The sequence below is a fragment of the Pseudomonas simiae genome (assembly GCF_900111895.1).
Taxonomy (GTDB): Bacteria; Pseudomonadota; Gammaproteobacteria; order Pseudomonadales; family Pseudomonadaceae; genus Aquipseudomonas; species Aquipseudomonas simiae.
Window position 1 is genome coordinate 113,979 of sequence record NZ_FOKB01000001.1, and the last position, 461,373, is coordinate 575,351.

398 protein-coding genes, 2 tRNA genes, 1 other RNA gene, 6 pseudogenes and 1 riboswitch (2 of these 408 running past the window's edge) are annotated in these 461,373 nt (G+C 59.9%); of the genes and pseudogenes, 229 read left to right on the top strand and 178 right to left on the bottom strand.

Annotated elements, in window-relative coordinates; genetic code table 11:
- On the top strand, nucleotides 1-342 hold the 3' end of the coding sequence (locus tag BMZ57_RS00550; protein ID WP_010208438.1) for an amidotransferase. The gene continues 384 nt to the left of window position 1, outside the view; 342 of the gene's 726 nt are visible here — the last part of the coding sequence; the start codon falls outside the window, past its left edge; the stop codon is at nucleotides 340-342.
- On the opposite strand, the gene BMZ57_RS00555 is transcribed toward BMZ57_RS00550, so the two are convergent.
- The 3 genes from BMZ57_RS00555 to BMZ57_RS00565 form a co-directional block, all read right to left on the bottom strand.
- Nucleotides 339-1,310 carry a magnesium and cobalt transport protein CorA gene (locus BMZ57_RS00555; RefSeq protein WP_010208441.1) on the bottom strand — a complete coding sequence of 324 codons (972 nt, stop codon included), beginning with the start codon at nucleotides 1,308-1,310 and terminating at the stop codon, nucleotides 339-341. The genes BMZ57_RS00550 and BMZ57_RS00555 overlap by 4 nt on opposite strands.
- Before the next feature lie 138 nt (nucleotides 1,311-1,448).
- Nucleotides 1,449-2,177: a 1-acylglycerol-3-phosphate O-acyltransferase gene (locus BMZ57_RS00560; protein ID WP_038453656.1), complete on the bottom strand. Its 729-nt coding sequence runs from the start codon at nucleotides 2,175-2,177 to the stop codon at nucleotides 1,449-1,451.
- 212 nt (nucleotides 2,178-2,389) lie between these two features.
- Nucleotides 2,390-3,082 (bottom strand): crotonase/enoyl-CoA hydratase family protein, encoded by a 693-nt coding sequence (locus BMZ57_RS00565; RefSeq protein ID WP_010208444.1) that lies wholly within the window; start codon nucleotides 3,080-3,082, stop codon nucleotides 2,390-2,392.
- Nucleotides 3,083-3,418: 336 nt separating this feature from the next.
- Here BMZ57_RS00565 and BMZ57_RS00570 point away from each other — a divergent pair.
- Nucleotides 3,419-3,508 (top strand) — tRNA-Ser (locus BMZ57_RS00570).
- Between the two features lie 571 nt (nucleotides 3,509-4,079).
- On the opposite strand, the gene BMZ57_RS00575 is transcribed toward BMZ57_RS00570, so the two are convergent.
- From BMZ57_RS00575 to BMZ57_RS00595, 5 genes are all read right to left on the bottom strand, one after another.
- A complete protein-coding gene (locus BMZ57_RS00575) occupies nucleotides 4,080-5,312 on the bottom strand; it encodes a DUF4238 domain-containing protein (protein ID WP_074900374.1) in 1,233 nt (410 codons plus the stop codon).
- Between the two features lie 424 nt (nucleotides 5,313-5,736).
- Complete coding sequence (locus BMZ57_RS00580; protein WP_010208447.1) at nucleotides 5,737-6,006, bottom strand: hypothetical protein; 270 nt, start codon at nucleotides 6,004-6,006, stop codon at nucleotides 5,737-5,739.
- Between the two features lie 389 nt (nucleotides 6,007-6,395).
- Nucleotides 6,396-7,028 carry a hypothetical protein gene (locus BMZ57_RS00585; protein ID WP_010208448.1) on the bottom strand — a complete coding sequence of 211 codons (633 nt, stop codon included), beginning with the start codon at nucleotides 7,026-7,028 and terminating at the stop codon, nucleotides 6,396-6,398.
- A gap of 119 nt (nucleotides 7,029-7,147) precedes the next feature.
- Nucleotides 7,148-7,726, bottom strand: coding sequence for a DUF4337 domain-containing protein (locus BMZ57_RS00590; RefSeq protein ID WP_042571965.1), 579 nt, complete (start codon nucleotides 7,724-7,726; stop codon nucleotides 7,148-7,150).
- Nucleotides 7,727-7,780: 54 nt separating this feature from the next.
- Nucleotides 7,781-8,665: a LysR family transcriptional regulator gene (locus BMZ57_RS00595; protein WP_045791732.1), complete on the bottom strand. Its 885-nt coding sequence runs from the start codon at nucleotides 8,663-8,665 to the stop codon at nucleotides 7,781-7,783.
- A 93-nt stretch (nucleotides 8,666-8,758) separates the two neighbouring features.
- On the opposite strand from BMZ57_RS00595, the gene BMZ57_RS00600 reads away from it, so the two are divergent.
- Complete coding sequence (locus BMZ57_RS00600) at nucleotides 8,759-9,727, top strand: NAD-dependent epimerase/dehydratase family protein (RefSeq protein ID WP_044287684.1); 969 nt, start codon at nucleotides 8,759-8,761, stop codon at nucleotides 9,725-9,727.
- On the opposite strand, the gene BMZ57_RS00605 is transcribed toward BMZ57_RS00600, so the two are convergent.
- Entirely contained in the window at nucleotides 9,687-10,070 is a 384-nt protein-coding gene (locus BMZ57_RS00605; RefSeq protein WP_021491507.1) for a DUF2784 domain-containing protein, read from the bottom strand. The two genes, BMZ57_RS00600 and BMZ57_RS00605, sit on opposite strands and share 41 nt — an antisense overlap.
- A 107-nt stretch (nucleotides 10,071-10,177) precedes the next feature.
- On the opposite strand from BMZ57_RS00605, the gene BMZ57_RS00610 reads away from it, so the two are divergent.
- Nucleotides 10,178-10,867 (top strand): HAD-IA family hydrolase, encoded by a 690-nt coding sequence (locus BMZ57_RS00610; protein ID WP_010208454.1) that lies wholly within the window; start codon nucleotides 10,178-10,180, stop codon nucleotides 10,865-10,867.
- A 133-nt stretch (nucleotides 10,868-11,000) separates the two neighbouring features.
- Here BMZ57_RS00610 and BMZ57_RS00615 read toward each other — a convergent pair whose 3' ends face one another.
- Nucleotides 11,001-11,747 (bottom strand): 3-oxoacyl-ACP reductase family protein, encoded by a 747-nt coding sequence (locus BMZ57_RS00615; RefSeq protein ID WP_069673242.1) that lies wholly within the window; start codon nucleotides 11,745-11,747, stop codon nucleotides 11,001-11,003.
- A gap of 126 nt (nucleotides 11,748-11,873) precedes the next feature.
- Between BMZ57_RS00615 and BMZ57_RS00620 the strand changes: the two genes are divergently transcribed.
- On the top strand, nucleotides 11,874-12,803 hold the full coding sequence (locus BMZ57_RS00620; RefSeq protein ID WP_044287679.1) for a LysR family transcriptional regulator: 930 nt from the start codon (nucleotides 11,874-11,876) through the stop codon (nucleotides 12,801-12,803).
- On the opposite strand, the gene BMZ57_RS00625 is transcribed toward BMZ57_RS00620, so the two are convergent.
- The 3 genes from BMZ57_RS00625 to BMZ57_RS00635 form a co-directional block, all read right to left on the bottom strand.
- Nucleotides 12,784-13,500 (bottom strand): aspartate/glutamate racemase family protein, encoded by a 717-nt coding sequence (locus tag BMZ57_RS00625; RefSeq protein WP_021491510.1) that lies wholly within the window; start codon nucleotides 13,498-13,500, stop codon nucleotides 12,784-12,786. The genes BMZ57_RS00620 and BMZ57_RS00625 overlap by 20 nt on opposite strands.
- Before the next feature lie 13 nt (nucleotides 13,501-13,513).
- Complete coding sequence (locus BMZ57_RS00630; protein WP_042571961.1) at nucleotides 13,514-15,043, bottom strand: NCS1 family nucleobase:cation symporter-1; 1,530 nt, start codon at nucleotides 15,041-15,043, stop codon at nucleotides 13,514-13,516.
- Between the two features lie 473 nt (nucleotides 15,044-15,516).
- Nucleotides 15,517-16,251 carry a phosphoadenylyl-sulfate reductase gene (locus BMZ57_RS00635; RefSeq protein ID WP_010208461.1) on the bottom strand — a complete coding sequence of 245 codons (735 nt, stop codon included), beginning with the start codon at nucleotides 16,249-16,251 and terminating at the stop codon, nucleotides 15,517-15,519.
- Nucleotides 16,252-16,403: 152 nt separating this feature from the next.
- Between BMZ57_RS00635 and thrH the strand changes: the two genes are divergently transcribed.
- Nucleotides 16,404-17,021: a bifunctional phosphoserine phosphatase/homoserine phosphotransferase ThrH gene (gene thrH / locus BMZ57_RS00640; RefSeq protein WP_010208462.1), complete on the top strand. Its 618-nt coding sequence runs from the start codon at nucleotides 16,404-16,406 to the stop codon at nucleotides 17,019-17,021.
- A 122-nt stretch (nucleotides 17,022-17,143) separates the two neighbouring features.
- Here thrH and BMZ57_RS00645 read toward each other — a convergent pair whose 3' ends face one another.
- From BMZ57_RS00645 to rloA, 6 genes are all read right to left on the bottom strand, one after another.
- Nucleotides 17,144-17,500 carry a helix-turn-helix domain-containing protein gene (locus BMZ57_RS00645; RefSeq protein ID WP_010208463.1) on the bottom strand — a complete coding sequence of 119 codons (357 nt, stop codon included), beginning with the start codon at nucleotides 17,498-17,500 and terminating at the stop codon, nucleotides 17,144-17,146.
- On the bottom strand, nucleotides 17,500-17,802 hold the full coding sequence (locus BMZ57_RS00650) for a type II toxin-antitoxin system HigB family toxin (protein WP_010208464.1): 303 nt from the start codon (nucleotides 17,800-17,802) through the stop codon (nucleotides 17,500-17,502). The genes BMZ57_RS00645 and BMZ57_RS00650 overlap by 1 nt, the downstream gene beginning before the upstream one ends.
- Before the next feature lie 229 nt (nucleotides 17,803-18,031).
- Entirely contained in the window at nucleotides 18,032-19,375 is a 1,344-nt protein-coding gene (pabB, locus tag BMZ57_RS00655) for an aminodeoxychorismate synthase component I (RefSeq protein ID WP_069673241.1), read from the bottom strand.
- 99 nt (nucleotides 19,376-19,474) lie between these two features.
- Entirely contained in the window at nucleotides 19,475-20,461 is a 987-nt protein-coding gene (locus BMZ57_RS00660) for an alpha-L-glutamate ligase-like protein (protein WP_010208468.1), read from the bottom strand.
- On the bottom strand, nucleotides 20,461-21,993 hold the full coding sequence (gene rloB, locus BMZ57_RS00665) for an osmotic stress tolerance membrane protein RloB (protein ID WP_021491514.1): 1,533 nt from the start codon (nucleotides 21,991-21,993) through the stop codon (nucleotides 20,461-20,463). The genes BMZ57_RS00660 and rloB overlap by 1 nt, the downstream gene beginning before the upstream one ends.
- 5 nt (nucleotides 21,994-21,998) lie before the next feature.
- Nucleotides 21,999-22,535: a retropepsin-like aspartic peptidase RloA gene (rloA, locus tag BMZ57_RS00670; RefSeq protein WP_021491515.1), complete on the bottom strand. Its 537-nt coding sequence runs from the start codon at nucleotides 22,533-22,535 to the stop codon at nucleotides 21,999-22,001.
- A gap of 272 nt (nucleotides 22,536-22,807) precedes the next feature.
- On the opposite strand from rloA, the gene BMZ57_RS00675 reads away from it, so the two are divergent.
- From BMZ57_RS00675 to prpD, 6 genes are all read left to right on the top strand, one after another.
- Nucleotides 22,808-23,518, top strand: coding sequence for a GntR family transcriptional regulator (locus tag BMZ57_RS00675; protein ID WP_021491516.1), 711 nt, complete (start codon nucleotides 22,808-22,810; stop codon nucleotides 23,516-23,518).
- Nucleotides 23,518-24,411 (top strand): methylisocitrate lyase, encoded by an 894-nt coding sequence (gene prpB, locus BMZ57_RS00680; RefSeq protein WP_021491517.1) that lies wholly within the window; start codon nucleotides 23,518-23,520, stop codon nucleotides 24,409-24,411. The genes BMZ57_RS00675 and prpB overlap by 1 nt, the downstream gene beginning before the upstream one ends.
- Before the next feature lie 40 nt (nucleotides 24,412-24,451).
- Nucleotides 24,452-25,579, top strand: a complete 1,128-nt coding sequence (gene prpC, locus BMZ57_RS00685; protein WP_010208473.1) for a bifunctional 2-methylcitrate synthase/citrate synthase — start codon at nucleotides 24,452-24,454, stop codon at nucleotides 25,577-25,579.
- Nucleotides 25,580-25,776: 197 nt separating this feature from the next.
- A complete protein-coding gene (acnD, locus tag BMZ57_RS00690; protein WP_010208475.1) occupies nucleotides 25,777-28,371 on the top strand; it encodes a Fe/S-dependent 2-methylisocitrate dehydratase AcnD in 2,595 nt (864 codons plus the stop codon).
- A gap of 9 nt (nucleotides 28,372-28,380) precedes the next feature.
- On the top strand, nucleotides 28,381-29,571 hold the full coding sequence (gene prpF, locus BMZ57_RS00695) for a 2-methylaconitate cis-trans isomerase PrpF (protein WP_069673240.1): 1,191 nt from the start codon (nucleotides 28,381-28,383) through the stop codon (nucleotides 29,569-29,571).
- 119 nt (nucleotides 29,572-29,690) lie between these two features.
- Nucleotides 29,691-31,175: a 2-methylcitrate dehydratase gene (gene prpD, locus BMZ57_RS00700; protein ID WP_021491519.1), complete on the top strand. Its 1,485-nt coding sequence runs from the start codon at nucleotides 29,691-29,693 to the stop codon at nucleotides 31,173-31,175.
- A gap of 136 nt (nucleotides 31,176-31,311) precedes the next feature.
- Here prpD and BMZ57_RS00705 read toward each other — a convergent pair whose 3' ends face one another.
- From BMZ57_RS00705 to BMZ57_RS00725, 5 genes are read right to left on the bottom strand one after another with little or no spacing between them, the layout of a single operon-like run.
- Entirely contained in the window at nucleotides 31,312-32,040 is a 729-nt protein-coding gene (locus BMZ57_RS00705) for an alanyl-tRNA editing protein (RefSeq protein ID WP_010208482.1), read from the bottom strand.
- A 2-nt stretch (nucleotides 32,041-32,042) separates the two neighbouring features.
- On the bottom strand, nucleotides 32,043-33,035 hold the full coding sequence (locus tag BMZ57_RS00710; RefSeq protein ID WP_010208483.1) for a serine O-acetyltransferase: 993 nt from the start codon (nucleotides 33,033-33,035) through the stop codon (nucleotides 32,043-32,045).
- A gap of 37 nt (nucleotides 33,036-33,072) precedes the next feature.
- Nucleotides 33,073-33,987: a PLP-dependent cysteine synthase family protein gene (locus BMZ57_RS00715; protein ID WP_029529061.1), complete on the bottom strand. Its 915-nt coding sequence runs from the start codon at nucleotides 33,985-33,987 to the stop codon at nucleotides 33,073-33,075.
- A 15-nt stretch (nucleotides 33,988-34,002) separates the two neighbouring features.
- Nucleotides 34,003-35,865, bottom strand: a complete 1,863-nt coding sequence (moeB, locus tag BMZ57_RS00720) for a molybdopterin-synthase adenylyltransferase MoeB (RefSeq protein ID WP_069673239.1) — start codon at nucleotides 35,863-35,865, stop codon at nucleotides 34,003-34,005.
- Nucleotides 35,866-35,891: 26 nt separating this feature from the next.
- A complete protein-coding gene (locus BMZ57_RS00725; protein WP_162098521.1) occupies nucleotides 35,892-36,785 on the bottom strand; it encodes a DMT family transporter in 894 nt (297 codons plus the stop codon).
- 160 nt (nucleotides 36,786-36,945) lie between these two features.
- Here BMZ57_RS00725 and BMZ57_RS00730 point away from each other — a divergent pair, with 160 nt between their 5' ends.
- A complete protein-coding gene (locus BMZ57_RS00730) occupies nucleotides 36,946-38,370 on the top strand; it encodes an aminotransferase-like domain-containing protein (protein WP_021491523.1) in 1,425 nt (474 codons plus the stop codon).
- Nucleotides 38,371-38,484: 114 nt separating this feature from the next.
- Here the strand turns inward: BMZ57_RS00730 and ppsR are convergent, their stop codons facing one another.
- The gene (gene ppsR, locus BMZ57_RS00735) at nucleotides 38,485-39,303 is read right to left on the bottom strand and encodes a posphoenolpyruvate synthetase regulatory kinase/phosphorylase PpsR (RefSeq protein WP_003193298.1); all 819 of its coding nucleotides are present in this window, start codon (nucleotides 39,301-39,303) and stop codon (nucleotides 38,485-38,487) included.
- Nucleotides 39,304-39,481: 178 nt separating this feature from the next.
- On the opposite strand from ppsR, the gene ppsA reads away from it, so the two are divergent.
- The 8 genes from ppsA (at nucleotide 39,482) to BMZ57_RS00775 (ending at nucleotide 47,567) form a co-directional block, all read left to right on the top strand.
- On the top strand, nucleotides 39,482-41,857 hold the full coding sequence (gene ppsA, locus BMZ57_RS00740) for a phosphoenolpyruvate synthase (RefSeq protein ID WP_010208488.1): 2,376 nt from the start codon (nucleotides 39,482-39,484) through the stop codon (nucleotides 41,855-41,857).
- 106 nt (nucleotides 41,858-41,963) lie between these two features.
- Nucleotides 41,964-42,953 carry an alpha/beta fold hydrolase gene (locus BMZ57_RS00745; RefSeq protein ID WP_069673238.1) on the top strand — a complete coding sequence of 330 codons (990 nt, stop codon included), beginning with the start codon at nucleotides 41,964-41,966 and terminating at the stop codon, nucleotides 42,951-42,953.
- Nucleotides 42,954-43,141: 188 nt separating this feature from the next.
- A complete protein-coding gene (rraA, locus tag BMZ57_RS00750; RefSeq protein WP_010208490.1) occupies nucleotides 43,142-43,633 on the top strand; it encodes a ribonuclease E activity regulator RraA in 492 nt (163 codons plus the stop codon).
- Nucleotides 43,634-43,646: 13 nt separating this feature from the next.
- A complete protein-coding gene (gene cmaX, locus BMZ57_RS00755) occupies nucleotides 43,647-44,642 on the top strand; it encodes a divalent cation transporter CmaX (protein ID WP_010208492.1) in 996 nt (331 codons plus the stop codon).
- An 86-nt stretch (nucleotides 44,643-44,728) separates the two neighbouring features.
- On the top strand, nucleotides 44,729-44,974 hold the full coding sequence (locus tag BMZ57_RS00760; protein ID WP_010208493.1) for a hypothetical protein: 246 nt from the start codon (nucleotides 44,729-44,731) through the stop codon (nucleotides 44,972-44,974).
- Nucleotides 44,975-44,976: 2 nt separating this feature from the next.
- On the top strand, nucleotides 44,977-45,801 hold the full coding sequence (locus BMZ57_RS00765) for a mechanosensitive ion channel family protein (protein ID WP_003175519.1): 825 nt from the start codon (nucleotides 44,977-44,979) through the stop codon (nucleotides 45,799-45,801).
- A gap of 87 nt (nucleotides 45,802-45,888) precedes the next feature.
- Nucleotides 45,889-46,479: an RNA polymerase sigma factor SigX gene (gene sigX / locus BMZ57_RS00770; protein ID WP_010208495.1), complete on the top strand. Its 591-nt coding sequence runs from the start codon at nucleotides 45,889-45,891 to the stop codon at nucleotides 46,477-46,479.
- A 107-nt stretch (nucleotides 46,480-46,586) separates the two neighbouring features.
- Nucleotides 46,587-47,567: an OmpA family protein gene (locus tag BMZ57_RS00775; protein ID WP_010208496.1), complete on the top strand. Its 981-nt coding sequence runs from the start codon at nucleotides 46,587-46,589 to the stop codon at nucleotides 47,565-47,567.
- A gap of 60 nt (nucleotides 47,568-47,627) precedes the next feature.
- On the opposite strand, the gene cobA is transcribed toward BMZ57_RS00775, so the two are convergent.
- From cobA to BMZ57_RS00800, 5 genes are all read right to left on the bottom strand, one after another.
- Nucleotides 47,628-48,371, bottom strand: a complete 744-nt coding sequence (gene cobA, locus BMZ57_RS00780) for a uroporphyrinogen-III C-methyltransferase (protein WP_010208497.1) — start codon at nucleotides 48,369-48,371, stop codon at nucleotides 47,628-47,630.
- A gap of 26 nt (nucleotides 48,372-48,397) precedes the next feature.
- Complete coding sequence (locus tag BMZ57_RS00785) at nucleotides 48,398-50,068, bottom strand: bifunctional protein-serine/threonine kinase/phosphatase (protein WP_069673237.1); 1,671 nt, start codon at nucleotides 50,066-50,068, stop codon at nucleotides 48,398-48,400.
- Nucleotides 50,068-51,279 carry a nitrate/nitrite transporter gene (locus tag BMZ57_RS00790; RefSeq protein WP_010208500.1) on the bottom strand — a complete coding sequence of 404 codons (1,212 nt, stop codon included), beginning with the start codon at nucleotides 51,277-51,279 and terminating at the stop codon, nucleotides 50,068-50,070. Before BMZ57_RS00790 ends, BMZ57_RS00785 begins: the two co-directional genes overlap by 1 nt.
- Nucleotides 51,280-51,436: 157 nt before the next feature.
- A complete protein-coding gene (locus BMZ57_RS00795) occupies nucleotides 51,437-52,012 on the bottom strand; it encodes an ANTAR domain-containing response regulator (RefSeq protein ID WP_010208501.1) in 576 nt (191 codons plus the stop codon).
- Nucleotides 52,013-52,025: 13 nt separating this feature from the next.
- The gene (locus BMZ57_RS00800; RefSeq protein WP_044287670.1) at nucleotides 52,026-53,252 is read right to left on the bottom strand and encodes a CmpA/NrtA family ABC transporter substrate-binding protein; all 1,227 of its coding nucleotides are present in this window, start codon (nucleotides 53,250-53,252) and stop codon (nucleotides 52,026-52,028) included.
- A 251-nt stretch (nucleotides 53,253-53,503) separates the two neighbouring features.
- Here BMZ57_RS00800 and sctC point away from each other — a divergent pair, with 251 nt between their 5' ends.
- The 5 genes from sctC to BMZ57_RS00825 all read left to right on the top strand — a co-directional run bounded on the left by sctC (nucleotide 53,504) and on the right by BMZ57_RS00825 (nucleotide 57,304).
- Nucleotides 53,504-54,955: a type III secretion system outer membrane ring subunit SctC gene (gene sctC / locus BMZ57_RS00805; protein WP_021491528.1), complete on the top strand. Its 1,452-nt coding sequence runs from the start codon at nucleotides 53,504-53,506 to the stop codon at nucleotides 54,953-54,955.
- 15 nt (nucleotides 54,956-54,970) lie between these two features.
- A complete protein-coding gene (locus BMZ57_RS00810; RefSeq protein ID WP_010208506.1) occupies nucleotides 54,971-55,195 on the top strand; it encodes a FliM/FliN family flagellar motor switch protein in 225 nt (74 codons plus the stop codon).
- Nucleotides 55,196-55,350: 155 nt separating this feature from the next.
- Complete coding sequence (locus BMZ57_RS00815; protein WP_010208507.1) at nucleotides 55,351-55,746, top strand: winged helix-turn-helix domain-containing protein; 396 nt, start codon at nucleotides 55,351-55,353, stop codon at nucleotides 55,744-55,746.
- Nucleotides 55,739-56,200: a transglycosylase SLT domain-containing protein gene (locus BMZ57_RS00820; RefSeq protein ID WP_021491530.1), complete on the top strand. Its 462-nt coding sequence runs from the start codon at nucleotides 55,739-55,741 to the stop codon at nucleotides 56,198-56,200. Before BMZ57_RS00815 ends, BMZ57_RS00820 begins: the two co-directional genes overlap by 8 nt.
- Nucleotides 56,201-56,284: 84 nt before the next feature.
- Nucleotides 56,285-57,304, top strand: coding sequence for a quinone-dependent dihydroorotate dehydrogenase (locus tag BMZ57_RS00825; protein ID WP_010208511.1), 1,020 nt, complete (start codon nucleotides 56,285-56,287; stop codon nucleotides 57,302-57,304).
- Nucleotides 57,305-57,531: 227 nt separating this feature from the next.
- Here BMZ57_RS00825 and rmf read toward each other — a convergent pair whose 3' ends face one another.
- Nucleotides 57,532-57,747 (bottom strand): ribosome modulation factor, encoded by a 216-nt coding sequence (rmf, locus tag BMZ57_RS00830; RefSeq protein ID WP_002553055.1) that lies wholly within the window; start codon nucleotides 57,745-57,747, stop codon nucleotides 57,532-57,534.
- Between the two features lie 533 nt (nucleotides 57,748-58,280).
- Between rmf and rlmKL the strand changes: the two genes are divergently transcribed.
- Both rlmKL and BMZ57_RS00840 read left to right on the top strand, forming a co-directional pair.
- Nucleotides 58,281-60,545, top strand: coding sequence for a bifunctional 23S rRNA (guanine(2069)-N(7))-methyltransferase RlmK/23S rRNA (guanine(2445)-N(2))-methyltransferase RlmL (rlmKL, locus tag BMZ57_RS00835; RefSeq protein WP_042571954.1), 2,265 nt, complete (start codon nucleotides 58,281-58,283; stop codon nucleotides 60,543-60,545).
- Nucleotides 60,546-60,744: 199 nt separating this feature from the next.
- Entirely contained in the window at nucleotides 60,745-63,144 is a 2,400-nt protein-coding gene (locus tag BMZ57_RS00840; protein WP_021491533.1) for a sensor domain-containing diguanylate cyclase, read from the top strand.
- A 125-nt stretch (nucleotides 63,145-63,269) separates the two neighbouring features.
- Here the strand turns inward: BMZ57_RS00840 and dacB are convergent, their stop codons facing one another.
- Entirely contained in the window at nucleotides 63,270-64,730 is a 1,461-nt protein-coding gene (dacB, locus tag BMZ57_RS00845; RefSeq protein ID WP_010208514.1) for a D-alanyl-D-alanine carboxypeptidase/D-alanyl-D-alanine endopeptidase, read from the bottom strand.
- 238 nt (nucleotides 64,731-64,968) lie between these two features.
- On the opposite strand from dacB, the gene BMZ57_RS00850 reads away from it, so the two are divergent.
- Complete coding sequence (locus BMZ57_RS00850; protein WP_010208515.1) at nucleotides 64,969-65,313, top strand: YggL family protein; 345 nt, start codon at nucleotides 64,969-64,971, stop codon at nucleotides 65,311-65,313.
- A gap of 37 nt (nucleotides 65,314-65,350) precedes the next feature.
- Here BMZ57_RS00850 and BMZ57_RS00855 read toward each other — a convergent pair whose 3' ends face one another.
- Nucleotides 65,351-66,541, bottom strand: a complete 1,191-nt coding sequence (locus BMZ57_RS00855; RefSeq protein ID WP_010208517.1) for a benzoate/H(+) symporter BenE family transporter — start codon at nucleotides 66,539-66,541, stop codon at nucleotides 65,351-65,353.
- A 226-nt stretch (nucleotides 66,542-66,767) separates the two neighbouring features.
- On the opposite strand from BMZ57_RS00855, the gene BMZ57_RS00860 reads away from it, so the two are divergent.
- Nucleotides 66,768-67,532 (top strand): GntR family transcriptional regulator, encoded by a 765-nt coding sequence (locus BMZ57_RS00860; protein WP_003175499.1) that lies wholly within the window; start codon nucleotides 66,768-66,770, stop codon nucleotides 67,530-67,532.
- Between the two features lie 139 nt (nucleotides 67,533-67,671).
- On the opposite strand, the gene guaD is transcribed toward BMZ57_RS00860, so the two are convergent.
- The 4 genes from guaD to xdhA form a co-directional block, all read right to left on the bottom strand.
- Nucleotides 67,672-68,976, bottom strand: a complete 1,305-nt coding sequence (gene guaD, locus BMZ57_RS00865; protein WP_010208518.1) for a guanine deaminase — start codon at nucleotides 68,974-68,976, stop codon at nucleotides 67,672-67,674.
- Between the two features lie 12 nt (nucleotides 68,977-68,988).
- The gene (xdhC, locus tag BMZ57_RS00870) at nucleotides 68,989-69,828 is read right to left on the bottom strand and encodes a xanthine dehydrogenase accessory protein XdhC (RefSeq protein WP_010208519.1); all 840 of its coding nucleotides are present in this window, start codon (nucleotides 69,826-69,828) and stop codon (nucleotides 68,989-68,991) included.
- Nucleotides 69,829-69,951: 123 nt separating this feature from the next.
- Nucleotides 69,952-72,351, bottom strand: coding sequence for a xanthine dehydrogenase molybdopterin binding subunit (xdhB, locus tag BMZ57_RS00875; RefSeq protein ID WP_010208520.1), 2,400 nt, complete (start codon nucleotides 72,349-72,351; stop codon nucleotides 69,952-69,954).
- Nucleotides 72,344-73,792: a xanthine dehydrogenase small subunit gene (xdhA, locus tag BMZ57_RS00880; protein WP_010208521.1), complete on the bottom strand. Its 1,449-nt coding sequence runs from the start codon at nucleotides 73,790-73,792 to the stop codon at nucleotides 72,344-72,346. The genes xdhB and xdhA overlap by 8 nt, the downstream gene beginning before the upstream one ends.
- Nucleotides 73,793-74,072: 280 nt before the next feature.
- On the opposite strand from xdhA, the gene BMZ57_RS00885 reads away from it, so the two are divergent.
- From BMZ57_RS00885 to BMZ57_RS00930, 11 genes and pseudogenes are all read left to right on the top strand, one after another.
- Nucleotides 74,073-74,732: a GntR family transcriptional regulator gene (locus tag BMZ57_RS00885; protein WP_010208523.1), complete on the top strand. Its 660-nt coding sequence runs from the start codon at nucleotides 74,073-74,075 to the stop codon at nucleotides 74,730-74,732.
- Between the two features lie 2 nt (nucleotides 74,733-74,734).
- Complete coding sequence (smc, locus tag BMZ57_RS00890; RefSeq protein WP_010208525.1) at nucleotides 74,735-78,223, top strand: chromosome segregation protein SMC; 3,489 nt, start codon at nucleotides 74,735-74,737, stop codon at nucleotides 78,221-78,223.
- 259 nt (nucleotides 78,224-78,482) lie between these two features.
- The gene (gene zipA / locus BMZ57_RS00895) at nucleotides 78,483-79,346 is read left to right on the top strand and encodes a cell division protein ZipA (RefSeq protein ID WP_010208526.1); all 864 of its coding nucleotides are present in this window, start codon (nucleotides 78,483-78,485) and stop codon (nucleotides 79,344-79,346) included.
- Nucleotides 79,347-79,433: 87 nt separating this feature from the next.
- Nucleotides 79,434-81,791 carry an NAD-dependent DNA ligase LigA gene (gene ligA, locus BMZ57_RS00900; RefSeq protein WP_069673236.1) on the top strand — a complete coding sequence of 786 codons (2,358 nt, stop codon included), beginning with the start codon at nucleotides 79,434-79,436 and terminating at the stop codon, nucleotides 81,789-81,791.
- A gap of 176 nt (nucleotides 81,792-81,967) precedes the next feature.
- A complete protein-coding gene (locus BMZ57_RS00905; RefSeq protein ID WP_010208528.1) occupies nucleotides 81,968-83,131 on the top strand; it encodes a zinc-binding metallopeptidase family protein in 1,164 nt (387 codons plus the stop codon).
- Between the two features lie 8 nt (nucleotides 83,132-83,139).
- Nucleotides 83,140-83,226: pseudogene (locus tag BMZ57_RS29670) on the top strand (outer membrane lipoprotein carrier protein LolA); the annotation flags it as partial.
- Nucleotides 83,227-83,360: 134 nt separating this feature from the next.
- Nucleotides 83,361-83,457: signal recognition particle sRNA small type (ffs, locus tag BMZ57_RS00910), an RNA gene on the top strand.
- 127 nt (nucleotides 83,458-83,584) lie between these two features.
- Complete coding sequence (locus BMZ57_RS00915; protein ID WP_069673235.1) at nucleotides 83,585-84,016, top strand: hypothetical protein; 432 nt, start codon at nucleotides 83,585-83,587, stop codon at nucleotides 84,014-84,016.
- Nucleotides 84,017-84,036: 20 nt separating this feature from the next.
- The gene (locus BMZ57_RS00920; RefSeq protein ID WP_069673234.1) at nucleotides 84,037-85,998 is read left to right on the top strand and encodes a DEAD/DEAH box helicase; all 1,962 of its coding nucleotides are present in this window, start codon (nucleotides 84,037-84,039) and stop codon (nucleotides 85,996-85,998) included.
- 157 nt (nucleotides 85,999-86,155) lie between these two features.
- A complete protein-coding gene (locus BMZ57_RS00925) occupies nucleotides 86,156-87,202 on the top strand; it encodes an N-acetylmuramidase family protein (protein ID WP_010208531.1) in 1,047 nt (348 codons plus the stop codon).
- A 1-nt stretch (nucleotide 87,203) separates the two neighbouring features.
- Complete coding sequence (locus tag BMZ57_RS00930) at nucleotides 87,204-87,794, top strand: hypothetical protein (protein WP_045791745.1); 591 nt, start codon at nucleotides 87,204-87,206, stop codon at nucleotides 87,792-87,794.
- A gap of 56 nt (nucleotides 87,795-87,850) precedes the next feature.
- On the opposite strand, the gene BMZ57_RS00935 is transcribed toward BMZ57_RS00930, so the two are convergent.
- Entirely contained in the window at nucleotides 87,851-88,714 is an 864-nt protein-coding gene (locus tag BMZ57_RS00935; RefSeq protein WP_069673233.1) for a LysR family transcriptional regulator, read from the bottom strand.
- 102 nt (nucleotides 88,715-88,816) lie between these two features.
- Here BMZ57_RS00935 and BMZ57_RS00940 point away from each other — a divergent pair, with 102 nt between their 5' ends.
- The gene (locus tag BMZ57_RS00940) at nucleotides 88,817-89,776 is read left to right on the top strand and encodes a DMT family transporter (RefSeq protein ID WP_069673232.1); all 960 of its coding nucleotides are present in this window, start codon (nucleotides 88,817-88,819) and stop codon (nucleotides 89,774-89,776) included.
- Here BMZ57_RS00940 and BMZ57_RS00945 read toward each other — a convergent pair.
- A complete protein-coding gene (locus tag BMZ57_RS00945) occupies nucleotides 89,690-90,061 on the bottom strand; it encodes a VOC family protein (protein WP_021490924.1) in 372 nt (123 codons plus the stop codon). The genes BMZ57_RS00940 and BMZ57_RS00945 overlap by 87 nt on opposite strands.
- Nucleotides 90,062-90,115: 54 nt before the next feature.
- Nucleotides 90,116-90,202, bottom strand: a pseudogene (locus BMZ57_RS30085) (amino acid ABC transporter substrate-binding protein); the annotation flags it as partial.
- A 196-nt stretch (nucleotides 90,203-90,398) separates the two neighbouring features.
- Here BMZ57_RS30085 and dnaX point away from each other — a divergent pair.
- From dnaX to BMZ57_RS00970, 5 genes are all read left to right on the top strand, one after another.
- The gene (dnaX, locus tag BMZ57_RS00950; protein ID WP_069673231.1) at nucleotides 90,399-92,447 is read left to right on the top strand and encodes a DNA polymerase III subunit gamma/tau; all 2,049 of its coding nucleotides are present in this window, start codon (nucleotides 90,399-90,401) and stop codon (nucleotides 92,445-92,447) included.
- Nucleotides 92,448-92,490: 43 nt separating this feature from the next.
- Nucleotides 92,491-92,829: a YbaB/EbfC family nucleoid-associated protein gene (locus tag BMZ57_RS00955; RefSeq protein WP_003175481.1), complete on the top strand. Its 339-nt coding sequence runs from the start codon at nucleotides 92,491-92,493 to the stop codon at nucleotides 92,827-92,829.
- A gap of 134 nt (nucleotides 92,830-92,963) precedes the next feature.
- On the top strand, nucleotides 92,964-93,989 hold the full coding sequence (gene curA, locus BMZ57_RS00960; RefSeq protein ID WP_010208538.1) for an NADPH-dependent curcumin/dihydrocurcumin reductase: 1,026 nt from the start codon (nucleotides 92,964-92,966) through the stop codon (nucleotides 93,987-93,989).
- A 58-nt stretch (nucleotides 93,990-94,047) separates the two neighbouring features.
- Nucleotides 94,048-94,650: a recombination mediator RecR gene (gene recR, locus BMZ57_RS00965; RefSeq protein WP_010208540.1), complete on the top strand. Its 603-nt coding sequence runs from the start codon at nucleotides 94,048-94,050 to the stop codon at nucleotides 94,648-94,650.
- Between the two features lie 132 nt (nucleotides 94,651-94,782).
- Nucleotides 94,783-95,931 carry an acyl-CoA dehydrogenase family protein gene (locus BMZ57_RS00970; protein WP_069673230.1) on the top strand — a complete coding sequence of 383 codons (1,149 nt, stop codon included), beginning with the start codon at nucleotides 94,783-94,785 and terminating at the stop codon, nucleotides 95,929-95,931.
- Between the two features lie 134 nt (nucleotides 95,932-96,065).
- On the opposite strand, the gene BMZ57_RS00975 is transcribed toward BMZ57_RS00970, so the two are convergent.
- Together BMZ57_RS00975 and fnr are read right to left on the bottom strand one after the other, a co-directional pair.
- Nucleotides 96,066-96,614, bottom strand: a complete 549-nt coding sequence (locus BMZ57_RS00975; protein WP_010208542.1) for an adenine phosphoribosyltransferase — start codon at nucleotides 96,612-96,614, stop codon at nucleotides 96,066-96,068.
- Nucleotides 96,615-96,694: 80 nt separating this feature from the next.
- A complete protein-coding gene (gene fnr / locus BMZ57_RS00980; protein WP_010208544.1) occupies nucleotides 96,695-97,429 on the bottom strand; it encodes a fumarate/nitrate reduction transcriptional regulator Fnr in 735 nt (244 codons plus the stop codon).
- 152 nt (nucleotides 97,430-97,581) lie between these two features.
- Here fnr and BMZ57_RS00985 point away from each other — a divergent pair, with 152 nt between their 5' ends.
- Entirely contained in the window at nucleotides 97,582-98,049 is a 468-nt protein-coding gene (locus BMZ57_RS00985; protein WP_010208545.1) for a FlxA-like family protein, read from the top strand.
- A gap of 1 nt (nucleotide 98,050) precedes the next feature.
- Here BMZ57_RS00985 and hemN read toward each other — a convergent pair whose 3' ends face one another.
- The 16 genes from hemN to ccoN (BMZ57_RS01065) all read right to left on the bottom strand — a co-directional run bounded on the left by hemN (nucleotide 98,051) and on the right by ccoN (BMZ57_RS01065) (nucleotide 112,800).
- Nucleotides 98,051-99,433 (bottom strand): oxygen-independent coproporphyrinogen III oxidase, encoded by a 1,383-nt coding sequence (gene hemN / locus BMZ57_RS00990; RefSeq protein ID WP_010208547.1) that lies wholly within the window; start codon nucleotides 99,431-99,433, stop codon nucleotides 98,051-98,053.
- A gap of 103 nt (nucleotides 99,434-99,536) precedes the next feature.
- Nucleotides 99,537-100,220 (bottom strand): sulfite exporter TauE/SafE family protein, encoded by a 684-nt coding sequence (locus BMZ57_RS00995; RefSeq protein ID WP_010208548.1) that lies wholly within the window; start codon nucleotides 100,218-100,220, stop codon nucleotides 99,537-99,539.
- On the bottom strand, nucleotides 100,213-100,425 hold the full coding sequence (gene ccoS / locus BMZ57_RS01000; protein WP_010208549.1) for a cbb3-type cytochrome oxidase assembly protein CcoS: 213 nt from the start codon (nucleotides 100,423-100,425) through the stop codon (nucleotides 100,213-100,215). The genes BMZ57_RS00995 and ccoS overlap by 8 nt, the downstream gene beginning before the upstream one ends.
- A 22-nt stretch (nucleotides 100,426-100,447) precedes the next feature.
- A complete protein-coding gene (locus tag BMZ57_RS01005) occupies nucleotides 100,448-102,898 on the bottom strand; it encodes a heavy metal translocating P-type ATPase (RefSeq protein ID WP_044287662.1) in 2,451 nt (816 codons plus the stop codon).
- A gap of 115 nt (nucleotides 102,899-103,013) precedes the next feature.
- Entirely contained in the window at nucleotides 103,014-103,553 is a 540-nt protein-coding gene (locus BMZ57_RS01010) for a FixH family protein (protein WP_010208551.1), read from the bottom strand.
- A 16-nt stretch (nucleotides 103,554-103,569) separates the two neighbouring features.
- Nucleotides 103,570-104,997 carry a cytochrome c oxidase accessory protein CcoG gene (ccoG, locus tag BMZ57_RS01015; protein WP_010208552.1) on the bottom strand — a complete coding sequence of 476 codons (1,428 nt, stop codon included), beginning with the start codon at nucleotides 104,995-104,997 and terminating at the stop codon, nucleotides 103,570-103,572.
- Nucleotides 104,998-105,204: 207 nt separating this feature from the next.
- Nucleotides 105,205-105,615, bottom strand: coding sequence for a type II toxin-antitoxin system VapC family toxin (locus tag BMZ57_RS01020; protein WP_044287660.1), 411 nt, complete (start codon nucleotides 105,613-105,615; stop codon nucleotides 105,205-105,207).
- Nucleotides 105,615-105,869, bottom strand: coding sequence for a type II toxin-antitoxin system Phd/YefM family antitoxin (locus BMZ57_RS01025; protein WP_010208555.1), 255 nt, complete (start codon nucleotides 105,867-105,869; stop codon nucleotides 105,615-105,617). Before BMZ57_RS01025 ends, BMZ57_RS01020 begins: the two co-directional genes overlap by 1 nt.
- A gap of 172 nt (nucleotides 105,870-106,041) precedes the next feature.
- On the bottom strand, nucleotides 106,042-107,019 hold the full coding sequence (ccoP, locus tag BMZ57_RS01030; protein WP_010208556.1) for a cytochrome-c oxidase, cbb3-type subunit III: 978 nt from the start codon (nucleotides 107,017-107,019) through the stop codon (nucleotides 106,042-106,044).
- The gene (locus BMZ57_RS01035; RefSeq protein ID WP_003175465.1) at nucleotides 107,016-107,201 is read right to left on the bottom strand and encodes a CcoQ/FixQ family Cbb3-type cytochrome c oxidase assembly chaperone; all 186 of its coding nucleotides are present in this window, start codon (nucleotides 107,199-107,201) and stop codon (nucleotides 107,016-107,018) included. Before BMZ57_RS01035 ends, ccoP (BMZ57_RS01030) begins: the two co-directional genes overlap by 4 nt.
- A 6-nt stretch (nucleotides 107,202-107,207) precedes the next feature.
- Nucleotides 107,208-107,816, bottom strand: coding sequence for a cytochrome-c oxidase, cbb3-type subunit II (ccoO, locus tag BMZ57_RS01040; protein ID WP_003193167.1), 609 nt, complete (start codon nucleotides 107,814-107,816; stop codon nucleotides 107,208-107,210).
- Nucleotides 107,816-109,258, bottom strand: a complete 1,443-nt coding sequence (gene ccoN, locus BMZ57_RS01045) for a cytochrome-c oxidase, cbb3-type subunit I (RefSeq protein WP_021490916.1) — start codon at nucleotides 109,256-109,258, stop codon at nucleotides 107,816-107,818. The genes ccoO (BMZ57_RS01040) and ccoN (BMZ57_RS01045) overlap by 1 nt, the downstream gene beginning before the upstream one ends.
- Nucleotides 109,259-109,608: 350 nt before the next feature.
- Nucleotides 109,609-110,556 carry a cytochrome-c oxidase, cbb3-type subunit III gene (gene ccoP, locus BMZ57_RS01050; RefSeq protein WP_021490915.1) on the bottom strand — a complete coding sequence of 316 codons (948 nt, stop codon included), beginning with the start codon at nucleotides 110,554-110,556 and terminating at the stop codon, nucleotides 109,609-109,611.
- Complete coding sequence (locus tag BMZ57_RS01055) at nucleotides 110,553-110,753, bottom strand: cbb3-type cytochrome oxidase subunit 3 (RefSeq protein WP_010208563.1); 201 nt, start codon at nucleotides 110,751-110,753, stop codon at nucleotides 110,553-110,555. Before BMZ57_RS01055 ends, ccoP (BMZ57_RS01050) begins: the two co-directional genes overlap by 4 nt.
- A gap of 3 nt (nucleotides 110,754-110,756) precedes the next feature.
- Nucleotides 110,757-111,365 carry a cytochrome-c oxidase, cbb3-type subunit II gene (ccoO, locus tag BMZ57_RS01060; protein WP_010208565.1) on the bottom strand — a complete coding sequence of 203 codons (609 nt, stop codon included), beginning with the start codon at nucleotides 111,363-111,365 and terminating at the stop codon, nucleotides 110,757-110,759.
- Between the two features lie 10 nt (nucleotides 111,366-111,375).
- Complete coding sequence (gene ccoN / locus BMZ57_RS01065; protein ID WP_021490914.1) at nucleotides 111,376-112,800, bottom strand: cytochrome-c oxidase, cbb3-type subunit I; 1,425 nt, start codon at nucleotides 112,798-112,800, stop codon at nucleotides 111,376-111,378.
- A gap of 79 nt (nucleotides 112,801-112,879) precedes the next feature.
- Here ccoN (BMZ57_RS01065) and BMZ57_RS01070 point away from each other — a divergent pair, with 79 nt between their 5' ends.
- Complete coding sequence (locus tag BMZ57_RS01070; protein ID WP_042571899.1) at nucleotides 112,880-113,572, top strand: alpha/beta family hydrolase; 693 nt, start codon at nucleotides 112,880-112,882, stop codon at nucleotides 113,570-113,572.
- 84 nt (nucleotides 113,573-113,656) lie between these two features.
- Here BMZ57_RS01070 and BMZ57_RS01075 read toward each other — a convergent pair whose 3' ends face one another.
- Both BMZ57_RS01075 and BMZ57_RS01080 read right to left on the bottom strand, forming a co-directional pair.
- On the bottom strand, nucleotides 113,657-115,222 hold the full coding sequence (locus BMZ57_RS01075; RefSeq protein WP_010208570.1) for a methyl-accepting chemotaxis protein: 1,566 nt from the start codon (nucleotides 115,220-115,222) through the stop codon (nucleotides 113,657-113,659).
- A 73-nt stretch (nucleotides 115,223-115,295) separates the two neighbouring features.
- Nucleotides 115,296-116,087 carry a CPBP family intramembrane glutamic endopeptidase gene (locus BMZ57_RS01080; RefSeq protein ID WP_069673229.1) on the bottom strand — a complete coding sequence of 264 codons (792 nt, stop codon included), beginning with the start codon at nucleotides 116,085-116,087 and terminating at the stop codon, nucleotides 115,296-115,298.
- A 405-nt stretch (nucleotides 116,088-116,492) separates the two neighbouring features.
- Between BMZ57_RS01080 and BMZ57_RS01085 the strand changes: the two genes are divergently transcribed.
- Nucleotides 116,493-117,353, top strand: a complete 861-nt coding sequence (locus BMZ57_RS01085) for a DMT family transporter (RefSeq protein WP_042571897.1) — start codon at nucleotides 116,493-116,495, stop codon at nucleotides 117,351-117,353.
- Between the two features lie 53 nt (nucleotides 117,354-117,406).
- Here the strand turns inward: BMZ57_RS01085 and BMZ57_RS01090 are convergent, their stop codons facing one another.
- Nucleotides 117,407-118,795, bottom strand: a complete 1,389-nt coding sequence (locus BMZ57_RS01090; protein ID WP_010208576.1) for an FAD/NAD(P)-binding protein — start codon at nucleotides 118,793-118,795, stop codon at nucleotides 117,407-117,409.
- A 593-nt stretch (nucleotides 118,796-119,388) separates the two neighbouring features.
- Here BMZ57_RS01090 and BMZ57_RS01095 point away from each other — a divergent pair.
- The 8 genes from BMZ57_RS01095 (at nucleotide 119,389) to cysC (ending at nucleotide 129,793) form a co-directional block, all read left to right on the top strand.
- Nucleotides 119,389-120,360 carry a glycosyltransferase family 2 protein gene (locus tag BMZ57_RS01095; RefSeq protein WP_029529069.1) on the top strand — a complete coding sequence of 324 codons (972 nt, stop codon included), beginning with the start codon at nucleotides 119,389-119,391 and terminating at the stop codon, nucleotides 120,358-120,360.
- 185 nt (nucleotides 120,361-120,545) lie between these two features.
- On the top strand, nucleotides 120,546-122,249 hold the full coding sequence (locus BMZ57_RS01100) for a sulfotransferase family protein (RefSeq protein ID WP_010208578.1): 1,704 nt from the start codon (nucleotides 120,546-120,548) through the stop codon (nucleotides 122,247-122,249).
- Nucleotides 122,250-122,310: 61 nt separating this feature from the next.
- The gene (locus BMZ57_RS29425; protein ID WP_175439676.1) at nucleotides 122,311-123,960 is read left to right on the top strand and encodes a glycosyltransferase; all 1,650 of its coding nucleotides are present in this window, start codon (nucleotides 122,311-122,313) and stop codon (nucleotides 123,958-123,960) included.
- Complete coding sequence (locus BMZ57_RS01110) at nucleotides 123,957-125,225, top strand: glycosyl transferase (protein ID WP_069673228.1); 1,269 nt, start codon at nucleotides 123,957-123,959, stop codon at nucleotides 125,223-125,225. The genes BMZ57_RS29425 and BMZ57_RS01110 overlap by 4 nt, the downstream gene beginning before the upstream one ends.
- Before the next feature lie 28 nt (nucleotides 125,226-125,253).
- Nucleotides 125,254-126,705, top strand: a complete 1,452-nt coding sequence (locus BMZ57_RS01115) for a hypothetical protein (protein WP_069673227.1) — start codon at nucleotides 125,254-125,256, stop codon at nucleotides 126,703-126,705.
- 265 nt (nucleotides 126,706-126,970) lie between these two features.
- The gene (locus BMZ57_RS01120; RefSeq protein ID WP_038453610.1) at nucleotides 126,971-127,810 is read left to right on the top strand and encodes an ABC transporter permease; all 840 of its coding nucleotides are present in this window, start codon (nucleotides 126,971-126,973) and stop codon (nucleotides 127,808-127,810) included.
- Nucleotides 127,800-129,164 (top strand): ABC transporter ATP-binding protein, encoded by a 1,365-nt coding sequence (locus tag BMZ57_RS01125; RefSeq protein ID WP_175439675.1) that lies wholly within the window; start codon nucleotides 127,800-127,802, stop codon nucleotides 129,162-129,164. The genes BMZ57_RS01120 and BMZ57_RS01125 overlap by 11 nt, the downstream gene beginning before the upstream one ends.
- A 35-nt stretch (nucleotides 129,165-129,199) precedes the next feature.
- Nucleotides 129,200-129,793 carry an adenylyl-sulfate kinase gene (gene cysC / locus BMZ57_RS01130; protein ID WP_010208590.1) on the top strand — a complete coding sequence of 198 codons (594 nt, stop codon included), beginning with the start codon at nucleotides 129,200-129,202 and terminating at the stop codon, nucleotides 129,791-129,793.
- Nucleotides 129,794-129,809: 16 nt separating this feature from the next.
- On the opposite strand, the gene BMZ57_RS01135 is transcribed toward cysC, so the two are convergent.
- From BMZ57_RS01135 to BMZ57_RS01145, 3 genes are all read right to left on the bottom strand, one after another.
- Entirely contained in the window at nucleotides 129,810-130,148 is a 339-nt protein-coding gene (locus tag BMZ57_RS01135) for an EamA family transporter (RefSeq protein ID WP_010208592.1), read from the bottom strand.
- Entirely contained in the window at nucleotides 130,145-131,143 is a 999-nt protein-coding gene (locus BMZ57_RS01140; protein WP_045791755.1) for a glycosyltransferase family 2 protein, read from the bottom strand. Before BMZ57_RS01140 ends, BMZ57_RS01135 begins: the two co-directional genes overlap by 4 nt.
- A 410-nt stretch (nucleotides 131,144-131,553) precedes the next feature.
- Nucleotides 131,554-132,704 (bottom strand): IS3 family transposase gene (locus BMZ57_RS01145; protein ID WP_139136479.1). Its coding sequence is split into 2 segments (ribosomal slippage): nucleotides 131,554-132,470 and nucleotides 132,470-132,704, totalling 1,152 coding nucleotides; the frame shifts between segments, so codons are not numbered across the junction.
- 357 nt (nucleotides 132,705-133,061) lie between these two features.
- Between BMZ57_RS01145 and BMZ57_RS01155 the strand changes: the two genes are divergently transcribed.
- The gene (locus BMZ57_RS01155; RefSeq protein ID WP_139136478.1) at nucleotides 133,062-134,552 is read left to right on the top strand and encodes an MBOAT family O-acyltransferase; all 1,491 of its coding nucleotides are present in this window, start codon (nucleotides 133,062-133,064) and stop codon (nucleotides 134,550-134,552) included.
- 9 nt (nucleotides 134,553-134,561) lie between these two features.
- Nucleotides 134,562-135,734, top strand: coding sequence for an alginate O-acetyltransferase AlgX-related protein (locus BMZ57_RS01160; RefSeq protein ID WP_010208598.1), 1,173 nt, complete (start codon nucleotides 134,562-134,564; stop codon nucleotides 135,732-135,734).
- Between the two features lie 141 nt (nucleotides 135,735-135,875).
- On the opposite strand, the gene BMZ57_RS01165 is transcribed toward BMZ57_RS01160, so the two are convergent.
- The 3 genes from BMZ57_RS01165 to BMZ57_RS01175 all read right to left on the bottom strand — a co-directional run bounded on the left by BMZ57_RS01165 (nucleotide 135,876) and on the right by BMZ57_RS01175 (nucleotide 139,353).
- Entirely contained in the window at nucleotides 135,876-136,622 is a 747-nt protein-coding gene (locus BMZ57_RS01165; RefSeq protein ID WP_010208599.1) for a class I SAM-dependent methyltransferase, read from the bottom strand.
- Nucleotides 136,623-136,778: 156 nt separating this feature from the next.
- Nucleotides 136,779-137,675 carry a DMT family transporter gene (locus BMZ57_RS01170; protein WP_045791758.1) on the bottom strand — a complete coding sequence of 299 codons (897 nt, stop codon included), beginning with the start codon at nucleotides 137,673-137,675 and terminating at the stop codon, nucleotides 136,779-136,781.
- 52 nt (nucleotides 137,676-137,727) lie between these two features.
- Nucleotides 137,728-139,353, bottom strand: coding sequence for a methyl-accepting chemotaxis protein (locus BMZ57_RS01175; RefSeq protein ID WP_069673225.1), 1,626 nt, complete (start codon nucleotides 139,351-139,353; stop codon nucleotides 137,728-137,730).
- A 390-nt stretch (nucleotides 139,354-139,743) separates the two neighbouring features.
- Here BMZ57_RS01175 and aceK point away from each other — a divergent pair, with 390 nt between their 5' ends.
- The 5 genes from aceK to BMZ57_RS01200 all read left to right on the top strand — a co-directional run bounded on the left by aceK (nucleotide 139,744) and on the right by BMZ57_RS01200 (nucleotide 147,785).
- The gene (gene aceK / locus BMZ57_RS01180) at nucleotides 139,744-141,459 is read left to right on the top strand and encodes a bifunctional isocitrate dehydrogenase kinase/phosphatase (protein WP_021490891.1); all 1,716 of its coding nucleotides are present in this window, start codon (nucleotides 139,744-139,746) and stop codon (nucleotides 141,457-141,459) included.
- Between the two features lie 70 nt (nucleotides 141,460-141,529).
- Nucleotides 141,530-145,441, top strand: a complete 3,912-nt coding sequence (hrpA, locus tag BMZ57_RS01185) for an ATP-dependent RNA helicase HrpA (RefSeq protein ID WP_042571890.1) — start codon at nucleotides 141,530-141,532, stop codon at nucleotides 145,439-145,441.
- Between the two features lie 351 nt (nucleotides 145,442-145,792).
- Nucleotides 145,793-146,914, top strand: coding sequence for a beta-ketoacyl-ACP synthase III (locus BMZ57_RS01190; RefSeq protein WP_010208605.1), 1,122 nt, complete (start codon nucleotides 145,793-145,795; stop codon nucleotides 146,912-146,914).
- Between the two features lie 17 nt (nucleotides 146,915-146,931).
- On the top strand, nucleotides 146,932-147,546 hold the full coding sequence (locus BMZ57_RS01195; protein WP_010208606.1) for an RNA polymerase sigma factor: 615 nt from the start codon (nucleotides 146,932-146,934) through the stop codon (nucleotides 147,544-147,546).
- The gene (locus BMZ57_RS01200; protein ID WP_010208608.1) at nucleotides 147,540-147,785 is read left to right on the top strand and encodes an anti-sigma factor family protein; all 246 of its coding nucleotides are present in this window, start codon (nucleotides 147,540-147,542) and stop codon (nucleotides 147,783-147,785) included. The genes BMZ57_RS01195 and BMZ57_RS01200 overlap by 7 nt, the downstream gene beginning before the upstream one ends.
- Nucleotides 147,786-147,892: 107 nt before the next feature.
- Here BMZ57_RS01200 and BMZ57_RS01205 read toward each other — a convergent pair whose 3' ends face one another.
- Complete coding sequence (locus BMZ57_RS01205) at nucleotides 147,893-149,215, bottom strand: putative porin (RefSeq protein WP_069673224.1); 1,323 nt, start codon at nucleotides 149,213-149,215, stop codon at nucleotides 147,893-147,895.
- A gap of 283 nt (nucleotides 149,216-149,498) precedes the next feature.
- Between BMZ57_RS01205 and BMZ57_RS01210 the strand changes: the two genes are divergently transcribed.
- Nucleotides 149,499-150,623 carry a GNAT family N-acetyltransferase gene (locus BMZ57_RS01210; RefSeq protein ID WP_010208611.1) on the top strand — a complete coding sequence of 375 codons (1,125 nt, stop codon included), beginning with the start codon at nucleotides 149,499-149,501 and terminating at the stop codon, nucleotides 150,621-150,623.
- Between the two features lie 120 nt (nucleotides 150,624-150,743).
- Here the strand turns inward: BMZ57_RS01210 and aqpZ are convergent, their stop codons facing one another.
- From aqpZ to BMZ57_RS01235, 5 genes are all read right to left on the bottom strand, one after another.
- The gene (gene aqpZ, locus BMZ57_RS01215; protein ID WP_044287636.1) at nucleotides 150,744-151,445 is read right to left on the bottom strand and encodes an aquaporin Z; all 702 of its coding nucleotides are present in this window, start codon (nucleotides 151,443-151,445) and stop codon (nucleotides 150,744-150,746) included.
- 292 nt (nucleotides 151,446-151,737) lie between these two features.
- Nucleotides 151,738-153,570, bottom strand: a complete 1,833-nt coding sequence (locus BMZ57_RS01220; protein ID WP_044287635.1) for an ABC transporter ATP-binding protein — start codon at nucleotides 153,568-153,570, stop codon at nucleotides 151,738-151,740.
- Between the two features lie 79 nt (nucleotides 153,571-153,649).
- Nucleotides 153,650-154,213 (bottom strand): peptidylprolyl isomerase A, encoded by a 564-nt coding sequence (locus BMZ57_RS01225; protein WP_010208614.1) that lies wholly within the window; start codon nucleotides 154,211-154,213, stop codon nucleotides 153,650-153,652.
- 3 nt (nucleotides 154,214-154,216) lie between these two features.
- On the bottom strand, nucleotides 154,217-155,020 hold the full coding sequence (locus tag BMZ57_RS01230) for an alpha/beta fold hydrolase (RefSeq protein WP_069673223.1): 804 nt from the start codon (nucleotides 155,018-155,020) through the stop codon (nucleotides 154,217-154,219).
- A 14-nt stretch (nucleotides 155,021-155,034) separates the two neighbouring features.
- Nucleotides 155,035-155,958, bottom strand: coding sequence for a PA3225 family LysR-type transcriptional regulator (locus tag BMZ57_RS01235; protein ID WP_010208617.1), 924 nt, complete (start codon nucleotides 155,956-155,958; stop codon nucleotides 155,035-155,037).
- 49 nt (nucleotides 155,959-156,007) lie between these two features.
- Here BMZ57_RS01235 and BMZ57_RS01240 point away from each other — a divergent pair, with 49 nt between their 5' ends.
- The 3 genes from BMZ57_RS01240 to BMZ57_RS01250 all read left to right on the top strand — a co-directional run bounded on the left by BMZ57_RS01240 (nucleotide 156,008) and on the right by BMZ57_RS01250 (nucleotide 158,131).
- Entirely contained in the window at nucleotides 156,008-156,322 is a 315-nt protein-coding gene (locus BMZ57_RS01240; RefSeq protein ID WP_031290415.1) for a hypothetical protein, read from the top strand.
- Nucleotides 156,323-156,461: 139 nt separating this feature from the next.
- Nucleotides 156,462-157,061 carry an FMN-dependent NADH-azoreductase gene (locus BMZ57_RS01245; RefSeq protein ID WP_069673222.1) on the top strand — a complete coding sequence of 200 codons (600 nt, stop codon included), beginning with the start codon at nucleotides 156,462-156,464 and terminating at the stop codon, nucleotides 157,059-157,061.
- Nucleotides 157,062-157,264: 203 nt separating this feature from the next.
- Nucleotides 157,265-158,131: a carboxylate/amino acid/amine transporter gene (locus BMZ57_RS01250; RefSeq protein WP_010208622.1), complete on the top strand. Its 867-nt coding sequence runs from the start codon at nucleotides 157,265-157,267 to the stop codon at nucleotides 158,129-158,131.
- 31 nt (nucleotides 158,132-158,162) lie between these two features.
- Here the strand turns inward: BMZ57_RS01250 and BMZ57_RS01255 are convergent, their stop codons facing one another.
- Nucleotides 158,163-159,461, bottom strand: coding sequence for a mechanosensitive ion channel family protein (locus tag BMZ57_RS01255; RefSeq protein WP_021490884.1), 1,299 nt, complete (start codon nucleotides 159,459-159,461; stop codon nucleotides 158,163-158,165).
- A gap of 192 nt (nucleotides 159,462-159,653) precedes the next feature.
- Between BMZ57_RS01255 and BMZ57_RS01260 the strand changes: the two genes are divergently transcribed.
- Complete coding sequence (locus tag BMZ57_RS01260; RefSeq protein ID WP_069673221.1) at nucleotides 159,654-161,000, top strand: DEAD/DEAH box helicase; 1,347 nt, start codon at nucleotides 159,654-159,656, stop codon at nucleotides 160,998-161,000.
- A gap of 50 nt (nucleotides 161,001-161,050) precedes the next feature.
- Here BMZ57_RS01260 and BMZ57_RS01265 read toward each other — a convergent pair whose 3' ends face one another.
- The gene (locus BMZ57_RS01265; protein ID WP_010208625.1) at nucleotides 161,051-161,326 is read right to left on the bottom strand and encodes a hypothetical protein; all 276 of its coding nucleotides are present in this window, start codon (nucleotides 161,324-161,326) and stop codon (nucleotides 161,051-161,053) included.
- 153 nt (nucleotides 161,327-161,479) lie between these two features.
- Here BMZ57_RS01265 and BMZ57_RS01270 point away from each other — a divergent pair, with 153 nt between their 5' ends.
- The 5 genes from BMZ57_RS01270 to copD all read left to right on the top strand — a co-directional run bounded on the left by BMZ57_RS01270 (nucleotide 161,480) and on the right by copD (nucleotide 165,817).
- The gene (locus tag BMZ57_RS01270) at nucleotides 161,480-161,869 is read left to right on the top strand and encodes a transcriptional regulator (RefSeq protein ID WP_069673220.1); all 390 of its coding nucleotides are present in this window, start codon (nucleotides 161,480-161,482) and stop codon (nucleotides 161,867-161,869) included.
- A 127-nt stretch (nucleotides 161,870-161,996) separates the two neighbouring features.
- Nucleotides 161,997-163,703 (top strand): copper resistance system multicopper oxidase, encoded by a 1,707-nt coding sequence (locus BMZ57_RS01275; RefSeq protein WP_069673219.1) that lies wholly within the window; start codon nucleotides 161,997-161,999, stop codon nucleotides 163,701-163,703.
- A 10-nt stretch (nucleotides 163,704-163,713) separates the two neighbouring features.
- Entirely contained in the window at nucleotides 163,714-164,529 is an 816-nt protein-coding gene (locus BMZ57_RS01280) for a copper resistance protein B (protein ID WP_010208628.1), read from the top strand.
- A gap of 50 nt (nucleotides 164,530-164,579) precedes the next feature.
- The gene (copC, locus tag BMZ57_RS01285) at nucleotides 164,580-164,966 is read left to right on the top strand and encodes a copper homeostasis periplasmic binding protein CopC (RefSeq protein ID WP_010208629.1); all 387 of its coding nucleotides are present in this window, start codon (nucleotides 164,580-164,582) and stop codon (nucleotides 164,964-164,966) included.
- On the top strand, nucleotides 164,963-165,817 hold the full coding sequence (gene copD / locus BMZ57_RS01290) for a copper homeostasis membrane protein CopD (protein ID WP_069673218.1): 855 nt from the start codon (nucleotides 164,963-164,965) through the stop codon (nucleotides 165,815-165,817). The genes copC and copD overlap by 4 nt, the downstream gene beginning before the upstream one ends.
- Here copD and BMZ57_RS01295 read toward each other — a convergent pair.
- The 3 genes from BMZ57_RS01295 to BMZ57_RS01305 form a co-directional block, all read right to left on the bottom strand.
- Nucleotides 165,814-166,680, bottom strand: a complete 867-nt coding sequence (locus BMZ57_RS01295) for a DUF6279 family lipoprotein (protein ID WP_010208631.1) — start codon at nucleotides 166,678-166,680, stop codon at nucleotides 165,814-165,816. The two genes, copD and BMZ57_RS01295, sit on opposite strands and share 4 nt — an antisense overlap.
- A gap of 65 nt (nucleotides 166,681-166,745) precedes the next feature.
- On the bottom strand, nucleotides 166,746-167,468 hold the full coding sequence (locus BMZ57_RS01300) for a TorF family putative porin (RefSeq protein ID WP_042571885.1): 723 nt from the start codon (nucleotides 167,466-167,468) through the stop codon (nucleotides 166,746-166,748).
- 207 nt (nucleotides 167,469-167,675) lie between these two features.
- Nucleotides 167,676-167,855 (bottom strand): PFL_1563 family small protein, encoded by a 180-nt coding sequence (locus tag BMZ57_RS01305; RefSeq protein WP_003193095.1) that lies wholly within the window; start codon nucleotides 167,853-167,855, stop codon nucleotides 167,676-167,678.
- A gap of 322 nt (nucleotides 167,856-168,177) precedes the next feature.
- On the opposite strand from BMZ57_RS01305, the gene BMZ57_RS01310 reads away from it, so the two are divergent.
- From BMZ57_RS01310 to BMZ57_RS01320, 3 genes are all read left to right on the top strand, one after another.
- On the top strand, nucleotides 168,178-169,014 hold the full coding sequence (locus BMZ57_RS01310; RefSeq protein ID WP_010208634.1) for a CvfB family protein: 837 nt from the start codon (nucleotides 168,178-168,180) through the stop codon (nucleotides 169,012-169,014).
- 125 nt (nucleotides 169,015-169,139) lie between these two features.
- On the top strand, nucleotides 169,140-169,538 hold the full coding sequence (locus BMZ57_RS01315; protein WP_021490878.1) for a DUF2177 family protein: 399 nt from the start codon (nucleotides 169,140-169,142) through the stop codon (nucleotides 169,536-169,538).
- A 198-nt stretch (nucleotides 169,539-169,736) separates the two neighbouring features.
- Entirely contained in the window at nucleotides 169,737-171,179 is a 1,443-nt protein-coding gene (locus tag BMZ57_RS01320) for an NCS1 family nucleobase:cation symporter-1 (protein ID WP_010208638.1), read from the top strand.
- Here the strand turns inward: BMZ57_RS01320 and BMZ57_RS01325 are convergent.
- Nucleotides 171,091-172,299 (bottom strand): MFS transporter, encoded by a 1,209-nt coding sequence (locus BMZ57_RS01325; protein WP_069673217.1) that lies wholly within the window; start codon nucleotides 172,297-172,299, stop codon nucleotides 171,091-171,093. The genes BMZ57_RS01320 and BMZ57_RS01325 overlap by 89 nt on opposite strands.
- A 103-nt stretch (nucleotides 172,300-172,402) precedes the next feature.
- Here BMZ57_RS01325 and ptrR point away from each other — a divergent pair, with 103 nt between their 5' ends.
- Nucleotides 172,403-173,296 carry a putrescine utilization regulator PtrR gene (gene ptrR, locus BMZ57_RS01330; RefSeq protein WP_021490876.1) on the top strand — a complete coding sequence of 298 codons (894 nt, stop codon included), beginning with the start codon at nucleotides 172,403-172,405 and terminating at the stop codon, nucleotides 173,294-173,296.
- A gap of 142 nt (nucleotides 173,297-173,438) precedes the next feature.
- Nucleotides 173,439-173,561, top strand: coding sequence for a PA1414 family protein (locus BMZ57_RS29955; protein ID WP_003193089.1), 123 nt, complete (start codon nucleotides 173,439-173,441; stop codon nucleotides 173,559-173,561).
- 278 nt (nucleotides 173,562-173,839) lie between these two features.
- On the opposite strand, the gene BMZ57_RS01335 is transcribed toward BMZ57_RS29955, so the two are convergent.
- Genes BMZ57_RS01335 through speB form a run of 4 tightly spaced genes read right to left on the bottom strand, consistent with a single transcriptional unit; the run spans nucleotide 173,840 to nucleotide 178,162 of the window.
- Nucleotides 173,840-175,222: a sodium:solute symporter family protein gene (locus BMZ57_RS01335; RefSeq protein WP_047540374.1), complete on the bottom strand. Its 1,383-nt coding sequence runs from the start codon at nucleotides 175,220-175,222 to the stop codon at nucleotides 173,840-173,842.
- A 34-nt stretch (nucleotides 175,223-175,256) separates the two neighbouring features.
- The gene (locus tag BMZ57_RS01340; RefSeq protein ID WP_021490874.1) at nucleotides 175,257-176,768 is read right to left on the bottom strand and encodes a purine-cytosine permease family protein; all 1,512 of its coding nucleotides are present in this window, start codon (nucleotides 176,766-176,768) and stop codon (nucleotides 175,257-175,259) included.
- Nucleotides 176,769-176,789: 21 nt separating this feature from the next.
- Nucleotides 176,790-177,212, bottom strand: coding sequence for a YybH family protein (locus BMZ57_RS01345; protein ID WP_042571882.1), 423 nt, complete (start codon nucleotides 177,210-177,212; stop codon nucleotides 176,790-176,792).
- Nucleotides 177,212-178,162 carry an agmatinase gene (gene speB / locus BMZ57_RS01350; RefSeq protein WP_021490873.1) on the bottom strand — a complete coding sequence of 317 codons (951 nt, stop codon included), beginning with the start codon at nucleotides 178,160-178,162 and terminating at the stop codon, nucleotides 177,212-177,214. Before speB ends, BMZ57_RS01345 begins: the two co-directional genes overlap by 1 nt.
- Nucleotides 178,163-178,311: 149 nt before the next feature.
- On the opposite strand from speB, the gene BMZ57_RS01355 reads away from it, so the two are divergent.
- From BMZ57_RS01355 to BMZ57_RS01390, 8 genes are all read left to right on the top strand, one after another.
- Entirely contained in the window at nucleotides 178,312-179,205 is an 894-nt protein-coding gene (locus BMZ57_RS01355; protein WP_021490872.1) for a LysR family transcriptional regulator, read from the top strand.
- A gap of 7 nt (nucleotides 179,206-179,212) precedes the next feature.
- Nucleotides 179,213-179,803: a tRNA-uridine aminocarboxypropyltransferase gene (locus BMZ57_RS01360; RefSeq protein WP_021490871.1), complete on the top strand. Its 591-nt coding sequence runs from the start codon at nucleotides 179,213-179,215 to the stop codon at nucleotides 179,801-179,803.
- 73 nt (nucleotides 179,804-179,876) lie between these two features.
- Entirely contained in the window at nucleotides 179,877-185,771 is a 5,895-nt protein-coding gene (locus BMZ57_RS01365; protein WP_069673216.1) for an NEL-type E3 ubiquitin ligase domain-containing protein, read from the top strand.
- A gap of 107 nt (nucleotides 185,772-185,878) precedes the next feature.
- Nucleotides 185,879-186,781: a cysteine synthase CysM gene (cysM, locus tag BMZ57_RS01370; RefSeq protein ID WP_021490869.1), complete on the top strand. Its 903-nt coding sequence runs from the start codon at nucleotides 185,879-185,881 to the stop codon at nucleotides 186,779-186,781.
- A complete protein-coding gene (gene rlmD / locus BMZ57_RS01375; protein ID WP_045791769.1) occupies nucleotides 186,781-188,133 on the top strand; it encodes a 23S rRNA (uracil(1939)-C(5))-methyltransferase RlmD in 1,353 nt (450 codons plus the stop codon). The genes cysM and rlmD overlap by 1 nt, the downstream gene beginning before the upstream one ends.
- 119 nt (nucleotides 188,134-188,252) lie before the next feature.
- Entirely contained in the window at nucleotides 188,253-190,496 is a 2,244-nt protein-coding gene (gene relA, locus BMZ57_RS01380) for a GTP diphosphokinase (protein WP_021490867.1), read from the top strand.
- A 152-nt stretch (nucleotides 190,497-190,648) separates the two neighbouring features.
- Nucleotides 190,649-191,482, top strand: coding sequence for a nucleoside triphosphate pyrophosphohydrolase (gene mazG / locus BMZ57_RS01385; RefSeq protein ID WP_042571879.1), 834 nt, complete (start codon nucleotides 190,649-190,651; stop codon nucleotides 191,480-191,482).
- Between the two features lie 25 nt (nucleotides 191,483-191,507).
- Nucleotides 191,508-192,053 (top strand): DUF2058 domain-containing protein, encoded by a 546-nt coding sequence (locus tag BMZ57_RS01390; protein WP_021490865.1) that lies wholly within the window; start codon nucleotides 191,508-191,510, stop codon nucleotides 192,051-192,053.
- A gap of 141 nt (nucleotides 192,054-192,194) precedes the next feature.
- Here the strand turns inward: BMZ57_RS01390 and BMZ57_RS01395 are convergent, their stop codons facing one another.
- The 4 genes from BMZ57_RS01395 to purM form a co-directional block, all read right to left on the bottom strand.
- On the bottom strand, nucleotides 192,195-192,383 hold the full coding sequence (locus BMZ57_RS01395) for a hypothetical protein (protein ID WP_010208657.1): 189 nt from the start codon (nucleotides 192,381-192,383) through the stop codon (nucleotides 192,195-192,197).
- Nucleotides 192,384-192,760: 377 nt separating this feature from the next.
- A complete protein-coding gene (locus tag BMZ57_RS01400; RefSeq protein WP_010208658.1) occupies nucleotides 192,761-193,474 on the bottom strand; it encodes a DUF3108 domain-containing protein in 714 nt (237 codons plus the stop codon).
- 8 nt (nucleotides 193,475-193,482) lie between these two features.
- The gene (gene purN, locus BMZ57_RS01405) at nucleotides 193,483-194,133 is read right to left on the bottom strand and encodes a phosphoribosylglycinamide formyltransferase (protein WP_042571878.1); all 651 of its coding nucleotides are present in this window, start codon (nucleotides 194,131-194,133) and stop codon (nucleotides 193,483-193,485) included.
- Nucleotides 194,133-195,191, bottom strand: coding sequence for a phosphoribosylformylglycinamidine cyclo-ligase (gene purM, locus BMZ57_RS01410; protein WP_010208661.1), 1,059 nt, complete (start codon nucleotides 195,189-195,191; stop codon nucleotides 194,133-194,135). Before purM ends, purN begins: the two co-directional genes overlap by 1 nt.
- Nucleotides 195,192-195,545: 354 nt before the next feature.
- On the opposite strand from purM, the gene BMZ57_RS01415 reads away from it, so the two are divergent.
- A complete protein-coding gene (locus tag BMZ57_RS01415) occupies nucleotides 195,546-196,586 on the top strand; it encodes a DUF2066 domain-containing protein (protein ID WP_045791771.1) in 1,041 nt (346 codons plus the stop codon).
- Nucleotides 196,587-196,617: 31 nt separating this feature from the next.
- Complete coding sequence (locus tag BMZ57_RS01420) at nucleotides 196,618-197,691, top strand: AI-2E family transporter (protein WP_010208663.1); 1,074 nt, start codon at nucleotides 196,618-196,620, stop codon at nucleotides 197,689-197,691.
- A gap of 105 nt (nucleotides 197,692-197,796) precedes the next feature.
- Here BMZ57_RS01420 and BMZ57_RS01425 read toward each other — a convergent pair whose 3' ends face one another.
- The 4 genes from BMZ57_RS01425 to BMZ57_RS01440 are packed head-to-tail and all read right to left on the bottom strand — an operon-like array spanning nucleotide 197,797 to nucleotide 205,302.
- Nucleotides 197,797-202,134 carry a glycosyltransferase gene (locus tag BMZ57_RS01425; protein WP_074900381.1) on the bottom strand — a complete coding sequence of 1,446 codons (4,338 nt, stop codon included), beginning with the start codon at nucleotides 202,132-202,134 and terminating at the stop codon, nucleotides 197,797-197,799.
- A 2-nt stretch (nucleotides 202,135-202,136) separates the two neighbouring features.
- Complete coding sequence (locus BMZ57_RS01430; RefSeq protein ID WP_010208665.1) at nucleotides 202,137-202,928, bottom strand: class I SAM-dependent methyltransferase; 792 nt, start codon at nucleotides 202,926-202,928, stop codon at nucleotides 202,137-202,139.
- Nucleotides 202,925-204,070, bottom strand: coding sequence for an ATP-grasp domain-containing protein (locus BMZ57_RS01435; protein ID WP_010208667.1), 1,146 nt, complete (start codon nucleotides 204,068-204,070; stop codon nucleotides 202,925-202,927). Before BMZ57_RS01435 ends, BMZ57_RS01430 begins: the two co-directional genes overlap by 4 nt.
- On the bottom strand, nucleotides 204,067-205,302 hold the full coding sequence (locus BMZ57_RS01440) for a DegT/DnrJ/EryC1/StrS family aminotransferase (RefSeq protein WP_010208668.1): 1,236 nt from the start codon (nucleotides 205,300-205,302) through the stop codon (nucleotides 204,067-204,069). Before BMZ57_RS01440 ends, BMZ57_RS01435 begins: the two co-directional genes overlap by 4 nt.
- A gap of 147 nt (nucleotides 205,303-205,449) precedes the next feature.
- Between BMZ57_RS01440 and hda the strand changes: the two genes are divergently transcribed.
- From hda to BMZ57_RS01520, 16 genes are all read left to right on the top strand, one after another.
- Nucleotides 205,450-206,154 carry a DnaA regulatory inactivator Hda gene (gene hda, locus BMZ57_RS01445; RefSeq protein WP_010208669.1) on the top strand — a complete coding sequence of 235 codons (705 nt, stop codon included), beginning with the start codon at nucleotides 205,450-205,452 and terminating at the stop codon, nucleotides 206,152-206,154.
- Nucleotides 206,155-206,367: 213 nt separating this feature from the next.
- The gene (locus BMZ57_RS01450) at nucleotides 206,368-206,997 is read left to right on the top strand and encodes a C40 family peptidase (protein ID WP_069673215.1); all 630 of its coding nucleotides are present in this window, start codon (nucleotides 206,368-206,370) and stop codon (nucleotides 206,995-206,997) included.
- A gap of 144 nt (nucleotides 206,998-207,141) precedes the next feature.
- Nucleotides 207,142-207,681, top strand: a complete 540-nt coding sequence (locus BMZ57_RS01455; RefSeq protein ID WP_010208673.1) for a C40 family peptidase — start codon at nucleotides 207,142-207,144, stop codon at nucleotides 207,679-207,681.
- Between the two features lie 97 nt (nucleotides 207,682-207,778).
- Nucleotides 207,779-208,029: riboswitch (cobalamin riboswitch) on the top strand.
- A gap of 79 nt (nucleotides 208,030-208,108) precedes the next feature.
- Entirely contained in the window at nucleotides 208,109-208,720 is a 612-nt protein-coding gene (cobO, locus tag BMZ57_RS01460) for a cob(I)yrinic acid a,c-diamide adenosyltransferase (RefSeq protein ID WP_010208674.1), read from the top strand.
- On the top strand, nucleotides 208,717-210,048 hold the full coding sequence (locus BMZ57_RS01465; protein WP_021490864.1) for a cobyrinic acid a,c-diamide synthase CobB: 1,332 nt from the start codon (nucleotides 208,717-208,719) through the stop codon (nucleotides 210,046-210,048). The genes cobO and BMZ57_RS01465 overlap by 4 nt, the downstream gene beginning before the upstream one ends.
- Entirely contained in the window at nucleotides 210,045-210,695 is a 651-nt protein-coding gene (bluB, locus tag BMZ57_RS01470; protein WP_044287618.1) for a 5,6-dimethylbenzimidazole synthase, read from the top strand. Before BMZ57_RS01465 ends, bluB begins: the two co-directional genes overlap by 4 nt.
- On the top strand, nucleotides 210,692-211,600 hold the full coding sequence (gene cbiB / locus BMZ57_RS01475; RefSeq protein WP_021490863.1) for an adenosylcobinamide-phosphate synthase CbiB: 909 nt from the start codon (nucleotides 210,692-210,694) through the stop codon (nucleotides 211,598-211,600). The genes bluB and cbiB overlap by 4 nt, the downstream gene beginning before the upstream one ends.
- Nucleotides 211,593-212,582, top strand: a complete 990-nt coding sequence (cobD, locus tag BMZ57_RS01480) for a threonine-phosphate decarboxylase CobD (RefSeq protein WP_069673214.1) — start codon at nucleotides 211,593-211,595, stop codon at nucleotides 212,580-212,582. Before cbiB ends, cobD begins: the two co-directional genes overlap by 8 nt.
- Nucleotides 212,579-214,030 (top strand): cobyric acid synthase, encoded by a 1,452-nt coding sequence (locus BMZ57_RS01485; RefSeq protein WP_045791772.1) that lies wholly within the window; start codon nucleotides 212,579-212,581, stop codon nucleotides 214,028-214,030. Before cobD ends, BMZ57_RS01485 begins: the two co-directional genes overlap by 4 nt.
- A gap of 91 nt (nucleotides 214,031-214,121) precedes the next feature.
- A complete protein-coding gene (gene cobU / locus BMZ57_RS01490) occupies nucleotides 214,122-214,643 on the top strand; it encodes a bifunctional adenosylcobinamide kinase/adenosylcobinamide-phosphate guanylyltransferase (protein ID WP_010208684.1) in 522 nt (173 codons plus the stop codon).
- Complete coding sequence (gene cobT / locus BMZ57_RS01495; RefSeq protein WP_045791773.1) at nucleotides 214,640-215,695, top strand: nicotinate-nucleotide--dimethylbenzimidazole phosphoribosyltransferase; 1,056 nt, start codon at nucleotides 214,640-214,642, stop codon at nucleotides 215,693-215,695. Before cobU ends, cobT begins: the two co-directional genes overlap by 4 nt.
- Nucleotides 215,692-216,267, top strand: a complete 576-nt coding sequence (gene cobC, locus BMZ57_RS01500; RefSeq protein ID WP_021490858.1) for an alpha-ribazole phosphatase family protein — start codon at nucleotides 215,692-215,694, stop codon at nucleotides 216,265-216,267. The genes cobT and cobC overlap by 4 nt, the downstream gene beginning before the upstream one ends.
- A 2-nt stretch (nucleotides 216,268-216,269) precedes the next feature.
- The gene (locus BMZ57_RS01505; RefSeq protein WP_042571873.1) at nucleotides 216,270-216,998 is read left to right on the top strand and encodes an adenosylcobinamide-GDP ribazoletransferase; all 729 of its coding nucleotides are present in this window, start codon (nucleotides 216,270-216,272) and stop codon (nucleotides 216,996-216,998) included.
- Nucleotides 216,999-217,040: 42 nt separating this feature from the next.
- Nucleotides 217,041-217,445: a MarR family winged helix-turn-helix transcriptional regulator gene (locus tag BMZ57_RS01510; protein ID WP_010208689.1), complete on the top strand. Its 405-nt coding sequence runs from the start codon at nucleotides 217,041-217,043 to the stop codon at nucleotides 217,443-217,445.
- Nucleotides 217,446-217,509: 64 nt separating this feature from the next.
- Nucleotides 217,510-218,709, top strand: coding sequence for an MFS transporter (locus BMZ57_RS01515; RefSeq protein WP_162098522.1), 1,200 nt, complete (start codon nucleotides 217,510-217,512; stop codon nucleotides 218,707-218,709).
- A gap of 165 nt (nucleotides 218,710-218,874) precedes the next feature.
- Nucleotides 218,875-219,426, top strand: coding sequence for a glutathione peroxidase (locus BMZ57_RS01520; protein ID WP_010208695.1), 552 nt, complete (start codon nucleotides 218,875-218,877; stop codon nucleotides 219,424-219,426).
- A gap of 65 nt (nucleotides 219,427-219,491) precedes the next feature.
- Here BMZ57_RS01520 and BMZ57_RS01525 read toward each other — a convergent pair whose 3' ends face one another.
- The 4 genes from BMZ57_RS01525 to BMZ57_RS01545 all read right to left on the bottom strand — a co-directional run bounded on the left by BMZ57_RS01525 (nucleotide 219,492) and on the right by BMZ57_RS01545 (nucleotide 222,662).
- Nucleotides 219,492-220,781: an OmpP1/FadL family transporter gene (locus BMZ57_RS01525; RefSeq protein WP_010208696.1), complete on the bottom strand. Its 1,290-nt coding sequence runs from the start codon at nucleotides 220,779-220,781 to the stop codon at nucleotides 219,492-219,494.
- 146 nt (nucleotides 220,782-220,927) lie between these two features.
- A complete protein-coding gene (locus tag BMZ57_RS01530) occupies nucleotides 220,928-221,410 on the bottom strand; it encodes a hypothetical protein (protein WP_010208697.1) in 483 nt (160 codons plus the stop codon).
- Between the two features lie 277 nt (nucleotides 221,411-221,687).
- Nucleotides 221,688-221,912 carry a hypothetical protein gene (locus BMZ57_RS01535; protein ID WP_010208698.1) on the bottom strand — a complete coding sequence of 75 codons (225 nt, stop codon included), beginning with the start codon at nucleotides 221,910-221,912 and terminating at the stop codon, nucleotides 221,688-221,690.
- A 444-nt stretch (nucleotides 221,913-222,356) separates the two neighbouring features.
- The gene (locus BMZ57_RS01545; RefSeq protein WP_010208700.1) at nucleotides 222,357-222,662 is read right to left on the bottom strand and encodes a hypothetical protein; all 306 of its coding nucleotides are present in this window, start codon (nucleotides 222,660-222,662) and stop codon (nucleotides 222,357-222,359) included.
- Between the two features lie 457 nt (nucleotides 222,663-223,119).
- Here BMZ57_RS01545 and BMZ57_RS01550 point away from each other — a divergent pair, with 457 nt between their 5' ends.
- On the top strand, nucleotides 223,120-223,443 hold the full coding sequence (locus tag BMZ57_RS01550) for an SEL1-like repeat protein (RefSeq protein ID WP_029529074.1): 324 nt from the start codon (nucleotides 223,120-223,122) through the stop codon (nucleotides 223,441-223,443).
- 175 nt (nucleotides 223,444-223,618) lie between these two features.
- Nucleotides 223,619-224,983: a DNA recombination protein RmuC gene (locus tag BMZ57_RS01555; protein WP_175439678.1), complete on the top strand. Its 1,365-nt coding sequence runs from the start codon at nucleotides 223,619-223,621 to the stop codon at nucleotides 224,981-224,983.
- Nucleotides 224,984-225,029: 46 nt separating this feature from the next.
- Here BMZ57_RS01555 and BMZ57_RS01560 read toward each other — a convergent pair whose 3' ends face one another.
- The 3 genes from BMZ57_RS01560 to BMZ57_RS01570 form a co-directional block, all read right to left on the bottom strand.
- Nucleotides 225,030-228,500, bottom strand: coding sequence for a hybrid sensor histidine kinase/response regulator (locus tag BMZ57_RS01560; RefSeq protein WP_044287611.1), 3,471 nt, complete (start codon nucleotides 228,498-228,500; stop codon nucleotides 225,030-225,032).
- Between the two features lie 114 nt (nucleotides 228,501-228,614).
- The gene (locus BMZ57_RS01565) at nucleotides 228,615-228,998 is read right to left on the bottom strand and encodes a YbaN family protein (RefSeq protein ID WP_010208705.1); all 384 of its coding nucleotides are present in this window, start codon (nucleotides 228,996-228,998) and stop codon (nucleotides 228,615-228,617) included.
- A gap of 20 nt (nucleotides 228,999-229,018) precedes the next feature.
- Complete coding sequence (locus BMZ57_RS01570; RefSeq protein ID WP_010208706.1) at nucleotides 229,019-229,606, bottom strand: UPF0149 family protein; 588 nt, start codon at nucleotides 229,604-229,606, stop codon at nucleotides 229,019-229,021.
- A gap of 266 nt (nucleotides 229,607-229,872) precedes the next feature.
- Between BMZ57_RS01570 and recQ the strand changes: the two genes are divergently transcribed.
- A complete protein-coding gene (recQ, locus tag BMZ57_RS01575) occupies nucleotides 229,873-231,999 on the top strand; it encodes a DNA helicase RecQ (RefSeq protein WP_021490852.1) in 2,127 nt (708 codons plus the stop codon).
- 121 nt (nucleotides 232,000-232,120) lie between these two features.
- Nucleotides 232,121-232,555: a MarR family transcriptional regulator gene (locus tag BMZ57_RS01580; RefSeq protein WP_010208708.1), complete on the top strand. Its 435-nt coding sequence runs from the start codon at nucleotides 232,121-232,123 to the stop codon at nucleotides 232,553-232,555.
- A gap of 61 nt (nucleotides 232,556-232,616) precedes the next feature.
- On the opposite strand, the gene BMZ57_RS01585 is transcribed toward BMZ57_RS01580, so the two are convergent.
- Nucleotides 232,617-234,806, bottom strand: coding sequence for a patatin-like phospholipase family protein (locus tag BMZ57_RS01585; protein WP_010208711.1), 2,190 nt, complete (start codon nucleotides 234,804-234,806; stop codon nucleotides 232,617-232,619).
- Nucleotides 234,807-234,890: 84 nt separating this feature from the next.
- Between BMZ57_RS01585 and BMZ57_RS01590 the strand changes: the two genes are divergently transcribed.
- Complete coding sequence (locus BMZ57_RS01590; RefSeq protein WP_021490851.1) at nucleotides 234,891-235,178, top strand: Rdx family protein; 288 nt, start codon at nucleotides 234,891-234,893, stop codon at nucleotides 235,176-235,178.
- A gap of 41 nt (nucleotides 235,179-235,219) precedes the next feature.
- On the opposite strand, the gene BMZ57_RS01595 is transcribed toward BMZ57_RS01590, so the two are convergent.
- The 3 genes from BMZ57_RS01595 to BMZ57_RS01605 all read right to left on the bottom strand — a co-directional run bounded on the left by BMZ57_RS01595 (nucleotide 235,220) and on the right by BMZ57_RS01605 (nucleotide 237,367).
- On the bottom strand, nucleotides 235,220-235,501 hold the full coding sequence (locus tag BMZ57_RS01595) for a hypothetical protein (RefSeq protein WP_010208716.1): 282 nt from the start codon (nucleotides 235,499-235,501) through the stop codon (nucleotides 235,220-235,222).
- A gap of 132 nt (nucleotides 235,502-235,633) precedes the next feature.
- A complete protein-coding gene (locus tag BMZ57_RS01600; RefSeq protein ID WP_021490850.1) occupies nucleotides 235,634-236,518 on the bottom strand; it encodes a DMT family transporter in 885 nt (294 codons plus the stop codon).
- Between the two features lie 99 nt (nucleotides 236,519-236,617).
- Nucleotides 236,618-237,367, bottom strand: coding sequence for an AraC family transcriptional regulator (locus BMZ57_RS01605; RefSeq protein WP_044287607.1), 750 nt, complete (start codon nucleotides 237,365-237,367; stop codon nucleotides 236,618-236,620).
- A 137-nt stretch (nucleotides 237,368-237,504) separates the two neighbouring features.
- On the opposite strand from BMZ57_RS01605, the gene BMZ57_RS01610 reads away from it, so the two are divergent.
- Entirely contained in the window at nucleotides 237,505-238,314 is an 810-nt protein-coding gene (locus tag BMZ57_RS01610) for a UDP-2,3-diacylglucosamine diphosphatase (protein ID WP_069673213.1), read from the top strand.
- 64 nt (nucleotides 238,315-238,378) lie between these two features.
- Here the strand turns inward: BMZ57_RS01610 and BMZ57_RS01615 are convergent, their stop codons facing one another.
- The 3 genes from BMZ57_RS01615 to phhA all read right to left on the bottom strand — a co-directional run bounded on the left by BMZ57_RS01615 (nucleotide 238,379) and on the right by phhA (nucleotide 240,817).
- The gene (locus tag BMZ57_RS01615) at nucleotides 238,379-239,572 is read right to left on the bottom strand and encodes an amino acid aminotransferase (protein WP_010208720.1); all 1,194 of its coding nucleotides are present in this window, start codon (nucleotides 239,570-239,572) and stop codon (nucleotides 238,379-238,381) included.
- Nucleotides 239,572-239,928: a 4a-hydroxytetrahydrobiopterin dehydratase gene (locus BMZ57_RS01620; protein WP_010208721.1), complete on the bottom strand. Its 357-nt coding sequence runs from the start codon at nucleotides 239,926-239,928 to the stop codon at nucleotides 239,572-239,574. Before BMZ57_RS01620 ends, BMZ57_RS01615 begins: the two co-directional genes overlap by 1 nt.
- Nucleotides 239,929-240,025: 97 nt before the next feature.
- Nucleotides 240,026-240,817 carry a phenylalanine 4-monooxygenase gene (gene phhA / locus BMZ57_RS01625; protein ID WP_010208722.1) on the bottom strand — a complete coding sequence of 264 codons (792 nt, stop codon included), beginning with the start codon at nucleotides 240,815-240,817 and terminating at the stop codon, nucleotides 240,026-240,028.
- Nucleotides 240,818-241,074: 257 nt separating this feature from the next.
- On the opposite strand from phhA, the gene BMZ57_RS01630 reads away from it, so the two are divergent.
- The 51 genes from BMZ57_RS01630 (at nucleotide 241,075) to yegS (ending at nucleotide 293,269) form a co-directional block, all read left to right on the top strand.
- Nucleotides 241,075-242,637, top strand: a complete 1,563-nt coding sequence (locus BMZ57_RS01630; protein ID WP_010208723.1) for a sigma-54-dependent phenylalanine hydroxylase transcriptional regulator PhhR — start codon at nucleotides 241,075-241,077, stop codon at nucleotides 242,635-242,637.
- Between the two features lie 242 nt (nucleotides 242,638-242,879).
- The gene (locus BMZ57_RS01635) at nucleotides 242,880-243,620 is read left to right on the top strand and encodes a flagellar basal body rod protein FlgF (RefSeq protein WP_010208724.1); all 741 of its coding nucleotides are present in this window, start codon (nucleotides 242,880-242,882) and stop codon (nucleotides 243,618-243,620) included.
- A 71-nt stretch (nucleotides 243,621-243,691) separates the two neighbouring features.
- Entirely contained in the window at nucleotides 243,692-244,477 is a 786-nt protein-coding gene (flgG, locus tag BMZ57_RS01640; protein ID WP_005790105.1) for a flagellar basal-body rod protein FlgG, read from the top strand.
- A 53-nt stretch (nucleotides 244,478-244,530) separates the two neighbouring features.
- Nucleotides 244,531-245,226, top strand: a complete 696-nt coding sequence (gene flgH / locus BMZ57_RS01645) for a flagellar basal body L-ring protein FlgH (protein ID WP_010208725.1) — start codon at nucleotides 244,531-244,533, stop codon at nucleotides 245,224-245,226.
- 27 nt (nucleotides 245,227-245,253) lie between these two features.
- Complete coding sequence (locus BMZ57_RS01650) at nucleotides 245,254-246,342, top strand: flagellar basal body P-ring protein FlgI (RefSeq protein WP_033901075.1); 1,089 nt, start codon at nucleotides 245,254-245,256, stop codon at nucleotides 246,340-246,342.
- Between the two features lie 4 nt (nucleotides 246,343-246,346).
- Complete coding sequence (gene flgJ, locus BMZ57_RS01655) at nucleotides 246,347-247,618, top strand: flagellar assembly peptidoglycan hydrolase FlgJ (protein WP_042571869.1); 1,272 nt, start codon at nucleotides 246,347-246,349, stop codon at nucleotides 247,616-247,618.
- A gap of 10 nt (nucleotides 247,619-247,628) precedes the next feature.
- On the top strand, nucleotides 247,629-249,674 hold the full coding sequence (gene flgK / locus BMZ57_RS01660) for a flagellar hook-associated protein FlgK (protein WP_029529075.1): 2,046 nt from the start codon (nucleotides 247,629-247,631) through the stop codon (nucleotides 249,672-249,674).
- A gap of 14 nt (nucleotides 249,675-249,688) precedes the next feature.
- Nucleotides 249,689-251,293, top strand: a complete 1,605-nt coding sequence (locus tag BMZ57_RS01665; RefSeq protein ID WP_042571868.1) for a flagellar hook-associated protein 3 — start codon at nucleotides 249,689-249,691, stop codon at nucleotides 251,291-251,293.
- A gap of 276 nt (nucleotides 251,294-251,569) precedes the next feature.
- Nucleotides 251,570-252,499: a ketoacyl-ACP synthase III gene (locus BMZ57_RS01670; RefSeq protein ID WP_010208730.1), complete on the top strand. Its 930-nt coding sequence runs from the start codon at nucleotides 251,570-251,572 to the stop codon at nucleotides 252,497-252,499.
- Between the two features lie 265 nt (nucleotides 252,500-252,764).
- Nucleotides 252,765-254,186 (top strand): flagellin N-terminal helical domain-containing protein, encoded by a 1,422-nt coding sequence (locus BMZ57_RS01675; protein WP_029529076.1) that lies wholly within the window; start codon nucleotides 252,765-252,767, stop codon nucleotides 254,184-254,186.
- A gap of 75 nt (nucleotides 254,187-254,261) precedes the next feature.
- Complete coding sequence (locus tag BMZ57_RS01680; protein ID WP_010208733.1) at nucleotides 254,262-254,612, top strand: flagellar protein FlaG; 351 nt, start codon at nucleotides 254,262-254,264, stop codon at nucleotides 254,610-254,612.
- 81 nt (nucleotides 254,613-254,693) lie between these two features.
- Nucleotides 254,694-256,082, top strand: coding sequence for a flagellar filament capping protein FliD (gene fliD / locus BMZ57_RS01685; RefSeq protein WP_010208734.1), 1,389 nt, complete (start codon nucleotides 254,694-254,696; stop codon nucleotides 256,080-256,082).
- A gap of 140 nt (nucleotides 256,083-256,222) precedes the next feature.
- Entirely contained in the window at nucleotides 256,223-256,627 is a 405-nt protein-coding gene (fliS, locus tag BMZ57_RS01690) for a flagellar export chaperone FliS (RefSeq protein WP_010208735.1), read from the top strand.
- 25 nt (nucleotides 256,628-256,652) lie between these two features.
- Nucleotides 256,653-256,949 carry a flagellar protein FliT gene (fliT, locus tag BMZ57_RS01695; protein ID WP_010208736.1) on the top strand — a complete coding sequence of 99 codons (297 nt, stop codon included), beginning with the start codon at nucleotides 256,653-256,655 and terminating at the stop codon, nucleotides 256,947-256,949.
- 170 nt (nucleotides 256,950-257,119) lie between these two features.
- Entirely contained in the window at nucleotides 257,120-258,595 is a 1,476-nt protein-coding gene (locus BMZ57_RS01700) for a sigma-54 dependent transcriptional regulator (RefSeq protein ID WP_010208737.1), read from the top strand.
- 110 nt (nucleotides 258,596-258,705) lie between these two features.
- The gene (locus BMZ57_RS01705) at nucleotides 258,706-259,917 is read left to right on the top strand and encodes a sensor histidine kinase (protein WP_047540986.1); all 1,212 of its coding nucleotides are present in this window, start codon (nucleotides 258,706-258,708) and stop codon (nucleotides 259,915-259,917) included.
- A gap of 7 nt (nucleotides 259,918-259,924) precedes the next feature.
- Nucleotides 259,925-261,301: a sigma-54-dependent transcriptional regulator gene (locus tag BMZ57_RS01710; protein ID WP_021490840.1), complete on the top strand. Its 1,377-nt coding sequence runs from the start codon at nucleotides 259,925-259,927 to the stop codon at nucleotides 261,299-261,301.
- A 131-nt stretch (nucleotides 261,302-261,432) separates the two neighbouring features.
- On the top strand, nucleotides 261,433-261,762 hold the full coding sequence (gene fliE, locus BMZ57_RS01715) for a flagellar hook-basal body complex protein FliE (RefSeq protein WP_010208741.1): 330 nt from the start codon (nucleotides 261,433-261,435) through the stop codon (nucleotides 261,760-261,762).
- Nucleotides 261,763-261,778: 16 nt separating this feature from the next.
- Complete coding sequence (gene fliF, locus BMZ57_RS01720; protein ID WP_069673212.1) at nucleotides 261,779-263,557, top strand: flagellar basal-body MS-ring/collar protein FliF; 1,779 nt, start codon at nucleotides 261,779-261,781, stop codon at nucleotides 263,555-263,557.
- Entirely contained in the window at nucleotides 263,550-264,569 is a 1,020-nt protein-coding gene (gene fliG / locus BMZ57_RS01725; protein WP_010208743.1) for a flagellar motor switch protein FliG, read from the top strand. The genes fliF and fliG overlap by 8 nt, the downstream gene beginning before the upstream one ends.
- Nucleotides 264,570-264,579: 10 nt before the next feature.
- Nucleotides 264,580-265,344: a flagellar assembly protein FliH gene (gene fliH / locus BMZ57_RS01730; protein ID WP_010208744.1), complete on the top strand. Its 765-nt coding sequence runs from the start codon at nucleotides 264,580-264,582 to the stop codon at nucleotides 265,342-265,344.
- Nucleotides 265,334-266,692 (top strand): flagellar protein export ATPase FliI, encoded by a 1,359-nt coding sequence (fliI, locus tag BMZ57_RS01735; protein WP_010208746.1) that lies wholly within the window; start codon nucleotides 265,334-265,336, stop codon nucleotides 266,690-266,692. Before fliH ends, fliI begins: the two co-directional genes overlap by 11 nt.
- 3 nt (nucleotides 266,693-266,695) lie before the next feature.
- Nucleotides 266,696-267,145, top strand: coding sequence for a flagellar export protein FliJ (fliJ, locus tag BMZ57_RS01740; protein WP_010208747.1), 450 nt, complete (start codon nucleotides 266,696-266,698; stop codon nucleotides 267,143-267,145).
- 65 nt (nucleotides 267,146-267,210) lie between these two features.
- Nucleotides 267,211-267,516 carry an STAS domain-containing protein gene (locus tag BMZ57_RS01745; protein WP_010208748.1) on the top strand — a complete coding sequence of 102 codons (306 nt, stop codon included), beginning with the start codon at nucleotides 267,211-267,213 and terminating at the stop codon, nucleotides 267,514-267,516.
- Nucleotides 267,513-269,231, top strand: coding sequence for an ATP-binding SpoIIE family protein phosphatase (locus BMZ57_RS01750; RefSeq protein WP_044287602.1), 1,719 nt, complete (start codon nucleotides 267,513-267,515; stop codon nucleotides 269,229-269,231). Before BMZ57_RS01745 ends, BMZ57_RS01750 begins: the two co-directional genes overlap by 4 nt.
- 30 nt (nucleotides 269,232-269,261) lie before the next feature.
- On the top strand, nucleotides 269,262-269,606 hold the full coding sequence (locus BMZ57_RS01755; protein ID WP_010208750.1) for an Hpt domain-containing protein: 345 nt from the start codon (nucleotides 269,262-269,264) through the stop codon (nucleotides 269,604-269,606).
- A gap of 139 nt (nucleotides 269,607-269,745) precedes the next feature.
- Nucleotides 269,746-271,083, top strand: a complete 1,338-nt coding sequence (locus BMZ57_RS01760; RefSeq protein WP_021490836.1) for a flagellar hook-length control protein FliK — start codon at nucleotides 269,746-269,748, stop codon at nucleotides 271,081-271,083.
- Between the two features lie 235 nt (nucleotides 271,084-271,318).
- A complete protein-coding gene (gene fliL / locus BMZ57_RS01765; RefSeq protein WP_010208753.1) occupies nucleotides 271,319-271,819 on the top strand; it encodes a flagellar basal body-associated protein FliL in 501 nt (166 codons plus the stop codon).
- Between the two features lie 9 nt (nucleotides 271,820-271,828).
- A complete protein-coding gene (fliM, locus tag BMZ57_RS01770) occupies nucleotides 271,829-272,797 on the top strand; it encodes a flagellar motor switch protein FliM (protein ID WP_010208755.1) in 969 nt (322 codons plus the stop codon).
- 46 nt (nucleotides 272,798-272,843) lie between these two features.
- The gene (fliN, locus tag BMZ57_RS01775) at nucleotides 272,844-273,311 is read left to right on the top strand and encodes a flagellar motor switch protein FliN (protein WP_010208756.1); all 468 of its coding nucleotides are present in this window, start codon (nucleotides 272,844-272,846) and stop codon (nucleotides 273,309-273,311) included.
- 1 nt (nucleotide 273,312) lies between these two features.
- Nucleotides 273,313-273,756: a flagellar biosynthetic protein FliO gene (fliO, locus tag BMZ57_RS01780; RefSeq protein ID WP_010208758.1), complete on the top strand. Its 444-nt coding sequence runs from the start codon at nucleotides 273,313-273,315 to the stop codon at nucleotides 273,754-273,756.
- Entirely contained in the window at nucleotides 273,756-274,499 is a 744-nt protein-coding gene (gene fliP / locus BMZ57_RS01785) for a flagellar type III secretion system pore protein FliP (protein ID WP_010208759.1), read from the top strand. The genes fliO and fliP overlap by 1 nt, the downstream gene beginning before the upstream one ends.
- 4 nt (nucleotides 274,500-274,503) lie before the next feature.
- Nucleotides 274,504-274,773 carry a flagellar biosynthesis protein FliQ gene (gene fliQ, locus BMZ57_RS01790; RefSeq protein WP_010208761.1) on the top strand — a complete coding sequence of 90 codons (270 nt, stop codon included), beginning with the start codon at nucleotides 274,504-274,506 and terminating at the stop codon, nucleotides 274,771-274,773.
- Between the two features lie 4 nt (nucleotides 274,774-274,777).
- The gene (gene fliR, locus BMZ57_RS01795) at nucleotides 274,778-275,563 is read left to right on the top strand and encodes a flagellar biosynthetic protein FliR (protein ID WP_021490834.1); all 786 of its coding nucleotides are present in this window, start codon (nucleotides 274,778-274,780) and stop codon (nucleotides 275,561-275,563) included.
- Nucleotides 275,564-275,566: 3 nt separating this feature from the next.
- The gene (flhB, locus tag BMZ57_RS01800; RefSeq protein ID WP_010208764.1) at nucleotides 275,567-276,703 is read left to right on the top strand and encodes a flagellar biosynthesis protein FlhB; all 1,137 of its coding nucleotides are present in this window, start codon (nucleotides 275,567-275,569) and stop codon (nucleotides 276,701-276,703) included.
- Between the two features lie 366 nt (nucleotides 276,704-277,069).
- Nucleotides 277,070-277,273, top strand: coding sequence for a transcription antiterminator/RNA stability regulator CspE (cspE, locus tag BMZ57_RS01810; protein ID WP_069673211.1), 204 nt, complete (start codon nucleotides 277,070-277,072; stop codon nucleotides 277,271-277,273).
- A gap of 416 nt (nucleotides 277,274-277,689) precedes the next feature.
- Nucleotides 277,690-279,804 (top strand): flagellar biosynthesis protein FlhA, encoded by a 2,115-nt coding sequence (gene flhA, locus BMZ57_RS01815; protein WP_197999020.1) that lies wholly within the window; start codon nucleotides 277,690-277,692, stop codon nucleotides 279,802-279,804.
- A gap of 12 nt (nucleotides 279,805-279,816) precedes the next feature.
- A complete protein-coding gene (flhF, locus tag BMZ57_RS01820; RefSeq protein WP_010208769.1) occupies nucleotides 279,817-281,133 on the top strand; it encodes a flagellar biosynthesis GTPase FlhF in 1,317 nt (438 codons plus the stop codon).
- Nucleotides 281,134-281,239: 106 nt separating this feature from the next.
- Nucleotides 281,240-282,073, top strand: coding sequence for a flagellar synthesis regulator FleN (fleN, locus tag BMZ57_RS01825; RefSeq protein WP_003192912.1), 834 nt, complete (start codon nucleotides 281,240-281,242; stop codon nucleotides 282,071-282,073).
- On the top strand, nucleotides 282,070-282,810 hold the full coding sequence (gene fliA, locus BMZ57_RS01830; RefSeq protein ID WP_010208770.1) for an RNA polymerase sigma factor FliA: 741 nt from the start codon (nucleotides 282,070-282,072) through the stop codon (nucleotides 282,808-282,810). The genes fleN and fliA overlap by 4 nt, the downstream gene beginning before the upstream one ends.
- 168 nt (nucleotides 282,811-282,978) lie before the next feature.
- Nucleotides 282,979-283,353, top strand: coding sequence for a chemotaxis response regulator CheY (locus BMZ57_RS01835; protein WP_162098512.1), 375 nt, complete (start codon nucleotides 282,979-282,981; stop codon nucleotides 283,351-283,353).
- Nucleotides 283,354-283,371: 18 nt separating this feature from the next.
- Nucleotides 283,372-284,160, top strand: a complete 789-nt coding sequence (locus tag BMZ57_RS01840; protein ID WP_010208772.1) for a protein phosphatase CheZ — start codon at nucleotides 283,372-283,374, stop codon at nucleotides 284,158-284,160.
- 11 nt (nucleotides 284,161-284,171) lie between these two features.
- A complete protein-coding gene (locus BMZ57_RS01845) occupies nucleotides 284,172-286,379 on the top strand; it encodes a chemotaxis protein CheA (protein WP_010208773.1) in 2,208 nt (735 codons plus the stop codon).
- Nucleotides 286,380-286,427: 48 nt separating this feature from the next.
- Entirely contained in the window at nucleotides 286,428-287,555 is a 1,128-nt protein-coding gene (locus BMZ57_RS01850) for a protein-glutamate methylesterase/protein-glutamine glutaminase (RefSeq protein ID WP_042571863.1), read from the top strand.
- Nucleotides 287,555-288,295, top strand: coding sequence for a flagellar motor protein (locus tag BMZ57_RS01855; RefSeq protein ID WP_010208778.1), 741 nt, complete (start codon nucleotides 287,555-287,557; stop codon nucleotides 288,293-288,295). Before BMZ57_RS01850 ends, BMZ57_RS01855 begins: the two co-directional genes overlap by 1 nt.
- Nucleotides 288,296-288,310: 15 nt before the next feature.
- Entirely contained in the window at nucleotides 288,311-289,198 is an 888-nt protein-coding gene (gene motD / locus BMZ57_RS01860; RefSeq protein WP_010208779.1) for a flagellar motor protein MotD, read from the top strand.
- Nucleotides 289,199-289,249: 51 nt separating this feature from the next.
- A complete protein-coding gene (locus tag BMZ57_RS01865) occupies nucleotides 289,250-290,038 on the top strand; it encodes a ParA family protein (RefSeq protein ID WP_010208781.1) in 789 nt (262 codons plus the stop codon).
- Nucleotides 290,038-290,826, top strand: a complete 789-nt coding sequence (locus BMZ57_RS01870) for a CheW domain-containing protein (RefSeq protein ID WP_010208784.1) — start codon at nucleotides 290,038-290,040, stop codon at nucleotides 290,824-290,826. Before BMZ57_RS01865 ends, BMZ57_RS01870 begins: the two co-directional genes overlap by 1 nt.
- A gap of 81 nt (nucleotides 290,827-290,907) precedes the next feature.
- Complete coding sequence (locus BMZ57_RS01875) at nucleotides 290,908-291,390, top strand: chemotaxis protein CheW (protein WP_010208785.1); 483 nt, start codon at nucleotides 290,908-290,910, stop codon at nucleotides 291,388-291,390.
- Nucleotides 291,391-291,783, top strand: coding sequence for a DUF2802 domain-containing protein (locus BMZ57_RS01880; protein ID WP_010208786.1), 393 nt, complete (start codon nucleotides 291,391-291,393; stop codon nucleotides 291,781-291,783).
- 565 nt (nucleotides 291,784-292,348) lie between these two features.
- Nucleotides 292,349-293,269 carry a lipid kinase YegS gene (yegS, locus tag BMZ57_RS01885; protein ID WP_010208787.1) on the top strand — a complete coding sequence of 307 codons (921 nt, stop codon included), beginning with the start codon at nucleotides 292,349-292,351 and terminating at the stop codon, nucleotides 293,267-293,269.
- On the opposite strand, the gene BMZ57_RS01890 is transcribed toward yegS, so the two are convergent.
- The 3 genes from BMZ57_RS01890 to BMZ57_RS01900 form a co-directional block, all read right to left on the bottom strand.
- Nucleotides 293,228-293,887, bottom strand: a complete 660-nt coding sequence (locus BMZ57_RS01890; protein ID WP_010208790.1) for a response regulator transcription factor — start codon at nucleotides 293,885-293,887, stop codon at nucleotides 293,228-293,230. The genes yegS and BMZ57_RS01890 overlap by 42 nt on opposite strands.
- The gene (locus BMZ57_RS01895) at nucleotides 293,884-294,774 is read right to left on the bottom strand and encodes a sensor histidine kinase (protein WP_069673210.1); all 891 of its coding nucleotides are present in this window, start codon (nucleotides 294,772-294,774) and stop codon (nucleotides 293,884-293,886) included. Before BMZ57_RS01895 ends, BMZ57_RS01890 begins: the two co-directional genes overlap by 4 nt.
- A gap of 369 nt (nucleotides 294,775-295,143) precedes the next feature.
- A complete protein-coding gene (locus BMZ57_RS01900) occupies nucleotides 295,144-295,593 on the bottom strand; it encodes a hypothetical protein (RefSeq protein ID WP_021490826.1) in 450 nt (149 codons plus the stop codon).
- Between the two features lie 539 nt (nucleotides 295,594-296,132).
- Between BMZ57_RS01900 and BMZ57_RS01905 the strand changes: the two genes are divergently transcribed.
- On the top strand, nucleotides 296,133-297,068 hold the full coding sequence (locus tag BMZ57_RS01905) for a chemotaxis protein CheV (protein WP_010208794.1): 936 nt from the start codon (nucleotides 296,133-296,135) through the stop codon (nucleotides 297,066-297,068).
- 39 nt (nucleotides 297,069-297,107) lie between these two features.
- Nucleotides 297,108-297,914: an MOSC domain-containing protein gene (locus BMZ57_RS01910; protein WP_010208795.1), complete on the top strand. Its 807-nt coding sequence runs from the start codon at nucleotides 297,108-297,110 to the stop codon at nucleotides 297,912-297,914.
- Nucleotides 297,915-297,980: 66 nt separating this feature from the next.
- On the opposite strand, the gene ppnP is transcribed toward BMZ57_RS01910, so the two are convergent.
- From ppnP to BMZ57_RS01950, 9 genes and pseudogenes are all read right to left on the bottom strand, one after another.
- Nucleotides 297,981-298,265, bottom strand: a complete 285-nt coding sequence (gene ppnP, locus BMZ57_RS01915) for a pyrimidine/purine nucleoside phosphorylase (protein ID WP_010208796.1) — start codon at nucleotides 298,263-298,265, stop codon at nucleotides 297,981-297,983.
- A 32-nt stretch (nucleotides 298,266-298,297) separates the two neighbouring features.
- Nucleotides 298,298-298,387: pseudogene (locus tag BMZ57_RS30090) on the bottom strand (outer membrane lipoprotein carrier protein LolA); the annotation flags it as partial.
- A gap of 65 nt (nucleotides 298,388-298,452) precedes the next feature.
- Entirely contained in the window at nucleotides 298,453-298,995 is a 543-nt protein-coding gene (locus BMZ57_RS01920; protein WP_010208797.1) for a 3'-5' exonuclease, read from the bottom strand.
- A gap of 73 nt (nucleotides 298,996-299,068) precedes the next feature.
- Nucleotides 299,069-300,952, bottom strand: coding sequence for an acetyl-CoA carboxylase biotin carboxylase subunit (locus BMZ57_RS01925; protein ID WP_042571860.1), 1,884 nt, complete (start codon nucleotides 300,950-300,952; stop codon nucleotides 299,069-299,071).
- Between the two features lie 117 nt (nucleotides 300,953-301,069).
- Nucleotides 301,070-301,831: an enoyl-CoA hydratase/isomerase family protein gene (locus tag BMZ57_RS01930; protein ID WP_044287598.1), complete on the bottom strand. Its 762-nt coding sequence runs from the start codon at nucleotides 301,829-301,831 to the stop codon at nucleotides 301,070-301,072.
- Nucleotides 301,828-302,985 (bottom strand): citronellyl-CoA dehydrogenase, encoded by a 1,158-nt coding sequence (atuD, locus tag BMZ57_RS01935; protein ID WP_010208800.1) that lies wholly within the window; start codon nucleotides 302,983-302,985, stop codon nucleotides 301,828-301,830. The genes BMZ57_RS01930 and atuD overlap by 4 nt, the downstream gene beginning before the upstream one ends.
- A 13-nt stretch (nucleotides 302,986-302,998) precedes the next feature.
- Nucleotides 302,999-304,615, bottom strand: a complete 1,617-nt coding sequence (atuC, locus tag BMZ57_RS01940; protein ID WP_042571859.1) for a geranyl-CoA carboxylase subunit beta — start codon at nucleotides 304,613-304,615, stop codon at nucleotides 302,999-303,001.
- 3 nt (nucleotides 304,616-304,618) lie between these two features.
- On the bottom strand, nucleotides 304,619-305,491 hold the full coding sequence (locus BMZ57_RS01945) for an SDR family oxidoreductase (protein ID WP_010208802.1): 873 nt from the start codon (nucleotides 305,489-305,491) through the stop codon (nucleotides 304,619-304,621).
- A gap of 13 nt (nucleotides 305,492-305,504) precedes the next feature.
- On the bottom strand, nucleotides 305,505-307,283 hold the full coding sequence (locus BMZ57_RS01950) for an acyclic terpene utilization AtuA family protein (protein ID WP_010208804.1): 1,779 nt from the start codon (nucleotides 307,281-307,283) through the stop codon (nucleotides 305,505-305,507).
- 153 nt (nucleotides 307,284-307,436) lie between these two features.
- On the opposite strand from BMZ57_RS01950, the gene BMZ57_RS01955 reads away from it, so the two are divergent.
- Both BMZ57_RS01955 and BMZ57_RS01960 read left to right on the top strand, forming a co-directional pair.
- Nucleotides 307,437-308,060 carry a TetR/AcrR family transcriptional regulator gene (locus BMZ57_RS01955; protein WP_010208805.1) on the top strand — a complete coding sequence of 208 codons (624 nt, stop codon included), beginning with the start codon at nucleotides 307,437-307,439 and terminating at the stop codon, nucleotides 308,058-308,060.
- A 94-nt stretch (nucleotides 308,061-308,154) separates the two neighbouring features.
- Entirely contained in the window at nucleotides 308,155-308,943 is a 789-nt protein-coding gene (locus tag BMZ57_RS01960) for a substrate-binding periplasmic protein (protein ID WP_010208806.1), read from the top strand.
- A gap of 42 nt (nucleotides 308,944-308,985) precedes the next feature.
- Here the strand turns inward: BMZ57_RS01960 and BMZ57_RS01965 are convergent, their stop codons facing one another.
- Nucleotides 308,986-309,537, bottom strand: a complete 552-nt coding sequence (locus BMZ57_RS01965) for an RNA polymerase factor sigma-70 (protein WP_005789991.1) — start codon at nucleotides 309,535-309,537, stop codon at nucleotides 308,986-308,988.
- A 302-nt stretch (nucleotides 309,538-309,839) separates the two neighbouring features.
- On the opposite strand from BMZ57_RS01965, the gene BMZ57_RS01970 reads away from it, so the two are divergent.
- The 3 genes from BMZ57_RS01970 (at nucleotide 309,840) to BMZ57_RS01980 (ending at nucleotide 326,390) form a co-directional block, all read left to right on the top strand.
- On the top strand, nucleotides 309,840-310,592 hold the full coding sequence (locus BMZ57_RS01970; RefSeq protein ID WP_069673209.1) for a thioesterase II family protein: 753 nt from the start codon (nucleotides 309,840-309,842) through the stop codon (nucleotides 310,590-310,592).
- A 55-nt stretch (nucleotides 310,593-310,647) separates the two neighbouring features.
- Nucleotides 310,648-323,529 carry a non-ribosomal peptide synthetase gene (locus BMZ57_RS01975; RefSeq protein ID WP_074900384.1) on the top strand — a complete coding sequence of 4,294 codons (12,882 nt, stop codon included), beginning with the start codon at nucleotides 310,648-310,650 and terminating at the stop codon, nucleotides 323,527-323,529.
- 149 nt (nucleotides 323,530-323,678) lie between these two features.
- Nucleotides 323,679-326,390: a hypothetical protein gene (locus BMZ57_RS01980; protein WP_010208809.1), complete on the top strand. Its 2,712-nt coding sequence runs from the start codon at nucleotides 323,679-323,681 to the stop codon at nucleotides 326,388-326,390.
- 71 nt (nucleotides 326,391-326,461) lie between these two features.
- On the opposite strand, the gene dsbG is transcribed toward BMZ57_RS01980, so the two are convergent.
- From dsbG to dsbD, 3 genes are read right to left on the bottom strand one after another with little or no spacing between them, the layout of a single operon-like run.
- Nucleotides 326,462-327,223, bottom strand: coding sequence for a thiol:disulfide interchange protein DsbG (dsbG, locus tag BMZ57_RS01985; RefSeq protein ID WP_047540454.1), 762 nt, complete (start codon nucleotides 327,221-327,223; stop codon nucleotides 326,462-326,464).
- Nucleotides 327,199-328,050 carry a TlpA disulfide reductase family protein gene (locus BMZ57_RS01990; protein WP_010208811.1) on the bottom strand — a complete coding sequence of 284 codons (852 nt, stop codon included), beginning with the start codon at nucleotides 328,048-328,050 and terminating at the stop codon, nucleotides 327,199-327,201. Before BMZ57_RS01990 ends, dsbG begins: the two co-directional genes overlap by 25 nt.
- Complete coding sequence (gene dsbD / locus BMZ57_RS01995; protein WP_042571853.1) at nucleotides 328,051-329,778, bottom strand: protein-disulfide reductase DsbD; 1,728 nt, start codon at nucleotides 329,776-329,778, stop codon at nucleotides 328,051-328,053.
- A 161-nt stretch (nucleotides 329,779-329,939) separates the two neighbouring features.
- On the opposite strand from dsbD, the gene BMZ57_RS02000 reads away from it, so the two are divergent.
- From BMZ57_RS02000 to BMZ57_RS02020, 5 genes are all read left to right on the top strand, one after another.
- Nucleotides 329,940-330,620: a response regulator gene (locus BMZ57_RS02000; RefSeq protein ID WP_010208813.1), complete on the top strand. Its 681-nt coding sequence runs from the start codon at nucleotides 329,940-329,942 to the stop codon at nucleotides 330,618-330,620.
- A complete protein-coding gene (locus BMZ57_RS02005) occupies nucleotides 330,617-331,939 on the top strand; it encodes an ATP-binding protein (protein ID WP_010208814.1) in 1,323 nt (440 codons plus the stop codon). Before BMZ57_RS02000 ends, BMZ57_RS02005 begins: the two co-directional genes overlap by 4 nt.
- A 124-nt stretch (nucleotides 331,940-332,063) precedes the next feature.
- The gene (locus tag BMZ57_RS02010; RefSeq protein ID WP_010208815.1) at nucleotides 332,064-332,837 is read left to right on the top strand and encodes an N-acetylmuramoyl-L-alanine amidase; all 774 of its coding nucleotides are present in this window, start codon (nucleotides 332,064-332,066) and stop codon (nucleotides 332,835-332,837) included.
- A 141-nt stretch (nucleotides 332,838-332,978) separates the two neighbouring features.
- Nucleotides 332,979-334,373, top strand: a complete 1,395-nt coding sequence (locus tag BMZ57_RS02015; protein WP_010208816.1) for an aspartate aminotransferase family protein — start codon at nucleotides 332,979-332,981, stop codon at nucleotides 334,371-334,373.
- Between the two features lie 82 nt (nucleotides 334,374-334,455).
- Complete coding sequence (locus BMZ57_RS02020; protein ID WP_010208817.1) at nucleotides 334,456-334,680, top strand: MbtH family protein; 225 nt, start codon at nucleotides 334,456-334,458, stop codon at nucleotides 334,678-334,680.
- Between the two features lie 125 nt (nucleotides 334,681-334,805).
- On the opposite strand, the gene BMZ57_RS02025 is transcribed toward BMZ57_RS02020, so the two are convergent.
- From BMZ57_RS02025 to minC, 8 genes are all read right to left on the bottom strand, one after another.
- Nucleotides 334,806-336,152: an amidohydrolase gene (locus BMZ57_RS02025; RefSeq protein ID WP_010208818.1), complete on the bottom strand. Its 1,347-nt coding sequence runs from the start codon at nucleotides 336,150-336,152 to the stop codon at nucleotides 334,806-334,808.
- Nucleotides 336,153-336,169: 17 nt separating this feature from the next.
- Nucleotides 336,170-338,335, bottom strand: coding sequence for a mechanosensitive ion channel family protein (locus BMZ57_RS02030; protein WP_069672402.1), 2,166 nt, complete (start codon nucleotides 338,333-338,335; stop codon nucleotides 336,170-336,172).
- 52 nt (nucleotides 338,336-338,387) lie between these two features.
- On the bottom strand, nucleotides 338,388-338,564 hold the full coding sequence (locus BMZ57_RS29430) for a hypothetical protein (RefSeq protein WP_010208820.1): 177 nt from the start codon (nucleotides 338,562-338,564) through the stop codon (nucleotides 338,388-338,390).
- A gap of 184 nt (nucleotides 338,565-338,748) precedes the next feature.
- Nucleotides 338,749-340,038, bottom strand: a complete 1,290-nt coding sequence (locus tag BMZ57_RS02035) for a M18 family aminopeptidase (protein ID WP_010208821.1) — start codon at nucleotides 340,036-340,038, stop codon at nucleotides 338,749-338,751.
- Nucleotides 340,039-340,209: 171 nt separating this feature from the next.
- Nucleotides 340,210-340,845 carry an RluA family pseudouridine synthase gene (locus BMZ57_RS02040; RefSeq protein WP_010208822.1) on the bottom strand — a complete coding sequence of 212 codons (636 nt, stop codon included), beginning with the start codon at nucleotides 340,843-340,845 and terminating at the stop codon, nucleotides 340,210-340,212.
- 96 nt (nucleotides 340,846-340,941) lie between these two features.
- Nucleotides 340,942-341,196 carry a cell division topological specificity factor MinE gene (minE, locus tag BMZ57_RS02045; RefSeq protein ID WP_010208824.1) on the bottom strand — a complete coding sequence of 85 codons (255 nt, stop codon included), beginning with the start codon at nucleotides 341,194-341,196 and terminating at the stop codon, nucleotides 340,942-340,944.
- Nucleotides 341,197-341,199: 3 nt separating this feature from the next.
- Nucleotides 341,200-342,012: a septum site-determining protein MinD gene (gene minD / locus BMZ57_RS02050; protein ID WP_003175251.1), complete on the bottom strand. Its 813-nt coding sequence runs from the start codon at nucleotides 342,010-342,012 to the stop codon at nucleotides 341,200-341,202.
- 166 nt (nucleotides 342,013-342,178) lie between these two features.
- On the bottom strand, nucleotides 342,179-342,916 hold the full coding sequence (gene minC, locus BMZ57_RS02055) for a septum site-determining protein MinC (protein ID WP_010208827.1): 738 nt from the start codon (nucleotides 342,914-342,916) through the stop codon (nucleotides 342,179-342,181).
- Between the two features lie 119 nt (nucleotides 342,917-343,035).
- On the opposite strand from minC, the gene BMZ57_RS02060 reads away from it, so the two are divergent.
- Together BMZ57_RS02060 and BMZ57_RS02065 are read left to right on the top strand one after the other, a co-directional pair.
- Entirely contained in the window at nucleotides 343,036-343,971 is a 936-nt protein-coding gene (locus tag BMZ57_RS02060; protein ID WP_010208829.1) for a lipid A biosynthesis lauroyl acyltransferase, read from the top strand.
- Between the two features lie 30 nt (nucleotides 343,972-344,001).
- A complete protein-coding gene (locus tag BMZ57_RS02065) occupies nucleotides 344,002-345,135 on the top strand; it encodes a patatin-like phospholipase family protein (RefSeq protein WP_021490810.1) in 1,134 nt (377 codons plus the stop codon).
- A 31-nt stretch (nucleotides 345,136-345,166) separates the two neighbouring features.
- On the opposite strand, the gene BMZ57_RS02070 is transcribed toward BMZ57_RS02065, so the two are convergent.
- The 8 genes from BMZ57_RS02070 to puuE all read right to left on the bottom strand — a co-directional run bounded on the left by BMZ57_RS02070 (nucleotide 345,167) and on the right by puuE (nucleotide 352,365).
- Nucleotides 345,167-345,952 (bottom strand): outer membrane protein OmpK, encoded by a 786-nt coding sequence (locus BMZ57_RS02070; protein ID WP_010208831.1) that lies wholly within the window; start codon nucleotides 345,950-345,952, stop codon nucleotides 345,167-345,169.
- A 23-nt stretch (nucleotides 345,953-345,975) separates the two neighbouring features.
- A complete protein-coding gene (locus BMZ57_RS29030) occupies nucleotides 345,976-346,344 on the bottom strand; it encodes a hypothetical protein (protein WP_139136431.1) in 369 nt (122 codons plus the stop codon).
- A gap of 44 nt (nucleotides 346,345-346,388) precedes the next feature.
- Complete coding sequence (locus BMZ57_RS02075) at nucleotides 346,389-347,735, bottom strand: nucleobase:cation symporter-2 family protein (RefSeq protein ID WP_010208832.1); 1,347 nt, start codon at nucleotides 347,733-347,735, stop codon at nucleotides 346,389-346,391.
- 182 nt (nucleotides 347,736-347,917) lie between these two features.
- Nucleotides 347,918-349,210, bottom strand: a complete 1,293-nt coding sequence (locus tag BMZ57_RS02080) for a urate hydroxylase PuuD (RefSeq protein ID WP_044287594.1) — start codon at nucleotides 349,208-349,210, stop codon at nucleotides 347,918-347,920.
- Between the two features lie 51 nt (nucleotides 349,211-349,261).
- Nucleotides 349,262-349,765 carry an ureidoglycolate lyase gene (locus tag BMZ57_RS02085; protein ID WP_010208834.1) on the bottom strand — a complete coding sequence of 168 codons (504 nt, stop codon included), beginning with the start codon at nucleotides 349,763-349,765 and terminating at the stop codon, nucleotides 349,262-349,264.
- 124 nt (nucleotides 349,766-349,889) lie between these two features.
- On the bottom strand, nucleotides 349,890-350,885 hold the full coding sequence (gene alc, locus BMZ57_RS02090) for an allantoicase (RefSeq protein WP_010208835.1): 996 nt from the start codon (nucleotides 350,883-350,885) through the stop codon (nucleotides 349,890-349,892).
- 41 nt (nucleotides 350,886-350,926) lie between these two features.
- Nucleotides 350,927-351,442, bottom strand: coding sequence for a 2-oxo-4-hydroxy-4-carboxy-5-ureidoimidazoline decarboxylase (uraD, locus tag BMZ57_RS02095; protein WP_010208836.1), 516 nt, complete (start codon nucleotides 351,440-351,442; stop codon nucleotides 350,927-350,929).
- Nucleotides 351,439-352,365, bottom strand: a complete 927-nt coding sequence (gene puuE, locus BMZ57_RS02100) for an allantoinase PuuE (protein WP_010208837.1) — start codon at nucleotides 352,363-352,365, stop codon at nucleotides 351,439-351,441. Before puuE ends, uraD begins: the two co-directional genes overlap by 4 nt.
- Nucleotides 352,366-352,761: 396 nt before the next feature.
- On the opposite strand from puuE, the gene uraH reads away from it, so the two are divergent.
- On the top strand, nucleotides 352,762-353,115 hold the full coding sequence (gene uraH / locus BMZ57_RS02105) for a hydroxyisourate hydrolase (RefSeq protein WP_010208838.1): 354 nt from the start codon (nucleotides 352,762-352,764) through the stop codon (nucleotides 353,113-353,115).
- Nucleotides 353,116-353,269: 154 nt separating this feature from the next.
- The gene (locus tag BMZ57_RS02110) at nucleotides 353,270-358,504 is read left to right on the top strand and encodes a dermonecrotic toxin domain-containing protein (protein ID WP_069672403.1); all 5,235 of its coding nucleotides are present in this window, start codon (nucleotides 353,270-353,272) and stop codon (nucleotides 358,502-358,504) included.
- Here the strand turns inward: BMZ57_RS02110 and BMZ57_RS02115 are convergent.
- The 3 genes from BMZ57_RS02115 to BMZ57_RS02125 all read right to left on the bottom strand — a co-directional run bounded on the left by BMZ57_RS02115 (nucleotide 358,491) and on the right by BMZ57_RS02125 (nucleotide 361,093).
- Nucleotides 358,491-359,126 carry a LysE family translocator gene (locus BMZ57_RS02115; RefSeq protein WP_010208841.1) on the bottom strand — a complete coding sequence of 212 codons (636 nt, stop codon included), beginning with the start codon at nucleotides 359,124-359,126 and terminating at the stop codon, nucleotides 358,491-358,493. The two genes, BMZ57_RS02110 and BMZ57_RS02115, sit on opposite strands and share 14 nt — an antisense overlap.
- 13 nt (nucleotides 359,127-359,139) lie before the next feature.
- The gene (locus tag BMZ57_RS02120) at nucleotides 359,140-360,486 is read right to left on the bottom strand and encodes an NCS2 family permease (protein ID WP_021490805.1); all 1,347 of its coding nucleotides are present in this window, start codon (nucleotides 360,484-360,486) and stop codon (nucleotides 359,140-359,142) included.
- A gap of 175 nt (nucleotides 360,487-360,661) precedes the next feature.
- Nucleotides 360,662-361,093, bottom strand: a complete 432-nt coding sequence (locus BMZ57_RS02125) for a MarR family winged helix-turn-helix transcriptional regulator (RefSeq protein WP_010208844.1) — start codon at nucleotides 361,091-361,093, stop codon at nucleotides 360,662-360,664.
- 81 nt (nucleotides 361,094-361,174) lie between these two features.
- On the opposite strand from BMZ57_RS02125, the gene BMZ57_RS02130 reads away from it, so the two are divergent.
- Nucleotides 361,175-362,341: an aminotransferase-like domain-containing protein gene (locus BMZ57_RS02130; protein WP_069672404.1), complete on the top strand. Its 1,167-nt coding sequence runs from the start codon at nucleotides 361,175-361,177 to the stop codon at nucleotides 362,339-362,341.
- A 10-nt stretch (nucleotides 362,342-362,351) separates the two neighbouring features.
- Nucleotides 362,352-362,954, top strand: coding sequence for a glutathione S-transferase family protein (locus tag BMZ57_RS02135; RefSeq protein WP_021490803.1), 603 nt, complete (start codon nucleotides 362,352-362,354; stop codon nucleotides 362,952-362,954).
- A 104-nt stretch (nucleotides 362,955-363,058) separates the two neighbouring features.
- Here the strand turns inward: BMZ57_RS02135 and BMZ57_RS02140 are convergent, their stop codons facing one another.
- The gene (locus BMZ57_RS02140; protein WP_069672405.1) at nucleotides 363,059-363,955 is read right to left on the bottom strand and encodes a LysR family transcriptional regulator; all 897 of its coding nucleotides are present in this window, start codon (nucleotides 363,953-363,955) and stop codon (nucleotides 363,059-363,061) included.
- A 111-nt stretch (nucleotides 363,956-364,066) separates the two neighbouring features.
- Between BMZ57_RS02140 and BMZ57_RS02145 the strand changes: the two genes are divergently transcribed.
- Genes BMZ57_RS02145 through BMZ57_RS02155 form a run of 3 tightly spaced genes read left to right on the top strand, consistent with a single transcriptional unit; the run spans nucleotide 364,067 to nucleotide 367,003 of the window.
- Nucleotides 364,067-365,359, top strand: coding sequence for a CitMHS family transporter (locus tag BMZ57_RS02145; RefSeq protein ID WP_016976366.1), 1,293 nt, complete (start codon nucleotides 364,067-364,069; stop codon nucleotides 365,357-365,359).
- A gap of 1 nt (nucleotide 365,360) precedes the next feature.
- Complete coding sequence (locus BMZ57_RS02150) at nucleotides 365,361-366,686, top strand: acyclic terpene utilization AtuA family protein (protein ID WP_021490802.1); 1,326 nt, start codon at nucleotides 365,361-365,363, stop codon at nucleotides 366,684-366,686.
- Entirely contained in the window at nucleotides 366,683-367,003 is a 321-nt protein-coding gene (locus BMZ57_RS02155) for an AtuA-related protein (RefSeq protein ID WP_010208852.1), read from the top strand. The genes BMZ57_RS02150 and BMZ57_RS02155 overlap by 4 nt, the downstream gene beginning before the upstream one ends.
- Nucleotides 367,004-367,025: 22 nt before the next feature.
- Here BMZ57_RS02155 and BMZ57_RS02160 read toward each other — a convergent pair whose 3' ends face one another.
- The 5 genes from BMZ57_RS02160 to BMZ57_RS02180 all read right to left on the bottom strand — a co-directional run bounded on the left by BMZ57_RS02160 (nucleotide 367,026) and on the right by BMZ57_RS02180 (nucleotide 369,809).
- Nucleotides 367,026-367,397 carry a glutathione S-transferase N-terminal domain-containing protein gene (locus BMZ57_RS02160; protein WP_010208853.1) on the bottom strand — a complete coding sequence of 124 codons (372 nt, stop codon included), beginning with the start codon at nucleotides 367,395-367,397 and terminating at the stop codon, nucleotides 367,026-367,028.
- Between the two features lie 101 nt (nucleotides 367,398-367,498).
- Nucleotides 367,499-368,044: a GTP cyclohydrolase I FolE gene (gene folE, locus BMZ57_RS02165; RefSeq protein ID WP_003236739.1), complete on the bottom strand. Its 546-nt coding sequence runs from the start codon at nucleotides 368,042-368,044 to the stop codon at nucleotides 367,499-367,501.
- Between the two features lie 78 nt (nucleotides 368,045-368,122).
- Entirely contained in the window at nucleotides 368,123-368,680 is a 558-nt protein-coding gene (locus BMZ57_RS02170; RefSeq protein ID WP_042571845.1) for a Smr/MutS family protein, read from the bottom strand.
- Between the two features lie 75 nt (nucleotides 368,681-368,755).
- Nucleotides 368,756-369,076, bottom strand: a complete 321-nt coding sequence (locus BMZ57_RS02175; RefSeq protein ID WP_010208859.1) for a hypothetical protein — start codon at nucleotides 369,074-369,076, stop codon at nucleotides 368,756-368,758.
- 142 nt (nucleotides 369,077-369,218) lie between these two features.
- Nucleotides 369,219-369,809, bottom strand: coding sequence for a cysteine hydrolase family protein (locus BMZ57_RS02180; RefSeq protein WP_010208860.1), 591 nt, complete (start codon nucleotides 369,807-369,809; stop codon nucleotides 369,219-369,221).
- Nucleotides 369,810-370,048: 239 nt separating this feature from the next.
- Between BMZ57_RS02180 and prmB the strand changes: the two genes are divergently transcribed.
- Nucleotides 370,049-370,960 carry a 50S ribosomal protein L3 N(5)-glutamine methyltransferase gene (gene prmB, locus BMZ57_RS02185; protein WP_069672406.1) on the top strand — a complete coding sequence of 304 codons (912 nt, stop codon included), beginning with the start codon at nucleotides 370,049-370,051 and terminating at the stop codon, nucleotides 370,958-370,960.
- Between the two features lie 127 nt (nucleotides 370,961-371,087).
- On the opposite strand, the gene BMZ57_RS02190 is transcribed toward prmB, so the two are convergent.
- Nucleotides 371,088-371,894, bottom strand: coding sequence for a hypothetical protein (locus BMZ57_RS02190; RefSeq protein WP_069672407.1), 807 nt, complete (start codon nucleotides 371,892-371,894; stop codon nucleotides 371,088-371,090).
- Between the two features lie 99 nt (nucleotides 371,895-371,993).
- Nucleotides 371,994-372,956, bottom strand: a complete 963-nt coding sequence (locus BMZ57_RS02195) for an alpha/beta hydrolase (protein WP_069672408.1) — start codon at nucleotides 372,954-372,956, stop codon at nucleotides 371,994-371,996.
- A gap of 143 nt (nucleotides 372,957-373,099) precedes the next feature.
- Between BMZ57_RS02195 and aroC the strand changes: the two genes are divergently transcribed.
- The 4 genes from aroC to BMZ57_RS02215 all read left to right on the top strand — a co-directional run bounded on the left by aroC (nucleotide 373,100) and on the right by BMZ57_RS02215 (nucleotide 376,437).
- Nucleotides 373,100-374,191, top strand: a complete 1,092-nt coding sequence (gene aroC / locus BMZ57_RS02200; RefSeq protein ID WP_010208866.1) for a chorismate synthase — start codon at nucleotides 373,100-373,102, stop codon at nucleotides 374,189-374,191.
- A gap of 73 nt (nucleotides 374,192-374,264) precedes the next feature.
- Nucleotides 374,265-375,428, top strand: a complete 1,164-nt coding sequence (locus BMZ57_RS02205; protein ID WP_010208867.1) for an MFS transporter — start codon at nucleotides 374,265-374,267, stop codon at nucleotides 375,426-375,428.
- On the top strand, nucleotides 375,425-375,955 hold the full coding sequence (locus tag BMZ57_RS02210) for an acireductone dioxygenase (RefSeq protein ID WP_069672409.1): 531 nt from the start codon (nucleotides 375,425-375,427) through the stop codon (nucleotides 375,953-375,955). The genes BMZ57_RS02205 and BMZ57_RS02210 overlap by 4 nt, the downstream gene beginning before the upstream one ends.
- 212 nt (nucleotides 375,956-376,167) lie before the next feature.
- Nucleotides 376,168-376,437: a response regulator transcription factor gene (locus BMZ57_RS02215; RefSeq protein ID WP_010208869.1), complete on the top strand. Its 270-nt coding sequence runs from the start codon at nucleotides 376,168-376,170 to the stop codon at nucleotides 376,435-376,437.
- 60 nt (nucleotides 376,438-376,497) lie between these two features.
- Here BMZ57_RS02215 and BMZ57_RS02220 read toward each other — a convergent pair whose 3' ends face one another.
- Nucleotides 376,498-376,776, bottom strand: a complete 279-nt coding sequence (locus tag BMZ57_RS02220) for a DUF3509 domain-containing protein (RefSeq protein ID WP_010208870.1) — start codon at nucleotides 376,774-376,776, stop codon at nucleotides 376,498-376,500.
- Between the two features lie 352 nt (nucleotides 376,777-377,128).
- Between BMZ57_RS02220 and BMZ57_RS02225 the strand changes: the two genes are divergently transcribed.
- Nucleotides 377,129-378,955: a long-chain-acyl-CoA synthetase gene (locus tag BMZ57_RS02225; protein WP_069672410.1), complete on the top strand. Its 1,827-nt coding sequence runs from the start codon at nucleotides 377,129-377,131 to the stop codon at nucleotides 378,953-378,955.
- A gap of 109 nt (nucleotides 378,956-379,064) precedes the next feature.
- Nucleotides 379,065-379,580, top strand: a complete 516-nt coding sequence (locus BMZ57_RS02230) for an ankyrin repeat domain-containing protein (RefSeq protein ID WP_021490800.1) — start codon at nucleotides 379,065-379,067, stop codon at nucleotides 379,578-379,580.
- Nucleotides 379,581-379,602: 22 nt separating this feature from the next.
- Here BMZ57_RS02230 and BMZ57_RS02235 read toward each other — a convergent pair whose 3' ends face one another.
- Entirely contained in the window at nucleotides 379,603-379,803 is a 201-nt protein-coding gene (locus tag BMZ57_RS02235) for a hypothetical protein (RefSeq protein WP_069672411.1), read from the bottom strand.
- Between the two features lie 472 nt (nucleotides 379,804-380,275).
- Between BMZ57_RS02235 and BMZ57_RS02240 the strand changes: the two genes are divergently transcribed.
- From BMZ57_RS02240 to BMZ57_RS02250, 3 genes are all read left to right on the top strand, one after another.
- Nucleotides 380,276-380,806 carry a hypothetical protein gene (locus BMZ57_RS02240; protein WP_010208874.1) on the top strand — a complete coding sequence of 177 codons (531 nt, stop codon included), beginning with the start codon at nucleotides 380,276-380,278 and terminating at the stop codon, nucleotides 380,804-380,806.
- Between the two features lie 68 nt (nucleotides 380,807-380,874).
- Nucleotides 380,875-381,066, top strand: a complete 192-nt coding sequence (locus tag BMZ57_RS02245) for a PLDc N-terminal domain-containing protein (protein WP_003172956.1) — start codon at nucleotides 380,875-380,877, stop codon at nucleotides 381,064-381,066.
- Nucleotides 381,067-381,361: 295 nt separating this feature from the next.
- On the top strand, nucleotides 381,362-383,449 hold the full coding sequence (locus BMZ57_RS02250; protein WP_047540494.1) for an LTA synthase family protein: 2,088 nt from the start codon (nucleotides 381,362-381,364) through the stop codon (nucleotides 383,447-383,449).
- 54 nt (nucleotides 383,450-383,503) lie between these two features.
- On the opposite strand, the gene BMZ57_RS02255 is transcribed toward BMZ57_RS02250, so the two are convergent.
- On the bottom strand, nucleotides 383,504-383,656 hold the full coding sequence (locus tag BMZ57_RS02255; RefSeq protein WP_010208879.1) for a DUF3309 family protein: 153 nt from the start codon (nucleotides 383,654-383,656) through the stop codon (nucleotides 383,504-383,506).
- 338 nt (nucleotides 383,657-383,994) lie between these two features.
- Here BMZ57_RS02255 and BMZ57_RS02260 point away from each other — a divergent pair, with 338 nt between their 5' ends.
- Nucleotides 383,995-384,810: an SDR family oxidoreductase gene (locus tag BMZ57_RS02260; RefSeq protein ID WP_010208880.1), complete on the top strand. Its 816-nt coding sequence runs from the start codon at nucleotides 383,995-383,997 to the stop codon at nucleotides 384,808-384,810.
- 129 nt (nucleotides 384,811-384,939) lie between these two features.
- Nucleotides 384,940-385,143: a carbon storage regulator CsrA gene (gene csrA / locus BMZ57_RS02265; RefSeq protein WP_010208881.1), complete on the top strand. Its 204-nt coding sequence runs from the start codon at nucleotides 384,940-384,942 to the stop codon at nucleotides 385,141-385,143.
- An 8-nt stretch (nucleotides 385,144-385,151) separates the two neighbouring features.
- Here the strand turns inward: csrA and BMZ57_RS02270 are convergent, their stop codons facing one another.
- The 5 genes from BMZ57_RS02270 to mnmC all read right to left on the bottom strand — a co-directional run bounded on the left by BMZ57_RS02270 (nucleotide 385,152) and on the right by mnmC (nucleotide 392,292).
- Nucleotides 385,152-385,379: a YheU family protein gene (locus BMZ57_RS02270; protein WP_003192759.1), complete on the bottom strand. Its 228-nt coding sequence runs from the start codon at nucleotides 385,377-385,379 to the stop codon at nucleotides 385,152-385,154.
- Between the two features lie 59 nt (nucleotides 385,380-385,438).
- A complete protein-coding gene (locus tag BMZ57_RS02275) occupies nucleotides 385,439-386,623 on the bottom strand; it encodes an osmoprotectant NAGGN system M42 family peptidase (RefSeq protein ID WP_010208883.1) in 1,185 nt (394 codons plus the stop codon).
- Between the two features lie 24 nt (nucleotides 386,624-386,647).
- Nucleotides 386,648-388,381, bottom strand: a complete 1,734-nt coding sequence (gene ngg / locus BMZ57_RS02280) for an N-acetylglutaminylglutamine synthetase (RefSeq protein ID WP_069672412.1) — start codon at nucleotides 388,379-388,381, stop codon at nucleotides 386,648-386,650.
- 3 nt (nucleotides 388,382-388,384) lie between these two features.
- Nucleotides 388,385-390,157 carry an N-acetylglutaminylglutamine amidotransferase gene (locus tag BMZ57_RS02285; RefSeq protein ID WP_069672413.1) on the bottom strand — a complete coding sequence of 591 codons (1,773 nt, stop codon included), beginning with the start codon at nucleotides 390,155-390,157 and terminating at the stop codon, nucleotides 388,385-388,387.
- A 134-nt stretch (nucleotides 390,158-390,291) separates the two neighbouring features.
- Nucleotides 390,292-392,292 carry a bifunctional tRNA (5-methylaminomethyl-2-thiouridine)(34)-methyltransferase MnmC2/FAD-dependent 5-carboxymethylaminomethyl-2-thiouridine(34) oxidoreductase MnmC1 gene (mnmC, locus tag BMZ57_RS02290; RefSeq protein ID WP_069672414.1) on the bottom strand — a complete coding sequence of 667 codons (2,001 nt, stop codon included), beginning with the start codon at nucleotides 392,290-392,292 and terminating at the stop codon, nucleotides 390,292-390,294.
- 212 nt (nucleotides 392,293-392,504) lie between these two features.
- Here mnmC and BMZ57_RS02295 point away from each other — a divergent pair, with 212 nt between their 5' ends.
- The 4 genes from BMZ57_RS02295 (at nucleotide 392,505) to BMZ57_RS02310 (ending at nucleotide 401,344) form a co-directional block, all read left to right on the top strand.
- Entirely contained in the window at nucleotides 392,505-397,352 is a 4,848-nt protein-coding gene (locus tag BMZ57_RS02295) for an NEL-type E3 ubiquitin ligase domain-containing protein (RefSeq protein WP_069672415.1), read from the top strand.
- A gap of 102 nt (nucleotides 397,353-397,454) precedes the next feature.
- Entirely contained in the window at nucleotides 397,455-398,981 is a 1,527-nt protein-coding gene (gene pap / locus BMZ57_RS02300; protein WP_010208889.1) for a polyphosphate:AMP phosphotransferase, read from the top strand.
- Between the two features lie 91 nt (nucleotides 398,982-399,072).
- The gene (locus tag BMZ57_RS02305; protein ID WP_010208890.1) at nucleotides 399,073-400,257 is read left to right on the top strand and encodes a thiolase family protein; all 1,185 of its coding nucleotides are present in this window, start codon (nucleotides 399,073-399,075) and stop codon (nucleotides 400,255-400,257) included.
- A 130-nt stretch (nucleotides 400,258-400,387) separates the two neighbouring features.
- Entirely contained in the window at nucleotides 400,388-401,344 is a 957-nt protein-coding gene (locus tag BMZ57_RS02310) for a DMT family transporter (protein WP_010208891.1), read from the top strand.
- Here BMZ57_RS02310 and BMZ57_RS02315 read toward each other — a convergent pair.
- Nucleotides 401,341-402,723 carry a class II fumarate hydratase gene (locus BMZ57_RS02315; RefSeq protein ID WP_042571834.1) on the bottom strand — a complete coding sequence of 461 codons (1,383 nt, stop codon included), beginning with the start codon at nucleotides 402,721-402,723 and terminating at the stop codon, nucleotides 401,341-401,343. The genes BMZ57_RS02310 and BMZ57_RS02315 overlap by 4 nt on opposite strands.
- 193 nt (nucleotides 402,724-402,916) lie before the next feature.
- On the opposite strand from BMZ57_RS02315, the gene BMZ57_RS02320 reads away from it, so the two are divergent.
- The 4 genes from BMZ57_RS02320 (at nucleotide 402,917) to BMZ57_RS02335 (ending at nucleotide 409,716) form a co-directional block, all read left to right on the top strand.
- Nucleotides 402,917-403,438, top strand: a complete 522-nt coding sequence (locus BMZ57_RS02320; protein ID WP_010208895.1) for a DUF2059 domain-containing protein — start codon at nucleotides 402,917-402,919, stop codon at nucleotides 403,436-403,438.
- Between the two features lie 12 nt (nucleotides 403,439-403,450).
- A complete protein-coding gene (locus tag BMZ57_RS02325) occupies nucleotides 403,451-403,744 on the top strand; it encodes a BolA family protein (protein ID WP_010208898.1) in 294 nt (97 codons plus the stop codon).
- 231 nt (nucleotides 403,745-403,975) lie between these two features.
- A complete protein-coding gene (locus BMZ57_RS02330; protein ID WP_083266224.1) occupies nucleotides 403,976-406,858 on the top strand; it encodes an RHS repeat-associated core domain-containing protein in 2,883 nt (960 codons plus the stop codon).
- Nucleotides 406,859-406,983: 125 nt separating this feature from the next.
- On the top strand, nucleotides 406,984-409,716 hold the full coding sequence (locus BMZ57_RS02335) for an RHS repeat-associated core domain-containing protein (RefSeq protein WP_254668474.1): 2,733 nt from the start codon (nucleotides 406,984-406,986) through the stop codon (nucleotides 409,714-409,716).
- A 57-nt stretch (nucleotides 409,717-409,773) separates the two neighbouring features.
- On the opposite strand, the gene BMZ57_RS02340 is transcribed toward BMZ57_RS02335, so the two are convergent.
- The 3 genes from BMZ57_RS02340 to BMZ57_RS02350 are packed head-to-tail and all read right to left on the bottom strand — an operon-like array spanning nucleotide 409,774 to nucleotide 421,709.
- On the bottom strand, nucleotides 409,774-414,372 hold the full coding sequence (locus tag BMZ57_RS02340) for a SpvB/TcaC N-terminal domain-containing protein (RefSeq protein ID WP_069672418.1): 4,599 nt from the start codon (nucleotides 414,370-414,372) through the stop codon (nucleotides 409,774-409,776).
- Nucleotides 414,369-419,243 (bottom strand): Tc toxin subunit A-related protein, encoded by a 4,875-nt coding sequence (locus BMZ57_RS02345; RefSeq protein WP_069672419.1) that lies wholly within the window; start codon nucleotides 419,241-419,243, stop codon nucleotides 414,369-414,371. Before BMZ57_RS02345 ends, BMZ57_RS02340 begins: the two co-directional genes overlap by 4 nt.
- Nucleotides 419,244-419,279: 36 nt before the next feature.
- Nucleotides 419,280-421,709 carry a Tc toxin subunit A gene (locus BMZ57_RS02350; RefSeq protein WP_045791813.1) on the bottom strand — a complete coding sequence of 810 codons (2,430 nt, stop codon included), beginning with the start codon at nucleotides 421,707-421,709 and terminating at the stop codon, nucleotides 419,280-419,282.
- Between the two features lie 235 nt (nucleotides 421,710-421,944).
- On the opposite strand from BMZ57_RS02350, the gene trhO reads away from it, so the two are divergent.
- From trhO to BMZ57_RS02375, 5 genes are all read left to right on the top strand, one after another.
- A complete protein-coding gene (gene trhO / locus BMZ57_RS02355; protein ID WP_010208911.1) occupies nucleotides 421,945-422,886 on the top strand; it encodes an oxygen-dependent tRNA uridine(34) hydroxylase TrhO in 942 nt (313 codons plus the stop codon).
- A 36-nt stretch (nucleotides 422,887-422,922) separates the two neighbouring features.
- Nucleotides 422,923-423,525: a DsbA family protein gene (locus BMZ57_RS02360; protein ID WP_175439633.1), complete on the top strand. Its 603-nt coding sequence runs from the start codon at nucleotides 422,923-422,925 to the stop codon at nucleotides 423,523-423,525.
- Nucleotides 423,518-425,320, top strand: a complete 1,803-nt coding sequence (locus BMZ57_RS02365) for an ABC transporter ATP-binding protein (protein WP_069672420.1) — start codon at nucleotides 423,518-423,520, stop codon at nucleotides 425,318-425,320. The genes BMZ57_RS02360 and BMZ57_RS02365 overlap by 8 nt, the downstream gene beginning before the upstream one ends.
- A gap of 71 nt (nucleotides 425,321-425,391) precedes the next feature.
- Entirely contained in the window at nucleotides 425,392-427,854 is a 2,463-nt protein-coding gene (locus BMZ57_RS02370; RefSeq protein WP_021490788.1) for an EAL domain-containing protein, read from the top strand.
- A gap of 79 nt (nucleotides 427,855-427,933) precedes the next feature.
- A complete protein-coding gene (locus BMZ57_RS02375; RefSeq protein ID WP_197999029.1) occupies nucleotides 427,934-428,701 on the top strand; it encodes an iron-containing redox enzyme family protein in 768 nt (255 codons plus the stop codon).
- Between the two features lie 21 nt (nucleotides 428,702-428,722).
- Here the strand turns inward: BMZ57_RS02375 and BMZ57_RS02380 are convergent, their stop codons facing one another.
- Both BMZ57_RS02380 and lldD read right to left on the bottom strand, forming a co-directional pair.
- Entirely contained in the window at nucleotides 428,723-429,649 is a 927-nt protein-coding gene (locus BMZ57_RS02380) for a GGDEF domain-containing protein (RefSeq protein WP_010208916.1), read from the bottom strand.
- A 484-nt stretch (nucleotides 429,650-430,133) separates the two neighbouring features.
- Entirely contained in the window at nucleotides 430,134-431,264 is a 1,131-nt protein-coding gene (gene lldD / locus BMZ57_RS02385; RefSeq protein WP_010208917.1) for an FMN-dependent L-lactate dehydrogenase LldD, read from the bottom strand.
- Between the two features lie 101 nt (nucleotides 431,265-431,365).
- Here lldD and BMZ57_RS02390 point away from each other — a divergent pair, with 101 nt between their 5' ends.
- From BMZ57_RS02390 to BMZ57_RS02400, 3 genes and pseudogenes are all read left to right on the top strand, one after another.
- Entirely contained in the window at nucleotides 431,366-432,262 is an 897-nt protein-coding gene (locus tag BMZ57_RS02390; RefSeq protein WP_021490785.1) for a LysR family transcriptional regulator, read from the top strand.
- A 60-nt stretch (nucleotides 432,263-432,322) separates the two neighbouring features.
- A tRNA-Asn gene (locus tag BMZ57_RS02395) sits at nucleotides 432,323-432,398 on the top strand.
- A 93-nt stretch (nucleotides 432,399-432,491) separates the two neighbouring features.
- Nucleotides 432,492-432,740 (top strand): annotated as a pseudogene (locus BMZ57_RS02400) (DUF4113 domain-containing protein); the annotation flags it as partial.
- Between the two features lie 90 nt (nucleotides 432,741-432,830).
- Here BMZ57_RS02400 and BMZ57_RS02405 read toward each other — a convergent pair.
- The gene (locus tag BMZ57_RS02405) at nucleotides 432,831-433,145 is read right to left on the bottom strand and encodes a hypothetical protein (RefSeq protein ID WP_021490784.1); all 315 of its coding nucleotides are present in this window, start codon (nucleotides 433,143-433,145) and stop codon (nucleotides 432,831-432,833) included.
- A gap of 25 nt (nucleotides 433,146-433,170) precedes the next feature.
- Here BMZ57_RS02405 and BMZ57_RS02410 point away from each other — a divergent pair.
- The 5 genes and pseudogenes from BMZ57_RS02410 to BMZ57_RS02445 all read left to right on the top strand — a co-directional run.
- Nucleotides 433,171-433,677, top strand: a pseudogene (locus BMZ57_RS02410) (transposase); the annotation flags it as partial.
- 44 nt (nucleotides 433,678-433,721) lie between these two features.
- Nucleotides 433,722-433,976, top strand: a pseudogene (locus tag BMZ57_RS30095) (hypothetical protein); the annotation flags it as partial.
- Nucleotides 433,952-434,218, top strand: a complete 267-nt coding sequence (locus BMZ57_RS29435) for a hypothetical protein (RefSeq protein WP_010208925.1) — start codon at nucleotides 433,952-433,954, stop codon at nucleotides 434,216-434,218. The pseudogene BMZ57_RS30095 and the gene BMZ57_RS29435, both read left to right, overlap by 25 nt.
- A gap of 1,045 nt (nucleotides 434,219-435,263) precedes the next feature.
- Nucleotides 435,264-436,595 (top strand): ABC transporter ATP-binding protein, encoded by a 1,332-nt coding sequence (locus BMZ57_RS02440; RefSeq protein WP_010208927.1) that lies wholly within the window; start codon nucleotides 435,264-435,266, stop codon nucleotides 436,593-436,595.
- 4 nt (nucleotides 436,596-436,599) lie between these two features.
- Nucleotides 436,600-437,328 (top strand): sulfotransferase family protein, encoded by a 729-nt coding sequence (locus tag BMZ57_RS02445; RefSeq protein ID WP_010208928.1) that lies wholly within the window; start codon nucleotides 436,600-436,602, stop codon nucleotides 437,326-437,328.
- Here the strand turns inward: BMZ57_RS02445 and BMZ57_RS02450 are convergent.
- The 4 genes from BMZ57_RS02450 to BMZ57_RS02465 form a co-directional block, all read right to left on the bottom strand.
- Nucleotides 437,317-437,655 (bottom strand): antibiotic biosynthesis monooxygenase family protein, encoded by a 339-nt coding sequence (locus BMZ57_RS02450; RefSeq protein WP_010208929.1) that lies wholly within the window; start codon nucleotides 437,653-437,655, stop codon nucleotides 437,317-437,319. The genes BMZ57_RS02445 and BMZ57_RS02450 overlap by 12 nt on opposite strands.
- Nucleotides 437,652-438,632 carry a zinc-dependent alcohol dehydrogenase family protein gene (locus tag BMZ57_RS02455; protein ID WP_010208931.1) on the bottom strand — a complete coding sequence of 327 codons (981 nt, stop codon included), beginning with the start codon at nucleotides 438,630-438,632 and terminating at the stop codon, nucleotides 437,652-437,654. Before BMZ57_RS02455 ends, BMZ57_RS02450 begins: the two co-directional genes overlap by 4 nt.
- A gap of 61 nt (nucleotides 438,633-438,693) precedes the next feature.
- Nucleotides 438,694-438,996 (bottom strand): ArsR/SmtB family transcription factor, encoded by a 303-nt coding sequence (locus tag BMZ57_RS02460; RefSeq protein WP_010208932.1) that lies wholly within the window; start codon nucleotides 438,994-438,996, stop codon nucleotides 438,694-438,696.
- Nucleotides 438,997-439,064: 68 nt separating this feature from the next.
- Nucleotides 439,065-439,976, bottom strand: a complete 912-nt coding sequence (locus BMZ57_RS02465) for a LysR substrate-binding domain-containing protein (RefSeq protein WP_021490775.1) — start codon at nucleotides 439,974-439,976, stop codon at nucleotides 439,065-439,067.
- Between the two features lie 173 nt (nucleotides 439,977-440,149).
- Between BMZ57_RS02465 and BMZ57_RS02470 the strand changes: the two genes are divergently transcribed.
- From BMZ57_RS02470 to BMZ57_RS02480, 3 genes are all read left to right on the top strand, one after another.
- Nucleotides 440,150-441,412, top strand: a complete 1,263-nt coding sequence (locus BMZ57_RS02470; protein ID WP_010208934.1) for a dicarboxylate/amino acid:cation symporter — start codon at nucleotides 440,150-440,152, stop codon at nucleotides 441,410-441,412.
- Complete coding sequence (cuyB, locus tag BMZ57_RS02475; protein ID WP_010208935.1) at nucleotides 441,409-442,860, top strand: cysteate racemase; 1,452 nt, start codon at nucleotides 441,409-441,411, stop codon at nucleotides 442,858-442,860. Before BMZ57_RS02470 ends, cuyB begins: the two co-directional genes overlap by 4 nt.
- A 115-nt stretch (nucleotides 442,861-442,975) precedes the next feature.
- Nucleotides 442,976-443,434 carry an Hsp20 family protein gene (locus BMZ57_RS02480; protein ID WP_010208936.1) on the top strand — a complete coding sequence of 153 codons (459 nt, stop codon included), beginning with the start codon at nucleotides 442,976-442,978 and terminating at the stop codon, nucleotides 443,432-443,434.
- A 52-nt stretch (nucleotides 443,435-443,486) separates the two neighbouring features.
- Here the strand turns inward: BMZ57_RS02480 and BMZ57_RS02485 are convergent, their stop codons facing one another.
- The 3 genes from BMZ57_RS02485 to BMZ57_RS02495 all read right to left on the bottom strand — a co-directional run bounded on the left by BMZ57_RS02485 (nucleotide 443,487) and on the right by BMZ57_RS02495 (nucleotide 446,727).
- Nucleotides 443,487-444,764 carry a cation:dicarboxylate symporter family transporter gene (locus BMZ57_RS02485; RefSeq protein ID WP_069672421.1) on the bottom strand — a complete coding sequence of 426 codons (1,278 nt, stop codon included), beginning with the start codon at nucleotides 444,762-444,764 and terminating at the stop codon, nucleotides 443,487-443,489.
- Between the two features lie 95 nt (nucleotides 444,765-444,859).
- Nucleotides 444,860-446,065 carry a pyridoxal phosphate-dependent aminotransferase gene (locus tag BMZ57_RS02490; protein WP_010208938.1) on the bottom strand — a complete coding sequence of 402 codons (1,206 nt, stop codon included), beginning with the start codon at nucleotides 446,063-446,065 and terminating at the stop codon, nucleotides 444,860-444,862.
- A complete protein-coding gene (locus BMZ57_RS02495; protein WP_069672422.1) occupies nucleotides 446,062-446,727 on the bottom strand; it encodes an RraA family protein in 666 nt (221 codons plus the stop codon). Before BMZ57_RS02495 ends, BMZ57_RS02490 begins: the two co-directional genes overlap by 4 nt.
- A 123-nt stretch (nucleotides 446,728-446,850) precedes the next feature.
- Here BMZ57_RS02495 and BMZ57_RS02500 point away from each other — a divergent pair, with 123 nt between their 5' ends.
- Nucleotides 446,851-447,747 (top strand): LysR family transcriptional regulator, encoded by an 897-nt coding sequence (locus BMZ57_RS02500; RefSeq protein WP_021490774.1) that lies wholly within the window; start codon nucleotides 446,851-446,853, stop codon nucleotides 447,745-447,747.
- 9 nt (nucleotides 447,748-447,756) lie between these two features.
- A complete protein-coding gene (locus BMZ57_RS02505; protein WP_021490773.1) occupies nucleotides 447,757-448,680 on the top strand; it encodes a LysR family transcriptional regulator in 924 nt (307 codons plus the stop codon).
- On the opposite strand, the gene BMZ57_RS02510 is transcribed toward BMZ57_RS02505, so the two are convergent.
- Nucleotides 448,583-449,287: a TetR/AcrR family transcriptional regulator gene (locus tag BMZ57_RS02510; RefSeq protein WP_021490772.1), complete on the bottom strand. Its 705-nt coding sequence runs from the start codon at nucleotides 449,285-449,287 to the stop codon at nucleotides 448,583-448,585. The two genes, BMZ57_RS02505 and BMZ57_RS02510, sit on opposite strands and share 98 nt — an antisense overlap.
- A 121-nt stretch (nucleotides 449,288-449,408) precedes the next feature.
- On the opposite strand from BMZ57_RS02510, the gene BMZ57_RS02515 reads away from it, so the two are divergent.
- The 5 genes from BMZ57_RS02515 to BMZ57_RS02535 all read left to right on the top strand — a co-directional run bounded on the left by BMZ57_RS02515 (nucleotide 449,409) and on the right by BMZ57_RS02535 (nucleotide 454,631).
- Nucleotides 449,409-450,626 carry an MFS transporter gene (locus BMZ57_RS02515; protein WP_069672423.1) on the top strand — a complete coding sequence of 406 codons (1,218 nt, stop codon included), beginning with the start codon at nucleotides 449,409-449,411 and terminating at the stop codon, nucleotides 450,624-450,626.
- A gap of 94 nt (nucleotides 450,627-450,720) precedes the next feature.
- Complete coding sequence (locus BMZ57_RS02520) at nucleotides 450,721-451,515, top strand: DNA/RNA non-specific endonuclease (protein ID WP_042571824.1); 795 nt, start codon at nucleotides 450,721-450,723, stop codon at nucleotides 451,513-451,515.
- Between the two features lie 254 nt (nucleotides 451,516-451,769).
- Complete coding sequence (locus tag BMZ57_RS02525; protein ID WP_069672424.1) at nucleotides 451,770-452,252, top strand: hypothetical protein; 483 nt, start codon at nucleotides 451,770-451,772, stop codon at nucleotides 452,250-452,252.
- Nucleotides 452,253-452,327: 75 nt separating this feature from the next.
- Nucleotides 452,328-453,287: a hypothetical protein gene (locus tag BMZ57_RS02530; protein ID WP_042571822.1), complete on the top strand. Its 960-nt coding sequence runs from the start codon at nucleotides 452,328-452,330 to the stop codon at nucleotides 453,285-453,287.
- 132 nt (nucleotides 453,288-453,419) lie between these two features.
- Complete coding sequence (locus tag BMZ57_RS02535; RefSeq protein WP_069672425.1) at nucleotides 453,420-454,631, top strand: YeeE/YedE family protein; 1,212 nt, start codon at nucleotides 453,420-453,422, stop codon at nucleotides 454,629-454,631.
- A gap of 1 nt (nucleotide 454,632) precedes the next feature.
- Here the strand turns inward: BMZ57_RS02535 and BMZ57_RS02540 are convergent, their stop codons facing one another.
- The gene (locus BMZ57_RS02540) at nucleotides 454,633-454,794 is read right to left on the bottom strand and encodes a DUF2986 domain-containing protein (protein WP_010208953.1); all 162 of its coding nucleotides are present in this window, start codon (nucleotides 454,792-454,794) and stop codon (nucleotides 454,633-454,635) included.
- Nucleotides 454,795-454,932: 138 nt separating this feature from the next.
- Here BMZ57_RS02540 and panB point away from each other — a divergent pair, with 138 nt between their 5' ends.
- Complete coding sequence (gene panB / locus BMZ57_RS02545; RefSeq protein ID WP_010208954.1) at nucleotides 454,933-455,748, top strand: 3-methyl-2-oxobutanoate hydroxymethyltransferase; 816 nt, start codon at nucleotides 454,933-454,935, stop codon at nucleotides 455,746-455,748.
- On the opposite strand, the gene BMZ57_RS02550 is transcribed toward panB, so the two are convergent.
- The 3 genes from BMZ57_RS02550 to BMZ57_RS02560 are packed head-to-tail and all read right to left on the bottom strand — an operon-like array spanning nucleotide 455,736 to nucleotide 458,720.
- Entirely contained in the window at nucleotides 455,736-457,130 is a 1,395-nt protein-coding gene (locus BMZ57_RS02550) for an aminotransferase-like domain-containing protein (protein WP_010208955.1), read from the bottom strand. The two genes, panB and BMZ57_RS02550, sit on opposite strands and share 13 nt — an antisense overlap.
- A gap of 6 nt (nucleotides 457,131-457,136) precedes the next feature.
- Nucleotides 457,137-457,655 (bottom strand): DUF2569 domain-containing protein, encoded by a 519-nt coding sequence (locus BMZ57_RS02555; RefSeq protein WP_010208957.1) that lies wholly within the window; start codon nucleotides 457,653-457,655, stop codon nucleotides 457,137-457,139.
- Nucleotides 457,656-457,682: 27 nt separating this feature from the next.
- A complete protein-coding gene (locus BMZ57_RS02560) occupies nucleotides 457,683-458,720 on the bottom strand; it encodes an alpha/beta hydrolase family protein (protein ID WP_069672426.1) in 1,038 nt (345 codons plus the stop codon).
- A 130-nt stretch (nucleotides 458,721-458,850) separates the two neighbouring features.
- Between BMZ57_RS02560 and msrA the strand changes: the two genes are divergently transcribed.
- Nucleotides 458,851-459,357, top strand: coding sequence for a peptide-methionine (S)-S-oxide reductase MsrA (msrA, locus tag BMZ57_RS02565; RefSeq protein WP_047540541.1), 507 nt, complete (start codon nucleotides 458,851-458,853; stop codon nucleotides 459,355-459,357).
- Nucleotides 459,358-459,430: 73 nt separating this feature from the next.
- On the opposite strand, the gene BMZ57_RS02570 is transcribed toward msrA, so the two are convergent.
- The 3 genes in view from BMZ57_RS02570 to BMZ57_RS02580 are tightly spaced (at most 20 nt apart) and all read right to left on the bottom strand, a layout consistent with a single transcriptional unit that may run on beyond the window.
- Nucleotides 459,431-460,681: a flavin-containing monooxygenase gene (locus tag BMZ57_RS02570; protein ID WP_069672427.1), complete on the bottom strand. Its 1,251-nt coding sequence runs from the start codon at nucleotides 460,679-460,681 to the stop codon at nucleotides 459,431-459,433.
- A gap of 20 nt (nucleotides 460,682-460,701) precedes the next feature.
- Nucleotides 460,702-461,148 (bottom strand): type II 3-dehydroquinate dehydratase, encoded by a 447-nt coding sequence (locus BMZ57_RS02575; RefSeq protein ID WP_010208963.1) that lies wholly within the window; start codon nucleotides 461,146-461,148, stop codon nucleotides 460,702-460,704.
- A gap of 17 nt (nucleotides 461,149-461,165) precedes the next feature.
- Nucleotides 461,166-461,373 carry the 3' portion of a RidA family protein gene (locus BMZ57_RS02580; RefSeq protein ID WP_010208964.1) on the bottom strand. Its footprint extends 215 nt past the window's final position, so 208 of the gene's 423 nt are visible here — the last part of the coding sequence; its start codon lies beyond the right edge, outside the window; the stop codon is at nucleotides 461,166-461,168.

Genomic DNA, 461,373 nt, shown 5'->3' on the forward strand with positions numbered 1-461,373 from the left:
GATGCCAAGACACCGTGGATGAGCCCTGAAGTGGAGGAGCTGACGCTACTGATCAGCCACCAGGACCAGGTCACCACGCTGCCGGACAATGCCACGGTCATCGCCTCCAGCGCCTTTTGCCCGTTTGCCGCGTACCACATCGGCGACCAGGTCCTGTGCTTCCAAGGTCACCCGGAGTTTGTCCACGACTATTCCCGCGAGTTGCTGGAGATTCTGCAGACCACATTGGGCGAAAAGGTCTACACGAACGGCGTGGCCAGCCTGGAGCGCGACCACCACGGCGCAACCGTGGCGGAATGGATGATGCGTTTCGTGGCGCACAAGCCCGAGGCCCAGGTTTAAAGCCAGCCCGAACGCTTGAAACTGGCCCACAGGCTGGTGCAACCCACCGCGATAAACCCGAGCACCGCAAAATAGCCGTAGTGCCATTGCAGCTCGGGCATGTTCTGGAAGTTCATCCCGTAGATCCCTGCCACCGCGGTGGGGAACGCGAGAATCGCCGCCCATGCAGCAAACTTGCGCTGCACCACACTCTGGCGCGACGCCTCCAGCAGTACACCGATCTCGATGGTCTGGCTGGCGATATCGCGCAGGGTGGTGAGATCTTCCATCTGCCGTGTCACGTGGATCTGCACATCACGGAAATACGGGCGCATGTTTTTGTCGATGAACGGGAAGTTGAGTTTCTGCAGCTCCTGGCTGATCTCCACCATCGGCGCCACATAGCGCTTGAGCCGCAACACATCGCGACGCAGGCCGTGAATCTTCTGGATATCCCGCTCGCTCAGCGAACTGCACAGCACATTGCGCTCCAGCTCATCGATCTCGGCATGGATCGCCTCGCTCACCGGTTGGTAGTTCTCGGTGACGAAATCCAGCAGCGCATAGAGTACGAAATCTTCCCCATGCTCCAGCAACAGAGGCCGTGCCTCACAACGCTGGCGCACAAAACCGTAGGACGCCGAGTGCCCGTTGCGTGCGGTGATGATATAGCCGTTGCCGGCAAAGATATGGGTCTCGATAAACTCCAGCTTGCCGTTTTCGCGCACCGGTGAGTAGGTGACGATAAACAGCGCATCGCCGAAGGTTTCCAGCTTCGGGCGGCTGTGTTTTTCCAGGGCGTCTTCGATGGCCAATTCATGCAGGTTGAACTGGCGTTGCAGGTTGGAGAGCTCCTGAGCGTCAGGCTCTTCCAGACCGATCCATACAAAGTGGTTGGGTTTGGCGGCCCAGGCCGCCCCTTCATCGAGGGTGATATCCGTGACTTTCTTACCGGCACTGTAGACAGCGGCCGCAACAACTCTACCCATGGTGCTGATCGCTTCTTATTGGGAGGACAGGTGTTGGGCAGCTTAGCCTGAATGGCGTTCCGTTGTAGCTACCGTTGCGGCAAGCTTTTTTGTGGTGAACGAGCTTGCTCGTGCTGGGGGGCGAATCGCTCCAAAGCGTTAAAGAGGGCCCGGTGCCAATTCGCGATCCATCTCCTCTATGCACGCCTCCATCTGCGCATGACACGCCTGCATCAACGCGGGGATGTCATCCGGAGTCATCCCAATGGTAGGAATCGGCGGCAACGACCGTATGAGCACATCCCCACTGTTCCAGCGATTGAGCTGCATATGTGTCACGTAATTGCTGACACACACCTGCACGATCGGCACACCGGCCGCAATCGCCATATGGAACGCGCCTTTCTTGAACGGCAGCAACCCCTTGCCCAAATTGCGCGTGCCCTCCGGGAACACCCAGATCGACGTGTCCTCATGTTGCAACGTGTGAGTGGTGGTGAGCATCGCACGGCGAGCCTTGTACGCATTGCCCCGGTCGATCAGCACGTTACCCGCCAGCCAGAACAACTGACCGAACAGCGGCACCCATTTCAGGCTTTTCTTGGCGATACACACGGTGCGGTAAGGCACCACGTTACCGAACACAAACAGGTCATAGTTGGACTGATGGTTGGCGATAACCACGCAGGTGCCGGGCTTGTGGCGCAGCGAGTCCACATCGGCCTTTACGTTCAGCCCCAGAATCCACATGGCCGGCAGCGCGTAGAGGCGAGCACACAGGCGACTGTTGTCCGGGTTGAACGGTCGACACAGACCGACCAACACGCCCAGCACACCGGCGAGCATAAAGTGCAGGCCCATCAACAACATACGCAGCAGAAAAAGCATCGACACAGCCTATCCGGACAAAAGGTGGCGCAGTGTACGGATGTGCACTGTATTCGGCAATTAGCCCTGTAGAGGTAGGAGATAAGCGATGTTTAAGAGCATGTTTCAGCATCTACCGACACGGGCAGGCTAGAGCGGCTCAGTAGGATTCGGATTAGTTTGTAAGAAAAAGCCCGACTCAAGGTCGGGCTCTGGCGTATCAAGGGTAGGACTTAGCTCAGGATATGCCCCTGGTCCTGGATGATTGCATCGTCCAGGGCTTCCAGCAGCGCTTTGCGCACCTTCAACTTGGTGTGTTTGTGAGCATTCATGTTCAATTTCTTCAACTGACGCGCCGCTTCCAGGGCTGCCGCATGCAATTCTTCCGGTGCCACCACCTTGTCGAGGAAACCGGCTTGCAACGCGCCCTGTGGGTCAAACATCTCGGCATTGATCACCGAACGATGGAACGCCGACTTACGCAGACGATCCCGCGCCAGCTCGATACCGGCGTGATGCATGGTCATGCCGATCGCCACTTCATTCAGGCCAATGCTGAACGGGCCTTCCACGCCAATCCGATAGTCTGCTGACAACAGCAGGAACGCACCCTTGGCCACCGCATGCCCAGGGCACGCCACAATCACCGGGAACGGGTGCGACAACAGACGGCGTGCCAAGGTCGAACCGGACGTCACCAGGCCGATCGCCTCTTTAGGGCCGGCGGTCATCACCTTCAAATCATAACCACCCGACAGAATCCCCGGCGTGCCGGTGATCACCACCACCGCCCGGTCCTTCTCCGCCTGATCCAGCGCTTCATTAAACGCACTGACCACCGCCGGAGAAATGGCATTCACCTTGCCGTTGCTCAAGGTCAGGGTCGCGATACCGTCTTCGAGGTGGTAGGCAATCAACTCACTCATGACGCGGTTCCTTGTAGGATTTTTTATAGAAGGCTAGTTAATAGACGTGCATGCGCAGACGTTACCCACCACGCCCGCCCCGGTAAAGCGCTGTGACTGACTGCCCAGTCAGACTTTTCCCGCATATAGGCGTTTGAAAAGCCGGGGGCAGGGCGCAATCACCGCCCCAGACCCATCCTGCCGATGCCTGAGAATGGCACAATCACCGCCCCTTGCCGGGCGTGGATCGGCATAACCGGCTAACCGCATGAAAATTCTGAAAAAAACCTTTGCCATCAGAAAGGCTTTCGACTACATTAGCGCGCCTCGACAGACTGAACTGGTTTGCCGAGATACGGTGAAGTGTCCGAGTGGCTTAAGGAGCACGCCTGGAAAGTGTGTATACAAGAAATTGTATCGAGAGTTCGAATCTCTCCTTCACCGCCACATTAAGTAAACACAAACCCCTGACTTTCCTAGAGAAAGTCGGGGGTTTGTGGTTTTTGGCGTCCAAAAAATAGCCCCATGTGACCACCATGGGACTGGCGCGTCTTTTTGGTTCGTTTTTTTTACTCGCGAGACGGGTGCACTTCGTTCCGTTATGAACTTAGTGTTAGACCCACTACTCCTTAGAGAAGGGCGCAGATTCGTAAGCGTGTCTTCAATCGTTTGAGAACCAGGTAGGAAGTCATGTCTGTTGCCAAGAGCGATATTCATCCCGCGAGTAGCGTGTCGGCTCATTTCCTCGCTGGGATTGCTTGCTCACCCACCGCACTTGAAGCACGGAGGCGTGAGGCTTGAACCCATGACCTGATTTTTAAGCTTCACATTGAAGAGACCATTTCAAAGCTCGATGCAGACAATCTACGAATCTTGTTCAGAGGAGCACTTGAGAGGCGCCTCCGTGAAATTTTGAGCGAATAAAGTTAAGGAATCATATAAGTCGATATAACGCGCTCTATTGTGGAGTCTGTTCTTGATCGCCACATTATTTAAACGCTAACCCCTGACCTCGTTTTTAACGTTTTCTGTGTGTTCTCTCTAAACCCAGATGGTACGCATGATAGTCATCAGAGTCCTCTTCGTTTGAAATTCTATTCAATTCGAATGATCGACCGCGCCGTTTCGGGCCAAATCGTCTAGCGTATTCACCTTGAAAAGCTAAGAAACTGTTCCAGTCTTTTCTATTATTGCTCTCACCGCTATAACCTTTCTGTCCAGGTCGTCTACCGTATTCATCCATTGTCTCTGATCGACCATTTTCATAACCAACCATCGTAGAGGTAGAATATGTTACGGATCGCGGGTCAGGCATTAATAAATAACTATCCCCTAGTTGTGGCCATAGAGAAGGTGTCACCTTTTTTTCAGGATATAGCCATTCCTTTTCTCGTGCCGCAACGTACCGCTCAGCTCGAATTTTTGTTATGTAGTTAATTTGGAGTACTTCTAACTCTGTGAGTTCTCTATGAGTTTGAATGCTCGTGAAGTTAAACATTGCCGTTCGAAATAGCTTTGGGTTTGGCCGCTCTTTCATAGGATTTCCGTACGGACATCTGACCCAAGACAGGTTAGTTAGAATCAGGACGCGTTCTTCCGACAACGGAAAGTATGTGTGAGTGCCGTTCAGCCAAACCTCAGGATCACCTACCTTTTTCGCCAATGCAGATTGAGGGAAACAACCTTTGTTGTATACGGTAACGGGGTGATCTGACAGGATTAGTTTTGTATCCGTACTCTTGCAGTCAGCCAATTGCCAAACACATTCAGTCCATAACGCACAAAAATAACTCTGTAGTCTCTGTAGCATAAATAATAATTCATTTTTGTCACGTGACTGTGTTTTAGATGCCAAATACTTCAAACCCTTCGGAGTTCTGAGTTTTTGAGTGCTCATGTAAAGTAGTAGATTGTGAAAAGACTGAGGATCTACATCAGGATGCTGGAATTTAGAAAAGTACTCAACAGCTTTGTGCCCTTCAGTATCAATTTGTCCAAAAAATTTTTCTTCGATTTCTGTTGATTCGAAGTTGCCTAGTTTTGTTGTATAAAGATCTTCTATTTTGAAACAGCTATCGGGGCCCCAGCGCATCATGTCCTTGCGCTTATATCGTGTGCCATTTGCTGTAGTAATTGTTTCTGGCTTTAAGTCAAGGTAATAAAATTTAGCCTCGCCGCCGTCTGCGGATAAGAACTTTTTCTGATACCACTCAGGAACGTAATGATTGTTACGATATTCTTTAATTGCCACGATGCCCCCTTGAAAGCCTGCAGCATAGTAAGTTCTCCCTACTCACACTATAGACTTAGTTTTTACGCATCGAAAAATTTTTCTTTTGCATCGTAAAGAGTGAATTTCTCAAAATGACATTTTCGGACAGCAGCAACAAACACTATCCGGGGCAGCGTACGGAGAATTAAGGTTCGGCAGCCTGCGTTTGGCCGTTTGCAGGCCATCTTGGCAGCTAATCGGCAAGAAGACGTTCAAGTTGCCACGCACAAGAGTGTTGTGTAGCGTCGATATACCTATATCGCCGCTTATGTAAAAAAGCCCCCACACTTAGACTTGGTGTGGCGGCCTTTTTGTGTGCCCTCGTAAACCAGAACCCCCTGGATTGCTATTCCGAAGCCAGGTGAATTGGTCGCTAAAGCTCTAAAGCGACCTGCAGTATTTTCTAGGGTAGCGGAACATCCATTCGCCGGCCTATGACATCCAGCAAGTCACACCCGTCGCGCATTGGAATTGAGCACAGCAAGGCAAAGTCGCTGAGTACCACCGCATCGCTGCCTATCTCACTACGTAGCGCAAGATTCTCAAGCACCTGCGTCACCGAGCGGATTCGATAGTTCGCGGCATCAAGAAGGATTTCCAACGGGACGGTTGTGTCGACGAAAAGGGCGGGTGTGGCGCTGTCGTTGCTGGTGAGTGCTATGTATTGGTTCATGCCTTAAGTCCGTTCACTTAGAGGATGTGAGCCACGCATTTGTCGCCAAACAAAAGGTGGCAGCTGTACGCAGGTTGGCGAACCGGGACAAGAACGGACAAAGACCGGCAGACCCGAAGGTCTCCCACGCACAGCTACCATGAAGCAGCTTATTGCGTGCAGGGGCATCCCGCAAATCTGCCGGGAAGCTTTTGCCATCTTGTAGTCGAGTCGCCAAACCCGGTCGCCCTGTGAGCGACCGTTGGACTATAGGCGGGGTGAATTTGAAGTGGGAGAGTGGCGCTTCTGAATAGGCCGTAGGAAATTGCCCAAATCAATTGTCAGGGCCAGTACAGCCGATTCAGTGGATATACACCCGGCCTATTTTCTTCACGCTCAACCGTCGCAGGTTAAGGTGTCTCTTCCGTATTCAATAACGGCCCAACCGACCCAAATGGATAGCTGCCCATTCCGATGCGCAACGGCGCTATCGGGTTCGCTGCGGCGCCTATCAGCAGTACATTGTCGATGACAATGGTTTCCCCTGGCGCACGGTTATCCGCTGCGACGATAAGGTAGTAGGTTCCGCTGTTTTTCACCGTGCCTTTCAAGACCTGGCTGATGACCCCCACGATGCCAGACGCCTTGCCAAAGCCTTCAGCCTGCACATTGCCTTGGGCGTCCATCAGGATCAAATAAGGGTTCAGGGCGTATTTGCTGAATCCCAGGCACGCGTTGACGCACCAAGAGTTAACGTCGATATGGAAGGGTTTATCTTTTATTAAGGCTACGCTGAATAATCGGTAGTTCGACGGGATCCCGTTGATCAGGATGCGCGGTTCTTCGGCCGTGATCTTCCACTGGGGCGGCCGCCACCCTGGGTCGATCGGCATGGGCACCGCTTGAGTGTTACGCATGGCCTCAGAGGGGGTTCGCGCTAACGGCGTGCTGCTGTTTTTGACTTGTTCTTCAAACAGTGTTGTCGGATTGCTTGAACAGGCGGTGATTAACAAACAGCACAGCAATAGAAACAGACTCCGCATTCGTACTTCCCTGTCATTGTCGTTTTCGAGAGGGCAAGACTACCACCCCGCGCGTCAGGCTTGTACGTACACCCAAGCCCTCAACCCCACAGCCACCCCCACCTTTTGACTGCACCGCGTCAGATATGCAGCCACGCCAGGCTGCCCAATACCACTGCCACACCCGCTGCCGCATACGACAGGCGCTTCAACCATTCCCGCCTCGTCAACAACGTAATCGCCGCCAACGAGATCGCGATCTGAATCGCGGTCATTGCCTGGGCCCAGCGGTGATGCTGGTGCAGCGCCTGTTCCGATTTTTCATCCCATTCCTTTGAGGTGGCTTCAAGCGTTTCGGCTTGTTTGCGCACGTCTTCCTTCTGGCGCTTGTAGCGTTCGATCTCGTCCTTGTAATGCGCTGCATCTACGCCGGGAATGTGAGTGGCCAGTTCCGCAAGGTTCTGCCGGCTGGATTTGGCCTGGTAGTAGTTCCACTGGTTCGCGGCTTCGGTCTTGATGATGGCAGCGTTGTTTTTGTCCATGGCCGCTTCACTTTCGGTGGAGCCGGCCTGGTAGCTGAGCATGGCGCCGAGAGTCGCCATGAGGGCGGTCATCACGGCGATGCGGCTGGCGAAATTGTCACCTCGCCCGTGGGCATGTTCGGTGGTGTGCTCGAGGTGTTTTTCGTGGGGGCTGGGGACTTCGAAGGCTTCGGACATGGTGGCGTCTGTGAAGGGACTGAGGGAGTCTGATTCTTCACCAGTGAAGCTGTCTCAATCCTGTACGTAACGCTGCAAACCTTCCACCAGGGCGTCGAACATTACGCGGCAGCGCGGGCTGTTGCGCAGGTCTTCGTGCATCGTCACCCAGGTGTCCAGCCTGAGTGCAAAGCCTTCCGGCAGGACTCGGCGCAGGCGTGGGTCGCGCTTGGCCAGTTGGACCTGGCAGCCGCCGATGCCGGCGCCGGCGCGGATCAGGGCCAGTTGCGCCAGGTCGCTGTCGCTGCTGCAGGCGAAGGTGTTGCGTTCGAAGCCCTTGATGGCCAGGCTGCGGATAAACGCATTTTCCTGATCGAAGCCGATCACTGAGTGGCTGGCCAGGTCTTGCATGTGCAGGGGCGTGCCGTGTTTTAGCAGGTAATCATCGCGGGCATGCAGGCCGATTTCGATCAGGCCAATGCGTCGCGCCAGCAGTTGTTCCTGGCTGGGACGGACCATGCGCACGGCGATATCGGCTTCCAGTTGCAGCAGGTCGCTCAGGCGGTTGGTCAGGACCAGTTCGACCCTGAGGTGCGGGTGAGTCTGGCGCAATTGCGTGAGGATCGGCGGCAGCACTTCTACGCCGACCACTTCACTGGCGGACACGCGCACCACGCCGCGCACTTCTTCGCCTTGAGAAGAGGCCGCACGTTCAAGCGCCGCTGCCGTGCGCTCCATGGTTTCGGCGTGGGCGCGCAGGGTGCGGGCCAGTGCTGTGGGCAACAAACCGTTCGGTGAACGGGTAAACAGCACCACGCCCAGCGCCGTTTCCAGCGCGGCAATGTGCCGTCCGACCGTGGGCTGTGTAATGCCGAGCTGCCGTGCGGCCCCCGACAGCGATCCCTCCCTGAATACACCGAGGAACGATCGGTAAAGCTCCCAACCAATAGTCGATGCCATGCATAAATGTATAGCGACTGCATTGTGTTCGGCAATTTATCTATAGCGAGACTGCACACAAAATGGCCACATCAACCTCTGTGGGAGAAGGCCATGAAAAAGGTTCTGGTACTGGGTGCAACCGGCGGGATAGGCGGTGAAGTGGCGCGACAGCTGAGTGCTGCAAGCTGGGAAGTGTGTGCGTTGACCCGTGATGTCGACAGAGCCCGCAGCCAGAACGCAGCGTTTACGTGGGTTGAAGGCGATGCGCTCAATCGTGATGCGGTACTGGCGGCTGCCCGTGGCTGCGCGGTCATCGTGCACGGGGTCAACCCACCCGGTTATCGCAATTGGGCGGAGCAGGTGCTGCCGATGATCGGCAACACCATCGCAGCAGCCCTCGTCGAAGGCGCCACTATCGTATTACCCGGCACGGTCTATAACTACGGGCCGGATGCATTCCCGGTGTTGCACGAGGATTCACCTCAGCACCCGCAAACCCGCAAAGGCGCAATCCGCGTGCAATTGGAGCAGCGCTTGCTGGACGCCTCCCGTCAGGGGGCGCGGGCGCTGATCGTGCGCGCCGGGGACTTTTTCGGCGCGCGGGTGGCTAACAACTGGTTTGCCCAGGGTTTGGTCAAGCCCGGAAAGCCGGTGCAGGTCGTCAGCTACCCAGGTGCCCCGGGTGTGATGCATCAATGGGCGTATCTGCCCGATGTAGCGCGCACGATGGTCGAGCTGATTGAGCGTCGAGCAACCCTCGACGCCTTCGCCTGCTTCCACATGGCCGGGCACGTGGATGCGGATGGCACGCAGATGGTCCAAGCGATTCAGCGCGTAATGCTGCGTAGGACGGGGCATCAACCGCGCGTCAATCGTTTCCCGTGGTGGTTGCTGAAAGTGGCGGCACCCTTTGTCGTCACCCTGCGCGAGATGCAAGAGATGCGCTACCTGTGGCAAACCCCCTTGCGCATGGATAACCAACGCCTGTTGGTGGCCCTGGGCCATGAGCCGCATACGCCGCTCGAAGCCGCGGTGGAAGCTACGTTGGCCAACCTTGGTTGCTTGCCTGCGCACGCCTGATCAAGCACGCATACACCGCGATATTGATCAGCAGCACCACCGTCCCGAGCGCCAATTGAATCCCAGGGGTCAGCCCCGCCGGGTAGATCAGCGTGAGGATGTAATGCTCGACAAAACCACCGCCGTAACCGTCTTGTCCGGCGAGGTGACGAAGCAGGTTTTCCCACCGGGTCAACGGGCAGGGCAGGTGCAGCACTTCCACCGCCACGCCCCAGGCGGCCGCCGGCAAATGCAGCCAGATTACCCGGCGCCATTTGAGCGCGAGCAAGCCGCCAAACAGCACGAACAGGATAAAGGTGAGGTGAAACAGCACCAGGCTGTCGGCAGCGAGACGGAAGAGCATTGCGGGTACTTCGAAAGGAGGGGGCTACAGTCTAAAGGGTTGCTTGCCGGCAAGTGTGGCCGTTATTGTGCTGAATCCTTTTAGTCCTCTCCCAAGGTTCTGTTGCGATGAATGCACCGCGTACCGCAGTCGGTCCAATCAAGGCCGTGATTTTCGATATGGACGGGTTGTTGCTGGATACCGAAGGCATCTACACCGAAGTTACGCAGATCATCGCCGAACGCTACGGCCGTACCTACGATTGGGGCATCAAGCAGCACATCATCGGGCGCGGTGCCCAGGACTTGGCTGACTACGTGGTGAAGGCGCTGGATTTGCCGATCACACCGGCGCAGTTCCTGGAAATACGCGAGCCGCTGATGAGCGAGCGCTTCCCCAAGGCATTGGGCATGCCTGGCGCTGAAGCTTTGGTGCGGCACTTGAAAGCGCACAATATCCCGATTGCGGTGGGCACCAGTTCGTCGCGCAATTCGTTCGGCCACAAGACCACGCTGCACCGCGAATGGTTTGGCCTGTTCGATACCATCGTCACCGCTGACGACCCGGAAGTCGGTGCCGCCAAGCCTGCGCCGGACATCTTCCTCACCGCCGCCCGCCGCCTGGGCGTTGCGCCCGAGGACTGCCTGGTGTTCGAAGACTCGCCGTTTGGCGTCACCGCCGCCAAGGCCGCGCACATGACCGCCATCGCCGTGCCGGATGAAGCCATGGCCGACAGCAAGTACCACCATGCCGACCAGATCATCCGCAAGCTCGCGGACTTTGACCTAGCGGCCTATGGCTTGCCGCCCCGTCCCTGAATCAAACACAGGTCAACCCTGTGGGAGCGGTCTTGCTCGCGAAAGCGGTGTATCAGTCGATGTATTAAGTGACCGATACTCAGCCTTCGCGAGCAAGCCCGCTCCCACAGGGTTTTGCAGTGTTTAAGAAGTACTAGGCGCTGAAGCCACCATCGATGGTCAAACTGGCACCTGTGATGTAACCCGCTTCCGGCCCTGCGAGGTAAGCCACAAAGCTGGCGATCTCTTCCACATGCCCGTAACGCCCCACCGCCATCAGCCCGATCAAGCTTTCGGCAAAATCGCTGTTCGCCGGGTTCATATCGGTGTCCACCGGCCCAGGCTGCACGTTGTTGATGGTGATGCCGCGTGGCCCCAGATCTCGCGCCAGGCCCTTGGTCAACCCCACCAGCGCCGCCTTGCTCATGGCGTACGGGCCGCCACCGCCAAACGGCATGCGCTCGGCATTGGTGCTACCAATGTTGATCACCCGACCGCCGTCACCCATATGCTTGGCCGCTTCCTGGGTCGCGATAAACACGCTGCGTACGTTGATCGCCAACGTCTGGTCAAAATCTTCCAGCCTGAAATCTTCCAGCGGCGCAATGGCCAGCACACCGGCGTTGTTCACCAGAATGTCCAGGCGACCAAAGGCTTCGACGGTGGCGTTGACGGCGTTGCGGATCGCCCCGGCATCGGCGCTGTCGGCGTGGATCGCCAGTGCTTTGCCGCCTTCGCTGATCACGCTGTTCTGCAGTTCTTCAGCCTTGGCGACCGAGCTGACGTAAGTAAAGGCGACTGCTGCACCCTGCGCCGCGAGGCGCTTGACGATGGCGGCGCCGATGCCGCGAGAACCGCCTTGGATCAAGGCGACTTTGCCGCTGAGGTTCTGTGTGGTCATGTCGATCTCCTAGCTGTTCAAGGCGGGATGCCTTGTTGTTGGGGCCGAGTATCGACCTCGCCAGTTCCTCCCGGTAGACCGTGATTGCTATAGTCTGTGTAAACCAAAAGTTTAGAGTGAGTCGATATGGAGAGCTTTGGCAGTATCGAATGCTTCGTGCGCAGCGCTGAAGGCGGCAGCTTTGCGGAGGCTGCCCGGCACCTGAGCCTGACCCCGGCAGCCGTCGGCAAAAGTGTCGCCAAGCTGGAGGCGCGCCTGGGGGTGAGATTGTTCCAGCGCAGCACTCGGCGTCTCACCCTGACCGAAGCCGGAAAACTGTTTCTGGAAGAGGTCAGCGGTAGCCTCACCACCATCCAGAACGCCATGGCCAACCTGGCGAGCGCTGAAGGGCGGCCGGTAGGGACGCTCAAGGTCAGCATGGGCACCGTGTTTGGCAATCGCTATGTGGTGCCACTGCTGGGGGAGTTCATGCAGCGCTTTCCAGACATCAGCCCGGATTGGCATTTCGATAACCGTCAGGTGGACCTGATCGGCCAAGGTTTCGATGCGGCCATCGGCGGCGGTTTTGAACTGCCCCAGGGGGTCGTGGCGCGTAAACTCACACCGGCACATCGGGTATTGGTGGCGTCGCCGGATTACCTGGCGCGACGCGCGCCGGTATTGACCCCAGAGGACTTGGCGCGCTGCACGGGGATTCTCATCCGCTCCCCCCAAACCGGCCGCGTACGCTCCTGGCAGTTGACCAGCACCGAGCGTGAACACCGCCCGCTGGTGCTTAAGTCGAGAATGACCATGAGCGACTCTGAAGCTGCCTGCTGCGCCAGCGCGCAGGGCCTGGGCATCGCCCTAGTGAGCATGCCCATGGCCGTGCCGTTTCTGGACAGCGGCGCGGTGGTGCGGGTGCTGCCCGACTGGTATGTCGACGACGGCAACATCTCCATTTACTACGCCGAACATAAACTGCTACCCGGCAAGACCCGCGCGTTTGTGGATTTCATCATCGAGCAGTTTGCCGAACAGCAGTTGAGCCAGCGTTTTAACGCGGCCAGCCGATGATTTTTTTCGGCCTTGGCGTCGCATAAGTCCTGATCTTCGACGTCGACAACCCCAACCGCACCAGCGATTCGGCGATGGTCACTGCGGCGGTTACGCCGTCCACCACTGGCACGCCGGTGCGCTGGCGGATCTGCTCGTCCAGCCCGGCCATGCCGCCGCAGCCCAGGCAGATCACTTCAGCCTTGTCTTCGCTGATGGCCAGTTCCGCCTGGCGCACGATGGCTTCCATCGCCGCCCGCGGGTTTTCTTCCAACTCCAGCACTGCCATGCCGCTGGCCCGTACCGAGGCACAGCGTTGATACAAGCCGGCCAGTTTCAGGCGGTCTTCGATCAGCGGCACGGTGCGGTCCAGCGTGGTCACCACCGAATAGGCATGGCCCAGAAACATCGCGGTACTGGCGGCCGCTTCGGTGATGTCCACCACCGGCACGTTGAGCAACTCCTGCAAGCCTTCGCGGCCGTGCTCACCGTAACCGGCCTGGATCACCGCGTCGAACGGCTGGTCGTAGGCCATCACGCGGTCCATCACGGCGATGGCCGCCAGGTAGCTTTCAAAGTTGCCTTCCACCGACTCCGCGCCGAAGTAGGGCGTGAGCCCGACAATCTCAGTGCCCGGCGCAGCCACAGCCCGTGCCTGCTGGGCGATGGTTTCAGTGATGGATTCGGTGGTGTTGACGTTGACCACGAGGATACGCATGGAGTGTCCTTGATTAATGACTGACGTTATCGACTGCAATGCTTTCGCCGCTGACATCGGCGTAGAACGGCTGACGCTTGGCGATCAGCAGGTAGAGCAACCCTGCAATACCAGCGCCAAACATCCAGGAAAACGGTGAAACACTGGCGAAACCGGGCAGCAGCGCCAGGAGAATGGCGATCACGGCTGCGGGAATGAATGCTGCCACCGCGCGTAAATTGACCCCACGGCTGTAGTAATAAACGCCATTTGGGTCTTCGCTATACAGCTGCAACACGTCCACCCGGCTTTTACGGATCAGCCAGTAATCAACCATGATCACCCCATACAACGGCCCCAGCAGGGCACCCAGGCCGGAGAGGAAATACACAATCACCAACGGGCTGTTGTAGAGGTTCCACGGCAGGATCAGCACCGCCACGGTGGCACTGATCAACCCCGCGCGGCGGAAGTTCAGGTACTTGGGCGCCAGGTTGCTCAGCACAAAGGCTGGTGCGACGAAGTTGGCCATGATGTTCACTGCCACGGTAACGATCAGGAACGCCAGGCAACCGAGCACCAGGAAAAAGGTGCTGGGAATGGCCGCGATGATTTCAGTGGGGCTTTCGATCACCCGGCCGTTAAGCTGGAATTGCCCGCCGCACAGCAGCACGGTGATCGCGGCAAACACCAGGATATTCACCGGCAGGCCCCAGAAATTGCCGACCTGGATGGTCTTGCGGCACGGCGAAGAGCGGGCGAAGTCGCAGAAATTGAGGATCAGCGTGCCGTAGATCGCCAGCCACAGCGCGCCACCGGCAAAGATATTGCGCCACATCTCGCCGCCGCTCAGCGGGTCGCGGATCGACCAGGCGATGTTCCCGCCCGTCTGGAAGTACATCCAGCCGGCCAGTGACGCTACCGTCAGCAGAATCACCGGTCCGGCGAAGCCTTCGTAGCGGCGCACCATCTCCATGCCGTAAGCCAGGATCACCAGCTGCACCAGCCAGATCGCCACAAAACAGGCCCAGCCGAGGGACGACAGGCCCAGGATCGAGTTGTGGTCATAGTCGGCAAAACCTGGATGAATTGCCGTCAGCAACACGCGGAAAACCACCGAGGCCAGGTAGGTCTGGATACCGAACCAGGCAATCGCAATCACTGCGCGGATCAACGCCGGAATCTGCGCGCCATGGATGCCGAAGCTGATTCGACTCATCACTGGGAACGGCACACCGGTCTTCTGCCCCATATAACCCGATAGGTTCATGAAGAAGTACACCAACGCCGCGCCGATACCCAGGGACAACAGAATTTGCCAACCGCCCAGACCCAAGGCATACAAGCTAATGGCGAAGGAATAGTTGGCGATGTTGTGCACGTCGTTGGTCCACAGTGCAAAGATGCTGTAGCGCCCCCAGCGTCGGCCTTCGACCTTGGTCGGGGCCAGGTCTTTGTTGTGCAGCCGTGGGCTCAGCACCAGGGGGCCGGGGCTTGTCGCTTCGGGGTTGAGGGGCGAGGAGGGCAGATCCAGTGCGATATTGTTCGAGAGGCTTGGACGCATTCCGGCAGGCTCCAGCGCATCGGCAGCCAGGCCGCAGATGGCAAAGTGTATGTATGTTTTGTATTTATTGTATACAAAGCGCATTTCACCTTAAGCCACTTACGTGCCAGTTTTTGATCTATGAAAGCTGGAGGTAATTTCCTTTTTGCATGTTCTTGAAATAACTATCTGAATTACAAACGATATAAATTGACCGTTTGAACAGCTATTTATTTTGCTGTGGGAAGCGTGCGATGCACGGTGGGAAACTGCGGGCGGATAGAGGTGTTACGTTAGGGTGCGGATCACAGAAAATTGCACACATAAATGCCACCTATGGTTACATCTGTGTGTACACCTTCAGTGTTAAACACATAACAAATGTGGGAGCGGGCTTGCCCGCGATGACGGAAAATCAGTCACGCAAATAGCGACTGATCCACCGCGATCGCGGGCAAGCCCGCTCCCACATTGATTATTTGATCGCGAAGCCCTTAGGCCTTGCTGATGATGTTCCCGGCATGCAGACCGCATTCCTTCTGCGTGGCTTCTTCCCACCACCAGCGACCTTCGCGTTCATGCTGGTTCGGCAGCACCGGCCGGGTGCAGGGCTCGCAGCCGATGCTGATAAAGCCGCGCTCATGCAGGCTGTTGTACGGCAGCTCCAGCATGCGGATGTAACCCCAGACTTCCTCACTGGTCATCTGCGCCAGCGGGTTGAACTTGTACAGCGTGCGTTCCGGGGTGGAGAAGGCTGTGTCAATTTCCAGCGCCGCCACTTGGCTGCGGGTACCGGGACTCTGGTCACGGCGCTGGCCGGTGGCCCAGGCATTCACGCCTGCGAGTTTGCGGCGCAGCGGCTCGATCTTGCGCACGCCGCAGCATTCGCCATGGCCGTCCTTATAGAAGCTGAACAGGCCCTTCTCTTTGACGAAGGGTTCCAGCTTGCTCTGGTCCGGCGAGATCAACTCGATGTCGATTTTGTAGAACTCGCGTACCTGCTCGATGAACCGGTAGGTCTCCGGGTGCAGGCGGCCGGTGTCGAGGCTGAATACCTTGACGTTCTTGTTCAGCTTCCAGGCCATGTCGACCAGCACCACGTCCTCGGCACCGCTGAAGGAAATCCACAGGTCATCACCGAACTGGCTGAACGCCAGCTTGAGAATATCCTGGGCGGATTTGTTGGCGTAAGTCGCGGCGAGTTCAGCGACGTCGAAGGCTTGGTTCATCAGGACGGTTCCTACAGGTCAGTGGCGCTGAGCGCTCTATAGGGGAGCGATGGTATCAAAATCCGCTCTGCGTTGCGGCGGTGAGCTTGAATCGCTAGAGTTCGGCAGTCCTTTTGCTCGCTCAACCAACAAACTACAAATGGGAGTGTCTTGTGGAAATTGCCTGTCTCGACCTGGAAGGGGTGCTGGTTCCGGAAATCTGGATCGCCTTCGCCGAAAAAACCGGTATTGAATCCCTGCGGGCGACTACCCGGGACATTCCCGACTATGACGTGCTGATGAAGCAACGCCTGCGCATCCTCGACGAACACGGGCTCAAGCTCGCCGACATCCAGGCAGTGATCGCCACTCTCAAGCCGTTGGACGGCGCCATCGAATTCGTCAACTGGCTGCGCGAGCGCTTCCAGGTGGTGATCCTGTCCGACACCTTCTATGAATTTTCCCAACCCCTGATGCGCCAACTGGGTTTCCCGACCCTGCTGTGCCATCGGCTGATTACCGACGACACCGATCGCGTGGTCAGTTACCAACTGCGCCAGAAAGATCCGAAGCGCCAATCCGTGCTGGCCTTCAAGAGTCTGTACTACCGGGTGATCGCCGCCGGCGACTCTTACAACGACACCACCATGCTGGGCGAAGCCGACTGTGGGATTCTGTTCCATGCGCCGGAGAACGTGATCCGCGAATTCCCGCAATTCCCGGCGGTGCATACGTTCGAGGATCTGAAGCAGGCGTTCATCAAGGCGTCGAATCGGCCGTTGAGCCTGTAGGTTTTCGCCAAGGCTGGTGGCCCCTTCACAGGCAAGCCAGCGCCCACACGTGAACGGGTTTACACGTCAAAATGTGGGAGCCGGGCTTGCCCGCAATGAGGTCCTTACAAACACCGTAAATCTCAGACGCCAGCCAGCAAGCGCTCATAAGGAATACTTAAGCCTTCATGCAGGCGCTTGATCATCGACAAGCTCAGCTTGCGCTTGTGATTCAATACTTCGGACACACGTCCGCTTGTCCCGATGAAAGGCTCAAGATCCCGAGCGGTCATGCCCAACTGCTCCATGCGAAATTTAATCGCTTCCACTGGATCCGAAGGTGGCATTGGATAATGTTCTGCCTCGTATTTTTCTATGAGGACTGCAAGAATTTCGAGCTCGTCACCTTCCGGTGAGCCGACTTCGGCTCCCCATAGCTGCTCGACGCGCGTGAGTGCCGCGGTCAGGTCTTCCTGGGAATGTATAGGTTTGATGTTCATCACACGGTCTCCGCGTTGATCTGGTCGTACTGCGCATGCGTCCCCACGAAACGTATGAACCCAAGCTGGCGCTGATAATCGATCGCCATGATCACTCGATATTTGTTGCCGCCCACGTTGAAGGCAACCCTGCCACCTTTCAGGATACTTGCCGCTCTAAGCTCTGCTTTGAGTGCTTGCGGCGTTGGGTAAGTGGCTTTCTCCAAATGACGGTACAGTTCGACCAGCGGTGTTTTGGCGTCGGAATAAGCTGAGTGGCTTTCCCAGAATATTCGTAGGGTTGAGAGAGCGATTATGCGCATCGCTTCATCCTCCCAATTTGGGAGAATATAGGCGCGGTTGGATCGAGATGCAATCTCGGAAACAATTTCTTAAGAGTAAGCAGTCGGTTCATGTGATCCCTCACAGACGGCTAGTGGACGGTCCGAGCCGGACGCTATCGTCCAGCTCGAATGTCGTCCATAGACGTTCTGATTCAGGTTTTTTCCTGCCGGGCGGCTTTGCGTCCGAGAGCCAGGAGGGGCTTGGCGACTACAGGCTTTCCAAAGTGTGTAACAACACCTTCACCTTGGTCAGCGACTCCTGGTACTCCGCTTCCCACTGCGAGTCCGCGACAATCCCGCCGCCCCCCCAGCAACATACCTGCCCATCCTTGACCAGCAGGCTGCGGATGGCGATGGAGCTGTCCATCTCGCCACGCACGTCCAGGTACACCAGCGAACCGCAGTACAACCCGCGTCGCGTCGGCTCCAGCTCGTCGATGATCTGCATCGCGCGGATCTTCGGCGCGCCGGTGATGGAGCCGCCGGGAAAGCTGCCGGCGATGAGGTCGAGGGCGTCTTTGCCGTCGGCCAATTCGCCGATAACGCTGCTCACCAGGTGGTGCACGTTGGGGTAGCTTTCCAGGTTGAACAGTTCCGGCACGCTCACCGAGCCGGTGCGGCAGGTGCGGCCGAGGTCGTTGCGCAGCAGGTCGACGATCATCAGGTTTTCGGCGCGGTCTTTGGGACTGGCCAGCAGTTCGGCGGCGTTGGCGGCGTCCTCTTCGGGCGTCAGACCGCGTGGGCGAGTGCCTTTGATGGGGCGGGTCTCGACGCGGCGCTCGCTGACATGCACGAAACGCTCGGGCGACAGGCTCAGCACCGCGCCGTTGTCCGGCAGGCTCTGGAACCCAGAGAACGGCGTCGGGCAGGCTTCGCGCAGGGCGCAGTAGGCGACCCAGGGATCGCCGACACACGACGCACGGAAGCGCTGGGCAAAGTTGACCTGGTAGCAGTCGCCGGCCTGGATGTAGTCCTGGATGCGCACGATTGCCTGGCGGTAGGCCTCACCGGTGAGGTCCGGGGCCATGGGGCCGTTAAGTTTGAAGGTCGCTGTGTTGTCGGCTACCGGCCGACCGAACAGGGTGATCAAGCGTTGCCGCTCTGTCTCCGCCAGTGCGGGATGAAACACAAGCTGGCTGGTCCGGGCCTGATGATCACTGATCAGCGCCCAGGCATACAGCCCGAAACGCGCATCCGGCAGGTGCAGATCGTCCACGGCAAGGTGTGGCATTTGCTCAAGGTGCCGGCCGAAGTCATAGCTCAAATAGCCGATCAGGCCACCGGCAAACGGCAGTTCACACCCGGTGGGCAGGTCTGCTTTCCCCAACTGGGTAAGGTTTTTCCGCAAGCGTTGCAGGAAATCACTACCACTTTCGTCAGGTGAAACCGTCAAGGTTGCACGTGGCCAGGCACTCAGCACGTCATACCGCCCACGCTCGGCTGCCGGTCGCCCGCTATCCAGCAGCACCGCGCCAGGCGCGTGGCGAATCGCCGCAAAATACTCGGCGGGGTTAGCCCGATAGGGCAGCGTATATACGGAGCAGGTCGACATGCGGGGTGGATCAGCTAATGGCGCGGGGGAGGGGATTGTAGTCCCCTGTAGGATTTGCTCCTAGAGGGGATGTCGGGGATAAGGCGATGAAAAGTCGCGTTAACCTTCTACGGGCGGAATATGCCCAAACATTTCCTGCGCAAACTTCACCCGCTCCTCCGGCGTTTCCGTCACGCCAGCGGCGTTCAGCTCTTCCAGCCGCGCCTCTACTGCATGAGTTCGCAGGGTCAAACCGCAGTCGTTGGCGATCTGGATATTCAGCCCCGGCCGCGCATTCAGCTCAAGAATCAGCGGACCTTTTTCCTGGTCCAGCACCATGTCCACCCCGATGTACCCCAGCCCGCACAACTCATAGCAACCCGCCGCAAGCTTCATGAACCCGTCCCAGTTGGGCAGTTGCACGCCATCCACCGCGTTGGTGGTGTCGGGGTGTTTGGTGATGATGTTGTTGAGCCAGGTGCCGCGCAGGGTCAGGCCCGTGGCGAGGTCCACACCCACGCCGATGGCGCCTTGGTGCAGGTTGGCCTTGCCGCCCGATTGACGGGTCGGCAAGCGCAGCATGGCCATCACCGGGTAGCCCATCAGCACGATAATGCGGATGTCCGGCACGCCTTCATAGCTGATGCTCTTGAAGATCTGGTCAGGCACCACGCGGTACTCAATCAACGCGCGGTCGCGGTGGCCGCCGAGTGAATACAGGCCGGTGAGGATGCTGGATATCTGATGTTCGATCTCTTCGTGGCTGATGATCTTGCCGGACACCGTTCGATAGCGCCCTTCAAAGCGGTCCGCCACCACCAGGATGCCGTCACCGCCGGCACCTTGCGCTGGTTTGATCACGAAATCGCTGCGCCCGCCGATGATCTCGTCGAGCTTGTCGATTTCCTTCTCGGTGGAAATCACCCCGTACATTTCCGGCACATGGATGCCGGCGGCCAGTGCGCGTTCCTTGGTGATGATCTTGTCATCCACGATGGGGTACAGGCTGCGCTTGTTGTACTTGAGCACGTAGTCGGCATTACGCCGGTTGATGCCCATGATTCCCCGCGCTTCCAGCGCCTTCCAGGTCTTCCAGAAACCGAACATTACTGGTCAGCCTTCAAGAAGGCCTTGAAACGCACCAGCTCGGTCAAGCGGTAGCCGCGATAACGACCCATGGCCAGCATGAAGCCCACCAAAATCAGCAGGATGGCCGGGAAGGTGAATACAAAGTAGATCAGCTCCGGCACGCTCATGATCAGGTGCGCCAGGGACGCGGCGAACAGCGTGCCAATCGCCACCTTCAGCGCATGGTTGGCGCCACGCTCTTCCCAGGTGATCGACAGGCGTTCGATGGTCATGGTCAAGATCACCATCGGGAACAGCGCCACCGACAGCCCGCGCTCCAGCCCCAGTTTATGGCTGAACAGGCTGATGGCCGCGATCAGCACTACCACGAACGTCAGCACCACCGACAGCCTTGGCAGCATCTGCAGCTTCAAGTGTTCCAGGTACGACCTGAGGGACAGCCCCAGCGCCGTGATAATCGTAAACAGCACAATCCCGAAGCCCAGTTGCGTCTCCCGGAACGCCAGGGCGATCAGCACCGGCGTGAACGTGCCCAGGGTCTGCAAGCCGATCAGGTTGCGCAGGACCAGGATCACCAGCACGCCGATCGGGATCATCACCATGATCATGAAGGTCTGCTGGGTTTGCAGCGGCAGGCCATACAGCGAGTATTCGAGGAAGTTGGCGTCGGTGTTCTCGTCGGTCAGCTTGGCCAGGCGAATGGCGTTCATCTCGCTGTTGTTCAGGCTGAAGGTTACCGTGGCTTTCTTGCCGCCATCGACGGTGATCAGGTTTTCATCGCCGGTCCACCACAGCAGGCGGTCGGCGGGCAGGCCTTGTTCGCCGGTTTCCGGGTTGAAGTACAGCCAGTCATTGCCGTTGAAGCTGCGCAGCCACAGTTCCGGGGTTTGCGGCTGGTCGGCGACCAGGCGGATGGTGTGGACCTTTTCCACCGGCACGTGGGCGATGGACAGCAGCAACTCGACGATCTTGGCCTTGTGCGGCGTAGACGGATCGCCCGCCAGCAACAGCTTCACGTTGTCATCGTTGAGGTTGTTGGTGCGCTTGATGGCTTCGCTGATAAACGTCTCGACGTCGGCCGAGTGCTGGCGGATCGGCGCCAGCAGGGCTTCGGCAGCGATCTTTTCCGGGCCTTCCACGGCAATGCTGTCGCGGAAGGTCGGGCCCTTGATCTTGACCTTTTCACCGCTGTAACGCTTGGTGAGGACCAGGCGGTAATACAGGGTCTGGTTGCCCTTGGCGCGGCGGGCCGACCAGGTCACCTTGCGGTTGCCATCGGTGCGGTTGACGCTCACGCCGTAGTTGTTCGAGATGAAGCTCTCGTTGAGGCTGACGAAGTCGCGGCTCAGGGGCGGCACGAACATCTGGATCTTCACCGGGTCTTTCGGGCTGGCGACGAACTCGACCTTGGCGTCGATGTTCCACAAGTCGTCGGTGGCGTCCTCGGTGACGGGGATCCCCAGCACGAAGATCTGGTAAGCGGTGACCGAAATACCCAGCACCACCAGGATGGCGATCAGGATTTTCAGGTGCAGGGTCAGAGAGCGCATTCGGTTTACTCGGCGGTATGAGCGTCGGCGGCGCAGGCGGGTTTGCCTGCTGCGTATTTAAGACTGGGGTCGACCAGCGCATCAAAGCGTTTCAGCGCTTCGGAGCCGATCAGCAGCGGGTATTGGAAAGCGCTGCGGTCAGTCAAGTTCACTTCGATGCTGCGTAAAGCAGTGCCCATGCAGATATCCAGGGCAATCACCGGACGGGCGGTGTAGTTCTTGTCCTCATCGGGGTCGTAGTCACCGGCGCGGCGCTTGATCTTGCTGACGCGGGCCAGGGGGCGTTCGATGGGGTGGGAATGGGCGGTGTCGATGGCCAGGTAGAAGCGCACCCAGGATTCGCCGTTGCGCTTGAAGCGCTTGATATCACGGGCACTGAGGGAGGCGGTCTTGGCACCGGTGTCCAGTTTGGCGGCGACTTCCAGGTCGATCCCGGCCAGTTGGGCATATTCGTTGAGGCCATACACGGTCTTCTCGGCGGCAACGCCAAGGCCCGGTGCGGTCAGGAGGCAAGTCAATAAAAGGAAGGGCTTGAGTCTCATAAATCCCGAGGCGGTGCAGTGCGATGTTCAATTCAAGGCGACTGGCATTACTGCGCAAGCTCCCTCGTGCGCCGTTTCATCTCGCGATGTCAGGCAAAAGTGGCGTGCATTCTAACATGATGCTTTTTTGGCGCCAGCGCTGGCAGGCGGCCATGCTCTGGAAGAGTGCAACAGCGGTTATTAGACGATTGTCGACAATGTGCATTTATTCTTTGACTATCCAGGGCTGATTGGCTAGTTTTTGCGGCATTGCTTTTAAAGGTGTCGACAATATGCTGGATCAGCTGGAATCCCCAGTGGTGGCGCAAGACGATTCCCAGACCATGTCCGAGAACGTCTTCCGGCGTATCCAGGCCGCCATCGTCAAGGGTGAGATCGCGCCCGGCAGCAAGATTTCCGAGCCGGAACTGGCGCGCACCTACGGCATCAGCCGTGGGCCGCTGCGCGAGGCGATTCACCGCCTGGAAGGCCAGCGCCTGCTGGTGCGCGTGCCGCATGTCGGCGCGCGCGTGGTTTCGTTAAGCCATGCCGAGCTGGTCGAACTCTATGAAATCCGCGAATCCCTCGAAGGCATGGCCTGTCGCCTGGCCGCCGAGCGCATGACCGACGCGGAAATCGAAGAGCTGCGCCAGGTGCTGCACACCCACGAACGCGACGAAGCCTTCCAGGCCGGCCTCGGTTATTACCAGCAGGAAGGTGACTTCGACTTTCATTACCGGATCATTCAAGGCGCCGGTAACCGTACTCTGACCCAAATGCTCTGCGGCGAGCTGTACCAATTGGTGCGCATGTACCGCATCCAGTTTTCCGCCACCCCCAATCGTCCACGCCAGGCCTTTGCCGAGCACCACCGCATTCTTGACGCGATTGCCGATCGCGACGGTGAACTGGCCGAACTGTTGATGCGCCGGCATATCGGCGCGTCAAAACGCAACATTGCCCGTCACTTCCCGGACGGTACTGCCCAATCACGAGGTGAATGATGAGTTCCAATAATAAGACGACTCCAGGCCAGCGTTTTCGTGACGCGGTCGCCAGCGAGCATCCTTTGCAGGTGGTCGGTGCGATCAACGCCAACCACGCTCTGCTGGCCAAACGCGCCGGGTTCAAGGCGATCTACCTGTCGGGTGGCGGCGTAGCTGCCGGTTCCCTCGGCGTGCCGGACCTGGGCATTACCGGCCTGGATGACGTGCTGACCGACGTACGCCGCATCACCGACGTGTGCGACCTGCCGCTGCTGGTGGACGTCGACACCGGCTTCGGCTCCTCGGCGTTCAACGTGGCGCGCACCGTCAAGTCGATGATCAAGTTCGGCGCGGCTGCGATCCATATCGAAGATCAGGTGGGCGCCAAGCGCTGCGGTCACCGTCCGAACAAGGAAATCGTGTCCCAGCAGGAAATGGTCGACCGCATCAAGGCCGCCGTGGATGCGCGCACCGATGACAGCTTCGTGATCATGGCGCGCACCGATGCCCTGGCCGTCGAAGGTTTGGAATCAGCCCTGGAGCGCGCCGCCGCCTGCATCGAGGCCGGCGCCGACATGGTATTCCCGGAAGCCATCACTGAACTTGAGATGTACAAGCTGTTCGCGTCCCGTGTGAAAGCGCCAATCCTGGCCAACATCACCGAGTTCGGCGCCACGCCGCTGTACACCACCGAACAGTTGAAATCTGCCGATGTTTCCATCGTGCTGTACCCGCTCTCGGCCTTCCGCGCCATGAACAAGGCCGCCGAAAACGTCTACACCGCGATCCGTCGCGACGGCACCCAACAGAATGTGATCGACACCATGCAAACCCGCATGGAGCTTTACGATCGCATCGATTACCACACCTTCGAGCAAAAGCTCGACGCGCTGTTTGCAGCCAAGAAGTAACAAACAGCCTCCCTAATAAATTCAAGATTGGAGAACCGACATGGCTGAAGCAAAAGTATTGAGTGGGGCCGGCCTGCGCGGCCAGGTGGCCGGGCAGACCGCATTGTCCACCGTGGGCCAGGCCGGTGCCGGCCTGACCTATCGCGGCTATGACGTGCGCGAACTGGCCGCCGATGCGCAGTTTGAGGAAGTCGCCTACTTGCTGCTGTACGGCGAATTGCCGACCCAGACCGAACTGGCCGCCTACAGCGCCAAGCTGAGCAAGCTGCGCGACCTGCCGCAAGCGCTGAAGGAAGTCCTGGAACGCATCCCCGCCGACGCCCACCCGATGGACGTGATGCGCACCGGTTGTTCGTTCCTGGGCAACATCGAACCTGAGAAAGACTTCAGTGTGCAGCGCGACGTCACCGACCGCCTGCTGGCCGCTTTCCCGGCGATCATGTGCTACTGGTACCGCTTCAGCCACGACGGCAAACGCATCGACTGCGTGACCGACGAGCCTTCCATCGGCGGCCACTTCCTGCACCTGCTGCACGGCAAGAAGCCGAGCGAGTTGCACGTCAAGGTCATGAACGTATCGTTGATCCTCTACGCGGAACACGAATTCAACGCCTCGACCTTTACCGCGCGGGTGTGTGCTTCGACCCTGTCCGACCTGTATTCCTGCGTCACTGCCGCTATCGGCTCCCTGCGTGGCCCGCTGCACGGCGGCGCCAACGAAGCGGCGATGGAGATGATCGAGCGCTTCTCATCCGCTGAAGAAGCGGTCGAAGGCACTCTCGGCATGCTGGCGCGCAAGGACAAGATCATGGGCTTCGGCCACGCGATCTACAAAGACAGCGACCCGCGTAATGAAGTGATCAAAGGCTGGTCGAAAAAACTCGCTGACGAGGTGGGTGACAAGGTGCTGTTCCCGGTCTCTGAAGCCATCGACAAGACCATGTGGGAACAGAAAAAACTGTTCCCCAATGCCGACTTCTACCATGCCTCGGCATACCACTTCATGGGTATCCCGACCAAGCTGTTCACCCCGATCTTCGTCTGCTCACGCCTCACCGGCTGGGCCGCGCATGTATTCGAACAGCGCGCCAACAATCGCATCATCCGTCCAAGCGCCGAATACACCGGCGTAGAGCAGCGCAAGTTCGTGCCAATCGAACGTCGCTGAATGGAGAAACCGCTGATCCCGGGGTGAAACCGGATCAAAAATGTGGGAGCGGGCTTGCTCGCGAAAGCGGTGTGTCATTCAACACACATGGCGACTGTTAAACCGCTTTCGCGAGCAAGCCCGCTCCCACCTTTTGATCGCATTCCCTCCCAGGATCCGTGGGCTCCTTTTGCAACCACCGTGACCGAGTCCTGACGATGAACACTGAATTCCGCAAACCGCTTCCCGGCAGCCGCCTGGATTACTTCGACGCCCGCGCGGCAGTTGATGCAATCAGTCCCGGCGCCTACGCCACGTTGCCTTACACCTCCCGCGTGCTCGCGGAAAACCTGGTGCGTCGCTGCGACCCGGCCACCCTCAACGCGTCCCTGAGCCAACTGATCGAGCGCAAGCGCGACCTCGACTTCCCGTGGTTCCCGGCGCGTGTGGTGTGCCACGACATCCTCGGCCAGACCGCCCTGGTCGACCTCGCCGGTCTGCGCGATGCCATTGCCCTGCAAGGCGGTGACCCGGCGCAGGTGAACCCGGTGGTGCCAACCCAACTGATCGTCGACCACTCCCTGGCCGTCGAAGCCGGTGGTTTTGACCCGGACGCGTTCGAAAAAAACCGCGCCATTGAAGACCGTCGCAACGAAGACCGTTTCCACTTTATCGAGTGGACCAAGAAGGCGTTCAAGAACGTCGACGTGATCCCGCCCGGCAACGGCATCATGCACCAGATCAACCTGGAGAAAATGTCCCCGGTGATCCAGGTTCGCGACGGCGTGGCGTTCCCGGACACCTGCGTCGGCACTGACAGCCACACGCCTCACGTAGACGCGCTGGGCGTGATCGCCATTGGCGTCGGCGGCCTGGAAGCGGAAAGTGTGATGCTCGGCCGCGCCTCATGGATGCGCCTGCCGGAAAGCGTTGGTGTGGAGCTCACCGGCAAGCTGTTGCCGGGGATCACCGCTACTGACATGGTGCTGGCGCTGACTGAGTTCTTGCGTAAACAGAAAGTGGTCGGTGCCTGGTTGGAGTTCTTCGGCGAAGGTGCTTCGGCACTGACCCTGGGCGACCGCGCAACCATTTCCAACATGGCCCCGGAGTACGGCGCCACTGCGGCGATGTTCTACATCGACCAGCAAACCATCGCCTACCTCAAGCTCACCGGCCGTGAAGACGAACAAGTCACCTTGGTGGAGCAATACGCTCGCCACACTGGCCTGTGGGCCGATGATCTGAAAGGTGCGCAATACGAGCGCGGCCTCACTTTCGACCTGTCCAGCGTCGTGCGCAACATGGCCGGTCCAAGCAACCCGCATGCCCGCGTTGCCACCAGCGACCTGGCGTCCAAGGGCATTTCCGGTCAGTGGGATGAAGTGCCGGGCCAAATGCCCGACGGCGCGGTGATCATCGCAGCCATCACCAGTTGCACCAACACCAGCAACCCACGCAACGTGATTGCCGCCGGCCTGCTGGCGCGCAATGCCAACAAGCTGGGGCTGACGCGCAAGCCGTGGGTCAAATCGTCTCTGGCACCCGGCTCGAAAACCGTGGCCATGTACCTGGAAGAAGCGGGCCTGGGTCATGAGCTGGAAAAACTCGGTTTCGGTGTCGTCGCATTTGCCTGCACCACCTGCAACGGCATGTCCGGTGCGCTCGACCCCGTGATCCAGCAGGAAATCATCGACCGCGACCTGTACGCCACCGCCGTGCTTTCGGGTAACCGCAACTTCGACGGGCGTATCCACCCCTATGCCAAGCAAGCCTTTCTCGCCTCGCCGCCGCTGGTAGTGGCCTATGCGATTGCCGGCACTATCCGTTTCGACATCGAAAAAGACGTGCTCGGCCTCGACGCCAACGGCAAGGAAATCCGCCTGCAGGATATCTGGCCGAGCGACGAAGAGATCGACGCGGTGGTCAAGGCCTCGGTCAAGCCGGAGCAGTTCCGCGCGGTGTATATCCCGATGTTTGCCATCCACGAAGACACCGGCCCGAAAGTCGCGCCGCTGTATGACTGGCGCCCGCAAAGCACCTACATCCGTCGCCCGCCTTACTGGGAAGGCGCGCTGGCCGGTGCCCGTCCGCTCAAGGGCATGCGCCCGCTGGCGGTGCTGCCGGACAACATCACCACTGACCATCTGTCGCCGTCGAATGCGATCATGCTCGACAGCGCCGCCGGCGAATACCTGGCGAAAATGGGCCTGCCGGAAGTCGACTTCAACTCTTACGCGACGCACCGTGGCGACCATTTGACCGCGCAGCGCGCGACCTTCGCCAACCCGAAACTGTTCAACGAAATGGTGGTTGAGAACGGCAAGGTCAAGCAGGGTTCCCTGGCGCGGATCGAGCCGGAAGGCCAGGTCACGCGGATGTGGGAAGCCATCGAAACCTACATGGAGCGCAAGCAGCCACTGATCATCATCGCCGGCGCCGACTACGGCCAAGGCTCGTCCCGTGACTGGGCGGCCAAGGGCGTGCGCCTGGCCGGTGTGGAAGCGATTGCCGCCGAAGGTTTCGAGCGCATCCACCGCACCAACCTGGTGGGCATGGGCGTGCTGCCGCTGGAGTTCCTGCCAGGCACGGATCGCCACACCCTGAAGATCGACGGCAGCGAAACCTATGACGTGGTGGGGGCACGCACTCCGCGTGCGCAGTTGACCCTGGTAATCAACCGCAAGAATGGCGAACGTGTCGAAGTGCCGGTGACCTGCCGCCTGGACACCGCCGAAGAAGTGTCGATCTACGAAGCGGGCGGCGTGTTGCAACGTTTTGCCCAGGACTTCCTGGAATCGGCGGCGACGGCCTGAGAGGACACCATGGCACACGTAGCGCAAATCAAGATACCCGCCACCTACATGCGTGGTGGCACCAGCAAGGGCGTGTTTTTCAGCCTCCAGGACCTGCCCGAATCGGCGCAGGTGCCGGGTGCTGCGCGCGACGCCTTGCTGTTGCGGGTGATCGGCAGCCCCGATCCCTACGACAAACAGATCGACGGCATGGGCGGCGCGACATCGAGCACCAGCAAGACGGTGATCCTGGCCAAAAGTACCCGCACCGATCATGACGTGGACTACCTGTTCGGCCAGGTCTCCATCGACAAGCCCTTCGTGGACTGGAGCGGCAACTGCGGCAACTTGTCGGCGGCGGTCGGTTCCTTTGCCATCAGCGCCGGCCTGGTCGACCCGGCCCGCGTCCCCCACAACGGCGTGGCGGTGGTGCGGGTGTGGCAGGCCAATATCGGCAAGACCATCATCGCCCACGTGCCAATCACCGACGGCGCGGTGCAGGAAACCGGTGATTTCGAACTGGACGGCGTGACCTTCCCGGCCGCCGAAGTGCAGTTGGAGTTCATGGACCCGGCGGCGGAAGAAGAGGGCGGCGGTGGTTCGATGTTCCCCACCGGCAATCTGATCGACGACCTGGAAGTGCCCGGCGTCGGCACCTTCAAGGCCACGCTGATCAACGCTGGTATCCCGACGATCTTCATCAACGCCGAAGACCTCGGCTACACCGGCACCGAGCTGCAAGGCGCGATCAACAGCGACCCGAAAGCCCTGGCCATGTTTGAAACCGTGCGGGCGTATGGCGCCTTGCGCATGGGCCTGATCAAACACCTGGACGAAGCCGCCCAGCGTCAGCACACCCCCAAGGTGGCGTTCGTGGCCAAGCCTGCGGACTACGTGGCGTCCAGTGGCAAGGCAATCAATGCCGGGGATGTCGACCTGCTGGTGCGCGCACTGTCCATGGGCAAGCTGCACCACGCGATGATGGGCACGGCGGCGGTGGCGATTGGCACAGCGGCGGCGATTTCCGGGACTTTGGTCAACCTGGCTGCCGGAGGTGTGGAGCGCAACGCGGTGCGGTTCGGGCATCCGTCCGGCACCTTGCGCGTGGGCGCTGAAGCCACTCAGGTCAACGGCGAATGGGTGGTGAAGAAAGCCATCATGAGCCGCAGCGCGCGCGTATTGATGGAAGGTTTCGTCCGCGTTCCCGGCGACGCTTTCTAAGGTTCGATACTGCTCCCACAGTGGGGGCTTCTATCCCAAGGCTGGCGATCAGACCGGCCATGACCCCATCAACCGTTAGCCCGAGGACTGTCACCCCACCTACCTTTTGGAGAACTGCCATGAGCGCCAACGTCGACCAGAACAACCGCCCGGACTACGACCAGGTTCTGCAGGATATTGCTGACTATGTCCTCAACTACCGCATCGACTCCCGGGATGCGCTGGACACCGCCCGCAACTGCTTGATGGACACCCTGGGCTGTGGCCTGTTGGCCCTGCGCTTTCCCGAGTGCACCAAGCACCTGGGGCCCATCGTCGAGGGCACGGTGGTGCCGTTTGGCGCGCGGGTGCCGGGCACGTCGTTTCGGTTGGATCCGGTCAAGGCCGCGTGGGACATCGGCTGCATCGTGCGTTGGCTTGACTACAACGACACCTGGCTCGCTGCCGAATGGGGTCACCCCTCGGACAACCTCGGCGGCATCCTCGCTGTGGCTGATCATCTGTCGCAAAAGCGCGTGGCCAATGGCGACGTGCCGTTGACCGTGCGCGCGGTGCTGGAAGCGATGATCATGGCTCACGAAATCCAGGGCGTAATTGCCCTGGAAAACTCTTTTAACCGCGTAGGCCTCGACCATGTACTTCTGGTGAAAGTCGCCTCCACGGCTGTCACCGCCAAGCTGATGGGCGCCAACCGTGAGCAATTGCTGGCAGCCTTGTCCCATGCGTTTGTCGATGGGCAGGCATTGCGAACTTACCGGCATGCGCCGAATGCCGGCTCGCGAAAATCCTGGGCGGCGGGGGATGCGTCGAGCCGCGGCGTACGTCTGGCGGATATCGCCATGCGTGGCGAGATGGGGATTCCTGGCGTACTGAGCGCGCCGCAGTGGGGGTTCTACGACGTGCTGTTCAGCCACACCAACAAGGACCTGGCACTCAAGCCGGAGGATAGACGCGCGTTCAGCCTGTCCCAGCCTTACGGCACTTATGTGATGGAAAACGTACTGTTCAAAATCAGCTTCCCCGCCGAATTCCATGCGCAAACGGCCTGCGAAGCAGCGGTGACATTGCATCCATGGGTGAAAGATCGTCTGCATGAAATCGACCGCATCGTGATTACCACCCATGAATCGGCGATTCGCATCATCTCCAAGGTCGGCCAACTGGCCAACGCCGCTGACCGCGATCATTGCCTGCAATACATGACCGCCGTGCCGTTGGCGTTCGGCAACCTGGTGGCCGAGCAGTACGAAGACGAATTCCACGCCGCCCATCCGATCATCGATCAGTTGCGCGACAAGATGGTCATCGTCGAAGACCCACGCTACAGCCGCGAATACCTGGAGGCCGACAAGCGTTCCATCGCCAATGCGGTGCAGGTGTTTTTCAAGGACGGTAGCTGCACGGAACAGGTGGCGGTGGAATATCCGATTGGCCATCGCCGTCGTCGGGTGGAGGGCATTCCGTTGCTGGAAGACAAGTTCAAGGCCAACCTGGCGACGCGGTTCACCGGGCAGCGCAGTGCCGAGATTTTTGCACTGTGCAAGGACCAGGCACGGCTTGAAGCAACGCCAGTGAACCGCTTCGTGGACCTGTTCGTGATCTAGCAGACACCCCGTATTCATCTGTGTAAACCCTATGAATGTGGGAGGGGGCCTGCCCCCGATAGCAGTGGGGCAGTGCCCGCTGCCTCAACTGACAGACTGCAATCGGGGGCAAGCCCCCTCCCACAGTTGACCGTGTTCACTCGAATCGCAGGATTACCCGGCGGTTATGCTTGCTCTTCTTCTCGATCTTCTCGCAGAACACCCGGCCGATTTCTTCGGTGTTGATCACATGGGTGCCCCCACACGGCTGGATATCAATGCCGGCGATTTCAATCACCCTTACCGACCCCTGAATCACCGGCGGGGCCACGGCCTGTGTGCGGGTGATCTGTAGCAGAGTCGAGTATTCGGAAGCCGGCATCGACAGGGTTTTCACCGGGTGGGCCTGTTCGATCAGCGCATTGAGGTCGCGGGTGATGCTGTCTTTATCGAGGGTCATTTCCGGCAGGTCGAAATCCAGTCGGCCCTTGTCCGCACTGATGCTGCAGCCGGTGACCGGTGCGTCGATGATCGAGCACAGCAGGTGCAGGCAGGTGTGCATCTTCATGTGCTGGTAGCGCCGGTCCCAATCGAGGCCGGCATCTACTTGTACGCCTGCAGTCAACTGCGTGGGGCAGTGTTCCACCTGGTGCCAGATGATCGAGCGCAGTACCGGATCGCGCACAGTGCCGGTGACCTCGACTCGCGTACCGTCCGCCAGTGTGAAATGGCCCGTGTCGCCTGGCTGTCCGCCGCCAGTGGGGTAGAACAACGTGTGCTCCAGGGCGATGCCGTGTTCGCTGACGGCAATCACCCGGGCGCTGAAGGCATTCTGGTAGGGCGCGCTGTCGAACAGCGCCAGGGTTTCCATGGTGTGCACGGACATGTTCAACCTCCGACAATCAGTGGGCTGGCTTGCAGCAGGGAGCGCACCATTGCACTCAAGCCAGGGGGGGAGAGCAGGGTAATTTCAAATTCCGGGCCGCAGACTTTCAGGTTCAGCGGCAAGCGCGGTAAATGGCTGCCCGACTCGACGCGATGCAAGCGAAATTGCAGGTGGTGGCGCTCCTTTACCGTGGGCTCCAGCATCAGCCCCGGCAAAGGGTGGAAGTCGGCGTCCAGCACTGTCACCTTATGGCTGGCGTTGATCTCGCCCACCACATGCAATCGCTCTTCCAGGGCGAAGGCTCCGAGGTAGTTGCTGTGGTCCGATTCATCGTTTTTTTGCAGCTGGATCTGGTTCACCACCTTCACCTTGGTGCCGGCGGGGACGTCCTGGGTGATCACGCAGGACGGGCTGATAAACACGTTATCGCCGATCAGCACATAGCCCAGCACGCGGGCACCGGAGCCTACCTCGACGTTGTTGCCCAGGCGTGGGTGGCGCTTGCCGTCGGGGTTGTTGGCGATGCCTCGGGCGCCCAGGGTCACGCCGCAGAGGATGTAGCAGTCGTTGCCGATCTCGCAGGTTTCGCCGATCACCGTGCCGTAGCCGTGGTCCAGCACGAAGCGTCGGCCGATGCGTGCCGCTGGGTGAATCTCGGCACCGGAAAGCACCTTGCCCTGGTTGCTCAGCTTGAGGGCAATGCGCGAAAACACACTATTGGTCTGGTTCGGGAAATGCCACACCAGGTGCGCCAGACGATAATACAGTACCGCCTTGAACGAGGCGTAGGACTCCAGGATTAAATCGCCGCGGCCGCGTGAGGCCGGATCACGGTAGGCATAGGCGATCAGGTCCTCAGCCACCGCCTGGGCGGCGTTCTGGATCAGCGGGGCCAGGTGCGGTTCCAGTTGTTTCATTTGGGCGGGTGTGAGGGTCTTGATGAGGTGGGTAAGCAACTCATCGTGCAGCTGTTGCATGTCGATAAAACCGCCCATGGGGGCACCCCCGCATTCTGGTTGGCTGGACACCCGTTTATTCGAAACCGGGCAGGTAGCTGTCGGCATTGTCGTAGACCATGGTCAGCACCACCGTTTCGGGTGGAAGTTCGGGGGCGAGCCTGGCGATGGCCACCATGTTGGCGGCGGACGACAGGCCCAGGCTGATGGCGTCGGTGCGCATGATGCGTTTCATCATGTCGATGCAGTCCTGGCGCGAGACCTTGAGCATGCCGTCGATCACGTCCAGGTTGAGGATGCTCGGGATCAAACCGATCGACAGGCCCTGGATGTGATGCGGCGCGTGCTGGTTTTTCAGCAGGTCGCACTCTTCCGGTTCCACGCCCATGACGCGCAGCTCCGGCCAGGCGGTTTTCAGGGTTTCGCCGATGCCGGTGATATGCCCCCCAGTGCCGATGCCGCAGACAAAGTAGTCGGCGCGTTTCTCGCCAAAGGCACGCAGGATTTCCGGTGCGGTGGTGTCGCGATGGGTCTGTGGGTTTGCGCCATTGCGTTGCTGGTTGAGCATCACGTAGCTGGGGTTTTCCAGCTGCAGTTCCATGCACTTTTCGCCATGGGAATTGTTACCCAGGCGACTGTCCGACAGCACCACCTTGGCCCCATATAAACGCAGCAGCTTCTGCTTTTCGGGGCTGTAGTTATCGGGGATCACCAACACCACTTTGTAGCCCAGTACATTGCCGGCCATCACCAGGCCGATGCCGGTGTTGCCACCACTGGGTTCGATGATGGTCTGCCCGGAATCGCGGATCAGCACGCCCCGGCGCTCTGCGTCGAGGATCATGCCCAGGGCGATGCGCGCCTTGTGGCTGCCACCGGGGTTAAGGGACTCAAGCTTGGCGTAGACCTCGATGCCGAGGTCTTCGGAAAACTGCGCCAGGCGCACGATCGGGGTTTGGCCGATCACGTCGAGAATGGAGTTATGCAACATCATTCAGCCCTCGCCTCAATACAACGGCATGTCGGGTTCGACATCGCGAACCCAGTGCTTCATGCCGCCCTGCAGGACTTTGGTATTGGCGAAACCGGCTGCCAGCAAGGTACTTGCGGCTTGCTCCGCGCGGGTGCCGGCGTAGCAAATCAGGTAGTGGGTGTTGTCCCGGCTGAGGCGGTCCAGGTGGCCGTCCAGCTCGGCCAACGGGATATGCACCACGCCCGGCAATTTGCACACTTCCAGTTCGCTGGCGTCGCGCACATCCAACAGCACATCGGCGCTGCTGTGATGTTCGAGTACTTGTTTGAGTACCTGCGGCTTGATATAGCGCTCTTCGGCCAGCGACGGTGGGCTGGGCATGGCATCTGCGCAGGCGGCCGGTGCCCGGGTCTGGCTGTGGCGCAGCTCTGAGCAGCACGGGCAGTCGGCGCGGCGCTTGAAGCGGATTTCACTGAATTTCATCGCCAGCGCGTCGAAGCGCATCAGACGGCCGGATAACGGTTCACCAATACCGATCAGTAGCTTGATGGACTCGGTGGCCTGGATCATCCCGACCACACCGGGCAGCACGCCGATCACCCCACCGGCACTGCAATTGGGCGCGAGTTCTGCAGGCGGTGCGCTGGGGAACAGGCAGCGGTAGCACGGCCCGCCTTTGTAGTTGAGCACGCTGATCTGCCCGTCGAAGCGGTAGATCGCGCCGTACACCAAGGGCTTACCCAGTTGCACGCATGCGTCGTTGACCAAGTAGCGGGTATCGAAATTGTCGGTGCCGTCGATCACCAGGTCGTAGGCGCCCACCAGCTCCAGCGCGTTGTCGGCGTTCAGGGCGGTGTCGTGGGCGTTGATCTGAATATGGCGGTTCAGGTCCTGCAAGCGCTGCCTGGCGGATTCCACCTTGGGCATGCCGAGGGTGCTGTTGCCGTGGACGATCTGGCGTTGCAGGTTGCTGCTTTCGACCACATCGAAGTCCACCAGTCCCAGGGTGCCTACGCCGGCAGCCGCAAGGTAAAGGCTGATGGGCGAACCCAGACCGCCGGTGCCGATGATCAGCACCTTGGCTTTCTTGAGGTTCAACTGACCTTCGCGACCCACGCCTGGCAGGGTGATGTGGCGCACATAGCGTTGTACTTCTTCATTACTCAGCGCGTCGACGTCCATGCCGCCGGACGTGGCCAGGAGCACTTCGATTTTGGCTTTTTCCGGCAGTGGGTCATCAGCACCGATCAATGCTTCCTCGGCAGTGAACAGGAAGTGCTCCTTGAGCTGGTGGTTTTTTTCGTGAAACAGGTGGGGGCGCAGCTGCGGGTGACTGCTGCAGAGGTTTTCAATGACTTCGCGCAATGTCGATCCGGAGCCCTCAAGGGTCGATTCCGGCAGCTTGGCCACGCGAACCAGAATGTCGGGGAAAGAGACAGCGTTCATGGACAACTCCGTGTGCAGGTCGTTGAAAGGTTGAAGAGCGAAATGCTTGCCATCCCAGGCAAACAGCTTGGAGCCCAGCGCCTGGCCCCGGCGAACGTCGACCACCAGGTAGCTGACGGGGTAGATCGGCTCACCCATGAACAGCGCCTTGTCTTGGTCTTCGTCGCTGAAATAGGCACCCACATCCGGGTGCGAGTGGTAGATCACCACCACTGGGTTGTCGCTGCGAAACGCCTTGTTCATCAGCAGGGTGTCGGCCACCGAAAACGTGTAGCCGTTGGCCGCGCTGCGCGGGTACATCTCGGGGTGCTTGCGGTGCAGCTCATTCTGGATATTGCTGCCCAGGTACACGCTGCCGTCGGCGAAGACGAAGCCACAGCATTCTTCGGGGTAGCTGCGGCTGGCGTGGGCGTAGATCTGTTCCAGGGCTTTTGGGCGGAGGACGTCCATGTTTCTCTCGCAGGGTTGTAGAAGGGTCAATTTTTCTTGGCCAGGAGTTTTTCTACCGGCAATTTGGTGATCGCAAAACCGGCCAGCAGGATGGCCGAATACAGCATCAGGTCGCGGGAAATCGATACGCCTTCGTACCAGGCGCCGATGATGACCGCGAACACCGGAAAGATGATGAACACAAACGACAGGATGATCGGGCTCAAGCGCTTGAGCAGCATGAAGTAAACGATGAAGCCGCCCACCGAAGCCACCAGGCCCAGGTAGAACAGCGCGCCCCAGGAACGGAGAGTGATGGCTTCGAAGGTCGGCGTTTCAAACCACAGTCCGGCGACGAACAGCATCAGCCCGGCAATGCCGATGGGCAGGGTGTTGTAGGTGATCACACTGATCGCGCTGCCTTTCTGCTTGGTAATCACGTAGCACAGGGCATGCATGATCGCGGCGGTGAGGATTGCCAGTACGCCGAAGAACTCCGCATGGTCCAGGTGCAGGCCCTGGCTCTTGATGATCATGTAGAGGCTGCCGAAACCGATGCCGATGCCAACCACCTGGGAAAGGTAGATGCGCTCGCGCAGGAACAATGCGGAGAAGATCAGGATGAACACCGGCATGCAGCTGAACAGCAGCGCCGTAAGGCCGGACGACACGTGCATCTCGCCATAATTGAGCAGGTAGTAGGGCACGCTGAAGTAGGACAGGGTCACGAACACGAAGAACCAGCGGCTTTCACGGGGGAACAGGATCGGCTCGCGACGCACCATGGCAAAACACAGGAACAACGGGAAGGCGATCAGGAAGCGCAGACCGGCGGACGTCAGTGGCGGCACGCTCTCCACCGCGATCTTGATCCCCAGCCACGTGGTGCCCCAACTCAGGCACACGATCAGGAACATCACGCTGGTGATCAGCCCGGCCAACCACTGTTTTTGGGTTTTGGTCTTGGCGGTGTTTTCGAGAACGGCGGACATTGGCATCGTTTATTGCTTCCCTGAGCCAGAATTGAACTCTATATTGAGCTTGTAATGAGTTGTAAAATTCGGCGATTGAACCCGTAAAAGCACACTATTAGGGCGAAAGATGGCTGTCAAAACAAATATTGACATGGTGTCAATTATGCGTGAGGGGTTGTCCAACGGTCAGGGCGTGAAGTACAAGCGCCTGTCCGATGTCATGGAACGGGGCATCCTTGAAGGCTTGATTGAACCAGGACGAAAACTGCCTCCCCATCGGGTGCTGTCCGACAACCTGGGTGTGACGATCGGCACCATCAGCCGAGCCTACGGCGAACTGGAACGCCTGGGGCTGGTTGTGGCGCGCGTCGGTGACGGCACCTTCGTGCGCAAGCGTGGAATGGAGCGCCAGCGCGACGAAGGCTTTCGCAATTTCAGCGAAGAGCCGCGCCAGTACTTCGACATGAGCCGCAATATGCACATTCCGGGTCAAGAGACCGTTTTCCTGGCCCAGAGCTTCCAGACCCTGTCGACCAACACCAAATTCCTCCAGGACATCAGTGCCTACACCCCGGATGCCGGCCTGCCGCGCTACCGTGAAGCGGGCGCGCAATGGCTGGTGCAGCGTGATTTTCACCCGATCCCCGAACAAGTTATTTGCGTCAATGGCGGCCAGCACGGCTTGCTGTGCTCGATGATGGCGCTGTTGCGGGCCGGCGATACGGTGGTCACCGAGCAACTGACGTATCCGGGCCTGATCACCGCTGCGCGGATGCTGGGTATCCGGTTGATCGGCCTGGAGATGGACGAAGAAGGCGTGCTGCCGAGTGCGCTGGACGAAGTCTGTCGAAATCACCGGGTTTCAGCGCTGTACTGCACCCCGACTATTCAGAACCCCACCACGGCGGTACTTTCGGTGGCGCGCCGCGAAGCATTGGTCAAAGTGTGTCGCGAGCACAATCTGCTGATTCTTGAAGACGAAGCCCACGGTGTACTGGTCGAAGACCGGCCGCCGCCCCTCAGTCATTTCGCCCCGGAACGGACGATTTTGATCAGCAGCCTCAGCAAAGCCGTGTCAGCCGGGCTGCGTGTGGGCTATGTGCATGCGCCACCGGCGTTGGTCAGCCGTATTTCGGCGGCGCTGCGTTCGACTTGCTGGATGGCCACGCCCGTCACCCTGGAACTGGCTACCCAGTGGATCGAAAACGGCACGGCGGAATACCTGTTGCGCCAACAAATCAACGAGATCAGCCGACGCAAAGCCTTGGTGCGCGACTTGCTGACCGGGCTGGAATACCGCACCCACCTCAACAGCCCACATTTCTGGATTGAAGTGCCGGAGCCGTGGCGAGCGTCGGAAATTGAGGCGGAGCTCAAGCAGAATAATTACCTGATCGCCACCGCCGAGGCGTTTGCCGTGGGACAGACGGCGGTGCCGCAGTTCATTCGGGCGAGTATCTGCAATACGTCGGGGGATGATCAGTTGCTGAGGGCGGGGTTTGATGCGCTGGCGACCGCGTTGGGGCAGGGCGGTGGAAGGTTTCACCTATAACTGCGTGATCGTTCTTCGCGAGCAAGCCCGCCCACATTTGACTGCGTTGTAGGCTTGAGCACGGTCAAATGTGGGAGCTGGCTTGCCTGCGAAGGGCCAGTCCGGACGACACAACTATTTGAATCTACGCTCCACGCCTTTCTCCACCAGAATCTTCGCGGAAATCTCTTCCACCGAAAAATGCGTGGAATTGATATGTGCAATATTCTCGCGGCGGAACAGGTTTTCTACTTCGCGGACTTCGAACTCGCACTGTGCGTAGCTGGAATACCGGCTGTTGGGCTTGCGCTCATTGCGGATCGCCGTCAGCCGGTCCGGGTCGATGGTCAGCCCAAACAGCTTATGCGAATGCGCACGCAGGGCGGCCGGCAGCGTCAAATGCTCCATGTCGTCTTCGGTCAGCGGGTAGTTAGCCGCGCGGATGCCGAATTGCATGGCCATGTACAGACAGGTGGGCGTTTTGCCGCAGCGGGACACGCCCACCAGGATCAGGTCGGCCTTGTCGTAGTAGTGGGTGCGGGCGCCGTCGTCGTTGTCGAGGGCGAAGTTCACCGCCTCTATACGCTCCATATAGTTGGAGTTGTGCCCAATGGAATGGGACTTTCCTACCGAGTACGACGAATGCTCACTCAGCTCTTGTTCCAGTGGCGCCAGGAATGTCGAGAAAATGTCGATCATGAAACCATTCGACGTTGCGAGAATCTCACGAATGTCTTGATTGACGATGGTGTCGAAAATGATCGGACGAAAACCGTCTTTTTCAGCCGCCAGATTGATTTGTTGTACCATGGCCCGCGCTTTATCCACGCTGTCGATGTACGGCCGCGTAAATTTGGCGAAGGTAATGTTTTCGAACTGCGCGAGCAGGCTTTGACCCAATGTTTCGGCTGTGATGCCCGTGCCGTCGGAGATAAAGAAAGCAGATCGTTTCATTTGAGCCCTGGGCCTTAAGCTGATGGCGAATCTTGGATATGATAGGCGCGATTTTGCCGTCCCGCAGTGGGCCGCATTCTCACTTATTTTCCAGGTCCAGGCCACAAGCGCTGGTACTCGCTCCTACTGAGCAGCCGGCGTCCTGAGCTTTTCCAACACAGTTAGTGGAGAGATCACCTTGGTAGAGTACGTAGTTTCCCTCGATAAGCTCGGCGTCCATGATGTAGAGCACGTGGGGGGCAAGAACGCATCCCTCGGCGAGATGATCAGTAATCTTGCAGGCGCTGGTGTGTCGGTGCCCGGTGGTTTCGCCACCACGGCCCAGGCTTACCGCGATTTCCTCGAACTGAGCGGCCTCAATGCTCAGATCCACGCCGCGCTGGACGCCCTGGACGTCGATGACGTCAATGCCCTGGCCAAGACCGGTGCCCAGATCCGCCAATGGATCATGGAAGCCGAGTTCCCAGAGAAGCTCAACGAAGAAATTCGCACCGCCTTCGCCACGCTGTCGGCCGGTAACCCGGACGTCGCCGTTGCCGTGCGCTCCTCGGCCACCGCCGAAGACTTGCCGGACGCCTCCTTCGCCGGCCAGCAAGAAACTTTCCTGAACATCCGCGGCGTGGAAAACGTGATCCGCGCGGCCAAGGAAGTATTCGCTTCGCTGTTCAACGATCGCGCCATTTCCTATCGCGTACACCAGGGTTTCGACCACAAGCTGGTGGCCCTGTCTGCCGGTGTGCAGCGCATGGTGCGTTCGGAAACCGGCACCGCCGGCGTGATGTTCACCCTCGATACCGAATCGGGCTTCCGTGATGTGGTGTTCATCACCGGCGCCTACGGCCTGGGCGAAACCGTCGTACAAGGCGCGGTCAACCCCGACGAATTCTACGTACACAAGGGCACCCTCGAAGCGGGCCGCCCGGCCATCCTGCGCCGCAACCTGGGCAGCAAGGCCATCAAAATGATCTACGGCGACGAGGCCAAGGCCGGTCGCTCGGTGAAAACCGTTGAAGTCGACAAGGCTGAACGCGCGCGTTTCTGCCTGACCGACGCTGAAGTCAGCGAATTGGCCAAACAAGCGATGATCATCGAAAAGCACTACAAGTGCCCGATGGACATCGAGTGGGCCAAAGACGGTGACGACGGCAAGCTGTACATCGTGCAGGCCCGTCCGGAAACCGTGAAAAGCCGTACCTCGGCCAATGTCATGGAGCGCTACCTGCTCAAAGAAACCGGCACTGTGCTGGTGGAAGGCCGTGCCATCGGCCAGCGTATCGGTGCCGGCAAGGTGCGGATCATCAAGGACGTGTCCGAGATGGACAAAGTCCAGCCAGGCGACGTACTGGTCTCCGACATGACCGACCCGGACTGGGAACCGGTGATGAAGCGCGCCAGCGCCATCGTCACCAACCGTGGCGGGCGTACCTGCCATGCGGCGATCATCGCCCGTGAACTTGGGATTCCTGCGGTCGTGGGCTGCGGCAACGCGACCCAACTGCTCAAAGATGGCCAGGGCGTCACCGTTTCCTGTGCCGAAGGCGACACCGGTTTCATCTTCGAAGGCGAGCTGGGCTTCGATATCAAGCAAAACTCCATCGACGCCATGCCGGACCTGCCGTTCAAAATCATGATGAACGTCGGCAACCCGGACCGCGCCTTTGACTTCGCGCAGTTGCCGAACGCCGGTGTGGGCCTGGCCCGCCTGGAGTTCATCATCAATCGCATGATCGGCGTGCACCCCAAGGCCCTGTTGAACTACGACGGCCTGCCGCTGGACATCAAGGAAAGCGTCGACAAGCGCATCGCCGGCTACAACGACCCGGTAGGTTTCTACGTCGAGAAACTGGTGGAAGGCATCAGCACCCTCGCGGCGGCGTTCTACCCGAAAAAGGTCATCGTGCGCCTGTCGGACTTCAAGTCCAACGAATACGCCAACCTGATCGGCGGCAAGCTCTATGAGCCGGAAGAAGAAAACCCGATGCTGGGTTTCCGTGGCGCCTCGCGTTACATCAGCGAAGCGTTCCGCGACTGCTTCGAACTGGAATGCCGCGCCCTCAAGCGTGTGCGCAACGAGATGGGCCTGACCAACGTCGAGATCATGGTGCCGTTCGTGCGTACCCTTGGCGAGGCGAGCCAAGTGGTCGACTTGCTGGCTGAAAACGGCCTGTCCCGTGGCGAAAACGGCCTGCGCGTAATCATGATGTGTGAACTGCCGTCCAACGCCATCCTGGCCGAGGAGTTCCTGGAATTCTTCGACGGTTTCTCCATCGGCTCCAACGACCTGACCCAGCTCACCCTGGGCCTGGACCGTGACTCCGGGATCATTGCGCACCTGTTCGACGAGCGAAATCCTGCGGTCAAGAAGCTGCTGGCCAATGCCATCCAGGCCTGCAACAAGGCCGGCAAGTACATCGGTATCTGCGGCCAAGGCCCTTCCGATCACCCTGACCTGGCCAAATGGTTGATGGAGCAGGGCATCGAAAGCGTTTCGCTGAACCCCGATTCCGTGCTGGAAACCTGGTTCTTCCTGGCGGAAGGCCAAGCGTCCGTCTAAGACCGTCACGTCAAAAGTGCCGGTCACCCGTTGTGGGTGACCGGCATTCTTATCTGTGCAGGGCGGAATTCCTTCCGGACGCCGCCCTTTTTTGTGCAAGAGCATTATGCAAAGCAGCAGCAACCTGTTTCCCGTCGCCCTGATCAGCGCTGAACGTCGTGGCGACCTGAGTGAAGACGTGTACCGGCTCAAACCCGGTAACAGTCCCGACGGTACCGTCGAGCTGGCGGTTACCCGTTTGGGCCTGGCCGATGTCCCGGAAAACCGGGGCATCCCGGTCATTTTGTTGCATGGCAGTTTTTCCAATCGGCGTTTCTGGTACTCGCCCAAGGGTATCGGCCTGGGCGCTTACTTGGCGCGCGAGGGGTTTGATGTCTGGATCCCGGAAATGCGCGGCCATGGCCTGTCCAAGCGCAATCATGACTACGCGCGCAACCGCGTCGCTGACTATGCGCGTTACGATTTGCCGGCCATCGGCGCATTCGTGCGTGAGCAAAGCGGGCAGATTCCCCATTGGATCGGCCATTCGCTGGGCGGTACCAGCTTGGCGGCCGCTCTTGGCGGGCAGCACCTTGGTGCGCCGGCAGTGGCGTCGGTGGCGCTGTTTGGCTGCCAGGTCAGTCGCACTCATTGGCAGTTGAAACTGCCACCGGTTGAGTGGACGGGCCGCTTGCTGTTGAAACGCTTCGGCGAGGTCTCTGGCTCGCGCCTGAAGCGGGGCCCCGAGGACGAACCGGCGGGCGTGATGATCGAAGCTATGCGCTGGAATGGCCTGTTTGGCCGCTTTGGCGAAGGCAAGAATGATTGGTGGAAAGGCTTGGCTGAGGTTGATGTGCCGCTGTTGGCCGTCAGCGCAGCCGGGGATCATCAAGACCCCGACTGGGCCTGTCGCAAGCTGTTCGAGCAAATGGGCTCCGAGCACCGTCAGTACCTGTGCCTGGGCCGACAACAAGGCTTTACCGGGGATTTCGGGCATGTGGAGATGCTCGTCAGCAAAGCTGCCCAGTCCGAAGTGTGGCCGTTGGTGGCGCAGTGGCTGAAAGATCCGCTCACACCGCTGTCAGGCGCACAGGCCGAGGTGCGGGCCGCGGTTTGAGGCGGTGCTCTGCCAAGGGCGTTTCGCTTGTGTGTGGTTGCGGCTAAGATATGACGCGTTAAACGCTTCTGGTCATATTCAGTCGCGCAGTGGCTATTGCGTTGCGGCGAGGCGGATGGGATGTTTCGCACCTGCTTGGGCTGGCGCTTCTTTCGAAAGACACTTCTTTGACAGAAAGGAATTTTTCAATGAACCATTACGTGACCCCCGACCTGTGCGACGCCTACCCAGACCTGGTGCAGGTGCTCGAACCGATGTTCAGCAACTTCGGCGGCCGGGACTCCTTCGGCGGCGAGATCGTCACCATCAAGTGTTTCGAAGATAACTCCCTGGTCAAGGAACAAGCCGATCAGCCGGGTGCCGGCAAGGTGCTGGTGGTCGACGGCGGTGGTTCCCTGCGTCGCGCGCTGCTGGGCGATATGATCGCCGAGAAAGCGGCGAAGAACGGCTGGGAAGGGCTGGTGATCTACGGTTGCATCCGTGATGTTGACGTCATTGCCCAGACAGATCTGGGCGTACAGGCCCTCGCCAGCCATCCGATGAAGACTGACAAGCGCGGTATTGGCGACCTGAACGTGGTCGTCACGTTCGCAGGTGTGACCTTTCGTCCGGGTGAATACATCTACGCCGATAACAATGGCGTGATCGTTTCCCCCAGCCCGCTGAAAATGCCTGAATAAGACAGGAGTAAGGATGTTCGAGGAAGAAAACGCGCAATGGGGCCTGGTGCATGCCCTGGTGCTGGACGGTAAAGGCGGTGCGCGTTCGATTGCCCGGACTGAGCTCGACGAATTGCAACTGCAGCCCCAGGAAAGCCTGTGGCTGCATTGGGATCGCAGTCACCCGCAAACCCAGACCTGGCTGCGCAAATCCAGCGGCTTGAGCGAATTTGCCTGTGACTTGTTGCTGGAGGAGAACACCCGCCCGCGCCTGTTGGCGCTGCCGGACTCCGAATTGCTGCTGTTCCTGCGCGGGGTCAACCTCAACCCCGGTGCAGAGCCGGAAGACATGGTCTCGGTGCGCATCTTTGCTGCCGCCAGCCGCGTTATTTCCCTGCGCCTGCGGCCGTTGCGCGCCACTGACGAGCTGTTGGTGCAATTGGCGGACGGCAAGGGGCCTAAGACCGCGTCGGAACTCATCCTTTATATGGCGCAGTACCTGACCAATAAAGTGCAGGATTTGGTCTCCGACCTGTCTGAAATCGTCGACGCAGAGGAAGAAAAACTCGATACCGACGAACGGTATACCCCGGAACATGGCAGCGTTCTGCAGATCCGTCGACGAGCCGCAGGGCTGAAGCGATTTTTGGCGCCGCAACGGGATATTTTTGCCCAGCTCACGCGGATCAAATTGCCGTGGTTCTGTGACGACGATGCCGACTACTGGAACGAATTGAACAACAGCCTGACCCGCTATCTGGAAGAGCTCGAATTGACCCGAGAGCGCGTGGGGCTTGTGCTGGAGGCTGAAGACCGGCGTTTGAGCGTGCGCATGAATCGCACCATGTACCGCTTCGGGATCATCACCGGGATCTTTCTGCCGATGAGTTTTTTGACCGGTCTGCTGGGGATCAATGTGGGGGGGATTCCGTTCTCCTCCAGCCCCTATGGATTCATGGTTGCGTGCCTGTTAATGGTCTCGGTGGCGCTCGGACAATGGTGGCTTTTTCGACGACTGCGCTGGGTTTGAGCTGAATATGACCTGAACGTAGGAAGGGGCGTATGTGACCCCAATAATTTTACCCTCGTCTTTTAAAACACTTGCGAGAGGTTTTTATGCACGATCCGTTCGAACAGTCTTTGCGTGACATGCTCAATGCCTCGCCGTCCAACCGCGACGACGATGCTTGCCTGGGCCGCGTGTTGAAAACCGCCAACCGTCAGGTGGGGGCGGGTGACCTGTTCGGTCTGCTCGGCCGTTGGGTGCCGGCGCTGATGATGGCCCTGAACAATGGTTCGGCCCATGTATCGCCCGTGTCCCGTCGTAAATCTCTTGCTCGCACTGCTGATAAGGCTGATTGAATATGGAACTTGATCTCTGGACCCAGAGCCTGGTCACCGCGATGACCGCATTGTGGACCAAGGTGGCGAATTTCATTCCCAACCTGTTTGGTGCCCTGGTGCTGGTGTTGCTGGGCTTTGTCGTGGCCAAGTTGCTCGACACCCTGCTGTCCAAATTGCTCGCAAAACTGGGCCTGGATCGCTTGATGGCAGGCACCGGCCTGACCAAGCTGCTGGGTCGCGCAGGGTTGCAGGTGCCGATCTCCACCTTGATCGGCAAGATCGTTTATTGGTTTGTTTTGCTGATTTTTCTGGTTTCTGCGGCTCAATCGCTTGGACTTGAGCGAGTTTCAGCTACGCTCGACATGCTGGCGCTGTATTTGCCGAAGGTTTTCGGCGGCGCGCTGGTATTGCTGGTAGGTGTTTTGCTGGCGCAACTGGCCAATGGGCTGGTGCGCGGCGCTGCCGAAGGCGTGGGTTTGGATTATGCTGCCGGCCTGGGACGAATCGCCCAGGGACTGGTGATCATCATCAGTATTTCGGTCGCGATCAGCCAGTTGGAGGTCAAGACTGACCTGCTCAACCATGTGATTGTGATCGTTTTGATTACCGTTGGTCTGGCCGTTGCGCTGGCCATGGGCTTGGGAAGCCGGGAAATTGCCGGTCAGATTCTTGCGGGAATCTATGTGCGTGAGTTATATCAGGTTGGGCAACAGGTGCGTGTGGGCGAGGTCGAAGGGCAAATTGAGGAGATCGGTACGGTCAAGACGACGGTGCTGACCGATGACGGAGACCTGGTGTCGCTGTCCAATCGGATTCTCCTGGAGCAGCAGGTCAGTAGCCGCTAAACCGGCAAACCCTGCTAATGTACGCCGCCGCTGGCCCGGCTGACCGGGTTGTGGCGGACATTGACCTGACTGTCGGCACGACTTGTTTTGAATAAAGCCCAAACGTTGTCCACGCGCTATGACCCCCGTGAGCTCTCTGATGAGGAGTTGGTCGCGCGCTCGCACACGGAGCTGTTTCACGTAACTCGCGCGTACGAAGAATTGATGCGCAGATATCAACGCACTTTGTTCAACGTTTGTTCAAGGTATTTAGGGAACGATAGAGATGCGGATGATGTCTGTCAGGAAGTGATGCTCAAGGTGCTGTACGGCCTGAAGAACTTCGAGGGCAAATCGAAGTTCAAGACATGGCTATACAGCATCACGTACAACGAGTGCATCACGCAGTATCGGAAGGAACGGCGAAAGCGTCGCTTGATGGACGCGTTGAGTCTTGACCCCCTTGAGGAGGCGTCTGAAGAAAAGGCGCCGGCACCCGAGGAGAAGGGTGGACTTGATCGCTGGTTGGTGTATGTGAACCCGATTGACCGGGAAATTCTGGTGCTACGATTTGTCGCAGAGCTAGAATTCCAGGAAATCGCTGACATCATGCACATGGGTTTGAGTGCTACAAAAATGCGTTACAAACGTGCTCTTGATAAATTACGTGAGAAATTTGCGGGCGAGACTGAAACTTAGTGCGTGGCAAATATCTCTTACGTGTAGGCAAGTTCTGTTAGACTTGTCGCCGAGTTGTCCCCCGGTTTGTGGGACTGCTTTACAATCACCAGATGGGGATTTAACGGATGAAACTGAAAAACACCTTGGGCTTGGCCATTGGTTCTCTTATTGCCGCTACTTCTTTCGGCGTTCTGGCACAAGGCCAAGGCGCAGTTGAAGGCGAGCTGTTCTACAAGAAGCAGTACAACGATAGCGTCAAGCACATCGAAGACGGCTTCAATCCTGGCGCTCGCATCGGTTACTTCCTGACCGACGACCTGTCCTTGAACCTGTCCTACGACAAGACCAACCACACCCGTTCGAACGACGGTACTGGTAACCAGAAGATCAAAGGCGATACCGGCAGCCTGGTTGCCCAGTATCACTTCGGTCAAGCTGGCGTAGACAGCCTGCGTCCATACGTAGAGGGCGGTTTCGGCCACCAGAGCCGTACCAACGTTCAAGCTGACGGCCACAGCGGTCGCGACCAGACTACCTTCGCTACCGTTGGTACTGGCGTGAAGTACTACTTCACCAACAACCTGTACGCTCGTGCCGGTGTTGAAGCTGACTACGGTCTGGACAACGGCAAGTGGGACTACTCCGCACTGGTCGGCCTGGGCGTGAACTTCGGCGGTAACGCTGGCGCAGTTGCTCCAGCTCCTACCCCAGCACCAGCTCCAGAGCCAACTCCAGAGCCAGAAGCTCCAGTTGCTCAGGTTGTTCGTGTTGAGCTGGACGTCAAGTTCGACTTCGACAAATCCGTTGTTAAGCCTAACAGCTACGGCGACGTGAAAAACCTGGCCGACTTCATGGCTCAGTACCCAGCTACCAACGTAGAAGTTGCTGGTCACACTGACTCCGTAGGTCCAGACGCTTACAACCAGAAGCTGTCCCAGCGTCGTGCTGACGCTGTTAAGCAAGTCCTGGTTAAAGACGGCGTTGCTCCTAGCCGTATCACCGCAGTAGGTTACGGTGAGTCCCGCCCAGTTGCTGACAACGCAACTGAAGCTGGTCGCGCTGTTAACCGTCGCGTAGAAGCGTCGGTTGAAGCTCAAGCTCAGTAATTACTGAGTGGTAGAAAAAAGCCCGGCTTAGGCCGGGCTTTTTTTCGCCTGTGATTTGCCTCAGGCGCTCACGGCCTGAGCGAGGCAAGCGGCCTGGCCTGGGGCTGCAACACGGCCAATCACCAGGATGGCCGGGCTTTTCAAGGCAAATGCCTGTGCATCTTCGTGCATACGCCACAGCGCGCTGCGACATTCCCTTTGCTGGGGCAGCGATGCGTTCTCGATCATCGCCACTGGCATATCCGCCGCCATCCCGCCGTCCAGCAGTTGCTGGCAAATTTCCTCCAGCTTCGCCACGCCCATGTACACCACCAGGGTTGTCCCACCTTCTGCCAGCGCACGCCAATTCAGGCTGCTGTCGTCCTGGGTATGCGCCGTGACCAGCGTCACGCCCCGACTCACGCCGCGCAAGGTCAGTGGCACCGCGCAATTCGTCGCGCCTGCCAACCCTGCGGTAATGCCGTTGACCAACTCCACCTCGACGCCCCGTTCACGCAACCACATCGCCTCTTCACCGCCGCGTCCGAAAATGCACGGGTCGCCGCCTTTGAGGCGTACCACGCACTTGCCCTGGCGCGTATAGCGCAGCATCAGCCGGTGGATGAAATCTTGCGGGGTCGACCGGCAGCCACCGCGTTTCCCCACGGTGACCACCCGCGCGTTCGTGCAATGTTCCAGCACGGCCGGGTTGACCAAGTCATCGATCAGCACCACATCGGCCTCACGCAGGGCGCGTACCGCCTTGAGGGTCAGCAACTCCGGGTCACCCGGACCCGCGCCCACCAGCCAGACTTTTGCATTCATAGGGTGTTCCTCGTCCAGGGATGACATCAGCGGTGAAAGAGTGAGTACAACAGCACCAGATTGATCAACAGCGAAAGCAGCGCCAGCGTGCGCCAGACCTTCAAGGGTTCACGCTCCAGCAATGGCTTGGGGCGGACACTCAGTTCCTGCCGGTCAGCCTGTTCCAGCACGCGCAACCACTCTTCGGCGGTTTCATAGCGATGGGCTGGATGGGCGGCCACGGCCCGTTCCAGGCTGAGGGGAAGCCAATCCGGCAGGTCGGGGCGGTAGCGGCTGGCGCTGACAGGCTGAGTGAACCGGGGCCGTTGGAAGGCCTCGATTTCGCCGTAGGGGTAATGTCCGGTCAGCAGGTAATACAAGGTTACGCCTACGCTGTATAAGTCCTGTTGAGTCGTAGGGCGCTCGCCGTTGAAGGCTTCAGGTGCAATAAAGCTAGGCGTGCCCGGCAGCGCATGGACGTGGTCTTCAGACAGGCCTGGGCAATACGCCAGGCCGAAATCCAACACACGTAATTCGCCGTCTTCCCCCAGCAGCAGGTTTTCGGGCTTGAGGTCGCGATGCAGGATCTGCCGACGGTGCAAAATGCCCACGGCCCGCAGCAGACGTTCGGCTATTGCCTGCCATTGTGCCAAGGGCAGTGGGCCTTGACGCTGGAACAGTTCGGCCAGGGTCTGGCCCGAATACTCACGCATCACATAATACAAATGCTGACGCGCGCTACCGGCATGGACCTCAGGGAACGCCCGCCCCGCAACCCGCCGCAGAAACCATTCCTCCGACAGTAAGGCCTGGCCGGCGTCGTGATCATCGTCGCGGCTCAAGGGCAGGGTTTTCAGCAGCCAGGGTTGCTGCTGGGCATCGCGCACCCGGTAGAGCAATGACTGCCGGCTTTGCGCCAATACGCTTTCCACCTGCCAGCCTTCAAAGTGTTGCCCGGCTTTCAACAAGGGCGGCAGTGGCCATTGCTGCAACTGCACCAGCGCATCGCCGAGGGTGGCTGCGCCGAGGGCGTCGATACGCACGAGCAGCGCGCTGGCATTGTCCTGGCTGCCTGCCAGGTGCGCGGCATTCACCAGGGTGTTGACCGCCAATTCCATGTCTGTTTGTTCGCGCAAAATCGTCTGGATACTGGGATCACCCAGGGTTGCCCACACGCCATCACTGACCAACAGGAAACATTCGCCTTCACGCAGCTGACCGTCGAGAAAATCCACCACCAGATGCTGATCCAGGCCAAGGGCGCGCTTGAGCACGTGCTGCATGCCCGGTTGCTCCCACACGTGATCCTCGGTGATGCGCTGTAATTGGCCAGCGAACCAACGATACGCCCGACAATCGCCGACATGCGCCAGGGTAAAACGCTGGCCGCGAAACACCAGCGCACTCAGGGTGGTCAACAGAGGCTGGCCACCGCCATTGGCTTGCAGCCAGCGATTCTGTGCCAGTAGCAACCGCTCCAGGGCCTGGGCCACGCCCCAGGTTTGCGGCGTGGCGTAGTAGTCCAGGGCCAGCGCCTGCAAGGTCGAGCGCGCAGCCAGGCCGCCGTCGGCGCACTGGCTCACCCCATCGGCGATGGCACATAAGTAGCCTTTGCTCGCCGCCAGTTCGGCCACAGGCGTGACCACCCGCAGCGCGTCCTGATTTTCCGTCCGTGGGCCGATGACACTGGCCTGGGCGACGCTCAGTTGCAGGCTCATCAGACCCGCGCAGCCGTGACGGCAGCCGAGCCCCAGGTGGTTCTCCAGCGACGCTTCACGCCGTGCAGGCCGAACCAGGCCAGCACGCCCAGGCTGGCGAACAACCACAACGCCAGCTGATAGCTGCCGGTGCTTTGCTTGATTGCACCCATGCCCGCCGCCAAGGCAAAGCCGCCGATACCGCCGGCCATGCCGATCAGGCCGGTCATCACGCCGATTTCACGGCGGAAACGCTGCGGTACGAGTTGGAACACTGCGCCGTTTCCTGCGCCGAGACCCAGCATGGTGCAGACGAAGAGCGCGAGCGCAGCAACGGGACTCGGTAGGTTGAAACCCACCGCTGCGATACAGATCGCCGCCACGCTGTACATGCCCAGCAGCGTACGGATCCCGCCGAAGCGGTCCGCCAGCGCGCCGCCCAGTGGGCGCATCAGGCTACCGCCAAACACACAGGCGGCGGTGTAGTAACCAGCGGTCACCGGGCTCAGGCCGTATTGGTCGTTGAAATAACCGGGCAGGGCGCTGGCCAGGCCGATAAAGCCCCCAAAGGTAACGCTGTAGAAAAACATGAACCACCAGCTGTCACGGTCGCCCAGGGCCTTGAAGTAGTCGGCCATGGACTTCGCCTTCGGCCGTTCTGGTGCATTGCGCGCCAGCCAGGCAAAGACAATCAGGGTCAGCACCAAGGGGATCAGCGCGAAGCCGAACACGTTGCTCCAGCCAAAGGCGGCCGCCAATACCGGTGCCAGCAACGCGGCGAACACCGTGCCGGAGTTGCCCGCGCCCGCGATGCCCATGGCTTTGCCCTGGTGTTCCGCTGGATACCATTGGGAGGCCAGCGGCAGTGCGACCGCAAACGATGCACCGGCCATGCCGAGAAACAAGCCCAGCAACAGCGCTTGTTCGTAGCTGTGGATCCCAAGTTTCCAGGCGCCGAACAGGGCGCAGATGACAATCACCTGGCCAATCAGGCCGGCCGTCTTCGGCGACAGCTTATCCGCCAGCATGCCCATCAGAAAGCGCAACACCGCGCCCGCGAGAATCGGTGTAGCGACCACCAGGCCGCGTTGTTGAGTGGTCAGGTGCAGGTCGGCGGCAATCTGCACGGCCAGTGGGCCCAGCAGGTACCAGACCATAAAGCTCAGGTCGAAATACAGGAACGCGGCAAACAGGGTCGGGGTGTGCCCGGATTTCCAGAAGCTTGATTTCATCACGCACCTCAACGGTTGGGAGTCTTGTAAGAAGGCCAAAACGAAAAAACGCCGCCACCGGGTTCGCGTGAGCAAACCGGGTGTGCGACGTCTTTGTCGTGGAGGGGCAACCGCCGTTGGCTACCTGTGATCAATCCTTAGCAAGAGCTGCGCCACATCAGCCAAGCAGCTCACTCATGGCGATAATCTGCTCTGCCACCTGAATCAGTTTCTGCTGGCGGCTCATGGCTTGGCGGCGCATCAGGGTGTAGGCCTCTTCCTCATTGCAGTCCTTCATTTTCATCAGCATGCCCTTGGCCAACTCGATGCGCTTGCGCTCGGCCAACTGTTGGTCCCGCGCCTGGAGCTGCGCGCGCAAGGCCTGATCGCTTTCGAATCGGGCCATGGCCACGTCAAGGATCGGCTGCAGGCGCTGGGCCTGGATGCCTTCGACGATATAGGCGCTGACGCCGGACTTGATCGCCTGGCGCATCACGTTCGGGTCGTGTTCGTCGGTGAACATCACGATAGGCCGGGGTTGGTCACGACTGACCAGCACCACTTGCTCCATTACATCGCGGCCCGGTGACTCGGTATCGATCAGGATCACATCCGGGCGCACCGTTTCGACGCGCGCGGGCAGGTCGATGGTCAGGCCCGACTCATCGATGACGTCAAAACCGGCTTCGATCAGCGCAGTCCTGAGTCGGCCTACTTTGCGCGGCGTGTCGTTGATCAGCAGGATTCGCAGCATGGACGTCCTCCTGTCAGCGCAAGGCTTGGCGGTGGGTGGTATCGGCCAGGGCGTGCAGGCGGAAGCTGCGGGCATAGCCGGCGGGGTCGGAGCCGTCCCAGACTTTGCCGTCGATCAATTGGCTGCTGCGCATGTCCGGGTGTTTTGTGGCGATACCCAGCGCAGCGGCGGCCTGGCGATACAGCGGCAGTTGCTGCACCTGGCGCGCAACGCCGAGGTAGTCGGGGTCTTCGCGCAACAGACCCCACCGCCGGAACTGGGTCATGAACCACATGCCATCAGAGAGGTAGGGCAGGTTCACTTCACCGTCGGCAAAAAATCGCAGCGCGTGGGGATCCTGCCAGTGATTGCCCAGGCCGTCGTCATAGGTCCCCAGCAGGCGCGGCTCGATGCAGTCAAGCGGGGCGTCGAGGTATTCGCGGCCACTGAGCAATTGCGCGGTGGAGCGGCGGTTTTCGCTGCTTTCTTCGATAAAGCGGCTGGCCTCCAGGATCGCCATCACCAGCACGCGTGCAGTGTTGGGATACTGGTCCACGAAAGCCTGAGTGCAGCCGAGCACCTTTTCCGGATGATCCGGCCAGATCGCCTGGGTCGTCGCCAGGGTAAACCCTTGGTTCTGCTTTACCGCGCTGGCGCACCAGGGCTCGCCGACACAAAAACCATCGATGCGTCCGGCTTGCAGGTGCGCAACCATTTGCGGCGGCGGGACCACCACGCTGTCCACGTCCTGCAACGGGTGAATGCCCTGGCTCGCCAGCCAGTAATACAACCACATGGCGTGGGTGCCTGTGGGAAACGTCTGGGCGAAGGTCAGTTTTGTTCGGCTTTGGTGCACGTGGCGATCCAGTGCCTCAGGAGTGATCACCCCTTGTTGCTGCAAGCCGCGGGACAGGTTGATGCTCTGGCCGTTCTGGTTGAGCCCCATCAGCACGGCCATGTCGGTGGGGGCGACACCGCCGATGCCCAAGTGCACGGCGTAGATCAGCCCGTACAGGCTGTGGGCGGCGTCCAGCTCGCCGCTGACCAGTTTGTCGCGCAGGTTGGCCCAGGACGTTTGGCGCTTGAGGTTCAAGGTCAGGCCGTAGGGTTGAGCGAAGCCCTGGGTGGCTGCCACCACCATTGAGGCGCAGTCGCTCAAGGCCATGAAGCCCAGGTCGAGACTGCTTTTTTCCGGTGCATCACTGCCGTTGACCCAGGCCAGCGGGTCATTCATCGGGCTGTTGCCATCCGAATCGTTCATCAACACCTACCTTTTCTTTCAAAAAAAAGCGTCGTTCCCTCAGATGGCGGTGTAAGCCAATGCGGGTAACGACGCCTTTGTCCGTAAGCTCGCTCCGCCATTGGCGCGTGCTCTGATACAGAGTTCATAGCAAGGCACATGCCACGGGTGAGTGGGCCTGGAAAGTCATCAACTTTTCATCAAGATTGAAAGCGGGCGGGCTCTCAGTATGGCCACACCTTCAATGCCCGATCACCCAGGAACTCCCCACGGTGCACGCCGACTTTCTCGCGACGATTTCCTTCCGCCGGTACTGCCGTTGGATGCTGTTTTCTGCGCTGTTGCTGGGAAGTGCGCTGGCCTGGGGCACGCTTTACCAGGCTCAGGACGAAAGTCTGTACACGGTGCTCACCGCACTCTCGGAGCCACTGGGGTTACCCATCGTCGTCAGTCGCGAAGTCGCACGCAAACGTCTCAGCGCCGCCCTGGATTTCAATGCGCCACAACAGACCCTGGAGGCGCTTGCACTTCAACAAGGGTTGATCTGGTACAGCGACGGGCAGGCGCTGTACGTCTATGACGCGGGCGAAGCCAAAAACTCTGCGGTCACCTTGCGACACATTTCCGTCGACAGGCTGCGTAGCCTCATGCGCCGCTCGGGCCTCGATGAGTCACGCTATCCCTTGCGGGAAAGCGGAGCGCGCACGTTCTATGTGTCCGGTCCACCGAATTACATCGATCAGGTGCTGCGTCTGGCCCAGTTGATGGACCGGCAAAGAGCGGAGTTGCGGGTAGGCGCTCAGTCCTTTGCCGTCGTCCAGGTGCTCAATACCGATGTGGCAGACCGGCAGTACGGTACGCGCGCTAACCCGGTCACCGTGCCGGGGATGGCGTCGATGATCGAAACCTTCCTGGCCGGCGAACACAAGGGGTTGCTCTCGGACAAGAGCCTCGGCGTGATCGCTTACCCGGATAGCAACAGCTTGTTGATCAAGGGCAAGCCGGCCCAGGTGAGCTTCATCCAGAAACTGGTGGCGGAACTCGACATCCCCAAGCGAGCGATCGAGGTCTCGCTGTGGCTGGTGGATGTTGAGCGCGAAGAATTGAAGAAGCTGGGCCTGGCCTGGGACGAAGAAACGAAGGCGTCGACCACGCGAGTCCTGGCTCCTTTGGACGATAGCCACCTTATGGCAAAGGTCGGTGCATTGGAGCGCCGTCGACGAGCGAAGGTAACGACATTGCCGGTGATCCTCACTCAGGAGAATGTGCCGGCGGTGTTCCAGGACAACCATACGTTTTACCTGCCACCCCGCGGAGATGATCGCGCTGACTGGAAACCGCTGCGTTATGGCACCCAGGTCAGCGTACTGCCGCGTTTTGTCGAGGCTAACCAGATCGAGATGCGTCTTGAGGTGGAAGAAGGGCGCCTGATGAGTGAGGCGAGCCAGCGTGAGAAAAACGCGGCGGTGAGGCAAGTCGGCATCAACAGCGTGGTCCGAGTGCCTCAGGCCAGGCGCCTGTGGCTGGGGGCGTTTCAACGGGAATCAGAAGGGCGGGGGGCTGGTCGTCCGGCCCAGGCGCGCCTGTTTGTGATCCAGGCCACGGCGGTGGGTAGTGAGTCGAAGGGGCTGGAAGAGGCGGGAGGACCACCGCCCATGACTGCGGCGCAATATGAGCGTGTCCAGCGTGCGTTTGTAAGGCCGCAGCGCGATGTCTCACCGTAAACAAGGTGTTAACCCATGCATCTGGAAATTCTTCTACAGGAACAACTGATCAGCCGCAGGCGCCTGGCAGCCTTTGCGCCCGGAAAGGTGTTGCCGTTGATGCCAGAGATCATCCACTGCGTGGAGGTTCGGGTGAATGGGCAATTGCTGGCGTTGGGCGAGTTGGTGCAGTTAGAGGACCGGCTAGGGGTTGAACTGCATGAGGTGTATCAGACGTGGCTGCCTGGAGGAGCAGGGTAGCGAAACCTCCTACAGTGCTTTTTCAAACGCCGCCTGATGTATGGGTTTTTTCCTAGGGCGAGCCATGAGGCAGGTTTTTACAGTGGTGACATGGGCACATGGGCCAGTGATTGGAATGAGGACGTCAATGTCATTAGTCGGAAGTCGGGGTAGCAATGGCTGTCAAGGATGATGGAGGGACGACGACTACCCTGGTTTTTGCGCGTTGGAAGCTGCATGACCACGGTCGCCTGACGGGCGAGGGGTCGGATGTGCAGTTACCCCCTAAGGAATGGCAGGTGTTGCGGCTATTGTTGGTGTCTGGTGGTGCCTTGATGACCAAGGATCGCTTGCTGGAACTGGGCTGGCCGCAGGGGGAGGTTGCCGAGGAATCGTTGACGCGCTGCATTTATTCGCTGCGCAAGTACCTCGGTGCCGACAAGGGGTTTATCAAGACGATCTACGGCCGGGGGTATCGCTTTATCTGTCCGGTGAGCACAGTGTCGGGTTGTGCGGAACAAGTGTGTTCGGCCTGCGGCCACGTCAGCCAGGGTGTGTTGAAACGTGGCTAGGTTCTGGAGGAAGGGCTTGTTGCTGGGCGCTGTGATAGTCAGTAATCAGGCGTTGGCCTACTGCTGGGAGGAGGCCGCCAGCCACTACCAAATCGAGCCGGAGTTGCTGCAAGCAATCGCCGTCGTGGAGTCGGGTAATCGTGCGCAAGCGATGAATCATGCCAACCGTAATGGCACCCGGGACATCGGGCTGATGCAGATCAACAGCATTCATCTGCCACGTCTGCTCAAGCAAGGTATTACCGAGGACCGCTTGATCAATGAGCCATGCTTGTCGGTTGAGGTGGGGGCTTCGATCCTGGCCGAGTTCATTCAGCGTTTTGGTTACAACTGGACAGCTGTGGGTTCCTATAACGTGGGAACAGGCGCCGGGCCCGAGCGTGAGGCGCTGCGCCTGCAATATGCACAGAAAATCTGGGCGTATTACGAGCAGTTGGTCGCGCACCGTTACTGACATTGAGGTTCACGCCTCGCGCGTGCCCTGTCACCCCGGCTATAATCGCCGCCACCTTTCGCCGCCTTCGAGTCTAGCCCACCCATGTATACCCTGGCCCGCCAGCTGTTGTTCAAACTCTCCCCGGAAACTTCCCACGATCTGTCCCTGGACCTGATCGGTGCCGGTGGACGCCTGGGGCTCAATGGCCTGGTATGCAAGGCACCGGCGAAAATGCCGGTCTCGGTGATGGGGCTCGATTTCCCCAACCCGGTCGGGTTGGCGGCTGGCCTGGATAAAAACGGCGCGGCCATCGATGGCTTTGCACAGCTGGGTTTCGGTTTCGTCGAAATCGGCACCGTGACCCCGCGACCGCAGCCGGGCAACCCCAAGCCGCGCATTTTCCGCCTGCCGGAAGCCGAGGCGATCATCAACCGCATGGGCTTCAACAACCTGGGCGTTGATCATCTGCTGTCGCGGGTTCAGGCGGCGAAGTACAAGGGCATCCTCGGTATCAATATCGGCAAGAACTTCGATACGCCGGTCGAGCGTGCCGTCGACGATTACCTGATCTGCCTGGACAAAGTCTACGCCCACGCCAGCTACGTCACGGTCAACGTCAGCTCGCCCAACACCCCGGGCCTGCGCAGCCTGCAGTTCGGGGACTCGCTCAAGCAACTGCTCGAAGCCCTGCGTCAGCGCCAGGAAGACCTGGCCGTGCGCCATGGCAAGCGCGTGCCGCTGGCCATCAAGATTGCCCCGGACATGAGCGACGAAGAAACCGTATTGGTCGCCCAGGCCCTGGTGGATTCGGGCATGGACGCGGTGATTGCGACCAACACCACCCTCAGCCGCGTAGGTGTCGAAGGCCTGGCCCATGGTGACGAGGCGGGCGGTCTGTCGGGTGCTCCGGTGCGCGAGCAAAGCACTCATATCGTCAAGGTGCTCGCCGCCGAACTGGCTGGACGCTTGCCTATCATCGCCGCCGGTGGCATCACCGAAGGTAGGCACGCGGCCGAGAAGATCGCCGCGGGTGCCAGCCTGGTGCAGTTGTACTCCGGTTTCATTTACAAAGGGCCGGCCCTGATCCGCCAGTCGGTGGATGCGATTGCCGCCCTGCGCTGATGCTTCTCATGTCGGAGTGGTCGTGTTCGCGAAAGCGGTGATTCAGTAACAGATAGGCTGGCTGACCCACCGCTTTCGTGAGCCCGCTCCCACACAGATTATTCTCCAGCCAATAAAAAGGGCTCCATTAAGGAGCCCCCTGGGCCGAAGCCCGCCGCCCGGATGGGGCGTGCATGGTAAGTCGTTACATATTCAGAAATGGTGATGTCGGAATTAATTGCCCTTGATTAGCCGACGGCGTGAAGTTCGTTGAGTCTGTGGATGCCCGCAGTGCCAGTCATACCGTCCCAGTTGTCGCCGCGTCCTTCTCGCCAGCCGTTGATCCAGGCTTGGCGTACCGACGGTAGAGTAAATGGGCAAAGCTCACGGGATTTGCCATGAACGCCATATTGATATCCGCGTAAAAATGCTCTTTCCAACGGATCACGCTTAAGTCTTCTCATAGGGTGTTTCCCTCACTTGTTGACTGTCTTGATATCCTTCGGCCTCGTCTGAGGCCGGGCAGAGTTTTTCTGCCGTTGGTGGGCTCGCTGCCGGCGTGGCGAGCCTGAGTGTCGGCGTCGTTACGGCGCCAACCTGTGTTGAGTTCTAACCAATAGGTCACATGGATTCAATGATCGTTTTGTCATAAGCACGTAACGATAACGATGCTATAGCCATAAGCTGGGATGGCTTTTCGCCCCATTTGTTGGGCAAAGCCAGCTATGATGCACCCTGCATAGAGGATGGGTTTAATCCTTTAGTGAGAATACCCGCCCGTTGCAGTCGGTTATTATTCGACGAAGGGTCGGAATATTTCTTTTTGTTACGGCTAATTGTTTATCTGCCCCGTCAATAAAGGCCCAAGCGCCTGTTGGAAAGGGGTGGGACGGCACATTCGTGCCACGCGAGCACTCTTCAAGAAAAGTGCTTGATTGAAAACCGAGCCGGCGATGCGTCGCCCGTTCATTTATTGCTGAAAAGCCTGGAATGCCCCATGTCGGACCGTTTTGAACTCTTCCTCACCTGCCCCAAGGGCCTCGAAGGCCTGCTGATCGAGGAAGCCGTCGGGCTTGGCCTTGAGGAAGCCCGTGAGCACACCTCGGCCGTGCGCGGCATGGCCGACATGGAAACCGCCTACCGCCTGTGCCTCTGGTCGCGCCTTGCCAACCGCGTGCTGCTGGTACTCAAGCGCTTCCCGATGAAGGACGCCGAAGACCTCTACCACGGCGTCCTGGACATCGAGTGGGCCGACCATATGGTGCCGGACGGTACCCTGGCGGTTGAATTCAGCGGCCACGGCTCGGGCATCGACAACACCCACTTCGGCGCGCTGAAGGTCAAGGATGCGATCGTCGACAAGCTGCGTACGCCGACCGGCGAACGCCCGTCCATCGACAAGATCAACCCGGACCTGCGCATCCACCTGCGCCTGGACCGTGGCGAAGCGATCCTGTCCCTCGACCTGTCCGGCCACAGCCTGCACCAGCGTGGTTATCGTTTGCAGCAGGGTGCTGCACCGTTGAAGGAAAACCTGGCGGCCGCGATCCTGATCCGTGCCGGCTGGCCGCGCATTGCTGCTGAAGGCGGCGCGCTGAGCGACCCGATGTGCGGCGTGGGCACCTTCCTGGTGGAAGGCGCAATGATCGCCGCCGACATGGCGCCCAACCTGAATCGTGAACTGTGGGGCTTCACCACTTGGCTTGGGCACGTCCCGGCGCTGTGGAAGAAACTGCACGCGGAGGCGGCTGAACGCGCCGCCGTCGGCATGAACAAGCCGCCGCTGTGGATCCGTGGCTACGAAGCCGACCCACGGCTGATCCAACCTGCGCGCAACAACATCGAGCGCGCAGGCTTAAGCCATTGGATCAAGGTGTACCAGGGCGAAGTCGGCACCTTCGAGCCACGCCCGGACCAGAACCAGAAAGGCCTGGTCATCTGTAACCCGCCTTATGGCGAGCGTCTGGGTGACGAAGCCAGCCTGTTGTACCTCTACCAGAACCTCGGCGAGCGTCTGCGCCAGGCGTGCATGGGCTGGGAGGCGGCGGTGTTCACTGGCGCGCCGGACCTGGGCAAGCGCATGGGCATCCGCAGCCACAAACAGTATTCGTTCTGGAACGGCGCGTTGCCGTGCAAGCTGCTGCTGATCAAGGTCAATCCGGACCAATTCGTCACCGGCGAGCGTCGCACCCCGGAGCAGCGCCAGGCTGAGCGTGAGCAAGCCGCTTACGATCAAGCCCCGGCTGAGCCGCAGGAGCGCCAGTACAACAAGAACGGCAACCCGATCAAACCCGCACCGGCCCCTGTCGTCGAGCAGGCGCGCCTGAGCGAGGGCGGGCAGATGTTTGCCAACCGCCTGCAAAAAAATCTGAAGCTGCTAGGCAAGTGGGCCAAGCGCGAAGGTGTGGATTGCTACCGTGTGTACGACGCCGACATGCCGGAATACTCCATGGCGATCGACCTGTATCACGATTGGGTGCACGTGCAGGAATACGCGGCGCCGAAATCCATCGATCCGGAAAAAGCCTCCGCACGCATGTTCGATGCCTTGGCGGCGATTCCCCAAGCGCTGAACATCGACAAGAGCCGCGTGGTGGTCAAGCGTCGCGAGCGTCAGAGCGGTACCAAGCAGTACGAGCGTCAGAGTGCGCAGGGCAAGTTCACTGAAGTCAGCGAAGGCGGCGTGAAGTTGCTGGTCAACCTCACCGACTACCTGGACACCGGCCTGTTCCTCGACCACCGTCCGATGCGCCTGCGCATCCAGAAAGAAGCGGCCGGCAAGCGTTTCCTCAACCTGTACTGCTACACCGCGACCGCCAGTGTGCACGCGGCCAAGGGCGGTGCACGCAGCACCACCAGTGTCGACCTGTCCAAGACCTACCTGGACTGGGCGCGTCGCAACTTCTCTCTCAACGGTTTCTCCGACAAGAACCGCCTGGAGCAGGGTGACGTGATGGCGTGGCTGGAGGCCAGCCGCGATGAGTTCGACCTGATCTTCATCGACCCGCCGACCTTCTCCAACTCCAAGCGCATGGAAGGCATCTTCGACGTGCAACGAGACCACGTGCAGTTGCTCGACCTGGCCATGGCCCGCCTGGCACCGGGCGGCGTGCTGTATTTCTCGAACAACTTCCGCAAGTTCGCGCTGGAGGACAACCTCAGCGAACGTTATGCGGTCGAGGAAATCAGCGACAAGACCATCGACCCGGATTTTGCGCGCAATGCGAAGATCCATCGGGCATGGAAAATCACCGCACGCTGATCGCTCCCTGTAGGAGCGAGCTTGCTCGCGAAAAACTCACTGTCGACGCGTTTTCATGAATAAACGCGGCGTCTTCAAGTTATTCGCGAGCAAGCTCGCTCCTACAGTTCTTTTGGCTGGTCAAATACGGGGCTGATGGCTATAACTTAAGGTCCAGCCAAAGTGACACCCCCGCACGCTGGCGTTGTGAGTGTTGCCTATGCCGTTGCAAGCCGTCCGCCCGAAAATCCTAGGCTTTATCAGTGAGCAGGCGTCGGCTTGGCTGGTGGCAATAGTGGTGTTACTGGCAGGGTTTACCTTGACGGCGATTGTCGCCTGGGCAGCTTCCGACCTCTATCAGCAGCAGGTGCGCCAGCGCTTTCAGTTGCTGGTCAATGAGCGCTACACCCGCCTGCAGGAACGTTTCGAAGACCAGGAGCAACGGCTGAACAGCCTGCGGCGCTTCTTCGTCAACTCCGACACTGTGTCCCGCGAAGAATTCGACGGGTTTGCCCAGCCCCTGTTGCTGCGTGCCCGCGCTTACTCCTGGGCGCCACGGGTGTATCGCGAACAGCGCAGCCAGTTCGAGCAAGACGTATCCAGCCAGCTCGGCACACCCTTTGTCATCCGTGAGTTGAATTCGGCCGGTGAGCTGGCCCCAGCGCCCGAGCGCGACGAATACGTACCGGTGTTGTACAGCCAGACTCAAAGCTTGTTGGGCGCGCCCTTCGGCTTTGATCTTCTGGCCCAGCCCCTGCGGCGTTCAACCCTTGAGCGTGCACAAAAGACCGGCAGGCTGGCGGTGTCCCAGCCCATGCAATTGGTGGGGGTGGAGCCGGTCTATGCCACTGGGGTTTTACTGGTGGCGCCGGTCAGCCACCTGGGCACTTCTGATCAGTCCCAGCACGAGCCCTTTGGTTATGTGATGGCCGTGATCAGCATACGCCAGCTGGTGGCCGACGGTTTGCCCAAGCCGGACCGGGACAACCTGGTGATGCAGATCATCGACACGTCCGACCTGCAGAAGCGCGTGCTCTTCGAGTCCAGCAATGTGGTGGGCGACAGCGACCTTGTCGGCGCACGTCGTCTGACGCTGGGTGACCACGTGTATGCCTTGAATCTGCGCCCGAGCCAGGTATTCGACCATGCCAACCACTCCTCGCTGAACACGATCCTGTTCATGGGCGGCCTGCTGAGCCTGCTCCTCAGTGCTTTGCTCTATGTGCTGGTGAGCCAGCGTCAGCGCGCATTGAAGCTGGTGGAGCAGCGCACTGCCCAGTTGCGCCTGCGCGAGCAGGAGTTGCGCGGCGCCCATGGCCAATTGCGCAGCGTGCTGAATGCCGCGACCCAGGTGGCGATCATTGCCACCGACCTGCGCGGCGTCATCAATACCTTCAACGCCGGTGCCGAGCAGATGCTGGGCTTCAAGGCCGAGCAAGTGGTGGGCACGCACACCCTGGAAAGCCTGCACGTGGCGGCGGAGCTGGAAGCGCGCTCGGCGAGCCTGAGTATGGCGTTGGGCAAGCGCATCCCGGCGAGCCAAGCCATGCTGGTGGAAAGCCCTGACAACCTGCATGAAGCCCACGAGTGGACCCTGATCCGCGAAGATGGCAGCCAGTTGACCGTCAATATGCTGGCCACGGTGTTGCTGGACGACCATGGTTTATGGATCGGCCACCTGGCGATTTACCTGGACATCACCGAACAGAAACGTGCCTACGAGGCATTGGCGGCCCGCGACCGCCTGCTCAAAAAACTCAGCGCCCATGTGCCCGGAGGGATCTTCCAGTTCACCCTGGAACCCCAGGACAACTGGAAATTCATCTATGCCAGCGACGGCATGCGCGACATCTATGAAATCGAACCCAATATATTGCAGCAGGATGCGAAGCGGGTCTTCGAGCGTATCCACCCGTTGGATGCGGAGCGGGTGCGTGCTTCGATTCGCTTGTCAGCGTTGCAGTTGAGCCATTGGCGCGAGGAATACCGCGTGGTGTTGCCGCAACGGGGCCTGCGTTGGATTCGGGGTGAAGCGACTCCGGAAGAGTTACCAGCAGGCGGTACGTTGTGGCATGGGTACGTGTCGGATATTTCCGATCTTAAGCGGGTGGAAGAAGAACTGCGTGCGCTCTCCATCACCGACTCCCTGACCGGAATCCATAACCGACGCTATTTCCAGGATCGTCTCAAGGCGGAGATGGTGAGGCTCAACCGCACTTCGGGAAACTTGTCGGTGATCATGCTTGATATCGATCACTTCAAACGCATCAACGACCAGCACGGGCACGCCGTCGGCGATGGCGTATTGCAGGAACTGTGCAGGCGCATCAGCCAGCGCCTGCGCCGCACCGACGTGTTCTGTCGCCTGGGCGGCGAGGAATTCATGGTGCTGTGCCCGCACACCGATGGCGAACAGGCCTACAGCCTGGCCATGGAATTATGGGCGTCGCTGCGCGGTGCGCCGATGGACCCAGTCGGTATCGTCACTGCCAGCTTTGGCGTGGCCAGTTGGCGGGTCGATGAAGGCATCGACGGGCTGCTGTTGCGCGCCGACTCGGCCGTGTACGTGGCCAAGCAGGCGGGCAGGGACCGGGTGGAAGCCGAGCGCTTGCGTGCTTGAGACCGCCGCAGGCCAATGTGGGAGCGGGCTTGCTCGCGAATGCGGTAGACCAGCCACTCCATTTGGCGACTGATACGCCGCATTCGCGAGCAAGCCCGCTCCCACAGGGGGACTGCGTTACCGTCTTAAAGGACGGGAGCGGCCGCCACTGCCTTAGGCTGGCGATACAAATCCAGCAGCACCTGATCCAGCACCGACGAAGCGCCCCATGGCTTTGGATCGTTGAGGATCGCCACCACGGCCCAGGTATTGCCATTGTTGTCACGGCTGAACCCGGCGATGGCACGTACGGTGTTCAACGTACCTGTTTTGACGTGGGCTTCGCCGCGCATGGCGGTGGTTTTCAGGCGTTTGCGCATGGTGCCGTCGGTGCCGGTGATCGGCATCGAGCTGATGTATTCCGCGGCGTAAGGGCTTTTCCACGCGGCTTGCAGCATGGTCGCCATTTCGCGGGCGCTGACGCGTTCGGCACGGGACAGGCCGGAACCGTTCTCCATCACCAGGTGCGGCGCGGTGATGCCTTTCTTCGCCAGCCACTGGCGCACGACGCGTTGTGCAGCCTTGGCGTCGTCGCCATCGGCATCGTTGCGGAACTGCGCACCCAGGCTCAGGAACAACTGCTGGGCCATGGTGTTGTTACTGTATTTATTGATGTCGCGGATGATTTCAGCCAGGTCCGGCGAGAACGCCCGGGCCAGCACCTTGGCATCCTTGGGCACTGGCGCCTGGATATCCCGGCCCTGGATGGTGCCGCCCAGTTCCTTCCAGATCGCGCGCACGGCGCCAGCGGTGTAGGTGGCGTGGTCCAGCAACGACAGGTAGGTCTGCGAACTGCAGCCATCGGCCAATTGGCCGCTGACCGTGACCGTCACGCTGCCATCGGCGGCGGTGACCGGGTTGTAGCGCACGTCGCCGGTGCACTGCTTGGCGTTGGAGACCTTGACCTGGTTGTCGATGCGGATGCTGGCAATCGGCGGCTCGACCGACACCAGCACCCGGCCGGAATCATTGCGGGTCACAAAACGCAGGGCTTTGAGGTTGACCAGCAGCGCGTCCGGCTTGACCAGGAACGGTTTGTTCTCATCGTTGCCGTCGTCATTGAATTCCGGCAACAGCGGCTGGTTGAAGAAACTGCGGTCCAGCACCAGGTCGCCGGTAACTTGCTGCACGCCGTTGGCGCGCAGGTCGCGCATCAGCAGCCAGAGTTTTTCCATGTTCAGCTTGGGGTCGCCGCCGCCCTTGAGGTACAGGTTGCCGTGCAGCACGCCACCGCTGAGGGTGCCGTCGGTATAGAACTCGGTTTTCCACTGGTGGTTGGGGCCGAGCATTTCCAGGGCCGCGTAGGTGGTGACCAGCTTCATGGTAGAGGCGGGGTTCACCGAGACGTCGGCATTGAAGACGGTAGGCGTACCCGGGCCGTTCAGGGGGATCATCACCAGGGACAGCGCTGTGTTTTGCATTTTGGCTTTGGTCAGCGCCTGTTGAACACTCGGCGGCAGGGTGGTGTTGACGGGGGCAGCGGAGACGGAAAAGGCCACTGGCAGAATAAGGCCGGCAAAAAAGATTGAACGCAACGATTTGATCATAAGAAGTAAAACCCTACTGCTGAGGAGGGTGAAAAAGTTGAGGGGGAAATAAGAAAAATCCCTCAATGGTCATGAAAGTGTCGGCATTATGCCCCAAGGTAGAGTCACTTGTAGCTGAACCATAGCGGGTATTCGGCGTTTTTTTTACAGGCATTGTGCCGCCTGTCCCAGAGAGTCGGGCAATCGTCGCCTTAAACTGCTAAAGTGCCGCCCGTTATTACTTATGAGGATTGTTCCAATGGCGACTAACCGTTCCCAGCGTCTGCGCAAAAAACTGTGCGTTGATGAATTTCAAGAGCTGGGTTTCGAACTGAACCTGGACTTCAAAGAAGGCCTGAGTGAAGAAGCTATCGACGCTTTCCTCGAAGCATTCATCAAAGAAGCCATGGAAGCCAACGGCCTGGGCTATGTTGGCGGTGATGACTACGGTCTGGTCTGCCTGCAGAAGCGTGGCTCGGTCTCCGAAGAGCAACGTGCTGCTGTTGAAGCCTGGCTGAAAACCCGTTCCGAGCTGACCAAGGCTGAAGTCAGCCCGCTGCTGGACGTGTGGTATCCGGAAAAGCCGATCAACGCGGCTAAGTGATACTAAATAAAACGGCGACCTGAGGGTCGCCGTTTTTTTATGCCTTGCGCCAATTCAGAATCAGCAGCGTCAACACCCCCGCCACAATCCCCCAGAACGCCGACCCGATGGAAAACAGTGTCAAGCCAGACGCCGTGACCATAAAGGTGATCAGCGCCGCTTCCCGTTCCTTCGGCTCATTCATGGCGATGCTCAGCCCATTGATGATCGAGCCAAACAACGCCAGGGCCGCAATCGACAGCACCAGCTCCTTGGGCAAGGCTGCGAACAACGCCGCCAAGGTCGCGCCGAACACCCCGGCAATCCCGTAGAACACCCCACACCACACCGCTGCTGTGTAGCGCTTGTTACGGTCTTCATGGGCATGCGGCCCGGTGCAGATGGCCGCACTGATCGCTGCCAGGTTGATGCCGTGGGAGCCGAACGGCGCCAGCACCAGGGACGCCAGGCCGGTGGCGGTGATCAAGGGGGAGGCGGGCACGTTGTAACCGTCGGCCCTGAGCACGGCGACGCCGGGCATGTTCTGCGAGGTCATCGCGACCACGAACAGCGGAATGCCGATGCTGATGGTCGCCGCCAACGAGAAGTGCGGCGTTGTCCACACGGGCGTTGCGACTTCCAGGTGAAAACCGCTGAAGTCCAGCAGCCCCATCAACCCCGACAATGCGGTGCCGATCAGCAGCGCGGCCAGCACCGCATAACGCGGCGACAGGCGCTTGATCACCAGGTACGTGAAGAACATCCCCAGCACCAGCCCGGTTCGATGCTGCGCGGCGACGAAGATTTCGCTGCCGATCTTGAACAGAATCCCTGCCAGCAAGGCGGCCGCCAACGATGCCGGGATGCGCTTGACCAATTTTTCAAAGCTGCCGGTCATCCCGCAAATCGTCACCAGTACGGCGCAGGTGATATAGGCACCGATGGCCTCGCCATAACTCACACCGCCCAGGCTGGTGATCAGCAGCGCGGCACCCGGTGTCGACCAGGCAATGGTGATAGGGGTGCGATAGCGTAGCGACAGGCCGATGCTGCACACTGCCATGCCGATGGAAATCGCCCAGATCCATGACGAAATCTGCGCCGTGGTCAAACCGGCGGCTTGCCCGGCCTGGAACATCAGGACCAGGGAGCTGGTGTAGCCGGTCATCATGGCGATGAAGCCAGCGACAACGGCCGACGCAGACGTGTCGGCCAGCGGGCGCAAAGGCGCTTGGGTGGCGTCGTTCATGAAGAGGTGTTCCTTTTACCTGGGTTTTAGCCGGTGACGGCGCGGATTCAAGCCTAAACTCAAACGTAATGACTCATTGCAATACAGCCGACGGCGCAAACAGCCGTACAGTGTGTTGGCGCACTGGGTTGTGTACAATGTGCCCTGTTTTTAGGTGATACTTGCCAGCGACCCGCTGTTGCCGTATTACCGTTAATTCGCCGCCGTTCTCCAAACCCGAGTGCCCATGAACGAACAGTTGCAACCTCTCAAGAAACAACCGCGAGCCGGCAAGGCCGGTCGCAGCGGAACCCAGGACGATATCGTCTACGCGCATATCTTCGAAGCGATCCTCGAACAACGCCTGGCACCCGGTACCAAATTGAGTGAAGAGGCACTGGGCGAAATCTTCGGCGTCAGCCGCACCATCATCCGCCGCGCCCTGTCGCGCCTGGCCCATGAAGGTGTGGTGCTGCTGCGGCCCAATCGCGGCGCGGTCGTGGCCAGCCCGAGCGTCGAGGAAGCACGCCAGGTATTTCTCGCGCGGCGTCTGGTGGAGCGGGCAATTACCGAGTTGGCAGTCCAGCACGCCACGGCCGAACAATTGGCCGAGTTGCGTCAGATGGTCAACGACGAGCGCGACAGCTTTTCCCGTGGCGACCGCGGCGCGGGTATCCGCCTCTCCGGTGAATTCCACCTCAAGCTGGCCGAAGCGGCGAAGAACGCGCCGCTGATCAGTTTCCAGCGTAGCCTGGTGTCCCAGACTTCATTGATCATCGCCCAGTACGAAAGCGGCAACCGCTCGCACTGTTCCTACGATGAGCACACCCAGTTGATCGACGCGATCGAAGCACGGGACGCGGCGTTGGCGGTGAACTTGATGATGCATCACATGGATCATATCGACAGCAAGCTCAACCTCGACGAAGAGAGCGCGTCGGATGATCTGCATGCGGTGTTCTCGCACCTGTTGCAGACCAAGAAGCCGGGGCGCTCCTCGGTAAAACTGTAGTTACCCTGGTTCACCTGGGACTAAAAATGTGGGAGCGGGCTTGCTCGCGAATGCTGAGTGTCAGTCACCCGATGTATTGACTGATCCAGCGCATTCGCGAGCAAGCCCGCTCCCACATTTGGTTCCGGCGTGCTTCAGATCAGCGCTGATGCACCAACTGGCCGGCCGCATAGGTCTGCAACACCGTCCGATCATCCCCCAGCGTCATCAGCACGAACAACGTCTCGGCGATGGTCTTCGCCTGCTTCAAGCGATAGCTCAGCAGCGGTGTCGCGTTGTAATCCAGCACTAGGAAGTCCGCATCGGTGCCCGGTTGCAGCGTGCCGATCTTGTCTTCCAACCGCAGCGCCCGCGCACCGCCCAGGGTGGCCAGGTACAGCGACTTGAACGGGCTCAAGCGCGCACCCTGCAGTTGCATGACCTTGTAGGCTTCGTTCAGGGTCTGCAGCAGCGAGAAGCTGGTGCCGCCGCCCACGTCGGTGCCCAGGCCCACATTCAGTTTGTGCTTCTCGGCCATCGGCAGGTTGAACAAGCCGCTGCCGAGGAAGAAGTTCGAGGTCGGGCAGAATGCGACCGCCGAGCCGGTCTCCGCCAACCGCGCGCACTCGTCATCGCACAGGTGCACGCCATGGGCAAACACCGAGCGTTCGCCGAGCAATTTGTAATGGTCATACACATCCAGGTAGCCGTTGCGCTCCGGGAACAGTTCCTTCACCCATTCCACTTCCTGCTTGTTCTCGCTGATGTGCGTCTGCATGTACAGGTCTGGGTATTCGCCCAGCAGTTGCCCGGCCAGTGCCAGTTGTTCCGGCGTGCTGGTCGGCGCAAAGCGCGGCGTCACCGCGTAATGCAGGCGGCCCTTGCCGTGCCAACGCTCGATCAGCGCCTTGCTTTCCTGGTAGCCGGATTCGGCGGTGTCGGTCAGGTAGTCCGGCGCGTTGCGATCCATCATCACCTTGCCGGCGATCATGCGCAGATCGAGTTTCTCAGCGGCTTCAAAGAACGCGTTCACCGATTGCGGATGCACGCTGCCAAACACCAGCGCGGTGGTGGTGCCGTTGCGCAGCAGTTCCTTGATGAAAATATCCGCGACTTCTTCGGCGTGGGCCTTGTCGGCGAACTGGCTTTCGCACGGGAAGGTGTAGGTGTTGAGCCAATCCAGCAACTGCTCGCCATAGGCGCCGACCATGCCGGTTTGCGGCAGGTGGATATGGGTGTCGATCAGGCCGGGGGTGATCAGCGCGTCCTGGTAGTGGGTGATGTCGATATCGGCAGGCAGGGTCGGCAGCAAGTCGCTGGCATGGCCGACAGCGCTGATCTGGCCGTTTTCGATCACCAGCAGGCCGTCTTCGAAATACTCATAGGAGGCTTCGATCCCCACTTCAGCAGGGTCGGCGATGCTGTGCAGGAGGGCGGCACGGTAGGCTTTACGCGTTAAAGGCATGGCGATCTCAATTCAAATGGCTTGGCTGCGGCGTGAAGCCGGCAGCAGTTTGGCAATAGGTTCGGCGCTGGCGGTGTGCTGGCCGAAATTGGCGTTATAGGTGGCGATGATTTCGCCGGCGATGGAGATGGCGATTTCCACCGGCAACTTGCCCTTCACCTCGGTGAGGCCCATGGGGCAGCGCATGCGTTGCAAGTGCGCGGTGTCGAAGCCGCGATCTCGCAGGCGGTGTTCGAACTTGACGCGTTTGGTCTTCGAACCGATCAGGCCAAAGTAGGCAAAGTCATTGCGTTTGAGCAGGGCGGCGGTGAGTTCCAAGTCCAGCGCATGATTGTGGGTCATGACGATGCAGTAACTGCCCACTGGCAGGTCAGCAATTTCGTCGACCGGCTCTTCGCTGACGATTTTACGCACGCCCTGGGGTATATGTGCCGGAAACTCCTGGTCACGGGAATCGATCCAGCGCACCCGGCACGGCAGGCTGGCCAGCAACGGCACCAGTGCACGGCCGACATGGCCAGCGCCAAATACCGCGATCTGCGCCTGCACCTGGCCCATGGGTTCGAAGAGCAGCACGGTCACGCCACCGCAGCACTGACCCAGGCTGGCGCCCAGGCTGAAGCGCTCCAGATGAGTGTTCTGCTGACCGCGTACGAGCATGTCGCGGGCGATCTGCATTGCCTTGTATTCCAAGTGCCCGCCACCGATGGTGTCGAAACTCTGCGCGGCGCTGATCACCATTTTGGAACCGGCATTGCGTGGCGTGGAGCCGAGCTCTTCGATGATGGTTACCAGGACGCAGGGTTCGCCCCTGTTTTGCAGGTCGGCGAGGGCGCTGATCCAGTTGTTCATGTCTACCTCAACCTTTCTGTTGTCAGTTCGGCCGTCTTCGCAGGCACGCCAGCTCCCACATTTTATGGGGTTCACACATCAAAATGTGGGCGCCGGGCTTGCCCGCGATGGCAGCGCCTCGGTCTAGAGCGAAGCCATCTCGGTTTCAATCTCAACGGCCCTGGCCGCATTCAACTGCCGCATCTGCTCACACCCCCACAACACCCGCTCCGGTGTCGCCGGCGCATCGATCTTGGGCTGATGGCGATAGTCACCCAGGCTCGCCACCGCATCCTTGATCGCGCACCACGACGCGATGCCGAGCATGAACGGCGGTTCGCCCACGGCCTTGGAATGGAACACCGTGTCTTCCGGGTTCTTGCGGTTTTCCACCAGCTTCACCCGCAGGTCCAGCGGCATGTCGGCCACGGCCGGGATCTTGTAGCTGGCCGGGCCGTTGGTCACCAGCTTGCCTTTGTCGTTCCACACCAGTTCTTCCATGGTTAGCCACCCCATGCCCTGGATAAAGCCGCCCTCCACCTGGCCGATGTCGATGGCCGGGTTCAGCGAGGCGCCGACGTCGTGCAGGATGTCGGTGCGCAGCATCTTGTATTCGCCGGTCAGGGTGTCGACGATCACTTCGCAGCACGCCGCGCCGAACGCGAAGTAGTAGAACGGCCGACCGCGCGACTGGCTGCGGTCGTAGTAGATTTTCGGGGTCTTGTAGAAGCCGGTGCTCGACAGCGAGACCTGGGCGAAATACGCCTGCTGGATCAACGCCTCGAAGGTGAGGATCTGATCGCGCACGCGCACATGACCGTTGTGGAACGCCACATCCGCTTCGCTCACGTCGTATTTGCGTGCGGCGAACTCCACCAGGCGCTGCTTGATGGTTTCGGCGGCATTCTGCGCAGCCTTGCCGTTCAAGTCGGCACCGCTGGAAGCGGCGGTCGGCGAGGTGTTGGGTACCTTGTCGGTGTTGGTGGCGGTGATTTGAACGCGGTCGATTTCCACTTGGAACACTTCGGCCACAACCTGCGCGACCTTGGTGTTCAAGCCCTGGCCCATCTCGGTGCCGCCGTGGTTCAGGTGGATGCTGCCGTCGGTGTAGATATGGATCAGCGCACCGGCCTGGTTGAGAAAGCTGGCCGTAAACGAAATACCGAATTTCACCGGGGTCAGCGCCAAGCCTTTTTTCAGGATCGGGCTGTGGGCGTTGTACAGGCGGATCGCTTCGCGACGCTCGGCGTATTGGCTGCTGGCTTCAAGCTCGGCGGTCATCTCTTCGAGCATGTTGTGCTCGACGGTCTGGTAGTAGTGCGTGACGTTGCGCTCGTTCTTGCCGTAGTAATTGATCTTGCGCACCGCCAGCGGATCGAGGCCCAGATGGCGGGCGATGGCGTCCATCACTTCCTCGATGGCGACCATGCCTTGCGGGCCGCCGAAACCGCGATAGGCGGTGTTGGACGCCGTGTTGGTCTTGCAGCGATGGCCGTTGACCGTGGCATCGCCCAGGTAATACGAGTTGTCGGAGTGGAACATCGCGCGGTCGACAATCGAGTTGGACAGGTCCGGTGAGCAGCCGCAGTTGCCCGCCAATTCCAGGTTGATTCCGTGCAGGCGGCCCGTGTCGTCGAAGCCCACGTCGTATTCGATGTAGAAGGGGTGGCGCTTGCCGGTCATCAACATGTCTTCGACACGCGGCAGGCGCATCTTGGTCGGCTGGCCGGTGAGGCGCGCGACCACCGCGCACAGGCACGCCGGGCTTGCGGCCTGGGTTTCCTTGCCGCCGAAACCACCCCCCATGCGACGCATGTCCACGACGATTTTGTTCATCGACACGTCCAGCACTTCGGCCACCAGTTTCTGCACTTCGGTGGGGTTCTGCGTGGAGCAATAGACGATCATGCCGCCGTCTTCGGTGGGCATTACCGAAGAAATCTGGGTTTCCAGGTAGAAGTGTTCCTGGCCGCCGATGTGCAGGGTGCCTTGGATGCGGTTTTTCGCGGTCGCCAGTGCGCCTGCCGAATCACCGCGCTGATGGGTGTGGCTGTCGAGCACGAAATGCTTCTTGCGAAACGCCTCGACCACGTCCAGCACGGGTTCCAGGTCTTCGTATTCGATCACGGCGGCCATCGCGGCTTTACGCGCGGTTTCCAGATCGCGGGCGGCTACCGCCAGCACGACCTGGCCGACGAACTGCACCGTATCGATCGCCAACAATGGATCGCCCGGCATCAATGGGCCGATGTCCTTCAGGCCCGGCACGTCTTCATGGGTGATGACAATCCGCACGCCTTCAAAGGCGTAGCAGGGCGCGGTGTCGATGCTGATGATCCGGGCATGGGCACGGTCGGACATGCGCGCATACAGGTGCAATTGGTTGGGGAATTCCAGGCGGTCATCGATGTACTGCGCTTCGCCGCACACATGTTTGGCGGCGCTGTCGTGCTTGACGCTGCGGCCCACGCCAGAGGTGAGGTCCTGTGCGAACAGCTCGGCGAGTTCGGCCTGGGTTTTAACGACGGCGTGATGGTTAGACATAAGCGGTCACCCGAGTCTCGATGTGCGGCGTTTGCAGTTCGATGAAGTATTTGCGCAGCAGGTTCTGGGCGCTGAGCAGTCGGTATTCCTTGCTGGCGCGGAAGTCCGACAGCGGGGTGAAATCCTCGGCGAGGGCGGCACAGGCCTTTTCCACGGTGGCGCAGTTCCAGGTGGCGCCGACCAACGCCGCCTCGCAGTTCTTGGCGCGTTTTGGCGTGGCGGCCATGCCGCCGAACGCGACGCGAGCCTCGCCGATCACACCGTTATCGATCTTCAGGTTGAACGCGGCGCAGACGGCGGAAATATCATCGTCCAGGCGCTTGGAGACCTTGTAGGCACGGAACAAGGCGTGGCCCTTGGGAACGATGATCTTCTCGATGAACTCGCTGTCCTGGCGCGCCGTGACGCGGTAGTCGATGAAGTAATCCTCCAGCGCCAAGGTGCGGCGGGTTTCGCCCTTGCACAGTACGATCTGCGCGCCGAGGGCAATCAGCAGCGGCGGCGAGTCACCGATCGGCGAGGCGTTGCCGATGTTGCCGCCCAGGGTGCCCTGGTTGCGGATCTGCAGGGAAGCGAAACGGTGCAGCAGTTCACCGAAGTCCGGGTATGCGTGGTGCAGCGCGGTGTAGCAATCGGAGAGGGCGGCGGCAGCGCCGATTTCCAGGCGGTCGTCGAAGTCGTCGATACGCTTCATTTCTTCAATATTGCCGACGTAGATCATCACCGGCAGCGTGCGGTGAAACTGAGTGACTTCCAGCGCCAGGTCGGTGCCGCCGGCCAGCAGCCGGGCTTGCGGGTAGGCGTCGTAGAGATCGGCGAGGTCGGCGACGGTCAGCGGCACCAGGCAGCGCTTGTCGCCGCTGTTGAGTTCACCGGTTTGCGTCGGCGCAATGGCCTTGAGGCGGGCGATGGTCTCGGCTTGGCGGCTGTCGAACTGATCCTGGGGTTTGTTGCAGCAGGCCTGTTCGGCGGCGGCGAGAATCGGGCGATAACCGGTGCAGCGGCACAGGTTGCCCGCCAGGGCTTCATGGGCCTTTTGGTTGTCGGGGGCGTCGCTGTTCTTTTGCAGGGCGAACAACGACATCACGAAACCGGGGGTGCAAAAGCCGCACTGCGAACCGTGGCATTCGACCATGGCCTTCTGGACGCTGTGCAGTTGACCCTGGTGCTTGAGGTCTTCGACGCTGATCAGTTGCTTGCCGTGCAACGACGACACAAAGGTCAGGCACGAATTTAGACTGCGATAACGAATCTGCTCGGCGCCGGTGTCATCCGTGTGCAGCTCGCCCACCACCACAGTGCAGGCACCGCAATCGCCGCTGGCGCAGCCTTCCTTGGTACCGGATTTGCCCAGGTGCTCACGCAAATAGTTGAGCACAGTCAGGTTGGGGTCCAGGGCGTGCTCGCTACGGAGTTCCTGGTTAAGTAAAAACTGGATCACGGAAGGCCTCGCAGACTCATTATTGTTGTTAACCGCTTTGCGCCGAATCTAGTCATGTCTGACTTTTCGGTCAACGATTTTCTGACCAGAAGGTCAAGAAAATGCGGTCGCATCACTTTCAATTATGGTCCAGTCTTCTGGAACCGGCGTTTTTAGGGGCTTCTGGGTGTTCATCTGTGCTTATTCCGTGCCAAATTCTGAAAGGTGGGCGTAGCGCCATCAGCCAGCCAATGCGCTACACTGCCGCGCTTGTACCGATAGAAGATTTTGAAGGTAAAACATGACGTTCAAGGCGCCGGACAGTCTCGCCGAGCAAATTGCTCACCACCTCGCCGAACGCATCATTCGCGGCGATCTCAAGCCTGGAGAGCGGATCCAGGAGCAAAAGGTCACGCTGGCGCTCAATGTCAGCCGTGGCTCCGTGCGCGAAGCCTTGCTGATTCTCGAACGCCGCCACCTGATCGCGATCCTGCCGCGCCGTGGCGCCCACGTCACAGAGCTCACTGCGCACAAGGTGCAGAGCCTGTGCACCTTGATGGGCGAGCTGTACATCCTGCTCGGCAATGCGGTTGCCCAAGGCTGGCAGACGCAGGCCGACATGGCGCCGTTCGTGCAGATCCAGCAGCGCCTGGTCACCAATTTCGAGCGTCAGGACATCCGCGCCTTCGTTGAAGAAAGCTTCAATGTAATGCGCGCCGCCTATCCTTTCGCTAACAACCCGTACCTGCAGGAAACCGTCGAGAACCTGCAACCGGCGATGAACCGCGCCTATTACCTGGCGCTGGATCAGCGCAAGGCGTCCATGAGCGAGTACCTGGCGCTGTTCGAGCAACTGCTCGCCGCGGTACTGGCCCGTGACCTGCCGCACATTCGTCAAGTGCTGTCGACCTACGGCGAGCGCAGTTGCGCGCTGGTCATCGCTGCGTTGGCGGACGCCTAAGCGTGCGGCTCAAGTGCATCAAACTGGCGGGGTTCAAATCCTTCGTCGACCCGACCACGGTGAACTTCCCCAGTAACATGGCGGCGGTGGTCGGGCCCAACGGTTGCGGCAAGTCGAACATCATCGACGCCGTCCGCTGGGTGATGGGCGAGAGCTCGGCCAAAAACCTGCGTGGCGAGTCGATGACCGACGTCATCTTCAATGGCTCCACCAGCCGCAAGCCGGTGAGCCAGGCCAGTATCGAACTGGTGTTCGACAACTCCGACGGCACCTTGATCGGCGAGTACGCGGCCTACGCGGAAATCTCGATCCGCCGCAAAGTGACCCGCGACAGCCAGAACAGCTACTTCCTCAACGGCACCAAGTGCCGACGCCGCGACATCACGGATATTTTCCTCGGCACCGGCCTCGGCCCGCGCAGCTACTCGATCATCGAGCAGGGCATGATCTCCAAGCTGATCGAAGCCAAGCCCGAAGACCTGCGTAACTTTATCGAGGAGGCGGCCGGCATCTCCAAGTACAAGGAGCGCCGCCGCGAGACCGAAAACCGTATCCGCCGCACCCATGAGAACCTCGCTCGCCTGACCGACCTGCGCGAAGAGCTGGAGCGCCAGTTGGAGCGCCTGCACCGCCAGGCCCAGGCTGCCGAGAAGTACCAGGAGTACAAGGGCGAGGAGCGCCAGCTCAAGGCGCAATTGTCGGCTTTGCGTTGGCAGGCGTTGAATGACCAGGTGGGGCAGCGCGAAGCGATCATCGGCACCCAGGAAATCAGCTTTGAAGCCCTGGTGGCCGAGCAGCGCAACGCCGACGCCAGCATCGAACGCTTGCGTGACGGCCACCATGACCTGTCCGAACGCTTCAATCTGGTGCAGGGTCGCTTCTATTCGGTGGGCGGCGACATTGCCCGCGTCGAGCAAAGCATCCAGCACGGCCAGCAGCGCCTGCGTCAGTTGCAGGATGACTTGAAGGAAGCCGAACGCGCGCGGCTGGAAACTGAATCGCACCTGGGCCACGACCGCACCTTGCTGCTGACCCTCGGTGAAGAGCTGGACATGCTCACCCCCGAACAGGAAATCACCAGCGCCGCCGCCGAAGAAGCCGCTGCCGCGCTGGAAGAATCCGAAACCACCATGCACGGCTGGCAGGAGCAGTGGGACACCTTCAACCTGAAGTCTGCCGAACCACGGCGCCAGGCCGAGGTGCAGCAGTCGCGTATCCAGCAGCTGGAAACCAGTATGGAGCGCCTGGCCGAGCGCCAGCGTCGTCTGCAGGAAGAGCGTGTGTTGCTTGCCGCCGACCCGGAAGACGCGGCGATCATGGAATTGAGCGAGCAGCTGGCTGAAAGCGAAATGACGCTGGAAGAGCTGGAAGCCAGTGAAGAGCAACAAGTGGAGCGCCTGGAGCAATTGCGTCAGCAACTGCAACAGGCGACCCAGGCACAGCAACAGGCCCAGGGTGATTTGCAGCGGCTCAATGGCCGCCTGGCGTCCCTGGAAGCCTTGCAGCAAGCCGCCTTGGACCCCGGCACCGGCACCGCTGAATGGCTGCGTGACCAGCATTTGGCCGAGCGCCCGCGCCTGGCGGAAGGCTTGAAGGTCGAGGCGGGTTGGGAGTTGGCGGTTGAAACTGTCCTCGGTGCCGATCTCCAAGCCGTCTTGGTGGATGATTTTGGCGGCTTCGACCTGGCCGGTTTTGCCCAGGGCGATTTGCGTTTGCTCAGCCCTGCGGCGGATGGCACGCGGGTGCCGGGCAGTTTGCTGGATAAGGTTGAGGCGGCGATTGATCTGTCGCCGTGGCTGGGCCAGGTCAAACCGGTTGAATCACTTGAGCAGGCCCTGGCCCAGCGCGGCCAACTGGCGGCCGGCGAAAGCCTGATCAGCCGCGACGGCTACTGGGTCGGCCGCCATTTCCTGCGCGTACGCCGCGCCAGTGAAGCCGAAAGTGGCGTCCTGGCCCGTGGCCAGGAAATCGTCAATCTGATCGCCGAACGCGAAGAGCGCGAAGCCACCCTCGAAAGCCTGGAAACCGAACTGCAAACCCTGCGCGCCACCCAGCGTCAGCAAGAGACCGGCCGCGAACACCTGCGCCGCCTGTTGCAGGACGAAGCGCGCCAGCAAGGCGAATTGAAAGCCCAACTCTCCGCGAGCAAAGCCAAGGTCGAGCAATTGACCTTGCGCCGCACCCGCCTCGACGAAGAAGTCGCCGAGATGGGCGAGCAGCGCGCCCTGGAACACGAACAGATCGGCGAAGCGCGTCTGCACCTGCAGGAAGCCCTCGACAGCATGGCGCTCGACACCGAGCAGCGTGAATTGCTGCTGGCCCAGCGCGACAGCCTGCGCGAACGCCTCGACCGCGTGCGCCAGGAAGCCCGTCAGCACAAGGATCATGCCCACCAGTTGGCGGTGCGCCTGGGTTCGCTCAAGGCCCAGCACGCGTCCACGGCCCAGGCCCTTGAACGCCTGGAGATGCAGTCCGAACGCCTCACTGAAAAGCGCGAGCAACTGAGCCTCAACCTGGAAGAGGGCGAAGCGCCGCTGGAGGAGTTGCGCCTCAAGCTGGAAGAATTGCTCGACAAGCGCATGACCGTCGACGAAGAACTCAAGACCGCGCAAATCGCTCTGGAAGACGCCGACCGCGAATTACGCGACGCCGAAAAACGTCGAACCCAGGCCGAGCAGCAATCCCAGCTGATCCGCGGTCAGCTCGAACAACAGCGCATGGAATGGCAAGCCCTGACCGTGCGCCGCAAGACCCTGCAAGACCAATTGCTGGAAGACGGCTACGACTTGCACGGCGTGCTCAATACCCTGACCGCCCAGGCCAACGAGAAAGAAGCCGAAGAAGAGCTTGAGCGGATTGCTGCACGTATCCAACGCCTCGGCGCGATCAACTTGGCGGCCATCGACGAATACCAGCAACAATCCGAGCGTAAACGTTATCTGGATGCCCAGGACGCTGATTTGGTCGAAGCCCTGGACACCCTGGAAAACGTGATCCGCAAGATCGACAAGGAAACCCGAAACCGCTTCAAAGATACCTTTGATCAGATTAATAGCGGTTTACAGGCGTTATTCCCAAAAGTTTTCGGCGGTGGCAGCGCTTACTTGGAACTGACGGGCGAAGATCTACTCGATACAGGGGTGACGATCATGGCGCGGCCTCCGGGCAAGAAGAACAGCACCATCCATTTGTTGTCCGGCGGCGAGAAAGCCCTGACCGCATTGGCTCTGGTATTTGCCATCTTCAAGTTGAACCCGGCGCCGTTCTGCATGCTCGACGAAGTTGACGCCCCGTTGGATGACGCTAACGTTGGACGGTATGCGCGGTTGGTCAAAGAGATGTCCCAGACCGTGCAGTTCATCTATATCACCCACAACAAGATCGCCATGGAGATGGCTGACCAATTGATGGGGGTAACGATGCACGAGCCGGGCTGTTCGCGTTTGGTCGCGGTGGATGTGGAAGAAGCGATGGCGATGGTGGAGTCTTGATCCTTGTTGGGACAGAATTTTTATAGCGCGCGGTAAGACGCTTTACCGGTCTGGCGAAAGTGGCAAATGGACATATTTGTTCAAGGCTTTTTGACAGACGGTGTAAAGTTATCTTTGGTCGTGCTAGTTTAATGTCAAATTTTCGTATGCGTGGGCAAAACGTCAGTCAGAACATAGAGTTGGCGCCACGTTTTAAAGCGGTTTGCACGTTGCTAAACCCCTTATTTTTCAGCATTTTTTATTAGAGGCACGGGATTACATGGAAATCGGTCTGCGCGAGTGGCTGATCGTCATCGGCATTATTGTCATTGCCGGTATTCTTTTTGATGGCTGGCGCCGCATGCGCGGTGGCAAGGGCAAGCTCAAATTCCGTCTGGACCGCAACCTGTCCAACTTGCCTGACGACGACGGCAGCGCCGAGCTGCTGGGGCCGCCCCGTGTGCTGGATACCCATAAAGAACCGCAGTTGGACGAGCACGACTTGCCGTCCATGAGCGCGCCGGTGCGAGAAGCGCGCGAGCCGTCTTCCAAACGTGGCAAGCGCGCCGCGCCGGTGGTGGCAGAGTCACGTCAGGCTGATTTGGACCTGGACGTCGATGACGGCCCGAGTTTCAGCAGCCGCGACGATGATTTCCCGGACGAAAACGCTGGCAAGAACGCCCCGCGCCAATCCGTGAACGACCAGCCTGCCGCCGAAGAAGTGTTGGTGATCAGCGTGATCTGCCGCGACGCCGCCGGCTTCAAGGGCCCGGCTTTGTTGCAAAATATTCTGGAAAGCGGCCTGCGCTTCGGCGAGATGGATATTTTCCACCGTCACGAAAGCATGGCGGGTAACGGCGAAGTGCTGTTCTCCATGGCCAACGCGGTCAAGCCAGGCACCTTCGATCTGGACGATATCGACCTGTTCAGCACCCCGGCGGTGAGCTTCTTCCTCGGCCTGCCAGGTCCGCGTCACCCGAAACAGGCTTTCGACGTGATGGTGGCCGCAGCCCGCAAGCTGTCCCAGGAACTGAACGGCGAACTCAAGGACGACCAACGCAGCGTCCTCACCGCCCAGACCATCGAGCATTACCGTCAGCGCATCGTCGAGTTCGAGCGTCGCGCCCTGACACAGAAACGCTGAGGTTCGATCTTAAGCGTTGTCTGTAGAATCCGTGCACTAACATATTGAGCAGCTTCGGCTGCTCTTTTGCTTTATGAGAGAACACCCATGACCGCCGCCCACACCCGCATCCTCGAACTGCGCGCTGAACTGGATCAGCACAACTACCGTTACCACGTCCTCGACGAGCCGAGCATTCCGGACGCCGAGTACGACCGTCTGTTCCATGAGCTCAAGGCCCTGGAAGCCGAGCATCCGGACCTGGTCACGCGCGATTCTCCGACGCAGCGGGTCGGCAGTGCGGCGTTGTCGGCGTTCACCCAGGTCAAGCATGAGATCCCCATGCTCAGCCTCGGCAACGCCTTTGACGAAACCACCATGCTGGAATTCGATCGCCGGGTCACCGAAGGCCTCGACCTGCCGGCCGGTGATCTGTTTGGCAGTGGCGCGGCGGTGGAGTACAGCTGCGAACCGAAGCTGGATGGCCTGGCGGTCAGCCTGCTGTATCAGGACGGCGAACTGGTTCGCGGCGCCACCCGTGGCGACGGCACCACCGGCGAAGACATCAGCGTCAACGTGCGCACCGTGCGCAATATTCCGTTGAAGCTGCACGGCAGTGGTTGGCCGGCGACCCTGGAAGTGCGCGGTGAAGTGTTCATGTCCAAGGCCGGTTTCGAACGGCTCAACGCCTCGCAGCTGGAAGTCGGCGGCAAGACCTTCGCCAACCCGCGCAACGCCGCTGCCGGTAGTTTGCGTCAGCTGGATTCGAAGATCACCGCCAGCCGTCCGCTGGAATTCTGCTGCTACGGTGTGACCACTGATATCAGCGACACCCATATCGGCAACCTGCAACAGTTGCAGAAATGGGGCATGCCCATCAGCCGTGAGTTGAAGTTGGCAAAGGGTATCCAGGATTGCCTGGAGTACTACCGCGATATCGGCGAGCGGCGTAACAGCCTGCCGTATGAGATCGACGGCGTGGTGTTCAAGGTCAACAGCATCGCTTCCCAGCGAGAACTGGGCTTCCGCGCCCGTGAACCGCGCTGGGCCATCGCGCATAAATTCCCGGCCATGGAGGAGCTGACTGAGCTGCTAGACGTGGAATTCCAGGTTGGTCGTACTGGCGCCGTCACGCCGGTGGCACGCCTCAAGCCGGTCAAGGTCGCGGGTGTCACCGTGTCCAACGCGACCCTGCACAACATGGATGAAGTGGCGCGCCTGGGCGTGATGATCGGCGATACCGTGATCATCCGCCGCGCCGGGGATGTGATCCCGCAGGTGGTCTCGGTGGTGCTTGAGCGTCGTCCGGAAAACGCCCGTGCGGTGCCGATCCCGCAGAGCTGCCCGGTGTGTGGTTCCCACGTGGAGCGTACGCAACTGGTCAAACGCAGCAAGGGCAAGGAAACCGTCAGCGAGGGCGCGGTGTACCGTTGCGTCGGGCGTCTGGCCTGTGGCGCGCAGCTCAAGCAGGCGATTATCCATTTCGTCTCACGCCGCGCCATGGACATTGACGGCCTGGGCGACAAAACCATCGAACAACTGGTGGATGAAAACCTCATCGGCTCGCCGGCCGACCTCTACAAACTCAAGTACGAACACATCATCGACCTGGAAGGCTTTGCCGACATTTCCAGCAAGAAGCTGATCACCGCCATCGAAAACAGCAAATCCCCGACCCTGGCGCGCTTTATCTATGCGCTGGGCATTCCTGATGTAGGCGAGGAGACCGCCAAGGTGCTGGCGCGCTCCCTGGCCTCCCTGGAGCGCGTGCAGAAGGCCTTGCCCGAAGTGCTGACGTACTTGCCGGACGTGGGCCTGGAAGTGGCGCATGAGATCCACAGTTTCTTTGAAGACAGCCATAACCAGGACGTGATCGGCGCGCTGCTGTCGCCGGAAGAGTGCGGCCTGCAATTGCAGGATCAGGGTGACCTGAGTGCCGAATTCGCCGCCAGCACCACCTTGGGCGGGTTGCTCGACAAGCTGCACGTCCCGAGCGTCGGCCCGGGCGCCGCGCAAAAGCTGGCGGACAAGTTCGTCACCCTCGAAGGCGTAATCAAGGCCGACTGGCTGGACATGCGCCAGGCCCTGCCGGAGAAACAGGCCAAGGCCGTGCGCGAGTTCTTCGATAATGCCGACAACGCCCACCGCGCCCTGGCCATCGAGCAGCAGCTCAAAGACTTCGGTATGCATTGGGACAGCGAGAAGAAGGTGGTCGAAGGCTTGCCCGAAGCCGGGCACACCTGGGTACTCACCGGTTCGCTGGAGTTGATGAGCCGCGACGTGGCCAAGGAGAAGCTCGAAAGCCTGGGCGCCAAGGTGGCGGGGTCCGTGTCGGCGAAGACCCACTGCGTGGTGGCTGGGCCGGGCGCCGGTTCCAAGCTGGCCAAGGCCAGCGAATTGGGCTTGAAGGTGCTGGATGAAGAAGCTTTCGTCACCTTCCTCGCCAGGAACAACATCAAGGTCTGAACCGATCCCACTGTAGGAGCGAGCTTGCTCGCGAAAAACTTGAGAGCGTCTCGATAAACCAGGAACGCTGCGTCATCGTTGACGTTCTTCGCGAGCAAGCTCGCTCCCACAGAAGCCATGTTGAACGATCGGTAGCGGGAAATGATCTAGTCTCAGTCACCCAGGGAGAGATCGCCATGTTCCGCTACTTCGAGCAACTCAGTTCGCGCATCGCTGCACCGTTCGTAGCCGGCACATCCCGCGACAGCAAAGTGTGGCAGTGCCGTTGCGGCCAATCGCTGTTCTTTCGCAACAGTCAATGCCTGGCCTGCCAGGCGCTGCTCGGCTACCAAGCCCAACAAAGTCGTCTCGCCTCCCTGCAACCCGGCCCCGTCGAAGGCACCTGGCTGCAGGACGGCAACCTCGACGCCGGTGCCTTCCGCCGCTGCGCCAACCTCGATACACCGGCCGCTTGCAACTGGCTGATCCCGGCCCACAGCACCGCGCCGCTGTGCGTGGCGTGCAGCCTGAACCGCACCATTCCTGACTTGTCGATCGCGCAAAACCACGAACGCTGGCGCAAAGTCGAAACCGCCAAGCGCCGCCTGGTAGCACAGCTCATTAGTCTGGGTTTACAAGTGGTTCCCAAAAGCGTCGACGAAGACACGGGCCTGGCCTTCGACTTCGTCGGCATCGACCTGGAAGGCAACGCGCCCATGACCGGCCACGCCAACGGCCTGATCACCCTGGACATCAAGGAGGCCGACGACGCCCACCGCGAGAAAGTCCGCGTACAAATGCGCGAACCCTACCGAACGTTGCTCGGGCACTTTCGCCATGAGGTCGGCCACTACTACTGGGATCGCCTGATCGCCAATACCCACTGGCTTGAACCGTTTCGCCACCTGTTCGGCGACGAACGCGCCAGTTACGCTGACGCCCTCGACCAGCATTACCAAAACGGCCCACGCCCAGACTGGCAGCAAACCTGCGTCAGCGCCTACGCCACCATGCACCCATGGGAAGACTGGGCCGAAACCTGGGCGCACTACCTGCACATGATGGACGCCGTCGACACCGCCCTTGGCTTTGGCATGAGCGCCCGTGAGATGGACCTGGATTACCAGCCATTCCCGCTCACCACCCTGTACGACCCCGAACACCCCGGCGGCGTGGCCTTCCTGTCGTTCGTCAACGCCTGGATCGAACTGGCCGGCATGCTCAATGAACTGTCACGCAGCATGGGCCAACCGGACTTCTATCCCTTCGTGCTGCCACCGGCGGTGATTGCCAAACTGCACTTTATTCACTTGGTCATTCAGGAAGAAGGCGGCAGGGCCGACGAAGCCGTTCTTTTGTAGGCGCGAGCTTGCTCGCGAAGAGCGTCAACGATGACGCAGTGTTCCTGGTTTATCGAGGCGCTCTCAAGTTTTTCGCGAGCAAGCTCGCTCCTACAGAGAATTATGTGAATCCACCAGTCAAGTGCTTGAACCATCGAATATTTTTAATCCGCCGCCAACGGTTGTAACTTCCGATGAGATCGGTACAATGGCCCCGCTTGCCGAGAGGCAGGCGTCGTTATGGTGACCCCATCGGTCCCCCCGCAACGATTACCCGTGAACCTGGTCAGAGCCGGAAGGCAGCAGCCACAGCGGGAACATTGTGTGCCGGGGTGTGGCTGGTGGGGTTGCCTCCATAACGCTCTTCCTTGCAACATCTCCTCAAATTCAATTCAAAAAAATGCTTTCAAGCCATCTGCCATCGGGCAGTCCATGGCGGCATACTCCAGTGCCTGGCATCCGGAGACAACACACGTGGAAAAAGTCGACGACCTCACTCGCGAAAAACTGCGGGAGTGGCAGATGCGGCGCCTGGAGATCAAGGACCGCATTCAATCGCATCCTGAACAGACCCTGGAATTGTCGAGGGTGCTGGACCTCATGGACGACGAGCACGCGGAAATCCTCAGCCAGGCGGAAATGATCCGGTCTGCGGACGCGGCCCACGAGCCCGCACCGCCCGCCGAGGCCGTGCCGCCGCCCCTCACGGGCGCCTACACGCTGCAGTTGAATGTGGCCGCGCAAAGTGCCGAGGACCTGCGCCGGTTGCTGGATATGGCGGTCTTCGAACTCCAGCAGCAGGTCAATACGATGGCCGCTAAGGCTGACGCGGGTCCCCATTGCGGCGGTATGTCAGGCTCCCTGGGGGAGTATCGGTTTGAACTGGGCGGTCAGGGCAATGCCTGATTCCCTGGCGGCGAGGCACTATGCAACCGGAACATTTTGATTTATCCAGTCCTGTCTTCCTGCCCGTCACGGATGAAACCTGCACAGGCCTGCTCGGGGCGGACGGCGCCAAGACGCTGATGAGCCTGACAGACCCTGAGCTGGCTGCCGTGCTGGTCATCCAGAACCTGGCCCAGGCGGCGGAAAAAGACCTGACCTGCGCTGGCGCCGAGCGCATTTTGGCCAAGCTGCTCGACTGGGCGGTGGACAACCGGGCAGAGGGCGCCGCGACGTTGTTGTCCGAAGCCCAGCGGTTGTTCGATCCCCGCAAGCTGTACTTCGGTTTCAACGCCCTTAAAACGGTCAATCTGCGCCTGCTCTCGCCTGAAGAAGTCGCAGCGCGGGATTACCTGCTGCCCACCGGCAAATGGGATATTGGCTACAAGGTCCGTCATCTGCGCAGCAACGATCCGTTCAGCCAGCAGATGGTCACGCCCCGGCACCGCGAGCGCTGGCTCAGCCCGGCCCAGGACAAGCTGGTGCGGACCTTCCGCGCCAACCTCAACGAAGACCTGCATGTCCAAGGTTACGCCGGCATCGGTAAGAGCCACCTGCTGGGCGCCTTGATGGAGTGCCTGCGGCCCGCCCAGACCTTGATACTGGCGCGTACCGGGGCAAAGCTCGCCACCCTGCGTGAACGCATGGGTTTGGCCAGGGACAGCAAGACCGGCTCGACCTTTGCCGCCTTCGCCAAAGCGCTGTTACAGGGGCAACGACCCTCCGTGCAGGCCTCACCGGCCCGGTTGCCCGGCAAACACGAAGTGTCGCAGACCCTCAATATCCATGGCTGGCGCGGTCACGATGGCGCGGCGACGCTCGATATCTGCCTGAAGGTGCTCGACAGCTATTGCCATTCCAATCATCACAGCCTGTCGGCCCGGCACTTGCCGCATTTCAAGCAACCCTTGTCCAACGTGGATGCCCAGGCGTTGCTGGAGTACTCCAGCCGGTTGTGGACGTATCTGGACGCTAACCCGCAATGGGCCGGTCAGACGGCCTTCGCAGCGCTGTTGCTGATCAAGCGCGCGAGCCTCGATGGCTGCGAGGTGCCGCCCCGGTACACCCATGTGCTGATCGATGAAGCCCAGGACATTCCACCTTCGTTGTTGCAGATCATCGAACGCGGCCGCCAGGTGCTGATCACCCTCGGCGATGAGTACCAGCTGGCCAGCGGTGTGATGGTCAGGCGCAAGCGCGAAGTCCGGCACACCGACATCAATTACTCCGTGCGCTCGGGCCGCAACGTCGAGCGCCTGGTCAACCCGTTGATCAGCGTGCACTCGCAGAAGGGCAAGACGCCCTTCGAAGGCGCGCGGGATGCCGACGTTGGCATTGAGCATTACCCTCAGGGCTTCGTACCGCCGGAAGGCTGCGCGGTATTGACCGCGTCCCACTGGGACACCATGAAATGGGCGATTCAATTGCAGCAGGCCAACTGCCCGTTCGGTTTCTTCGACAGTGCAGCGCAGCAGGATCTCCAGCGCTTCATGATCAGCGTGATCGCGCTGTTCAAGCCGGAGTTCTACAGCAACGAGCACAACGACAATGGCGCCCATGCTTACTTCAGTGACATGGACGATTGGCAACAGGTGCGCGATGCCAGCCAGTACGACGAGTCGTTCCTGTGGGTCGAGAGCGAGCTGGAAAAAGGCTTCAACGTCGCCGATATCACGCGTTTGAACCGCCTGAGCGGCGTCCCTGGCAAACGCTGCCTGCTGATGCTGGCGGAGGAGGCGGGCGGCATGGAGTTCGACCGTGTACTGCTGACGCCCGAACTGCTGACCAACGTGAAATTCAAGGACGCCTACGCGTTCGACCAGCGGCTGTGTGCGGTATACATCGCCATTTCCCGGGCGCGGATGCAGCTTTACCTGCCTTACGATGTGGTCGAGTGGATTGATTTCCACACCTATCAGAAAACCCGTGAATTCCACGGTTACTGATTTAATTAATTCGGCTGTTTCACAACTTTCGGCGGTCGCTCTGGACAACCTAAAACCACCTTGTTAGTTTCCGCCAGCCACTTGTTTCAGAGTGTGACAAGGGTGCGGAGTTGATATTGAAGTGCCATTACTTCTTTAACTAACAAGGATGTCTGTGATGAAAAGCCTGCAAGGGTTGCCCCGTCTTATCAGTGCTTCGGTAGGCGCGCCCGGTAAAGCCCGCAACTTGCCCGCCGATGTGCAGTGCATTCAGTATTTATTCAATCTGATCATTCCCAAACTGGGCTTCCCACTGGCTGAAAACGGTAAGTGCGACGGTCAGTTGGTGCAGTGCATCAGCCAGTATCAGTTCCGTCACCTCAAATATGCGCACCCCGATGGTGTGATCGACCCGACCGGTAAAACCTTCAACAGCCTCATCGAAGAAGCGGTGAAGGTACCGGTGAAGGCGTTCCCGAGCATGCGTATCCCGACCTTCCTGAATGTGTTCGGCAATAACCAGGCAGATGCGGTGCAGGCCACGGTCAATGTGTACCTGGACCGCATGCGCGCGATGATCGAGGCCGAGAAACGCAACCGCCAATTGATGCTCCAGGCCACGTGTGACGGGGGGATGACCCTCAGCGAGACCGACTTCCAGAACGCCGCCACGCAGTTGGGTGGCGGTATTTCGGTGAACATCATCAAGGCCTTCGCCACCGTGGAGTCCGGCGGACGTTCGGGGTTCGGTCCGGCCAAATTGCCGGTGATCGCGTTTGAAGGGCACCTGTTTCGCAAGTACACCAAGCACATCTACGACCAGGCGCACCCGCTGCTGTCCTACCCCTACAAGAAAAAGGCCGGGCCGCAGTGGCAGACCAATAACAAGGACCAGGCCAAGGCCTGGGAAACCATGGCCACTGCCTTTGCGCTGGATCAGGAAGCCGCGTTGATGTCGGCGTCCTGGGGCATGTTTCAGATCATGGGCTTCAATTACGCCTCATGTGGTTACAAGACAGTGTTTGAATTCTCGGCGGCATTAAAAGTGAATGCCGGCAACCAACTAAAGGCGTTCCTTGGTTTTTGCAGCAAGAGCCCGGCGTTGATGAAGGCCATGAAAAGCAAAGATTTCACCAGCATGGCACGTAACTATAACGGCGAGGACTACGGCAACTATGACGTCCTTATGCAGAAAGCCTACGAGAAACTGGAAGGGAAAAAGTAAAATGATGCGTTATCTAGCAGTGGGTGTGTTGTCGTTGTGCGCCGTAGCCCCCGTCTTCGCCGGCTCGCCTGCATTGCATTCCGGCAAGTACGAAGGGCTGATGCTCGCGGTGACGCCCGAGCACCAGGTGGAAGGTTACTACTCGGAAGAAATGGGCGAGGGCGTGACCCGCAGCTGCAGTTTCTACCTGCAAGGCAAGCCCGCCGCGCTGACCACTTGGCTCGATGACGCTTATCCCGGCAGCGTGGCGCCTTCCTCCGACGGCGTGACCCTGACCGTGGCGCAAGGCCGCCAGCATCCCGGTTGCCTCAACGTGCTGATGCCGGAGATTGCCACCGGCCTGGACCTGACCCAGACCGCAAGCAAAAAATGGATTGGCTTGGTGAAGGTCTCCGCCGACAAGGCTTACCTGCTGAAAAACCCAAATGCCAAGCCTGCTAAACGCCCGTACATCGTCAAGAACGACGTGGTCGGTGTCCTGGCATTCAAGGATGGCTGGGCCCAGGTCGAGTTCATCAATGCCGATGATCGCTCGTTTACGGGGTGGATCAGCCAGGATCAGTACGCGCGGTTAGCGGCCCCCCAGAGCTGATCTCGACAACGATAACAATCTAAGTGTGGGGGTAGTCCCCACATGTTGGATCTTCATTAACCTAATGTTTCGCGCAGTAATCCGGCAAACGCATCCCGTGCCAGGTGCCGCTGCGTGTCCTTGTGCCAGAACAGCAGGTTTTCCACCGCCTGCAGTTCCTCGAACCGGTACGACGCCAGCTGGTTGGCCTGCTCATAGCGGGCCAGGATGCCTTCCGGTGCCAGCGCCACACCAATCCCTGCACTCACACAACCAATGATCGTGCCCCAACTGGCGTAGCTGGCGATGGCCGGTTTGAAGGCGTGGGGCTTGACCCAGTTTTCCAGCGCCGCCCGATAGGGACAGCCGGGTGGCCACACCAGGAGGGTGCGCCCGGCCAGGTCTTCGGCGCTGCGGATCGGCTCGCTGGAGGCGCTGGCGATCAGTACCAGGCGTTCGCTGTAGACCACGCTGTGTTCGAGCTTTGCGCGTTTGTTGCCGGCGGCCACCAGCGCCACATCCAGGCGATGGTGCTGCAGGTCATCGAGCAGCTCGCCCCAGGCACCGGTCACCAGTTCCAGGCTGACATCCGGGTAGCGCCGGTGATACTCCGCCAGCAGCGGCGGCAGGCGGCCACTGGCGCTGGACTCCACTGCGCCGATGCGCAGGGTGCCACGAGGAATGGCATTGGCGTCCACGGCGCGTTTGGATTCGTCCACCAGGGCCAGGATACGCTCGCAGTACTCCAGGAAAATCTCACCCGCCGCACTGATCGCCAACCCGCGCCCGGCACGGATGAACAGTGGCGTGCCCAACTCGCTCTCCAGCTGCTTGATCCGCGTGGTGATGTTGGACGGCACGCAGTGCAATTGCACGGCGGCTTGGGCCACGCTGCCGGTTTGCGCCACGGCTCGCACCATTTTCAGTTGGGCCAGTTCCATTGCTCAGTTCCAGTGATTTCAGAAGTCAGAAACGGTTAATTGTCCTACGCGTTGCTCGGGCCAAGACTGACAGCATTCCTTCTCAATATTCGGATGCCGTCGATGAACACCCCGTCCCCCCTGAAGCTTACGCTAGTCATCGCCAGCGTCATCCTTTGTTGGGCCTATTCGCCGATTGGCGTACACATGGGGCTGCACAGCTACGGCCCTGGTCAGCTGGCGCTGTTGCGGTTCTTGATCGCTTCGGTGTTCATGGCCGGTGTGGCGCTGGTGATGGGCATCGGTCGGCCACGCCTGTGGGATCTACCGTGGCTGCTGGTGTTGAGTTTTTTCGGGGTATTCCTGCACCACACCAGCCTCAATTACGGACAGCAATTCGTGACGGCGGGGGCGTCCAGCGTGCTCGCGCAATCGGCGCCGCTGTTCAGTGTGTTGATTGCGTTTTTCTGCTTGAAGGAACGGGTCAGCCTCTGGCGCTGGAGCTGTGTGCTGCTGGGGTTGCTCGGTGTGCTGGTGGTGATCTGGGGCGATCACGGGGTGGGGAATATCGACCCGCGCGGCTTGCTGCTGCTGTTGGCGGCGGTGTCGTGGAGCCTGTACTTCGCCATCCAGAAGCACTACGCCCACCGCTACAGCCCGCTGACGATGGCGTGCTACATGGTCTGGGGCGGCACCCTGATGCTTTGCGTGAACCTGCCGGGCCTGTCGTCTGCCGTGGTGCAAGCGCCGTTGCCGGAAAACCTTGCGGTGCTGGTGCTTGGGATTTTCCCCAGCGCCTTGGCGTACCTGGCCTGGGGTTATGTGTTGAAACATGTCGAGGTCAGCCGTGCCTCGGTGGCGATGTACCTGATCCCGCCCGTGGCCATGATGATGGCGGCGACGCTGTTGGGTGAACACATCACCCTGCAAGTGGTGCAGGGCGGTGTGATCGTGTTGGCCAGCGTGGCCGCCATCAGCCTGGAAGGGCGCTGGCGCTCAGTCGCTCAGGCAAAACGCGCGCAGCCGGTGGCCGTCGAGGTCCTGGGCGACGAAGGTGTAGCCGAAATCCAGGGTGGTCGGTGACTGGATGATCGTCGCGCCGCGCGCTACCCACTGGTCATGCAACGCGTCCACAGCGGCCTTGTCGGCCAGAGACAGGCCCACTTCACCCCCGCCGCCCGTGAGCTGCGCCGCCGGCTGCACGGTATGACGTGACCACAATCCCAGCTTCACGCCATTGTCGAGCATGAACAGGGCGAAGGTCGGGTTGAGTTCCACGGGCGGCTTGTCCAACAGGCGGCTATAGAAGTTGGCGCTGGTGGCCGGACTGTCGACGTACAGCAAAAAGTAATGGGCGACGGTGTGCATGTTGGCTCCTTGGAAGCGCGTGTTGTGAGGGGCCGAGTCTATAAGGCGGTGCTGTCAGTTCCTGTCAGGAGTCTCACCGGTGTGGAGCTGGATGATTTGCTCGATCTCGCCCGACATCTTCATCCGCAACAAGGTGCGCAGCGGTGGGGGCGCTGCAAGGCTGCCCGTGGCCATCATCCATAAAACGCCCAGGAGTGTGCGCCTAAGCTCTCCGGGTTCAGGCCTTTTTGGGGCCAGTCAGAAGGGCTTAGTCAGAATAGGCAAGCGTGCCGGATGCAATTTCCCCCTTGCTCCGCTAGCATTACCGGCTTCTGTTTCCCAGTTGCGACGGTTTTCGATGAGTTATCAGGTTCTTGCACGTAAATGGCGTCCGCGCTCGTTCCGCGAAATGGTCGGCCAGACCCATGTGCTCAAGGCTCTGATCAATGCCTTGGACAGCCAACGGCTGCACCACGCGTACCTGTTCACCGGTACGCGGGGGGTGGGCAAGACCACCATTGCGCGCATCATCGCCAAATGCCTGAACTGTGAAACCGGGATCACGTCGACGCCCTGCGGCACTTGTTCGGTGTGCAAGGAAATCGACGAAGGACGTTTTGTCGACCTGATCGAAATCGACGCCGCGAGCCGCACCAAAGTCGAAGACACCCGCGAGCTGCTCGACAACGTGCAGTACGCGCCGAGCCGTGGCCGCTTCAAGGTTTACCTGATCGACGAAGTGCACATGCTCTCCAGCCACTCCTTCAATGCTCTGTTGAAAACCCTGGAAGAGCCGCCGCCCTACGTCAAATTCATCCTGGCCACCACCGACCCGCAGAAACTTCCTGCAACGATTCTGTCGCGGTGCCTGCAGTTCTCCCTGAAAAACATGACCCCCGAGCGCGTGGTGGAGCATTTGACCCACGTGCTGGGTGTCGAGAACGTACCGTTCGAAGACGACGCATTGTGGCTGCTCGGCCGCGCCGCCGATGGCTCGATGCGTGACGCCATGAGCCTCACCGACCAGGCCATCGCCTTTGGTGAAGGCAAGGTCATGGCCGCCGACGTGCGCGCCATGCTCGGCACCCTCGACCACGGCCAGGTTTTCGACGTGCTGCACGCGCTGATCGAAGGCGACGCCAAGGCGCTGCTCGAAGCCGTGCGCCATCTGTCGGAACAAGGCCCTGACTGGAACGGTGTGCTTTCGGAAATCCTCAATGTGCTGCACCGCGTCGCCATCGCCCAGGCCCTGCCTGAGGGTGTCGACAACGGCCATGGCGACCGCGATCGCGTGTTGGCCCTGGCCCAGGCGTTGCCGGCCGAAGACGTGCAGTTCTATTACCAGATGGGTTTGATCGGCCGCCGCGACCTGCCCCTGGCACCCGACCCGCGTGGTGGCTTTGAAATGGTGCTGCTGCGGATGCTGGCGTTCCGGCCCGCCGATTCGGCCGATGCGCCGAGACAGCCGCTAAAGCCAGTGGGGATCAGCCAGGCCACAGTTGATTCCGCCAAACCAGTGGCTGGCGCGGCGGTGGTAGTGCCAGTGGTTGCTGCGCCTGCGCCCGTAGCACCTGTGCCAGAGCCTGTGGTCGCTGCACCCGTGGTCGAGCCGGAACCGGTTGTCGAGCCTGAGCCTGTCGTCGACCTGCCCTGGAATGATCCGGTTGACGCTGAAGTCGAAGCTGAGCAAGTGCCCGCCGTGGAGCCCGTGCTGGATACCACCGGCGAGCAGCCCGAGTTGACTCCGATGCCTACGCCGACCCCGGACAGCGTGGTGCCGGATGCCCCTGAATGGGTCAGCGCGCCGGTTCCCGAGCCGACCGTGGCCCAGGTGGAGGCGGCGACGCCGGGTATCGACCTCGACGACGAGCCGCCGCTGGACGAAGACTACATCGAGCCGGACATGGATTCGGCCTACAGCTACCTGGACGACCTGGCCAGCGAACACACCGCCGAGCCGGCCCCCGAGCCCGAGGCGGAACCCGCTGCCGCACCGGCGACCGGCCTGGCCCTGCAATGGCTGGAATTGTTTCCGAAACTGCCGATTTCCGGCATGACCGGCAGCATCGCCGCCAACTGCACCCTGATTTCCATCGACGGCGATCACTGGTTGTTGCACCTGGACCCGGCCCACAGCGCCCTGTTCAATGCGACCCAGCAACGCCGCTTGAATGACGCGCTGAACCAGTACCATGAGCGCACGCTGAGCATTACCATCGAGCTGATCAAGCCCGAGCAGGAAACCCCGGCCCAGGCCGCGACCCGCCGGCGCATCAACCGTCAGCGTGAGGCCGAGGACTCGATCCATGGTGATCCGCTTATCCAGCAAATGATGCAACAGTTCGGTGCGGTCGTCCGTCACGATACTATTGAACCTGTCGAAGCTCCGGTGCCTCAGGCGTCCTGATACCGGGCTACTAATTTGATCCACGTACTTTGAGGTGATTCCCATGATGAAAGGTGGCATGGCCGGCCTGATGAAGCAGGCGCAGCAGATGCAGGAAAAGATGGCCAAGATGCAGGAAGAACTGGCCAACGCCGAAGTCACCGGTAAAGCCGGTGGCGATATGGTCAGTGTGGTGATGACCGGTCGTCACGACATCAAACGTGTGAGCATCGACCCAAGCGTGCTGCCAGGCGTCGGCGAAGATGATCTGGAAATGCTTGAGGCCTTGTTCGCTGCGGCCGTCAACGACGCCGTGCGCAAAATCGAAGCCAACAGCCAGGAAAAAATGGGCGGCGTGACCGCTGGCATGCAATTGCCTCCGGGCATGAAGCTGCCGTTCTGATCCTGTCGCTTTAGCTAGACTACAATGCCAGGCCTCGTGCCTGGCATTTTTGTTTGTGCCAAATCTGATCGAACCCTGGCACAGCACGCATGGTCTGCACCCTATACCGATGGATTCGATAAAGGAGCCCTTTCATGCCTCAAGAACCGACCCTCAACCAGCGCATTGTCCTGGTCTCACGCCCGCAGGGCGCACCGACCCCGGAAAACTTCCGTTTGGAACGCGTGAATCTGCCGGAGTTGGCGGACGGCCAAGTCCTGCTGAAAACGTTGTACCTGTCCCTGGACCCCTACATGCGCGGGCGCATGAGTGACGCGCCGTCCTACGCAGCACCGGTGGAAATCGACGAAGTAATGACCGGTGGGGCTGTCAGCCGTATCGAACAATCGCGTAATCCGAAATTCGAAGTGGGCGATCTGGTGGTGGGTGCCACGGGGTGGCAGAGCCACTGCATCTCCGATGGCCGTAACCTGATGCCAGTGCCCAAGGGACTGGCCAGCCCGTCCATGGCCTTGGGTGTGCTGGGCATGCCGGGCATGACCGCCTACATGGGCTTGATGGACATCGGCCAGCCCAAGGCCGGGGAAACCCTGGTAGTCGCCGCAGCGTCTGGCGCGGTGGGTTCGGTGGTGGGGCAGGTGGCCAAGCTCAAGGGCTTGCGCGTGGTCGGGATCGCTGGGGGCGCAGACAAGTGCCGCTACGTGGTAGATGAGTTGGGCTTTGATGTCTGCGTCGATCACAAGAGCGCGACCTTTGCCAATGACCTGGCCCTGGCGTGCTTCAAGGGCGTTGATATCTATTTTGAAAACGTCGGAGGCAAGGTGTTCGATGCCGTGGTGCCGCTGCTCAATCCCAAGGCGCGCATCCCACTGTGCGGGTTGATCGCCGGTTACAACGCCCATGAAGCCCCCAGTGGTCCTGATCGCCTGCCAGCCTTGCAGCGAACGCTGCTGACCAAGCGGGTGCGCATCCAGGGCTTTATCGTGTTCGATGACTACGGCGATCGCCAGCCCGAGTTCCTGAGCGCCATGGCGCCGTGGGTGCGAGACGGCAAGATCAAGTTCCGCGAGGATGTGGTCGAGGGCCTGGAGCAGGCGCCGGAGGCCTTTATCGGTCTACTGGAAGGACGCAACTTCGGCAAGTTGGTCGTGCGCATTTGACGCTAATCCGGGGCGCGGGTATAAACCGCGTCTCGTTGTTTTGTCGGACCCTTCGCCCATGAGCTTCAGCCCCCTGATTCGCCAACTGATCGACGCCCTGCGCACTTTGCCAGGTGTCGGCCAGAAAACCGCCCAGCGTATGGCGCTGCAACTGCTGGAGCGTGATCGTAGCGGCGGCACCCGGTTGGCCCAGGCCCTGAGCCAGGCCATGACCGGTGTGGGTCACTGCCGCCAGTGCCGCACGCTGACCGAAGAAGAACTCTGTCCGCAATGCGCCGACCCGCGCCGCGACGACACGCTGCTGTGCGTGGTGGAAGGGCCGATGGATGTGTACGCGGTGGAGCAGACCGGCTACCGCGGCCGCTACTTCGTGCTCAAGGGCCATCTGTCGCCGCTGGACGGCCTGGGCCCGGAAGCCATCGGCATTCCGCAATTGGTGGCGCGCATCGAAGCACAGGGCACTTTTACCGAAGTGATCCTGGCCACCAACCCGACGGTGGAAGGCGAGGCGACCGCACACTACATTGCCCAACTGCTGACCAACAAAGGCCTGATCACCTCGCGCATCGCCCATGGCGTGCCGCTGGGGGGCGAGTTGGAGTTGGTGGATGGCGGCACGCTGGCGCATTCCTTCGCTGGCCGCAAACCCATCGCACTCTAAAGAACACCGCCCCACAAATGGGGGAGCAAACCAGCTCCCACTGTATTTTGTGGGGTTGTTCAGTGTTTTGTCTTGCTTGATAACCAAGCAAGCGCTTGGTAAGTTCGCTCCATCTCGCCATGGAGCTTGCCGATGTCTGCCTATCAGGACTACTTCGACCCCAGCCACCAATTGGTCCGCGACAGCGTGCTTCGCTTCGTCGAGCGCGAGCTGTTGCCGGGCATCGAGCAGTGGGAGGAGGCGGAAAGCTTCCCCCGTGAGCTGTACCTCAAGGCCGGCGCGGCGGGAATCCTTGGCATCGGTTACCCCGAAGCGCTGGGCGGCAGCCACGAGGGCGATCTGTTCGCCAAGGTGGCAGCCAGCGAAGCACTGATGCGTTGCGGCTCCGGTGGCGTCGTGGCGGGGTTGGGGTCGTTGGATATCGGCTTGCCGCCCGTCGTCAAATGGGCGCGGCCTGAAGTGCGCGAGCGTGTGGTGCCGCAGGTGCTGTCGGGTGAAAAGATCATCTCCCTGGCGATCACCGAACCGGGCGGCGGCTCCGATGTGGCCAGCCTGCAGACTCGCGCCATTCGCGACGGCGAGCATTACCGCGTCAGCGGCAGCAAGACGTTCATCACCAGCGGCATCCGGGCCGATTTCTATACCGTTGCCGTGCGCACCGGCGCGCCGGGTTTTGCCGGCATCAGCCTGCTGCTGATCGAAAAAGGCACCCCCGGTTTTACTGTCGGCCAGCCCCTGAAGAAAATGGGCTGGTGGGCGTCGGATACGGCTGAATTGTTTTTCGATGATTGCCGAGTACCCGTAGGCAATTTGATTGGCGCCGAGAACATGGGCTTTGCCTGCATCATGGGCAACTTCCAGAGCGAGCGCCTGGCCCTGGCCTTGATGGCCAACATGACGGCGCAGATGGCGTTGGAGGAAAGCCTCAAATGGGCTGCTCAGCGCGAAGCCTTCGGCAAACCCATCGGCAGATTCCAGGTGATCAAGCATCGCCTGGCGGAGATGGCCACCGCCGTAGAGGTTTCACGGGAATTCACCTACCGCCAGGCGGCCAAAATGGCCGTGGGCATCAGCGTGATCAAAGAGATCTCGATGGCCAAGAACCTCGCCACCGACACCGCCGACCGCGTCACCTACGACGCCGTGCAGATCCTCGGGGGCCAGGGTTACATGCGCGGTAGCCTGGTGGAACGGCTGTATCGCGACAACCGTATCCTGTCCATCGGTGGTGGCACCCGCGAAGTGATGAATGAAATCATCAGCAAGCAGATGGGGTTGTGATCTGCGCTGTTCTTGCGGGCCTCATCGCGGGCAAGCCCGGCTCCCACATCTGATAGCGTTCACAGATATGAATGTGTGAACCCAATCAAATGTGGGAGCCGGGCTTGCCCGCGATGAGGCCGGCCCTGGCAACCTTAACGTTCAGTCAATGCAAACTGCGTCAAACAAAACGTCGGAATCCCCATGTCTTCCAGGCGTTGCGACCCGCCCAGCTCCGGCAGATCAATGATCGCCGCCGCTTCGAAGATCGTCGCCCCCATGCGTCGTACCAGGTTCGCCGCCGCGATCAGGGTGCCGCCGGTGGCGATCAGGTCATCGAACATCAACACTGAATCGCCCTCGCACAGGCTGTCGGCATGCACTTCCAGGAACGCTTCGCCGTACTCGGTTTGATAACCCTCGGCCAAAACGTCTGCGGGCAGCTTGCCCTGCTTGCGGAACAGGATCAGCGGCTTGTTCAACTGGTAGGCGATGATCGAACCGATCAGGAAACCCCGGGCATCCATCGCGCCAATATGGGTGAAATCGGCTTCGACATAACGCTGGGCAAAGCTGTCCGCGACCAGGCGCAGCGCGCGCGGCGATTGGAACAGGGGCGTAATGTCACGGAAGATCACCCCAGGCTTGGGGAAGTCGATGACGGGGCGGATCAGGGATTTGATGTCGAACGAATCGAAGGTCATCGTCGAAGAGTCCTGGGGCTGGAAACGGACTCGAAGTATACCTGCGGCCTCGCCGGTTGGCGCGGCCGCAAGTGTCTGGATCAACCCTCCAGCGAACCACCCGCCAGCGCACACAGCTGGATCGGGTCGAGGATATGCACTTCCTTGCCTTCGGCGGCCAGCAGTGAGTTCTGCTGAAAGCGCGTAAACACACGGGACACGGTTTCCACCGCGAGGCCCAGGTAGTTGCCGATTTCGTTGCGCGACATGCTCAGTCGGAACTGGTTGGCCGAGAAACCACGGGCACGGAAACGCGCCGACAGGTTGACCAGGAAGGTGGCGATGCGCTCGTCGGCAGTTTTCTTGGACAACAGCAGCATCATTTGCTGGTCGTCGCGAATCTCGCGGCTCATCACGCGCATCAACTGGCGACGCAGTTGCGGCAATTGCAGGGCCAGTTCATCCAAGCGTTCGAAGGGGATTTCGCACACCGATGTGGTCTCAAGGGCCTGGGCCGACACCGGGTGAATCTCGGTGTCCATGCCCGACAAGCCGACCAGTTCGCTGGGCAGGTGGAAGCCGGTGATCTGCTCTTCGCCGCTGTCGCTCAGGCTGAACGTCTTCAATGCACCCGAACGTACTGCATAAACGGAATCGAACTTGTCGCCCTGGCGAAACAAAAACTCGCCTTTCTTCAACGGGCGGCCACGTTTAACGATGTCGTCCAGCGCATCCATGTCTTCCAAATTCAACGAAAGTGGCAAGCAGAGGGGGGCCAGGCTGCAATCCTTGCAGTGGGCCTGGCCGTGAGCGCGCAGTTTAACTGGCTCGGACATTTCTTAAATCCTTGTGGGAAAACACACATAAGACGTAAGGGTAACGCACTGGGGGCCAATCAGGCCAGCGTGTACAAAAAACCGCCAGCGGTATAAAGCTTTTTGTATCGGGGCCGATACAACAGGCATACCTATTCGTCGGAGCTCGGATCATGTCTGTTATTGCGGCCTACAACCCTGCCATTCGTATCCCGACTGTGCCGGACGCAAAGCCGATTACCGAGACCAAGGCAACAACACCGGTCATTGAAGCTGCCACTGAAACCAAAGTGGTTGAAGGTGTGACCGTGACTATTTCCGCCGATGCATTCAAGGCCGCAGGTGCGGCCAAGAGTTCCAATGCGGATATCGATGACAGTGGCCTGGACGACAACGTCAAGCAGGTGCTGAAAATGATCCGTCAGTTGAAACAACAGATTGCCGAAAAACAGGCCGAGCTGGCGGCCGTTGCAGCGGCCAATAACCTCTCCCCCGAAGAGGCCCGAGCCAAGACCAGTGCTTTGCAGAGCGAGATAAGTTCTCTGCAGGCGGGCCTGATGTCAGCTCAGGCTTCGTTGGCCAAGGCGATGAAAGGCATGAGTGCCGAGGACTCGATGAAAGCCGCCTCGCTGTCGATGTAAATCAGATCACCCGTGAAAATCGTTGCCTGTTCTGGTGTTCCAGATAGGCATCGAACACCATGCACACCGAGCGCACCAACAAGCGCCCCGCCGGCAGTACGCGAATGCCCTGGGCGTCGAGTTCGATCAGGCCATCCTCGGCCATCGTCTCCAGCTGCGGCCATAGTTCGTCGAAATACCCGCGAAAATCAATATTGAAGGCCTGCTCGATCGCTTCGAATGCCAGGCTGAAATTGCAGATCAACTGCTGAATTACCTCCCGCCGCAATCGATCATCCGTGGTGCACACCAGCCCACGGCTGGTAGCCAGCTGTGCGCCGGCCAATGCGTTCTGGTAGCCGTTGAGGTCGCTGCTGTTCTGGCAGTACAGGTTGCCGATCTGGCTGATCGCCGACACCCCGAGCCCGATCAAGTCGCAGTGCCCGTGGGTGGTGTAGCCCTGGAAGTTGCGTTGCAGGGTGCCTTCTTCCTGAGCGATGGCCAGCTCGTCGTCGGGCAGCGCGAAATGGTCCATGCCGATGTAACGGTAACCGGCCTGGGTCAGTTGCTCGATAGTGGTTTGCAGCATCAAGAGCTTTGAGGCCGGGGAGGGCAGGTCCTCGGTGTTGATGCGCCGCTGGGGCATGAAACGCTCCGGCAGGTGCGCGTAGTTGAACACCGACAACCGGTCGGGTTGCAGCTTGATGACTTCTTCCACGGTACGCGCAAAATTGATCGGCGTTTGCTTGGGCAGGCCGTAGATCAGGTCGATATTGATCGAGCGAAATTGCAGCGTGCGCGCCGCATCGATCACCGCGCGGGTTTCTTCCAGGCTTTGCAGGCGATTGACCGCCCGTTGCACCTCGGGATCGAGGTCTTGCAGGCCGATACTCACGCGGTTGAAACCCAGCTCACGCAGCAGGCCCATGGTGGCCCAGTCGGCTTCGCGAGGGTCGATTTCGATGCCGTAGTCGCCCGAGTCGTCATCCAGCAGATTGAAGTGCTGGCGCAGGCAGCCCATGACCTGGCGCAGTTCGTCGTGACTGAGAAAGGTCGGGGTGCCGCCGCCGAAGTGCAGTTGCTCAACCCGCTGTTTCGGGTCGAGGTGGCAGGCCATCAGCTGGATTTCCTGCTCCAGGCGTTGCAGGTAGGCCTGGGCGCGACCCCGGTCCTTGGTGATGACCTTGTTGCAGGCGCAGTAGTAGCAGATGTTCGCGCAGAATGGCACATGCACATACAACGACAACGGCCGCGCGGCCTTGCGGCTGTCGCGCAGGGCGTGGAGCAGGTCGAAGGTGCCGACCTGGCTGTCGAATTGTACGGCGGTGGGGTAGGACGTGTAGCGCGGTCCCGCCAAGTCGTAGCGGTGAATCAGATTGGCGTCCCAACGAATGGCGTCGAGCATGCGGGCGTTCCCCCGGATAGGCTAGTGGGCCGAGTCTAGGGGCGTGGCGGGGATGGCATCTTGACTTGCATCAACGGGGAGCGGCGCTATGCCACATGGCGATTTAATGGCCCATTAGCCAGTGCTGGTGTGGGCCGGGTAATGTCCAGATACCGAAGAGCATGACCAGCAAACCACCCGCCATCCGCACGCTGCGCTTTCGCAATAACGCCGTCACCCGTTCAGCGGCCAACCCCGTCGCCAGCAAGACCGGCCAGGTGCCCAGGCCAAATGCGAGCATCAGCAGCCCGCTGTCCCAGGCATTGCCTTGGCTCGCCGCCCACAGCAGGGTGCTGTAGACCAACCCACACGGCAACCAACCCCACAGCGCGCCCAACAGCAATGCGCGCGGCACGCTGGACACGGGCAGCAAACGGTTGGCGACGGGCTGTATGTAGCGCCACAGGCCGCGTCCGAGGCTTTCGATACGGGTGAGGCCACTCCACCAGCCGGCCAGGTACAAGCCCATGCAGATCAACAACAACCCGGCCAGTACACGCATGAACAGGGCGGCCGGGCTGTTGGCGACTGCCCAACCCGCCAGGCCGATCAACACCCCGGCCGCGGCATAGCTGAAGATGCGCCCCAGATTGTAGGCCAGCAGCAGTTGAAACCTGCGACCGCGCTGTTCCTTGGGGATCGCCAGGGTCAGCGCACCCATCAGCCCGCCGCACATGCCCAGGCAATGGCCGCCGCCCAGCAGGCCGAGGATCAGTGCGGAGACCAGCAGGGGCGCCAGTTCAAGCATGGGGCGGGTCTTTAGGCGGTTGCTCGGGGTGGTTGGCTTCTTCGACGCCGGCCAGGTGGTTCGGGTCCTGATCGTCGAACAGCACGCTATGGGCGGGGCCGTCGAGGTCGTCGTACTGGCCGCTGTCCACCGCCCAGAAGAAGATGTAGATGGCCACGCCCACTAACAGCAGCGCCGCCGGAATCATCACGTATAAAGCTGGCATCTGCACTCCATGTCCCTGCGGCTCACACCGGCAGCGGGCGGGTTACTGAGGGGGCTCGGGTCGCCGGCGCGCTCGGCAGGCGAGTCAGGCGCAGGGCGTTGAGCACCACGGTCAACGAACTGAGGGACATGCCCACGGCCGCCCAGATCGGGGTGATCCAACCCAGGGCGGCAAACGGCAGCATAAGGCCATTGTACAGCCCGGCCCACAGCAGGTTTTCAATGATCACCCTACGGGTGCGCCGCGCCAGGGTAAAGGCTTGTACCAAGGCGTCCAGGCGGTTGGACAGCAGCACGGCATCGGCGCTGGTCTTGGCCAGGTCGGTGGCCGTGCCCATTGCCACGCTGATGTCGGCGGCGGCAAGCACCGGTACATCGTTGACCCCATCGCCGAGCATCAGCACCTTGCGGCCTTCCTTGTGCAGTTGTTGCAGGACTTGCAGCTTGTCATCGGGGCGCAGGCCGCCGTGGGCCTCATCGATACCCAGCTCAGCAGCGACACTGGCGACCATCGGCGAGCTGTCTCCGGACAACAACAGTGTGCGCCAGCCGCGCGCCTTGCACGCGGCCAGCAATGCAGGGGCGTCGCTGCGCAGGCGGTCGTCGAGCACGAACCAGGCCAGGGCGCCTTCGCGGTCGCCCAGCAGTAGCCACTGGCCCGACACTTGCGGTTCGGCAGGAATCGGGCAACCACTGAGTTCACACACAAAACCGGGTTGGCCAATGCGCAATACGCGCTCGCCGACGCGCCCTTCCAGGCCCAGCCCTGGCGAACTGATGACCTCATCAGCGGCCAGTGGCGCTCGCCCAAAGGCGCGGGCAATCGGGTGTTCGGAACGGTTTTCCAGGGCGGCGGCGAGGCTCAGGCACAGGTCGGTGCTCAGGGGGCCGAGGGGCCGGATGGCCCTTAATGCCAGGCGCCCTTCGGTCAGGGTGCCGGTCTTGTCGAAAATCACCGTGTCGATCTGGTTCAACCCTTCCAGCACATGGCCTCGGGTCAACAGCAGGCCGAGTTTGTGCAAGGTGCCGGTGGCGGCGGTGAGGGCGGTGGGGGTGGCCAGGGACAGTGCGCAAGGGCAGGTCGCCACCAGCATTGCCAGCACAATCCAGAACGCCCGCGACGCGTCCAGCTCCCACCACAGCAGGCCGATCAGCGCGGCGGCCATCAGCGAACACAACAGGAACCACTGCGCGGCGCGGTCGGCGATTTGCGCCAGGCGCGGTTTCTCCGCCTGGGCCCGTTCCAGCAGGCGCACGATGGCGGACAGGCGGGTGTCGTGGCCCAAGGCGCGCACTTCGACGGTCAGCGCGCCTTCGACATTGAGCGTGCCTGCCGTGACCGCGTCGCCAGCCTGGCGGGGTTGCGGCAGGTACTCGCCGGTTAGTAGGGATTCATCAATGCTCGATTGGCCTTCCAGAATCACGCCATCCGCTGGCAGCACGGCGCCCGGATGCACCAACACACGATCGCCCAGCGCCAGTTCGGGCAGCAAGATGCGTTCGCTCTGGCCGTCGGCCTTGAGCCGCAGGCACGACGCGGGCAGCAAGTTGACCAACTGCGCGGTGGCCGCGGCCGTGCGTTCACGGGCGCGGCGCTCAAGGTAGCGACCGGCCAGCAGAAACAGCGCGAACATGCCCACCGCGTCGAAGTACAACTCACCCACGCCGGTGATCGCGGTCCAGATCCCCGCCAAATAAGCACCGCCGATGGCCAGTGACACCGAAACGTCCATGGTCAGGTGGCGGGTGCGCAAGTCGCGCATAGCCCCCTTGAAAAACGGTGCGCAGCTGTAGAACACGATGGGTGTTGTAAGAAACATCGCCACCCAGCGCAGGATCACGTGCAGCTCCGGGCTGAGGTCTATATTGAATTCCGGCCAGGTGGCCATGGTTGCCATCATCGCCTGGAACCACAGCAGACCCGCCACGCCCAATTGGCGCAAGGCCAGGCGGTTTTCGCTGGCCAGTTGCTCGGCGGCGCGGTCCGGCTGATAGGGGTGGGCAGCGTAGCCGATATGGCGCAATTCGCTGAGCAGCTGGCTCAGCGGCAGTTGCCCGTCGGCCCAGCGCACCTGCAGTCGATGGTTGGACAGGTTCAACCGCGCCTCGGCCACAGCGGGCAGGCTGCGCAGGTGTTTTTCGATCAGCCAGCCGCAGGCCGCGCAGCTGATGCCTTCCATCAACAAGGTGGCTTCGGCCAGTTCGCCTTCGTGGCGCACGAAAGGTTTTTGCACATCGGCGCGGTCATACAGCGCCAGCTCGTCCACCAGTTGCACCGGCAATGCCTCAGGGTTGGCCGAGGCTTCGCTACGGTGCTGGTAGTAGCTTTCCAGGCCGCCGGCGACAATCGCTTCGGCCACTGCCTGGCAGCCGGGGCAGCAGAGTTCGCGGCGTTCGCCGAGGATCACTGCGGTGAAGCGGCTGCCGGGCGGGACGGGCAGGGCGCAGTGGTAGCAGGGGATCGGGCTGGTCATGGTTATGGATCTTAGTCGGCTGTGAGGGCCTCATCGCGGGCAAGCCCGGCGCCCACAGGGGACCGCGATCCAATGTGGGAGCGGGCTTGCCCGCGATGCGCGAAGCGCAGGTTCGTTACTTCTTCAGGTCTTCGGCACCCTGCAACGGTTCATCGCCCAACAGCAAGTCCTTGTCGTGGCTGACCTGTTCTTCTTCGAACATGCGCCAGGTGCGGTCGCCTTCCACGCCGAGCAACTCGACGAAGCGACGGCCTTCGACCTTGTCGGTGACTTGGCCGATGTAGCGGCCAGGCTCGCTGGCGCTGCGGGCCAGGTTGATCTTGCGATCCTTCTCCGGCTGGGTCGGAGAAATCAGGTTCAATTCCAGGGTAGTCGGGTTGCTGTTGCCGGTGAGGTTCACCTCGACTTCACCGGTCAGCTCATCCAGGTGCACCTTGGCGCGCAGTTGCAGGGTCTGGGCCAGCAGTTCGCGGTCCAGGGAGCGGTTGATGCCTTTGCCGGCCTCGTAGTAGTTGTCGTTGACCAGGTTGTCCGGGTTATTCACTGCGATAGTCACCATGGACAGGGTCAGCGTCACCGAGCAGGCCAGGATGGCAATGATGATCCAGGGCCAGAGGTGCTTGTACCAGGGGCTTGCGGCAGTTGCTACGGACATTGTTCGGTTCTCTTGATTAACGAACTTGCGGGCCGATGAATCGGCTCTTGGCTTCAATGTGGACGCTGGCGTCATCGGCATCGGTGAGGATGAATTTCACCTCGTTGGTGCTCGACGGCAATTGTTCCGGCGCACTCGACAGCTCGACCGGCATGCTGACGATATCACCGGCAGCCACCTTGATTTCGCGGCGGCCTTGCAGCTTGAGGTCCGGCAGGCCGGCGGCGTCGAGCACGTAGGTGTGGTCGCGCTGATCCTTGTTCATGATCTTCAGGCTGTAGACGTTTTCGATGCGGCCTTCGGCGTTTTCGCGATACAGCACACGGTCCTTGCTCACGTCGAAACCCACCAAAGAGCGCATGAAGAACGCCGCCACCAACAGGCTGATCATCGCCAGCAGCACCAGCGCATAACCGATCAGGCGCGGGCGCAGCTTGTGGGTTTTTTGCCCCGACAGGTTGTGTTCGGTGGTGTAGCTGATCAGGCCGCGCGGGTACTCCATCTTATCCATGATGTTGTCGCAGGCGTCGATACACGCGGCGCAGCCGATGCACTCGATCTGCAGCCCGTCGCGAATGTCGATGCCGGTGGGGCACACCTGCACGCACATCGTGCAATCGATGCAATCGCCGAGGCCCTGGGCCTTGTAGTCGACGCCTTTTTTGCGCGGGCCACGCAGTTCGCCACGGCGTGGATCGTAGGAAACGATCAGGGTGTCCTTGTCGAACATCACGCTCTGGAAGCGTGCATACGGGCACATGTAGATGCACACCTGTTCGCGCAGCCAGCCGGCGTTGCCATAGGTGGCGAGGGTGAAGAACCCCACCCAGAAATACGACCAGCCATCGGCCTGGCCGGTAAAGAAGTCGAACACCAGTTCGCGGATCGGCGAGAAATAGCCGACAAAGGTCATGCCGGTGACAAAACCGATCAGCAGCCACAGCGTGTGTTTGCTGAACTTGCGCAGGAATTTGTTGGCACCCATCGGTGCTTTATCGAGCTTGATGCGCTGGTTGCGGTCGCCTTCGGTGACCTTTTCACACCACATGAAGATCCACGTCCACACGCTTTGCGGACAGGTGTAGCCGCACCACACACGACCGGCATACACCGTGATAAAGAACAGGCCAAACGCCGCGACGATAAGAATGCCCGAGAGCAGGATGAAGTCCTGGGGCCAGAAGGTCGCGCCAAAAATAAAGAACTTACGCTCCGGCAGGTTCCACCACACGGCCTGGTGGCCACCCCAGTTCAGCCACACGGTGCCGAAGTAGAGCAGGAAAAGACCGGCACCACCGAGCATGCGCAGATTGCGGAACAGGCCGGTGAAGGCACGGGTGTAGATTTTCTCTCGCGAGGCGTAGAGGTCGACGGTTTTACTGTCGGAACCGTTTGTGTGTTTGGCAGGCGGGGTAACGTCATGTACCGGTATCTGGTTGCTCATCATTGCATCCCACGGCGGTGGAGATTTGCCTCGGCCAGTACGTGCCAACCGGGGTCAAATTAAGGGTGTTGCAGTGGCCTGATGATACGCCCCTGAGGGTATGCCAGGGGTGCGACCTTTGGTCGCGTTGGGGAAAATCAATTGATGGTGTACGTGATCTGGATCAATTGACTTGGCAAGTATGGACGGTTTTTGCGGGTAAGGCGGTCATTCGTCCCATGGGTTAATCAGTGAAACGCCGCTGGATTTGAAATCACTGACATTGCGCGTAACGACGGTTAACCCATGTACCAGAGCAGTAGCGGCGATCAGTGCATCGCTTTCATTGGCCCGGTCAGGAACATGCAGATGTGCACAGCGCAGTGCAACCGCAGCATCCACCGACAGAATCCTGGCATCAAAAGCGGGCATTACATGGCGCTTGAGCCAGGTTCTCAGCACCTTCCCTTGTGCCGGGTTTCGGCGCTCAACACGCAAGACCCCGGTTTCCAATTCTTTCAGCGTAATCGCTGAAATAAACATGCGTGGAGCGATCACACTTTTGGCCCAGGCGACCACCTTTGCATCGGCGTGGGGTTTACGCAGTTCGGAGATAACGTTGGTGTCGAGCAGATACATCAAGAGAGGTCCACGGGTCGATGAGTGATCACGGCACGTTCGGTTTCGAAGTCGATATCGGCCGCTTCCGGCATCACTAGCAGATCAACGATATCGGCATTGAGCCCTGTCAGTTTCTGGTAGTCCTCAATACTTAGCAGTACATGGGCAGGCTTGCCGCGATCGGTGATAAAAACCGGCCCCTGGCGGGCGGCTTTTTTGGCACCACTTGTGTCTTGGTTGAATTCGCGGCTGGAAATGGTTGTGATGGTCATGAGGTGGCCCCCTCCGTCAGACTTCATGTAGTTACGTTACTACTTGGAAGTCGACGGCGGCAAGTCGGAGGCTACAAACGGTCATGTGCTCCAATTTGAACAGCTTCTGGGAGCCAGAAAGACCAAAGCCCCGCCAGCTTGCGCTGCACGGGGCTCTGGTCTTTTCGAGTGGTTACTGCTCTTCAGCCTTCTTATCCCCATGGGACAAGCTGTACACATACGCTGCCAGCAAGTGCACTTTGTCGTTGCCTTGCAGTTGCTCCTGAGCAGGCATCTGGCCCTGGCGGCCCCAGCGGATGGTCTGTTGCAGTTGAGCAAAGCTCGAACCGTAGATGAACGCGCCCGGATGGGTCAGGTCGGGCGCGCCCATGGCAGGGGTGCCTTTGCCGGCAGGACCGTGGCAGGCCACGCAGTTGGCGGCGAAGAGTTTCTCGCCGTTGGCCACATCGGCTTTCACGCCTTCGGGCAGCTTGCGGCCGTCAAGGTTGGTGACGACGAACGCCGCCACATCACTGACGCCTTGCTCCTTGAGGATATCCAGCCAGGCCGGCATCACCGCATGGCGGCCTTTCATGATGGTTTCCTTGATGGTGGCCGGCTCGCCACCCCAGCGCCAGTCGGCATCGGTCAGGTTGGGGAAGCCATAGGCACCCTTGGCGTCGGAACCGTGGCACACCGAGCAGTTGGAGGCGAACAGGCGGCCGCCCATCTTCAAGGCTTGTGGGTCCTTGGCGACTTCTTCAATCGGCATCGACGCGAATTTGGCGAAGATCGGGCCGAACTTGGCGTCCGACTTGGCCATTTCCTTTTCCCATTCGTGCACGCCGGTCCAGCCGGTCTGGCCGTTGGCGAAGGGGGTTTGCTTGTCGTTGTCGAGGTAGCTGTAGCCCGGCAGCAGGCCCTTCCAGTTACCCAGGCCGGGGTACAGCGCCAGGTAGCCGAGGGCGAAGATGATGGTGCCGACGAACAGCATGAACCACCACTTGGGCAGGGGGTTGTCGTACTCCTCGATGCCGTCGAACGAGTGGCCGACGGTCTCGTCGGTTTGCTCGGCGCGCTGGCCCTTGCGGGTCGACAGCAGCAGCCAGGTCAGGGCGAAGATGGTACCCAGGCTGAGGACTGTGACGTACAGACTCCAGAACGTAGTCATTCTTTGTTACTCCTAGAAGCTTGCTCGACGTGCTTGATGGCTTCGGGATCATCCGCAAAGGGCAGCAAGGTCGCGTCTTCAAACTCCGACTTGCGCTTGGGGCTGAACACCCACAACGCCAGGCCGATAAAGGCCACCATCACCACAACGGTGCCCAGGCCACGAATCATCCCGATATCCATGAAGAATCACCGTTTGCTTTTGATGATGGTGCCCAGGCCTTGCAGGTAGGCCACCAGTGCGTCCATTTCGGTCTTGCCCTTTACGGCTGCGGCTGCACCGGCGATGTCTTCGTCGGTGTAGGGCACGCCCAGGGTGCGCAAGACTTCCATCTTCTTCGCGGTGTCCTTGCCGTCGAGCTTGTTTTCCACGAGGAACGGGTACGCCGGCATTTTCGATTCAGGCACCACGTTGCGCGGGTTGTACAAGTGCGCGCGCTGCCAGTCATCGGAGTAACGCCCGCCGACACGGGCCAGGTCCGGGCCGGTGCGCTTGGAACCCCACAGGAACGGGTGGTCCCACACGCTTTCGCCGGCAACCGAGTAGTGGCCGTAGCGTTCGGTTTCGGCGCGGAACGGGCGGATCATCTGCGAGTGGCAGCCGACACACCCGTTGGCGATGTAGACGTCGCGGCCTTCCAGTTCAAGGGCGGTGCGCGGCTTCATGCCTTCGACCGGCTTGTTGGTCACATCCTGGAAGAACAGCGGAACGATCTGGGTCAGGCCGCCGATACTCACGGCGATGACCATGAAGAAGGCCAGCAGGCCGATATTCTTCTCGACTACTTCATGCTTCATCAGTGAGCTCCCACAACGGCGATCTTGGCGGCGGCTTCGGCTTCTGCCGGGTCGGAGGCACGCACGGTGCGCCAGACGTTGTAGGCCATGAACAGCATGCCGGCGGCAAAGAACGCACCGCCCAGGGCGCGGACGATGTAGCCCGGGTGGCTGGCTTGCAGCGCTTCGACGAAGGAGTAGGTGAGGGTGCCGTCATCGTTGATCGCACGCCACATCAGGCCTTGGGTGATCCCGTTGACCCACATCGAGGCGATATAGAGCACGGTGCCGATGGTGGCCAGCCAGAAGTGGGTGTTGATCAGCGCGACGCTGTGCATCTGCACGCGGCCGAACAGTCTGGGGATCATGTGGTAGATCGCACCGATGGAGATCATCGCCACCCAGCCGAGAGCGCCGGCGTGTACGTGGCCGATGGTCCAGTCGGTGTAGTGGGACAGTGAGTTGACGGTCTTGATCGCCATCATCGGCCCTTCGAAGGTCGACATGCCGTAGAAGGCCAGCGATACCACGAGGAAGCGCAGGATCGGGTCGGTGCGCAATTTATGCCACGCGCCCGACAGGGTCATCATGCCGTTGATCATGCCGCCCCAGCTCGGGGCCAGCAGGATGATCGACATCGCCATGCCTAGCGACTGCGCCCAATCCGGCAGCGCGGTGTAGTGCAAGTGGTGCGGACCGGCCCAGATGTACAGGGTGATCAGCGCCCAGAAGTGCACGATGGACAAGCGATACGAGTAAATAGGACGTTCGGCCTGTTTCGGCACGAAGTAGTACATCATCCCCAGGAAACCGGTGGTGAGGAAGAAACCTACGGCGTTGTGGCCGTACCACCACTGGATCATCGCATCCGTGGCCCCGGCGTAGGCCGAGTAGGACTTGAACAGGCTGACCGGCAACGACGCGTGGTTGACGATGTGCAGCATCGCCGTCACCAGGATGAACGCGCCGTAGAACCAGTTGCCCACATAAATGTGCTTGGTCTTGCGCTTGACGATGGTGCCGAAGAACACCACGGCATAGGTCACCCACACGATGGCGAGCAAAATGGCGATGGGCCATTCCAGCTCGGCGTATTCCTTGGTGGTGGTGTACCCCAGCGGCAGGGTGACGATGGCGCCGACGATGACCGCTTGCCAACCCCAGAAGGTGAAGGCCGCGAGGCTGTCGGAGATCAGTCGCGTCTGGCAGGTTCGCTGCACGACATAGTAGGAGGTGGCAAACAATGCACATCCGCCGAAGGCGAAGATCACCAGGTTGGTGTGCAGCGGGCGCAGGCGGCCAAAGGTTGTCCATGGCAAACCGAAATTCAATTCCGGCCAAACCAGTTGCGAGGCGATGAACACCCCGAGCCCCATGCCAAGGATCCCCCAGACCACCGTCATGATGGCGAACTGGCGGACTACCTTATAGTTATAAGCAGTCGGACTGATTGCTGTGCTCATTCTAAGGTTCCACGGTTTAGGTTTTTTTATAGGTAAAATCGGCCGCAAGTATGTAGAAAGCGAGGGGCCATTGCAACGCAATGGCTGACCTGTATCAATGCGTTCCACGCCAGATTCTGCGCCCTTTCCATGTTTGGCGTAAGGACAAAATTCGAAATCAAAAGCTGATCGAGTGGACAGGAAAATTTTGGGGTCGCAACGAATGCCGTCGCGTACGCCAGGATTGGTCCGCTTTGGGAACAAGCGTAGACCCGAAAGTGAGGGGGGGAAAGGTGGGCTTTGGAAGGGTGTGACACTTGGTCGCGTGCGAAGTCGAGCTGCCGCCCCATTGTGGGGCGGCAGTTCAGGGGTTACTCGGGCTGGCTTTCTGGCGTTGCGCCATCAGCGTTGTGGGATAGGCTGTAAACGTAGGCGGCCAACAGGTGCACCTTGTCATTGCCTTGCAGCACTTCCTGCGCCGGCATCTGGCCTTGGCGGCCGTGACGGATGGTCTGCTGCAACTGCGCGAGGCTGGTGCCATAGATGTAGCCGGCCGGTTTGGTCAGGTCGGGCGCACCCATGGCTTCCATGCCGTGGCCTTCCGGACCGTGGCAGGCAACACAGGTGGTGTTGAACGCCGTTTGGCCAGCCGCCAGGTCGGCAGTGCTGTCAGCCGGCAGGGGCAGCTTGGCCACGTCGTGACGCACATAGGCGGCGACGTTTTTCACACCTTCATCGCCGAGCATGTCACCCCAGGCCGGCATCGCGGCATGACGGCCGTTCAGGATGGTGGTCTTGATTGCCTCGGCCGAACCGCCCCAGCGCCAGATGTTGTCCGCCAGGTTCGGGAAACCAAACGCGCCCTTGGCGTCCGAGCCGTGGCACACCGCGCAGTTGGAGGCAAACAGGCGACCGCCCATTTTCAGCGCTTGCGGGTCTTTGGCGACTTCTTCCACGGGCATGGCCGAGAACTTGGCGAAGATCGGCCCGAACTTGGCGTCGGCCTTGGCCATTTCCTTGTCCCATTCCTTGGTCTGGGTCCAGCCGTCTTGATAGCCTGGCAACACGCCTTTCCAGTTGCCCAGGCCCGGGTAGAGGATCAGGTAGCCGACCGCAAACACCAGGGTGCCGGCGAACAGCATGAACCACCACTGGGGCAGCGGGTTGTCGTATTCCTCGATACCGTCGAAGGCGTGGCCCATGGTCTGGTCGACGCTGCCCTTGGTCTCGCCCTTGCGGGTGCCGACCAAAAGCCAGGTCAGGCCGATCAGGCTGCCGAGGGTCAGTACGCAGATCCATGTACTCCAGAATAGGGTCATGGCCGAGTGCTCCTTATTGCAGGCTCTTCTTGAGCGTCGGATGGAGAAGGTTCATCGGCGAAGGGCAGCAGGCGCGCCTGCTCGAATTCCGCATTGCGCCGGTTGTTGAACACCCACAACGACAGGCCGATAAAGGCGATAGCAACCACCAGCGTGCCGAGGCCGCGGATGGTGCCCGCATCGAATTCAAATCCCATGGCTCACCTCTTGCTCTTGATGGCAGTGCCGAGCACTTGCAGGTACGAGACCAGTGCGTCCATCTCAGTCTTGCCCTTGAGGCTGGCCACGGCACCATTGATGTCGTCGTCGGTGTACGGCACGCCGAGGGTGCGCATCACGTTCAACTTGGTCTCGGTGTGGCTGCTGTCGACGGCGGCGGTGACCAGCCACGGGTAGGCCGGCATTTTCGACTCGGGCACCACGTTGCGCGGGTTGTACAAGTGCGCGCGGTGCCAGTCGTCCGAGTAGCGGGCGCCGACGCGTGCCAGGTCCGGGCCGGTGCGCTTGGAGCCCCACAGGAACGGGTGGTCCCACACGCTTTCGCCCGCCACCGAGTAGTGGCCATAGCGTTCGGTCTCGGCGCGGAACGGGCGGATCATCTGCGAGTGGCACTGTACGCAGCCTTCGCGGATGTAGATGTCACGGCCTTCCAATTGCAGCGCGGTGTAGGGCTTCATGCCTTCCACCGGTTTATTGGTGACGTCCTGGAAGAACAGCGGGACGATCTGGGTCAGGCCGCCGATGCTCACGGCCAGCACCATGAGCAGCATCAGCAGGCCGACGTTCTTTTCAATCGTTTCGTGTTTCATCACAGACTCCTCAGGCCAGCTGCGCAGTGGTGGTGGCTTCGACGGGCTGCGCCGAACGCACGGTGCGCCAGGTGTTGTAAGCCATCAGAAACATGCCGCAGAGGAACACCGCACCGCCCACCAGCCGCACGATGAAACCAGGGTGGCTGGCCACCAGGGTTTCGACGAAGGAGTAGGTCAAGGTGCCGTCTTCGTTGATTGCACGCCACATCAGGCCCTGGGCGATGCCGTTGACCCACATCGAGGCGATGTAGAGCACGGTGCCGATGGTGGCCAGCCAGAAGTGCGCGTTGATCAGGCCTAGGCTGTACATCTGCTCGCGGCCGAAGACTTTCGGGATCATGTGGTACAGCGCGCCGATGGAAATCATCGCCACCCAACCGAGGGCGCCAGCGTGTACGTGGCCGATGGTCCAGTCGGTGTAGTGGGAGAGGGCGTTGACGGTCTTGATCGCCATCATCGGGCCTTCGAACGTCGACATGCCGTAGAAGGCCAGGGAGACGACGAGGAAGCGCAGAATCGGGTCACTGCGCAATTTATGCCAGGCACCCGACAAGGTCATCATGCCGTTGATCATGCCGCCCCAGCTCGGTGCCAGCAGCACCAGCGACATCACCATGCCCAGGGACTGTGCCCAGTCAGGCAGCGCGGTGTAGTGCAAGTGGTGTGGGCCGGCCCAGATGTACAGGGTGATCAGCGCCCAGAAGTGCACAATGGACAAGCGATAGGAATACACCGGACGCTCGGCCTGCTTGGGCACGAAGTAATACATCATGCCGAGGAAGCCGGCGGTGAGGAAAAAGCCTACCGCGTTATGCCCGTACCACCACTGCACCATGGCATCCGTCGCACCGCCGTAGAGGGAGTAGGACTTGGTCAGGCTGACCGGGATTTCCAGGTTGTTGACGATATGCAGGATCGCCACGGTGATGATGAACGCACCGAAGAACCAGTTGCCGACGTAGATGTGCTTAGTGTTGCGCTTCATCACCGTGCCGAAGAACACGATGGCGTAGGCCACCCAGACGATGGTGATGAGGATGTCGATCGGCCATTCCAGCTCGGCGTATTCCTTGGAACTGGTGTAGCCCAGCGGCAAGCTGATCGCGGCCAACAGGATGACCAACTGCCAGCCCCAGAAGCAGAACGCGGCGATCTTCGGCGCGAACAGCCGGGTTTGGCAGGTGCGTTGTACCGAGTAGAAAGAGCTGGCGAATAGCGCGCAGCCGCCGAAGGCGAAGATCACCGCGTTGGTGTGCAACGGGCGCAGGCGGCCGAAGCTGGTCCAAGGCAAGTCGAAGTTGAGTGCAGGCCAGACCAATTGGGCGGCGAGAAAAACCCCGAGCCCCATGCCGACGATGCCCCACACCACCGTCATAATGGCGAATTGGCGGACCACCTTGTAGTTATAGGCGGTACTTAAAGTAGTGTTCATGGTTCCCCATCCACGGTTCAACCCAAGCAAGTGCGGCACTTGGGCTGGAGTTATAGGCAGACTGAATAGCGAGGCAAGCATGGGCAAAGAGCACAAGGCCAGTATTGACGGGGATCAATGGGCGCAGTGTGTGCGGGAACACGGCTGGTTGTGGGATGTCGCGTCGACGGTTGCGGGACGTGAACCTGTGACGCTGATCCTGGCCCACGGCGCTGGTGCACCGATGGACTCATCCTTCATGAACGACATGGCTGCACGCCTTGCCGGGCATGGGGTCAGCGTGTTGCGCTTCGAGTTTCCCTACATGGCTCAACGCCGTGTCGACGGCGGCAAGCGCCCGCCGAACCCGGCACCGAAACTGCTGGAAGCCTGGCGCGAGGTGGCGGCCGAGGTGCGACGTCATGTCGCTGGGACACTGGCCATTGGCGGCAAGTCCATGGGCGGGCGCATGGCCAGTTTGTTGGCTGATGAAGTGGGCGCCGATGGGTTGGTGTGCCTGGGGTATCCGTTCTATGCGCCGGGTAAACCGGAGAAGCCACGCACTGAGCATCTGGCTGGGTTGAAGACGCCGACCTTGATTGTGCAGGGCGAGCGCGATGCCCTGGGGAATCGGGCGACGGTGGAGGGGTATGTGTTATCGCCGAGCATCGAGGTGATGTGGTTGGTGGCGGGGGATCATGATTTGAAGCCGTTGAAGGCGTCGGGGTTTACGCATGAGCAGCATTTGGCGGCTGCGGCGGTGAAGGTCGCTGAGTTTCTCGGCGCCTGTTAGGGACCCTTCGCGAGCAAGCCCGCTCCCACATTTGAATGCATTCACACATCAACATGTGGGAGCGGGCTTGCTCGCGAAAGCGATCTACCGGTTAAACCGCTCTACCAGCGAATACTGGGTATTCGCCGTATGGGTCAGCTCTTCACTCAACTGCGCCGAGTTCATCGCCTGTTCCGACGTCTGGTCCGCCAACAGCGCAATCGTACTGATATTACGGCTGATCTCTTCTGCCACCGAGCTTTGTTCTTCGGTCGCTGCCGCGATCTGGGTAGTCATGTCGGTGATATGCGCCACCGCTTCACTGATGCCCACCAACGCCTGATCGGCCTCCATCACCCGCGCCACGCCTTCTTCGGCCTGGCGATGCCCGGCGTCCATGGTTTGCACGGCGGCGGCAGCGGTCTGCTGCAGCTTGGCGATCAAGGCATGGATCTGCCCGGTTGATTCAGCGGTGCGCTGTGCCAGTTGACGGACTTCGTCGGCGACGACCGCAAAACCACGGCCCATCTCGCCGGCACGGGCCGCTTCGATGGCGGCGTTGAGTGCCAGCAGGTTGGTCTGGTCGGCAATGCCTTTGATCACATCGACCACGCCGCCGATTTCATCGCTGTCCTTGGCCAGTTGGGTGACGGTCACACCGGTCTCGCCCACGGCCACTGACAGACGCTGGATCGCCTCGCGGGTTTCCCCGGCGATATCGCGGCCGCGACCGGTCAGGCGGTTAGCCTCCTGGGTCGCATCGGCGGTACGCTGCACGTGGCTGGCGACTTCCTGCGTGGTGGCTGCCATCTGATTGACTGCGGTCGCCACCTGTTCGGTCTCGACGCGCTGGCGTTCCAGGCCACTGGAGCTGTTATGCGCCAGGGTGTTGGACTGCGCGGCTTGGTCGTTGAGGTGTTCGGCGGTGTCCTGCAAGCGCGTCAGGCAAGTCTTCAGACGTGCCTCCTGGCTGAGGATCGACATTTCCAGACGCGCCTGGGCGCCACGGCTGTCGGTGTACATCTGCGCGATCAACGGGTCGGACGTGGTCTGCTCAGCCAGGCGCAGCAAGCGTTTGAGGCCGCGCTGTTGCCAACTCAGGCCCAGCAGGCCCAACGGCACCGACAACCCCGCCGCCAGGGCAAAGCCCCAGTGGGAGTTCAGCGACGCACCAATCATGAAGCTCAATTGGCTCACCAGGATAAACGGCAGCCAGTCCTGCAACACCGGCAGCCACTTGTCCCGTTGGGGGATCGCCGACTTGCCCTGGTTGATGCGGTGGTAGAGCGCTTCGGCACGGCGGATCTGCTCGGCGGTGGGCTTGATGCGCACCGATTCGTAGCCGACCACCTGATTGCCTTCGAAAACGGGCGTCACGTAGGCGTTAACCCAGTAATGATCACCGGTCTTGCAGCGGTTCTTGACGATGCCCATCCATGGCAAGCCTTGTTTGAGCGTGGACCACATGTGCGCGAACACCGCCGGCGGCACATCCGGGTGACGCACCAGGTTGTGCGGGGCACGCACCAGTTCGTCGCGGGAGAACCCACTGATCTCGACGAAAGCGTCGTTGCAGTAGGTGATCACGCCTTTGGCATCTGTGGTGGAGATCAACCGTTGCTGAGCGGGGAAGGTACGTTCGCGCTGGGTAACGGGTTGGTTATTACGCATGATTGTTCAATCCGCAAGGCTTTCAAGGGTTGTCGGCCGCAGCGGGCTTTTATTTAGCTTAATTTTGTAATAATCAGCTGGCCAGCATCGGGTAGGTAAACAACCCGAAGTGAAGCAGATTCAGGCCAAAGTGCGTGGCAATGGCTGCACCCAGTCCGCCAAAGCGATAAGCGAGGCCATAACCGACGCCTGCAATGCTCGCCAGCAGTACCCAATGCCAGCCTGCCCCAAGGTGCACCAGGCCAAATAGCAGGGATGCCAGCAGCAACGCGAGGTTTTCTCCATAGGGCAGGTGCTTGAAGCGCCTGCTCAAGCCGCCCTGGACATAACCACGAAACAGCGCTTCTTCGACAAGAGTCACCAGCAGCAAATTATTCAGCACCCATAACCAGGCCTGTTCCGGCCATTTCGGCGCCCAGGTGATCATCCCCAGCAAGGCGGCGCCGCCCAAGGCTGCGATGGCGGTGAGCGTCAAGGCGAGGGCGGCCACGCAGATCGATAAGCGCAGCGAACGCCGCGCCACAATCCACGGGCAGGCCAGCAGCAGCCAGAAGCCAATCAGCGGTTTGTCCTGGTTCAGGTACATCGAGAAGGGCACTGCATCGTCGGTGAAACGTTGCGGAGCAATACCACGTCCGTTGTAGAAACCCGGCAACCAGTGCATCGCCAGGCCCAGGGCCAATACGATAAACAGCCCGTGACCCAGGTAGCGCGCCCACGGCGTGCGTTGCTGGCGTACGGCGTAGCCGGCGATCAGCAGCAGGGCGACGGACACGCCCGCCAGCGCCCCCAGTTGCCCGTAGATCAAGGCCAGCAGATAGCCGATGGAAAGAAGCGCCAGGTACAGCCAGGGCAATGCGATCATGGGGAGTCCTTGGAAAAATCTGGGCGGCATTATAGCGAGCCATCTCGCAGGGCCCACATGAAAACTCCGCCATTCAGGGTGATTGCAAAACCTATCAACGGCTGGTTATAGTCCGAGTCTCTTCATCCCTTCACACAAGATCAGCCATGCCAGCTCTCCAGCGCACAGCAGTAATCGATTCAGCGGTCAACGCTGCAGTCGAGCCGTGCGGAGAAAAGCAGCCTGTGCAGATCAGTCACTACCCCCCACCTGCCAGCAGCACGCCGGTGTACGCAGTCGTATCACCGCCGGGTGTTGGTATTTCGGGCTGATCAGCTGATTGCTGTTCCCGTCTGCCCGCCTGAAAAAACCTTGAACTTCAGCTTTTGCTGAGTCGGCTTTTTTGCCTGATTACAGGTGGTAACCATGTCTGTTCTTTCGAAACAATCCGTGGCCGCGGCGGCCTCGACGAGCCTGTTTGTCCTGCTGTGGAGCAGCGGGGCGATCTTCTCCAAATGGGGCCTGGCCCACGCGTCCCCCTTCGCGTTTCTGCTCATCCGCTTTGCCATCGCTCTCGCGGGCCTGGTGGTGCTGATACCGATCCTCAAGCTGAAACTGCCGCGCCCCGGCAAGCCGCTGTTGTACGCAGCGGCGACGGGGTTGGTGTTATTGGGGGCCTACCAGATTTTCTATCTGTTGGCCCTGGACCTGAGCGTCACCCCCGGCGTGATGGCAACCATCATGGGCGTACAGCCGATCCTCACCGTGGTGCTGATGGAACGCCAGCGTTCGCTGCGCCGCGTGTTCGGGCTGGGCCTCGGGTTGGCGGGGCTGATCATGGTGGTGTATCAAGGCATCGGTCTGTCCGGCATGTCCCTGGCAGGCATGCTGTTCGGGCTGTTGGCCCTGGCCAGCATGACCTTCGGCTCGATCATGCAGAAGCGCATCACCGACAACCCCTTGGGCACGCTGCCGGTGCAGTACCTGGCGGGGCTCCTGCTGTGTTCGGTATTTGTGCCCTTTCAGCCGTTCCACTTTGAATACAGCAGCAGCTTTTACCTGCCGGTGCTGTGGATGGGGCTGGTGGTATCGTTGCTGGCAACGCTACTGCTGTACCGCCTGATCGCCCGAGGCAACCTGGTGAACGTCACCAGTCTGTTTTACCTGGTACCGGCGGTGACGGCGGTGATGGACTACCTGATCTTTGGCAACAGGCTCGCGATGCTGAGCGTGTTGGGGATGGGGTTGATCATTGTTGGGTTGGTGTTTGTGTTTCGCAAAGGTTAGGGACGCGTGCCCTCCTGCGTCGTTGTGGGCGCAGGAGGGCCAGGCCGGAGGGGCTACTGGCTCAGTGTCTCGGCCAGGGATTTCACGTATTCGCGTAATTCCGGTACAGCCGTCGCTTCCCAGTCACGTGCCTGGAGGAAGGGGCCGACGTAATACAGCCAGCTTGATTCTGTCCCGTCACACCCTACCAGGGCGCCGGAAGGGGCGATGGCCATGCTTGTTCCAAGTGCGTCCGGAATCAGCAGGCCGCCGATTCGCAGTGATTCCAGTAAGGGGTCGTCCAATTCTCGAAGGTCAAATGCCGGTGTCGTACAGTTGATCACTGCGCCGACTTCAATGCTGTCCTGGATGCAGGTGCCCCGGCGTTGAAAACTTACACTGACATGATCTTCATTGGGGGTGTAGCCGGTTACCCGTCCCGCAAAAAGTTTGAGTTTGCCGCTGGCGATCTCGGCCTGCAGGCGTGCTCCTGGCTGTGGGGCGCAACGGTGGCGATGAGTATCCCAGTACGGGCGCACATGACGCAAAAAGCGCTGTCGCTCGATAATGGGCAGTGCATGCCATAGTTGAGCCGTGGTTGACCTGAGCCCGCCGATGACGTCCCTCCAGTCCCCCCCGGTACGCGCTTGGTGCATGATTGCGTCACGGACTGTGCGCAGATAGTGACGGATCGTGCAGTTGTCTAACATTCGTCGGGACAGGTGTTCATCATAAGAAGGGCGTGCGTTCAGCACCCGATGAGGTTGTGGGGCGAGGCCTCGACGAGATACGGCATAAATCATTCCCTGATGCCCACGGTCACGCAGGTCAAGCACGACGTCCAGCATCGTCAGTCCGCTACCGATGAGAAAAATGGGGGCGTCCGAGCCGACATTGCTGAGTGCGTCGGCTTTCCAGGGGTCATGTATGTAGCGCGGGTTTGCGTAAAACAGTTGGTGCCCTGCTGCGCTGGACGGTTTTTGGCGGGCGCAGCTGCCGATACTCAAGACGACCTTGTCGACCTCCAAATGATCGCCGTTGTTCATGATTAAGCGCGCCCCATCACGCTCTGCGTTGGGTATCACCTCAACAACCTCGCCGATGACATTGTGCAGTTCGCAACCTTTAGCTGCGTTTTGCGAGGCGTTGCTCAACAATGACTCCAAATAGTCACCGTAAAGGCGTCTTTGCACAAAGGATCCGGACGTGATGTTGGAATCATGGTTCTTGGCGAACGCATAGAAACTGTCTTCATCGTCACTCAGGGCGTTCATTCTGCCCGCGGGGACGTTGAGTAGATGCGCGTAAGAGCGGGTTCCATAGGCAATGCCACGCGCAATTGCGCCAGGCCGGCTAATCAACAGGATTTTCTGTCGCGCGCCGGTTGGATTACGCAGTAAACGCACTGCTAGCGTCGAGCCGCAAAAGCCTGCACCAATAATTGCGATGGTCTGGGTCTTCATCCTTGCTCCAGTGTGGATGGGGGGGCTCACCTGACAACGTGAGACGTCCAATTTTTTTTGAGGGCGGGTGGTCCTGCAAGCGATGAGCGCATAGTGACGCGGATGGCGGCACCATTCCAGTGCTCAACGGGTAGGCTCGAGCGTTTATTGATAGGGCTCAATGGGCGTGCGGCTATATAGGGAATTAAAACTCAGAAGCTTGAATGATGTTAATGAGCCATATCGATCAAAAGTTAAGTACGTGCTTGGCTATAATTAGTGAACTTTCTTACAGGCCATGCTGTCACTGTTCCTTGGCGCCAAGTTAGTCATATAGCCCATAGCACAAAAATTATTTCACGAGTAACGTCTTAGTAATAACCCGATGGATATTTCTGGGTGGGTTAAGCCGGCGATTTTCACCTTTCAGGCGCTCTAGCTTCAAGGTGTGTGCCATGCAGCCTTCCGGGCCGTGCCAGGCCTGACTATTACGCCCGACCATTGGTTGTGATACAAGATTGTACGTTCTGAATATAACTGCAATAATTCCAGCTTTCTTAGGGCACATACCGCAGATTCCTACAGGCGAGTAAGTGCGTTGCAGCGGGATATTTGTGTCTATTACTACATTGCATAGTCCTTCTCGTCTTCAACCAAGCGATGTTTGCGAAGCAAAAGTTGTCGTATTGATGTGTACGTACAACGGCCAGGCATTCCTTGCAGAGCAGCTTGACTCGTTTGAACGGCAGACCCATTCCAACTGGACGTTGATGGTGTCGGACGACGGTTCTCAGGATGGAACCCTTTCGCTGTTGGAAGACTACGGTCGCCGCTGGGGTCATGCTCGCCTGGGAATAATGATGGGGCCTAAGAGAGGATACGCTGCCAATTTCCTCTCGTTGACCTATCGAGTGGATGATGCAGATTTCTTTGCCTGGTCCGATCAAGACGACATCTGGAGCGAGGACAAGCTGGAGGTGGCGCTGGCGTGGTTGCGAACCGTGCCAACCCATGTGCCTGCGCTTTATTGCGGTCGTACTCAGTTGATCAGCGAAACGGGCGTGCATCTCGGCTATTCGCCGCGTTTTCGACTCGCTCCCGGTTTTGGCAATGCACTGGTTCAGAGTATTGCGGGGGGGAACACGATGGTTTTCAACAAAGCCGCTCGTGCGCTGTTGTGCGAGGCGGGCTACGACCTGAGTGTGCCTGCTCACGACTGGTGGCTTTATCAGTTGATCTCGGGGGCAGGCGGACGTGTTCACTATGATCCGCAGCCTAAGATGAAATATCGTCAGCATGCTGAGAATGTGATTGGTAGTAATGCTGGTTGGGCGGCACGATTAGTTCGATTGCGGATGGTTTTTCAAGGGCGTTTCCATGAATGGAATGACCAGAACATCCGGGCCCTCGATGCCATGCAACACCGTTTGTGCAAGCAAAATCAAGGGACGCTTGAGTGCTTCAAGCAAGCACGGACGCAGACCGTCTTTCGCAGAATCTCTGGCGTCTGGTTGGCGGGACTTTACCGGCAAACCCTGCTGGGGAATTTGGGGCTTCTGCTGGCAACTATAATGAAGAAGCTCTGAATTCTCTCGAGCGTAAATCCGCACATTCAGCGGATGAGCTTTGGTCAGCACGTCGTTGGCGACGGCCAATTTTCGGTGATTTTCGAGGGCGCTACGCTCTGCTTTTGCGATCATAGATAGGCACTTGAGTGCTAGAACTGTCCCGGTCCCTGTTTTCAAGTTAGCCAATATTAGAGTGTTCGATAATGCATCCAGTTGACGCGAATAAAAATGTAGTGATCGTTCTGGGGATGCATCGCAGTGGCACCAGCGCTATCGCTGCGGGGCTTGAGCAGCTCGGCCTGAGCATGGGAAGTTCTTTGTATCAAGGCGACGAATGGAATCCCAAGGGGTATTTCGAAGAGCGCCAGGTTGTCGAGTTCAATAACAGGCTGCTTGCCTTGCAGAACTGCCGCTGGGACTCCCCCTTGCCTCCAGTGTTGGGGAGTGGAGGGCAATGGGAGGCATATGTCGGTGAAGCTGTCGAGCTGGTCCGAGGTTTGTTTGGCGACGCGCCTGCCTGGGGATTCAAAGACCCACGGATGTGTCAGTTGGCCCCTTTTTGGGGGAGAGTGTTCTCGCAGTTGGAGGTCAAGCCGCAGCTGATGTTAGTGGTGCGTCATCCAGCCGAGGTAGTGCATTCGCTGGCTCGACGTGATGGCATTTCCGTTGAGCGTGGGGCCTGGCTGTGGATGACACATTTGCTTGGGGCCTTGGAATACTTAGATAACGCTGAAGACATGCGATTTTTCGCATTCGATCATTTGCTTTTGCAACCGGCCGACTTTCTTTCAGACGTCGCGAGCTGGCTTAAGTTGACACCCGCCCAAGACACCGTTGAGCGCTTCGCCGGCGACTTCATTGCACCAACATTATCCCATGGCTCGGACGCCCGACATCTGAGCCTCCCGGGGCTAGTTCTGAGAGCTTATGAGGCTGTGCATGGTGCTATCGAGGAGGGCATGACCCCCAGGGCCTTTCGAGAGAGTGCTCAGTGGATTCGTATAACATCTGAATTTCAGCGTGATATCATCCCGAAACTTTTGTCAGTACAAGCGTTTTACAAGGATGATCGGCAGCTTTCGACCTTAGAGTCCCGAATTGTTGCTTTGAGTGAGGGATTGGCAATGGCTGAAAAATTGGCAGTCGAACGTCTGGATGAGATGCAGAGACTCGATACTCAGCTTATTCAGACCAGTGATGCTCTGGCCCGCGCTGAACTGATTGTGTTGGAACAGCGGTCGACGCTTGAGTGTGCAAACGAGCAGCTCGGTAGCGAGCCTGTCGACCAGGCCACGGGCGCGCACTCGCCGTTGGCTGAATCTCAATTTCAGCGAGAAGCATCAGCGCAAATAGAAGCGCTTGATTGCCGTCTTCGCGACGCCGAAACACTTGCGGTTGAGCGTTTGGAGCACATAAATAGGCTTGATGCCCAATTGAGTCAAACCAGTGCCGCGCTTGACCGTGCTGAGCACATCGTGTCGGATCAACAGGCTGCGCTCGAGCGTCAAAACGACGCCTATACTCTGTTCCGTGGGGCTGAGTTGATCGCGATTGAACGTTTGGAACATATACAAAAGCTCGATGCTCAGTTGATCGAAATGAGTGCCGCGCTTTCCCGCGCCGAAGGCATCGTCGTTGAGCAACAGCAGGCATTCCAGCAAAGAGATGCGATGCAAGCAGGCTTACTGGAAGCAGAGAGACTTGCTTTTGAGCGTTTGGCAGAGATGCAGAAACTCAATGCTCAGCTTATCCAAACCTCGGATGCTCTGGCTCACGCTGAACGAATCGTACAGGAGCAACAGGACGCGTTGGAACGCGCATATTTACTGGTATCGCGTAGAGAGATGACGCCAGTAGGTGTAGCGGAGTCATTGCAAAACGCGACGCTGGACCCTCAAATTAAGTAGGTGGCTTTGGCTTATGTCAAAGAACCGTTGTGGTAGTGAGTTGATAGTGGAACCGATATACATGGATGTAGTTGATCCCAGCCTGCAGTATGGCAGCACCCAAGAAGTACTATCGACAACGTTAATCTGTCAGACAGACCATCTCGTACGCCATCCCCATGGCCTGTTCGGATTCGGATGGGCTCTGGATCATGAACATGTAATTGTTCAGGCCTACCTTCATATGCATTTTGCGGGGGGGCGGCTTGAGCGCGTTGCAGTATCTTTGGGCCGGTCGCGGGAAGACGTTGCCGCAGCGTTCCCTGGTAACGCCCAGGCGGCCAACTCTGGTTATATGGTAATCGCCGGGTGGGGAGCTGAGGCGCCCGAAAGGTGTGAACTCGTTTTTGAAATGCGCGCTGGCGTGATAGCTCGTCATGAGCTTGCTTTGCCAGCACACGACGCAGTGCAAAGTACTGAAGTGTCGCAGAGTCTGTATCTCGCTAAGCGAGCCTGGGCCTATCTGCGTCGAGGAAGTATCAAGACGCTGGTCAGAAAGTGCCTTCGATATCGTGGGCGAAACCCTACGCTGGTGAACTCTGACGAGACTGCTCTCGCGGCACGTCTGAAAAACCGCCCATGCCGCCTGGTGATCGATCATTCGATGGGAGGCGGAGCCAATCTGTTTCGCGAGCGCGTGGTTACTGATTGGCGATCCTCGGGCGATACCGTGATATTGCTTAGTTTTCGCGTTTCTTCCATGCAGACTTTTGTGGAAGTACGAGACCGCAGCGGAACCTATTCATGCCAATTGCCCAGCTTGGACAGCTTTGTCGAGTTGCTGGTGCGCATGGATCTTAAGCAAGTGTTTTTCAACTGCGCCGTATCTTTTCCGCATCCGCAAAGCCTTAGAACGTTCATGCTGGCGTTGAAGCAACGGACCAATGCCAGCCTGATCGTGGCCATACATGAGTACTTCCTTGTTTGCCCTTCGCATTTCCTGCTCGACGATGGTGGGCAATATTGCGGCATACCGTCTGTGTCGCGCTGCAATGCCTGTTTGAGCAATCATCCGGACGGATTCGTCTCCCTAACGGGGGAGCGCTCGATCGTACGTTGGCGTGAAATGTGGGGAGAGCTGCTGGATGCGGCCGACGAAATTCGCTGCTTTTCACAATCTTCTTGTACGTTACTTGAGCGTGCCTACCCGGGGATCGGGGGACGCGCGAAGCTCTTTCCTCATTATGTGGAGCCCCTTCGCGAAGTTAGCGTCCCCGCACCGCCGCGAAAGTATCTGACGATTGGAGTAATAGGTTCGATCTCCCACCACAAGGGCGCAGGCATCCTGCAAGATCTGGCGGCGGCGATTCATCAAGTGGGCGCGCCGGTGCGAATCGTCGTCGTGGGAAGTGTCGACGCGCCATGCCACCCGGAAGTGGTGAAAGAAACAGGCCCCTATGCACAAGACGATTTACCCAAAATCGTTGAAAAGCATGGCATCAGCATGGCTTTTCTGCCTTCAATTTGCCCTGAAACATTCTCATTTGTCGCGCATGAAATACTGTCGATGAAGCTACCGCTGATCTGCCTGGACCTGGGGGCTCAAGCTGACCTGGTTCGCAGTCTTGAAACCGGCTATATCGCGACGCGGCAGGATGGCCCAAGCTTGCTTGAGGATATCCTGGCTTTTGAGCGTTCTCTTCACCCTTTAAGTATTAAGGTCATTTCTTGAAAAAAATACACGTTTACACCAGTGCCGCCTGTAACTACATTCCGAAAGTTCGAGCATTGGTAGAGTCGATCAAAAAATTCCATCCTGATTGGGTCGTGCATTTGGCTCTGTCGGATGAAGTGCCCGCCGGTCTGGATCTTTCCGCAGAGCCGTTTGATGAAATTCACCCGATCAGCAGCCTGGATATTCCGAATGCAAATGGCTGGGCGTTTTGTCACACGATCGTAGAGTTGTCGACAGCCATCAAGCCGTTCCTCCTGGCACGACTGCTTGATCGTCCAGATTGTGCCGGGGTCATCTACCTTGATCCAGATACTGTACTTTTTTCACCTCTGCATGATGTGCTGGAAGCTATCCAGCATTCAAATATCGCTCTGACGCCTCACCAGGTCACTCCAGAGCCAACGTTAGCCGCCATCATGGATAACGAGATCTCCAGCCTGAAACACGGCATTTATAACCTGGGCTTCCTTGCCGTTGCGCCAACGGAAATAGGTAAACAGTTCGCGAGATGGTGGTCAGACCGTCTTTATTATTTCTGCCGCGCTGAAATTCACAACGGCTTGTTTACTGATCAGCGTTGGATCGATCTGGTACCGGCTTTTTTCGAGGGTGTATGCATCCTGCGAACTTCGCGTCTGAACGTCGCCCCGTGGAACATTACAACTCGACAAATTACAGGTGAATTACCGGATAACGTCATGGTGGATGGACAGCCTCTCGGCTTCTATCACTTCACAGGGTTTGACAGTGGTGCGCATCGGACCATGGCGTGGAAAAACGCAGCTAACCAGCCAACGGCGCATGCGTTGATCAAATGGTATACGGAGACTATTGCTGACCTGGGCAAGGATCCTTTAAGCCAAGTGCCGTGGGCGTTCTCTCGTTTTGCAGACGGTACTGCTATTCCCAAGGCTGCACGCCTCATTTATCGAGAGCGACTGGACCTGCAGCAAACCTTTCCTGATCCTTTTGCAACCGAAGGCGGCGGTTACCTCGCGTGGTGGGAATCCCAGGGGCGTGTGGAGTTCCCGGCACTTTTTGATCCAGCCACTTCTGCAGCGGAGATGCTTCGGGTGACGTCTGCGTTGACGCCGGGTTATCAAGCAGGTGGGGTACCGGTTGTCTTCAGTTCCAGCCGTGTGCGTGAGCATTTGGGCCAAGTACTGGACGACCCTCGTCACGGAGTGTTGTTGGCCAAGCGTGCGTGGGAAGTGCTTCGCACGGAAGGTGTTCCAGGATTCATGAAGCGTATTTCCCGATGATTCTGCCCGCTGAACAGGACTGGACGCAATGTCAATTATAGATGTTAACCAACGGCGCGCCGTGACAAGTCAAAGCAAGTTGTCTGCGCTGGTGACTGTCAATTCGAGCCCTGTGAGCCGCCTCGTTGTTTTGCTCACCTTCGTTCTTGCATGCGCTGCCATTGCGATACATGCCCCGGGGCAGATGTCGATGGACACGAGCATCCAACTTTACGAAGCCAGCCTAGGGCAGTCCGTAAGTTGGGGGCCGCCGTTCATGTCGGCCCTGCTCAGGTGGATGGGGGGTGGGGAGCTTTCGGCTGCGTTGTTTGTGATGATCAATTCGGTTCTTCTTTATGGGGCCTTTGCCGTTGTCACCTTAACAATGCTGCAAGTGCGCGCTGCTCAAGGCCTTAATACTATCCCTACATGGCGGGTCGTTATTGCGTTCTTGCTGATCATAAATCCGATTGTTTTCATTTATGTGGGAATTGTCTGGAAAGATGTGCTTTTCGCGTCATTGTTAACAGCGGCGTGTGCATTTGCGATCGCGGCAACCGTAGGTTCGCCTCTGCGTCGTTATTGCTGTATCGGCTTGTCGATAGTCTTGCTAGCTGCCGGATACCAGGCTCGTCAGCAAGGGGTTTTCATGGCACCGATCCTCTTACTGTCACTTATGGTCGCCGTTTATTCCTTCAGGCCGACTAAGAAAGTTCTGGCTTCGTCAGTGATCATTGTTTTATTCGTGAGTGTTGTTCTGGGCATTCAGCACCAGGTCGCATCGTCGGTGAAAGGCGCCGGTGATCGCGCCAGTTCTGTGGGCTTTCGCAGCATCATACAGTTTGATCTTGCCGGCATTGTCAGTAACTCAAAGCTTCCCCCTGCCGAGATGGCACTCCCTGTGACGCAAGAGCAGCTTTCTGCAATCAAGTCCGCCTACGACCCGGCCAGGATTGACTTTCTTGATCTGAATCCGGTTGTTCGTGCTTGGTTCGCTTCCATACCCAGCGAAACGCTCCGGCATGAATGGTGGGTGATGGTGAAGCAAAATCCGGGCGCCTATTTGGAGCACCGTGTAACGACCTACGCGACTTTGCTGGGGCTACGAGGACTAAATGGCACTCTGCCGGTCTTTGTCGGAGTTGAAGGCAATCCTGAGTACCTGACTGCAGTCCATGTGAGGCCAGGAACCACGTCAAGAGCTCAAGTAGTTTATGACATGGCCGTGTCTTTTTTCAGTTGGCCGATTTACCGTCACGCTTTCTGGATGTTGTCGCTTATAGTGATTGTGGCTGTGGGCGCGCTCAAGATTTCTCCGGGGCCAGTTAAAGCGATTGGTGGCGTGATTGCACTGGCCACAGTCTTGATGTACGGGTCCTTTCTACCGACGAGCATTGCTTCGGATTTCAGGTATTTATTTGCGACGATACCGTTAGTCATGATGTTGGGCTTGATCCTGTTGTTCGGTGCCGGTGAAAAGAGAGTCGCGGAGGGTGAATGACAAACCGATGGCAACGCACTGTGCATTCAAACGTCCAAGTCTGCCTAAGATGAATATCAATTCGGTTTCTCATTGCTGAGCAGCCCGCCCAGCGGTTTCGTCAAATCACTGGGTCTTTTAATCTCGGCCATAGGCTGTCTTATACGTGTGACCCCAAGACGGCCTATCCAAGCTCCGCTCGGAAAGGTTAAACGTCAGGTTTGAGGAGAGCCATTATCAATACCTATATGGAATACGATCTGCAGGGCGACGTGAGAGGTAGGCCATGAATCCTCATGCCCCCCAACCGATTACGATTGGATCACTGCTACGTAGTTTGTGGGTGAATCGCCAGCTTATTGCTCAAATGACAAGGCGAGAGGTGATCGGTCGCTATAAGGGATCATTCCTTGGTTTGGGGTGGTCGTTTCTCAATCCCTTACTAATGCTCGCGGTGTACACCTTTGTCTTTTCTGTTGTATTTCGTTCACGCTGGGGGATAGCGGAGAGTGGCGGCGAGGAAAGCAAGGCGATGTTCGCCGTTGTGCTATTTGTCGGTATGATCGTGTATGGCTTGTTTGCTGAGATACTTAATCGCGCACCCAGCTTGATTGTCGGTAATGTCAATTATGTGAAAAAAGTAGTTTTTCCTCTTGAGATCTTGCCCGTCGTTGCCGCCTGTGCAGCGCTTTTTCATGCACTGGTTAGCCTGACGGTCTGGCTAATGGCATACACATTACTTATTGGTGTGCCTCACTGGCACGTGCTGTTTCTTCCTCTTGTACTATTTCCGTTATTGGTCCTTGCGTTAGGACTTGCATGGTTTCTTGCAGCCCTTGGCGTTTTCTTGCGGGATGTCGGGCAAACAGTGGCCATTATCACCACCATGATGATGTTTTTGGCGCCGGTGTTCTTTCCCGTCAAAAACCTCCCGCCGGAATTTCAACCGCTTATCATGGCGAACCCCCTGACATTTATTATTGAACAATCTCGCGATGTTTTAATCTGGGGGAAAATGCCGGATTTCATGGGGTTGCTTAATTACTTTATTGTCGCGCTGGTGATGTTCTGGGCAGGGTATATCTGGTTCCAGAAAATGCGAAAAGGATTTTCTGATGTGCTCTGATATTGCGATAAAGGTAAATGCTGTTAGTAAGTGCTTTCACATTTATGACAATCCGCGTGATCGCTTTCTGCAAATGTTTAATGGTCGACGAAAACAATATTTCAGAGAGTTCTGGGCGCTGCGTGATATTTCTTTTGTTGTAAGAAAAGGTGAGACCGTTGGCATCATTGGTCGCAATGGCAGTGGTAAGTCTACCTTGTTGCAAATTATTTGCGGAACGCTAACGCCGACCGCTGGAGATGTTCAGACTTCTGGGCGAGTAGCTGCATTACTTGAGTTAGGTTCAGGGTTCAATCCAGACTTCAGTGGGCGCGAAAATGTCTATATGAATGCCGCAGTGCTTGGCTTGTCGCGGGAGGAAACAGACGCTCGATTTTCCCAAATCGAGGCATTCGCAGAAATAGGCAATTTTATTGATCAGCCGGTCAAGAGCTATTCCAGCGGCATGATGGTGCGCCTTGCTTTTGCGGTGGCGATTAATGTTGATCCGCAAATTCTCATCGTTGACGAAGCATTGTCAGTGGGCGATGAGCTGTTTCAACGTAAGTGTTTTGCTCGAATTGAAGCGATTAAAGCCAACGGTGCGACAATCCTCTTTGTATCGCATTCCGGCAGTGCCGTTGTTGAGCTGTGTGATCGCGCTATTCTTTTGGACAATGGTGACAAGCTTACGGAAGGTGCTCCCAAGAATGTAATCGGGAAATATCAAAAGTTGCTTTATGCTCCTGCCGAGAAGGTTGAGGGTATTCGTGCAGCGGTGAGCGCTGAAGGGGATGTATCGCTGTCGACGTTGAATTCAATCGCAGGGGCGAATGCACACGCCTCCTCGAAGAATACTACGGATGACGTTGAGGAATTTTACGACCCCCATTTGAAATCCCAAAGTGAACTCGCCTATGAATCCCATGGTGCAGTCATTAATTTGCCGCAGATTGTTAATCTGGCAGGCGAGCCGGTTAATTGCCTGGCGCGAGGGAGAACCTATCGCTATACCTATAAAACTGATTTTTCCGTTGCGGCAACCGGTGTGCGTTTTGGCATGATGATTAAAACACTGGCTGGCGTCGAGTTGGGGGGCGCGGCCACCGCGACCAGTCCTCAAGACGCGGTCAGCTATGTATCGCCCGGAACCATCATTCAGGTTGAGTTTGCCTTTGAGTGTAATCTGAACCCAGGGACGTATTTTGTGAACGCAGGCGTGTTGGGATCAGTCAACGGAGAGGAAACATACCTCCATCGGCTACTGGATGCATGCTTGTTCCGAGTGCTGCCAGTGACTGAGCAGTTAGCAACAGGCGTCATAGATTTTAAATGTGTTTCTGATGTACTAATCTCCAGCAGTGAAAGCGTTTAGCACATGAATAATCAACTTTTAATGAGTCCTTTTTAATGGTTAATAATTTGGTGTTTCAAGCGTCTAGCGTCAGTGCCGACGCCAGAGCCACGATGAAAGGGCAGAAGCCCTTAGTATTGTGGTTAACCGGCCTGAGTGGCGCGGGGAAAACTACCGTTGCCAACGCAATTGAAATTGCTTTGGTTGAACGAGGTCGACACACTTTCTTGATCGACGGCGACAATGTTCGCCTAGGGTTATGTCGGGATCTAGGCTTCAGCGACGCTGATCGTGAAGAAAATATCCGGCGTGTTGCGGAAGTGTCACGGTTGTTCGTCGATGCAGGACTGATTGTGATTACCTCGTTTATCTCGCCATTCGAGCGGGATAGAGCGCTTGCGCGCGAAGTTATCGGTGCGGATGCATTTATGGAAATATTCATTGATGCGCCGCTTTCCGAGTGCGAACGCCGTGACCCGAAGGGGCTTTATGTAAAAGCCCGTAAGGGATTGATCAAGAAATTTACCGGTATCGACTCTATCTACGAAGCGCCTCTCGCGCCAGATATACACCTCAACACGTTGAACGATGATGTAGCAACGGTGGTTTCTACGGTGATGACTTATCTGGATGAGCGCGCGTTGGCGTAGATAATGTGGCGCGGGCTCAGGACTTCACGATTACAGTAATGCCTAGCATAATAATTGCTACGCCGACGAAATACTGTGGTTGAAAGCGTTCTCCAAATACAAAGTGACTGCCTATGGGGACCAAGACGAATGCCAGCGCCATCAACGGGTATGCCTTGCCTAAATCAATTTTTTGCAATACCCATATCCAGGCTATTGTAGTGATTCCGTACAGTGCAAAAGCTGAAAACAAGGTGATCAATGTTTTGGTATCAAACCAACTGCCACTTTGATGAACGGAAAGGGCACTAAGTTTAAATAGGATTTGTCCGGTCGCAATGCCGATGACACAGGCAAACGCTATCAGGTAAATCATGAGCGTTGGTCCCTTTTAGGCAGTATGTGTTTCTTGCGTAACACGTGGAAGGCTCGCCGTGGCGAAGAAGAAATATCATGGCCTATGAAGGCCAGTAGAAGCTGGAAGCCGATTATAACAGGCAGTGCAGACAGCATGACCGTGCCGGCAGGGGTCGGGACATTTTGCTGCAACGACTCTATCCAGTGGCTAATTCCAAACGTTGAGCCGGTGGTCAGCAAGATAAGACCGAAAGGCAACTCTATCGATGCCAGCGACATGCCGCGGAGATAGTAGTTGTAGAAGATACGTTTTCCAAAGTTTCGAATATGCTTAAGTAAAAACTCTCCAATCACCTTAGACACTTTAAGGTTGCTGACTTCATCTTCATACTTTGCGTCCATAGGGATGTCGATCACCACAGCGCCCAATGTGTTAAGACGGAATAGCATGTCGGTTTCAAAGAAGTAGCGCTGGCTAATCTTGTCAAGCGGAAGGTGTTTGGCTACTTCGCTATGTATAGCCGTGTAACCATTTGTCGGGTCAAACAGTTCCCAATAGCCGGAGGACAGTTTTGTCATAAATGACAGTACAGCGTTTCCGAAAAGCCGAATTTTCGGCATTTCGGATATTTTTTCCAAATTGAAAAAACGATTGCCTTTGGTGTAATCGGCGTTGCCTGCGATGATAGGGGATACAAAGTCACTGATCAGGCTTGGGTCCATTTGGCCATCACCGTCAATTTTGACGATGATATCAATTCCATCTGCGATAGCGGCCCGGTAGCCCGTCATGACTGCACCGCCAACGCCCAAGTTGACAGGGTTACGCAACACGATTACCCGTTCGTCTGTGCAGTGTTGAATGACGAAGTCGCCTGATCCATCCGGGCAGCAGTCGTCAACGACGTAGATCTTACAAACTTCCGGCCCGATCAACCGAATAACTTCTAAGATGTGGCTCTTTACTTTATAGCTGGGAATCAGAACCGCTATTTTCGTCGTTTGATCTGACACGCGAGTGCTCCATCTCTCATGTAAAAAATAAAAGTGAGACTAGCATACTCACTTGTGATGAAGAACCGTTGGGTGTGATTAAATTGGTTGTCGTCTGATACAACGCTTGATTGAACGAGAATAGGGTCTACTCATTTGTAAATGGCAGCGGGCGTCAGAGTGCTTGATCATTTGGTCGAGAGGAAGGTGTGGTTGTGACGGAGCGCTGGTCTGTTGAAAATTGACACCTTGCAGGCGTTGGAAGGGATTTTACGAGGAGATCTCTCGTAAGGGATAATCGAGTCGCTGGTTCATGAAGGAGCAGTGAATTTTGCAGGCTTGGACGACGGTGCAGGGGCTGCATTTTTATCGAGGTTGCCAATCCGGGACGGGTAAGCAACCTGATAAACAGGTGAATCGCCCCGGATTCTTTAGACACCTTGCAAACTCATTGCGTAACGTTTTTCAAACTCTACCGGTGACAGCTGATTGTTGAAACCATGGCGGCGTTTTGCGTTGTAGAACATCTCGATGTAATCGAACACATCACTCCGAGCATCTTCCCGCGTGATGTAGATTTTTCGCTTGATCCGTTCCCGTTTCAGAAGCTGGAAAAAGCTCTCGGCCACGGCGTTTTCATGACAATTGCCTCGGCGGCTCATGCTGGCGACCAAATTGTTTGCCTTCAAAAAGCTGCGCCAATCGGAGCTGCTGTACTGGCTGCCCTGGTCAGAGTGAACCATCACCTCCTGTTTCGGTTTTCGCCTCCAAACCGCCATCAATAACGCATCAATGGCCAAATCACTGGTCATCTGCGACTTCATTGACCAGCCAACGACCTGACGGGAAAACAGATCCAGCACCACCGCCAAATACAGCCAGCCTTCATACGTACGAATATAGGTGATGTCGGTGACCCAAACCTTGTTGGGTTCCCCGACATCGAACTGGCGCTTCAGCAAATTGGGTGAGGCGACCGCTGGCTTACCGCCGTACTTTCCAGGGCGACGTCGATACCCTGTCTGAGAGCGTAGACCTTCAAGACGCATCAACCTCGCCACACGATGCCGACCACAATCTTCACCGACCTCGCGCAGGTCGTCATGGATTTTGCGATAGCCATAAACTCCGCCGCTCTCCAGCCACGAGTGCTTGATCAAACCCAGCAATCGCTGGTCGTCTTTAGCGCGTGCAGATTGCGGCTCAGACAACCAAGCGTAATAACCACTGGGATGGACTTTCAGCGTCAGGCAAAGCCGTCGAATGGAATAGTCGCCCGCGCGCTGCTTGATAAAGGCGTACTTCAGCCGCACTCCTTGGCAAAGTACGCGGCGGCCTTTTTTAAGATGTCTCGCTCTTCAGTGACCCGCTTGAGTTCCGCTCGCAGACGACGCAGTTCAGCGTGCTGATCATCGTCTTGCTGCCGTTCTGCCTGAGGTTTGCTGTAGCGCTTTATCCAGGCATAGAGGCTATGCGTCGACACGCCAAGACGCGCCGCTACGTCAGCGACGGGAAGCTTCTTTTCGGTCACTTGATTGACCGCTTGGATTTTGAATTCTTCGGGATAACGTGGGTTGCTCATGGCACCTCCTGATTGGCCTCAGTTTAAGGCATGGAGGTGTCTACGAAACCCGGGGCGATTCACATAGCCAGTAGGCGAGTCACGAACGGGAAATTGTAAAGGGTTGGAAGAAAACCTACAAACCGTTTGATCGGGTCAGTCGGTCATCGCGGTAGGGAGATCTGCATGCTGTTCTGTCGCAAAATTCAGCAGCATTTTAACCTGAGCCGACTCGGTACCAAGTGAAGCGCTAAGCACAGCGCAAACCGCCTGAGTACGGCGATGAAACGGCCTGCTTGGTGATTGTGAGAAAACGGATGGCCACCCACTTGGCTACGTGGTGATAAATCTTGGTCTGGCAGTGCGGATTTTGTTCAGTTGTCGCTGTTTTATGGTAGATTTCCGCAAAAATTTACTATGGACGGAAAAGAAATGGTTTTCAGCTCGGTCGTATTTATTTTTTACTTTTTACCCGTTTTTTTATTGATTTATTATTTGACAGGCGTTAGGAACGCCGTGCTGCTGACGGCGAGCGCAGTATTTTATGTGTGGGGGGAGGGGCTTTATTTACTATTGCTAATAGCATTGTTGGCCCTTAACTACAGTGCAGGAAAAATAATAGGCGCAGCAGCTGGGCAGCGCCGCAAGTGGACGTTGGGTGTATTTATTTTTATAAACCTCATGGTGTTGGGGGTCTTTAAGTATAGCCAGTTTTTTGTAGATATTATATCGGGTCTTATGGGGAGCGAGCCTCCCCACCTCAATATGCACTTACCTTTGGGGATTTCCTTTTTTATTTTTCAGTTGGTATCTTATCTGGTAGAGGTTTACCGTCAAACGATCAAGCCAGAGAACAGCATTATACGGCTGTCTACATACGTAATGATGTTTCCACATCTGGTGGCGGGTCCGATTGTTCGTTATACCGATATCAACGACGAGCTGCATCATCGGACAGTCGGTATTGAGAAGTTTGGGTTGGGTGTTCAGTATTTTATCGTAGGCCTGTGTCAGAAAGTGATGATTGCCAACTCGGTCGCGCCGGCGGCTGATCACTTGTTTAGTCTTGATCCGACAGGCGTCACATCCGCCGTCGCTTGGATCGGTGCAACAGCTTATACAGTGCAGATCTATTTTGATTTTTGTGGTTACTCCAATATGGCTATTGGTCTTGCCTTTATGTTGGGGTTCAGGTTCCCCAAGAACTTTGACTATCCATACTCATCCAAGTCGATCACTGAGTTCTGGCGGCGCTGGCATATGTCTCTCTCGTTCTGGTTTAGGGACTATGTGTATATACCGTTAGGCGGGAGCCACGGAGGAGAGATTTCGACCATTCGAAATCTGTTGATTGTATTTTTTGTGACGGGCCTCTGGCACGGTGCGGCATGGACCTTCATTTTCTGGGGCCTGTTTCACGGCGTATTCGTTGTATTGGAACGTGTGTTTTTAAAACGTGCGCTTGAAGCGGCCCCTGATTTTTTGGCACGCCTCTACACATTGCTTGTCGTCATGGTGGGATGGGTCTATTTCAGAGCCGATAGCTTTGATCAGGCCTGGGTTATTCTAAAAGCGATGGCTGGGTTTGATAGTGCGCTGCAGGAATGGCAGCCCATGATGGTGTGGATGACGCCTGAAACAGTGGTTGCCTTGATTGCCGGAGTAGTTCTTTCATTTCCGGTTATTCCATGGGTATGTGCGCGGCTAAATTTCACAAGCGTCAATGGATCTACTGAGCCGGGCAGGCATGGTCGTGATGCAGCGGATGTTCATGCGCTGCCTGCGTTTCTGTTGGTAGGCGGTCTGGTCTGTAGTGTGGTTTTGCTGGCCAGCAGTTCGCTTAATCCCTTTTTATATTTTCGATTCTGAGGCGCGTAAATGAGCTATGCTTCTGAAAGTAGTGAGCGGTCTACTGCGACTAAGCGCACCTATCACTGGTGGTCGTTGATAGGAGGGGTAGTGGCAGTAGTTGTCGTCGTTCATCTGTTTCCCCTGTTCAACATTCCTGAGCCTGGGCTGGCTGAAAATAGGGTGCTTGCAAGTGCTCCTTCAGTGCCAAAAAGCCTGTCTGACTGGGCAGTATTGCCAGCAAAGTTGGACGCGTTTGCGATCGACCAGTTTCCACTGCGCACACACATGATTTCGACGTTGAATTTGATTCGGTACACACTCGGATATTCAGGTTCGAAGCGGATTATTGTGGGTCAGAATGGTTGGCTGTTTTATGATGATGGCAGTCACTTGGTGCAGATGTCAGGCGCGTTAATCCTGGATAAACCTAATATTGATGCCTGGGTCAGCGGCTTTCGCCAGCGTGTGGAATACCTGAGCAAGAGGGACGCAAAGTTTTATTTCATGGTGGCGCCTGTAAAGGAAGATATCTACCCCGAAAATCGACCTTATTGGATGCCTGAACAAAGAGTCAATACAGAGGTCGATGAGATCATTAAGGCTTCCAAAGAAGCGGGGATCGATCAGATCGTGGATCCGCGTGTAGCGATCTTCCAGGAGCGCCATAATCAAAAGCTTTATGATGAGTACGATACACACTGGACAGGGTTGGGTGCTTACATTGCCTACAACCAGCTAATGACCAGAATGTCTGTAGACTTTACCGATATGCAGCCATTGCCTCTGGCCGCCTTTACACCGGTAGTACTACCAATGGTGGGGACCGCTAGAGATTTGTCCTTAATGCTTGGGATTGCAGGTTCTGTTCCGCACGATCGAGTTTCGTTTGCCGAGATGTTGACCCATCCCCTCGAAAAGACGACATTTTTGAGTGATAACCATAGTTGGGTTGGGCCACAAGTTCTTCATACCGATGCCAAAACGGGAAAAACACTGCTTCTGTTGAGGGATTCTTTTTCAACTGAACTGCTCCCATTCCTCAAGGAGCATTTTGATAAGATTGTTACAGCGCATGTTCAAGACGGTTTTTTTCGAACGGATCTCATTGAACAGTTCAAGCCAGACGCCGTTGCGGTTGTCATTATCGAGACCGGAGCGCGGCATACAATGGGAATGATGCCCGCCCTAGAGTCTCAATGAATAGCTGGTTTATAACTGCGTGTTTCTGAATATTTAGCGTCATGCCGAAGACGGTGACCGAGGTAGTCGTCAAAGCCGTCGGGTTCTTATCTGGCTGAAGATGCGCCCCACCGTGAAGCTGGTGGGGTTTAGGGGGGAGGCTTATTTTGAGCAGTAAAACGTATCTCTCCAGCCTTCGCTGTAATCGACCAGTGCACCTTTGACTTCAGGCTTTTCTGAAATGTATTCATCCCAGTCGAAGGTCTTTGTGGTGTACCCGAAGTGTTTGGCGATGAAGCGTACAGCGCTTCTTGATGGGCGCCCTACAAGGGTCTGTCCATGCCGAGTCAGTGAATCGGAATAGGCCATCTGTTGGTCATCTACCGGGTCAAGCAAGAGCTGGACACCGTAGGGGTTGCCAAACACTACACGAGGGTCACTGGTTTCACCTTCCGGAAACTCATCCACAGTCGGAGTGACCTCGGTGTCGATCACTACCAGTTTAGCCCCTGTACGTTCGATCAAGTCAAATAACTCGGCATGTCGAATAGTGTGGTAATAAAACCCAAGGCAGAAAACAACGTCAAATTCTTTATTGCTGAGGTGGTCGAAGACATCACCGCATAAAAACTCAAAACGCGAAGGGTCGATGCTGTACTCGTTAAATGTCTCTATGGCGTTGTTTATTAGCTCTTGCCTGGGCTCAATACCCGTTACATGAGCTGCACCTGCCTGCAGCGCTGCAAATGACCAACGTCCATCATGGCTTGCTATATCAAGGACACGCTTACCCTTTATAAACTCTATATTTCTTTCCATTATCGCGGTGTGCCGCGAATTCAGGCGGTCTGGAAAAGGGCTGGTTTGGCTGGTTTTATAAAACCTTGGGAAATTATCAAAAAAACCCATATGGCTCCCATACACGCAACTCGGTGAGAGTTGACGTTGAAATGAATAAGGTTCCGATAATACACGACGTACCTGTTGGCGGGAGACCGTAGTCGGATTTATTCGTCTTAAGCAGATGTCCGGATGTGCGGCCTTTATCACCGAGAGTCAAAACACTCAAACAGCTCGCTCACGATTTTTCGGCCTCAACACCAACCACAACGCCCCCCCAATCAACACCCCCCCATACACATGCGCCATCGACAACGGCTCCCCCAGCAACAACGCCCCCCACAACACCCCAAACGGCGGAATCATAAACGTCACTGTCATCGACTTAACCGGTCCAATCGAGGTCAGCAGCCTGAAGTATAGGATGTAGGCAAACGCCGTACACACCAGCCCCAGCCCCAGCAACGACCCCCACACCTGCCATCCACCCCAGCTCGCCGGCGGTTGGCTGATGGCGCTGTAGGTAAAGAACGGCAGCAGGAAGAGGGTGGCGCCAAGCATGCTGCCCAGGGCTGATAGGCGGCTGTCCAGGCCACCGCGCTGATCCAGCCAGCGCCGCGCCAGGAACCCGGCAAAGCCGTAACAGGTGGTCGCGAGCAAACAGGCCAGTGCACCCGTCAGCAATTCCAGGTCAAACGCCACCGGCCCGGCGCGGGTCAGCACGCCCACACCGAACAGTCCCAGACATACTCCTGCGATTTTCGACGGTGTGAGACGTTCGCTGAAGAACAGCCCGCCAATCAACACGCCCATCAACGGTGTGGTGGCGTTGAAGATCGCCGAGTAACCCGCCGGCAGCACCTGGGCCGCCACCGAATACATGGTCGCCGGGATGCCGGAGTTGATCACTCCCAATAGCAACACAGTCCTGAACTTGCCTTGAAAATCCCAGCTTACCCGCATCATCGCCAAAATCACTAGCAACCCGGCGGCGGCGATCGATACGCGGAAAAACGCCGTCGGCACCGTGCCGATCTCCGGCGCAATGATGCGCATAAACAGGAAACTCGCGCCCCAGATGGCGGCGAGCCCCAGCAAGTACAAGGTGTCGACAGGTCTCACGGAATACTCCTACATCAATAAGGCGGCGAGTGTTACACGCCCCCTTTACTGATTACAGGACAAACCGCGCCACCAGCCCATTCAGGTCCACTGCCAGGCGCGACAGTTCCTGGCTGGCCGCTGACGTCTGGGTGGCGCCGGCAGCGGTCTGGGTGGACAGGTCGCGAATGTTCACCAGGCTGCGGTCCACGTCGCGTGCTACCAGTGCTTGCTGCTCGGCGGCGCTGGCGATCACCAGGTTGCGCTGGCTGATCTGCGAGATGGCCGCGGTGATTTTCTCCAAGGCGCTGCCTGCGCTGTTGGCGCGTTGAAGGGTGTGGCCGGCATGGTCGGCGCTGCTGTTCAGGGCTTCGACGGTGTCTTGGGTACCGCGCTGGATACCGGTAATCATCTGCTCGATTTCTTCGGTGGAGTCCTGGGTGCGCTGCGCCAGGGAGCGCACTTCGTCGGCCACCACGGCAAAACCACGCCCGGCCTCGCCCGCGCGGGCCGCTTCAATGGCGGCGTTGAGCGCCAGCAGGTTGGTCTGCCCGGCGATGCCACGGATCACCTCCAGCACCTTGCTGATGTCCTGGGCCTGTACGGCCAGGCCTTCGGCCTTGTTCGACGCGCCGAGCACCTCGTCCACCAAGTTCTGGATCGAGCTGATGGTTTCGCTGATCTGGTAGTGGCCGTGCTTGCTGTCCTCGTCGGAGGCCTGGGAAGCTTCGGCGCTGGACACCGCATTGCCCGCTACTTCATCCACCGCCGCGCTCATTTCGGTCACGGCGGTGGCAGCCTGTTCGATCTCGTCGTTCTGCGCTTGCAGGTCACGGGTGCTTTGTTCCATCACCGAACTCATCTCTTCGGCAGCGCAACCCAGTTGCTGCGCCGACTCACTGATGCCGCGGAGGGTGCCTTGCAACTGCGCCTGCATGGTGGCCAAGGCTGTGAGCAATTGGGCGGGCTCGTCCTTGCCACTGACGGCGATCGGCTGGCTCAAGTCGCCGCTGGCAATGGTGCGTGCCACAATCAGCGCCTGGCCGAGGGGGGCGGTGATGCTGCGGGTCAGCAGCCACGCCAGCAGTAAGGTGGCGGTCAGCGCGAGCACAATGATCGAGCCGACGATCCACTGCGCGCTGGAATAGGTCTGTGCGGCTGAATCCACAGCGGTTTGCACACCGCTCTGGTTGAAGGTAATCATGTCCGTCAGGCTTTTGTTGAGGATCACACCCTGTGGCGCGAGGCGGCTGTTGAGCAGGTCGATGGCGTCTTGTTGCTGGTCCTTGTCTACCAGGGCAACGATTTGTCTGACAAGGCTCAGGTAAGCGTTCGCATTACCTTCGAGCTGCGTGAGCATTTCGCGCTCTTCATCGCCGCTGAGCAGGGTTTTGTGATGGTCGAGCAGGGTTTGCAGCTCGGTGTGCTGGCGGGTGATCAGGGCTTTGCTGTTGTCGCGGATCCGCGATTCGTCGGTGGTCGCCAGGCGCAATGCCTCCAGGCGGATGCTGGCGACAATGGCCGCGCTGTCGTGGATGTTCTCGATGCTGGGCATCCACGATGCTTCAATGACCAGCGCGCTTTGCCGCAACTTGGCCATCTGACCAAGGCCAAACATTCCTACAATCACCAGCAAGCTGGCCAAAACCCCAAAACTCAGACTGGCACGCAGACCGATCCTCATGTTCCTCAATGACATCTCAATGCTCCTTGGGCGATTAGAACCTGTTCCCGGATCGGTCTTCGGACCTTGTTAGGGTGGGAGAGGGTGCGCTATATATCAAAGTGCTATCACTGTGGTAATCAGGGTTTCCCTTAGTTGGATCCACAGCGCTGCGCGGTAATCGCGCCCGGCGTTGCGCGCGGTTTTCCAGTATCAACCTGCCAGATCCCGCCATTGCAGGGGTGTGAGTAAAACGCGAAGAGACTTCGGGGTGCGTTTATTGACCGAATGGTCTGCTTAAGAAAATTGCAAATAAATGTACGAAATGAACGAAGTTGTACAAGACAGTGCAAGAAATGACTCTTCTCCTGTTCTCGTACACTGGCTAAGCTCAGGGCATCCAGATGCCCGTTCGAGGTTTCCCGCATGTCGCAATCCGCCCTCGCTGTCGCCCAGATGATCCTCGATGGCTTCGACGATTACCGTGAGCACTTCCGCCAGATCACCGATGGCGCTCGTGAGCGTTTTGAGAGGGCTCAGTGGCAGCAGGGGCAGGCGGCGTCGGCGGCACGGATCAACCTCTATGAAGAAAAGGTCAGTGAAGTGACTGCGCGCCTGCGCGAACACTTCGATGACGGCACACTGCTTGATATCGACACGTGGCCCGTGGTGAAAAGCGCCTACATCGGGCTGATCGACCTGCGTTTCGACGATGAGCTGTCCGAGACCTGGTACAACTCGATTTTCTGCGGGCTGTTCAGTCATGACCTGATCAGTGACGGCTGCATGTTCATCCACACCACCCGGCCCAGCCTGCGCCGGGCACGGGCCGCGCAGACGCGCACGTACACGCCCGCCGGGAACATCCCGCAAATGCTCGCGCAGATCTTTGCCGACTACCGTTTCAGTGAACCTTACGCGGACCTGGCAAGCGACCTGCACCGCCTCGAAACCCAACTGCGGGAAAACCTGCCGGACTGGGTGTGCAAGGACCCGGACCTCAAGGTCGAGCTGTTTTCCTCGGTGCTCTACCGCAACAAGGGCGCCTACCTTGTAGGACGCATCTATACCCGCGACGAACAATGGCCGCTGGTGATTCCCCTGTTGCACCGTGAAGGGCAAGGCATCCAGATCGACGCGTTGATCACCGACGAAGCAGAGGTGTCGATCATCTTTTCGTTCACCCGCTCCTACTTCATGGTGGATGTACCGGTGCCGGCGGAATTCGTCGGCTTTCTCAAGCGTATCCTGCCGGGCAAGCACATCGCCGAGCTGTACACTTCCATCGGCTTCTACAAGCACGGCAAGTCGGAGTTTTACCGCGCGCTGATCAACCACCTGGCGACCACCGATGATCAATTCATCATGGCCCCCGGCGTGCGTGGCATGGTCATGAGCGTATTTACCCTGCCGGGCTTCAACACGGTGTTCAAGATCATCAAGGACCGCTTTTCGCCGTCGAAAAACGTTAACCGCGCCACGGTGATCGAGAAGTACCGCCTGGTTAAGAGCGTCGACCGGGTCGGGCGCATGGCCGATACCCAGGAGTTCGCCGACTTCCGTTTCCCCTTGAGTAAATTCGAGCCCGAATGCCTGGCCGAACTGCTGGAAGTCGCCGCCGGTACCGTCGAAGTGGAAGGCGACACCGTGTTGATCCGCCACTGCTGGACTGAACGACGCATGACCCCGCTCAACCTCTATCTCGACAACGCCAACCCCGCCCAGGTGCGTGAAGCCCTGGAAGACTACGGCCTGGCGATCAAGCAACTGGCGGCGGCGAATATCTTCCCCGGCGACATGCTTTTGAAGAACTTCGGTGTCACCCGCCACGGCCGTGTGGTGTTCTACGACTACGACGAAATCTGCTTTCTCACCGAGGCCAACTTCCGCCACATCCCCGCGCCGCGCACCCCCGAGGATGAAATGGCTTCGGAACCCTGGTATTCCATTGGCCCGCTGGATGTATTCCCCGAGGAGTTCCCGCCGTTCCTGTTCGCCGATGCTGGCCAGCGCAAGCTGTTTGATGAGCTGCATGGCGAGCTGTACAACGCCGATTACTGGAAAGGGCTGCAGGAGGCGATTCGTGCCGGTAAGGTCATCGACGTGTTCCCGTACAGGCGCAAAGACCGCGATAACGAATGAGGGGCGCGCGCTTTGGCGGTTTTCTGCGACAATCCGCCCCCTGCATAAATAGACGACCTATACGTACCTGATGACTGATCAAGCGCCCGCTATCGACCAATTGCTGAACAACCTCGACCACGCCATGCTCGCCGACCGCCACCGCTTGCGGCGGCAGCTGCTTGAGTTGCGCAAGAAGCCCGACGAGGAAAAGTTGGCGCAATGGGTTGCGCGCATGCAGGCGTCCTGCGCCCAGGTCACGGCGCGGCGTGCCAGCCTGCCGGTGATCCGTTATGACGACAGCTTGCCGATCGCGGCCAAGCGCGATGAAATCAAAGAGGCGCTGAACAAGCACCAGGTGCTGATCATTGCTGGCGAGACCGGTTCGGGTAAAACCACCCAGTTACCGAAGATCTGCCTGGAAATCGGGCGTGGCCAGTTCGGCCTGATCGGTCACACCCAGCCACGCCGGATTGCCGCGCGTAGCGTGGCCAGCCGCGTCGCCGAAGAGCTGGCCACGCCCTTGGGCGCGCTGGTCGGCTATCAGGTGCGCTTCGAAGACCAGAGTGACTCCAACACCCTGATCAAGCTGATGACCGACGGCATCCTGCTGGCGGAAACCCAGAACGATCGCTACCTGGAACGCTACGACACGATCATCGTCGACGAAGCCCACGAACGCAGCCTGAACATCGACTTCTTGCTGGGCTACCTGAAAACCCTGCTGCCGCGTCGTCCGGACCTGAAGGTCATCATCACCTCGGCGACCATCGACCTGGAGCGCTTCTCCAAGCATTTCGACGATGCGCCGATTGTCGAGGTGTCGGGCCGTACTTTCCCGGTAGACACCTGGTATCGCCCGCTGACCCTGGAACAGGATGAAGAAGGCAACCGCGTCGAGGACGACTTGACCGTTGACCAGGCGATCCTCGCCACCCTGGATGAAATCGCCGCCTATGAGCGCAGCGAACGGCGCAGCCCCGGCGATGTGCTGGTGTTCCTGCCGGGAGAGCGTGAGATTCGTGACGCTGCCGAGATGCTGCGCAAGGCCCAGCTCAAGCACACCGAAATCCTGCCGTTGTATGCGCGCCTGTCGCCAGCCGAACAGCAGCGCATCTTCCAATCCCACCCGGGGCGTCGCGTGGTGCTGGCGACCAACGTTGCGGAAACCTCGCTGACCGTGCCGGGCATTCGTTATGTGATTGACAGCGGCACCGCGCGCATCAGCCGTTACAGCTACCGCGCCAAGGTGCAGCGTCTGCCGATCGAGGCGATCTCCCAGGCCAGCGCCAACCAGCGTAAAGGCCGTTGCGGCCGGGTCGAGCCGGGCATTTGCGTGCGCCTGTACAGCGAAGAGGATTTTATCGGGCGTCCGGAGTTTACCGATCCCGAAATCCTGCGCACCAACCTCGCCGCAGTGATCCTGCAGATGCTGCACCTGCGCCTCGGCGAGATCACCGATTTCCCGTTTATCGAACCGCCGGACGGCAAGGCCATCAGCGATGGCTTCAACCTGCTGCAAGAGCTGTCGGCGGTGGACCGCAACAGCCAGCTCACGCCACTGGGTCGCCAATTGGCACGCCTGCCGGTGGACCCGCGCATGGGCCGCATGCTGCTGGAAGCCGCCAAGCTCGGCAGCTTGCAGGAAGTACTGATCGTCGCCAGCGCCATGTCGATCCAGGACCCGCGCGAGCGTCCGCCGGAACGCCAGCAAGCCGCGGATCAGGCTCACGCACAGTGGAAAGATCCGGATTCGGACTTTGCCGGGCTGGTCAATCTATGGCGCGGCTTTGAAGAGCAGCGCCAGGAACTCACCGCCAGCCCTCTGCGCAACTGGTGTCGCAAGAACTTCCTCAACTACCTGCGCTTACGCGAGTGGCGCGATTCCCATCGTCAGTTGAGCCTGATCTGCCGCGACATGCAGCTGACGGTCAACAAAGAACCGGCGGACTTCCCGAAACTGCACAAGGCGGTGTTGTCCGGGCTGCTCAGCCAGATCGGCCAGAAAACCGAAGACGGCGATTACCTCGGCGCGCGTCAGCGCCGCTTCTGGATTCACCCGTCGTCGGGCATCGGCAAAAAGCGCCCGCAATGGCTGATGACCGCCGAACTGGTGGAAACCACCAAGCTGTATGCGCGCATGGTCGCCAAGATCGACGCCGACTGGATCGAGCCGCTGGCTGGTCACCTGATCAAGAAAAACCACTTCGAACCCCATTGGGAGAAGAAGCGTGGGCAGGTCGTGGCCTTTGAGCAGATCACGCTGTTCGGGCTGATTGTGGTCGGGCGTCGCCCGGTGCATTACGGTCCGATTGACCCGGTGGTGTCCCGCGAGCTGTTTATCCGCGAGGGCCTGGTGCGTGGCGAGATCCAGTCGCGGGCCAAGTGCCTCACGGCCAACCAGCAACTGCTGGAACAGCTCGACGAGTTGGAAGCCAAGGCGCGCCGTCGTGACATTCTGGCGGATGAAGAAACCCTGTATGCCTTCTACGACGCGCGGTTGCCGGCGGAGATCCACCAGACTGCGACCTTCGACAGCTGGTACAAAATCAACAGCCAGAAAGACCCCCAACTGCTGATCATGCGCGAAGAGGACGTGCTGGCCCGCGAAGCCAGTGAAGTCACCGCCGCGCATTATCCGGACACCCTGCACCTGGGTGACCTCGAACTGGCGTTGAGTTACCACTTCGAGCCCAACCACCCGCGTGATGGCGTGACCTTGCGCGTGCCGGCACCGTTGCTGCCGGCCTTGCCACCCGAGCGTCTGGAGTGGCTGGTGCCGGGGGTGATCGAAGCCAAGTGCATTGCCCTGGTGCGCAACCTGCCCAAGGCCCTGCGCAAAAACTTCGTGCCGGTGCCGGACTTCGTCAAGGCCGCGCTGCAACGCATCGAGTTCGGCCAGGGTTCGTTGCCCCAGGCGCTGGGGCGCGAGTTGCTGCGCATGACGGGTGCGCGGGTCAGCGATGAAGCCTGGGCCGAAGCCGCGCAGCAGGTGGAAAGCCACCTGAAGATGAACCTGGAAGTGGTCGACGGCCAGGGCAAGTTCCTGGGTGAAGGCCGCGACCTGGCCGAACTGACCGCGCGCTTTGCCGAGGCCAGCCAGGCCGCGCTGGCAGTGCCGCAAACCGCGAAAAGCCAACAGCCGGTTGAAGCCAAGGTGTTTGCGGCGGTGGCGGAAAAGACCCAGCAGAAGATCGCCGGGCTGTCGATGACGGTGTATCCGGCGTTGGTGGAAGAAGGCGGCACGGTCAAAGAGGGGCGCTTCTCCACCGCTGCCGAAGCTGAATTCCAACATCGCCGCGCCTTGCAACGCCTGCTGATGCAGCAGTTGGCAGAACCGGCAAAATTCCTGCGCGGCAAATTGCCGGGCTTGACTGAGCTGGGCCTGATGTACCGCGAGCTGGGCCGCATCGATGCGTTGGTAGAAGACATCCTGCTGGCCAGCCTCGACACCTGCGTACTCGAAGGCGAAACCAACCTGCCGCGTGATGGTGCCGGTCTGGCTGCCTTGGCCGAGCGCAAGCGCGGCAGTTGGACCGAACACGCCGAGCGCCTGGCGCGCTTGACCCTGGATGTGCTGAAACTGTGGCACGGCCTGCAAAAACGCTTCAAAGGCAAGATCGACCTCGCCCAAGCCGTGGCGCTGAACGACATCAAGCAGCAACTGAGCCACCTGGTGTACCCAGGTTTCGTGCGGGAAACCCCGGCGCACTGGTTCAAGGAGTTGCCGCGTTACCTCAAGGCCATCGAGTTGCGCCTGGAGAAACTGCCGAGCCAGGTGCAAAAGGACCGGGTGTGGAGCGGCGAACTGGCCGGCTTGTGGACGCACTACGAAAACCGTCTGAAAAAGCATGCCCAGGAAGGCAAGCGCGATCCTCAGCTGGAGCTCTATCGCTGGTGGTTGGAGGAATACCGGGTGTCGTTGTTTGCTCAGCAACTGGGCACCAAAGTGCCGATTTCCGACAAGCGCCTGAGTAAACAGTGGAGTTTGGTGGAGGCCTGAGATCGTTCCCGGTCTCAAGGACGACGCAGGTCCAATGTGGGAGTGGGCTTGCTCGCGAAGGCGGTGTGTCAGCCATACATGTAGCGACTGACACACCGCCTTCGCGAGCAAGCTCGCCCCCACACTCGATTTAGGGTGCTCCGGTGAATGCAGTGTTTATTGGGGATATGGCGCCAAAACCCTGGGTTTGTGGCAAACTTCGCGGTTATAAATGCCGGGATCGTCGTGAAGGGCTGCGACGCGATGGAATAAAGCGATGCCAGTTTGATGTCCGCTGGGCGGGATCGAACTACTTATAGTTTGGTACGACGGTACCAATATCTTCTGCCTGACAGATTTAGAGGAACGACCGTGCATAACGTCGTCATCAGCGGCACTGGCCTGTACACCCCGGCCAACAGCATCTCCAACGAAGAGCTGGTGCAGTCTTTCAATGCCTACGTGCATCAGTTCAACAGCGACAACGCCGCCGCCATCGAGCGCGGTGACGTGCAGCCGCTGACTGAATCCAGCGCAGCCTTCATCGAAAAAGCCTCGGGCATCAAGAGCCGCTTTGTGATGGACAAGGACGGCATTCTCGACCCGCAGCGCATGGCCCCACGCCTTCCCGAGCGCAGCAACGACGAATGGTCGGTGCTCTGCCAGATGGCCGTCGGCGCCGCCGAACAAGCCCTGCAACGCGCGGGCAAGACCGCCGCCGACATCGACGGGGTGATCGTCGCCTGCTCCAACTTGCAACGTGCCTACCCGGCCATCGCCATTGAAGTCCAGGAGGCCCTGGGTATCGAAGGTTTTGGTTTTGACATGAACGTGGCGTGTTCCTCGGCCACCTTCGGCATCCAGAACGCGGCCAACAGCATCCAGCTGGGCCAGGCGCGGGCGATCTTGATGGTCAACCCGGAAGTCTGCACCGGCCACCTGAATTTCCGCGACCGCGACAGCCACTTCATCTTTGGTGACGCGGCAACGGCCGTGGTGCTGGAGCGCGCCGACCTGGCGACTTCCGAGCATCAGTTCGACGTGGTGAGCACCAAGCTGCTGACCAAGTTCTCCAATAACATCCGCAACAACTTCGGCTTCCTCAACCGCGCCGCGGAAGAAGGCATCGGCGCGCCGGACAAGCTGTTCGTGCAGGAAGGCCGCAAGGTGTTCCGCGACGTGTGCCCGATGGTGGCCGAGCTGATCGGTGTGCATTTGGAAGAAAACCAGCTGAACGTGGCCGATGTGAAGCGCTTCTGGCTGCACCAGGCCAACCTGAGCATGAACCACCTGATCGTGAAGAAACTGCTGGGCCGCGAAGCCTCGGTGGAAGAAGCGCCGGTGATCCTCGATACTTACGCCAATACCAGTTCGGCGGGCTCGGTGATCGCCTTCCACACCTATCAGGATGATTTGCCCAAGGGCTCCGTGGCGGTGCTCAGCTCGTTTGGCGCGGGCTATTCGATCGGTAGCGTGATCCTGCGCAAACGCTAAGACAATCGAGGTCTTGAATGGCAGCAGCGGACGATGCGCACCTGCTTGAACGGCTGCTCAAGGGTGAGCAGCGGGCCTACAAGGAACTGGTCACCACCTACCAAAGCGCCATGCGGGCGGTGGCCTACGCCATCGTCGGCCAGCGTCACGCCGACGAAGTCGTGCAGGACGCCTGGCTGTCGGTGGTGCGCAACCTGGCCAAGTTCGAAGGGCGTTCCAGCCTCAAGACCTGGCTGCTGACCATCACCGCCAACGCCGCCAAGGGGCGCTACAAGCAGAATCGTCGCGAAGTGTTGCTCGACGACCTGCCTTCGCCCCACGGTACCCTTGGTGATGACCGTTTCTCCCCCGATGATGGTCACTGGGCCGTTGCCCCCTACGCCTGGCACCAGGACACCCCGGAAGCCCTGCTGACCGAGGATGAACTGCGCAAATGCCTGGAGCATACGTTGCTGAGCTTGTCTGAGTTGCAAAGCAGCGTGCTGGTGTTGCGTGAGCGCCAGGGGCTGGAGTTGGAAGAGATTTGTAATCTTCTGACGCTGTCGCTCTCCAATGTCCGTGTGCTGTTGCATCGAGCGCGGCTTAAAGTCTTCGCCACGGTGGAGCATTTTGAGGAAACGGGCGAATGTTGACCTGTAAAGAACAAGTGGCACGTTCCAGTGACTATCTCGATGGGCAATTGACCTTTCGCGAGCGTCTGCTGGTGCGTCATCACTTGATGTTCTGCCCGAACTGTCGCCGGTTTATCCGCCAGATGCGCCTGATGCAGGCGACGCTGAAGATCATGCCGGATGAGCCGGTAGAGGGTGTGGAGGCCTTGGCGCAGCGTCTGGCTGACGAGCGGCTCAAGCATCACAAAGACGGGGAATAAGCAGGCTCGCGTGGGTAGAGCGAACGGATGATGGGGAGCGATCCACCCACGCAAGACGGGTTCTGCCACCTCGGGCCGTCCTGGCCCAAGGTTTTCAACACTGAGCGTTAGAACTTGGCTTCTGCATCGAGCTGCAGGGTGTTGGTGTTCGCATCACGCTGGGTGCGGCTGGCGTAGTCGGCCTTGGTCAGGAAGTAGGTGGCACCGAGAGCGAAGTTCTTGTCGATGTCGTAGCTGACCTTCATCTTATGCCCGCGCGAACCGGTGGTGCCGTTGGCGAAGTCCGAGTCGGTGAAGGCACCCACCACGGCATTACGTTGAATGTCGCGGTAGTTGTAATCCAGGTTGAACCCGAACACCTTGGACTTGGCGCCGATCAGCCAGGCGGTGTCCTGGTCGGTCACGGCATCGTTGTTTTTTACGTACTGGCCGTAGAACGCCAGCGGTACTGCCAGGCCGCCGATGTCGGCTTGGGCAAAACCTTCATACAAACGGAACTGGTTGTCGGCCGAGTTACCGTTGACCGCCAGTGCGCAAGGCGTGGTGGTGGTTGTGCAACGGCTGTCCTTGTCGTTCTGGTAGGCGTAGACGCTGCCGCCCAGGGTCATTTTTAGGTTGTCGGTGACCGAAAAGCGCGTCCCCAACTGGCCTGAGGTCAGGCGCAGGTCGTGGCGGAATTGCACGCCGTCGCCGTCGACGTTGTCCTTGAGGTTGTAGTTACCGAGGCTGCCGAACAGCTCGGCACTGCTGCCCAGTGGGTATTTGTAAGTCAGGGCCAGGCCTTCAGGGTTGATGTCGCTATCCCAGATGACGTCGCCCATGCTCACCCACGGTTGCAGCATTTTGCCGCCGATCACGTGCAGGTTCTTGATCTGGTCCGGGTGATAGTCGATGTAGCCGAGGTCCAGCCAGATCGACTTCTTGTCGAAGTAGTTGTCCTGGTCCTGGTTGGTCGAACGAGCATCGTCGCTGCTGCCGGTGGCAATGCGGATGCCCGTGTCGACTTGCGAGTTGATCTCGGTGTAGGCGCCCAGGCGGGCACGGATGCGCTGACGGTCCTTGTCGCGGCCGCCATTGTTGGATTCGCCCTGGATCTTCACGGTTTCCTGGCGGAAACGTACGTCACCCTTGAACTGAGTCTTAGCCGCCCAGGCCAGCTTCTGGTCGAAGCTGCTCAGCTCGTTGGTTTTCTTCGCGGTGGCCGCGATCTGTTCGTTGGTCTCTTGTTGAGCTTGCCGTGCGATCTGCTGTTCTTTCTGGTCTTTGGCCAGTTCGCTTTGCAGTTCGGTGTACTGCGCTGCGGTGATCTGGCCGTTGGCCTTGAGCATGTCGAGCAATTTAGCGTCGACTGCAGCGTTGGCTGGAACGCTCAGGGCCAGTAACAGGCCGCCGCACAGAACCGCCGCAGTTTTAGTGGAAGCAAGACGCATATCAATCTCCGAAAGTGAGGAGGGATGGCTAACCATCCAGGACACAACCGACCGATGACGGACGGAAAAGTAGCCGCCGGGTAGAACCAGGCGCTCTAAAAACAGGCGTCAGTATCACGATCGTTTATGACGGAGCAGTGGCGAAGTGATGTCATCTAGATGACAAATTTTTCATGTTTGGAACTATTGGTTTAGTGCCTTGTCGCGCGAAACGGGGGTGTGCCAAGGCCGGCAATCAGCGATACTCGCCAGGCTTTCACGCCCCAAACCAGTGAGGATGCCGATGCCGTTGCAACGCCTGGACAGCCTGTCCGAAATCGCCCCGCAAACCTGGGACGCACTGGTGCCACAGGCCCAGCCGTTCGTGCGGCACGCGTTCCTGAGCGCATTGGAAGACAGCGCCAGCCTGGGCCCGCAATCGGGTTGGCAGCCGGAGCATTTGTTGCATTGGGAGGGCGATCGGCTGGTGGCGGCGCTGCCCAGTTACCGCAAGTGGCATTCCTACGGCGAATATGTGTTTGATCACGGTTGGGCGGATGCCTGCGAGCGGGCTGGCATTGAGTACTACCCTAAGTTGCTGACTGCCGTGCCTTTCAGTCCGGTCAGTGGGCCACGCCTGCTGGCGGCGAGTGCAGACGAGGGTTTCGAACTGCTGAAAAGCCTGCCGGGTTACCTGGAAATTGAAGGCCTCTCCAGTGCTCACATCAACTTCACTGACGAGCTGGCCGACGCCGCGCTGGCCCAACATCCGGGCTGGCTGCAGCGCCTGGGTTGTCAGTTTCACTGGCAGAACCGGGGTTACCGCGACTTCCAGGACTTTCTCGATGCGCTGAGTTCGCGCAAGCGCAAACAGATGCGCAAAGAGCGCGAACAAGTGGCGGGGCAGGGCATCGACTTCGAGTGGCTGCGCGGCCACGAACTGAGCGAGGCGCAGTGGGATTTTGTCTACGCCTGCTACGCCAACACCTACGCTATCCGCCGGCAATCGCCCTACCTGACTCGCGCGTTCTTCAGCCTGCTGGCCGAGCGCATGCCCGAAGCGATCCGCGTGGTACTGGCCAAACAAGGCGCACGCCCGGTGGCCATGGCCTTCAGCCTGATCGGCGGCGACAGTTTCTACGGTCGCTACTGGGGCTGCCTGGCGGAGTTCGACCGCCTGCATTTCGAAACCTGTTTCTATCAAGGTATGGACTACGCCATTGCCCACGGCCTGCAACGCTTCGACGCGGGGGCCCAGGGTGAGCACAAGTTGATTCGCGGGTTTGAGCCGGTGATTACACGGTCATGGCACTACCTGCGCCATCCGGGTTTGAAGAATGCCGTGGAGGATTTCCTCGAGCGCGAGCGGGTGGGGATCGTGGCGTATGCCGAGGAGGCGAGGACGGCCCTGCCTTATCGGCAGGTGTAACGCTCGGGGCCCCGCTGTAGGAGCGTGCTTGCTCGCGAAGAACCAAGACCCCACGTAAAACCAGACCGCCCGCGTTATCCTTGACGTTTTTCGTGAGCACGCTCGCTCCTGCAGAGTGGGCTAGGTCGGTTCCTCCTTGCCCAGCCAGCGGTAGGTGACACCACCGATTACCGCGCCCAGGATCGGCGCGAGCCAGAACATCCACAATTGCTGGATCGCCCACCCGCCGACGATCAGGGCCGGACCGGTACTGCGGGCCGGGTTGACCGAGGTGTTGGTCACGGGAATGGAGATCAAGTGGATGAGTGTCAGCGCCAGGCCGATGGCGATGGGCGCAAGGCCCGGCGGTGCACGGCGGTCGGTGGCGCCGAGGATGATCACCACGAACATGGCGGTCATTACCAGCTCACAGACAAACCCCGCCACCATCGAATAACCGCCGGGCGAGTGCTCGCCATAGCCGTTGGACGCCAGGCCCGACGCCAGTTCAAACCCCGGTTTACCACTGGCAATGAAATACAGCAGCGCAGCGGCGATCGTACCGCCGACCACCTGCGCCACGATGTACGCCGGCAGTTCCCTGGCCGGAAACCGTCCGCCCACGACCAGCCCTACCGACACCGCCGGGTTGAGGTGACAACCGCTGATATGCCCGATGGCGAACGCCATGGTCAGCACCGTGAGCCCGAATGCCAGGGACACGCCCAACAACCCGATCCCGACTGCAGGAAACGCTGCGGCCAACACCGCACTCCCGCAACCGCCCAACACCAACCAAAACGTACCTAACCCCTCTGTGATTGAACGCTTGAACAAAGACATGCAACCCGTCCTTGATAGATTGTTCTACCGGATCTGTAAATCAGTGATGCTCCCTGCAGATTTACTTCAGCGCCCGTCTGGGCACTGCACTGATTACAGCACGGTTGCGGCACAAATCCAGGGCATGAAAAAGCGCCAGGGTCCGATGAGTTCGCAAGCCTGGCGCTGAGCGAATGTGGGAGCGGGCTTGCTCGCGAATGCGGAGTGTCAGTCACTGGATGTCTTGACTGATCCAACGCATTCGCGAGCAAGCCCGCTCCCACATTTTTGATTGTGTATAAGCTCGGAATTGTCAGTCGATACCGACAAACCCACCCGTCTGATGCTGCCACAACCGCGCATACAGCCCGCCATGGGCGAGCAATTCGGCGTGGCTGCCGCTCTCGGCAATCTGGCCTTTCTCCAGCACCACCAGGCGATCCATTCGCGCAATGGTCGACAACCGGTGTGCGATTGCGATCACCGTCTTGCCCTGCATCAGGGTTTCCAGACTCTCCTGAATGGCGGCTTCCACTTCCGAGTCCAGCGCGGAGGTGGCTTCGTCCATGATCAGGATGGGCGCGTCCTTGAGCAGCACGCGGGCAATGGCGATACGTTGGCGTTGGCCGCCGGAGAGTTTTACCCCGCGCTCACCGACATGCGCGTCCAGTCCGGTGCGGCCCTCGGAGTCCGACAGCAGCGGGATGAACTCATCGGCGCGCGCCTTGTGCACGGCGGCCCAGAGTTCTTCATCGGTGGCGTCCGGTTTGCCGTACAGCAAGTTGTCGCGGATCGAGCGGTGCAGCAGCGACGTGTCCTGGGTGATCATGCCGATCTGTTCGCGCAAACTTTCCTGGGCGACATCGGCGATGTTCTGGCCGTCGATCAGGATGCGCCCACCTTGCAGGTCGTAGAGGCGCAGCAGCAGGTTGACCAGGGTCGACTTGCCCGCACCGGACGGGCCGATCAGGCCGATCTTTTCACCGGCCTTGATCTCAAGGTTGAGGCCGCCAATGATCCCGCTCTTCTTGCCATAGTGGAAATCCACCTGCTCGAAGCGCACTTCGCCATGGGGCACGCTCAGGCGCGGGGCATTGTCGCGGTCGATCACGGCCAGCGGTTGGGCGATGGTCTTCAGGCCGTCCTGCACTTGGCCGATGTTTTCGAAAATGCCGTTGACCACCCACATGATCCAGCCGGACATGTTGACGATACGGATCACCAAACCGGTGGCCAGTGCAATCGCGCCCACCGAGATCAGCGACTGCGTCCACAACCATAGCGCCAGGCCGGTGGTGGTGACGATCAGCAGGCCGTTCATGGTGGTGATCACGATGTCCATGCTGGTCACCACGCGGCTGGCCAGCTGGGTTTTTTCGGTCTGCTCGATGATCGCTTCCTTGGCGTATTCCTGCTCATAACGGGTATGGGCGAATAACTTCAAGGTGGTGATGTTGGTGTAGCCGTCGACGATGCGGCCCATCAATTTGGAGCGCGCTTCGGAAGAAATCACCGAGCGCTCCTTCACCCGTGGCACGAAGTAGCGCAGCGCCAGGCCGTAGCAAATGATCCAGGTCACCAGCGGGATCATCAGACGCCAGTCGGCTTCGGCAAACAGCACCAGGGAACTGATGGCGTAGATCACTACGTGCCAGATCGCATCCACCGCCGCCACCGCAGAGTCGCGCAGGGAGTTGCCGGTTTGCATGATGCGCTGGGCAATACGCCCGGCGAAATCGTTCTGGAAAAAATTCAGGCTCTGCTTGAGCACGTAACTGTGGTTCTGCCAGCGGATCAGGCTGGTCATGCCGGGGCTGATGGTCTGGTGCACCAGCAGGTCATGCAGGGCGCCGAAGATCGGGCGCAGCAGCAAGGCGACCACGGCCATCCAGATCAGCTCGGTGCTGTGAACCTGGAAGAAGTCTGCGGGCGGCGTGCCCTGGGCCAGGTCGATGATGCGACTCAGGTAGCTGAACAGCGCGACTTCGATCAGTGCACCGATCAGGCCCACCACCAGCAAGGCGGCGAAGTGCGGCCACACCTGGCGCAGGTAGTAGAGGTAGAAAGGCAGGACTTTGTCGGGCGGGGCGGCGCTGGGGGCGTCGCGGAAAATATCGATCAGTTGTTCAAAACGACGATAGAGCATTAGGTATGACCCGCGTGGCGGGCTCTCCTTTCAAATGCGCGCGCGGCCTTGTGGGCTGCGCGCGGAACTACCTGATACCTCAGTCGATGCGCTTGGCCGACTTGATGTACACAGGATCGATTGGCACGTTCTGCATGCCCTGCTTGGTAGTGGTCTGCGAATTGACGATCACATCAACCACGTCCATGCCCTTGACCACCTTGGCGAATACGGCGTAACCGGCATCACGGCCCGGGTCGAGAAAGGCATTGTCGGCGACGTTGATGAAGAATTGGCTGGTGGCCGAGTTCGGGTCATTGGTGCGCGCCATGGACAGGGTGCCACGTACGTTATGCAGGCCGTTGCTGGCTTCGTTCTTGATCGGGTCCTTGGTTGGCTTTTGGGTCATTGCCTGGGTGAAACCACCGCCCTGGACCATGAAACCTGGGATTACGCGGTGGAAGATCGTGTTGGTGTAGAAGCCGCTGTCGACATAGGCCAGGAAGTTCTTGGTGCTGATCGGCGCTTTGACCGGGTCCAGTTCGATCTCGATGTCGCCATTGGTGGTGGTGATCAATACGTGGGGCGCCTTGGCTGGCTCGGCGGCCATCAGGTTGGCGGCGAACAGAACAGAACCGGCAAAGAAGGCGATTTTTTTCAGCATGGGTCAGTGATCCTGGGTAGTGGTTTCGACTGTCTTTAGAAAATCGAGCAAGGTTGCGTTAAAGACTTCGGGTTGGTCCAAAGGCGTGGCATGGCGGGAATCCTCGATCACCACCAGTCGCGCATTGGGTAGCAGTTTTACATAGTTTTCTTTCTGCGCCACAGGGGTGTAGTCATGGTCGGCGCTGATGACCAGGGTTGGACAGGTGATTCTGGAAAGTCGTTCCTGCACGCCCCAGCCCACGATTGCATCGAAGCTGGCGAGATAAGCACGTTTGTCGTTTTTTGCCCAGCGTTCGGCCATCTTGCGGCGCAGGTCGGCCTGCTGCGGCTTGGGAAACAAGCGGTCGCCCAGCGCCTTACCAATGGTGGCCAGGCTGAGTACACGTGCCAGGCTCCAACGTTTAGCCCATTGCCAGTAGTCATCGGCACTGCGCACCTTCACCTCCGGTGCGCTGTTGACGATGCACAGGCTCTTGACCTGTGCGGGTTCATCCACCGCCAGTTGGAATGCGATCATGCCGCCCATGGACAAGCCCACCACGTGGGCGGCTGGCAGGTCCAAGTATTCGATCAGCGCCAGCAAATCCAAGGTGAAGCCCTGAATGCTGTAGCGTTCTCGCGGTTTGTCCGAGCGTCCGTGACCCCGTACATCCACCACGATCAGGCGGTAATGCCTGGCCAACACCGGAATCTGCAGCTCCCAATCCTGGCTGCTGGAGCCCAGGCCGTGGATCAGGATCAGCGGCGTACCGTGGCCGTATTCCTCATAGTGCAGGCTGCATCCTTCGTGGTCGAACCAGGCCATGCATGAACTCCGTTTCAGGCTTGCTGAGGGGCGGCGAAAGGCGCGTCCAGCGGGGCGGTGTCAAAGGTGCGCAGCAGTTCCACAAGGATCTGCGTGGCGGGCCCCAGGGGTTTGTCCTTGTTTGAGTACAGGAAAAACGTGGGGTGACGGCTGCCGCCCTGTTCCAAGGGGAGTTGCTTGAGCACGCCTTCGGCGAGTTCGCGTTCGATCATGTGTCGGGGCAGCCACGCAAAACCCAGGCCGCTGCCCACGAAGGCGGCGGCGGTGGCCAGGCTGCCGACGGTCCAGCGTTGCTCGGCGCCGAGCCAACCCACATCCCGGGGTTGCTGACGGCCGGAATCGCGGATCACCACTTGCATCTGGCTTTCCAGGTCCTGAAAGCTCAGCTCGCGATTCAAACGGTGCAAGGAATGCTCGGGGTGTGCCACGGCGACAAATTCCACATCGCTCATTTCCGTGCCCAGGTAACCCGGGATGCTGAAACCGGAAATCGCCAGGTCGGCTACGCCTTCCATCAGCAACTCTTCGACCCCCGACAGCACCTCTTCACGCAGGCGCACACGGCAACCCCGGCTCTGCGGCATGAACGCGGTGAGCGCGCGCACCAGGCGTGCGTTCGGATAGGCCGCATCCACCACCAGCCGCACCTCGGCTTCCCAACCTTGTTCCATATGGTGCGCGAGGTCTTCCAACTGGCTGGCGTTTTTCACCAGTTGCCGGGAACGGCGCAACAGCACTTCACCGGCGTCGGTGAGTACCGCTTTGCGCCCGTCGATGCGCAGCAGCGGCACGCCCAGTTGGTCTTGCATGCGGGCCACGGTGTAGCTCACCGAAGACTGCGAACGGTGCAGCGCTTCAGCCGCCTGGGCGAAGCCGCCATGGTCGACCACGGCTTGCAGCGTACGCCATTGATCGAGGGTAACGCGGGGCGCTTTCAAGATGGGTTCCTCTTGTCCTAAGCTGACAGTCCTTATTGGAGACTGCCGAATGAGAAAATTCTGTTGTGTGTTGCTGGCACTGCTGCCGCTGAGCGCATTTGCCTACCCCATCGACGTGACCAAAAAGATCGACGGCGTCAGCATCGATTACACCGCCTCCGACGTGGACGGCGATATCAGTTCGATTCAACTCAATAACTACGGCAAGCAAGACGCGGTCTGCTCGGTAATCTTCACCAACGGCCCGGAATCGCCGCGTCGCCGTACGGTCACGGTGCCGGCGGGCAAAAGCACCAACACCACGGTCAAGTTCAACCGCGCCATTATCAAGATGCGGATCGCCCTGTCGTGTGCGCCGAAGTAACCGAGCAGCGGAGCATGCTCCGCTTATAAACAAATTTATAGATGGGTTATAGCAGTTTTTTGCGCTTTTTAATCGAATTGGCTATGTTTAATCTTCACTCCATCGCCTTACAGCAACTTCTGATGGAGCCCACAACGCCATGTCCAATGTTCTGATCATCGAAAGCAGCGCCCGCCAGCAGGATTCGATTTCCCGCCAACTGACCCAGCAATTCATCAGCCTATGGCAGGCCGCCCATCCGGCTGATCAGATCACTGTGCGTGACGTGGCCCTCAACCCGGTTCCACACTTGGACGCCAACCTGCTCGGCGGCTGGATGAAGCCCGCGGATCAACGCAACGACAGCGAGCAGGCGTCCCTGGACCGCTCCGATGAGTTGACCCGCGAACTGCTGGCCGCCGACGTTCTGGTGATGGCCGCACCGATGTACAACTTCGCCATCCCCAGCACCCTTAAAGCATGGCTGGATCACGTGCTGCGCGCAGGTGTGACCTTCAAATACACCGCCACCGGGCCACAGGGTCTGCTGACCGGCAAACGTGCCATCGTGCTCACGGCGCGCGGCGGCATCCATACCGGTGCCAGCTCTGATCACCAGGAACCTTACCTGCGCCAGGTCATGGCCTTTATCGGGATTCACGACGTCACCTTCATCCACGCCGAAGGGGTGAACCTCAGTGGTGACTTCCAGGAGAAGGGCATCAACCACGCCAAAGCGCTGCTGGCCCAGGTCGCCTGATCCGTTAATCGTCAGATAATCCCGCGATGGTTATCTAGTGCCACGCAAACCCTTCAAGTACGCGTAACAGACCTCCCTTTGCACTTTCTGCTCCTGAGTGCTCCTGCCCGACTGCCGCTTTAGCGAGGTCGGGTTTTTTTTGCCCCGAGTTTCTTCAACCGCCGAAAACCTTTAATGTCCCGCCCATTCGAAACGAGGCGCGCATGGGCTACTTACTGGTTGTCACCCTGATTCAGGCATTTTCCTTCAGCTTGATCGGCGAATACCTCGCCGGTCACGTCGACAGCTACTTCGCCGTGCTGGTGCGCGTGGTGCTGGCTGGGTTGATCTTCATCCCGCTGACCCGCTGGCGCTCGGTGGAGCCGGCCTTCATGCGTGGCATGCTGGTGATTGGCGCGCTGCAGTTCGGGGTGACCTACGTGTGCCTGTACCTGAGCTTTCGCGTGCTCACGGTGCCGGAGGTGCTGCTGTTCACCATCCTCACGCCGTTGCACGTGACCCTGATCGAAGACGCCCTCAACCGTCGCTTTAACCCTTGGGCACTGATCGCCGCGTTGGTGGCAGTGGCGGGCGCAGCGGTGATCCGCTTCGACCAGATCACCCCGCACTTTCTCGGCGGCTTCCTGCTGCTGCAATTGGCCAACTTCACCTACGCCGCCGGGCAGGTGATGTACAAGCACTTGGTGGCGCGCTATCCGAGCGATCTGCCGCATTACCGGCGCTTTGGCTACTTCTACCTGGGTGCATTGTTGGTGGTATTGCCGGCGTTCCTGCTGTTCGGCAAGGCCAACTTCCTGCCCGATGCGCCGCTGCAATGGGGCGTGCTGGTGTTCCTTGGGTTGGTCAGTACTGCGCTGGGCATGTACTGGTGGAATAAGGGCGCCTGCCTGGTGCAGGGCGGCACCCTGGCGGTTATGAACAACTTACATGTGCCGGTCGGCTTGCTGCTCAACTTGCTGATCTGGAACCAGCACGAACCGCTAGGGCGGTTGGCCTTGGGCGGGTTGGTGATTTTGGCGGCGGTGTGGATGAGTCGGTTGGGTGTGCGCAAGGCGCCAGCGCCACGCTGACGCCCTTGCAGGAGCAAGCCGGTAAGCACTGTTAACTTGAATGCTGTTCGATGGCCGGCAAATGACTGGCCCCCAACACCGCCGGCAACACCCCCGCACGCAAATCATTCCCACTCGGCTGCTGATACAGGCTCAAGCCAAACTCCGGCAATACCGCCAGCAGGTAGTCAAAAATATCCCCCTGGATACGCTCGTAATCCGCCCACGCCGTGGTGCGGGTAAAGCAGTAGATCTCCAGCGGCACGCCTTGGGCGGTGGTTTGCATCTGGCGCACCATGCAGGTCATGTTCGGCTGGATGTCCGGGTGGCTCTTCAAGTACGCCAGGGCGTAGGCGCGGAAGGTGCCGAGGTTGGTCATGCGCCGGCGGTTGGCCGACAGTTGCGCGCTGTGGCCCTGGGCTTCGTTCCAGGCCTTGAGCTCGGCCTGCTTGCGCCCGATGTAGTCAGTCAGCAGGTGCACCTGGGTCATGCGCAGCTCTTCGTCGTCGCGCAAAAAGCGCACGCCACTGGCGTCGATGAACAGGCTGCGTTTGATCCGTCGTCCGCCGGAAGCCTGCATGCCGCGCCAGTTCTTGAACGACTCGGACATCAGGCGCCAGGTGGGGATGGAGACGATGGTCTTGTCGAAGTTCTGCACCTTGACCGTGTGCAGGGTGATGTCTACCACGTCGCCATCGGCGCCGACCTGGGGCATTTCGATCCAGTCGCCGACCCGCAGCATGTCGTTGCTGGTCAGTTGCACGCTGGCGACAAACGACAACAGCGTGTCCTTGTACACCAACAGGATCACCGCCGACATGGCGCCAAGGCCCGAGAGCAGCAACAGTGGCGAGCGATCGATCAGGGTGGCAACGATGATGATCGCGCCAAACACGAACAGCACCATCTTCGCCAACTGCACGTAGCCCTTGATCGAGCGGGTGCGCGCGTGTTCGGTGCGAGCGTAGATATCCAGCAGGGCATTGAGCAGGGCGCTGGTGGCCAGCACCAGGAACAGGATGGTGATTGCCAGGGCCACGTTGCCGATGAACAGGATGGCGGTCTTGCTCAGGTCGGGCACCAGGTAAAGGCCGAATTGAATCACCAAGGACGGCGTCATCTGCGCCAGGCGATGGAAGACCTTGTTGTGCCGCAGGTCGTTGAGCCAGTGCAGCGCCGGTTGCCGGCCGAGCAGTTTGACGGCGTGGAGGATGAGGTAACGTGCCACTCGTCCGAGCAACAGGGCCACTACCAGCAACACCAGCAAGCCGAGGCTGGCATGCAGCAGCGGGTGTTCGTCGAGGGCGCCCCAGAGGTCTTGGACGTTGAGCCAGAGCTGTTTGATATCCATGGGTGAAACCGATTCTTCTATAAGACAACACGGGGCGATTAGAGCATTTAAGTGCAACAAAGTTGATGACATGGACAAATGCCCTGACAAAAAAGCGGCTGATTAGCACTGTTCGCGTAAAGAAACTCGGTTTGGACGCCCGAAACCGGTAACCTATGCAGCTGATTTTTGTATTTCTTCGAGGTAGCACCCGTGTTTTCCCAATTCGCCCTGCACGAACGCCTGCTCAAAGCCGTGGCCGAGCTTAAATTTGTCGAGCCTACGCCGGTGCAAGCAGCGGCCATCCCGCTCGCGCTCGAAGGGCGTGACCTGCGGGTGACAGCTCAAACCGGTAGCGGCAAGACCGCCGCTTTCGTCCTGCCTGTGCTGAACCGCCTGATCGGCCCGGCCAAGGTTCGTGTGAGCATCAAGACCCTGATCCTGCTGCCGACCCGCGAGCTGGCTCAGCAGACCCTGAAGGAAGTCGAGCGCTTCTCGCAGTTCACCTTCATCAAGTCCGGCATCATCACCGGCGGTGAAGACTTCAAGGTCCAGGCCGCCATGCTGCGCAAGGTGCCGGACATCCTGATCGGCACCCCGGGCCGCATGATCGAGCAACTCAACGCCGGCAACCTCGACCTCAAGGAAGTCGAAGTGCTGGTGCTGGACGAAGCCGACCGCATGCTCGACATGGGCTTTGCCGACGACGTCCAGCGTCTGGTGAGCGAGTGCGTCAATCGCCAGCAGACCATGCTGTTCTCCGCCACCACCGGCGGTTCGACCCTGCGTGAGATGGTCGCCAAGGTGCTGAACAACCCTGAGCACCTGCAGGTCAACAACGTCAGCGACCTGAACGCCACCACGCGCCAGCAGATCGTCACCGCCGATCACAATGTGCACAAAGAGCAGATCCTCAACTGGCTGCTGGCCAATGAGACCTATCAGAAAGCCATCGTGTTCACCAACACCCGCGCCGCCGCCGACCGCATCTACGGCCGCCTGGTGGCCCAGGAATACAAGGCATTCGTGCTGCACGGCGAGAAAGACCAGAAGGACCGCAAACTGGCCATTGACCGCCTCAAGGCTGGCGGCGTGAAGATCCTGGTAGCCACCGACGTGGCCGCCCGCGGCCTGGACGTCGACGGCCTGGACCTGGTGATCAACTTCGACATGCCCCGCAGCGGTGACGAATACGTACACCGTATCGGCCGTACCGGGCGTGCCGGCAACGATGGCCTGGCCATCTCGCTGATCTGCCACGGCGACTGGAACCTGATGTCGAGCATCGAGCGTTACCTCAAGCAGTCGTTCGAGCGCCGCACCATCAAGGAAGTCAAAGGCACCTACACCGGGCCGAAGAAGGTCAAGGCGTCGGGCAAGGCCGTGGGCGTAAAGAAGAAAAAGACCGACGCCAAGGGCGACAAGAAGAAAACCGGCGCCAAGTCGCCGACCAAGCGCAAGATCGCCAACCGGCCGAAGACCGACAGCCTGTCGCTCGTCAGCAAGGACGGCATGGCGCCTCTCAAGCGCCGCAAGCCGGAAGCCCCGGCTGCCGAATAAGGCTCGAGTGAGGTGAAAAAACCGGACAATTGTCCGGTTTTTTTATGCCTTCAGTTTTTGGCCTTGGCCGCTGCTTCCTTGAGTTCCTTCAGACGAGCGTCGATCAACTGGCACTTGTCCGGGAACTCCGCACTTTCAGTGTCCAGGTCCATCTTCTGCAGTTCATCGTTCATTTCCTTGGCCTTGGTCGGGTTCTGCTCGGTCAACTTGGCCACTTCCTGGGCCAGTTGCTCGCGCTTGGCCGTGGCCTCGTCCGGCGTACAGGCCCAGGCGGGCAGGGCGGCCAACAACGTGGCCGCGAGCGTCAGGTTCATCAGGGTTTTCATGGGTGGACCTCCTTGGCAGGGATATTCAGTGGAGGTCGCCGATACCCGGAAAGTTCACGGGAATGACGCTCGTCTCCTGGGCTGAACGGCCAGTGATGCGGCGGGTCACACCTTTAACGGGCTACCTTCCATCCGCCCGCAGGAGGAATCAGGATGACGACTTACAACTGGGATCTGATCGAACGTCTGCTGCACGAAGTGCAGAACGGCGAGGGCAGTTTCGCTCCGCGCAAATACGCCGAGCAGGAAGCGGCCGAGAAGGCCACGGCGGGCGAGTCCACCGGCAATCTGGACGCGCTCAAGAAGACGGCTGCGGATTATGAAGCGCTGCTGTTCAAGCGCGGTTTTATCGAGTCGCGCCCTGAAGGCGAGGGCGGCAATGGCGAGAATTTCATCCTGACCCCGCTCGGCGCGCAGTTGCTGGCGCTGATCGACAGTTCGATCCCGGGCAATGACCACCCGCGGCAGGTGCTGGATGAGCAGCCCGATGCGCTGGACCCGGCGACCTTTGCCGAGGTGGCTTCCAAGGCTCAGATCGCCTGATCGACGTCACGCCCTGGCACAGTCGCAACGTCGGGGCGAAACTGTCAGATCGGTAATCTGTCGCTAAGCTGGCTGACAGCCAGCCCTGCCTACTCTGCTGCCATTCAACTCATGGAATTGAATCGGCATGCACTCCAACACTACCCGACGTACCTTCGTCAAAGGCCTGGCTGCCGGTGGCTTGCTGGGCGGGCTCGGCCTTTGGCGCAGCCCGGTTTGGGCCGTGACCAGTCCGGGCGAACCCACGGTGCTGGCAGGCACCGAGTTTGATCTGTTCATCGACCAAACCCGCGTCAACCTCACCGGTCGCCACCGCACTGCGCTGACGATCAACGGCAGCCTGCCCGGCCCGCTGCTGCGCTGGCGCGAAGGTGACACCGTGACCTTGCGCGTGAAAAACCGCTTGGCCGAACCGACGTCGATCCACTGGCACGGCATTCTCCTGCCGTCGAATATGGACGGCGTACCGGGCTTGAGCTTCAAGGGTATCGAGCCGGGGGGCGTGTTTGTCTACCAATTCACGGTCAAGCAGCACGGCACTTACTGGTACCACAGCCATTCCGGGTTCCAGGAACAGCAGGGCGTGTATGGCCCACTGGTGATCGACCCGAGAGAGCCCGAGCCCTACACCTACCAGCGCGACTACGTGGTGATGCTGTCGGACTGGACCGACGAAGACCCTGTCGCCTTGATGAAAACCCTTAAGAAACAGTCCGACTACTACAACCTGCACAAGCCCACCATGGGCGACTTCGTGCGGGATGTGGGCAAGCAAGGCTGGTCGGCCACGATTGCCGATCGCCTGATGTGGGCGCAGATGAAGATGAACCCCACGGACCTGGCCGATGTCAGCGGCGAGACCTACACCTACCTGCTTAACGGCCAGCCGCCGGAGCGCAACTGGACGGGTGTGTTTCAGGCGGGCGAGACAATCCGTTTGCGCTTTATCAACGGCTCGGCAATGAGCTACTTCGATGTGCGCATTCCGGGGCTGAAGATGACCGTGATAGCCGCCGATGGCCAGCCCGTGCAGCCGGTGGGTGTCGACGAGTTCCGTATCGCCGTGGCGGAGACCTTCGATGTATTAGTCGAGCCGACGGCCGAGGCCTACACGCTGTTCGCCCAGTCAATGGACCGCAGTGGTTATGCCCGCGGCACGCTTGCCAGACAAACCGGGGCGACGGCCCCCGTACCGGCACTGGATCCGCGACCCTGGATCACCATGGACGACATGGGCATGGGCGGCATGGACCACGGTGCCATGGCGGACATGCCGGATATGGCGGGCATGGATCACAGTGCCATGTCGATGCAGGCCCACCCTGCCAGCGAGCAAGACAACCCGCTGGTGGATATGCAGGCCATGAGCCCGGTGCCCAAGCTCGACGACCCCGGCATCGGCCTGCGCAACAACGGCCGGCGCGTCCTGACTTATGCCGACCTGCGCAGCACCTTTGAGGACCCTGACGGGCGCGATCCCAGTCGCACGATTGAACTGCATCTCACCGGTCATATGGAGAAATTCGCCTGGTCCTTCAATGGCGTGAAGTTCTCCGATGCCGAGCCGTTGCAACTGGCCTATGGAGAGCGGGTCAGGCTGGTGCTGGTTAACGACACGATGATGAGTCACCCCATTCACTTGCACGGTCTGTGGAGTGATCTGGAAGATGAAAACGGCCAGTTCCAGGTGCGCAAGCACACCATCGATATGCCCCCGGGCTCACGGCGCAGCTACCGAGTGACTGCCGACGCGCTGGGGCGTTGGGCCTACCACTGCCATCTGCTGTACCACATGGAAATGGGCATGTTCCGTGAGGTGCGCGTGCATGAATGAGGACGCAAGCATGAGCCGTCGAATTTCACCTGTTTTGCTTGCGCTGGCGTTTGCTCCGCTGGCGCAGGCCGACGAGTTCCAAGGCATGAGCCCAGCGACACCGGCGCTCACCGAAAGTCGCACACCGATTCCCGTGTTGACTGACGCTGATCGTGCTGCGGTCTACAACGCGCCCGGTGGGCACCGTGTCCACGACCATGGCATCAACTCGCTGCTGCTGATCAATCAGTTGGAATGGCAGGGCGGCGAGGGCGACGGCGCGCTGAACTGGGATATTAAGGGGTGGGTCGGTGGTGATATCGATCGCCTATGGCTACGCAGTGAAGGCGAGCGCAGTGCCGGTCGCACCGAAAGCGCCGAAGCCCAGGCGTTGTGGGGGCATGCCATCAGTCCCTGGTGGGACGTGGTCGGCGGCGTGCGCCAGGACTTCAAACCAGGGGACGGCCAGACCTGGGCGGCGTTCGGCGCCCAGGGCATGGCTCTTTACAACTTTGAAGCCGAAGCCACGGTATTTGTCGGTGAGTCTGGGCGTACCGCTGCGCGGTTGGAGGGCGATTACGACTTCCTGCTGACTAATCGGCTGATCCTGCAGCCCACCGCCGAACTCAACTTCTATGGACGCAATGATCCGCAGCGCGGCGTCGGTTCGGGCCTGTCGGACAGTGAGTTAGGCCTGAGACTGCGTTACGAAGTACGCCGCGAATTTGCGCCGTATGTGGGCGTGACATGGCATCGCAGCTACGGCCAAACCGCGCAATACGCCCGAGATGACGGCGAAGACACGAACCAGGTGCGCTGGGTCGTGGGTATGCGCTTGTGGTTCTGACGTTTTTATTTTTCCTATAACTCGCCGCCATGAGCGGCCTGGAGCCTTGCATGTCGATGTTTAAAACCGCCCTGGCGGGCGTTGTGCTGTCGGCCGGTGTGATCATCAGCCTGGGGGCCTCGGCCCATCCGAAGTTGTTGTCGTCCACGCCAGACTCCGGTGCCCAGGGCGCGGCACCGGCAGTGATTGAATTGCGTTTCTCAGAAAACCTGTTGACGCAGTTCTCCGGCGCCAAGCTGATCATGACCGATATGCCCGGCATGCCCCATTCTCCGATGCCGGTAAAGGCCAGTGTCGCGGCCAGTAGCGATCCTAAGGTGATGTTGATCAAACCGGCCTCCACACTGACGACCGGGACCTATCGGGTTGATTGGCGCGCCGTATCGTCCGACACGCACCCGATCCTTGGCAACGTGGTGTTCAGCGTCCAGCCATGAGTGAACTGGTCGCGGTGTTACTGCGTTTCGCGCTGTATCTGGACTTGATGCTGGTGTTTGGCCTGGGGCTGTTTGGCCTGTATGCAGACAGCAGGTTGCTGAATCTGAAGCCGTTGCTGCGGAGGTTGGTGGGGCTGGGGGTGCTGCTGTCGTTGGCGTCGCTGCTGTCCATGACCCAGGCCATGAGTGGCGCCGAGGATTGGCCAACACTGTGGATGCACCTGCAGATGATGCTCTGGCAGACCGAGCTGGGCTGGACTTGGTGGTCGCGCATTGCGGCGCTGGTGCTGGTTGTGCTCAGTACCCGATTGGCCACTTTGTTCGGCGGTGTCGCGTTGGTGACGCTGGCGTGGGCTGGGCATGGCGTGATGCATGAGGGCTCGTTGGGGGGGTGGCATTTGCTAAGCGACAGTGCGCATCTGCTCGCTGCGGCGGGCTGGGTCGGGGCATTGGCGGCGTTCGGGCTGATGCTAGCGAGTGCGTCTGAGCAGGCGGTGCCGGTGTTGGCACACGCATTGACGGGCTTCGAGCGTGTTGGTGTGGTCTTCGTTGCGGTACTGATGGGTACGGGCGTGGCGAATTATCTGTTTGTGGTCGGGCCGAACCTGGATGGCATCACCGGCGGTGTCTACGCAATCCTGTTGTGCTTGAAGTTGGGGGCTTTCGGCTTGATGTTGGGGCTGGCGGCGCTCAATCGCTCGCACTTGACGCCCCTGCTTCAGCGCTCCCTCGCGGCGGGTGACCACCGAGCGGCACGTCAAGCCTTGCGTCGCAGCATCACCCTGGAGTTTGGGGCGGCGGTTTTGATCCTGGGGCTGGTAGCCTGGCTGGGGACCTTGGCTCCCCGCTAGGGCTGCACGCTCTTCAGGCACTTAAGCGCCTGGAAATCGCTGCGCACCTTGTCGATTTTCTGGGTGAGCTTCTGTCGTTGTTGCACGGTGCTTTCGGCCATCACGTCGACAATCAGGCTGCGGGCCGCGGCTTCCGTCTGAGCATAGGCGGTGCGGTATTGCGGGGTCCAAAGGCTTTCGCGGTCCACCAGCAACTGCTGCATTTTCTGCGGGAAATCGGCGTTTTTGCGCTGTTGCACGGCATCGATAAATTGCGCCTGCCAGCGGGCGCGGTTGCCGATCCATTCCTGGTTCTGCTCGCCCAGTGCGATGGACCAGGCCGTCACACGGTTCTGCTGGCTGGCGCTGAGCGGGCCGATCCAGGCGTCCAGGCGCTTGTTCATGCGCTCGGCGCGCTCCTTGATCTGCTGGGCCAGGGGCGGCTTGAGGTATTCGTCCTGGCGCTTGCGCAAGTCCTTGGCCAGGGCCGCGCTCATGTCCTGGACCTGCTGATCGTCCAGGCCTTGGAGCAGTTCGATGGCCGACGGCGTGATCTCACGGGCGACTTCGTCGATGGCCAGTTTGGCTTCGGTGGTACGGGCTTGTAGCGCGGCGTCGGTGACCTGATTGTCGTCGGCCATCCGTTGCAGGCGATCCAGCCAGTCCAGATAGCCTGGCAATTGCGTGGTGCAGTGCCAGGCCAGGTGTTCCTTGAGTGTGTCGTTGAACCAGCTCTTCTGCCCGGCGTTCATGTCCAGGTAGTCATTGAGGGTCCAGGGAATGATCACGTCCAGGTTACGATAGGCGAGGCCTACGCGATTGCAACCGGCGAGCACCAGGCTCAGGGTCAGTAATACCACCAGTAATTTGAGCCGACGCAGCATGGGCGGGTCCTTCGCAGAGTGGGTTATCACATGTGAACCCGCGTCGGGTGCGACAGTTCAGCCCATCAATAAAACGACCGCGCGGCCTTCAGCGTCAACAGGCCATCGCATTGCGAATTGTGTCCGGAATAGGCCGAGCAATCTCCGCCGCTGAGGCTGGAATCGCTGTAGATCAGGTTCAAGTCCACGCCCATCCACTGCCGGGAGAATTGCACCGACCAGTCGCTGAAGGTATGAATGGAGCCTCCATCGACCGAAACCGGGGTGCCCAATTGATGAGTGGTGTATTTCATGCTGACGCCGATGCCAAACGGTTGGGTGCCGCCGAGGTCGGCAAACAGGGTGCTGTCCTGGCGGTCCGGATCGTTACTGAAGGACGCACCGAAGCGGTTGCCCAATAGATTCAGGCCGCCGTAGAACTCCTGGCTGTCGAGGGGGCTGAGCTTGGGGTAGCTGTAGTGGATCAGGCCCACTTCGTAGCCCAGGGTTTGGTCGAAGGGGTGCTTGAAGCCCATGTAGGAATCGACTTCGAGGTTGCTGGACGAGGACAGGCCCATGTTTGGGGAGAACTGCCCGAAGTACAAGCCGCTGTCGTGGCTCAGGTCCAGCCCACCATGGAACGAATCGCTGCCGGGAGACGTCGGCTTGACGAGTCCTTGGGCCATGCTGCGGCTGGGTGTGGTGCCCAGTTTCAAGTCGAAATCACCCAGTTCACGCTGAAAGATCTGCGCTTCGGCGAGAGGGCTGGCGACCAGGGCACCGACCAGGAATATGCAGGATTTGAACATGCTTCACTCCATGAAAAGCGAGGAGCAGTGACGGAGAAAATCGGGCAGATGCCCGTGCTAGACGTGTGCAAGCATACCGGCGAATGCGTGGCGGTGAGGCCCGTTCGTCGATTGGTGCGGTTACGAAGAGAGTGCAGGGAGCATTTCGGGCTCTAGTCCTAGCGCCTTGAAGGCAAGACGCTTAGGGACCAGGTGTGTTGCGCGGTATTACTTCTTACCCAGGCTGATCTGCTTGGATGGGCCGAAAGTCTGGCCGCTCACGCCCTTGGCAATCTGCTGGATTTCGCCGCCGGACTTGAGAAATGCAGCAATCTGGCTGTTGATCGATTCGCTGGTTTCAACGGCGGGAGCTGGCTTTGCTTTGCTGTTGGATGCTTTTACGCGCATGGCGGCCACTAACCTGTAGAAAATTAACTTGGCCAGGCATCGTACAGGAAATACTTGACAATTGCTTGGTAAATATCCCTCAGGAATAACAGGGGCCATGGGAAATAGCCGAAGTTCATCTTTGAAATAAACCCCTAACTTACTGTTTTAACTCGAAACCATGGATCTATCGGTGCATGGCCGGCTGGGAAAAATTGGCTGATTGATCGGACGAGCGGGGCGATGCCACTGCAATGCCACGTCAGCCCGCGATTTTTCGGGCACGCGCGCGTGGCGGGCGCAAGTCGGGTAGAATGCCGCCCACGTAATGAGGGTATTGAAAATGGCTTTGGTCGGGCGCTACAACAGCTTGCAAGTGGTTAAACATACTAACTTTGGTTTGTACCTGGACGGTGCGCAAGATGGCGAAATCCTCTTGCCTAATCGGTATATCCCCAAAGATATTCCCAGTGAAGATGAAGACTGGCTTAACGTTTTCATTTATCTGGACAGCGATGACAAACTTATCGCCACGACTGAAAAACCCAAAGTTCAAGTGGGTGAGTTCGCCAGTTTAAAAGTGGTGGAAGTCAACAGTATTGGCGTGTTCCTCGACTGGGGTTTGCCCAAGGACCTGCTGCTGCCGTATTCGGAAGAAAAACGCCAGTTGAGCGCCGGTGAATACTGCGTGGTGCACGTCTACCTCGACAAACACACCAAGCGCATCACCGCCACCGCACGGCTGGACCGTTACTTGGACAAGACGCCGGCTAACTACCAGGTGGGTCAGGAAGTCGACCTGCTGGTGGCCGAAGCCACTGATATGGGCTTCAAGGCGATCATCAACAACAAGCACTGGGGCCTGATTCACAAGAACGAAGTGTTCAAGTTCCTGCGCCCAGGTAAAGAAGAAAAAGGCTTTATCAAAGAGATCCGTGCCGATGGCAACATCAGCCTGAGCCTGCAACCGGTCGGTCAGGAAGCGGCCTCCAGTCTCAACTCGAAGATCCTTGCCAAGTTGCGTGAAAACAACGGCAGCCTGCCGGTCAGCGACAAGAGTGATCCGGCAGTGATCAGCAACTTGTTCGGCGTGAGCAAGGGCAACTTCAAGAAGGCCATTGGTGCGTTGTACAAGCAGGGCCAGATCGTGATTCACGCGGATCGCATTGAACTAAGCTGACCCCGTTTCGTTCTTCTGTAGGAGCGAGGGGGACCCCTGGTCCTTGCTCGCGAAGGTACATCCGACACCGTGATGCGCCAGGAATATTTTCGCGAGCAAGCTCGCTCCTACAAAGGGCTGCACCCATGTCGAAAAAGACGCTGTTCGCCTACCTCGGCACGTTGCTCGCGTTCCTGATCCTGGACGGCCTCTGGTTAGGTGTCCTCATGGGCCCCACCTATAAGTCCCTGCTGGGGCCGCTGATGCTGGATCAGCCTCGCCTGTTGCCCGCAACACTCTTCTATCTCCTCTATGTGCTCGGTTGTGTCGTGTTTGTGGTCTTGCCCAGCGCAAGCTGGCAACGCGCCGCACGCTTGGGCGCCTTGCTGGGCCTGGTCGCCTACGGCACCTATGACCTGAGCAATTGGGCCACGCTGCAAGGGTGGTCTGCGCAGTTGGCGGTGATGGACATGGCCTGGGGCACCTTCCTGACCGCAGCCTGCTGCACGGCGGGTTATCTGTGTGCACATCGAGTGCAGCGCTGATTGTGTACAGGATTTCTGTGCACCGTTGCTGAGCGCATTACCCATCGCTAAGCCTGTATCAGCCCCTTTGGGACGCCGTTCCAGAGGGATTGGGTTCAATTGGCACGCATTCTGCTGACTATCTCGTATACAAACCATGCCGCCTCCCGTATGCACCCTGCAACGGAAGCGCAGGCCGGTATTTCGAGGAGCCCAGCGATGACCGAACAATTGCCCAAAGGCTACAGCCCGCGCCTATACAACCAGGACCTGGGCCCGCTGCCGCAAAAGTGGAACTGGTACAACATCTTCGCCTTCTGGATGAGTGACGTGCACAGCGTCGGCGGTTATGTGTTTGCGGCCAGCCTGTTCGCCCTGGGCCTGGCCAGTTGGCAGGTGCTGATCGCCTTGCTCGCTGGTATCTGCATCGTGCAGTTGATCGCCAACTTGGTGGCCAAGCCGAGTCAGCAAGCCGCTGTGCCTTATCCCGTGATCTGTCGCCTGTCGTTTGGTGTATTTGGTGCGAACATTCCTGCGGTGATACGCGGCTTGATCGCCGTGGCCTGGTACGGGATTCAGACGTACCTGGCGTCGAGCGCCTTGATCATCGTGGTGCTGCGTTTCTTCCCACAGATGGCGGTGTATGCAGAGCCGCATTTCGCAGGCTTGTCCTACCTTGGCTGGTTTGGTTTCCTCAGTCTGTGGTTACTGCAAGCGGCGGTATTCTGGGCCGGTATGGAATCCATCCGCCGTTTTATCGATTGGGCCGGGCCGGTGGTCTACGCGGTGATGTTCGCCCTGGCGGGTTGGATCGTGTGGAAGGCGGGCTGGTCGAACATCAGCTTCACGCTGGCAGAGAAATCCCTGTCGGGCTGGCAGGCATTCGGCCAAGTGATCGTGGCGACGGCGTTGGTGGTGTCATACTTCTCCGGGCCGACCCTGAACTTTGGCGACTTCAGCCGCTACTGCCGCAGTATGCAAGACGTGCGACGCGGCAACTTCTGGGGGCTGCCGGTGAATTTCCTGGCATTTTCGCTGGTGACCGTGGTGATCGTCTCGGGCACCTTGCCGGTGTTTGGCGAAATGCTGCATGACCCGATCGCTACGGTTTCGCGGATTGATAACAGCATGGCGGTGTTGCTGGGGGCCTTTGCCTTTGTCACCGCAACCATCGGTATCAATATCGTCGCCAATTTCGTGTCCCCGGCGTTTGACTTCGCCAACGTCGCGCCGAGCAAGATCAGTTGGCGCGCGGGCGGGATGATCGCCGCCGTGGCGTCGATTTTCATCACGCCGTGGAACCTGTTCAATAACCCGCTGATGATCCATTACACCCTGGATATTCTCGCGGCCTTCATCGGACCACTGTTCGGCATCCTGCTGGTGGATTTCTACCTGATCAAAAAACAGAAGATTGACGTGGATGCGCTGTTTGACGACAGCCCGAGCGGGCGTTATTACTTCGATGGCGGGGTGAACTGGACGGCAGTCAAGGCGCTGGTGCCCGCGACGCTGGTGGGCGTCGCGATCACATTCACGCCAGCGCTGCAGGGCATGGCCAACTTCGCCTGGTTTACCGGCTGCTTCCTGGGTGGGCTATTTTTCCTGGTGTTGACGCGGCGTGAACAGGTGCGTGTGCCTGCGCCGCTGGTTGCCGGCTGATCAATATCGAGCCCGCCACCAGCAAACCGGCACCGGCGACCACCAGTGCCGGTTGCAGCCCACCACTCAGGTGGCTGCTGACCGAGGCCAGCAACGGGCCACTCAATTGGCCGATGGCGAAACTGGCGGTCAGCATCCCGGTGTTGCGCTGGTAGCCGTGGGGCGCGACGTCCCGCAGGCGTGCCATCACCAATTGCATACAGGCCAGGAACGGCCCGCCGCATAGCAACACCCCCAGCGCCAGGCCCCAGCTGTTGCCGAGCAAACAGGCGAACACCCCGGCCGCTTGCAGCCACAATGTGGTCATCAGCCAGCGGCGAGTGGTGTCTGGATCCTTGCGGCGCAGGGTCGCCACCACCACGCCGATCGCGGCGGCCAGGCCAAAGCACGGCCAGAACAGGTCGGCTTGCCAGGCGCCCTCGAACTGCGCGCTGGCCATCTGCGACAGGAATGTCGCCGGAATGATGTAGCCAAGGCCATACAACACATAGATCCAGCACAAATGCGCGATGCTGGCATTGCGGCCTGCGTCGACGTGGCCGGCCACGGGCGTGCTGGTGGCGGAAGGTTTGGGCAGGAAGGGCAGGATGGCCAGCAACATCACCAGCGCCACCCCGCCATACACCAGCCACAACGTGGCCGAGTTTTGCCCCATCAGGTTGGAGCCGAGTGCCAGCAAGCCGGTCAACAAAATCCCCAGTCCCGGCCCGGCGAAGACCAAGGCGCCCAGGCGCGGACGCCCGGCGGCAATCGCCAGCGGCTGGCTCAGGCTGGTGATCATTACCAGGGCCCAGGCACTCGCGACACCGGTGCCAAAGCGCAACAACAGATGCGGCCAGAACCCGTGGGCCCCATACGACGCCAGGGTCAGCAGTACACACAACCACAACCCGCCATAGAGACGTCCGCGCACGTGATGATGGCTGCGCGCAAAGATCGAATCCACTGCGCCGACGAAGTAGCCCAGGTAGTTGGCGGCGGCGATCAGGCCGGCGCCGGTCAGGTCGATCTGCCCTTCACTGAGCAGATGGGGCATTTGTGGGGTGAGGGCAAAGCGGCCAATGCCCATCGCCATCATCAGGGCGACAAAGCTGGCGAGTAAGCGGACTAAAGGAGACATGGTCGGTGTTCCTGCGGGTAAAGGAATACCCTCAGGCTAAAGCGGATTGACTTTCTGCAAAAATGAATAATAGTGAGTAACTTTTTCAGTTTTGGAGAAAGGTATGGAGTTCAGTCAATTGCGCATTTTTCAGGCGGTGGCGGAAGAGGGCTCCATTACGCGCGCGGCGGACCGCTTGCATCGGGTGCCATCGAACCTGTCGACGCGGCTCAAGCAAATGGAGGAGCAGCTCGGCGTAGAGTTGTTTGTGCGTGAGCGTCAGCGCTTGCAGCTTTCTCCTGCCGGCAAGGTGTTGCTGGACTACAGCACTCGACTGCTGGCCCTGCACGACGAAGCCCACGGCGCGGTGCAAGGTGGCCAACCGGCCGGCGATTTTGTTTTAGGCAGCATGTACAGCACCGCGGCGGTGCATTTGCCGAAGCTGCTGGCGCGCTACCACAAGGCTTATCCGATGGTGAACCTTCAGGTGCAATCGGCGCCCAGCGGTGAATTGCTCGAAGGCCTGATTACCGGCCGCCTGGATGCGGCATTTGTGGATGGCCCCATCACGATCGCCTCCCTGGACGGTGTTGCCCTGTGTGAAGAGCGCCTGGTGCTGATCTGCGAGGCCGACCATCCGCCGGTACAGGGTCCGCAGGATGTGGCGGGACGATCTGTCTTCACGTTCCGTCGCAGTTGCGCCTATCGCACCCGTCTGGAAACCTGGTTTTCCCATGAGCGCGTGGCCATGGGCCGGGCGATTGAGATCGAGTCGTATCAAGGCATGCTGGCGTGCGTGATCGCCGGGTCCGGAGTGGCGTTGATGTCCGAATCCATGCTTGAGAGCCTGCCAGGCAAGGACAGCGTGTCCGTTCATCCGCTGAAAGGGCCTTTTGCCACTGCGACCACCTGGCTGATGTGGCGAAAGGGTATGCTCGGCGCTAACCTCAATGCATGGATCGACCTGCAGCAAGCCGGCAAGACTGCGGTCCTGCAAGACACGCGCGCCATTGCTTGAGCGATCCGTCAGGATTTTGATGAATTCGGTAATAGTTCGTTGTGGTTTCGTTCAAGCATTACGTAGGACTTAGGGCTACTATCAGTGTAGGAAAAGGCGAAAGAACTTGCGCCTACCAGCATTACCCTCAAAGGGGGCAACCATGAAAGAGAAAATTCAAAACTGGCTCCATGATCTGGGTGTTGCACTGGGCTTGATCGAGCCTCCGCTGCAGCCCGTGCCGATTCGCACCGATGACGAGCAACGTCGTCCACGTCGCAGGTAAGTCCTGTAAGCGCTCACGCAATTGCGATGGGCGCACGCTGCATGACGAGTACGACTGGGCGTCTTGTTACCTTGAAGGCACGCTGAACGATCATGGCAAGGCGTGTACTTGGCGGGAGTAACAGGGGAGGTCCTGTGCCCGACAACCGAGCAGTATTTTGGCTGCAAGGCGTGCGGTGATTTGTTTGAAGCGTCCAGCCGGAATGCTGAATAAAAAAAACGGGCACGACATCCGACGTCGCACCCGCTGAAGAAACCGCTTTAACTCCCGGTTTTATCTCAAACTGCGCTGGCCGCCACGCCCGCTGGGCGGCGCGACAGCAAACTCACCACCACAAAACTTACCAACCCCACCGCCAGGCTGTAGTAGATCGGCGTGTTCGCATCCAGCCCATCCTTGATCATGAACACCAGCGCAGTGACAAAGCCCAGCGTCATGGAGGTAATCGCGCCGGATGTGGTTGCGCGTTTCCAGAAAATCGCCCCGATCAACGGGATCAACATGCCGCCCACCAACAGGTTGTAAGCCAAGGTCAGGGCGCTGATCACATCGTTCACCACCAGTGCGATACCCAGCACGGCAATACCGGTCAGCAGGGTGAACAGGCGGTTGACGCCCAGGCTCGACTGTTTGCCGCCCCGCAGGCGCGGCAGCAGGTCTTCGGTCAGTACGGTGGAGGCGGCGAGCAGGCCAGCGCTGGCGGTGGACATCATCGCGGCCAGTGCTGCGGCAATCACCAGGCCACGGATCCCGTCCGGCAGCGACATTTTGACGATGGCGGCAAAGGCGTTGTTGACGTTGTCCAAGTCCGGGATCAGCACATGCGCCGCCATACCGATCAGTGCACAGGCCAGGCCGTAGAGGATGCAGTAGAAGCCGGCGAAAGTGCCTGCGTACTTGGCGACTTTTTCGTTACGGGCGGTGAACACCCGTTGCCAGATGTCCTGTCCGATCAGGATGCCGAAGAAGTAGATCATGAAGTAGGTGATGATCGTGTCCCAGCCGATGGCGGTGAAGCTGAAGCTCGACGCTGGCAGCTTGGCAACCAGTTCGTCCCAGCCGCCGACGCGGTACAGGCAGATTGGCAGCAGGATGAACATCAGGCCGACGGTCTTGATCACGAATTGCACGATGTCGGTGAGGGTCAGCGACCACATGCCGCCGATGGTCGAGTACACCACCACCACGCCGCCGCCGAGCAGTACCGAGATCCAGAATGGCAGGCCGAACAGCACTTGCAGCACGGTGCCGATGGCCAGGATCGAGGTCACGCCAATCATCAGGGCGTAGGCCAGCATGATCACGGCGCTGGCCTGGCGGGCCATGGGGTTGTAGCGTTTTTCCAGCACCTGGGTCACGGTGAAGATCTTCAACTGCAACAGCGGCTTGGCCAAAAACAGGTTCAGCGCAATGATGCCCGCGCCCAGCGCGGCACACAGCCAGAAACCGGAGATGCCATGTACATAGCCCAGGCGCACGGTGCCGACGGTGGATGCACCGCCCAATACCGTGGCGGCCATGGTGCCCATGTACAGCGACGGGCCCAGGTTGCGACCGGCCACCAGGTAGTCTTCATGGGTCTTGGCACGGCGCATGCCGTAGTAGCCGAGCACGAGCATGCCAGCGGCGTAGATGAGTACGACGAATAAATCCAAAGCCATGACGGCGGTTCTCCGATTATCTTTTTTATGAGGGTCAGGCGGCCTGTTGCAGCGCCGGTTTAACGCGCGCATCCGTGCGCTTGCTGCGGGAGTCGGTCGGCCCGTAGACAGCCGCCGGTTCCGGGAACACGCGAAGCAAGGTCAAGTACATCAGCGAGGCCAGTCCCAACGTCACCGGCAGGCTTATATCGATGCCCTCGGCGAGGTTGCCCAGTGGCCCGACAAACTGCCCCGGCAGGTTGACGAAGCACAGCCCCACCAGCGCACTCGGAATCCACGCCCCCAGCCCGCGCCAGTTCCAGCCGTGGCTGAACCAGTAGCGCCCGCCGGTTTCACCCCGGGTGAACACCTGCAGGTCATCCGGGCAATAGAAGCCGCGACGCACGATCAGGCCGATGATCATCATCACCATCCACGGCGTGGTGCAGGTGATGATCAGTACGGCGAAGGTCGACACGCTTTGCACCAGGTTGGCGGCGAAACGGCCGATAAAAATGAAGGCAATCGACATCACCCCGATCAGCAACGTGGCCTTGACCCGCGACAGCAGGCGCGGAAACACGCTGGACATGTCCAACCCGGTGCCATACAGCGACGTAGTCCCGGTGGACATGCCGCCGATCACTGCGATCAGGCACACCGGCAGGAAGAACCAGCTCGGCGCCACCGCCAGCAAACCGCCGACATAGTTGTTGGCCGCGATGTAGTCCGGTGCCTTGATTGCCACGATGGTCGCGGTGGCCAGGCCGAACAGGAACGGGATCAAGGTCGCGATTTGCGCCAGAACCACTGCCAGCATGATGCGTATTTTTGGCGTTTCACGCGGGATGTAGCGCGACCAGTCGCCGAGGAACGCACCGAAGGAAATCGGGTTGCTCATGGCCACCAGCGCCGCGCCGATGAAGGCGGCCCAGAAGCCGGTCTGGCCCAGCGCGACAGTGCCGGCGAAGTGGCTGTCGAACGCGGGGGCAAACGCGAAGATCCCCAGCAGGAACAGCAGGCTCGCCGCCCACACTGCAATGCGATTGACCCACAGCATGAAGCGAAAGCCGTAGATGCACACGGTCAGCACCAGGATCGCAAACACGCCGTAAGCCAGGCCCAAGGTCAGGTCAGTTTCCGGCAAGCCGATCAGACGTTTCGCACCGCCCACCAGAGCATCACCTGAACTCCACACTGACAGTGAGAAGAAGGCGATCGCCGTCAGCAGCGAGAGAAATGAACCGACAATCCGCCCGTGAACACCAAAGTGCGCACCGGAAGACACGGCGTTGTTGGTGCCATTGATCGGCCCGAACAGGCCCATGGGCGCCAGGATCAGCGCACCCACCAGTACGCCCAGCACAATCGCCCAGACACCGGCCTGGAATGACAGGCCGAACAGCACGGGGAAGGAACCCAGCACGGCGGTGGCAAAGGTATTGGCACCGCCGAAGATCAGTCGGAACAGATCCTTGGGGCCGGCGGTACGTTCGTGGTCCGGGATCTGCTCGACCCCATTGGTTTCTATCTTGCGAATACTTTTATGGTTGTTTTTATTATTCATGATCTGCTCCGATCACATTGGCTAAGGGGGCGGCAGCCCTTCCGGCATAGCGGACAAATGTTCGTGACAGGCCAGCCACAGGCCTTGTTTTTGTTCTGTGCGGGATCCTTGTCGTTTGAAGACAATGGTCTCGCGTTCCTGGCTAAAAAATTGCTCCCCGTTCATGCGCAGCTCAGTGGTCACGTCATGCATGAAAATCGCCACGTCGCCCTGCAGGCTGACAACGGCGTTGCTCGAGGCGCAGGACAGCACCTCGAATCCCTCGTCCCGACGCCATTGATCCCACAACGCCTGGTAGGCATCGCGACTGAGCAGCGGCTGGGGCAGGGTGTAGAACACGAAGCTGGCATCCGCCGTGAACGCGCCGAAGTAGGCGGTGCGGTCATTGCGGGCGAAGGCCGCCACCAGGTCGGCAGCGGCTTGCAGCACTTCGTGGGTGCTCATCAGCGATGCGCCACACCCGGCAGCACGCAGAGCATCTCGTACAGCAGGTTGGCGCCCAGCAGCGAAGTGTTGCCGGTGGTGTCATAGGGCGGGGAAACCTCTACCAGATCGCAACCAATCAGGTCGAGTCCCTGGCAGCCACGGATGATTTCGATGGCCTGGATGGTGGTCAGCCCACCGATTTCCGGGGTGCCGGTGCCCGGAGCCCAGGCCGGGTCGATGCCGTCGATGTCAAAGCTCAGGTACACCGGGCCGCCGCCGACTTTTTCCCGGACTTCGGCCATCAATGGCGCGAGGGAGTGGTGCCAGCATTCTTCGGCCTGGACCACACGGAAGCCCTGTTTGCGGCTCCAGTTGAAGTCTTCGGCGGTGTAGCCCTGGGCGCGAAGGCCGATCTGCACCACACGGTCGCAATCGAGCAAGCCTTCTTCTACCGCGCGGCGGAACGTGGTGCCGTGGGCGATTTTCTCGCCGAACATATGGTCGTTGACGTCGGCGTGGGCGTCGATGTGCACCAGCCCGACCTTGCCATGTTTCTTGTGGATCGCCCGCAGGATCGGCAGCGTGATGGTGTGGTCGCCGCCCAGCGTCAGCGGGATCACGTCATGTTCGAGGATCTCATCGTAGGCTTCTTCGATGATGCGCACGGCGTCGAGCAGGTTGAAGGTATTGATCGCCACGTCGCCAATGTCGGCCACCGACAGCGAATCGAACGGTGCGGCACCGGTGGCCATGTTGTACGGACGGATCATCACGGATTCGGCGCGGATTTCACGCGGCCCGAAACGGGTGCCAGCACGCAGCGAGGTGCCGATGTCCAGTGGCACGCCGATAAAGGCGGCGTCCAGGCCCTTGGCCGTTTGCAGGTGGGGAAGACGCATCATGGTGGCGATGCCGGCGAAGCGCGGCATTTCGTTGCCGCCCAGTGGTTGGTGAAAAATCTTGTCCACAGGAGTGCCTCATCGTTGTTTTGTTTGTTAGGGGCCGATTCTGCGAAATGTGTCGATACGAAAGAATCGGCAGGGGCAAATACTTAGTTCAGGTTTTTCTAAACTAATGCAGGCAGGTAGACTGCAGGCATCCACACCTGGAGCCGACCATGGCCAGCGCCTTGCCCGACCTGAAACTCCTGCGCATCTTCGTCAGCGTTGTGCGGCACCAGGGGTTCGCCAATGCCCAGCACGAACTCAATCTGTCCACCTCGGCCATCAGCACGTACATGAGCCAGCTGGAATCGGCGTTGGGCTTGGTGCTGTGCCATCGTGGGCGGGGCGGGTTCAGCCTCACCAGCAAGGGTGAGTTGTTCCATCAGGAAACCCTGCGCTTATTGGGCGAGCTTGAAGGCTTCGAGCAATACGCCGCCGCGCTCAAAGGCGAGCTGCGCGGTACCCTCAAACTGGGCGTGCTTGATTCCACCGTCAGCGACAAGGCCTTGCCGTTCGCCGAAGTGATCGGCGCCTACAGCCTGGAACACCCGGCGGTACACCTGCATCTGTCGGTGATGAGCCCCTACGAACTGCAACTCGGTGTGCAGGACAATCGCCTGGACCTGGCCATCGGTGCCTTTTCCAACCGGATGAGCGGGCTGATCTACATGCCGCTGTACCGCGAACAACACTGGCTGTATTGCAGCACCCGGCACCCGCTGTTCAACGAGCGACGCATCCCCGAACAAGTGATCACCCAGCAACGCATGGTCGGTCGCGGCTACTGGAGCCAGGCTGAACTGGCGCGCCACGGCTTCAAACACAGCGCCGCCACCGTGGAAAGTATGGAGGCACAACTGATCCTCGTGCTGTCCGGTGCCTATATCGGTTACTTGCCGGAACACTACGCCCAGGCCTGGGCCGACAAGGGCGACCTGCGCGTATTGCTGCCGGCGACCTTTGGCTATCAGGCACCGTTCTCGATGATCATGCGGCGTGGCCGCAGCCGTGAGCCGCTGATCCAGACCTTTCGCGACTTGCTCAAGACTCAGCTCAACCAGGCCTGATAAAACCATGTCCAGACCCCAATGTTCACGTTGCCTCAGGCCTGCCACCCACTGCCTGTGCGCGCTGATCCCCAGCCTCGACAGCCGCACCCGTGTGTTGCTGTTGCAGCACCCGAGCGAGGTCAACCATGCGTTGAATACTGCACGGTTGGCGGCGTTGGGGTTGAGCAATGCGCAATTGGTGGTGGGGGAGATATTTGAGGATCTACCGACCCTGTTGAACCCGCCCGGTTATCAGGCGCGGCTGTTGTTTCCGGCTGAGGATGCCCAACCACTGCAGGCCTACGCGCCCGGCAGTCAGCCATTGCTACTGGTGGTCCCCGATGGCACGTGGCGCAAGGCGCGCAAACTGCTGCACCTCAACCCCTTGCTGGCGGCATTACCCCGAGTGGCATTGGCCGAAGGCGCCGCGTCCCGCTATCGATTGCGCAAGGCGCCCGGACCGGGTGCGCTGTCGACAGTGGAAGCGATTGTGCAGGCTTTACAGGTATTGGAAGCCCCCACCTCGTTCGAACCGTTACTGCAACCCTTCAACGCGTTGATCGATGGGCAAATTGCGGCCATGGGGCAGGCCGTGTACCAGAAGAACCACACATGAGCCTGCGTATTACATAGCTACCCAACGCGCGCGCGGCAACTGAGTAGGCTGGTCATTTTTCAAGGATAGAAAAATGGCTGAGCCTCTAGCCCATACACCCTCATTGGCTGCCTTCACGGTCGAACAAACAGCTTCGGGACCGTTTCTGACCAGGAACGAATGGTCTTCACTGCAAGCCCTGGACGCTGTGCGAAGCAAATTCGACGGGTTTCTTGACGGGCTCGACGATGAAGAAAAACGTGAATATGTACGCCTGCAAAAGGCTTGGGTTCAGGCCCGGAAAGCCGTTGAAGACGGTGTCCCCCGGCTTATCGAGCGTTTTGAACAGCAGTCCCTGGCGTCCCTGCGCGATGCTTTAAAAACACTGACGGGTTCAGACGTCGACCCGAAAACCGCAAGGATTTACACCCGCTACCTGGCGCCTGCTCGCCGCGTTCGTCGTGAGGCCCAGGGTGATCAGGTGAAGGTTGCCAGCCTGACCTTATGGGAAGCGGCATGCATGAATTACGACGGCGTGACCGGCTGGAGTTTTCCTGGGAATACGGGGATAGCGGACGCCAGCTATATGGACTCGTCCATCAATGCCAGTGCGGCAGCATTCATTGCCTTGGTACGCGAGCTCAATATTGGCGAGACACTCAGAACGTCTCTTGCCCAGGCATTACGCGCGTCCTCCTCCCTGGGCGATGCAATCATGAGGCAGGCAAGCGCCGAATTTGAGTTCGCGTTGATCAATGCCCTCAAGGACCGCGCGACCAGCCGCGTGGACAAAGCCAAATACCACCAGCTGAAGCGTGCGCTCGTCGGTGAAGTGCGTTGGGGCCAGATTGAAGAAATGCATCTGTTTATCCCCCACGGTATCGACAACATCAGCTGGGTCCCTCAACACATTGGCTTGACGGGCCAGTATGTAGGGTCACCGCCTGGAGACAGTGTGAAGATTCCTCATATCGTCTTTTCAGTGAGCGGCTGCAAAGGTGCCTTCAGTTATTTCCCCCATCGACCGTCGGGGGCCCTGCTTCACTACGACAGCCACCGGGAAGCATGCACGGAGTTTTACATGGCCTTTCAGGCCTCCTATGGCAACGGTGACGTGTCGTGGCTGTACCCGTTGATGACCTTGCGTGACAGTGTCCGGCTCAAGCAGATAGCGACATCTCAGCCTCGCCCCGAGCAGCTTTCCCCACAGGCCGAAGTGCTTTATGACCTCGTTGAGTGGTTGCCGAAGATCACGCTTGTGAAGCGCGTCGGATACGTCCGGCAGTCGGTCGAAAAGACCCCAATGGTCTGCTTGCATGATTTTTACACCGCACGTTGTCGCACCAACCTGCAGGAACTGGCAGCCGAAACACCCGGCTGGATGGTGACGATCAGCCGTGTTTTTCAAACGGTGCTCGGCGAGACGCTTGATCTGTTGCTGATTCCGGCACCGGGCCCGCTCAAAGGCCTGGGACGGCTCAGGGCCGTTGCGATGTTTGCCGTCCTCACGCAGTCCTTGATCGAGGGGGGAGCCATGGCGGTGCAGGGGGACTCGGTTGAGTTGCTCCAAACCTTGGTCGACCTGGCTGATTTGCTGATCAGCAGCCGCTTGCATACTCGCCTGGCACGCAGCGTGATGCGTCGCCACCAAGCGCTGTACCGCCAGTTGTCCCCACCAGGCAGCGTTGCCGGTGAGCGGGTCGATACCGCGCTGTTGGAGAGAATGCTCGGCGCCTCGCAGGCGCCGGTCAAGTCGTTGAACGCAGTGCTTGAGGCGAGCAATACGCCTCGACAACTCCTCGACAAGGTCTGGGAGGGCGAGCGACCGTCGGCTTCCCTGGTGGAGGCTTCGCAGCGCTTTAATGTCGATCGTCTGATCGATTGGGCGTCAAGCCCGTCGCCACCCAGTCATCCACCGCCGACTCAGGCGTTCGAAGTGCTGGGGCCGTTGGTCACTCAATTGGCGCAATGGCCGGTTGATACTGCCTTGAGCGTCGAGAACCCGCAGGGCCTGGAGTTGCGACGTTACACGCAGCAGGCGGGCCGTCCCGCTTCTCGGGTGGTCACGGTGACCCGTCAGGAGAACTTCCAGTTCGCCTACTCATCCCCGCGTCGTTTTACTGCGAATTTTCTTCAGGCTGTGGTGGACTTGTTGCCTGCCGTGTTTTCGGCCGGAGAACCGCCGTTGCGCCAGCAGTTGGCGCTGCGGGCCCGCACCGTGAGGCTTGAGCTGTTCGAGGCACTTACACGCTTTGCCCAGGCCGATCGCGCAACGGCCTCTGGCGCGCCGACGGCGATCAAGAACCTGTTGCCTGAGCGCGTGGGGTCTGATCAGCCCGAACCCGCGGTCATCAGTACCCTACGGGCGTTGCACCCCGAAGTCAGTCTGCCCCGCTTGTTGGAGGTGCTGGATCAGCAGCCTCTTTCTTCCCACCAGCAGACCCAACTGTTGGCGTCAAAACTGCAACCCGAGGCGCTCTATACCGCCTTGCGCAGTGCACGGCGGGCAGCCCGCCGAGAGGCGATGATCGACGGGATTTTCCATGGGCGCCGGTACGACGCGCAGACCCTGCGCTGGGCAGGCGAATTTGCCGGCGCAGTATTAAAAAGCGTCACTGGCCAAGCCTTGGTCATCAGTCGCGCCGATCAGCCGGTGCACTATATGTCGAAAGGTGCCAAAGACCGGACTGTGGTGGTGCTGGACCATGGCCGGGGGCGCTTTGCGCCGTTTGATCATCGCACCTCCCTTGCGGGCGCGAGGCTCGGTACTCCCGACGGTTTTTACCAGGCCATCCTGAACCAGTTAACCCATAACGAACGCGTCCGGCTCGGGCTTGAAGGCCCCCAGGCGGTCACCGATTTCCGTCACCGGATTGCCCGCGCCATGCTCGACCATCGTACGGTCGAGGGGCAGTTTTACCCTCACCAGCGCGACATCGCGCAGTATTCCAGTGCTGCGGATACCATGGGCCTGACCCCTGACGCACTCGGTCTCTTTCGCCAGGGCGCGGACTGCTTTCTGTATATGGACGGCTTGTGTTTCAACGTCTCCCAGGCTGGCCCGACCCTGCCATGGCGCATTCCACACCCCACATTGCACGATGCTTACGCCCCGGTGTTGACGCATAACGGCGCAGGTGCCTGGCGCCATGAATGGGAAACGCCGCTGACCTGGGATGGCCACAAACCGTTTTATCGCCTCGGGCCCGCCGTTGGAGCATGGTCGCCGGATGCCATCAACCAGATTCAACAGGTCAGCGGCGTGACCCCGGCGATGCTGCGTCGCGTGCACCTGCGTAACGAGCGCCCACCTGCGATTTTGATGGAGACCATCGAGCGATTCACGTTGCATCGACGGGTCAAGGCGGGCGTGGAGACGGGGTGGGATTTTTTTGACGAGTTACTGGGTGAAATAGGGCCTGAAAGCGCCGATGTGTTGGTGGGCAGTGCGGGCTTGAGCCGCGTTGATCAGGTCAGGCGGCTCGAAACCTTTGTTGCGCAGGACAAGCCAGGTATGGCGCGGCTTTTTTTCAAGGCGTTGCTTCATAAAAGCGCGTTGTCTTCGGAGCCCCTGGCACAGGTGCTGCAGCGTGACTTCCCCAGTTTGACAGCGCAAATCGCCGAAGACCTGGTGCGCAATCTCACCCCGGTTGAGCGTCGAAGCCTGGAGGCCGGCCGTGTCCCGTTGACCAAAACCAAAGCCATCCGCTGGTGGATAGAGTACCTGCGCAAGACCAGGGCGATGGAGGGTGTGCACCTGGGAGGTGCGGCAAGTGCGGACAGCTCAAAGCTGATCCTTCATACAGTGGCCGAGATGGACGGCTGGTCTGTTCAAACACGGGTTGAAGTACGTGAGCGCGGGCGGCTCATTGACCGTGTCGGCCCTGCTGAAGGGCGGCCCAAGCGGGTGCTGGAGGCGCTTGATGGCCGCTATCAGGCCTTTGCTCCCCAATCGAACGGCACGTTGCAACCGCTCGGAAACCCGGGCGATTTTCTCACGGTCTTACTCGACGCGTTGCCTCCCCCTGAGCGCCAAGCCGTTGGATATACCCATGCGGGGGGCGTTGAAGAGTTGACCCAGGAGATCGGTTATCGCTTGGAGCGTCACTGGGAGTTTGCCGAAACCCTGCTCGAAATAGGGCGTCGCCCTTGGTACAACCCGCCGCGTCGCGTGGCGGATGGGCGGATTGGTTATCCGTTGAGTGGCGGCAATGAGCTGGGGGCAGTGGACCGTGACCAAGTCGCACGGTTGCGGCAGTTATTTCCGACGAAAACCGATGAACAGGCGTTTGAGATCCTTGAGAATCTGAGTGACTCCGTTCAGGAGCGTGAGGACGCGATCAACACCCTGTTCCGAGAACGCGACGCCTTGAATGACAGCCTTGAACGCTGGTGCTTGCTGGGGAAACCCGAGCAACTCAAGGCACAAGTCGAGGCCTCCGCGCGAATTCGACGTTGCTGGAGCAAAGAGGACTCCCCGCGCGGGGTGATGTTTGAGCTCTATCTGGATGACCTGGCCCTGGAAGACTTGCCACAGGTGACGGCGCATTTCGGTCATGTCATGCAACTGAGCCTGCGGAACAATCAGTTACAAGCGCTGCCGATGAAGTTCCTCGGGCGCTTCCCGGCGCTGCGGACGCTGTTTCTCGACGGCAACCGCTTGGACCATGTGCCTCAGGGCTTGTCTGCGCTTCAACACTTGAAACAACTCAGCCTGGCGAACAATCGCATTCAGCCTGAATCAGCGGATATCAGACGGTTGCAGGGCCTGACGCGCTTGACCACGTTGAATCTGTCCAACAATCCCCTGGGCAGAGGGAAACGCTTGAATGTGTATGCGCTGACAGCGCTGGAGGTCCTCAAGCTCAGGAATACTCAACTCGATCTTTTGCCTCTGTGGGTGGTGATGCTGCCAAGACTTCGCACGTTGGATCTGCGAGACAATCGTTTCAAAGTGTTGACCCACTCTGATCTTCACCTCAATGAAACCGTGTACCGCGCCATGAATCTTCACGGTAACGCGCTTTCCCAGGCGACCTTGCGGCTGCTCAGCCAATACCGGAGACGGCCGGGTTATCAAACGATCGATTTTGGCCTGTGGCACGACGGGGCATTTCCGTTGCCCTCGGTTGAACGCTGGCTATTGCCGGTGCCGCTGAATGAAGTGCCGCAACGGCGGGCTGAATGGGCGCTGTTGGCCGGAGCGCAAATGGCGGACGGTTTCTTTAACCTGCTGTGGAACGTGTCTTCCTATCCGCCGTTGATTGCCCCGGAGCATCACGCCTTGCGCCAGGACATTACGCGGCGCGTCTGGCAGTTGATTGACGGGGCCAATCACAACGGGGGCCTGCAACAAATCCTTTTCCAGGCACCTTTGCGGTACATGAGCGGGGGGATCGACGGGTGGCTGTTGTGCCTCAATGAGATCGAACTGGCTATGTTGCCGGTACAGATGCTCGCCGGAAACGTGGATGCCGCAGGCCCGGATTTTGTGAATTATTACCGAGCCCTTCGCCGGCTGGGCGCCATCGACCACCACCTGTTGAGGGCGTTTCCGCAGCAGTCTGCGCAGGAAGCCTGCGTGCGTTTCCTGGCCTATCGAATCGCATTGGCGTCGAGTCTGGACTTGCCTCTTGCATTGCCGGGCCGGTTCGACGCCGCCACTGCGGTGCCGGATGCGCCTTCGGTGATCCGAATACTCCAACGGATCAAAAATGAGGAGTTGAATCTGAATTGGCCCAGTCGGCTTGAAAACGAGGAGTACTGGGTCGAGTTCCTGGAGCGCAAGTACCCGCAACGATTTGAGGCTGCGCTGGCGCACTACCAGCGTGAGCTGGAACGGGCCACCGACAAAGTCACGAATGGCGACATAAACGAGGGAGCCTACAAACACGCGCTCGAAAGCCTTGCTGTACAGATGCGCCAAGCCAAGGCCGATCTGGTCCGCGTGTTGACCCTTCAGGAGTGGACGGAATTTGTAATTGCCTGAGCCAATACTTATGCCTTTAAGGAATAGGCACCACACTTTGCGTGATATGGCCCGCCGGCCTTTCCCGGTATGATGTTCGCCCCCGCAGTCTGGATTGCGAATACGCCATGACCTTGCAGTACCCTACAATCGCCGATTGCGTCGGCAACACGCCCCTGGTCCGCTTGCAACGCATGGCGGGAGACACCAGCAACACCCTGCTGCTCAAGCTCGAAGGGAACAACCCGGCCGGTTCAGTGAAGGACCGCCCGGCGCTGTCGATGATCACCCGTGCGGAGCTGCGCGGGCAGATTAAACCCGGCGACACCTTGATCGAAGCCACCTCGGGTAACACGGGCATCGCCCTGGCCATGGCCGCCGCGATCAAGGGTTACAAGATGATCCTGATCATGCCCGACAACGGCAGCGCCGAACGCAAAGCGGCGATGACCGCCTACGGTGCCCAACTGATCCTGGTCACCCAGGAAGACGGCATGGAAGGTGCGCGCGATCTGGCTGAACGCATGGCTGCCGAAGGCCGCGGCCTGGTGCTGGACCAGTTCGCCAACGGTGACAACCCCGAGGCGCACTACACCAGCACCGGCCCGGAAATTTGGCGCCAGACCCAGGGCACCATCACTCATTTCGTCAGCTCCATGGGCACCACCGGCACCATCATGGGCAACTCGCGCTACCTCAAGGAGCAGAACCCGGCCATCCAGATCGTCGGCCTGCAACCGATGGAAGGCTCGGCCATCCCAGGTATCCGTCGTTGGCCCGAAGAGTATCTGCCGAAGATCTACAACTCGAGCCGCGTCGACCGCATCATCGATATGGCGCAGCGCGAGGCCGAAGACACCACCCGCCGCCTGGCCCGTGAAGAAGGCATCTTCTGCGGCGTGTCTTCCGGTGGCGCGGTGGCGGGTATGTTGCGCTTGTCCAAAGAGGTGGAAAACGCGGTGATCGTCGCGATCATCTGTGACCGAGGCGACCGTTACCTGTCGACCGGCATCTTCGACGAACCCAACTGATGGCCAAGCACGAGAGAGGCCTGCGCTTCCAACCGACGGGCGGCAGCCGCGCCCCGCAGATCCCTGTGGGCAAGAAACAGCGCCTGACCATCGAGCGCCTGGCCAACGACGGCCGAGGCATCGTGTTCTTTGAAGGTCGCACCTGGTTCGTGAACGGCGCGCTGGCGGGCGAAGAAGTCGAAGCACGGGTGCTGGGCACCCATGGCAAGATCGTCGAGGCGCGCACCGAGCGGGTGTTCAGTGCCAGCGAATTACGCCGTCCGGCGCCGTGCGCGCATTTCGGCCGCTGCGGCGGTTGCAGCGTGCAGCACTTGCCCCACGGCGAACAACTTGCCCTGAAACAGCGCATGCTTGCCGAGCAACTGTCCCGCGTGGCGGGTGTCGAACCGCAGGAGTGGGCCGCGCCGTTGAGCGGGGCGGAATTCGGTTACCGTCGCCGCGCCCGCGTGGCCGTGCGCTGGGACGCCAAGGCGAAACAGCTGGAAGTGGGTTTCCGCGCGGTGGCTAGTCAGGACATCGTCGCCATCGACGAATGCCCGGTGCTGGTACAGGCCTTGCAGCCGATCATGCAGCGCCTGCCCAACATGCTGCGTCGCTTGAGCAAACCTCAGGCGCTGGGGCATGTGGAGTTGTTCAGTGGTACGTCCGTCGCCGTGTTGCTGCGCCATATGGCGCCGCTGTCGGAAGCGGACCTGCAGGTGCTGAAAGAATTCTGCGCCTTCCATGAAGCCCAATTGTGGCTGCATGGCGAGGGCCAGCCGGAACCGGTTGAGGCCGATTCGGTGCTCGGGTTTCGCCTGAGTCACTGGGATCTGGAGCTGGCTTACCGGCCCGGAGATTTTGTCCAGGTCAATGCCGGGGTCAATGAAGCGATGGTTGCCCAGGCCTTGGAATGGCTGGCGCCACAACCCGATGAACGGGTGCTGGACCTGTTTTGCGGCCTGGGCAACTTCGCCCTGCCACTGGCGCGCCAGGTGCGTGAAGTGGTGGCGGTGGAGGGGGTGCAGACCATGGTGGAGCGGGCGGCCGTCAACGCCGTCAGCAACGATTTGCATAATGTGCAGTTTTTTCAGGCTGATTTGTCCCAGCCTTTGACTGACGCGGAATGGGCCAAACAAGGCTTTTCTGCGGTACTCTTGGACCCACCCCGTGATGGTGCCCTGGAGGTTGTGCGCAAGCTCGCGACCCTGGGAGCCAAGCGTCTGGTGTATGTGTCCTGCAATCCGGCCACGCTGGCGCGGGACACGGTTGAGTTGGTCAAGCAAGGCTACCGGCTAAAACGTGCCGGGATCCTCGACATGTTTCCGCAAACCGCGCATGTCGAGGCCATGGCGTTATTTGAAGCGGGCTAGGATGCCCGTTTAATCCGACCGGCCTGTCGTCTCCAGGGCCTGTGATCTGCCAGGGAGCAGTAGAAGGTCGGCGATGAATTCTGGCGCATCGAAGGTGCGTCGTAGGGAAGGTAAGCAAGATGGTACAGGTGAGAGCACACCAGCCGATCAACACCGACGGCAGTATCAATCTCGAGGCATGGCTGGATCATGCCATCAGTGTCGACCCGGCACTGGACCGTGAAGCCTTGAAAGCAGCCTGCGAGTTCGCTCGCGAGTCTGAGCAGCAAGACAATGCTTCCAAGAACCTCTGGGCCGAAGGCACTTCAAGCTTTCGCACCGGGTTGGAAATCGCCGAGATCCTCGCCGATCTCAAGCTGGACCAGGATTCACTGATTGCCGCCGTGCTGTATCGCGGCGTGCGAGAAGGGCATATTCAGTTGGCGACCGTGGGCCAGCGTTTCGGCTCCGTGGTGGCCAAGCTGATCGACGGTGTGCTGCGCATGGCTGCGATCAGCGCCAGCCTCAGTCCGCGTCAGTCCATGGTGCTGGGCACCCAGGGCCAGGTCGAGAACCTGCGCAAGATGCTGGTGGCGATGGTCGACGACGTCCGCGTCGCCCTGATCAAGCTGGCTGAGCGTACCTGCGCAATCCGTGCGGTGAAAACCGCCGACGACGAGAAGCGCAACCGCGTTGCCCGCGAAGTCTTCGACATCTATGCACCGCTGGCGCACCGTCTGGGTATCGGCCATATCAAGTGGGAGCTGGAGGACTTGTCCTTCCGCTACCTTGAACCCGATCAATACAAGCAGATCGCCACGCTGCTGCACGAACGGCGGCTCGACCGTGAGCGCTTCATCACCGACGTGATGAACCAGTTGCGCTCCGAGCTGCAGGCCACCGGTGTCGAAGCCGACATCAGCGGCCGTGCCAAGCACATCTATTCCATCTGGCGCAAAATGCAGCGCAAGGGCCTGGCGTTCAGCCAGATCTACGATGTGCGCGCCGTGCGCGTGCTGGTGCCGGAAATGCGCGACTGCTACACCGCGCTGGGTATCGTCCACACCTTGTGGCGGCATATTCCCAAGGAGTTTGACGACTACATCGCCAACCCCAAGGAAAACGGCTATCGCTCGCTGCACACCGCGGTGATCGGCCCCGAGGGCAAGGTGCTGGAAGTGCAGATCCGCACCCACGCCATGCACGAAGAGGCGGAGTTGGGTGTGTGCGCGCACTGGCGCTACAAGGGCACCGACGTCAAGGCCGGGTCCAACCAGTACGAGGAGAAAATCTCCTGGCTGCGTCAAGTGCTGGAATGGCACGAAGAACTGGGCGACATTGGTGGCCTGGCCGAACAGCTGCGCGTGGATATCGAGCCTGATCGGGTCTACATCTTCACCCCTGACGGCCATGCCATCGACTTACCGAAGGGCGCGACGCCGCTGGACTTCGCCTACCGCGTTCACACCGAGATCGGTCACAACTGCCGGGGTGCCAAGATCAACGGGCGCATCGTGCCGCTCAACTACAGCCTGCAGACCGGTGAACAGGTCGAAATCATTACCAGCAAGCACGGTACGCCGAGCCGCGACTGGCTGAACCCGAACCTGGGCTACATCACCACGTCGCGGGCGCGGGCGAAGATCGTCCACTGGTTCAAATTGCAGGCGCGCGACCAGAACGTCGCCGCCGGCAAAACCTTGCTTGAACGCGAATTGGGGCGTCTCGGCCTGCCTCAGGTGGACTTCGACAAGTTGGCCGAGAAAGCCAACATGAAGATCGCCGAAGACATGTTCGCCGCCCTCGGCGCTGGCGATTTGCGCCTGGCGCAATTGGTCAACCTGGCCCAGCAACTGGTCGAGCCGGAACGTGGCAGCGAACAGTTGGAACTGATTCCACGCAAGGCCACCGGCTACAAGCCTGGCAAGCGCGGCGATATCCAGATCCAGGGCGTGGGCAACCTGATGACGCAAATCGCCGGCTGCTGCCAGCCGCTGCCGGGCGACGCCATTGTCGGTTACATCACCCAGGGCCGCGGCGTGAGCATTCACCGCCAGGACTGCGCCTCGGTGCTGCAATTGGGCGGGCGTGAACCGGAGCGGATCATCCAGGTGAGCTGGGGCCCGGTGCCGGTGCTCACCTACCCGGTGGATATCATCATTCGCGCCTATGACCGTTCCGGTTTGCTGCGGGATGTGTCGCAAGTGCTGCTCAACGAGCGGATCAACGTGCTGGCGGTCAACACCCGCTCGAACAAAGAGGACAACACTGCGTTGATGTCCCTGACCATCGAGATTCCGGGGCTGGACGCGTTGGGACGGTTGCTGGGGCGGATCTCCCAGTTGCCGAACATCATCGAGACACGCCGCAACCGTACCCCATGAACATCTGGATGAACACAGTCTGAACGGTGGGAGGGGGCTTGCCCCCGAAAGCGGAGTGTCAGGTACCAGATTCTTGGTTGACGCACCGCAATCGGGGGCAAGCCCCTCCCACCGTTGATCGGCGGTGTTCATACCTGATCGGAAGTAGAATGATGTATTCACTGGATGACCTGCTGCACCTGATGAGCCGCCTGCGCGACCCGAAGTACGGGTGCCCGTGGGACATCAAGCAAACCTACGCCACCATCGTCCCGCACACGTTGGAAGAAGCCTACGAAGTCGCCGACGCCATCGAGCGCGGTGACTTCGATCACCTGCAAGGCGAGTTGGGCGACCTGTTGTTCCAAGTGGTGTATTACAGCCAACTGGCGCGGGAAGAAGGGCGCTTCGAATTTGCCGGGGTGATCGACAGCATTACGCGCAAGCTGATCCGTCGCCATCCCCATGTGTTTCCAACCGGTGATCTGTATGCACCGCTGGATATCCCGCAGTTGAGTGAAGAACAGGTGAAGGAGCGCTGGGAGCAGATCAAAGCCGAGGAACGGTCGGAAAAGTCCGACGCGCCGGAGCAGCTTTCCTTGCTGGACGATGTGCCCACGGCGCTGCCGTCCCTGTCCCGCGCCGCCAAATTACAGAAGCGTGCCAGCCAGGTCGGCTTCGATTGGCCCTCCGCCTTGCCGGTGGTGGACAACGTGCGCGAAGAACTGGATGAAGTGCTCGAAGCCATGGCCGACAACGATTCGGTGGCCATTGCCGATGAGGTCGGCGACCTGCTGTTCGCGGCAGTCAACCTGGCCCGTCATCTCAAGGTCGACCCGGAAACCGCGCTGCGTGGCGCCAATGCCAAGTTCGAACGTCGCTTCCGATTTATCGAACAGGCATTGCGCGATACGCACCAATCCATAGAAGATTGCACCCTCGAAACGATGGACGCCCTGTGGGGCGAAGCCAAACGTCAGGAAAAGAATGTGTCCAGCTGCGGTTGAGCAGTTGCCTAAGTGAGTAAGCACCATGAGCCTTTCCCTTCGCGACCAGTTGCTCAAAGCAGGTCTGGTCAACCAAAAGCAGGCCAAGCAGGTCGGCAAAGAGAAACAGAAGCAGCAGCGCCTGGTCCACAAAGGCCAGATCGAGGCGGATGACACCCAGGCCCGCCTGGCGGCCGAAGCGCAGGCCGAGAAGGTCAAACGCGACCAGGAACTGAACCGCCAACAGCAGGAAAAAGCCGAAGCCAAGGCCCGCACCGCCCAGGTCAAGCAACTGATCGAGACCTCGCGCCTGCCCAAGCTGACCACCGAGGACTACTACAACTTCGTGGATGACAAGAAGGTCAAGCGCCTGTCGGTCAACACGTTGATGCGCAACAAGCTGAGCAACGGCTCCCTGGCCATCGTGCACCACGGCGGCAGCTACGAGGTGATCCCGCGCGAGGCAGCACTGAAGATCCAGGAGCGCGCACCAGAGCGTATCGTGCAGCTCAATATCCTGACGGAAAGCCAGGTGCCGGATGAGGATGATCCGTACGCGGCCTACCAGATCCCGGATGATCTGATGTGGTAAAGCTGTAGGCCTGAAGGAGGGTGAGTACGCTTGCCCTGCGCTGCGTAGCAGTGCGAAAAACACAAACCCCGCTCAAAAGGCGGGGTTTGTTTTTGCAGGGGCCCAGCTGCGTGGGCCCGGCCTCTGCACAATTTCAGAGTCTCAGGAGCCTTGCGCCTGGCGTCTCATCTCAAGGGCTTCGAGCTCGTTTTTATAATTATGAGCGTCGCTCTCGTTGTGAAACATGCCGACCAACAGGTCTTGTTGGTGTACATCCCAGATGTGAATCCCATGGCCCAGTGCTTCGTGGGACATATGTTCGTCGTCGCGTTCAGTTACTTTTACAGTCATCTGCTTGCTCCAATCTCTGGTGGATCTGCGGCAAGTCGTCGCAGGCCTTTGTTATATGATTTGTTAGCTTGCTAAGTAAACCGACTTTTCGTGCAACAATTCATTGCGGAAAACGCAACAGTGCTGCAGGCCGCGAAAACCGTGACATTGCGTCGCAGGGTGCTGAGTTTTATGACAAAAGTTTCATGTTGGCGTAAGGCTTCAGCCTCTATTGATTGAGCCGCCGCTATCGCAGGCAAGCCAGCTCCCACCTTTTGAAAAGCATTCCAAATGTGGAAGCTGGCTTGCCTGCGATAGCGCGAGAAGCTTCAAAACAAAACGAGCAGACGAAAAAAAGCCCCGCATTCCGCGAGGCTCTTTTTTGATTCACCAGCGCATCAGCTACCTTTGACAGCCTTACCGTCAACGGTGCCGTCCTGCAGCATGATGTTGTATTCCTTACCGTCGGTTTCCACCTGACGCAGGGCAACCAGGATGCCGCCCTGGTCCTTGGCAAACCACATCTGGGTGATGCGCTTGCTCTGAGTCGGGTCACGCACGCGCTCTACCTTGATCGCGTCGATGGATCCCACCTTGGTCTGGACCTTTTCCGGGCCGATCACGCGGAAGTCGTAGGTGTCGACGTCAGTGCCTTCCACCACGTTGTAGCTCATGCTCTTCTTGCCGGCAGCCACATCGCGCTGCAGGGCCAACTGGTAGGTCGACTTGTCGAGCATGCTGCTTTGCAGGGGCACGTTGACTGGGTCTTTGTTCTCAAAACCGGTGACTTTCTTGGCGGTTTGATCGAAGTCCAGGTTGATCTTCTTTGCCTTGCCCAGACCGCCGCGTTCGAAGGTGTAGCTCTTCGGTTGCAGGGTGTCCTTGTCAAACAGGATCACACTGGTTTCGGTCAGGCTGGCGATCATCATCGAAGCCTTGAAGTTCAAGGTCCAGGTGCCGTCGCTGTTCTTGGTCAGGCTGCGTTCTGCCGAGCCACTCATGGGCAACTGTTTCCAGTCGGCGGTATAGCTGGCGGAGAATGGATGTAAATCTGCTGCTTGCACGGCAGGCAAGGCAAACAGAGCAAAAGCGAAGAGCAAGGCGCGACGCATAAAATCTCCTAGGTTCGAATCAAGTGGCCGCTGGCCGCGAGTAACTGACCGTCCAATAATGCACCCTGGTCACCAAGAATCAACCGTCCCTCGGCAAACCAGCGAACGGCCAGCGGGTAAATCCTGTGTTCCTGGGTATGAACCCGTTGCGCAAGTGTCTGCGCCGAGTCGTCAGACTCTACCGGAACCACTGCCTGTACGACCAGAGGCCCGCCATCGAGTTCCTCGGTGACAAAGTGCACGCTGCAGCCGTGCTCGCTGTCGCCGGCGTCGAGCGCACGCTGGTGCGTGTGCATGCCCTTGTATTTGGGCAGCAGGGACGGGTGGATATTGAGCAGGCGCCCTTCGTAATGCCGCACGAAATCAGCGCTGAGGATGCGCATGAAGCCGGCAAGTACCACGAGTTTGGGGTTGAAGGCGTCGATCAGTTCGATCAAGGCGCTGTCGAAGGCCTCGCGGCCTTCGAAAGCCTTGTGATCCAAGGCGCGGGTGTCGATACCCGCGTCCCTGGCGCGTTGCAGGCCGTAGGCGTCGCTGCGGTTGGAGATCACCGCAGCGATGCGCACCGGGCTGTCGCCGGTGCGCGTGCTGTCGATCAAGGCCTGCAAGTTACTGCCGGTGCCGGAAAGCAGCACCACGACATCACAGGTCTGAGGCATCAGTGAGCCTTGAGGTTCTTCAGTTCAACCTGGGCCGCGCCTTCAGGGGCGGTAGCGATCTGGCCGATGACCCAAGGCTGCTCGCCGGCTTCACGCAGTACATTCAGCGCGGTTTCAACGTGCTCTTGAGCCACGCAGATGACCATGCCCACGCCGCAGTTCAGTACGCGGTGCATTTCGGTTTCGTCGACGTTGCCTTTCTCTTGCAGCCAGTCGAATACCGCAGGACGCTGCCAGCTGGCCACGTCGACGATCGCCTGGGCGCCTTTTGGCAGGACGCGCGGGATGTTGTCCAGCAGGCCGCCGCCGGTGATGTGGGCCATGGCTTTGACCGCGCCAGTGTCCTTGATCAGCTTGAGCAAGGGCTTGACGTAGATGCGGGTCGGGGCCATCAGCAGGTCGGTGAGCGGCTTACCGTCGAGCTGAGTGTTCTCGATCTCGGCGCCGGACACTTCGATGATCTTGCGGATCAGCGAGTAACCGTTGGAGTGCGGACCGGAAGAGGGCAGGGCCAGCAGGGCGTCACCGGCGGCAACCTTGGAGCCGTCGATGATTTCGGCTTTTTCCACGACGCCGACGCAGAAGCCGGCCAGGTCGTAGTCTTCGCCTTCGTACATGCCTGGCATTTCAGCGGTTTCGCCGCCGACCAGGGAGCAACCCGACAGTTCGCAGCCGGCGCCGATGCCGGTAACCACTTGTGCAGCGGTGTCCACGTTCAGTTTGCCGGTGGCGTAGTAGTCCAGGAAGAACAAGGGTTCTGCGCCGCACACCACCAGGTCATTGACGCACATGGCAACCAGGTCGATGCCAATGGTGTCGTGCTTGTTCAGGTTCAGTGCCAGGCGCAGCTTGGTGCCCACGCCGTCGGTACCGGAAACCAGTACAGGCTGCTTGTAGCCGGCCGGGATTTCGCAGAGGGCGCCAAAACCGCCCAGGCCGCCCATGACTTCGGGGCGCGCAGTGCGCTTGGCGACGCTCTTGATGCGTTCGACCAATGCTTCACCGGCGTCGATGTCTACACCGGCGTCCTTGTAGCTCAGGGAGGGTTGCTTGCTCATGATCCAGGCCTTTAGGGGGGATTCAGGGGTAACGACCGAGCGGGCAGGCGCTTTTGGTAAAAGGCCCAGCCGTTGACGGTCTGCGAAGGCGCGCGATTTTATCAGGCTTGAGGGGCAGCGGCCATCCTCGGGCCGACGGGCAGGGCCATATAGGCAAAAAAGCCGGTTAAAAAAATGCTAATCGGCTCTGCTTTGGCGTGTATTAAGGTATAGCCTTTAACCCGCTATCGTTATGACAGTACAAAAACTGCCGAGTCCTCGTGAATGTTTTACCGGTCGCCATGGTCACAGCCTTGGCAAACCGGATCCACGCGGTCTGTTGCAGCCGCTAAATTTGTCGTTCGGGAATCTTCCATGCGTCTGTGTAAATTCTTCTTTGTAGGCTGCTTGTCGTTGCTCAGCCTGGCGAGTCATGCCGAAACCCTCAATGGCCTTTATCAAGTACTTGAACCCGTCAGCAGCCAGTCGCCCCAGGAGCGCGACCAGGCCACCCAGCGCGCCGTGCAGACCCTGGTGATCCGCCTGACCGGCGACGCCAAGGCCGCCGACGGCCCGGGCCTGGCGGCCGTTCGTAAAGATCCGCAACAAATCATCAGCCAGTACGGCTATGACGCCGGCCCGCCGGAAAGCCTGCAAGTGGATTTCGACCCGGTGAGCACCGATCGCGTCCTGCGTGAAGCGGGCTTGTCGATCTGGGGCAGCAATCGGCCGTCGATTCTAGGCTGGTGGCTGAACGACTCCACCGAAGGCAGCAGCCTGGTTGGCGATGGCCAGACCGTCGCCCAAGCGTTGCGCCGTGCTGCGCAACACCGTGGCTTGCCGTTGCGCCTGCCGCTGGGCGACCTGGATGAGCAGGTGGTCGCTACCGCGCCGAACCTGGAAAGTGCCGACGCTACGCCGCTGCGCACCGCCTCCGAGCGTTACGGCGCCGATGCCTTGCTGGCCGTGCATGCGCGCCAGGAAGGCAGTCAATGGCAAGCCAAATGGCGCTTGTGGCTGGGCGAGAAGAGCGAGCAGGGCACGGTTCAAGGGGCTGACACCGGCGCCGTGGCCGATGCGGTGATGCTGGCGGTGAGCCAGAAGCTCGCGCCGCGCTTCGCGGTCAAGCCCGGCGTGAGCACCGAACAGTTGCTGGAAGTACAGGGCATGACCCTGGAGCGTTATGCCGCACTGGGTCATCTGCTGGAGCCTTTTGGCGGTCAGCCGCAGTCAGTGGATGGCAATCGCATCGTGTACCGCGTCAACGGCAGTGCCGATCAGTTGCGCACCCAGTTGAGCCTGGCCAAGTTGCAGGAGATTCCTGCGGGTGAGGCGCCGGTCCAGCAATCGGCAGTGGATGGCGCGCAACCGGCAATGGCACCCGAGCCTCAGGCGCAATTGCGTTTTCGTTGGTAGCAGTTTCTTCTTTATATAGATGGAGTGGTTTATGGCGGATACGCGTCGTTGGGTGTGGCTTGGCGGGATTGTCCTGCTGTGCGTCTTTGTATTCTTGCTGCATTCGATCCTGACGCCGTTCCTGGTCGCGTTGCTGCTGGCCTATCTCTTCGATCCGGTGGTGGATCGTCTGGAGAAGGCCGGGCTGTCGCGTACCTGGGGCGTGGTGGCGGTGTTCGCGCTGTTTACCCTGATCATCACGGCGCTGGTGCTGGTACTGGTGCCGATGCTGGCCAAGCAGCTGTTCCGACTCTATGAGCTGGCGCCGCAGATGCTCGATTGGCTGCAGCACACGGCGATGCCATGGGCCCAGGCCAAGCTGGGATTGGCGGATGGCTTCTGGAAGTTCGACAAGGTCAAGGCCGCGATCAGCGAGCACATGGGGCAGACCACCGATATCGTCGGCGTTGTACTAAGCCAAGCCACTGCGTCCAGCCTGGCGCTGATCGGTTGGCTGACCAATCTGGTACTGATCCCGGTGGTCGCGTTCTACCTGCTGCGCGACTGGGACCTCATGATGGCCAAGATCCGCAGCCTGCTGCCGCGTGACCGTGAGGAACGCATCGTCTCCCTCGCCGAAGAGTGCCACGAGGTATTGGGCGCCTTCGTGCGTGGCCAATTGCTGGTGATGTTGGCCCTGGGGATCATCTATGCGGCTGGCTTGATGGCCATCGGCCTGGAATTGGGCCTGCTGATTGGCCTGATCGCCGGCCTGGCTGCGATCGTGCCCTATATGGGCTTCGTGATTGGTATCGGCGCGGCACTGGTGGCCGGGCTGTTCCAGTTTGGTGGTGACTTGTACCCAATGTTGGGCATCGTGGCCGTGTTCATGGTCGGCCAGGCTCTGGAAGGCATGGTCCTGACGCCGCTGCTGGTCGGCGATCGGATTGGCCTGCACCCGGTGGCAGTGATCTTTGCGATCCTGGCGGGCGGTGAGCTGTTTGGCTTTACGGGGATCTTGCTGGCGCTGCCGGTGGCGGCAGTGATCATGGTGCTGGTGCGCCATGTGCACGATTTGTACAAGGATTCGGATGTGTATACAGGGGTTGAAGACCCGGATCTGTAACTTTGTCATCACAAGAAAAAATCGGAATCCGCTAAGGATTCCGATTTTTTTATGCCTGTGGCTCTGAGCCCCGTCGTAGTTAAGAACGTCGCCGGACCGCAGTTTTCACGTTTTCAGCCAGGCGTTTCTCCACGCCACCAGGTGTTCTTCCTTGAGTATCCAGTTCTTGAGCACCGCGCTACGCAGCGCGTCTCCGGCTCGAGCGCTGGCGTCCCGTTCGGTAAGGTGCTCGCGAATGGCGGCAATCCAGTCTTTAGGCGTGTTTCTGACCCGGGTCACCGGCAACTCACCGCTGTAACAACGAATATCCGAGCAAATCACCGGGAAACCACAGGCGCCATATTCCAGTAACCGCAAATTGCTTTTGCAGGCATTGAAAAAGTTGTCTTCCAGCGGCGCCAAGGCCAGATCCAGGTTCAAACCGGCCAGCCGTGATGGGTACTTTTCGATTGTCACACCTTGGTGGAATTCGTGGACATAGGGGCGTAGTTCCGGTGGGCACATACCCATGAATACCCATTCCACATCCTGCGCCAGCTCGCGAACCACTTCGGCGATAACTCGCAGGTCGCCGCCGTGACTTGAACCACCGGCCCAGCCGACCCGTGGCTTGCGGCCTTGTTGGCGATGGCTGGTCAGATCGTTCCACCATGTGCCTGGCAGGCGGTTTTCCATCACGCGGATGTCTGCATTGAAGTGTTCCAGCGCATCGGCGAGCGGCTGGGTCGACACCACCAGCCGGTCGCAGAGGCCGATAGCTTGTTTCAGACGGTTTGCGGTGTCTTTGGGAAACAACTGGCGACTTGCGTTGCCGGTGGGGACATCAAGAATATAGTCATCCAGTTCATAGACCTTGAACGCCTTGGAGAATGCTTTGGTGTTCTCGATAATCTCCAACTGAGGTGTAGTGAATTGCCGCTGGAAAATGATCGTATCCGGCGCATGGCGCTCCACTTCTACAGGTTGTAGTAGCCAGTCGCTGACCGCGCCCTCGATCAGCCCCGCTGCCTTCAGGGCAGCAAAAGGTTGGCGCACGCGGTAGTGCCCACTGCCGAAAAAATCGCCGGGGTAGCAAAGGGCGTAAGGCAATTGATGGCTGGCGAACGGATGCCAGCCCGCGTCGCTACGGCATTCATAGGCAAATCCGCGGCCTTCCAGTGTCAGGTTGCGGTTATAGGCCGGGTCATTGGCGAGCTGCGGCAGCCAGCGCTGGTACATCACCGATTGCTCGCGTTTGAAGCGCTCGCGTTTGGCTTCCAGTCTGGTCGTGTCGACCTTGTTCTGACTGACGTTGGCTTCGTGCATCAGCAATGCATAAGGTGTCCAGACAATCAGTTGCCCGGCTTGGCCCACTTTCAGGCAGAGGTCTACGTCGTTGAATGAAACCCCCAGGCTCGTCTCGTCCATTCCACCCACCTGGTGGTACAGGTCGGCACGGATCATCAGGCAGGCAGCGGTGACCGCGCTGTAGTTCTGGTCAACTTGCAAGCGATGAAGGTAGCCGTTGGACTGTATGGGGTCGCCGACAAAGGGGTGGTCCGCTACGCCGTGCAAACCGAGCACCACGCCCCCGTGCTGAATAGTCCCGTCGAGTAACAACAACTTGGCGCCGACTATCCCCACTTCCGGCCGCTGGGCGTGATGGAGCATGGCGCCGAGCCAGTCGCCATCAATGACCGCAGTGTCGTTGTTGAGGAGCACCAGGTATTCGCCACGGGCTTGGCTGGCGGCGTAGTTATTGATGGCTGAATAGTTGAACGGATGCGGGTAGCGCAGTATGCGTACCTTGGCGTTATTCAACTGCTCCATGCCCGTGAACCACTCACGGGCCTGCGCCGTTTCACTATTGTTGTCGATGATGATCAGTTCGTAGTTCGTGTAGCGGGTTTTCTCCATCACGCTTTCGATGCAGCGCATCAACATCGGCAGTTGGTCCTTGGTCGGGATCACGATGGACACCAATGGTTGCCCGGCGTGTTGGTAAATTACGCGATTGACCATCGGCAAAGGCCCCGTACGCATTTCATGAGCCACGTCCAAACGTTGCAAGTGCGCTTGGACTATAGCTGCCGAGTGTGCAATGACCTGAGGCTCGCCGAGCCACTGGCCGAAGTTGATCTGCTGGTGCACGAGCACATCCGCGAGGTGTCCGACGGTGCCTAGCCCGTGGGTTTCTATCAGCCGAAAGAGCAGGTCATGGGGCGCGAGTTCGGCGAAGGCGGGGTCGAAGCCATTGAGATTCAACGCTGACTCGCGACTGAATGCCAAGGCTCGGCCAACATAGGGATAACTACGCAGCAGGTCCAGATTAAGGTCAGGCTTGAACACCGGGTCTTGGTAACCGGTAGCGGTCAGCGAATCTTCATCGGTGTAGCACATGCTGATGCCCGGGTTAAGGGCGATGCCCTCTGCAAGCAATAGCAACGCGTGGGGATCAAGTCGGTCGCCGCCCCGTAGCAGGTAGCACCAGTCGACCTGGATGGCCTGAAGCAGCTCATTGAGCTGGCTGGGCCAGGACTCCGCCAGCGGTAGCCAGACCAAGTTATCGGCCGGTGTCATCCCGGCCGGCTCGCTGTTTGACAGCACCACGATGGCCGCCGCCTTGTAGAGTTGGCGGTTGATGCTTTCCAGGCTGGCACGTAGCTGCGCAATATCACCGGTAGTATCGGTCAACACCACCAATACGTCGGTGTGCTGTGGCCAGCCAGCCAGCCGTGTTGGCAAGCCTTCGAAGTCCGCGGTAGACAGTTGTCGGGTATCCAGCCATCGCCGATACTGGTCGATATTGCGCTGGTGTTTGCCTGCATTCGCCAGCACGCCGAAGAAGCGCTCGATAGCGTGTGCCAGCGTGCCGGTAAGCTGACCGCGTTCAGTGTCGAAATCTTTGCCGGTGAGGTTCATCCGTTCCAAGGGGGCCAACGCTTCAATGCGTACAAAGAACATGGAGCCGGCAAAAAAATCCGCATCGTCGATTCGTTGTGAATCAATCCCGGCGCGTTCGGCCAGGGCCAGCAGGCGCTGACGGTCTTCTTCTTCAAGGTCCTGAGTGACTTGCGCCCGGTAAGGCTCTGTGCCGAGCAGTGGATGGTGCGATGGGGCGGCAAGATATTCTACCGACTGCCGGAATCGCACAGGGCTGAGCAAATCATCGAAAAGGTCATGTGCCCAGGAGCTCTCGGTGCCCATATGGGCCGAGCGTTTGGTGTGCAGCTTGACCAGCGTGGTGATGTTGTCGGCACGCAAGTTCGCAAGTACGTGGAGGAATGGCAGGGCATCCCTACCGTGATCGGGCACCCGATAGAGCGAGTATTTCAAACCGCTGACGGCGAGGTGGCTGTGTACGGTGTCTTCCAGGCCGGCTACGCACGTTACGTATAGATGCAGGCGTTCATGCAGCAGGACCAGGCGGCGCAAAATGTCTAGCAGCACACCTGGAAGATACACATGGATCACCACGCCAATGGGAGGCTCGCCGTCTTCGAGAACGGGCTGCTCGGCGACAAGTACTTCGCACTCGCCGACAAGCGGGGCGGCACTGTGCGAGGTAATGAGTGGCTGGAAATCGCAAGCCAGGTAGGCGCCCTGTACATGAAACAGCTCAAAGGCCTCAGGGGCTGACAAGGGGGCACGTCGCACCTGCGATGAAGGCTGCGGGTTGTAGAGCCCCAGTGCGTGGATCTGGCGGGTGAAATTGGCGAGGCCCTGATCGAACAGATCCTGCATATCTGGCTGGTTCTGGCGTTGCTCGGCATGCCGGCGAAAGAGTGACAGGGGCTCCTGTATGAAAGCGAGATGGCCGTGTTGCAGCAGGTTCACAAACATGGCCAAGTCGTTAATGGCACGAATAACGACGCCGCCCAAAGCGCAGATATGTGGCGCTTTGTCGATCAGTTGGGCGCGACGAAACATCACTGTGCTAGGTTCGCCAATGAAATTGACAGGCCAGTCGCACAGTAGCGAAATGAGGTCTGCACCCTGCAGGCAGGCGTCTTTGTCGAATACTTCACACGTCTGGAGGATGTCAGGCAGTGGCTCGTCTTCGGTTCCAATCAGTCGGCGCCGTGAAGTGACCAGCGAGATATCGTTACGTGCCTCAAGCACGGCGGCAAGGCGCTCGACGCAATTGGGCAGCAACAGATCGTCGTCATTGAGAAACTTGATGTATTCGCCCCGGGATTCTTCCAGGCAGCGACTGAGGTTGAGCTGGCCACCCAACTGCTGTTCGTTGTGCAGGTAGCGCACCGGCACTGCGGTCTGTGCAGCAAGACGCTCGGTGATCAGGCGGATGCCGTCGTCACGACAATCGTCTGTGATCACTATCTCCAGATTCGCGTAGCTCTGGTTCAGTGCGCTACTCAGCGCGGCCTCGAAGAACCGCGGGTTATAGGCAGGTATCGCAATGCTGACCAGCGGTAAGCGGCTGGTCGGGAGGGTATTGGTCATGCTCACACCAACTTGAACAGGGGGCGAAGGTAGAACTCGCTGAGGCCGCCTTCACGGCCGAGGCGATCACAGGTTTCAGCTTGAGCGAGGGCGCCGGGGCTATCGAACAGCTCGATTTTCCGTGTGTGCGGGTCCAATACCAACCCGATGTGTTCGATCTCCCAGCCGGTGCCTCTCAGTGCTGCATCGACGTAAGCGAGTTTTTCGGCCAGTACATTGCGACCCGCCACGGGTTGCGCGGTGTCGCCACCCCAATTGAAACCCATCTGGTAGAGGAGGCAGTCGGCTGACGGGCGAAGCGCCTTCAGAAAACCCTGGATATAACCTTGCAGGGCATGTTTGTCGGGCACAAGCGCGGCATCGAAATCGACTCCTGCATGATGTAATACGTTGAACAACAACAACGTATCGAAATGCCCCGGCATCGCCTGCGCGACTGCGTAGTCGAGGGCTTGCTGTACGACCTCGACGTTGTTCAAATCGAACTCGACGCTCAAGGCGCGAATAAAGTTGGCGCTGGTCTCGTCCAGCTCCCAGGCAACGCAGTGGCTGCTGGGGTAAGTATGAGCGAGGGTGGTGCTGAATAGTCCGGTATTGGCGCCGACATCCAGCAGCCGTTGGCCGCTGAAGTCGAAGTGCGCTTCCAGGTATTCCAGGCGGCCGTGGTCGGCACGCCAACGCGGGTTCACCGGTACGTCAAAGCCTAGTCGTTCTGTCACGAAAGCAGGCAGCGGTTGGTAACAGGCGTGTTTCCCGGAGTGCATATACAGCGCCAGTAGTTGTTCTTTGGTCATTGGCGTTTGCCTGAACGAAGGAATTCGAAGAAGAACAGCCTCAGGCTGTCAGTGGCGAACCAGATGTCATAGCGCGGCAGCCAACAGCAGGCCTTGAGCAGCCAGCTGCGAGCGCCGGCGAAAAAGCGCATGTCACTGCGTGGCTGTCCGACAAAGCCGCCGAGCCAGAGGTACTTGTCCCGTTGCCAGACGCCTAGAAAACGCTGTTGCGCGGCCATTTGCGGCGTCTGGTGCCGATCTTGCACCAACCAGCTGGCGCGGAAGCCATTTTCAAGCGCCAGTTGCATCGGCCCCCAAAGGCGTGGGTTTGCCTCGATGATGAAGTGTTGGCCGGCGCTTTCCATCACCTCAAACATGATGAAGCCGCAATAGTGATGCTGTTCAAGCAATGCCCGCAGGCGCTGGTCGGTATTTGTATCGGGGCAGCGCACCAGCTCGGCGGCAACCATCGATTTGCCTGCCGCCTGCTGGGCGATGTTGCGTTGATAGAGCGCGACGACACCCGCGTCGTTGCGGAAATAGAGATAGTAAAAACTTTGTCCGTCTATATAGCGTTGAATGAGGTAGCGTGCGGCATCGTAGTGGCGTGCATGTTCAGCATACTCGGCAGCACTACGCACCAGCAGCGGGTAAAGGCGCTGGCCATGGGGGCCGCTTTCGACCCTGGGCTTGAGCACAAAGGGCAACTGGCCTTCAGACAATTGCTCGATTTGCGCGGGTATTTTCAGGCCGACGACTTTTGCCGCCGCCAAGAGTTTTTCCTTATCGGAAAACAGATGGTAAATAGCCGGGCTGACAGATATACCCTGGATGCCTTCCAGGGATAACCAGTCTTGCATGCCCATCAGCAGACGGTTTATCGACTCGGCGCTCGGGGCGATGGTCAGCGGGCGTGTGGGGTGGCTGGCCTTGATGTCGAGCAGTAGGCGCTTGAATTCATTTTCATCAAGGGCATCCTGAGTGCGTTGTGCAAACAGGTAGCGGCGAAGGCGTGTGCGATATAGCGCATCTTGAGTGTTGCGTGTGATTAAGACGAAGTCGATGCGGTCGCGCTGAAGGGAGCGACAAAAAGCGCCGACCGCGCGCTCGTTGGCCCCGGTGAATATGATCACCAAAGGCTTTTCAGCGGGTGTCATCGTCATCGCGCAGCCAGTTGTTCAGCGAGCAATTCGGCCAGGCATTCTATGACTCTATCCACGCATTGATCGCTGAGTGAAAGATGAAACGGCAATCCCAGCAAACGCTCCGCTAATTGGTCAACCACTGGCAGCGGGCCAGCCGTATAGGCTTGGAAAGCGGGGTGGCCATGCAGCGGAGGGCAGTACCAGCGCCGGGTTTCGATGTCTTTGCCCAGCAGGCGCAACTGAATATCTACACCGCGTAACCCCGCGGGCAGCATTACGGGCATCAGGCTGTACACGCCATCGACGGGCTTGGACTGGAGTTTCAGTGCAGGGATTTTTTCATTTAGGCGTTCTACGTAGCGTTGATGCAAATTGCGTCGTGCTTCTGCGACAGTTGGCCAATTGTCCATCGCGGCCAGTGCGACGGCGGCGTGGTATTCGCTCATCTTGCCGTTCTCGCCGGCCTCGAAGACCAGGCCTCCACTCTGTGCATCGATGCCGAAGTTACTTAATGCTCGCATGCTTTGGGCGTAGGCGTGGTGGCGCGAAGCCACGAAACCACCTTCACCTCCCCCTAGGGATTTGGTGGCGTGCAGGCTGAAGGCGACTTTGGTCGTCAGTCCAATCTGCTGGTTACCCCAGGCGCCTGCGGCATCGACGACCACCGGAATTCCGGTTTCGGCACTAAAAAGATCCCAGCCAGCGACATCTTGAGCGCAACCGTACGTGGACACCGGCATCACTGCATCGAAGGGCACTTCGGCCAGCACTGCGCGTGCTATGGCGGGGGTCAGCAACCAATTGTCAGGATCGACGTCGCTGATAAGCGGCGTGAGTCCGGCCCGGATGATTGCGGTAGCCGTGGCAACGAACGTCAATCCGGGTACCAATACGCGGCCGCTCTTGCGAAGCTTCAGGGCTTCCAATGCAATTTGCAGCGCACACGTACCATTCGCCATAGACACAACATGGACTTGCGCGGGCTCGCGACTGAAAGAGCGCGATAGCCGGCCCTCTAGCTCATTGACCAGCGGGCCGAAGTTGGTGTACCAGCGGTTTTCATCGATTTGCTTCCAGTACGCAAGAATCTGCTCGACTTTGGGCATTTCCGGAACGAGCAGCTTGATGATGTTTTTCATGGTACGCACAACCGTCAATGAAATGTCGTTCTTGGCAATATGACGAGGCGAAGCAGGAAACATACCAATTTGGTAAAGGGTCGGCTTGGTGGGTTCGCGGTTCTGCGGCATCGAACAATTTGCATAAAACCAACAAGTTAACGCAAACCTTTGATTTTGCTTGGGGTCTGTTGCATTGTGCGCCCGGCGTCACGGGTATAAACTTTGCAAACTTTACACAGAGGCCACTAACGGTTCGTTTGGAGCCGTTCAGTCAGCATGAAACCGATTCAGCTGCCCTTGGGTGTGCGTCTGCGTGACGACGCCACCTTTATCAACTACTACCCAGGCGCCAATGCCGCTGCACTCGGCTATGTCGAGCGGCTCTGCGAAGCCGACGCCGGGTGGACCGAAAGCCTGATCTATTTGTGGGGCAAGCACGGCGTAGGGCGTACCCACCTGTTGCAGGCCGCGTGCCTGCGTTTCGAGCAAATGGGCGAGCCGGCGGTTTACCTGCCCCTGGCTGAGTTGATGGATCGCGGTATCGGCATTTTCGACCATCTTGAGCAGTACGAGCTGGTGTGCCTGGACGATCTGCAAGCGATCGCCGGCAAGGCGGAATGGGAAGAGGCGCTCTTTCACTTGTTCAACCGTTTGCGTGACAGTGGTCGGCGCCTGCTGATTGCCGCGTCTACCTCGCCACGGGAATTGCCGATCAAGCTGGCCGACCTCAAGTCGCGGATGACCTTGGCGCTGATCTTCCAGATGCGCCCGCTCTCCGACGAAGACAAATTGCGTGCCTTGCAACTGCGTGCTTCCCGTCGTGGCCTGCACCTCACCGATGAAGTGGGGCATTTTATTCTCACTCGCGGCACACGCAGCATGAGCGCATTGTTCGATTTGCTCGAACAGCTCGACCAGGCCTCCTTGCAGGCCCAGCGCAAGCTGACCATTCCCTTCTTGAAAGAAACCCTCGGCTGGTAGGCAGTCCTTTGTTCTTGCCGCGTTCGGCAAATTCCAGGCGCCAGAAAACCTGCGTTTGAGCCGATGTGGCCACGCAAAAGGCAGGTACGGGGTGTTAAGGGCTTAGATGTCATGGTCCAAACAAGAAGTCACATAGATCACGATTGAATTTGCAAATCGATGTGATAGAGGGCATAGTCTCGTCTTCTTTACATATCAGCCACGGTCGTGCCCATGCTAAATCGCTTCGCACCCCTCGTGCCCCTCGCACTCGTTACCCTGTTGTTTGGTTGCGCCTCCCACCCTCAACAGGTGGCAGAACAGCAAAAACCACAGGTTCAAAATCAGGCAAAATTCGTTGCTGAACAGTCTGCTTCTGTTTATGAAGAAGAGCTGGCAACTGAAAAAGAGCTGACCAACTTCTCCGGTAGTAAGCCTTACCAGCTTCCCGTTCTGGCCGACAGCATCCTCGAACGCGGCATGTCCCTGATCGGTACCCGTTACCGTTTCGGCGGCACTTCTGAAGCCGGCTTCGACTGCAGCGGTTTCATCGGCTATCTGTTTCGTGAAGAAGCGGGCATGAACCTGCCACGCTCCACCCGTGAAATGATCAACGTGGATGCACCGTTGGTCGCGCGCAACAACCTCAAGCCCGGTGATCTGCTTTTCTTCAGTACGGCAGGGCGTGGTCGTGTGAGTCATGCCGGTATCTACTTGGGCGACAACCAGTTTATCCACTCCAGCAGCCGTCGCAGTGGCGGTGTTCGAGTCGACAACCTGGGCGACAGCTACTGGAGCAAAACCTTCATCGAAGCCAAGCGCGCACTCGCCATGGCCCCGACGACAGTTACCGCTAGCAAGTAAACTTAAAGTGATACTTGAAGTTTGACGTGTAAGCGCTAGAATCCCTGGACATTGTTGTAATCCGTTCGCGCGAGCTTTGCTTGCGCGTTCTGGTTTTCAGCGTTCGGCAGCGAAAGCCGCATCCAGACCAGGATTGTTCTGCCCATGTCGACCTCGGCCCGCCTGATCCTCATTCTTTGCGCCGCGCTGCTCAGCGCCTGCGCAAGTCGTCCACCGCCGCCTGCTCCTGTAGCGGTGAAGCCCAAGCCGGTGTTCAACTATTCCAGCCAGAATTTCTCGCCTGCGGCCGAAGACGTCCTCTTCCGTGCCCTAGGCCTGGTCGGCACGCCTTATCGGTGGGGCGGCAACACACCGGACTCCGGGTTTGATTGCAGTGGCCTGATCGGTTTTGTCTTCCGCGACGCTGCCGGCATCTCCCTGCCGCGTACCACTCGCGAATTGATCGTGATGCGTGCGCAAGATGTCAGCGAGCAGAATCTGCAGACGGGCGACCTGTTGTTCTTTGCCACGGGCGGCGGTTCACAGGTCAGCCACGCCGGGATCTACGTCGGTGAAGGCCGTTTTGTGCATGCACCGCAAACCGGTGGTACGGTGAAGTTGGACACCTTGTCCAAGGCGTATTGGCAGAATGCCTACCTGAGCGCCAAGCGCGTGTTGCCAGGCAATCTGGCGCGTAATCCTTAGAAAGCAGCGGCAGGTTTCACGCGTGAAGCTGCAAGCGGTGCGATGCCTGCTTGCGGCGATCAGCTTGAAGCTTGCAGCTCGCCCCTCAAACTACTACCCTTCGCCGCTTGTTCCAGGTGCTCTGTGACCCATGGGTCGACGGAGTGAAACAGGGAAGCCGGTGAGTGAGCGCACTTGTACACAGTGACGCCGCGATCCCGGCGCTGCCCCCGCAACGGTAAATGAGTCAAGACGCTGCCTTTTGCCACTGTATCGCTCGCGATATGGGAAGGCGCAGCGTCGGTACGCGCTTCTATAAGACGCGCGCCACTCATGAGCCCGGAGACCGGCCTGCAACATCCAACAGCATCACGGTGGGCGATGCTTGGCTGTCTGTTTTTTCTTTTTCCTGCCCGCCGTTTTTGTCCAGCCCCAACGGAGAGCTGCCATGACCGATTCCCCCGACCGCGACGAACGCCACCTGGCGCGCATGCTGCGCAAAAAAGCCGTGATCGATGAACGCATCGCCAACTCCCCGAACGAGTGCGGCCTGTTGCTGGTGCTGACCGGCAACGGCAAAGGCAAGAGCAGCTCCGCGTTCGGCATGCTGGCCCGGGCCATGGGGCACGGCATGCAGTGCGGTGTGGTGCAGTTCATCAAGGGGCGCAACAGTACCGGTGAGGAATTGTTCTTCCGCCGTTTCCCTGAGCAAGTGCGCTTTCATGTCATGGGCGAAGGCTTCACCTGGGAAACCCAGGACCGCCAGCGTGACATCGCCGCCGCCGAAGCCGCCTGGGCGGTTTCCCGCGAGTTGCTGCAGGACCCGTCTATCGGTCTTGTCGTACTCGACGAACTGAACATCGCCCTCAAGCACGGCTATCTCGACCTGGACCAGGTGCTCAGCGACCTGCAAGCCCGCCCGCCGATGCAACACGTGGTGGTCACCGGCCGCGGTGCCAAGCCTGAACTGATCGAAATGGGCGACACCGTCACCGAAATGGGCATGCTCAAACACGCATTCCAAGCCGGTATCAAGGCACAGAAGGGCGTCGAACTTTGAATCAGCCCCGTCATTGCCCGGCCGTCTTGATTGCCGCACCGGCGTCCGGCCAGGGCAAAACCACCGTCACCGCCGCGCTTGCCCGATTGCACCGCAACCTGGGGCGCAGGGTACGCGTGTTCAAATGCGGCCCGGACTTCCTCGATCCGATGATCCACGAACGCGCCAGCGGTGCGCCGGTGTATCAATTGGACATGTGGATGGTGGGCGAGCAGGAAAGTCGTCGCTTGCTATGGGAAGCGGCGGGGGAGGCGGACCTGATCCTGATCGAAGGCGTGATGGGCCTGTTCGATGGCACACCGTCCAGCGCCGACCTGGCGCGACACTTCGGCGTGCCTGTCTTGGGCGTGATTGACGGTACGGCGATGGCCCAGACCTTCGGCGCGTTGGCCCTGGGCCTGGCACGTTATCAGCCGGATCTGCCGTTTGCCGGGGTGCTGGCCAATCGCGTTGGCACCTTGCGTCACGCACAATTGCTCGAAGGCAGCCTCACCGAAGGCCTGCGCTGGTACGGCGCGTTATCCCGCGAGACCGGTATCGAACTGCCTAGCCGTCACTTAGGCCTGGTACAGGCGAGCGAACTGAACGACCTCGATGTGCGTCTCGATGCAGCCGCCCAAGCGCTGGGCAGCAGTTGCGAAGTGGCTTTGCCGCCGCCAGTGACCTTTGCCGCACCGGAAGTGATCGAAACCCAGCCACTGCTCAACGGTGTGCGCATCGCCGTGGCCCGCGACGAAGCCTTCGCGTTTACCTATGGCGCCAGCCTCGACCTGCTGCGGGCAATGGGCGCTGAACTGGAGTTTTTCTCGCCGATCCACGATCGCAAATTGCCTGACGTCGACAGCCTCTATCTGCCCGGTGGTTATCCGGAATTGCACCACCAGGCGCTGGCGGAAAACACCTCGATGCTTGACGCCATCCGCGCTCATCATGCCGCCGGCAAACCGCTGCTCGCCGAATGCGGCGGCATGCTCTACCTGCTGGACTCGCTGACCGACGTCGAGGGTGTTCGCGCCGAACTGGTGGGCCTGCTGCAAGGCGATGCGGTGATGCAGAAGAAACTCGCGGCCTTGGCGCTGCAAAATGTCGAATTGCCCGAAGGCACGCTGCGCGGCCATACCTATCACCACTCCCTGACCACCACCGAATGGCAGCCGATTGCCCGTGGCCTTAGCCCCAATGGCGGACGCGGTGCCGAGGCGGTTTATCGGCAGGGGCGGATGACGGCTTCCTACGTACACTTTTACTTCCCCTCGAATCCCCAGGCGGTGGCCGCATTGTTCGCGCCCGATCCTGTAGGCGCCGGCTTGCCGGCGATGAGGCCATGACCGACAACGCCTTCCCCGAGGCCGACCGCCAGGCGGTCTACCGCGCCATCGCTGAACGTCGCGACATGCGCCACTTCAGCGGCGGCACTATCGCCCCGGAATTGCTCTATCGTCTGCTCCAGGCCGCGCACCAGGCACCCAGTGTCGGCCTGATGCAGCCCTGGCGTTTTATCCGCATCAGCGACCGTCCGTTGCGTGGGCAGATTCAACAACTGGTGGAAGAAGAACGCATACGCACCGCCGAAGCCCTGGGTGAACGCTCCGATGAGTTCATGAAGCTCAAGGTCGAAGGCATTCACGACTGCGCCGAAGTGCTGGTGGCGGCGTTGATGGATGACCGTGAGCGGCACATTTTTGGGCGGCGCACGTTGCCTGAAATGGACATGGCGTCACTGTCCTGTGCTATTCAGAATCTTTGGCTGGCGGCCCGTGTCGAAGGGCTGGGCATGGGCTGGGTCTCGCTGTTCGAGCCCCAGGCCCTGGCTGATCTGCTGGGTTTGCCACCCGGCGCGAAACCTTTGGCCGTGCTGTGCCTGGGGCCGGTGGCCGAGTTCTACCCGGCCCCGATGTTGCAACTCGAAGGCTGGACCGAGCCTCGGCCGCTGAGTGACATGTTGTATGAGAATGGGTGGGGAGTGAGTCAATGAGTGTGGCCTTGCTGTGTGTCGCTGCAGTCGCGCTGGATGCGCTGCTGGGCGAACCCAGACGCTGGCATCCGCTGGTGGCGTTCGGCAATTTCGCCGGGCGTATCGAGCAACGTTTCAATACCGGTGGTCGCGGCTGGCGCAGTCATGGCGTGACCGCGTGGGTTATCGCCGTGGTGCCGCTGACTCTGCTGGCTACGGCTTTATCCTGGGCGCCGTACATCGGCTGGGTATTGGAGATCCTGGCGTTGTACTGCGCGCTTGGCATGCGCAGCCTTGGCGAGCATGTGATCCCGGTGGCCCAGGCCTTGCGCAGCGATGACCTGGACGAAGCGCGACAGCGCGTGAGCTACCTCGTAAGCCGTCAGACCAGTGAACTGGATAGCACCGAAGTCGCCCGCGCGGCCACTGAGTCGGTGCTGGAGAACGGCAGCGATGCGGTCTTCGCCGCGCTGTTCTGGTTTGTGCTCGCGGGGGTGCCGGGCGTGGTGCTTTATCGCCTGAGCAACACCCTTGATGCCATGTGGGGCTATCGCAACGAACGTTTTGAACGCTTCGGCTGGGCGGCGGCAAAGATTGACGACGTGCTGAACTACATTCCTGCACGCCTGGTGGCGTTGACCTACGCGGTACTGGGTAAGACTCGTCTGGCGCTCAAATGCTGGCGCACCCAAGGCCCGACCTGGGACAGCCCGAACGCTGGCCCGGTGATGGCTGCCGGTGCCGGCGCCCTGGGCGTGGAGTTGGGCGGCGCCGCCATCTATCACGGTGAAGTGCACCAGCGTCCGCAACTGGGCGAAGGCCCGGCGGCGGATGCCGATTCCATCGACCGGGGCTGGCAACTGGTGCAGCGCGGCGTATGGTTGTGGCTGCTGATCCTATGCGCGGGGGCGCAATTCTATGCTTGAGCACGGTGGCCGGTTGCGCAGGGCGTCGATTCAGTACGGGATAGCCGAGGCCGATTGGCTCGACCTGTCCAGCGGCCTCGCGCCCTGGCCCTGGCCGATTCCCGAGATCCCGCTGCGGGCCTGGGCGCGCCTGCCGGAAACCGACGACGGCCTGGAGCAGGCCGCCAGCGAATACTATGGCGCTGCACACCTGTTGCCGGTGCCCGGCTCCCAGGCGGCCATCCAGTTGCTGCCACGCCTGCGCCGCGCTGGCAAAGTCGGCGTGTTGTCACCGTGCTATGCCGAACACGCCGAAGCCTGGCGCCGCGCCGGCTACGTGGTGCGCGAAGTGCAAGAGCAGGAAGTCGACTTCTTCTTGGAGGGGCTCGACGTACTGGTGGTGGTCAACCCCAACAATCCCACCGGCCTGAACCTGGCCCCACAACGCTTGCTGGACTGGCATTCGCGGCTGGCCCAGCGGGGCGGCTGGCTGGTGGTAGACGAAGCGTTCATGGATGTCACCCCTCAATTCAGCCTGGCGGGCCACGCCCATCAGGTCGGCCTGATCGTGTTGCGCTCGTTCGGCAAATTCTTCGGTCTGGCCGGGGTGCGGCTGGGCTTTGTATTGGCCGAGCGCAAGCTGCTCAAGTTGCTGGCCGAACAGGTCGGCCCCTGGGCCGTCAGCGGACCGACGCGGGTGTTGGGTCAGATATGTCTGCGCGACACCACCGGTCAGGCGTTCCAACGCGTGCGTTGCATCGAGGCAGGCCAGCGTTTGTTCACCTTGCTGGAGCGCCACGGCTTTCCCCCCCAGGGTGGCTGCGCGTTGTTTCAATGGCTGATCACGCCTCACGCCGAACGCATGCACGAATTCATGGCCCAGCGCGGCATCCTGCTACGGCTGTTTGTCCACGACAGCAGTCTGCGTTTCGGCCTGCCCGACACCGAGGCTGACTGGCTACGGCTGGACGAAGCCTTGGTCGCCTTTAAGGACGCTACATGAGCACGCTGATGGTGCAAGGCACCACCTCCGACGCCGGCAAAAGCACCTTGGTGACGGCGCTGTGCCGCTGGCTGGTCCGTCAGGGCGTGGCGGTGGTGCCGTTCAAGCCGCAGAACATGGCGCTCAACAGCGCCGTGACCGCAGAAGGCGGCGAAATCGGCCGCGCCCAGGCTGTGCAGGCCCAGGCCGCCAACCTGGCGCCGCACACCGACATGAACCCGGTGTTGCTCAAGCCTAACAGTGACACCGGCTCCCAAGTGATCATCCACGGTCGCGCCGTCACCACCATGAACGCTGTGGCCTACCACGACTACAAATCCATCGCGATGCAAGCGGTGCTGGCTTCCCACGCCCGGTTGAGCCAGGCTTACCCCGTGGTAATGGTGGAAGGCGCGGGCTCCCCGGCGGAGATCAACCTGCGCGCCAATGACATCGCCAACATGGGCTTCGCCGAAGCGGTGGATTGCCCGGTTTTGCTGATCGCCGACATCAATCGCGGCGGGGTGTTTGCCCATTTGGTCGGGACCTTGGAATTGCTATCGCCCACGGAGCAGGCACGGGTCAAGGGCTTTATCATTAACCGTTTTCGCGGTGACATCGCGCTGTTGCAACCCGGTCTGGATTGGCTGGAAGCGCGCACCGGCAAACCGGTGGTGGGCGTGTTGCCTTACGTGATGGACCTGCACCTGGAAGCCGAAGACGGCATCGACAGGCGCCAGACCGACAAGGTGGCCCAGGTACTCAAGGTGGTAGTGCCGGTGTTGCCGCGCATCAGCAACCACACGGATTTCGACCCGCTGCGCCTGCATCCTCAAGTGGATCTGCAATTCATCGGGCCAGGCCAGCCAATCCCCGCCGCCGACTTGATCATCCTCCCCGGCTCGAAAAGCGTACGCAGCGACCTGTCCTATTTGCGCACCAACGGCTGGGACACCGCCGTGGCGCGGCACTTGCGCTATGGCGGCAAGGTGCTCGGCATTTGCGGCGGCCTGCAGATGCTCGGCGAGCAGGTGCATGACCCGCTGGGCCTGGAAGGGCCTGCCGGCTCCAGCGATGGGCTTGGGCTGCTGGCGTTCAGCACTACGCTTGAAGAAGAGAAGCAGTTGCGCAACGTGCGCGGGCGGCTGTTGCTGGAGGATGCCGAAGTCTGCGGCTATGAGATTCATGCGGGCGTGACGTCTGGCGACGCTTTGTCGAACGCTGCCGTGTTGCTGGATGACGGTCGCACGGATGGCGCGCAAAGTGCCGACGGGCAAATTCTCGGCACCTACCTGCATGGCTTGTTCGAAAGCCCGGCGGCCTGCAGCGCCTTGCTGCGCTGGGCCGGTCTGCAGGATGTGCAGGCAGTGGATTACCACGCGTTGCGCGAGCGCGATATCGAGCGCCTGGCGGACCTGGTGGAGAATCACTTGGACACCGATTTATTGCGCAAGCTGTGCGGGGTCTGACGGTGAGTACGCGGTCCCGATGTGGGCGCTGGCTTGCCCGCGATAGTGGCCTTAAGGCCGAGCCTTTTCAGCCAACCCAAGGTGCTGTCCCATGCTGCAACTGATCCTCGGTGGCGCCCGTTCCGGCAAAAGCCGTCTTGCCGAAAAGCTCGCCAGCGACAGCGGCTTGCCCGTCACTTACATCGCCACCAGCCAACCGCTGGATGGCGAGATGAATGAACGCGTCGCCCTGCATCGCCAGCGTCGTCCCGATCACTGGGGGCTGATCGAAGAGCCTGTCGAATTGGCGCGCGTGCTGCGCGAAAACGCCGCGCCCGCGCAGTGTCTGCTGGTGGATTGCCTGACTCTGTGGCTGACCAATCTGCTGATGCTGGAAGACTCGAATCGCCTGGTGGCTGAGCGCGATCAGTTGCTGGAAACCCTGGCCGTGCTGCCGGGTGAAATCATTTTTGTCAGCAACGAGACCGGTCTGGGTGTCGTGCCGCTGGGCGAATTGACTCGCCGCTATGTGGATGAAGCCGGTTGGCTGCATCAAGCCTTGGCCGAGCGCTGTCAGCGTGTTGTCCTGACAGTTGCCGGCCTGCCCCTGACGTTGAAAGGTACTGCGTTATGACTGACACCTGGTGGCTCAACCCCTGTAAGGCGATTGACGCGCACGCATACGAACACGCCCTGGCGCGCCAGCAGCAATTGACCAAACCGTCGGGCTCCCTCGGGCAGTTGGAGGCCCTGGCGGTGCAATTGGCCGGCTTGCAGGGCCAGGTCAAACCGTTGGTGGACCACGTGTGGATCGCCATCTTCGCGGGTGACCATGGCGTGGTAGCGGAGGGCGTGTCGGCGTTTCCTCAGGAAGTCACTGGGCAGATGCTGCACAACTTTGTCAGCGGTGGCGCGGCCATCAGCGTCTTGGCGCGACAGTTGGAGGCACAGTTGGAAGTGGTCGACCTTGGCACGGTCACGCCGTCCCTGGACCTGCCAGGTGTGCGCCACCTGAACATCGGTGCGGGCACCGCCAACTTCGTCAATGGCCCGGCAATGACCGAGGCCCAAGGGGGGCTCGCCCTGCAAGCCGGCCGCGACAGTGCGCGGCGAGCATTGGCAAGCGGGGCACAGCTGTTTATCGGTGGCGAGATGGGCATCGGCAACACCACCGCCGCCAGTGCGCTGGCGTGTGCCTTGCTGGACTGTCAGGTCAGTGACCTCACGGGGCCTGGCACTGGGTTGAATGCTCAGGGGGTCAGCCACAAGGTGGCCGTGATCGAACGCGCCCTGGCGTTACATGCCGGCCAGCGTGGTGATGCGTTGCAAACGCTGTTCAATCTCGGCGGCTTTGAGATTGCCGCACTGGTGGGCGCGTACCTGGCCTGTGCGCAGGAAGGCATCGTGGTGCTGGTGGATGGTTTTATCTGCACTGTCGCAGCGCTGGTTGCGACGCGCTTGAACCCGGCATGCCATGAGTGGCTGGTGTTCGGCCATCGCGGTGCTGAACCAGGTCATCGCCATGTGCTGCAAAGCCTCGACGCGAAGCCGCTGCTGGAATTGGGCCTGCGCCTGGGCGAAGGCAGCGGCGCGGCACTGGCGGTTCCCTTGTTGCGCCTGGCATGTGCGCTGCACGGTCAGATGGCGACTTTCGCCGAAGCCGCCGTGGCAGACCGCCCGGTATGACCTTGCGCCTGGACCTGCTGCGTCACGGCGAGACCGAGTTGGGCGGCGGCCTGCGCGGCAGTCTGGACGATGCACTCACCGCCAAGGGTTGGGCGCAAATGCGCGCAGCCGTGGTGGCGCAGGGGCCGTGGGACCGTCTGGTCAGTTCACCGCTGCAACGGTGCGCGCGGTTTGCCGAGGAACTGGGGGCTCAGCTCCATGTGCCGGTGGCCCTGGAAAAGGATCTGCAAGAGCTGCACTTCGGTGCCTGGGAGGGGCAGAGTGCGGCAGCCTTGATGGAGACCGACGCCGAAGGGCTGGGGTTGTTCTGGGCTGATCCCTACCGCTTTACACCACCGGAGGGCGAACCTGTCAGCGCCTTTTCCGACCGGGTTCTGGGCGCTGTCGCGCGCTTGCATCAGGCCTATGCCGGTGAGCGTGTGTTGTTGATCAGTCATGGCGGTGTGATGCGTCTGTTACTGGCGCAAGCGCGTGGTTTGCCGAGGGAGCAACTGTTGAACGTCGAAGTGGGCCATGGCGGGCTGTTCAGTCTGCACGTCAATGCTGGCGGCACACTGACGGAAGTGGGGTAGACATGCTGCCATTCTGGATCGCCCTGCAATTTCTCAGCAGCCTGCCGATTCGCTTGCCGGGTATGCCGCAGCCTCAGGAATTGGGGCGTTCACTGCTGTTTTATCCGGTCGTCGGTCTGTTGTTCGGTGTGTTGTTGTGGGGCCTGAACTCGGTATTGATGGGCGCGCCGTTGTTGCTGCATGCCGCATTGTTGCTGACGGCCTGGGTATTGCTCAGTGGTGGCCTGCACCTGGACGGTTTGGCGGACAGCGCCGACGCCTGGCTCGGCGGTTTTGGCGACCGCGAACGCACGCTGACGATCATGAAGGACCCCCGCAGCGGCCCGATTGCCGTGGTTACCCTGGGGATGGTGCTGCTGCTCAAATTCACTGCGTTGGTGGCCCTGATCGAGCAACCTAACGGCGCAGCACTGATCCTGGCGCCGTTGATTGGCCGCGCATCGATGCTGGCGCTGTTTCTTACCACGCGCTATGTACGTGCCGGCGGATTGGGCCAGGCATTGTCGGATCATTTACCGAGGATCGTCGGCCAACAGGTACTGATCCTCAGTGGTTTAGCCTGCATCCTCATTGGCGGCTTCAGTGGCGGGCTGGCTGTACTACTTGCTGCGATCTGCTTCATAGGGCTGCGCCAACTGATGGTCAATCGGCTGGGCGGCACCACGGGCGATACTGCAGGCGCTTTGCTGGAACTGCTGGAAGTCGTGGTTCTGGTCGGCCTGGCGCTGTAACACTTTCTTGCATTTCATAAATCGCGGGTATATACACCTTCTATGCTTGCCTCCCAATGTTTGTGCACCAACCTGCGACGTGCCGCCCGTGGCGTCAGCAGGCATTACGACGGCGCCCTTGATGGCTTCGGGATCAACGTCGCCCAGTATTCTTTGCTGTGTAACCTGCAGCGCCTCGATCAGCCGAGTATTTCCAGCCTGGCGGAAGCCATGGGCCTGGATCGCAGCACCTTGGGGCGGAACCTGCGGGTGCTGGAAGGTGAGGGCCTGGTAAAACTGGTGGAAGGCGATGACCTGCGCAACCGCCTGGTGATGTTGACCGAGGACGGTGAAGCACGACTTGCCGCAGCATTACCCGCCTGGGAAGCGGCGCAGCAAAAATTGATCGATCAACTCGGCGCGGAAAAACGCGAAACCTTGTTGGCCTTGCTGGACGAACTCGCCTGAGCGCGGGGTTTGTTCGAATACAAGCGGGTATATACCCGCGAGCGGAGAATAAGAAATGACCTCGATGTGGCGCACCAGTGGTTGGATTCTTGTAGGGAGTGCGCTGATTCTGGCGTTGTCGTTGGGTGTGCGGCACGGTTTTGGCCTGTTCCTGGCGCCGATGAGCAGCGAATTTGGCTGGGGCCGTGAAACTTTCGCCTTTGCCATCGCCTTGCAGAACCTGATCTGGGGCCTGGCACAGCCGTTCACCGGCGCTTTGGCTGACCGTTTTGGCGCCACTAGAGCGGTGTTTGTTGGTGGCATCCTGTACGCGGCGGGCCTGGTGTTGATGGGCATGTCCGATTCGGCGTGGTCGTTGTCCCTCAGCGCCGGCTTGCTGATTGGTATCGGTCTGTCTGGCACCTCGTTCTCGGTGATTCTTGGTGTGGTCGGTCGGGCCGTGGCGCCGGAAAAACGCAGCATGGCCATGGGGATTGCGAGTGCTGCCGGTTCGTTCGGTCAGTTCGCCATGGTGCCGGGCACCTTGGGTTTGATCAGTTGGTTGGGCTGGTCTGCTGCATTGCTGGCGCTGGGCCTGATGGTGGCGCTGATTCTGCCGCTGGTGGCGATGCTCAAAGACAGGCCATTGCCGGTGCTGGCGGGCCAACAAACCTTGCGCGAAGCCTTGAAGGAAGCCTGCTCCCATTCCGGCTTCTGGTTGTTGGCCTTCGGCTTTTTCGTCTGCGGTTTCCAGGTGGTGTTTATCGGCGTGCATTTGCCGGCTTATCTGGTGGACCAGCATTTGCCGGCCACCGTCGGTACCACGGTGCTGGCACTGATCGGCCTGTTCAACATCTTCGGTACCTACACCGCCGGCTGGCTCGGCGGGCGCATGTCCAAACCGCGTTTGCTGACGGGGTTGTACCTGCTGCGCGCGGTGGTGATCGTGCTGTTCCTGTGGGCGCCGGTCACTGAAGTCACGGCCTACCTGTTTGGCATGGCGATGGGCTTCCTGTGGCTGTCCACCGTACCGCTGACCAACGGCACCGTCGCCACATTGTTTGGTGTGCGAAATCTCTCCATGCTTGGCGGGATAGTGTTTTTGTTCCACCAACTCGGTTCGTTCCTGGGCGGCTGGTTGGGCGGGGTGGTCTATGATCGAACCGGCAACTACGATTTGATCTGGCAGGTGGCGATCCTGCTGAGCCTGCTCGCCGCAGCCCTGAATTGGCCGGTACGTGAGCGCCCGGTGGCGCGATTGCAGGCACAGATGGAGGCGGCATGAGCAGAGTGGCACACGGTGTGATACTGGTTGCGGGGCTGGTCCTGGTGGTGTTGGCCTGGTGGGGCTGGCAGCGTGGCGGGCTGGCGTTGATGCAACTGGGCATGTCGATCTGTTAAGTTTCCGGTCTGGCTGCTTTTAGTCAGGTCTCTTCAAAGGACACATAACATGCAGATGCGTTGGCTCGCTGTACCCGTCCTGATGGCCATTGGCAGTGCTGCCCTGGCCGCCAGTTGCCCGCCGCTGTTGGAAGGCCAATTGCCCAAGCTGCGCGCCAAAGAGTCCATCGACCTGTGCCAGCGCTTTGCGGGCAAGCCGCTGGTCATCGTCAACACCGCCAGCTTTTGTGGGTTCGCCCCACAATTCAAAGGCCTCGAAGCTTTGTATCAACGCTACAAGGGCGAAGGGCTGGAAGTGATCGGCGTGCCGTCGGATGACTTCAAGCAGGAAGCCAAGACCGGCGAAGAAACCGCCAAGGTCTGCTACGTGAATTACGGCGTGACCTTCACCATGACCGAGCCACAAAAGGTCAAGGGGCCGGATGCGGTGCACCTGTTCAAGGTATTGGCGCAGCAGACCGACGCGCCGCCGAAGTGGAATTTCTACAAGTATGTGGTGGATAGGCAGGGCAAGGTGATTGCCAATTTTTCCAGCCTCACCAAACCGGACAGCCCGGATTTGATCAAGGCGGTGGAAGAGGCGTTGGCCTCCAAACCCTGACAATCGCCCATTAAAAAGCCCCGCTTCCTTTGCAGGAGGGCGGGGCTTTTTTATACGGCGTCAGATCAGAACTTGTACGTTACGCCCAGGCCAAAACCGTTGGCGCTGTTTTCGTACTTAGCATTGTAGGACTGGCCCAATGCGTTGGCACGAGCGACCTTGACTGGTTCTTCCTTGAGGTAGGAGTAAGCCAGGTCCACGGTCATATTCGGCATTACATCGTAACCAAGGCCGAGACTGAAGATAGTCCGGTCACCGGTTGGGATACGCGGCGAACGGTCGGTGTTGTTGGTCGGCGACTGGTCGAAGGTCAGGCCGGTACGCAGCACCACTTGCTTGGTGACACGATACGAGGTACCCACGGCATAGGCCCAAGTGTCGTGCCAATTCTGGTCTTCTTTGATGGTGCCGACAATTTGCGGAGCCAACACACCGCTACCGGCTGCGGCCGATACACCTTCGTTGTTGACGGTGATGTCTTTCAGGCGGCTCCAGCGGGTCCAGGTAGCGCCTGCGTAGAGTTTCCACGCGTCGCTCATATCTTGAGTAACCGACAGGTCCCAGGATTCAGGTGTGTCGATCTTCAGCGACGCGTCGTAGCGGCCATTGTTCAACAGCGAAGCTGGAACGTTGGTGCCTTTGGTCACTTCGGTATGGCCTTCGAGCTTGTACTTCACTTTCGAGTGGTAGGTCAGGCCCACTCGCGTTGTGTCAGTAGCTTGAACCAGCAGGCCGGCATTGAAGCCGACGGCGGTGTCATCACCCTTGATCTTGATGTTGTTGGAGCCGGTACCCGCGACTGGCAGGTTGATATCGGACTCAAGCGTACCAGCGATACGGTTGATGGTCGGACCAAAACCAATGGAAACCCGATCGTTGAAGGCGTAGCTGACCGTCGGCTGGAAAGTGATGACGGTCACTTCGCTTTTGCTGCCAAAGGCTTTGCCTTGGAAGCCACTTTCGTAATCGGTCACAAGGCCAAACGGAGCATAGACGCCGAAACCGACAGCCCATTGATCGTTGAGTTTATTGGTGTAGAAACCGAAAGGAACGGCAGTGAAAGGCACCATATCGCCTTTGTTCGTGCCGCTGGAGCGGCCGCTGACATCCTTGATGTTGCTTGAGGCATCAATCGCCGCAACACCGCCAGTGACTTGCTGGCCTTCAAGGCGAGCCATACCGGCAGGGTTACCATAAACGGTGCTGGCGTTTTCGGCAGAAGAAGAGCGGCCTGCGAAACCCGTACCCATCCCGGCGACGTCTTGTTCGTTAAGGGCAAAGCCACTTGCGAAAATATGAGAAGAGGCCATGGCAACGGCGAGGCTAAGTGTGGTCTTGAGCATTACTTTTTTCATTATTAGAACTCCGTGGTGATCACCGCTGCGGAAAGTAACAATAAAATTAAGATCGCGCTATAGGCTGTAATGCAGGAGATAGAGCGGTTTTGTAGGACAATCCGACCAAAATACAGGGTTTTTGACGAATCTTGCAAATTGCCCGGTCAGCAAACCACGTGATTCATGGGTGAAACACAGGTGTGCCAGGCTTGAATGAAATCGCGCAGCCGTCCTTGTGGGTGAAAAATTTCTTTCCAGATACGTGCCATGGCCAAGACATCACCGGGTGGAGGCAGTGTAGGAGTGTGTTGTTCCACCAACAGCCAGGCGATGGCGGTGGCATAACGCAAGTTTACGGTGAGCTCCAGTTGCGGTGCGCTGAGGAACGCATGCTGGCTCGCGAGTCCGCGTACCAGGCTGGCGCGTTCGGGGTCCAGCGCCAGATAGTTGTCCCACAGGGCACGATGGCGTGGTTCGGTGATGCTGTACAGGCCGTGGCCGCGCCGGTCGTGCAAGGCGGAACCGAGTTCCGACTGGCTGGCGGCAATGCCCAGCAGGAGAGACTCAGCCGTCGGGTGATGGCGGCCGAGGTACATCAAGGTCGGCCGGATCACATATCGAGACAATTCGCTGGCAGCGATACCCATACAAGCCTCAATCCGTGAAAGTGGTCGACGAGGCCTGAGAGGGGGGCTTGGCAGCAGTGGATCGGATCTCAGGCTCGTCGGAAGCGGATCATGCCGCTTGAGTTGAAGTGTAGTGTCATATTTGTGATGTAAAGGACTGTTTTTAAAACATCTTATTCATTTAGTTATAACGGTTATATCTATTTGAACTGAGTGCAACGGCCCAATAGGTAAATTCCGGGCAATAAAAAACCCTGTTTTTTAAACAGGGTTTTTGTGTTTCAGCGACGCGGGTCGATCAGGCAATCAATGCCTGACGGGTACGCTCGATCACGGCCTGCAGCGGTTCTGCGCTGGAGTATTGATCGGGGTACAGGCGTTCGCTGTGACGAGCGATGCCGTGTTCGTTGACCAGGGTGAAGCTGAAGCAGCCTTTGCGAGCGGCCATGATCAGGCAGTTCATTGGAGCAAAAGCGTTGGTGAGGGTGCGAATGGCATCCTGAGTATGGATTTGAGCGTTCATATTATTGGTGTTCCTACAAATGACACGGATTAAGAACCGTGCAACGTTAAAACGTTCCAGTAACGTTGATCACCATTGATCAAACGAAGAACCCGACTGGAACAAAGCAGCCAGTTTGAAGCGCTAATAATTTAGGCGCGCTTGGGCTGGCAGGTAGGTACTTAGGAGGGCAGGCAACACAACAGGGGCAAAGGTTCTGGGCCCGGGGTGAAGATCCTGATCAATTTGCAGGTTGGTTCGGTCAGAGTATGGAAACTTCGCGACACCCTTTGCTTGTTCAAAGGCAGTGTCGTCGCAAGTGATACCTGGAAACCATCGAGGTGGTCGATCCCGTGTTGTGCAGGGGAGTTGTTCGACCAGAATTGACTTTCAGCTTGGTACTAACGCCGCGGATAGTAACGGATTGAAACCGGTAAGGGAAGTATGTTAGCTAAAAAACTTTTATCAGCCGCCCAACAGGCCTCGATAGACCAAGACGGTGATCGCTGCTGCCAGTGAGCAGCCCAGTCCGTAGGCTGCAAGGGTCAAGCGCAGGGATTGGCCGGTCTCGACCACCTTCATCACGTCGCCGATGTCGTTTATCCGGCCTTCGCCCAGCTCGATGCAGAGGCTGACGGCAGTGAACGCCGCCGACAGCAGGATCGCGATGGCGAACAGCGCCCCATCCGGTGACGGCAGTGCTGCATTGATCCCCAAGGAAACGGCGCAGATGGCCAATAGCAACACGGCGAATAACAGAATCCCTTTCATCAACTCACCCACTGTTGCGTTGTAGGTCGGGGAGTGTGGCGAGCCGGGAAAGATTTGAAAAGTCCCTGGTTTGTCCAGGCGGTAACATTTTTGTAGCGAGTGGCTTCAAAAAAGGCCGGCGATATAACCATCGAATGGGTACTTGTGCACATTGGTTGCGGAGTGTGTAACCGCGCTGTCAACTGCACTCCAAGGCCGCCATTTGCCTGCAATGGAAATTTAAGTCAATGAAAAATCTGGCTTTTTTTTATTGGTGAAAAAATCGTCAGTTTGACTGCGGGCCCCATTCCATGGGGCTTTGCGCGAGTTAAAGGCGTGTTGTCCACTGAGTTATCCACAGCTTCTGTGGATTGTCCCGAGCGCTTGCTCTAGAACGGGCGTGCACAGTTTTTTCAGCTTTACCTGTACGAAAAAAAGAGTAGAGTGGCGCGCCTTCCGTTCTGTCTCACAGTGCTTTATGAAGTTTCGCTCAGTATCATCTTCTGTTACCGACACCCCTCAAACTGTTACCGCTCCCAAGCGCTTCTCCTTGAAAGTTGCCTTGTGGTTGCTCGACAGTCCGCGCTTGGGTCACAACACCAACGTAAAGCACCTCGCCGGGCGTTTGCTCAAGCAGCCGGCCCGTGAAGGTGTGGTCGCTGCGCAAAGCCGCCTGGGCCAACTGATGTGCCGCGAATGCGGGAATGCCCGCGACCGCCGCATCGGCCACGACCTGCTGCGCCTGGCCGCCCGTGCCGGTGACCGCCGCGCCCAGCGCGAACTGGGTCAGGTCGAAGACTGAGCTGTCCTTAGGCCCTCTGCTCCGCTAACCTTGGTTTTTTTCGGTGATGGCAGACATGTCTATGGTTTTTGACTGGACCAGTGTTGCCTTGGGCCTCGCTGGCGCTGCCGTGCCGTTATTGGCCGTGTGCTGGCAGCTGCAGCGACGCTTGAACGCACGCATGACCGGCTGGGAACTGCTCGAAGAGCGCCTGGCCACCGCACAGCTTGCCCAGGAAGGTCTTGCCGCGCAGTTGGATGCGAGCCGCGATGAGATCAGCGATTTGAGCCAAGCCAATGCCGCCAAGCAGGCTGACCTGGCCGCTGTGCGTCGCGAAGTCGAGTTGCTGCAGATCGACCGCGACAACGCCCGCGATGCCGCTCACGCCTGGAACCTCGACCGTAGCGCCAAAGAGACCGAGCTACGCCGCCTCGATGCCTTGTCGGCGGCCTTGCGCGCCGAGCTGCGTGAACAACAGGACAGTCATCAACAACGCCTGACCGACCTGCAAGGCTCGCGTGATGAGTTGCGTGCACAGTTCGCCGAGTTGGCCGGCAGGATCTTCGACGAACGCGAACAGCGCTTCGCCGAAACCAGCCAGGAACGCCTGGGCCAATTGCTCGACCCCTTGAAGGAGCGCATCCAATCCTTCGAGAAACGCGTGGAAGAAAGCTACCAGAACGAGGCGCGCGAGCGTTTTTCCCTGGCCAAGGAGCTGGAACGCCTACAGCAACTGAACCTGCGTCTGTCGGACGAAGCCACCAACCTGACCCGCGCGCTCAAGGGGCAGAAAACCCAAGGTAACTGGGGAGAACTGATCCTTGAACGTGTGCTGGAGCATGCAGGTCTGGAGAAGGGCCGTGAGTACCAGACCCAGGTCAGCCTCAAAGGCCCGGATGGCGAGCGGTTCCAGCCCGACGTGCTGATCATGTTGCCCGGCGACAAGCAGGTGGTGGTGGACTCCAAGGTCAGCCTGACTGCGTATCAGCAGTATGTGGCGGCGGAGGATGACGTCATTGGCCAGGCAGCCCTGAAGCAGCATGTGCTGTCGCTGCGAAATCACGTCAAAGGCCTGGCCGGCAAGGACTACAAACGCCTGGAAGGCCTGCACAGCCTGGATTTCGTGTTGCTGTTCGTGCCGATCGAAGCGGCGTTTTCCGCTGCGTTACAGGCCGAGCCCAACCTGTTTCAGGAGGCGTTCGACCGCCATATCGTGATTGTCAGCCCAACCACCTTGCTAGCGACCCTACGTGTGATCGACAGCCTCTGGAAACAGGAACGCCAGAGCCAGAACGCCCGGGAAATCGCCGAGCGTGCCGGTTGGCTGTACGACAAGTTCGTGCTGTTTATCCAGGACTTGGATGAAGTGGGTAACCGTTTGCAGCAGTTGGATAAGGCTTACAGTGCGGCGCGAAACAAGCTGACAGATGGACGCGGAAATCTGGTCAGCCGGACCGAGCAATTGCGGTTGCTGGGCGCGCGGGCGAGTAAAAGCCTGCCGGCGGATTTACTGGAGCGGGCGATGACCGACTCCGATGGTGTGGCACACCTGCCCGAATAAAATACGGCGGTGTGCAAACTCCCATATTTGACCGCGCTGGATCGCCCTACAGCGGCAAATGCCGACTCAGCAACGCCCGCAACGCCGCAGGCTTCACCGGCTTGGCCAGATAATCCAACCCCGCCGCATGCACCTCGGCCACCATCTCCGGGCGGCCGTCGGCGCTGATCACCACGCCGGGAATCGGCTCCGCCAATTGCGCTCGCAGCCAACCCATCAGTTCAGTCCCGGTTTCGCCATGGTCCAGGTGGTAGTCCACCATGGCCAGTTGCGGGCGCACGCCGTCGGCGAGCAACGCTGCGCATTGGGCCTGGTCGGTGGCGGTCCACACCTCGCAGCCCCAACGCGTCAGCAGGCTGCGCATGCCGATCAAGATGCTCTCTTCGTTATCTACACACAGCACCTGTGCACCGCTCAATGGCAGGCCGTTTTCCTGGGGGGGCTTGATCGGAGCGCTGACTTGATTGCGCGCCAACGGCACGCGCACGCTGAACACGCTGCCCTTGCCTGGCCATGAGCGCACGCTCAACCGATGGCCGAGTACGCGACACAAGCCATCGGCGATCGCCAGGCCCAGCCCCAGTCCTTTCTCCGCGCGGGTCTGGTGACTGTCCAGGCGCTTGAATTCTTCGAAGATCACCTTCTGTTTATCCAGCGGGATGCCGGGGCCACGGTCCCACACTTCCAGGCACAGCTCGCCCTTGCGTCGGCGTACGCCCAGCAGTACCGGGCCGTCGGCATAACGGAAAGCGTTGGTCAGAAAATTCTGCAGGATGCGCCGCAGCAACTTGATATCGCTGTCGACGCGCAAGCGACTGCCGCGCAGGCGGAAACGCAGGCCTTGCTCCTGGGCCAGCGCTTTAAACTCCGCGCCCAAGGTGTCGAACAGTTCGTTAAGCACAAAAGGCTGGCGCTGCGGATTGATCTTGCCGTTTTCCAGGCGCGAGATGTCCAGCAGGTCGCTGATCAGGTCCTCGGCAGAGCGTAGGGAACTGTCCAGATGCTGCACCAATTGCCGGGCTTCGCTGGACAGGCCGTCGTTCTGATGGGAAAGGGCGGCGGAGAACAGGCGTGCGGCATTCAAGGGTTGCATCAAGTCATGGCTCACGGCCGCCAGAAAGCGCGTCTTCGACTGGCTCGCGGACTCGGCCACGCCCTTGGCATCGGTGAGCGCGACGTTGAGTTGCGACAGTTCGTAGGTACGCGCGGTCACCCGTTGTTCCAGGCCTTCGTTGGCCTCGGTGAGTGCCTGTTCGGCTTCGCGGAACGCGGTGATGTCAGTGAAACTCATGACGAAACCGCCGCCGGGCATCGGGTTGCCGATCAGCTCGATCACCCGGCCATTGGGGAACAAGCGCTCGGAGGTGTGCGCACGGCCCTGGCGCATCCAGTGCAGGCGGCGCGCCACGTGTACTTCGGCCTCGCCCGGCCCGCACAGCCCGCGTTCGGCGTTGTAGCGGATGATGTCGGCGATCGGCCGGCCCACGCTGATCAGCCCGTCCGGATAGTTGAACAGCTCCAGATAACGCCGGTTCCAGGCCACCAGCTTGAGGGACTGGTCGACCACGCTGATGCCCTGGGTGATGTTCTCGATGGCGCCTTGCAGCAACGCGCGGTTGAACTGCAGCACCTCCGAGGCTTCATCAGCGATGCGGACGACGTCCTCCAGCTGCATTTCCCGACCTTCAATGGCCGCTTTTACCACTGCGCGTGTCGAAGACGCTCCCAGCACGCCGGCCAATAAGCGCTCGGTATGGGCGATCCAATCGTTGTCGGCGTTCTGGTTGGGGTTGAAGCCCTTTCCCTGGCGATAGGCGAAGCGGATAAAGCTTTGCTGGGCGCGTTCTTCACCGACAAAACGCGCCGCCAGGCTGAGCAAGTCGCTGATTTGCACCGACAACATCGAGCGGGCGCTGGCGCGTTGGCTGATTTCCTGGCCGATGAAACGCCCGGCTTGCCAGTGTTCTGACACGCGTGTGCGCGACAGCATCGACACCCACACAAACAGCGTGAAGTTACCCGCCAGGGAGAACACGGTGCCCAAGGTCAATGAGGTGACGGACAGGCCCAGCGGGTGGGAGTGCATCCAGGTCAGCCCTGGGAAAAGGCTGAGGGACCAGCCCAGGCTTTTCGCCGTTACCGGTAGGACCAAGGTGTAGAACCACAGGAAAGTACCGGCTGCGAGCCCTGCGAACACACCGCGTCGGTTCGCTTGTTTCCAATACAGCGCACCGAGCATGGCCGGCGCCAGTTGGGTCACGGCGGCAAAGGCGATCTGGCCGATGGTCGCCAGGCTCGCAGTAGAGCCGAGCAGGCGATAGCTGACGTAGGCCAGCAACAGAATGATCACGATGCTCACCCGGCGTACCGACAGCATCCAGTGGCGAAACACTTCGAACGGCCGTTCGGCGCTGGAACGACGCAGCAGCCAGGGCAGCAGCATGTCGTTGGACACCATGGTCGACAGGGCGATGCTCGCCACGATCACCATGCCGGTGGCCGCCGACGCACCGCCGATAAATGCCAGCACGGCCAGCGCCGGATGGGCTTCGGCCATGGGCAGGCTGATCACATAGGAGTCCGGCAATACCGAGCTGGGCAGCAGCATCTTGCCGCCGAGGGCGATAGGGATCACGAACAACGCGGCCAGCACCAGGTACGCGGGAAACACCCACTTGGCCAGGCGCAGGTCCTGGGGATCGATGTTCTCCACCACCGTGACATGGAACTGCCGAGGCAGGCAGATAATCGCCATCATGGCCACACCGGTCTGTACCACCATTGATGGCCAGTTGACGGTCTCCTTCCAGTATTCATCCAGGCGAGGCGCGAGCATGGCCTGGCTGAACAGGTCGCCGAAACCGTCGTACAACCCGTAGGTCACAAACGCGCCGACCGCAAGAAACGCGAGCAACTTGACCAGGGATTCAAACGCAATCGCCAGCACCATGCCGCGGTGGTGTTCCGTGGCATCGAGGTTGCGCGTACCAAACACAATGGTGAACAGCGCCAGCACCAGCGAGACGATCAGCGCGGTGTCCTGGGCGCGGGTGCCGGTGGTGTCGGCGCCGGCGCCGATCAGCAGGTTGACGCCCAGTACGATGCCTTTGAGTTGCAGGGCGATATAAGGCAGCACGCCGACCAGGCAGATCAGTGCGACCACCACGGCAAGGGATTGGGATTTGCCGTAGCGCGCCGCAATAAAGTCGGCGATAGAGGTAATGTTTTCCTGCTTGCTGATCAGAATCATCTTCTGCAGCACCCAAGGTGCCAGTACCAACAACAGCACCGGTCCCAGGTAGATCGGTAAAAATGCCCACAACTGTTCGGCAGCCTGGCCTACAGCGCCGAAGAAGGTCCAACTGGTGCAATACACGGCCAGCGACAGGCTGTACACCCAGGCGCGCATACGCGGCGGCAGTGGCGCACGGCGACGATCACCGTAGAAGGCGATGGCAAACATAATGGCCATATAGGCCAGGGCAACGGTGGCGATCAGCCCGCTGGACAGCGTCATGGTAACTCCGAGCATAAGAACACCCGGGCATTCCGGGCCCGGTTGGACAGTCTCGCAGAATGCTGGGGGTTAGTCAGTGTCGACCAAGGTCTGAGCGCGACGTGATGTCGCGGCCTAGCGGGGTGGCAGGGTTTTCTGGCGCAGGATGTAAATAGTCACCAGCACCGCGCTGGTCAGCATGAAACCACGTGCCCACGGCAGTGGCACCAGGTAGCAGGAGACGCTGATGCTCAGCCACATCAGGCCGATGGCGTAGACCTTGCCCTTGAGAGGGATGCCATTGCCGTCCAGGTAATCACGGATCCATGGGCCCAGGCGCGGGTGTTGCACCAGCCAATGGTAGAAACGCGGAGAGCTTCTGGCGAAACAGGCGGCAGCGAGGAGTAGGAAGGGTGTGGTCGGCAATACCGGTAGGAAAATGCCTATCACCCCCAACGCTACGCTCAGCCAGCCGATGGCCAGCAGCCCGTAGCGCAGGAGCAGTGAACGATTGCCCATGGGTGTCACGGGCAAGCGACTCAGTGGTGACGTGGCTTGAGGATCGCCGGTTTTTCGTCAGGAGCGTTGCACAGCAGGTACAGCGCAGTCAGGGCTTCCGGGATCTGAACGATCATGTCGTCCATCAGGTTGGCATCGGCGGCGATGTCGGCGAACTCAGGCTGGTCGTCGAACAGGCCCGAACCGACCATGATCGGCAGCAGCATTTCGCTGACTTCTTCCTCGGCGGTTTCGAACCAGGCGGCTTCGCGCAGGAACACGCCTTCCATGAAGCCGATGCACCAGCCGCGCAGATCGGAGTCATCCGGTTCTTCGCCCAGGTCCAGCTCGCACGGCAGCTCGAATTCCTCGTCGGAGGCCAGTTGGCGACCGATGTGGGCCTTGAGGGCCAGCAGGGTGGATTCGATTTCTTCGCGTTGGGCGGCGTCGGTGTAGTGCGGCTCTTCGGCGAACAACGCGTCGATCCATTCACGGTCAGGTACGACTTCGGAGCAGATCGACAGGGCGGTCAGGTAGCCGTGGGCGGCCACGTAGTCCAGCGCCTCGTCATGCAGCTCATCGGCGTCGAGGAAGGCTTGCAGGCGGGTTAGTTGCTCAGCGAAGGACATTGAAGGACTACCTTGGGAATAAACGATGCTGAATTCTAGGCTTTCTTGAGCGCACAGGCCAGCCGAACGGCATTTTAGATCGCGGTCGCTATTCGTCAGTGGCGCCCTTTGCCAGGTAGCGCTCGGGTATACTGCCGCGTTTTGTGATGCCCTTGCAGGCCAAGCGCCAGTCCGCGAAAACTTCGCTTACGGATTTTTTCCCGTGAAAGCGCATTTTTTCGGCCAGCCTGTACAGAGGGATTTCGGCACTATTTTTGGAGTTTTACATGCTCGAGCAGGCACAACGCGTCCTCAAGGACATCTTCGGCTACGACAGTTTTCGTGGCCGCCAGGGTGCGATCATTGAGCGCGTGGCCAGCGGCGGTGACGCCCTGGTCCTGATGCCTACCGGCGGCGGCAAGTCGTTGTGCTTCCAGGTGCCGGCGCTGTTGCGCAATGGCCTGGCGGTGGTGGTGTCGCCGTTGATCGCGTTGATGGACGACCAGGTGGCGACCCTTGAAGAGCTCGGTGTCGCCGCTGCTTCGTTGAACTCCACCCTCAGTGCCGAGCAGCAGCGCGACCTGGCGGCGCGTATCAAGCGCGGTGAAGTGAAGATGCTGTACCTGGCCCCCGAGCGTCTGGTGCAGCCGCGCATGCTGGCTTTTTTGCAGAGCCTGGAAATCGCCCTGTTCGCCATCGACGAAGCCCACTGTGTGTCCCAATGGGGTCATGACTTTCGCCGTGAGTATTTGCAACTGGGTCAATTGGCCGAGCTGTTTCCCGATGTGCCGCGCATTGCCCTGACCGCCACCGCCGACAAGCGTACCCGCGAAGAAATCGTCGAGCGCCTGCACCTGCAGAACGCCGAGCGCTTCCTGTCGAGCTTTGACCGGCCGAATATTTTCTACCGCATCGTGCCCAAGGAGCAGCCGCGCAAGCAGTTGCTGGCGTTCCTCTCGGAGCGACGCAGCGATGCGGGCATCGTCTATTGCCTGTCGCGCAAGAAGGTCGATGAAGTCGCCGCGTTTCTCTGTGAGCAAGGCTACCCGGCACTGCCGTATCACGCCGGCCTGCCGAATGACCTGCGTGCCTACCACCAGAAGCGCTTCCTCAACGAGGAAGGCCTGATCATGGTGGCCACCATCGCGTTCGGCATGGGCATCGACAAGTCCAACGTGCGATTCGTCGCGCACATGGACCTGCCCAAATCCCTTGAGGCCTACTACCAGGAAACCGGCCGTGCCGGCCGTGATGGTTTGCCGGCGGATGCGTGGATGGTCTACGGCCTGCAGGACGTGGTGATGCTCAAGCAGATGCTGCAGAACTCCGAGGGCGACGAGCGCCACAAGCGCCTGGAGCAACACAAGCTCGACGCGATGCTCTCGCTGTGTGAGGAGACCCGCTGCCGCCGCCAGACCTTGCTGGCGTATTTCGATGAAGACATGCCCGAACCCTGTGGCCATTGCGACAACTGTGTCGACGGCGTGCAGACCTGGGATGCCACTGAGCCGGCGCGCCAAGGCTTGTCCGCTATCTACCGCACCGGTCAGCGTTACGGCGTCGGTCACCTGGTGGACGTGTTGCTGGGCAAGGACAACGAGAAAGTGCGCAGCTTCGGCCACGAAAAACTCTCGGTCTACGGCGTCGGCAAGGCCCGCGCCGAAGGCGAGTGGCGCTCGTTGTTCCGGCAGATGGTGGCGCGTGGCCTGGTGGACATCGATATCGAGGGGTTTGGCGGCCTACGTCTGAATGACAGCTGCCGGCCGTTGCTCAAGGGCGAAGTCAGCCTGGAGCTGCGCCGCGACCTCAAGCCGCAAACCACCGCCAAGAGCAGCACCAGCCAGGCCAGCCAGTTGGTGCGTGGCGAAGAACGCGAACAGTGGGAAGCCTTGCGCACCCTGCGCCGCAAACTGGCGCAGGAACACAGCGTGCCGCCGTACGTTATTTTCCCTGACTCCACCTTGCTGGAGATGCTGCGCGAGCAGCCCACCAGCATGGCCGAGATGGCGCGGGTCAGTGGGGTGGGCGCGCGCAAGCTGGAGCGTTACGGCCAGGCCTTCCTCGAAGTGCTCGGCGGCCAGGCCGAGGCGCCAAAGGAAGTCGCCGATATCCGCCACGAACTGATCAGCCTGGCACGCGCCGGTATGACCCCGGTCCAGATCGCCGGTCAGTTGCAATGCTCGGAGAAGAACGTCTACACCTTGCTTGCCGAATCCATCGGCAAGCAGCAACTGTCGTTGGAGCAGGCCCTTGATTTGCCAGAGGATCTGCTCGGTGAAATCCAAGACGCGTTCTTGGACGGAGAGGGCGAATTGCCACCTGTGGCGGAGATTGCCCCGCTGTTTACCGGGCGTGTTCCGGAAGGTGTTTTGTACTGCGTGCGGGCGGCTTTGCAGTCTGAATTCGAAATTTAGTGCGCCAATTGCGACAATGTAACGAATCAGTACATAGCAACTCTTGCCTACGGGCAAAGCTCATGCTTAGCTGACTAATAATTAGCCACATTTTATTTTCAGTCTAAAACATGAGTTTTTTATGCCGTTAACCGATCAACACCGATTTGGCATGCAATTGGCGCAAATGTCCCGTGGTTGGCGCGCCGAGTTGGACCGCCGCTTGGCCGGGCTTGGCCTGTCCCAGGCGCGCTGGCTGGTGCTATTGCACCTGGCCCGTTTCGAAGAGGCACCCACCCAACGTGAGCTGGCGCAAAGCGTCGGGGTAGAAGGGCCGACACTGGCCCGGCTGCTGGACAGTCTGGAAGGTCAGGGCCTGGTGCAACGCCAGGCCGTGGTGGAAGACCGTCGTGCCAAGCGTATCTTGTTGTGTGACACCGCCCGTCCCTTGATCGAACAGATTGAAACCATCGCTACCGCCCTGCGGCATGAGCTGTTTGTGGGTGTGGATGAAGCTGATTTGAGCGTGTGCATGCGCGTGCATGCACACATCCTGTCGAATCTGGAAAAGTCCTGAAGAAACCACTGGGCGGGCTCACCACAAAAGCCCGTTCCCACATCGGGTTCAGCGTAAGCCTTTAGAACGTCTGCCCCAGGTTCAGGTACACCGCCTTCTGATTATCATCATTGAACCCATAGCTGAAATTCAGTGGCCCCAGCGGTGTATCGAACCCCAGGAAAATACTCGCCGCATTGATATACCCGCTATCGAATTCATTGTCGTTGTTCCACGCCCGGCCGCGCTCCAGTGACGCGCCCAGGTACAGCGGGAAATCCAGCGGCAGGTACGAACGCGGCGTGAGCCTGCGGTAGTACACCGCGCGCATCAGGCTGATGTTCTGGCCTGAGATTGCGTCCTGGCGGAAGCCCGACAACTGTCGCGCACCGCCCAGCAGGAAGCTGGAAATCACCACGTCCGAATCATCCAGGGTACGCCCGTAGCGCCCGCCCAGCACCAGGGTATCCGGGCCGTGGCTCATGGCTTTGTCGAGCTTGAACTCCCACTGGCGGTAGCGCTGGTCCGAGCCCAGCCCAGGTTCGAACTCGCGGTAGGCCAGGCCGATGTCTTCACCGGTATGGGGGAAGTACACGTTATCCAGGGAATCGAAGGAGTACTTCAGCTCATAGAAGCCTTCGCTGAAACTTACACTGGGCAGATCCCGGTCGCCGATGCGCACATCCGCCTTACCCCAGGCTTCGCCGACGCCAAAGCGGATTTCGCCACTGTTGCCGATCTGCCGTCCAACGTTCAAGCCGAAGCCGTAGCGTTCCAGGCGGTATTCGGAGATGGGGTCGTTGTCCAGGATCAGCTCGACGTTCTGAGCCTGGGCGCTGATATACGGCGCGACAAAGTAACGCGAACCGGTGTCCATCGGCTGATAGAACTCGCTGTACAGCTCTTGGCGATCACCGATCTGTACCCGCGTCAGCCATTCGGCGCCGAGGCGGTTGATACCATTCATGCGGTAGCTCGCGCCGAGGTTGAAAGCGCTGTCGCCACGCATGTCATCCGACAGGTTCAACCCCAGTCGCAGGTAGTCGGTGCCGCTGCGTTTGCCGCGCGCACTGATCACCAGGGTGTTGTCTTGACCCTTTTTCACCACGCGGTATTGCACCTGCTCAAAATAGTCCAGGCCGTAGAGGGTGCCCATGTCCGTTTGCAGGCGGCCCAGGTTCAGCGGTTCGCCCAGGGGTTGGCGGATGTAGTAGCGGATCACGTCGTCGCTGACTTTCGAGTCGTTTTCCACGTTGATGGCGGTGATCACCGGTGTGCGCTCGCCGGGTGCACGGGCGGCCACCAATTGCGGGTCGATCGGCTCGGCAGGGCGCACGTGGGCCAGGCGGGCATCAAGGGCGCGGGTGGCGCGGTAGCCAGCATCGATCATGTCTTTGGCGCGGCCGAAGTCAGTCACGCCGTAGGCGGCGAGGGGTGGCTGGATCAGCACGTCCTTGGGGTGCAGGGCCTTGAGTTGTTCTTCGGAATTACGCCGGGTCATCAGGGTGATCGACTGGTTGAGTACGTCCACCACCGTCGCCAGTTGCTTGCGCGAACGCAGCGGGGTGCCGATGTCGACGACGATGGCGATATCCACGCCCATTTCACGCGCCACATCCAGCGGGATGTTGTCGGTCATGCCGCCGTCCACCAGCAGCCGGCCGTCCAGTTCCACTGGCGCGAATACCGCCGGGATCGACATGCTGGCGCGGATTACCTGGGGGAGGTGACCCTTGCGGAACACCACCTTCTCGCCGGTGGTGATATCAGTCGCCACGGCGCGGAAGGGGATCGGCAGCTTGTCGAAGTTACGCGTGTTGCTGCTGTGGGCGAACATGCTTTCCAGCAGCAGCGCCAGGTTCTGGCCCTGGATCACGCCCAGTGGCAGACCCAGGCTGCCGTCGTCGCGGAAGCTGAGTTTCTGCTTGACCAGGAAATCTCGGTCATCCTGCTTGCGCCGGAACGGCACGTCTTCCCGGGGCGGTGCGTCGGACAGCGCCTGTTGCCAGTCGATGCTCAGCGCCAGTTTTTCCAGCTCATCGATCTTGTAGCCCGACGCGTACAGCCCGCCGATCACCGCGCCCATGCTGGTGCCGGCAATCGCGTCGATCTGGATGCCTTGCTCTTCCAGCGCCTTGAGCACGCCGATATGGGCCAAGCCACGGGCGGCGCCGCCGGACAGCACCAGGCCGATTTTCGGACGTGGCGGTTCAACGGCGTCGGCTAGAAGAGGGATCAGGCACAGAAACAGGCAGGACAGCAGGCGGCGCATCATGAATCTCTAGGCTGGGCGATAAAGGCCGGTATTATAGCCACTCGATCCGCCGAGCCCGTTACGCCTGGAACCTCTCAAATTATGTCTTCGATCAAACCCGAGATCGTCATCACCTATTGCACCCAGTGCCAGTGGCTGCTGCGCGCCGCCTGGCTGGCGCAGGAATTGTTGAGTACGTTTGCCGATGACCTGGGGAAAGTGTCGCTGGAGCCGGCCACCGGTGGCGCGTTTCGCATCACCTGCGACGGCGTGCAGATCTGGGAACGTAAGGCTGATGGTGGCTTTCCTGAAGCCAAAGTGCTGAAGCAGCGTGTACGCGACCGGATAGACCCGCAGCGTGACCTGGGGCACAACGATCGTACGCAGTGAAAGTCACCACCTGATGAGGGCGGTGACCTTGTGGTGCAGCGTTATTTGGCCGCCATCTTTTGTTTGATGAAGCCAATAAGCCAGGTCAGCAACAGCCCACCGACGCCACCGCCAACAATATTGCTGCCGACCGCCGCCACATCCAGCGCCTCGCCGCCGGAGGTGCCCGTCAGTGCCGCGACAAGCTGACCCAGCACCAGTCCGCCTACACCACCGATAACGGTATTGAGCCCGGTCCCCAGGCTCTGTTTGGTCATTCCTGCAATGTTGCCGCCGACGGCCCCGCTGATAATCTGCACCAACAAACTGATGAACATTTCCATAGTAAAGCTCCCGCATCGCGTTGAGTTTTTGACCACTCGCGTGCAGCAACTTCAGAGAATACCCAGGCTGTCGTCGAGCTGTCGGTTATCCGTTGAACGACTACTCACTGTTGCGGATATTTAAAGTATAGATCAGACCGTTACAGCGGGCTGTTTGGCTTGGCTGGCGCTGCCCATCAGGCCGGACAGCACAATGGCGACAATGATCAGCGCGCCCCCCAGCAGCATGCGCAACGTCGGGGTTTCGGCAAACAGCAGCCAGGCCGCGGTGATGCCGTAGACCGGCTCCATGGCAAACACCACCGAAGCAGTGCGTGCCTTGATCACTGCGAGGCTGGCGACAAACAGGCTGTGGGCCAGGCCGGTGCAGAACACGCCGAGCAGGCCGATCCACAGCCAGTCAATCGCCCTGACATCCGCCAGCGCCGGGGCCGCGACGGGCAACAGGCACACCGCGACCACCACGTTCTGGCACAGCGCTGCCTGCACCGCCGGGATGCGCCCGGAACTGGCGCGGTTGTTCAGCGACAGCAGCGAAAACAGCAACCCCGAGGCGATCCCCCAGAGCAACCCGCTGGTGGCTTCGCTGGCGAGGTTGAAGTCCGGGGTCACCAGCACCAGGCCGACGCTGACCAGCGCCACTAGCATCACTTCGTTAGCCCGGATGCGCTCGCGGAAGATCAACCCTTCGAGGATCACGGTAAAGGCCGGGAACGCGGTGAAGCCCAGGGTCGCGACGGCCACGCCGGCCACCTTCACCGCTATAAAGAACGTCACCCAATGCGCCGCCAGTAATACACCGCTGACCAGTAGCCGGCGCCAGTCACGCAGCTCCAGCGTTTTCCAGGCGGTGTTGCTGGCGAACCGTGCAAACACCGCCAGGGCAACCACGGCAAACGCGGCGCGGCCAAAGACGATGACGGCCGGCGAGGCGGCGGCCAGTTTGCCGAATACGCCGGTGAGGCCAAACATCAGTGCGCCGATATGCAGGGCGCCGAGGGCTGAGCGGGGAGTCATTGCGATCCTTGAATAAAACGGGTGACAGAAGCGCAGTCTAGTGGCTCGCCAGTACAGGTGTCTGTCGCTCGGCTCGCGATTTTTATCGCGAGGCTCTCGCTACGCGTTGCGTCGCAAAGCACCCGGGGAGGCGCCAAACTCACGCAGCATCGCCGCCGCAAATGCACTTTGCGAGGTATAGCCGACGCGCTCAGCGATTTCGCCGATGGGCAACGGGGTTTTGCGCAGCAGGTCCAAAGCCATTTGCAGGCGACGGCTACGGATATAGTCCATCGGCGTCTGCCCGCATTCCGCCATGAAGCGTGCATGCAAGCGCGGCACCGACAGGTCGGCGATGCGCGCCAGGTCGGCCACCTGCAGCGGGTGTGCAACATGGCGCTCGATATGCGCGTTGAACGCCGCGTACGGCAAACGCCGGCCCAGCGCCGGTTGGGCTGGCGGATGATTGAGACTGGCCATTAGCAGGATCGCACCTTGCTGGACGATCAGCGGGTCATGCACCGGGCTGTGCGCCAGCCATTGCACCAGTTGGTGCTGCCGTGAGTCCAGGGTCAGCCGCGCCGGTTGATCCAGCAGGCGGCGACTGGCATCGGCGTGTTCCCCCAGCGATTGCAGCACCCAGTGCTCGGTGGGCACATCCAGCACCAGGCAGCGGCTGCCATCGCGACTGCAGCACGCATGGTGGGCGGAGAAGGGCAGCACCATCACGCTGCTTTCGCGCACCTGGCTGCCACGGCCGTTCACTTCCAGGTCCAGATGCCCGGACAGGCCGAACACCAATTGCGCATGGTCATGGCTGTGGGCGAGGGGCGCTTCGACGTAGTGGCGTAGGGTGAGGGCGGGTCCCATTGCGGTCTCCTGGGCGGCAAGCGGGCAGTCTACAACGCTTTGCGGGCACTGAGCGCTGTCATCAGACTGACGCATCGTTGTCATGGGCTATTAATCGCCAGGGTGCAAGCTCGCGAAAACACCGTCGAGGGATGCCCATGACCAGTGCCGAGTTCGCCAAGCCCAGCCGCAAGCAACGGGTTCGTACCCTGTGGATATCCGATGTGCACCTGGGCACCCGGGATTGCCAGGCCGAACATTTGTCGCAGTTCCTCAAGGGTTATCACGCCGACAAGGTCTACCTGGTCGGTGACATCATCGACGGCTGGAAACTGCGTGGCGGCATGTATTGGCCCCAGGCCCACACCAACGTGATCCGCCGCCTGCTGACCATGGCCAAGCGCGGTACCGAAGTGATCTACGTCACCGGCAACCATGATGAATTCCTGCGTCGTTATTCCAAGCTGATCCTGGGCAACATCCAATTGGTGGACGAAGCGGTACACGTGACTGCCGATGGCCGGCATCTGTTGGTGATTCATGGCGATCAGTTTGACGTGATCACCCGTTACCACCGCTGGCTGGCGTTCCTTGGTGACTCGGCCTACGAGTTCACCCTCACGCTGAACCGCTGGCTGAACCACTGGCGTGCGCGCTATGGCTATGGCTATTGGTCGCTGTCGGCGTACCTCAAGCACAAGGTCAAGACGGCGGTGAACTTCATCAGCGATTTCGAAGAAGCCATCGCCCATGAAGTGACCAAACGTAAGCTGCACGGCGTGGTCTGCGGGCATATCCACCATGCGGAGATTCGCAAGGTGGGCGAGGTGGATTACCTCAATTGTGGGGATTGGGTGGAGTCGTGCACGGCGTTGATCGAGCACTGGGATGGGAGTATCGAGTTGTATCGGTTGGCGGATGCGCAAGCGAAAGCAGCACTGCTAAAAGCTGAGATGGTTGCGGGCTAGAGGATTCACACAGCCAAGCAATGTGGGAGATGGCAAGCCAGCTCCCACATGGGGTCCCGGTTTCTCAGTTGGAAACGTCGGCGATGGCTTTGGCCAGCAATGTCAGGCGTGTCGCATCGATGCCGGCCACGTTGGCCCGTCCCGAACTCACCATATACACGCTGTGTTTCTCGCGCAGTTGCTTCACCTGTTCGGCACTCAAGCCGGTGTAGGAAAACATCCCGCGCTGCGCCCCGATATGCGCGAACCGCGCCGACAAGCCGTGTGGCGCCAACGCCTCCACCAGCCCCGAACGCAGGTGGGCGATTCGCGAACGCATGGCTTCAACCTCGTCGCTCCACCGCTTTTTCAGCTCGGCATCACCCAGGATGGTCGCCACCACCGCAGCACCATGGTCCGGCGGCGTCGACCACAGGTTACGCGCCGTGTTGGCAAGCTGGCTGCGTACATCCGTCAGCTTCTCGGCATCCGCCGCACACACGATCAACGCGCCGACGCGGTCGCTGTACAAGCCGAAGTTCTTCGAGCACGAACTGGTCACCAGCACTTCCGGCAGCTCCGCCGCAAACAGCCGCACCGCCCAAGCATCCTGCTCCAAGCCGTCGCCAAAGCCCTGGTAGGCGAAGTCGATCAGCGGCAGCAGCTGGCGCTCGCGCACGATCTGCAGTACCTGGCGCCAATCGTCCTGGGACAGGTCGAAACCCGTCGGGTTGTGGCAGCAGGCGTGCAGCAGCACGACATCGCCCTTGGGCACTGTGGACAAGGTGGCGAGCATCGCCGCCACGTCCAGGCGGTTGTCAGCGCCCACGTACGGGTAATGACTGACTGGAATGCCAGCCTTGGCAAAGATAGTTTCGTGGATCGGCCAGGTCGGATTGCTCAGCCACACGCCACGGCCCGGCAGGTTGTGCGCAATGAAGTCGGCGCTCAGGCGCAGGGCGCCAGTGCCGCCTGGGGTCTGGGTGGCGCCGGCGCGGCGCTCGCGAATCAATGTCGAATCGGCACCGAGCACCAGCTCGCTGATCAGCTTGCCGAAGGCCGCATTACCGTGGCCGCCGATGTAGGTCTTGGTGGTTTGCGTGTCCACCAGGCGTTGCTCGGCCAACTTGACCGAGTGCGGAATCGGCGTCAGGCCCTGATCGTCCTTATAGACGCCCACGCCCAGGTCGAATTTGTTCGGGTTGGTGTCCTGGGCGTACAGGTCCATCAGCCCGAGGATCGGGTCGCCGGGCACGCGGCCAATGGCATCGAAATGCATTACTTGCGGCCCTCAGCGTCCTTGGCCACTTCGTCGGTGCGCGCGGCCATGATGAAGTCGTTGCGGTGCAGGCCTTTGATGGAGTGGCTCCACCAGGTCACGGTGACTTTGCCCCATTCGGTGAGCAGGCCCGGGTGATGGCCTTCGGCTTCGGAGATTTCACCCATGGCGTTGGTAAAGGCCAGGGCGAATTTGAAGTTCTTGAACAGGAAAACCTTTTCCAGTTGCATCACGCCGTCGCGGACTTCGATGTTCCAGTCGGGGATCTGCTTGAGCAGCACCGGCAATTCTTCATCGCTGACTTGTGGGGCATCGGCGCGGCAGGCTTCGCAATGGGCTTGGTTCAACGTGGTCATGGTGGTGTCCTGAATTCGAGTGTTTGAAGATCAGTAGCGTCACCCTAAAGCAACGCGCGGCCAGGGAACAGACTCACCTGGCCTCAAGATGTAAGGTTCACGCCGCCTTGGGCTTGGGCGGAAACTTCGGTGCGTGCAGACCCAACTGCATGCCACGCTCCACCATGCCCATGATGTCCTCCTGCGCCACTTCAAACAGGCGCTTGAGGTCAGGCAGCACGAAATACAGCGGTTGCAGAATGTCGATGCGATACGGCGTGCGCATCGCTTCCAGCGGGTCGAACACTTGATGCTCGGGCTCGGACGACAGGCTGTACACCGTCTCCTTGGGCGACGACAGAATGCCGCCACCGTAGATGCGTCGACCTTCGGGCGTGTCCACCAGGCCGAACTCGATGGTCATCCAGTACAGGCGCGCCAGGTACACCCGTTGCTCCTTGGTGGCCGCCAGGCCGAGCTTGCCGTAGGTGTGGGTGAATTCAGCAAACCAAGGGTTGGTCAGCAGCGGGCAGTGGCCGAAGATCTCGTGAAAAATGTCCGGCTCTTGCAGATAGTCCAGTTCTTCGCGGGTGCGGATAAATGTCGCCACCGGAAACTGTTTGCTGGCGAGTAATTCGAAGAACGTCTGGAAGGGGATCAGCGCCGGCACACGGGCGACCTGCCAACCAGTGGTCTCGGCCAGCACCTTGTTGATTTCACCCAGTTGCGGAATACGATCGTGGGGCAGGCCGAGCTTGTCGATGCCATCCAGGTATTCCTGGCAGGCGCGACCCTCGATCACTTTCAACTGGCGAGTGATCAGGGTGTTCCACACCGCATGTTCTTCCTGCGAGTAGTGGATAAAACCTTGCGCATCGGGCTCGCGGGCCACGTATTGCGTCTGCTTCATACGGCTCTCCTGCTAGGCATTCGTTCTTGTTATGTCCTGCGATGAGCTTATTGATACCCCGTGCGCGGCCAGATTCCATCTGTTTAAAGCGGCCACAGGTAGGAAAAGTTACCGCTTTTCGTAAAGTATTCGTTACGCTTGTGGGGTTGGCCGTTGTGCTGGGCTGTGAAAAGCCCGCAGGCTGTCACATAATCTTGACGACTATCTGCGCCCAGCGACAAAAACACGCGGCGCCTCCCCACTTTTCGGGCCTCTTCATGCGTATCAAAGTGCACTGCCAGAACCGCATCGGCATCCTGCGGGACATCCTCAACCTGCTTGTGGAGTATGGCGTCAACGTCGCCAAGGGCGAGGTGGGCGGTGAGCATGGCAATGCCATCTACCTGTTTTGCCCGAACCTGGTGAACATGCAATTCCAGGCGTTGCGCCCGCAGTTCGAGGCGATTGCCGGGGTCTTTGGTGTCAAAAGGGTAGGGCTGATGCCCAGCGAGCGTCGGCATATGGAGCTCAATGCGCTGCTTGGTGCCTTGGAGTTTCCGGTGTTGTCCATCGATATGGGCGGCTCGATTGTCGCCGCCAACCGCGCGGCGGCGCAGTTGCTCGGGGTGCGTGTGGACGAGGTGCCGGGGATTCCGCTGTCGCGCTACGCCGAGGACTTTGATCTGCCCGAACTGGTCCGCGCCAGCAAATCGCGGATCAACGGCCTGCGGGTCAAGGTCAAGGGCGACGTGTTCCTGGCGGATATCGCGCCGCTGCAATCCTCCGAACATGACGACAGCGAAGCCATGGCCGGTGCCGTGCTGACCCTGCACCGCGCTGACCGCGTCGGTGAGCGCATCTACAACGTGCGCAAGCAGGAACTGCGCGGCTTTGACAGCATCTTCCAAAGCTCCAAGGTCATGGCCGCCGTGGTACGCGAAGCCCGACGCATGGCGCCGCTGGATGCGCCTCTATTAATAGAAGGCGAAACCGGCACTGGCAAGGAACTGCTGGCGCGTGCCTGTCACTTGGCCAGCCCACGTGGGCAATCGCCGTTGATGGCGCTCAACTGCGCGGGCCTGCCCGAGTCGATGGCCGAGACCGAGCTGTTCGGCTACGGCCCCGGCGCGTTCGAAGGCGCACGCGCCGAAGGCAAGTTGGGGCTGTTGGAACTGACGGCGGGGGGGACGTTGTTTCTCGATGGTGTCGGAGAAATGAGCGCACGCTTGCAGGTGAAATTGCTGCGCTTCCTGCAGGACGGTTGCTTCCGTCGCGTAGGCAGCGATGAAGAGGTCTACCTGGACGTGCGCGTGATCTGCGCCACGCAGGTGGACTTGTCCGAGCTGTGCGCCCGTGGCGAATTCCGTCAGGACCTCTACCACCGCCTCAATGTATTGTCCCTGCATATCCCGCCCCTGCGCGAATGCCTCGACGGGCTGGCGCCCTTGGTGGATCACTTTCTCGACCAGGCCAGCCGGCAGATCGGCTGCCCCCTGCCGAAGCTGGCGCCGGCTGCGATGGATCGCCTGAGCCACTACCACTGGCCAGGCAATGTGCGGCAACTGGAAAACGTGCTGTTCCAGGCGGTGTCGTTGTGCGAGGGCGGGACGGTGAAGGTCGAGCATATCCGCTTGCCGGATTATGGCGTGCGTCAGCCGCTTGGCGATTTTTCCCTGGAGGGCGGCCTGGAGGACATCGTCGGCCGCTTCGAGAAGGCGGTGTTGGAAGCCTTGTACGCCGAGCATTCCAGCAGCCGACAGTTGGGCAAGCGCCTGGGGGTGTCCCACACCACCATCGCCAATAAGTTGCGTGATTACGAAATTCTCAAGGCTGACAAGTGATTGTCTGACACTCCTAGGTCAACACACATTTGATCTTTGTCGCTAATACGACCGGGGTTTGCCGTTAGCGGCAGTAGTCCGCCGTTTTTTCGACTCGCGCCCAATCACGAAATCATCACACCTCAGCGCAAACCCCCGCCCCGCCTGCACTTCATCGTCTTTTTAAAAGTTGGTTCGCAAATTGCTTAAGCCTCATCAGTACAGCGGTGGGCGGCAAGCGTCCGTCAGAAAGAGGAAAGAGCGTGGACAAGTACCTTTATGTGGCAATGACCGGCGCCAGCCAGAATGCTCTGGCGCAGAAGGCCCATGCCAACAACCTGGCGAACATTTCCACCAATGGTTTCCAACGTGACCTGGAGCAGGCGCGTTCGATGCCGGTGTTCGGTGACAGCTTTCCGGCGCGGGCGTTTGCCATGACCGAACGCCCAGCCACTGACTTCACCCCCGGCGCCATGATCGAGACCGGCCGTGACCTGGACGTTGCCGTCAATGGCGATGGCTGGATGGCCGTGCAGACTCCGGACGGCGGCGAAGCTTACGTGCGCAGCGCGAGCATGAACGTCGATGCATTGGGCGTGCTGCGCGCCGGCAACGGTATGCCGATCATGGGTAACGGTGGTCCGATTGCCGTGCCGCCGCAGCAGAAGATCGAAGTGGGTTCCGACGGCACCATCAGTATCCGTGCCATGGGCGAGGGCCCGCGGGTGATGGCTGAAGTGGACCGCATCAAGCTGGTCCAGCCTGACCTGAAGAACATGAATAAAGGCCTGGACGGCACCATCCACACCAAGGATGGCCAGCCAGCCCAAGCCGACGCGAACGTCAAGCTGACCTCGGGTTTCCTGCAGGCGAGCAACGTCAATGCCGTGGAAGAAATGACCGCGGTGCTGGCGCTTTCCAAACAGTTCGAGCTGCACATCAAGATGATGAACAGCGCCAAGGAAGACGATCAGGCCATGACTCGCGTCATGCAGATGAGCTGATAGCCGCGTCACTGAACCACGACTAATTTCGCAGCGCAGCGCCAACAAACAGGCGCACGAAGGAGAACAGCATGCTTCCGGCTCTATGGGTTGCCAAAACAGGTCTGTCCGCCCAGGACACCAACCTGACCACCATTTCCAACAACCTGGCCAACGTGTCGACCACGGGTTTCAAACGTGACCGCGCCGAGTTCCAGGACTTGCTTTATCAGATCAAGAAGCAACCAGGCGCCCAGTCGACCCAGGACAGCGAACTGCCGTCGGGCCTGCAATTGGGTACCGGTGTGCAGATCGTCGGCACCCAGAAGAACTTCAGCGCCGGTAACCTGCAGCAGACCGGCCAGCCGCTGGACATGGCCATCAACGGCCGTGGTTTCTTCCAGATCCTGCAGCCGGACGGCACGACTTCCTACACCCGTGACGGTACTTTCCATCTGGACTCCAACGGCCAGATCGTCACCGCCAACGGTTTCGCCCTGGAGCCGGCCGTGGTTGTTCCTGCTGACGCCAAGACGTTCACCGTCGGCAACGACGGCACTGTGTCCATCACCGTGGCCGGCAACCCGGCGTCGCAAGTGATCGGCAACCTGCAGACCGCCGACTTCATCAACCCGGCCGGCCTGCAAGCCATGGGTAACAACCTGTTCCTGGAAACCGCCTCCAGCGGCGCGCCGCAAATCGGTACGCCTGGCTTGAACGGTTTCGGCACGACGCTGCAAAGCACCCTGGAAACGTCCAACGTGAGCACGGTTGAGGAGATGGTCAACATGATCACCACCCAGCGCGCCTACGAGATGAACTCCAAGGTGATTTCCACCGCCGACCAGATGCTTTCGTTCGTAACGCAGAATCTGTAATCAAGTCTATGGGGCGCTCTTGAGGGCGCCTGCAACACCGTGAGGTAAGGGTCATGAATCGCTATGTTTCCGTTCTGGCATTGAGTGGGATTGCCGTGCTCGCGGGCTGTGTCGCCCCGACGCCAAAACCCAATGACCCGTACTACGCGCCGGTGTTGCCACGTACGCCGTTGCCGGCGGCTGCCAACAATGGTTCGATCTATCAGGCCGGCTTCGAACAGAACCTGTACAGCGACCGCAAGGCGTTCCGGGTCGGTGACATCATCACCATCACCCTGAACGAGCGCACCCAGGCCAGCAAGAACGCCAACTCTCAAGTCGGCAAGACCAGCAAGGCTGGTATCGGTCTGACGTCGTTGTTCGGCGCTGTGCCCAACGTCAACAACCCATTGGGTGATGGCGACCTGAGCCTCAGCGCCGGCTACAGTGGCGACCGTGCCACCAACGGCAAGAGTGCAGCGGGGCAGGGCAACAGCCTGACCGGTTCGATCACCGTGACCGTGGCCGATGTACTGCCCAACGGCATCATCGCCGTACGCGGTGAAAAGTGGATGACCCTCAACACCGGCGACGAGCTGGTGCGCATTGCCGGCATGGTCCGTGCCGATGACATCTCCACCGACAACACCGTGCCGTCCACGCGGATTGCCGATGCACGCATCACTTATTCCGGCACGGGCGCCTTTGCCGATGCGAGCCAGCCAGGCTGGTTCGACCGTTTCTTCCTTAGCCCGCTGTTCCCTTTCTAGGTGGCCACTTTGAACTTCAAACAGCTGATGGCGGCCGCACTCCTGCTTTCCTTGAGCGCTGTCGCCCAGGCCGAACGCCTGAAGGACATCGCCAGCATCTCCGGCGTGCGTTCCAACCAGTTGATCGGCTACGGCCTGGTGGTGGGGCTCAACGGTACGGGTGACCAGACCACGCAGACCCCGTTCACCCTGCAGACCTTCAATAACATGCTCTCGCAGTTCGGCATCAAGGTGCCGGCGGGATCGGGCAACGTGCAGTTGAAAAACGTCGCGGCCGTGTCGATCAGTGCTGACTTGCCGGCGTTCTCCAAGCCGGGCCAAGTGGTGGACATCACCGTGTCGTCCATCGGTAACTCGAAAAGCCTGCGTGGCGGCACCTTGCTGATGACGCCGCTCAAAGGTATTGACGGCAACGTCTACGCCATCGCCCAGGGCAACCTGGTGGTGGGCGGGTTTGACGCCGAAGGTCGCGACGGGTCGAAGATCACCGTCAACGTGCCATCGGCCGGTCGTATTCCGGGTGGCGCCACGGTTGAACGCACCGTGCCGAGCGGTTTCAACCAAGGCAACAGCCTGACCCTGAACCTCAACCGCTCCGACTTCACCACCGCCAAGCGCGTGGTCGACAAGATCAACGACATGCTCGGCCCAGGCGTGGCCCAGGCCATCGACGGCGGCTCGATCCGTGTGACTGCGCCGCTGGATCCAAGCCAGCGTGTCGACTATTTGTCGATCCTGGAAAACCTGGAAGTCGACCCAGGCCAGGCCGTGGCCAAAGTCATCATCAACTCGCGTACCGGCACCATCGTGATCGGCCAGAACGTCAAGGTGTCGCCGGCAGCGGTGACCCACGGCAGCCTGACCGTGACCATCACCGAAGATCCGATCGTCAGCCAGCCAGGGCCTTTGTCCAACGGCCAGACGGCGGTGGTGCCACGTTCGCGCGTCAATGCTCAGCAAGAAGCCAAGCCGATGTTCAAGTTCGGCCCCGGCACCACCCTGGATGAGATTGTCCGTGCGGTGAACCAGGTGGGCGCAGCGCCCGGCGACTTGATGGCGATCCTTGAAGCGCTGAAACAGGCCGGCGCCTTGCAAGCCGACCTGATCGTGATCTGAGGCCATGGCCATGGATATGCGCAAGAGCGGTATCAGCAGCACGGCGGACTCGGGGTCTTACTCCGACTTGAACCGGCTTAACCAGCTCAAGGTCGGCGACGACAAAAACAGCGAAGGCAACATGCGCAAGGTCGCGCAGGAGTTCGAGTCGCTGTTCTTGAGCGAGATGCTCAAGTCCATGCGTTCGGCCACCGAGGCGCTGGGCAAGGACAACCCGATGAACACGCCGGCCGCCAAGCAGTACCAGGAAATGTACGACCAGCAACTGGCGGTTTCGATGTCCCGCGAAGGCGGTGGTATCGGCCTGGCTGACGTGCTGATGCGCCAGATGCAAAAGAACAAACCGGTGGAGGCCCAGGCCGCCACGTTGCAAGGCCCGGCGGCTGCCGAAGCTGTGAAGAAAGTTGATGTGCCGACGGAGATTGCGGCGGGTACCCAGGCCGTAGGTCCGTTGGGCCGCTCCAATGGCCAGCGCCCGCTGTGGGCTTACCGCGTGGCGGAGCCACAGGCCGGCGCCGTGGCCTCCCACAGCAATGACATGGAGCTGATGAATCAGCGCCGTATTGCCTTGCCAAGCAAGCTGACCGATCGCCTGCTCGCCGGCATTGTGCCGAACGCGCCAGTCGCGATCGATGCCAAAAGCGCACCGCTGCGTAACAGTGCGGCCGACGACAACGTGGTCAATAGCACCGCGCGCACGTTTGCCGTGCCGAGCGGGCGCATGCAGGTCTATGGCCGCGCCGTGGCCCAGCCACCGTTGGCGCCAGCGAAGAAAGCCTTCAGTTCGCAGGACGAATTCGTCGCCACCATGTTGCCGATGGCCAAGGCGGCTGCCGCGCGCATTGGTGTCGATCCGAAGTACCTGGTGGCCCAGGCTGCCCTGGAAACCGGTTGGGGTAAATCGGTGATGCGCGCAGAGGATGGCAGCAGCAGCCACAACCTGTTCGGCATCAAGGCTGGTCAGAGTTGGCAGGGCGGCCAGGCCCGCGCGATCACCAGCGAGTTTCGCGATGGGGCGATGGTCAAGGAGACGGCGCAGTTCCGTTCCTACAACTCGTACCAGGACAGCTTCCACGACCTGGTGACCTTGCTGCAAAGCAATGATCGCTATAAAGAAGTTGTGAAGTCGGCCGACAACCCGGAACAGTTTGTTCGCGAGTTGCAAAAAGCCGGTTACGCCACCGACCCGGCCTATGCCAGCAAGATTTCGCAGATCGCCAAAACGATGGACAGTTACCAGAACTACGCTGCCGCTGGCGCAACCACACATTTATAAGGTCTGAACCATGAGTTTGCTCAGTATCGGGATGTCAGGGCTAAACGCCTCTCAAGGAGCGTTGTCGGTCTTGAGTAACAACATTGCCAACGCCAATACCTCGGGCTACTCGCGCCAGCAGACCACCCAGAGTGCGAGTGCGTCGAACCCGTATGGCGGCGTGTTCATCGGCAGCGGCACGACCCTGGCGGACGTGCGTCGGGTCTACAACGAATTCCTCGATGCGGCCTACCAGAACAGCACTGCGCTCAACAACGATGCCAAGGCTTATTCGAGCCAAGCCAGTGCCATCGACAAAACCCTGTCGGACAAGACCACCGGCATGTCTTCGGTACTCAGTGCGTTCTTCGCCGCGGTGCAGACCTCTGCGGCAAATCCAAGCGATGTTTCCGCGCGGCAGGTGTTGCTGACCAGCGCCCAGACGTTGAGCAATCGTTTCAACTCGATTTCGACCCAACTGAACCAGCAAAAAGAGTCGATCAACGGCCAGTTGAAGACCATGAGCGATCAGGTCAACCAGTTGACCTCTTCGATTGCCTCCCTGAACAAGCAGATCACTCAGGCGCAGGGCTCAAGCAACAGCGCTCCGGCGAACTTGCTGGATGCACGTAATGAGGCAGTACGTTCGCTGAATGAGTTGGTGGGCGTCACTGCCGTCGAAAAGAACGGTGTATTCAGCGTCAGTACCGGCACAGGCCAGTCCCTGGTGCTGGGTGATCAATCCAACAGCATTTCAGCGGTGCCGAGTTCGAGCGACCCTAGCCAGTACACCATCCAGCTCAATGCAGGCGGCGGGACCTCAGTGGACATGGGTAATGTACTCAGCGGCGGCAGTATTGGCGGCTTGCTGCGTTATCGCAGCGATGTCTTGATGCCTGCCATCAATGACCTGGGGCGTATCGCAATCGTAACTGCGGACACGATCAACAGTCAGCTGGGCCAGGGCGTTGACCTGAACGGTGACTTTGGTTCGTCCTTGTTCAAGGATATCAACAGCGCCGCTGCCATTGCGCAACGTAGCGTGGGCGCGGCGGGTAACAGTGCTGGCTCCGGTAACCTGAATGTGACCATCAGTGATACCAGCAAGCTGACCCCCTACGACTATAAAGTCACCTTCACCAGCGGCAACAACTACACGGTGATGCGTTCCGACGGCAAGTCCATGGGGGCGTTCGACACCACTACCACGCCGCCGCCGGTTATTGATGGTTTCACCCTGGCCCTGGATGGCAAGGGGCCGATGGCCGCAGGCGACAGCTTCAAGGTCAGCCCTACTGCCAACGGCGCCACCAACATTGGCACCGATTTGAAGGACGCAAATAAGATCGCGTTCGCCGGGCCGTTGCTGGGTGAGGGCAGCAAGACCAACCAGGGCACCGGCACCTTTACGCCGCCAACCCTGACGGTGCCTATCGATATTCACGGTGGTGCCAATACCGCTCAACTGCGAACCGGCATTGAGCACTCGATGCCGGTAAAAATGGTGTTTGGTAAGCCCGCGGCTGACGGTACTCAGGCCTACACGGTCAACGATGCTCAAGGTAATCCAATCGGCACGGGCAGCATCATTCCGGGCCAAACCAACAAGATCACCATTGATGTGCCGATGCGTGACGCCAACGGTGCGCTGGTGGTGCCGGCCAAGAGCTTCAAGTTTGATACCGCTGTCGGTGGGGCACCCGCCGATGGCGACAGCACGACCTTTTCTTTCAATGCTTCGGGCAAGTCGGATAACCGTAACGCCCAGGCGTTGCTTGACCTGCAAACCAAGGCCACCGTCGGCCTGGCGGATGGTAGCGGTGGAGGCGTGAGCCTGGTAGCGGCCAACAGCCGGTTGGTGTCAACCGTCGGCGCCAAGGCGGCTTCGGGGATTACCGACACCACCGCCACGGGCGCACTGCTCAAGGCCAACCAGGATGCACGCAACTCGGTATCCCAGGTCAATCTGGATGAAGAGGCCGGTGACATGATCAAGTTCCAGCAGTACTACACCGCGTCGTCGCAGATCATCAAAGCTGCGCAAGAAACCTTCAGTACGCTGATCAATAGTCTTTAAGGGAGCCTGGGACGATGCGCATTTCTACCGCACAATACTTCGAAACCACTTCCGCCAAGTATTCGGATAACTACTCAAGCGTCGTGAAGGCCCAGAACCAGGCCAGCACCGGAGTGCGCGTTGAAACTGCCTCCGATGACCCGGTCGCGGCAGCGCGCCTGTTGATGCTGCAGCAACAGAAAGACATGTTGAGCCAGTTCAACGGCAACATCACTAGCTTGAAGAACTCGCTGACCAACGAAGAAAGCGTGCTGGGCTCGATCAACGACGCGCTGCAGAAAGCCAGTGAGCTGGCCTTGCGTGCGGGCGGCTCGCTGAGCGATGCCGATCGCAAGTCGATTGCCGGCGAAATTGGCGCGATAGAGGATCAAGTGCTGGGCTTGCTCAACAGCAAGGATGCGTCGGGCAACTATCTGTTCTCCGGGTCCAAGACTGCGACCCCGCCTTATAGTCGCAACAGCGATGGCACCTATACTTACCAAGGGGACGAGACCCCATTGAGCCTGCAGGTTTCGGATACGCTGAAGATCCAGGCGGGCGATACCGGCAAGAGCATCATGGGGGGAGCGGCGAATTCGGGTCGCACCCAGGCTACCTGGATAGCACCACCGATCGTCCCGCCGGCGACGGCGCCGGTGCCGAACGACAATAAAGTCTCGTTGTCGGCAGGTCTGGTGACATCGGGCACTGACTACACCAAGCAATTTGCCGACGGCCAGCCTTACAAGTTGACCTTTACCAGCAGCACCCAATACAAGGTCTCCGACAAGAACGGTAACGACATCACTTCGGAAATTCCGGGTAATGGTACTTTCGACTCCACCAAGGAAGGCGGTTCCAGCGTGAACCTGCGCGGCGTGAAGTTCGATATCACGCTGGACCTCAAGGATGTTGCGTCGGGGCCGAACGCGGATGCTCTGGTTAAGGACCGTTCGTTTAGTCTGGCCGCCAAGCCGGACACCTTCAGTGTGTCGCGTACTCCAAGCAACCCATCCACTGCGCAGTTGACCAATGCCTCGGTGACCAATCAGGCGGCGTATGCCAGCACATTCCCGGCGAACAGCGGTGCGGTGATCAAATTCACCTCTGGTACTGCGTACGAGGTGTATGCCCAGCCCTACACGGCTGACAGTAAAGCCATTGCTACAGGTGACACGGGAGGCGGCACGACGGTCACGGCGGCCGGGGTGACGTTTGATGTCAGCGGTACACCGCAAAGCGGCGATCAATTCGCAGTCGCTGCAACGACGCAGAAGACTCAGAATGCACTGGATACCCTCAGCCAGCTGCGCCATGCCCTGGAGCAACCGGCCGACGGTAATCCTGCGGCGATGATCAAGCTCAAGGATGCCCTGGATGCTTCCATCGCCAACTTTGGTAATACCCGTACCCAGGTCGATAATGTCCGCGGGTCCATTGGCGCGCGGCAGAATGCACTGGATATTCAGACCAGCGAGAACACCAGCATCGGCCTGGCTAACACCAGCACCATGAGTGATCTGGGCAATATCGATACGGCTCAAGCCGCAATCAACCTGACCTTGCAGCAAACCATGCTGCAAGCCTCCCAGTTGGCCTTCGTGAAAATCTCGCAATTGAGCCTCTTCAACAAGATGTAAGTGGCTCTACGTCAAGCGGCCCGCTCTGGAAACAGGGCGGGCCGTTGTCGTTTCTGGGGCTTAATTGTTTGAAGGTTTTGCACAAAGCACACAAAATTGAGTGACCTGTGAGTCATAAAGCGCATCTTCACTGTATCGTATGAAAAGGATAAGTCGTCACAGGGTCCTTGCGAGGCGGCTTTCAGCGAGATTTTTATGGGGTTATCCCCTTTATTGTCAGCACTCCGGGCGTAGTCCCAGGGGTGTTCTCCAGCTATTTAGTATTGGGAAGCCACAATGATTGGCATAAAAAGCATCGCCAGTTACGTGCCGGCAGACGGGATCGATAACTACGCCCAGGGTGCCAAATTCGCCAAGGATGAAGAGTTCATCATTGGCAAGATCGGTTCGGCGTTCCTGCCGCGCAAGGAAGCCGCGCAGGAAACCTCCGATCTGTGTGTCGAGGCGGTCAACGCTTTGTTTGCCAATAACCCGGATCTGAAGCGCGAGTCCATCGACGCGCTGATCGTCGTCACCCAGAACGGCGATGAAGAAGGGCTGCCGCACACGGCTGCCATCGTCCAGGACAAACTCGGCCTGCCGACCCACGTGGCAGCCTTTGATATCTCCCTGGGCTGCTCCGGCTACGTCTACGGCATCTACGCGATGAAAGGCTTCATGGAAGCCGCCGGCCTGAAAAACGGCCTGCTGATCACCGCCGACCCGTATTCGAAGATCGTCGACCCGGAAGACCGCAACACCACCATGCTGTTCGGCGATGCCGCCACCGCCACCTGGATGGGCGAAGACGCACCGTGGTTGCTGGGCAAGTCGAAGTTCGGCACCGACGGTTCCGGTGCACCGCACCTGAAGGTCAGTGACGGCGTGTTCTTCATGAACGGTCGTCAGGTGTTCAACTTCGCTTTGCTCAAGGTGCCGGCTCACCTGCATGAGTTGCTCAATGAGTCGGACCTGAAGGCTGATGAGATTGATGCCTTCTGCATTCACCAGGGCAGTGCAGCCATTGTCGACGCTGTGGCGCGTCGTTTTGAAGATGCACCGGTGGACAAGTTCATCAAGGACATGGTCGAGACCGGCAACACCGTGTCGTCGAGTATTCCATTGCTGCTGGAAAAGCACGTGATGGACGCCACCTGGAAACGCGTGGCCATCAGCGGTTTTGGTGTGGGCCTGTCGTGGGGTTCGGCGATTCTCTATCGCCCTTGATGCCTTGATAGCTTCAACAAAAAAACGCCGAGGGTCGAACGATCCTCGGCGTTTTTTATTTGGCGCCAGAAAACCCAATGAAATCGGCGTTTCGGGCCTGCGTAAACCCTTGAATTGCAAAGGGTGGCACGGCGCCAGTAAAAAAATTCAAAAAAATCCTCAAGCAACCGGCTACCACGACGATAACTATTACGTAGGTTCTCAGGCCACACCCGGCGGTTGCCAGGGCCGGAAGCCGCAGTATCCATCCAACGAGGATTTCGTCATGGCTTTAACAGTAAACACCAACATTGCTTCCATCACTACCCAGAACGGCCTTGGCAAAGCGGCCAACTCGCTGCAAACCTCCATGCAGCGTCTGTCCACTGGTCTGAGCATCAACAGCGCTAAAGACAACGCTTCGGGCCTGCAGATCTCCAACCGCCTGACCAGCCAGATCAACGGCCTGGGCCAAGCTGTAAAGAACGCCAACGATGGCATCTCCATCGCGCAAACCGCTGAAGGCGCAATGCAGGCTTCGACCGACATTCTGCAAAAAATGCGTACCCTGGCTCTGTCCTCGGCCACCGGCTCCCTGAGCGACGCTGACCGTACTTCCAACCAGGAAGAATACCAGGCGCTGACTTCGGAACTGACCCGTATCTCGCAGACCACTACTTTCGGTGGCCAGAAACTGCTGGACGGTTCGTACGGCACCAAAGCTATCCAGGTTGGCGCTAACGCTAACGAAACCATCAACCTGTCCCTGGACAACGTTGCTGCTAACAACATTGGTTCGCAGCAAATCAAGAGCGTGGGCGTTGCACCTAGCGCTTCGGGTGTTGCTGGCGGCGTGATCGGTATCACCGGTAACGGCCAGACCAACAGCGTAACCGTAGCTGCCGGCAGCTCGGCCAAAACCATTGCCAGCCAACTGAACGGCGCTGTAGGTGGCCTGAGCGCTTCCGCTAGCACTGAAGCTCAGTTTGTAGTCGGCGCTGCTGCCAAGACTGCACCGGCTACTTTCTCGATGACCGTTGGTGGCCAAACCACCACCTTCACCGGCGTGACCGACACCGCCAGCCTGGCCGACCAACTGAAGTCCAACGCTGCCAAACTGGGTATTAGCGTTAACTTCGACGAAGCCAAGCAAAGCCTGTCGGTTAAATCCGACTCCGGTGAAAACCTTGAGTTCAGCGCTGCAACCGCCGCTGGTTCGATCACTGTTGCGACCAAAGACGGCAGCGGTAGCTACGGTAGCGCCGTGGCCATCGCCAACGGCTTGAAAGCCACTGGCGCGGTGAACCTGGATTCTTCCAAAGGCTACGCTCTGAACGGCGCTGGTGTAACTGGTCTGTTCGCTGCTACTGGCACCGCCGCTGCTTCGGCCAAGACTTCTGTTGCTCAAACCGACGTGACCAGTGCCTTCAACGCACAGTCCGCCATCGCTGTAATCGACAAAGCCATTGGCGGCATCGACAGCGTACGTTCGGGCCTGGGTGCTGTTCAGAACCGTCTGACCACAACTGTAGACAACCTGACCAACATTCAGAAGAACTCCACCGCTGCACGTTCGACTGTACAAGACACAGACTTCGCTGCTGAAACAGCCGAGCTGACCAAGCAACAAACCCTGCAGTCGGCGGCTACCGCGATCCTGTCGCAAGCCAACCAACTGCCATCCGCTGTACTGAAGCTGCTTCAGTAATAACGGCGCTTGGTAACTGACGGAAGGGCGCGTTTACGTGCCCTTTCGTCTTTTCGGTTTTAGAGGAGATTGGACATGGATATGAGTGTAAAGCTAGCCTCGTCTTATCCACCGGTTGCACCTCAAAGCGCACCCGTCCCGGCAGTTGCGGACAAAGACAAAACCAGGGTCGAGGCGATTGTGCCGACCACCGGTGAGCCTGAGCGGGCTGACCTTGAAAAAGCAGTCACTGATATTCGAGAATTCGTACAAGCGGCCCAGCGCAAACTGGACTTTTCCATAGATGATTCCACCCATCGGGTTGTGGTCAAGGTTATCGCCACTGAAAGTGGTGAGGTGATTCGCCAGATCCCGTCGGAAACTGCCTTGAAGTTGGCACAGAGCCTGGCGACTGCCAGTCACGTGTTGTTCGACGAAAAGGTCTGAGCTGGCATGAAACTTGTTGCGCTGACGGATTGAAGTGTTGTTCGTCAAGAAAGCGGCAACAATCGAATTAGGAGAAAGACGATGGCGAGTACCACGGTTAACGGTGTTGGTTCGGGTATCGACATTCAGGGCATTGTGAAGTCGCTGGTGGACGCTGATCGTGCGCCCAAGCAGACCCAGATCAACACCCAGTCACAGAAAGCAACTACTCAGCTGTCGTCGATCGGCAAAATTCAGTCGGCTTTGGATGCGTTCCGGGGCGCAATCAAAAGCATGACTGATGACAATAGTTTCAGTGGCTTGACGGGTACGTCATCGAACGAGAAGGTCGCCACCATGACGACGGGGAAGGGGGCAGCCAACGGCAGCTTCAACCTAGTGGTCAACCAATTGGCCCAGCCTTCCAAGTTGTCGACCACAACGCTGACGGGGGGCGCCTCTACGGTGGTCAACAAGGGGGATACGGCCACGACATTATCCATCTCCCAGTCGGGCAAGAAGTTCGACGTGAGTGTTCCGCCAGGTGCAACCTTGCAGCAGGTGCGTGACTCGATTAACTCGCAGTTTGGCACCTCCGGCCTGAGTGCCAACATCGTGACCGATGCCAGTGGTTCGCGCATGGTATTGACCTCTACCACCGGCGGTGTGGGATCGGATCTTACCCTTTCGGGCAACTCGGGTATCGATACCGGTTACAAAGTGATCGATGAGCCCAAGAATGCCGAGTACACGATTGATGGTGTTGCCTATACGGCCAAGACCAACAACATTACGGATGCGGTCAGTGGCGTCAGTATCAAGCTGCTTTCGGTATCTCCGCCAGTCAGCAGTACCGACCCCACCAAGGCGGTCACGACTATTTCTGTCTCTACCAGTACCGCCGCGCTTAAATCCGGGGTCAAGGGTTTCGTCGATAGCTACAATGCCCTGCTCAAGGCGATGAATGCTGAAACCAAGGTGACGAAGGATGCTGCGGGTAACTCCGTGTCGGCTACTCTGACTGGTGATGCGAACATGCGCTCTTTGCAGAGCGCCCTGCGTTCCGAGTTCAATGCCTTGTCGGGGAACGGCCAGTTCAAATCCTTGGCACAATTTGGTATCGGCACCGATTCCAATACCGGTCTGTTGACCATGGATGACAAGGCCTTTGACAAGGCCGCCTTGACCAACGCAGCTGACATCAACAGTATGCTGGGCGGCAAGGACGGCTTGTTGGCCCGCATGACAGCTGCGACAGACGGCTATGCAAAGCCGACCACTGGAGTCTTCGCGACGCGCTCAAGTGCACTCTCCGACAGCCTCAAGAAGCTGACCAAGGATCAGTCGGACCTGGACGCTCACGTCCAGGACCTGACCGACAGCCTGACTCGCAAGTACGCGGCCATGGACTCCCTGGTCGCCCAGCTGCGCCAGCAGAGCAACAACATCATGGGTACTCTCAACGCGCTGAACAACCAGAAAAACAGTTGATCGCGCGCCCATGAAAAAGCCCAGGTCCATCGGCCTGGGCTTTTTTCTTAGAAAGACCATCGGGTTAAAGTTTTTTGCGGCCCAGTCGACACAATGGTTACTGAAATCCTTTTCGCTGTTACCTGTCACGAGGTAGAACCATGAATCCCATGAGAGCCCTTCGCCAATACCAGAAGGTCAATTCCCATGCCCAGATCTCCGAAGCCAGCCCGCATCGCCTGGTGCAAATGCTGATGGAGGGCGGGCTCGACCGCATGGCACAGGCCAAAGGCGCATTGGCTCGTGGGGACATCGCACAAAAGGGCCTGATGCTCGGTAAGGCCATTGATATCATCATTGGGCTGCGTGATGGCCTGGATGCGGAGAAGAGCGAAGATCCGGCTTACGTCCAGCAATTGGAAAGTCTGTACGCGTACATGACCAACCGTTTGATGGAAGCCAATCTGCACAACGATGCCAGCATGATCGACGAAGTCGCTCGGTTGCTGATTACTGTGAAAGAAGGCTGGGATGCCATCGCACTACCACAAGGTGCCGCACAATAAGGCCATCGGCCTTGAGGAATACATCATGAGCCACGCACTGCAACGCATAGACGAAACCCGCGAAGCCCTGATCGGCGCGCTGGCGGAACGGAACTGGGACGCCATCGGCGAACTCGACCTGGGCTGTCGCAACGTGATCGAGGAAGTGCTCAGCGAAGCGCCAGTGAACGAGGACGTGCTGCGAGAGAAGTTGGAAAGCTTGCTAGTGGTGTATCAGCAGTTGCTTGAGGTGACGACCGGCGAGCGCCAGGCGATTTTTGAAGAGATGTCGCTGATCAACCGAGCTAAAAACGCGTCAAAGGTTTACCATCTGTTCGGCTGAATGGGCTCAGTTGGTCCGAACGGTGCGTCATATATTTGACTGTGCCAGCATTTTTGACTTAACTAGTGCTGTTTTCAGATTTCAGACGTCTAGTAAGGTACAAAGTCTTACAGGCGCCTCGATTGCCCTCACTTCGGGGCATGAAGTTTTACTAGGGAAGTTGCTATTGCATGTGGCGTGAAACCAAAATTCTGCTGATTGATGACGATAGCGTCCGCCGCCGCGATTTAGCGGTGATTTTGAATTTTCTCGGCGAAGAAAATTTGCCCTGCGGCAGCCATGACTGGCAGCAGGCGGTCAGCTCATTGTCATCGAGCCGTGAAGTCATTTGTGTGCTGATCGGGACGGTAAACGCTCCTGGCGCTGTTTTGGGCTTGTTAAAGACACTGTCAACCTGGGATGAGTTCCTTCCCGTGTTGCTAATCGGCGATATTTCTTCCGTCGAACTGCCCGAAGACCAGCGCCGCCGGGTGCTTTCCACCCTGGAAATGCCCCCCAGCTACAGCAAATTGCTCGATTCCCTGCACCGTGCCCAGGTCTATCGCGAGATGTACGACCAGGCCCGCGAGCGCGGCCGCCACCGCGAACCCAACCTGTTCCGCAGCCTGGTCGGCACCAGCCGTGCCATCCAGCACGTGCGCCAGATGATGCAGCAAGTGGCTGATACCGACGCCAGCGTGCTGATCCTCGGCGAGTCCGGCACCGGCAAGGAAGTGGTTGCGCGCAATCTGCACTATCACTCCAAGCGCCGCGACGGGCCGTTCGTGCCGGTCAACTGCGGGGCGATCCCGGCGGAGCTGCTCGAAAGCGAATTGTTCGGTCACGAGAAGGGCGCCTTTACCGGGGCGATCACCAGCCGTGCCGGGCGTTTTGAGTTGGCCAACGGCGGTACGCTGTTCCTCGACGAAATCGGCGACATGCCGCTGCCGATGCAGGTCAAGCTGCTGCGTGTGTTGCAGGAGCGTACCTTCGAGCGCGTGGGCAGCAACAAGACCCAGAGCGTCGATGTGCGCATCATCGCGGCGACCCACAAGAACCTTGAAAGCATGATCGAGGTCGGCAGCTTCCGCGAAGACCTGTACTACCGCCTCAACGTGTTCCCGATCGAAATGGCTCCGTTGCGTGAGCGCGTGGAAGACATTCCGCTGCTGATGAACGAACTGATCTCGCGCATGGAGCACGAAAAGCGCGGTTCGATCCGTTTCAACTCCGCCGCGATCATGTCCCTGTGCCGCCACGGCTGGCCGGGCAACGTGCGCGAGCTGGCCAACCTGGTGGAGCGCATGGCGATCATGCACCCCTACGGCGTGATCGGCGTGGTCGAGTTGCCGAAGAAATTCCGCTACGTCGACGACGAAGACGAGCAACTGGTCGACAGCCTGCGCACTGACATGGAAGAGCGGGTGGCCATCAACGGCCATACCCCGGACTTCGGTTCCACCGCCATGCTGCCGCCGGAAGGCCTGGACTTGAAGGACTACCTCGGCAACCTCGAACAGGGCCTGATCCAACAGGCTTTGGACGACGCCAACGGTATCGTCGCCCGTGCCGCCGAGCGCCTGCGTATCCGTCGAACCACCTTGGTGGAGAAGATGCGCAAGTACGGCATGAGCCGCAAAGAAGGTGACGAACAGGCGGATGATTGACGCCTGTTTTTCAACTAACTGAAAAATAAGGTTATTTTTTTCGGCACGGGTATTGCTACAGCCCTCGCAACGTTCCGTTTAACTGACGGTCAGCCAAGCGAGAGAGCATGATGCCCCACGCCGCCCAACATTCTTCCAGCTCTGCCATCGCGGGGCTCGTTCCGTCTGTAGAACAGCATAGCCGCCAGGGCCTGGAACAGGCCTTTTCGCAGTTCAGTCAGATGTCCAGCCAATTGACCGACTCTTACAGCTTGCTCGAAGCCCGGGTGTCCGAGCTTAAAGGCGAGCTGGCCGTGGTCAGTGCCCAGCGCATGGAAGAGTTGGCCGAGAAAGAACGCCTGGCCAATCGTCTGCAAAACCTGCTGTCACTGTTGCCCGGTGGCGTGATTGTCATCGACGAAGAGGGCCGCGTGCGCGAAGCCAACCCGGCCGCCTGCGACATGCTCGGCTTGCCCCTGGAAGGCGAGCTGTGGCGGCATGTCATCACCCGCTGCTTTGCCCCCCGTGAAGACGACGGTCACGAAATTTCCCTTAAGGATGGCCGCCGCCTGTCCATCGCCACCCGTTCCCTGGACGCGGAGCCGGGCCAGTTGGTGCTGCTCAACGACCTGACTGAAACCCGTCACCTGCAAGACCAGTTGGCACGCCATGAGCGATTGTCGTCGTTGGGGCGCATGGTCGCTTCTTTGGCGCATCAGATCCGCACACCGCTGTCGGCGGCCTTGATCTACGCCAGTCATTTGACTGATGAGCAATTGCCCGCCGCCACCCACCAGCGTTTTGCCGGCCGCCTCAAGGAGCGTCTGCATGAGTTGGAGCATCAGGTGCGCGATATGCTGGTGTTTGCCCGTGGCGAATTGCCGCTGACCGACCGCATCACGCCGGCGGGGTTGATGCAGGCCCTGCAAGCGGCGGCTGCACCCCATATCCAAGACGTCCAGGTGCGCTGGCAATGCGACAGCCATCTCGGTGAACTGCTGTGCAACCGCGACACCTTGGTCGGTTCACTGCTCAACCTGATCGAAAACGCCACCCAGGCCAGCGGCCCGGGCGCGCGGCTCAAGGTGCACCTGTACAACCGCGGGCAAAACCTGCGCTTGTGCATCAGCGACAGTGGCAGTGGTATCGAACCTGCCGTGTTGCAGCGTCTGGGCGAACCCTTTTTTACCACCAAGACCAACGGCACCGGCCTGGGCCTGACCGTGGTCAAGGCAGTGGCACGCGCCCATCAGGGAGAATTGCAGCTGCATTCCCGTGTTGGGCGTGGCACCTGTGCATTGATGACCTTGCCGCTGTTTTCCGGCGCGGCAAGCGCGGAGTAGAAAGGTTATGGCTATCAAGGTTCTGTTGGTGGAAGACGATCGCGCCCTGCGTGAAGCATTGGCTGACACGCTGCTGCTGGCGGGCCATGACTACCGGGCGGTCGGTTCTGCCGAGGCTGCCTTGGAGGCGGTGGAGCAGGAGTCCTTCAGCTTGGTGGTCAGCGATGTGAACATGCCCGGCATGGACGGGCACCAGTTGCTCGGCCTGCTGCGTGCGCGCCAGCCGCAATTGCCGGTGTTGCTGATGACCGCCCACGGCGCCGTTGAGCGTGCGGTTGACGCCATGCGCCAGGGGGCGGCGGATTACCTGGTCAAGCCATTCGAGCCGAAAGCGTTGATCGAGCTGGTCGTGCGGCATGCCTTGGGCGTGATCCCGCCCAGTGACGGCGAGGGGCCGATTGCCTTCGAGCCGGCCAGTGCACAATTGCTGGAACTGGCGGCCCGCGTGGCGCGCAGCGATTCCACCGTGTTGATTTCCGGCGAGTCCGGCACCGGCAAGGAAGTGCTGGCGCGCTACATCCATCAGCAATCGACCCGCGCCAAGCAACCCTTTATCGCCATCAACTGCGCGGCGATCCCCGACAACATGCTCGAAGCCACGCTGTTCGGTCACGAAAAAGGCTCCTTCACCGGCGCCATCGCAGCCCAGGCGGGCAAGTTCGAACAAGCTGACGGTGGCACCATCCTGCTCGATGAGATTTCGGAAATGCCCCTGGGCCTGCAAGCCAAGTTGCTGCGGGTGTTGCAGGAGCGTGAAGTGGAACGCGTCGGCGCCCGCAAACCGATCCAGCTGGATATCCGTGTGGTTGCCACCACCAACCGTGACCTGGCGGGCGAAGTGGCGGCGGGGCGCTTCCGTGAAGACCTGTTTTACCGCCTCTCCGTATTCCCCCTGGCCTGGCGGCCCTTGCGCGAGCGCCCGGCGGATATCATTCCGCTGGCCGAGCGTCTGCTGAACAACCACGTCAAAAAAATGAAGCATGCCCAGGCGCGGCTGTCGGCCGAGGCTCAGGCCTGTCTGATCGCATACCCGTGGCCGGGCAATGTGCGGGAATTGGACAACGCCATCCAGCGCGCGCTGATCCTGCAGCAGGGTGGCTTGATCCAGCCCCAGGATTTTTGTTTGGCGATGGGCAGCGGTGCGGCGCCGTTGCCGACTCTGGCGCCCACGCCTGTGGTGGTCGAAGCCGAGACCGCCGGTGCCTTGGGTGACGACCTGCGTCGCCGCGAATTCCAGATGATCATCGACACCCTGCGTTCCGAGCGCGGCCGCCGCAAAGAGGCTGCCGAACGCTTGGGCATCAGCCCGCGCACCCTGCGCTACAAGCTGGCGCAGATGCGCGACGCCGGGATGGATGTGGAAGCGTATCTATTCGCCACATAACCGGTAACAAGGTCGACAAGGTTTGTCGCCTTTTCTTACGAGTTGATACAGAGCTGGCACCCTTGTTGCTACTTCCCTAGTAATTGCGGCGTAGCGTCAAAAAACATGCGGGTTGTCGGAGAGAGAAGTTCATGAGCCAGGGTATTGAGTTCAATCGGTTGATGTTGGATATGCGCGCCATGCAAATGGATGCCATGGCTCAACCGAAATCCGTCGCGCCAGCGCCGGAATTGGGCCAAAGCAGCTTCGCCGATATGCTCGGTCAGGCCATCAACAAAGTCAGTGACACCCAGCAAGCCTCCAGCCAGTTGGCCAATGCCTTTGAAATTGGCAAAAGCGGCGTGGACCTCACCGATGTGATGGTCGCCTCGCAAAAGGCCAGTGTTTCCTTCCAGGCGCTGACCCAGGTGCGTAACAAGCTGGTTCAGGCCTATCAAGACATCATGCAGATGCCGGTTTAAGGACGAGATTTAAGTCATGGCAGAAGCACTCGTGGACAACGCACCCGCCAAGGCAGATGGCAAGCCGCCGCTGTTTGGCCTGTCGTTCCTGGAAAACCTCTCCGAAATGACCATGCTGCGTCAGGTGGGCCTGATGGTCGGCCTGGCCGCCAGCGTGGCGATTGGTTTTGCCGTGGTGCTGTGGTCGCAGCAACCTGATTACCGGCCGCTGTACGGCAGCCTGGCGGGCATGGACTCCAAGCAGATCATGGAAACCCTGGCCGCCGCCGACATCGCCTACACCGTGGAGCCCAACTCCGGGGCCCTGCTGGTCAAGGCCGACGACGTGGCTCGTGCGCGCATGAAGCTTGCCGCCGCCGGCGTGACCCCGTCCGACAGCAATATCGGTTTTGAGATCCTCGACAAGGACCAGGGCCTGGGCACCAGCCAGTTCATGGAAGCCACCCGCTACCGCCGTGGCCTGGAAGGCGAGCTGGCACGCACCATCTCCAGCTTGAACAACGTCAAGGGCGCCCGCGTGCACCTGGCCATCCCGAAAAGCTCGGTGTTTGTACGCGACGAGCGCAAGCCCAGCGCCTCGGTGTTGGTTGAACTGTTTGCTGGCCGCTCCCTGGAGCCTGGCCAGGTCCTGGCGATCGTCAACCTGGTCGCCACCAGCGTGCCCGAGCTGAGCAAATCGCAGATCACCGTGGTGGACCAGAAGGGCAACCTGCTGTCCGACCAGGCGGAAAACTCCGCGCTGACCCAGGCCGGCAAGCAGTTCGACTACAGTCGTCGCGTCGAAAGCATGCTCACCCAGCGTGTGCACAACATCCTGCAGCCGGTGCTGGGCAACGACCGCTACAAGGCCGAAGTGTCGGCCGATGTGGACTTCAGCGCCGTCGAGTCGACCTCCGAGCAATTCAACCCGGACCAGCCTGCCTTGCGCAGTGAGCAGTCCACCAGCGAACAACGCACCGCCGCCAATGGCCCGCCGCAAGGTGTGCCGGGCGCATTGAGCAACCAGCCGCCAGCCCCGGCTTCGGCGCCGCAAACCACCGGTGGCGCTACTGCCAGTGCTGGCGCGATTCAGCCAGGCCAGCCACTGCTGGATGCCAACGGCCAGCAAATCATGGACCCGGCCACTGGCCAGCCGATGCTCGCCCCGTACCCGGCGGACAAACGTAACCAGTCCACCAAGAACTTCGAGCTCGACCGTTCCATCAGCCACACCAAGCAACAACAGGGTCGCGTCAATCGCCTGTCGGTGTCAGTGGTGGTGGATGACCAGGTCAAGGTCAATGCCGCTGACGGCGCCGTCACCCGTGCGCCATGGAGCGCCGACGAATTGGCGCGCTTTACCCGTCTGGTGCAGGACGCTGTGGGTTTTGACGCCAGCCGTGGTGACAGTGTCAGCGTGATTAACATGCCGTTCTCCGCCGTGCGTGGCGAAGTGATCGCTGAACCGGCGTTCTACTCGCAGCCGTGGTTCTGGGACATCGTCAAGCAAGTGCTGGGTGTGTTGTTCATCCTGGTGCTGGTGTTTGGCGTGCTTCGCCCGGTGCTCAACAACATCACCGGCAACGGCAAAAAACAGCTGGCCCTGGCCGGTGGCGACGTCGAGCTGGGCGGCATGGGCGGCCTCGACGGCGAACTGGCCAACGACCGTGTCAGCCTCGGCGGCCCGCAAAGCATCCTGTTGCCAAGCCCGAGCGAAGGCTATGACGCTCAGTTGAACGCAATCAAGAGTCTGGTGGCAGAAGACCCGGGCCGTGTGGCCCAGGTCGTGAAAGAGTGGATCAACGCAGATGAGTGATAATCGAGCCGCTGTTGCCAAGCTCACCAAGGTCGACAAAGCCGCAGTCCTGCTGCTGTCCCTCGGTGAAACCGACGCCGCCCAAGTGCTGCGCCACATGGGGCCCAAAGAGGTTCAACGTGTGGGCGTGGCCATGGCGCAGATGCGCAATGTGCACCGCGAACAAGTCGAGCAAGTGATGAGCGAGTTCGTCGAGATCGTCGGCGACCAGACCAGCCTGGGCGTCGGCTCCGACAGCTACATCCGCAAGATGCTCACCTCGGCCCTGGGCGAAGACAAGGCCAACGGCCTGATCGACCGCATCCTGCTCGGTGGCAACACCAGCGGCCTCGACAGCCTGAAATGGATGGAGCCCCGCGCCGTTGCCGACGTGATCCGCTACGAACACCCGCAGATCCAGGCGATCGTGGTGGCGTACCTGGACCCCGACCAGGCCGGTGAAGTCCTCGGCCACTTCGACCATAAGGTGCGCCTGGACATCATCCTGCGCGTGTCGTCGCTGAACACCGTACAGCCGGCAGCGCTGAAAGAGCTCAACACGATTCTGGAGAAGCAGTTCTCCGGCAACTCGAATGCCTCGCGCACCACCTTGGGCGGTATCAAGCGCGCGGCCGATATCATGAACTTCCTCGACAGCTCGGTCGAAGGCCAGTTGATGGACTCGATCCGCGAGATCGACGACACCCTGTCCGGCCAGATCGAAGACCTCATGTTCGTGTTCAACAACCTCTCCGATGTCGACGACCGTGGCATCCAGGCGTTGCTGCGCGAAGTGTCTTCCGACGTGCTGGTGCTGGCCCTCAAGGGCTCGGACGAAAACGTCAAAGAGAAGATCTTCAAGAACATGTCCAAGCGTGCCTCGGAACTGCTGCGCGACGACCTGGAAGCCAAAGGTCCGGTGCGGGTCAGCGACGTGGAAACCGCGCAGAAAGAAATCCTCACCATTGCCCGCCGTATGGCCGAAGCCGGAGAAATCGTTCTCGGCGGGAAGGGCGGCGAAGAAATGATCTAAGGCGCCTTTCATGTCGAACAAAGATGAGGCGCCCAGCGATCTGATTCGCGCGCGGGACGTCGGTGGGTTCGACATCTGGTCGTTGCCCAGCTTCGATCCACATGTGCCCGAGCCTGAGCCTGAACCGGTTGAAGAGCCGCCGGCGGAAATGGAAGAAGTGCCGCTGGATGAAGTCCAGCCACTGACCCTCGAAGAATTGGAAGCTATCCGCCAGGAGGCCTACAACGAGGGCTTCGCGGCGGGTGAAAAAGATGGTTTTCGCAGCACCACTCTCAAGGTCCGTCAGGAAGCCGAGGAGGCGCTGAGCGCCAAATTGGCCAGCCTGGAGCGCTTGATGGGCGGCCTGTTCGACCCCATCGCCGAGCAGGATTCGCAGATCGAAAAAGCCATGGTCGAGCTGGTGCAGCACATCGCCCGCCAGGTGATCCAGCGCGAGTTGGTGCTGGACTCCAGCCATATCGAAAGCGTGATGCGCGAAGCCCTCAAGCTGCTGCCCCTGGGTGTCGGCAATGTACGGCTGTACATCAATCCCCAGGATTTTGAACAGGTCAAAGCCCTGCGCGAGCGCCATGAAGAAACCTGGCGCATCGTCGAGGACGCGTCGTTGCAGCCCGGTGGTTGTCGAGTCGAAACCGAGCACAGCCGCATCGATGCCACGGTGGAAACCCGCATCAGCCAGATCATGGCCAAGCTGCAGGATCAGGCCCACGAGCAGGTGTTGAACCCTGCCGAGCCAGACCTGAGCGTGGACCTGGACGCCCCCGATGCGCCTTGATCGCACCAGTTTCGCCAAGCGCTTGAGCGGTTACGCCGAAGCCGCAGAGTTGCCTGGCCAGCCGATCCTTGAAGGACGCCTGTTGCGCATGGTCGGCCTGACCCTCGAAGCCGAAGGCCTGCGTGCTGCCATGGGTAGCCGTTGCATGGTGATCAACGACGACAGCTACCACCCGGTGCAGGTCGAAGCCGAAGTCATGGGCTTTTCCGGCAGCAAGATTTTCCTGATGCCCGTGGGCAGCCTGGCGGGCATTGCCCCCGGCGCGCGCGTGGTGCCCTTGGCCGATACCGGCCGCCTGCCGATGGGCATGAGCATGCTCGGCCGCGTGCTTGATGGCGCCGGTCGCGCGCTGGATGGCAAAGGCGGCATGAAGGCCGAAGACTGGGTGCCGATGGATGGCCCCACCATCAATCCGCTCAACCGTAACCCCATCAGCGTGCCGCTGGACGTGGGCATCCGCAGCATCAACGGATTATTGACGGTCGGCCGCGGCCAGCGTCTGGGCCTGTTTGCCGGTACGGGCGTGGGTAAGTCGGTACTGCTGGGCATGATGACGCGCTTTACCGAGGCCGACATCATCGTGGTGGGGCTGATCGGTGAGCGGGGCCGCGAGGTGAAGGAATTCATCGAGCACAGCCTCGGTGAAGAAGGCCTCAAGCGTTCGGTCGTCGTCGCTTCCCCGGCGGACGATGCACCACTGATGCGTTTGCGCGCCGCCATGTACTGCACACGCATCGCCGAATACTTTCGTGACAAGGGCAAGAACGTGCTGTTGCTGATGGATTCGCTCACGCGTTTCGCCCAGGCCCAGCGGGAAATCGCCCTGGCCATCGGTGAACCACCGGCCACCAAGGGGTATCCGCCCTCGGTGTTCGCCAAGCTGCCCAAGCTGGTGGAACGTGCCGGTAATGCCGAGGCGGGCGGGGGCTCGATCACGGCGTTCTATACCGTGCTGTCCGAAGGTGATGACCAGCAAGACCCGATTGCTGACTCGGCGCGGGGTGTGCTCGACGGCCACATTGTGCTGTCGCGGCGTTTGGCCGAAGAGGGGCATTACCCGGCCATCGATATCGAAGCGTCCATCAGCCGGGTGATGCCGGCGGTGGTGACGCCGGAGCATATGATTCGCGCGCAACAATTCAAGCAGTTATGGTCGCGCTACCAACAGAGCCGCGATCTGATCAGCGTCGGCGCCTACGTGGCGGGCGGCGATCGCGACACCGACCTCGCCATCGCCCTGCAACCGCAACTGGTGACCTACTTGCGCCAAGGCCTCAACGACAAGATCAGCATGGGTGAAAGCGAAGCGCACCTGCAGTCGATCTTCGCCCCGGCGCCGGGCGGCTAAGCCATGGCCAACAGCCGCGCCGCACGCCTGGCTCCGGTGGTGGACATGGCCGAAAAGGCCGAGAAAACCGCCGTGCAGCGCCTGGGTTACTTCCAGGGGCAGGTGCGCTTGGCCGAGAGCAAGCTGGGCGACCTGGAGCGCTTTCGGGGCGAATACCAGCAACAGTGGATCGAGCGTGGCGCCAAAGGTGTGTCCGGCCAATGGCTGATGGGCTACCAGGGCTTTCTCAACCAACTGGAAACGGCTGTCGGCCAGCAGCGCCAGAGCCTGGCGTGGCACCAGAACAACCTCGATAAAGCCCGCGAAAGCTGGCAAGCCGCGTTTGCCCGGGTCGAAGGCCTGCGCAAGCTGGTGCAGCGCTATATCGACGAGGCGCGGGCCATCGAAGACAAGCGTGAACAGAAGCTGCTCGACGAACTCTCCCAACGCATGCCGCGCAAAGACGTCTATTGACAGTTGCCCATGGCGCCTTCTCCTGCTAAACCTTGTGTCATTGCCAATGACAAGGAAGCAGTCGCATGTCAGTCGAGTCAGACGTATCCCTGGATGGGAAGAAGTTAACGATCGTGGTCAAAGGCCGGTTCGATTTCGGCAGTCACCAGACGTTTCGTGATGCCTACGAACGGTTTTACAAGGTTCCCGAGTCGTACGTCGTCGACTTGAAGGAAACCACCTACATGGACAGTTCGGCCTTGGGCATGCTCCTGCTCCTGCGTGACCACGCGGGTGGCGACCAGTCCGAGGTCAGGGTGGTCAATAGCAACTCAGACGTGCGCAAGATCCTCGCCATCTCCAACTTCGACAAGCTGTTCGACATCAGTTGAGCGCCCTGGCCCCGGTCCTTGAACCGCTGACGATCCTGATCGCCGAAGACAGCGCCGCCGATTTGCTGTTGCTGTCGACCATCGTGCGACGCCAAGGTCACCAGGTGCTCACGGCCACCAATGGCGCTGAAGCGGTCGACGTGTTTACCCGTGAGCGCCCGCAACTGGTGTTGATGGATGCCCTGATGCCGGTGATGGACGGCTTTGAGGCGGCACGGCGGATCAAGCAGTTGGCGGGTGAAGAGTTGGTGCCGCTGATTTTCCTCACCTCCCTGCGCGAGAGCGAAGCGCTGGCCCAGTGCCTGGATGCCGGCGGTGATGACTTCCTGCCCAAACCCTACAACCAGCTTATTCTCGCGGCGAAGATCAACGCCATGGACCGCCTGCGTCGGTTGCAGGCGACGGTCTTGCAGCAGCGCGACCTGATCGCCAAGCATCACGACTATCTCCTGCATGAGCAGCGAGTGGCCAAGGCGGTGTTCGATAAGGTCGCGCATTCGGGCTGTATCAATGCCGCGCCGAATATTCGCTACCTGCAATCGCCCTATGCGCTGTTCAACGGTGACCTGTTGTTGGCGGCCTACACGCCGTCCGGTGATATGCACGTGCTGCTCGGCGACTTCACCGGCCATGGCCTGCCGGCAGCGGTGGGGGCCATGCCTCTGGCAGAAGTGTTCTATGGCATGACCGCCAAAGGCTATGGCCTCGCGCAGACCCTGCGGGAGATGAACGCCAAACTCAAACGCATCCTGCCGGTGGACATGTTCTGCTGCGCCACCCTGTTGTGTCTGAGCACGCAGCGACGGGTGGTGGAGGTATGGAACGGCGGCATGCCCGAAGGCTACAGGCATGAAATCGCCACCGGCCGGCGCACGCCGCTGGAATCGCGGCACTTGCCGTTGGGGGTACTGTCGGCGCAAGCCTTTGATGATCGTACTGAAGTCTGGCCCATGGCCCTGGGTGACCGGGTGTTCCTGCTGTCTGATGGGGTGTTGGATACCGCCGATGCCAACGATCAACTGTTCGGCGCCGAACGCTTGCAACAGGTGTTTGCCGCCAATCGCGAGCCTGATCGTTTATTTGAAGACATCGAGCAGGCCCTGGCGGCGTTTCGCGGTGAAGTGCGCGATGACGTGAGCATGGTGGAAATCACCTTGCAGCCTGACCAGCAACTGCGCGCCACGGGGCCGTTGTATGCGGACAGCGGGCAGTCGTGTCCGCTGGATTGGTCGGTGAGTTTCGAGTTTCGCGCCGAGACCTTGAAGCGTTACAACCCGTTGCCGTATCTGCTGCAACTGTTGTTGGAGATTCATGGGTTGCGTGAGCAAAGTGGGGCGCTCTACAGCGTGATGGCGGAGCTGTATTCCAATGCCCTGGAGCACGGCGTCTTGGGTCTGGACTCTCGGCTCAAGCGTGACGCCCAAGGGTTTGCCGAGTATTACCGTCAGCGTAATGACCGCCTCGCGCAACTCAATAGCGGGTATATACGGGTGCATGTGCAGGTGGTGCCGATCGGGGCAGGTGGGAAGATGACCCTGCGCATTGAAGACAGCGGTTCGGGGTTTGATGTGGAGCAGGTGCTGGCGCGGCCGCTGGATATCGACCGTCTGTCTGGCCGTGGCTTGAGTCTGGTACGGCAGTTGAGCAGCGAGGTAGGCTGGTCGGATGGTGGGCGCAGTGTGTGCGTGGAGTTTTCCTGGGAGGCTCTGGCATAATCCGCCGATTCTTGATCAAGGAGCGAGCAAGTGGTTGATCTACATCTGGACCCGGCGGTGTTGTCGGGTTTGCAGGAAGTCATGGAAGGCGAGTATCCGAAGTTGCTTGATACCTTTCTCGATGATTCCCAGAAGCGCGTCGAGGCGCTGCGCAAGGCGCGGGATGATGCGAAGGCGTTGGGGCGGATTGCGCATAGTTTCAAAGGGAGTAGCGGTAACCTTGGGGCGGTGCGGTTGGCGCAGTTGTGTCAGCGGCTGGAGGTTGAGTCGGTTGAATCCACTACGGATTTGGGGGCGCTCGTGGATCAGATTGATCATGAGTTTGCGTTGGTTAAGCCGATGTATGAGTCGGAGCGGCAGCGGTTTGGGGTTTGAGTCGCTGTAAGCGCGAAACCCTAAGCGGCCTTTACCGAGAAAATGGATATTTACTCGGTCGATATACCAACCTGGCCCAACTCTTGCTCTACCTCCAGATACTGCATCCCCGACCCCTATGCAGTGGAGACCTTTACCTATGCCAGTCGCCCCGAATTCGCTCCTTCAGGCTGCCCCCGCGGCCAAGCCTCAAGCGCCCACCGCCAACCCACCGGCAGTGGCAGCGGACCCACGGGACAAGGGCCCTGGCTTCGCTCAAGTGTTTGCCAGCCAGGGTTCCAAGCCCACGGCCAAGGCCGACGACAACGCGCCCAAATCCACCGCAGGCAAGCCTTCCGACGCCAGCGCCAAGCCGGCAGCGGGCAACGACAAGCCTGCCGCCAGCACACCAGCCGTTGCCGATAGCGGCAAACCCTTGCCTGCCACCCCTCCGGCCAACACCGACGACAGTGCCAGCAAGGATGACGACGCGCCCGCCGACCCGTCCCTGGTGCAGCAGCCCCCGGTGGACCCGGTCGTCGACCCTGCATTGATTGCCACCGTCACCCCGGTGGCCGTGCCGGTGCCGGTTGAAACCCCAGCGCCTGTCACCAACAAGGATGAAAAAGCCCTGCCGGTGGTGGCGGCGCCGGTCGCTGCGACTGAGGAGGCCAAGCCGGCCTTCGATCCAGAGGCCGATCCCTTGGACGCCATGCCCGCCGTGCGCCTGGCGATGGAGCAGGGCGGTCACGTGTCGGCCAGCAGTCAGGCCCAGGCAAAAACCGCTTCGGCACCGACTCAGGATCAACCCACCGCCGCACAGAACTTTGCCGCAGGCCTGGCCACTATGGTCGACCAGCAAGCCACCAAGGACAGCACTGACCAGGGCGGTGACAAGGCTTTCAGCGGGCTGATCGACGACGGTCTCAAGGACCTGAAGAACGCCAGCAGCGACACCCGTGTCGATGACTTCGCCAACCGTCTGGCCGCGTTGACGCAAGCCGCCACGCCGAAGACCGCCAACGCTTTGCCGCCGGTGACCAATGCGCCATTGGCCATGCACCAGAGCGGCTGGACCGACGAAATCGTCAACCGCGTGATGTACCTGTCCAGCGCCAACCTCAAGTCGGCGGAGATCCAGTTGCAGCCGGCTGAACTCGGTCGCCTGGACATCAAGGTCAACATGACCGCCGACCAGCAGGCCCAGGTCAACTTCATGAGCGCCCATCCGGTGGTACGTGAGGCGTTGGAAAGCCAGTCCGGCCGTTTGCGGGAGATGTTCGCCCAGCAGGGCATGGGCCAAGTGGATGTGAACGTGTCCGACCAGTCCCGTGGCCAGGAGCAACAGCAGCAACAGGCCCAGACCCGTGGCGTGAGCGGCAGCGGCGGGCGCGGTGGTGATAACAGCGACAGTGGTAGCCACATTGATGTGGCTGAAGCCGTGGCGCCGGTCACCTCAACCGTAATCGGCTCCAGCGCCGTCGATTACTACGCCTGACTCGAGCCCTGCACAGGCCCAAATGTGGGAGCGGGCTTGCTCGCGAAAGCGGTGTATCAGTCGCTGAATCAGTCGACTGACCTATTGCTTTCGCGATCAAGCCCGCTCCCACATGGGACCTGTTCCATGGCCAATATCGTAGCCCTCTTCCAAATCCACCAGACAACTCTGGCATAACACTTGCTCTTGCCTTTCCGTAGATCTATGAATTCCCGAATAGTGACGGATTATTGGCATGGCGAAGAGCGACGACGCAGCAAAAGCACCCGCAGGCAAAGGTAAGCTCAAGCTTATCCTGTTGATAGTCGTGGGCCTGCTCCTGGCCATCGGCGCCTCGGTCGGCGGCACTTGGTACATTATGCACAGCAATGCCAGCAAGCCGGCACCCGCTGCCGAAACCGCCAGTAACGTCAAGCAACCGGCAATCTTCGAGCCGATGCTTCCGGCCTTTGTCGCCAACTTCAATCAGAACGGCCGTCAGCGCTACCTGCAGGTGAGCATCACGTTGCTCGCCCGCAACCAGTCGGACCTGGACGCCCTCAAGGTGCACATGCCAGTGATCCGCAACAACCTGGTGATGCTGTTCTCCAGTCAGGCCTTCGACACACTTGCCACCCCGGTGGGCCAGGAAATGCTGCGCCAGAAGGTCACGGCCAGCGTGCAGGAAGTGGCCCAGAAGGAACTCGGCAAAGTCGTGGTCGAGCAGGCGCTCTTCACTAACTTCGTATTGCAGTAGGATCACGACATGGCCGTGCAAGACCTGCTGTCCCAGGATGAAATCGACGCGCTGCTGCATGGCGTCGACGATGGTCTGGTACAGACCGAAATGGCTGCCGAGCCCGGCAGCGTCAAAAGTTATGACCTCACCAGCCAGGATCGTATCGTCCGTGGGCGCATGCCGACCCTGGAGATGATCAACGAACGTTTCGCCCGTTACACCCGCATCAGCATGTTCAACATGCTGCGCCGTTCGGCGGACGTGGCGGTGGGCGGCGTGCAGGTGATGAAGTTCGGCGAGTACGTGCACTCGCTGTACGTGCCCACCAGCCTCAACCTGGTCAAGATCAAGCCGCTGCGCGGCACCGCGCTGTTCATCCTCGATGCCAAACTGGTGTTCAAGCTGGTGGACAACTTCTTCGGTGGCGACGGCCGTCACGCCAAGATCGAAGGGCGTGAGTTCACGCCTACCGAACTGCGTGTGGTGCGCATGGTGCTGGAACAGGCTTTCATCGACTTGAAAGAAGCCTGGCAGGCGATCATGGAAGTCAATTTCGAGTACATCAACTCGGAAGTGAACCCGGCCATGGCCAACATCGTCGGACCCAGCGAAGCCATCGTGGTGTCGACCTTCCACATCGAACTCGATGGCGGTGGCGGCGACCTGCACGTGACCATGCCTTACTCGATGATCGAGCCGGTGCGCGAGATGCTCGACGCCGGTTTCCAGTCCGACCTGGACGACCAGGACGAACGCTGGGTCAAGGCTCTGCGCGAAGACCTGCTGGACGTCGACGTTCCACTGAGCGCCACCGTGGCCCGTCGCCAATTGCGCCTGCGCGATATTTTGCACATGCAGCCGGGGGACATCATCCCCGTCGAATTGCCGGAAGAAATGATCATGCGCGCCAACGGCGTGCCGTCGTTCAAGGTCAAGCTCGGTTCCCACAAGGGCAACCTGGCACTGCAAGTGGTCGAGCCGATCAACCGTCGCTGATTCGCCCTAATTAATTTATGAATGTTTGCTCCGCCGAGGACATGTAATGGCTACCGAACACGAAAACACTTCCGCCGAAGACCAGGCCCTGGCTGACGAATGGGCGGCAGCCTTGGAAGAAACCGGCGATGTCGGCCAGGACGACATTGACGCGCTGCTGGCCGCTGACGCCGCCACCGCGCCGGCCGGCAACCGCCTGCCGATGGAAGAATTCGGCAGCGTGCCGAAAAACAACGAACCGGTGACCCTCGACGGCCCGAACCTGGATGTGATCCTCGATATCCCGGTGTCGATCTCCATGGAAGTCGGCAGCACCGAAATCAACATTCGCAACCTGCTGCAACTCAACCAGGGCTCGGTGATCGAGTTGGACCGCCTGGCCGGCGAACCGCTGGACGTGCTGGTCAACGGCACCCTGATTGCCCACGGAGAAGTGGTGGTGGTCAACGAGAAGTTCGGCATCCGCCTGACCGACGTGATCAGCCCGAGTGAACGCATCAAGAAGTTGCGCTGATATGAAGTATTCGATGGCGGGACTGTTTCTGGCGCTGCCATTGAGCGCCCTGGCGGCTGAACCGGCCGCGCACGCGACCGCCGCGGCTGCGCCGGTGGTAAGCAGCGGTATCGGCGGGCAATTGACCCAGTTGGTGCTGGGCCTGTTGCTGGTGGTGGGTTTGATCTTCGCACTGGCGTGGTTGCTGCGCCGCGTGCAGCGCGTGGGGCCGGGCAACGGCCAGGTGATCGAGATGATCGGTTCCCGCGCCCTCGGCCCGCGTGATCGGCTGGTGCTGGTGCAAGTGGGCGAGGAGCAGATCCTGCTGGGCATCACGCCCGGTCGCATTACTCCGTTGCATGTGCTCAAGACCCCGGTGAGCGTGGATCAGAACCCGCCCGCCACGCCAGAATTCGCCCAGCGCCTGATGGAATTGCTGGGCAAGGATCAGAAGGATAAGAAGTAATGCGCGTTTTATTGACGCTCATGCTGTTGCTGGCGGCGCCATTGGCGTTTGGCGCCGACCCGTTGTCGATCCCGGCGATTACGCTGGGGACCAACGCGACCGGCGCGCAGGAATACTCGGTCAGCCTGCAGATCCTGCTGATCATGACGGCGCTGAGCTTTATCCCGGCGTTCGTCATGCTGATGACCAGCTTCACGCGGATCATCATCGTGTTCTCGATCCTGCGCCAGGCCCTGGGCCTGCAGCAGACGCCGTCGAACCAGATCCTCACCGGCATGGCCCTGTTCCTGACGCTGTTCATCATGGCGCCGGTGTTCGACAAGGTGAACCAGCAAGCCCTGCAACCTTACCTGGCGGAAAAAATGACCGCCCAGGACGCAATCGACAAGGCCCAGGGCCCGATCAAGGACTTTATGCTGTCGCAGACCCGCTCCAGCGACCTTGAACTGTTCATGCGCCTGTCCAAGCGGACCGACATCGCTACGCCGGATCAGGCGCCGCTGACGATCCTGGTGCCGGCGTTCGTCACGTCGGAATTGAAGACCGCATTCCAGATCGGTTTCATGATCTTCATCCCGTTCCTGATCATCGACCTGGTGGTGGCGAGCGTGCTGATGGCCATGGGTATGATGATGCTGTCGCCGCTGATCATTTCGTTGCCGTTCAAGATCATGCTGTTTGTGCTGGTGGACGGCTGGGCGCTGATTATCGGCACCCTGGCCGGCAGTTTCGGCGGGGTATAGCGCGATGACGCCAGAAGTAGCCGTCGACCTGTTCCGTGAAGCGCTGTGGCTGACCACCGTGATGGTCGCCGTGCTGGTAGTGCCAAGCCTGTTGGTGGGCCTGCTGGTGGCGATGTTCCAGGCCGCGACCCAGATCAACGAACAGACCTTGAGCTTTTTGCCGCGTCTGCTGGTGATGCTGGTTACCCTGATCGTGGCCGGCCCTTGGCTGGTGCAGACATTCATGGAATACATCCTGCAGTTGTACGGCAGTATTCCGCAGTTGATCGGCTGACCTGATGCAGTCGTTGCTGGCGTTGACCGACACCCAGATCAGCACCTGGGTGGCGTCTTTCATCCTGCCAATGTTCCGGGTGACGGCGATGTTGATGGCCATGCCGGTGTTTGGTACCACCCTCGTACCACGCCGCGTGCGCCTGTACTTTGCGGTGGCGATTACCGTGGTGATCGTGCCGGGCTTACCGCCGATGCCGCCGGTCAATGCCATCGATCTCAGTGCGTTGCTGTTGATTGCCGAGCAGATCCTGATCGGCGCGCTGATGGGCTTTTCCCTGACGCTGTTTTTCCAGGCCTTTGTGGTGGCCGGCCAAATCATCTCGATCCAGATGGGCATGGGCTTCGCCTCCATGGTCGACCCTACTAACGGTGTGTCGGCGGCGGTAATCGGTCAGTTCCTGACCATGCTGGTGACCTTGCTGTTCCTGGCGATGAATGGCCATCTGGTGGCGTTCGAGGTGATGACCGAAAGCTTCACCACCTTGCCGGTAGGGTCGGGGTTGGTGGTCAATCACTTCTGGGAGGTCGTCGGACGCCTGGGTTGGGTATTCGGCGCGTCGCTGTTGCTGGTGTTGCCGGCGATAACCGCGTTGCTGGTGGTCAACATCGCGTTCGGTGTGATGACCCGCGCGGCGCCGCAATTGAACATCTTCTCGATTGGCTTCCCGTTGACCCTGGTATTGGGCATGGGGATTTTCTGGGTCGGCCTGGCCGACATTCTCAATCAGTATCAACCGCTGGCGACCGACGCCTTGCAGTTCTTACGTGATCTGGCACGGGCGCGCTGAGCCATGGCCGAGAGCGAGAGTGGTCAGGACAAAACAGAAGACCCCACGGAGAAACGCAAAAAAGACTCCAGGGAAAAGGGCGAGATTGCGCGCTCCAAAGAGCTGAATACCGTTGCCACCATGATGGCGGGTGCCGGCGCCTTGCTGATCTACGGTGGCGGCCTGGCGCTGGACCTGATGGAGTTGATGAAGCACAACTTCACTTTGCCCCGCGACGTGTTGCTCAATCCCGATGCCATGGGCCAATACCTGCTGCACTCGGGCAAGATCGCGATCCTGGCGGTACAACCGATTCTGATCACCTTGCTGCTGGCTGCACTGATCGGCCCGGTCGCCCTGGGTGGCTGGCTGTTCGCCGCCGGCAGCATGGCGCCCAAGTTCAGTCGGATGAACCCTGCTGCGGGGCTCAAGCGCATGTTTTCCACCAAGGCCCTGGTGGAGTTGCTCAAGGCCCTGGCCAAATTCATTCTGATCCTGTTTGTGGCGCTGATGGTGTTGTCGTCCGACATCGACGACCTGCTGCGCATCGCCCATGAACCGCTGGAGTCGGCAATCATCCACAGCGTGCAAGTGGTGGGCTGGAGCGCGTTGTGGATGGCCGCCGGGCTGATCATCATTGCTGCCGTGGATGCGCCGATCCAGCTGTGGGAAAGCCACAAGAAATTGCTGATGACCAAGCAGGAAGTGCGCGACGAGCACAAGGACCAGGAAGGTCGCCCAGAGGTCAAACAGCGTATTCGCCAGCTGCAGCGCGAAATGTCCCAGCGCAAGATGATGGCCGCGGTGCCCGACGCCGACGTGGTCATCACCAACCCGACCCACTATGCGGTAGCCCTCAAGTACGACCCGGAGAAGGGTGGCGCGCCGATGCTGCTGGCCAAGGGCAGCGACTTTACCGCGCTGAAAATCCGCGAAATCGCCGTGGCCAATGACATCCTGCTGCTGGAATCGCCGGAACTGGCGCGGTCGATCTTCTATTCCACTGACCTGGACCAGGAAATCCCGGCCGGGCTCTACCTGGCCGTGGCCCAGGTGCTGGCGTATGTCTATCAGATCCGTCAGTACCGCGCGGGCAAGGGCAAGCGGCCTGACCCGCTCAAGGACCTGCCAATCCCGCCGGACCTGCGCCGCGATTCCTGATCGGCTCCGCCTTACCATTCCTCCTGATCGCCCGTCTACCTGTCAACTTTGACAGTAGTCATCCTCTGCGTCTCGCAGTTCTACTACAACCAGCACTGCGCGCAGGCGGTAAACAAGATGCAGGGAGAGGTGGTTTTGAAGGTGTTCAGAGGCACAGTCAAATCTTATGACCGCAAGACAGGGAAAGGTTGGATTGCCCTGGAAGGTGAGGACGACGTGCAAGTGGATCTCTTCGGTTCACGCGGCATTTGGCTTGCCGTGGGCCAGCAAGTGGAATTTCGCATGATCCACCGACCCTGTGGCGTGTATGCGTTAGACGCCACAGTTGTCCCGCACGTCCTTGAATGAGATGTGAGGAGAACGGTAATGGCAACAGGCACGGTGAAATGGTTTAACGCGGAGAAGGGGTTTGGGTTTATTACCCCTGACGATGGCAGCGCTGATGTTTTTGTCCGCTATTCGGCCATCAAGAGCGACGGTTTCAAGACCCTTGAAGAGGGGCAAAAAGTCGAGTTCGAGGTTACCCAAGGCGCCAAAGGTGCTCAGGCTGAAAACGTCCGCGTCCTATGAACCTCATGATTGTTTCAGTAGACGCTAAAAAAGCGTCGACTGGGTGTACGGAGACTAGTTAGCGGCTTTCCCAGGGGCCGCCTCAACACCTTGCCGGACATTTCCGCTGTAGCAGCAGGCGGACACAAATCCAAACTGTGGGAGCGGGCTTGCTCGCGAATGCTGACGATCAGTCGCCAGATGTGCTGGCTGACCCTCCGCCTTCGCGAGCAAGCCCGCTCCCACATTTGAATCGATTTACACTTTTTTTGGGGGGTGGGCGGTTGCTTATGAGCTCGTCAACGCTCGCGCCGCAAGCGATCTAACCGGGAAAACAAAAGTTGGAAGGCTTCTTGCAATACCACCTGCAAGACGCCTGACCGCGTCAAAACTTTGCTTCAAGGAAACGAGGAATACCGGTGGTGGATCGCTCTCAAATGCTCGGCACGGCCCGGACGACCCTGACTGACCTCTCGCGAGGCAATCTAGGTGTGCCGTTGTTGTTGCTGGTGATGCTGGCAATGATGATGTTGCCGATGCCGCCGTTCCTGCTGGACGTGTTCTTCACCTTCAACATTGCCCTTTCCGTCGTGGTACTGCTGGTCTGCGTGTACGCCCTGCGGCCTTTGGATTTCGCCGTATTCCCGACCATTCTGCTGGTGGCGACCCTGCTGCGACTGGCGCTCAACGTCGCGTCCACCCGTGTGGTCATGCTCCACGGTCAGGACGGTCACGCTGCCGCCGGTAAGGTGATCCAGGCCTTCGGTGAGGTGGTGATCGGCGGTAACTACGTGGTCGGTATCGTGGTGTTCGCGATCCTGATGATCATCAACTTCGTGGTAGTAACCAAGGGCGCCGGGCGGATTTCCGAGGTGAGCGCGCGGTTTACCCTCGATGCGATGCCCGGCAAGCAGATGGCGATCGACGCTGACCTCAACGCCGGCCTGATCGACCAGAACCAAGCCAAGTCGCGCCGCCTGGAAGTGGCCCAGGAAGCCGAGTTCTACGGTTCCATGGACGGTGCCAGCAAGTTCGTGCGTGGTGATGCCATCGCCGGCCTGCTGATTCTGTTCATCAACCTCATCGGCGGTATGGCCGTGGGTATCTTCCAGCACGGCATGACCTTCGGCGATGCGGGCAAGGTGTACGCCCTGCTGACCATCGGTGACGGTTTAGTGGCGCAATTGCCATCACTGTTGTTATCTACAGCTGCGGCGATCATGGTGACTCGTGCTTCGGGCTCCGAAGACATGGGCAAGCAGATCAGCCGGCAGATGTTTGCCTCGCCCAAGGCCTTGGCCGTGGCGGCGGGCATCATGGCGATCATGGGTATTGTACCGGGCATGCCCCACGTGTCGTTCCTGAGCATGGCAGCCATGGCGGCTGGCGGTGCTTACCTGTTCTGGAAAAAGCAGAATGCGGTCAAGGTCCAGGCCCAGCAAGAGATCGCGCGCCAGCAGGAACTGCTGCCTTCCCCGGCCCGCGCTCAGGAAACCAAGGAGCTGGGCTGGGATGACGTGACCCCGATCGACATGATCGGCCTGGAAGTCGGCTACCGCCTGATCCCGCTGGTGGACCGCAACCAGGGCGGCCAATTGCTCGCGCGGATCAAGGGCGTGCGCAAGAAGCTGTCCCAGGACCTGGGCTTTTTGATGCCCACCGTGCACATCCGCGACAACCTCGACCTGGCTCCGAGTGCCTATCGCCTGACCCTCATGGGCGTGATCCTGGCCGAAGCCGAGATCTACCCAGACCGCGAACTGGCGATCAACCCAGGGCAGGTGTTCGGCAGCCTCAACGGTATTACCGCCAAAGATCCGGCTTTTGGCCTGGACGCGGTGTGGATCGAAATCAGCCAGCGCAGCCAGGCACAATCCCTCGGCTACACCGTGGTGGACGCCAGCACCGTGGTCGCCACCCACCTCAACCAGATCCTGTACAAGCACTCCCATGAGCTGATTGGCCATGAGGAAGTCCAGCAATTGATGGGTTTGCTGGCCAAAGCGTCGCCGAAACTGGCCGAAGAGCTGGTGCCGGGTGTGCTGTCGCTGTCGCAGTTGCTCAAGGTGTTGCAGGCATTGCTGGCCGAACAGGTGCCGGTACGGGACATCCGCAGCATTGCCGAGGCCATCGCCAACAATGCCGCCAAGAGTCAAGATACTGCCGCCCTGGTGGCCGCGGTGCGCGTCGGATTGTCGCGTGCAATCGTCCAAAGCATTGTAGGGCTTGACTCCGAGCTGCCTGTGATCACCTTGGAACCAAGGTTGGAACAAATATTGCTCAATAGTATTCAGAAGGCAGGACAAGGCCAGGAAGAGGGCGTTCTGCTGGAGCCAAGCATGGCTGAGAAGCTGCAGCGTTCGTTGATCGACGCCGCACAGCGCCAGGAAATGCAGGGCCAACCGGTGATTCTGCTGGTGGCAGGCCCCGTCCGGGCGATGTTGTCGCGGTTTGGACGCCTGGCAGTACCGAATTTGCACGTTTTGGCTTATCAGGAAATTCCTGACAACAAGCAAGTGACTATCGTCGCGACAGTAGGCCCCAATGGCTGAGGGTAGTGGGTTATGCAAGTGAAGCGTTTTTTCGCCGCCGATATGCGTCAGGCCATGAAACTGGTTCGTGATGAGCTGGGCGCTGACGCCGCGATTATCGGAAACCGTCGTATTGCCGGCGGTGTCGAGCTGACGGCTGCCCTGGATTACACCCCCCAGGCCCTGGCGCCGCGTGTGCCGAACATGGAGCTCGAAGACGAGCTGCGCAAGACTGCTTCACGCATTGTCTCGGCCCAGGCGGAACTGAGCATGCGCGGCGACAGCGATGCCACCACTAATCGCCAGTTGTTCGCCGGCCTGCCGCTGACCGCTTCGGAGCCGCTGGTCGAGCCGACCTTCAAAGAACCGCCACGTCCTGCTGCGCCTGCTCCGGCGCCTGCGGTTGACCAGCGGGTGTTCGACTCGATGCGCTTTGAACTCAATGGCCTGCGTGAGCTGCTGGAAGTGCAGCTTGGCTCGTTGGCCTGGAACCAGCTGCAAGGCAGCAAGCCGCAACAGGCCAACCTGTGGCGGCGCCTGCAACGTATCGGCTTGTCCGGCCCGTTGTCCCGCGACCTGCTGGCCTTGACCACCGAAATCGAAGAGCCTCGCCAGGCTTGGCGCATGTTGCTGGCCCACCTGGCACGGATGATCGTTACCCCGGAAATCGAACCATTGGAAGAGGGCGGTGTGATCGCCATGGTCGGCCCTGCCGGCATGGGCAAGACCACCACCCTGGCCAAGCTGGCGGCCCGTTACGTACTCAAATACGGCGCACAGAATATCGCGCTGGTGAGCATGGACAGCTACCGTATTGGTGCCCAGGAGCAGCTCAAGACGCTGGGCCGTATTCTCAATGTATCGGTGACTCACGTCGACCCGGGCCAGTCCCTGGCCAACGCCCTCGACCCGCTGCTGCGCAAACGCGTGGTATTGATCGATACCGCCGGCCTGCAAGCCAGCGACCCGGCATTGCGCATGCAGCTTGAAAGCCTGGCCGGACGTGGCATCAAATCGAAAAACTACCTGGTGCTTGCAACCACCAGCCAGAAACAGGTTCTTACCGCTGCGTATCACAGCTACAAACGCTGCGGCCTGGCCGGTTGCATCCTCACCAAGCTCGACGAAACCGCGAGCCTGGGCGAGGTGTTGAGCCTGGCCATCAGTCATGAATTGCCGGTCGCTTACCTGACCGACGGGCCGCGGATCCCGGATGATCTGCATCTGCCGCGCCGTCATCAGTTGGTCAGCCGTGCAGTCAGCGTGCAAATGCAAGAAGAGCCTAGCGAGGAAGCGATGGCTGATATGTTCGCCGACCTTTATCACAACCCGGCAAAACGGGTCGGTTGAGGGCAGGATGAACACCGTGAAATGTATCTACATCGATGGTCTGCAAGCGATTCACGCGGCCAAGCCATGTAGCCTGCGTCTAAGCAAGACAAGGTAAAGAAATAAAATGGGCAGCATGCATCCCGTACAGGTGATCGCGGTGACCGGCGGCAAAGGTGGCGTCGGGAAAACTAACGTGTCAGTGAATTTGTCCCTGGCCCTGGCAGAGCTTGGCCGTCGCGTCATGCTGTTGGATGCTGACCTGGGCCTGGCGAACGTCGACGTTCTGCTGGGGCTGACGCCCAAACATACCCTTGCCGATGTGATCGAGGGCCGCTGCGAGCTGCGCGATGTGCTGCTGCAGGGCCCCGGTGGCATCCGCATCGTGCCGGCTGCCTCGGGCACCCAGAGCATGGTGCACCTGAGCCCGGCGCAGCATGCCGGCCTCATCCAGGCGTTCAGTGATATCGGCGATAACCTCGACGTGCTGGTGATTGACACCGCCGCCGGGATCGGCGAGTCCGTGGTCAGCTTCGTGCGCGCCGCGCAGGAAGTGTTGCTGGTGGTCTGCGACGAACCCACCTCGATCACCGACGCCTACGCCCTGATCAAACTGCTTAACCGTGACTACGGCATGAACCGCTTCCGCGTCTTGGCCAACATGGCCCAGAGCCCGCAGGAAGGGCGCAACCTGTTCGCCAAGTTGACCAAGGTCACGGATCGTTTCCTCGATGTCGCCTTACAATACGTCGGCGCAGTGCCCTACGACGAGTGTGTGCGCAAGGCTGTGCAAAAGCAGCGTGCAGTCTACGAAGCGTTCCCTCGTTCCAAGTGCGCATTGGCGTTCAAGGCTATTGCCCAGAAGGTCGATACCTGGCCGTTGCCCGCCAACCCACGGGGGCATCTGGAGTTTTTCGTCGAGCGATTGGTGCATCAGACGAGCGCAGGACCCGTGCTATGACAGCGACTGGCTACAACGCTTACAAGAGGTCTGCCCGTGACAGTCAGGGCGAGTTGATCGAGCGCTACGCGCCCTTGGTCAAGCGCATTGCCTACCACCTGCTGGCACGCCTGCCGGCCAGCGTCCAGGTCGAAGACCTGATCCAGGCGGGCATGATCGGCCTGCTCGAAGTGTCGACCAAATATGACGCGAGCAAGGGCGCGAGTTTCGAGACGTATGCGGGGATCCGTATCCGTGGTGCGATGCTTGATGAGGTGCGTAAAGGTGACTGGGCGCCGCGTTCGGTGCATCGCAATACGCGCATGGTCAGTGACGCAATTCGCGCAATTGAAGCAAAAACCGGTCGCGACGCTAAAGATCACGAAGTTGCGGCCGAACTCCAATTGAGTCTCGACGATTACTACGGGATTTTGAACGATACCTTGGGCAGCCGCCTGTTCAGTTTCGACGACCTGTTGCAGGACGGCGAACACGAAGGGCTGCACGAGGACGGCGCGAGCGCTCATATGGAGCCATCGCGTGACCTGGAAGATGAGCGTTTCCAGGGGGCGTTGGCGGACGCGATTGCCAATTTGCCGGAGCGTGAGCGACTGGTGTTGGCGTTGTACTACGACGAAGAGCTGAACCTCAAGGAAATCGGTGAGGTCCTGGGGGTCAGCGAGTCGCGGGTCAGCCAGTTGCACAGCCAGTGCGCAGCCCGCTTGCGGGGGCGTTTGGGAGAGTGGCGAGCGCGCTGACAGGCAGTGTGGGGACACTGCAGACGAGACCGTGAGGGCGACCAGCCTTCGCGGGTTCGACCCGTGGTGCCCTCGGCAGTCCTTTTTGTGTAATGCCTGTTGATTGAAATGGCGCGTCCAGGTGCTGGGCGCGTTTAAGACTGCTTGGAGGTCGAATTGGACAAGAACATGAAAATCCTCATCGTTGATGACTTCTCAACGATGCGGCGGATCATAAAAAACCTGTTGCGTGACCTTGGGTTCACTAACACGGTCGAGGCGGATGACGGCATTACGGCCATTCCGATCCTCAACAGCGGGAGCATCGACTTTCTGGTAACGGACTGGAACATGCCGGGCATGACCGGTATCGACTTGCTGCGCCACGTACGTGCTGACGAAAAGCTGCGCGGCCTGCCTGTGCTGATGGTGACCGCCGAAGCCAAGCGTGAGCAGATCATCGAAGCCGCCCAAGCTGGGGTAAACGGTTACGTGGTCAAGCCATTCACTGCATTGGCCTTGAAAGAGAAGATTGAAAAAATCTTCGACCGCATCGGTCATTGATGCTGCCACGGGGGAGCTATGGAGCATAAAGAATCATCGCAGGCCGACTTCGAGTCGACCCTGAAAAAGCATGCTCACCAGTTGGTCGAAAGCCTTGAAAAAGGTCAGTTCGGCGACGCGGTGCAGTTGATCCATGAGCTCAACCAGACCCGTGATCGCGGCCTGTACCAGGAAGTGGGCAAGCTCACACGCGAGCTGCACAGTGCGATCGTCAATTTCCAGATTGACCCACACATGCCCCAGGCTGAGGAAATCTCGCAGATCACTGATGCCACCGAACGCCTGTCCTATGTGGTCAGGCTGACTGAGGCAGCGGCCAACCGCACCATGGACCTGGTGGAAAACGCCACGCCTCTGGTCAACGGTATGGCCAACGAAGCCCAGGCCCTGAGCAACGACTGGGGCCGTTTCATGCGCCGCGAAGTCGGCGCTGAAGAGTTTCGTGAGTTGGCGCGTCGGGTCGAAGGGTTCTTGTCACGCAGCGAGCAGGAAAACCGCACGGTTTCCAGCAACCTCAACGACATTCTGCTCGCCCAGGATTACCAGGACCTCACCGGTCAGGTGATCAAGCGTGTGACCCAGTTGGTCACCGAAGTGGAAAGCAACTTGCTCAAATTGGTGCTTATGGCAGGCCAGGTTGACCGTTTTGCCGGCATTGAACATGACCGCGAAGCGATCCTCTCGGAAAAAGATCCAAAAAAACATCTCGCCAAGGGTGAAGGTCCGCAGATTCATGCCGATAAACGTGAAGACGTTGTATCGGGTCAAGATGATGTTGATGACCTGTTATCCAGTTTAGGCTTCTAAGGAGCACCCACATGAGCTTCGGCGCCGATGAAGAAATCCTTCAGGATTTCCTTGTAGAGGCCGGCGAAATTTTAGAGCAGTTGTCCGAGCAACTGGTCGAGCTGGAAAGCCGACCGGATGATGCGAACCTGCTCAATGCAATTTTTCGCGGTTTTCACACTGTAAAAGGGGGCGCCGGCTTCCTCCAGCTCCATGAGCTGGTGGAATGCTGCCACATTGCCGAGAACGTGTTCGACATCCTGCGCAAGGGTGAGCGTCACGTTGATTCGGAATTGATGGACGTGATTCTCGAAGCACTGGATGCGGTCAACGGCATGTTCAGCGAAGTCCGCGAACGTGCCCCGATCACCGCGGCCACTCCGGAACTGTTGGCTGCGCTGGCACGTTATGCGGAGCCCGCCGACCTGTCGGCTGCGCCGGTAGCAGAAGCAGCACCCGAGCCAGTGGCTGAGGCCGAGCCGGATGTGACCGACAGCGAATTCGAGCAGTTGCTCAACTCCCTCAGTGCCGTGAAGGCCGAGGCAGAAGCACCGGCTGCGGCTGTTGCCGCGCCAACCAGCGAAGACATCACTGACGCTGAGTTCGAATCCCTGCTTGACCAGTTGCATGGCAAAGGCCAGTTCGCGGCCGACGCCGTGACACCCGCCGCTGTGTCGGAAGCGCCGGCAGCACCGACCGCCAATGCCAACACCGATATCACCGACGACGAATTCGAAGCGTTGCTCGACCAACTGCACGGCAAGGGCACCTTCGTGGCCGACGCCTTGCCGGAAGTCGCCGCCACGGCCGCAGCGCCTGCTGCGGCCAGTGCAGCACCGGCCGGCGACGGCCTGATCTCCGATCATGAGTTCGAATCGCTGCTGGACGAACTGCACGGCAAGGGCAAGTTCAGCGAAGTGGCCCCAGCGGCGACGGTTGCCACGGCTGCTCCGGTTGCCGCCAAAGCTGCAGCGCCTGCCCCTGCACCAGCGGCCAAGCCTGCGCCGGCTGCCGCACCTGCTCCGGCACGTGCCGCCGCCGCACCGGTTGCCGATAAACCCGCCAGTGAAGCCGAAACCACCGTGCGCGTTGATACCGCACGCCTGGACGACATCATGAACATGGTCGGCGAACTGGTACTGGTGCGTAACCGCCTGGTGCGCCTGGGCCTGAGCAGCGGCGATGAAGCCATGCAAAAGGCCGTGTCGAACCTCGACGTGGTGACCGCCGACCTGCAGACCGCCGTGATGAAAACCCGGATGCAGCCGATCAAGAAAGTCTTCGGCCGCTTCCCGCGCCTGGTTCGTGACCTGGCACGCCAGTTGAAGAAAGAAATCAACCTGGAACTGGTGGGTGAAGAAACCGACCTCGACAAGAACCTTGTCGAGGCCCTGGCCGACCCGCTGGTCCACTTGGTGCGCAACGCTGTCGACCACGGTGTGGAAACCCCGGAAGAACGCGAAGCCTCGGGCAAGTCCCGCAACGGCAAAGTGATCCTGGCGGCGGAGCAAGAGGGCGACCACATCCTGTTGTCGATCACTGACGACGGCAAGGGCATGGACCCGGCGATATTGCGCAATATCGCGGTCAAGCGTGGCGTGATGGACAAGGACGCCGCCGACCGCCTGACCGATAGCGAGTGCTACAACCTGATCTTCGCCCCGGGCTTCTCGACCAAGACCGAGATTTCCGACGTGTCCGGCCGTGGCGTCGGCATGGACGTGGTGAAGACCAAGATCAGCCAGCTCAACGGCTCGATCAACATCTACTCGACCAAGGGCCAGGGCTCGAAGATCGTCATCAAGGTGCCGTTGACCTTGGCGATCATGCCGACCCTGATGGTGATGCTGGGCAACCAGGCCTTCGCTTTCCCGCTGGTCAACGTCAACGAGATCTTCCACCTCGACCTGTCGCGCACCAATGTGGTGGACGGCCAGGAAGTGGTGATCGTGCGCGACAAGGCATTGCCACTGTTCTACCTCAAGCGCTGGCTGGTGGCATCGGCCAAGCATGAAGAGCAGCGCGAAGGCCATGTGGTGATTCTTTCGGTGGGCACCCAGCGCATCGGCTTCGTGGTCGATCAACTGGTGGGCCAGGAAGAAGTGGTCATCAAGCCTTTGGGCAAAATGCTGCAGGGAACCCCGGGCATGTCGGGTGCGACCATTACCGGTGACGGCCGGATCGCGCTGATTCTCGATGTTCCGAGCATGCTCAAGCGTTACGCCGCTCGGCGTATTTGATTCTGGTGGGGCAGGGCGGTAGTGCCCGCCCCGCCTAACGGAGTGTTTATGGCAGTCAAGGTCCTGGTGGTGGACGATTCGGGTTTCTTCCGTCGCCGCGTCTCGGAAATTCTTTCCGCCGATCCAAGCATCCAGGTGGTCGGTACGGCCACCAACGGCAAAGAGGCGATTGATCAAGCCATTGCGTTGAAACCGGACGTGATCACCATGGACTACGAGATGCCAATGATGGATGGCATCACGGCAGTCCGGCACATCATGCAACGTTGCCCGACCCCGGTGTTGATGTTCTCCTCGCTGACTCACGAAGGCGCCCGGGTCACCCTGGATGCGCTGGACGCCGGCGCGGTGGATTTTCTGCCGAAGAATTTCGAAGACATCTCGCGCAACCCCGAGAAGGTCAAGCAGATGCTGTGCGAGAAGGTGCACAGCATTTCGCGCAGTAACCGTCGTAGCCTGTTCAGTGCGCCTGCGCCAGCACCCGTTGCTGCGCCTGCTGCTCCCACCAGTTCTTCGTATAGTCGCCCGGCGCCTGCGCCGGTTACACGGCCTGCGGCGCCGCCGGTACGTACGGCTGCACCTGCGGCGGCGTATTCGCCTGCACCCAAGCGCAAAGCCTATAAGCTGGTCGCCATCGGTACGTCCACGGGCGGCCCGGTTGCCCTGCAACGCGTATTGACCCAGTTGCCGGCCAACTTCCCGGCGCCGATCGTTCTGATCCAGCACATGCCCGCTGCGTTCACCAAGGCCTTTGCCGAGCGCCTGGACAAACTGTGCCGCATCAGCGTCAAGGAAGCCGAGGATGGCGACATCCTGCGTCCGGGTCTGGCGCTGCTGGCGCCGGGTGGCAAGCAGATGATGGTGGACGGCCGCGGCGCGATCAAAATCCTGCCGGGTGACGAGCGTCTGAACTACAAGCCATGCGTGGATATCACCTTCGGATCGGCGGCCAAGTCCTACGGCGACAAAGTTCTGGCGGTGGTGCTTACCGGCATGGGCGCCGACGGCCGTGAAGGCGCGCGCCTGCTCAAGCAAGGCGGCAGCGCCATCTGGGCCCAGGACGAAGCCAGCTGCGTGATCTACGGCATGCCCATGGCCATCGTCAAGGCCGACCTGGCTGACGCTGTCTACAGCCTGGACGACATCGGCAAGCATCTGGTGGAGGCCTGCCTCTGATGGATGTCCTGAGCCTGATCGGCATCATCATGGCGTTTGTCGCGATCATTGGCGGCAACTACCTTGAAGGCGGCCACCTCGGCGCCCTGGCCAACGGCCCGGCGGCGCTGATCGTGATCGGTGGCACCGTGGGTGCTGCGTTGTTGCAATCGCCCCTGAGCTCGTTCAAGCGTGCCATGCAGATTCTGGTGTGGATCATCTTCCCGCCACGTGTCGACCTGCCGGGCGGCATCGACCGTGTAGTCAACTGGAGTCTCACCGCGCGCAAGGAAGGCCTGCTGGGGCTGGAAGGCGTGGCCGATGCCGAGCCGGACAGCTACGCGCGCAAAGGCCTGCAATTGCTGGTGGACGGGGCCGAGCCGGAAGCGATCCGCAGCATCCTGGAAGTGGATTTTTATACCCAGGAAAGCCGCGACATCAACGCCGCCAAAGTCTTTGAAAGCATGGGCGGTTATGCGCCGACCATCGGCATCATCGGTGCGGTGATGGGCCTGATCCACGTGATGGGCAACCTGGCCGACCCTTCGCAACTGGGCAGCGGTATTGCCGTGGCGTTTGTCGCCACCATCTACGGCGTAGCCAGTGCCAACCTGGTGTTGTTGCCGGTGGCGAGCAAACTCAAGTCGATCGCCATGCGCCAGTCGCGTTACCGCGAAATGTTGTTGGAAGGTATTTTGTCGATTGCCGAGGGCGAGAACCCGCGCTCCATCGAATTGAAGCTCCAGGGCTTCATGGATTGATGGGAGGTATGCATTGTGAGCCGTCGCCGTCGCGAGCCTGAAGAACACGTCAACCATGAGCGGTGGCTGGTGTCCTACGCGGACTTCATTACCCTGCTGTTCGCCTTTTTCGTGGTGATGTACTCCATCTCGTCGATCAACGAAGGCAAGTACAAGGTCATTTCCCAGGCCTTGATCGGCGTGTTCAACGACGCCGATCGCTCGCTCAAGGCCATTCCCATCGGCGAGGAGCGACCCAAGACCGTGACCCCGGCCAAGCCGCTGGTCAACGACAGCGATGAAACCGCTGCCGGGGTGGGTGGCACCAGTGATCCGCTGAAAAGCATCGCCGATGACATCAGCGCAGCGTTTGGCGACCTGATCAGTTCCAACCAGATGACCGTGCGCGGCAACGAGTTGTGGGTGGAGATCGAGCTCAATTCCAGCCTGCTGTTTGCCAGCGCCGATGCGTTGCCGAGCGACCAGGCGTTTACCATCATCGACAAGGTGGCGGCGATCCTCAAGCCGTTTGAAAACCCGATCCATGTCGAAGGCTTCACCGACAATTTCCCGATCAGCACCGCGCAGTACCCGACCAACTGGGAGCTGTCCTCGGCGCGCGCTTCAAGCATCGTGCGCATGTTGGCGATGCAGGGCATAAACCCTGGACGCCTGGCGTCGGTGGGCTATGGCGAGTTCCAGCCGGTGGCCAATAACGCGACGGCAGAGGGCCGCGCGAAGAACCGTCGGGTGGTGCTGGTGGTGTCGCGCAACCTGGATGTGCGTCGCAGCCTGACTGGCACCGGCACCGCCAATGCAACACCGGATGCGGCCTTGAAGCGGGCTGGCACACAAACTGCACCGCCCCCTGTAAAACCGCCGGTTCGTCAGAGCGCCGTCAATTCTCCGTCGCCGGCTCAATAACCCTATGCAATGTCTCGGTCGCGCCTGTGCCTGCCGGGAGGAACCAACCGAATGAGAGTCTGGGCAGTTGCCAATCAAAAAGGTGGAGTCGGCAAGACCACCACTTCTATCGCCTTAGCCGGCTTGCTGGCCGAGGCGGGCAAGCGCGTGGTTGTGGTGGACCTGGACCCCCATGGCTCCATGACCAGCTATTTCGGCTATGACCCGGACGCGCTGGAACACAGCAACTACGACCTGTTCCTGCACAAAGGCAGCGTACCGGCCGATTTGCCTGGGCAACTGCTGCTGCCCACCAGTAACGAAAGCATTTCCCTGCTGCCGTCCAGCACCGCCCTCGCCACCCTTGAGCGCCAGTCGCCGGGGCAGAGCGGGTTGGGTCTGGTGATCGCCAAGACCCTGGCGCAACTGTGGCAGGACTTCGACTACGCGATCATCGACAGCCCGCCGCTGCTTGGGGTGTTGATGGTCAATGCCTTGGCGGCGAGCCAGCAGTTGGTGATCCCGGTGCAAACCGAGCACTTGGCCGTCAAAGGCCTGGAGCGCATGGTCAGCACCCTGGCGATGATCAACCGTTCGCGCAAACAGGCGCTGCCGTTCAGCATCGTGCCGACCTTGTTCGACCGTCGTACCCAGGCCTCCCTCGGCACCCTGCGCGTGTTACGCGATGCCTACCCGGACACCATCTGGAACGGCTACATCCCGGTGGACACGCGCCTGCGTGATGCCAGCCGTGCGGGCCTCGCGCCGTCGCAGTTCGACTCGAAAAGCCGCGGCGTACTGGCCTACCGTGCGTTGCTCAAGCACCTGCTGTCGCAGCAACTTGTGGCGCAGGTGGCGTGATGAACCGTCCCGTAGAACTCAAGACCCGGCCGCAACTGGCACTGGAATCCTACCTGGATGCCTTGTTGCAGGATGCGACCGCGCAAGAATTTCCGGAACCGATCCTGGTACTGGAACCGGCTGTTGAACCAGAAGCCGTACTGGATGAATTCCAGTTGGCGGTGCTGGAAGAACAAGCCCGGGATGCGCGAAGCGTGGTGCCGATGACACCGCAGGTGGCGCCGGTGGTGGTTGCCCCTGCCGTGGTCGAGCCAGTGGTGGAAGTGCACCTGCCGCCGAGCATCACGCCGCCGCCGGTGGCCGGTGATGACCGCCCGAGCTGGGCTGCCGAACCGTTCGAATGCCTGCTGTTCGACGTCGCCGGCTTGACCCTGGCAGTTCCGCTGGTGTGCCTAGGCTCGATCTACTCCCTGGAGGGTCAGGAGCTGACGCCGTTGTTCGGGCAACCGGAGTGGTTTCTTGGCATCCTGCCCAGCCAGGCCGGCAACCTGAAAGTCCTGGACACCGCGCGCTGGGTGATGCCCGACCGCTACCGCGACGACTTCCGCCAAGGCTTGCAATACGTGATCTCGGTGCAGGGCTACGAGTGGGGGTTGGCGGTGCATCAAGTCAGCCGCTCGTTGCGCCTGGACCCGAACGAAATCAAATGGCGCAGCCACCGAGGCCAACGGCCTTGGCTGGCGGGCACCGTGATCGAACATATGTGCGCGTTGCTCGACGTCGCCGAACTGGCCGAGTTGATCGCCAGCGGTGCCGTTAAGGCGATGCCAGTGAACAAACGCAGTTGATTGGACAATAAGGGCCGCACGCGCGTGCGGCCAATAGAAGTACACACGCCGCCTACATCGGCATTTGAAGGGGTCAGAGATATGAACAAGTCAGCGTCCGCACAAGGTTTGGATGATCCGATCCTGCAATGGGTTACCTTCAAACTGGACAACGAAACCTACGGTATTAACGTGATGCGCGTGCAGGAAGTGCTGCGCTACACCGAGATCGCTCCGGTTCCCGGTGCGCCAAGCTATGTGCTGGGCATCATCAACCTGCGCGGCAACGTGGTGACGGTGATCGACACCCGCCAGCGTTTTGGCCTGGGCACGGTCGAAGTCAGCGACAACACGCGTATCGTCATCATCGAAGCCGACAAGCAAGTGGTCGGGATCATGGTCGACAGCGTCGCGGAAGTGGTCTACCTGCGCCAATCGGAAGTGGAAACCGCGCCGAACGTGGGCAACGAGGAATCGGCCAAGTTCATCCAGGGCGTGTGCAACAAGAACAACGAACTGTTGATTCTGGTTGAGCTGGACAAGATGATGAGCGAAGAAGAATGGTCGGAACTGGAGAGCATCTGATTGTTCCTTGAAGCTGCGGTGATCGTCCTGGCCCTGTTGTGGGCCGGGACCTTGGCGTTTCTGTTGCGCTATGTGCGTCAGCAGCGCGAATGGTTGTTGCAGCAGGCTGAGCGTGATGCTGTGCGTGACCGGCGCGTGCTTGAGTTGGTGAAGCGGGTCGATCATTACCAGCAGAGTGCGGTGAGGGTGGGGGATGAGGTGCATGAACTGCGCGCGATTCTTGCGCCGTTGCCGGACAAGCTGGCGCAGATCGAGCAGCGGGATCCTTCGAGTCTTTCGTTTGCCCAGGCTGCCAAGCTGGTGGGGATGGGGGCTACGGTGGATGAGCTGACGCAGTCGTGTGGGTTGACTCAGGCTGAGGCGCAATTGATGAGCAAGTTGCATAAGAGCTGATTGAGTACATATCCATTATTTGGGTAACGGCTGCTATTGGTTCCGCCCCAACACTCGGCACCTCGCCTCGCCTCGGCTCGGTGTGGTGCCCTCACTCCAAAGCCTGCGTTCGGCCAGCGTGTTTGACGGGGCGCCTTAGATCACAAGCAGAAGCGCGGCGGCCTAGTAGCCGACCGGTTTCTGGAAGCCGGTCTCAGTTTCAAATGTGGGAGCGGGCTTGCTCGCGAAGGCGGCGTGTCAGCGATTACATCGCTAACTGATCCACCGCTTTCGCGAGCAAGCCCGCTCCCACAATTTAGATCTCCTATATCAGGTAGATATCAATCTGCTCTGGCTTTGTTTTTGATCTTTGGCGCCCCCCAAATCACTGTCGGATTACGGGCACACCGAGTATTGAGGCTCTTTTCCAAAAGTGACCCGCCGTAAGGGCGGAACCCTAAGCAGCCGTTACCCAAAAAACGGATATGTACTCAATCATCCAATTATTTTCCCATTCTATGGCTTTTTTTTCCTCGCCAAAGGTCCACATCTTCCGAGCACCTTTGAATCCAGGAGTAACCCACCCATGACCACCCCCAAAGCCCTGTTGATCCTCCACGGCAAGCAAGCCCTCAACGAGGACGTACGCTCCGCCGTGCAGGCCCGGCGCGAGCAGGGTGGGGAGCTGGCCGTGCGGGTCACCTGGGAAGGTGGCGATGCCCAACGTCTGGTCAGCGAAGCCCTGGCCGACGGCTACACCCACATCATTGCCGGCGGCGGCGACGGTACCTTGCGTGATGTGGCCGAAGCCATGGCCCAGGCCAAGACTGACGCCAGCCTGGTGTTGATGCCCCTGGGCACCGCCAACGACTTCGCCAAGGCTGCCGGTGTGCCGCTGGAACCCGCCCAGGCCCTGGCACTGCTGGATGTGCCGCCAAGGGCCATTGACCTTGGCCAGGTCGGCGGGCAAATCTTCCTCAACATGGCCACCGGCGGTTTCGGCAGCCAAGTCACGGCCAATACCTCTGAAGACTTGAAGAAGGTCCTGGGCGGCGCCGCCTACCTGTTCACGGGTTTGACGCGGTTCAGCGAGCTAAAGGCTGCCTACGCCGAGCTGGACGGCCCCGACTTCCATTGGAAAGGCGAGTTGCTCGCCCTGGGCATCGGCAACGGTCGCCAGGCGGGCGGTGGGCATGAGCTATGTCCAGGCGCCATGGCCGATGATGGCTTGCTGGATGTCAGCATCCTGCCCGCGCCTCAGGAAGTGGTCGGTACTCTGCGAGAACTGATGAGCAATGGCTGGGGCCTGGACACCATGTTTGTGCGGGCGCGCCTGCCATGGGTGAATATCAAGGTCGCGCAGGGCCTGTACATCAACCTGGATGGCGAGCCGCTGGAGGGCGATGACCTGCACTTCGAGGCCTTGCCCAAGGCCTTGCGTGTGCACCTGCCGGTGGATTCGCCGTTAGTCGTCCAGGCTGATGATCTGCTCGCGCACCGCAAATAACACCAGGCCCGCCACGTCGAAAATCTGCAGGCGCTTCATGATCTGCGAGCGGTGCGCTTCCACGGTCTTGATGCTCAGGCCCAGGCCGTGGGCGATTTCCCGGGTAGACTTGCCGCGTACGATCAGGCGCAGAATTTCCAGCTGCCGCGCCGTGAGGTTGTGGCTATGACCCGCGGGCGGGGTTGGACCCTGGCTGCGCACCAGCGCCTGGTTGATCACCGTGTGGGCAATCGCCGGGCTCAGATAGCGCTCGTTGTTGCGCAGGGCCAGGAGCGCGTGTTCCAGCTCGTTGGCGGTGGTGTCCTTGAGCAGGTAGCCGTGGGCGCCGGATTCCAGCGCGCACATGATCAGTTCCGGGTCGGTGTGCATCGACAGGATCAGCACGCGGCTCTTGGGGTAGGCGCGCTTGAGTTGCTGCAGGGCATCCAGGCCGCCGGTGTGTTTCATCGACAGGTCCAGCAGCACGATATCGGGCAACAGGGCGCTGAACCGCTCCAGTAATTGCGCGCCATCGCTGGCTTCGCCGACCACCGTGTAACCAGGAATGTCCTGGACCAGCGCGCGTACGCCGGCCCGGATCAGTGCATGGTCATCCACCAGGAGTAATGTGCAGGTCACTCGAGAACCTTAGGGGAACTGGCCCGTTCGAGGGCGCGGGGCGCCCAGGGGAAAAGCGCGTCGATCCGTGTCCCTTTGCCTGGCTGGCTGCTGACGGATAATGAACCGCCAAGCTGATCAATCCGCTCTGACATACCGGCCATACCTCGTTGGCCTTCCAGGCCCGGGTCGATGGCTGGCGAAAAGCCCTGGCCGTCATCGCTGATAAACAGTGACAGGCCCTCAGGCAGGCGTTGCAGGCGTACCAGCAGATTGCGCGCCTGGGCGTGGCGCAGCATGTTGGTCACCGCTTCCTGGGTAATGCGAAAGGCTGCCACGGCCATTTCTTCCGGGATGCCGGTCAGCCGTTGCTGGCATTCCAGGCTCCAGCACACCTGCGTGTTTTCAAGGGTTTTGAGCAGGTGCGCCCGCAGGCTGGCTTCCAGGCCCAGGCTGGCCAACTGGCGCGGGTTGAGGATGGCGGAGACGTCACGCACCTTGGCCAGGGTTTCATTGAGGGTGTTGCACAGCACCGTGCACTGGCTTTGTAGGTCTTCGGGCAGGCGGCGCTTGAGCCATTCGCTTTGCAGCTTGGCGGCAGTGAGCAGTTGGCCGATGTCGTCATGCAGTTCGCGACTGAGGCGGTGGCGTTCGTTTTCCTGCACTTGCAACAGGCGATCGGCCAGTTCCTGGGGCTGGAACTTGATGGCTTTGCGCGAGTGCCACTGTTGCAGGCCGACCACCACCAGTGTGGTCAGGTTGAGCATCACCAGCAGCGGCAAGGCCGCGGAAAAATGGTAGGCCCACAGGCTCAGCAGCAGCGAGCCAAGGCACAGCGCGAGGATCAAACGGCGTGCATTGCTGCGGGACGCGGACCTTGCGATGAGTGTCTTGAGGGAGGCGTACATAGCGGATGGAGCCAATGAAGGTTCGCTGCGGAAAGTCCGGTCACGGCGGCTGACAGGGCTCTGTTTGGACCGTGTAATCGAATCGTTTTTATGCATGATGAAGTTGAGTCACTTCGAGTGGGGCATAGTACCACCACTATTACCGTTGGTCGCCTGGTGCCGTGCCAGGCAAGGGGTATTAACTGCGCAAATGCTCCGGGCGGTATTCCCAGAGTTCATGGAGTAGGGGCGTTATATTATTTCTGTTTGTTTGTATCGTTATTACCATTAATGGCTAATTGATATCTTTTTCTGCGCAACGAAATGCCCTTGAATTAATGGGGATGTCGTTTTCAGATAACTTCCGGTTAAACACGACCTGATATTCGCTCAAGACGCGTGGTGCATCCGCTGCTGCGGTTTATAGCTGAAGTCTTTTTGCGGAATCTGTAGCGTGACAGTAGCAATCAGGGTTGCTTGCTCACTCTCATCCATACCCAGTTCGCCGGTGCGGGCATCGATCAGTTCAAGCTGCCATGCCAGTAGCGTCAGGCACGCGTGCAAGGCATCCAGCGCCTGATCATGCAGTTGCATCGGGCTGGCAGCATTGGCAATCAGGTAGTGGATATGCCGGGAAAATTCGCTGATCGCCTGCAGGGCCAGGTTGTCAGCCTTCTCGGCCAGTTTCGTCAGGCTGGCCTTCATGCACTCGATGGCATCGCTGTCGTCGCGGATCAGGTGCAGATGGCTCAAGCACTCTTGCGACTTGGCCAGCAGGGTTTCTGCTTCAAGCAAAAATTCAGGAAGAGTTGTCTGCCATTCATTTGCGCTGTTCATCATACAAGTCTCCGCAACATAAGGTCGGGTGATGAGATGTCGCACCGGGTGAATGGCTTAAAAGTAGCGCTGAAATATGACTGGGATCTGTAGGTTGCTTCTGAATTGTCAGTAGGAAGATTATTAGAGTGACGGCGAGGGCTGTGCGCGGCCGTCATGAACGGGGTCAATTGCACACCTTCAATTGCCGACATTTGAATGTCTAGAAGGCCTGTGGGCCGAGGGCTTGGGATGGCAAACAAAAGCCTGACTCCATTCATGCATTGAGAATGGCGTCACATTAATGGCTATTAGATATTGCGAATATCAGGTTGGGCCTGATTGTGCGTAGGGGAATCCCTTACATGGCGGAACCTTGCACCGAATTGAATGTCGTGCAACGTCGCCGTGCCGCTCTCTGGAGAGGCCAGCGCAGTAAACCATGATGTCAGTGTGACATCAATGGATTTACGTGGCATTTTACAAGGGTCAAGGTCTGGCGCTTGCCGCCGATAACAAGCTGTAAGTGAGCTGCACAACCTTTAGCGCATCAGGAGCATTTAATGGCCGGCATTCTCGACACGGTAGATCAACGCACGCAACTGGTGGGTGAGAATCGCCTGGAAATCCTCATGTTCCGCCTGTTCGGGCGTCAGTTGTTCGCGATCAACGTGTTCAAGGTGCAGGAAGTCCTGCAACTGCCCAAGTTGACCTTGATGCCGCAGCGCCACCCGTTCGTCTGTGGCGTGGTCAACCTGCGGGGCCAGACCCTGCCGGTGATTGACCTGTCCCAGGCCATTGGGATGCGCCCGCTGGTGCCGGGCCCCAACAGCACCATTATCGTCACCGAGTACAACCGCTCGGTGCAGGCGTTCCTGGTGGGCGGCGTGGACCGCATCGTCAACATGAACTGGGAAGCCATCCTGCCGCCACCGACCAGTGCCGGTCGCCAGCATTACCTCACGGCCATCAGCAAGGTCGACGACCAGTTGGTGGAAATCATCGACGTGGAAAAAGTCCTGGCCGAGATCGTGCCGTACAACGCCAAGGTCTCCCGTGAAAAACTCGAAGATCCGGTGCTGGAGCGTGCCCGTGGCCGCGAAGTGCTGCTGGTAGACGATTCCAACGTGGCCCTCTCGCAACTGCGCGACACACTCGGCCAGTTGGGGGTGAAGATGCACATCGCCAGCGACGGTCTCAAGGCGCTGAACATGCTCAAGGCCTGGGCCGACAGCGGCCAGGTGATGACCGACAAGCTGCTGATGATCTTCACCGACGCCGAAATGCCCGAGATGGACGGTTACCGCCTCACCACGGAGATCCGCAACGACCCGCGTCTGCGTGGCTTGTATGTGGTGCTGCACACCTCGCTGTCGGGCAGTTTCAACGATTCGATGGTGAAGAAGGTCGGCTGCGACAACTTCCTGTCCAAATTCCAGCCCGACAAGCTGGTGGATGTGGTGCGTCAGCGTCTGATGCTGGACGAAGTGCCCGCTTGACCTTAGGGTGATGGCTTTGTCCCTCAGGAATGCAGGCTCATGCTTCGTCTCAGCGCGTTGTACCGTTACCCCTTGAAGTCCGGCAAGGCCGAAATACTGCAGCACGTCGGCCTGGATAAACTCGGGGTGGACGGGGACCGACGCTGGATGCTGGTGGATGAAGCCAGTGGACGTTTCCTCACGCAGCGTGCCGTGGCAAAGATGAGCCAACTGTCGGCGTTGTGGAACCGCAGCGGCGGCCTCACCTTGAGTTCGCCGGGTTACACGCCGCTGGACGTGGCGCTGCCCGGCAGCGACGCCGAGTTGCGGGGTGTGACGATCTGGCGCGACACCTTGCGCGTGCCGGACGCGGGCGACGCGGCGGCCGCGTGGGTCAGCGATTTCATCGGCAAACCGACGCGCCTGGTGCAAATCCCCCTCGAACGCGCCCGCACCACTCAGGCCGGTTACGGCAAGGACGACGACCAGGTCGCGTTTGCCGACGGTTACCCGCTGCTGGTGATCGGTCAGGCGTCACTGGACGACCTTTCACAGCGCATCGGCCGCCCCATGGACATGTTGCGCTTTCGGCCCAACCTGGTCATTGAGGGCAGCGCAGCCTTCGCCGAAGATGGCTGGAAACGCTTGCGCATCGGCGACGTGGAGTTTCGTGCGGTCAAGCCGTGCTCGCGCTGCATCCTCACCACCATCGACCCGCAGACTGGCGAGCGCAGCGCTGACCGCGAACCTTTCGCCACGCTTGAGGCATATCGCAAGACCGAAGCCGGCGCGATTTTCGGCCAGAACCTGGTCAACGACGGTATCGGGCGCCTGGAAGTCGGGATGCCGGTGACGATCCTGGAGTAACTTTCCTCACGCATAAAAAAAGCCCGTCTCCTGCGAGACGGGCTTTTTTTTGCTTCCGGGAAACCCTTAGCCGCGGTATTCGCACAGGTAAGCGGTGTCCACGGCGACCTTCAGCTGGAACTTGCTGTTGGCGGGCACGTTGAACTGGCTGCCGGCGGCGAAGGTTTCCCACTCGCTGGCATCAGGCAGTTTGACGGTCAGGGCGCCAGACACCACGTGCATGATCTCACGCTGGGCGGTGCCGAACTCGTATTCGCCGGGGGCCATTACGCCGATGGTCGCCGGACCTTCTGCGGTGCCGAAAGCGATCGACTTGACGGTGCCGTCGAAGTACTCGTTGACTTTGAACATGGGCGATTCCTCGGAAAAGGGGTTGATGCTTTTATTGTAGGAGCGAGCTTGCTCGCGAAGAACGCCCAGGCACCGCGTTTAATCAGATCACCCGCTTTAGCGTTGACGTTCTTCGCGAGCAAGCTCGCTCCTACAGGTAAGCATCACCAAAAAGGGCGTCCAGTATGCCCAAGGCCAGTGGAGCTGCCTAGACCGGCAAAATCAACGGCAGCAGGCGCGCGGTGTTGCGTGCATCCTCCAGCGCCCGATGCTGTTGGCCATGGAACTGCAACCCCGCCAATTGCAGGGCGCCGTTGAGCCCCAGGGGCTTGTCCAGGCGCCTGGCCTTGGCGAAGCGCTGCTTGAGGTTTAGGTGGGGCGTGGTCGCGAGTGCGCTGGACAGGCCGTGGCGCTGCCATTCGAGTTCCAGTTGCTTACGATCGTAATCACCCCAGCTGGCCCAGCCTTCCAGGCGCGGCTGATGCTGGCCCAGCCAGCGCTCGAATAGCGGCCACACCTCGGTCATCGGCGCCGCGCCATCAATGTTTGCCTGGGTGATGTGGGTCAGTTGGCGACAAAAGGGCGTTAGCAATGGCCGGCGCAGCGGCCGCACAAAGCGCTGGAAGTGATCCAGTTCGCGGCCCTGGCGGTTGACCAGGCTCGCGCCGATCTCGATGACTTCCATCTCCGTCACGGGCCAGCCGCCTTCATCCGTTGTGGCTTCAAGGTCAATAATCAGCCAATGAGGCATCGTGCAGGTTCCCGTACTCTTCCCTTTCTGATGGGGATAGAGCGTAGCCCGGCCCTGTAGTTCCGCCTAGGGGCTAGACGATCTCCAGTAAAACTTGACGATTGCGCACCTGATCACCGGCGATTACTTGCACGCCCTTGATCACACCGTCGATACCGGCCGTCAACGGATGCTCCATTTTCATGGCTTCGAGCACCAGCAACAGTTGGCCTTTGGTCACGCTGTCGCCGGCGCTGACCCGCACATCGACAATTGCACCGTCCATCGGCGCCTTGACCGTGCCGCTGCTGACGTTGGCCTGGCGGCTGGCGACTTGCTGGGTGCGGTCAGTCACCGTGAGGCCAGGTAGCCACAGTTGGTTGCCGACGAGGTGATAGGCGGTGCGGCGGCGGATGCCATTGAACACGTGGTTGGCGTGGCGGCCGTCGGTGGTGAGAGGCAGGGGGGCAGCGTTGACGGTGTGGGTGTCGCCGTTGACCTCCAGGCGATAGGTGCAGGGTGCGCTGGTGTTGTTGCGCCATCCCGCCAGGCCTTGGGGATGCTGGTTGGCGCTGTGCTGGTAAAACAGTGCGGCGGCCAGGGCAAGGTGTTCTGCTGACGGCGTCAGGGGCTGGATTTCGCTGAAGTGCTCAGCAATAAATCCGGTACTGAAATCGCCGCCGACAAAGTCCGGATGCTTGAGCAGATCAACCAGCAACGGCTGATTGGTGGTGACCCCGAGCAGCACCGTATCTTCCACCGCCCGTAGCAATTTGCGTCGCGCCTCTTCGCGGGTCGCGCCATAGGCAATGATTTTGCCCAGCATCGGGTCGTAGAACGGGCTGATGCGTTGGCCTTCCGTCACTCCATGGTCGATACGCACGCCAGCGGCCGGATCCCAGCGCAACACCTCACCGGTTTGCGGCAGGAAACCCTGGGCCGGGTCTTCGGCGTACAGGCGCACTTCCATGGCGTGGCCGTTGAGGGAGACGTCCGGCTGTGTCAGCGGCAATGGTTGGCCGGCGGCGATTTGCAACTGCCAGTCCACCAGGTCGAGGCCGGTGATCAGTTCGGTCACCGGGTGTTCCACTTGCAGACGCGTGTTCATTTCCAGGAAGTAGAATCGGCCGTTGCGGTCGAGCAGGAATTCCACGGTGCCGGCGCCGACGTAGTTCACCGCACGCCCGGCGTTCAAAGCGGCTTCGCCCATGGCCTGGCGCAGTTCGGGCGTCATGACCGGGCAGGGGGCTTCCTCGATGATTTTCTGATGGCGGCGCTGGATCGAGCAGTCGCGCTCGCCGAGGTAAATGAGGTGGCCGTGGCTGTCGCCGAACAGCTGGATTTCGACGTGGCGCGGGTCGATCAGGGCTTGTTCGAGGATCAGTTCGCCGCTGCCGAAGGCGTTTTTGGCCTCTGAGCGGGCGGTGTGCAGGTTGTCCAGCAGCTCTTCTGGGTGCTGGACGAGGCGCATGCCGCGACCGCCACCGCCGGCGCTGGCTTTGATCATCAAGGGGTAGCCGATGGCGTCGGCTTCCCGTTGCAGGGTGCTGTCGTCCTGGGCGCTGCCTTGGTAACCGGCGATGCACGGCACGCCCGCGTCGAGCATGGCGAGTTTGGACAGGCGTTTGCTGCCCATCAGTTCGATGGCTTCGGGGCTGGGACCGATAAAGGTCAGGCCGGCTTGCTGGCAGGCGCGGGCGAAGTCGGGGTTTTCGGAGAGGAAGCCGTAGCCGGGGTGGATGGCATCGGCGCTGGTGACTCTGGCAGCGTTGAGGATGGCGTCGATATTGAGGTATGACTGTTGGACCGGGGCGGGGCCGATGTGCACGGCTTCGTCGGCCATCTGTACGTGCAGGGCCTGGGCGTCGGCATCGCTGTAGACCGCCACCGTGCGATAGCCAAGGGCCTGGGCGGTGCGCTGGATGCGGCAGGCGATTTCACCGCGGTTGGCGATCAGGATTTTGCTGAATGCGGGCATGGGTGTATCCCTTGGCTGATGGGGTGTTTGAGCGGGCCTCATCGCAGGCAAGCCAGCCCCCACAGTTGTAGGTGTTCGCACCTCTGCACTGTGGGAGCTGGCTTGCTCGCGATGGCGTCACTTACACCACCGAGGCTTTCTTTTCTGCACAAACGCCTGCGTCCCCTCAATCCCTTCTTCGCTCCTTACCGCCTCGGCAAACCACTGCGCCCCTCGGTCCAGCACAGCCTCAAGCGGCTCATCCACACTCGCCAGCAACAGGGATTTGGTCCGTCCATTCGCGCCTGGTGCGCAGCGCAGCACGTGTCCCAGTACCTCATCCAACCGCTCTGCCAGCGCCTGCGGGTCGCGCTCGGTAAAATGCACCACCCCCAATCGTTCAGCTTCCACGCCATCAAACCGAGCTGCCGTCAGCGCCAACCGTCGAGCCTGGGTCAGGCCAATCCGCTTGACCACAAACGGCGCAATCTGCGCTGGTAATAATCCCAGGCTGGTCTCCGGCAATCCGAATTGCGCCTGGTGATCGGCTATCGCGATATCACTCACACACGCCAATCCAAACCCCCCGCCCAGCACCGCGCCTTGCAGCACCGCGATCACGACTTGCGGCACGCTTTCCACTTCCTGCAGCAAGGTGCCAAACGCCCGGTTCAGTGCCTGTAGTTGGCTACCCGCGGTGACGAGATCCTTCACGTCCGCCCCGGCGCAAAAATGCCCGCCTGAACCGCTGATCACCACCGCCCGCGTCTGGCTGTCCAACTTCGCCATCACGCTGCGCAGTTCATTGACCATTTCCAGGCTCATCGCATTGCGGCTTTCAGGGCGGTTGAGGGTGATGTGCAACACGCCGTTGTGCGGTTCCAGCAGCAAGGTCTTCATGATTTTTTCCCCGGCAAGGTGCCCATCAGTTTGCAGATGATGCCCAGCATGATTTCGTCGGCGCCGCCGCCGATCGACACCAGGCGCACATCGCGATAAGCGCGGGCCACGGGGTTGTCCCACATAAAGCCCATGCCGCCCCAGTATTGCAGGCAACTGTCGCTGACTTCGCGGCCCAGGCGCCCGGCCTTGAGCTTGGCCATGGAGGCCAGGCGGGTGACGTCCTGGCCTTTGATGTATTGCTCGGTGGCCTGATAGACCAGCGCGCGCAGGCATTCGATTTCGGTGGAGAGCTCAGCCAAGCGAAAGTGAATGACCTGGTTATCGATCAGCGCCTTGCCGAAGGTCTGGCGTTCTTTGCAGTAGTCGATGGTGCTGTCGATGCAGTGCTCCAGGCCCTTGATCATATTGGCCGCGCCAAACAGGCGTTCTTCCTGGAACTGCAGCATCTGCATCATGAACCCCGCGCCTTCATGGCCGATGCGGTTGCGCTGCGGCACGCGCACGTCGTCGAAGAACACCTGGGCGGTCTCGGAGCTGTGCATGCCAAGCTTTTCCAGGGGCGGGCTGACGCTGATGCCGGGGGTGTTCATCGGCACCATGATCAGCGACTTGTTGATGTGCGGTTTGTCGTCGGAAGTGTTGGCCAGCAGGCAGATGAAGTCGGCGCTGGGTGAGTTGGTGATCCACATTTTGCTGCCGTTGATCACGTAGTCGTCGCCGTCCTTGCGCGCATGGGTCTTGAGCCCGGCCACGTCGGAGCCGGCGCCGGTTTCCGAGACGCCGATGCAGCCGACCTGCTCGCCGCTGATGGCCGGACGCAGGAATTCGTCGCGCAGTTCATCGCTGCCGAAGCGGGCGAGGGCGGGGGTGCACATGTCGGTCTGCACGCCGATGGACATGGGAATGCCGCCGCAGCGAATGGTGCCGAACTCTTCGGCGGCGACGATGGAATAGCTGTAGTCCAGGCCCATGCCACCGAATTTCTCCGGCTTGGAAATGCCCAGCAGACCGAGGTCGCCAGCCTTGCGGAAGATCTCATGGATGGGAAAGCGTCCGGCTTTTTCCCATGCGTCCACATGGGGGTTGATCTCACGGTCGACGAAGGCGCGGACGGTGCGGCGCAGTGCCTGGTGTTCTTGGGTAAAGATCATTTTTATTGTTCTCCTAAAAACGCGCTACACCGAAGGTATTGGCTTGCAACTCACGCACCTGCGCCTCGTGGCAGATATCCAGCAGAAAGCCCAGCAAGGTCCGTGTATCCCGTGGATCAATCAGCCCGTCGTCCCACAAATTGGCACTGCCATAAAGCGCGGTGGATTGGCTGTCGAGCTTCTGTGCGGTGACCTGCTCCAGCATGTCCAGCACCTTGGGGTCCGGCACCAGGCCGTCCTTCAACTGCTTGGCCTCAGTGACGATGCGCAGCACTTTGCCCGCCTGCGCACCGCCCATCACCGCCGTGCGGCTGTTGGGCCAGGCGAAGATAAAGCGCGGGTCCAGGCCGCGGCCGCACATTGCATAGTTGCCGGCGCCGTAGGAGCCGCCCACCACAATCGTGAGTTTAGGCACTCGTGCATTGGCCACCGCCTGGATCATCTTCGCGCCGTGCTTGATCACGCCTTGCTGCTCTGACTCGGTGCCGACCATGAAGCCAGTGGTGTTGTGCAAGAACAGCAGCGGCGTGCGGCTTTGGTCGCACAGTTGGATAAAGTGTGCGGCCTTGGTCGCGCCCTTGGGCGTGATCGGGCCGTTGTTGCCGATCACCCCGACGGCGTGGCCTTGGATGTGCAGGTGGCCGCAGACGGTGTGGGCGTCGAACTCGCCTTTGAATTCAAGGAAGCGGGAGCCGTCGGCCAGGCGCGCGAGGATTTCGCGGACGTCGTAGGGTTTCTTCGGGTCGTCAGGGATCAGGCCCAGCAGTTCTTCGATGGGATACAGGGGTTCTGCGTAAGCACGGTTTGGCACCATTGGCAGGTGATCATTCCAGGGCAACAGGCCGACGATGTCCCGTGCGATGCGCACACCGTCGGCGTCATTTTCCGCCAGGTATTCGGCGGTGCCGGCGGTGTGTGCGTGCATCTCTGCGCCGCCCAGTTCTTCATCGGTGGCCACTTCGCCGGTTGCGGCCTTGAGCAGCGGCGGGCCCGCGAGGAACAGTTTGGCCCGGCCACGCACCACCACCACGTAATCCGACAGCCCCGGCTGATAGGCACCGCCCGCCGTGGCCGAGCCATGCACCACGGTGATCTGCGGCAAACCCATGGCCGACATGCGCGCCTGGTTGGCGAAGCTGCGCGCGCCCTCGACGAAAATCTCGGCGGCGTAGTTGAGGTTGGCGCCGCCGCTTTCGGCCAGGGTCACCACGGGCAGTTTGTTCTCCATCGCGATGTGTTGCAGGCGCAGAGATTTCTTCAGGCCGGTGGGGGAAATGGTGCCGCCCTTGATCGCGCTGTTATTGGCCACCACCAGCATGCGCACGCCCCTGACGTAGCCGATGCCGGCGATCAACCCACCGCCGGCGGCGCTGCCATCCTTGTCGTCGTGCAGCTTGTAGCCGGCCAGGCTGGCCAGTTCCAGGAACGGCGCGCCGGGGTCCAGCAACAGGGCGAGACGCTCGCGGGGCAGCAGTTGGCCGCGCTTGTCGAACTTGGGCTTGGCTTCCTGAGCCTTGGCGAGCAGGGTGTGTTCCAACTGGTGAAGGTGGGCGATGGCCGCCAGCATGGCCTCGCGATTTTGCGCGAACTGGGCGTGGTGGGTGTCGATCAAGGACTCGATTACCGGCATGGTCTATTTCTCCGCCTTGAGCACATCCGGCAGGTAGGCACGGTGAAAGCCATTGAAGGGTTCGCTCGGTGCCTGCGCCTTGTGCAACGGCCAGGCGCGGCTGCCCAGGCTGGCCGCACCGTCGATGCGCAAAGTGCTGCCACTGATGAAGGCGGCGGCGGGGCTGAGCAGGAACACGATGGCCGCGCTGACTTCCGATTCGGTGCCGATGCGCTTGAGCGGCACGTGTTCGCGCAAGGTCGGGATCACCGCCTTGAACGCGCCTTCGTAGGTGTCCATGCCGCTGGAGGCGATCCAGCCCGGCGCCACGGCATTGACCCGTACCCCGGCGTAACCCCATTCGAAGGCGGCGGTCTTGGTGAAGTTGTCCATGCCCGCGCGCGCCGCACCCGAGTGGCCCATGCCGGGCATGCCCCCCCACATGTCCGCGAGCATGTTGACGATGGCGCCGCCATGCTTGCTCATGGATTGGTTGAACACTTCCCGCGCCACCAGGAAGCCGCCGACGAGGTTGGTGCGGATTACGGTTTCGAAGCCTTTTTGGTTGATCGCCGCCAGCGGTGACGGATATTGGCCCCCCGCATTATTGACCAGGCCGTGGATCGGGCCGTGGGCATGAATGATGTGTTTGACCAGCGCCTTTACGGCCTCTTCATCGCGAATGTCGCACGCCTGCCACGCGGCGCTGCCGCCATCTTCGGCGATCTCGATCGCGACGTTTTGCAGCTTTTCCGGCTTGCGTCCCACCAGGATCACCTTGGCACCCAAGGCCGCCAACTCATGGGCGGTACAGCGGCCAATACCGCTGCCACCGCCGGTGACCATCACGGTGTGCCCGTGGAACAGGTTGGCTTTGAAGATCGAGTCGAAGGCCACGGCAACGCTCCTGTCAGGTGAGTGAATCTGCGATGTGTTGCGGCACGGCGATGGGGATTTCCAGCAGTTGCTGGGCGAAGGCTTTGCCCTGCGGGTCGATGCGCAGGCTGGCGATGCCGCCGCCGCCCAAGGCGTTTTCCAGCAGGAAGTTGAGGCTGTGGCTGCCGGGTAAATACCAGCGCTCGACGCGACCGTGAACGGGGTCCAGCACATGGCCCATCCAGTCGACGATCACTTCCGGGGTCAGCGCTTCGGCGATCCAGGGCAAGTACTCGGGGTCGCGGGCGATCACGCCGATGTTGCTGTGGTTGCCCTTGTCGCCGGAACGCGCCACGGCCAGTTTCACCAGAGGGACGCTGGCGTCGGCGCGGCCTCGGGGCTTGGGTGGGTCAATCGGTGCATCGGGCAGGGCGGGGGCGTCGGCAACCGGCAGGGAGCAGGTGTGGCGTTTGTCCTGCAAGTCGATCAACAGCTGGCAGGCGGATTTATCGATCAGGAATGAAAACAGCCGGATCAACGGGTACACGGTTGGCCGTCCGCCCACGATGCCGGTCAGGCCCGGCGCCATGCCGGTGGCGGCTTGAGCGATCTCACGTGCGAACAGCACCAATGCCTGTTTGCTCGGGTGACGCACCGCCAGTTTCACCACCACTTCGCGGCAGTCCTGACGCTTCGCGTGGGCGCCATAGGTCGCTTCACTGCCGAGCAGTTCGATATTCACCTCGGTGTAGGGCGCCCAACCGCGTTGGCTGAACAGTTCCGAGGTCTTGTGGATGATGGCCTGGCTGACCCGCTCGGCCTTTGCCACCGCATCGATCCCGGCGATCAGGCAACTGGCGGTGCAGCGGAAGCCGTCCGGGTAGGTGGCGCTGACCTTGTACTGATCGGTGGGCGGCAAGCCCCTGGCGCCGTGCAGGCGCACACAGTTTTTGCCTTGCTGCTGCAACTTGACCTGGCTGAAGTCGCAGATCACATCGGGCAGCAGATAGGCCCGCGGGTCACCGATCTCATACAGCAACTGCTCGGCCACGCTGAGTTCGCTGATCAACCCGCCCGTGCCGTCGACCTTGCCGACGGTGAACTGCCCGTCGGCGCCGACTTCTACGATGGGAAAACCGATGTGTTCGTAGTCCGGCACATCGCGCCAATCGGTGAAATTACCGCCGGTACACTGTGCGCCGCATTCGATGATATGCCCGGCCAATGCGGCTTGGGCGAGGCGGTCGTAGTCTTGCCAGGACCAGTTGAACTCATGCACCAGCGCCGCGCTGACCACGGCGCTGTCCACCACGCGACCTGTGATGACGATATCCGCGCCCAGTGCCAGTGCCTGGGTAATGCCCGGTGCGCCGAGGTAGGCGTTGGCGGACACGCACACCGGTGGCAACGGCGTGCCGTTGAACATGTCCGTGATGCCGTGCAGTTGCTTGAGTTGGGGGAGCAGGTCATCGCCCAGCAGCACGGCGATGTTCAGTTTGATACCTGCTTTGTCGCAGGCCGCTTGCAGGGCGGCGGCGCAGGCCTGGGGATGGATACCGCCGGCATTGCTGATCACACGAATGCCCTGGCGCTGGATATCCGCCAGCAAGGGCGTGAGCACTTCGACAAAATCCGTCGCGTAGCCCGCCTGGGGATCTTTCATGCGCGCGCCGGCGAGGATCGACAGGGTGACTTCCGCCAGGTAGTCGAACACCAGGTAATCCAGCTTGCCGCCGTGCACCAACTGGGCAGCGGCGGTGCAGGTGTCGCCCCAGAAGGCGCTGGCACAGCCGATACGAACTGTCTTGCTCATGAGAAATCCTTCCTCGAATGGCTGTGGGCGAGACTACCAAGCAAGCGCTTGGTTTGTAAACGCCAGTCACAAGTTTTAGCCAAGCGCTTGCTTGGGTGGCCGCCACGGCCTAAATTGCCGGCCAAGACGTCCGTGGAAGTAGAGGAGAGAGGCATGGATGAGCATAAAGCCCTGCGGGTGATGCGCACCATGGTTGAAGCCGGCCAACTGACCGACCCCGACAGCGCCCGGGGCAAGCTGCTGCAGACCGCGGCCCACCTGTTTCGCAACAAGGGCTTCGAGCGCACGACGGTGCGCGACCTGGCCAGCGCCGTGGGCATCCAGTCCGGCAGCATCTTTCATCACTTCAAGAGCAAGGACGAGATCTTGCGCGCGGTGATGGAAGAAACCATCCATTACAACACCGCGATGATGCGCGCTTCCCTTGAGGAAGCCAGCAACGTGCGTGAGCGTGTATTGGCGCTGATTCGCTGTGAATTGCAGTCGATCATGGGCGGCAGCGGCGAGGCCATGGCGGTGCTGGTCTACGAATGGCGTTCGCTGTCGGCCGAAGGCCAGGCCCAGGTGCTGGCCCTGCGTGATGTGTATGAGGCGATCTGGCTGCAGGTACTGGGTGAGGCCAAGGACGCCGGCTATATCCGGGGCGATGTATTTATTACCCGGCGTTTCCTCACCGGTGCCTTGTCCTGGACCACCACTTGGTTCCGCGCCGAGGGCAGCCTGACGCTTGAGCAGTTGGCCGAAGAAGCCCTGTTAATGGTTCTGAAAGCCGATTGAGGTGCAAGCTATTAATTTGCCGATGGAAAGTTGTCTCGCCAGACGAAAACGCCTAGCTTATCGCCATTAGCGTTTTTGAACGGTGTGTGCCTTGATGTTTTCGCCATGGCGGCTGGCTGCAGGACTTACCTTTTGGGCACTGGGCACCGCGTGGTGGGGGCAGGCTTCGGCTGCGCAACTGGTCCGCATCGGCGCGGCACATTTCCCGCCCTACACCGTGCGCCCCGAGCAGGGTGCCGATACCGGGTTGCTGCCGCAACTGGTCGAGGCCCTGAACGCCTCGCAAACCGACTACCAATTTGTACTGGTGCCCACCTCTATCCCGCGACGTTTTCGCGATTTCGAGCAGGGCCGGGTGGATATGGCCATCTTCGAAAACCCTGACTGGGGCTGGCAGAAGATTCCCCACACCACGGTCGATATGGGCCTGGAAGACGCAGAGATTTTTGTCGCCCAACGTGAGGCCGGTCGCGACCAAAGCTATTTCGCTGACCTCAAGGGCAAACGCCTGGCGGTATTCAGCGGTTATCACTACGCCTTCGCCAACTTCAACCCCGACCCCAAGTACATGGCGGAGCACTTCAACGCCACGTTGACCTACTCCCATGACAGCAACCTGCTGATGGTTGCGCGCGGGCGTGCCGACATTGCCTTGGTGACCCGTTCGTACTTGAGTGACTTTATGGTGCGCAATGCGGAGATGGCGGGGCAGTTCCTGGTGTCGGAGCGCATCGACCAGGTGTATCACCACTTCGCGCTACTGCGCCCGAAAGCACCGATCACGGGGGAGGCCTTTTCCGCATTGCTCAAACGCTTGCGTGATGATGGCGAGATGCTGAAGATTTTCGAGCCGTACCGCATTGATGTGACGGCGGTACCCTGAGTGTGGGAGCAGGCCTGCTCCCACATTTCCTACAGCGGTGTGTCACACCCTACGTGCAAACGTATCGCTATGGCTGCCCGACACTTTGCGGCAGTGCACCAGCGCATCCCGGATCATGAAGTTCACCAGGGTCGGCGATACGCCAAGTTCCTTGGCGATGTCCTTTTGCGGCACGCCGTGCAGGCGGTACATCTCGAACGCGTAGCGGGTGCGTTGCGGCAGCTCCGTCAGGGCGTCGGCGATGTTTTCCAGGGTGTTGAAATTGATGTGCGAGGTTTCCGGTGAAGCGCCGTGAATAACCACATTCAAGCCTTCCTCTTCCGTCCCGGAGTATTTGAGCTCCAGGGCCTGCTTGCGGTAGTGATCGATCGCCAGGTTGCGCACGATCTGGAACAGATAACTCAATTGAGCCTTGAACGATGACGTGATCGTCGGCGCCGACTGCAGCCGGAAGTAGGCGTCCTGCACTACGTCTTCGGCACGGGAGCGGCAGCCGGTAATACGTGCCGCGATCTTCACCAGGATCAGCCGATTATCGACGAATGCCTGGAGAAGCGGTGAGTCGCACCTGCCTGTGGATACTTGTTCCGTCATGGAAATCACCTTGTCGCAAAAGAAGTCAGGGGAGGGCGTCCTTGCTGAGGCCTCCTACACATCGGGCAACAAATTATGCTGAATGATAATGATTGTCAAATGAGAAGGCGAACTAATCTTATGCTTTCTTGTTAGGTGTGAACCACGTCTCGCTCGTACCCGGCGACTAATTATTTGCTGGTGCCGTCCGTTCTTCTGGGTGACAGGTCCGTTAGTAAAACGGCCAAGGACCAGCACCCGCAGGAGGACGAAATGGGTTTTTATCGTGCATACAGCGTGTTTCAGTTTGGAGTCGTCACTCGATGAGTGCGCCGACCCGACTGCGGCTGTTCTGCCTGCCCTATTCGGGCGCCAGCGCCATGGTTTACGCGCGCTGGCGTCGGGCCCTGCCCGAGTGGTTGCAGGTATGCCCACTGGAATTGCCCGGGCGTGGCATGCGCATGGACGAGCCGTTGCAGCGCGACATCAAGGTGTTGGCGGCCCAGCTCGCCGATGAAATCAGCCGCGACCTGAACGGCCCCTACGCCTTGTTCGGTCACAGCCTCGGCGGCCTGCTCGCCTTCGAGTTGGCGCATGCGCTGCGTGCGCGCGACGTGCCGTCGCCGCTGGCCCTGTTCGCTTCCGGCACGGCCGGGCCGGCACGCCGCGACGTCAGCGAATACGCCATCGAAAAGACCGACGCACAACTGATCGCCCGCCTGCGCGAGCTGCAAGGCACCGCCGAAGAAGCCCTGACCAACCCCGAGTTGATGCAGTTGATGCTGCCGATCCTGCGCGCGGATTTCCTGCTGTGCGGCAGCTTCAGCTACGGCGAGCGCACACCGCTGGGCATGCCGATTCACGTGTTTGGCGGCAAACAGGACAGCGTGCGCGCCGACCAACTGCTCGACTGGCAACTGGATGCCGCCAGTGGCTTTTCCCTGGACATGTTCGACGGCCACCACTTCTTCCTCATACAGCACGAAAGCGCCGTGCTGCGCTGCATGCGGCGCTACGCCGAGGAACACCTGGCCCGATGGCGCAATGGCGTGGCACGTCCACTTGCCGTCGGCTGAGCCAGCCCCCCCGAATTCTCGAATTTCCCGTAAGCCGATTTCAGGCAGGAACCCCATGATGGACGCCTTCGAACTTCCCCGTACCCTGGTCCAGTCCCTTCAACGTCGTGCTGCGCAGACCCCGGACCAGGTCGCCTTGCGCTTCCTCGCCGAGTCCGCCGAGCACAGCGTTGTGCTCAGTTATCGCGATCTGGATCAGCGTGCCCGCACCATCGCCGCCGCCTTGCAGGCCAATGCGGACCTGGGCGACCGTGCCGTGCTGTTGTTCCCCAGTGGCCCGGATTATGTCGCGGCGTTCTTTGGTTGCCTGTACGCGGGTGTGATCGCGGTGCCGGCCTATCCGCCGGAGTCCACCCGTCGCCACCATCAGGCGCGCCTGCTGTCGATCATCAGCGATGCCGAACCGCGTCTGCTGCTGACCATCGCCAGCCTCGCCGATGGCTTGTCGCAGCTCGAAAATGCGCCGCCCGTATTGAGCGTCGATCGGCTGGAAGGTGCCGGCAATTGGGTCGCCCCTGACCTGCATCCGGACGACATCGCCTTCCTGCAATACACCTCAGGTTCCACCGCGTTGCCCAAGGGCGTGCAAGTCAGCCACGGTAACCTGGTGGCCAACGAAGTGTTGATCCGTCGCGGTTTCGGCATCGACCTGAACCCCGATGACGTGATCGTCAGTTGGCTGCCGCTGTACCACGACATGGGGCTGATTGGCGGTCTGCTGCAACCGATCTTCAGTGGTGTGCCCTGCGTGCTGATGTCGCCGGCCTACTTCCTCGGGCGACCGTTACGTTGGCTGGAAGCGATCAGTGAATACGGCGGCACCATCAGCGGCGGTCCGGACTTCGCCTATCGCCTGTGCAGCGAAAGGGTCAGCGAGACCGCGTTGGAGCGCCTGGATTTGAGCCGGTGGCGCGTGGCCTATTCCGGCTCCGAGCCGATCCGCCTCGACACTCTGGAACGCTTCGCCGAGAAGTTCGCCGCCTGCGGTTTTACCCCGAACCATTTCTTTGCCTCCTACGGCCTGGCCGAGGCGACCCTGTTTGTCGCGGGCGGCAGCCGTGGCCAGGGCATTGCGGCGATGCGCGTCGACGATCAGGCCCTGGCCGCCAATCGCGCCGAGCCGGGGCAGGGCAGTGCGATCATGAGCTGTGGCACCCGCCAGCCGGAACACGCGGTGCTGATCGCTGACCCGCATACCCTTGCCGAGCTGCCCGACAACCACGTCGGCGAACTCTGGGCCACGGGTCCGAGCATCGCCCACGGCTACTGGCGTAACCCCGAAGCCACCGCCAAGACCTTTGTGCAACATGCCGGCCGTAGGTGGCTGCGTACGGGCGACCTGGGCTTCATCCGTGACGGTGAGGTGTACATCACCGGTCGCCTCAAAGACCTGCTGATCGTGCGCGGCCACAACCTGTACCCACAAGACATCGAGCAGACCATCGAGCGCGAAGTGGAGGTGGTACGCAAAGGCCGGGTCGCCGCATTTGCAGTGAATGAGCAGGGCCTGGAAGGCATCGGCATTGCCGCTGAAATCAGCCGCAGTGTGCAGAAAATCCTGGCGCCCGAGGCGCTGATCAAGGCGATTCGCCAAGCCGTCGCCGAGGCGTATCAAGAGGCGCCAAGCGTGGTGGTGCTGCTCAACCCTGGCGCCTTGCCGAAGACCTCCAGCGGCAAGCTGCAGCGCGCGGCCTGTGGGCTTCGTCACAAGGACGGTAGCCTCGACAGCTATGCGCAGTTCCCGGACCTGCACGCGCAGGAGGGCGATGGGGCGCTGGAATCCGAACTGCACAACCAGATTGCGGCGATCTGGTGCGAGCAGTTGCAGGTGGCGACGGTTGCGGCCGATGACCACTTCTTCTTACTCGGCGGCAACTCCATCACCGCCACCCAGGTGGTCGCACGCCTGCGCGAAAGCCTCGGCCTGGAGCTTAACCTGCGCATGCTGTTCGAAGCACCGACCCTGGAAGGCTTTGCCGCCAGCGTTGCGCAGTTGCAGCAGGACGGCGGCGTCGCCCAAGGCGCGATCCACAGCCTGTCGCGCCAAGAGGAATTGCCCCAATCCCTGGCACAGAACCGCCTGTGGATCACCTGGCAACTGGACCCCCACAGCAGCGCCTACACCATCCCCGGCGCCCTGCGCCTGCGCGGCGAGCTGGATGAAGACGCGGTGCGTACCAGCTTCCAGCAACTGATCCAGCGCCACGAAGCCCTGCGTACACGCTTCTACGAGCGCGACGGCCAGGCTTTCCAGTGTGTCGATACCAAGGCCGATTTCGACCTGCAAGTCATCGACCTCAGCGACCTGCCCGTTGCCGAGCGCGAAGCCCGTGCGCAACAGATCCGCGAAGACGAAGCGCGCACCCAGTTCGACCTGGAAAAAGGTCCGCTGTTGTGGGTGACCCTGGTGCGTCTGGACGATGAAGATCACCAACTGCTGGTGACGCTGCACCACATCATCGCCGACGGCTGGTCGCTCAATATCCTGATGGACGAGTTCTCACGCCTCTATGCCGCCGCAGTCCAGGGCCAGACCCTGGAGCTGCCGCCCCTGGCCCTGCAATACGCCGACTACGGCACTTGGCAGCGCCAATGGCTGGCCGAAGGTGAAGGCCAGCGTCAACTGGCGTACTGGAAAGCGCAGTTGGGTGAAGAGCATCCCACCCTGAGCCTGGCGACCGACCACCCGCGCTCGGTACACCACCGTCACAGTGCCTCACGCCACACTGTGCGCCTTGGCGCGAGCCTCAGCGAAGCCATTCGCCAGACCGCCCGGACCCACGAGTCCACCCCGTTCATGCTGTTGCTGGCAGCCTTCCAGAGCGTGCTCTACCGTTACAGCGGCCAACGCGATATCCGCATCGGCGTGCCCAACGCCAACCGCCCGCGCCAGGAAACCCAAGGCCTGGTCGGCTTCTTCATCAACACCTTGGTGCTGCGCGCCGAGCTGGATGGGCGCTTGCCCTTCACTGAACTGTTGGCCGCGACACGCCAGGCTGCGCTGGGCGCCCAGGCCCATCAGGATTTGCCATTCGAACAACTGCTGGAGGCCTTCCCGCAGGCCCGCGAGCAGGGCCTGTTCCAGGTCATGTTCAACCACCAGCAACGCGACCTCAGCGCCTTGCGCCGCCTGCCGGGCATGCTCGCCGACGAGTTGCCGTGGCACAGCCGCGAAGCCAAGTTCGATTTGCAACTGCACACCGAAGAAGACCGCAACGGGCGCCTGAGCCTGTCGTTCGACTATGCCGATGAACTGTTCGAAAGCGCGACCATCCAGCGCCTCGCCGAGCACTACATCAACCTGTTGCACGCCATCTGCGAACAGCCCCGGCAAGCCATCGGCGACCTCATGCTGATGCAGCACGACGAACAAGCCCTTTACAGCGAAGCACCCTGCGCACCGGCCCAAGTGTGGCTGCCCGAACTGCTCAACCAGCAGACCTCGGACACCACCGCGCTGGTCTGGGGCGGCGGCAGCCTGACCTTCGCCCAATTGCACACCCAGGCCAACCGCCTGGCCCATTACCTGCGTGACAAAGGCGTCGGCCCGGACGTGTGCGTGGCCATCGCCGCCGAACGTTCGCCGCAACTGTTGATCGGCTTGCTGGCGATCATCAAGGCCGGGGGCGCTTACGTGCCGCTGGACCCGGATTACCCCACCGAGCGCCTGGCCTACATGCTCAAGGACAGCGGCGTTCACCTGCTGCTGACCCAGACCGCGCTGCTGGAGCAGGTGCCGGCTGCCTGCGGCGTGTGTGTCATCGCCATGGACAGCCTGCACCTGGACAGTTGGCCCACCCAGCCGCCCGGCCTGCATTTGCACGGTGATAACCTCGCCTACGTGATCTACACCTCCGGTTCCACCGGCCAGCCCAAAGGCGTGGGCATCACCCATGCCGCGCTGGCCGAGCGCTTGCAGTGGATGCAGGCCACTTATCCACTCAACGAAACCGACGTGCTGATGCAGAAGGCACCGATCAGTTTCGACGTGTCGGTGTGGGAATGCTTCTGGCCGCTGATCACTGGGTGCCGCCTGGTACTGGCCGGGCCCGGTGAGCATCGCGACCCGCATCGGATCGCGCAGTTGGTGCAGGAACACGGCGTGACCACGCTGCACTTCGTGCCGCCGCTGTTGCAGTTGTTTATCGACGAACCGCTGGTGGCCGAATGCACCAGCCTGCGGCGCTTGTTCTCGGGCGGGGAAGCCTTGCCCGCCGAACTGCGCAACCGCGTTCTGGCCCAGTTGCCAGCCGTGCAATTGCATAACCGTTATGGCCCGACCGAAACCGCGATCAACGTGACGCACTGGCACTGTCGCGCAGAAGACGGCGAGCGCTCGCCGATTGGTCGGCCACTGGGCAACGTGATCTGCCGCGTGCTGGATGAGCAGCTCAACCCCGTGCCGCTGGGCGTGCCGGGTGAGCTGTGCATCGGCGGTATCGGCCTGGCCCGGGGTTACCTTGGCCGCGCCGGGTTGACGGCTGAGCGTTTTGTCGCCGATCACCAAGGCGCCCGCCTGTACCGCACCGGTGACCGCGCCCGTTGGAGCGCCGACGGTGTGATCGAGTACCTCGGGCGTCTCGACCAGCAGGTCAAGCTGCGCGGCTTCCGTGTGGAGCCGGAAGAAATCGAGGCGCGCATGCTCGCCCAGGAGGGCATCGCTCAAGCTGTGGTGCTGGTGCGTGACGGGCAGTTGATTGGCTACTTCACCGCCCATGGCGACCTGGACGAACAACAGGTCAAAACCGCCCTGGCCGCGGAGTTGCCGGAATACATGGTGCCCGCGCTGCTGATGCGTCTGGACGCCATGCCGTTGAGCCCCAGCGGCAAGCTGGACCGCCGCGCGTTGCCGGAGCCGGTGTGGCAAGTGCGTGAACACGTCGAACCCGAAACGCCGCTGCAACAGCAAATCGCCGCGATCTGGCGCGAAGTTCTCGGCCTGCCAAGCATTGGTCTGCGCGATGACTTCTTCGCCCTCGGCGGCCACTCGTTGCTGGCCACGCAGATCATCTCCCGCACCCGCCAGGCCTGTGATGTGGAACTGCCGTTGCGCACCTTGTTCGACGCCAGTGAACTGGGGGCGTTTGCCGAGCAGGTCGGCCTGATCCAGGCCTCGGGCCAACGCAACCAACAGACCGTCATCGCCAAGGTCGACCGCGGCCAACCCGTGCCGCTGTCCTATTCCCAGCAGCGCATGTGGTTCCTGTGGCAGATGGAACCGGACAGCCCGGCCTACAACGTCGGCGGCATGGCGCGTTTGCGCGGCGTGCTGGACGTGGGGCGTTTCGAGGCGGCGCTGCAAGCGCTGATCATGCGTCACGAAACCCTGCGCACGACGTTTCCGAGCGTCGATGGTGTGGCTTATCAGAACGTTTCGCCGCAGACCGGGCTGCGCATGGATTGGCAGGATTTCTCCGCGCTGAGCGAAGCCGACCGTCAACCGCGCCTGCAGCGACTGGCTGATCATGAGGCACACACGCCGTTCAACCTGGAAACCGGGCCGTTGTTGCGTGCGTGCCTGGTCAAGGCCGGCGAGCAGGAACACTACCTGGTGCTGACCCTGCACCATATCGTCACCGAAGGCTGGGCCATGGACATCTTTGCCCGTGAACTCAGCGCGTTGTACGAGGCCTTTATCGACGAGCGCGACTCGCCGCTGGCGCCGCTGCCCGTGCAATACCTCGACTACAGCGTGTGGCAGCGTCAGTGGCTGGAGTCCGGCGAGCGCCAGCGTCAGCTGGATTACTGGACTGCGCAACTGGGCAATGAACACCCGCTGCTGGAACTGCCCGGCGACCGTCCACGCCCGCCTGTGCAAAGCCACCAGGGCGAGTTGTACCGCTTCGACCTCAGCGACGACCTCGCTGCCCGCGTGCGTGCCTTCAATGCCGAGCGCGGCCTGACCCTGTTCATGACCATGACCGCCACCCTGGCCGTGCTGCTCTACCGTTATAGCGGCCAGACCGACTTGCGTATCGGCGCCCCGGTTGCCAACCGTATCCGTCCTGAAAGCGAAGGCTTGATTGGTGCCTTCCTCAACACCCAGGTGCTGCGGTGCCAGCTCAATGGGCAGATGAATGTCGCTGAGTTGTTCGAGCACGTGCGCCACACCGTGATCGAGGGTCAGTCCCATCAAGACCTGCCGTTCGATCACCTGGTGGAGGCCCTGCAACCCCCGCGCAGCGCGGCGTACAACCCGCTGTTCCAGGTGATGTGCAACGTGCAGCGCTGGGAATTCCAACAGAGCCGCCAACTGGCCGGCATGACCGTCGAATACCTGGCCAACGATGCGCGGGCGACCAAGTTCGACCTCAACCTGGAAGTCACCGACCTCGACCATCGCCTGGGTTGCTGCCTGACCTACAGCACTGACCTGTTCGACGAGCCACGCATTGCGCGCATGGCCGCCCATTGGCGCAATCTGCTGGAAGCCTTGATCGCGGATCCGCGGCAACGCCTCAGCGAATTGCCGTTGCTGGGGGCGGATGAACAGCGTGTGTTGCAAGACAGCCTGGGCATTGAGAATGGCGAGCACCGTCTCGATCAGTGCATCCACCCACTGTTCAGCCAGCAGGTGGCAGCCCGTGGCGATGCGCCGGCGCTGACCTTTGCCGGCGTGACCCTCAGCTACCGAGAACTCGACGCCCGCGCCAACCGCCTGGCCTGGATGCTGCGCGAACGTGGCGTCGGCCCGCAGGTGCGTGTCGGCCTGGCGTTGCCGCGCTCCCTGGAAATGGTCATCGGCCTGCTGGCGATCCTCAAGGCCGGCGGTGCCTATGTGCCGCTGGACCCGGAATACCCGCTGGACCGCCTGCACTACATGATCGAAGACAGCGGCATCGGCCTGCTGCTCAGCGATGCGGCGATGTTCGAGGCCCTCGGCGAGTTACCGGCCACTGTTGCGTGCTGGTGTCTGGAGGATGACTTGCCGGTGCTGGCCAACTACCCGGCCGATGCGCTGCCGTTTATCAGCCTGCCGCAACACCAGGCGTACTTGATCTACACCTCCGGCTCCACCGGCAAGCCGAAAGGCGTGGTGGTATCCCACGGTGAAATCGCCATGCATTGCGCGGCGGTGATCGAGCGGTTTGGCATGCGCGCGGATGACTGCGAGCTGCACTTCTATTCGATCAACTTCGATGCGGCCACCGAGCGTCTGCTGGTGCCGCTGCTCAGTGGCGCACAGGTGGTGTTGCGGGCTCAGGGGCAGTGGGATGCCGAGGAAATCTGCGGATTGATACGCACCCATGGCATCAACATCCTGGGCTTCACCCCGAGCTACGGCAGCCAGTTGGCGCAGTGGTTGGCGACCCGGCAGCAGACCTTGCCGGTGCGTATGTGCATTACCGGCGGCGAAGCCCTGACCGGCGAACACTTGCAGCGCATCCGTGCCGCGTTCCAGCCCCAGGTGTTCTTCAACGCCTATGGCCCGACTGAAACCGTAGTGATGCCGCTGGCCAGCCTGGCGCCCGAGCACTTGGAGGAGGGCGCCGCCAGCGTGCCGATCGGCAGCATCATCGGTGACCGCGTGGCTTATATTCTCGACGCCGACCTGGCCTTGGTGCCGCAAGGCGCGACCGGCGAGTTATACGTGGGCGGTGCGGGTCTGGCGCAGGGGTATCACCAGCGTCCGGGCATGACCGCCGAACGTTTTGTCGCGGACCCGTTTGCGCGCAACGGCGGGCGCCTGTACCGCACCGGTGACCTCGTGCGCCAGCGCGTCGATGGCTTGGTGGACTACCTCGGGCGTATTGACCACCAGGTGAAAATTCGCGGTTTCCGTATCGAACTGGGCGAGATCGAAACCCGCCTGCTGGAGCATGACGCCGTGCGCGAAGCGGTGGTGCTGGCGCTGGATGCGCCGAGCGGCAAACAGTTGGTGGCGTATCTGGTCAGCGATGCCGAGCACGTCGCGCTGCGTGATGCGCTGAAGGCCCATCTCAAGGCGCACCTGCCGGACTACATGGTGCCCGCGCACCTGATCGTGCTGGACAGCATGCCGCTGACCGCCAACGGCAAGCTCGACCGCCGTGCCTTGCCGCAGCCGGATCCCGAAGCCAACCGCCAACACTACGTGGCACCCCGCAACGAACTGGAAAGCACCCTGGCGGCGATCTGGTGCGCGGTGCTGAACGTGCAACAAGTCGGCCTGGACGATAACTTCTTCGAGCTGGGGGGCGACTCGATCCTGTCGATCCAGGTGGTCAGCCGCGCGCGGCAGGCCGGGATTCATTTCAGCCCTCGCGACCTGTTTCAGCACCAGACCGTGCAGACCCTGGCTGCTGTGGCTACGCGCTCCGAGCAGGTTACGGCAGAGCAGGGCCTGCTGACCGGCAGTTCGGGTCTCACGCCGATCCAGCATTGGTTCTTCGACACCGAGACCCCGAACCGTCAGCACTGGAACCAGGCGCTGGTCCTCAAGCCGCTGCAGTTGCTCGACCCCCAGCGCCTGGAACAAGCGCTGCTGGCGGTACTGGAACACCATGACGCCTTGCGCCTGAGCTTCTCCAAGCGCGACGCCCAATGGCACGCCGAACACAGGGCCGTGCCGCAAGGCGGCGTGCTGATGCAGGCGCAAGTGCGTGACATGGCGCACTGCACCGCGCTGTTCACCGACACCCAACGCAGCCTCGACCTGGAGCACGGCCCGCTACTGCGCGCCTTGCTGGTGGACGGGCCCGAGGGGCAGCAACGCCTGTTGATCGCGATCCATCACCTGGTGGTGGACGGCGTGTCGTGGCGTGTATTGCTGGAAGATCTACAAACGGTTTATCGCCAGTTGAACGATGGCCAGTCCGTCAGCCTGCCGGCCAAGACCAGTGCCCTGCGTGATTGGGCCGCGCGTTTACAGGCGTATGCCGGTAGCGAATCCTTGCGTGAGGAATTGAGCGTCTGGCAGCACCAGTTGGCCGGCCCTGACGCCGCATTGCCGGTGGCCCGCCCACAAGGGTCGCTGCGCAACCGCGATGCCGACACCGTCAGCGTGCGCCTGGATGCCGAACACACCCGCCAGTTGCTGCAGCAAGCCCCAAGCGCCTATCGCACCCAGGTCAACGACCTGTTGCTGACCGCCTTGGCCCGCGTGTTGTGCCGCTGGAGCGGTCACGCTTGCGCGTTGATCCAACTGGAAGGCCACGGCCGCGAAACCCTGTTCGATGACATCGACCTGACCCGCAGCGTCGGCTGGTTCACCAGTGCCTATCCGCTGCGCCTGACCCCGCAAACCGGGCAGGGCGATTCGATCAAGGCGATCAAGGAACAACTGCGCGCCGTGCCGCATAAAGGCTTGGGCTATGGCGTGCTGCGCTACCTCTCCGATGACCTGTGCAAGCAGACCCTGGCCGCACTGCCGAGCGCGCAGATCACCTTCAACTACCTCGGCCAGTTCGACCAGAGCTTCGGCGCCGATGCGCTGTTCCACCCGCTGGATGAATCCGCCGGCCTGGCCCATGACCCGGACGCGCCGCTGCCCAACGAGTTGAGCGTCGACAGCCAGGTGTATGGTGGTGAGCTGGTGCTGCGCTGGACCTTCAGCCGCGAACGCCACGATCAACAGAGCATCCATGAACTGGCCGATGCCTACCTCACCGAGCTGCAAAGCCTGGTTGCACATTGTCTGGAGGACGACGCCGGTGGTCTTACACCGTCCGACTTCCCGCTGGCGCACCTGACCCAGGCGCAACTCGACAGCTTGCCGATTGCCGCCAGCGCCATCGAAGATGTCTACCCGCTGACCCCGATGCAGGAAGGCCTGCTATTGCACACCCTGCTGGAGCCCGGCACCGGCCTCTACTACATGCAGGACCGCTACCGCATCAACAGCGCCCTGGACCCCGAGCGTTTCGCCCAGGCTTGGCAGGCGGTGATCGCCCGCCACGAAGCCCTGCGCGCGTCGTTCTGCTGGAACGTCGGCGAAGACATGCTGCAAGTGATCCACACACCCGGCAGCACGCCGATTGAGTACCTGGACTGGAGCGACGATCCGGAGGACCAGCAGGAGCCGCGCCTGCAAGCGCTGCTCAAGCAAGAGCGCGAAGCCGGCTTCGATCTGCTCAACCAGGCACCGTTCCACCTGCGCCTGATCCGCGTCGGCGCCGAGCGTTACTGGTTCATGATGAGCAACCACCACATCCTTATCGATGCCTGGTGCCGTTCATTGCTGATGAATGACTTCTTCGAGCTCTACATGGCCCTCGGTGAAGGCCGCGACGCGCAACTGGCCACGCCGCCGCGCTACCGCGACTACATTGCCTGGCTGCAACGCCAGAACCTCAATGAGGCACGCCAATGGTGGCAACAGAACCTGCAAGGCTTCGAGCGCACCACGCCAATCCCGAGCGACCGGCCGTTCCTGCGTGAACACGCGGGCCACAGCGGCGGCATGGTGGTGGGCGATTGCTACACCCGTCTCGATGCCCGCGACGGTGCACAACTGCGCGAACTGGCACAGGCTCACCAACTGACCGTCAACACCTTCGCCCAGGCGGCGTGGGCGCTGGTGCTGCGCCGTTTGAGCGGCGATCGCGACGTGCTGTTCGGTGTCACCGTGGCCGGGCGCCCGGTGGAAATGCCCGAGATGCAACGCACCGTCGGCCTGTTCATCAACAGTATCGCCCTGCGGGTGAAACTGCCCGAGGACGGTCAAGCGTGCAGCGTGCGCCAGTGGTTGAGCGATCTGCTCGACAGCAATATGCAACTGCGCGAGTACGAGTACCTGCCACTGGTGACGATCCAGGAACACAGCGAACTGCCCAAGGGCCAGCCGCTGTTCGACAGCCTGTTCGTGTTCGAAAACGCCCCGGTGGAAGTCTCGGTGCTGGACCGTGCACAAAGCCTGAACGCCACCTCGGATTCCGGCCGCACCCACACCAACTTCCCGCTGACCGCCGTGTGCTATCCAGGTGATGACCTGGGGCTGCACCTGTCCTACGACCAACGCTACTTCGACGAAATCACCGTGCAAGGCATGCTCGGCGAGTTCAAGCGCCTGCTGCTGGCGCTGGTCCAAGGCTTCCAGGGTGACATGGCCGACCTGCCGCTGATTGGCGAGCAGGAGCGTGAGTTCCTGATGGAAGGCTGCAACCAGAGCGAGCACGACTACCCGCTGGAGCGCAGCTACATCGAGCTGTTCGAAGAGCAGGTCGCCGCTCATCCGCAGCGCATCGCCGCCAGTTGCCTCGACCAGCAATGGACCTATGACGAACTGAACCGTCGCAGCAACGGCCTGGGCCACGCGCTGATGGCAGCGGGTGTCGGCCTGGATCAACCGGTGGCGTTGTTGGCCGAGCGTAACCTCGACCTGCTCGGCATGATCATCGGTAGCTTCAAGGCCGGTGCCGGCTACCTGCCGCTGGACCCAGGCCTGCCGAGCCAGCGCCTGCGCAGCATCCTCGACTTGAGCCGCACGCCATTGCTGGTGTGCACCGAAGCATCCCGTGAGCAAGCCATCGAGTTGCTGGACGGTTTTGACTGCCAGCTTCTGGTGTGGGAGGAAATACCCGCGCGTGGTGAAAACCCCGGTGTCTACAGCGCTCCGGATAACCTTGCCTACGTGATCTATACCTCCGGTTCCACCGGTCTGCCCAAGGGCGTGATGGTGGAACAGCGCGGCATGCTCAATAACCAACTGAGCAAAGTGCCGTACCTGGCCTTGAGCGACGCGGATGTGATTGCGCAAACCGCGTCGCAGAGCTTTGATATTTCCGTATGGCAGTTCCTCGCTGCGCCGCTGTTCGGCGCGCGGGTGGACATCGTGCCGAACACCATCGCGCATGATCCCCAGGGCCTGCTGGAACATGTCCAGGCCCAGGGCATCACCTTGTTGGAAAGCGTGCCGTCATTGATCCAGGGCATGCTTGCACAGGACCGCATCGGCCTGGATGGCCTGCGCTGGATGCTGCCGACCGGCGAAGCGATGCCACCGGAACTGGCGCACCAGTGGTTGCAGCGTTATCCGGAGATTGGGCTGGTCAACGCTTACGGCCCGGCGGAGTGTTCGGACGATGTGGCGTTCTATCGTGTCGACCTGGCGTCTACCCGAGGCACCTATTTGCCGATTGGTACGCCCACCGACAACAACCGTTTGTACCTGCTGGATGGCGCACTGGAACTGGTACCGCAAGGCGCGGTGGGTGAGTTGTGCGTGGCCGGCACGGGTGTCGGCCGCGGTTACGTCAGCGACCCGCTGCGCACCGCGCCCGTATTTGTGCCAAACCCCTTCGGCGCACCGGGCGAACGACTCTACCGCACCGGCGACCTCGCGCGCCGTCGCAGTGACGGCGTGCTGGAGTACGTCGGACGTGTCGACCACCAAGTGAAGATTCGCGGCTACCGCATCGAACTGGGTGAAATCGAAGCGCGCCTGCACGAACAACCGGAAGTGCGCGATGCGGCGGTGGGCGTGCAGGAAGGCATGAATGGCAAGCACCTGGTCGGCTACCTGGTGGCGGCGGATGAAGCACTGAACCCAAGCGAACGCCTGGACCGCATCAAGCAACGCCTGCGCGCCGAACTGCCAGAATACATGGTGCCGCTGCACTGGCTCTGGCTCGACCGCCTGCCGCTCAACGCCAACGGCAAACTCGACCGCAAGGCGTTGCCGGCGCTGGAGATCGGCCAGCTGCAAAGCCAGGACTACCTGGCACCGCGCAACGAACTGGAGGCTACGTTGGCCGCCATCTGGGCCGAGGTGCTGAAAGTCGAGAGGGTAGGGGTGCAGGACAACTTCTTCGAACTGGGCGGGCACTCGTTGCTGGCCACGCAGATTGCCTCGCGGGTGCAGAAGACCCTGCAACGTGATGTGCCGCTACGCGCAATGTTCGAGTGCAGCACGGTGGCGGAATTGGCCGAGTATATCGACGGGCTGGCAGCCAATGAGGTCAGTGCCGAGAAGGTAGATCGGTTGAGTGATTTGATGGCGGAGTTGGAGGGGTTGTGAGAGGGCCGTTGGTCGGCAGCAGCGTAGGGCTTCGTCAGAACTGTTAATTCTGACAGTAGGCGAAGGTGCATCAAAGGCGCTCACTAAAGGGCGGCTCTCGGCCTCGGACTGGCTGAGGGCCATAACCCCTCGAACATGGAGTTCCTGTCATGGCTAAAGAAAAAACAACAGCTGAAGTTCCCTCAGATCCTGTCGATGCAAAAACACCAAAGTCGATCAAGCCCCAAGCTCTGGAAGTTGCCGCTCCGTTAATTTCCAGTGAGGTGAATAGCATCATCGAACCCTCCAAAATGCCGGACTCCTACCTGACCGTTGACGCACGCATGGACAACCCGCCCATCACAGTCAAGTTCAGCGCAAAGGAGGTGCCTGAGCTGGTACTTGAGGATGTTGTGGATTCAAGCGGTGAGTCAGGGGCCCGGAAGATAGACATCCCTTTGGCTTACTTGACGAAACTCATGGGGTTCACGGCTCTCATTTCATATTCGGGGAAGTCACAAGGGCAGGCCGTGGAGTCGTTGGTCAAGGAGGTGGGGGTAGCGTTTTACCCTGCCAGTGAAAGTCAAAATCTTGCACCTTACTTACTTCACGAAAAAATCGTGCATAACACGCCTACCTATGACATGCACGATCACACAGGCGATGAGACGGTTCTTGTGCCGGTCCCGCCTCTTGCCAAAGCGGGGGATAAGCTTTACTGCACTGCGGCTACCGAGCAGGACGCTCCTCGGCATGTGTTTTACACAGTGGTTTATGGCTATAAGTTAACGCCTGAAGATGCTGTCCCGGGCAACGTACTTCAGTTCCCAATTCGCCGTGGTTGGTTGGCGCGACGCAAACCATGGCGATCGCTTACCCTTCAATGTGGCTGGATCACGAACGACTTGGAGGCCCAGCCTCCCGCCGAGGTTGACCCGCACCTGGAGACGCGCTTGCCGAGGAATGCGCTCGAAATTCAATATCGCCGAACTGCTGCTTTAATTGTTGACCCTCGGCTAGACCTAAAGGCACCCCATCTGCGGCAGTCTGTGGAGTACAACGGTGGTTGGTGCCTTAATCCTGAACTCACCAGAGACGGAGGGACTGTAGATGTAAGTGACCTGGATACGTATGCGGACGATCGTGTCTGCTTTTTTGTGAGCGGACCTGGTTTCGAGCAGAGACCGTTGGGTTGCGTGACCATTGAATATGACGGGGATCCGGCGTCGGTCAAACTATCGCCCTGTATCGTTGCTTGTTTGTTCAACCAGTCGATGACGCTGACCTACACGGTTGCCTTCAACGAACAAGAACAGCTATCACCTGCACAGTTGGTCAGTGTTTCGGTGCCCCGGTTCATTCACCCGAATATTGAAGAGGCAACTAACGGCACGGTAGACCTCAATATATTCCCAGGGGCCGCACTGGCTACAGTGCCTGTATGGGCGTATGCCGAGTGCTCAAGTTTTTGTTGGATGTGGATCTCGGGTGAATACGAGGACGGCAGCGCTTACCGGTACGACATTTTGCTGGATGAGCCCGTTACTGACGACTGGAAGGCTCGAGGAGTTGAGGCGCCTATTCCAAGGACTGAACTTCAAAAGCTGGCCGATTGCAGCGAATTTAAACTGCACTTCTCGGCGAGCTTTTGTGAGGCGAGTGGGCTAGAGAACGCCTATGAGTTTCCTGCTCAGACCTTCAAAATCGAGCAGGAGCCTCTGTCGCTTCCTATGCCTGCGGTGAGGCAAGCTGATGGCTCCGACCTGACCGCCTGGAATGGGCGCTACGGTGTAGATGTCGAAGTGGATTACCCAAAAAACAACAGCAGGCACAGCATCAGTGTTTGCTGGAAAAAACCGGATGGCACTTGCTGGCCGTTGGCTTCCAAACCCGGCAGTACGGCGGGGGCAGTCATCTTCACTCTGCCGCCGGAAGCCGTGATCGAAAGCATGGGCAAAACCGTGCAAATCACTTACACCGTGACCCCCGCGTGTAAGGCACAGACGTCACTGCCGTTGAACCTGACGATCAGTTTGCCGAGATACTTGCCGCCGCCCGCTGTGGAGCAGGCTACGCCGCCCGCTACCCAAAAGGGTATTTTGGATTTGAGCGCATTTTTCGGGGATGCCGTCATTACCGTGCCGAAATGGTGGTTCATGCGGGTCGGGCACAGAGGTTGGCTGCAGTGCACGGGTATTCAGGAAGATGGGACTGAACTCGTGATTAAGGTAATGCACGCTGAGATCATCACTGCTGGAGACCTGACTAACGGATTATCGCGTGAACTGTCGCGGCTAGAGCTGACAAATTACGTTAGCAACGTGGAACTGACCTTTGAATTCAAGGTGACTGTAGACGGTAGTACTGACGTGACGAAGGCGATCGTCTTTCCTTTGCTCAAGTTGATCTTTCGCAAGCGTTTGATTGATGAAACTAACTTCGATCCGGATGAGAAGGGTTGGAATGGTTGGGAAAGAGGCCGTGGCGCCGCTGACCCCAGGGATCTAGCACTTGCTTTCGGATCACATGGTTTCTGGAACGGCTATTGGCTGCGTGACTGGAGTTATACAGATACAAAGGATCCTGCTACGGATAGCGAAAAACTGTTCAAGACGTTCAACAATCTGGAAGTGGGACGCTCATATCAATTCCTAGCCTGGGTCTGTAATGACGGTAGCTCAGGTGTTTCGCCTCTGATGGCGCTAACTGTTAATAGAGCCGATTTAACCGAGGTAATAGCGCCTGGTTTAGACTGGGAGTTACTCGGAGGGACGTTCAAGGCAACTTCAAACACTGCAAGGCTCAGCGTCGACAATCGCCGGATGGGGTTCCAAAATGGCAACGACTTCAGGGTGACTTGGCTCAGACTTTACGAAGTTTAATTACGTCTCACTGAGCCGCATCAGGATAAGGTCTCTGATAGTTGGAGACCTTATTCATAAGGAAGAGTGCTTTATTTCGGCCCCAATATCTTCCCCAACTTCTCCGGCGAAGGTGCCCCCTGCTGTTGCTGCAACCCACCCTTGTCATCCAGATAGAAGATAGCCGGCGTCGCCGACAACTCCAGCTCATCCATCAATTTCATGTTCCCATCAAGCTTGGCCTCGATATCCGCCGGAATCTTCTCCAACGCCTGCAACTTGCTGCCCTTACCGGCGGCTTCGTGTTCTTCCAGGGCCTTTTGCGGGTCTTTGGCGGCAAACAGCGCGGCGGATTTGCCGGGGCTGTCTTCGCGGATGATGCCGACCATGATGTGGCGCAACTGCACTTTGCCGGCTTTTACCCACGGACGGGCTTGTTCCCAGAACATGTTGCAGTAAGGGCAGTTAGGGTCGCTGAACAGGTAGACGATGCGTGGGGCTTTAACGTCGCCGTCCTGGATCCAGCTGCTTTTTTCCATCTTGGCCCAGACTTCCTTGGCCATCGGTGCGTACACCAGTTTTTCCAGAGGCGCGCTGCTCAGGTCATTGCCTTGGGCGTCGTACAGGCTACCGGCAATCACGCTTTTGCCGTCGGCGGTCAGGTACAGGGCCATGCCGCGGTTCTGGTACTGGGCGGCGTAGCCGGTGAGACCGCTGGGGGCGTCGAACTTGCCGAGGATCTTGGCGCCTTTGGCCTCGATCTGTTTGATCGGTGCTGGCCAGTCAGCGGCCTGGGCCAGGGTGGCTGCAAGCGTCAGCGGCAGCAGGGTCAGCAGGTGGCAGAGGCGGGGCATGTCGGTTTCCTTGTGGCAGCAGGAGCGGAGTCGAAGGGTTCCATGGCGCGGGCCAGGCTGGCCTGGGACAGTTCGCCGAGGTGGCTGTTGATCAGGCGTCCATCGGCTTGATAGAACAACGTGGTGGGCAAGGCCATCGAGCCCACGGCCTGGCCGAGGCGACCGCTGGCGTCGAACAGGATGTTGTCCAGAGTCAGGCCTTGTGTGGCGAGGAAGGTGCTGACGCTTTGCATGCTTTCGGCCTGGTTGACGAACAGGAAGGTCACGTCGGGACGTTGATGTTGGGCACGTTCCAGCACCGGCATCTCGCGGCGGCATGGCGGGCACCAGGTGGCCCACAGGTTGATCACCAGCGGGCCGCCTTTGTAATCGGCCAGTTGCACCACGTCGCCATCGGCGTTGCGCAAGGTGATATCCGGCAGTTGCGAGCCTTTGTCGTACAGGCTCAGGGACAGGCTGGTCAGGCCCCAGAACACCAGGCCGGTGATCACCCCAGCGCCCAGCGGTTTGCGCAGGGCTGGACGCCGCCGGCCGTAGAGCAGCGCACCGAGGATCAGCGCGATCACGCCCGGCCAGGCGAGGAAACCGCCGTCGCGCAGGTCGACCATCTGCAGTGGGGCTTGGCTGTAATCGCTCCAGTACATCAGCACAAAGCTGACGCGGGCCACCAGCATGCCCAGCAGGAAGAGGCTGAACAGCACCGATTCCGGGTTTTCACCACCACGCTTGGCCACGCGCCAGCCCACCAGGGTGGCGAGAATCAGTGCGCTGATCAGCAGGATGTGATTCAGGGCGATGGCGAAGGTGCCGATGGTCAGGGTCAGCATTCAGAGGGCGTCCCGGGTTTGCGTCCAGCGTTGCAGGAAGGCGGCGGCATCCACTTCGCCAGTGATGCGTTGGGCGCGGCGTTCTTCACCGTCCGGGCCGATCCACACGAAACTCGGTGGGCCAGGCACTTTGTAGCGGCCGAGCAGCTCGCGGCTGGCGGCATTGTCGGCGGTAACGTCCAGGCGCAGCAGGCGTACGTCTTTCAGGGCATCCATCACCTCGGGTTTGCCGAACACCTGCTTTTCCATGATCTTGCACGACACGCACCAGTCGGCGTAATAGTCCACCAGCACCCACTGGCCTTGAGCCTTGGCGCTGTCGAGCTGGCTTTGCAGCACGGCGGGATCATTGATGGTCATGAAGGCATCGTGGGCGCTCGGTGCGGCGGCGGTCCGCGAAGCGCTGTAGACCTTCAGCGGTTGCCACAGGTCATCGCTGCCACCGGCGGCGCCCACCACCAGCAGTGTGCCCCACAGGCCGAGCACCAGGGAACCGGCGCCGAACACCTTGGCGGCCAGGCCGTATTCGCGGGCCAGGGTCCAACCGCAGTAGGCCATCACCAGCGCGAGCGTGCCCCACAGGCCGATCCACAGGCTTTCATCGACCACCGGGCGGATCATCAGCACGGCGGTGCCGAGGAACAGGAAGCCGAAGATGCCCTTGAGCACATTCATCCAGGTGCCCGGCTTGGGCAGGAAGCGATTGCCCACGGTCACCAGCAACAACAGCGGAATGCCGATGCCGATGCCCATGGCGAACAGGATCAGGCCACCGTGTAACGCGTTGCCGCTCTGGGCGATGTACAGCAGGGCACCGGCCAGGGGGGCGGTCATGCATGGGCCCACCAGCAGGCCGGACAATGCGCCGAGAATCCCTGCGCCGACCAGGCTGCCGCCGCTTTGCTGGCGGCTGACGTTGTCCAGACGATCGCGCAGGAACGCCGGCAGTTGCAGTTCAAAGAAACCAAACATCGGCAGGGCCAGCAGCACGAACAGGGCGGCGAAGCTGCCGAGAATCCACGGCGTCTGCAGCCAGGCGGCAAGGTTGCCACCCAGCAAGGCCGCCAGCACGCCGAGCGCGGCATACACCAGTGCCATGCACACGACGTAGCTGCTGGCCAAGGCAAACCCACGACGCGGGCTGGCGCCACTGCCAACCACCAAACCGGCGAGAATCGGCAGCATCGGCAATGAACACGGCGCAAAGGCCAACAGCAGTCCCAGGCCGAAAAATATCAGCAGGCTCCAGCCCAGACTGCGTTGTTGCAGGCCACTGGCCAGGCTTTGGTCCTGGGCTTCGGCGGTCGCGGCGACGGCCGGGTTGCCCCCCAGGTCCACGGTGATCGACTGCGGCGGATAGCACAGGCCCGCATCGGCGCAGCCCTGCCAGCCCAGTTTGACCTGGCCGGTGGCGCCGGCCGGAATCTTCACTTCCAGGCCTTGGCGATACACTTCCTGGTCGCCGAAGAATTCATCGCTATGGGCCTCGCCTTGCGGCAACGTGGGCTGTTTGGCCAGTCCATCGAACTTCATGCGCTGCTTGTACAGGTAATAACCGTCGGCAATCTGCCAATACAGCTGGGTCTCGCCACTTTCAAGACGTTCGGAGGTAAAAGTGAAGGCTTTGCCCACCGGCAGGAAGTCGGGTTTGGTCTCAAATGGGTTGCCCGGCGCGGCCTGGGCGAACCCCGCGAACAACACCAGCAGAAAGGTAAACAAATGCCGCATGGTCAAGCCTTAGTTCGATGCAAGTAGGCACACAATGTGTGGCGTTGATTAACCGATGATTAACCGAGGCTATTCTAGATTGAGTGTGGGTGGTTTAGCGGCATAATCTGCACTTAATCCGCCGCACTTTTAATCACCCGATCTTTTATGAAGGGTTCACCATGCACGTACTGGTCTGTGAAGACGACGAACTGATCGCCAGCGGCATCGTGGCCGGCCTGACCGCGCAAGGTTTTACCGTGGAGCGTGTGGCCTCGGCCGGTGCCGCGCGCGCGATGCTCAGGGCGGCCACGTTCGACATCATGGTGCTCGACCTCGGCCTGCCGGACGAAGACGGCCTCAAGCTGCTGCAGCAACAGCGCAGCCAGGGCCTGGAAATCCCGGTGCTGATCCTCACCGCGCGCGATTCGGTAACCAACCGCGTCGACGGCCTGCAAGCCGGCGCCGATGACTACCTGCTCAAACCCTTCGACCTGCGCGAACTCGCCGCGCGCCTGCAAACCCTGCTGCGCCGGGTGGCGGGGCGCAGCGTCAACCTGATCGAGCATGGCCGACTGGCCTACGACCCCAGCAGCCGTGAGACTTTCCTGGGGGGCGAGCCGGTAGACCTGTCGCGCCGCGAACAGGCGCTGTTGCAAGCCCTGCTGCACAACAAAGGTCGGGTGCTGTCCAGCGAGCAACTCAAGGACAGCGTCTACGGCTTCAACGACGAGTTGGAAAGCAACGCCCTCAACGTGCATATCCACCACCTGCGACGCAAATTGGGCAATGGCATTGTCGAGACCGTGCGCGGTCTCGGCTATCGTCTGGGCCCGGCGGACGGGGGCGAGGACGCATCGTGAAAAGCCTGCGCCTGCGCCTGACATTCAAGCTGGGCGCTGCTTTTGTGTTGATCTGGGCCCTGGCGGCGGCCTGGATGCTCAACGATCTGCGTAACCAGATGATGTTCTCCCTCGATCAACGCCTGGTGGCGTCGGCGCGCATGGTGGCGGGGCTGACCGAGCAGATGCCGGGCCTGGCCAGTGTGAGCGGTGGTGCGCATTTTCATGGGGCACAGCTGAATGTGCCGGGCGGCATGGCGTGCCAGGTCAGCTCCTTGCGCGGCGAAGTGTTGGCGCGCAGCCATGCCACGCCGGATGAAGGCCTGGAATCGCGCCAGAGTGGTTTTCGTGATCAGCTGATCGATGGTGTGAACTGGCGCAGCTTCACGCTTTCCCGTGGCGACCTGTTGATCACCACGGCCGACCGTCAAGTCGAACGTGAGGCTTTGAACCTGTCGATCCTGCTGGCCGCTTCGGTGCCAGTGGGCGTTGCCATGCTCGGCTGCCTGTGCCTGTTGTGGCTGGGCATCGGTCAGAGCCTGGTACCGCTCAACCGCATGCGTGACGCCTTGATGCGGCGCAGTGCCGACTCCCTTGAACCGCTGCAGATCCACCCGTTGCCCAGCGAACTCAAGCCGCTGCTCGACACCCAGAACCAATTGTTGCAACGCATCGCCAAAACCATCGAGCGTGAACGTCGCCTCACCGGCGACGCCGCCCACGAGCTGCGCAGCCCGCTGACGGCGATCAAGACCCACCTGCAAGTGGCGCGCATGACCGACGGCGCAGCCCGCGACCAATCCCTCGCCCACGCCGAGGAAGGCGCGGACCGCCTGCACCGCACCCTGGAGCAATTGCTGTTGCTGGCGCGGGTAGAAGGCAACCTCTCATTTGACGATGGTATGCACTCCAGTGCCGAGGACGTGGCACGGCTGGCCATCCAGGATGCCAATGCCGGTGATAACACGCGCATCGACCTGATCCTGCCGGAAAACCTTTCGGCTACCCCGGTGGAAATGCCAGTGGGCCTGGCGGTCGCAGCCCTGCGCAACCTGCTGGACAACGCACTGCGCCACACGCCGGCGAACACGCGGGTGGCGCTCAGCGTGACGACCGACGCCGATAACGTCGTGTTTCGCGTGCGTGACCACGGCAAGCAGATTTCGCCGGAGGACCTGCAATACCTGACCCAGCGCTTCTGGCGCAATGGCAACAGCGAAGGCTGCGGCCTGGGCCTGGCGATTGTGCAAGCGATTGTGCAGCGCTGTTCTTGCTCGTTGAAGTTCGACAGCCAGCCGGATGGCCTGCGCGTCGACCTGGGGATGCCGCTGCGACGCTGATCACTTTTCTTTCACGCGCCACATAGTTACCGCCCTCTTGAGGATCAAGCCTTCAGGATGGCGGTAATTTTTTTGCGCTTGAACGGGCTGAACGACTCGGCCTGTATTGAAAAGGATGGTTCTCATGTTGGTCATCGATACCAGTTTCCCCGCCAAAGGCTTCAACGAACGTAACGGCGAGCCCGTGCGGCAGGTGATCCTGCATTACACCGCGGCCCCTTTTGCCTCCTCCCTGCGTACCCTGACCCAGGATGGCGTGAGTGCACACTATTTGCTGCCCGACCCTGACGATCCCCGCTATCGCGACGCAGGCTATGAAGAATTGCGGGTGTTCCGGTTGGTGGAAGAAGACAAGCGCGCCTGGCATGCCGGGGTGAGCCACTGGGCGGGGCGCGACAATCTCAACAGTCGCTCGATCGGCATCGAGATCGTCAACCTGGCACGGGATGACGGCGGCGTATTCACCTTTCCAGCCTATGGTGAGGAACAAACCCAGGTGTTGATTGCCTTGGTGCGCGACATTCTCGGGCGTTACCCACAGATTGGGCCTACCGACATTCTCGGGCATTCGGACGTTGCGTTCAGCCGCAAGAGCGATCCAGGACCATGTCTGCCGTGGCGGCGTTTGCATGACGCCGGCGTGGGGGCCTGGTTTGATGAGGCGACCCAGGCGATGTATCAACGCCGCTTTTGCCTCGGGTTGCCGTCGGAAGTCGAGGTGGAGCGCGCGTTTCAGCGCTATGGGTATGCGCCTGCGAAGAATCGGCAGGGGTTTGAACAGCGCACGCGGGCGTTTCAGATGCACTTTCGCCCACGGGATTACTCGGGGTCCCTGGACGCGCAGACCTGCGCGATTCTTTATGCGTTGAATGAAAAGTATCTGGGGTTGTGTGGTTGACGGTATTTCGCGACCGGAGGAGTAAATCCTCCTGATGCTGGTGCGTTTCCAGAACAGGAAATCCGTGCGCATGCCCCTTGGGCCAGACGCCAGCGGATCGGCAGTTTGGTCACCATCATCAGCGTATTGAGGGATCGAGAAATGTCAGTCGCTACCAGCCGTATCGAAGACGTCCAGGTGCATGAAACGCTTTACCAGTTCGACGAAACCCCGCTGCTCGCCCGTCAGCGCCAGCAGGAATCCAATGCCCGCAGCTACCCTCGGCGTATCCCCCTGGCGCTCAAGCGCGCCAAGGGCCTCTACGTTGAAGATGTGGAAGGCCGCCGTTTCATCGACTGCCTGGCCGGTGCGGGCACGTTGGCGCTGGGGCATAACCACCCGGTGGTGATCGAGGCAATCCAGCAGGTACTGGCTGATGAGTTGCCACTGCACACCCTGGACCTGACGACGCCGGTCAAGGATCAATTCGTACAGGACCTGTTCGGCCTGTTGCCGCCAGCGTTGGCGCGGGAAGCGAAAATCCAGTTCTGTGGTCCCACCGGCACCGATGCGGTGGAAGCCGCATTGAAGTTGGTGCGCACTGCCACCGGGCGCAGCACGGTGTTGTCTTTCCAGGGCGGTTACCACGGCATGAGCCAGGGCGCCTTGAGCCTGATGGGTAGCCTGGGGCCAAAGAAGCCTTTGGGTGCCTTGCTCGGTAATGGCGTGCAGTTTTTGCCGTACCCCTACGACTACCGTTGCCCGTTCGGCCTGGGGGGCGCGGAAGGCGTGCGGGTCAACCTGCATTACCTGGACAACCTGCTGAATGATCCCGAGGCGGGCGTTTTGCTGCCGGCGGCGGTGATTGTCGAAGTGGTGCAGGGCGAGGGCGGTGTGATTCCAGCTGATCTCGACTGGCTGCGCGGTCTGCGCCGAATCACCGAACAGGCGGGCGTGGCGCTGATCGTGGATGAAATCCAAAGTGGTTTTGGCCGCACCGGCAAGCTGTTTGCCTTCGAACACGCCGGCATCATTCCGGATGTGGTGGTGATGTCCAAGGCCATTGGTGGCAGCCTGCCACTGGCGGTGGTGGTGTATCGCGACTGGCTCGACACCTGGTTGCCGGGCGCCCATGCCGGCACCTTTCGTGGCAATCAGATGGCGATGGCGGCGGGTTCGGCGGTGATGCGCTACCTCAAGGACCACGACCTGGCCGGTCACGCGGCCGCGATGGGCGAACGCCTGGGCGAACACCTGCGCATCCTGCAGCGCGACTTCCCGCACCTGGGGGATATCCGCGGTCGCGGGTTGATGCTCGGTGTGGAACTGGTGGACCCGAATGGCACGCTGGATGTCCAGGGCCACCCACCCGTGCATCGCCAATTGGCGCCGCTGGTGCAGCGTGAATGCCTCAAGCGTGGCCTGATCCTGGAACTGGGTGGGCGACACGGCAGCGTGGTGCGTTTCCTGCCGCCGCTGGTGATCACTGCCGTTGAAGTCGACCTCGTGGCGGACATCTTTGGGCGTGCGTTGGCAGCGGCGGTCGCCAGCCTCTAATTTTTTGCACGCTTGGTACGTTTCTACAGATATCAGTGCTGCGCGCGGTGCGCAGCCAGGCTTTCAGCGATGGAGAACAGCAATGACCTCAGTATTTGACCGCGACGACATCCTGTTTCAGGTAGTGGTCAACCACGAAGAACAGTATTCCATCTGGCCCGATTACAAGGCCGTGCCGGAAGGCTGGCGGACGGTGGGCAAGAGCGGCATGAAGAAAGAATGCCTGGCCTACATCGAAGAAGTCTGGACGGATATGCGCCCGTTGAGCTTGCGCCAGAAGATGGACGGGGCCGCGGTCGCGGGCTGATCCACCCAGACGCTCTGTAGGCGCGAGCTTGCTCGCGAAAATCGCAAGGGCACCGCGGGCACTCAGCATGCCCGCGTTTTCGTTAACGTTCTTTGCGAGCAAACTCGCTCCTACAGGAAGGTGGGTTATTGAGGTTGGCGGGCGTACAGGTAATCCGTCGCCAACGACGCCAGCGTCCTCACCCCCACCACCAACGCCGACTCGTCCACGAAGAACCCCGGATTGTGGTTCGGCGCCGCCTTGCTCATGTCCTGATCCCTCGGCGTCACCCCCAGGAACACAAACAGCCCCGGTGCCTCCTTGGCATAAAACGAGAAGTCCTCGGCACCGCCCACCAGCGGGCCCTGCACCACGTCATCCTTGGCCGCCCAGCGCAGGCTTGGCAGCATTTTCTCGGTCAGCGCCGGGTTGTTGATGGTGGGATCGTATTTCTCGATGATGGTGACTTCGGCCTTGGCGCCACCGCTTTCGGCGATTTTCTCCACGGTCTGCCGTACATCCGCGTGCAGTTTCTGGCGGATGCCGTAGTCGTACGAGCGAATGGTGCCGCTCATGTCCATCGACTCCGGAATGATGTTGTAACGCGTGCCGCCATTGATGGTGCCAATGCTCACCACCGACGGGAATGACGAGATATCGGTGCGGCGGCTGACCACGGTCTGTAGGCCGACAATGGTCTGCGCGCCCACGGTGATCGGGTCGATGCCATCCCAAGGGCGACCGGCGTGGGTCTGTTTGCCAAGGATTTTGATGCGCAAGTCATCCGAACTCGCCAGGGTCGGTCCCGAACGGTAGGCAATCTGACCGGCGGGCACACCCGCCCACACATGCAGACCGAACACCGCGTCCGGCTTGGGCGACTGCATCACGCCTTCCTGCACCATCATTTTGGCGCCCCAGGTGTTTTTGCCGTCGGGGATGAAGTCGCTCGGGCCTTCCTCGGCCGGTTGGAAATAGAACTCCACGGTGCCCGGCAGGCGCTCGCGCATGCCGGTCAGAATCTTCGCAGTGCTTAGCAGGATGGCGACGTGGGCGTCGTGGCCGCAGGCGTGCATCACGTCAACCTCCTTGCCCAGGTAGGTGCCTTTGGCTTTGGAGGCGAAGGGCAGGTCGGCGACTTCCTTCACCGGCAGTGCATCCATGTCGGCGCGCAGGGCGACGGTGGGGCCGGGCAGGGCGCCTTTTAGCACCGCAACGACGCCCGTACGGGCGACGCCGGTTTTCACCTCAAGGCCCAGGTCGCGCAGTTGTTTTGCGACCAACTCGGCCGTGCGCGTTTCCGTGTTGCCCAGTTCCGGGTGGGCGTGGATGTCGCGTCGGGTTTCCAGCATCGCCGGTTCAAGGGCTTTTGCCTGGGCGGCGATTTCCTCACGGGCACTGTCCTGGCCGCTGCTGGCGGCTATCGCGGCACTGCTGGCAACCCCGCACAGCACGCCGAAAACCCATGGGGGTGTCAGACCGGTTAAACGCATAAGGACCTCTCCTGAGTTTATTGTTGTTGATCTTTCTCCTGCACAGTGCCGGCGGTCACTACCTGCACACTCAAGCGCGGCGTGGCCAGGTCCAGCCCGGCTTCATCCAGATGACGCTTGAGGGACAGGTTGAACGCCCGCGACACTTCCCACTGCTTGATCGGCGCGGTCTTGAAGCGCGCGCGCAGAATCGCGCTGCCCGACTCGAAACTCTCCACGCCTTGAATCTCCAACGGCGACCAGATATTGCGGCGCTGCAAGGGGTCGTTGCGCATTTTCTGGCCGACATCGCGCATCAGCTTGATGGCGTCGTCGATCTCCATGTTGTAGGGGATCGCCACCCGGAAGATCGCGTAGCCGAACTCCCGTGAGTAGTTCTTGATGCTCTTGATCTCACTGAACGGGATGGTGTGCACGATACCGTCGATGTCACGCAGGCGCACCGTGCGGATGGTCAGGCCTTCGACGGTGCCAAGGTGGCCGCCGACGTCCACGTAGTCATCGATGGCCAGGGAGTCTTCGATGATGATGAACAGGCCGGTGATCAAGTCCGCCACCAGGGACTGTGCGCCGAAACCGATAGCCAGGCCGATCACACCGGCACCGGCCAGCAATGGCGTGACGTTCATGCCCATGTTCGCCAGGGCGACGATGGCCGCGATGATGAAGATGGTCACGAACAGCACGTTACGGATCAACGGCATCATGGTCTGCGCACGGGCATTGGCCAGGCCCTTGCGCGAGCGGGTGAGGGCGTGGTGGATCGCGGTGTCGCTGAGGATCCAGATCAACCAGGCAAACAGCAAGGTCCCTGCCAGCCCAAACAGCTTGACGCTGACTTCATGGCCATCGCCTTCGGTAAAGCGGATCAGTGACAGGCCCCACACCCGCAAGCCCAACTCGATAAACGCCAGCCATACCACCAGGTGGGCCAGGGTGTAGACAAAGCTTTTCAGGCGTTCGGAATACAGCGCATGCCGCTTGTGCCCGCGCTGCGGCTTGAGGGCGTGACGGCGTACCAGGCCGTTGATCACCATGCACAGTACCAGCAGCACCGTGCACAGCAGCGACTGGCGCAATGCCGTGCTGGTATCGCCCGCCGAGACGAAGGTGGCGAACAGCGAGATGCCCACCAACAACAACGCCGGGATGTACCAGAAGGAACCGATGATTTCGATAGTGTCACTGAGGGCACGGCGTGTGAGGCGGCGCGACAGTGGCTGGTTGCGGATCAGGTGGGCGATGGGCCGGCGGAAACGCAGGATGAACACCCCGGTCGACAGCGCCGCCATCACATTGGCGACGGTCGCGGCGGTATGGGACAAGTGCTGTCCAAGCGCCGTGACCAACCGTGGGTCGCTCAAGGCTTCACCGAAGGCGGCGAAGCTGCCGATCCACCACAACGGGCGGAAAGCCTGATGACGCAGGATGTACAGCGCGCGATGGCGATGCGGACCGTCGAGCACGGAAAATGCAATCACGCAGATCGCCGAGAAACAGGTGCCTACCACCAGCGCATAGGCCAATACCATCGCCAAGGATTTGCCCAGGGACGAGGGCAGCGCATAGCTCAGGTACACCGTGATCACCAGGGCGATCAGCCATGGGCCGAGTTTACGCAGGGCGAAACGCACCATGTCCCAGGTGCGTGGGTGTTGCGGCAACTCTTCAGGCAGGCCGAAGCGTTCGCGTACGCGGTGGCTGAGCCAGATCAGCGCGGCAGCGAGCAGGCTCCATACCGCAAGGATCAAAGCAAAACCGAAAATGATCGGCAGCCATTCGTTGGCCGGCAACATCAGCGCACTGAGTTCTTCCTTGGCCAGGTCGACTTCATTGGACCAGCGCCCCAGCGGGCTGTCGGCCCCGGAAAACTGTGATTCCAGGTTGGCCAGGGTGCCGCCGATCAACCCCAGCACGCCTTCTTCGGCGGCCGGTTGGGCTTTTTTCGTGGCTTCACGCAGCTTTTTCAGGTCACTCAGCAACTGGGTGCGTTGCTGGTCGTTTTCCAGGGTCTTGATCACTTCGTCCAATGACTGCCCCAACGGCACTTGGGCCTGGGGCTGGGTCTTGTTGGTGTTGCCGAGCAGGCCGGGCAAGCCCACGGCGTGGGCAGGCGTCAGCGGCAGCAGCGTCAGCAGGGCGATCAAGCAATAGCAGGGCAGGGCAAACAGACGGGAAATCACGAGGCGGTCAACCTTGGAAACGACGAGTTGACCGAGTGTACGAGCGCAATCGTTATTCAGCCAGTTTTGCGAGGATCTTGTACACCACGGTGCCGAGAATCAGCAGCATGCCGATCCACATGCCAAACACGCCGAGTGGCTTGTCACGGAAGTTGAAGCCTACGGCAAGCATGATCATGCCGATCAGGATCGGGATAAGCATGGCGTGGAAGGAGGACATGGAGATCATGGTGCGACGGCCTTGTCGGAGTGGGAATACTGACAAGTCTAGGCGCGATTACGGGAAATGGAATTGATGTGAGTCAGATAGCGTGGTGGGTATCTGCAATCGTCATCGCGGGCAAGCCCGCTCTCACAGTTGAAATGCATTCCCCTGTGGGAGCGGGCTTGCCCGCGATGGCCGCGCCTCGGTCTCAGGGCAAGTCGTGGCTCGCGTAGAACGCGCCCAGCACCTTCACCAGATGCGCCAGGTCATGGCTGCCGCACAGCTCACGAATGGAGTGCATGGCAAACGTCGGCAGGCCGATGTCCACGGTGCGCACGCCCAGGTGGCTAGCGGTGATCGGGCCAATGGTGGAGCCGCAGCCCATGTCGCTGCGTACCACGAAGCTCTGCACCGGTACTTCCTGGGCCATGCACAGGTGGCGGAAAAACCCGGCGGTTTCGCTGTTGGTGGCGTAGCGCTGGTTGCTGTTGACCTTGATCACCGGGCCGGCGTTGAGCTTGGGACCGTGGTTGGCGTCATGCTTCTCGGCGTAGTTCGGGTGTACGCCGTGGGCGTTGTCCGCCGACACCAGCAGGGATTTCTGAATGGTACGTACGAATTCATCACCTTCCGGCAACAAGCGACGCAGGGTCTGTTCCAGCATCGGGCCATCGGCACCGCACGCCGAGCAGGAACCGACTTCTTCGTGGTCGTTGCACACCAGCACGCAGGTTTCTTCGCTGTCGCTGGTGAGCAAGGCTTGCAGGCCGGCATAGCAGGACAGCAGGTTGTCCAGGCGTGCACCGGCGATGAAGTCGCCGTTCAGGCCGATGACTGCAGCGCTTTGGGTGTCGTAGAAGCTCAGCTCGTAGTCGAGCACCACGTCGGCGTTCAAACCATGTTCGCGTGCAAGCTGCTCGGTGAGCACGGCACGGAAGTCCACGCGCTCGTCCCCGGCAAATTGCGCGAGGATGGGTGGCAGCTCAGTCTGGGCATTGATCGCCCAGCCCTGGTTGGCTTCACGGTTTAGGTGAATGGCCAGGTTGGGGATGATAGCGATAGGCAGCTTGAAGTCGATCAACTGGCTTTCGACCTTGCCGTCGCGGCGGAACGTCACGCGGCCGGCCAGGGACAGGTCGCGGTCGAACCATGGCGCCAGCAGTGCGCCGCCATAGACTTCCACGCCCAGTTGCCAGAAACCCTGGCGTTGCAGTTCCGGCTGGGGCTTGACCCGCAGGCACGGACTGTCGGTGTGGGCGCCGACCAGGCGGATACCGCCCTGCAGCGGCGAATGACGGCCGAGCTTGAAGGCGATGATCGAGGAATCGTTGCGGGTCACGTAATAGCGACCGTTGGCCTCGGTGGTCCAGGTTTCGCGCTCATCGAGACGCTGATAACCGGCCGCTTCCAGGCGCTGGGCCAGGGCGGCAGTGGCATGAAAAGGAGTAGGGGAGACCTTGAGGAAGTCGATCAGGCCTTGATTCAACGCTTCGCGCATAAATAGCTCCAGACAGCAATGCGCGGAGTTTACCGTTCGATGGCAAGAAGTGCACAGAACAAATGTGGGAGGGGGCTTGCTCCCGATTGCGGTGTGTCAGTGAGCAAATACAGTGACTGACACTCCGCCATCGGGGGCAAGCCCCCTCCCACATTTACCCGTGTTCGCAGCTTAAAAGGGGGCAGGGCACTCAAAGCGCAAGCGCTCGCCGCTTTGTGGATGGGTGAAACTGAGCATGCTTGCATGCAGGCACAGCCGCGGCCAGGCAGCCAACGCTTGTTCATGGGCATACAAGCCATCACCCAGCAACGGATGCCCGATGGACAGCATATGCACACGCAACTGGTGCGAACGCCCGGTGATCGGCGTCAGCTCCACACGGCACCAGTCGCCACACCGTTCCAGTACTTTCCAGAAGGTCAGCGCATGCTTGCCGAATTCGTGGTCCACCACATGCCGTGGTTTGGTTGGCGGGTCGTAGCGCAAAGGCAAGTCGATGCTGCCGCTGTCCAGTTCCGGTTGGCCCCAGGCCAGGGCGGTGTAGGCCTTTTCGGTTTCACGGTCGTGAAACTGGCGGGACAGTTCGCGGTGGGTGTCGGCGTCACGGGCCAGCAGGATGATGCCGGAGGTTTCCCAGTCCAGGCGATGGACGATGCGGGCTTCGGGATAGCCGTTTTCCTGCAGGCGGGTGATCAGGCAGTCCTTGTTGTCGTCGGCGCGGCCAGGCACCGAGAGCAGCAGGGTGGGCTTGTTCACCACCAGGACAGCGTCGTCCTGATAGAGGATATGGATGTTGGACAGCGGCATTAAACAGCCTCGTAACAAACGCCAACGGCGGCTCGCCCACCCGATTCCCGAAAAGGGATCAAGGTGTGTGAGCCGCCGTGGCGACCGCCTGTTCGATCAACGATCAGGCAGGGTGATATTGAGTTCCAGAATCGAGCAGCTGCCGTCATTTTCCAGAGCGACATGCACGTCATCGTTGCCGATATTGACGTACTTGCGGATCACCTCAACCAGTTCCTTCTGCAAGGCTGGCAGGTAGTCCGGCGTGCTGCGTTGGCCGCGTTCGTGCGCCACGATGATCTGTAGACGCTCTTTCGCTACCGACGCGGTCGTAGGCTTTTTGTTGGCGCGAAAGAAGTCGAGAAATTTCATTGTTTAGTTGCCTCCAAAGATACGCTCGAAGAATCCCTTCTTCTTGACATCGAGGAAGCGGTGTTCCACGGTCTTGCCCAGCAGGCGATCCACTGCATCGCTGTACGCCTGGCCGGCGTCGCTCTGGTCGTCAAGAATCACCGGAACACCCTGGTTGGAAGCCTTCAGGACGGCCTGGGATTCTGGGATCACGCCCAGCAGGGTCACTGCGAGGATTTCCTTCACGTCTTCAACACCGAGCATTTCGCCGTTGCTGACGCGCTCAGGGTTGTAACGGGTGAGCAGCAAGTGCTCCTTGATCGGGTCCTGGCCTTCTTCGGCGCGCTTGGATTTGCTGGCCAGCAGGCCCAGCATGCGGTCCGAGTCACGTACGGAGGAGACTTCCGGGTTGGTCACGACGATGGCTTCATCGGCGAAGTACATCGCCAGGTGAGCACCGGTCTCGATACCGGCCGGCGAATCGCAGACCACGTATTCGAAGGTTTCCTTCAGCTCGGCCAGGACTTTGCCTACGCCTTCTTTGGTCAGCGCGTCTTTGTCACGGGTCTGGCTGGCGGCCAGCACGTACAGGTTCTCAAGGCGCTTGTCCTTGATCAGGGCCTGTTGCAGGTTGGCTTCACCGTTGACCACGTTGACGAAGTCATACACCACGCGGCGTTCGCAACCCATGATCAGGTCGAGGTTACGCAAGCCGACGTCGAAGTCGACAATAACTGTCTTGTGGCCGCGCAGAGCGAGACCGGTACCGATAGCGGCGCTGGTGGTGGTCTTACCCACACCACCCTTGCCGGATGTAACCACGAGAATCTTGGCCAAGGTGTTTCACCCCTAAGGAAGAAGGACGTTTCGGTCCCTGAAAAACATCTCTTGGAACTCGCTGCAGGCGGACAGCCTTGTAGGAAAAAAATATTCCTACATAAGTAATGCCGGTTTCGCTGTGCTATCAGAGTCTAGAGATGCTTGGAAAATGCGGCAGTATCCGTTAAAGACGGATGATGTTCAACACATCGCCCGACAGGTTGACCTGCACCGAAGCCCCCCACAGCGGATCACGGCGCAAATCTTCTGAAACCTTGTACTGGCCTGCGATGGACACTAGCTCAGCGGTCAACTGCTGGCAAAAAATACGGGCCTTGGTATCACCCTTGATGCCGGCGAGGGCACGTCCGCGCATCGGGCCGTATACATGGATGTTGCCATCGGCAAGAAGTTCCGCCCCCGGGCTGACCGAAGAGATCACCACCAAGTCGCCACCCTGGGCGTAAATCTGCTGTCCGCCGCGTACGGGCGAGGTGATGATCTTTGTAGGCTTGATCGTAGGCTCGGGTGGTTTTTCCGGTTTTTTCTTCTCTTCACCGACCAATGGTTCAAGCGGACGCTCGCGCGCGCCGGACGGTGGCAGTACTGGCAGTTCAATGGCGATTGCAGCGGCAATGTCTTCAATACGGCTGGCGCGGATTGCCAGGGTACGTAGGCCATGGGAGCGGCACACGCGCATCAGACCGGGCAGGTCGATGCTGCCTTGGCCGGCCGGCAGTTTGTCCAGCGCCAGTACCAGCGGGGCATTGTTGAAGAAATTCGGCGCCAGGGCGACCTTGGCGGCGAGCTGACGGTCCAGGGCGTCGAGGTCGTTACGGGCGAGTTCCAGCACGGTGATGGCGAGCATGCTGCCTTTCAGCTGGAACACGGGATCTTGGTCTAGCGGTTCGGTTTGGCTCATGGTCGGCAAAAGCGGCTTGTCACGAAAAGTGTCGAGACTTATAACGAGAACACTCACCCGCCGCAAGCCGAGTCGAACCGTTGTAGAATGCGCGGCCCTTGTCTTTACCGGAATCTGTAATGGATCGCCCGCGTTTTCGAGCTGTATTTCTTCACCCGCGTTTCTGGCTGTTATGGCTGGGGCTCGGCCTGTTGTGGCTGGTCACTCAACTGCCGTATCGCGCGCTGCTGACCATTGGTCGCCTGCTGGGCGCCGGCATGTACCGTGTGGCCGGCGAGCGTCGCCGCATTGCCGCGCGCAACCTGGAACTGTGCTTCCCGGAAAAATCCGCCAAAGAGCGCAAACAGCTGCTCAAGGAAAATTTCGCCTCCACTGGCATCGCCTTCTTTGAGATGGCCATGAGCTGGTGGTGGTCGCGCCAGCGCCTGGCGCGCCTGGCCCACGTCGAGGGCCTGGAACACCTCAAGCAAGCCCAGCTGGATGGCAAGGGCGTGATCCTCATGGCCCTGCACTTCACTACCCTGGAAATCGGCGCGGCGTTGCTGGGGCAAAAGCACACCATCGATGGCATGTACCGCGAGCACGGCAACCCATTGTTCGACTACATACAGCGCCGTGGCCGCGAGCGCCACAACCTCGATTCCCTGGCCGTGGAGCGCGAAGACGTGCGCGGCATGCTCAAGCTGCTGCGCGCCGGCCGGGCCATCTGGTACGCGCCGGACCAGGACTACGGCGCCAAGCAAAGTATCTTCGTGCCGCTGTTCGGTATCCAGGCCGCCACCGTGCCGGCCACCAGCAAGTTCGCCAAGCTGGGCAAGGCATTGGTGGTGCCGTTCACCCAGCAGCGCCTGGCCGATGGCAGCGGTTACCGCCTGGTGATTCATCCGCCGCTGACTGACTTCCCTGGCGAGAGCGATGAAGTCGACTGCCTGCGCATCAACCAATGGGTCGAAGCTTCGGTACGTGAATGCCCTGAGCAATACCTGTGGACCCATCGCCGCTTCAAGAGCCGGCCACCGGGTGAGCCTAAGCTGTACGAAAAACGCCGCCGATAAGACAGACATTTCCCCACATGGAGTGACGCAATGCGCCCAGCTGAACCGGTTACAGGCTTGATTCTTTCCGGCGGCGGGGCGCGAGCGGCGTATCAAGTGGGGGTATTGGCGGCAATTGCCGAACTGTTGCCGCCGGGCGCACCCAACCCTTTCCCGGTGATTGTCGGCACCTCGGCCGGCGCGATCAATGCGGTGAGCCTGGCCAGTGGCGCCACGGACTTCAGGGCCGCGATACAACGTCTTACCGCTTTCTGGCAGGGCTTCCGTAGCCATCTGGTGCTGCGCAGTGATTGGCCGGGGGTGATCCGCCAGGCCAGCCGTTTCTTGATCCACAGCCTCCTGGGCCTGGGCGCTCAGGTGCCGGTGGCGCTGCTCGACAGCACGCCCCTCAAAGCGCTGCTCAAAGACAAGCTGCACTTGCCCGGCATCGATGAAGCCATTCGCAATAAGCATCTGCACGCGGTGGCGGTCACGGCCTTCGGTTACGAGTCCGGCCACGCAGTGACCTTCTACCAGGGCGGCGGCACCATCGACGCCTGGTTGCGCCATCGTCGCATCGGCATGCCCACGCAACTCACGGTTGAACACCTGCTGGCCAGTTCAGCGATTCCCTTGCTGTTTGCGCCGGTCAAACTCGACCAGGAGTATTTCGGCGACGGCGCCGTACGGCAGTCGGCGCCCATCAGTCCGGCGTTGCACCTGGGGGCCAGTCGCGTGTTGGTGGTTGGCGTCAGCGGCAACCCACGCGGCAATGAACCCGCGACGCAACGTACCTACACCGGCCAAGAGCCGACCTTGGCACAGATCGGCGGGCATATGCTCAACAGCACCTTCATTGACAGCCTGGAAAGCGATATCGAGTTGCTGGAGCGCTTGAATCAGTTCAGCCATGCCGCGCCTGGTGTGGCGGCGGTGGACGTGCTGGTGATTGCACCTAGCCAGCCGATCGATGAAATCGCCGCGCGGCACCGTCAGGAATTGCCGGCGGCATTGCGCTTGTTTTTGCGTGGGCCGGGGGCGACCAAGACGAGTGGGGCAGGGGTATTGAGTTACTTGCTGTTCGAGGCGGGGTATTGCAGCGAGTTGATCGAGTTGGGGCGCAAGGATGCGCTGGCCAAGCGCGAGGAACTCACCCGGTTCCTCGGCCTGACACCGAACCTGTAGGAGCCGGCTTGCCGGCTCCTACGAGGGTCAATCAGAAGTGATACTTGACCAGGAAGCTCGCAGTGTCCTGGTTAGTCTTGAACGCGCCCGAATCTTCGATCCCGTACTTGTTCTTCCAATAGTCGTATTCAAAGCCGACATACAACTGCTTGTCGCCCCAATGCAGCGCTTTACCCAGGTCATATTTGACCTGCGGGTTGAAGTGCAGGTTGGCGTGGTAAGTGCCACGGGCGTTCTTGTCGTTGTCGACTACCCAGTCCATAAAGCCGTCGATCAGGATATTCGAGTTGCCCACCGGGATCGTGTACGACCACACCGGAGTGATCTGCCAAACACCGTCACCCGGGCGATTGCCTTCGGTCTGGCGCTGGTAGAAGTTCAACTGGAAGTAGTCGAAACCGGGGATGTTCAGGTCAAAGCCAGGGCCGAGCAGGTACGACTCGTTATCGCCTTCGCCAAACTCGTAAGTGAACGCCAGCAGCACGTCTTTGATTGGGCCGAACGACAGGTCTTTATCAAAGATCTTGCCGAACGACAGGCGCGGGCTTATTTCACCGTAGTAAGTACTGGGGCCGACGTTGCCGTCTTCCTTGCCGTTGTAAAAGATGCGGTCGACGAAGATAAAGTTGTCGCCGTATTTCCAGGCATCGGCATGTTCGAACGTGACGGTTTGCTGGATCTGCGGGTTGACGGTAAAGCTCTTGCCCCACAGATAAGTCAGGCTGTTGTTCTGCCACTGCAACAGGTCACCGGCCACGGCTTGGCCACCGGCCAGCAGTGATCCCGCCAGCATCAGGCCTTTGAACATAGGTTTCATTCGGTTGCTCCCGAGTTAAAGTTTTATGGTTTTTCTTCTACGCAGGCGCTCTGGTGTGGCGCCTTTTGGTTCGCTGAAAAAATCGTCTGTTCGGTCAGCTTTAGTGCTTTTAGCAAGAGCTGCGCCAAGGTGTTTAAAAAGCCAAAAAATCCCTGTCGGCTGCATCGGATGCAGTCGAATTCAGAGGACTTTTGCGCACTTTGGCTGCAGACATAAGGCCGGGATAAGTTGGCCTTGCAGTCAGTTTTTACATTCGCTGTTTTTTTTTGAGTCGATTCGAGCGGGCGCGGAGAATACTGGCTCCCAGGCCGTGGCTCAAGTGCGCTGTTAGAGAGCGCGTGGGGCGAGAATGGGGCACGGCTTGTGGCCGGCCCCAAGTGAAGGGTGTGCATGTTGATATTCCTGTTTCGTTATTGTTTTTGTTAGAACGAAGGAATCAATGCGTAGGGGCAACTTCAGGGCGTTCCGCGCCGCCCAGGATGTTGAACAGGATATTCAGCGACAACGCGCTGAGCGTGGCCATGGCGATGCCGCTGTGGGTAATCGGGCTCATCCACAACGGTAGCTGCGCGAAGAACTCCGGGCGCACCACGGGGATCAGGCCCATGCCGATACTGACCGCCACCAGCAACTGGTTGCGACGGTCGGCGATGTCGGCTTCCTGCAGGATCTTGATCCCGGTCGCCGCCACCATGCCGAACATGGCGATGGCCGCGCCGCCCAGCACCGCCGGAGGAATCGACGCCACCAGGTAGGCGGCCTTGGGCAACAGGCTCAGCACGATGAGGAAGACCCCGGCCATAAGGGTGACCGAACGGCAACGCACGCCGGTCATCTGCACCAGGCCGATATTCTGTGCGAACGAGGAGTGGGTAAAGGTGTTGAAGAAACCGGCAAAGAACGACGCGCCGGCATCACACAGCAGCCCGCGGCGTAGCATCTTCGGCGTGACGTCTTGGCCGGTGATCTTGCCCAGGGCGAGGAACATCCCGGTGGACTCGACAAAGATGATCACCACCACCAGGCACATCGACAGGATCGGCGCCAATTCGAACGTAGGCATGCCGAAGTGCAAGGGTGTCACCACCTGCACCCAGGGCGCCATCGCCAGGCCGCTGAGGTCCACCATACCGAGTGCACCGCACAAGGCGTAGCCCAGGCCCATGCCAATCAGCACCGAGATGTTCACCCAGAAGCCGCGCATGAAGCGGTTGATCAGCAGGATGGTGGCGAGTACCAGTGCGGCAATCGCCAGGTAGATTGGTGAGCCGAACGTGGCGGTGGCACTGCCGCCGCCGGCCCAATTCACCGCCACTGGAAACAGCGACAGGCCAATTGCGGTGATCACTGTGCCAGTCACCAATGGTGGGAAAAAACGCACGACCTTGGACATGAACGGCGCGATGAGCATGCCAAAGAACCCGGCGGCGATGGTCGCGCCGAAGATCCCCTGCAACCCGATGCCTGGCATGCCGGCCATCGCGACCATGCTGCCGACGGCGGCAAAACTGGCGCCCATCATCACCGGCATGCGAATGCCCACCGGGCCGATGCCGAACGACTGCACCATGGTGGCGATACCGGCCACGAGCAGGTCGGCGTTGATCAGAAAGGCGATTTCTTCACGGCTCAGGCCGGCGGCCTGGCCAATGATCAGGGGCACGGCGACGGCGCCGCCGTACATCAGCAAGACGTGTTGCAGGCCTACCAGAATCAGTTGCAAGAGGGGCAGCCGCACCATGGCGGGCGCGGCGGGAATCTGCGGTTCGGCTAACTCGGTCATGCAACACCTCGGATCTTTTTTATTTTTGTGTTGTGTGGAACGCAATCTCTACAGCACCACAAATTCTCTGTGGGAGCGGGCTTGCTCGCGAATACGGTGTGTCAGTCATTGAGTGTGCTGACTGATCCAGCGCCTTCGCGAGCAAGCCCGCTCCTACATTTGGATCTGTGTGAGTCAGTCAGTTAATTGGTGCGGGCTCCCTGGTTGATCCAGGTACCAATCAAATCCCGCTCCTGTTGGGTCATCTGGGTGATGTTGCCCAACGGCATGATCTGGCTCGTCACGGCTTGCGCTTGAATACGCGCGGCCTGCTGCTGGATCTGCGCCGGTGTGTCAAACATCACCCCGGCCGGCGCGGTGCTGAACAGCGGGCTGGTGGGCTTGGCCGAATGGCACACAGTGCAACGCTGCTCGATCACGCTGTGGATCTGGCCGAAATCCGTGGTGGCCTGGGCCGGTGCCGGTTCAGCGGCCGGTGCGGCAGGTGCAGCGGGTTTCAAACCACCGCCCAGCGCCGTTTCCGGCAATGGCTGGTACTCGATGGCGGCGGGCGCCTTGGCCACTTCTGGTGCGGTCGACACCGGTTTTGGTCCGGTGACGTAGGCCAGACAGATCATCGCCAGCGCGCCAACCGGCAAGGTCCACGCATACTTCTGGCTGTTGTGACGGGTATTGAAGTAGTGCCGTACCAACACCGCCGCCACCGCGATACCCGCCAGGATCAGCCAGTTGTATTGGCTGCCGTAGGTGCTCGGGAAGTGGTTGCTGATCATGATGAACAGCACCGGCAAGGTGAAGTAGTTGTTGTGACGCGAACGCAGCAAGCCCTTGGCCGGCAGTGCCGGGTCGGGCGTGCGATTCTCTGCGATCGCTGCGACCAACGCGCGTTGCGCCGGCATGATGATGCGGAACACGTTACCGACCATGATGGTGCCGATCACCGCACCGACGTGCAGGTAGGCGCCACGGCCACTGAACACTTTGCTGAAGCCGTATGCGGCGGCAATCAACAGCACGAACAGAATGAAGCCGAGCAGGGCAGGGCGCTTGCCCAGGGCCGAGTCGCAAAGGAAGGAGTAGATGAACCAGCCGGCGAACAGTGAGCCTATGCCCAGCAACACGCCTTCCGGACCACTGAGGCTGCTGCCCGGGGCCAGCAGGTACAACGTGGGGTTCCAGTAAAACACCACGCACAGCAGCGCAATGCCCGACATCCAGGTGAAATAGGCTTCCCATTTGAACCAGTGCAGGTTGTCCGGCATGGTCGGCGGCGCCAGTTTGTATTTTTCCAGGTGGTAGATACCGCCACCGTGGATCGCCCACAAGTCACCGGCCAGGCCGCTCTTGGGGTTGACGCGATTGAGGTTGTTTTCCAGCCAGACGAAGTAGAAAGAAGCGCCGATCCACGCGACGCCCGTGATCATGTGAACCCAGCGCACGCTCAGGTTCAGCCATTCCATCAAATGTGCTTCCACAGTTTTTACCTCTCGCCTGTCACCCTTGTTGTCGGGTGATCAGACCTTCTCTTATTGGTGGGGGGCGAGGATCAACCGCTCATCCTCTTTGAAAAAATGCTCATCGCAGTTATTGCCTGTGCCACTGCGATCAACCACCAGGAAGTCATCCCGCTTTTCGATCGTCAGCACCGGGTGGTGCCAGACGCCGCGATGGTAATTAATGCCCTGCCTGCCGTTGGTGACGAAGGCGCGGACCAAGCCCGATACAGGTTCATCGCCAAGTGGCGCGACCACGATCAGAAAGGGGTTGCCGAGCAGCGGAATGAAAGCCTGGCTGCCCAGCGGGTGTCGTTCCAGCATGCACACAGTCAGCGGCATGTCCTGCGCGTCGGCGCGGAAGATGCTGATGATGGCGTGGTCTTCCGGCTGTGCGGTTTCGACCGTGGCCAATTTGTGAAAGCGCATGGTCGACCCGTTGTTGATCATGAAGTGATCGCTGCCGTCGGTTTCGATAACGTCTCCGAAAGGCGCGAAGGCTTCTTTGGTCAGGGGTTCGATCATCAGTGTGCGCATGGCTGTCTTCTTAAGTTTCCGAATTTGATGTTGTCTGGTCTACCGCTATCGCGGGCAAGCCCGGCTCCCACATTTGACCGCGTACCCCTGTGAGAGCCGGGCTAGCCCGCGATTGGGTTCACCCTTATTTCGCTACCTTGCCCAAGACGCGCAGGCGGCTCACACCACCATCCGGGAACACATTCAGGCGGATGTGGGTAATCGGCCCCAGCGCCTTGATCTGCTCGGCGAAGGTGTGTTCGGCGTGCATTTCCAGTTTCTGCGCCGGCAGCAATTCGCGCCAGAACAACGATTGGGTTTCGATCTGGCTGTCGGTGCCGCCCTTCACGAAGGCGCCCTGGATCGAGCACGTGTCCGGGTAGTTGCCCTTGAAGTGCAGGGTATCGACGATGATCTTCTCGATCTCGCCCGGGTGGCCCAGGGCGACGATCACCCAGTCATTGCCTGGCGTGCGACGACGTGCGGTTTCCCAGCCGTCACCCATGTTGATGCCACGGCCTGGGTTGAGGATGTTGCTCATGCGGCCGAAGTGTTCATCGGAGCAGGCCAGGGCGCGACCGCCGTTGAGTGCGGCAGCCAGGTCGACCTGTTCGTTGTCGCCCACCGAGGACCAGTCGCGGAACGGCACGCCGTACACGCGCAGACGGGCCACGCCGCCATCCGGGTAGATGTTGAAACGCAGGTGGCTGAACGCCTGGTCGTTGTTGATCTCGTGGTAGTGGTGGCTGTTGCCTTGCAACTCGACGGCGGACAGCACTTCCACCCACTGGGTGTTGTCATCCGGCTCGCCCGAAGCCAGGAAGCAGGCTTCCAGGGAGGCCGACGGCGGGAAGTTGCCGGTGAAGAATGAAGTGTCGATGTCCACGCCCTTGATCGAACCGGGTACACCCAGGCGGATCACTGCGCTGTCGTAGCCTTCGAAGCGCTTGCGGCGCGACTCCCAGCCGTCCATCCACTTGCCGTTGTCATCGAAAACGCCCTCCTTCCACACGGCCGGGGTCGGCTGGAACAGGCGGTTGGCGTCGGCGAACCAGTCATCGGTGACGGAGATGATCTTGGTGCCCAGGCGGGCGTCGGCCAGGTTGACGAACTTTTCGAAAGGTACGGCGTAAGCTTTCATTCTTCTTGTCTGCCTTAAAAAGAGTGGCTGGGGATGGTCGTTTAGAGGGTCAGTAATCGGAACAACGCGATCTTGTTGATCTCGGCCAGTGCGCATTTGAACTCAGCGTCCGCCGAGTGGTGGATGCGCGTTTCGAACGCGGCCAGGATCTGATGTCGGTTGCTGCCTTTTACCGCCATGATGAAGGGAAACTTGAACTTGGCCTTGTAGGCATCGTTCAGCTCGGTGAAGCGTGAGAACTCTTCGGCCGTGCATTGGTGAATACCGGCGCCAGCTTGCTCATTCGTGCTGGCTTCGGTCAGTTGGCCCTGGACGGCGGCTTTGCCGGCCAGGTCCGGGTGAGCGTTGATCAGCGCCAGTTGACTGGCATGATCAGCGCTCAACAGGATGTCGCTCATGCGCTGGTGCAGGGTTTCGATCTGGTCGATCGATGCGTCCTGGCCCAGCGCGAAGGCCTTTTCGGCCACCCATGGCGAATGTTCGTAGATGTCGGCGAAGGCGTTGACGAATTCATCGCGGCTCAGGGTCGACGGCTTAAGGGTTTGGAACGCAGTCATTTCGCTGCTCCCGTGTACGGATGGGTTTCCTGCCAGTGACGGGCGATATCGACGCGGCGAGTGAACCACACGTGTTCGTGACCTTTGGCGTACTCGATAAACCGCTTCAACGACGCCAGGCGTGCCGGACGGCCGATCAGGCGGCAATGCAGGCCGATGGAAAGCATCTTCGGCGCCTCGGCGCCTTCGGCGTAGAGCACGTCGAAGGCGTCCTTGAGGTATTCGAAGAAGTCATCGCCCTTGTTGAAACCCTGCACCTGGGTGAAGCGCATGTCATTGGTGTCCAGGGTGTAGGGAATCACCAGGTGCGGCTTGCCGGTGGGGTTGTTGGGCTCCCAGTAGGGCAGGTCGTCGTCGTAGGTGTCGCAGTCGTAGAGGAAACCGCCTTCCTCCATCACCAAACGCCGGGTGTTGGGGCCGGTGCGGCCGGTGTACCAGCCCAGTGGGCGTTCGCCAGTCAGTTCGGTGAGGATGCGGATCGCTTCGAGCATGTGCTCGCGCTCCTGGGCCTCGTCCATGTACTGGTAGTCGATCCAGCGGTAGCCGTGGCTGCAGATTTCGTGGCCGGCCTCGACCATCGCGCGGATCACATCCGGGTGACGCTGGGCAGCCATGGCCACGGCGAAGATGGTCAGTGGGATATCGAATGCTTTAAACAGCTTGAGGATGCGCCACACGCCGGCACGGCTGCCGTATTCGTACAGCGACTCCATGCTCATGTTGCGTGCGCCTTGCAGCGGCTGGGCCGAGACCATTTCCGAAAGGAAGGCTTCGGACTCTTTGTCTCCGTGCAGGATGTTGCGCTCGCCACCTTCTTCGTAGTTGAGTACGAAAGACAGCGCAATGCGCGCCTTGCCCGGCCAGTGGGGGTGAGGAGGGTTACTGCCGTAACCGATCAGGTCGCGTGGGTAGTCAGCGCTCACTGCAGTCTTCCTTCTTGTTCGTCGTGTTAGCGATGAGTGATTGTATACAACCTATTGTCCACTTTGTAAGCCTAGATTTCTGCATTTTTTCCGCGGGCCACTGGAATAAACACCTGCAAGAAACTTGCCCAACCGGTCAGCTAACCTGGCAAAAATTCCTTGCGGGAGCGAGTGTGCCCGTGAAAAACCTGAGAGCGTCAACTTTCAGCCTGAACGCCAGGGTTTTTGTTGACGATTTTCGCGAGCGCGCTCGCTTCCAAAGGGGAGCGATGGCGTGTTGAATTTATTGTGTACAATTTTATTTAAAAGTGTCTTAATCAGTCACTGCCGGCTTTTTCGCTGCTCTGAAAAAGTGCGGATCACTCTTCTACTGACTACGGGAGGCGCGTAGACGCCATGGGACGTTTGACCACACACGTTTTGGACGCCGCACACGGTTGCCCCGGCAGCGCGATCAAGGTGGAGCTGTACCGCGTCGAAGGCGCACAGCTGGAGCGGGTAGCCACCGCGGTGACCAACAGCGACGGCCGCTGCGACGCACCATTGTTGCAAGGTGATGATTACCGCAGTGGGGTGTACCAGCTGCAATTCAGCGCGGGTGATTATTACCGCGCCCGTGGTGTGCAACTGCCAGAGCCTGCCTTCCTCGACGTGGTGGTGCTGCGTTTCGGCATCAGCGCCGAACAGGATCACTATCATGTCCCGCTGCTGATTTCGCCTTACAGCTACTCCACCTATCGCGGTAGCTGAGCGTCACCTCGCTTCACACCCCCAAAGCTCTTCGTTGGTTTCGCCCGCGCACACTGCGGGCTTTTTTTTGCCCGTTGCACGGCTAACTATCTAGTGCCGTGGGGCGGTTGGTGATGTTTAGGCTGGGCGTTTTCCTCCTCGATAAGAAAGCATCATGACATTGCCCACGGATCACCCGAGCGCTGCGCCCTCTTTCGATCCCGACGATCCCCATGCGTTACAGTCTATTCGGGAGCCATTGATGCGGCGGATCGCCGCCGCCACCCGCCCCAGCCGTCTGATCAATCAGATCGCGCTTGCCGACTCGCGGTGTAAAGAGTCGACGCATGAACTTGCTCGCCTGATAGGGCGTTCGCCCAAAATCCTGGCGGTCATTCGCGCCCAGTTGCGCAAAGCGTTCGCAATGGAACCGGATAGCCTGTTGTTTACCGAGTCCAGGCCACCGGGCATACCCCACAAAGTCGACAGCCTGACCGACCGGGCGTTGTCGTTACTGGCCCTGCCCACGGTGGTGACCAACGTCAATCAATTCACTGCATTGAGTGTCAGGGGCGATCCGAACAAGCAGTTACCGTACACGCCGCAGGAGGTTTTGCAGCGTGTTATAGCGCTGAGGCTCTTTGAGCGACTGGATCACGCGGCCTCGCGCTATTGGAACACCCTGGTGCCTGGATCCTGGCTCACACGTCGCGAGCGTTGGGTCGAGTTGCAAAAGGCGCTCTTCGCCGACCGTGCCTTCATGGCGTTGCAGTTGGAGGAGTTGACGAGTGCGGGCATGGCCATGGTGCAAGCTCTGATCGATGCTCCGGCCGCAGCAGCGCGTGAGCGCGCCGGTGGGGAGTGGGCCAGCGTGAAAGTGAGCCAATTGATGTGGCCGGGTACTCCTGCCGTCGCGATTCCCGGTGCGTTGTATCTTTACCGGGAGGGCAATTCCAGCGACGCGTCACATGTGGTTTATCTACCGGGGGCGGTTCGGAATTTTTACGAGGCCGCGTCCTTCAATGCCCTGCAGTGCGACCTGCTGGCGTTGAACGAGTCCCTGTTCCATGAGCTCTGGGATTGCTTGCCGATCAGTCGCCGTAAGGCGTTGCACCGGCCGGCAGATATATCGCCAGCGGCTGGTTTTATTTGTGGCTTGGAGGTGATGGACGATGCACTGGAGCAGGGCGCCCAGGCGTTACTGGCCGGGCAATGGAACAACGAGCTGGGATGTGCGGTAAAGGTTCATTTTGCGCACGTGTTTTCTGACCAGAAACCCGCACCTCAACCCCTGAACGCAGCGCTGTTTCTTACGCATGCGCAGTGTGCCCGAAAGCAATTGGCCGGTGGCGCTCGGCTCGGCTCCATGGGCGATCACTTGCTCAGGTGGGACCAGCAACGACGCGCTGAAGAAATAGTCTTCGCCAGTTCAGCGCCGGGTTTGGCCCTGCTCACCGAGGAACAGCAGGTCAAGCGCTATGAAAAACGTCTGCTCGCACTGCTCAACCTGGATGACATCAGCGCAGAAACGCCAGCCTATCTGGAGATCATGTCCCTGATGGGGCAACTCAGCGTGCATGCCTTTGTGCTGAATACGGCGATGCAAAACGCAAGGTCCCGGCTGCTCGAGCTGGCTTTCTGGGCGGAGCGTCCTGACGGAGCAGGTAGAGCCCGACGGGTTAATCGTTTTATGCAGGCCCAGACCGAATCCTTGCGGTGTGAGGTTCAGTTGCTACACCGACTCAAGTTGATCGGTACGGCCCATCGAGATTTGGTGATTGAAGTGGTAGCGCAGCCCTCGGCAACCCGATCCGCGGACACTGATACCCGGGTGTTGTCGATTGCGGTGGGCAGCGAGCCGGACGCCTTCTACCCGCTTCATAACGTCTGGGTGATAACGACGGCGGCTGCGATGAGGGTCCCGACCCGCCAGCATCCGGTGGTGTTGTACGCGTTTGGAGTGGAGGGTGGGGTAAAGGCGTTTTCCTGTGTGGACGCATTGACCCGGAGCCTAAAGGCCAGCTTGAGCAGCCTTGACGGCTCGGTGCTGTGGGGCGCTGTCGAGCGTGATAAACGCCGCGACCTGCGTGCCCATGCGGCGCGGGCAACACTCGCTGTTCGCTACCTTGAGATCAAGGGCAAGCCAGCGCTGGCCGCACTGAAAAAATTGCTCGGTTGTTACCATCGCCTGGAGACAAGCACCGAGGACATTACACGCATTTTCAGTGAGGTAAAGGGCCCCGAGTTGAGTCGTGCGCTATTGAGGGGCGAGCTGGAGGAGCAGCTGAAAATCCCCGTCAATAATGCCCTGAGCCAGGCTTGGGCGAATGTCGAGCTACTGCGCAAAACCGTGTCTGAGGCGAAGAAACTGCCCACGTGGCTGGCATATGCCACGCGCGCCCAGCGTAAAAAATTCATGCACTTGCAGCGTCTGTACCTGAGCAGTACCTATGCCTTCGAAAACCGGCTTGAGTACGTGCTGCCTGACCTGTATACGTTCGCCCGTCGCACCTTGAAGACTCGCTTGAGTCAGGATGGTATCTCCCCGCAGTGGGATATCGATGCGCCCTTTATTGATATGCCTGATGGCGTATACGGCAGCTTTTGTGTCGGCTCAGCCACGTGCACGGTGGGCGATCGCAACATAAGACTGACCCCGACCGCTGAGCGGACAACGTTCAGTCTGCTGCAACTGGCACTGCACAACCTGGACCCGCTGGCCCCCTGGACGAAGTGGCGACTCAATCGTGCCCGTTACCTAAAGCCTGACTGGCAGCAGCGGCTCAATGCGGGTTACCTGATCAGTCTGGTGTCCTCACTGGATATCGGCGGCCAGTACGATGCGTTGATCAATGAGGTGTTTTATCCACGCGTTGACGCTCACGGAAGGCCCGGCGAAGGGCGTATTCCCGAGCTATTGAATCGTGCCTTGCGCACCGGCTTTGAGCATCATCTTTTCTCGGCCGCTCAGCGGGGGCTGTCGGCTACCGCACAGCGTGTATTCAACACGGCAATGGCGGCAAGAACACCGCAAGATCTGTTGAAAAACCAGCACCAGTTGCAGTTGTACGTGATTCAATTGGTGGGGCACACGATGCTGCATGATCGCTATATCGCGGGGATTGTGCTGGTGCACGACGAGACTTCCGGGGTGTGCGTGGTCTATTGGCCCGAGGCGGCGCAAAACCTGATACTCACCGAGTACGGCAGCCTGCAACGGGCCCACGATGAACTCAACCGTATCGGTGCATTGCCGGACAACGCCAAGGCGCTGGCGCGACAGGTCGCCCCCGGTTGGGCAATTGATCCAATAACCCATCATCCGGATGGCATCACCTTCAGTTTGCTGGACCGATTACCTGGTTTTTTCATGGTGAAGGGGGTTTGGCAGGGGCTTGAATTTGTACGCTCATTTAGCATCAAGCACCTGGAGCCCACACCGATACCGGACCTGATTGAAGCTCAAGTCCTCGAGCAGATTGCCTGTGATCCACAGCACTGGCTGGCGGTTGTCCCAACCTCTCACAGCCATGCCCAGGCCTTGCTGTACCGCGCCAGCGTGCTTGAACTGCAACGCCGGACCCAGGCCGCCAGTGATTCCGGCAAGACGCTGCAGGAATATCGAGCTCGCCGCCTGGGTGAGCAGAGCGATGCCACCCGGCGTAGGTTGGTAGGTTTTTTTTCTCCGCTCTACGGGATGTTCAATGAAGCCTATGAGTTGTTGCTGGTCGCGCGGCGTTTTCATCGTTTTGGTGATGCTCACGATGCCGTCGATGTGGGTTTTATGAGCGTGTTTTTGGCGATCGACCTGTTTTCGAACTTCATACCCGGCCCGAGGAAGGCGGGCAGTGCCGTACCCCGTATTGCACGGCCAACACTGAGCGCCGTGTTGGGTCGGATACATCGCTTGCGCATGGCCGAAAACAGTGGGCCTTCGCGCTTTGCGCCACCCGCGGTGACTCAGCTCAAAGCGCTGGAGCGTTTCAAGGTCAAAGGCGTACCTGAGGGAGCCGTAGCGCTCAAAGGTGCCAGCGAGCGTGGTGTCTACGTGAAAAATGGCGAGTGTTTCGTGGAGGATGGCACCCACCAGTTTCCGCTTTACCGGCGCGGCAGCGAGCAGTGGTTGCGTCTGAAAAACCGGCAGTCACCGGGTCAAGACGAACTGATTCTGACTATCCACCAGCCCAGGGAATGGTTACTGAGCGCGGATGCGCCGCAACCGATGGCGGGGCCGAGTTCGGGCAGTCTCAACCCGTGGCGTCCACCCACGCCGCCGCCGCCCGATTGGCGCCCACCGACTGTGCGCGGGGCAACGGAAGACGCCATTCGTCAGTCAATGACGACGTCTGAGCATTGGTTGAATTGGCGTACCCAACCTCCGGGCACGCAGATGAGTTCCCCGGCGCCAGGGATATTTCATAACGCGTTGGATGCTCGGGGATTTCCGCACAATCTGCTGCAGATGGCGCCCCCTGATGCCGGCGTGCTTGATCTGTGGAGTGGTTATTACAGGCTGCTCCCGCAAGGTGACCAGGCGCCCTTGGATGGCATCGTGTTTATCCACCGCAATGAGCCGCTGGTTTCACTGGCGACCCTGAGCCTTGAACGCTGGGCAAGCTCGGAGTTACACGAGCAGCCCTTTCCGGTGTCACGTAATCCTGCGGGTCACTGGCAGGTTCATAAACGCTTGTTCGATAGGCCTTTGTCGCAGTCTGTAGGCACAGCGTTCCCGACCCTTACCGCCAAAAGCCGAGAGTTTGCCGTGACAAGGATTATTGAATTGTCAGGCCCGGAGCGTCCCGCGACGGCCAGCCACATGCTCAATGTCAGGGCGACGCTGGACAATTGGTTGCCCGCGGCCCCCGCGAGGCCGGGTCAGACGGATGATTTGCTGAGAATGCTGCGGGCCACCGAGAGGGGAAGAACATCGATATTCATTAGTCTGGAAGACAAGGCCCCAGGCTTCACTCGTGTCGATTTTCGGATCCACAATTTGGACCCGGCGCTTCGCCCCCGGGGCGGCAGGCAGACGGAGCAGCGGGGTATTGCAATGCGTCAGGCTGTCACGCGGGAGTTGCAGCAGCAGGGCTTCGATGTGCAGCAGGTTCAGGTAAGACGTTCGAATGTACTTGTACATGACCTGATCGCGACTCATCCCCTTTCCAGTTCGAACGAGGTTTACTACCTATCAACCCATTGGACTTACGCAGGTACGATAAGGTTGAACACACGGCTGACGAATGAATGGTTCAAAAAAACCTTCATCGACCATCCTCATCTGCTTCCGTTGGCAAGCGTCAAGCGTGCCATGAGGGAAAACCGTCTGATCAGGATTGTTGCAGGCATTCAATGGAGTACTGAGGGCATGAGTCAACCCAGCGTTTATTTTGCCAAAGTCAGCCCGTCCTGACCTTGATCAGCGCCATCACCCCCGCGCCGCCGAATAGCCCCGCACTGACACGGTTGAACCAGCTCTGGCCGTTGCCGCTGCGCAGATAGCGCGCAGCGCCCTGGGCGCCAAGGCCGTAGGCCAATTTGCAGAGCAGATCGAGCATGGCCCAGGTGGCGATCATGACCAACAGTTGTGAGAGGAACGGTTGCTCGCGGTTGAGAAACTGCGGCAGGAAAGCAGCAAAGAACAGGATGTCCTTGGGGTTACTGGCGCCCAGTACAAAGGCGCGGCCAAACAAGGCGCGAAAACGCGGTGTGGCGATGGCCTGGGGGACCACCGCACCCTGGGAGGGTTGGCGCGATTGCTGCCAACTCTGCCAGGCGAGGTAGAACAGGTAGAGCGCGCCGACGATCTTCAGTGCGCTGAACACTTGTTCTGAGGCCAGCAGCAACGCGCCCAGGCCAAGTGCCGAGGCGCTCAACAGACAGATTGAGGCAAACACGCCGCCAAGAAACGCCGGGTACGAGCGACGCAGACCATAGTTGAGACTGTTGCTGATCATCAACAGGGACAGTGGCCCCGGGATCAGGATCACGATCAATGCCGCGCCGCTGAACAGCAGCCAGGTTTCCAGGGTCATGCGTCACTCCTTTTTATAGAAATACGAACTTGGCGATGAAAATCGCGCACAGCACCCACAGGCTTACGGAAATGTCGCGGTACTTGCCGGTGCCCGCCTTCAGCGCCACATAGGTGATAAAGCCCAGGGCGATGCCGTCGGCGACCGAAAACGTCAGCGGCATCATAATCGCCGTGACGATCGCCGGAATGCTGTCGGTGGCTTCGTCCCAGTTGATATGCGCCATGCTCGCCATCATCAGCATCGCCACATAAATCAGCGCGCCGGCCGTGGCATAGGCTGGGATCATGCCGGCCAGCGGCGCGAAAAACATCGCGGCCACAAACAGGATACCGACGGTCACGGCGGTCAACCCGGTGCGGCCACCGGCGGCCACACCCGCGGCACTTTCCACATAGCTGGTCACCGGCGGCACGCCAACCATGGCGCCGAACACACTGGAAGCGCTGTCGGCTTTCAGTGCGCGGGAGAGGTTATCGATCTTGCCATCGGCATTGACCAAGCCGGCCCGTTGCGCGACGCCCATCAGTGTACCTGCGGTATCAAACATGTGTACAAAAAGAAATGCAAATACAACGCTAATCATGCTGACATTGAACACACCTTTAATGTCCATCGCCATCCACGTCGGCGCCAGGCTCGGTGGGGTGGAGATCATACCGTTGTAGTGCACCAAACCCAGGCCCCAGCCGGCCAGGGTCACAGCAATGATGCTGATCAGGATCGCGCCGAACACGCGGTGGTAGCTGAGGATGGCGATGAGCAGAAAGCACACGGCCGCCAGCAGCGGCGCGGGTTCATGCAGCGAACCGAGCTTGATCAGCGTGGCCGGGCTCTCGACGATAATCCCGGCGGTTTTCAGGCCGATCACCCCGAGGAACAAGCCCACCCCGGCGCCCATGGCGTGGCGCAGGCTGACGGGAATGCTGTTGAGCAGCCATTCACGCACCCGCGAGAGCGTCAGGCCCATGAACAACACGCCGGAGATAAACACCGCGCCCAGCGCGGTTTCCCAGGTGTAGCCCATGGTGCCGACCACGGTGTAGGTGAAGAACGCGTTCAAACCCATGCCCGGCGCCAGGCCCACCGGCCAGTTGGCGTACAGGCCCATCAGCAGGCAACCCAGCGCGGCGGCAATGCAGGTGGCAACGAACGCCGCGCCGTGGTCAATGCCGGCGTCGGCCATGATATTGGGGTTGACGAAGATGATGTAGGCCATGGTGATGAAGGTGGTAAGGCCGGCGATCAGCTCGGTCCTCACTGTGGTGCCATGCAAGCGCAGTTTGAACAGGCGTTCCAGCCAGCCGTTCTGTGAGGGGGCAAGGTCGAGCGTCGGGGCTTCGGATTTGCGGCTATCCACAGCGAGTACTCCTCAAGAGTTTTATTGTTATTTCCAGCGCCGGTCACGGATGGGCCGCAGCGCTTTGAGGTACTGGCGGGTTTTGTTGACCAATAGGTCAGGAACTCGCACGAAGCGAATTATGCTTTTGTATACAAATAAAGCAAATAATGTTTTCGAATAGCCGCGTGAAGGGCTAGCTCGCGCTCAATGCCTGGTTGACGGCCAGCCATCCCGTCACCGCTTCTTCGCCCGCTTCACTGAACGCGCGTTGCAACAGTTTCACCTGTTCACGACGCAGAGAGTGCTCGAAACGCGAGCCTTCCTCAGTCAATTCCAGCAGGCGTTTGCGCTTGTCGGTCTCGGACGCAACGCTGTTCACCAAGTGCATTTCCTGCAACTGGCGCAATGGAATGTTCAGCGCCTGCTTGCTCACGCCGAGCAATTCCAGCAGTTCCTTCACGCTCAAGGCTGGGTAACGCGCGATAAAAAACACAATGCGCTGATGCACCCGGCTCAGACCACGGCGCTCAAGCATTTCGTCGGCCTTGGCGGTAAACGCCTGGTAGCCGAAGAAGAACGCTTCCATGGCTTCTTGCTGGGCGGTGGGGTTTTTAAGGTCAAGCATATTGACGTATCCGTCTAAGTCGTCGTAATTTCGGTCAATCAGTTTGACGTATTTCCCACAGGCTTCGCTACCGGTGACCTTATGGCCTTCTCTGAACGTGTTACGCGCCTCAAAAGCTCCTTGATCCGTGAAATCCTCGCGGCAGCCCAGCGCCCGGAAGTGATGTCGTTCGCCGGTGGCCTCCCGGCCGAAGCCATGCTGCCCGCGCTGGACTGGGATGACATGCCCCTCAACATCGGCCAATACGGCATGAGCGAAGGCGAGCCCCAATTGCGTGAACTGCTCGCCGCCGAAGCCCGCGCACTCGGCGTGCCGTGCCAGGCCAGCCAAGTGCTGGTGGTCAGCGGTTCCCAGCAAGCCCTGGACCTGGCGGCCAAGCTGTACATCGATAAAGGCACCCAGGTTCTGTTGGAAGGCCCGACCTACCTGGCCGCGTTGCAGATCTTCCAATTGTTCGGCGCCGATTGCCTCACGGTACAACTGGAGGCCGACGGCCCAAACCTGAGCGCGCTGCGCGCCAGCCTCGAACGCCATCGTCCGGCATTCATCTACCTGATCCCGACGTTCCAGAACCCTTCGGCGGTGCGTTACAGCGAAGCCAAGCGCGAAGCTGTCGCCGCATTGCTCGATGAATTCGGTGTCACGCTCATCGAAGACGAGCCCTACCGTGAACTGACCTTCGATGGCGGCAGTGCCAAACCCATCGTCGGGCGCCTGAAAAAGGCCAGTTGGATCTACACCGGCACCGTGTCCAAGACCCTGTTGCCAGGCCTGCGTGTCGGCTACCTGATCGCCAGCCCGGACCTGTTTGCGCACCTGCTCAAACTCAAGCAATCGGCCGACCTGCACACCAATCGTGTCGGCCAATGGCAGGCGATGCAGTGGATCGGCAGCGAAAAATACCAGCAGCACCTGGTGGAACTGCGCGGTTTTTATCGCGAACGCCGCGATGCGTTCCAGGCTGCGCTACAGCGTCATTTTGCCGATCTGGCCGACTGGCAAGTGCCCCAAGGTGGATTATTCTTCTGGCTGACCTTGAAACAACCACTCGACACCCGCACCTTGTTGGCGCCAGCGTTGGAACAGGACGTCGCGTTCATGCCCGGTGAACCGTTCTTTTCCGAACCGGACCAACACCCTGGTTCGCTGCGGCTCAATTTCAGCCATATCGACCCGGCCCGCCTCGACGAAGGTCTCAAGCGCCTGGCCGCCGTGGTCCGGCAAGCACAGCACGCGCAAGCGGCATAAGGGGAGCCCCATGTACAAGGTTTATGGCGATTACAAATCGGGCAACTGCTACAAGATCAAATTGATGCTCAGCCTGCTGGGCATCCCGTATCAATGGGTGGATGTGGACATCCTCAAGGGTGACACCCAGACCGCCGAATTCCTGGCGAAGAACCCCAACGGCAAGATCCCGGTGCTGGAACTGGAAGACGGCACTTGCCTGTGGGAGTCCAACGCGATCCTCAACTTCCTGGCCGATGGCAGTGAGTTTCTGCCGTCCGAGCCGCGCCTGCGCACCCAAGTGCTGCAGTGGCAGTTCTTCGAGCAGTACAGCCATGAGCCGTACATTGCGGTAGCGCGGTTTATCCAGTTTTACCTGGGGCTTCCCCAGGAGCGTCTGGAGGAATACAAGAAGCTGCACAAGGGCGGTTACAAAGCGCTGAAGGTCATGGAGCGCCAGTTGCAGTTGACGCCGTACCTGGTGGGCGATCAGTTCTCCATCGCCGACGTGGCCTTGTATGCCTACACCCATGTGGCCCATCAAGGTGGTTTTGACCTGGACGCCTATCCGGGTGTGCAGGCGTGGATGGCGCGGGTAGCCAGCCATCCGAAGTATGTGCCGATGCTGGACTGATAACGGGGTCGAAATGTGGGAGCGCGCTTGCTCGCGAATGCAGTGTGTCAGTCACTGATGATTCGACTGACGCACCGCATTCGCGAGCAAGCCCGCTCCCACATTTAGCTCAAGGGTGTGTCAGGTAGTTCGTCGTGCAGCAGATCGAAGCAGCGTTGCGCTGCGGGGCTCAGCCCCATCCCGCTCCGACTGATCAAGCCGATTTCCCGGTTCACGCCGGGATGCTCGATGTTGATGCGCTTCAATCCCTCCAGGCTGTCCGCCGCCGATTCCGGCAGAACACTGATCCCCAGCCCCTGGCGCACCAGCGCCAACACCGTCGACATGTAGTTGGCCTCCATGCCTGCGTTCAGGGTCAGTCGTGTCTGGTCAAACAACGCATCCACCTGCTCGCGCACACTGCTGTCGCGACCGGTGAGGATGATCGGCTGGTCCGCCAACTGCTCCAGGGTCAGTTGGGGAAAGCGGGTGAGGGGATGATCCAGCGGTACAAACGCGCACAAGCGATCATTCAGCACCGGCACGAATTCCAGGCCATGACTGAGCCGTGCGCGCACGCCGATACCAAAATCCACCTCGCCGGAACGCACTTGAGCGTGAATGCGATGGGCCACCAGATCATGCAGGCGCACCTCGATCCCGGCAAAGCGTTCGCGAAACAAGCGTAGAACCGGCGGCAAAGCGCCGGCACATACCGAAGGCAGCGCGGCGATTGTGACCACGCCTCGACGCAGGGCGGCCAGGTCGCGGGAGCCGGTGACGATGTTGTCCAGGTCCAGCAGCAGTTTTTCCATGGGGCCGCGCGCGTCCTGGCCGGCGGCGGTGATGCTGACATGGCGCGGGCTGCGGTCGAGCAGGGCGACGCCGAGCCAATCCTCCAGTTGTTGCACCTGCACGGTCAGTGCAGAAGGCGACAGATGCATCTCATTGGCTGCCTTGGTGAAACTGCCCGTGCGGGCCACCGCCAGAAACGCTTGAATGTGTTGGATACTGTTCTTCATTTTGTTTTTCCGAACACTAGCTGGTGAATATTGCAATTTACAAAGACTAACCCGCTTCCAATACTCCGGGTAAAACAATAACCGGCTATCAAGGCCGCTCTGGAGTAACCCATGCTCGCTACCCTGGGTGTCATTACCATCCTGTGCCTGCTCGCTGCCGTCATGAGCAAACGCCTCTCGCCCCTGGTGGCCCTGATCGCACTGCCGATCATCGCCGCGTTGCTCGGCGGGTTCGGCCTGCAAACCAGCGCTTTCATCATCACCGGTATCAAGAACGTCGCCCCTGTCGTGGGCATGTTTGTGTTCGCGATCCTGTTTTTCGGGATCATGACCGATGCCGGCATGCTCGACCCCATCATCGATCGCATCCTGCGCACGGTAGGGACGCGTCCTACACGCATTGTCGTGGGTACCGCGACCCTGGCGTTGCTGGTGCACCTGGACGGCTCCGGCGCAGTGACTTTTCTGGTGACGGTGCCGGCGATGCTGCCGCTCTATACACGGCTGGGCATCGATAAACGCATCCTTGCCTGTGTCTGCGCGATGGCGGCCGGGGTCAACTTCTTGCCGTGGACCGGTCCGGTGTTGCGTTCGTCGGCCGCCCTGCACGTGCCGGTGGCAGACCTGTTCCAACCGCTGATCCCGGTGCAGATCGTCGGCCTGATCTTCGTTTTCGCCTGTGCCTGGTGGCTGGGCCGTCGCGAAGAAAAACGCCTGGGCCTCGGCGCCGGCTCCACTGTGGATGCAGTGCCCCAGCGAGTACTCAGTGACGACGATATCAAGCTGCGTCGCCCGCGCCTGTTCTGGGTCAACCTGATCCTGACCGTGCTGGTGATGGTGGTGATGATTGCCGGCTGGGTCGACCCGGTGGTGATGTTCATGCTCGGCACCGTGGTGGCGCTGTGCATCAACTACCCGAACGTCGACGCCCAGCGCGCCCGCATCGATGCCCATGCCAAGACCGCCCTGACCATGGCCAGCATCCTGCTCGCCGCCGGGGTGTTCACCGGCATCATGCAGGGCACCGGCATGCTCAAGGCGATTGCCGAAGTGGCGGTGGCGCAGATTCCCGCCGGCCACGGCAAGTTGATTCCTGCGGTGGTGGGTTTCATTTCCATGCCGTTGAGCATGTTGTTCGACCCCGATTCCTACTATTTCGGCGTGATGCCGGTGATCGCCGAAGTCGGCAAAGCCTTGGGCGTCGACCCCCTGCAAGTGGCCCAGGCCTCGTTGCTCGGTGTGCACACCACCGGCTTCCCCGTCAGCCCGCTGACGCCCGCGACCTTCCTGTTGGTGGGCCTGTGCAAGATCGAACTGGCCGATCACCAGCGCTTCACCATTCCGTTTCTGTTCGCCGCGTCGGTGTTGATGACCCTGACGGCGTTGCTCCTGGGAGTTATTTGAGATGAAAACCTTGCGCATCGGCTCCGGCGCCGGCTATTCCGGCGACCGTATCGAACCTGCCGTGGAACTGGCCGAGCAGGGCGACCTGGATTACCTCGTGTTCGAGTGCCTGGCCGAAAGAACGATTGCCTTGGCGCAACAGGCGCGGATCAACGATCCAGACGGTGGCTACGATCCGCTGCTGAGTGAACGCATGCGCCGCGTGCTGCCCTTTGTTGGCGAAAAGGACGGCCGCCGTCGCTTGCGGGTGATCACTAATATGGGCGCGGCCAATCCGGTGTCGGCCGCCAGTGAGGTGCGTCGAATAGCTAAGGAACTGAGCCTTGATCTGAAGGTGGTTGCGGTCGTCGGCGATGATGTGTTGAAGGCGTTGCGGCCCGAGTGTTTGCTGGATAACGGCCAGACCGTCGAGTCCCTTGGCGAGCGGCTGATTTCCGCGAATGCCTATTTGGGCGTCGACGGCATTCTGCAGGCGCTGCGCGCGGATGCGGACGTGGTAATCACCGGGCGCGTGGCTGACCCTTCGCTGTTCCTGGCACCGCAGATGTTTGAATTCGGTTGGGCCGCGGACGATTGGCAGCGCCTGGGGCGTGGCACGTTGGTGGGGCATTTGCTTGAATGCGCCGGGCAAGTCAGCGGTGGCTATTTTGCAGACCCTGGCTTCAAGGATGTGGAGGACCTGGCGCGCCTGGGTTTCCCCCTGGCCGAGATTGACGCAGAGGGTGAAGCCTTGATTACCAAGGTGGCCGGATCCGGCGGGCGGGTCAGCGGCGCAACCTGCACTGAGCAGCTTATCTATGAAGTGCATGACCCGGCGGCGTACCTCACGCCTGACGTGACGGCCGATTTCTCTCGAGTGGGCTTTGTTGAGGAAAGTACTGATCGCGTGCGTGCCCAAGGTGCGGACGGCCGTGCACGCCCCGAAAAGTTGAAGGTCAGCGTCGGCTATCTGGACGGTTGGATTGGTGAGGGGCAGATGTCCTACGGCGGCCCCGGTGCTGTCGCACGGGCGCAGCTGGCGCGGGATGTCGTCCTCAAGCGGCTTGAGTTAATGGGCGTGAAGATGCAGGACGTGCGTGCCGAACTGATCGGCATGGACTCGCTCCACGGCCCACGCAGCACGGTCGAGCCCTGGGAAGTACGCCTGCGCGTGGCAGCGCGCTGTGACGATCGCGGCGAGGCGGTGCGGGTGGGCAATGAAGTGGAAACCCTTTACACCAACGGCCCGTCGGGCGGCGGCGGCGCGAGCAAAAGCGTACGTCAGGTGGTGGCGGTGGCGTCGTTGTTGCTACCGCGCGATAAGGTCAATCCGAGGATCGAAGCATGAAATTGCACACGCTGGCCCATTCCCGTACTGGGGATAAGGGCGATACGTCGAATATCTCGATCATTGCCTACCGTGCCGAGGATTACCCACTGCTGTGCGAACAGTTGACGGCCGAGCGCGTGGCCGAGTTTTTCGCGGGGTTGCGGGAGCCTGGGGCGGCGCCTGTGCGGCGCTATGAATTGCCGAACGTGCAGGCCCTGAACTTCGTACTGCCGGGCATCCTGCGCGGTGGGGTCACCCGTTCGCTGGCGCTGGATGCCCATGGCAAGTGCCTGGGCTCGGCGTTACTCGATCTTGATTTGGCAAGACTGAACTAAATGTGGAAGCGGCGTAAGCCTGTCAGACCGCAGCGAAGCGCTTGTCCAGATAATCAATGATCACCTTGGAGTCATACATCCAGGTGGTCTGGCCATTCTCTTCGATACGCAGGCACGGCACCTTGATCTTGCCACCTTGCTCTAGCAGGGTCTGGCGGGCCTGTTCGTTGTTCTTCGCATCTTTCAGCGCGACGGGCACATTCAGGCGGTGCAAGGTGCGGCGGGTCTTCACACAGAACGGGCAGGCGTGGAACTGATACAGGGTCAGTTCCTTGGCCGCTGCGTTCACCTGTGCCTGTTGCTCGGCGGAACGCTGTTTTTTGCGAGGGCGGGTAAGAAAGTCGCCCGCGATGATGACGTGGCCGAGGCCCACTCGAAGTGCTTTGACGAACATGGCTGAAACCTCTTGCCCATGAAGAAGGGGCCGCAGCTTACCTCAATTTTGCGGGCGAAAAAAAACCGGCGATGAACGCCGGCTTTTTCGTACTCAGCCTGTTACTTGATCAGGCTGAGGAATTCGCTGCGGGTGGCCGCGTTTTCGCGGAATTCACCCAGCATCACCGACGTGATCATCGACGAATTCTGTTTCTCCACACCGCGCATCATCATGCACATGTGCTTGGCTTCGATCACCACGGCCACGCCCAGGGCACCGGTCACTTGCAACACGGCATCGGCGATCTGGCGGCTAAGGTTTTCCTGGATCTGCAGGCGGCGGGCATACATGTCGACAATCCGCGCAACCTTTGACAGGCCCAGCACCTTGCCGCTTGGGATATAGGCTACGTGCGCCTTGCCGATGAACGGCAGCAGGTGGTGTTCGCACAGCGAGTACAACTCGATGTCCTTGACCAGCACCATTTCGCTGTTGTCAGAGCTGAACAAGGCACCGTTGGTGACTTCTTCCAGTGTCTGCTCATAACCGCGGCAGAGGTACTGCATCGCCTTGGCGGCACGCTTTGGCGTGTCGAGCAGGCCCTCGCGGGAAACGTCCTCGCCGAGTTGGCCGAGGATCGCCGTGTAATTCTGTTCCAGGGACATGAAACTACCTGTGGGATTTTCGCAAAGCGCAAGGTTACGGTGACGGGCACATCGCTGCAAGCCTGACGATGGCACTTGTTACTCGTCGCGCCCTTCCATCATGGTGCGTTTGAGCATGACATACACTGCCCCCGCGCCGCCGTGGCGGGCTTGGCATGAGGTAAAGCCGAGCACCTGGGCATGCTGGCGCAGCCAGGTGTTGACGTGGCTTTTGATCATCGGCCGCTTGCCGTCCAGCCGCACGGCCTTGCCGTGGGTGACGCGTACACAGCGGATTTCGAATCGGGTGGCTTCGGCGAGGAAGGCCCACAGGGTTTCCCGGGCTTTCTCCACGCTCATGCCATGCAGGTCGAGGCTGCCTTCGAACGGGATCTGGGCGGCCTTGAGCTTGCGCATCTGGCTTTCCTGCACGCCATCACGGGCCCACATCAGCTCATCTTCGGGGCCGACATCGATGACGAACTGGTCCGACAGGCCATCCACGGTGGTGGCCTCGGTGCGCACAGTCGCGGCCTGGCGCAGTTTGGCGATCTGCGCCCGGTCGGCCTTGGGTTTGCCGGTGTCGGCGCGGTCGTGCTTGATCGGCTTGACGCCGCGCAGCTCGTTTTTGAACAGGGAAAAATCGTCGTCTTGCATGTTGGCCTCCGCGAAGGGCGGGCAGTTTACCTAAATCGCGGCGGCCAGGGCGCAGGAAACGCTATCCAAGCGCCATCAGTCGTGCTTTTTCATCAGGTGTGAAGCGATATTCAGCGACAACGGCTGACGCATTTTCCGACGGCTGCGTCGCCATAACCATACGCCCAACCACAGCACCAACAGCCCGATCGCCAACAGAATCGCCGAGCCACCTGGGCTGGCATTCAGCTCGCCGAGCGCGGGCGAGTGACCAAACAGACCCGCGCCACCAGCGCCGGCCAACAGCAAACCAACTATCGCCAGCAGCGCGGCAATGCCGGCCACCAGGCGCAGACGCCAGTTGCTCGGGCCCTTGGGGCGCAAGCGACGAGCATCAAAACCATCGGATATCTTCATTCCGACCTTTCCTCCAGGGTATCGGCCCTTCGACCGGACAATACACAGGTTGTTCCGGGGGGAGGGGTAAATGCGCCAAATGAAAGGGCTTTGCGGATGAGCGGGGCAATAAACATTGCCGCGCCGCTCATCAGAAGGTCGATCAGATCAGATCTTTGGTCAACGCCAGGGTGGCGAAGTTGTCGGCCATGATGGCCATTTCAGTCTGCTGCACGTGTTCGGCGCTGAGGATGCCGCCTTTGTAAGGCAGGTCGCGGGTCGCGCAGGCGTCTTCCACCAGGGTGCAGCGAAAGCCCAGGTTCTTGGCCGCGCGCACCGTGGTGCTGACGCTGGAGTGGCTCATGAAGCCGCAAACGATCAAGTCCAGGGAACCGAGGTCCTGCAAGTGTTTTTCCAGGCCTGTGCCGTGAAAGGCGCTGGGCAGCAGCTTGCCGATGATGGTTTCGTCGCCTTCAGGCTCAAGGCCGGGAATGAATTCGCCGCGCTCACCCTGCGGGTCGAACAGGCCGCCAACGGTGCCTAGGTGACGGACATGCACGATCGGCCGCCCGGCGTTGCGTGCGGCTGACACAAGTTGCTTGATGTTGCCGACAGCCGCGTCCATGCCCGAGAGGGCGAGGGGGCCGCTGAGGTATTCCTTCTGGGCGTCGATGATCACGAGGGTCGCATGGCTGAGGTTCGCCGCTGCGTAACCACGACCGCTGAGTTGAAACATCGTCTTTGGAACGGACATTCTGGGGCTCCTGTGAGGGGGGCTTTTGCGACATTGTCCACTGGCTGAGCGGTTCTGTGAATCGCTACCATCGTAAGGTACGCCGTTGTTGGCGTGCAGCCATGTCAAGAGGTGGGCCTGTTTACCACAATGATGGCAATTTGGATGAAATCCGACGGATGGCGACGGGTTTCCGTACATCGTCGGTACAGGTGAAGGCTGTTAGAATCGCCAGTCGTTTTTTCCAGGAGCTTGCCCCCGTGACCACTTCTTCCCGCCTGCGCACCTTGCGCGACCATATCCGTTGGGCTGTCAGCCGTTTCCATGGGGAAGACCTGTATTTTGGTCATGGCACCGACAATGCCTGGGACGATGCCCGGCAACTGGTGCTCGGCGCGTTGCACTTGCCGTGGGAAATCGCCGACAGCTACCTCGACTGCAACCTGGAAGAAGAGGAAATTGCCCACCTGCAACGCTTGCTGCACCGCCGCATCCACGAACGCGTGCCGACGCCTTATCTGATTGGGGAGGCCTGGTTCTGCGGCATGTCGTTTATCGTCGATGAGCGCGTGCTGATCCCGCGCTCACCGATTGGCGAACTGATCGAAAACCGCTTCGAACCCTGGTTGGCCCAGCCACCGGCACGCATCCTCGACCTGTGCGCCGGCTCCGGTTGCATCGGCATTGCCTGCGCTTATGAGTTCCAGGACGCCGAAGTGGTGCTGGGGGATTTGTCCTTCGAAGCCTTGGAAGTGGCCAACCAGAACATCGAGCGCCATGGTGTCGACGAGCGTGTCTACACCGTGCAGGGTGACGGTTTTGACGGCCTGCCGGGCCAGCGCTTTGACTTGATCGTGTCCAACCCGCCGTATGTGGATGCCGAAGACTTCGCCGACATGCCCGACGAATACCAGCACGAACCGGAACTGGGCCTGGCGTGTGGCGACGATGGCCTGAACCTGGTGCGGCGCATGCTGGCCGAAGCGGCGGACCACCTGACCGAGAAGGGCCTGCTGATTGTTGAAGTGGGCAACAGCCAGGTGCACGTCGAGGCGCTGTACCCGGAAGTGGATTTTGCCTGGCTTGATTTCCAGCGCGGTGGGCATGGGGTGTTTATGTTGACGGCGGAGCAGTGCCGCCAGCATCAGGCAGTATTTGCCGCCAAGGTTTAACGGTAGGAACGCGGTCAGTGTGGGCGCTGGCTTGCCTGCGATAGCGGTGTATCAGTAGCAGATGTGGGAGCTGACCTACTGCTATCGCAGGCAAGCCAGCTCCCACATTTGATTGCGTTTGCGCCCACTAACGGTGCGTCGCAATCCAGATCAACAACCCGGCCTGAAACACCGTAAACGCCACCAGGCAAGTGATGGTAAAGCGCAACCCGCTGTCCTCGCGCTTGAACTTGATCACCTTTTCCTCTTCCTTGCGCAGCTTCACTTCCTGTTCCGCCAGGTTCTGCTCGGCTTGTTGCAGCATCTGCGCCGCTTCCAGAATCTCCACGAACTGCACTTTTTCCGTGTTCCAACTGTCCAGCACGTTGCTGACCTTGCCCGGCTGAACGTTACCTTTCAGGTGCTGCACATCGGCGTAGGCCACATCAAAGCCCTGGATGCGCAGGAAGTGATCGCGGCGCAGGCGGGTGGCTTCGTTCAGCGCATCTTTGTTGGCCAGATCGACGCCGTCGACGCGATAGTGCGACCACTTCTTTTTCGCCCACGCTGCGCCTTGGGCGACGAGGAAGCGGCCCAAGCCACGGTTGGCCGGCTCGATTTCCAGGCTGTTACCAGGGCCAAAGTGCACGCGATGCGTATCGTGGTCGACCCAGATATCCAGCTGATTCTGTTCACGGCGCACGCGTTGGCCGGGCAACTGGATGACCATGCGCAGCAGGCTACGGTGTTTGTCATGGCGCTCGGCATAGCCGAACTGCACGAACCGCAACGGCCGCACGCCCGTGGCGCGGTCGGTGGCCAGGGGCGCCAGGCGCAGCATCTTGAAATGCTCAGCCTGCACGTCCGCCCACGGCAGGGGCGCCACGTTGACGGCCTCGGTTTGTTCAGCCGGGGTGTCGGCGGTGGATTCCGGTATTGCTTCAGTGGTTGTCATGCGGCGCGATCCTGTCCAAGCCCAGCTAGCCGACAGTCTTTTTACTGTCGACTCTGGGCTTATCGGCCGTTTTCCCCAGGACTGGAGGCAAATTGTCGCTTAACGGGGTTGAAGTCCGTCGATAAAGCGCACTAGGCGGTTGCCTAGCTCGGCGGCGAGGGGCCGTTGCGGGTCGTTGTAGGAGGCCAATTGCTGCTTCACGTCGTTGGGCACGATACGCATCACGTGGTTCATGCCTTCGATCACTGCAAGCTGCGCGTCGGGCTTGGCCTTTTTCAGTTGCTGAGCGTCGCCCACGCCGACCTGAATATCGTGGGTGCCCTGGATGATCAGTGCCGGCATGTTCAACTTTGCAAAGGCCGCCGACGGATCGGCACGGAACAGGCTGATCAGATACGGCTGCACACTGGGTCGGAAAATGCCTTCCAGCGGGCCAGGCACATCCGCATCCACTTGGCCGGCCTTGAGGTGATCAAGAATTTGGTTGCTGCGCAGCAGCAGGGCAGGGGGCAGGTGATCGGCCAACTGTTGGCGGATGACTTGATCAACCGGGCGCGCGCTACCGGACAGCGAGACCACGCCCGCCGGGTCCAGTTGCGGCGCGGCGAGGGCGGCCACCAGCGCACCTTCGCTATGACCCAGCACAATCAGCGGGCCCAGGCGTTTGTCAGCCTTGAGCAGTTTGCCCCAGGCCACGGCGTCTGCGACGTAAGCGTCCAGGGTCAGGTTGCGTTCATCGGGGGTGGCCGCCAGGCTGGCCGCGACCCCGCGCTTGTCGTAGCGCACGCTGGCGATGTTATGTCGCGCCAGCACCCAGGCCAGGCGCTTGAGGCTGTCGTTGCGTGCGCCGTCGGCGCTGTTGCCGTTGCGGTCGGTGGGGCCGGAGCCGGCGATGATCAGCACCACCGGTACGGGTTCTTCGGATTTAGGCAGCAAAAGCGAACCAAACAGCTCGCCGCTGCCCGTGTCCAGGCTGATAGGCCGTTGCAGCACCACAGGGGAGGCGGCGAAGCCAAGGCTGGAAAACAGGGTGAGGGTCAAAAGCAGTACTCGCAGCATCATCGCGCCATCATGAGGAAGGTGCCGGTTGGACCAAGGTCTACCGCTAAGGTTTCGAGGATGAACTACTCGGTTAGCCTGCGTATACTGGCCGCCTTAAGTTATTACGGTTGACTTGATTCAACTGATTTCACGGAGCGCCCTGCATGTCCGGCAATACCTTCGGCAAGCTGTTCACTGTCACCACCGCGGGCGAAAGCCATGGCCCGGCGTTGGTCGCCATTGTCGACGGCTGCCCGCCCGGCCTCGAGCTGTCCCTGGAAGACCTGCAGCGTGACCTCGACCGCCGCAAGCCCGGCACCAGCCGCCACACCACCCAGCGCCAGGAGCCCGACGAAGTCGAAATCCTCTCCGGCGTATTCGAAGGCCGCACCACTGGCTGTGCCATCGGCCTGTTGATCCGCAACACCGACCAGAAGTCCAAGGACTACTCGGCGATCAAGGACCTGTTCCGTCCGGCCCACGCCGACTACACCTACCACCACAAATACGGCGAACGCGATTACCGTGGCGGCGGCCGCAGCTCGGCCCGCGAAACCGCGATGCGCGTGGCGGCAGGTGCCATTGCCAAGAAATACCTGGCCACCCAGGGCATCGTGATCCGCGGCTACATGAGCCAACTGGGCCCGATTGAAATCCCGTTCAAGACCTGGGACAGCGTGGACGACAACGCTTTCTTCAGCCCCGACCCGGACAAGGTGCCTGAATTGGAAGCCTATATGGACCAGTTGCGCCGCGACCAGGACTCCGTCGGTGCCAAGATCACCGTGGTCGCCGAAGGCGTGAAACCCGGTCTGGGCGAACCGATCTTCGACCGCCTCGACGCTGAACTGGCCCATGCGCTGATGAGCATCAACGCGGTGAAAGGCGTGGAAATTGGCGCCGGCTTTGCCTGTGTGTCCCAGCGCGGCACCGAACACCGCGACGAGCTGACCCCGGAAGGTTTCCTCAGCAACAACGCGGGCGGCATCTTGGGTGGTATTTCCTCCGGCCAGCCGATTGTGGCGCACCTGGCGCTCAAGGCGACGTCGAGCATCACCACGCCGGGCCGTTCGATCGATGTGCACGGCAACCCGGTGGACGTGATCACCAAGGGGCGCCACGATCCTTGCGTCGGCATCCGTGCTACGCCGATCGCTGAAGCAATGATGGCCATCGTGTTGATGGACCACCTGCTGCGCAACCGTGGGCAGAATGCCGATGTTCGTGTGAGTACACCGGTGCTGGGCCAGCTGTGACAACCTGCTGGAAAGAGCCAGCGTGCTGTGGTGAGCGAGCTGGCTCGCGCTGGGCGGCGAAGCAGCCGCAGTCATGACCCCGGCCCTCCCATACTGGCGCCTCTCCAGCTTCTATCTGTTCTACTTCGCCCTTCTGGGGGCGACGGCGCCATTCCTGGCGCTGTACTTCGACCACCTGGGCTTCTCCAGCGCGCGCATCGGCGAGCTGGTGGCCATCCCCATGCTGATGCGCTGCGTGGCGCCCAATCTGTGGGGCTGGCTGGGTGACTACACCGGCCGGCGCCTGGCCATCGTGCGCTTCGGCGCGGTGTGCACCCTGGCGAGTTTTTCGCTGATCTTCATCAGCCACACGTATGCCTGGCTCGCGCTGGTCATGGCCCTGCACGCGTTCTTCTGGCACGCGGTGCTGCCGCAGTTCGAAGTGATCACCCTCGCGCACCTGCAAAAACAGACCTCGCGCTATAGCCAGATCCGCCTGTGGGGCTCCATCGGCTTCATTCTCACCGTGGTGATCATGGGCCGCCTGTTCGACTGGCTGAGCTTGGACATCTACCCAGTGGTAGTCGTGGTGATCATGGCCGGCATCATCGGCGCCAGCGTGTGGGTGCCGAATGCGCAACCTGCCAGTCACGGCAATCGTCTGGCGGGCGAGGGCTTTCTCAAACAATTGCGGAGCCCCGGCGTTCTGGCGTTTTATGCCTGCGTGGCGCTGATGCAAATGAGTCATGGCCCGTATTACACCTTTCTCACCCTGCACCTCGAACATCTGGGCTACAGCCGTGGTGTGATCGGCATGCTGTGGGCGTTGGGCGTGGTGGCGGAAGTGCTGATGTTCCTTGCCATGAGCCGCATCCTCTCGCGGTTTTCGGTACGCCGGGTGCTGCTGGCGAGTTTCCTGTTGGCGGCGCTGCGCTGGCTGCTGCTGGGCTCGTTTGCCGAGTTTTTCTGGGTGCTGTTGCTGGCGCAGGTGATGCACGCCGCGACCTTCGGCAGCTTTCATGCGGCGGCGATTGCCTTCGTGCAGCGCAGTTTTGGCGACAGGCAACAAGGTCAGGGACAGGCGCTGTATGCAGCGTTGGCCGGCACCGGTGGCGCATTGGGCGCCCTGTATTCCGGCTATAGCTGGAACCTGTTGGGGCCGACCCTGACCTTCAGCATCGCCAGCGTCGCCGCCCTGGCGGCCGCCGTTATTATCGGTTTTCGATTGCAAGAGCAGAACCAAGGAACCCTTCAATGAGTTATGTCGCTGTCTACTCCGTCGCTACATCGGATACGCCGAACAAGGTCCTGACCCATTTCGATGACATCGCCGCCACCTTGGCCGAGCATGGCGTGCGTTTCGAGCGCTGGCAGCCCGGGCCGGTCGAGAAGGGCGCCAGCGATGCCGAGCTGATCGCCGCCTGTCAGGCGCAGATCGATACCCTCGGCTACCGTGCTGTCGAGGTGCTGAGGGACGCCGGTGATCAGGCGCAGAACGCCGAATTACGTGGGCAGTTTCTCGACGAGCGCCGCCACAGCGAAGACGACGCGCGGTTTTTCCTCGCCGGCCAGGGCCTGTTCGCGCTGCACATTGGCGACTACGTATACGCCGTACGCTGTGAGAAAAACGACCTGCTGGTAATCCCGGCCGGTATGGCGCACTGGTTTGACGTGGGCGAGCACCCGCACTTTGTGGCGTTGCGTTTATTCAATACAGCGGAAGGCGGGATTCCGGAGTTCACGGGTGACGATATTGCCCGGCGTTTTCCCGGATTGGATGATTAATCGCGAGCCATCAGAAACTTCAACCCCCGTACGTTGGAAGTTGTTGTGGGAAGAAACTTAAGCTCGTGTAGGGCCTTGCTGTTTATTCTGGGGGCCACGCTTTAATCCCACGCCTTATGTAACTCTCTTCGGTAAGCACGTTTATATCATCCGTCAATAGGAGGAATCCGAAGGGTGATAGGACGTCCGCCAATAAAAAAGGAGAGAAACTAATGAGAGGCCCAAGTAAATCGTTAGCGGCCCCGTATTTGGTGCCCAACGCAGTCAGGCGGCGTATTAATCTGGCGGGCAAGCGCTTGACGCCCACGGAGCTGGAAATACTGCGCTGGGCCTCGGAAGGCAAGACGGTGTGGGAGATCAGCCAGATACGCGCCACGTCTGAAGCCACGGTGAAATTCCATCTGCGCAATATCTACGGCAAGTTGGAAGTCAGTAACCGTGTCCAGGCGATGAACGAAGCGGCGCGCAAGGGGCTTTGCTGAAGGCATCAAAAAAAGGGCCGCGACACCCTGGGTGTCGCGGCCCTTTTCTGTATCGGCTGCTTAAGCCGAGTGGTAAGTCGGCAGGGCAAAGCGGTTCTGGCTTTGCAGCATCGAAATTTGGGGCAGGTCGCTGGCTTGTTCAGCCAGGTCGCGGCGGATGGCGCTGATCACCCAAGTCAACTGGTCGGCAGTGTGCAACTGCTGGTAGGAGATCGAACGCTTGACCTGCTTGCCTTCGCTGTTACGCAGGGTCAACAGGATGCCACCGTCGGGACGTGGCTGAGTGGTGACGTCGTAGTTGGAAAATACTGAAGCGAATTTATCTTGGATCAGGCTCATGTCTATCAGCTCCGTTGGCTCAAGTTGGCAAGCATGGAGTGATAGGTGCAGTGATTGTGCCAGCTATTGATTTTATAAAATGTCGTTATAAATCAATAAGATACAAAAAGTGTAAATTTTCGATTTCGTGCAATTTGCATGAATGGCCATCATGCATCCTGCATTTTGCGTGGCTCGACACGGCTGGACGGACGCGCCATTACCCTTAAAGACTGCGCCCGCGTTGCGAAATTCCTTTTTCCATCGGTCGTTCATCGGGATACAAAACTTTTCAAATCCTGCGTGTACAGCCCAAGAGAGGCTGACGTACTTTCCTGCAAGGTTTACTAAGAATAAGAAAAAGGACGTTCCCATGAACCATTCGCCAAACGACATGATTACCTGGGGCATGATGCTGCGTAAGGTGCCCGCTATTGTCCGCGCCCTGCCACGGGTAGTGCGCGGCATGCGTGCCGCCAACGTCACCGACCCTCAGCAACCCTGCGGCCTGGGCTGGCACTTCGAGCAAGCCACCCTGCGCAATCCGGATGGCGCCGCGTTGTTGTACGCCGACCGCGTACTCAGCTACACCGAAGTCAACCAGTCGGCCAACCGTATCGCCCACCACTTGCATGCTCAGGGCATCCGTAAGGGCGACGTGGTGGCGATGTTCATCGAAAACCGTCCCGAGTTGCTGTTGAATGTGCTGGCCGTCGCCAAGTTGGGCGGTATCTGCGCCATGCTCAATACGGCGCAGACCCAGGCGGCGCTGGTGCACAGCCTGAACCTGGTGAGCCCGGCGGCGATCATGGTGGGCGCGGAATTGGTGGCTGCCTACGAGGCCGTACGCAATCAAGTGGCGATTCCCGCCGAGCGCACCTGGTTTGTCGCTGATCAACAGGCCAGCGCGCTGCCTGACGGGTACTCCGACTTGATGGCCGCCAGCACCGAAGCCCCGGTGGATAACCCGCCGAGCAGCGCGCAGATCTTCTTCAACGACCCCTGCTTCTATATCTACACCTCCGGCACTACGGGCCTGCCCAAGGCCGGCATCATGAAACATGGCCGCTGGACCAAGACCGCCGTCAGTTTTGGCAGCATCGCTCTGGACATGGGCCCGGACGATGTCCTCTATTGCACCTTGCCGCTGTACCACGCCACCGGTCTCTGTGTGTGCTGGGGCTCGGCGATTGTCGGGGCGTCGGGGTTTGCCATCCGGCGCAAGTTCAGTGCCAGCCAATTCTGGGATGACGCTCGCCGGTTCAAGGCGACCACCCTGGGTTATGTCGGCGAATTGTGCCGTTACCTGCTTGATCAACCTGCCAACGTCAGCGACCGCGATCACCGTGTGACCAAGATGGTCGGCAATGGCCTGCGTCCCGGCGTGTGGGCGCAGTTCAAGGCGCGGTACGGCGTTGAGCATGTCTGCGAGTTGTATGCGGCCAGCGACGGCAACATCGGCTTCACCAACATATTGAATTTCGACAACACCGTCGGCTTTTGCCTGCAGCATTGGGCGCTGGTGGACTACGCCCATGACAGCGGCGAGCCGGTTCGTGGCAGCGACGGCTTCATGCTTAAAGTGAAGACCGGCGGGCAAGGTCTGTTGCTGGCCAGGATCGATGAAAAGTCGCCCTATGACGGCTACACCGACCCGGAAAAGAACCGTAAGGTGATCCTCACCGACGTGTTCGAGAAGGGCGATCGCTACTTCAATACCGGTGATCTGGTGCGCAGCATCGGCTTCGGTCATGCGCAATTCGTCGACCGCTTGGGGGATACCTATCGCTGGAAGGGCGAAAACGTGTCCACCACCGAAGTGGAGAACGTGCTGCTGCAACACCCGCAGATCGCTGAAGTGGTGGCCTACGGTGTCGAAATCGAAAACACCAATGGCCGCGCCGGGATGGTTGCCATCACCCCGAGTGAGTCGCTGGCCTCGTTGGATATGCGTGAGTTACTGCAATTTGCCCACGGCCAGTTGCCACACTACGCGGTGCCTCTGTTCCTGCGCATCAAGGTGAAGATGGAAACCACCGGTACGTTCAAATACCAGAAGGTGAAGCTCAAGGAAGAGGCGTTCGACCCGGAGAAGGCGGGCAATGACCCGGTCTACGCCTGGTTGCCCGGTTCGGACTGCTATGTGCCGGTCACTGGGCAGCTGTTGGCGCAGATCCAGGCCGGACACTTTCGTTATTAAGCCGCGCTATTGAATATGCCTATGGAGGCTTTTGACAAAAAAGCCATGACAGGTGGGAACTCCCTCGCGACACTGGGCGCCATATAGAGGACCAGACAAGGAGCCCCACATGTCAGACCAAGCCAAACAAATGACCGATGACGAAGCCGCAGAGTTTGCCGAGCAGGTGTTCGACGTCGCCCGCAAAGGCGACGCCGCCATGCTTGCCGCGCTGCTGGCCAAGGGTTTGCCAGCCAACTTTCGTAATCACAATGGCGACACCTTGCTGATGCTTGCGGCCTATCACGGTCATGCCGACGCGGTAAAAGTGCTGCTGGAATTCAAGGCTGACCCGCTGATTGCCAACGACAAGAACCAGCTGCCGATTGCCGGTGCTGCTTTCAAGGGCAACCTGGAGGTGGTCAAGGCACTGATCGAAGGCGGTGCGCCAGTGGACGCGTCTTCCTCCGATGGCCGTACGGCACTGATGATGGCCGCGATGTTCAATCGCGTGGAAATGCTCGACTACCTGCTCGGCCAGGGCGCCGATCCCAAGGCCACTGATGCACAGGGCGCAACCGCGTTGGCGGCGGCACACACCATGGGCGCAGTGGATACGGCGGCGAAGTTGCAAAAACTGGTGTAGGTCGGGGAAGGCGAATCACGGGTTACAGTAGCTTGGCCCAAACATACCAAGTGAATGCACCGGTAATTTGCAGGCTTGAAAAACAGTAGTAAGCGATAAGCCAGCGTTTCAAAACAATAGGGATCGCGGCGAGCTCCTCTTCGGTGATCTCGCCGCGTTTGATCATTTTTTTGGGTCTGACGGCATAGTCAATGATGGCGCTTAATCGGAATGACTCATTCATGACTGTGTTCCATCACCAGAACTTTTTTTCGGCCTGTACTTCACGGTTGTTGGGGAAGTAGCTTTCCAATTCTTCAAGTCTCCACTTACGTAGGTACCAATGGAGTACACAGTCCAGTACCAGTGCGGGGCGATTACGAGAACGACGACTTTTTCCCATGTCATGACCATCAGTCTTTTGCCTCATAAAGGATGTCCCCAAATTCCTCGCCAACCGAGCCTCCGACATTGCCCCCCGCCAATCCGCCCGCGACCCCTCCAATGATTGCGCAACCCAGCGCACCTAACCCATGCTTTCGTATTTCAGTGTCACGGACTATAAGTAGCTGAAGGCGCAATAAATCAGCGTGTTGGAATTTCGGAATTGGACTACGTATGCACCTGAGCAGGTCCTACAATTGCGCGAAGTTGTTGTACAGGGTAGCCGGTGTTATCTTCCCGGCCCCAATTCAGCCCGCTACAGGACCACGCCCATGAAAACCGCCCTCGTCGAACTCATCAGCAAAATCAGCGCCGGCGTCATGAGCGAGGATGAAGTGGCGCGCATTGCCGATGAAGCGGCCCAGGCCTACGCGGACCCGGCGGCGTTTCTGGCGGCCAACCCGGATATCAACTACGACGACAGCTTCCCGATTCCGTTGGGGGAGTGGGTCGTGGTCGGCAGCCTGCCAGACACCGTGCTGTTCCAGGCCGATACCTACGGCGACCTGTTCGCGCAGATCGTCGCGTCGTTCGGCCCAGGCGTGGCGTTCAACCTCAAACCCAAGCAACTGGCCAAGACCGAAGACCTCACGGCGTTGAACCGCATCCAGATCCAGATGAGTGCCCTGAGTCCGGAAGACGGTGGCTATGTGCTGCTTAACTTCAGCCAACTGCTGGATGACGAGATCCAGGCCGTGCTGGTCTACGGCAACGACCTGCCGCGGGTGCTGGAGTTGTGCGCCGAACTGGGCATCAAGGGCGAGCCGTCCCTGGAAGCGCTGAAGATCGCCGTTCACGTCTGAAATAAAACGGAACCCCCACCAGGGCTGGCTATCCTACAAGTGCATGCCCTCACTTTAGGAGCGATACCATGGGTTCCACTTTTAATGGCTTGATCGGGCTGATCATCCTGGCGCTGGATATCTGGGCGATCATCAACGTATTCAAAAGCGGCGCGAGCACGGGCGCCAAGGTGCTGTGGATTTTGCTGATCCTACTGCTGCCGGTGCTGGGGCTGATCATCTGGGCGATTGCCGGGCCGCGGGGCAATGTGCGGATTTGATTATCCGATAGATCTAGACTGAGCACCGTTCGTGTGGGAGCAAGCCAGCTCCCACATTGGTTTGCGTACACCCATTAGATTTGTGTATCGAAATATTCGTTGCACGGAATTTTCACATCCCATCCAAGACAATTCGCCGGCTTCATTTCCCTGCCAGGGGCTCTAATCCCAGTGCCACTCAAGGCGGGGCAGGGGTGCGCGTTCAGTAATTAATAGCCTTGCTGCCGTTGATCGGGCACCATTTGCGCCACTGCACTACTTCGTCACTTAAACTTCCAATGGGTCCTAAAACGACATGGCAAACCCGGACGCCCTGAATCAGCAGCGAGCTTCTAATCGCCTGCTGCAACCAACCGTCAAATCCCATCTGGCGTACACACTGCTCTGTGCACTGGTCATGATGGTGATGTTCTCCCTGCTGCGCCTCGCGCTGCTGGTGTACAACCGCGAGATGATCCTCGACACGCCGGCCTCGACCTTCCTGGAAGCGTTCGGCAATGGCACGCGCCTGGACATCCGCTTCGTGATGTACGCGTTGATCCCGCTGCTGCTGGCACTGTTCAGCGTCCGCGCCATGGCCGCGCGTGGGTTCTTCCGTCTGTGGCTGACCGTCGTGTCCAGCATTGCCCTGTTCCTGGGCCTGATGGAAATGGACTTCTACCGCGAATTCCACCAGCGCCTCAACGGTTTGGTCTTCCAGTACGTGAAGGAAGACCCGAGTACCGTGATGAGCATGCTCTGGTACGGTTTCCCTGTGGTGCGCTACCTGCTGGCCTGGGCCGTGGGTACGCTGATCCTGAGCATGGCCTTTACAGGTGCCGATCGCGCAACGCGCCCGCGCGGCCCGTTCAGCGGTGGCAGCATCGGCACCCGCCAAGTAGCGCCGTGGTACACCCGCATCGCGGTGTTTATGGTCTGCCTGCTGATCGCCGTGGTCGCCATTCGTGGCACCCTGCGCCAGGGCCCGCCGCTGCGTTGGGGTGACGTGTACACCACCGACTCGAACTTCGCCAACCAGCTGGGCCTCAATGGCACGCTGTCGTTGATCGGCGCGGCCAAGGCACGTTTCTCCGAGCACCGTGACAACACTTGGAAGGCCACACTGGAGCAGCCGCTGGCGACCCAGACCGTGCGTGACATGCTGGTGCTGCCGACAGAAAAACTGGTGGATACCGACACCGCCGCCGTGCGCCGTGAGTTCACCCCGCCGGCCGAGAAAACCCTGCCAATCAAGAACGTCGTCGTGATCCTGATGGAAAGCTTCGCCGGTCATTCGGTCGGTGCGCTGGGCCGTCCGGGCAATATCACGCCGTACTTCGACAAACTGTCCAAGGAAGGCCTGCTGTTCGACCGCTTCTTCTCCAACGGCACGCACACCCACCAAGGGATGTTCGCCACCATGGCGTGCTTCCCGAACCTGCCGGCGTTCGAATACCTGATGCAGACCCCGGAAGGCAGCCACAAGCTGTCGGGCCTGCCGCAGTTGCTCAGCGCGCGCAAGTTTGACGACGTGTACGTCTACAACGGTGATTTTGCCTGGGACAACCAGTCAGGCTTCTTCAGCAACCAGGGCATGACCAACTTCATCGGTCGTAACGACTTCGTCGACCCGGTGTTCTCCGATCCGACGTGGGGCGTGTCCGACCAGGACATGTTCAACCGTGGTCTGGAAGAGTTGAAAGCCCGTGAAGGCGGCAAGCCGTTCTATGCCCTGCTGCAAACCCTGTCCAACCACACGCCGTATGCGTTGCCGACACCATTGCCGGTGGAAAAGGTCACGGGCCGTGGCAGCCTCGACGAACATTTGACGGCGATGCGCTACTCCGACTGGGCCCTGGGCCAGTTCTTTGAAAAGGCCCGCAAGGAGCCGTACTTCAAGGAAACCCTGTTTGTGATTGTCGGCGACCACGGTTTCGGTAACGAGCAACAGATTACTGAAATGGACCTGGGCCGCTTCAACGTGCCGATGCTGATGATCGCACCGGGCATACAGGAGAAGTTCGGCGAGCGTGATCACACCGTGGGGACCCAGATCGACATCGTGCCGACCATCATGGGCCGTCTCGGTGGCGAAACCCTGCACCAGTGCTGGGGCCGCGACCTGTTGAACCTGCCGGAAGGCGACAAGGGCTTCGGCGTGATCAAACCGTCGGGTAGCGACCAGACCGTGGCGCTGCTGACGGGCGACCGCGTGCTGGTATTGCCTAAGGAAATGCCGCCTAAGCTGTGGTCGTACGAACTGGGCGCCGAGCCAAGTGGTAAGGTCATTTCCGAATCGCCAGACGAGGCCGCACTGAAGCAGAAGCTTGAATCGTTCCTGCAGACAGCGACCAAGAGTCTGTTGGATAACACCGCAGGGGTGGTAGACGGTAAGCCGGACTAATCGACCGGCAATAAAAAAGAGGCCTTCAAGAAGGCCTCTTTTTTTGCCCGGCGTTTATATTTTGCCGAGCAACAACAACACCAGCAGCACGACCAGGACCACGCCCAGGATGCCCGATGGGCCATAACCCCAGCTACGCGAGTGCGGGAACACCGGCAGGCCGCCCACCAGCAGGAGGATAAGGATAATGATCAGAATAAGGCTCATGGTTTTTTTCCTTGTAGGCCTTCTTTAAAGACCGGTTGTTTAAAAAGTAGGCCCGACTTAAAACCGACTTAAATACGGACGCCTTAATAACTCCGACTGCACCTCTTCGTGGAAAATTCCCTGTTTTTTTAAAGCATTTTGCAGTGGCGCTTATTTCTTTTACTGCGTGAACACTTTCTTCTGCTTAGTTGAAAAAGATTGAACTTAGGCTACGCCTCGCTATCCGACCGAGCCCGCGGTTTGCCAGGGCTATTCATCACTCTGATGGTGGATGGGTGTGGGAAAAACCTTCGCTACACTGCCGGTTACTTCTTCCGTGAACCACAAGGCTACTTCCTATGCAAAATCGCATGATGATCACTGGTGCCGGGTCGGGCCTGGGCCGCGAAATCGCTCTGCGCTGGGCCCGTGAAGGGTGGCAGTTGGCCTTGTCGGACGTCAGCGAACCGGGCCTGCAAGAAACCCTCAAGCGTGTACGCGAGAGCGGTGGCGACGGTTTTATCCAACGCTGCGATGTACGCGACTACAGCCAGCTCACCGCATTTGCCCAGGCGTGCGAAGTGAAGCTGGGTGGCATCGATGTGATCGTCAATAATGCCGGTGTGGCCTCGGGCGGGTTCTTCGCCGAACTGTCCCTGGAAGACTGGGACTGGCAGATCGCAATCAACCTGATGGGTGTGGTCAAGGGGTGCAAGGCGTTCCTGCCGCTGCTGGAAAAGAGCAAGGGCCGCATTATCAACATCGCGTCGATGGCTGCGCTGATGCAGGGCCCTGCGATGAGCAACTACAACGTGGCCAAGGCCGGCGTGGTGGCGCTGTCGGAAAGCCTGCTGGTGGAACTCAAGCAGCAGGAAGTCGGCGTGCACGTGGTGTGCCCATCGTTCTTCCAGACCAACCTGCTCGACTCGTTCCGTGGGCCAACCCCGGCGATGAAGGCCCAAGTGGGCAAGTTGCTTGAGAGCTCGCCGATCTCGGCGGCGGATATTGCCGATTACATCTACCAGCGCGTCGCGGAAGGCGAGTTCATGATCCTGCCCCACGAACAGGGGCGGATGGCGTGGGCGTTGAAGCAGAAGAACCCGCAGCTGCTCTATGACGAGATGACCACCATGGCCGACAAAATGCGCGCCAAAGCGCAGGCGGCCAAGGGCTGATCAGGCGCTAGTCTGTCAGGCAATTTACCTGTCTTTGTAGGTGCTGCCTGTTTTCGCCGCGAGCCATTGCTGCGACCCATCCCCTGCGCGCATGGTCAAGGTCCTTTCACTATTAAAAGGACAACCGCCATGTTGGTCTTAAGCCGCGCTGTAGGCGAAGTCATCTCCATCGGCGATGACATCGCCGTACATATCCTTGAGTTGAACGGTAAACAGGTCAAGTTCGGTGTGGAAGCACCGGCCGGGGTGCATGTTCATCGCGCGGAGGTGTACCAGAAAATCCTTGAGCGCCAAGACGCCAGACACCCTCCAGTGCCTGTGCCCAACCCCTGAAACCCCGGTCAGTCGAACAGATGCTTGGGCACATCGTGCTTGAGCATCAACTGGCACTGCTCGCTTTCCGGGTCGAATACGATCAGCGCCTGGCCCTTGGTCAGCGCCTGGCGTACGCGCAGCACGCGGGTTTCCAGGGGCGTGTCGTCGCCATTGTCGGTGCCGTCACGGGTGACGAAGTCTTCGATCAGGCGGGTCAGGGTGTCGACTTCAAGTGCGTCGTAGGGAATCAGCATACAAGCCTCGGGTAATGGATCCCGGCGATGCTACTGCGCCGGGACCCCAGTTGCCAGCCTCAGGACTTGTTGCCCACCAGGCTGTCTACCGACGGCACACGTGTGTCGCTCTCCATCTGCGTCTCGTGCTCGATCTGATGACTGAACCGATCCAGGGAACCCTGGGCCGGTTGTGCATCGCTGGCGAACACCGGCGGGCTGAGAATGTAAGCGCCCAGCAAGCGACTCAGGGCCGCGAGGCTATCGATGTGGGTACGTTCGTAGCCGTGGGTCGCATCACAACCGAATGCCAACAAGGCAGTGCGGATATCGTGGCCGGCAGTGACCGCCGAATGCGCATCGCTGAAGTAATAGCGGAAGAGGTCGCGGCGTACTGGCAGTTCATTGTCCGACGCCAGACGCAGCAGATGCCGTGACAGGTGATAGTCATACGGCCCGCCGGAATCCTGCATCGCCACGCTCACCGCGTGCTCGCTGGAGTGCTGGCCGGGGGCGACGGGGGCGATATCGATGCCGACAAACTCACTGACGTCCCAGGGCAGAGCGGCCGCCGCACCGCTGCCGGTCTCCTCGGTGATGGTGAACAGTGGATGGCAGTCGATGAGCAAGGGTTCGCCACTGTCGACGATGGCCTTGAGCGCAGCGAGGAGGGCGGCAACACCGGCTTTGTCATCCAGATGGCGGGCGCTGATGTGGCCGCTCTCAGTGAACTCCGGCAGTGGGTCGAAGGCCACATAATCGCCGATGCCAATCCCCAAAGAATCGCAATCGGCACGGGTCGCGCAGTAGGCGTCCAGGCGCAACTCCACGTGGTCCCAGCTCACCGGCATTTCGTCCACCGCGGTGTTGAACGCATGCCCGGACGCCATCAATGGCAACACACTGCCACGGATCACGCCGTTATCGGTAAACAGGCTGACACGGCTACCTTCGGCAAACCGGCTCGACCAGCAGCCCACTGGCGCCAGGCTCAGGCGGCCGTTGTCCTTGATCGCGCGCACGGCGGCGCCGATGGTGTCCAGATGCGCGGACACGGCGCGGTCGGGGCTGTTTTTCTGGCCTTTCAAGGTGGCGCGGATGGTGCCGCGCCGGGTCATTTCAAACGGGATACCCAGTTCTTCCAGACGCTCGGCGACGTAGCGCACGATGGTGTCGGTAAACCCGGTGGGGCTGGGAATGGCGAGCATTTCCAGCAGGACTTTTTGCAGGTAATTCAGATCCGGTTCGGGGATGGTTCGGCTCATAAAGACTCCTAGGGTTCGGATCGTTCAGCTATGGGGAAACAGCAAATCCACAAATTTCTCCGCGGTAGGCTGCGGTTCATGATTGGCCAGGCCGGCCCGTTCGTTGGCTTCGATAAACACGTACTCGGGTTGATCGGCAGCGGGCACCATCAGGTCGAGGCCCACCATGGGGATGTCCAGGGCGCGGGCGGCGCGCACGGCGGCGTCCACCAGCGTGGGGTGCAATATGTCGGTGACGTCTTCCAGGCAGCCGCCGGTGTGCAGGTTGGCGGTGCGGCGCACGGCCAGGGTCTGGCCACGGGGCAGGATGCTGCTGTAGTCGAAACCGGCGGCGTGCAAGGTGCGTTCGGTCTCACCATCCAGGGGAATTTTGCTTTCGCCGTCGGTGGCAGCCTGGCGGCGACGGCTTTGGGCTTCGATCAACGCGCCGATGGAGTGATGGCCGTCGCCGGTCACCTCGGCAGGACGACGGATCGCCGCGGCGACCACCTCGAAACCGATCACCAGGATGCGCAGGTCCAGACCTTCGTGAAAGCTCTCCAGCAACACACGGCTGTCGAACTGGCGCGCGGTTTCAATCGCCTGTTGCACCTCTTCGATGCTCTGCAAATCCACCGCCACGCCCTGGCCTTGCTCGCCATCCAGTGGCTTGACGACGATACGCTGGTGTTCATCGAGGAAGTCCAGGTTGTCATCGGCGCTGCCTGCCAATTGCTGCGACGGCAGCTTTAAACCGGCGGCTTTCAGCACTTTATGGGTCAGGCTTTTGTCCTGGCACAGGGTCATGCTGATGGCGCTGGTCAAATCGCTCAAGGATTCACGGCAACGCACGCGACGCCCACCGTGGCTCAAGGTAAATAACCCGGCATCCGCATCATCCACCTGTACGTCAATACCACGCCGGTGGGCCTCCTCGACAATGATCCGCGCATAGGGATTGAACCCCGCCTGCGGGCCCGGGCCGAGGAACAACGGCTGGTTGATGCCGTTCTTGCGCTTGATCGCAAAGGTGGTCAGCGCGCGGAAGCCGAGCTTGGCGTAGAGGTTCTTGGCCTGACGGTTGTCGTGCAGCACCGACAGATCCAGGTAACTCAGGCCACGGCTCATGAAGTGTTCCACCAAATGGCGCACCAACACTTCACCCACCCCGGGCCGGGTGCATTGCGGGTCGACCGCCAGGCACCACAGGCTGCAACCGTTTTCCGGGTCGTGAAAAGCTTTCTGGTGATTGAGGCCCATTACGCTGCCGATCACGGCGCCGCTGTCTTCATCCTCGGCCAGCCAATACACCGGGCCACCTTGGTGGCGTGGGGTGAGGCGTTCGGCGTCGACGGGCAACATGCCGCGCCCTTGATACAACTGATTCACTGCCAGCCAATCCGCCTCGGACTGCACCCGGCGAATGCGGAAACCGCGAAATACCCGAGTCGCTGGGCGATAGTCGCTGAACCACAGGCGCAAGGTATCAGACGGATCAAGGAACAACTGCTGCGGATCAATCCCCAATATCTGCTGGGGCGCGGCCACGTAGAGCGCGATATCCCTTTCGCCAGCCTGCTCGTTGAGCAACTCCTGGGCGAGGCTGGCGGGGTCTGGAAATGTATGACCGATCAACAATCGGCCCCAACCGCAATGCACGGCAATCGGTTCGGCCGCCAAGGGGCTACCATCTTCGGCCAGGCGCGCTTGCAGGCGCTCGTAAGTGGGCGCCTGGCCTTTGAGCAAGCGTTGGCTGTAAGCCGCTGCGTGGGGTTTCATTGATCAGATTCCTTGTTCGCTGAGCCACAGGTTCAGCGCCGCCAGTTGCCACAGCTTGGAGCCGCGCAGCGGGGTCAGTTGGCCTTGCGGGTCGGTGAGCAAGCGGTCGAGCATGGTCGGGTTGAACAGGCCGCGATCCTGGCTCGGGTCGAGCAGCAGTTCACGCACCCAGTTCAGGGTATCGCCCTGCAAATGCTTGAGGCCCGGCACCGGGAAGTAGCCTTTCTTACGGTCGATGACTTCGCTCGGAATCACGCGGCGCGCGGCCTCCTTCAAGACTTGCTTGCCGCCGTCGGGCAGTTTGAACTGGCCGGGCACGCGGGCCGAGAGTTCGACCAGGCGGTAATCGAGAAACGGCGTACGTGCTTCCAGGCCCCAGGCCATGGTCATGTTGTCGACGCGTTTGACCGGGTCATCTACCAGCATCACCGTGCTGTCCAGGCGCAGAGCCTTGTCCACGGCGGCGTCGGCGCCGGGCATGGCGAAATGTTCGCGCACGAAGTCGCCGGCGGCATCATTGGCAGTCAGCCATTTCGGCGCGACAGTGGCCGCGTAATCGTCGTAACTGCGGTCGAAAAACGCGTCGCGGTAAGCGGCATAGGGATCGCTCGCGCCGTCCACCTGCGGGTACCAGTGGTAACCGGCGAACAGTTCATCTGCGCCCTGGCCGCTCTGCACCACTTTGCAATGCTTGGCCACTTCCCGCGACAGCAGGTAGAAGGCGATGCAATCGTGGCTGACCATCGGCTCGCTCATGGCACGGAACGCCGCCGGCAATTGCTCGATGATCTCGCTTTCGGCGATGCGTAACTGGTGGTGGCGGGTGCCATAGTGCTTGGCGATCAGGTCGGAGTACTGGAACTCGTTCCCGGCCTCGCCGCCGGCGTCTTCAAAACCGATGGAAAATGTCGACAGATCCTGCACGCCCACTTCCCGCAGCAGGCCGACGAGCATGCTTGAGTCGACGCCACCGGAAAGCAGCACGCCCACATCCACCGCCGCGCGTTGGCGAATGGCCACGGCTTCGCGCGTGCTGTCGAGGACGCGGTCGGTCCAGTCTTCCAGGGTCAGGTTTTTTTCATCTTCATGTGGGCCGTAGGGCAGGGTCCACCAGGGTTTCTGTTCTGTCTTGCCGCTGGCGTCGATGCGCATCCAGCTCGCCGGCGGCAGTTTTTCAATGCCCGCCAGCAAGGTACGCGGCGCAGGCACCACGGCATGGAAATTCAGATAGTGATTGAGGGCGACCGGATCGAGGATCGGGTTGATATCACCGCCCTTGAGCAGCGCGGGCAATGCCGAGGCGAAGCGCAGGCGCTGGCCGGTGCGCGACAGGTACAAGGGCTTCACCCCAAGGCGGTCGCGGGCAATAAACAGTCGCTGGGCATCACGTTCCCAGATGGCAAAGGCAAACATGCCATTGAGCTTGGGCAGCAGCGCCTCGCCCCAGGCGTGATAACCCTTGAGGAGGACTTCGGTGTCGCCACCGGAATAGAAGGCGTAGCCCAAGGCTTCCAGCTCTTGACGCAATTCCGGGAAGTTATAGATCGCGCCGTTGAAGGCCAGGCTGAGGCCGAGCTGCGAATCGACCATCGGTTGGGCTGAGCCGTCCGAAAGGTCCATGATTTTCAGGCGACGGTGGCCCAGGGCAATCGGCCCTTGGGCATGAAAGCCCCAGGCATCAGGGCCGCGTGGGGCCAGGTGATGGGTGATGCGCTCAATCGCAGCCAGGTCGGCAGGTTGGGCATCGAAACGTAATTCTCCAGCTAATCCGCACATAAATTCCTTACCGGTTTTTCCGTTGGGGAGGGGCCATTCTCAATACGCCCAAAGGGCGCGTACCCAGAAACTGACCCAGTGCTATCCGCGGAGTTTTAGACCAATAAGTTATAAGGCAAATAGCCGTGATGGCTTCAATGCCGCTCTTTGTTGACCGTTGACTTGCCTCTCACCAACGCGCGCAGGGCAAACCGATTCGGGTGGCACGCCTCGGCTACGCTGGCCGGAACCGGCAGCGGTTCGTCATTCAGCCAGGCGGCGAGCAACTCGCCACAGAGTGGCGCGGTGATCAGCCCGCGAGAGCCGTGGCCGCTGTTGATGTACACCCCCGGCAGCCACGGGCAGGGCATGTCCGGTACCTGGCGGGCATCTTTACTCAGTACCGCATAAGTGCGCTGGAACGCCTCGGTGTCGGCCAATGGCCCGACGATTGGCAGGTAGTCAGGGCTGGTGCAACGAAACGCGGCACGGCCCTCCAGTTGTTCAGGTACCAGTTGATTGGCCCCCAGGCGCTGCACCAGGTCTTCGGAAATCTCGCGCAGCATCGCCAGGTTGCCGGCATGTTCGGCAACCGTTGGTGTGAGGTCGTCATTGTTGAAATCAAAGCTGGCGCCCAAGGTGTGTTCGCCACGCCGGGCTGGCGCGACATAACCCTCGGCGCAGACCACCGTGGCCAGGGCCGCACTGGCCGTTGTTTGCGCCAGCCGAGTGATTTGCCCGCGAATACGCTTGAGCGGCAAGTCAGCGCTCAGCGCGAATCGCTTGATGTCGGCAGCCCCGGCGAGCACGACCACCGCGGCGCTGGCCAGTACCCTGTCGCCGTCGCGGGCTTGCCACTGGTCGTCGACACGGTGCAACTCAAGGGCCTCATGATGAGTGAGTACCTTAATCAGCGGATGCGCCGCTTGCCATTGGCACAGCGCCGGAGGATGCACCCAGCCACCTTCCGGGAAAAACAGACCGCCCTGGGCCAGCCTGATCCCCGCCTGTTGTTGAGCCTGATTACGGTCCAGCAGGTGCAGCAGGTCCGGTGCGAACGCGTGTGCAAGCTGTGCCTGGCGTTCGGCTTCCTTGGCGTTGAAGGCCAGTTGCAGCACGCCGCAGCCGTCCCAGTCGACGCCACGGTGCAGGTGCTCCAGCAGGCGCCGGGTGTGACTGAATCCAGCGACGATCAGTTGCGACAGCGCTGTGCCATGGGCCGACAGCTTGAGGTACAGCACGCCCTGCGGATTACCCGAGGCCTCCTGGGCCAGGCTCGCGTGGCGCTCCAGCAGGCTGACTTGCCAACCGCGTGCCGCCAGGCTGGAGGCGGTGGCGCAACCGGCCAGGCCGCCGCCGATGACCAGCGCGTGCCGTTCGCCCGCTAACGCCGCAGGGCGCGCAAACCATGGTTTGGCAGCGGACGGTGCGGGTGCGTCCGCCGGCCAGCCGAGGAATTCGCCGCGCAGGATCTCCCACTTGTGGCCAATGCCCGGTGTGCGTTTCATTTTGAACCCGGCGGCATTGATCAGCCGGCGTACCCAACCGGTGCTGGTGAAGGTGCTGATGGTCGAACCTGGAGCCGCCAGGCGCGCCAGTTCGGCAAACAGCTCGGCGGTCCACATTTCCGGGTTTTTCGCCGGGGCGAAGCCGTCGAGAAACCACGCATCGACCTGTGCGTCCAGTTGTGGCAACTGCTCCAGGGCATCGCCGATCAACAGGGTCAAGGTCACGCGACCGTTATCCAGCACCAGGCGCTGGAAACCCTTGTGAATGGCGATGTACTGGGCCAGCAGTTGCGCGGCCAAGGGCTGCAACTCGGGCCAGAGGGCGAGGGCACGTTGCAGGTCGGCGCGACTCAACGGGTACTTTTCTACGCTGACAAAGTGCAGGTGCGCACCGGCTACCGCGTGTTGTTCAAACAGTTGCCAGGCGCATAGGAAATTCAAGCCCGTGCCGAAACCGGTCTCGCCAATCACCAACCGACCGCCCACCGGCAAGGCGGCAAAGCGCTCTTGCAAACGGTTCTGCTCAAGGAACACATAGCGGGTTTCTTCAAGGCCCGACTTGTCGGAGAAGTACACATCGTCGAAGACTCGCGAACGCGGGCGGCCTTGGTCGTCCCAGTCGAGCTGGGCGTGGGTTACGGGGTTCATGGGCGGCTCATAAAAATAACGCAGGCAAAGGCAAGGCGGCCATTCTAGCCGATCACGCGCCACAGGGCTGATCCAGGGTGGTAGCCCTACAGTTTTTGCATGGGAAATACTGCTGTGCGCGCCCGCCAACCCATCAACAATCAGCGTTAATTCCGCGCAGGCCGCTGCGGTATCGTCATTCCTTGATTTTCTGGCAATAAAGGATATTGCTGATGCGGCCCAAGGATGATTTGAATAACAAGTTGAACCAGTTGACCCAGAGGCAACTGCAAGCAGCTTTACTGGAAATGACCGGCGATCTGGACAAGGCCCAACTGCTGCAAAAAAAGCTGCCGGGTTGGATGGTCAATGCGCCGCCTGGCGTGCTGCAAGCACTGGAGAGAGAGGTCGTACAGGTGGCCGGTGCCCAGGCGAGCGTCGCCGAGCGCATGAAGCCCTTGCAGGCGCTGGATGAGTTTTGCAATGAGCGGCTCAAGGACTACTGCCAGACACGGTGGCAGTTGACGCTGGAGCCCAAAAAAGATCGCTTCGTGCGTGCTGTGAACGAGTACGAGACAGAGCTTTTACCGTTGCAGTACGTGAAAAAGGTGAGGCTGGTGCGGGACAGCCTGTTGCATGTGGCGATGCAGAACTTTTCTGAGCAAGAGGCGCAAGCGCAACACTATCCGGCAGGGTCGTTGCTGCAGTCGGGGTCTGCGGCGGGGGAGGTCATCGGCCTGTCACCCCATGCGTTTGCCCAGGGGTGTCGGGCCCTGGATCTTGGCCGCTTGTATCAGCAGCACATCCGTGACGTGCTCAAACTGGACAGCGCCCCGGCGAGTGATGAGCCCTACATCAATGATGTGGCGACCGATATTGGCCGGATGAAAACCCTGGATATGAAAATCGATACCCACATCGCCCTGATGCGGGGGGATATCACCCAGGCCACCTATGGGATACTGTGCACATTGCTGGACCGCTCACTCACACCGTCCCAGGCTCAGGCGGCAGGGGTGCGGTTTCAAGGGCTTCCGGTCATTTGGCAGGGGTTGAATACACAGGGCGGTTGCTTGTGGAGCATCCTGGTGTTCTCGGGTCGATCGATTGTGCAATACCCGCATGAGCCTTGTGTGGTGTATATGCCCAATGAGCCCGAGCGGCCATTGTTTGAGTATTCCTCGCTGGACGATTTCCAGGTCTACCTCAAACGCAAGAGTGAAGTGGCGACCTACCGTACCTTCTTTAGCCGCTACCTGAGTCAGGGCGACCGGGCCGGTTTCTTTAGCCGTTTCGAACATGCCCACACGCTGGGGGTGCTGCAAGAAAACCGCATTACGGTCAGCCTGGCGCAGCATTTTTTCGACGCTTACACAGCAAAGCTGCAAGCCGATGCTCGGGCGCTGGCGGTGCCGGTGGCTGACGTGGATGAAGAGGTCCGTGAGCAGCGCTTGCAGGCGTACCTGGATGCCGGGGTGACGGTGCTCAACCTCGCCGGGTTTGTCGTCCCGGAGCTGGGGATGTTGATGACGGGCGTGGCGCTGGGCCAAATGCTCGGGGAGCTATATGAGGGCATTGAAGATTGGCGCCGGGGTGACAAGGAAGAGGCGTTCAAGCAGTTGGCGGGGGTGGCGGAAACTATCACCTCGATGGTGTTATTCGCGGCAGGGAGCAAGGTGGTCGGGTCGGTACTCAAGCGCAGCGGCCTTAGCCTGGACAGCTTTTTTGGTAAGTATGAAGTGGTTCGCCCGGCTGATGGGAACCAGCGGCTGTGGCGCCCCAATTTCATCCAGTACGCCCACGATCGGAGCCTTATCGACGACGAGCCGGCGGACGCCTCTGGCGTCTACAAGGTGGAGGGGCATTCATATGTCGTGATCAATGATTGTGTGCACCGGGTTTCGTTCGACGCCAAACTGGGTCAGTGGCGGGCACACCACCCGGCTCGGCACACGGCTTATCGCCCCGAAGTGCTGCATAACGGTGAGGGGTGTTGGCGTTTTGCGTTGGAAAAACCTGACGAGTGGGACGACCCCGAGTATCTCTTTTCACGCTTGAAACCGACGGGCCCCGGCGCCTCGCTCCCGCCAAGGAAACTTCTACAGATCAAGTCCATTATGGACAAACCCCACGATTGGGGCGTCTATCAGGCCCAGGAGTGCTTACCCTTTCCCGCACGCTTTCGCGACCTGTACGAGCGTTTCAGGCTGGATCAGTCCATTCGCGATTTGATCTGGCAGTTGGAAAACGGTGCCTCCCCCAGCCTCGAAAACTCAACCGTGCAGATGCACGCCTTGCCCCTGTTACAAGGGTGGCCTGAGGGACGCTATTTTGAGCTGCTGGATGCCCAGGGCAGCGTCAAGGCCCGCTACCCCGCCAACGCAGCGTCTAACCCCGTGAGCCTGCGTTTGCCGGTCACCGAGCAGATGCTCAGCGAGGGGAAAGTGTTCGATGTGCTGTTGTCCGGGTTGGATGAGCCACAAAAAGTCGCCCTGCTGGGAGAGGGTGTTGCGGCCGATCATGAGCACGCGGTGCTGTCCCGTCAGTTGCTCGCGCAGCTCAAGGCTGATCACAAGCCGTTGTTTGAGCAGCTGTATCAGGCCTATGACGGCCCAGTCCCGCCTGAAGGGGCGTTGCTCCGACGTGCCTATCCGCAATTGCCCTGTACGCTACTGCGCGAATTGATGGCCGAGACCTCAACGGTGCAGCGTGAGTCCCTGCATGATAATCAACGGATTCCCATGGCACTGGCCGAGGCAGTGCAACGTGCCCGTGGGGAGCAACGCCTGGACCGCGCCCTGATGGGGTTTGAGCAGCCAGAGTTGGCCAGCCTGGATACTGCGCTCCTCGCGGTCCGGTCAATGCCGCGTGTAGCGGGGTGGGGGCGGGAATTGCAGCTCGAGTTGCGCCAGGATTCGCCACAGGGCGAGTTGCTGGCCTTGGGCGCACTCACTGGGGCCAGCGTGCGGCGAGTCGTGGTCAGATCGGACGCCGGGTTTGAAGCGTTCAATGACAAGGGCCTGCGTATCGGTGGGCCTTATGCCGGACCGGACGGCCTGTTCGAGGCAATTGATGCGGCGCTGACGGGTCGCCAGCGGGTGGCACTGGGTTTACCACCCGAGGAGGCCAGCAACCTCTGGCGGTTGCGCTACATGTGCGCGTCGCAGGCGAAGGGGGAACGGGAACTGGCCGCCGAAGCGTTTTCCGGCAAAGTCAAAGAGCCCGTGCTGGAGGCAGCGTCCTGCAGAATGGCCGACTCGCCGACGGGGCCGTTGGTTCATCCGCCCGCGCTGGTGCGTAAGGTGAAAGGGTTATACCCCTTGTTCAGTGACGGGCAAGTGTCGTCGTTGCTGATGGCCTTGGGCGCTGACCATCTTTCCCGGGCCAAGGCGGTAAAGCGTCTGGAGGCAGAGCTGGCTCATTTGCGAGCACTGCTCAGGCACTGGAAGAGCGATATCCAGGGCCTGGATAAACAGCCGGGCCTGAGTGACATCCGGTATAGCCGCGAGCAGGTGGCAGAGCGCCTTGAGGCCTGTTGGCGACGTCAAAGTTTTGCTCTGAATGAACACCAGACGTCCGTACCCAGTTTAAACCTGGACGGGATGCGCATTGGTTCGTTGCCGACGCTGCCCCCTGAAATCCGTTTCGACCATGTCGAGCAGCTGTCACTCAAGAACATGCAGTTAGGCGATGATGTCGCTTATTTCCTGAAGTGTTTCAAGGGGCTGAGGCGTCTGGACCTGGACCGAAACCGTCTGACCCGATTACCGGAAATACTCTCACGCATGTTGGCGCTCGACAGTCTGTCGATGCCCCGCAACCGGTTGGCCCTGACCGAATACACCCGGGTGAAATTGGCTGACATGAGCACGTTGCGGAGGCTGGACTTGAGCCACAATCCCCTGGAAAAGCTGGTGGATGTCGGCAAGATGCGTGATTTGCATACGCTGTTATTGCAGGACACAAAAATCACCGACCTGCCCGTAGGGCTCGGGCGGCTGGCCCAGTTGGAGCAAATGGACCTTCGCGGCAACTCGATCACGGTGCTGCCCGAGTGGGTGTTTACCACGCCGCGTAGTTTCAGCCAGTCGGTTAACCTGGGCGGTAACCCGTTATCCCGTTCGACGGTCGAGGCACTTGAGCGTTATCGCGACGAAGTGGGGATTGGCATGGGGTATGTCGAGGACGATCAACCCCGCATGACTGAGTTGAAAGCCAGGGCGTTATGGTTGCCAAAGGACACGGCCAGCCGAGATGCCCACAAACGTGCGGTTTGGGCCAACCTTCGCGACGATCCGGAATCGGCACCATTGTTCGAGTTGCTGGCCCAACTGTCAGCGACTGCGGACAGTCGTTACGTACGCGAGGATTTGACCCGGCGCGTCTGGGAGGTCTTGCAGGCGACCCATGACAGTGTCGGGCTGCGTGAGCGGGTCTTTCAACTGGCCGCTCATCCGGCGAACTGTTCAGATGGGACTGCGCAGATTTTCAGTCAGTTGGAAGTCTTGAAGGAGGTTGAGAGCGCGACGCTCCAGGCTGGTCGCGCGCAGGGCAACTCCGGGGCGCTGTTGAAGTTGAGCCGCGGTTTGTTTCGCCTTAGCGAGCTGGAAAAAATTGCTTCGACCTACGCTGCCGAACACTTTTCTGTGGACCCGCTGGAAGTCAGCCTGGCATTCCGGGTCGGCTTGGCCCAGTCCCTGCAATTGCCGGGGCAGCCCAAGCACCTGAATTTTGCACTATTCGCCAATGTGACCAACGAGGGTCTGGAGGTGGCGCACTCCCAAGTGCGCACGGCAGAACTCTCACCTGCATTCCTGCGTTTCATTACACAGTTAGCGTTCTGGAGAGCCCACCTTAAACAGCAATTTCCTGATGCATTCCAGTCAGCGACAGCGTCATTCGATTCGCGGCAGCAAACACTCTTCGAGAACAGCCAGAACCTCACCGACGCGCAATACCTCGAGCAAATGGAGGCCCTGCGTTCGCCGCGCCGGCGAGCAATAAGCGGCGTGGTGGAACGCCTCACGCAGCAGATGTTGAAGGATCAGGACCTGGGTATTTGCCACGTTCCGGGGAATTAGCCGTCGCCCCCGATGATTGATCCACGGCAAGCCTGTTGGAATTCCTTGACTGGCGTGGTGCCCAATCCGCTAGTCTTGAGTCATCTTGAAACGGAGCTGCCCATGTTCGAATCCGCCGAAATCGGTCACGCCATCGACAAAGACACGTATGACGCCGAAGTGCCGGCCTTGCGCGAAGCCCTGCTGGAAGTGCAATACGAACTGCAACAACAGAAGCGCTTCCCGGTGATCGTCCTGATCAACGGCATCGAAGGCGCCGGCAAGGGCGAGACCGTCAAGCTGCTCAATGAATGGATGGACCCGCGCCTGATCGAAGTGCGCACCTTTGACCAGCAGACCGACGAAGAACTGGCCCGTCCGCCCGCCTGGCGCTACTGGCGGCAACTGCCCGCCAAAGGCCGCATGGGGATCTTTTTCGGCAACTGGTACAGCCAGATGCTGCAGGGCCGGGTGCATGGGCAGATCAAGGACGCACGTCTTGACCAGGCCATTGCCGGTGCCGAGCGCCTGGAAAAGATGCTGTGCGATGAAGGCGCGCTGATCTTCAAGTTCTGGTTTCATCTGTCCAAGAAGCAGATGAAGGCGCGGCTCAAGTCCCTGGCCGACGACCCACTGCACAGCTGGCGTATCAGCCCGCTGGACTGGCAGCAGTCCGAGACCTACGACAAATTCGTGCATTTCGGTGAGCGTGTGCTGCGTCGTACCAGCCGCGACTATGCACCGTGGCATGTGATCGAAGGGGTCGACAGCAATTACCGTGGGCTCACCGTGGGCAAGCTGCTGCTGGAGGGCATGCAAAATGCGCTGAAGCTGCCCAAAGGCAAGGCCAGCGGTATGAATCCGGCGCCGTTGATTGCGTCGGTGGACAAGAAGAGTCTGCTGGACAGCCTCGACCTGACGCAACGCCTGGAGAAGGACGATTACGAAGAACAGTTAATCACCGAGCAGGCGCGTTTCTCCGGTCTGATGCGCGACAAGCGCATGCGCAAGCACGCGTTGGTCACGGTGTTCGAAGGCAACGATGCGGCAGGCAAAGGCGGGGCGATCCGTCGGGTAGCGGCGGCGCTGGACCCACGCCAGTACCACATCGTGCCGATTGCCGCGCCCAGTGAAGATGAGCGCGCTCAACCGTATTTGTGGCGGTTCTGGCAGAAGATTCCGGCGCGGGGCATGTTCACCGTGTTCGACCGTTCGTGGTACGGCCGTGTGCTGGTGGAGCGTATCGAGGGCTTCTGCACCCCGACGGACTGGATGCGCGCTTATGGCGAGATCAACGACTTTGAAGAACAACTGCGCGACGCGGGTGTGATTGTGGTCAAGTTCTGGCTGGCCATCGACAAGGCCACCCAGCTGGAACGCTTCCAGGCCCGCGAGGAAATCCCGTTCAAGCGCTTCAAGATCACCGAGGATGACTGGCGCAACCGTGACAAGTGGGACGACTACCGTGCCGCCGTGGGCGATATGGTCGACCGTACCAGCACCGAAATCGCGCCCTGGACGTTGGTGGAAGCCAACGACAAGCGCTGGGCGCGGGTCAAGGTGCTGCGCACGATCAACCAGGCGCTGGAAGAGGCGTTCGAGAAATCCGACAAGCACGACAAGAAAGTCAAGAAAGGCAAGAAGAAGTAGGCCTATCCACAGGGTGAATGATCGTCGCGGTTGACGGGAGCTGGATCTATCCTCGATCCATCTCCCAACCCTCACAAGATCGAGGTAGCCCATGCGTGAAGTAGTGATCGTCGACAGCGTACGAACCGGCCTGGCCAAATCCTTTCGTGGCAAGTTCAACCAGACCCGCCCGGATGACATGGCGGCCCATTGCGTCAACGCGCTGCTCACCCGTAACGGTATCGACCCGGCCACCGTGGAAGATTGCATCGTCGGCGCCGGCTCCAACGAAGGCGCCCAGGGCTACAACATCGGGCGCAACGTGGCGGTGTTGTCGCAACTGGGCACCGGCACGGCGGGCATGACCCTCAACCGCTTCTGCTCGTCGGGCTTGCAGGCGATTGCCATCGCGGCCAACCAGATCGCGTCGGGCTGCAGCGATATCATCGTCGCCGGTGGCGTCGAGTCCATCAGCCTCACCCTGAAAAGCGTCAACACCGACAACCTGATCAACCCGCTGCTGAAAGAGCAGGTGCCGGGCCTCTATTTCCCCATGGGCCAGACTGCCGAGATTGTTGCGCGGCGCTATAGCGTCAGCCGCGAAGAACAGGACATGTATGCGCTGCAAAGCCAGCAACGTACGGCCCAGGCTCAGGCTGATGGTTTGTTCGACGATGAAATCGTACCGATGGCGGTCAAGTACAAGGTCGAAGACAAGAACACCGGAGAAGCGCAGGTGCTCGATGGCGTAGTCGACCGCGATGATTGCAACCGGCCGGACACCACGCTGGCCAGCTTGCAGGGCTTGAAGCCGGTGTTCGCCGAAGACGGTTCGGTGACGGCGGGTAACTCGTCGCAATTGTCCGACGGCGCTTCGATGACCTTGGTGATGAGCCTGGAAAAAGCACTGGCACTGGGGCTCAAGCCGAAGGCGTTTTTCCGTGGGTTCACGGTGGCCGGTTGTGAACCGGACGAGATGGGTATCGGCCCGGTGTTCTCGGTGCCCAAGCTGCTCAAGGCCAAAGGCTTGCAGGTGGCGGACATCGACCTGTGGGAACTCAACGAAGCATTCGCCTCCCAGTGCCTGTATGCGCGTAATCGCCTGGAAATCGACAATGCCAAGTACAACGTCAACGGCGGCTCGATTTCCATCGGGCACCCGTTCGGCATGACCGGGTCGCGGCAGGTGGGGCACCTGGTGCGTGAGTTGCAACGGCGTAATCTGCGTTACGGCATCGTCACCATGTGCGTGGGCGGGGGCATGGGCGCCACTGGCTTGTTCGAAGCGGTGCGCTAGTTTCAATTGGCTAAATGAGGTCAATGTGGGAGGGGGCACGCCCCCTCCCATATTTTGAAATGCGGCGTAGCCCAATCCTTTCGCTTGCCCCTAGAATGCGGCTCCACTTCCTCTGGCTTCTGGGGCACTCATGCACATCTCTTCCGGCCGCTGGGTCTACGGTTTTCTGCTGACCCTGCTGACCGCGCTGCTCTGGGGCATTCTGCCGATCAAACTCAAGCAGGTGCTGCAAGTGATGGACCCGATCACCGTCACCTGGTTTCGCCTGATCGTGGCCGGCAGTTGCCTGTTCGTCTACCTGGCGCTGACCAAGCGCTTGCCCAGACGCAGCGTGTTGGGCCCCAAGGGCGGATGGCTGGTAGGGATGGCGGTGTGTGGGCTGGTGGGCAACTACGTGTTGTACCTGGTGGGTCTGAAAAGGCTCAGCCCTGGTACGGCGCAACTGGTGGTGCAGATGGGGCCGATCTTCTTGATGATCGCCAGTGTGTTTGTGTTCAAGGAGCGCTTCAGTCGCGGGCAGGTACTCGGGCTGTTTGTGTTGATCGCAGGCTTCGGCCTGTTCTTCAATCAGCGCCTGGAAGAGTTGCTGACGTCCCTTGGCGCCTATACCGCCGGCGTGCTGACCATCCTGCTCGCCACGTCTATTTGGGTGTTCTACGCCCTGGGCCAGAAGCAGTTGCTGACGGTATGGAATTCGCTGCAAGTGATGATGGTGATCTACCTCACCTGCGCCTTGTTGCTCACGCCTTGGGCGCATCCACTGGAGGCCTTGGACCTGAGCCCACTGCAAGCCTGGCTGTTGCTGGCGTGCTGCATGAATACCCTGGTGGCCTACGGTGCCTTTGCCGAAGCGCTGGCCCACTGGGAAGCGTCGCGGGTCAGCGCGACCTTGGCGCTCACACCTCTGGTGACCTTTGTGGCAGTCGCCCTGGCGGCGTGGCTGTGGCCGGCGTATGTGCAGGCTGAAGAAATCAACGCCCTGGGTTATGCCGGGGCATTGGTGGTGGTGCTGGGCTCGGCGACCGTGGCGCTGGCGCCGTCGTTGCTCGCCGGGCTCAAGGCCCGGCGGTTACGCGTGGCGCCCTAGGCACCCAGCATATCTTCCGGACGAACCCACTGGTCGAATTCCGCATCGGTGAGGTAGCCCAGGTCCAGCGCGGCCTTCCTTAGGGTCAGGCCTTCGGCGTAAGCCTTCTTGGCGATTTCTGCCGACTTGTCGTAGCCGATGTGCGGGTTGAGCGCGGTTACCAGCATCAGACCGCGTTCCAGGTGCTCGGCCATTTGCAGGGGGTCGGGCTCAAGCCCGGCCACACAGTGTTCCTGGAAGTTGTTGCAGCCGTCGGCCAGCAGGCGGATGGATTCCAGCAGGTTGTGGATAATCACCGGCTTGTACACGTTCAACTGCAAATGCCCCTGGCTGGCGGCAATGCCGATGGTCACGTCATTGCCCAGCACTTGGCAGGCCAGCATCGACAGCGCTTCGCACTGAGTCGGGTTGACCTTGCCCGGCATGATCGAACTGCCCGGCTCGTTGGCCGGCAACTTCACCTCGGCCAAGCCGGTGCGCGGGCCGGAGCCCAGCAGGCGCAGGTCGTTGGCGATTTTCATCAGGGCCACGGCCAGGGTTTTCAGCGCGCCGTGCAAGGTCACCAGCGGTTCATGACCGGAGAGGGCGGCGAATTTGTTCGGCGCCGTGACGAACGGCAAGCCCGACAGCGCCGCCAGCTCGGAGGCAATCGCCTCGCCAAAGCCATGGGGCGCATTGAGCCCGGTGCCGACGGCCGTGCCGCCCTGGGCCAGTTCGCAGACGGCGGGGAGGGCGGCGCGAATGGCGCGTTCGGCGTAATCGAGCTGGGCGATGAAGGCCGAGAGCTCCTGGCCGAAGGTAATCGGCGTGGCATCCATCATATGCGTGCGGCCGGTCTTCACCAGCTTCATGTGCTTGGCGGCCTGCTCGGCCAGACCACCGGAAAGCGTGGCGATAGCCGGTAACAAACGCTGATGCACAGCCTGGACGGCTGCGATGCTCATCGCTGTGGGAAAGCAGTCATTGGAACTCTGGGAACGGTTGACGTGATCATTGGGGTGCACCGGGCTCTTGCCACCGCGCTGGTTGCCCGCCAGTTCGTTGGCGCGGCCGGCGATCACTTCGTTGGCGTTCATGTTGCTCTGGGTGCCGCTGCCGGTCTGCCAGACCACCAGGGGGAATTGGTCGTCATGTTGCCCGGCGAGTACTTCGTCGGCGGCCTGTTCGATCAGGCGGGCGATGTCGGCGGGCAAGTCGCCATTACGGTCGTTGACCCGTGCCGCCGCTTTCTTGACCAGGGCCAGGGCGTGCAGTACCGCGAGGGGCATGCGCTGTTCGCCGATGGCGAAGTTCACCAGTGAACGTTGGGTCTGGGCGCCCCAGTAAGCGTCATCCGGGACATGGACTTCTCCCAGGCTGTCGGTTTCGATACGGCTCATCGGGCACACTCCTTCAGGTCTGTTTGCGCAGTTTAGGCCTTGATCGACCGGTGGGGTTCCCTAAAAGACGTTTCATCGGGTTCATCCCCCGAGAATCCTTGTCCTACGAGGCCTGGGGTTGAGCCCTAAGGTTTTTTAGGCGCAGAATGGGCGCCCTTGGGGTCTTACCTCGCCTGCTAGAAAAGGAAACTCGATGACTCGTCTTCGTGCCATCTGTACCGCGGTTGCTCTGGTTTGCGCCAGCGGCCAGGTTTTTGCCGATACCGCCAGCCACAACGCCAGTGCCGAAGCCTTCCTTACCCTGGCCCACGCTGACAAGCTGGGTACCCCGGTGTACATGCAAGTGCAGCAAATGTTCGCCCAGCGTTTCGAACAGACCAAGGCGCCTGCCGCCAAGCAGTCCGTACTGGACAGCTACCAGGCCAAGGCCAACGCTGCCCTGGACCAGGCTATCGGCTGGCCAAAACTGAAACCGGACATGGTCAAGCTCTACACCACCAACTTCAGCGAATCCGAACTCAAGGACCTGGTTGCTTTCTACCAGTCGCCGTTGGGCAAGAAAGTCCTGGAAAAAATGCCGCAACTGACCCAGCAATCGGCCCAGATGACCCAGGCCAAGCTGGAAAGCGCCGTGCCGGTGGTGAACAAGCTGCTGGAAGACATGACCAACGAACTGGCACCGGCGAAGAAACCCGCCGCCCCTGCCAAGAAGTAAGTGGAGCCGGCAATGACCATGCAACAGCGTATCGAAACGGCACTTGCCGCACTGGGCCCGAATCACTTGAGCGTGCTGGATGAAAGCCATATGCACAGCCGTGGGTTGCAGACCCACTTCAAGGCTGTGCTGGTGAGCCAGCAGTTCGATGGGCTCAACCGCGTCAAGCGCCACCAGAAGGTCTACGCCACCCTGGGTGACCTGATGAGCGAGTTTCATGCGCTGGCGCTGCATACCTACACGCCTGAAGAATGGGCGAAAATCGACGCAGCCCCGGCCTCGCCGACCTGCGCCGGCGGGCATTGAGGTTGTCTGCAGGTTTCAACCGGCGATGACCGGTTGATGCCTGCATACCCTGATACCTCCTTTCTCCAAGACATGATCCTTAGGCTTTTCTGACCATTGTGTCATTGGGGTCAGGAAATCATGCCTATTTCACTTCACCGAAACACTCCCTCACTTACGGCATTCGACCCACGTGGATTGATTGTTCGTAACGTCGAGTATCACCGCTCAAGCGCACAGTCTGAACCGCAAGTGCGCATTCATCGTCAGGTGTTTGACAGTTCCGGCTTGATGATCGAGCAGTGGGATCCGCGTCTGTTGCAATTGTCGCACTCAGAGGCTGGCACCCGGGCCAATCAACGCACGGTCTACAGCCTTGGCGGGAATGCATTGCGCATCGACAGCGTGGATGCCGGCTGGCGGCTCACGTTACCGGGTGAGGCCGGGCAGTTATTGGAAGAGTGGGATGGGCGGGGCGCTCATCAGGCGCATCACTACGATCAATACGTGCGGCCTATCGCCGTTTTCGAGCAAGCGGCCAATGACGAGCAACCGCTGTGTGTCGAGCGTATTGCCTATGCTTCACACTCGCTTGAGGAAGCCGCACACAATCGCTGTGGCCGGGTGATTCGGCATGATGACGGCGGTGGTTCGTTGTTCCACGAGTTGTATGGTCTGCACGGAGAAGTTGTCCGGCAAACTCGACGCTTCCGGCAGGCGACTGCGGCGCTGGATTGGCCGCTGGACGATGCACAACGCGACGCACGCCTGGAGCCTGAGCATTTCCAGGCCTCAACGGGTTTCAGCGCGCTGGGTGAGCGCTTGCATCATACGGATGCCAAGGGCAATCGCCTTGAGTATGCCTATGGCATTGACGGCCAACCGGCGAGCATCGTTGTGTTGCCCACGGGCGGCGTGCGCACGCCGTTGATGGGCCAGCGTCGCTACAATGCGGCGGGCCAAGTGATCAGTGAGCGCGCGGGGAATGGCGTTGTGCGTACCCTGCTTTACCGTGAAACCGATGGTCGCTTGCGGCAGATGAGTGCCCGTGTGCAAGGGGCGGCGAGCACGGCGCTGCAAGACCTGACCTACGATTATGATTGCGTCGGCAACATTGTGCGGATCGACGACCTTGCCCAGCCGACACAATGGTCGAGCAACACCCGGATCAGTTCGGCCTGCGTCTATGAGTACGACACATTATCGCAATTGACCAAGGCCAGCGGGCGCGAAACCGCTGGCAACCAGGGGGGACCCGCGTTACCCGCAAGGCTGGAGTTCGGCTCGACTGACGACAGCGTCTGGCGTCGCTACACCCAACAGTTCAGCTATGACGCGGCCGGCAATTTGCTTGAGTTGCAGCATGTGCCCAGCAGTGGCACGGGTTTCACGCGCCGGATGAGCGTGGCCGCCACCAGTAATCATTTCATGCCGCAGGCCGACGGCAGTGCCGTGTCGGGGTGGGGGCAGGACTTTGACCGGAACGGCAATCTGCAAGCGTTTGAGGGCCATCATGGGATGGGCTGGGATGTGCGCAATCAACTGGTGCGCATCACCCAGGTGCAGCGCGAGGGAGGAAACGACGATGAGGAGCGCTATGCGTACGACGCAACCGGTCGACGCATCCTCAAGCGCCGGGTAACCCACGCCAAGGGCGTGTCGCATACGGCGCAGGTGCGCTACTTGCCAGGGTTGGAGATTCGCCATGACAGTGCAACGGGTGAGCAACTGAATGTACTCAACCTCGATGTCGGTACCCTTACCGTCCGGCTACTGTTCTGGGATCGTCACCCTTCGGGGAGCAGCCAGGATGTGCAGATCCGTTATGGCTTGTCCGACCACTTGGGCAGCAGCACGATGGAACTGGGTGAGCAGGCACAGCTGCTCAGCCAGGAAAGCTATTATCCCTACGGTGGTACCGCGTGGTGGGCGGCGAAAAGCGCCAGCGAGGCGAGCTATAAATTCATCCGTTATTCGGGCAAGGAGCGCGATGCCAGTGGGCTGTCCTACTACGGCTTCAGGTATTACGCGCCGTGGTTGTGTCGCTGGATCAGCCCGGACCCGACCGGCGATGCCGATGGCTTGAATTTGTACGCCATGGTCGGCGGCAACCCCGTTACCAAGGTCGATGAGCAGGGGCTGACGGCGACACCGGCTTTGGAGCAGCCCCGGCAGACACAACTGCGCAGGCTTTCTATCAGTCGCAGGCTCGCGCATATGGCGCGTATTGCTCGACCCAGGATGCAGGCGGGCGCATCGGCTGCGATTCGCGATGGTTTATCCACCTATATTGCCAATGCTATTTCGACAGGTGTCGATCTGGCGGTCTTCAGCAACATCCAGCCCACCGCCCAACGCAACCAAATCTTGCGCCTTACCGTCGCGGTGCTGGATGCCGTCTCCACGGCACATATGAGCACCGGTGTCGCGGGTAACTGGACGCGATTTGCGCCACAGATCGGCGCTCTTTTTGCGGGTGCTGCGGGTGTGGGGTATACCGTTTATGGCGATTCGATAGGTGATCAAGCCGAGCACAGCTGGGACCCGGTGGCAGTCCGGCGGTTGGGCGGGCATGTACGCGCACTCTCCAGGGAACTCGTGCAGCAGGTCCTTCGTGGGCACGGTACCGGCGTCTCCTGGGGCAGCACGCCCCTGCGCGGCAGGGTCACGCGCACCGCCGGAGCAACGGCGGCCTATGGCCTCGCAACGGTGGCCAACGCGGTATACGGCGGGGAAGTGCCTGCGTTGATGCTGCCCAATGTCACACCCGCAATAGAGGCCTACGATGCAGCGATGGGAACGATGATTCGTGGCGGTCACCCGACGGCCACCCATGACTCCCATGGTCAAACCCTGCAGCTGCCGGACCCTGTCGCGACGGCGCACGGAGGGCTGAGCAGAATGTTCAATCAGGTGTGGACGCATTGGGCTGCGTCCGGTGTCGAGGCATTGGCCGTTGCGCTGACGGGCTCGCCGGTGGCCTCCCAGGGCCGGGTGACTCGCAACATTGTGATGGTGGCCCGCGGGATGATTTCTGCGCTGACCGAATGGCGTGGCTTTTTCGTACAGTTTGCCAGGCGCGGGTATTCGACCTTGGAGGCGGGCTGGCGCCGAGGCCCGCGGCCTACAAAGTAGGAGGATGAATGGGCCGCCGCAGCGGCTCATTCATATATCGACACACTACATTGCGCTCAGTACCACGTGTGCGTGTGAGCTATCTCTAGGCTTGGCTGATCGTCTGCTATTCAGGTTGTTACGCCATGTCTCATCTCCTGCACCAACATACGCCCACGCTATCGGCCATTGATCCTCGTGGTTTGGCGGTCCGCAGCGTGGCCTATCATCGTGACACCTCCCAGGACCTGCCCCGCGCACGTATTGAGCGCCGGGTGTTTGGCAGCCAAGGGAGGTTGCTGGAACAATGGGACCCACGGCTGCACGCGCTGAGTGAGTCGGCATCGGCCAGCGTCCGCCCCAATCAGCGCCAGTATTACAGCCTCTCGGGGCAATTGCTGTGTACCGACAGTGTGGACGCCGGCTGGCAGATGTCACTGTTGGGCGGGGGCGGTCAAGTGCTGGAACGCTGGGACGCCCGAGGCTCTCACCAGTGTTATGAGTACGATACCCAGGTGCGCCCCTTGGCCATCTTCGAACAAGCGGCGGATCAGCCGGCGCGGCGTTGTGTCGAGCGCCTGACCTATGCGGCAGCCGCGCCCGCCGAGAGGGCTGGCAACCGTTGTGGTCGACTGATTCGTCATGCGGACCCGGCCGGTGTTTTGTGGATGGGTGGGTACGGGATCGGTGGGAGCGTCATCAAGCAGACTCGACGGTTTCGCATGGATACTCCGACAGTTGACTGGCCGCCGAGCGATGAAACTCAAGCCGAACAGCTAGAGCCCAACGCCCATACCACGACCTGGCGCTACGATGCCTTGGGGGCGCTGTTGGAGCAGATCGACGCCAAGGGCAATCGTCGGCACCAGCGCTATGGGCAACAAGGCTGGCTGCTGGAGGTTGCGCTGACCCTGCGCGGGGGCACGCGCCAAGTGTTGATGAACCAGCGTGTGTACAACGCCAGCGGTCTGGTGGAGTCCGAACGGATGGGCAATGACGTCACCAAGAGGGCGAAATACGCCGCCGAAGATAATCGTTTGTTGCAGCTGACGGTGTATCGCAAGGGCGAGGCCGCCAAGCCTCTACAGGACCTTGTGTACGAGTACGATCCGGTAGGTAACATCCTCAGCCTCAGCGACCAGGCCCAGCCGACTAAATGGCAAAGCAATGCTCGTGTTGATGCGGTCAGTCGTTACCAGTACGACAGTTTGTACCAGTTAACCCAGGCCAGCGGTCGGGAAAATGCCGGCAACAGAGGTGGTCAGGCAACTGCGGAGCGGGTGACGTTCGGTGCAACCGCTCCCGGACTCTGGCGCAATTACACCCAGCATTACACCTACGATGAGAGTGGCAACTTGACACGTCTCCGCCATGTGCCGAGCAGTGGAGCAGGTTATACCCGGGACATGAATGTAGCAGTGGGCAGCAATCGCGCCTTGTCGGTCACTGACGGAGCGCCGCAACCATGGGCAACGATGTTTGATGCCAGCGGCAACCAACAAATATTGGGCAGCGGCCAGCAGTTAGGCTGGAACGTACGTAATCAACTCACCCACGCGACGCAGGTGCGGCGCGCGCAGGGTGATCCTGATGTGGAACGTTACCTCTACGATGGCCAAGGCCAGCGGGCAGCCAAGATCAGAAGCCAGCAGGTCGCTGGGAAACCCCATACACATATCACGTGTTACTTGCCGGGTTTGCACCTGCATGGACAACCTGGCAAGCGCTTGAGCGTGCTGGAGATTGATACGGGCGGCGGCCGGGCCACGGTGTTGCAGCGGGAGGCCGGTGGCCCCAGTGATATGAGTGAAGAACAGCTTCAGTTCAGTATCCTTGATCACCTCAATAGCCATTTACTGGAGCTGGACGGGCAAGCGCAGTTGTTGAGCCAGGAACATTATTATCCTTATGGCGCAACGGCGTGGTGGGCTACCAACGGTACGCAGAGGGCTACCTATCAGGTTCGCCGTTACGCGGGTAAGGAGCGCGACGCAACAGGGCTGTATTACTACGGATCGCGGTATTACGCGCCGTGGTTGCAACGATGGATCAGCCCGGACCCTTTGGGTGATGTGGACGGTCTGAATCTGTACGCCATGACGTTGGGCAACCCCCTGCGATTCACGGATGCCGATGGCACGCAAGCGTCGTTTGGCGAACAATTTCAACCCAGTCGAGGCGACATCATTTTCGGTAAGGGCAGTACCGTGACAAGCTACCGCAGCTTTTGGTCAAAGCTGACGGCACGTGGGGACGCAATGGTCACCTATTTCGGGGCTGAAGAGATGGGCGCGGCGATGGCAAGGTTGAAAAAAGAACTCATCCCTATGTACGTTGAGTACGGGAAGGGCAGGCTCACCGACGATGAGTTTGAACAACAGCTCCAGGTGCATGGCGCACCGATCGCGCAGCAGTTCTATGACGCCATTAAGTCGAAGTATGCGGGCTGTACGTCGACCGCCGCCAACCGAGCGTTCGCGAAGAAATTCGTGAGTGACTATTCTTCTGGTACCTATTCGTTCGAGAAAACCCTTTTAGACCATGGCATGAGCTTGCGTACGTTCGAGGGCAAGCTGGTCAGTCGCGCCAGTAAGTCAGCGTTGAAAACGCTGACGGACCCTCAGAGTATTCGCCATGTGCATTTTGCGCTTGATCATCTGGATATGGCCAACGTGATCAATAAGACCGAGACCTCTTTCGCGGGTTCGGAGCTGCGCTGGCTTTATCGACATCGATCGCGCGTGCCAGGCCATGTGACGTTCTATCATCAGAAACAACAGGTTGACGCCCCTTGGCGGTCCGACCCTTCCCTCTGGCGTCGCTACAAACCGGTCAGCTCACTATCCCGCTCCAGGGGTTCAATACGGGCGACGCACTGACTGAACGGTTCAGCGTGGCCGCCTTGCAATGGTGAGGTGGCCACGCTGGCCCAGGCTTTACTGTTCAGTCAATGGGGTTACCTGGAGTACTCCCTCCGTGTCGTTTTCATCCTCGTTGACGGTGTACCAGGCCCAATAGGTGGTGCGCCGCATGAATCCTCCTGCGGTCAGTGTCTGTGTCGGGCGTCCGAGGGGGTCATAGAACTGTCGGTCGCAGTGGCCCAGTTCGCGCATGGATTGATCGTTGACGTAGGCGTGCTTGTCGGCGAAGTAGGGGCGGTAGACGCGAATGACCAGGCCCTTGTTGTTGTATTCGACACGCTCACTGACGCGCCAGCGGGGGTCGGCTTGCACTTGGCGCAGCTGTTTTTTCAAGGTGCCGGGTGCCTTATCGGGTACCTCATCGACCAGCAGGTTGCCCTTGTCGTCGACCGCATTGGCCAGGCCTGACTCAGTCTTTTGCTTGGTCTGCAAGGTACGACCAAAACCATCCCAACAGGTCAAGGTCATGCGGATCTGTTGGGCGGCATCGTCCGGGTAGCGGTCGGCCTGCAACATGAGCCCATGCACCGGGGTCCGACGGGCGTTGTCGATCAACGCCTTGAGTTGTTTGTCGCTGTCGCTGAGCCCCTGGCGACCGCTACCCTGGCGCGCTCGTGCGCCCAGACGTGCCCTCGCGCCCGCGCGGATATGCCCGCTGGGGAGCAGGTAGGCTTTGGCGACCCACTCTGGCTTGACCAGGGCCAAGTCGACCGCGCCCATCCAACTGAATGGGGCGTAGCAGTGTAGGCGGGCCATGCTCTGCAACACGCTTTGCGCGTGTTCTATGGCAAACCCGGGCGTTACATCCTTGAGCGGGCGGTAGCGCTCCAAGGCGTCGAAACCCACGTTGAGGCTTTGCTCGCGACCGCGAAAAGTGTTGACGAGCATTTGCCCGAAACCGTCATACAGCGCTTCTTGAATATTGCCATTGGGGTCGACAATTTTTGTCGGCAGCAGCAATCGATAGTCGTATTCGGCTTTGGTCACACAACCGTCGGGCATTTTTACACGCACAGTTTGCAACATGTAGGGGTCATGGTTGAGCGTTGTTTCACCATGGGCCTCGGTGGCCCGCAGCGCCCTTATCCGATAAAACTGGGTGGCCTTGCCATAGCGGGGAAAGTGCCGGCGAATCGACCACAGGCGATTTTCCTTGGGCGGCACCTCGCCGGGGAAGAGAAAAAACAGCTCCATGGGGTGATAGCCGCTGTCGCTGAGCTTTTGCACCAGGTCCACCGCAGGTTGGTTGGGCATCGCCGGTATGTCCTTGTAGACATTTAGGGCCTGGTCATCCAGCTCTGCGCTTTCCTGGTAATCGGTCAAGGCCTGGACAGTGGCGACGCCCGGCTCCAGGGTTTTACCGAGGCCACCGGCTTGCCGATAGCGTTGCACCGACAGGCTGCTCAGCTCACGCTTGGCACCTGCGGCCAATGGCCCGTCGAGGTTGTCGATGAACGCCTCATAGGCGATACGCTTGAGGTCTAACCCGCCAGCCGCTGGGGCCTTGCCCAGCACCAGGGCGTTGTGTCGTTGGCGGTAGGGCAAGGCCAGGCGCCAGTGCGGTGCGTCGTCCAAATGAATGTGCTGTGCCAGCGTTTCGCTCAGGTAATAGAACTGTTGCGCGCTGTCATGGGTATCGTGCCACCAGCGCTTGTGATGCTCGTCGACCAACACGGTGGGCGGTGAGCTGTCAGCGTTTGTACGGCGGGCATAGTGCAGGGTGACGCCGTGCACCAGGTAACCATAGGCATCCCAGCGCAGGTTGATCTGGTGCTGGCACACGGGATCATCTTCCACCCCTTCATATTGATAGCTGATCGACTCCAGGGCTAATGGCAGTAGCCGGGCGTAGGGTGTATGGGCGCTGTTCGGCGCCAGTTCACGGATCAGATAACGCTGTTGCGTGACGGTATAGGGCACTGCGTCTTGCGCCGGGTCCGCCGCTGTCACCTCTACCCGTAGCACGCTGCCGCTGAGTGCGCGCGCCACTTCGCGTGCCAGCGACGGCGCAGGATCGCTGATCAAGTCGTCGTGATGATCCAGCGGCTGCGCCCCGGACGTCGCCTTGTATCGGCTGACCAGCGTGCGTCCCATGGCCTTGGCCTGTGGGTCGTGAGTGCTATGGCCGAGGGTGGGCATGTCGATGGATTGCCCGGTATGAAACCAGGTTTTGGTGCGCACGGGTGCGCTGAAACCCTGGAGGTGTTGTGTGTCTGTGCTGCTTTCGGTGTCGGTTTGCAGCACAAGCCCGAAGCCACGAAATTCGCGGTCCGTGCGGTCGTAATACGCCTGGCGATAGCGCCAGCGTTGGGTCAGTTGGTTGCCGGTAATTTCGTCTCGCTGGGTGTGTTGGCTGACCAGCAGCAGCGCAAAGGGTAATTGGCAGAGAGCAGGCTGGCCGTCGGCGGGGCGCTCACGTTTTTCATCCAGCCATTCCTGGGCACTGCTGCGATACTTGATCGAGGCCTGAGCCCCCATGTTGTTGTCGGTGTGCAGGAGCAGCCAGGGCTTTCGGGTAAAAAAGTCGTAGCGCCAGTGCATGGGGGTCTGGTGGGCGGCGGTCAGGATCAGGCTAGGGCAGCCCAGGCCGGTCACGTCGACGACGTTGACCTGACAGTGGTCGTCATACCGCACGCCCTCGGGCCATGGGATTTTGATCGGCTGTACCTCGAAGCCGTTGCCGCCTTTATTGAGGAAAATACTCAGGTGGTCGGCGCTCAAATACAGCAAGTCCGTAGCGCCACCTCCATTCAGGTCGACCAGCAGTACATGGGTTGCCTTGAACATTTCATAACGGAACGGCAGCGTGGCCAACACAAACCCTTGGGCAAAACGTCCTCGACCCAGGTTTGGCCAACATTTCACTTCGTTATGACGTATACGCACCAGATGCTGCTGGCCCGTGGCAAGCACATCGCTGAAGGCAACCAGTTCGTTGGGCGAGGCAGAAATGATCGGCAGGGTATCGTCGAGCCTATGAGACACCTCAATGGCGGGTTCAAAGCCTTTTTTTTGGCGATTGGCATACAGGCGCACGCTACGGGGGCCGATCATGGCAATGTCGGGATGTCCCGTCCCCATCAAGTCGGCGAGTACTCCCTGGGGATGGAAAAACTCCGACGGGAACGCATCGAACGGCGTGAAGGTTGACCAGTTGCGCTGTTCGTCCAGGCTGAAAAAGCCGCTCATTCCCGGGTGGGCAACCAGCCAGTCCAGGCGGCCATCGCCGTCCACATCCGCCAGCGCCTGGTGAATGGGCCGGGCGCTGTCGGCGACCGGTACCCGCGCCAATTCCCGGGCCTCGCCGTAAATCACCTCGTCGCCGGTTTTCGTATGCTGCGGCCGGAGGGGTTCACGGTAGTACCAACTCTTGTCAGCGCGATACAACACACCCGGTAGGCCTTCGCCATACAGATCGACCAGTTGATAACGATCGCTGTCATGCAGACCGCGCAGCGAACTGAAGGGCTGATAGCCGCTCTTGTCCACCTTGAGCTGGCTCGATTGGTAAAAACACTCCAGCGGCGGGCGGCTCACGCTATTGCCCGCGCTGTCGAACGCCTGCTCATGCACTCCCATCAACAGGCTGACATGGCTGGGTGCGCGGTATTCCAGCAGCAGACGGTTGACCAGCACCGGGTCGGCGCCCATTTGCGCTTCCTTGGGGAAGTGGTGAAACATCAGCATCTGGTTGCAACAGCGCAGGGTGCGTAACTCGAAGCCGAACGAAAAATCCGAGCAGGGGTCGGGTCGTGCCGGCCATTCCCGCGTGGCCTGGTACGTCGGCCGCTTATCCAGTTCAAGGTCACGTTCGCCATAGTCAAAGAGCAACTGAAAGTGCCAACCCATGTCCGGCTTATCGTCGGTCTGCCAGAGGTAGAGCTGTTCCTGCTCCTTGGCGGTGAAGTTGCCGTAGCAGACGCGCTCCAGGTAATGCTGGGCTCGACAGTCCCTCGGGTAGCGTGAGGGGTCGGTTTCTTGTTTGTAGTGATAATAAATGTGCTCGCCGTGGGCATTCAGGCTTTCCTGCAACAACCATTGCGCCACGTGGTGTGGGCGGTCCGGATCGGCAATCCGGGCCAATGGGGTCTTCCCGTAAAAGTGCTGACTACCATCGGCACTTTGTATCAACCAGAAGCCTGCTGGATCGGTTGCACTATGCCAGTGCTCGATACGGTCGAAGCGGCTCTCGAGCCTGGGAAAGTACCGCGTGACCGTGTAGGCGATGGTCAGTGGAAAATCATTGAACGCGGTCTGGCGACGGCTGACGATTGCCCCTTCGGCGTCGCGCTCGGGTAGCCATATTTGCGCGTCGAGGCCCACTATTACGTCGTGCTCCGTGTAGGCCGGCACGCCATGGGAAGTACGCCGGCTGACGGCAGGCAGGGGCACGCTCCAACCCAATCCGAAGGGACCGTTACCGGCGCCGCTGTGGTAGGTCAGCGACAGGGCTGGCGCATAGCTGCGTGCGGGAGAAACCGGCAAGGGAATCTCAAAGGTGGCCATGCCGCTGGCGCCGACATCGCCCCAGCCTTTGCCGGTGCCTTGAATGGCACCGCCGCCTTTGGGCAGGGCCGGGGTATTGACCTGCAGGTTGAGTGTATCGTCGTTCATGCCCGGCTCCCGTTGGCAGCCGGCACCCTGGCGGTGTAGCGCAGGTGAATGACAATGTCGTTGATTGATTCAAGGACGGCTTTTTGCCGGGCAGGATTGGGGAACTCCAGGATCCAGTTGGAGATGACCCCGGTGTATTCAAATGGCAGGTAACGTGGATCGTTGTCGAAGCTGAGGGTAAACAGGCCGTTATCATCCAGCCCGCGTGACAAGGCGATTTGCTGGTGTGCCCTGAAGTCGTTTTTGGTGATGCCATCAGGCATCTGAATTTTATTACTGGTTTGGGTCAATGTCGCCTTGATGTCTTCATAAGGCCCCAGCGTGGCGGGAAGTGAGACGCTGACGTGCTTGATCCGCCGCAGGGTGTGTCCAGGATAGTCCTCATCCAGTAACGCTTGGGTCAGGGAAAAACCAATCGTGCCGCCGCTTACCAGCCCCGCCTTATGCTCGGTCCAGGTTTTGGCGGCTTGAGACGCCTGCCCTTTGGTTACGACCGAGCACTCGATCAAGCGATGGCGCAGTGACACGGTTTTGCTGATTTCCAGCTCCCGTGGCGTGTGCTGCAGGTATGCAGTGTTCATTTTTACCAGGTTCAGTTTCAAGTTTTCAGCACTCAACAGTCCTCGGGAGGCGTGGTGCCAGGCTTCACCTTGAAAGAACTGCCGGCTTTCGGCGGTCTCATACTGCCAGCAGGCTTCAGCGGCCAGGCACAGGGAGTGGACGCTGTCATACAGTGCGTAATAGAACGTGCTCAGTTGCGCAGTGAGCCATTGATAAAGCTGTGCCCCTGTAAAGCGCATGCCGAGGAGTTCGTAGGCTGACTTGGCCTGGGCCAATGCGCTGTGGGCGCTGCGCAGTTGCAGGCGAGTGGCTTTTTCCTGCTCGGCATGCACCAGCAGCAGGGCGTCGATCTGGGCCAATTCCAGGCGGGCCTGTTGTTCGGCGTGGGCCCATTCCTGGGCACGACGATTGAATTGCTCGGTGCGTTCCAGCTCGTTACCGTTGGCGCGGGCGGTGTTGGCCTCGCCCTGGGCGAAGGCCTGGTAGGCTTGGAACGCGCCCTCAAAACGCATCCCCCCGAACGACGTACCGAAGATATTGGGCGCGAGCATGGCGGCACCGGCGCCCATGCCGGCAATCGCGACTTTTCTCTCCCAGGCGGCGCTCTCCAGATAGTGTTGGCCGGCCGACATTTCACCGGTGCTGATGCCTTCGCTGAGCTGGTGCGCCAGGAAGTCCAGTCGCCCGTGGACGATTGCGCGGCTGCGACGTAGTGCGTCTTTGTTTTTTTCGTCGATGGCCAGGGCCTGGGTTTGCTGGGTCAACACCAGCTCGGCGAGTTGCCAGGCGTTCTGTTGCTGCACCTCAAGGTAGTGCGCCTGTTCCTTGCGCTCGATCAGCGTGAGTAGCGTGGTGCCGAACTGCGCCAGGCTGTCGACTGCGCTCAAGGCATGCCCCTGCATGACCTGGAACCGGTAGTGACCCACTTCAGGCCGGACCGGTGATAGGGCACTGGCGCCACCCGTGGCGCTCTGTGCGTTTCGCGTCAGCAGGGCCGCGGGGGGCAAGGGGGTCGCAAAGAGGGTTTGGCGCAACGGCTTGCCGGCAATGTCCAGATGATGGCGCAGCCCATGCAGGCGACTTTCCAATGTGTCCCAGCGTGTGACCAGTTGCGTGTTCAACGGGCGGTAGAAGTAGGGGCTGTCCGTGAGCCAGGTACGTTGCCCGGTGGTTTCACATTGCCGGGACAGTAGCGCGGTGTATTCGGGCTGTTGTTCCAACTGGCGTACTGCCGGAGAGTCCGCTTGCGCCAGTGTGCGCAATGTGCGCGAGGTCCAGGCATCGGCACGTGTGATTGTCGGGCGCAGGCCGAGCAGGTTCTGCGCCTGGATGTACCAGAGTTTGGCTTCGGCCAGGCTGTCGGGGCTTACCTGGCGATAGGCCGCATCGCCCCGGTTGATCAGAATATCCACATTGAGGAGGTACAACGCCTTGCGAAGGTAGGTCGGAAAACTGAGAGCCAGGTAATGCGGGCTCTGGGGGTGTTGGCAGGCGTAGCTCAGCTCAACGGTTTTGCTGAGCAACACACTCAGCGCCCCGGCGTCTGTTCGGCGAGGGTCGAACAAGTAGTGCAACCAGGTTTCAGCCTGAGCGTATTGCTGCTGCTGGTTGAAGCAATGTGCGAGGGTCCAAGGCAAATAGATGAACAGCTCCCGCAAACTTTTGCCGTGCGCACCCTGGAAGTCCAGGGGCACGCGTGAGGCGTCAGCCGTCAATGCCGGTTCCGTCCAATCCTCAGGGGACCGTAAAAATAAGGGGTCGAAGCTGAGCAAGGCAGTCTGGATCAATTGACTCGCAACGCTGGTATTGAGTCGGATTGCCGGGATCTTCCGGACGAAGCTTGTGGAAAAATCAATGGATTCGACCGTCTCTCCGGTTGTTTGCTGCTGGCGCATGATGCGGGGGGAATGGGCAGGCTCGTCGACGGTAAGGGATGTGTCGAGGGTGCATTTGACAGCCTTGAGCGCATAGCCGAGGACTTTCACCTCGTTCTCTTGACTCTCCAGTGTGATGACGCCATGGATCACCGTGATGGCTGATGCGGTTTGCTCATCGGGTAACGTTATCCGTGTACTCGCCAGATGCCCGGTTGCTAATTCTGGGAACGCGCCCGCCAGGCTTTCGTGTTCGACGTCCGTAAAGTTAAGGATTCGGGCGGTGTTGTTATTGATGGCTTGCGGGGTGGGTACGTCTTCCAGTTTGGACTGCATGATGACGTGCTTGTAAAAACGCACCTTGGGCATGGAAGTGTTGACGGACTCAAGCCTCAGGTCATTCATGAAGTGCAGTTTTTTGTTGGCGGCCTCATCACCTGGCAGGGCGTAGCCGCTGTAGCGGTCGAGTATCGCCAGGAAGGGATCCTGATGATGGGTATATAAGTGGAGGAATGCATTTTTGTTGAGAAACTTCCCGGCCAGGGAGTATTCAGTGACGGGCTTAACTTGATTTTGTTGTCCCGGTCTCATGTCCGGCATCGTGTTCATCTGCCCCACAAGGTTCAACAATATGGAGTTTTTGTCATAGATGGCGTTGGAAAAGCTTTTTCCGGTCCTGGGGTTTTTAAAGAACATCGAGTGGTAGGTGGCGCTTCCGACGGGGTGTATCGCGCAGTCGATCCTGATGTTCGAGCCGCTCATGAGTTCAACTTCGAATGAGGTCGGGTCATGCAACGCAGATTTGGTGACCAGGGTAATGCTGAACGCGGAGTACTGGGATGCAAGGGTGATGCTGTAAGTCTGCAGAAAGGGCTGAATGGTTTTCGAGGTGAAGACGAACTCTTTGGTGACCGGATCAAAGCTTGTGGTGGCGGTATCGGCAGCCTCTATATCCTTGCTTCTGAATTCAAAGTCCCACGTCTTCTGGTGTTCGGTCTCGAGTGCTTGAGCCGCTAAGGTTACGGTTCTTTTGTCCTGCTCCAGCGCTACGCGTGTCTTGAACTGTAAGTTGTCCTTGTTTATATCGAAAAACAGGCGGAAGTATTGGTGGGCAAACGGAGGGAGTAACACGCTGGAAAATACGTTGCCCGGGTCGGCGCCACCCAACAACGCGGTCTGCAGTGGCGTGTTCTTTGTAGCCTCATAGGCTTCCAGCAACCTGATGGTTTCCTGAGCGACGTCTGAGCCCGGCACGATCTTGTATCGGCCAGGGCTGCCCGCAGAAGCGACGATTTTTATACCCAGTGACTGATCGACGCTGATGGCCTGGAAAAAATCGCCCATTTGGTCGCTGCCATGATTCAGGGTGTTGGCCCTTATTCCCAGGAACAGGGTGTGAGGGGCGCGGCTATCAACCACGGCAACGGTCTGCGTGATGCTGATAAGTTGCGCCGACGTGAGTGCGTTGATGCCCCGCGTAACGCAGTGCTCTTCCAGGCCTGTGTGCGGAAGGCTCCAGGTGCCATCCAGTTTTTTATAGGAAAAACACAGGCGAAACTTCACGAACCGGCTGTTCAGCCACTCAGTCTGGCGTTGTTTTTCGTCGTCGCCGTTGTCCTCGTAGTCGCCATTGCCGTTTCCCTGTGCCTTGAAGGATTGGTAGGGCGCAGGCTTGATGCTCTCGGCCCAAACAATAAACAGCCGATGATTGAACAGGACCGGGCGAATACTGTGATCGGGTGTATCGGCGGAAAACGTCAGGTTGACGGCTTCCCAGTCTGTCCAGGCCAGGGGCGCAGGCGCGTCAGGCTTGCCGGTGGAGCGTTTGGACAGGTCCAGTGAACGCCAATAATAGAGGTTGTCGGTGGCGGACTTGCCGACGAAGTAATAGGTGCTGGTATCCAACTGCGCGACATTGCCGTCAATGTAGCCATTGAGCGTATGAATACTGGCGATCCCTTCGAACCGTGACAAATAGCCTTGTATGGCGTTCTGCACAGTGTTGGGTTGAATTCGATGTTGGTTGAGGTCGTTTTCCAGTTGCTGGAAGCTCTCGCTCTTGTCCTCACGCAGTGTGGGGTCGAGAAAGTTATGCGGGTGATAGCGCAGTTGCTGGCTGGCGCTCCACAGGGGGTAGGTGTGCAGGGACTTCTGCCAGGCCAGGCTCTCGTGGGGCGACATGCCCTGGGTCTCATAACCCGGTTCGAGGCCCGAGTGAATCCGGTTGATGTAGTGCTGCAGGCTGGTGATCGCACTGGCGACCGGGCTGGTCGGTACCGCCTGGCTGATCTGAACGTCCAATAGCCAGTAGTCGTACAGGTCGTTGGGGGTGCGCAGCGAGTCTTTAAGCTCGGTGTCGATGCAATGGGCCAGATAGTAGGCGAGCATGGCATCACGCCAGGCTTCACTGAGGTGCTGGTCGAGGGTCTCAGACATGATCATTCCTTGAGTCTGCTGGTTGAGAGAAAGCCTTTACTGACGTGCGGCGATGATGGCTTCGCCCACGAGCTTCCATTTATTGAAGTCGCTGGCGGTATCCAGCTCGCTGGCGTCGAGCAGCATTTGGCTGGCGAGGCGGGTGATGGTGCAGGCTTGCCGGCAGCGCATGATCCAATCCAGCTGGTCCATGGACTTGACCCTGTGTGTGGGCAAGGTCTCAGTGAGCGCCCTCAGTTCTTTTTCGTCCCACCCCAACCATTGACTTAGCCGGGTATCGAGGGTTTGAGACCCGTTGCTGTTGGCGCTCTCGAAATACTCCAATAGGCTGTCCTGTGCCAGGCCATACCTCTCGCAGCAGTCTCTGAAACGCTGCAACAGATAGAGCGTGCCCAGGCTCAGCTCGACCAGTTCTGTGGGGGATTTTTCGCTGTCCAGCCAATGGGGGTTGATCAGTAATTGACGCAGTGACGTGCTGTTAACCGGCAACGGCAACAGCGTGGTGATATCCGGCGCCAGCAGGATCAGGTGGGTGGGCTCAGTGTCCGTTTTTTTGAAATGTAGCCTGTAGTAGCGCTTAAGCTCATTGCTGTAGAGGGCCGGCGCCGGGTTTTCCAAAAACTCTTGGATGCACGCCTCAAGTCCCTTTGGGAGTAAATCGACCCAGCGCTTGAGCGCCGGGTTATCAGCGACGGGTTCCAGCAGTAATCGCTGGCGCAACTGCGTAACGCTGGTGTCATTGTCCCTGAGCCAGGTGACGGCCCAATCCAATCGCATGAGCACATCGAGAAAATCCATCTCGGTGCTTAATGTGGGGTTGGCCAGCTTGCTCCAGGTGGACGGGCCGAGCAGGTCGGCCAGTTGTTTACAGTGCAAGACAGAAAGGCCGAAAACCTGGGCAATGCGTGCCAAGCGATAGATCCCGGAGTACGTGACCAGGTTCCTGTGGAGAGGGTTGGGGAACGCGTCTGTCAGCAGTTGCAGCGAGTCCGGTGTATCACTCAACGCCAACGCGGCGCAAAGCTGCTGGCGGGTATGCGAATCGAAGGTTTGGTCGTCCAGCGGTAACGGTCGCTCGGACAACAGTGTGCGATTGAACACCTGATCGAATAAGGCAGGCTCGTTGGCGCTGGCCTGCACGGGTAGGCGATCCAGCCACGCCGAAAATTCCAGCGGCTTGAGCCTGTAGCGCCCACGAAGGTAGCGGTAGACCCCCAGTGCGCGCAGGGTGGTGTGGCTTATCTGAAGATCGGCGTTGGCTGTGCCCTCAAGCATCATGGTGCTGACGATCAGCGTATCGAGTTCGGCGAATGGCAGATCGATCCACTTTTGCAGGCGGATCATCCGATGCAGACGGTCGAACCGATCGAGGCTGGTATTGAGTAGTGTCGCTGTTTTCCCGTCGGCGGATTGGCCAACCTCTAGCTTGGGCAGGCGGTCTGTGCCATTGACATAGCGGGCACCATAGGTCAGCAACTGTTTAGACGCCGAGAGGGAGGCATGGGCGGCGAAACTGTTTTGCGCCAGGAGGGCTTGTAACTGGGTAGTGTCCAGCGCCGTACATTTCAGAAAGTCGTCAAGGTTTTCTGGAGCACTGGGTCTGCCAAAGTAGGTTTCAAACAGTGTGCTTCCCGTGACGTGTGGCTGCGTCAACAGTTCTTGCTGTTGGGGATTCAGTTCGCTTAGCAGGCATTGCACGTCATTGTTGCGCGCTTTGACCGTGCCATACCGTGTGCTGCCGGCATCGTCAAACGGCAGCCGCTTGCTGATTCGATAATTCAATTCACCCAAGGCGTGCTGGGTTCCCGACAGTCCCAGGCGGCATTGAAGGTGATGATGGTGGTAAGGCAGTGTCAAGGGGTAGCGTTGCTTGCTGAGCAGCGCGCGCACCTTCTCCTGCGGGTGATGGAGTTTGATCTGTTTGCGCAACATGTCATCGATCAGCGTCAGCAGCGGGCGCTGGGCAAAGGTCGTGTCGTGGTCAATCGGTAAATTTTTCAGCTCTGGGCGCCGTTGGCTCAAGAGGATTTTGGTTTTCGTTCCCTTGCCGTTTTTTTCAAGCTGAGTTGCAAAAAGAAACAGTGCTCGCAGGTAGGCGACAGGCGAATCGATAGCGGCGATGGCATCGGGGTGGCAGGCATTGCCCCAGTCCTCATTGAGCAGGCTGGGCGCGCTCGGCTCAAGGTCGCGTTTGCTACGGGCATGAGGGGTGTTCAATGGTTGTTGGTCGTACAGCCATTGCAACTGAGTGGTGTAGGAGCATGCGTTTGTATAAGCCTGGGCGCCGTCGTCATCATTGTACTGGGCCAGTCGACGGATGAACTCGGCCTCGGGCAGCTCGACGATGTCGAAGACGCTGGTGAAGCGGAGCAGATCCATGGCAGTGGTGAAGTCGACCTTCCCAACACTTGGAGTAACGGGCTGTTCCACCAGCCTGGCCAATAACGAACGGTTTAAGGTTTCCATGTCATCGATCTTCCTGTGAGCCCAAAGGTGGATCCACTGGGCGACGCAAGACGCTATCACGCAGGTGGCTCGGGCCGAGGTCAGCCAAAGGCGTGAGCGTGTCAGGGAAATATCGTTAACGGAGTGTCGATGCGGTGGCGTCGCGGTTTTGCTAGAATGCGCGCCGCGCGACGTGGTTCGCGTTTTTAGCATCCGGTTCACCCCTTACGAGGGTAGCCACCTGGAGAGAACACCCATGACTCAACCGATTGTCGTGGCGGCACTGTATAAGTTCGTCACCCTCGAAGATTACGTCGCCCTGCGCGAGCCACTGCTGCAGGCGATGGTCGACAACGGCATCAAAGGCACCTTGCTGATCGCCGAAGAAGGCATCAACGGCACCGTTTCCGGCAGCCGCGAAGGCATTGACGGCCTGATGGCCTGGCTGAAGAACGACCCGCGCATGGTCGACATCGACCACAAAGAGTCCTACTGCGACGACCAGCCGTTCTACCGCACCAAGGTCAAGCTCAAGAAAGAGATCGTGACCCTGGGCGTCGAAGGCGTCGATCCGAACAAGAAAGTCGGTACCTATGTCGACCCGAAGGACTGGAACGCGCTGATCAGCGACCCAGAGGTGCTGTTGATCGACACCCGTAACGACTACGAAGTGTCCATCGGCACCTTTGAAGGCGCGATCGATCCGAAAACCACCAGTTTTCGCGAATTTCCCGACTACATCAAAGCCAACTTCGATCCGGCCAAGCACAAGAAAGTCGCCATGTTCTGCACCGGCGGCATTCGCTGCGAGAAAGCGTCGAGCTACATGCTCAGCGAAGGCTTCGACGAGGTCTATCACCTCAAGGGTGGCATCCTGAAGTACCTCGAAGAGGTGCCGCAGGAAGAAACCAAGTGGCAGGGCGACTGCTTTGTTTTCGATAATCGCGTGACCGTGCGCCACGACTTGAGTGAAGGCGACTACGATCAATGTCATGCCTGCCGCACACCCGTCAGTGTCGACGACCGCGCCTCCGAGCATTATGTGGCGGGCATCAGTTGCCCGCATTGCTGGGATAAGCTGCCGGAGAAGACCCGTCGCAGTGCGATCGACCGGCAGAAGCAGATCGAGCTGGCCAAGGCCCGCAACCTGCCGCACCCGATTGGCTTCAACTACAAGCAAACTCCTTCCGAGGCCTGAGCCATGTCCGCGCGCCTGCTCTATGTAATGGACCCGATGTGTTCCTGGTGCTGGGGCTTTGCCCCGGTGGCCAAAGCGTTGGTGGAGCAGGCCCAGGCGGCCGGTGTGGAGCTGCACCTGGTGGTGGGCGGCTTGCGTACCGGCAGTGGCGCGGCACTGGAGCCGACCACCCGGCGCTACATTCTGGAGCATTGGCAGGCGGTCACTGACGCTACCGGCCAGCCGTTCAAACGTGAAGGCGCGTTGCCCGACGGTTTTGTGTATGACACGGAGCCGGCGTGCCGGGCAATTGTCACCGCCCGCAGCCTGGCGCCGGATTGCGCCTGGAAGCTGCTGGGGCTGATCCAGCGTGCGTTCTATGTCGAAGGCCGCGACGTGACCCTCGCCAGCGTGTTGGTGGAACTCGCCGAGCAGGCGGGGATCCCGCGTATCGAGTTCGCCGGCGAATTCGACCGCGCCGAGCAGCATGCGGCCACGGCGGCCGATTTCACCTGGGTGCAGGACCTGGGCATCGCCGGTTTCCCGACGCTGCTGGCCGAGCGTAATGGTCAACTGGCCTTGCTGACCAACGGTTACCAGCCGCTGTCCGAGCTGTCGCCTTTGCTGGGCCGATGGCTGGAGCGAGCCACCTGTGCATGAACCCGCCCAGCGCACCGATCGCCTGACCTGGGCGGAAATTCGCCGCCTGGCCCTGCGTCACAAGAAATCCCTGTGGATCGCCAACGGCGTCGCCGTGCTGGCGACCCTGTGCAGCGTACCGATCCCCTTGCTGTTGCCCCTGCTGGTGGATGAAGTACTGCTGGGCCACGGCGACGCAGCCCTCAACGTGATGAACCACGCGCTGCCGCTGGGCTGGCAGAAAGCGGCCGGTTATATCGGGCTGATGCTGCTGGTGACCCTGTTCCTGCGCTGCGGCGCATTGGTGTTCAACGTGGTGCAGGCGCGGCTGTTTGCGCGGCTGGCCAAGGACATCGTGTACCGCATCCGCGTGCGCCTGATCGAGCGGCTCAAGCGTATTTCCCTGGGCGAGTATGAAAGCCTGGGCAGCGGCACGGTCACCACGCACCTGGTCACCGACCTCGACACGCTGGACAAATTCGTCGGCGAAACACTGAGCCGGTTCCTGGTGGCCATGCTCACGCTGGTGGGCACTTCGGCGATCCTGGTGTGGATGCATTGGCAACTGGCGCTGCTGATCCTGCTGTTCAATCCGCTGGTGATCTATGCCACGGTGCAGTTGGGCAAGCGCGTCAAACACCTGAAGAAGCTGGAAAACGACAGCACTTCACGTTTTACCCAGGCCCTGACTGAAACCCTGGACGCGATCCAGGAAGTCCGCGCTGGCAATCGCCAGGGGTTCTTCCTGGGGCGTCTGGGCCAGCGTGCCCGGGAAGTGCGCGACTACGCGATCCATTCCCAGTGGAAAACCGACGCCTCCAGCCGCGCCAGTGGTTTGCTGTTCCAGTTCGGTATCGACATCTTTCGCGCAGCGGCCATGCTCACCGTGCTGTTCTCCGACCTGTCCATCGGCCAGATGCTCGCGGTGTTCAGTTACCTGTGGTTCATGATTGGCCCGGTGGAACAGTTGCTGAACCTGCAATACGCGTATTACGCGGCGGGCGGGGCGCTGACGCGGATCAATGAGTTGCTGGCGCGTGCCGATGAGCCGCAATACGCCGGGGGCGAAGACCCATTCGTTGGGCGTGAGACCGTCGGCATCGAAGTACGTGGACTCAATTTCGGTTATGGCGAAGACCTGGTGCTTGACCAGTTGAACCTGGCCATCGCCCCCGGCGAGAAGGTGGCAATCGTCGGCGCCAGCGGCGGTGGCAAAAGTACCTTGGTGCAACTCTTGCTCGGCCTCTACACGCCCCAGGCCGGGACTATCCGTTTTGGTGGTGCCACCCAGCAGGAAATCGGCCTGGAGACGATTCGCGAAAATGTCGCCGTGGTGCTGCAACACCCTGCATTGTTCAATGACACCGTGCGCGCCAACCTGACCATGGGCCGTGAGCGCAGTGACCAGGCGTGCTGGCAGGCACTGGAAATTGCCCAACTGGATGCTACCGTCAAGTCACTGGCCTTGGGCCTGGACAGTGTGGTGGGGCGTTCCGGCGTGCGGTTTTCCGGCGGGCAGCGTCAGCGCCTGGCGATTGCTCGGATGGTGTTGGCCGAACCGAAGGTCGTGATCCTCGACGAAGCGACTTCCGCCTTGGACGCCGCCACCGAGTACAACCTGCATCAGGCGCTCGCACGCTTCCTGAGCGGGCGTACTACACTGATCATTGCCCACCGCCTGTCGGCGGTTAAGCAGGCAGATCGAGTATTGGTGTTCGACGGCGGTCACATTGCCGAGGACGGTGATCATCAGCAATTGATTGCCGATGGCGGCTTGTACGCCAAACTCTATGGACACTTGCAACAAGTGCGTTGATTTAGCCTGGGCTGAGCTATCGGAAGCGGATATTCGCGTGCGTATCCAGCAGTGCATGTGCAAGGGACTTCATGAAGCAAAAGCGGACTCTCGGAACGCCAAAACTGTTGGGCATCGTCTGGCCCTTTATCGCCGTTGTACTGTTCCAGGCATTGTTGGGCTGCGTCAGTCTCTACGTGCTCTCGGCAGTGCGTGGCTATGTGGCCGGTGAAAGCCTGTGGTCCAAAGGCCAGAAGGACGCCATCTATTACTTGACGCTGTACGCTGATAGCCGCGACGAAACCACTTACCTCAAATATCAGCAGGCCATTGCCGTGCCTCAGGGCGGCCACGAACTGCGCACTGCCCTGGACCGTCCTACCCCTGACCTGAGCGCCGCACGCCTGGGTATTCTCAAGGGCGGCAACCACCCGGATGACGTGTCCAACCTGATCTGGCTGTACCTCAACTTTCGTCATTTCAGCTACCTGGAAAAAGCCATCGAGTTGTGGGCAGTGGGCGATGGCTACCTGATGCAACTGGATGACCTCGCCCGTGAAATGCACGGCGCGATCACCCGTGATCAGGTCAGCGCCAACGACGTACGCCAGTGGAAAGCACATATCGTTGGCATCAACGAAGGTGTGACGCCGGCCGCCAAGGCGTTCAGTGATGCGTTGGGCGAAGGCTCGCGGATGATCCTGCGGTTGCTGCTGATCACCAACCTGGCCACGGCCCTGGGGCTGATCGTGCTGGCACTGTTGCGCACCCATAAGCTGCTGACCCAGCGCCACGCGTTTGCCGACGCCCTGCAACAAGAGAAAGAGCGTGCGCAGATCACGTTGGAGTCGATTGGCGACGGGGTGATCACCACCGATGTCGACGGCGCCATCACCTACATGAACCCGGCGGCCGAAGCGCTGACCCACTGGAATTCGGCCCAGGCTCAAGGTCTGCCCCTGGCTGCGCTGTTCAACCTGCTGGATGACAATGCGCAACCAGACGGCTTTACCCTGATCGAACATATCGTCAAGGGCCAACTCAGCGGCGGCAGCGAGCATTCCAAAACCATCCAGCGCCTGGATGGCAGCACGGTCTCGGTGACGCTGGTGGGCGCGCCGATCCGCAGCACCGGCAAGGTCACGGGGGCGGTGCTGGTGTTGCATGACATGACCCAGGAGCGGCAATACATCGCCAACCTGTCCTGGCAGGCGACCCACGACGCCCTGACCGGCCTGGCCAACCGTCGCGAATTCGAATTCCGCCTGGAACAGGTACTGCATCCCACCGCCCAGCAGAATGGCGGGCGCCATGCATTGATGTTCCTAGACCTCGACCAGTTCAAGCTGGTCAACGACACCTGCGGCCACGCGGCGGGGGACGAGTTGCTGCGGCATATCTGTGCGCTGCTGCAGTCGGACCTGCGCGAAGGCGACACCCTGGCGCGGTTGGGCGGAGATGAATTCGGCATCCTGCTGGAAAACTGCCCGGCGGCGGTGGCAGAAAAGATTGCCGAGAGCCTGCGCCACACCGTGCAAAACCTGCACTTTGTGTGGAAGGGCCGGCCGTTCATGACCACCGTCAGCATTGGCCTGGTGCACCTGGGGCACACCCCGACCACCTTGGAAACCTCACTGCGCGCCGCTGACATGGCGTGCTACATGGCCAAGGAAAAGGGCCGCAACCGCGTGCAGGTGTACCACGCCGACGACTCGGAACTGTCGCTGCGCTTTGGCGAAATGGCCTGGGTGCAGCGCCTGCACATGGCGTTGGAAGAGAACCGGTTCTGCCTGTACGCCCAGGAAATCTCGCCCCTCGGGCAGACCAATGGTGGCGATGGGCATATTGAGATCCTACTGCGGCTGCACGACGAGGCCGGACGCATCATCCTGCCCGACAGCTTTATCCCCGCCGCCGAGCGTTACGGTCTGATGACGTCCCTGGACCGCTGGGTGGTGGAAAATGTGTTCAAGATCATCAACCGGTGCATGCAGGAGCGGCCGGGGCTTCCCATGGCCATGTGTGCGATCAACCTGTCAGGCATCACCATTGGGGATGATGACTTCCTCGGTTTTTTACGTGAGAAGTTTCATACATACACTATTCCGCCGGGCATGATCTGTTTCGAAATAACCGAAACCAGTGCTATTGCAAACTTGGGTAGTGCGATCCGCTTTATTAATGAACTCAAAGCCTTAGGTTGTCATTTCTCGCTGGATGACTTTTGTGCCGGAATGTCCTCATTCGCCTATCTCAAACATTTACCTGTAGACTTCCTGAAGATCGATGGAAGTTTCGTAAAGGATATGCTGGACGACCCGATTAACCGCGCGATGGTCGAAGTGATCAACCACATCGGCCACGTCATGGGTAAGCGCACAATTGCTGAATTTGTCGAGACACCGCAAATCGAACAGGCATTACTCGAAATTGGTGTGGATTACGCTCAGGGCTACCTGATTGAACGACCGCAATTGTTTACCTTTGATAGCTTGCAGTGTCGACCTGTGCGGCCGCAGCCTCTGTTATTCAAGGCGCCCGGCACATTCCGCTGAAACATTTGCTGGTCTGTACAATCACACTTAAAAAGGAGCCTTAACAGTGATCGACACCTTCATCAGAACCGGCCCGCTTATGGAAGCCTCCAGTTATCCGGCCTGGGCTCAGAAACTGATCCTGGACTGTAGCGAGAGCAAGCGCCGCGTTGTCGAACACGAACTGTACCAGCGCATGCGCGACAACTCGCTCAGTGCCAAGACCATGCGCCATTACCTGATTGGTGGCTGGCCTGTGGTGGAACAGTTTGCCTTGTACATGGCACAGAACCTCACCAAGACCAAATTTGCCCGCCATCCTGGGGAGGATATGGCGCGCCGCTGGCTGATGCGCAATATTCGTGTGGAACTCAACCACGCTGACTATTGGGTGCATTGGTCCCGTGCCCACGGGGTCAGCCTGGAGGACCTGCAGGCCCAGAACGTGCCGCCGGAGTTGCATGCGCTGAGCCATTGGTGCTGGCACACCAGCTCCGCCGATTCGCTGATCGTGGCCATTGCCGCGACCAACTATGCGATCGAAGGGGCTACCGGGGAATGGTCCGCCGTGGTGTGTTCGACCGGCGTCTATGCGGCGGCTTTCCCCGAGGAAGAGCGCAAGCGTGCGATGAAGTGGCTGAAGATGCACGCCCAGTATGACGATGCGCACCCATGGGAAGCGCTGGAAATCATCTGCACCCTGGCCGGGATGAACCCGTCCAAGGAATTGCAGACGGAGCTGCGCCAAGCCGTGTGCAAGAGCTACGACTACATGTACCTGTTCCTGGAAAGCTGCATGCGTCTGGAGAAAGAAAAAGCTCCGGCCGTGGTGCGCGAGCGCCAGGCGCGGGTCGTCAGCGAAGCGTGATGTAACGGTGATGGCGGGGGCTTACCCCGCCATCGCCAGGCGGTTACGCCCTTCGCGCTTGGCCACGTACAAGGCGCTGTCGGCCCGACGCAGCAGGCTTTCGGCGGACTCAGCGGCCAGCAAGGTCGAGCAACCCAGGCTCACCGTCAATTCAATCCGCGTGTCATCCGCCCAGTAATCCTGGGTCTGTGCCGCCTGGCGCAGGCGTTCGCCAACCATCGCCGCCGCATCGCGACCCGTGTTGGACAGTAGGATCAGAAACTCTTCCCCGCCAAACCGGAACACCATGTCCACATTGCGCAACTGGCCTTTGATCGCCGCGGCGACGGCGCGCAGCACGTTATCGCCAGCGGCGTGGCCGTGGGTGTCGTTGATGGTCTTGAAGTGGTCGATGTCCAGCATCAGCAAGGACAGCGGGTTGAGGTGCCTGCGCGCCATGTCGATTTCCCGTTGCAGGGTTTGGTCCATGGCGATGCGGTTGCCGGTCTCGGTCAGCGGGTCGCGCAAGGCACTGCGGGTGGCGGCGCGGTAGAGCAGGGCGTTACGCATCGGGTAGAGCAGGGTGGCCAGCAGGGATTCGAGTTGGCCGAGTTCTTCTTCGGCCAGGCGCTGGTTGCGACGAAAGATCAGCTCGCCCAGGTGCTCGCCTTCATGGCTCAGGCTGTAACTCACAGAATGGTGGCCACGATGGCCGAACTCCAGGCGCAAATCGCTGGCTTGATGGCGGTATTGCAAGGCGTCCAAGGGCACCAGGCGCTGGATCTCACGGAAGAACACCCCGAGGATGCGCTCCGGCTCCAGGCTGGTTTGCAATTGCAGGCCCAGTTGCTGGCGAAGTTGGGCAAGGGTGGTGGGGCGACGTGGTACGAGAGATGGTTGACCAAACCCCAGGCGTTGCAATTTGGCAGTATCGAAGTCAATTGCGTTGGTCTGGGTGGGTGTTTTCATAAACGATCGGCCTCTAAGCACTTGGCTGTCTTACAGGCTCAATGAGAGTGGCGAGTGCCAAGCGTCTTACTGTTCCTTCAGTTCCGTAAAACATAGGTAACAGTCTAGACCGCTTTGCAATGGGTTATAACCCCTGGGCACTGCCGCACGTCTTGTCATCGCCTTACCTGCTAGAACAGAGTTAGAGCGAGATTCATGCCAGAGAGGTTCAACTTAATAAAAAGTCTTATAAATCAATCGACTGTTTTTACCGCCAAAAACAGTCGCTGAAGGATGACGCCAGTTAATTGGCAACTCGGCGGTGGTCTTGAAGTTTCTGTGGTTCGCACTGTTTATCGCGAATAAACAACGCCGGAATGACACCACAGATAAAATAAGCGCCGCCCATCACCCGCACACCACTGCCCATGGCGCCATGGGACGCCAGACGGCCGCCGGCACCACCGTCTTGCCGCCAGGCCCGCGGGATCGTCGAGCAGCAGGGTTAAACCAAGGTGGAGCGATCGATCTGCGCGATGGAGGTCACACCGGTGAGGGTCATGGCCACGCGCATTTCCTTGGCGAAGATGTCCAGCAGGTTTTCCACGCCGTGCTGGCCGTCGGCGGCCAGCGCATAGGCTGTCGCGCGCCCCAGCAGACAGGCCTTGGCGCCCAGGGCCAGCATGCGTACCACGTCCAGCCCGGAACGGATGCCGGAATCCACCAGCACCGTGAGGTCATCGCCCACGGCATCGGCAATCGGAGGCAGGGCCTTGGCGGTGGACAGCACGCCGTCCAGCTGGCGACCACCATGGTTGGAGACCACGATGCCATCGGCGCCGAAACTCACCGCGTCCTTGGCGTCCTGGGGGTCGAGGATACCTTTGATGATCATCGGGCCTTTCCAGAATTCGCGGATCCACTCCAGGTCTTTCCAACTGATGGAGGCGTCGAAATTGTTCGCCAGCCAGCCGATGTAATCTTCCAAGTGAGTGGGTTTGCCCAGGTATTTGGAGATATTGCCCAGATCATGGGGGCGCCCCATCAACCCCACATCAAAGGCCCATTGCGGCTTGGTGACGGCTTGCAGCATGCGCCGTTGTGCCGCGAACGGCCCGGACATGCCCGAGTGCGCATCGCGATAACGCGCGCCGGGCGTCGGCATGTCCACGGTAAATACCAGTGTGGTGACGCCCGCGGCTTGCGCGCGCTCCAGCGCGTTGCGCATGAAGCCACGGTCCTTGAGCACATACAGCTGGAACCAGATCGCCTGCGCGCTTTGCGACGCCACCTCTTCAATCGGGCACACCGACACCGTCGACAGGCAGAACGGAATGCCCTTGTTTGCCGCCGCCTTGGCCGCTTGCACTTCGCCACGTCGTGCGTACATGCCAGTCAGGCCCACCGGGCTGAGGATCACCGGCATGTCCAGTTCCTGGCCGAACAGCGTGGTCTTCAGGCTCAGGTTGTCCACGTTGCGCAGGATGCGCTGTCGCAGGCTGATCTCGGCCAGGTCCGAACTGTTCGCGCGCAGCGTGTGTTCGGCGTAGGCGCCGCCGTCGATGTAATCGAACAGGAAACGCGGCAGCTTGCGCTTGGCGGCGGCGCGGTAGTCGGAGGCGGAGGAGATAATCATTATTAGGGGCTCCACAAGGCAAGGTGCAGGCAGGATAGGCATTTCTCTGGCATGATAAAAACAACTTTTATCGATGGTAGTCAGTCGCCAAAGGAATACTGATGAACCTGAGAACATTACGCGCCTTTGTCGAAGTGGTGCGCCAGGGTGGTTTCTCCCAGGCGGCGGAGGTGGTGTCCCTGACCCAGTCCTCCGTCAGCAAGGCCGTCAAGACGTTGGAAGATGAACTGGGCACACCGTTGCTCAATCGCCTGGGCCACCGCAACGAACTGACCGCCGCCGGCGAAATCGCCTACCGTCGCGCGTTGGTCCTGCTCGCCGAGCGCAACGACCTGGTGGCCGAGATCAACGACCTGCGCGGTTTAAAGCGTGGCGTACTGCGCATCGGCCTACCGCCGGTGGGCTGCGGTGTGCTGTTCGCGACGATGTTTGCGACCTACCGCAGCCGCTACCCGGACATCGACATCGAGCTCACCGAGTACGGCAGCAAAAAGCTGCGCGAGTGCCTGGAAGCGGGGGAGGTCGACCTGGCGGCGCTGCTGCTGCCGGTGGACGAAGATTTCGATTACCAGCCCGTGCGCAATGAGCCGCTGATGGCCGTGCTGCCCATGAGCCACCCGCTGGCCCACCTTGAGCGGATCGACTTCACCCACCTGGCCGATTCGCCGTTCATCCTGTTCGAAGCCGGTTTCGCCCTCAACGCCAAGATCCTCGCCGCCTGCGAGCGCAAAGGCGTGACCCCCAAGGTGACGGCCCGCAGCGGGCAGATCGACTTCATCATCGACCTGGTCGCCGCCGGCTTGGGCGTGGCCTTCGTGCCACGCATGCTGGCGTACAAGCATCAACACGCCGGCATCGCCCTGATCCCCTTGGACGAACCCCACACCGACTGGCACATCGCCCTGGCCTGGCGCACCAGCGCCCACCTGCCGCCGGCTGCCTTGGCCTGGCTGGAGTTGGCCAGGGAGCACGCGGTTTCAACCGGTCATCCGATTTAATCGCGCCGAATGCCAGAGAAAGCTTGACTTCTCCTTTTCAATCAGTAACATACGGCGCATTCCGCGATAGCTCAGTTGGTAGAGCAAATGACTGTTAATCATTGGGTCCCTGGTTCGAGTCCAGGTCGTGGAGCCAGATAGCGACATAAAAAGAAGCCTGCAGAGATGCAGGCTTTTTTTTGCCTTGGATTTCTCCGGGGTGATCAAGGCGCGCAGTGTGACCCGCATGAAGGTGTCAGTAATGCTGCTCAACCTTTGCAAACCTGGCGATTACACGAATGATCTTTTCGCCACGTCACCGTTTGTAGAGGCAACACGGGTGATGACGGTCCTGGATCAAATCAACGAGCGTTGGGGCAGGGGGACACTGCGCTCGGCCAGTGTGCCGGTTGATCCGGATTGGGGCATGCGTCGAGAGATGATGAGTCAGAGCTATACAACTAGGCTTGATCAGCTCTGGTCGGTCGATTGCAGGTGAGGGCTGATACCTATCAAGCTCTGTTATTCGCGCAGGGCAGTTAACGGCCCAGAGTGTGTAAAAACACCAACCGTGCTATCGCCGCCGAACTCAAATGGGAAGGAATTCCAACGTTTCAAGGTCGATCTCAGCATAACGCCCCAAATCGGCCTTGTAGAGGTAGATCCTAGAGCCCCCAAAATCCGTCTGCAAGAAAGTGATGAGCTGTCTAAGGTTGCCGCTGGCATGCGCCGTGGTCGGACTTACGACAGTCGCACATCCTGGTTCGTCGTCGTAAGTTCTGATCAGGAACATACCCCCATCGCTCAGCACGCTGTAATTATGACCACGGTACTCATACCCTAAATCGTGGTCGACATCGTCAAAACGGGTAGATTTCACTATCTTCACAGCAGCATCCAACATTCGGGTTCCACAAGAGGATCGTCTCGTGAAGCGCTTTATTCAAGGGGAGCACAGAGGTCAAGGCACCTTACTTCCCGAAAGCCTCGACGACTACGTCAGCGATACCAACCCGGTGCGTATAGTCGACGTCGTCGTCGACGAACTCGACCTGGTCAATTTGGGTGTCGACGGTGCTGTTCCTGCTCTTACGGGCCGACCTGCATACCACCCTGAGGTACTGTTGAAGGTCTATATCTATGGCGATCTCAACCGCATCTAATCGAGCCGACGCCTGGAGCGAGAAGCTCAACGCAACGTTGAGTTGATGTGGTTGACGGGTCGTTTAATGCCGGATTTCAAGACCATCGCCAACTTCCGAAAGGACAACAGCAAGGCCATCCGATGCGTCTGTCGTCAGTTCGTTGTGCTCTGTCAGCCGCTCGCATTGTTCGGAGAAAACCTGGTTTCCATCGACGCAAGTAAATTCAAGGCCGTCAACAGTCGTGACCGCAACTTCACTAGCGTCAAACTAAGGCGGCGAATGGAAGAAATTTAATCGAGCATCAGCCGCTACCTGGCCGCGCTTGATGCTGTTACCCGCCGAAGATATTGGTGCATGCGATGGTCGGTGGGTTACTTGCCCAGGCGACCGGTGGGGACTTCAAGACCGGCGCGCTGGCGGCGGGTATTAACGAAGCGGCTGTAGTTCACTTGGATTCGTTGGTTAGCGGTGATAAGAATCTGCTAGCTATGAGTTCTCAAATAGTCGGTGTTCTGGCGGCAGCTTCGCAAAAAGGTGCTGATGCGAAGTCCATCGAGAAAGGTGGATGGATGGTCCATTGGTCTACCAGGGGGCGGATACGTTACTTTCCGCCGGTGCTGGCTTTGGGAAAGTCCCTCTCGTGATGGGAGCTTCGGATGGATTGAGGAAGGGTTCGATCTTCGGGGTTTTGGTTCCGAAGATGGATATTAATTTTTTCATTCCGTTGTTAGGCACGAAAACGCCATTTGGTACTGCGCTAGGTGTGTATGTCGGCGGAGTGGGTTATAAGGGCTACGGCTTTTACGAGGAGGCTAAGGGTGACGGTAAGTAAGTTGATGTCCTCAGCAATAATGGCGGCGGGTGTTTTAGTCGTAATGCTTTCCATAGGATGCCTGCTGGCATTGTTACCAGTCCTGTTTATTTCTGCAGGGTTTGAGGTGGAATTTGATGTGGTATTTGTATGGTTGGGAATGCCATTCTCGATTTTGTTTGCGTTGAGTTGGTTTTATAAGTATGCAGACTTCGCAAAATCAATCATCTTTAGGCACTAGTGAGTCGCGTGCCTGTTAGCAAGGCATGGGGTAAAGCGGATTGGCGAGGTCGGTGCGCGGAGTCTCTTGGTGACTCGAATGATGAGCGGGCGTTGCGTGTTGTACTAACGCTTTTAAAAGCTAGAGAGGAGTCGGTTGTCATTCATGCAATTGAATCAATTGAGTCTGTTTTTTGGCTGGCTACATTGACAGGGCGCAGGTCATGCGGGCTCTAGATTAGGGGTTTGAGGCAGAGAGCAGAACGTTGAAGCTCATGGCGGCTACGTTGGTCAGGAAGTTAAGTGAAGCATGAAGATTGCTCGGTAGCTGACAGAGTGCGCCTCCTTTTCCTGCTGGTCATTGCCTTGCCACGCTTTGACAACCCAATCCAACCCAACTAATTTTCGTGGCGTGCTGCGCTTATGCGGCTCACGCTATGCAGAAACCCTAGATCTCCACCACGTTCTTGCGTGGCACCGTTGCGCCTAACAGCCAGCAAATGACTGTTAATCATTGGGTCCCTGGTTCGAGTCCAGGTCGCGGAGCCAGATAGCGACATAAAAAGAAGCCTGCAGAGATGCAGGCTTTTTTTGCCTTGGATTTGCCCTGGCAACCCAAGTGCACGGTGTGATTGCTGAAAGGAGTGATCTGACGCCTTCAGTGGGCCTGGCTTGTGATGAGGCTTGCGGTCGTCGTACTCATGGATTCCTTGTCGAGTAATTCCGCACTGTCTTGATTTGAGGCAAGATGCTTGGCGTTACGGGGCTGCTTCAGTACCTTCCAGCATGTTTTTGGTGTGTCGGACAGGCTTCGCATATTTCCAGAAGACACATGGAGTGTTTACAGATGCCCTCTGAGATCGCCATTCAAGTTCGGAATGTCAGCAAGCGTTTCCAGATTTACGACAGCCCAAGGGCGCGGCTGTTGCAGGTGTTCCGCAAGAAGCGCTGTTATACGGAGTTTGTTGCCCTTGATGATGTTTCCTTTGTTGTTAACAAAGGGGAGACCGTGGGTATCGTCGGCCGCAATGGCAGTGGTAAATCCACACTGCTGCAAATGATCTGCGGGACACTGACGCCGACTGAGGGAGAGGTGTCGACCCATGGCAGAATCGCGGCATTGCTGGAGTTAGGCTCTGGATTCAACCCGGAATTCAGCGGCCGCGAAAACGTTTACATGAACGCCTCCGTCCTCGGGCTCTCCCACGCTGAAACCTCTGCTCGCTTTGCCTCTATCGAGGCGTTCGCAGAGATTGGGGATTTCATCGATCGGCCGGTAAAGAGCTATTCCAGTGGGATGATGGTTCGCCTGGCCTTTGCCGTTGCAATCAATGTTGACCCCCAGATTTTGATTGTCGATGAGGCGTTGGCGGTAGGGGATGAGCTCTTCCAGCGTAAATGCTTTGCCCGAATAGAAAGTATCAAGTCTCAGGGCGCGACCATTCTTTTCGTGTCCCATGCCAGCGACACAGTGGTAGCGCTTTGTGACCGTGCGATCTTGCTGGATGGCGGACAGAAAGTAGCGGAGGGAACCCCCAAGGCTATTGTCGGTAAGTACCAGCGCATGCTGAACGCTTCGCCCGCTAAAGCGAAAGAAATGCGCGAGCAGATGATGGCCGGTTCGGTCGAGTTTACATCGGTGGCTGAGGTTGACGCCCCGGCGCTTGATGCGAACTCCGGCTTGGCAAGCGATTATTTTGATCCCCATCTGCTCTCCAAAGCAGTGCTTTCGTATGAGGCACGCGGTGCGGTGATTGCCAATCCTGGATTGCTCAATGCACGCCGGCAAAAGGTCAACTGCCTGAAGGCAGGAGAGACCTATTTGTATACGTATCAAGTTGCGTTCGAACAGGATGCGAGTCACGTACGCTTCGGCATGTTGATCAAGACCACCACTGGCGTTGAACTTGGAGGGGGGACGTCAGCCAAGCGCATCACCGAAGGTATTGAGTTTGTTGCTGCCGGTTCGGTACTGACGGTCGAATACAGTTTTGTATGCCGTCTGAATGAAGGCCTGTATTTTCTTAATGCTGGCGTTTCCGGTGATTGCGGGGAAGGTTTTCGGCACCTGCACAGAGTGGTGGACGCGTTGTGTTTCAGAGTGAATTCGGAGCATACGCAGTACGGCGTGGGCGTCGTGGACTTTTCATGCGCTCCAGAATGGTCGTTGGCAAGGTGACGGAATGTTGAAATTTGTCGGTATCGGCGCGCAAAAAAGCGGTACCAGTTGGTTGTATGAAGTATTGAATAAACACCCATCGATTTGCTTTCCCGGTGGTAAGGAAGTTCACTTCTGGGATTCAAACATCGCCAACGGCGTGGCTTGGTATCACGGCTTGTTTAATGTCGAGGGTCGAACTGCCGGCGACATCACGCCTGCTTACGCCATCCTGTCGCCGGAAACCATTAGAGAGGTTTACTCTCATTTTCCTGCATTACGCATCGTTTTTCTCATGCGTAACCCCATGGACCGTGCGTGGTCATCGGCACGCATGGCTTTGCGTAGGGCTGAGATGGAGTATTCGGAGGCTTCTGATCAGTGGTTTATAGATCATTTTAAATCACAAGGGTCGCTGCTACGGGGCGATTATGCGACTTGCCTGAAGAACTGGATGGGGGTCTATCCACGGGAGCAACTCCTGATTGCGCGCTATGAGGAGATCGTCAAAGATCCCGTGGTTTTGGCTAATCGGGTGTTGAACCATATCGGGCTGGATGGTTTTTTTACCGATGCGCATCGCTGTGAACTTTCGCAGCCGGTGTTCGAAGGCAGTCGCCATGCGCTGCCTCCTGGTTTGGCTGAGCTATTGCGGGCGCTTTACGCCGACAAAATAGATGCGTTGAGTGAGTTTCTGGAAGAAGACTTCTCGCACTGGAAGCAGATTCCAGCGGCACCCTGCTTAAAGCCTTGAATGTTGAGTCGATAGGCACAAGCCGGCGCATCCAGCAAACTCCAGCCCCTCAATGTGATACACCTGCGGCTCGTCCGAAAAATAGTTCTCCAGCCCCAACATGAACACCCGATGGTCTTCACTCGCTTCGAAGCCCGGTGTGTGGTCTTCGAGCGATTCCCAGCGCACGATCAGGTTGAATCGCTCCGGCGTTTCGATGCCTTGCGCGAGCAAATGGCCCAAGTAGCCTTTCGCGCGGCTGAGCAACGGTGCGACCTCCGCAAATGCCAGTCGGAATGCATCGATGTGTTGTTTGTGAACGGGCAGCAGGGCGATCTCGTAAATCATGGCGTGGCGCCTTCAATAGGCGCGACGGCAATCGCAATCTTCCCTTGGACGCCGTTGTTGCGGCTCTCCAGCCGCGCATGGGCGAGTCCAATGTCGGCAAGCGCATAGACCGCGCCGACATGCGGGCGCAACTGACCCTGTACGACCAAGCTGCTTAACTCATCCAGCTTGCCGCGATTTTGCCGCGTGAACACAAAGTGATAACTCGCATTTTTGCCCCAGGCCTGGACCAGGTTTTGCGGCTGGGAGATGTCCACGATCGAGACCACACGGCCCATTTGCGCGAGCGCATCAGGGCTGCGCGACAGTGTGTTGCCGCCGAGGGTATCGAATACCACATCGACTCCACGGCCAGCCGTTTCCCGCATGATGGCGTCGACATAGTCTTCCTTTTCGTAGTCGATGATCACATCGGCGCCCATGCGTTTAACGAACTCAGCATTAGCCTCGCGCACGGTAGTGAACACCTTTGCACCGATAGCTTTTGCCAGTTGGATTGCCACATGGCCGACACCCCCAGCGCCGCCATGTATCAGGATGCTTTCGCCCACCCGCAGTGCCGCGCGCACGGTCAGCGCTTCCCATGCGGTACCGCCAACCAGACTCAGGCTGGCCGCCTCAAGGTGGCTTAACGAGAGAGGCTTCTTTGCCACAATGTTCTCGGCCGCTACATGGTATTCGGCGTAACTGCCGGGGCCGTCGAAGATCTGCGGGGTGTACCAGACTTCGTCGCCTGGTGCGAAGTTGGTCACGCCCGGCCCGATGGCTTCGACAACACCGGAGACGTCGTGGCCGGTGATGGCGGGGAGGGGCACCAGGTCGGCATAGTCGCCACGTCGCACCTGATAATCCAAAGGGTTGATGGACGTTGCGTGAACCCGAACCAGCACTTGCCCGGTGTGCGGTACCGGCTTGGGCACCTCGCAGAGTTCGAACGAATCCGGGCTGCCAAACGACTTAAGTATCTGCGCTTTCATTGCCTCACCTCGTTTCGGTAAAAAGGGATATCGGGAAATCTCGATATCCTGGAGCAAAAAATTACAGGTCCTTGCCAATGATCTCGGCAAGCGCACTGATGGTTGCTTCGTTTCGCTTGTAGTAGGTCCACTGGCCAATGCGCCGTGTTTCGATCAGGCCTGCCCGATGCAGCGTGGCCAGATAATCAGACACGGTTGACTGCGACAGCCCGACGCCCTCCTGAATACTGCTGACACAGACGCCCACGGTATGAACGTCCCCTTCATCCTGTGGCGGGAAGTACTTTTCGGGATCCTTCAAACCTTTCAGGATTTCGAGTCGAGTACGGTTTGAGAGGGCTTTGAATATTTCGAGTAGGTCCATGTCGCGAGGATATCGAGATTTACCGATATGTCAATGCGCAAGATAAAGTCGCGATTTTTACCGCTGTATCAAATTTCCGCCCGCCAGCCTTCCAGTGTGCGCCACAACTTCCGCATCGTCGGGTTTTGGTTTTCAATCGCGCAGTACGAGCGAATTTCCAGACGCGTACTCCATTCCTCACCTGCGGCGCGCACCAGCACGCCACGTTCAAGCTCATCGACCACCGCGCTCTGCGGCAGCCACGCCACGCCGTAACCTTCGATCGCCATGCGCATCAGCAGCATGGCCATGTCAGCTTCGTAGCAGCGTTCCAGCACCGCGGGGGCAGGGCCATTCTTGATCACGATTTCCGCAACCCGACCCAGGAACGTCGTGGCGGTGTACGCCAGATGCGGCACGGGTTTCCCTGCATTTCCCGGCAGGCGATAGAGCGGCCGGCCGCGTTTGTCCGGTGCGCACAGCGGGATAAATGCATCATGCCCCAGGGCCAGGCTGCCAAAGCGTTCCGCGTCCAGCAGGATAGGCGCCAGCGGGTGGTGGTAGACAATCATCAGGTCACAGCTGCCTTCCTCCAGTGCAATCACCGCATCATGAATATTCGCCGCCACCACCCGCGCATTGAACTGCTCGGCGTGTCGCTGGAACTGCGCCAGCCACTTGGGCAGGAAGGTCATCGACAGGCTGTGGCCGGCGGTCACCTGGATCGAGCGTCCCGGCATGCGCTCCACTTCGCGCAGGCTGGCGCGCAGGCGCATGAGGCCGGCGAGGGCATCGCGGCTTTCGCTGCAAAAGGCGACCCCTGCGGCGGTGAGTTGCACCGGGTAGGTGCCGCGGTCGACCAGCTCGACACCCACCCATTCTTCCAATGAGCGAATGCGCCGCGACAAGGCCGACTGGGTCACGCAGCGCACTTCGGCGGCGCGGGAAAAGTTCTTCCACTCGGCGATGGCCAAGAGGTCATCCAACCATTTGATCTGCATGCCGGTTCTCCAGGCGATGAGCCAGGAGTGTAAGCGGTCACGCCCAGGCCAGGCCTGGCTTTTTGCAAACTATTCCAAAAGCGCATGGGGTTAGCCGGATTACTCATCATGGGGAGCGGGGGCGGTCCCTAGAATCCGCTGCATACAACAAAAGCCATCCGAGGGCCGCACCTGTGAACAAGAACAAACTCCCGCGTCGTATTGCAGTCGGCATCGCCCTGGGCGTGCTGGTGGGTTGGGCGTGTCACCACTATGCCGGCAGCGAACAAGCGGCCAAGGCGCTGGCCGGGTACTTTTCGATGGTCACCGATATCTTCCTGCGCATGATCAAGATGATCATTGCACCGCTGGTGTTCGCCACCCTGGTGGGGGGCATTGCGAGCATGGGCAACTCGCGTTCGGTGGGTCGCATCGGGATGCGGGCGATGCTCTGGTTTGTCACGGCGTCGCTGGTCTCGCTGATGCTTGGCATGGCGCTGGTCAACCTGTTCCAGCCGGGCGCCGGGTTAAATATGCAGGTGGTGCAGCACGCCACGGCGGCGGTGCCGGTCAACACTGGCGACTTCAGCCTCAAGACCTTCATCAGTCATGTGTTCCCACGCAGCATCGCCGAAGCGATGGCCAACAATGAGATCTTGCAGATCGTGGTGTTTTCGCTGTTCTTCGGCTTCGCCCTGGCCGGCGTCAAACGTGCGGGTTATACGCGTATCACCGACACCGTGGACGAACTCGCCAAGGTGATGTTCAAGATCACCGACTACGTGATGGCCTTCGCGCCGATCGGCGTATTTGCCGCCATCGCCTCGGCGATCACCACCAACGGCCTGGGCCTGCTGGCGGATTACGCCAAGCTGATCGCCGAATTCTACTTGGGCATCGCCTTGCTCTGGGTCTTGCTGTTCGCCGCCGGCTACCTGTTTCTCGGGCGCTCGGTGTTCACCCTCGGCAAGCTGATCCGCGAGCCGATCCTGCTGGCATTTTCCACGGCCAGCAGCGAGTCGGCCTACCCGAAAACCATGGAGGCCCTGGAGAAATTCGGCGCCCCGAAGCGTGTGTCCAGTTTCGTGTTACCGCTGGGCTATTCCTTCAACCTTGACGGCTCGATGATGTACCAGGCATTCGCGATCATGTTTATCGCCCAGGCCTACAACATCGACCTGAGTTTCACCCAGCAACTGCTGATCCTGCTGACGCTGATGATCACCAGCAAAGGCATGGCCGGCGTGGCGCGGGCCTCGGTGGTGGTGGTCGCGGCGACCTTGCCGATGTTCAACCTGCCCGAAGCCGGCCTGCTGCTGATCATCGGCATCGACCAGTTCCTCGACATGGCGCGCACCGCCACCAACGTGGTGGGCAACAGCATCGCCACGGCAGTGGTCGCGAAATCCGAGGCCGAAGAAGAACCCGCTGAGCTGCCGCAGGGGGCGCGCGCATGACCACCACTTCTCGATTGGGCATCGTCGGCGGGCTCGGCTCGCTGGCGGGCGGCGATCTGTTCTACAAGCTGGTCAAATCCAGGGCCGTGCTGGAAGACCAGGACCGTTATCATTTCCTATTCGAGCAGCACCCGTTCAAGGATGTGCGGCTGCCCCTGGATCGCCATGCGAGCATGACCGCGCGCAAATTCTATGTGTTCCAGGTGTGCAAGACCTTTGAAGACAGCGGTGTGGATGCCGTGCTGCTACCCTGTTTCGCCAGCCAGACCTTTCGCGAGGAAATCCAGCAGGAACTGGGCATCCCCGTGCTGGACATGATGCAGGCGCTCGTCCGGCACATCCTGCGTTGTGTTGCACCGGGCACCACCTTGGGGGTGATCGCGTCGGACTTCGTGCGCCACTGTGGTCTGTTTGAAAAGCACCTCGGTCAGCACTTTAACCTGGTGTATCCGGAGGACCACGCCCAGGTCGCGCTGATGGAGGCGATGTACGGCGTCAACGGCATAAAGGACGGCCACCTCGATGGCGTGCCGCTGGAGTCGGTGTACCAGGCGTGCTTGTCATTGCAGGGGCAGGGCGCCACGGTGATCGTGCCGGGCATGACCGAGCTGTCGCTGGTGTGCGGCGATCTGCAACGGCGTGGTATCAGCGTGCTCGACATCAACCAGATCTACGCCGAGTTCGCCACCCAGGCCGACGGTCCGACGCGCCAGTCGCCGTTCAAACTGGGCATCGTCGGTGGCGTCGGGCCCGCGGCGACCGTGGACTTCATGGGCAAGGTGGTCGCCCACACGCCGGCAGGCAAGGACCAGGACCATATCAAGATGGTGGTGGAGCAGAACCCGCAGATACCTGATAGAACCGCCAACCTGTTGCGCGACGAAACTGACCCTACCCTGGCCCTGTTCGCCACCTGCAAACGCCTGGAAAGCGCCGGCGCCCAAGCCATCGCGATCCCGTGCAACACTGCCCATGCGTTTGTCGAGCGCATCCAGGCGCACTTGCGCGTGCCCATCGTCAACATGCTCAGCGAGACGGTGGAGTGGATTGTGCACACCTATGGGCGTGGCCAGGCGGTTGGCTTGCTGGCGACTTCAGGCACGCTGCAAAGCCAGGTCTATCACCAGGCCGCGCGACGTTCGGGGTTGGAACTGATCACCCCCGGTTTTGATTACCAGGCGTTGGTGATGGAGGCGATCTACGGCGAGCGGGGGATCAAGGCGGGGTTTACCCAGGGCGTGTGCCGCGAGCAGTTGCTGCTGGCGGCGGAGCATCTGTGTGAACAGGGGGCGAAGGTGCTGATCCTTGGGTGTACCGAGTTGCCTCTGGTACTGGCGCATTGTGACGTGTTTGAAATCGGTGCCCACCGGGTCGCCTTGGTTGATCCCACGACCGTCCTCGCGCGTAGGTGTGTGAGCCTTTCGTCGGGGGCTTATCGCATCGGGTAAATTTTTTTTGTGGGCGCCGCTTGAAAATTTTAAGCCTGAACCTACTTAGGCTTTACGCGATGCCGAATACGGGTCGCGTACCAAATCACTTGGAGAAACCTCAGGAGATTTTGCAATGGCTACTACTCTTTCGTTGGCCCCACTGTTCCGCCATTCCGTCGGCTTTGACCGTTTCAACGACCTTTTCGAATCGGCGCTTCGCAGCGAGGCCGGTACCACCTACCCACCGCACAACGTCGAAAAGCATGGCGAGGACCACTACCGAATCGTCATTGCGGCCGCAGGCCTGGTGGAAGATGACCTGGAAATCCAGGTGGAAAAGGGCGTGTTGACCGTCGCTGGCGGCAAACGCGAACACAATGAAGGTATCACCTACCTGCACCAGGGCATCGCTCAGCGCGCGTTCCGCCTGTCGTTCCGCCTGGTTGACCACATCGAAGTGCAAGGCGCACAGCTTTCCAATGGCTTACTGAGCATCGACCTGCTCAGGGTCGTGCCGGAGGAAGCCAAGCCTAAACGCATTGCCATCGGTGGCGCTGCCAAGGCTGAGGTAAAATCCATCGGCGAGCAGTGAGTTGAAATGAATAAAGGCGCTCTTTGGAGCGCCTTTATTCGTAAGACCCTTGCTACCGTGAAGGCACATTCTTGGCGCTCGGTTCGTGCGTCGCCTTAGCGTCACGGCCCTCCCACTTGGCAATCACCAACGGCGCCAGCGCGTTGCCCAGCACGTTCAGTGCGGTAGTCGGCATCTCCATCAAGCGATACACCCCGGCAATAAACGCGATCCCTTCCAATGGCAATCCGGCACTGGCGAGCGTTGCGGAGAGAATCACGAACATGAACCCCGGCACACCCGCAGCCCCCTTTGAAGTGAGCACCATGGTCACCACCAGTAGCGCCTGATCCCCAAGGCTCAGGTCGATTCCGTATAGCTGCGCCACGAACAGCGTGCCGATCCCAAGGAACAGCGAGGCACCGTCGAGGTTGAACGAGTAACCCACCGGCACCACAAAGCTCACCAGCGAAGGCGACACGCCGTAGGTCTCGAGCTTCTTCATCAATTGCGGCATGACCGACGCTGAACTCGCCGTGGAAAAGGCCAAAATCAGTTCATCCTTGATATGGCGCATCAAGGCAAACAGATTGATCCCGCACAGGCGCGCCACCAGGTTGAGCACCACCAGTACAAAGAACGCGATAGACACGTAACTGACCATGATCAGCTTGGCCAACGGCAGCAACGAACCAAATCCGAAGTTGGCCACGGTCACAGCGATCATGCCGAACACGCCGATGGGTGAGTAGGCCATGATCATCGACGTGACCTTGAACATGGCATCCGACACGCCTCGCAGCAGCGCGATCACCGGGTCTTTGCGCTCGGCGGGCAGGCGTGCCACGCCAAGGCCGAACATCACCGCAAAAAACAGTACCGACAACAGGCTGCCCTGGGCCATGGCACTGATCACGTTATCTGGGGTGATCCCGACGATAATCTGCCCCAGGCTGTGACCTGCGCCGCTGCTGGTAGGCAGAGTGATAGACGCTGCATGCAGGCTCGACAGTTCAGTGCCGGCCCCCGGCTTGAGCAGATTGCCCAGCACCAGCCCGACAATGATCGCCAAGGTGGTGATGCAGAAAAAATACCCCAGGGAGCGCGCGCCGATACGGCCCAGGGATTTACCGTCGCCGTGCCCGGCAATGCCCACCACCATGCAGGCAAACACGATGGGCACCACGATCATCTTCATCAGCTTGATAAAGATATCGCCCGCCGGTTGCAGGAGATTGTCCACCAGCCACGGCCGGGATTCGGGGAGCTGGTGCAACAGGGCACCAATGGCGATGCCGGCAAGCAAGCCGATCATGATTTGCCAGACCAGCGCGATACGGGGCGTGTGCATAGGAATGCCTCATTTGAGATCAATGATTTTTAAGTTGTTGTTCTAGGCAGTCAAAACAGCGGCCGTCCGGTGGCCGCCGGGTGCAGCAAAGGGCGTCAGCGCAGGTCGCGGCACGCGTCCTTGAGACGACGGCAACCTTCTTCGATCACTTCTGACGAGCTTGCGAAGGACAGGCGCACATAGGGCGACATGCCATACGCCGCACCGCTCACTGTGGCCAGGCCGTAGTCACGCAACAGGTAGTCCACCAGTTGGGTGTCACTGTCGAGGCGATCACCTTGCGGGGTGAGCTTGCCCATCAGCCCGCTCACGTTGGCGAACACATAGAACGCGCCGTCTGGTGGGGTACAGCTCAAGCCGGGGATGTCCGCCAGCAGAGCCAGCATGCGTGCGCGGCGTTGCTGGTATTCCTCGCGCATAGCGGCGATGGGCGCCTGGTCGCCTGTAAATGCGGCCACGGCGGCGGCCTGGCTGAGGGAGCTGGGGCAGGTAGTGGTTTGCGACAGCAGCTTGGCGATGGCCGCGATCAGCCAGGCCGGGCCTGCACCGAAACCCAGGCGCCAACCGGTCATCGCATAGCCTTTGGACGCGCCGTTGACGATCAGCGTGCGCGGCTTGAGGTCGGGCGCCAGGCGCGTCAATGGCACATGCCGGGCCCTGCCGTAGATGAAGTGTTCGTAGATCTCGTCAGCCATGATCAGCACATGGGGATGACGACGTAACACCTGCGCCAGCGCGAGCAATTCGGTCTCGTTGTACACCGCACCACTGGGGTTGTTCGGGCTGTTGAGGATCACCCATTTGGTGCGCGCCGTGATCGCCTGTTCAAGGGCGTCGGGGGACAGCTTGAAACCCAGGCTTTCATCGCCGGGAATGATCACCGGTGTTGCATCGTTGAGCCGTGCAATGTCCGGGTACGACACCCAATAAGGCGTGTGCACGATGACTTCATCACCCCGATTCAGCGTGGCGGCCAGCGCATGGTAGATGACGTGTTTGCCGCCGCAACCGGCCACCACTTCATCCAGTCCGTAGGCCAGGTCGTTGTCCTGCTGCAGCTTGAGGCAGATGGCCTGGCGCAGGGCGAGGGTGCCGGTGGTGGATGTGTAGTGGGTGTCGCCGTTGTGCATCGCCTGGCTGGCCGCCGCAAGGATATGCGCCGGGGTGTCGAAGTCCGGCTCGCCCACGGTGAAATTGACGATATCGCGGCCTTGGGCGCGCAGTTCGGTCACCAACGCATTGGCGGCAATGCTGGGGGAGGGCGCGATGCCCAGGACGCGGTCAGACAAAAAGTGCTTCATGGCGCCAACCCTGCGTGGTCCAGGACCTTGTCGATCCAGCTCTGGCGCACGGCACCGCTGGCGATCTCGGCTTTGACGGCCTCTTCATGTTCGGCATGTTGCGCGGCACGGCGCAGCACTTCGGCGGCGTCGGCCTGGGAAAACGCGACCAGGCCGTCTTCATCACCCACCACCAGATCGCCGGGGTTGACCAGCATGCCACCGATGGACACCGGCACGTTCACTTCACCGGGACCAGTCTTGTAGGGGCCGGTGTGCACCACGGCGCGGGCGTAGCAGGGCGTGTCGTCAAAGCTGGCGACATCGCGGATCGCACCGTCGATCACAAAGCCCACACAACCACGTTGCTGGGCGTAGAGCTTGACCAGCTCACCGATCACCGCGTTACTGGTATCGCCCTGGCCGTCCACCACCAGTACGTGACCAGGTTGCAGCAGGCTCATGGCTTTGTAGATCAGCAGGTTGTCGCCAGGTCGGGTCTTCACCGTGATCGCCGTGCCCACCAGTTTGCCGCTGCGGTTGTAGCGCGTTAGGCCGCGCGCGCCGATATGCCGGCCAAGGTTGTCGCTGATGTGTGGGGTCACCACCTGAGCGAATGCCTCGACCAGTTCGGCCGGGGCCATGGGGGCGTTGGGAAGGATGCGTGAACCGGGCAAGGACATGGCAAATCTCCAGAGTCGTTTGGATAGCGATGGGCTATGGCCGGATCTTAGGAGTGATGATCGGAGAGTTTTAGCGATATTTTATGATGTGATAGCATCGATTTTTTTCATGATAGCCTCGCCATGATCACCTTCAAGCAAATCGACGCGCTTTACTGGATCGCTGAACTGGGCAGTTTTGAAGCGGCGGCCAACAAGCTGAACATGTCGCAGTCAGCGATCTCCAAGCGCATCCAGGAGCTGGAAGAAACCTTCGATGTGGAGATTTTCGACCGCAGCAAGCGCAACGCACGGTTGACGGAAAAGGGCGGCGAGTTGCTGGACTACGCCCGCGACCTGCTCAACAGTCGCGACCAGTTACTGGAGCGGGTCAGCGCCCGTGAAGTGCTAGTGCGCAGGTTTCGCCTGGGCGTCACTGAACTCACTGCACTGACCTGGCTGCCGGCGTTGGTGGAGGCGCTGCGCCAGACCTACCCCAAGGTGCAGATCGAGCCGTCGGTGGAACTCAGCAGCGAGCTGTTTCGCAAACTGGAAAGCGACCAGTTGGACCTGGTGATCGTGCCCGACGTCTACAGCGATCCGCGCTTCCACAGCACCCCCCTGCAATGCGTGAAAAACGCCTGGATGTGCTCCCCTGGCCTGATCCCGGACGTCGACCCCATCAGCCTCGAGACCTTGGCCAGCTACACCGTGCTTACCCAGGGCGCACAGTCGGGAACCGGGATGATCTACGAGCGCTGGCTGGCGGCAAACAACGTGCAACTGCCCCGTACCCTCACCAGCCACAACCTGCTGGTGCAAGCCGGGTTGGCGCTGTCGGGGATCGGCGTGAGCTACCTGCCCTTGGCATGCCTGTCCCATCTGATCGAGCAAGGCACCTTGCGCGCGTTGGTCACAGAGCCGGTGCTGCCGGATATCCAGTATGTGGCGTTGCACCGGATGGACCGGCAATACGGGTTGAATCAAGAGGTGGCGCAACTGGCACAAGCGTGCTGCAATTTCTCGCGGCTGTTGTTCTAGGGAGCGATCATGAAACGCCATTTCGAAGATTTGCAGCTCGGCAGTATCGAACTCTTTTGCCTCGCTGCCGAAGCCAGCAGCTTCACCGCTGCCGCGCAGGTTGCCGGTGTGACCCCCGCAGCGGTCAGCCGCAGTGTCTCGCGCCTGGAAGAACGCTTGGGTTCACGGTTGTTTGTGCGCACCACCCGCAGCATCCGACTGACCGACAGCGGCCGGACCTTCTTCGAGCAATGCCGCCAGGCCCTGACCCAGTTGGTGGAAGCTCAGCAGGAAGTGATGGGCGCGCAGGCCGTGCCGTCTGGCCTGCTGCGCATCAGCATTCCCACCACCTACGCCCATCACCGCTTGCTGCCGCTATTGCCGAGGTTTCGTGCGCTGTACCCGCAAGTCACGGTGGATATCCACATCAGCAACCGCAATATCGACTTCGTCGCCGAAGGTTATGACCTGGCCATCCGCGTGCGCGCCCAGCCGGATTCGTCGCTGATTGCCCGCCTGCTGGAGGACGGCGAGCTGGTGGTGGTCGCATCTCCGTCCTACCTTAGGCGCGCTGGCATCCCACAGACGCTGGAGGATTTATCCGCCCATGAATGCATCCAGTACGAACTGCCGAGCAATGGTCGTCGGATCTCATGGCTGTTCCAGGTAGACGGTAAGGCGCAGGAGTATGCGGGGGAGGCGGGGTACAGCTGCTCCGACGATGTGCTGGGGGGTGTGACCCTGGCCATGCATGGCGCGGGGCTGTTTCAGACCTACAAGTTCATCGTCGAGCAGGCGCTGGCCAACGGTAGCCTGGTGGAGGTGTTGCAGCCGTTTGGTGGGCGCTCGCGGCCGTTTACCTTGTTGTATCCCCATGGGCGATATGTGCCGCATCGGGTGCGGGCGTTTGTGGATTTCCTGATGCAGTGTCGGGACGAATGGGCGGCGCAGTAGAGGCGGCGATATCCCAGGTCAGCAGCAGTTGGCTGATGGCCGCGTCGATAGTGGCATGGGGCACAGTGTCCCGCGCCAGAATCGAAATGCCCTGCAGGAAGCTGTCAAACACCGTTGCCATCACGGCCGGGTTGACGGTCTGTGGCAACTGCCCCAGGCGCATTGCCCGCTCTACGCACGCCACAATCCCCGCGCGGGTGCGCAGCCGCGACTGCGTCAACCCATCTGCCACCCGCGCGTTATCCGGGCTCGGCGCGCTCATCACCCCCAACGCCACCATGCACCCCTTGGGATGCCCGTCTTCACACTGCATGCGCGCCGACTGGCGCAGTGCCGTTTCAACCGCCTGACGCGGTGGCAGGCTTTCGTCCCACAAGCATTCGGTGACCCGGGCGTAGGTCGCCAGGTAACGCTGCACGCATTCGTCGAACAGCGCCTCTTTGGAGCCGAAGGCCGCGTAAAAACTCGGTGCGGAGATGCCGCCACCCAAGCCGGCCTTGAGCTGGGCGAGGGAGGTGGCGTCGTAGCCGTGTTGCCAGAACAGGTGCAAGGCCTGGTCCACAGCGCGTTCGCGGTCGAAGGTACGGGGGCGGCCCATCTGTGCCATGTCAAGTCTCCGGTGGCTAGCGATATAGATACTAGTCGATACATAAGTCGTTGACAACGCGGCGCGCTCAGTTGCAACATTTGTATCGATCAGTATCTAAGTCTCGCTCAAGGAGTGTTCTGTGACACCTTCACTTACGTTATCGGCGTCATCCGACCGCCTGCCCATCGGCGCATTGCTTGCCCTGGCCATGACCGGCTTCATTTGCATCGTCACCGAAACCCTGCCGGCGGGCTTGTTGCCGTTGATCAGCGAAGGCCTGGCGATTTCGCCCTCCATGGCCGGGCAAATGGTCACCGCCTATGCCTTGGGCTCGGTGCTGGCGGTGATCCCCATGACCATCGCCACCCGTGGCTGGCGGCGGCGCAATGTGTTGTTGCTGACCATCGTCGGTTTTTTGCTGTTCAACTCCATCACCGCATGGTCGTCTCATTACGGCGTGACGCTGGTGGCGCGGTTCTTTGCCGGTGTGGCGGCGGGGTTGGCCTGGAGCCTGTTGGCCGGTTACGCCCGGCGCATGGTGGCGCCGCATCAACAGGGCAGGGCGCTGGCATTGGCGATGGTTGGTACGCCGATCGCGCTGTCGTTGGGTGTGCCGTTGGGCACGTGGCTGGGTGGGTTGGTCGGCTGGCGCACAACCTTTGGCCTGATGTCGGCGGTGAGCCTGGTGCTGATTGTGTGGGTGCTGGTGAAAGTCCCGGACTATGCGCCTCAACCTACGCATCAACGTTTGTCCCTGGGCAAGGTGTTGACCACACCGGGCGTACGGCCGGTGTTGGCGGTGGTAATCAGCTGGATGCTGGCGCACAACATTCTGTACACCTACATCGCACCGTTCGTGGCGCCGGCTGGCTTGGCGGATCGGGTTGACCTGGTGTTGTTGGTGTTCGGGGTGGCCGCGCTGGCGGGAATCTGGCTCACGGCCAAATGGGTCGAGCCGCTGCTGCGTCGGACCGTGCTGGTCAGCCTGGTGGCCTTTGCGGCGATGAGCGCGGTGTTCGGCTTGCTCGGGAATGTACCCGTGGTGATCTACTTCGGCGTAGCGGTGTGGGGCCTGAGTTTCGGGGGCGCCGCGACATTGCTGCAAACCGCCCTGGCTGATGCGGCGGGAGATGGCGCTGACGTTGCGCTGTCGCTGAATGTGGTGGCGTGGAACAGCGCGATCGCCGGCAGCGGTGTGGTCGGCGGGGTATTGCTGGACACCTGGGGTGTGGCCTCATTTCCGTGGGCGATGCTGGTGCTGATCGGCGTATCGCTGGCGATTGCCTGGGGGGCCAGCGCCTATGGTTTCAAGCCGGGCGCGCGGGATGCGGGAAAACCCACAGCGGTCGGGCACTAATCCGACATTCGCCAGTCAATAACCCTCGCAATATCATCCACTTGGCTCCGCTCGACGGAGCCTGTCGCTTCACTCCCTTTCGAAGATTTAATGCATGTACCTACGCAAAATTGCCGTTGGGCTGACCGCCCTTGTTTTGCTTTCTTCCGGGGCCAACGCCCGAAGCCTGCCGGACCTCTATTCCAAACAGGAAAAACAGCTCACCTTCGACAGCTGCGCCGACCTGTTCCCCGCCACCCCGATCAAGACCGCCACCGTCCCGGCCGCGATGAAACCCCTGGCCCTGTGCTCCGACCATTTCGCAGTGCTCTATTCGCAAACCAGCAAGACCCCTCTGGTGGTGGTCGAGCGCCTGAATGCCGCACTTCTGAAAGACGCCAAGGGCGAGGAGCGCACCAATCAGTTTTACGCCGACCCACGTATTCCCAAAAGCGGTCGTGCGGAGTTGAGTGACTACCGCGCTCAGCATCCGGCCGTGGACCGTGGCCACCAATCCCCAGCCGCCGATGCGCCGAATGCCAACGCCATGGCGCAGTCATTTGCGCTGTCGAACATGGTGCCCCAGGACCCCACCAACAACCGCAAAATCTGGAGCAAGGTCGAGGCCGACGTACGCAAGTTTGCCGTGCGCGCCGGCGGCGATGTGTACGTGTTCACCGGCCCGCTGTTCGACCCTGGCTACGGCACCATCGGCGCCAACAAGGTCTGGGTGCCGACGCGCCTGTTCAAGCTGGTGTACGACGCCTCAAGCAAACGCGCCTGGGCGTATGTGCTGCCCAATGCGGAAACACGCATTCAAAAGCCAATGGACTATGAGACGTTTGTGAAGAGCACCGGGCTCAGGTTGTTGGGGGATCTTCCGGTGTCGGGGTCGGTGGGGCGTACCTGATACATTGAGAAATATTCCACAAGCCGGCGGTACCTGGGGAGCATTGCCGGTCAACGCCTGCATGAAACAACAAACCTTGACATGACATGGCTTGGTTCCCATCCCATTAGTAGTGCGGCATAATGAATGGTGGCATATGGCTATTTTACGCCGTAACAGTTTCTCTGCGTCACACCTCTTTTTGCGAGAATAATCGGTAAATCTCGCAGATCAGGGTATTTTTAAGTGGTTGGTTAAATCAAAGGGAGTTTGAGATGAGTGATAATTTACCTAAAGAAAAGCATTTTGTTTCCGGTTTTAAATCCGGGCTTGTCGATATGCTTTCTGTTGCATTAGGCGCGCTGGTTGCTACCGGCGTGATTTTACTTACCTATAAGTATAGTGAGTGGATGAGCTTGGTTTCTTATTTGTCTGCGCTGGTTTTACTTTTGGTTGGTATGGCAGTTTCATATGCCGGATGTAGTCGCCGGTTGTCATTTCTAATACATAGCTCGATTATGGCTTTTCTCTGTGTGATGTTATCGACTGACGTTTTAAAGGTGGCGGCATCTACCACCCTAAATACTGTGTATAGAGACACCCCGTTGCAGTTGGTTCCCGGCTTTATCCTAGAGAATTCCAATGGGGTGGTTTCGTGGGGGTATATAGCGCTGGAGTGTGTGGTGGTACTTGCGGTAATGGTGGCGTATCGCTGGTTTGATGCAGTGCAGCAGGCAAGGAATTGCCTAAAAAAGTAGACTTTTTAGATTTTAATGAGGGCAGGGCTACGGCTCTGCTATTAACCTCGTGTGAACGTTTAAGGGTTTTGCTGGATGAAAGAAAAGTTGAATCTCGCTTGTAATATAAAGCTCATGGAGCAAGATGAGAAATATCGGGATATACGAAATTATATTTTCTTTCATTCGTTGTCTGACGCTGTTTGGCGCAATCATCAGGTGCTGACTTCAGATTTGGCAGAGTTATTAGATCTTACTGCGTCAACTGATACACAAACTATTTTTGCCAAAAGAACTCGGGTGCAAAACTCGCTGTTGAATCTTCTCAATGCGCACAAGCTGTTTATTGATATCTTAAAGCGTCACCATGAAAAGAATGAAAAACGACGCTATAGGCAGTTAAGGTTGATATTGGGTTATTATTATGATGAGGATTTTAATTATCGTATCTTTGAGGTTTTAAGGAATTACTGTCAGCATTTTAGCTCTGTTCCAATTGATATTTTTTCAGATTTTGAAGGTGTATCTTACATTTTTATAAATAAACAAGAGCTTGGGAAGGATGCTAAGGCGAAAAATAAAATAGAAAGAGAGTTGGCGTCTCCGTTACATATGGAGTTGAACTCTGCAGTTCGTGATTGGCTAGTCGTGGTGACTCATATATATGGCTTGGTTTTAGATTTTTTTGCCTATAAGTCAAGTCTTCATGTTTGCGATTTTTTACAACAATTGGAAACGGATGTGGCGAAGAGTCGTTCTGAGCCGTTAGTTGCAGAGGTGATGAAGTCTGTCGAAATAAAAATAATAAAAAAGAGAATGCTTTTCCCTGTTCTTCCTGATCCTGAACAGCTCTGTCGAGGAATTCTTGAAAGAATTGGAAGCGCTGAGCAACGACTTAGATATGAAAGTGCGAAGACTATCATTAGTGACCTGCGCTCATCTAAAAATTACGCAAGAAAAAGAAAGGGGTTTGGGATTGATTTTGAGAGTAAGGGATTGGACACGCTTACACTTAAACAACTGAATAGATGGTTGAATGGGGAAGACCCAATCTGAAGAATCACCCATGAGCATCACGGTAAGCGGCTGTTGCTTTGATAGGCAGCAGTCCGCTTTGTTTGAGGGGAGGGCTTAGGGCTTATACTAGCGCCCTGGCAATCAACTCATTCAAACCTACCGGGATACCCCATGAGCACCTCTCTCCCTCTCACCCCCGCGCGCAGGCCCCTCGCGCCGTTGGTGGCCTTTATCATCCTGGTGCTGGGCGCCCTGTTCCTGCAAAACAGCGTCGGCTCACGCCAGGTGCTGTTGCTGGTGGTCGGCGCGGCACTGGGCTTGACGCTCTACCACGCCGCCTTCGGGTTCACCTCGGCCTGGCGCGTGTTCATCAATGATCGCCGTGGCGCCGGTTTGCGTGCGCAGATGGTGATGCTGGCGATCGCGGTGCTGTTGTTCTTCCCGGCGTTGGGGGCCGGCAGTTTGTTCGGGCAGCCGGTGGTCGGGCTGGTGGCGCCGGCCGGGCTTTCGGTGGTGTTCGGGGCGTTCATCTTTGGTATCGGCATGCAGTTGGGCGGCGGGTGTGCGTCGGGCACGCTGTTCACCGTGGGCGGCGGTAATGCGCGCATGCTGGTGACGTTGTTCTTCTTTATCTGTGGTTCGCTGATCGCCACGCACCACGTGGACTGGTGGTTTGCGCTGCCGTCATTCCCGGCGGTGTCCATCGTCAAGATCTTCGGCGTAGTGCCGGCGATGGGCTTGAGCCTGGCGGTGTTCGCGATCATTGCGCTGGTGACCGTGCGCCTGGAGAAGGGCCGTCATGGTCAATTGGAGGAGGGCGTTAAAAGTGAGCATCAAGGCCTGCACCGCTTCCTGCGCGGCCCGTGGCCGTTGGTGTGGGGCGCAATCGGCCTGGCCTTGCTCAACTACACCACCCTGGCACTGGCAGGTCGGCCTTGGGGCATTACCTCGGCGTTTGCCTTGTGGGGGGCCAAAGTCGCCAGCGGCCTGGGGGTGGACGTGGCCAGTTGGGCGTTCTGGCAGATGCCGGGCAACGCCAAGGCGCTTGCTGCGCCGGTGTGGGAGGACATCACTAGCGTAATGGACATCGGCATCGTCCTCGGTGCCCTGTTGGCCGCCGGCCTGGCCGGGCGTTTCGCCCCCAGCCTGAAGATTCCAACGCGCTCTCTGGTGGCGGCGGTGATCGGCGGCCTGCTGCTCGGTTACGGCTCGCGCCTGGCCTACGGCTGCAACATCGGCGCGTATTTCAGCGGCATCGCCTCGGGCAGCCTGCATGGCTGGGTATGGTTGGTGGCGGCGTTTATCGGCAACAGCGTGGGTGTACGGCTGCGGCCGTTGTTCTTTGCGGGTGAGCGACCGCAGGTGGCGTTGAGCGGTTGCTGAATCAGTTTTCCGGGGCGTTGTCTGGCGCCTGAGCCGCTTCAGCCGCCAGCTTTTCCCGGTCCGCTTTGCTGATGTACTTGTCCTTTTTCTTCGGCGCCAATTTGGCGTTGGCCTTCTTGGCTTTTTCCTTGAAGAGCTGCTGGAGTTTTTTCTGGCGGTTCATGTCGTTCTACCCGGGTTGTACAGGGCCGGGATGATACCAGTTTCGTTCACTGGGTCGCTTTTTAGCGCCGATCTGTGCATTGAATCGCCTGGCCTTTCGCCAATAATCGGGTGCTCCAGCGCATAACGGAAGACACGGATGAGCATCCACACCCGCACCAAACGTCTGACAGTCCCGCAACTGGTCGCCATGAAAGGCCAGCAGAAGATCGTCTCCCTGACGGCCTACTCCAGTGCCATCGCCAAGTTGATCGACCCCGTGGTCGATTTCATCCTGGTCGGTGATTCCACGGCGATGGTCGGCTATGGCCGGCCCTCGACCTTGAGCATGCAGCTTGAAGAAATCATCGGCCACACCCGCGCTGTGGTCGATAGCACCCGGCTGGCGTGTGTCATTGCCGACATGCCGTTTGGCAGTTATCAGGAATCCAATGAGCAGGCCTTTCGCAATTGCGCCCAGGTACTGGCGCGCACCGGCTGCGATGCCGTCAAGCTGGAGGCCAACCAGGCCTTGGCCGGCACCGTCGAATTCCTGGTGGCGCGGGGTATTCCGGTAATGGCTCATGTGGGGCTGATGCCGCAATTCGTCAACGTGATGGGCGGCTTCAAGGCCCAGGGCCTCACCGCTGAGGCCGGCGCGCGGATTGCCGAAGACGCGCGCGCCAATCTGCAGGCGGGTGCCTTCAGCCTGTTGCTTGAAGGGGTGGCTGAAGGTGTGGCGCGTCAGATTACCCTCGACTCGAAAATGCCGACCATCGGCATCGGTGCTTCACCGGCCTGCGACGGCCAGGTGCTGGTCACTGAAGATGTGCTGGGCCTGGGCGGTGAACACCTGCCGCGCTTCGTCAAACAGTATGCGGATGTGGGGGCAGTGATCCGCGACGCCTGCGAGCGGTTCGCCGAAGAGGTACGTCACGGCCGGTTCCCAGAGGCGCGGCACTGCTACGGACTCTGACGAATCGCCTGCGACAACTGCTCCACGGCCTGGGCGATATCCTTGCTCCAATCGAGGGTGAAGCTCAGGCGCAGGTGCTGTTTCCAGCTGCCTTGCTGGCTGAACAGTTCACCGGGGGCGATGACGATGCGCTCGACCAGCAGGTGTTCGAACACCCGGCGCATGTCGACCGGGCACATCGCCGCAAGCCAGAAGCACGCCCCGCCTTGTGGAGTCATGACCTCAAAGGCACCCCTGGCGTATTGGTCCAGCAGGTTTTTCATGCGGATCATGCAGTCGTGCAACAAGGCCCGCAGCTTGTGCAGGTGCGCGTCGATGCGCTTGGAAGTGAACAGCTTGGCGATCGCTTTCTGACGGATCGGTGAGAGGCGAAACGCCCGCTCCAGGAACATACGCTGCAACTGCGGCCCACACCCACGGCACAACACATAACCGTAGGGTGCCTCCGAGCCGATCACCTTATCGAAGGTCGAGAACACCAGCAGCCTCTGTGGGTCGGCAAAGTCGCGGTAGCGCGCCGGTTGGGTCGCGAAATACAAGTCGCCGTAGGTGTCGTTTTCGAACAACCAGATGTCCCGTTCCGCCAGCCACCGGCAGATCTGCTGTTTATCTTCGCTCGGCATGCGGCTGCCGTGGGGAATGTTCACGGTGGATGACAGTACCGCCAGGCGGATGGGCTCATGTTCGAGCCGTTCATTCAGGGCGTGCAGGTCGAAGCGGCCGTCGGCGTCCAGGTGCAGTTCGATCACACGGATGTTCGCCGCCTGCAACTGGCGCAGGATCGCCCACGAACACGGTGATTCCACCAACGCCACGGTGCCGGCCAGGTCCAGGGCGTTAAGCGACAGCTCCAGCACGCTGTGCAGGTCCGCGCCGATGTACACCTGACCGGCCTGCCAATAGTGGTCCGTGGAACAGGTGTAGCGCTCGGCCAACGCTGCGCGCAGCTCGGGCTCGCCGTAGGGCAGGTACTGCGGTGTAAGGGCACGCGGGTAGTGGCGGGCCAGTTCGCGCTCGATCATCAGCAGCGGGTTTTCCAGCGATAGCAGGATGGCCGGGACGTCGGCGCTCAGGGCTAGCATGCCCGGTTGGCGGGAGTTGGCGAAGACCTGGTCGAGCAGGTTGGATGAGCGTTCAGTCGATAAAGGCGCGGGTATCAACCGCGTGAAATAACCGAGCTTGGGCCGGGCGTAGACCCGTCCCTCATCCTCCAGCAACGAATAGGCGTATTTGGTGGTCGACACCGACACGCCGAGGCGCTGCGCCAATTGGCGCAGGGACGGTAGTTTTTGCTCGCCTTGCGCTGAGCTGGCCTCGATCAACTCGACGAGGTAGCGATACACCGATTGATAGGCGAAGGCGGTGTCCTTGGGGTTAGCCATGCACGCTCAAGAGATAACGGCCGTGTGCGCGTCCGCTCTCTGCGGCTTATGCATGACAAACGTTGCCTTTACCCGTTTGGATACCAGCATGTAAGGCACCCAGATGAACAAGGTAATCAATGTCCGTGCCAGCTCTTTTGTCGTGTTGGAGTCGAAAATGGGTTCATCTACGAACACCAGTGAGCACACCCAGGCATCGAGGGGAATGAACACCGCCGACGCAATCACCGTCGCGATATAAACCTTGGGGAATAGATAGTGCTCGGAGATGAAAAGGTAAATGAGGTAGGCGTAGGTGGCGACAAACAACCCATTAATCAGCGCTTCCGACACCAAAATCGGCGCCCACAACGGGTTGTACAGCGTCGTCCCAGGCGTAGACAGCACGGTAAAAGTGCCATCTGCAAAAAGAGGGTAATGCACCGCGAGAAGGCTATAGGCCGTGCGGGAAATCGAGATGACCAGGCCTATTACAATGAGCACGAGCCAGCCTCGTAACCCTCTCAACGCTTCGCTTTCTTGCATGTTGCTCTCCATGGGTGACTCAGTTGATCAATGGTTGAACGATTGCTGCAGGAACGCAGTGATCAGGCCTACCACCTGTTGTTGGATTTCTGCCCTGGGCCGAGCCTCTTCACCATCCCGGCAAATCATGCCGTCCCCAGGTGAACTTTCTTCAATCAACTCCATCCCGCCCGGCTTGCAGATCGACATGAACGTGAAGTGAGTGGCATCGCCGATCTCCACGTATTGGGTCGAGGCTTTTGGCAGGCGCTTGACCAAGGCGGCGGACTCCAGGTTCGGGTCCATATCCTCCGTTGGCACGCCGCCCGCAATCACCAGCGCCGGTACGGGAAGTGCGGCCAGGCTGGCGTCGGTGAAGCCGCGCGCGAGGCCCAGGTCCAAAGACACAATGGCGGTGACGCGTTTGTCGCTCAAGTCCGCGGCCAACTGGGCTTTGCCTTCGGCTGTGCCGGCGGGGTTCATCTCGTGGTAGCCAATGCAGCCGCCGAGCTTCGGGTGTGCGTTGCATTCCTTCGTGAACAGGTCGGGATCGAAGCGTGCGCCGGCAATCTCCAACGCGGTCCAGCCGCCGAGGGAGTGGCCTACTACGGCAATCCGGTGTTCCGCCACCGCGCCAAATTGCTTGGGCTGGGCCAGGACCGCATCGATGGCGCGGCTCAGGTCAGCCGGGCGTTTCCATAACTGAGCGGCGGTCTGCGGGCTGCGATCTTTGGTGGTGGTGCCGGGGTGATTCACCGCCGCCACCACGTAACCGTTGTGCGCCAAGGCACTGGCCAGCCACACCTGTTTGCCCCAATTGCCGCCGTAGCCGTGGGAGAGCACGATCAGCGGGTGTTCACCGGCAGCCGGCGTTGCATCGGGCACAGCGAGGGCGCCGATGAAGACGGCGTTGTCGGCGATCAGCACGGGTTTGGCGGTGGTTGCCGCGGGATACCAGACGACCATCTCCAACGGGCGGCTGCTCTGCGCGTCGGGCAGGGTGGCGGTCCTGAAGCCGACGGGGCTCTCGGCCGCGAGGGCGGGAGTGGCAAGGCAGAGCAGCAGCGTACGCAACGCGGTTTTCATTGTTGTTATCGTCCTTGATTCTGGTGGCGCATCATTACCCGAAACCAATCGTCTGGGTACCCCCTTACCCTTGGTATTTGCCAACACAGCCCCATAACTAGCGTGTATCCATTGCGCGGAAGAACACACCATGACCCACTCAACCGAAACCGCGATCCTCGCCGGCGGCTGCTTCTGGGGGATGCAAGACCTGTTGCGCCGCTACCCCGGCGTGCTGCACACCCGCGTCGGCTATACCGGCGGCGATGTGCCGAATGCCACCTATCGCAACCATGGCAACCATGCGGAAGCGATCGAGATCGTGTTTGACCCGGCGGTGATCAGCTACCGGCAGATTCTGGAGTTCTTTTTCCAGATCCATGACCCGAGCACACCCAACCGGCAGGGCAATGATCTTGGGCCGAGCTATCGTTCGGCAATTTATTACCTGAGCGAGCAGCAACGGGATGTGGCCGAGGATACGGTGGCGGATGTGGATGCCTCGACATTGTGGCCGGGGCGGGTGGTGACGGAGATTGCGCCGGCGGGGCCGTTTTGGGAGGCAGAGCCGGAGCACCAGGATTATCTGGAGCGGATTCCCAACGGGTATACCTGCCACTTTATCCGGCCGAACTGGACGTTGCCGAAGCGCGGCTGAAAGGGCAGGGGCACACGGGCTTGTGTTGACACAACACCGATAGATCGCAAAAAAACCGAGCCGTCGTCAGGGATCAGGACTTGTCGTACGCCATGTACTCGTTCTGCAACACGATATGGTCCGCCAGGTATTTCGCATCGTGCCAAACCCCATAGATAAACGACGATGCGCGGTTCACCAAATTCGGCAGGCCCAGGAAGTAAATCCCGCTCTGCGCGGAGATCCCGCGCTTGTGGAACGGCTCGCCTTTCTCATCGAATGCATCGACCTTCAACCAGCTGAAATCGAACGTGAAGCCAGTGGCCCAGAGGATCGTGGTCACGCCCGCTTCTGCCAGGTCCAGGCTCAACATCGGATTCACCAAACACTCAGGATCTGGCAATAACTCCCAGGCCTGCGGTTCCGGGGGAAACGGCAACCCGTTCGCCTCGATATAGGCATCCGCATCGCGCAGCACGTCAAAGTAGGCGCGATCCCCTTGAGCCACGTTCTCGGCCAAGCCGGGTTGGAAGGTCATGACGCCGTCTTTCCAATTCTCGGTGACGCCCACCAGATGAATCCCTTGGTGCGCCAGGCGGCGGAAGTCGACCGTCTTACCGCCTTCGTAACCGCTGACCGCAAAGGCGACGTGCTTCTTCTTCGGCTGGATTTTGACTTCATCCCATAGGCCCAACGCACCCAGCCACCAGCAGTAATCGCGACCGCGATAGGCGCGGGGAGGGCGGTAGTGTTCGCCCACCGAGAGGTACACGGTCTTGCCGGCCTTTTGCAGTTCTTCGGCGATTTGCGAGCCGGAGGCGCCGGCGCCGACGACCAGTACTGCGCCTTCGGGGAGTTGGCCGGGGTTCTTGTAGGTGCAAGAGTGCAGTTGATGCAGCGGTGCGTTGGTCGGGACGATGTTCGGGATGGACGGGCGCTGGAACGGGCCGGTGGCGGCGACCACATTGGCGGCTTCGATCACGCCGGCCGATGTGGTCACTTTGAAGCCGGGTCGTCCCACATGACGCTCTACCTGCTGCACCTCGACGCCGGTGCGCACGGGGGCCTGCAATTTGTCCACGTAGGCTTCAAAGTAGTCGGCCATACGCTCTTTGGGGGGGAAGGCTTCCGGCGAAATGCCTTCGAATGTGAGGCCGGGAAACCGGTCATGCCAGGCCGGCCCGTTAGCGACCAGGGAGTCCCAGCGCTCCGAACGCCAGCGTTCGGCGATGCGGTGGCGTTCCAGCACGATATGCGGCACGCCCATCAGCGATAGGTGTTCGCTCATGGCGACGCCGGCCTGGCCTGCGCCGACGACCAGAGTGTTGATTTTTTCGACGGACATAGGCGGTTCCTGCACAGTCATTAGGCGGTTTGGTCCAGCAATTCGGCCACGGCCGTGAGTGCCAGTTGGTAACCCAGCGCCCCCAGCCCGGCGATCACACCGGTGGCGGCTTTGGACACGTAGGAGTGGTGCCGGAAGCGTTCGCGCTTCCAGATATTGCTCATGTGCGTTTCGATGATCGGACCGTCGAAGGCCAGCAGCGCATCGAGGATCGGCACCGAGCTGTAGCTGAGCCCGGCGGCGTTGATCACGATGGCGTCGGCGTTCAATCGTGCCTCTTGAATCCAGTCCACCAGCACGCCTTCATGGTTGCTCTGACGAAAATCCAGGGTCAGGCCCAGGGTCGCGGCGAGGTCTTGGCAGCGGGCTTGGATGCTGGCAAAGCTTTCGCTGCCGTAGGTGCCGGCTTTGTCCAGGCCATAGAGATTGGCGTTGGGCCCGTTGAGGAAAAACACAGGGTGGGTCATGGCGTACTCCAGGTCATTCAGGGCTGCCAGTCATCCGGCACCACCGCGATCACGTCGATTTCCATCAACCACTCCGGCTGGCCCAGGCCCGAGATCACCAGCCCGGTCGAGATCGGGAATACGCCTTTGAGCCACTTGCCGACTTCCTGGTACACCGGCTCGCGGTAGCGCGGGTCGATCAGGTAGGTGGTGGTCTTCACGATGTGCGACAGATCAGAACCCGCC

Coding starts and splice junctions, on each gene's coding strand:
- BMZ57_RS00555 (WP_010208441.1), bottom strand. CDS start 1,310: ATGGGTAGAGTTGTTGCGGCCGCTGTCTACAGTGCCGGTAAGAAAGTC.
- BMZ57_RS00560 (WP_038453656.1), bottom strand. CDS start 2,177: ATGCTTTTTCTGCTGCGTATGTTGTTGATGGGCCTGCACTTTATGCTC.
- BMZ57_RS00565 (WP_010208444.1), bottom strand. CDS start 3,082: ATGAGTGAGTTGATTGCCTACCACCTCGAAGACGGTATCGCGACCCTG.
- BMZ57_RS00580 (WP_010208447.1), bottom strand. CDS start 6,006: ATGAACCAATACATAGCACTCACCAGCAACGACAGCGCCACACCCGCC.
- BMZ57_RS00585 (WP_010208448.1), bottom strand. CDS start 7,028: ATGCGGAGTCTGTTTCTATTGCTGTGCTGTTTGTTAATCACCGCCTGT.
- BMZ57_RS00590 (WP_042571965.1), bottom strand. CDS start 7,726: ATGTCCGAAGCCTTCGAAGTCCCCAGCCCCCACGAAAAACACCTCGAG.
- BMZ57_RS00595 (WP_045791732.1), bottom strand. CDS start 8,665: ATGGCATCGACTATTGGTTGGGAGCTTTACCGATCGTTCCTCGGTGTA.
- BMZ57_RS00600 (WP_044287684.1), top strand. CDS start 8,759: ATGAAAAAGGTTCTGGTACTGGGTGCAACCGGCGGGATAGGCGGTGAA.
- BMZ57_RS00605 (WP_021491507.1), bottom strand. CDS start 10,070: ATGCTCTTCCGTCTCGCTGCCGACAGCCTGGTGCTGTTTCACCTCACC.
- BMZ57_RS00610 (WP_010208454.1), top strand. CDS start 10,178: ATGAATGCACCGCGTACCGCAGTCGGTCCAATCAAGGCCGTGATTTTC.
- BMZ57_RS00615 (WP_069673242.1), bottom strand. CDS start 11,747: ATGACCACACAGAACCTCAGCGGCAAAGTCGCCTTGATCCAAGGCGGT.
- BMZ57_RS00620 (WP_044287679.1), top strand. CDS start 11,874: ATGGAGAGCTTTGGCAGTATCGAATGCTTCGTGCGCAGCGCTGAAGGC.
- BMZ57_RS00625 (WP_021491510.1), bottom strand. CDS start 13,500: ATGCGTATCCTCGTGGTCAACGTCAACACCACCGAATCCATCACTGAA.
- BMZ57_RS00630 (WP_042571961.1), bottom strand. CDS start 15,043: ATGCGTCCAAGCCTCTCGAACAATATCGCACTGGATCTGCCCTCCTCG.
- BMZ57_RS00635 (WP_010208461.1), bottom strand. CDS start 16,251: ATGAACCAAGCCTTCGACGTCGCTGAACTCGCCGCGACTTACGCCAAC.
- BMZ57_RS00645 (WP_010208463.1), bottom strand. CDS start 17,500: ATGAACATCAAACCTATACATTCCCAGGAAGACCTGACCGCGGCACTC.
- BMZ57_RS00650 (WP_010208464.1), bottom strand. CDS start 17,802: ATGCGCATAATCGCTCTCTCAACCCTACGAATATTCTGGGAAAGCCAC.
- pabB (WP_069673241.1), bottom strand. CDS start 19,375: ATGTCGACCTGCTCCGTATATACGCTGCCCTATCGGGCTAACCCCGCC.
- BMZ57_RS00660 (WP_010208468.1), bottom strand. CDS start 20,461: ATGTTCGGTTTCTGGAAGACCTGGAAGGCGCTGGAAGCGCGGGGAATC.
- rloB (WP_021491514.1), bottom strand. CDS start 21,993: ATGCGCTCTCTGACCCTGCACCTGAAAATCCTGATCGCCATCCTGGTG.
- rloA (WP_021491515.1), bottom strand. CDS start 22,535: ATGAGACTCAAGCCCTTCCTTTTATTGACTTGCCTCCTGACCGCACCG.
- BMZ57_RS00675 (WP_021491516.1), top strand. CDS start 22,808: ATGCTGGATCAGCTGGAATCCCCAGTGGTGGCGCAAGACGATTCCCAG.
- prpB (WP_021491517.1), top strand. CDS start 23,518: ATGAGTTCCAATAATAAGACGACTCCAGGCCAGCGTTTTCGTGACGCG.
- prpC (WP_010208473.1), top strand. CDS start 24,452: ATGGCTGAAGCAAAAGTATTGAGTGGGGCCGGCCTGCGCGGCCAGGTG.
- acnD (WP_010208475.1), top strand. CDS start 25,777: ATGAACACTGAATTCCGCAAACCGCTTCCCGGCAGCCGCCTGGATTAC.
- prpF (WP_069673240.1), top strand. CDS start 28,381: ATGGCACACGTAGCGCAAATCAAGATACCCGCCACCTACATGCGTGGT.
- prpD (WP_021491519.1), top strand. CDS start 29,691: ATGAGCGCCAACGTCGACCAGAACAACCGCCCGGACTACGACCAGGTT.
- BMZ57_RS00705 (WP_010208482.1), bottom strand. CDS start 32,040: ATGTCCGTGCACACCATGGAAACCCTGGCGCTGTTCGACAGCGCGCCC.
- BMZ57_RS00710 (WP_010208483.1), bottom strand. CDS start 33,035: ATGGGCGGTTTTATCGACATGCAACAGCTGCACGATGAGTTGCTTACC.
- BMZ57_RS00715 (WP_029529061.1), bottom strand. CDS start 33,987: ATGTTGCATAACTCCATTCTCGACGTGATCGGCCAAACCCCGATCGTG.
- moeB (WP_069673239.1), bottom strand. CDS start 35,865: ATGGACGTCCTCCGCCCAAAAGCCCTGGAACAGATCTACGCCCACGCC.
- BMZ57_RS00730 (WP_021491523.1), top strand. CDS start 36,946: ATGGCTGTCAAAACAAATATTGACATGGTGTCAATTATGCGTGAGGGG.
- ppsR (WP_003193298.1), bottom strand. CDS start 39,303: ATGAAACGATCTGCTTTCTTTATCTCCGACGGCACGGGCATCACAGCC.
- BMZ57_RS00745 (WP_069673238.1), top strand. CDS start 41,964: ATGCAAAGCAGCAGCAACCTGTTTCCCGTCGCCCTGATCAGCGCTGAA.
- rraA (WP_010208490.1), top strand. CDS start 43,142: ATGAACCATTACGTGACCCCCGACCTGTGCGACGCCTACCCAGACCTG.
- cmaX (WP_010208492.1), top strand. CDS start 43,647: ATGTTCGAGGAAGAAAACGCGCAATGGGGCCTGGTGCATGCCCTGGTG.
- BMZ57_RS00760 (WP_010208493.1), top strand. CDS start 44,729: ATGCACGATCCGTTCGAACAGTCTTTGCGTGACATGCTCAATGCCTCG.
- BMZ57_RS00765 (WP_003175519.1), top strand. CDS start 44,977: ATGGAACTTGATCTCTGGACCCAGAGCCTGGTCACCGCGATGACCGCA.
- BMZ57_RS00775 (WP_010208496.1), top strand. CDS start 46,587: ATGAAACTGAAAAACACCTTGGGCTTGGCCATTGGTTCTCTTATTGCC.
- cobA (WP_010208497.1), bottom strand. CDS start 48,371: ATGAATGCAAAAGTCTGGCTGGTGGGCGCGGGTCCGGGTGACCCGGAG.
- BMZ57_RS00785 (WP_069673237.1), bottom strand. CDS start 50,068: ATGAGCCTGCAACTGAGCGTCGCCCAGGCCAGTGTCATCGGCCCACGG.
- BMZ57_RS00790 (WP_010208500.1), bottom strand. CDS start 51,279: ATGAAATCAAGCTTCTGGAAATCCGGGCACACCCCGACCCTGTTTGCC.
- BMZ57_RS00795 (WP_010208501.1), bottom strand. CDS start 52,012: ATGCTGCGAATCCTGCTGATCAACGACACGCCGCGCAAAGTAGGCCGA.
- BMZ57_RS00800 (WP_044287670.1), bottom strand. CDS start 53,252: ATGAACGATTCGGATGGCAACAGCCCGATGAATGACCCGCTGGCCTGG.
- BMZ57_RS00810 (WP_010208506.1), top strand. CDS start 54,971: ATGCATCTGGAAATTCTTCTACAGGAACAACTGATCAGCCGCAGGCGC.
- BMZ57_RS00815 (WP_010208507.1), top strand. CDS start 55,351: ATGGCTGTCAAGGATGATGGAGGGACGACGACTACCCTGGTTTTTGCG.
- BMZ57_RS00825 (WP_010208511.1), top strand. CDS start 56,285: ATGTATACCCTGGCCCGCCAGCTGTTGTTCAAACTCTCCCCGGAAACT.
- rmf (WP_002553055.1), bottom strand. CDS start 57,747: ATGAGAAGACTTAAGCGTGATCCGTTGGAAAGAGCATTTTTACGCGGA.
- rlmKL (WP_042571954.1), top strand. CDS start 58,281: ATGTCGGACCGTTTTGAACTCTTCCTCACCTGCCCCAAGGGCCTCGAA.
- BMZ57_RS00840 (WP_021491533.1), top strand. CDS start 60,745: ATGCCGTTGCAAGCCGTCCGCCCGAAAATCCTAGGCTTTATCAGTGAG.
- dacB (WP_010208514.1), bottom strand. CDS start 64,730: ATGATCAAATCGTTGCGTTCAATCTTTTTTGCCGGCCTTATTCTGCCA.
- BMZ57_RS00850 (WP_010208515.1), top strand. CDS start 64,969: ATGGCGACTAACCGTTCCCAGCGTCTGCGCAAAAAACTGTGCGTTGAT.
- BMZ57_RS00855 (WP_010208517.1), bottom strand. CDS start 66,541: ATGAACGACGCCACCCAAGCGCCTTTGCGCCCGCTGGCCGACACGTCT.
- BMZ57_RS00860 (WP_003175499.1), top strand. CDS start 66,768: ATGAACGAACAGTTGCAACCTCTCAAGAAACAACCGCGAGCCGGCAAG.
- guaD (WP_010208518.1), bottom strand. CDS start 68,976: ATGCCTTTAACGCGTAAAGCCTACCGTGCCGCCCTCCTGCACAGCATC.
- xdhC (WP_010208519.1), bottom strand. CDS start 69,828: ATGAACAACTGGATCAGCGCCCTCGCCGACCTGCAAAACAGGGGCGAA.
- xdhB (WP_010208520.1), bottom strand. CDS start 72,351: ATGTCTAACCATCACGCCGTCGTTAAAACCCAGGCCGAACTCGCCGAG.
- BMZ57_RS00885 (WP_010208523.1), top strand. CDS start 74,073: ATGACGTTCAAGGCGCCGGACAGTCTCGCCGAGCAAATTGCTCACCAC.
- zipA (WP_010208526.1), top strand. CDS start 78,483: ATGGAAATCGGTCTGCGCGAGTGGCTGATCGTCATCGGCATTATTGTC.
- ligA (WP_069673236.1), top strand. CDS start 79,434: ATGACCGCCGCCCACACCCGCATCCTCGAACTGCGCGCTGAACTGGAT.
- BMZ57_RS00905 (WP_010208528.1), top strand. CDS start 81,968: ATGTTCCGCTACTTCGAGCAACTCAGTTCGCGCATCGCTGCACCGTTC.
- BMZ57_RS00920 (WP_069673234.1), top strand. CDS start 84,037: ATGCAACCGGAACATTTTGATTTATCCAGTCCTGTCTTCCTGCCCGTC.
- BMZ57_RS00925 (WP_010208531.1), top strand. CDS start 86,156: ATGAAAAGCCTGCAAGGGTTGCCCCGTCTTATCAGTGCTTCGGTAGGC.
- BMZ57_RS00930 (WP_045791745.1), top strand. CDS start 87,204: ATGATGCGTTATCTAGCAGTGGGTGTGTTGTCGTTGTGCGCCGTAGCC.
- BMZ57_RS00935 (WP_069673233.1), bottom strand. CDS start 88,714: ATGGAACTGGCCCAACTGAAAATGGTGCGAGCCGTGGCGCAAACCGGC.
- BMZ57_RS00940 (WP_069673232.1), top strand. CDS start 88,817: ATGAACACCCCGTCCCCCCTGAAGCTTACGCTAGTCATCGCCAGCGTC.
- BMZ57_RS00945 (WP_021490924.1), bottom strand. CDS start 90,061: ATGCACACCGTCGCCCATTACTTTTTGCTGTACGTCGACAGTCCGGCC.
- dnaX (WP_069673231.1), top strand. CDS start 90,399: ATGAGTTATCAGGTTCTTGCACGTAAATGGCGTCCGCGCTCGTTCCGC.
- BMZ57_RS00955 (WP_003175481.1), top strand. CDS start 92,491: ATGATGAAAGGTGGCATGGCCGGCCTGATGAAGCAGGCGCAGCAGATG.
- curA (WP_010208538.1), top strand. CDS start 92,964: ATGCCTCAAGAACCGACCCTCAACCAGCGCATTGTCCTGGTCTCACGC.
- recR (WP_010208540.1), top strand. CDS start 94,048: ATGAGCTTCAGCCCCCTGATTCGCCAACTGATCGACGCCCTGCGCACT.
- BMZ57_RS00970 (WP_069673230.1), top strand. CDS start 94,783: ATGTCTGCCTATCAGGACTACTTCGACCCCAGCCACCAATTGGTCCGC.
- BMZ57_RS00975 (WP_010208542.1), bottom strand. CDS start 96,614: ATGACCTTCGATTCGTTCGACATCAAATCCCTGATCCGCCCCGTCATC.
- fnr (WP_010208544.1), bottom strand. CDS start 97,429: ATGTCCGAGCCAGTTAAACTGCGCGCTCACGGCCAGGCCCACTGCAAG.
- BMZ57_RS00985 (WP_010208545.1), top strand. CDS start 97,582: ATGTCTGTTATTGCGGCCTACAACCCTGCCATTCGTATCCCGACTGTG.
- hemN (WP_010208547.1), bottom strand. CDS start 99,433: ATGCTCGACGCCATTCGTTGGGACGCCAATCTGATTCACCGCTACGAC.
- BMZ57_RS00995 (WP_010208548.1), bottom strand. CDS start 100,220: ATGCTTGAACTGGCGCCCCTGCTGGTCTCCGCACTGATCCTCGGCCTG.
- ccoS (WP_010208549.1), bottom strand. CDS start 100,425: ATGCCAGCTTTATACGTGATGATTCCGGCGGCGCTGCTGTTAGTGGGC.
- BMZ57_RS01005 (WP_044287662.1), bottom strand. CDS start 102,898: ATGACCAGCCCGATCCCCTGCTACCACTGCGCCCTGCCCGTCCCGCCC.
- BMZ57_RS01010 (WP_010208551.1), bottom strand. CDS start 103,553: ATGTCCGTAGCAACTGCCGCAAGCCCCTGGTACAAGCACCTCTGGCCC.
- ccoG (WP_010208552.1), bottom strand. CDS start 104,997: ATGAGCAACCAGATACCGGTACATGACGTTACCCCGCCTGCCAAACAC.
- BMZ57_RS01020 (WP_044287660.1), bottom strand. CDS start 105,615: ATGTATCTGCTCGACACCAACGTTATCTCCGAACTGCGTAAACCCCAC.
- BMZ57_RS01025 (WP_010208555.1), bottom strand. CDS start 105,869: ATGACCATCACAACCATTTCCAGCCGCGAATTCAACCAAGACACAAGT.
- ccoP (WP_010208556.1), bottom strand. CDS start 107,019: ATGACTACGTTCTGGAGTCTGTACGTCACAGTCCTCAGCCTGGGTACC.
- BMZ57_RS01035 (WP_003175465.1), bottom strand. CDS start 107,201: ATGGATATCGGGATGATTCGTGGCCTGGGCACCGTTGTGGTGATGGTG.
- ccoO (WP_003193167.1), bottom strand. CDS start 107,816: ATGAAGCATGAAGTAGTCGAGAAGAATATCGGCCTGCTGGCCTTCTTC.
- ccoN (WP_021490916.1), bottom strand. CDS start 109,258: ATGAGCACAGCAATCAGTCCGACTGCTTATAACTATAAGGTAGTCCGC.
- ccoP (WP_021490915.1), bottom strand. CDS start 110,556: ATGACCCTATTCTGGAGTACATGGATCTGCGTACTGACCCTCGGCAGC.
- BMZ57_RS01055 (WP_010208563.1), bottom strand. CDS start 110,753: ATGGGATTTGAATTCGATGCGGGCACCATCCGCGGCCTCGGCACGCTG.
- ccoO (WP_010208565.1), bottom strand. CDS start 111,365: ATGAAACACGAAACGATTGAAAAGAACGTCGGCCTGCTGATGCTGCTC.
- ccoN (WP_021490914.1), bottom strand. CDS start 112,800: ATGAACACTACTTTAAGTACCGCCTATAACTACAAGGTGGTCCGCCAA.
- BMZ57_RS01070 (WP_042571899.1), top strand. CDS start 112,880: ATGGGCAAAGAGCACAAGGCCAGTATTGACGGGGATCAATGGGCGCAG.
- BMZ57_RS01075 (WP_010208570.1), bottom strand. CDS start 115,222: ATGCGTAATAACCAACCCGTTACCCAGCGCGAACGTACCTTCCCCGCT.
- BMZ57_RS01080 (WP_069673229.1), bottom strand. CDS start 116,087: ATGATCGCATTGCCCTGGCTGTACCTGGCGCTTCTTTCCATCGGCTAT.
- BMZ57_RS01085 (WP_042571897.1), top strand. CDS start 116,493: ATGTCTGTTCTTTCGAAACAATCCGTGGCCGCGGCGGCCTCGACGAGC.
- BMZ57_RS01090 (WP_010208576.1), bottom strand. CDS start 118,795: ATGAAGACCCAGACCATCGCAATTATTGGTGCAGGCTTTTGCGGCTCG.
- BMZ57_RS01100 (WP_010208578.1), top strand. CDS start 120,546: ATGCATCCAGTTGACGCGAATAAAAATGTAGTGATCGTTCTGGGGATG.
- BMZ57_RS29425 (WP_175439676.1), top strand. CDS start 122,311: ATGGATGTAGTTGATCCCAGCCTGCAGTATGGCAGCACCCAAGAAGTA.
- BMZ57_RS01115 (WP_069673227.1), top strand. CDS start 125,254: ATGTCAATTATAGATGTTAACCAACGGCGCGCCGTGACAAGTCAAAGC.
- BMZ57_RS01120 (WP_038453610.1), top strand. CDS start 126,971: ATGAATCCTCATGCCCCCCAACCGATTACGATTGGATCACTGCTACGT.
- BMZ57_RS01125 (WP_175439675.1), top strand. CDS start 127,800: ATGTGCTCTGATATTGCGATAAAGGTAAATGCTGTTAGTAAGTGCTTT.
- cysC (WP_010208590.1), top strand. CDS start 129,200: ATGGTTAATAATTTGGTGTTTCAAGCGTCTAGCGTCAGTGCCGACGCC.
- BMZ57_RS01135 (WP_010208592.1), bottom strand. CDS start 130,148: ATGATTTACCTGATAGCGTTTGCCTGTGTCATCGGCATTGCGACCGGA.
- BMZ57_RS01160 (WP_010208598.1), top strand. CDS start 134,562: ATGAGCTATGCTTCTGAAAGTAGTGAGCGGTCTACTGCGACTAAGCGC.
- BMZ57_RS01165 (WP_010208599.1), bottom strand. CDS start 136,622: ATGGGTTTTTTTGATAATTTCCCAAGGTTTTATAAAACCAGCCAAACC.
- BMZ57_RS01175 (WP_069673225.1), bottom strand. CDS start 139,353: ATGTCATTGAGGAACATGAGGATCGGTCTGCGTGCCAGTCTGAGTTTT.
- aceK (WP_021490891.1), top strand. CDS start 139,744: ATGTCGCAATCCGCCCTCGCTGTCGCCCAGATGATCCTCGATGGCTTC.
- hrpA (WP_042571890.1), top strand. CDS start 141,530: ATGACTGATCAAGCGCCCGCTATCGACCAATTGCTGAACAACCTCGAC.
- BMZ57_RS01195 (WP_010208606.1), top strand. CDS start 146,932: ATGGCAGCAGCGGACGATGCGCACCTGCTTGAACGGCTGCTCAAGGGT.
- BMZ57_RS01200 (WP_010208608.1), top strand. CDS start 147,540: ATGTTGACCTGTAAAGAACAAGTGGCACGTTCCAGTGACTATCTCGAT.
- BMZ57_RS01205 (WP_069673224.1), bottom strand. CDS start 149,215: ATGCGTCTTGCTTCCACTAAAACTGCGGCGGTTCTGTGCGGCGGCCTG.
- BMZ57_RS01210 (WP_010208611.1), top strand. CDS start 149,499: ATGCCGTTGCAACGCCTGGACAGCCTGTCCGAAATCGCCCCGCAAACC.
- aqpZ (WP_044287636.1), bottom strand. CDS start 151,445: ATGTCTTTGTTCAAGCGTTCAATCACAGAGGGGTTAGGTACGTTTTGG.
- BMZ57_RS01220 (WP_044287635.1), bottom strand. CDS start 153,570: ATGCTCTATCGTCGTTTTGAACAACTGATCGATATTTTCCGCGACGCC.
- BMZ57_RS01225 (WP_010208614.1), bottom strand. CDS start 154,213: ATGCTGAAAAAAATCGCCTTCTTTGCCGGTTCTGTTCTGTTCGCCGCC.
- BMZ57_RS01230 (WP_069673223.1), bottom strand. CDS start 155,020: ATGGCCTGGTTCGACCACGAAGGATGCAGCCTGCACTATGAGGAATAC.
- BMZ57_RS01240 (WP_031290415.1), top strand. CDS start 156,008: ATGAGAAAATTCTGTTGTGTGTTGCTGGCACTGCTGCCGCTGAGCGCA.
- BMZ57_RS01245 (WP_069673222.1), top strand. CDS start 156,462: ATGTCCAATGTTCTGATCATCGAAAGCAGCGCCCGCCAGCAGGATTCG.
- BMZ57_RS01250 (WP_010208622.1), top strand. CDS start 157,265: ATGGGCTACTTACTGGTTGTCACCCTGATTCAGGCATTTTCCTTCAGC.
- BMZ57_RS01255 (WP_021490884.1), bottom strand. CDS start 159,461: ATGGATATCAAACAGCTCTGGCTCAACGTCCAAGACCTCTGGGGCGCC.
- BMZ57_RS01265 (WP_010208625.1), bottom strand. CDS start 161,326: ATGAAAACCCTGATGAACCTGACGCTCGCGGCCACGTTGTTGGCCGCC.
- BMZ57_RS01270 (WP_069673220.1), top strand. CDS start 161,480: ATGACGACTTACAACTGGGATCTGATCGAACGTCTGCTGCACGAAGTG.
- BMZ57_RS01275 (WP_069673219.1), top strand. CDS start 161,997: ATGCACTCCAACACTACCCGACGTACCTTCGTCAAAGGCCTGGCTGCC.
- BMZ57_RS01280 (WP_010208628.1), top strand. CDS start 163,714: ATGAGCCGTCGAATTTCACCTGTTTTGCTTGCGCTGGCGTTTGCTCCG.
- copC (WP_010208629.1), top strand. CDS start 164,580: ATGTCGATGTTTAAAACCGCCCTGGCGGGCGTTGTGCTGTCGGCCGGT.
- copD (WP_069673218.1), top strand. CDS start 164,963: ATGAGTGAACTGGTCGCGGTGTTACTGCGTTTCGCGCTGTATCTGGAC.
- BMZ57_RS01295 (WP_010208631.1), bottom strand. CDS start 166,680: ATGCTGCGTCGGCTCAAATTACTGGTGGTATTACTGACCCTGAGCCTG.
- BMZ57_RS01300 (WP_042571885.1), bottom strand. CDS start 167,468: ATGTTCAAATCCTGCATATTCCTGGTCGGTGCCCTGGTCGCCAGCCCT.
- BMZ57_RS01305 (WP_003193095.1), bottom strand. CDS start 167,855: ATGCGCGTAAAAGCATCCAACAGCAAAGCAAAGCCAGCTCCCGCCGTT.
- BMZ57_RS01310 (WP_010208634.1), top strand. CDS start 168,178: ATGGCTTTGGTCGGGCGCTACAACAGCTTGCAAGTGGTTAAACATACT.
- BMZ57_RS01315 (WP_021490878.1), top strand. CDS start 169,140: ATGTCGAAAAAGACGCTGTTCGCCTACCTCGGCACGTTGCTCGCGTTC.
- BMZ57_RS01320 (WP_010208638.1), top strand. CDS start 169,737: ATGACCGAACAATTGCCCAAAGGCTACAGCCCGCGCCTATACAACCAG.
- BMZ57_RS01325 (WP_069673217.1), bottom strand. CDS start 172,299: ATGTCTCCTTTAGTCCGCTTACTCGCCAGCTTTGTCGCCCTGATGATG.
- ptrR (WP_021490876.1), top strand. CDS start 172,403: ATGGAGTTCAGTCAATTGCGCATTTTTCAGGCGGTGGCGGAAGAGGGC.
- BMZ57_RS29955 (WP_003193089.1), top strand. CDS start 173,439: ATGAAAGAGAAAATTCAAAACTGGCTCCATGATCTGGGTGTTGCACTG.
- BMZ57_RS01335 (WP_047540374.1), bottom strand. CDS start 175,222: ATGGCTTTGGATTTATTCGTCGTACTCATCTACGCCGCTGGCATGCTC.
- BMZ57_RS01340 (WP_021490874.1), bottom strand. CDS start 176,768: ATGAATAATAAAAACAACCATAAAAGTATTCGCAAGATAGAAACCAAT.
- BMZ57_RS01345 (WP_042571882.1), bottom strand. CDS start 177,212: ATGAGCACCCACGAAGTGCTGCAAGCCGCTGCCGACCTGGTGGCGGCC.
- BMZ57_RS01355 (WP_021490872.1), top strand. CDS start 178,312: ATGGCCAGCGCCTTGCCCGACCTGAAACTCCTGCGCATCTTCGTCAGC.
- BMZ57_RS01360 (WP_021490871.1), top strand. CDS start 179,213: ATGTCCAGACCCCAATGTTCACGTTGCCTCAGGCCTGCCACCCACTGC.
- BMZ57_RS01365 (WP_069673216.1), top strand. CDS start 179,877: ATGGCTGAGCCTCTAGCCCATACACCCTCATTGGCTGCCTTCACGGTC.
- cysM (WP_021490869.1), top strand. CDS start 185,879: ATGACCTTGCAGTACCCTACAATCGCCGATTGCGTCGGCAACACGCCC.
- rlmD (WP_045791769.1), top strand. CDS start 186,781: ATGGCCAAGCACGAGAGAGGCCTGCGCTTCCAACCGACGGGCGGCAGC.
- relA (WP_021490867.1), top strand. CDS start 188,253: ATGGTACAGGTGAGAGCACACCAGCCGATCAACACCGACGGCAGTATC.
- mazG (WP_042571879.1), top strand. CDS start 190,649: ATGTATTCACTGGATGACCTGCTGCACCTGATGAGCCGCCTGCGCGAC.
- BMZ57_RS01390 (WP_021490865.1), top strand. CDS start 191,508: ATGAGCCTTTCCCTTCGCGACCAGTTGCTCAAAGCAGGTCTGGTCAAC.
- BMZ57_RS01395 (WP_010208657.1), bottom strand. CDS start 192,383: ATGACTGTAAAAGTAACTGAACGCGACGACGAACATATGTCCCACGAA.
- BMZ57_RS01400 (WP_010208658.1), bottom strand. CDS start 193,474: ATGCGTCGCGCCTTGCTCTTCGCTTTTGCTCTGTTTGCCTTGCCTGCC.
- purN (WP_042571878.1), bottom strand. CDS start 194,133: ATGCCTCAGACCTGTGATGTCGTGGTGCTGCTTTCCGGCACCGGCAGT.
- purM (WP_010208661.1), bottom strand. CDS start 195,191: ATGAGCAAGCAACCCTCCCTGAGCTACAAGGACGCCGGTGTAGACATC.
- BMZ57_RS01415 (WP_045791771.1), top strand. CDS start 195,546: ATGCGTCTGTGTAAATTCTTCTTTGTAGGCTGCTTGTCGTTGCTCAGC.
- BMZ57_RS01420 (WP_010208663.1), top strand. CDS start 196,618: ATGGCGGATACGCGTCGTTGGGTGTGGCTTGGCGGGATTGTCCTGCTG.
- BMZ57_RS01425 (WP_074900381.1), bottom strand. CDS start 202,134: ATGACCAATACCCTCCCGACCAGCCGCTTACCGCTGGTCAGCATTGCG.
- BMZ57_RS01430 (WP_010208665.1), bottom strand. CDS start 202,928: ATGACCAAAGAACAACTACTGGCGCTGTATATGCACTCCGGGAAACAC.
- BMZ57_RS01435 (WP_010208667.1), bottom strand. CDS start 204,070: ATGACGATGACACCCGCTGAAAAGCCTTTGGTGATCATATTCACCGGG.
- BMZ57_RS01440 (WP_010208668.1), bottom strand. CDS start 205,302: ATGCCGCAGAACCGCGAACCCACCAAGCCGACCCTTTACCAAATTGGT.
- hda (WP_010208669.1), top strand. CDS start 205,450: ATGAAACCGATTCAGCTGCCCTTGGGTGTGCGTCTGCGTGACGACGCC.
- BMZ57_RS01450 (WP_069673215.1), top strand. CDS start 206,368: ATGCTAAATCGCTTCGCACCCCTCGTGCCCCTCGCACTCGTTACCCTG.
- BMZ57_RS01455 (WP_010208673.1), top strand. CDS start 207,142: ATGTCGACCTCGGCCCGCCTGATCCTCATTCTTTGCGCCGCGCTGCTC.
- cobO (WP_010208674.1), top strand. CDS start 208,109: ATGACCGATTCCCCCGACCGCGACGAACGCCACCTGGCGCGCATGCTG.
- bluB (WP_044287618.1), top strand. CDS start 210,045: ATGACCGACAACGCCTTCCCCGAGGCCGACCGCCAGGCGGTCTACCGC.
- cbiB (WP_021490863.1), top strand. CDS start 210,692: ATGAGTGTGGCCTTGCTGTGTGTCGCTGCAGTCGCGCTGGATGCGCTG.
- cobD (WP_069673214.1), top strand. CDS start 211,593: ATGCTTGAGCACGGTGGCCGGTTGCGCAGGGCGTCGATTCAGTACGGG.
- BMZ57_RS01485 (WP_045791772.1), top strand. CDS start 212,579: ATGAGCACGCTGATGGTGCAAGGCACCACCTCCGACGCCGGCAAAAGC.
- cobU (WP_010208684.1), top strand. CDS start 214,122: ATGCTGCAACTGATCCTCGGTGGCGCCCGTTCCGGCAAAAGCCGTCTT.
- cobT (WP_045791773.1), top strand. CDS start 214,640: ATGACTGACACCTGGTGGCTCAACCCCTGTAAGGCGATTGACGCGCAC.
- cobC (WP_021490858.1), top strand. CDS start 215,692: ATGACCTTGCGCCTGGACCTGCTGCGTCACGGCGAGACCGAGTTGGGC.
- BMZ57_RS01505 (WP_042571873.1), top strand. CDS start 216,270: ATGCTGCCATTCTGGATCGCCCTGCAATTTCTCAGCAGCCTGCCGATT.
- BMZ57_RS01510 (WP_010208689.1), top strand. CDS start 217,041: ATGCTTGCCTCCCAATGTTTGTGCACCAACCTGCGACGTGCCGCCCGT.
- BMZ57_RS01515 (WP_162098522.1), top strand. CDS start 217,510: ATGTGGCGCACCAGTGGTTGGATTCTTGTAGGGAGTGCGCTGATTCTG.
- BMZ57_RS01520 (WP_010208695.1), top strand. CDS start 218,875: ATGCAGATGCGTTGGCTCGCTGTACCCGTCCTGATGGCCATTGGCAGT.
- BMZ57_RS01525 (WP_010208696.1), bottom strand. CDS start 220,781: ATGAAAAAAGTAATGCTCAAGACCACACTTAGCCTCGCCGTTGCCATG.
- BMZ57_RS01530 (WP_010208697.1), bottom strand. CDS start 221,410: ATGGGTATCGCTGCCAGCGAATTGTCTCGATATGTGATCCGGCCGACC.
- BMZ57_RS01535 (WP_010208698.1), bottom strand. CDS start 221,912: ATGAACGCTCAAATCCATACTCAGGATGCCATTCGCACCCTCACCAAC.
- BMZ57_RS01545 (WP_010208700.1), bottom strand. CDS start 222,662: ATGAAAGGGATTCTGTTATTCGCCGTGTTGCTATTGGCCATCTGCGCC.
- BMZ57_RS01550 (WP_029529074.1), top strand. CDS start 223,120: ATGAAGTTTCGCTCAGTATCATCTTCTGTTACCGACACCCCTCAAACT.
- BMZ57_RS01560 (WP_044287611.1), bottom strand. CDS start 228,500: ATGACGCTGTCCAGCGGGCTGATCGCCACCGTTGCCCTGGCCTATATG.
- BMZ57_RS01565 (WP_010208705.1), bottom strand. CDS start 228,998: ATGGGCAATCGTTCACTGCTCCTGCGCTACGGGCTGCTGGCCATCGGC.
- BMZ57_RS01570 (WP_010208706.1), bottom strand. CDS start 229,606: ATGTCCTTCGCTGAGCAACTAACCCGCCTGCAAGCCTTCCTCGACGCC.
- recQ (WP_021490852.1), top strand. CDS start 229,873: ATGCTCGAGCAGGCACAACGCGTCCTCAAGGACATCTTCGGCTACGAC.
- BMZ57_RS01580 (WP_010208708.1), top strand. CDS start 232,121: ATGCCGTTAACCGATCAACACCGATTTGGCATGCAATTGGCGCAAATG.
- BMZ57_RS01585 (WP_010208711.1), bottom strand. CDS start 234,806: ATGCGCCGCCTGCTGTCCTGCCTGTTTCTGTGCCTGATCCCTCTTCTA.
- BMZ57_RS01590 (WP_021490851.1), top strand. CDS start 234,891: ATGTCTTCGATCAAACCCGAGATCGTCATCACCTATTGCACCCAGTGC.
- BMZ57_RS01595 (WP_010208716.1), bottom strand. CDS start 235,501: ATGGAAATGTTCATCAGTTTGTTGGTGCAGATTATCAGCGGGGCCGTC.
- BMZ57_RS01600 (WP_021490850.1), bottom strand. CDS start 236,518: ATGACTCCCCGCTCAGCCCTCGGCGCCCTGCATATCGGCGCACTGATG.
- BMZ57_RS01605 (WP_044287607.1), bottom strand. CDS start 237,367: ATGGGACCCGCCCTCACCCTACGCCACTACGTCGAAGCGCCCCTCGCC.
- BMZ57_RS01610 (WP_069673213.1), top strand. CDS start 237,505: ATGACCAGTGCCGAGTTCGCCAAGCCCAGCCGCAAGCAACGGGTTCGT.
- BMZ57_RS01615 (WP_010208720.1), bottom strand. CDS start 239,572: ATGCATTTCGATGCCATTGGCCGCGTGCCCGGCGACCCGATCCTCGGG.
- BMZ57_RS01620 (WP_010208721.1), bottom strand. CDS start 239,928: ATGACCACGTTGAACCAAGCCCATTGCGAAGCCTGCCGCGCCGATGCC.
- phhA (WP_010208722.1), bottom strand. CDS start 240,817: ATGAAGCAGACGCAATACGTGGCCCGCGAGCCCGATGCGCAAGGTTTT.
- BMZ57_RS01630 (WP_010208723.1), top strand. CDS start 241,075: ATGCGTATCAAAGTGCACTGCCAGAACCGCATCGGCATCCTGCGGGAC.
- flgG (WP_005790105.1), top strand. CDS start 243,692: ATGCTTCCGGCTCTATGGGTTGCCAAAACAGGTCTGTCCGCCCAGGAC.
- flgH (WP_010208725.1), top strand. CDS start 244,531: ATGAATCGCTATGTTTCCGTTCTGGCATTGAGTGGGATTGCCGTGCTC.
- BMZ57_RS01650 (WP_033901075.1), top strand. CDS start 245,254: ATGGCGGCCGCACTCCTGCTTTCCTTGAGCGCTGTCGCCCAGGCCGAA.
- flgJ (WP_042571869.1), top strand. CDS start 246,347: ATGGCCATGGATATGCGCAAGAGCGGTATCAGCAGCACGGCGGACTCG.
- flgK (WP_029529075.1), top strand. CDS start 247,629: ATGAGTTTGCTCAGTATCGGGATGTCAGGGCTAAACGCCTCTCAAGGA.
- BMZ57_RS01665 (WP_042571868.1), top strand. CDS start 249,689: ATGCGCATTTCTACCGCACAATACTTCGAAACCACTTCCGCCAAGTAT.
- BMZ57_RS01670 (WP_010208730.1), top strand. CDS start 251,570: ATGATTGGCATAAAAAGCATCGCCAGTTACGTGCCGGCAGACGGGATC.
- BMZ57_RS01675 (WP_029529076.1), top strand. CDS start 252,765: ATGGCTTTAACAGTAAACACCAACATTGCTTCCATCACTACCCAGAAC.
- BMZ57_RS01680 (WP_010208733.1), top strand. CDS start 254,262: ATGGATATGAGTGTAAAGCTAGCCTCGTCTTATCCACCGGTTGCACCT.
- fliD (WP_010208734.1), top strand. CDS start 254,694: ATGGCGAGTACCACGGTTAACGGTGTTGGTTCGGGTATCGACATTCAG.
- fliS (WP_010208735.1), top strand. CDS start 256,223: ATGAATCCCATGAGAGCCCTTCGCCAATACCAGAAGGTCAATTCCCAT.
- fliT (WP_010208736.1), top strand. CDS start 256,653: ATGAGCCACGCACTGCAACGCATAGACGAAACCCGCGAAGCCCTGATC.
- BMZ57_RS01700 (WP_010208737.1), top strand. CDS start 257,120: ATGTGGCGTGAAACCAAAATTCTGCTGATTGATGACGATAGCGTCCGC.
- BMZ57_RS01705 (WP_047540986.1), top strand. CDS start 258,706: ATGCCCCACGCCGCCCAACATTCTTCCAGCTCTGCCATCGCGGGGCTC.
- BMZ57_RS01710 (WP_021490840.1), top strand. CDS start 259,925: ATGGCTATCAAGGTTCTGTTGGTGGAAGACGATCGCGCCCTGCGTGAA.
- fliE (WP_010208741.1), top strand. CDS start 261,433: ATGAGCCAGGGTATTGAGTTCAATCGGTTGATGTTGGATATGCGCGCC.
- fliF (WP_069673212.1), top strand. CDS start 261,779: ATGGCAGAAGCACTCGTGGACAACGCACCCGCCAAGGCAGATGGCAAG.
- fliG (WP_010208743.1), top strand. CDS start 263,550: ATGAGTGATAATCGAGCCGCTGTTGCCAAGCTCACCAAGGTCGACAAA.
- fliH (WP_010208744.1), top strand. CDS start 264,580: ATGTCGAACAAAGATGAGGCGCCCAGCGATCTGATTCGCGCGCGGGAC.
- fliI (WP_010208746.1), top strand. CDS start 265,334: ATGCGCCTTGATCGCACCAGTTTCGCCAAGCGCTTGAGCGGTTACGCC.
- fliJ (WP_010208747.1), top strand. CDS start 266,696: ATGGCCAACAGCCGCGCCGCACGCCTGGCTCCGGTGGTGGACATGGCC.
- BMZ57_RS01745 (WP_010208748.1), top strand. CDS start 267,211: ATGTCAGTCGAGTCAGACGTATCCCTGGATGGGAAGAAGTTAACGATC.
- BMZ57_RS01760 (WP_021490836.1), top strand. CDS start 269,746: ATGCCAGTCGCCCCGAATTCGCTCCTTCAGGCTGCCCCCGCGGCCAAG.
- fliL (WP_010208753.1), top strand. CDS start 271,319: ATGGCGAAGAGCGACGACGCAGCAAAAGCACCCGCAGGCAAAGGTAAG.
- fliM (WP_010208755.1), top strand. CDS start 271,829: ATGGCCGTGCAAGACCTGCTGTCCCAGGATGAAATCGACGCGCTGCTG.
- fliN (WP_010208756.1), top strand. CDS start 272,844: ATGGCTACCGAACACGAAAACACTTCCGCCGAAGACCAGGCCCTGGCT.
- fliO (WP_010208758.1), top strand. CDS start 273,313: ATGAAGTATTCGATGGCGGGACTGTTTCTGGCGCTGCCATTGAGCGCC.
- fliP (WP_010208759.1), top strand. CDS start 273,756: ATGCGCGTTTTATTGACGCTCATGCTGTTGCTGGCGGCGCCATTGGCG.
- fliQ (WP_010208761.1), top strand. CDS start 274,504: ATGACGCCAGAAGTAGCCGTCGACCTGTTCCGTGAAGCGCTGTGGCTG.
- fliR (WP_021490834.1), top strand. CDS start 274,778: ATGCAGTCGTTGCTGGCGTTGACCGACACCCAGATCAGCACCTGGGTG.
- flhB (WP_010208764.1), top strand. CDS start 275,567: ATGGCCGAGAGCGAGAGTGGTCAGGACAAAACAGAAGACCCCACGGAG.
- cspE (WP_069673211.1), top strand. CDS start 277,070: ATGGCAACAGGCACGGTGAAATGGTTTAACGCGGAGAAGGGGTTTGGG.
- flhA (WP_197999020.1), top strand. CDS start 277,690: ATGCTCGGCACGGCCCGGACGACCCTGACTGACCTCTCGCGAGGCAAT.
- flhF (WP_010208769.1), top strand. CDS start 279,817: ATGCAAGTGAAGCGTTTTTTCGCCGCCGATATGCGTCAGGCCATGAAA.
- fleN (WP_003192912.1), top strand. CDS start 281,240: ATGGGCAGCATGCATCCCGTACAGGTGATCGCGGTGACCGGCGGCAAA.
- fliA (WP_010208770.1), top strand. CDS start 282,070: ATGACAGCGACTGGCTACAACGCTTACAAGAGGTCTGCCCGTGACAGT.
- BMZ57_RS01835 (WP_162098512.1), top strand. CDS start 282,979: ATGAAAATCCTCATCGTTGATGACTTCTCAACGATGCGGCGGATCATA.
- BMZ57_RS01840 (WP_010208772.1), top strand. CDS start 283,372: ATGGAGCATAAAGAATCATCGCAGGCCGACTTCGAGTCGACCCTGAAA.
- BMZ57_RS01845 (WP_010208773.1), top strand. CDS start 284,172: ATGAGCTTCGGCGCCGATGAAGAAATCCTTCAGGATTTCCTTGTAGAG.
- BMZ57_RS01850 (WP_042571863.1), top strand. CDS start 286,428: ATGGCAGTCAAGGTCCTGGTGGTGGACGATTCGGGTTTCTTCCGTCGC.
- BMZ57_RS01855 (WP_010208778.1), top strand. CDS start 287,555: ATGGATGTCCTGAGCCTGATCGGCATCATCATGGCGTTTGTCGCGATC.
- BMZ57_RS01865 (WP_010208781.1), top strand. CDS start 289,250: ATGAGAGTCTGGGCAGTTGCCAATCAAAAAGGTGGAGTCGGCAAGACC.
- BMZ57_RS01870 (WP_010208784.1), top strand. CDS start 290,038: ATGAACCGTCCCGTAGAACTCAAGACCCGGCCGCAACTGGCACTGGAA.
- BMZ57_RS01875 (WP_010208785.1), top strand. CDS start 290,908: ATGAACAAGTCAGCGTCCGCACAAGGTTTGGATGATCCGATCCTGCAA.
- yegS (WP_010208787.1), top strand. CDS start 292,349: ATGACCACCCCCAAAGCCCTGTTGATCCTCCACGGCAAGCAAGCCCTC.
- BMZ57_RS01895 (WP_069673210.1), bottom strand. CDS start 294,774: ATGTACGCCTCCCTCAAGACACTCATCGCAAGGTCCGCGTCCCGCAGC.
- BMZ57_RS01900 (WP_021490826.1), bottom strand. CDS start 295,593: ATGATGAACAGCGCAAATGAATGGCAGACAACTCTTCCTGAATTTTTG.
- BMZ57_RS01905 (WP_010208794.1), top strand. CDS start 296,133: ATGGCCGGCATTCTCGACACGGTAGATCAACGCACGCAACTGGTGGGT.
- BMZ57_RS01910 (WP_010208795.1), top strand. CDS start 297,108: ATGCTTCGTCTCAGCGCGTTGTACCGTTACCCCTTGAAGTCCGGCAAG.
- ppnP (WP_010208796.1), bottom strand. CDS start 298,265: ATGTTCAAAGTCAACGAGTACTTCGACGGCACCGTCAAGTCGATCGCT.
- BMZ57_RS01920 (WP_010208797.1), bottom strand. CDS start 298,995: ATGCCTCATTGGCTGATTATTGACCTTGAAGCCACAACGGATGAAGGC.
- BMZ57_RS01925 (WP_042571860.1), bottom strand. CDS start 300,952: ATGCCCGCATTCAGCAAAATCCTGATCGCCAACCGCGGTGAAATCGCC.
- BMZ57_RS01930 (WP_044287598.1), bottom strand. CDS start 301,831: ATGAAGACCTTGCTGCTGGAACCGCACAACGGCGTGTTGCACATCACC.
- atuD (WP_010208800.1), bottom strand. CDS start 302,985: ATGATCTTTACCCAAGAACACCAGGCACTGCGCCGCACCGTCCGCGCC.
- atuC (WP_042571859.1), bottom strand. CDS start 304,615: ATGCCGGTAATCGAGTCCTTGATCGACACCCACCACGCCCAGTTCGCG.
- BMZ57_RS01950 (WP_010208804.1), bottom strand. CDS start 307,283: ATGAGCAAGACAGTTCGTATCGGCTGTGCCAGCGCCTTCTGGGGCGAC.
- BMZ57_RS01955 (WP_010208805.1), top strand. CDS start 307,437: ATGGATGAGCATAAAGCCCTGCGGGTGATGCGCACCATGGTTGAAGCC.
- BMZ57_RS01960 (WP_010208806.1), top strand. CDS start 308,155: ATGTTTTCGCCATGGCGGCTGGCTGCAGGACTTACCTTTTGGGCACTG.
- BMZ57_RS01965 (WP_005789991.1), bottom strand. CDS start 309,537: ATGACGGAACAAGTATCCACAGGCAGGTGCGACTCACCGCTTCTCCAG.
- BMZ57_RS01970 (WP_069673209.1), top strand. CDS start 309,840: ATGAGTGCGCCGACCCGACTGCGGCTGTTCTGCCTGCCCTATTCGGGC.
- BMZ57_RS01975 (WP_074900384.1), top strand. CDS start 310,648: ATGATGGACGCCTTCGAACTTCCCCGTACCCTGGTCCAGTCCCTTCAA.
- BMZ57_RS01980 (WP_010208809.1), top strand. CDS start 323,679: ATGGCTAAAGAAAAAACAACAGCTGAAGTTCCCTCAGATCCTGTCGAT.
- dsbG (WP_047540454.1), bottom strand. CDS start 327,223: ATGCCCCGCCTCTGCCACCTGCTGACCCTGCTGCCGCTGACGCTTGCA.
- BMZ57_RS01990 (WP_010208811.1), bottom strand. CDS start 328,050: ATGCTGACCCTGACCATCGGCACCTTCGCCATCGCCCTGAATCACATC.
- dsbD (WP_042571853.1), bottom strand. CDS start 329,778: ATGCGGCATTTGTTTACCTTTCTGCTGGTGTTGTTCGCGGGGTTCGCC.
- BMZ57_RS02000 (WP_010208813.1), top strand. CDS start 329,940: ATGCACGTACTGGTCTGTGAAGACGACGAACTGATCGCCAGCGGCATC.
- BMZ57_RS02010 (WP_010208815.1), top strand. CDS start 332,064: ATGTTGGTCATCGATACCAGTTTCCCCGCCAAAGGCTTCAACGAACGT.
- BMZ57_RS02015 (WP_010208816.1), top strand. CDS start 332,979: ATGTCAGTCGCTACCAGCCGTATCGAAGACGTCCAGGTGCATGAAACG.
- BMZ57_RS02020 (WP_010208817.1), top strand. CDS start 334,456: ATGACCTCAGTATTTGACCGCGACGACATCCTGTTTCAGGTAGTGGTC.
- BMZ57_RS02025 (WP_010208818.1), bottom strand. CDS start 336,152: ATGCGTTTAACCGGTCTGACACCCCCATGGGTTTTCGGCGTGCTGTGC.
- BMZ57_RS29430 (WP_010208820.1), bottom strand. CDS start 338,564: ATGATCTCCATGTCCTCCTTCCACGCCATGCTTATCCCGATCCTGATC.
- BMZ57_RS02035 (WP_010208821.1), bottom strand. CDS start 340,038: ATGCGCGAAGCGTTGAATCAAGGCCTGATCGACTTCCTCAAGGTCTCC.
- BMZ57_RS02040 (WP_010208822.1), bottom strand. CDS start 340,845: ATGCCGCTGTCCAACATCCATATCCTCTATCAGGACGACGCTGTCCTG.
- minE (WP_010208824.1), bottom strand. CDS start 341,196: ATGAAATTTCTCGACTTCTTTCGCGCCAACAAAAAGCCTACGACCGCG.
- minC (WP_010208827.1), bottom strand. CDS start 342,916: ATGAGCCAAACCGAACCGCTAGACCAAGATCCCGTGTTCCAGCTGAAA.
- BMZ57_RS02060 (WP_010208829.1), top strand. CDS start 343,036: ATGGATCGCCCGCGTTTTCGAGCTGTATTTCTTCACCCGCGTTTCTGG.
- BMZ57_RS02065 (WP_021490810.1), top strand. CDS start 344,002: ATGCGCCCAGCTGAACCGGTTACAGGCTTGATTCTTTCCGGCGGCGGG.
- BMZ57_RS02070 (WP_010208831.1), bottom strand. CDS start 345,952: ATGAAACCTATGTTCAAAGGCCTGATGCTGGCGGGATCACTGCTGGCC.
- BMZ57_RS29030 (WP_139136431.1), bottom strand. CDS start 346,344: ATGCACACCCTTCACTTGGGGCCGGCCACAAGCCGTGCCCCATTCTCG.
- BMZ57_RS02075 (WP_010208832.1), bottom strand. CDS start 347,735: ATGACCGAGTTAGCCGAACCGCAGATTCCCGCCGCGCCCGCCATGGTG.
- BMZ57_RS02085 (WP_010208834.1), bottom strand. CDS start 349,765: ATGCGCACACTGATGATCGAACCCCTGACCAAAGAAGCCTTCGCGCCT.
- alc (WP_010208835.1), bottom strand. CDS start 350,885: ATGAAAGCTTACGCCGTACCTTTCGAAAAGTTCGTCAACCTGGCCGAC.
- uraD (WP_010208836.1), bottom strand. CDS start 351,442: ATGACTGCGTTCCAAACCCTTAAGCCGTCGACCCTGAGCCGCGATGAA.
- uraH (WP_010208838.1), top strand. CDS start 352,762: ATGGGACGTTTGACCACACACGTTTTGGACGCCGCACACGGTTGCCCC.
- BMZ57_RS02110 (WP_069672403.1), top strand. CDS start 353,270: ATGACATTGCCCACGGATCACCCGAGCGCTGCGCCCTCTTTCGATCCC.
- BMZ57_RS02115 (WP_010208841.1), bottom strand. CDS start 359,126: ATGACCCTGGAAACCTGGCTGCTGTTCAGCGGCGCGGCATTGATCGTG.
- BMZ57_RS02125 (WP_010208844.1), bottom strand. CDS start 361,093: ATGCTTGACCTTAAAAACCCCACCGCCCAGCAAGAAGCCATGGAAGCG.
- BMZ57_RS02130 (WP_069672404.1), top strand. CDS start 361,175: ATGGCCTTCTCTGAACGTGTTACGCGCCTCAAAAGCTCCTTGATCCGT.
- BMZ57_RS02135 (WP_021490803.1), top strand. CDS start 362,352: ATGTACAAGGTTTATGGCGATTACAAATCGGGCAACTGCTACAAGATC.
- BMZ57_RS02140 (WP_069672405.1), bottom strand. CDS start 363,955: ATGAAGAACAGTATCCAACACATTCAAGCGTTTCTGGCGGTGGCCCGC.
- BMZ57_RS02145 (WP_016976366.1), top strand. CDS start 364,067: ATGCTCGCTACCCTGGGTGTCATTACCATCCTGTGCCTGCTCGCTGCC.
- BMZ57_RS02150 (WP_021490802.1), top strand. CDS start 365,361: ATGAAAACCTTGCGCATCGGCTCCGGCGCCGGCTATTCCGGCGACCGT.
- BMZ57_RS02155 (WP_010208852.1), top strand. CDS start 366,683: ATGAAATTGCACACGCTGGCCCATTCCCGTACTGGGGATAAGGGCGAT.
- BMZ57_RS02160 (WP_010208853.1), bottom strand. CDS start 367,397: ATGTTCGTCAAAGCACTTCGAGTGGGCCTCGGCCACGTCATCATCGCG.
- folE (WP_003236739.1), bottom strand. CDS start 368,044: ATGTCCCTGGAACAGAATTACACGGCGATCCTCGGCCAACTCGGCGAG.
- BMZ57_RS02170 (WP_042571845.1), bottom strand. CDS start 368,680: ATGCAAGACGACGATTTTTCCCTGTTCAAAAACGAGCTGCGCGGCGTC.
- BMZ57_RS02175 (WP_010208859.1), bottom strand. CDS start 369,076: ATGAAGATATCCGATGGTTTTGATGCTCGTCGCTTGCGCCCCAAGGGC.
- BMZ57_RS02180 (WP_010208860.1), bottom strand. CDS start 369,809: ATGTCCGTTCCAAAGACGATGTTTCAACTCAGCGGTCGTGGTTACGCA.
- BMZ57_RS02190 (WP_069672407.1), bottom strand. CDS start 371,894: ATGACAACCACTGAAGCAATACCGGAATCCACCGCCGACACCCCGGCT.
- BMZ57_RS02195 (WP_069672408.1), bottom strand. CDS start 372,956: ATGATGCTGCGAGTACTGCTTTTGACCCTCACCCTGTTTTCCAGCCTT.
- aroC (WP_010208866.1), top strand. CDS start 373,100: ATGTCCGGCAATACCTTCGGCAAGCTGTTCACTGTCACCACCGCGGGC.
- BMZ57_RS02205 (WP_010208867.1), top strand. CDS start 374,265: ATGACCCCGGCCCTCCCATACTGGCGCCTCTCCAGCTTCTATCTGTTC.
- BMZ57_RS02210 (WP_069672409.1), top strand. CDS start 375,425: ATGAGTTATGTCGCTGTCTACTCCGTCGCTACATCGGATACGCCGAAC.
- BMZ57_RS02215 (WP_010208869.1), top strand. CDS start 376,168: ATGAGAGGCCCAAGTAAATCGTTAGCGGCCCCGTATTTGGTGCCCAAC.
- BMZ57_RS02220 (WP_010208870.1), bottom strand. CDS start 376,776: ATGAGCCTGATCCAAGATAAATTCGCTTCAGTATTTTCCAACTACGAC.
- BMZ57_RS02225 (WP_069672410.1), top strand. CDS start 377,129: ATGAACCATTCGCCAAACGACATGATTACCTGGGGCATGATGCTGCGT.
- BMZ57_RS02230 (WP_021490800.1), top strand. CDS start 379,065: ATGTCAGACCAAGCCAAACAAATGACCGATGACGAAGCCGCAGAGTTT.
- BMZ57_RS02235 (WP_069672411.1), bottom strand. CDS start 379,803: ATGAATGAGTCATTCCGATTAAGCGCCATCATTGACTATGCCGTCAGA.
- BMZ57_RS02240 (WP_010208874.1), top strand. CDS start 380,276: ATGAAAACCGCCCTCGTCGAACTCATCAGCAAAATCAGCGCCGGCGTC.
- BMZ57_RS02245 (WP_003172956.1), top strand. CDS start 380,875: ATGGGTTCCACTTTTAATGGCTTGATCGGGCTGATCATCCTGGCGCTG.
- BMZ57_RS02250 (WP_047540494.1), top strand. CDS start 381,362: ATGGCAAACCCGGACGCCCTGAATCAGCAGCGAGCTTCTAATCGCCTG.
- BMZ57_RS02255 (WP_010208879.1), bottom strand. CDS start 383,656: ATGAGCCTTATTCTGATCATTATCCTTATCCTCCTGCTGGTGGGCGGC.
- BMZ57_RS02260 (WP_010208880.1), top strand. CDS start 383,995: ATGCAAAATCGCATGATGATCACTGGTGCCGGGTCGGGCCTGGGCCGC.
- csrA (WP_010208881.1), top strand. CDS start 384,940: ATGTTGGTCTTAAGCCGCGCTGTAGGCGAAGTCATCTCCATCGGCGAT.
- BMZ57_RS02270 (WP_003192759.1), bottom strand. CDS start 385,379: ATGCTGATTCCCTACGACGCACTTGAAGTCGACACCCTGACCCGCCTG.
- BMZ57_RS02275 (WP_010208883.1), bottom strand. CDS start 386,623: ATGAGCCGAACCATCCCCGAACCGGATCTGAATTACCTGCAAAAAGTC.
- ngg (WP_069672412.1), bottom strand. CDS start 388,381: ATGAAACCCCACGCAGCGGCTTACAGCCAACGCTTGCTCAAAGGCCAG.
- BMZ57_RS02285 (WP_069672413.1), bottom strand. CDS start 390,157: ATGTGCGGATTAGCTGGAGAATTACGTTTCGATGCCCAACCTGCCGAC.
- mnmC (WP_069672414.1), bottom strand. CDS start 392,292: ATGAACCCCGTAACCCACGCCCAGCTCGACTGGGACGACCAAGGCCGC.
- BMZ57_RS02295 (WP_069672415.1), top strand. CDS start 392,505: ATGCGGCCCAAGGATGATTTGAATAACAAGTTGAACCAGTTGACCCAG.
- pap (WP_010208889.1), top strand. CDS start 397,455: ATGTTCGAATCCGCCGAAATCGGTCACGCCATCGACAAAGACACGTAT.
- BMZ57_RS02305 (WP_010208890.1), top strand. CDS start 399,073: ATGCGTGAAGTAGTGATCGTCGACAGCGTACGAACCGGCCTGGCCAAA.
- BMZ57_RS02310 (WP_010208891.1), top strand. CDS start 400,388: ATGCACATCTCTTCCGGCCGCTGGGTCTACGGTTTTCTGCTGACCCTG.
- BMZ57_RS02315 (WP_042571834.1), bottom strand. CDS start 402,723: ATGAGCCGTATCGAAACCGACAGCCTGGGAGAAGTCCATGTCCCGGAT.
- BMZ57_RS02320 (WP_010208895.1), top strand. CDS start 402,917: ATGACTCGTCTTCGTGCCATCTGTACCGCGGTTGCTCTGGTTTGCGCC.
- BMZ57_RS02325 (WP_010208898.1), top strand. CDS start 403,451: ATGACCATGCAACAGCGTATCGAAACGGCACTTGCCGCACTGGGCCCG.
- BMZ57_RS02335 (WP_254668474.1), top strand. CDS start 406,984: ATGTCTCATCTCCTGCACCAACATACGCCCACGCTATCGGCCATTGAT.
- BMZ57_RS02340 (WP_069672418.1), bottom strand. CDS start 414,372: ATGAACGACGATACACTCAACCTGCAGGTCAATACCCCGGCCCTGCCC.
- BMZ57_RS02345 (WP_069672419.1), bottom strand. CDS start 419,243: ATGTCTGAGACCCTCGACCAGCACCTCAGTGAAGCCTGGCGTGATGCC.
- BMZ57_RS02350 (WP_045791813.1), bottom strand. CDS start 421,709: ATGGAAACCTTAAACCGTTCGTTATTGGCCAGGCTGGTGGAACAGCCC.
- trhO (WP_010208911.1), top strand. CDS start 421,945: ATGACTCAACCGATTGTCGTGGCGGCACTGTATAAGTTCGTCACCCTC.
- BMZ57_RS02360 (WP_175439633.1), top strand. CDS start 422,923: ATGTGTTCCTGGTGCTGGGGCTTTGCCCCGGTGGCCAAAGCGTTGGTG.
- BMZ57_RS02370 (WP_021490788.1), top strand. CDS start 425,392: ATGAAGCAAAAGCGGACTCTCGGAACGCCAAAACTGTTGGGCATCGTC.
- BMZ57_RS02375 (WP_197999029.1), top strand. CDS start 427,934: ATGGAAGCCTCCAGTTATCCGGCCTGGGCTCAGAAACTGATCCTGGAC.
- BMZ57_RS02380 (WP_010208916.1), bottom strand. CDS start 429,649: ATGAAAACACCCACCCAGACCAACGCAATTGACTTCGATACTGCCAAA.
- lldD (WP_010208917.1), bottom strand. CDS start 431,264: ATGATTATCTCCTCCGCCTCCGACTACCGCGCCGCCGCCAAGCGCAAG.
- BMZ57_RS02390 (WP_021490785.1), top strand. CDS start 431,366: ATGAACCTGAGAACATTACGCGCCTTTGTCGAAGTGGTGCGCCAGGGT.
- BMZ57_RS02405 (WP_021490784.1), bottom strand. CDS start 433,145: ATGTTGGATGCTGCTGTGAAGATAGTGAAATCTACCCGTTTTGACGAT.
- BMZ57_RS29435 (WP_010208925.1), top strand. CDS start 433,952: ATGGATGGTCCATTGGTCTACCAGGGGGCGGATACGTTACTTTCCGCC.
- BMZ57_RS02440 (WP_010208927.1), top strand. CDS start 435,264: ATGCCCTCTGAGATCGCCATTCAAGTTCGGAATGTCAGCAAGCGTTTC.
- BMZ57_RS02445 (WP_010208928.1), top strand. CDS start 436,600: ATGTTGAAATTTGTCGGTATCGGCGCGCAAAAAAGCGGTACCAGTTGG.
- BMZ57_RS02450 (WP_010208929.1), bottom strand. CDS start 437,655: ATGATTTACGAGATCGCCCTGCTGCCCGTTCACAAACAACACATCGAT.
- BMZ57_RS02455 (WP_010208931.1), bottom strand. CDS start 438,632: ATGAAAGCGCAGATACTTAAGTCGTTTGGCAGCCCGGATTCGTTCGAA.
- BMZ57_RS02460 (WP_010208932.1), bottom strand. CDS start 438,996: ATGGACCTACTCGAAATATTCAAAGCCCTCTCAAACCGTACTCGACTC.
- BMZ57_RS02465 (WP_021490775.1), bottom strand. CDS start 439,976: ATGCAGATCAAATGGTTGGATGACCTCTTGGCCATCGCCGAGTGGAAG.
- cuyB (WP_010208935.1), top strand. CDS start 441,409: ATGACCACCACTTCTCGATTGGGCATCGTCGGCGGGCTCGGCTCGCTG.
- BMZ57_RS02480 (WP_010208936.1), top strand. CDS start 442,976: ATGGCTACTACTCTTTCGTTGGCCCCACTGTTCCGCCATTCCGTCGGC.
- BMZ57_RS02485 (WP_069672421.1), bottom strand. CDS start 444,764: ATGCACACGCCCCGTATCGCGCTGGTCTGGCAAATCATGATCGGCTTG.
- BMZ57_RS02490 (WP_010208938.1), bottom strand. CDS start 446,065: ATGAAGCACTTTTTGTCTGACCGCGTCCTGGGCATCGCGCCCTCCCCC.
- BMZ57_RS02495 (WP_069672422.1), bottom strand. CDS start 446,727: ATGTCCTTGCCCGGTTCACGCATCCTTCCCAACGCCCCCATGGCCCCG.
- BMZ57_RS02500 (WP_021490774.1), top strand. CDS start 446,851: ATGATCACCTTCAAGCAAATCGACGCGCTTTACTGGATCGCTGAACTG.
- BMZ57_RS02505 (WP_021490773.1), top strand. CDS start 447,757: ATGAAACGCCATTTCGAAGATTTGCAGCTCGGCAGTATCGAACTCTTT.
- BMZ57_RS02510 (WP_021490772.1), bottom strand. CDS start 449,287: ATGGCACAGATGGGCCGCCCCCGTACCTTCGACCGCGAACGCGCTGTG.
- BMZ57_RS02520 (WP_042571824.1), top strand. CDS start 450,721: ATGTACCTACGCAAAATTGCCGTTGGGCTGACCGCCCTTGTTTTGCTT.
- BMZ57_RS02525 (WP_069672424.1), top strand. CDS start 451,770: ATGAGTGATAATTTACCTAAAGAAAAGCATTTTGTTTCCGGTTTTAAA.
- BMZ57_RS02530 (WP_042571822.1), top strand. CDS start 452,328: ATGAAAGAAAAGTTGAATCTCGCTTGTAATATAAAGCTCATGGAGCAA.
- BMZ57_RS02535 (WP_069672425.1), top strand. CDS start 453,420: ATGAGCACCTCTCTCCCTCTCACCCCCGCGCGCAGGCCCCTCGCGCCG.
- BMZ57_RS02540 (WP_010208953.1), bottom strand. CDS start 454,794: ATGAACCGCCAGAAAAAACTCCAGCAGCTCTTCAAGGAAAAAGCCAAG.
- panB (WP_010208954.1), top strand. CDS start 454,933: ATGAGCATCCACACCCGCACCAAACGTCTGACAGTCCCGCAACTGGTC.
- BMZ57_RS02550 (WP_010208955.1), bottom strand. CDS start 457,130: ATGGCTAACCCCAAGGACACCGCCTTCGCCTATCAATCGGTGTATCGC.
- BMZ57_RS02555 (WP_010208957.1), bottom strand. CDS start 457,655: ATGCAAGAAAGCGAAGCGTTGAGAGGGTTACGAGGCTGGCTCGTGCTC.
- BMZ57_RS02560 (WP_069672426.1), bottom strand. CDS start 458,720: ATGAAAACCGCGTTGCGTACGCTGCTGCTCTGCCTTGCCACTCCCGCC.
- msrA (WP_047540541.1), top strand. CDS start 458,851: ATGACCCACTCAACCGAAACCGCGATCCTCGCCGGCGGCTGCTTCTGG.
- BMZ57_RS02570 (WP_069672427.1), bottom strand. CDS start 460,681: ATGTCCGTCGAAAAAATCAACACTCTGGTCGTCGGCGCAGGCCAGGCC.
- BMZ57_RS02575 (WP_010208963.1), bottom strand. CDS start 461,148: ATGACCCACCCTGTGTTTTTCCTCAACGGGCCCAACGCCAATCTCTAT.